Raw genomic sequence first — 461,373 nt, 5'->3', positions numbered from 1 at the left:
ATTCGAACCGTCGCGTTGACACGCTCGGCCAGGGCCGACAGACGGAACCACGTCTGCCCGGCTGCCTCGGCGCTCGGGGTCAACCGGGCGACGGCCTGCTCGTGTTCGGCGAGTGCCACCGAGCCCGCTTCGAGGGCGTCCTGCACCATCGCGTACTGCTCACGCGCCGCTTCCTCGTCCTGGGTCTGGTTCGCGAACTCCTCGCGCCTGGCCACCAGATCGTCGGCCACCAGTCGCAACCGGGCATCGCGGAGGTCGGCCTGGACGGTCTGCGCGCGACGCGCAACCTCGGCCTGCCTACCGAGAGGCTTGAGTTGGCGGCGCAATTCGGTCGTCAGGTCGGTCAACCGCGCCAGATTGGCCTGCATCGCGTCGAGCTTGCGGACGGCCTTTTCCTTGCGCTTGCGGTGCTTGAGCACCCCGGCTGCTTCCTCGATGAAGGCTCGCCGGTCCTCGGGCCGCGATTCCAGGATCGCTGCGAGCCGGCCCTGCCCCACGATCACGTGCATCTCGCGGCCGATACCGGAGTCGCTGAGCAGTTCCTGGACGTCCATCAATCGGCACGAACTGCCGTTGATCTCGTACTCACCCGCGCCGTCGCGGAACATACGCCGGGTGATCGAGACCTCGGAGTAGTCGATCGGCAGTGCACCGTCGGAATTGTCGATCGTCAGGGTCACCTCGGCACGGCCGAGCGGGGCTCGACCCGACGTGCCCGCGAAGATGACGTCTTCCATCTTCCCGCCGCGCAACGCCTTGGCACCCTGTTCACCCATCACCCAGGTCAGGGCATCCACGACATTGGATTTGCCGGAGCCGTTGGGGCCGACGACACAGGTGATTCCGGGCTCGAAACGAAGAGTCGTCGCCGAAGCAAAGGACTTGAAGCCCTTCAGCGTCAGACTCTTGAGATACATAGCGTCCGTACTTTACCGGTAGTACGCAGCGATGTGCGCCGAGCCGTCCGCAACGGACGATCAGCGTTCGACGAAGCCCGTCAGATCTCCGCGGGCCGCGTCCCAACTCTCTACGACGAGCGTGACCGTGCCCGGGGTCCGATCACCTCGGAGCAAGTCGAGAAGTGCCTCGAGACGCTCACGTGGGCCCTCCGCTATCACCAGGACTCGTCCGTCCGCGTGATTGGTCGCGTGACCGACGAGTCCGAGTTCGAGTGCGCGCGAGCGAGTCCACCATCGGAACCCGACGCCCTGAACGAGCCCGTGCACCCACGCCGTCAGCCGTTCGTCGTTCATGCCGTCCACCCGGGTCGTTCCGCAGGCTCCACTCCTGGCTCGAGTTTCTTGACGGATCCGTCGAAACTGGTGGCGTACAACGCCGTCTCGTCGAATCCGACCCCGCCGAAGGCGACCGACGAGGTCAGCGGAACACCGGTGGCTATCACGCAGGTCGCGCCGGATTCCGGGTCGATACGAACCACCCTGCCGGCGAGATTCTGTGCGAGATAGACCGTTCCGTCGTCGCCGACGGTCAGGTCGTCCGACATCGCCAGTGGTCCGACACCGTCGATGCGAATGCGCGCGGACGGTCCGGACGGATTCTTCTCGTCGAGCACGGTGAGCGTCGTCTCGAGATCGAACGTGTTGGCCACGTACATCTTTCCCTCGCCGATGCCGATTCCGTTCGCCGTTCCCACGTCCGTGCGTACCGTCGACACGGTCCGATCGGTCGCGATCCGGCTCAGACCTGCAGCGACACCCAGATTGCGGGTGGTGAACAGATCACCCGACTCCGATCGCGCCAGCCCGTTGGGCATCGCCAGGCCCGACGCGTACGTCGACCGAACCCCCGTACCGAGATCGATCGTGTCGACGGTGCCGGTTCGGGTATCGAGAAGCCCTGCGGCAGCGCTGTTTCCGGTCGTGAAATACACCGTGTCACCATCGGTGACCAGCCCGCCCGGCGACTCGACGTCGGCAACGAGTGTGCCCCGGTCACCGTTCGGAGCCACGGTACGCAGAGCGCCGGGTCCGACAGGAGATGTCTCGGACACGATCATCGAACCGCGGCCGTCGAACTCGAGATTCTCGAGCATCCCGAATCCCGACGCCACCGTGCTCACCGACCACGGAGTGCAGCTGCTCGACGCGTCCGCGGCGGGAGCCAGGGCGGTCGCCGAGCCGAGGAGCAGACCCGTGACGATCACGGCTGCCCTGGCTTTCATCAGGCGTCCACGTCGATGTCCAGGGTGATTGTCGTACCGGCCTTCAGGGTCCGCCCGACGGTGCACACCTTGTCGATGGCGCGCTCGACGACCGTGAGCAGACGCTCCTGCGCCTCGGGGTCCATCGCGCTGAGGTCGACTCGGAGAATCTCGTTCAGTTCCGGATACCGCTCGTTCTCGCGATCGGCGGCCCCGGACACCTCGACGGTGGCGGAGTAGTCATCGCCCAGTCGACGCGAGAGCGGTAGGTCCGAGCTCATGCCGGTGCATGCGGCGAGTGCGATTTTCAGCAGCTCACCGGGGGTGAAGACGCCCTCCACCGACTCGGACCCGATGAGTACTTCGGCTCCTCGGGAGCTGCGGCCGGTGTAGCGACGGGTGCCTGTGCGCTCGACCCAAAGGTTGGTCGGCGTGCTCTGTTCTGCCATGGACGCAAATTCTAGGCGGGCCGCTCAGGAGTGGAGCCTGCGGAATGACCTATTCACACAGGAGTGGAGCCTGCGGAATGACCTGTCGCTGTCAAGTCCGCACGTGTCGGGGTCGCGGCTGGCAGGTGGGGCAGCTGAACGACGAGCGATTCATGAACTTCTCGCGTCTGATCGGGGCTCCGCACCGCGAGCAGGGCAGGCCCTCCTGACCGTATGCGTCGAGGGAACGATCGAAGTAGCCGGATTGTCCGTTGACGTTCACGTACAGCGCGTCGAACGAGGTTCCGCCCTGCGCCAGGGCTTCGCCCATCACCGCGTGCACCGCGGTGAGAAGGCGCCTCAGCGCCGGCCGCGTCAGAGTCTCCGCGATTCGATTGCCGTGGATCTTCGCGCGCCACAGAGCCTCGTCGGCATAGATGTTGCCCACGCCCGAGAGCACGGTCTGATCGAGCAGTGCCCGCTTGATCTCGGTGTGCTTGCCGCGCAACACGTTCACCACCGATTCGGCGTCGAACAGTGGATCGATCGGGTCACGGGCGATGTGTGCGACCGGTTCGGGTACCTCTGTGCCGTCCACGGTGACGATCGGGGCGAGCGCCCAGCCGCCGAACGTGCGCTGATCGACGAAGCGCAGATCGGTGCCGTCGTCGAGTCGAGCACGGATCCGCAGGTGCTTCTCGTCAGGGGCGGACGGCGGCTGCACCAGCATCTGTCCGCTCATACCCAGGTGCACGACGGTGGCGAAATCGCCGGGTTCCATCACCAGCCACAGGTACTTACCGCGCCGCCGAGCGGAGGAGACGCGCTGACCGCGTAGCTGGCCGATCAGGTCGAGGCCACCGAGATCGTGACGCCGCACGGCGCGGGGGTGCAGCACCTCCACCGACCGCATCGTCCTGCCGACGACATGAGATTCCAGACCGAGCCTGACGACCTCGACTTCGGGCAGTTCCGGCATCAGGATTCGTCGGTTGCCGACTCGGCCGGAATCGCAGTGTCGTTGTTCGACAGCGCATTCCACGCCAGACTGGCAGCCTTCTGTTCTGCTTCCTTCTTCGACCGACCCATACCGACGCCGCGTGGGAACCCGCCGACCAATACGGTCGCGGTGAATTCCTTGTCGTGATCGGGCCCGGTGGACGAGATCTCGTACGCGGGAACGCCGAGTGCACGTTCGGCGGTCAATTCCTGCAGGCTCGTTTTCCAGTCCAGCCCTGCACCGAGCTTGGGTGCTCGATCGAGGAGGCCCGCGAACAGTGTCAGAACAACGGTGCGCGCGACGTCGATGCCGTGCTGGAGGTGGATCGCACCCAGCATCGACTCCATGCCGTCGGCAAGGATGCTCGGCTTGTCACGTCCGCCAGTCTGTTCCTCGCCCTTACCCAGCAGCAGATGCCGACCCAGTCCCCCGTCACCGAGTCCACGCGCGACCTCGGCCAGGGCATGCATATTGACCACGCTGGCCCTGATCTTGGCCAGCTGCCCCTCGGACTTGGTGGGGTGCACCGCGTAGAGGTGCTCGGTCACCGCAAGGCCGAGGACGGAATCGCCCAGGAACTCGAGGCGCTCGTTGGTCGGCAGACCACCGTGCTCGTACGCGAACGACCGGTGCGTCAGAGCCAACGTCAACAGAGGTTCGGCCAGGGAAACACCGATAGCGGCGAGGAGCGACTCTCGGTCGTCCCCGCCGCTGACGGCGATGGAGCTATTCTTCTGCGAACCGCTGTTGTGTCGGTCCACTACTTCGTTTGTCACGTGAGCGGAAATCAGACCGCTGCGACGACCTGGCGGCCCTTGTAGGTGCCGCACGAGGGGCACGCGATGTGGGGCAACGTCTTCTCGCCGCAACCACGGTTGGGGCACGTCACAAGGGTGGGCGCAGTGGCCTTCCACTGTGCACGACGCGACCTCGTGTTGGAACGCGACATCTTGCGCTTCGGGACAGCCACTTACTTCTCCTCGGCTTCGTTGTTGACAAGTTCTGTGCTCGGTTCTGGACCCACGCCAAATTTGGCTGCAAGACCAGCCCAGCGAGGATCAATTGTATCGTGACTGTGGCCGGATTCAGCAATCGCCAGGCGAACGCCGCATTCTGAGCACAATCCCTCGCACTCGTCACTGCAGACGGGGTGGAGTGGAAGCTCCAGACCGACCGCGTCGACGATGACGGGTTCGAGATCTATCAGGTCGTCGACGATGCGATGAATCTCGTCCGCATCGGTGGTCTCCTCGGTGATGCTGTTCGGGTAAGCGAACAACTCGGTCAAGTAGACGTCGACGTTGCCACTCACCGGATCGAGGCACCGTGTGCACTCCCCGGCCGTGACGGCTCGTACGGAGCCGGTGACGAGAACGCCCTCCGAGACCGCCTGCAACTGCAGATCGAGCGAGACCGGAACACCGGCTTCGATGGCAATGGCATCGAGGCCGATTCGGGAAGGAGCCGGAACCGTCCGCTCGATGGCGTTCGTCGACCCGGGTCGACGACCGAGGTTGAGAATGTCCAGAACGAATCCGTTGTCCAATTCCGGACGGGTCGTTCTCTTGGGCGGGGGCACGGCTGTTTTTCCTTACTGTCGGTATGCCTACTGTCGGTAAGCAACCCCACAACGATACGCATACGCGCATACGAGGGCAAATCGCTGCCGTTCAGTGGCGGCTGCGACGCCCCTGCTCCGGGCTCCCGTACGGGGATTCACCGTACGGCTCGCTACCGTATTCCGGTACACCCGAACCGGTTCGCAGCTGCTGACGCCCACGGCCGACCGAGCGAATGGTGCCGCTGAGGAACTCCTCGAACTCTGCAAGCTTGGTGTCGACGTAGACGTCGCACTCGCTGCGCATCCGATCGGATTCGGCATGAGCGCTGTCGATCACCCGAGCCGACTCGGCGTGGGCCGCCTGAACGACCTCGGTTTCCGACACGAGACGGTTCTGTTCGGCGGTACCGTCTGCAACCGACCGCTCGTACGACGCCGTTCCGGACTCGATCATCCGATCGGCCTCGGTGCGGGCGCGAACGGTCAGAGCCTCGTACTCACGCTGGCCTTCGAGCACCGTTCGCTCGGCCTCCACCTCGGCATCGGCCACGAGCTGGTCGGCGTGCGCCGACGCCTCGGACACCATGCGATCCGCCTGAGCCTTGGCGTCCGCAAGAATGCGATCGGCCGAATCCCGGGCGTTCTCGACCGTGTCCTGAGCCTCGGCATTGGCGGTGCTGACCGTCTTCTCCGCAGAGGCCCTGGCATCACCGACGAGCTTGTCGCGATGATCCAGAACGTCCTGGGCGTCGTCCAGCTCGCCGGGGATGGCGTCTCGGACGTCGTCGAGCAGTTCCAGGACATCGCCGCGAGGGACGACGCACCCGGCGGTCATCGGAACGCCGCGCGCCTCCTCGACAATGGCGACGAGCTCGTCGAGCGCCTCGAATACGCGGTACACCGGTTACCCCAATCGTCGAATCTGCCACTGCGCGGTCTTCACTCGCAGTGCTGCGCTGCTCAGTCTGCCCGCCGGCGCGCGCGTTTGCGCTATACCGGCCCGGTGTGTCGCTCTTCGAGCTACTCTGCTGCCCGCTCGGCGATACGGGCCGACAGTCGGTCCTGAACGAAGGGCGGCAGCATGCCGGTGACGTCTCCTCCGAAGGTCGCGACCTCCTTGATCAACGAACTCGACAGGAAGCTGTGCGCAGGATTCGCCGGGAGAAACAGCGTGTCCACACCGGCCAACGTTCTGTTCATCTGCGCCATCTGCAACTCGTAATCGAAGTCGTTGGCACTGCGCAGACCTTTGACGATCGCCGAAAAGCCCTCTTGCCGAGCGTAATCGACCAACAGCCCGTACCACGAACCGATTCTGACGTTGGGCAGATGCTCCGTGGCGACCTCGAGCATCTCGATCCGCTCGTCGATGCTGAACATGCCCTTCTTGCTCTTGTTCACCATCACCGTGACCACCACCTCGTCGAAGGCGGCGGACGCCCGCTCGAAGATGTCGAGGTGACCGTTGGTCACCGGGTCGAAGGATCCAGGGCAGAGTGCGCCAGTCATGTCCGCGAACCTATCAGCCGATCCCGGGCTCGCTCGTCACGCGCGTGCCGCGATCTCGATTCGACTCTCGCCGTACTTCTTCGACTTCTCCGGAACCAGTCCGGTCGGCCATCGGGTCTCCGGCGAGCGCGACGACCGTTCGAGGACGACGACCGCGTCAGGTGTGAGCCATCCCCCGGTGACGAGTCTGTCCAACAGACCGGCGACGGCAGTGTCGGTGACGGCATACGGCGGGTCGGCCAACACCAGGTCGTACGCCGCGTCCGCAGCCCCCGCCAGCACGGAGGCCACCGGGGCGCACCGGACCGATGCGCCGGGCAACCCCACCGATTCGATGTTCTTTCGCACCACCGCCGCCGCTCGGGCGTCCGATTCGACGAGCACCGCCGACGACGCTCCTCGCGAGAGCGCCTCGAGCCCCAGAGCTCCCGATCCCGCGAACAGATCCAGCACCGCGGCACCGTCGAGTTCCATCCGACTCTCCAGCGAGCTGAACAGCGCTTCGCGAACTCGCTCGGAGGTGGGGCGGGTGCCCTGGCCGGGGACCGACAATCGTCGACCGCCCGCGACACCCGCCACGATCCGCGTCATTCGCTGCCGGCCTCTTCGCCCGTCGACCCCCCACCGATGACGACGAGCAGATCGCCGCCTTCGACCTGCTGCACACCCGAGATCGCCAGACGGGTCACCGAGCCGCCGCGAGGAGCGGTGATAGCAGCCTCCATCTTCATCGCCTCGATCGTGGCGATGGTGTCTCCGGCCGAGATCTTCTGTCCCTCTTCGACGGACAGTGTGACGACGCCTGCGAACGGTGCCGGGATGTGCCCGGAATTCGATCGGTCCGCCTTCTCGACCGTGGGGGCCTCGCTCGAGATCGATCGGTCGCGTACCGACACCGGCCGCAACTGTCCGTTGAGAATGCACATCACGGTGCGCATGCCACGCTCGTCGGGGTCGGAGATGGCCTCGAGCCCGATCAGCAGTTCGACGCCCTTCTCCAGTGCCACCCGATGCTCCTCGCCCTGCCGCAGGCCGTAGAAGAACTGATTGGCCGACAGCCGCGTCGTATCGCCGTACTTCTCGCGATGAGCAGCGAGTTCGGCAGTGGGACCGGGGAACAGTAGATGGTTGAGAGTCCGACGTCGCTGATCCGAGGTGCCGTCGAGGTTCTTCTCGTCCTCGTCGGTCAACGGTGTCACCGGCTTGCCCAAGCCACGACCCTCGAGCGCCTTCGTACGCAAGGGTTCCGGCCATCCACCCGCAGGCGTACCGAGATCGCCGCGCAGGAATCCGATCACCGAATCGGGGATGTCGTAGCGGCCGGGATTCTCGGCGAACTCCTCCGCGGACGCGCCTGCACCGACCAGAGCCAGAGCCAGGTCGCCGACGACCTTCGAGCTCGGGGTCACCTTGGTCAAGCGGCCCAACATGCGGTCGGCTGCAGCATAATTGGCCTCGACGGTCTCGAACCGATCACCGAGCCCGAGCGAAATCGCCTGCTGCCGCAGGTTCGAGAGCTGTCCACCGGGGATCTCGTGGGTGTAGACGCGACCCGTCGGTGCCGGTAGCCCGGTCTCGAACGGCGCGTACACCTTTCGCACGGCTTCCCAGTACGGCTCGAGGTCGCAGACTGCCTGCAGATCCAGACCGGTGTCGCGCTCGGTATGTGCCGCCGCCGCGACGATCGCGGACAACGCAGGCTGGCTGGTGGTGCCTGCCATCGCCGCGCTGGCACCGTCGACGGCGTCCGCCCCGGCCTCCCAGGCCGCGAGGTACGTCGCGAGCTGTCCACCGGGTGTGTCGTGCGTGTGTACGTGCACGGGCAGATCGAAGTTCGAGCGCAATGCCGTCACCAGCGTCTTGGCTGCGGGTGCACGGAGCAGTCCTGCCATGTCCTTGATGGCGAGCACGTGCGCGCCTGCGTCGACGATCTGCTCGGCCAACTTCAGGTAGTAGTCGAGGGTGTAGAGGTTCTCGTTCGGGTTCGACAGATCACCCGTGTAACTCAGGGCCACCTCGGCGAGCGCCGTGCCGGTCTCGCGTACGGCATCGATGGCCGGACGCATCTGATCGACATTGTTGAGCGCGTCGAAGATACGGAAGATGTCGATGCCCGTGTCGGTGGCCTCGGCAACGAAGCTGCGGGTCACCTTCTCCGGATACGGGGTGTAGCCGACGGTGTTTCTGCCGCGCAGCAACATCTGAATTGCGATGTTCGGCACGGCTTCTCGCAGGCTCGCCAGTCGCTCCCACGGATCCTCGTGCAGGAATCGCAGTGCCACGTCGTAGGTGGCACCGCCCCACGCCTCGATGGAGAGCAACTGCGGCGTCGTGCGTGCCACGTACGGGGCGACACCGAGCAGTCCGCTCGTCCTCACCCGCGTCGCCAGCAACGACTGATGCGCGTCACGGAAAGTGGTGTCGGTGACGCCGAGGGCCTTCTGGTTGCGCAGATCGCGAGCGAAGCCTTCGGGTCCGAGCGCGAGCAGACGCTGCCTGGAACCATCGGGAATCGGAGCCGAGAAGTCGACCGCGGGGAGCTTGTCGTGCGGGTACACCGGGGACGGACGCTCGCCGTGCGGCTTGTTGACCGTCACATCGGCCAGATAGGCGAGAATCTTCGTGCCACGGTCGCCCGAGGATCGCGACGTGAGCAGTTCGGGGCGCTCCTCGATGAACGAGGTGGTGACGCGACCGGCGGTGAAGTCGGGGTCGACCAGAACCGCTTGCAGGAACGGAATATTCGTGGCGACACCGCGAATTCTGAACTCCGCCAACGCTCGTCGGGCACGAGCCACGGCGGTGTCGAAGTCACGGCCGCGGCAGGTGAGCTTGACGAGCATGGAGTCGAAGTAGGCACCGACCTCGGCACCCAGCGTGGTTCCGCCGTCGAGGCGTACTCCGGCACCGCCCGGCGTGCGGTAGGCAGTGATGCGCCCGACATCCGGCCGGAATCCGTTCGCCGGATCCTCGGTGGTGATGCGGCACTGCAGGGCCGCACCGCGCAGCACGATGTTCTCCTGCTGCAGACCCAGATCCGCGAGCGTCTCTCCCGAGGCGATCCGCAGCTGAGACTGCACCAGATCGACATCGGTCACCTCTTCGGTAACGGTGTGCTCCACCTGGATTCGCGGATTCATCTCGATGAAGACGTGATTGCCACGGGTATCGAGCAGGAACTCGACGGTACCGGCGCACGAGTAGTTGATCTGCTTCGCGAATGCGACGGCGTCGGCGCAGATCTTCTCACGCAATCCTTCGGGCAGATTCGGAGCCGGAGCGAGCTCGATGACCTTCTGATGCCGACGCTGCACGCTGCAGTCGCGCTCGAACAGGTGCACCACGTTGCCCTGGCCGTCGGCGAGGATCTGAACCTCGATGTGCCGGGGATCGATCACGGCCTGCTCGAGGAACACCGTCGCATCGCCGAAGGCCGATTCCGCCTCGCGCGCAGCAGCTTCGATGGATTCGCGCAGCTGCTCGGGCTCGGCCACTCGGCGCATACCGCGGCCGCCACCGCCGGCGACCGCCTTGACGAACAACGGGAACGTCATCGTCTCGGACGCCGCGACCAGCTCGTCCACGTCGGACGACGGTTCCGACGACGCCAGCACCGGAAGTCCTGCGGCCTTGGCTGCCGCGATGGCCCGCGCCTTGTTGCCGGTCAGTTCGAGCACGTCGGCGGACGGGCCGACGAAGGTGATGCCTGCCTCGGCGCATGCTGCGGCCAGATCCGGGTTCTCGGAAAGGAATCCGTACCCGGGATACACCGCGTCCGCACCGCTGCGCTTGGCAGCGGCGACGATCTCGTCGACCGAGAGATAAGCGCGAACGGGATGCCCCTTCTCCCCGATCTGGTACGCCTCGTCGGCCTTCGTCCGGTGTACCGAGTTCCGGTCCTCGAACGGGAACACCGCAACGGTCGAGGCCCCGAGTTCATAGGAGGCACGGAAGGCGCGGATAGCAATTTCACCGCGGTTGGCAACCAAAACTTTGGAGAACATTGGCTCAACTTACCCGGCAGCGTCAGTCACCGAGGTGTACTGATCTCACCATGCGGGACGATGTGCTCGATTTTCTCCACTGAAACGGTGCAGTAGTACCAACTGCCTTCCCCGGTCGTTCCGCAGGCTCCACTCCTGCCCACCCCGGTCGTTCCGCAGGCTCCACTCCTGCCCGTCAGGACTTCTGCAGGTAGTCCACGCGATCCGATCGCCAGGCCGACCGCATCATCGACGCTATGCCGGGATCGTTCGCCAGCGACGGGTCCCGCGCGAACAGGGATCGCGCACAGTCCTGTGCGTCGGCGATGATGTCCTCGTCGTCGATGAACGAGAGCAGCCGCAATCCGCTGACCGTGCCCGACTGTGCAGCACCGAGAACGTCACCCTCGCGACGAGTGGCCAGATCCAGCTTGGCCAACTCGAAGCCGTCGTTGGTCGCTGCCACCGCCTCGAGCCGGGCGAAGGAGCCGCCCGCGGGGCTGAGATAGCTGATCATGATGCACAGACCCTGGTGCCCGCCTCGGCCGATTCGGCCTCGCAACTGATGCAATTGGCTCACGCCGAATCGGTCCGCATCCATGATGACCATGACCGTCGCGTTGGGAACGTCCACTCCCACTTCGACCACCGTGGTGCAGACCAGGACGTCGATCTCGCCGGAGTTGAACTCGGACATGGTGATGTCCTTGTCGTCTCCCGACAGTCGTCCGTGCAGCAGCCCCACTCGCAGATCGTGCATCGGTCCGGTGGAGAGCGTCTCGTACAGGTCAACCGCAGCCGTCGTCTCGGGGCCGTCCTCCGATGTCGCCTTTTTCTTCGCCGCACTCCCCTTCTTCCCGGTCTCCGCGTCCTCGTCGTCACCGATGCGGGAGCACACCACGTAGGCCTGGCGGCCGGCTGCCACTTCCTCGTGAATACGCTGCCACGCTCTTTCCACCCAGCCCGGTTTGCTCCTGGCGGGCACCACGTTGCTGACGATGGGAGATCGGCCGCGCGGCAGTTCGGTCAGCACCGACGTCTCGAGGTCGCCCAGCGTCGACATCGCGATGGTCCGCGGGATGGGGGTCGCGGTCATCACCAGCAAGTGCGGACTGGTGTTGTCACGAGCTTTCGCGCGCAACGCATCTCGTTGCTCGACGCCGAACCTGTGTTGTTCGTCGACGACGACCATCGCGAGATCGAGGAACTCGACTCGGTCCTCGATCAGGGCGTGGGTACCGATCACGATGCCCGCGTCACCTGTGACGGCATCGAGCAGCGCGGACCGCTTGGCGGCGGTGGACATCGAGCCGGTCAACAAGGCGACCTTGGTCGCCAGCTCGTGCGATCCGAGTTCGCCACCGGCCGCGAGGCTCCCGAGCATCGACCGAATCGAGCGTGCGTGTTGGGAGGCGAGAACCTCCGTCGGTGCCAGCAGCGCACATTGATGCCCGGCATCGATCACCTGCAGCATCGCGCGCAGCGCAACGATCGTCTTGCCCGAGCCGACCTCGCCCTGCAACAGCCGCGACATCGGATGCGGTGCCGACAGATCGTGGGCGATCTCGGCTGCAACCTGGTGCTGGCCGGCCGTCAACTCGAACGGCAGACGCCGATCGAACTCCGCGGCGATACCGTCGGTGATGGGTGGGCATCGCGCTGCCACCCGGGTGGATGCGTTGCGTCTGCGGTCGGCGAGGACGAGTTGCACAGCGAGCGCCTCGTCGAACTTCAACCGCTCGCGCGCAGAGTCTTTGTCCTGTGCGGTATCCGGGAAATGGACCGACCGCAGAGCGGTGTCGATGTCGACGAGACCGCGTTGCGCACGTACCGACTCGGGCAGCGGATCGACCACGTCGTCGAGTTGATCGAGCACCTGCCGAACGCAGCGCATGAAGGTCCAGCTCTCGACGTCCTTCGCGGCCGGGTAGATGGGCACGAATGCTCGATCGAACACCGACATGTCGACGGCTCCGGAGGAATCGACCGAGCCACGAGCGAGTCCGGCCAGGGTGCCGCCGCCGACGATTCGTCCTGCGGGCACGATGGCACCGTCGTTGTCGTCTCCGCCGAGAATCACGTAGCTGGGGTGCGTGAGATTCCACCGCTTGCCGAAGTACTTGACCTTGCCCGAGAACATTCCCCGGCGACCGGGTACCAGAACGTGCTTGAGCTTGTGCGGACTGAAGAAGGTGGCGTCGATCCGCTGTCCATCGGCGGCGAGTGTCACTGCGAGGAACTGACCGTTGCGGTTCTTCATCGAACGCAGCGTCGCGGACTCGACCGTGGCGACGATGGTGATGTGCTCGCCTTCGGGCGGCTCCTTCTCCCCCAGCTCCGAACCGTGCGTCATGTACCGGTGCGGATAGTGCCGAAGCAGGTCCTCGACGGTGTGAATACCGAAGACGTCTGCCAGCGGCGTCGCCGCCGCGGCTCCGAGGATGTGATCGAGCCGGTCCACCAGCGTTGCCATTGTCCGAGATTCCCTATTCCACTCCGAATTGCACGAGATCCCCCGGCTGCCCACCTGTGTAGACCACCACGTCGACTCCGGGATGTGCGCCCGCCACGTACTCGGCCAGCCGATCACCGAAGTCATCCGATACCTGGGCCCCGACGAGCACTGTCACCAGCTCCCCTCCTGTGGCCAGGAGCTGATCGAGCAACCGACACCCTGCATCGAGCGGACGAGCGGCGACGATCACCACCTCCTGCCCTGCGAGCCCGATGCAGTCTCCCGGCTCGCACGTGCCGACCCACGTCAGCGATCGCTCCTGTGCGATACGCAGAGAACCCCACCTCGTGCCCGCCGCCGCCTCGGACATCGTGAACGCGTCGTCGACTGCGGCCCGGGCGGCATCGTGCACCGCGAGCGCGGCCAAACCCTGCACCATCGCCGAGCACGGCAACATCACCACGTCTTTGCCGTCCGCTCGGGCAGCTGCGCCGACGGCAACGAGTTCCTGCGCGGACAACTCGCCGTTCGGCAACACCAACACCTCGCGATGCTTCATCCCGACGATCGCTCGATGCAGCACCGAGGAGTCGATCGCCTCGTCGCACCGAACCACCGTCGCGCCTTCCTGAACGTAGAGTTCCGCGGCACCGTCACCGGCCACCAGCGCCAAAATATCGCGACCTACCGACAACGCTGCTCCGTCGTGCACTTCGGGGCTCACCGCTCCGGCGATCTCGGCGAGACCGAAACACGAGATACGCACTCCGCGAACATCTCCGGCAGCGATTCCGCGATCGACGGCACCACCGGGGTCGGTGGTGTGTACATGCGCGGACCAGGCCCCGGAACCGTCACCGGCGACCACGACAGAATCTCCGATGTCGGCCAGAGCCCGGCGAAGTTCCGCCGCCCCCGCGTCCTCCGGGCCGTGTACGACGTAGACCACCTCGTATCCGAGGGGGCGACTCGACCCGTACCTCGACACCGCCTCGGGTGCACCGCCACAGTCCGACGAGACGGTGGACGCATCGCCGACCGTCTCGCGTTCGTGCTCGTGTGGGCGACGGTATCGCCGGCGCGGCGGGCTGCGGCCGATCACCACCTCCACGAGCGCATCGACGATCACCGAAAGACCGAGAGCGCCGGCGTCCACGACCCCCGCCTCCCGGAGTTCGGCGAGTTGGTCCGTCGTGCTGTCGACAGCGCGAGCGGTGGCCTCGGCGATGTCGACCACCAGCGTGGAGAGGCTGACATTGGCATCGTGGGCGGAGGCTTCGCGATCGGCGGCGGCCAGAACGGTGAGCATCGTACCCTCGACGGGAACGCTGACCGCGCCCGCGACCAGGACTTTCGCGCGTCGCAACATCGCCTGGATCGACACCGTGTCCAGCGGGCCGTCCGCTGCGGCCTCGGCAACAGCGCGCAACAGCTGAGACACGATCACTCCCGAGTTGCCCCGCGCACCCGCGACTGCCCCCACGGCCAGTGCCCGCCCGATGGCGCGGGCGTCCGCAGTGGGCCCGGCTGCGCGCATCGACTCCACCGCGGCGCGGAAGGTGAACATGAGATTGGTGCCGGTGTCCGAGTCGGGGATGGGGAACACGTTGAGCGCATTGATCTCGTCGCACCGCGCGGTGAGGGAATCGACGCAGCGGTAGGCCCACCGTCGCAGGGCCGCGGCATCGATCGATTCGAGAACGTCGACCACCTCGAGCAGCCTCCCCCCGCGTCACGTCCGTTACCTCGTCCGAACTCCCTCGCGGACAGTGCCCGAAGCTTAGTCGGGCATGATCGGTGGCGCGCCGTACGTGAGCCCTCGCGCAGCGTCTGCCGTGGCGGTTTGGTGATTGCGTGTGACGCCGCTATTCTTGCAGGGTTGCCTCGAGGCGATCTTCACGCATTGCAATCCTTGCATCTGCTCGTAGTTCGTTTCGATGTCTTCGACCACATGTATCGATCAACATCTATCAAGGAGTTCGCGACTATGGCTGCCGTCTGCGACGTATGCGCCAAGGGGCCCGGCTTCGGTAAGTCGGTCTCGCACTCGCACCGACGGACCAACCGTCGTTGGAACCCGAATATTCAGACCGTTCACGCTCAGGTTGCGCCTGGTAATTCCAAGCGCATGAACGTGTGCACCTCCTGCTTGAAGGCAGGCAAGGTGGTCCGGGGCTGATTTCGGCCTCGCTCTTCGTTTTCCTCCACGGCGTTCCTCGCGTGCGAGAACTGTGCCCCGCCCCCGGATTCCGGTGGCGGGGCACAGTCGTTTCTGCTCCCGTTCCGTTCTGTTACACAGCCGATGCACACCGTGACGGTCTCGGCGAAGAACGGGCATCGGCCGGTTACACCGGCCGAGCAGTCTCGAACACATGCCAACCACCCGCACACTCATCGTCGTGGCGGCGCTCGCAGCGCTGACACTGTCCTCGTGCTCTTTCCGAGAATCCGGCCCGTTCGCGACGGGGAGCTATGTCGAGCGACAGTTCGATTCGGGCCCGTACGGCGGTGAGATAGAAGGCCGCATCAGCCTCGATGATGTCCACCTCCCCGCGTTGGCCCGCCTCCACCTTCCTCTGCGCACGGCATTGCAGGCCGCTGCGGCCGAAGCGGAAGCGTCGGGAGTGGATATGTACCTCACCTCTGGATGGCGTTCCGCCGCATACCAACAACGCTTGTTCGACGATGCGGTAGTCCGGTACGGCAGCGCCGACGAGGCCCGGCGGTGGGTCCAATCGCCCGATCGGTCCAAGCACGTCACCGGATGGGCAGTCGATATCGGACCTACGGATGCCGACGACTGGTTGATCCAGCACGGTGGCGAGTACGGGCTGTGCCAGACATACGCGAACGAGATGTGGCACTTCGAGATGGCGGACACCACCGGTGGCGGATGCCCGGTGCCATCGAGCGACGCGTCCAGCGACCGGGCGGAGAGCTCACGGTGACACGAGTCGAACCCAGGAAACTGGCGGCCGCACTGACACTGCTGATTCTCGGAATCGCCGTCTTCGCCGTATCCGTGCTCACGGCCGTGGGTCAAACGGTCGATCAACAGCTCATGGTGAGCGCAGCAGCGCTGTCCGATGCCCTCGTGGTCTTCTGCTCGGAATTCGTCGGCTTCGTCGCCCCGATCTCGGCCGCAGCAGGAGTACTCGTGGTGCTTCTGATCATGTTGGGCGGCAATTCGACTGGCGTGATTGTGCGCGTGCTGATCGTGGCGCTCGGGCCTATCGCGACGGCCTGGATTCTCAAGAACTCGCTCGATCGGCCGGTCCTGGACGGTCTCGCTATGCACAACTCGTTTCCCAGCGGCACGCTCACCTGCGTCGCAGCTGTGGTGTGTGAGATCTACCTCGTCACTGCTCGGCGCTGGCGAATCCTCGTCGGATTCGTCGGGGTACTGTCGATCATCGGAACAGCGTTGTCCGTCGTCGTTCTGAAGTGGCACCGCCCCAGCGATGCGATCGGCGCGCTACTGCTCGCCGGGTGTTACGCACTGGCAGTCTCCGCGTTTCCGATGAACACCGCCGCGACCCGTCACTCGGCGCTGGCCGACCCCGACAACGAGCGCCTTGCTCACTTGTGACGCCTGTACCCTGGGCCGACCGCAGTTCCTTCGACCGCACAAGGCCCCTACATGGTGAACATTCTCTTCGTGGAAGACGATTCAGCTGTGGCCGAAGCAATAACGTTGGGACTCAACAGACTCGGTCACCGAGTCGACCATCGCTGCGACGGCAACGGCGATCTCGACACCGCACTTGCCGCGTCCGAAATCGTGCTGCTCGACCTCGGGCTTCCCGGAGCCGACGGTTACGAGATCTGTAGACGCATCCGAGCACAAAGTTCGATTCCGATCATCATTCTCACCGCTCGCTCGGACGACATCGACACCGTTGCGGGATTGGAAGCCGGAGCCGACGACTACGTCGTCAAACCCGCCAGCCCTCGCGTCCTGGACGCACGCATCAAGGCGGTCGTCAGACGGTCGACCACCTCGCCGCCGAGGTCGGTCGCAGCGAACGTCGAGCAGTTCGGCGATCTCACTGTCGACCGTTCGGCGATGCAGGCTCGGAAGGCCGGAACTCTGCTGACACTGACGCCGACGGAGCTTCGATTGTTGCTCGCCCTGACCGATAACGCGGGACACGTACTGAGCCGAGGCCAGTTGTTGTCGGCGGCATGGGATCAGGATTATCTGGGCGACTCCCGAATAGTGGACGCGGCGATCCAGCGGTTGCGCGGAAAGATAGAGGACGATCCCGCCACGCCGACCGTCATCGAGACGGTGCGAGGGTTCGGCTATCGGTTCGCCCCAGGCCTGGCTCGTTGATGCCGTCCTGGCTGCGTATCGACGGACTGCGCACTCGACTGGTCCTCGTGTTCATCACCATCGTCGTGATCATCGCCGGTGCCACAGCAGGTGTCGTGTCCTTGATGGCGCGATCGTGGATCTACTCCAACGCCCAGGAAGTCGCGACTGCCCAGTTTCGCGACGATCTGCAGGAGATCGCCGGTGCGCAGGTGAGCAGTCGGTCAGCAGCCGAACTGGGACAGCTGTTCCCGTCCGATTCGACGCTCATCGTCGGCGACGACGAGATCCGACGCGGATCCGTGGACCCGGCAACGATTTCCCCCGAATTCCTCGCCAGGGTGAACAGTCCCGGAATCATCAGCTTCGAGCGACTCGATTCCCAACGCATCATGCTGGCGATGTCCGTCACTGTCATCGATCCGACTGCACTGGACGGCGACGACACCCTCGTCAAGGCCGTCACCATTCGGCCGCTCGAGGGTGTACAGGACAAGTTCGACAACCTCCTTCGTGCGGTCGGCCTCACCCTGGCGGCGGGCGTACTGGTCAGTGGACTGCTCGGACTCTGGATCGCGTCGACCCTGGTACGTCCGCTCAGACACCTGGACCGAGCAGCTGCCCGCGCGGCCGACGGTGATCTGAGCGTTCGGCTCTCGGAAGAGGGCGTGACCGAACTCGCCGAGCTGACGACGACCTTCAACACCTTGATCGCCCGCAACCAGACGGTCATCCAGGGACTGGAGGAATCGGAAGAACAGGCGCGTCGGTTCGTCGCCGACGTCTCCCACGAGCTGAGGACACCACTGGCAGCATTGGTTCCGGTCGCCGAGATTCTCCAGGAAGAAATCCCCCACCTGCCACCCGATGCGGGAGCGGCCGCTCGGATCCTCAGCGGTGAGATCGGGAAACTCGCTCGGCTCGTCGAGGATCTCATCGAGATGTCTCGTCACGACGCACAACAGGCGCGCCTCGTTCTCGACGATGTCGACCTCGTCGAGCTCGTCCGACACTCACTGACCCGCCGCGGATGGGCAGAGAGCGTCGAACTGCGGGGGCCGGACAGTATCGACGCGACCGTGGATCCGCGACGCATCGACGTGGTGGTCGCCAACCTCGTGGGTAATGCACTTCGTCACGGCGAGCCCCCGGTACGCGTGGAGATGAACGCTCGTCCCGAGTGGGTGGACTTGACAGTGGTGGACCACGGGCCAGGGATCTCGCCGGAGGACAGCCACGCGATCTTCCGACGGTTCTACAAGGTGGACACCGCTCGTGGACGCAGCGAAGGCAGCGGACTCGGACTGTCCCTCGCCGCCGAGAACGTGCGCCTGCACGGCGGCACCATCACCGTCGACCGAATCGATTCGAGCACGGTGTTCGATGTCCGACTGCCCCACCGTCGATCCCACTGACGGCCGTGGCTGTCGGTGTCGACGTCGCTGCCGAAGCACGCAGCCGAACAGTGCAGTCACTGCGTCGGTTAGAGTCCGACCGTGACGTATACGGACGCCGACATTTCCAGCAAGGTCAGCATCGAGGACGGTGTACTGCGCATCGTCGTAGCCACCGAGGCCGGCGGTTCCTCGCTCGATCTCGAGGGCATCGACGACGGCACCTCGACCCTCCGCTCCGTCAACGCGGGCGCGACTGCGATCGGCAGCGTCCTTCTCATCGGGCGGGGACCCAATTTCTGTGCAGGCGGCAATGTGCGCGATTTCGCCGGTGCCGACGATCGCGGCACATTCGTCGGATCGGTCGCCGACACGTTCCATGCGTTCGTTCGTGAACTCGCCGCCGTCACCGTCCCTGTCGTCGCCGGTGTCCACGGGTGGGCGGCCGGGGCAGGCATGAGCCTGGTGTGTCTCACCGACATCGCCATCGGCGGGCCGTCGACCAAGCTGCGGCCCGCGTACCCCTCGATCGGATTCACTCCGGACGGAGGAATGTCCTGGACGCTCCCCCGCATCGTCGGTTCGGGCCGCGCGATGGACATTCTCCTCAATGACTCGATCATCAACGGCGAGGACGCAGTTCGGCTCGGGATCCTCAGCCGGCTGGTGGGCGACGATATCGTCGACACTGAGGCCGAGCGCCTCGCTCGAACCCTCGCGAACGGGCCGACATCGGCGTACCAGGGAATCAAGAGACTGCTCGCAACCTCCGAATCGACAACTCTGACAGAGCAGTTGGACGCCGAAGCTGCCTCGATATCAGCAGCTGCGTCGTCACCTGCCGGACGTGAAGGCGTCGACGCGTTCGTCGAGAAGCGTCGTCCCGACTTCTCCTGAACCGGTCACGGCAGCGTCCAGTCGATCGGTTCGTCTCCGCCCTCGACCAACAATTCGTTCACGCGACTGAAGGGCTTGGATCCGAAGAACCCGCGTGAGGCGGACAGCGGTGACGGGTGCGCCGATTCGATGAAGGGCACCGATCCGAGCATCGGCTTGAGAGTCGACGCGTCGCGGCCCCACAATACTGCGACCAGCCCGGGCGCGTCCGGATTCTCGGCGCGGGCGACGAGTGCGCGGATAGCCTGCTCCGTCACCGCTTCCCACCCTTTCTTCCGGTGCGACGCCGCCTGTGACGGTTCGACGGTGAGCACGCGGTTGAGCAACATCACGCCTCGGTCCGCCCAGGGCGTGAGGTCACCGTTGCTGGGCGTGGGCAAACCCAGATCGTCCGAGTACTCCTTGAAGATGTTGTTCAGACTCCGCGGTACGGGTCGCACGTCGGGCGCGACCGAGAAGCTCAGCCCCACTGCATGTCCCGGCGTCGGATACGGATCCTGACCGACGATGAGCACGCGGACCCGATCGAAGGGGTAGCGAAACGCGCGCAGCACGTTCTCGCCCGCGGGCAGGTAATGCCGTCCGGCGTCGAGCTCGGCTCGCAGAAAGTCGCCCATCGCAGCGACATTCGTCTCCACCGGAGCGAGGGCGCGTGCCCATCCCGATTCGACGGTATCGGCGAGTGGCGGAGGCGTCACCGGTCGATCCGGCGCAGTGCGTCGCGGTAGTACGCGGCGTTGGCCGAGTACATCTGCACGTTGATGTCGACGTGGCCGTCGGGAACCTGGTAGCCCTCGCGGATCTTGGCGGGCACACCGAGCGCCATGGAACGTTCGGGCACAACGAACTTGAACGGCACCACCGCGCCTGCACCGACGATCGAGCCTGCACCGATCTTCGAACCGTTCAGTACAACCGAGCCCGACGCGATGAGGCAGTTGTCCCCGATGGTCGCACCCTCGACGTGCGCATTGTGGCCCAGTACGCACCCGGAACCGATGACCGTTGCGTCGATCGGGGTGCAGTGCACCACGGTCCCGTCCTGCACGTTGGTGCCCTCGCCGATCGAAATGGTGCCGTAGTCGGCCCGCAGAACTGCAGTGGGCCACACCGACGATCCGGCAGCCAAGGTCACCGCTCCGATGACGACGGCGTCGGGATGGACGTAGGCGTCGGGGTGGATGTCGGGTTCGCGATCACCGAGCGCATAGATAGCCATCTCTGCAACTTAGCCGACTCGATGGACCCGACCCGCGTTCACTCGCCCTCGAAACTCGACCATCCCGATCTACCCGCATGGACGCGTCCGCCCACCGTCACTCGACCCGCCGGCTCACCGTCTCCGTGCTCGACGCGGCCGATCACCGTCCATCCCTGGGGAACGGCGGCGGCGTCGGGGAAGGTGCCGACAAGAGCGTGATCCTCGCCTCCCGTGAGCACCCAGTCCAGCGGATCGTGCCTCATCAGCGTTGCTGCCGACTGCACTTCGAGGGGGATGTCCAGCAGGTCGGGATCGACGTCCAGTACAACGCCCGACGCGTCGGCGATGTGGCCGAGATCGGCCAAGAGCCCGTCGGAGACGTCGGTGAGCGAGGTCGCTCCCGCTTCTGCCGCGTCGATTCCGGCGCGATACGGAGGGACGGGCACTCGGTGCGCGTCCAACACCGCGTCGTGGCCGGTTCCGTCCCTGTCTCCGAGCAGTAGGGCAAGTCCGGCCGCCGACCAGCCGAGCCGTCCCGCGTACGCGATCACATCACCGGCACTCGCCCCCGATCGAAGAACCGGGGCCCGGCCCTGAAGATCGCCGAGCGCGGTGATCGAGATCACCAGCTGCGACGACTGCACCACATCGCCACCGACGACGGCCGATCCCGCAGCAACTGCCTCGAGCCACATGCCCTCGTTGAGACCATCGGTCACGCTCACCGGCGTGTCGGCCGGGCATCCGAGAGAGACGAGGAAACCCGAGCACTGCGCGCCCATTGCGGCGATGTCCGCGCCGTTCTGCGCGATCGCTTTGCGGCCGATCTGTATCGGACTCGACCAGTCGAGCCGAAAGTGCCTGCCGTGCACCAACATATCGGTGGACGCCGCGATCCGACCGTCGGACGCGGCGACAACGGCTGCGTCGTCACCCGGCCCGACGATGGTCGACGGTGGCTGCACACGATCTGCGATGGCACGGGCGATCACGTCGAATTCGCCGACCTGCGCGACGGTGCGCTCGCTGCCGGTGGCCGAGTCGATGACGGTGTCGTCGATGATGTTCCTCCCTGAGAACGCGATGCGTGCGCGACGGTCTCACGCGGAGTGCGCGCCGCGCCTGCGGTACCTTTTAGCGGCGGTCGGGACAGTACCGATGCAGCAGGTTACGTGCGAAGAGAACGTAGTCGACTCAACCTACAGTCGAGAAGTCCGGCAGGGGAAAGGGACCACCGATGGTGCAAGCATTCGTTCTCGTTCAGACCGAGGTCGGCCGTGCGACGGCCGTCGCACAGCAGATCGAGGCCGTCGACGGTGTCGTGTCGGCGGAGGCAGTGGTCGGACCCTACGACGTGATCGCGCGCGCCGACGGTGCCTCCGACACCGAGATCGCCGAGATCGTCTCCCGTATCCAGAAGGTCGATGCCATCACTCGCACCCTCACCTGCCCCGTGGCCCCGCAGTCGACGACGTCCGTCGGATAGCTCGTGAGTTCACCAGACACCGGCAACGACGCCGGCACCGAAGACAGCTCGGCCGAGATCGAGGGCACTCGCGAACAGCGCCATCCCGCAGTCATCGCCACCGCGATCGCGTTGCCGGTCGCGCTGGTGGTCGGAGTTCTGGTTGCCGCGATCGCGGTCAATCGCTCACCCGTTCGCGATCCGGTCGCTCTGGGCCCGGTCGACTCACCCGATGCCGCGAGTGCGCAGTGCACGTCCCTGCTCGACGCCGTGCCCGAGAACCTCGGCGACTACACGAGAGCCGAGCTGGCCGACCCGTCCCCGGTCGGAGTCCGCGCGTGGGTCTCGGCCGAGGAGAACGCCGAGCCGGTCGTGTTGCGCTGCGGCCTGCCCCGGCCGACCGGGTTCGATGTGGCTGCACCGCTGCAGGTGATCAACGGCGTTCAGTGGTTCGAGGTGTCCGGGGAAGACGACGGGATCGACGCCAGCACATGGTTCGTCGTCGATCGCGGCGTGTACGTTGCCCTGACAATTCCCGGCGACTCGGGCCCCACCCCGTTGCAGGACGCGTCCTCGGCCGTGTCGGACGCGCTGCCCCAACAACCTCTCGACCCGGCTCCGTTGCAGTAGCGCTGGGCCGCAACAGCTCTAACGCAAACCGGTACCGCGGGCGAGAGCGGTGTCGATCAGGGTGGCGATGAGCGTCGGGTAGTCGACGCCGGATTCCGCCCACATCTTGGGGTACATCGAGATCGAGGTGAACCCGGGCATCGTGTTGATCTCGTTGATGACCGGACCGTTCTCGGTGACGAAGAAATCCACTCGCGCCAGTCCCTGGCAGTCCAACGCCCGGAAGGCGGCGACGGCGAGTTCACGAATGCGGTCGCTCGTGGCGTCGTCGAGGGCAGCCGGGATGTCGAACTCACTGACATCGTCGAGGTACTTGGTGTCGAAGTCGTAGAAAGCATGATCGTCGATGTCCGCGTCGGGAATTCGGATCTCGGCGACGGCGCTCGCACGCACGGTGCCGTCGGGAAATTCCAGCACCCCGCACTCGACCTCGCGGCCGTGAATCATGCCTTCGACGATCACCTTGGGGTCGTGTTCGCGCGCAACGGCGATCGCGGTGGGGAGTTCGTCCCAGGCGGTGATGCGCGAGATTCCGATGGACGATCCGCCTCGGGCCGGTTTGACGAATGCAGGCAGGCCGATTCGGTCACGCTCGGCGGCCGTCAGGTCGTCGACCGCGCGCCGGAGTACGACCTGACGACCGATCGGCAGTCCCTCGGCACCGAGCAGCTTCTTGGTGAATTCCTTGTCCATCCCCGCAGCGCTGGCCAGCACGCCCGGCCCGACATAGGGAACGCCGGCCAACTCGAGCAGACCCTGCAGGGTGCCGTCCTCGCCGTACGGTCCGTGCAGAACCGGGAACACGACGTCGACGGATGCGAGCACCGTCCCGCCTTTCCCCTCGCCGAGGGCGAGCAAAGCGCCGGCGTGACCCGGGTCCGTACTGAGAGCAAGCGCTGTTCCCGTCTTGTCCACGGTCGGCAGTACCCGGTCGTGAATCGACAGCGCATCGATGTCGGAGGAGCCGAGTACCCAGGCACCGTCCGCGGTGATACCCACGGGAACCACCTCGTACTTGGCCGGATCGAGGTTCTGCAGCACGCTACCTGCCGATACACAGGACACAGCGTGCTCGCTGCTGCGGCCACCGAAGACGACGGCAACTTTGATGCGGGGAGTACTCACGATGAGAAACCGTACCGCCGCGGCTCATCGAACGCGGATTCGCCCTGTTCGTCGGGAGACCGCGATCACTGCCTCACTCGGGCTTGATACGACGTCCCAGCAGGTGCCCGACCGCATCCGGAACGGACATGCCGCCGTGACAGACCCGATGCACGGCGTCGGTCAGCGGCATCTCGACGTCGTAACTCTCGGCGAGGGCACGGACCGAGGTACAGGACTTGACGCCCTCGGCAACCTGCCCGTGCGCTGCTTCCTGCGCACTCTCGAGGGAGCCACCCGAACCCAGTCGTTCTCCGAACGTGCGATTACGCGAGAGGGGTGACGAGCAGGTGGCGACCAGGTCGCCCACCCCGGCCAGGCCCGACAGCGTCGACGGCTTGGCACCGAGTGCTACTCCGAGGCGGATGATCTCGGCCAGACCCCTGGTCATGATCGACGCGAGGGTGTTCTCGCCGTATCCGACGCCTGCGGCCATCCCGCAGGCGAGGGCGATGACGTTCTTGCAGGCACCACCGATCTCGGCACCGATGACATCACTGTTGGTGTAGGGCCTGAAATATCCGGTGGCGCAGGATTTCTGAATCTCGAGGGCACGCTGGGAGTCGGAGCACGCGATGACGGTTGCGGCGGGCTGCCCCTCGGCTATCGGGCGCGCAAGGTTCGGCCCGGACAGGCACGCGACCCGGCTGGGATCGGCACCGGTGACCTGAGAGATCACCTGGCTCATCCGCATGAGCGTTCCGGTCTCGATTCCCTTCGCCAGGGAGAGCAGCGTCGCGTGCGGCGGGATGGAGTCGGTCCATGCCCCCAGATTGGCCCGCAGACTCTGCGACGGCACGGCCAGCACCACGATGTCGGCTCCGTCGAGTGCACGGACGGGATCACTCGTCGCGCGGATCGACGACGGCAGCTCGATTCCCGAAAGGTAGTCCTTGTTCTCGTGGTCGTCGGTGATGGATGCGGCGAGTTCCTCGCGGCGGGCCCACATGGTGACGTCCGTTCCGGCATCGGCCAACACCTTGGCGAATGCGGTCCCCCACGAACCCGACCCCAGTACCGCTGCTCTGCTCATTCCGCCAACCCCTCGCCTACTTCGCCGATGCCCTGTCCACGCGCGCATCACCCTAACTCGCAGACCTACTCGGGCGGTCGGAGTCGGCACAGATCCGTGACGCTGGCAGGATCGAGCACCATGGGTGCATCACCAGACGACGACGGCGACCGGGCGGGCGCGTCGTCCGACCCTGCCCGCCGCGTCGTCAGGGTTCTCATCGCGGTGAAGGATCTCACCGCGGCGAAGTCGCGCTTGGCTGCGGAGTTCTCGGCACCCGATCGAACCCGGTTGGTGTTGGCCATGCTCAGCGATACCGTCGCCGCCGCTGCCGCCGTAGCGGCCGTCGATTCGGTCACGGTGGTCACACCCGATTCGCTCGTCGCCGAGACTGCACGAAAAATCGGTGCTCAGGTGTTCGACGAACCGATCGGCGATCCGGCTCAGCGAGCGGACGAACGTCTCAATCACGCCTTCTCCTCGGCTGCGCGAGTCCTGCGGCGCGATCGCACGATCCGCGCGCCCCGCGGGAGTGAGATCTCCACCGCCGACCAAGTCGACATCGTTGCACTGCAAGCGGACCTACCGGCGATGCATACCGACGAACTCGCGCAGGCCTATGCCGGTGCTCGACGCGGAGGCAGATCGGTCGTCGTCGACCATCACGGAACCGGAACCGCCGCGTTGATTCTGAAGGACTCTGCCGACGAACTGGCTCCGCTCTTCGGACCGGATTCCGCACGCCGCCACACCGAGTCGGGCGCGCATCGACTCGACGGCACCTGGCCTGGCCTTCGCCTGGACGTCGACACCGTCGACGACGTACGCAGAGCACACCGACTCGGGGTCGGACCGGCTACTGCCGCAACCCTTCGAGCCCTCGGTTGGAGCGACAACGCGTCCGCGACGACGGCCTGACAAATCTGGACCGCGGCGGGGTCGATGCGCTCGTGAACGAGTTTGGCCGTTCGGAGTTTCACCGGGGCCGGGTATGGGGGATGATCGTGCGGTGAGCACAGACGACGCGCTACCAGAGAACGAAGACCCGGCAATCGAGACAGATGATGGCAGTGGTTCGGAGCCGGTATGGAGTGCCCCGGTCACTGCGACGATGCCCAGCATTCCCTCCGCATTGCCGGCCGCGACACCGGAATCCGTTGATGCGGCCACGGTACTTCCCGAAAATCGCTATCTGAACCGGGAATTGAGCTGGCTCGACTTCAACTCGCGAGTACTCGCGCTCGCTGAGGACTCGTCGCTGCCCTTGCTCGAACGCGCCAAATTTCTGGCGATCTACGCGTCCAATCTCGACGAGTTCTACATGGTTCGGGTCGCCGGACTCAAACGGCGAGACGAAACCGGTCTGTCGGTTCGATCGGCGGACGGCATGACGCCGCGCGAACAACTCGCAGTGATCGGTCAACGCACCCAGGAACTGGCACTCAAACACGCCCGAGTGCTTCTCGATTCGATCCTGCCCGAGCTCACCGCCGAGGGTATTGCGATCATCCGGTGGTCGGATCTGGACAGCGAGGAACGGGCGCGATTGTCCGAGTACTTCACCGAGCAGGTATTCCCGGTTCTCACACCTCTGGCCGTCGACCCAGCGCACCCGTTCCCGTACATCAGCGGCCTGAGTCTCAACCTTGCTGTGACAGTGAAGGATTACGCAACCACCGGCGAGCACTTCGCCCGCGTGAAAGTCCCCGACAACGTCGATCGATTCGTGCGCGTCAAGCGTGGCGAGGGCAGCCACCGCATCGACGCCTTCCTGTCGATGGAAGAACTCATCTCGGCTCACCTCGACGTGCTCTTTCCCGGTATGGAGGTCGTCGAGAGCCACGCGTTCCGCATCACTCGCAACGCCGATTTCGAGGTCGAGGAAGACCGCGACGAGGACCTGCTTCAGGCGCTCGAAAGAGAGCTCGCGCGTAGGCGATTCGGCTCGCCGGTGCGACTCGAGATCGCCGACGACATGACCGAGCACATGCTCGAGTTACTGCTGCGCGAACTCGACGTCGATCCCGGCGATGTCATTCAGGTCCCCGGTCTGCTCGACCTGTCGTGCCTGTGGCAGGTCTACGGCGTCGACCGCCCCAACCTCAAGGACGCTCCCTTCGTCCCGGCTACCCACCCGGCGTTCGGTGAGCGGGAGACCCCCAAAAGTGTCTTCTCCACGCTGCGCGACGGCGACGTACTGGTGCACCACCCCTACGACTCGTTCTCCACCAGCGTGCAACGCTTCATCGAGCAAGCTGCAGCAGATCCGCAGGTGCTGGCCATCAAACAGACGCTGTACCGCACCTCGGGCGACTCACCGATCGTCAATGCTCTGGTCGATGCCGCCGGTGCCGGAAAGCAGGTCGTAGCACTGGTCGAGATCAAGGCCCGCTTCGACGAGCAGGCGAACATCGAGTGGGCACGCAAGCTGGAAAAGGCCGGCGTCCATGTCGTGTACGGGCTCGTCGGACTCAAGACGCACTGCAAGACCTGCCTCGTCGTGCGCCGTGAAGGGTCGGTCATTCGCCGCTACTGCCATATCGGCACAGGCAACTACAACCCCAAGACCGCGCGCATCTACGAGGACGTCGGTTTGTTCACGTCATCTCCCGAAATCGGAGCCGACCTCACCGATCTGTTCAACTCGCTCACCGGCTACTCACGAAAGTCCAAGTACCGCAATCTGCTTGTCGCTCCCTACGGGGTACGGCGCGGCATCGTCGAGCGCATCGAGGCGGAGGTCGAGCACCTCAAGGCGGGTCGTCCCGCCGGAATTCGCCTCAAGGCCAACGCCTTGGTCGACGAGCAGGTCATCGACGCGCTCTACCGAGCATCGATGGCAGGAGTCCCGGTGAAGGTGGTGGTGCGCGGAATCTGTGCACTCAAGCCAGGAGTTCCCGGTCTGTCGGAGAACATCGAAGTTCGTTCCATCCTCGGCAGATTCCTCGAGCATTCACGAGTTCTGCATTTCCAGGGCGCCGACGAAGTCTGGATCGGCAGCGCAGACATGATGCACCGCAACCTCGATCGCCGAGTCGAGGTGATGGCTCAGGTCAAGGACCCACGGCTGGCCAACCAGCTCGGCGATATCTTCGATTCGGCCCTCGACCCCACTACTCGGTGCTGGGAACTAGGGCCGGACGGTGGTTGGGTCGCCTCACCGGCTCGGGGTGAGAAAGTTCGTGAGCATCAGGTGGAGTTGATGCGCAACCGGAGGAATCAGGCGTCCTGATGGGCACTTCCGACGGCTCTCCCCGCGCCAACATCTTTGCGGCGGGCTCGATCCTGTGGCGACGTTCACCGAGCGGCGATTCGGGCGTCGAGGTCGCTTTGGTGCACAGGCCCAAGTACGACGACTGGTCGTTCCCCAAGGGAAAGCTCGATCCCGGTGAAACAGCGGTCGATGCAGCGGTCCGAGAGGTCAAGGAGGAGACCGGATTCGACTCACGACTGGGACGGTCGCTGTCCTACGTCACCTACCCGATTCCGGGGCACCGGCGGGTCAAGAAGGTGCTGTACTGGGCGGCAGAGGTCACCGGGGGCGAGTTCGTCCCCAATGTCGAGGTGGACGAACTGCGCTGGGTGGCGCCCCAGGACGTCGGCCGTGAACTCTCGTATCCCATGGACCACAAGATCCTTCGCCGGTTCGTGGCCAAGCCTGCCGACACCTCCACGGTGCTGTTGGTTCGGCACGGCAGTGCCGGGTCGCGCTCGCGGTTCAAGGGCAACGACGTCGACCGCCCACTCGACAGGAGCGGACGACGCCAGGCCGAATCCTTGGTCTCGTTGCTTCGGGCCTTCGGCGGTGATGCCGTGTATGCAGCCGACCGCGCTCGATGCGTCCAGACAGTCGCTCCATTCGCGGAATCGTTGGGGGTGGACATCACTCCCGAGCACCTCCTGTCCGAGGAAGGGTACGCCGACGACCCGCGCAAGGGACGCCATCGCGCTCGCGACATCGCCGAACTGCCCGGCACCCCCGTTGTCTGCAGCCAGGGAAAAGTGATCCCCGACTTGATGCGCTGGTGGGCCGAGAAAGACGGAATCACGTTGCCTGCCAACAGAAACCGCAAGGGCAGCGTATGGGTACTCTCGCGCCGTGACGGCAGACTCATCTCTGCCGACCACATCGCCAGTCCATTGCCCACCCTCACCGCCGACGGCTGAGCGGCGCACCACGAACGGCAGAAGGCCCCCGACTCGATCTTCGAGTCGGGGGCCTTCTGCCGTATCCACGCTGTCACACGTGCGCTGCCGCATCTGCGGCTGCGCCTCACAAGTGGAGCCTGCAGGCTCTACTTCTTCGCTGCGCGCTTCGCGGGTGCCTTCTTGGCCGGAGCCTTCTTGGCCGGAGCCTTCTTGGCAACGGTCTTCTTGGCCGCTGTCTTGGCCGGAGCCTTCTTGGCGGGAGCAGCAGTCGTTGCGGCCTTGCGCGCAGTCGTCTTGGCCGGAGCCTTCTTCGCAACGGTCTTGCGCGCGGTGGTCTTCGCGGGAGCTGCCTTCTTGGCGGCGGTCTTTGCGGGAGCCGCTGCCTTACGAGCCGTGGTCTTGGCCGGTGCTGCCTTCTTGGCGGCAGCGGTGGTTGCCTTGCGGGCGGTCGTCTTCACGGCCGCCTTCTTCGCAGCCGTCTTCTTCGCAGCCGCAGTCTTCTTGGCCGGAGCCGCGGCCGCACCGCGCTTGACGGCAGGACCGGTGGCGGGCAACTTCTGTCCGCCCGCGATGACGGCCTTGAACTGTGCACCCGGACGGAATGCCGGAACGTTGGTCGGCTTCACGCGAACGGTCTCACCGGTGCGGGGGTTACGGGCGACGCGCGCTGCGCGACGACGCTGCTCGAACACGCCGAAGCCCGTGATCGTGACACTCTCGCCGCGGTGTACTGCGCGCACGATGGTGTCGACGATGTTCTCGACAGCCTCTGTGGCGCTCCGCCTATCAGACCCCAACTTCTCGGTCAGGGCGTCAATCAGCTCTGCCTTGTTCATGGATTTCCTCCGCTATATGGTGGCCCATCGTCGGACCGACTACTACAACGGTAAACCCCAAGTCGTCAAGAGTCTATGCGCCACGCCAATTTTCATTCTGGTGTCGCGGAATGATTCACGGCCGCAAAGCGTGTCGGACCGCTGCCCGGTCAGCTTTCGGTGGGTGCCTCGATCCGCGCCGGAAGGGTCAGGGGTTTGTATGAAGGCCTTGACTTTTCGTACTCCGTAATGGCCTCTACCTGGCGTAATGTCAATCCGATGTCGTCCAGCCCCTCCAACAGACGCCACCGCGTGTAGTCGTCAATCGCGAAGCGCACCACCAACGTTCCAGCCGTTACGGTCTTGTCGACGAGGTCGACAATTATTTCCAGACCGGGCTGTTCTTCTAAGGCTTTCCACAGCAATTCGACGTCCGACTGATCCACTTCGGCGGCCAGCAGCCCGGCTTTGCCCGAGTTTCCGCGAAAGATATCGGCGAAACGGGAGGCGATCACAACCCGAAATCCGAAGTCCGAGAGTGCCCAGACGGCATGCTCGCGTGACGATCCCGTACCGAAATCGGGCCCGGCTACGAGCACCGAGCCTCGGTTGTACGGCTCGAGATTCAGGATGAAGTTCGGATCCGAGCGCCACGCGGCGAACAACCCGTCCTCGAATCCGGTGCGCGTGACGCGCTTGAGGTAGACGGCGGGGATTATCTGATCGGTGTCGACGTTGGACCGCCGAAGCGGAACTCCGATACCGGTGTGCCGGGTGAAAGCTTCCATCGAATGTTCTCCTATGGGTTCGATCGATCCGAGCGAGGACGCGTTCTACGCGAGATCAGCCGGAGAGGACAGGGTTCCGCGGATTGCGGTAGCAGCTGCAACCAGAGGCGAGACGAGATGAGTACGACCGCCTTTGCCCTGCCTGCCCTCGAAATTGCGGTTCGAGGTCGACGCCGATCGCTCGCCCGCCACCAGTTGGTCCGGATTCATTCCCAGGCACATCGAGCAACCGGCCTGACGCCACTCCGCTCCTGCGGCCGTGAAGATCTCGCCCAGGCCTTCCTCCTCGGCCTGCGCTCGTACCCGCATGGAGCCGGGTACCACCAGCATTCGCACTCCCTCGGCAACCCGGTGTCCCTCGAGAACGGACGCAACGGCCCGCAGATCCTCGATTCGACCGTTGGTGCACGAACCGACGAACACGGTGTCGACGGCGATCTCACGGATCGGCGTGCCGGCCTCGAGGCCCATGTACTGCAAGGCCTTCTGCGCCGACAACCGCTCGCCCTCGTCGGTCATCGCCTCCGGATCGGGCACCGTACTTCCCAGCGGCGCACCCTGACCCGGATTCGTGCCCCACGTGACGAACGGCGTCAACGTATCGGCATCGATGTGGACCTCGTTGTCGAACACCGCATCCGGATCTGTCGCCAGCTCGTTCCACGACGCCACTGCTGCGTCCCAGTCGGCTCCCTGCGGAGCGTGTGGGCGCCCCTTCAGGTACTCGTAGGTGATCTCGTCGGGTGCGATCATGCCTGCCCTCGCACCGGCTTCGATCGACATGTTGCAGATGGTCATTCGCGCTTCCATCGACAGCTTTCGGATGGCCTCACCGCGGTACTCGAGGACGTAACCCTGCCCGCCACCGGTACCGATCTTGGCAATGACGGCAAGAATCAGGTCCTTGCTCGTCACGCCGGGGGCGAGCTCACCGTCGACGGTGATCGCCATCGTCTTGAACGGACGCAGCGACAAGGTCTGCGTGGCCATGACGTGCTCGACCTCGCTGGTACCGATGCCCATTGCGATCGAGCCGAAGGCTCCGTGCGTCGAGGTGTGACTGTCTCCGCACACCACGGTCATGCCGGGCTGAGTGAGACCCAACTGTGGGCCGATGATGTGCACGATGCCCTGATCGAGATCGCCCATCGGGTAGAGCCGAACACCGAATTCCTCGCAGTTACGTCGAAGGGTGTCGACCTGTGTGCGCGAGACCAGATCGGCGATGGGCGCGAAGATGTCGGCCGTCGGGACGTTGTGGTCCTCGGTCGCGATCGTCAGATCGGGACGCCGGAGTCCGCGGCCGGCCAACCGAAGTCCGTCGAACGCCTGCGGGCTCGTCACCTCGTGCACCAGATGGAGGTCGATGTAGATCAGATCCGGCTCACGCGCTCCGCCTTCTCCGCCGCCTCGGACCACCACGTGCTGGTCCCATACCTTCTCCGCCAAAGTCTTCGGTGTTTCGGACATCGCTGTCGCGGACCTCGTCTTCCCTGTCGTCGTCGCGCCGGTGAACGGGCTGGTCCACCTCGCGTGATCGTCTCGACATCATGCCCCTGGCGCGCACTGAAGATCTCGTAGTTGTGCAATCTCAGCATTCGGGAGGCTAATATCGTTCTATGAGACAGCATAGCCCCAATGGCCTCGTCGACAAATCGAGCGGTATCGGTGTCCTCGACAAGGCGATGACGGTGCTGCACGCAGTGGCCGAGAAGCCCTGCAATCTCAATGATCTGTGCGCTCGAACGAGCCTGCCCCGTGCCACGGCCCACCGCCTCGCGGTCGGCCTGGAGACCCACCGACTTCTCGTACGAGACGCCGACGGCCTGTGGCGGACCGGGCCGGGACTGGGAGAGCTTGCGGCGAGTGCATCGGACACCCTGCTCGATGCTGCCGCCTCGGTACTCCCACGCCTGCGCGAAATCACCGGCGAGAGTGTGCAGATCTATCGGCGCGAAGGGACGGTGCGGGTGTGCGTGGCGTCCATGGAGCCACCGACCGGACTTCGAGACACCGTGCTCGTCGGCGCACGTCTGCCGATGACGGCAGGATCGGGTGCCAAAGTCCTTCTCGCATGGGCCGATTCGCAGACTCAACGAACAGTTCTGCCCGATGCAGAATTCAGTGAGCGTGTTCTCCTCGAAGTTCGGCGGCGCGGTTGGGCACAGAGTGCGGGCGAGCGGGAACCGGGCGTCGCGAGCGTCGCCGCGCCGGTGCGCGACAGCAACGACACTGTGGTGGCGGCAATCTCGGTGTCCGGGCCGATCGATCGAATCGGACGCAAGCCAGGAGCGCGCTGGGCCGCGGATCTCCTGGCGGCCGCGGACGCACTGCACAAGCGGCTCTGAGGGAAACCCACAGACCTGTCGGCACGAGGAAAACGAGCTGATCGAGCTGCGAGAGTGGGGTACCTTCGTCTCGAGCGGCCTACCCGGCCGGTCGTCGACTGCGAGGAGTCACCCATGCCCGAATCCGGCAGTGAAGAACTGAAGAAGAAGTTCCGCGAGGTTCTGGAACAGAAGAACAGCAAGTCCCACAATTCCGTCGACCACAAGGACGGCGGACCGAAGGTCAACAACGCCCACGGTCCGGCCGACCATCAGAAGATGTTCCGCCGCAAGAGCGTCTGAGACGTACACACCGAAACGACAACACCCTCCCGATCCGCGGATCGAGAGGGTGTTGTCTGTTGTAGCCCCGACGGGATTCGAACCCGCGCTACCGCCTTGAGAGGGCGGCGTCCTAGGCCGCTAGACGACGGGGCCAGGAACTTCACCTGCATTGTGTTCGAGCTTGTACGTGCTGAGCCAGCTTAACTGCCTCGGCCTCGGCGACAAAATCGCCTTCACCTGCTCGCTGGGGTACCAGGACTCGAACCTAGAATGGCGGTACCAGAAACCGCTGTGTTGCCAATTACACCATACCCCAATGGACTTGAATCGAATTGCTCATCTGATCGATGTGCACTGCGTTTCGAGCCGGGATAGAGACTATCAAAGGTGACTACCCATTCTCCAAATCGGCTGCTCAGAGCCACCGAAACCGCGCCATGGACGCGTCAGGATCGGCCAGGGGCACCGTCGAGTGGGGACCCGAGAGCCCCCTCTACGCCCCGGCCGACGAGTGGAGCAGACTCGTTCTCCGTGACCGATCGCAGACCCCGCAGAGTCCGATGAAGGTTCTGCTCGTTCCTCAGGGCGAGCAGGCCGTGCTGACGTACCTCGCCGACGACGGCTCGACGCAGAGCGATCCCACAGTGGCCGAGGATCCGGTCGCGGCCGTGGCCGAGCTCGAACGAGACGAACGGCCGAGGTGGGTGTGGGAAGACACGAGCCGGATCTACCCTCGGTTGCTCGAACGAGGGGTACGCGTACGCCGCTGTCACGATCTCGCACTGGTCGGTGCCATTCTGGCGATGCGGGCCGGCGTCGCGAGTGTCCCGTCGGCTCCCGCCGACCTGCGACCGGGCCTGTTCGACGCGAACCCGAACTCCGATCCGAACGGGGTGCTCGCCGAGTACCGACGTCAGCTTCGGGACATCGGTGACGACCGAGCACTGCACCTGCTGGCAGCGGCCGAGTCGGCCGGAGGCTTGGCCGCAGCGGAGATGACCTTCGACGGGTTGCCGTTCTCGGCGTCGGCGCATCGCCGTCATCTCGACACGATGCTCGGTACGCGGCCGCTCGACGGTTCTCTTCCCCCGGCTCTCGTCGAGCTCGAGAACCAGATCACCTCGGCGTTCGGCCGGCGAGTCAACCCCGCCTCGCCGGTGGAGCTGGTGGCCGCGTTCGCGCGCGTCGGTATCGAACTGACATCGACTCGCGCGCACGTCATCCGCGACATTGACCACCCGGCGGTTCCGCTGCTGTTGCGCCACCGTGATCTCTCGAAGCTGCACGCTGCGAACGGGTGGGCATGGCTCGACGCGTGGGTTCGCGACGATCGTTTCCGTCCGGTCTATGTTCCCGGCGCTGTGGTGTCAGGTCGGTGGGCCAGTCGCGGCGGAGGCGGCCTTCAGATTCCGAAACCCCTGCGCGCCAGTGTGATCGCCGATCCCGGCTACACCTTCGTGGCCGCCGACGCCGGTCAGCTCGAACCACGCATCCTCGCTGCGATGTCCGGCGATCCCCGCATGGTCGCCGCTGCAGGCACCGAAGATCTGTATGCACCGGTGGCGGCGGAATCGTTCGGCGGCGATCGCAGCCACGCCAAGGTCGCCGTTCTCGGGGTGCTGTACGGCGCGACGTCCGGTGAGGCACGCGCTCTGCTGACGCGACTACGCGCCTCGTTCCCCGGTGCCGTCGCATTGGTGGAGGAGGCCGCCCGCGCCGGTGAACGGGGCGAGGTCGTTCGTTCGTGGCTGGGACGGGCCTGCCCACCGCCCTCGGCGCAGTGGTGGTCCGCCGGTGATGCCCACGCGCGGGGCCGGTTCACTCGCAATTTCGTCGTGCAGGCCACCGCAGCCGAGTGGGCGCTGTGCTTGCTGGCCGATCTGCGTGGTCGGTTGGCCGGGAGCAGCAGCAGATTGGTGTTCTTTCAGCACGACGAAGTGGTGGTGCATTGTCCCGTCGCCGATTCGGATCGTGCCGCCGAAGCGATTGCAGGATCGGCGTTGTCGGCGACTCGGCTGATGTTCGGCGACACGGCCGTCCGGTTTCCGATGGAGACGAGAATCGACCGCTTCTACGGCGCTTCGGCTGCCGGTTCGGAGCCGGATTCCGACTGAGCTCGCGGCGGGTCGACGAACGTCACGTCGATGTCCTCGAACGGCTTGCTGCGTTGCGCTTCTGCCTGTCCGGTGTAGGTGAGCTTGTCGCCCTCGGTCAGTTCGACGTCGTCGGTGAACGGGGCCAGCAGGGCTCGCGGAAAGAGCCGATCGACGCGGACCACGTTGATCTCGATGCACATCACGATCGACACCGACGTCACGTACAGAAACGCCAGCAGTCCCAGTACGACGGCGAACACACCGTTGGTGACGGTCGCGTTGCTGACGACGTACTTCACGTAGACACTGCCGAAGGTCTGCAGCAGCTGCCAGATCAGACCGGCAACGACAGCTCCGGGAAGAACCTGTGGGATGGACACCGGTCTCGCCGTGGCGAGCCTGAACGCGACAACGAACACGCCGACGTAGAAGAGCGTGCCGACCACGAACACCACGAGGCCGGATTCCGGACCGAAATACCCTGCGGCACTGAGCACATTGAGTGCTGTGATGGCCAGGACCGCCAGACCGACCGTGCTCAGCAGACCCAGTCCGCGCACCCGGGCCCGGATGGGGTCGGGCCGTAGGTTCTTCGGCACCGTCCACGCAGTGTTCATTGCGTTCTGCAGCGCCACGGCCACTCCGAGTCCGCCGTACAGGGAGCCGAGGACACCCACCACGAGACCGACGGTGCCGCCACCGATGCGTTCGGGCCGGCCCAGTTCGTCTCCGATCACCGGGATCTGACCGAGAGCAGAGCTGAGGATCTGTTGCTGCAGTTCCGGACTACCGGCCAACACGGTGCCCAGAACCGTCGAGAACAGCAACAGTGCAGGAAACAGCGAGACGAAGGCGTAGTAGGTGATCAGGGCAGCGAGGTAGCCGCCCTGATCGTCGACGAACTTGTACACCACCGCAATGGGATATCCGAGAACCGGACGCCTGCGCTGGAGTCGATCCAGTCGATCGGAGACACTCATTCGAGGCTGTCTCCGAGGACCGGGGTGCGCCGGCGGCCGTGCGCCGTCACGCCACCTGGGCCCGTGCCGCAGCCAGACGCGCCAAGGTCTTCTCGCGCCCGAGCAATTCCATGGACTCGTACAGCGGCGGGCTGATGTGCGACCCGGTCACTCCCACCCGTATCGGGGCAAAAGCCTTGCGCGGCTTGAGCTCCAGCTTCTCGATCAACGCCTCCTTGAGGGTCGCCTCCAGGTCGGCCGTGGTCCAGGTCTGCAACGCCGTCAGCGCCTCGACTGTGGCGTCGAGAACGGGTGCGGCATCGGGACCGAGGTTCTTCGCCGCGGCTGCAGGGTCGATCACGAAGTCCGCCTCGTCGACGAACAGGAACTCGAGCAGTCCCCAGGCGTCCGACAGGACGACGATGCGGGTCTGCACCAGATCGGCCGCCACGGCGAAGATCTTTTCGTCGACCGGCTCGGTGAGATGGCCCTGTGCGACGAGGTATTCGCGCAATCGCGCCGCGAAATCGTCTGCCGCCAGCATCCTGATGTGCTCGGCGTTGATCGCGTCGGCCTTCTTCTGATCGAAGCGTGCCGGATTGGAATTGACCGACGAGATCTCGAACGCCGCCACCATCTCGTCGAGCGAGAAGACGTCGTGATCGTCCGAGATGCCCCACCCGAGAAGAGCGAGGTAGTTCAGCAGGCCTTCCGGCACGAACCCACGATCACGGTGGATGAACAGATTGGATTCGGGGTCACGCTTGGACAGCTTCTTGTTGCCCTGGCCCATGACGAACGGAAGGTGCCCGAACTCGGGGGTGCGTTCTGCGACACCGATCCGGATCAACGCCTCGTAGAGAGCGAGCTGACGAGGCGTCGACGACAGCAGGTCCTCACCGCGCAGGACATGGGTGATCTTCATCAGTGCGTCGTCGACCGGATTGACCAACGTGTACAGCGGAACTCCGTTGCCGCGCGTCAGGGCGAAGTCCGGAACGGTCCCCGCCTTGAACGTGGTCTCCCCGCGCACGAGGTCGTTCCACGTCAGGTCGTGATCGGGCATCCGCAGTCGCACGACGGCCCCGCGCCCCTCGTCGAGGAATCCCTGTCGCTGCTCCGGCGTCAGGTCGCGGTCGAAGTTGTCGTAGCCGAGTTTGGGGTCGCGTCCGGCAGCCTTGTGACGGGCCTCCACTTCCTCCGGCGTGGAGAAGGACTCGTAGGCCTCGCCGGCGTCGAGCAACTGCTGCACGACGGCAAGGTGCTGGTCGCGACGCAACGACTGACGGTAGGGCTCGTACGGGCCACCCACTTCGGGGCCCTCGTCCCATTGGAGGCCGAGCCAGCGCAACGCGTCGAGCAGGGCGGCGTAGGACTCCTCGGAGTCGCGTGCGGCGTCGGTGTCCTCGATACGAAAGACGAAGGTGCCGCCGTGATGCCTGGCGAACGCCCAGTTGAACAATGCCGTTCGGACCAGACCGACGTGCGGGGTACCGGTGGGCGACGGGCAGAACCGAACGCGGACATCTGTTGCTGTGGTCATACCGGCCCTACTTCTTCGCTGCGACGGGGTTGGTCAGGGTACCGATTCCCTCGACGGTGATCGACACACTGTCTCCGTCGGTGATGGGTCCGACTCCCTCGGGGGTTCCGGTGAGAATGACGTCTCCGGGGAGCAGTGTCATCACCGCGGACACCCACTCGATGATCTTCGGAATGTCGTGCAGCAGAAGCGAAGTGCGACTCTGCTGCTTGACCACGCCGTCGACCTCGGTCTTGATCTCGAGATCGGTCGGGTCGAGCGAGGTCTCGATCCACGGCCCGAGTGGGCAGAAGGTGTCGTGTCCCTTGGCGCGAGTCCACTGTCCGTCGTGCTTCTGGTGGTCGCGGGCCGAGACGTCGTTGGCGACGGTGTATCCGAGCACCACCTCGTACGCCTTGGAGGCGGGGACGTCCTTGCACGGACGGCCGATGACGATCGCCAGTTCGCCCTCGAAGTGCACTTCGTTCGAGGACGGTGGCAGCACGATGGCCGCACCGGGCCCGACGATGGAGGTGTTCGGCTTGATGAAGATCACGGGGTCCTTCGGAGCCTCACCGCCCATCTCGGCCACGTGCGCGGCGTAGTTCTTACCGATGGCGATGACCTTGCTGGCGAGGATGGGCGCGAGCAGTCGCACATCGGCCAGAGGCCACGACCGACCCGTGAACGTGGGTGTGCCGAAGGGATGTTCGGCGATTTCTTTCGCAGTCTGCGAGTCACCCTCACCTTCGATACTCACGAATGCCACACCATCAGGACTTGCAATTCGACCGAGACGCATGTCGGAAGTCTATCGACATGCGCGGTGTGCACTCCGCCACCGTCCGTTCCGCGCGGTTCGGGCCGGTGTAGGGTCGACAACGAGTTCCACATCTCAAGAAACAATGTCCATATATTGAGACGGAGATCAAATGGACGCCACCGCGCAGCTGTCCGACATCGGCGAGTTCAGGCGATGGTTCATGCTTGCCCTCGGCATGCTCGCGCAGACCGCAGGCGCGGTGTTCATCAACGGCGCAGCGTTTCTCATCCCCGCGTTGCACGACGACCGTGGCCTGAGCCTGCCCGCCGCCGGACTCGTCGTCGCCATGCCGACCGTGGGCATCATGTTCACCCTGATCGCCTGGGGTGTGCTGGTCGATCGGATCGGCGAGCGGCTCGTTCTCGCAGTCGGGCTCGGTCTGACTGCGCTCGCCGGTGTAGCCGCCGTGTTCACCACCTCCATTCCCCTGCTGGCAATCCTGCTCCTGCTGGGCGGTATGGCCGCGGCGAGCGCCAACAGCGCCAGCGGACGCGTCGTGGTCGGGTGGTTCCCGCCGCAGCGTCGTGGATTGGCCATGGGAATCAGACAGATGTCGGTCCCACTGGGCGTTGCCATCGCAGCCCTGACCGTTCCCTCGATCGCGCGAGATCACGGTGTCGGTTCCGCACTGTGGGTGCCCGCACTCGTCTGCGCCGTGGGAGCGGTGCTGTGCCTGGCCGTGATCGACCCTCCACGTCCTCACCGCGCCGACGCCGCGGCGCAAGGACTGTTGGACAATCCCTACCGCGCCGGATCACGCCTGTGGCGGATTCATGCCACCTCGATATTGCTGGTGATACCGCAGTACGTCGTGTGGACCTACGCGCTCGTCTGGCTGATGACCGACCGAGAGTGGAGTGCGGCGTCGGCAGGCATCCTCGTCACCGTCAGCCAGATCCTCGGCGCGCTCGGCCGAATGGGCGTAGGGGCCCTGTCCGACCGCGTCGGAAGCCGGATGCGACCGCTGCGATGGGTGGCCGTCGCCACCACGGCCAGCATGCTCGCGCTGGGCATCGCAGACTGGTTCGACTCCCCCGTCGCCGTCGTTGCACTGGTCATCGCGTCGATCACCACCGTCGCTCCGAACGGCCTCGCGTTCACCGCCGTCGCCGAGATCTCCGGACCGTTCTGGAGCGGGCGCGCCCTCGGAGTTCAGAACACCGGCCAGTACATCTTCGCCGCGGCAGTGCCGCCTGCATTCGGAGCGCTCGCGGCAGTGAGTTTCCCGCTCGCCTTTCTGATCTCGGCGATATTTCCGGCCCTCTCCACCCCGGTGATTCCGGACGACCCCGGCACCTGACGACCCCGACACCTGACGCAGGCGACGATGCCACGTCCGGCAGTAGCCGAGCGTGGCATCGTCGCCTGCAAAAGAGTCCGCGGTGGAGGAACCTACAGGCGCGCTGCGATTCTCGCGCCTATGTCCTTCGTCGACGCGGTGGTGGTTCCTCGCTCGGCGAGGTCCGCTGCGACAGCGGCTTCCACTCGCGCCGCTCCTGCCGCATCGCCGAGATGATCGAGCAACAACGACACCGACAGGATGGCGGCCGTCGGATCGGCCTTCTGCTGCCCTGCGATGTCGGGAGCGCTGCCGTGCACGGGCTCGAACATGCTCGGATTGGTACCGGTCGCATCGATGTTTCCGCTTGCGGCCAAACCGATTCCACCGGTCACCGCCGCCGACAGGTCTGTCACGATGTCTCCGAACAGATTGTCGGTGACGATGACATCGAACCGGCCCGGGTCGGTCACGAGGTGAATCATCGCGGCATCGATGTGCTGGTACGCGACCTCGACGTCCGGGAACTCGGCCGCGACCTCGTCCACCGTGCGAGCCCAGAGGCTGCCGGCGAACGTGAGCACATTGGTCTTGTGCAGCAGCGTCAGATGCTTGCGCCGAGTCAGAGCCCGCTCGAAACCGTTGCGCACCACCCGTTCGACGCCGTAGCGGGTGTTGACACTGACCTCGGTGGCCACCTCGTGCGGCGTGCCGACGCGAAGCGCTCCACCGTTTCCGGTGTACGGACCCTCGGTGCCCTCACGCACGACCACGACGTCGATCTGCTTGTCACCGGCCAGCGGACCGACCACTCCGGGGTACAGCTTGGCCGGGCGCAGATTGATGTGGTGATCGAGCTCGAACCGAGCTCGCAACAGCAGTCCGCGCTCGAGCACGCCGCTCGGCACCGACGGATCTCCGATGGCTCCCAACAGAATTGCGTCGTGCTCACGCAGTTCAGCCAATACCGAGTCCGGCAGCAGTTCTCCGGTGGCGTTGTAGCGACGCGCACCCAGGTCGTACTCGGTCTTCTCGGCACCGGGTGCAACCACATCGAGCACGGCGAGCGCCTCGGTGACGACCTCGGGTCCGATTCCGTCCCCGGCGATGACGGCCAGCTTCATCTCACTCCTCGTGATTCTTCGACGTCGTTCGATCGACTGCGAGCGATGCTCAGGACAGGTCGACCAGTTCGATGGTGGACGCGCCGACCGCGGTGGCGATGCTCGCGCTCAACTCCGCCGGAACGTCCTTGTCGACGCGCAGCAGAATTGTTGCACCGTCGCCCTCGGAGTCCTGGCTCAGCGCGGCGGCCTGGATGTCGATGCCGGCATCGCCGAGCAGGGTGCCGATCCGGCCGAGGCTGCCGGGCTGATCCGCGTAGTTGACGATGAGGTTCTTGCCCTCGGCACGGAGGTCGAAGTTGCGACCGTTGATGTTGACGATCTTCTCGACCTGCGTGGTGCCGGTCAGAGTGCCCGCGACGTTGAGCACCGAACCGTCGCCGTAGACGGCGCGGATGTCGACGACACTGCGGTGGTTCTCGCTCTCGGAGGCCGTGGTGACCTCGGCGGTGACGCCGCGCTCCTCGGCGAGCGACGGGGCGTTGACGAACGTGACCGAGTCCTCGATGACGGCGGAGAACAGTCCGCGCAGCGCCGAGAGCTTGAGGATCTGCACGTCCTCGCCCGCGAGTTCGCCGCGCACGTCGACCGACAGCGAGGTGGGAAGTTCGTTGGACAGCGCGCCGAGCAGCACACCCTGCTTACGCACGATCTCGAGCCACGGCGACACCTCTTCGCCCACGGCACCACCCTTGACGTTGACGGCGTCGGGCACGAATTCGCCTGCGAGAGCAAGCAATACCGACTTGGCCACGTCGGTGCCCGCGCGGTCCTGGGCCTCGGTCGTAGACGCACCGAGGTGCGGGGTGACGACGACCTGAGGCAGCTCGAACAGGGGGCTGTCGGTGCACGGCTCGGAGGCGTAGACGTCGATTCCGGCGGCGAAGACGTGGCCGCTGGTGATGGCGTCGGCCAGGGCCTGCTCGTCGACCAGTCCACCGCGAGCGGCGTTGACGACGATCACACCGGGCTTGGTCTTGGCCAGCGCTTCCTTACCGATGATTCCCTTGGTCTCCGGGGTCTTCGGCAGGTGAACCGAGAACATGTCGGCGCGCTCGAGCAGCTCGTCCAGGCTCACCAGTTCGATGCCGAGCTGGGCGGCACGCGCGGCCGAGACGTAGGGGTCGTAGGCGATGATGTGCGTCTCGAATGCAGCCAAACGCTGTGCGAACAGCTGACCGATGCGGCCGAGTCCGACGACACCGACGGTCTTGCCGAAGATCTCGACACCGTTGAACTTGCTGCGCTTCCACTCGTGCTGACGCAGAGTGGCGTCGGCAGCGGGAATCTGGCGCGCGGCCGACAGCAGCAGCGTCACCGCATGCTCGGCCGCCGTGTGGATGTTGGACGTCGGTGCGTTGACGACGAGGACACCGCGCTCGGTGGCTGCAGGTACGTCGACGTTGTCCAGGCCGACACCGGCGCGGGCGACGATCTTGAGTTTGGTTCCGGCGGCGAGAACCTCTGCGTCGACCGTAGTCGCGGAGCGCACCAGGATCGCGTCGGCCTCGGGAACCGCGGCGAGCAGCGCGGGGCGATCCGGGCCGTCGACCCAACGGACCTCGACGCCGTCGCCCAATGCCTCGACGGTGGACGGCGCAAGTTTGTCGGCGATCAGAACGACAGGACGGCCTGGCTGGCTCACGTGAAAAACTCCCTATGTCGGTTCGAGACTGTTGTCGGTGAAAATTCGGAGCTGGTGCAGCAGAAACAGTTTAGAGGCCGGAGACGTCGAACTGTGACGCCACCTGGCTCACGCACCGAAGGGCACCCCTACGGATGCAGGAGTGCCCTTCGATCAGCATGCGTGAGAACGTGATTCGATGAGAATCAGGCCGTTTCGGTGATCGGGCGATCGACCCAGCTCATCAGGTCGCGCAGCTTCTTGCCGGTGACCTCGATGGGGTGCTCGGCGTTGGCCTTGCGCAGGCCTTCGAGCTCGGTGTTGCCGTTCTCGACGTTGGCGACCAGGCGACGGGTGAACTCACCCGACTGGATGTCGGCCAGGATGGCCTTCATGCGCTCCTTGGTGCCTGCGTCGATCACGCGCGGGCCCGAGAGGTAGCCACCGAACTCCGCGGTGTCGGACACCGAGTAGTTCATCCGAGCGATGCCGCCCTCGTACATGAGGTCGACGATGAGCTTGAGCTCGTGCAGCACCTCGAAGTACGCCATCTCGGGCGCGTATCCGGCCTCGACCATGACCTCGAAGCCCGTCTTGACGAGCTCCTCGGTGCCACCGCACAGCACGGCCTGCTCGCCGAAGAGGTCGGTCTCGGTCTCTTCCTTGAACGTGGTCTTGATGACGCCTGCGCGCGTTCCACCGATGCCCTTGGCCCAGGACAGGGCAAGTGCCTGGCCTTCGCCCTTGGGGTCCTGGTCGATGGCGATGAGCGCGGGAACACCCTTGCCGTCGACGAACTGGCGACGCACGAGGTGGCCGGGGCCCTTGGGTGCGACCATGCCGACGGTGACGAACTCCGGAGCCTTGATCAGGTCGAAGTGGATGTTGAGTCCGTGGCCGAAGAACAGCGCGTCGCCGTCCTTCAGGTTGGGCTCGATCTCCTCGGAGAAGATCTTGGCCTGCGCGGTGTCGGGTGCGAGCACCATGATCACGTCGGCCCATTCGGACACCTCGGCGGGAGTGCCGACCTTCAGACCCTGCTCCTCCGCCTTGGCGCGGGACTTCGAGCCCGCTGCCAGGCCGATGCGCACATCGACACCGGAGTCGCGCAGGCTCAGCGAGTGCGCGTGGCCCTGGCTTCCGTAACCGATCACAGCGACCTTGCGGCCCTGGATGATCGACAGATCAGCATCGTCGTCGTAGAACATCTCGACTGCCACTGTTTGTAACCTTTCCTCTTCGATTTCGCTGAATATCACGTCCGCCGCTCAGCGCGACGCTGTGATCGATTTCGGTCCACGTCCGACGGCAACGACTCCCGACTGGACTATTTCTCGAATTCCATAGGGGTCCAACATCTTGAGCAACGCATCGAGCTTCGAGCGGGTGCCCGTCGCCTCGACCGTGACGGCCTCGGGTGATACGTCGATCACCTTGGCGCGGAACAGGTTCACCGTTTCGATGACCTCGCTACGGACGCTGGCGTCGGCACGCACCTTGATCAGCAGCAGCTCACGCGCCACCGAGGAGTCGTCGTCCTGCTCGACGATCTTGATGACGTTGATGAGCTTGTTGAGCTGCTTGGTGACCTGCTCGAGCGGAAACTCGTCGACGGTCACCACGATCGTCATGCGCGAGATCTCGGGGATCTCGGTGCCGCCGACGGCGAGTGACGAGATGTTGAAGCCGCGCCGCGAGAACAGTGCAGCGACGCGAGCCAGCACACCTGGCTTGTCCTCGACGAGGACGCTGAGGGTATGGCTCGTGCTCACTGGTCGGTGCCTTTCACGTCGTTGTTCTGTGGGTGTGGCGCCTGCTCGCGTTCCATGGCCTCGTCGATGCCGGGCTCGCTACCCACGGTCTCGTCCTCGTCGAACAGCGGACGAATGCCGCGGGCGGCCATGATCTCGTCGTTACCGGTTCCGGCTGCGACCATCGGCCACACCTGAGCGTCTGCTCCGACGATGAAGTCGATGACGACCGGACGATCGTTGATCGCACGGGCCTGGGCTATCACCGCGTCCACGTCCTCTTCCCGCTCGCACCGCAGGCCGACGCAACCCAATGCCTCGGCGAGCTTCAAGAAATCGGGGATACGGACGGCACCGTGGGTACCGAGGTTGGTGTTGGAGTAACGCTCCTCGTAGAACAGGGTCTGCCACTGGCGAACCATGCCGAGGTTGCCGTTGTTGATGACCGCGACCTTGATGGGGATGCCCTCGACCGCGCACGTCGCGAGTTCCTGGTTTGTCATCTGGAAGCAGCCGTCGCCGTCGATGGCCCACACCTCGGCGTCGGGGAGGCCCATCTTGGCCCCCATGGCGGCCGGGACCGCGTACCCCATCGTGCCGAGGCCGCCCGAGTTGAGCCACGTACGCGGCTTCTCGTAGCTGATGAACTGCGCGGCCCACATCTGGTGCTGGCCGACTCCGGCGCAGTAGATCGCGTCGGGTCCGGCGAACTTGCCGACCGAGGAGATGACGAACTCGGGCGACATGGAACCGTCGGACGGGCGGTCGTAGCTCAGCGGATAGGTCTTGCGGATGCCGTCGAGGTACACCCACCACTGCTCGAGGTCGAGCGTGGTTCCGGTCGCACGATCTGCGCGTAGCGCTTCGATGAGCTCGGTGATGACCTCTCGACAATCACCGACGATCGGCACGTCCGCGTACCGGTTCTTGCCGATCTCGGCCGGGTCGATATCGGCGTGGATGACCTTGGCGTTCGGCGCGAACGACGAGAGCTGGCCGGTGACGCGGTCGTCGAACCGGGCCCCGAGCGTGATCAGCAGGTCGCTGCGCTGCAGCGCGGCGACTGCAGCGACGGTGCCGTGCATTCCCGGCATTCCCAGATTGAGCTGATGAGAGTCGGGGAACACACCGCGAGCCATCAGAGTGGTGACGACGGGAATTCCGGTCAGTTCGGCGAGCTCGAGCAGCTCTGCCGAGGCGTTGGCCTTGATGACGCCACCACCCACGTAGAGCACCGGCTGCGCGGCGTCGGCGATGTAGCGCGCCGCCTCACGAACCTGCTTGCCGTGCGGCTTGGTCACCGGCCGATAGCCCGGCAGACGCATCTCCGGCGGCCACGAGAACGTCGTCGGTGCCTGCAGCACATCCTTGGGGATGTCGACGAGCACGGCGCCGGGTCGACCGGAGGACGCGATGTAGAACGCCTCGGCCATGATGCGCGGGATGTCGGCACCGTCGGTGATGAGGAAGTTGTGCTTGGTGACGGGCATCGTGATGCCCGAGATGTCGGCTTCCTGGAAGCCGTCGGTTCCGATGAGACTGCGGGCGACCTGACCGGTGATGGCAACGATCGGGACCGAATCCATCTGGGCATCGGCGAGCGGGGTGACGAGGTTCGTCGCGCCGGGACCCGACGTTGCCATGCAGACGCCGACGCGGCCGGTGGCCTGGGCGTATCCGGTGGCAGCGTGGCCCGCGCCCTGCTCGTGACGAACGAGGATGTGCCGGACCTTCTTCGAGTCGAAGAGCGGATCGTAGACCGGAAGAACCGCGCCACCGGGTATGCCGAATACGGTGTCGACGTCGAGTTCTTCGAGGGCCCGAACAACCGACTGTGCGCCGGTGACCTTCTCCGGTGCGACGTGGCGTCGCGATCCGTTGGTCGCCGCTTCTGCGGCCGGGCTGGTCGACGGGCTGGCGGCTGTCCCCGACTTACGGGTCGTGGGCCCTGGGCGTGCGGTTGGTGCGCTCACTGATTGCTTCCTCAGGAATGTGAAATTGCTGGGCGATCTCTGGGCAAGAAAAAACCCCCGTCAGCGTGAGCTGTACGAGGGTGGCGCGTCGATGCGAGTTTGAACAACCGGCTCAGGCGTTGACGCGCCGGCCGATTACGAGTATCCAATTCCGCTTCACGCGCTCGACGGTAGGCGCGCGCACAGGGAAGAGTCAAACTCGTCACGACGCAATCCCATTATGTGAGATCGCGTAGATGCAATGCGAAGATGAATGGGTGTCGTCTTCGCAGCAGTCCGAACCACCTCCGCCATCATCCCACACCGCACCCGAGTCACCGAACGGTGCCGAGGGACCGCAACCATCGAGAACGCAGGTCATTCGAGTCCCGCGCCTCGCGCTCATCGGCGTGGGACTGTTGCTGTTCGGCACGGGACTGAGTGCCGCCAGCTGGCCGTTGGCCATGGGATGGCTGCTGATCTTGCCGATCGTCGCGTGCATCTGGGTGTTTCGAGTGCGCACGGTCATCTCTCCCGAGGCGATCACGGCTCGACGGTTCGTCGGTTCGGATGTGATCGCGTGGGAATCGGTGGCGGGTCTGCACTTCCCGGATCGCCGGTGGGCGCGGGTGGTCCTGACCGACAAGAGCGAGAAGTCGCTGCCGCTGGTGCGTTTCGATCTACTCCCCCAACTCGCCGCGGCCAGCGGCGGCCGCATCACCGACCCCTACGCCGCAGCGGCCGCCGCTGCCGAGGATCGAGACCGTGAGGAAGCCGACGACGCCGACGACGGCGAGCAGGCACCGAAGGAGCAGTAGGCGGCGGCGAGTAATCTCGTCGATGCGAGAAACCGCTGCAACGAACGAGGACAACGCACTATGACGCCGCTACGCTCACGGGTCACCACTGTCGGACGCAATGCCGCGGGCGCACGCTCGCTGTGGCGCGCCACCGGAATGACCGATTCGGATTTCGGAAAACCCATTGTCGCGATCGCGAACTCGTACACCCAGTTCGTACCCGGCCACGTGCATCTGAAGAACGTCGGCGAGATCGTCGCCGACGCCGTACGAGCGGCAGGCGGCGTACCCCGGGAGTTCCACACCATCGCCGTCGACGACGGGATCGCCATGGGCCACGGCGGGATGCTGTACTCGCTGCCCAGCCGCGAGATCATCGCCGACTCCGTCGAGTACATGGCCAACGCCCACACCGCCGACGCGCTCGTCTGCATATCCAACTGCGACAAGATCACTCCCGGCATGCTCAATGCCGCGATGCGCCTGAACATCCCGGCCGTCTTCGTCTCCGGTGGACCGATGGAGGCAGGCAAGGCCGTGGTCGTCGACGGCGTCGCGCAGGCCCCGACCGACCTGATCACCGCGATCTCCGCCAGCGCCAACGACGCGGTGTCCGAGGCGGGCCTCGACGAGGTCGAGCGCAGTGCGTGCCCCACGTGCGGGTCGTGTTCGGGCATGTTCACGGCGAACTCGATGAACTGCCTCACCGAGGCGCTCGGCCTGGCATTGCCCGGCAATGGCTCCACCCTGGCCACGCACGAGGCCCGCCGAGCGCTGTTCACGCGTGCCGGAACCACCATCGTCGAGGCTGCGCTGAAGTACTACCGCGACGAGGACGAATCCGTACTCCCCCGCAACATCGCCACTCCGGCCGCGTTCCGCAATGCCATGGCTCTCGACGTGGCGATGGGCGGATCCACCAATACGGTGCTGCACACCCTCGCTGCCGCACAGGAGGGCGAGGTCGACTTCGACCTCGACACCATCGACGCCATCAGCCGCAAGGTCCCGTGCCTGGCGAAGGTCTCCCCCAATTCCGATTACCACATGGAAGACGTGCACCGCGCCGGCGGAATCCCGGCTCTCCTCGGCGAACTGCGGCGCGCGAACCTGCTCGAGACCGACGTCTCGACCGTGCACACGAAGAGCTTCGACGAATGGCTCGACACCTGGGACATCCGATCCGGCAAGGCGTCCGCCGAGGCCGTCGAGTTGTTCCACGCTGCTCCGGGCGGTGTCCGCACCGTCGAACCGTTCTCCACGGGCAATCGCTGGTCCTCGCTCGACACGGACGCCGCAGGCGGCTGCATCCGCGATCTCGAACATGCCTACACGGTCGAGGGTGGCCTGGTGGTACTCCGCGGCAACATCGCCGTCGACGGTGCGATCCTCAAAACCGCAGGCATCGACGAGGACCTGTTCTCGTTCCAGGGACCGGCACTGGTCGTCGAGTCACAGGAAGAAGCCGTCTCGGCCATCCTGCAGAAGAAGATTCAGTCCGGTGACGTGCTGGTCGTTCGCTACGAGGGACCCAAGGGCGGTCCCGGCATGCAGGAAATGCTGCACCCGACGGCCTTCCTCAAGGGTGCCGGACTGGGCAAGGTCTGCGCACTGATCACCGATGGCCGCTTCTCCGGCGGAACCTCGGGACTGTCCATCGGACACATTTCCCCCGAGGCCGCTGCCGGCGGTGTGATCGGGCTCGTCGAGAACGGCGACCAGGTCCGGATCGACGTCGCCACCCGCACCCTCGAGATCCTCGTCGACGACGAAACCCTGGAGACGCGACGCGCAAAGATGAACGCGTCCGAGCGGCCGTGGCAGCCGGTCGACCGCCAGCGCACGGTCACCACCGCTCTGCGCGCGTACGCCGCGTTGGCGACATCAGCGGACAAGGGTGCCGTTCGCTACGTCCCCTGAGGGTGAAAACCACGTGAGCGGAACTTCGTAGCACGCTACGAAGTTCCGCTCACGTGGTCTGGTCCGTGTTCGAGGTCAGCGGACGACGGGGTTGGCCCCGTTCAGGAAGATCCAGATGCACACGCCTGCGGCGATGCCGACGACGAGTGCGAGGAACGAACCGATCCGCGGGCGGGTGGCCCATCCGCGTCGGCCGTCGAACGCGATGCGTCCCGGGCCGGTGAGGATGATCGCCGCTGCAGCGAAGCCGAGGACCGTCTCGTACTCGACGCCGCCGGTGCCGGAGAATTGCAATCCGGGCTCGACGGCTTGCTTGAAGCACCAGGCGTTGATGATCGTGGCCAGTACGGCCGCGCCTGCCAGTGGTGTTGCCAGACCCAGGATCAGCAGCGCCCCACCGAGGGTTTCGCCCGCCGCGGCCGCGATCGCGAGGATTTCCGAGTAGCGGAATCCCGAACTCTCCAGCAGGTTCTGAAATCCGTCGAGGCCGGGGCCGTTCCACAGTCCGACGAGCTTCTGCAGCCCATGACCGAGAAACACCGCTCCGATGGTGACGCGCAGGACGAACAGACCCAGGTCGGTGCTGCCGCGGCGTGCGGGAACCTCGACGGTCTCTGTACGAATCTCGGGCTCCGAGGCGACGGCCGCCGCAGGCGCTGCGGCCGCGGTGGTCCCGAGGTACTCGGTGGAGCGATCGGAGTACGCACTCGACGACGTGCTGTCGGAGGTCGACGGGCGATCGGTCGGCGAATCGGCGAAGGCCGACGGTCGATAGGTCTGCATCTTCTCCGTGGGCTGCGCATCGGCCGTGCGTGCGTCGGACGACGACGAGTACGGAAAGTCCAGTTCGTCGTCGGTTCGCGGCAGTCGGTCCGAGCGCTGAGCGCCGAACGCCGTGGTCGGCGTACCCGAGGCGTCGGTGCGCTCGGACGCTGAAGTCTCGGCGGTGGAGCGCGAGGGTGGAATCTTCTCCGTGGGATTGTCGTACGGGCTCTCGGCCGGTTCGTACGACGGATCCGGCCGGTTGGGGTCGCGCGGTGTATCGGTCACCTGTCCACAGTAGAGCCGATGTGCGCACCTCACCGACGTTGACGCTCACGGCCGCGTGGCGAGTCTCCCCCGACGTTCCGTAACGTTCGAAGCATGAAGCCGGTCGGAGCGTCGCCACGAACTGCAACCGCTGCCGTCGTCGCTCTGTCGATGACCGCTGCCCTGCTCGCCGGGTGCGCCCGGTTCGACGACTCGAATGCGTCGCCGTTCACTCCTGCGCCGGAGGTGGGTGCGGCCGAGCTGGAGCCGACGACCCCCAGCGAGACGACGCCGCCGTCCGATCCGGGCGCACCGCCCCCACCGTCCGGCCCGTGTGTCGACCCGGATTCGGCGGTGATCGCGACGTGTCTGGACACCACGGGCGGGCTCGTCGCGCTCCCCGACGGACAGTCGGCACTGGTTGCCGAGCGTCGCACCGGTCGCATCATGCAGGTCGCTGCAGGCCGGACGCCGGTCGAGATGGCTCGAATCGACGTCGACGGCACCGGCGACGGCGGCCTTCTCGACATCGCGCTGTCTCCGACGTACATCGAGGACGGGTTGCTCTACGCCCTGATCACCACATCCGCGGACACCAGGGTGGTCCGACTCGCTCAGGGCGATGTACCGAAGGACATCCTGACCGGCATCCCCCGCGGCGCGACGGGCAATCGCGGGGCGATCGACTTCTACACGCCGAACGAACTACTCGTCCTCACCGGCGACAACGGCGATCCAGCTGCGGCTGCGAGCCCGAACTCCCTGTCCGGCAAGTTGTTGCGGGTGACCTCACTGTCTCCGACGACGAACCCCCCGCGGCCGCAGATCGCACTCAGCGGCATCGGTACGGCGGGCGACGTCTGCACCGACGGCACCGGAAACATCTACGTCACCGACCGCACCGCGCTCGAGGATCGTCTGCAGCGCATCGACACACTCGGCGCAGTGTTCAACCCTGTGTGGACGTGGCCGGACCGTCCAGGTGTTGCCGGATGCGCAGCGGGCGCAGGCGGAGTGGCCGTTGCACTCACAACGGCCAAAGCTGTTGCAGCACTGACCACGGACCCGAACACCGGAGCTGTCTCGGCCGAACCGACACTGCTGATCCAAGACGAGTACGGCCAGTTGAACGGCGCGACGAGCTCAGCCGATGGACAGATTCTGGTGGGCACCGTCAACAAGAACGGACCCACCGCCGGACCCACCGACGACCGCGTCGTCAAAGTGCCGTTCCCCGGCGGCGGCGGAGGCGGCTTCGACTGAACGAGAAACGGCTGCGGCCGAGCGCGTGTATCGCGCTCGGCCGCAGTCGTTCTCCGTCGTAATCAGGGCTGGCCGCAGGCCTCGAGTACGAGTTCCTTGACGCGCGCAGCATCGGCTTGGCCGCGTGTCGCCTTCATCACGGCACCGACGATGGCCCCGGCAGCCTGAACCTTGCCGCTGCGGATCTTCTCGACCACACCGGGATTCGCTGCGAGCGCCTCGTCCACGGCGGCCTGCAACTTGGTGTCGTCCTTCTCCAGTACGAGATTGCGCGCAGCCATGACCTGCGCAGGCTCACCCTCACCCGCCAGTACCCCATCCACTACCTGGCGGGCACCGTTGTTGTTGAGCTTGCCGTCCGCGACCAACCCAGCCACCTCGGCAACCTGAGCCGGGGTGATGGACAGATCGGTCAGTTCGACGCCGGCGATGTTGGCCTGCTGCGCCAGGTACGACACCCACCACGACCGCGCCGCCTGCGCCGACGCGCCCGCCTCGACCGTCGCCGCGACGATTTCGAGGGCACCCGAGTTCACCAGATCGCGCATCTCCTCGTCGGAGACACCCCAGTCCTTCTGAATCCGACCGCGGCGCAACCACGGCAGCTCGGGCAACGTCGTCCGAAGCTCCTCGATCCAGGCCGCGTCAGGAGCGACGGGCGCGAGATCGGGCTCGGGGAAGTAGCGGTAGTCCTCGGCGGTCTCCTTCTTGCGGCCGGCGGTGGTGGTGCCGTCCGACTCCTGGAAGTGCCGAGTCTCCTGCGTCACCTCTCCACCCGATTCGAGAACCGCTGCCTGACGCCGCATCTCGTACCGAACGGCAACCTCGACGCTCTTGAGCGAGTTGACGTTCTTCGTCTCGGTGCGCGTGCCGAATTCGGTTGCCGTCTTCTCCATCAGAGACACGTTGGCATCGCAGCGCAACGAGCCCTGATCCATCCGCACATCGGACACGTTCAGCGACTTCAACAGGTCACGCAGCGCGGTGACGTACGCCCGTGCGACCTCGGGTGCACGCGCACCGGTTCCCGTGATGGTCTTGGTCACGATCTCCACCAACGGCACACCGGCACGGTTGTAATCGAGCAGCGAATGCGACGCCCCCTCGATGCGGCCGGTCGCCCCGCCGACGTGCGTCGACTTACCGGTGTCCTCCTCCATGTGCGCGCGCTCGATCTCGACTCGGAACGTACTGCCGTCGTCGAGCAGCACATCGAGGTAGCCCTCGGTCGCGATGGGCTCGTCGTACTGCGAGATCTGATAGTTCTTCGGCTGATCCGGGTAGAAGTAGTTCTTGCGTGCGAACCGTCCCCACGGGGTGATCGAGCAATTGAGCGCGAGCCCGATCCGAATCGCCGACTCCACCGCAGCAGAGTTCACCACCGGAAGCGCGCCGGGAAGGCTCAGGCACACCGGGCACACCTGCGTGTTCGGCTCGGCACCGAACTCGGTGGGGCAGCCGCAGAACATCTTGGTCGCCGTGCCCAACTCCACATGGACCTCCATGCCCAACACAGGGTCGAACTTGGCGAGCACATCGTCGTAATCGATCAAATCGACGGTTGCAGCAGTCATGGTCAGTAGTTTATGCATTGCATACGACGCGCGAGTAACCACGTGCACTCGTTACCGTGCACGGGTGACTCCCCCAGAGAAACAGACACTGGCCATGACCGTGCTGATGACACCCGACATGGCCAACTTCTCCGGCAATGTCCACGGCGGCACGATTCTGAAGTTCCTGGACCAGGTGGCGTACGCCTGCGCCAGTCGCTACGCGGGGGCGTACGTGGTCACTCTGTCGGTCGATCGCGTCGTGTTTCGCGAACCCATCCACGTCGGAGAACTGGTCACGTTCTCTGCGTCGGTCAACTACACCGGTCGCACCTCGATGGAGGTCGGCATCCGAGTGGAAACCGAGAACATTCAGCGCGGTGAATTACGCCACACCAACAGTTGCTACTTCACCATGGTCGCGATCGGCGACGACGGCAAGCCGAAGACACTGCCCCAGTTGACGCCGACCACCGACGTCGGTGCTCAGCGTTTCGAGGCAGCGCGGCGACGGCGCGAACTACGCCGCGAGACCGAGGAACGTGAGGCCGAGATCCAGGAGGCCGCCGGTCGCATCTGACGGCTCGGGCCGCAGCCCGATCAGCCGAAGAACGCGGCGGCGTCGTCGTATCGGGTCTGCGGTACCCGCTTGAGTTGCTTGGTGGCCTCGGCCAGAGACACCAGGCCGATCTCGGTGCCGCGCAACGAGACCATCTTGCCGAAGTCTCCCGAATGGGCCGCATCGGTCGCATTGACGCCGAATCGTGTTGCGAGAACGCGGTCGTACGGCGTCGGAGTTCCACCGCGCTGAACGTGGCCGAGCACCGTGGTGCGTACTTCCTTGTTGATACGGCGCTCGATCTCGACACCGAGCTGGTGGGCGACTCCGGTGAATCGAACGTGGCCGAACTCGTCGATACCGCCGTCGAGAAGCTTCATCGAGCCCTCCATCGGCTTGGCCCCTTCGGCGACGACACAGATGAAGTGCGAGTCTCCACGTTGAAAACGCTTGCGCACCAACGTGCACACTTCTTCGACGTCGAAAGGCTGCTCGGGGATGAGCGTCATGTGCGAACCGGACGCCAGGCCGGCGTGCAGAGCGATCCACCCCGCGTGCCGACCCATCACCTCGACGAGCATCACGCGCTGATGGGATTCTGCGGTGCTGTGCAGACGGTCGATCGCATCGGTGGCGATCGTCAGCGCCGTGTCGAAGCCGAATGTGACGTCGGTGCAGTCGATGTCGTTGTCGATCGTCTTGGGCACACCGACCACAGGCACACCCTCTTCCGACAACCACGCGGCAGCGGTGAGGGTCCCTTCGCCACCGATCGGGATCAACACGTCGATGCCGTTGTCCTCGAGGGTCTGCTTGACCCGATCGAGTCCGGCGCGCAACACATCCGGATTGGTGCGCGCGGTGCCGAGCATCGTGCCGCCCTTGGTGAGCAACCGGTCGTTGCGGTCGTCGTTGCGCAGTTGCACCCGACGGTCTTCGAGGAGCCCGCGCCACCCGTCCTGGAAACCGACGACAGTGGAGCCGTACCGCGCGTCCGCGGTGCGGACGACTGCGCGAATCACCGCATTGAGCCCTGGGCAATCGCCGCCTCCGGTCAGAACTCCGATGCGCATCGATTTTCGCCTCTCTGCTCGCAGGTCCGTGAAGCGGACCCGGTGACGGACGTCAGCCTAATCGGGCGTGGGGTGCTGCGCGCGTCGGTATCGTTCCGTCCTCACTTCGGCGTGACGACGCCGGTCTCGTAGGCCAGTACGACCGCCTGCGCGCGATCGCGCAGTCCGAGCTTCGCGAGAACCTTGCCGACGTGCGTTTTCACGGTCTGCTCGGCCAGGAACAGTGAACCCGCTATCTCCGAGTTGGACATGCCGGTGGCGATGAGTTCGAGAACCTCGCGTTCCCGCGGAGTCAGATCGCTCAGACGCGGAGACGTGTGGCGCCGCGCTCCCCGCCGGGAGGTGACGTCGGCGATGAGCCGTCTCGTCACCGACGGTGCCAACAATGCGTCGCCGGCGGCGACGACCCGAACACCCCTGATCAACTCCTCGGCCGGCGCATCCTTGAGCAGAAAGCCACTCGCACCGAGAGCCAGGGCCTCGTAGACGTAGTCGTCGATGTCGAACGTCGTCAGCATCAGAATGCGTACCGGCGACGGAAGTGACGCGGAGAGAATCGCGCGAGCGGCATCGAGACCGTTCATCTCGGGCATCCGGACGTCCATCAGCACCACGTCGGGCAACAGCCGGGCGACCTCACTGACCGCGGTCCTGCCGTTGTCGGCGTCTCCGACCACCGAGATGTCGGCCTGAGCACCGAGAAGTGCACCGAACCCCTGCCGCACCATTGCTTGGTCGTCGGCGATGAACACCGTTGTAGCCACGCGTAACAGCCTAGGCGAGATCGTTGCGGACAACCGATGCCGGCGAGATCGGCATGCCGTTCGGAACGTGCACCGCGACCTCGAATCCGCCGTCGGGCAGAGCGGTGGCATGCAGCCAGCCGTGCGCCGCGTGCGCACGATCGCGCATACCCGCTATCCCGTGCCCACCGGTATCGGCTCCAGCGGTGCGTCCGACACTCGTGCTCGGTGACGGCGCATTGACCACGGTCATGACGACCGTGCTCGGCCCGACCGTGATGTCGACGGTCACCGCGGCCTCGGGGGCGTGCCGGGCAGCATTGGACAGCGACTCCTGCAGAATTCGATACAGGGCCAAACCTGTTGTGTCGGCGATTGATTCGACCTGTCCGGTGACAGTCCACCGCACCTCCATACCGGCCTTGCGGCTCGCGTGCAGGGTACGTTCGAGATCGAGTGCATTCGGTGCCGGTGCGTCCTGCCACTGCTGTCCGTCGCTGCGCAGCACCCCCAGCATTCCCCGGATCTCGTTGAGCGCTTCCCGTGCGGTAGCTCCGATCGACTCGAATTCCTTTGCTGCGGCGACCGATACGTCATCGAGCCGATACGGCGCACTCTGCGCCTGCACGACGACCATCGACATGTGGTGCGCCACGACGTCGTGCAGATCGCGGGCGATCTTGGCCTTCTCCTCGAGAACAGTGCGTCGGGTGCGCTCGAGTTCACTGACTTCCTCTTGCTGCGCGAGCTGCCTGCGGGAGAGAACGAGCCAGCGGATCAACAGTCCGAACACCACGACCGCAGTCAGACCCACCGACCAGCCGACGCCGTCTGTGCCCGGCATGTAGGCGAAGAACACGAGCATGCTGGCCAACCAGGCCACGAGGAGCAGCGACGCAGGCGACCTCAGAGCGACGGCGAACAACAACGACAGCAGAACGAGAATGTGCACTACCTGCCAGGGATAGTCGTAGCCCGGAACGCGATCGAACGCCACCGGAATCACCAGTGCGGACAGCGCCGAGACCGCCCACCCCAGTGCGGGATTGATGCGGATCAACGCGAACGGAAACGCGGCGAGCGCGCCGACGATCGGCAGCAACGGTCCCGAAACATCGTGTGTCAACGGCAATGTCGGCCACGAGATCGAATACAGCACCGCCGTGACGGCCACGATCAGTACGTCGATCGAGCGGAAGCCGGCAATACGAGTCGGCACTCGACGCCGAACTACTCCGGTGCCGGGTTCGGTCGCTCTGTTCATACGCACGGACCGAGCTTAGGGAGTGTGAACCGACCAGGTCGTCATACCTGAGTATCAGTTCGGTCCACTACCGAGGTACCGGGTCGCGCGCCGAACACCCTCTACGGGCGCTGCAGAACGAGACTTCGGTCCGATGTTCGACGGGTACGTCGCTCCCTAGCGTCGAAAGCCATGAACAGGAACACTTCTCGCGCAGTGATGTGTACGGTTGCAGCGATCGTAGCGGTGACGGCAACGACCGGCGCAGCATCGACACCGCCGGGTGCCGACTCTTCTTCACCTGTCGCGGTCTCGGTGCATGCACTGGTCACCGAGTCGGCAGACGCCGCCGCCCTGACCATCCCCGACGACTTCGGGTCGGTGATGGGGTACCGGCCTCGGGTGCAGGACGACATGGCGGAGAACCCACATGGTGACTGTTCGTCGCCCGTTCCGCTGCCGTCCGACTTCGATTCCGCATGCAAGGCCCACGATCTGGGCTACGACCTGATTCGGTACGCCGCTGCGACAGGAACGACAGTGGACCCGCAGTGGCGCAGGTCGATCGATGCCCAGCTGGAAGGGCGTATGCATGCCGCCTGCACGGACCGGGCGGACGACGGGCCCCGCCAGGTCTGCGACGCCGCCGCATCGGTGGCTGCCACGGCCGTCGACGTCAATTCCTGGCGACAGTCCTTCGGCGCACCGGTGGCCGAGCCCGCGTTGCCCTTCGCGTCGGTCGGCGCGGGCATCGCTCTGATTGCGCTGTCGGTCATCGCGACCGGCCGATATGCGCGCCGACGCGCGCTGTCCACCGAATTGGTGTCCCGGCCGAGTGAACCCGCATGATCGCGCCGATCGTCGCAGTCACCGGAGTTGCCGGTACGTCTCGCCCGTCTGCCCCGCCTGAGACGAGTGTCCGACTCCCCCGAATCGGTACCTCGGTGGCGCTGACCGTTGCGGTGATGGTGTCGTCGGCTCCCTCGTTGCTCCCACGGCCGGCCGTCACCCAGGCCTTGTTCACCGGCGTACTGATGGCGAGTGCGCTCGCGGCCGCATGGTCTGCCCGTCGGGCGTTCGGATCACGCACGCCCGCTCGGGTGCGCCTGCAGGCCTGGTCAGCGAGTGTCGGGACACTGATGTCGATCGGTTTACTGAGTGCGAATGTTCTGTGGCAGAACCGATTACGGGTCGCGATGGATGTCGAGACGGTGGACTGGCGTTATGCAGCGGAGGTGGCGGCAGGGGCAATCTGTGTTGCATCGGTTCTCTGCGGACTCGGCCGTGCGGCCACCGGAATCGGCGGCGTACTCGGCCGTGGTCGATCGATGATTCTGATTGCCATCGCCGGTCTTCTGTCGTATGTCGTTGTCGCGCCTACGGTCTGGTCTGCCGTGTCGGACTCGTTCTCGGCCTCGAACTCCGTTGTGGACGAGGCGGTGTCCGCCCCCAGCTCGAACACGAGATCAGGAGCTCCGGCCTCGCTCGTCCCGTGGCGCACGCTCGGCAGGGAGGGTCGGAAGTTCGTCTCCGGCGGTCTCGATCCCAGCACCGTGCGGGCCTACGTGGGGCTCGATTCGGCCCCGACCCTCGATCGGCGGGTCGCGTTGGCCGTCGCGGACCTGGATCGAACCGGCGCTTTCCAGCGCAGCGTCGTGGTCGTCGCGATACCGACCGGATCGGGGTGGGTGGACGAAAATGCTGTCACCGGCGCCGAGAACAGATTCGGCGGTGATGTCGCCACAGTGGCGGTGCAGTTCTCGAGTGCGCCCAGTTGGGCTACATTATTGTTCGCCGAGGACGACGCGCGCAGATCTGCGAACGCGGTGGTTCGCGCGGTGGCGGAGCGCGCGGCATCGGAACCGGCACCGCCCGACATCATCGTGTACGGCCAGAGTTTGGGCGCGGTGGCGGGAAGCGACGCGTATCTCTCCATCGGACGGAGCAGTCCAGGTGTCTGCGGTGCCGTGTGGGCGGGTCCGCCCGCCGGAACCGTGAACACCGAGGGCGCAACGGTAGTGGCCAATTCCTCGGACCCCGTCGTTCGGTGGTCGGCCGACCTGCTGTGGTCACCGCCGAGCACGTCGACCACCCGACCCGACGCACCGATGCCGATGTGGCTTCCGATCGTCGGCTTCGTCCAGACGTCCGTCGATCTTGTGGCCGCGCTCGATGTCGATGCCGGTCACGGCCATCGGTACGGAACCGACCAGGGCACCGCCATGCACCGGTGCAGGTGATGGTGGTCCTCCGAGGCGAGGCCGGGCGTCAGTCGAGCAGACCCACACGCCCACCGAGCCAGTCCATCTCCTGTTCCAGCGCCGGAGCCCAGACCTGCATCGAGTGGCCACCGGGCAGCTCGCTGTAGTGCACGTCGAGACCCGCAGCCTCTGCAGCCCTGTAAGTCCGCTCGGTTTGCGGCCGGAATTCTTCGTCGTCGGCGCCAACGACGAAGGCACCGGCCGAATCGGGAAAGCTGGTGCGCGAGAGTATGTTCAGCGGCGTCCTGCGCTCGAAACGCGCCTCGTTCGCCGGGGTGTCCGTTCCGTATGCCGCCGCAACGGATTCGCTTCTCGTGCCCCGGCGTTGCTCGTCCTCACCGGAGATGTCGAGAAAGGTGGGGTACACAGACGGTGCCGTCACCGCCAGCTGCAGCGCGCACGTTCCCCCGTAGGAATAACCGCCCACCGCCCAGGCCCTCGGGTCCGAGGACACCCGAAAATTCGACCGAATCCAGTGCGGCACATCGACGGACAGGTACGTCGCGGCATTTCCGAGGTCCGAATCCATGCACATCGGATTGGCCTCGGTGTCACCAAGGCCGTCGGCCACGACGACGATCGGGGCCGCGCCGCCGTGACGTGCTGCGAAGGCGTCCATCGTCTGTGCCAGACGACCACCCTCGATCCAGTCGACGACATGGCCGGGTTGGCCGGTGAGCAGCACCAGCACCGGTAGGTCGCTCTCTCCGGCGTCGTACGACGCCGGAAGATAGACCGTTGCGGGCCGCGCGGCGAACTGCGACACCGTGCCGGGCACGTCGACATCGATCAACCTGCCGGCGCCCTCGGTCTGAACGGCCGGTCGGTGGCCGAGCGCCACGGCCACCGTCGGGTATCGAGTGACGGTCAGATTGGTGAGCACTGTCGCCGCCACCAGAAGCGACGCCACAAGACCGAGAGCGCTCAGCGGGCCGAACACCGTTCCCAGTGCTCGGCCCCGCCGGACCCTGTGGACGACAGCGACGACCAGGACCGCCGTCACGACAGCGGCCGCAGTCAACGCGACCGCGGGCACTGCACCGGACAGCAGGGGCAGATGAGCCAGATCGGCAGCCCACCGATGCAGCACCTCGAACTACCTCAGATCGCCGCGAGCGGCCTCGTATGCGGCACCGACGCGGTAGAGCCGCTCGTCCGCGAACGCCGGAGCCATGATCTGCAGACCCACGGGCAGTCCGTCCTCGGAGGCAAGGCCCGACGGTACCGACATCGCGCAGTGACCCGCGAGGTTCGTCGGCAGCGTGCACAGGTCGTTGAGGTACATCGCCATCGGATCGTCGACCTTGTCCCCCAACGGGAATGCCGTCGTCGGGGTCGTCGGCGACACCAGCACGTCGACCTTCTCGTATGCGGCATCGAAGTCACGGGCGATCAACGTGCGCACCTTCAGGGCAGAGCCGTAGTAGGCGTCGTAGTATCCCGCGGACAGGGCGTACGTCCCGATCATGATGCGACGCTTGACTTCCGGTCCGAACCCCTGCGCGCGGGTGGCGGCCATGACCTGCTCCGCGCTGTGATTGCCGTCGTCACCCGCCCGCAATCCGTACCGCATGCCGTCGAACCGAGCCAGGTTGGACGACACCTCCGACGGAAGAATCAGGTAGTAGGCGGCCAACGCGTGCACGAAGTTGGGGCACGACACCTCGACCACCTCGGCACCGAGTTCGGTGAGAGTCGCCACCGCGGCATCGAAGGACGAGATCACACCGGGCTGGTACTTGTCCGAGTGCAATTCCTTGACGACACCGACGCGCACGCCCGTCAGGTCACCGCGAGCACCCTCTCGTGCCGCTGCGACCACCGGTCGAACTGCCGTCTCCACGGACGTGGAGTCCCGTGCGTCGTATCCGGCGATGACCTCGTGCAGCAACGCGGTATCGAGCACGGTCCGACCACACGGGCCGCCCTGATCGAGTGAGGAAGCACAGGCGATCAGTCCGTAGCGCGAGACGCTGCCGTAGGTCGGCTTGGTTCCCACGGTGCCGGTCAGTGCCGCCGGCTGACGGATCGATCCACCGGTATCGGTGCCGATGGCCAGCGGGGCCTGGTACGACGCGAGCGCCGCAGCACTGCCGCCGCCCGAGCCGCCGGGGATGCGGGTGGTGTCCCAGGGGTTCTTGGTCGGTCCGTAGGCCGAGTTCTCGGTGGACGAACCCATCGCGAACTCGTCCATGTTGGTCTTGCCCAGCACCGGAATGCCCGCGGCCCGCAGCTTCGTGGTCAGCGTCGCGTCGTACGGCGACATCCACCCGTCGAGAATTTTCGATCCGGCCGTCGTCGGCATGTCGGTCGTGGTGAACACGTCCTTGAGGGCCAGCGGCACGCCGGCCAGAGCCGAGGCAGGTGCGTGTCCCGCAGACAATCCCGCATCGACGTCGGTCGCCGCTGCGAGTGCCTCGGCTCCTGCGACATGCAGAAATGCGTGCAGGTCTCCGTCGACCTCGGAGATCCGGTCGAGATGCGCCTGGGTCACCTCGACGGCGCTGATCTCGCGCGCGTGGATACGGGTGGCGAGCTCGGACGCGTCGAGCTTCGTGAGGTCGGTCATTCGCTCTCCCCCAGAATCTGCGGCACCGCGAAACGGCCCTCCTCGGCGTTCGGTGCACCGGACAGCGATTGCTCCGGCGTCAGGCCGGGAACGATCACGTCGGGACGCGTCACATTCACGATGTCACTGGGGTTGGCCGTCGGCGGGACGTCGTCCGTCGCCACCTCCGCCACTGCCTTGACGTGATGAAGAATCGAATCCAACTGGCCGGCGAACTCTTCGAGTTCGGCGTCGCTGAGAGCCAAGCGCGACAGCCGGGCGAGGTGAGCGACCTCGTCGCGGGAGATGTCTGGCACCGCGTAGACCCCTTTCAGACAGTAGGAGCGGAGCCTGCAGAAGCGGCCCCGTATTCGTACAGAGCGAACCTCACGGGTTCGCGAACGCGGTCCAGCCTAGTGCGCAGCATTACGCAGGCTTCACTCACGCCTCGTGGCTGCGTCGAGTGTCGGAATTGTCACGGCCCGCGTTGCGCGACGTACCGGACAGGTCGAAGATGCAAGGATTGCTCGCGCCGGGGTGCATCGTGTTTTCAGGAGTGGAGCCTGTGAAACGACCCCAGAGCGACATTCCACTCGCCAGCAACGACCGATGACGCTGGGGTGGCCGAAGTACGCCAGAAGTCGAAAGGGAGCGTGACATGTCCTACCTGCTCCGCGTCCAACTGCCGGACCGGCCGGGCAGCCTCGGATCGTTGGCCGTCGCGCTCGGCTCGGTCGGGGCGGACATCCTCTCCCTCGACGTCATCGAACGCGGTGACGGTTACGCGGTCGACGATCTGGTGGTCGACGTTGCTCCGGGTTCGCTTCCCGACACGCTGATCACTGCTGCCGAGAACCTCACCGATGTCCGGGTCGATTCCATCCGCCCGTACACCGGCGTTCTCGACACGCACCGCGAACTGGAATTGATCGATCGTGTCGCCGCGGCGTCCGACGATCGACTTCAGGTGCTCGTCGACGGAGCCCCCCGCGTCCTTCGAGTGGGGTGGAGCACCGTCGTCGCCACGAACGCGCACGGCCCGTTCCGTCTGGTGGGCAGCTCGGGAGCTCCAGAGACCCACGCCGCCGAGCTGCCGTGGTTCCCGCTGAGCGCCCCCGCCGCTCTGGATTCCGACGCCGAGTGGGTGCCCCAGGTATGGCGCGACATGGACACCAAGATCGCCGCTGCCCCCCTCGGCACCACCGGCACAGTGCTGATGCTGGGCAGGCCGGGGGGCCCGGAGTTCAGGCCCTCGGAGGTTGCCCGACTCGGCTATCTCGCCGGCATCGTCGCGACGGTATTGAACTGACGCATCCGGACCTACGCGTGCCGGCCCGATCAGTCCGACGATTCGGGTTCCGCCTCGGTCGGAGCCACCGCATCGGGCCCCTCGGTCAACAGCAGGGTGAATCCTGCTTCGTCGAGCACAGGCACGCCGAGCTCGATTGCCTTGTCGTGCTTGGACCCCGGAGCGTCGCCGACGACCACGAACGCCGTCTTCTTGGACACCGAACCTGCAGCCTTGCCACCTCGCAGCAGAATCGCTTCCTTGGCCTCGTCACGTGAGTACGACGTCAGAGACCCGGTGACCACGATCGACAGCCCTTCGAGATTGCGCTCGATCGACGCATCGCGCTCGTCTTCCATCCGCACGCCCGCGGCCCGCCACTTGTCGACGATGGCGCGGTGCCAGTCGACCTCGAACCACTCGGAGACTGCGGCCGCGATGGTGCCGCCCACCCCGTCGACCGCCGAGAGTTCGTCGACCGACGCCGCCCGGATACGCTCCAGGCTGCCGAACTCCCCTGCCAACGCGCGGGCTGCCGACGGCCCCACGTGCCGAATGGACAGACTGACCAGCACCCGCCACAGCGGCTGGTTCCGTGCGGTGGCCAGGTTGTCGAGCAACTTTCGACCGGTGGCAGACAACGCCCCGGACTTGGTACGAAAGATCGCCGTCTTCATCAGGTCGTCCTCGGTGAGCGAGAACAGATCGCCTTCGTCCTCGATGGCCCCGGTGGCCAACAGATCGGATGCGGCCTCGTAGCCGAGGCCCTCGATGTCGAATCGCTGCCGCTCGGCAACGAAGAACACCCGCTCGCGACGTTGCGCCGGGCAGAACTGCGAGTTGGGGCAGCGCAGGTCGGCGTCACCCTCCTTGGCCGGAGCCAGGGGCGTCGAGCACTCCGGGCACTCGGTGGGCATGACGAACTCGGTCTCGTCACCGGTTCTGGCGTCGACGACGGGGCCGAGAACCTCCGGAATGACCTCTCCCGCTTTGCGAATGGTCACGGTGTCGCCGATCAGAACGCCCTTGCGCTTGACCTCCGAGCCGTTGTGCAGCGTCGCGAGCGACACCGTGGAGCCGGCCACGAGAACCGGCGTCATGTACGCGAACGGCGTCACTCTGCCCGTCCGGCCCACGCTGACGCGGATGTCGAGCAGCGTCGTGGTGACTTCCTCGGGTGGGTACTTGTACGCGATGGCCCACCGCGGCGCGCGAGACGTCGTCCCGAGTCGACGATGCAGCGACATGTCGTCGATCTTGACGACCAGGCCGTCGATTTCGTGTTCGACGTCGTGTCGGTGCTGGTCCCAGTAGACGACTTTCTCGATGACGGCGTCGACGCCCTGCACGCGGGTCGTGTGGGTGGAAATGGGCAGACCCCAGGCGCGGAGCGCCTCGTAGGCGTGCCACTGTGACTCGGGGGTGAAACCCACCATGCGACCGAAGCCGTGGCAGATCATTCCCAGACGTCGCTTGGAGGTGACCGCCGGATTCTTCTGTCGCAGCGACCCCGCCGCCGAATTCCGCGGATTCGCGAACGGGGGCTTACCCTCCGCCACGAGTGAGGCGTTGAGCGCTTGGAAGTCCTCCAGCCGGAAGAAGACCTCGCCGCGCACTTCCAACAACTCCGGCACGGGGTACTGCTCACTACCCGTCAGAGTGTCCGGGATGTCGTCGATCGTGCGTGCGTTGAGCGTCACGTCCTCACCGGTACGTCCGTCACCTCGGGTGGCACCGCGCACGAGCGTGCCGTTCTCGTACACCAGATTCAGTGCAACGCCGTCGATCTTGACCTCGCACAGATACTCCAGACCCGGCCCTGCCTCGGTCTCGACCCGTTTGGCCCAGGCACGAAGCTCGTCGTGATCGAACACGTTGTCCAAGCTCAACATTCGTTCCAGATGGTCCACGGCGGTGAATTCCGTCGCGAAGCCTCCCCCGACGAGTTGCGTCGGTGAATCCGCCGTGCGCAGATCCGGGTGCGCCTCTTCCAGATCGTTCAGCTCACGCAGCAACGCATCGAACTCGCCGTCGGACACGAGTGGCGCATCGCGCACGTAGTAGCGGAACTGATGACCGCGAACTTCTTCGGCCAGCATCTGCCATCGCTCGCGATCGGCCGACGACGCGGCGTCGAGTTCGACACCGACGGTCCCTGCGGTCTCGTCGTTTCCTGCGGGCGGTTCGGTCGATTCGGGCACGTGTCGAAGATTATCCGAACCCACCGACAGAGAAGCACCCGCTGCGGCGCAGCGACTACCGCCCCATCAGACCCAGCAACAGCGTCGCGGCGACGATCGCCACCGCGCAGATACCGGCGGTCAACGCGAAGCCGGTCACGAAGGAGTCGGCATAGATGCCGCCGAGCACGGAGGCCATCACCGACAACAGCACTCCGGCAGGTAGTCCACGTCGCTGGGCGTCCGATAGCCGATACATCGCACGATCATCGCAGAGGTCGAACCCGAGCACACCGGCGCATCGAGCGACGTCGGTTCGAGGCCTCAGATCTCGTCGATGACCACACTGTTTCCACCGGACTGCTTGGACCGGTACATCGCCGCGTCCGCCGTACGGGCTGCTCTGCCGACCACGGACTTACCCACGTCCCACAGAGCCGAGTCCTCGCGCAACAACGCCATTCCCACACTGACGGTGACGGGGATGTCGTCGCGCCGGTCACAGAGCACCCGAACGACGTCGAAGCCGAGATCGACCATCCCCCGCGCATCACCGACCAGGGCGACGAGGAACTCTTCGCCACCGGTTCGGGCGAGCACTCCGCCCTGATGCCGGACCAAGCGGCGCAGCCGATCGGCGACCCGCACGATCACTTCGTCGCCGCGGCTGTGCCCGAATCGGTCGTTGACGGACTTGAACTTGTCGATGTCGACAACGAGGAAGGCCATCGACATGCCCCGCTTGCTGGCCTGGTGCCACAGGTCCAGCAGTTCGCTGTCGATGCCGCGCCGGTTGTACACCCCGGTCAGAGGATCGAGAACCGACCGCTTGGCGTCATTGGACAGCGTCGTCCACGCCACCTGAGCGAACACCGGTACTGCCACCGTCGCCAGAAGGAGAACCACCGTCGCGGTCGCGACAGCGGGTCCGTCGATGTAGCCCACCTCGCCGTCCATCACCGACAGGAAGGTACGAACGCCGAACCCGATGATGAACGTCCCGGTCCACACCAGGTGGGCCACCAGCAGTCGCGGACTGAGGAAGTAGGTGCAGAACGCTCCGGTGACTGCGAACAGCACCGTTCCGATCAGCGACGCGACAGGTGCGTACAGAATCAACACCGAGGTCGTGAGAATGTCCCCGAAGGCCAGAAACACGACGAAGAACTTCTTCCCCGGAAGCGGCCCGAGCACGCACCGTGCGGCGACGAACACCTGAATGACGAGAACCAGGAAAACCCAGCCGATCGCCACACTGCCCTGAGGACCGAGGTCGCTGAACAGCATCAGGATCGAGGTGACGGCGTACATCAAGGTGGCGGTGCCGAACACGGCACGGATTATCCCGGTCAGCGGACGGGTCGATCTGTGATTGAGGATCCACTCGAAATCGTGCGGAGCTCGATACCAGTCGGAGGTGGCCGCGGCCAGTTTCGCTACGAGACCTCGGCGGTGCCTGCCGGAACGCCGGAGGGAGGCAACCTCATCGAAGTCGCGACCACCTGATGCCATTTCCGAACTCCCACGTATTCAACAGACCCCCAACGGCCATGTGAATAGTGTCACACCTGTTCGGCGTCCTAATAGTCGTGGGCTCGATCGGCCCGAAGTCTGCGGTGTCAACTCCGACGGGCTGTGTGATTTCACAACGAATCGGGTGCATCTCCGAACGCGGCAGCCACGTCGTGGGCGAATCCTGTTGCGCGCCGGGCCCACTCCGGTGTGCTGCCGGCCAATCCACATACAGGCGTCACGGAGATCCGAGAGGCGAGAACCGATCTGTCGAAACCGAGTCGGTCCATCAACGTGACACCCGGCTCGGCCAGTTCGCGCCAATGGGGTGGCCGCACGGGGGCTTCGGACGGAATCAACCCGAGCATCAGCGTCTTGCCGGATTGCAGCAACTCGCCGACTCCGTCGAAGTCGCTGCGGCGCAGCGCAGTCGCGTCGACGGCGACCGCAACGGCACGCGAACGGCGAAGCAGATCGAACGGAACGTCGCCGGCGCAGCAATGCACCGCAACGGGAAGATCGATCGTCTCGATCAGCGAATCGAGCAGGTCGAGAGCATCCGGTTCCGGGACTGCCCGCACCGAATCGAGCCCGGTGATGCCCGTCAGGCTGCCGGCCAGAACGGCTGCGAGACTGGGTTCGTCGAGCTGAACGAGAACCTCGACTCCGAGCCGACGCGTCAACTCGGCGCAATGCAGGCGCAGTCCTTCGCCGAGGGATTCGGCGAAATGCCGCAGCGCGCCGCGATCGGTCAGGGCCCGATGGCCGTGCCGAAGTTCGACCTGGGCTGCCATCGTGAACGGACCGGCGGCCTGGACCTTGATGGTGCGGCCGCTGCCGCGAAGCCCTGACACCTCCCACAGTTCCTCGAGCACGTCGAGGTCCTCGGCCAGGAAATCGGTTGCCCGGCGGCCGGCGAGCATCGGACGTGGCACGACGCGATAGCCGGAGGTGCGCACGTCGAGTTCGACGTCGACCATGATGGCACCGGTGCGTCCGATCATGTCCGCACCCAGGCCGCGAGCCGGAAGTTCGACGATGTGTGGAAGCTCGGTGAACTCCCCGACGACGACCGCTGCGGCCTCACGGATGTCGGTGCCCGGCCACGAACCGATGCCGGTCGCCAATCCAGCGAAGACGCTCGGGGTCACTCGCGCTCGGATCGAGTGCCCGAGATAGTCGAGCTGCCGATGACGATGTCTCCGTGAATGTCCTTGCGGTACAGCACCGCTGCCTGCCCCTTGGCCACACCGGTCAGTGGAGCCCGCAGTTGGATCTCCATACCGTCGCCCGCTGCCTCGGCGACGGCCTCGGTCAGTCCGCCGTGCGCGCGGACCTGGACGACGCATTCGATGGGGCCGGTCGGGGCGGTACCTTCGGTCCATACCGCGCGGTCTCCGCTGATCGCCCACACGTCGAGCTTCTGCACAGAGCCGACCATGACCGTGCCACTGTCGGGTTCGATCGACGTCACGTAGCGGGGACGGCCGTCCGCGGCCGGTCCTTCCACGCCGAGACCCTTGCGTTGCCCGATGGTGAACCCGTGCACGCCTTCGTGATCGGCGAGTTCGGCTCCGGTCTCCGAGTCGACGACCTTGCCCGGGCGCACGCCGATACGCGCGCCGAGGAATGCGCGAGTGTCGCCCGAGGGTATGAAGCAGATGTCGTGACTGTCGGGCTTGTCGGCAACGGCCAAACCACGCTCGGCTGCCTCCTCACGAATCTCGGACTTCGGGGTGTCTCCGATGGGGAACATCGCACGCGAGAGCTGCGCCTGGTTCAGTACCGCCAACACGTACGACTGGTCCTTGTCCGCGTCCACGGCACGTCGCAGCACCCCGTCGTGCAGTTGCGCGTAGTGCCCGGTCGCCACGGCATCGAAGCCCAGTGCGAGAGCGCGGTCCGCCAGAGCGGAGAACTTGATCTTCTCGTTGCAGCGCAGGCACGGATTCGGGGTCTCACCGGCGGCATAGGACGCGACGAAATCGTCGATGACGTCCTCTTTGAAACGATCGGCGAAATCCCATACGTAGAAGGGGATTCCGAGTACGTCGGCAGCTCGACGAGCGTCACCCGCGTCTTCCTTGGAGCAGCAACCACGCGAACCGGTACGCAGAGCGCCCGGAGCGGTCGACAGAGCCAGGTGCACGCCGACGACGTCGTGGCCCTCGTCCACGGCACGGGCCGCGGCAACAGCCGAGTCGACTCCCCCGCTCATAGCAGCCAGAACACGCATCAGCGATTTCCTCCTCGAGCTCCGACGCCGGCCAGTCCGGCGGCACGAGCGCGTTCGACGACCTGCGGCAGAGCCGCAAGCACAGTGGTGACGTCCGATTCGGACGAGCCGGTTCCCAGCGAGAACCGCAGTGATCCACGGGCGACGGCCGGATCGCACCCGAGCGCTATCAGTACATGACTGGCGCTGGCCACGCCTGCAGTGCACGCCGAGCCCGTAGAGCATTCTATGCCTGCCGCGTCGAGCAGCATCAACAGCGAATCACCCTCGCACCCGGGAAAGGTGAAGTGCACGTTCCCGGCGAGCCGGTCGTCGCCTTCCGGCCCGTTGAGGATGGCGTCGGGAACGGCATCCCTGATTCCGACGATCAACCGATCGCGCAGTGCTCTCAGTTCTGCGCGGTGCCGCGCCGAGTTCTCGACGGTCGACCGCAGCGCCGCCGCCATCGCGACGACGCCTGCAGTGTCCGGGGTGCCCGATCGAACGTCTCGCTCGTGGCCCCCGCCGTGGAAGAGCGGAACACACGGGACCTGGCGGCCGAGGAGCAGCGCTCCGACGCCCTGCGGTCCACCGAACTTGTGTGCGGCGATGCTGAGGGCGGACAGACCGCTCTCGGAGAATCCGACGGGCAGATGCGGCACCGCCTGGACCGCATCGCTGTGCATCGGGACCCCGTATTCGGCGGCCACGGCTGCGAGCTCGGCGATCGGCATGACGGTGCCGATCTCGTTGTTGGCCCACATCACGGTGACGAGCGCAGTCTCGTCGGCATGCAGGGCCAGCTCGGCGCGCAGCGCATCCGGGGTGACCCGCCCCTCGGTGTCGACCGGGAGCCAGGTGACACTCGCTCCGTCGTGTGCGACGAGCCACTCCACTGCGTCGAGCACCGCGTGATGCTCTACCGAGCTGGCGATGATCCTGGTCAGTGCGGCATCGGAGTCTCGACGGGCCGCGAAGATGCCCTTGACGGCGAGGTTGTCACTCTCGGTACCGCCGGAGGTGAAGATCACCTCGGACGGGCGCGCGCCCAGGTCCGCGGCGATCGACTCGCGAGATTCCTCCACTCGACGCCGAGCGGATCGACCGGAGGTGTGCAGCGAGGACGCGTTGCCCACCGTGGCGAACACAGAGGTCATCGCCTCGATCGCGCTCGGCAGCATCGGGGTCGTCGCTGCGTGATCGAGGTACACCGGTGGCCGCGACGGGACGGGAGCAGTCGTACTGCGCACAGAAGGCATAACAGGCTAGACGATACCCGCTGCCGTGACCGCGGACCTACCTGCGCGAGGTGGGTCCGCGGTCACGGCGATCGATGCTCGGTCAGGCGGCCGCAACCGTCGGCGGCATCGGGCTGCGTTCGGCCTCGGCCATCACCTCGTGCACGGTGGGGTCGTAGACGTCCTTCCTGGGTCGTTCCGCAGGCTCCACTCCGTCGCGTCGAATCGCCACCTCGCACCGTCGAGCGAGGTCGCGTCGATCACCACCGGGTGCCTCCGGGGCCGTGAACTCGACCTCGGCACGCAGTCCACGCAGTCGGAAGATCCGGCCGATGGATGCGCCGATCGTCTCGTCTCCGACGAAGCACGTGGCCGTGGTCTGCTCGTCGGTCCGGTCGAGGTAGCGCAGCCGAATCGGCTGCACCCAGGTCTCCGAATCGATCGCGGCCTGAAGCAGCGCCGGCCGTAGCGAGCCGTATGCGCGACCACACCAGGTGGTGGCCTCCGGGAAGACGACGACCGATCCGCCGGCGCGGACACGATCGGCCACCTGATCGACGACGCCGGGGAGCTGATGCAGTCGAGCTCGATCGATCGGAAGTACCTTCATGGCCCGCGCGAGACGACCGAGCACCGGCCAGTCGATCAGGTCGGCACGCGCGACGAAGGTCGACGGCTGTACCGCAGTGAGCACAACGACGTCGGTCCAGGAGATGTGACCGGCGACGTGCAGTGCACCTGCGGCGGTTCGGGAGCGTTCCCGCTCCGAGCGTGCGTCGAGCACGGTCAGGTCGATCCCGATGGCGAACAGCAGGGTGCGAGCACCGATCCGCGTCAGCGAACGGCGGACCCGCGGGAACGGAACCCCGAGGACGACCAACACCGGCAGCAACCCGAACGCCGCCAACGCCAGCACGATTCGGAGCGCGAGGACGATCCGTCCCACCGTCGGTGGGCTCTTCGGCAGACATCCGTCACTGCACGGCGACGACGGCATCCACGCGTGCGCGTGCACGATCGGTTGTGTCACCGGACACCCGACTCGAACGTCGTTGCTGCCGAACGCAAGCGGTCGAGATAGCGAGTGTTGGCCTCGTGCAGGCCGAGCAGCGCGACGAAATCGGCGACACCGAATTCGGGATCGTGCGCCGGCTCACCGCAGATGGAGGCACCGAGTCGGAGGTAGCCGTTCATCAACGGCGGCATCGACGTTCGCTTCGACGGTTCGATGTCGATCAGATCCACCCCGTCGACGACGACCGGAGAGTACGGCCGGACCCGACGGTCGAGCGGCGTAGCGTGCTTGCCCAACAGGCGGTCTCGAACACTGCGAACGTTGGCCCCGATGGGGTCCCCGGGTGCCGATTGCATGGGCACCGACACGCAGCCCATCACCCACTCGTATCCCGTCACATCGAGGTAGTGCAGGATTCCGGCCCACATCAGCCCGAGCACGGATCCGGACCGATGATCGGGATGAACTGCAGCCCTTCCCATTTCGACGATATTCATGCCGACGGGATCGAGTGCGGAGATATCGAATTCGGTTGCCGTGTAATACCCGCCGGCAGACACGGCGGCCTGCGGCGGCAACATGCGGTAGCAGCCGACGAACGTATCGGTCCACTGGTCACGAACGAGCAGGTGATCACAGAATTCGTCGAACCGATCGGCGTCGAGGCCGTCGGTGTCGGTGGGAATGGAAAACCCCGGCTCGGAAGCGAACACCTCGTAGCGCAGACGCTGCGCCGCGAGCCGGTGCTCCGGGTCGGTGGACAACACCAGCGAATAGCGGTCGGTGGCCGGGACGATCGATGCAGTCGAGCTCATGACGGAAGTGGTCATGAGGTGTGTCTAACGAGCGAGGAAGGCTACCGGGCATCGTCGGGGAAACGTGTCGGAAGAGTTTGCGTGAACAAGGTGGCGCTGCTCGACACGACAGGCCCCCACCGCGCGGGCGGTGAGGGCCTGTCGGGAACAGCGCCGGGAGTTATCCCTTGTGCTTCTTGACTGCCTCGGTCAGCTGCGGTGCGACGTTGAAGAGGTCACCGACGATGCCGTAGTCGGCGATCTCGAAGATGGGCGCTTCCTCGTCCTTGTTGACCGCGACGATCGTCTTCGAGGTCTGCATGCCTGCACGGTGCTGGATGGCTCCGGAGATACCCAGTGCGACGTACAGCTGCGGGGAGACGGTCTTGCCCGTCTGACCCACCTGGAACTGGCCGGGGTAGTAGCCCGAGTCGACAGCGGCGCGCGAGGCACCGACTGCGGCACCGAGCGAGTCGGCGAGCTCCTCGACGACGGAGAACTTGTCGGCACTGCCGACACCACGTCCACCGGAGACGACGACCGATGCCTCGGTGAGCTCCGGACGGTCGCCGCCGACGATCGGGTCACGCGAGGTGACCTTGACGGCCCCTTCTTCCTGTGCGGGGACCTCGACGGTTTCGCGGGTACCCGCTCCGGCCTTCGGCTCGGCCTCGACTGCACCGGGGCGCAGCGAGATGACCGGAACGTCGCCGTTGGCCTTGGCCTCGACGGTGAATGCGCCACCGAAGATGGAGTAGACGGCACTGCCGTCGCCGTTCAGTGCGACGACGTCGTTGTGGTAGCCCGAGCCGAGGCGTGCTGCGAGTCGTCCCGCAACTTCCTTGCCCTCGATCGTGGCTGCGGTGATGATCGCTGCCGGCGAGACCGACTCCGCGAGTGCCGACAGCACGTCGACCTTCGGGGTGACGAGGAATCCGTCGACTGCGTCGGATTCGGCGGCGTAGATCTTCTCGGCACCGGCTTCGGTCAGCGCGTCGGCGACCTTGTCGGTGGTACCGACCGGGCCGGTGACGACCGCGGACGGCTCACCCAGCGCGCGAGCGGCGGTGATCAACTCGGTGCTGACCTTCTTCAGAGTTCCCTCGACGTGCTCCACGAGCACGAGTACTTCTGCCATGACTTGCTCCTCGTTTGTCTTCGATTGCTCGGTGGGGCGGGATCAGATGATCTTCTGGCCGACGAGGTAGGTGGCGATCTTGTCGCCGCCGTCGCCCTCGTCGGTGAGCCGCTCGCCTGCAGTCTTGGGAGGCTTGGGGGTGGACGACGTGACGGTCGTTCCCGCGTTGTCGACGCCGACGATGCCGTCCTCGACACCGATGTCGGCGAGCGTGATGGTCTGCACCGTCTTCTTCTTGGCGGCCATGATGCCCTTGAACGACGGGAAGCGCGGTTCGTTGATCTTCTCGGTGACGCTCACGATGGCGGGCAACGCGGCTTCGAGGCCGAAGATGCCTTCGTCGGTTTCCCGCTCGCCGGTGACCTTGCCGTCGGCGACGGTGAGCTTGCGCATCTGCGTCAGGGCCGGGATCTGCAGGTATTCGGCGATGATCGCGGGAACGGCACCGGTGCGGCCGTCGGTGGCCTCGTTGCCGGCGATGATGAGATCGGCCGGCTCGTCGTTCTCGAATGCGACGTTGCCGAGCGCTGCGGCCAGCGCGTATCCGGTCTGGATCGCGTCGGAGCCGTGCAGGGTCGGGTCGTTGAGGTGCACTGCGCTGTCTGCACCCATCGACAAGGCCTTGCGAATGGCATCGGTGGCGCGATCGGGGCCTGCGGACAGAACCTTGACCTCACCGCCCTGGGCTTCCTTGATGAGCAGTGCTTCTTCGACGGCCCGCTCGTTGATCTCGTCGAGGACGGCGTCGGCAGCCTCGCGATCGAGGGTGTAGTCACCGTCGGTGAGCTTGCGCTCGGACCACGTGTCTGGAACCTGCTTGATCAAAACAACGATGTTCGTCATGGGTCTGCGTCGACCTCCTGGTCATGTTCTGCTGATCGTGAGTGTTCTAACGGTTCGTGCAGTTATACGGTCTGGGTCGAGGTTACCTCACCGTAGTTACTGGTGGGTAACTTACCTCCCTGCCTGTCCGACCATACATCTGTGCCCGGCTGTTATGGAGACCACGTTGGTAAACGTTCCAGGCGGTGGCACTAACCTTCCGTCGGTGAACGATTCATCGGCTCAGGCACCGGCACCGGAACCACTCCCCCTCACCGGAGAGCGCACCGTGCCCGGCATCGCCGAGGAGAACTACTGGTTCCGCCGCCACGAGGTGGTCTACCGCGCACTCGTCGAGCGCTGCCGCGACCGAACGGTACTCGAGGCAGGATCGGGAGAAGGCTACGGAGCCAACATGATTGCCGATGTCGCGACGAACGTTCTCGGCCTCGACTACGACGCGTCGGCCGCCGCACACGTGCATGCCCGCTACCCGAGGGTGACGATGCTGCGTGGCAACCTCGACCGCCTTCCCGTCGCCGATTCCTCGATCGACGTGGTCGTCAATTTCCAGGTGATCGAGCACCTCTGGGATCAAGGTGCGTTCCTCGCCGAAGTGCACCGGGTACTGGCGCCCGGGGGCATTCTGTTGATCAGCACGCCCAACCGCATCACGTTCTCGCCCGGCCGCGACACCCCGCTCAACCCCTTCCACACCCGCGAACTCGATGCGGCCGAGCTCACCGAGCTTCTCGTGGACGCTCGGCTCGAGGTCGACGAACTCACCGGAGTCCGGCACGGACGCACTCTGGCCGCCCTCGACGCCAAGCACGGCGGTTCGTTCATCGACGCGCAGATCGAACGAGCCCTGGCCGGTGAACCCTGGCCTGCCGAACTCACCGAGGACGTCGCGGCCATCTCGATCGAGGACTTCGACATCACCGCCGACCGCATCGACGAGAGCCTCGACCTGGTCGCCGTTGCCCGCAAGAGCTCGAGCACGGTGATCGGGTGACATCCGGTGCCACCGTGCCGGGCATGTTCTCTCTCGTTCTGCACTCCCACCTGCCGTGGTTGGCCAATCACGGACGCTGGCCGGTAGGCGAGGAATGGCTGTACCAGTCCTGGGCCGACTGCTATCTACCGCTCACCGCGGCACTCGAGCAGCTGGCCGACGACGGCCACACCGACGTGCTGTCGCTGGGAATCACCCCGGTGCTTGCCGCTCAACTCGACGATCCACACTGCCTGTCCGGAATGCACCACTGGCTCGGGAACTGGCAGCTCAGAGCCCATGAGGCGACCGAGCGCGACCTGTCCGTTCGTGAACACCGAGGTTCTGCCGCTGCGCTCGATCTATTCGAGTCCCGGTGGCGACACGGCGGGTCCGCGGTACTCCGGCCGCTGGTCGAAACCGGAACCGTCGAACTGCTGGGTGGACCGTTGGCGCACCCGTTCCAGCCGCTGCTCGATCCCCGACTACGCGCATTCTCGCTCCGGGAAGGTCTACTCGACGCCCGCGCCCGGTGGGGCACCACGCCCCGAGGCATCTGGGCGCCCGAATGCGGATTCACCCCCGGCATGGAAACCGAATACGCCGCGGCGGGGGTCTCGCACTTCATGGTCGACGGGCCCGCGATGCGCGGAGACACCTCCCTCGGCAGGCCGGTGTGGGACTCCGATGTCGTCGCGTTCGGACGCGATCTGCCGGTCAGCTACCGCGTCTGGTCACCGAAGTCCGGCTATCCCGGCCACGGTTCCTATCGGGATTTCCACACCTACGATCACGCCACCGGTCTCAAACCGGCCCGGGTCACCGGCCGCTCGGTCGCGTCGAACGACAAGGCTCCCTACGATCCCGAGCGGGCCGCGGCGACGGTGGACCGTCACGTCGCCGACTTCGTCGATGTGGTTCGCAGGCGCCTGATCTCCGAATCCGAGCGGATCGGTCGCGACGCCCTGGTCGTCGCGGCATTCGACACCGAGCTGTTCGGACACTGGTGGCACGAGGGCCCACAGTGGCTCGGCAAGCTCATGCGCGCGCTTCCCGCCGCAGGCATCACCGTCGGCACGCTCAACGACGCCCGCGAGCAGGGTTACGTCGGAGCGCCACTAGAACTGCAGGATTCGTCGTGGGGATCGGGCAAGGACTGGCGCGTGTGGGCGGGCGACGACGTCGCCGACCTGGTCGCGCTCAACTCCGAGGTATCTCGGACCGCTCTCGACGCCGTCGACACCGCCCGAGATGTACAGCGTCACGCCGGTGGCCCCGAACTACGCAATCGGGTCAACGATCAGATACTGCGTGAGACACTGATGGCCGTGGCCAGCGACTGGGCATTCATGGTCAGCAAGGATTCCGCCGCAGGCTACGCACGGGAGCGGGCGCACGTCCATGCACATGCGCTGCGTGAGATCGCGGCCGCGGCCGCAGGTGGGTCACCTGTCCGGGCAAAGGAGTTGGCTCGGCAATGGAACCGCGCGGACGGACTGTTTCCTGCGTTGGATGCGCGCCGGCTGCCCGATGCACACGGTGGCGGCGAGCGAGAAGGTGCAGGGGGGCGTCGATGAAGATTCTGATGGTGTCGTGGGAGTACCCACCCGTGGTGGTCGGCGGGCTCGGTCGGCACGTGCATCACCTGGCAACCGAACTGGTTCGATGCGGGCACGAGGTCGTGGTTCTGTCGCGTCGACCCACCGGAACCGACGCCGCCACCCACCCGACGTCTCACCACATCGAGGACGGGGTGCTCGTCGTCGCCGTCGCCGAGGACCCGGCTCACTTCGTCTTCGGGGAGGACATGCTCGCGTGGACCCTCGCGATGGGGCACGCGATGGTCCGTGCCGGCGTCGCGCTGGGAAAGCCGGGTCTGGGCGATGGCTGGCAACCCGACGTCGTTCATGCTCACGACTGGCTCGTCGCACACCCGGCGATCGCACTCGCCGAGTTCTACGACGTACCGCTCGTCTCGACCATTCACGCCACCGAGGCCGGACGCCACAGCGGCTGGATCTCGGGCCCCGTCAACCGCCAGGTGCACTCCGTGGAGTGGTGGCTCGCCAACGATTCCGATGCGGTGATCACCTGCTCGGCGTCGATGAAGGACGAGGTCACCACCCTGTTCGGAGTGTCGGAGTCGGCGGTGCAGGTGATTCGCAACGGAATCGACCGATCCACCTGGCACTTTCGGCGACGAGAGCCTCGATCGGAGCCGGCCACATTGCTCTACGTCGGCCGACTCGAGTACGAGAAGGGCATCCAGGATGCCATCGCAGCTCTGCCCCGCATCCGACGAAGCCACCCGGGTACCACCCTGCACATCGCCGGCGAAGGAACACAGTTCGCCTGGTTGGCAGGGCTGACGCGCACGCACCGGGTTGCCCGCGCAGTGTCGTTTCTGGGCAATCTCGACCACACCGAACTACTCGGCTGGCTGCACGGGGCCGACGCCATCGTCCTGCCCAGTCGGTACGAACCTTTCGGCATCATCGCGCTCGAGGCCGCGGCTGCGGGCACCCCGCTGGTCGCGTCCACCGCAGGCGGTCTGGGTGAGGCCATCGTCGACGGTGTGACCGGTCTGTCCTTCGAACCCGGCGACGTCGGCGGGCTGGCCGCCGCAGTGCGCCGCGTTCTCGACAACGCGGACGCCGCGCAGGAACGTGCCGTCGCCGCCCGCGAGCGCCTGACTGTGGATTTCGACTGGAAACACGTCGCCGAATCGACGGCCCAGGTCTATCTGGAAGCCAAACGCAAAGTTCGGCATCCGCTGGCCCGCCCGCACATCGTCGAGCGCGCTCTGCCCGGCCGCACGTGAGCGAAAACTCGTAGTCCACTACCGACTGTCATCGGGTCGTCAGTTCTCCCGCGCCGCCTCTGCCTGTCCGAGAGCCTTCTTGCGGGCGATATCCTCCAGCGCAGCAATGTACTTCGCGCGTTCGGCGGCACCGGCCTCCCAGGCGACCTTGCGATTGCGGACGACCTTGGCCGGGGCACCGACCGCGATGCTGTAGTCCGGGATCTCACCCTTGACGACGGCGTGGGCCCCGAGCACGCAACCCCGGCCGATGCGGGTCTCGCGCAGGATCGTCACCTTGGCCGCGATCCACGTGTCCGGACCGATTCTCACGGGCCCCTTCACGATTCCCTGATCCTTGATGGGCATGTTGACATCGTCCATCCGATGATCGAAATCGCAGATGTAGCACCAGTCGGCCACCAGCGTCGACGCGCCGATCTCGATGTCGAGGTAGGTGTTGACGACGTTGTCCTTGCCGAACACCACCTTGTCGCCGATCCGCAGCGAACCTTCGTGGCAGCGAATGGCATTGCCGTCGCCGATGTGTACCCAGCGCCCGATCTCGAGGCGCGAGAGCTCGGGAGTGGAATGAATCTCGACGTTCTTGCCGAGAAACACCATGCCCTTCAGGATCACGTGCGGGTTGGCCAGCTTGAACTTCGCGAGGCGGTAGTAGCGCACCAGGTACCACGGCGTGTACGCCTTGTTGGCGAGCACCCAGTCGAGGGACGCACGCGTGAGGAACCGCGCCTGTTCGGCGTCGCGTCGTCTCGACCCGCGCCAACGTGTCCGCAGCGGCGCGTTCCACATACTCGTCATGGACGTTCACCCTAGTTTCTCGTTCGCCCGCTCTCTGCCGCCACCCTTGCGCGGGCTAGGGTTGCCTGTCGACTGTTGCTCGTCGGCAGGACCAACACAGACGCCCCGGCACCACGTCGGGCACGGATTCGAGTCATGGGGAGCGATCGATGCGCGGCGTCAGGGCCAAGGGCAGGACCGGCAGAAGGGTCACTGCGGTCGCAGCAGCGCTGGCGCTGGTGACCGTGAGCGGCTGTGGCACCGACACGTCGGCCATAGAACCACTCTCTCCCGATTCGTGGCCTGCCGCGCACGCGAACTCCCACAACAGCGGCGCCACCGCAGTGTCGGTGTCGAACCCTCTGTCCCTGGACTGGACGCGACCCACCGGCGGCACGGTGACCTCCCCGGTGTCCATCGGATCGACCGGTCAGATGTTCGTCACTGCCGCCACCGAATCCGGCTGCAACCTCTTCTCGTTCGAGATCGACTCCGCACGCAAGCGCTGGTGCAACCGCGTCGGGCCGTCCGTCGTCACTGCAACGCCGACCGTCGATTCGGCGATCAACGTCTACATCGGCGACGACGGCGGCATGAACTCGTACAACGACCACGGCCAACTGCGCTGGCGCACACCGGTGTACGGAGTGCCCAAGTCCGCCCAGTTCCTCGGGGACGGCAGCGTGCTCTCGGTCACCCAGATGGGCCAGGTCAGCGTTCTGGACTCGCAGAACGGGCAACTTCGAGTACCGATTCTGGATCTGGTTCCGACGCCGAATTTCCTGACCGACCCGAATTCCGATTTCCTACCGGTCGATACCGGACTCGCCCAGTGCAGCTCGGGTGGATCCGAATGCCCCGTGCCCGCAGCGCCCGCAGTCGACAGTGCGACCGGAACGATCTACTTGACACTGTGGCGTCCCGGTTCCATTGCACCACAGCTCGTTTCCCTGCAGTACAACCGAGACGGTTCTCCCGGTCTCGTCGAACGTTGGTCCTCGGACCTGCTGCCCGCCGGAGTCGCGTCGAGTCCGGTGCTGTCCGAGGACGGGTCGACGGTCTACCTGGCCGATGTCGACGGCAGGCTGACCGCGTTCGACACCGCCGACGGGCGACAGAAGTGGACCGAGGGCACCGGGCTCGGAATCGGTGCCAGTCCCTCGATCGCCTCGGACGGCACGATCGTGCCGTCGGGCGGCGACGGCACCCTCGTCGGCGTGCGCGACAACGGAGACTCGGCCGAGCGAGTCTGGGTTCGCGACGACATCGAACAGGCAGGCAGCGCAGCCCAATCCGCAGACGGACGCGGCCATACCGTCGTTCGTGAGGACGACGGACTGGCGCTGCTCACGTTCGACGCAGCCACCGGTGAGACGGTGGATGTACAGCCCGTTGCCGACGTCGTCGGCACCACCGTCGGTACGTCGATCGGCCCGGACGGCCAGGTCGTCACCGCGAGCTACCTCGGCGAGATCTTCACCTACACGGGCTGACCGATAGATCCTGGAGCGCAGACGAACGCCACCGCGGACCGATCGACTCGGGCGATCACCACCGACAGCGCCACGGATCCGCGAAGTTTGAGCCTGGGCCGCAGTATCGCCGGATCCACGTCGACTCCGCGGACGAGAATTTCCACGGAGCCGCAGTCCATCCGATTCAGTTGTTGCCGAAGCACTTTCTCCGAGAACTTGGACTGATCCAGAATCCGAAAGCCGCGCACCCCGGCCGGGACCGTGTCGCCGGTCAGATACGCGATTCTCGGATCGAGTTGCCACAGACCGAATCTGGCACCGTAGTGCCGAACCAAACCGGCCCTGACCACCGCACCGTCGGGATCGACGATGTAGCCGCCAGGAGGTCGAACCGGAATGTCGTCGGATTCTGCATCGGTGAATTCCAGAACACTGCCGTCGGATCGAAGAACAGCTGCGCGACGCCGAACACCGTTCTCACTCAACCCTTCCGACCAGAGGCACGCCTCCCGCACTCCCCCGTCGAGCGAGACCACCTCGATCTCGCCGGCCCAGTCGACAGCGTCGAAATCCAGGCCGGGCGCGCACTTGACCACCAGGTCTCGGCCTCGATAGGCGTCGAACAGGTCCGGTAGCGGTGGTTGCAGCGCTGCCGGGTCGTGGCGTCGCCGCCCACCTGCTCGGCGACCGGGATCGGCGACGACGACGGTGTCACGCGTCGTCGGGGTCAGCGCGTCGGCGCGCAGCACGGTGGCGTCCGGGACGTTGTGTGCGGCCATCCGTAGCCGAATCGGGTCGAGATCGCTGCCCACCGCCAACTCCGCCGTGCCGATCAGGACGGACAGTTCACTGCCGATCGAACACGTGACATCGTGCACCCGTCGTCCGGCAAGTCGAGCGGCCCGCCTGCGCGCGACGAGCGTCGGCGTGGCCTGCTGTACCGCCTCGTCGGTGACCCACCATCGGTCGGAGTCGAGCAGCTTCACCCGCGCTTTGCGGCGGACGGTGACGGTTTCGATCAGTGCACCCGAGTGGGCGGGAAAACGCTCGCGCATCGAGGAGATATCTCGCACCGTTGTTCTCGCACTGAGCTCTAGCCTGTCTGCGGAGTCGAGCGCCTCGATGCCGACCTCGCTGTGCAGGAAATCGAGGTCGGCACCGGTGAAGTCATACCCCACGGCAGGCCCCGGAATCGAGACCTGCGGCGTATCTGCCTGTCAATCGCGAGGTGCAGGCTTGGTGCCGGTGATCATCACGTTGTAGAACAGCCCGCGCGGTACCACGTGCTGCAGCACGTTCTCGTCGACCCAACTCAGTGTCTTCCATCCACCGAAGGCGAATTTCGCCCAGTTCCATCCCAGCTTGCCCGCGGGTACTGCGGCCTCGAAGGTCCGCACCGGCCAGCCGAGCAGAGCGGCGGCGAACTCCTCGGTGTTCGCCTGCACGGACTCCGCACCGGCCGAGAGCGCGATGTGCTCGAGATCGGTCGGATCGAACGTGTGCAGGTCGACGACGGCCTCGAGTGCCGCTGCTCGCGAGGACTCGTCGAGCTCTTCCTGCGGCTTGCGCCAGCTCGCCAGGAACGGGAGCTTGGTTGCGCGGGTCGTCGCCTCCCACGTGATGCGTCCGAGCCAGCGTGCGTAGAAGTTGCCGACCGTGGTGGGTTCGCCCGCGAAAACGAAGCGGCCGCCCGGTTTGAGCACCCGCAGCACCTCGCGCAGGGACTGTTCGACGTCCGGGATGTGGTGCAGGACGGCATGCCCGACGACGAGATCGAACGTGTTGTCGTCGTACGGAATCGTCTCCGCGTCGGCGACGCGGCCGTCGACGTCCAGACCGAGGTGCTCGGCGTTGCGGAGAGCGACCTTGACCATGCCGGGCGAGAGGTCGGTGACCGAGCCCTTGTCTGCGATGCCGGCCTGCATCAGGTTGAGCAGGAAGAACCCGGTACCGCAGCCCAGTTCGAGCGCGCGGCCGTACGGCAGTGCGGATTGCGCCGACGCGTCACCGGAGACCGCCTGATCGAACCGCCCGCGCGCGTAGTCGATGCATCGCTCGTCGTAGGAAATCGACCACTTGTCGTCGTAGGTCTCGGCTTCCCAGTCGTGATAGAGCACCTGCGCCAGTTTGGTGTCCGTCCGTGCGGCCTCGACCTGCTCGGCAGTGGCGTGCGGATTCGGGGCTGGATCGACCTGGCGGTCATCGGTCTCGGACGAGGCCGAAGGCATCACGTTCGAGATCGATCGATTGACACCGTCGTGGGGGCTTGCAGTCATCAGGCGAGCCTACTATCCGGTAGCTGTGGAACAACTCTTCTCTGCGGGGCCGTAGCTTCACCGTCCGGTGAAGGTCGCTTTTCCAGGGCCGTCGGCCACGAACGACGTCATGCCGATCGTTCGGTCCTCGGTGGCGAACAGGGCCGCGAACTGCTGCGCCTCGATCCGCAGACCGGTGGTGAGATCGACGTCGAGCCCCTGGTCGATCGACGCCTTGGCCGCTGCGAGCGCTCGCGATGCACCCGTGGTGAACTGCATGGCCCAGGCGCGGGCGGCGTTGTACACCTCGTCCGGTGCCACCACCTCGTCCACCAATCCGATGCGTAACGCTTCCTCGGCACCGACGAAGCGGCCGGTGAAGACCATGTCCTTAGCACGGCTCGGGCCGATCAGCCGAGCCAGCCGCTGCGTTCCGCCGCCGCCGGGGATGACACCGAGCAGCACCTCCGGGACACCGAACTTCGCGTTGTCACCGGCGATCCGGCGGTCCGCGCCCAGTGCGACTTCGAGCCCACCACCGAGTGCGTATCCGGTCACGGCCGCAACCACGGGCTTGGGAATGGTACTGAGCGAGCCGAGGGCGGACTGCAGATCTCCGGCGATATCGGCCATCTCGGCCGCGGACAACGCCACCATCTCCTTGATGTCGGCACCGGCGGCGAAGACCTTCTCGCCGCCGTAGACGACGACAGCCTTGACGTCCGAGTCGACCGTGGCCTCGCGGGCCGCCGCTCGGATTTCCTCCTGCATCTGCCGATCGAGCGCATTCATCGGCGGACGATCCAGGCGGATGGTGCCGATACCGTCGGATACTTCGAGATTCACGAACTCAGCCATGGGCCGAAAGGCTACCGGGCCGAGGACTATCGATCCGACCAGGGATGTCGCGTTCCGGCGTAGTACGCATCGTCGCCCTCGAAGAGCACCCGGACCGTCCCGTCGTCGCGGGTGAGAATCGGTAGGACCGGGGCGATCTCGCGGTCGTGATCGACGACCTGGGCGACGGTGTCGAACCGAGACAGTGCGTCCAGTTGGCTCCAGGTCGGCGGAAGAAGGATGGTGTTTCCCGACCGCCAGTCCGCCAGTGCGTCACCGGTCGAACGCCAGCTCACCGACGCTGCCTCGCTGGTCTCGCCGTCGGCATTTTGCCCCTCGGGCAGCACTGCGACGAAAAAGCGGGTGTCGTACCGTCGCGCTTCGCCCACCGGGGTGATCCAGTGCGACCACGGCCGGAGCAGATCCGATCGCAGCACGAGGTCGTGGGCGGTGAGGAATTCGGCAAATGACACCTCACGGCGCTCGAGCCGACCCCGCTCCGCCGCGAACGGAGCGGTATCGGCAACGATCGAATCCGGTGTCGAACCGGCCAACAGCACGCCGCACTCCTCGAACGTCTCGCGCGCCGCAGCACACACCAGGGCCTGCGCCTTGCCCTCGTCGGTTCCGAAGCGCTCGGCCCACCACGACGGCGGCGGACCTGCCCAGCGGACATCCGCTGCCGCGTCCGAGGGGTCGACGCCGCCACCGGGAAACACCGTCATGCCACCTGCGAACGCCATGCCACCGACGCGTTCGAGCAGGAACACCTCGATGTCGGGCCGCAACTGACCGTCACGAATCAAGATGACCGTCGAGGCGTCCCGCGCCTGCACGTGACCGGCAGCACTGTTCGAGCTCATGAAAGGCAACGTACCGCTGTGCAGCGCAGCGCAGTCGCTCGGTCCGCTCTATCGGCGGTGCGCCCCGGCAGCGCGGGTCCGCCGCGCGAAGTACCGACCGTCGACGCGATCGAGTGCGATCGACTGACTGAACGCCTCGGTCAGGTTCTCTGCGGTGATGACGTCGTCCACCAGTCCCTGTGCCACCACCCCGCCTTCCTTGAGCAACAGCGCGTGACTGAAGCCCGGCGGAATCTCTTCCACGTGATGGGTGATCAGCACGGTGGCGGGGGCGTCGGGATCGGCCGCGAGGTCGGTCAGGCGTGCCACCAGTTCCTCGCGTCCACCGAGGTCGAGGCCTGCCGCCGGCTCGTCCAGCAAGAGAAGTTCGGGATCGGTCATCAGGGCGCGAGCGATGAGAACACGCTTTCGTTCGCCTTCGGACAGCGTGCCGTAGGCGCGGGTGGCGAGATGTTCGGCACCGAGGCTCTCGAGCATTTCGACTGCGCGCTCGGTGTCGACCGCGTCGTATTTCTCGCGCCAACGCCCCAGTACCGAGTAGCCGGCGGACACCACCAGATCGGACACGAGTTCGTCGGCCGGAATGCGCTGCGCCAGCGAGGAGGACGACAAGCCGATCCGCGGTCGGAGTTCGGAGACGTCGGCCTTGCCCATGACCTCGCCGAGAACGTGGGCGACACCGGACGTGGGATGGATCTCGGCCGCAGCGATACGCAGTAGGGACGTCTTTCCGGCGCCGTTCGGGCCGAGGACGACCCACCGTTCGTCCAGTTCCACCTTCCAGGTGACGGGTCCCACCAGGGTCGCACCACCGCGGCGGACGACTACGTCGGTGAAATCTACGAGCAGGTCGGGATCCGGTTCAGACACGACGCCTATCTTCCCGCACATAGACCGTGCATTCACGGCAGGATGTGCACGCGTGTCGCCCACTGACGATCTGCCTCGTAGCTCCCACCGGACCGCCGGCGGCGAGTCCGCCTCGAACCCGCCCGGATCACCGTTCCCGCTGGGTGCCACTGCACTGCAGACTGGCACGCAATTTGCAGTCCATGCACCCGAGGCCGATGGAGTCGAGGTGTGTCTGATCGATCCGGACGGCGGTGAACGACGGATGGAACTGACCACCCGCACATTCGGAGTTCGACATGCCTTCGTCCCGGGAGTGCGGCCCGGTGACCGATACGGCTTCCGCGCCCACGGGAAGTGGGATCCGCACTCCGGCCGCCGGTTCAACGGCGCGAAAATTCTGCTCGATCCCGCAGCGCGCCAGGTGACCGGAGCATTCGGAGACCCGTCGGCATTGCTCGCCTACGAGGACGACCCGTTCGGCGCGCCCAGTTCTCGCGACTCGCTCGGGCACCTCCCGCTCGGCGTCGTCCGCGCAGCTGCCGATCACGTCGGCCGTCCCGCGCGCCCTGAGGTCCCCTGGGACCGAACCGTCCTCTACGAGCTGCACGTGGGATCGTTCACGGCCCGCAATCCTGCTGTGCCCCAGCATCTTCGCGGGACCTACCTGGGGCTCGCCGAGCCGGCGGTCCTCGAACATCTGGCGCGCATCGGCATCACGTCGGTCGAATTGCTGCCCGTGCACACCACATTCACCGAACCCGGCGTCCGCGCCCGGGGTATGCGAAACCACTGGGGGTACTCGACGGGTGCGTACTTCGCACCGGATCCGCGCTTCGCCGCCGTTCCCGGTGCCGAGGTGGATGAATTTCGCACCATGGTCGACGCGCTGCACGCTGCCGGGATCGAGGTGATCCTCGACGTCGTCTACAACCACACGTGCGAATCCGCGGTCGACGGCCCCTCGATCAGCTGGCGTGGGCTCGATGCGCCCGGCTACTACCTGCTGGACGGACGCGGGTCGGATGTCGATCTGACCGGTTGCGGCAACACCCTAGATTCCGCGTCGCCCGCGGTCGTGCGGATGGTGTGCGACAGCCTTCGGTACTGGGTCGAGGACATGGGTGTGGACGGGTTCCGATTCGACCTCGCCAGCACTCTCGGCCGGCCCGGCGGTTGGCGATTCGATTCTCGCGCACCGTTGTTGACCGCCATTGCCACCGACCCGGTCCTGGCTCGGGTCAAATTGATCGCCGAGCCGTGGGATGCCACCGGTGCCGGTTATCAGGTCGGCAACTTCGGAGTGGCCTGGTCGGAATGGAACGATCGCTACCGCGACACGGTGCGATGCTTCTGGGCGGGCCAGCACGGCGTCCGCGAATTGGCCTCGCGCCTGGCCGGTTCGGAAGACCTCTTCGCGGGCGGCGGCCGCCTGCCGTGGGCGTCGATCAACTTCGTCACCGCGCACGACGGATTCACCGCCCGCGATCTGGTGTCGTACGACCGAAAGCACAACGAGGCCAACGGCGAAGAGAACAGGGACGGTACCGACAACAACTCGTCGGTCAACCACGGCGTCGAGGGGCCGACCGACGACCCGTCCATCGTCGAGGCTCGGGGACGCCATGTCCGGGCACTACTGGCAACCCTGACGCTCTCCACCGGTACACCGATGCTGCTTGCCGGCGACGAACTGGGACACACCCAGGGAGGCAACAACAACGCGTACTGCATTGCCGAGGATGCACCGGCGGCAGATGCCTGGGCCATCGACTGGGACCGTGCGGATCAGAACATGATTCGCTTCGTGGGTCGACTGCTCCGCGTCCGAGCGAGCGCTCCCACGCTACGTCAGCAGGAGTTCTTCACCGGCCGCGCGACACCGACCGGCCGACCCGATCTGGTGTGGTTCGATTCCGCCGGAGTCGAATTCGACACGGACCGCTGGAACGACGACTCGGTGCGCACCATTCAGGCCTGGGTGGACGGTTCCGACGTCCGCTCCTACTCCTCCGACGGCGGGCAGGTCGACGACGCCAGCTCGCTCCTCGTCCTCCATTCCGGCGGCCCCGCCGACATCACTCTGGCGTGCCCGAGTTGGTCGTCGTCGCGGTTCGTTCCGGTCCTCGATTCCTCTTGTGTCGACGGAGTACCCGCGGATACCACTGCACTGGAACCGGGTTCGACGATATCGGTGACTGGATCGACAGTCCTGGTACTGCGCAGCGCAGGCAGGTGAGTCATGAACAATTGCACGAGCGGACCGACTCCGAGCGCATAGAGAACCGTCCCGACGCCGAGCGTCCCGCCGAGCAACCAACCGGTGAGCACCACCGTCAACTCGATTCCGGTGCGGGTGAGGCGAATCGACCATCCGGTCCTGGCCACCAGTCCGGTCATCAGTCCGTCTCGTGGCCCCGGACCCATCCCGGCACCGATGTACAGCGCGGTTGCGAACGCGTTGACCACGATGCCCGACACCATGGCCAGGGTCCTGATCGGGAGCCCGTCGAGATGCGGCAACACCGCCGACGTGGCGTCCACCGCAACGGCGATCACCACCACGTTGCTCACGGTGCCCAGGCCAGGACGTTGCCGCAGCGGGATCCACATCAGCAGTACGGCCACACCGGTGATCGCGGTGATGGTTCCGAAGCTGAGCGACAGGTGACTCTCGAGACCCTGGTGGAAGACGTCCCATGGGTTGACGCCCAGTCCACCGGCGATCATCAACGACATCGACGCCCCGTACAGCCACAGACCCACGTAGAGGGCGGCCAACCGAGAAGGAAGCCGGCGACCGGCGACGACACGACGTGGTGAGGTGAACATGCTTCCAGTCTCGGGGCTACTGGATACGTTCGGCATAGCCACTTATGCGACAGTGGACCCCAGCTCTAGAGAACGGCAATCACGGTCGTCGAACCGGGTGCCACTTCGGTGAAGCCTGCATCCCGCACCGCGACAGCACGTCCGGCGCGAACCTCGCCCAGCGCACGCGTCCATTGGTCCGGGTTCGCGGATCGGACCGAACATGCGAAACCCGACGCAGCCCACTCACGGCATTCCTCCATGCTCATCGCACCCGCCAACAGCATCGACGCGTGCCCCACCTGAGCGGCCGCCTTGCCCACCGTCATCGACAGGGAGGCGTCGATCCACAGCACAGGGCCGGGCGAGACCGAAGGTTCGTCTTCGGCCGCCACGTCGGTCCCACCGATCTGCAGCCGCTTGATCCGCGGATCCAGATCTCCGACCCGACCGGGCACGAAAGCGCGTGCCGACGCTCCCCCGACGTCGACCGTGACACCAGGAACATCCTGCGCCGCACGCCACTGTGCACCGCGGGCACGTCGGGCAACTTTTCGGATGCGAGCCGACGTCCACTCGGTGAAGGCCTCGTTCCACGACGCACCCACGCCCACCCGTGGGTCCAGGCACAGCGCGACGGTTGCTCTGGCAGCTGCCTCGAGCAACTCGCCACGCAGAGGCGGATCAGGTTTGGGGATATGCAGCACCAACGGCATGGCCAGGACTTGCGACGGATCTTCCGGGTCCTCGGCTCCGCCGTACCCACGAGCGAGCTCGGCGTGGCGCGAGACGAACGTGTTGTCCGGTGAGAATTCCTCGGCCGGAGCTTCGGCGGCAACGTCATCCGGTGCATCGCCGGCCACGGGATCACCGGTCATGGGATCGCCGGTCATGGGATCGGGACGCGGCGGACTCCCCCGTCGACCGCGTCCGCAGCTTCGATCTCGTTGCGGGTGACGCCGAGGATGAACAGAACCGCATCCAGATACGGATGCGAGATGGCCGTGTCGGCGATCTCTCGCAACGCAGGCTTGGCGTTGAAGGCGACCCCGAGGCCCGCGGCCGTCAGCATGTCGATGTCGTTCGCTCCGTCGCCGACGGCGACGGTCTGCTCCATCGGCACTCCCGACTGGGCAGCGAACTCACGCAGTGCGGTCGCTTTCGCAGCACGATCGACCACTTCTCCGATCACCCGGCCGGTGAGCTTGCCGTCGACGATCTCGAGGGTGTTCGCCTTGACGTAGTCGAGTTCGAGCTCGTGAGCGAGTCCCTCGATGACCTGTCGGAATCCACCGGATACGACGCCGCAGGCGAACCCGAGACGTCGGAGGGTGCGGATGGTGGTCCTGGCCCCTGCCGTCAGTTCCAGGCTTTCGCCCACTTCGTCGATGACGGATTCGTCGAGTCCGGCCAACACGGCGACCCGCTGTTCGAGCGACTCCGCGAAGTCGATCTCTCCGCGCATGGCAGCTTCGGTGACCGCGCGTACCTCGTCCTCGCGCCCAGCGCGGGCAGCCAACATTTCGATGACCTCCCCCTGGACGAGCGTGGAGTCGACGTCGAACACGATCAGTCGCTTGGATCGCCGTGCGATTCCGCCGCGCTGCACGGCGATGTCGACGCCGATTCCGGCTGCGATGGCCGCAAGACCGGTACGCAGTTGCAGGTCGGCATCCGGCGAGGTGTCGGTTGCGGTCACCTGCAGTTCGAGGCCCGTGACGGGATAGTCGGCAATACCGCGAATCGAATCGATGTTCGCGCCCTGTCGGGCGAGTTCACGGGAGATGGTGCTGAAGGCGCGCGCTGTCACGGGTCGGCCCAGAACGACGACGACGTGGGTGGCCAAGCTCTGGCCACCGCCCCGCGCAGTGTCGATCTCGACGTCGACGTGAACGCCGACCGTCGCCATCGCGTCCTCGAGCTCTTCCTGGAGTGCTTCGGGATCGCGGGGACAGGACAGGAGAACCCCCAGCGTCAATCTGCCGCGAATGACCACCTGCTCGACGTCGAGAAGGCTGACGTTGTGCCGTGACAGGGCTGCGAACAGCACCGATGTGACGCCCGGCTTGTCGGGTCCCGTCACCGTCACCAGCACTGCGGTGTCGCTCGAAGTCACCGAATCTCCCTTTCGCGCACGGCCAGCGGCCGGATAGGTCTTCGTGTCACCTGTCGTGGACGAGCGAGCCCGAACACGCCACGAGATTGTCGCAAGCGAAGAGCCCCACCCGGTAGCCGGGAGGGGCTCTCGCTGCTGCTGTGGACTACTTGGGGTCCGGGTCTCCGGACCCTTCGTGATCGCTGGTGGCGATCGGAGCCCGGCGGGCCTGTTCGAGGACTGCGGTGGTCTTACCGCCGTGCGCTCCCGGCCCGACGTGCGCTTCCGCGCGCATCCGTTCGACCATGTGCGGGTAGTGCAACTCGAACGCCGGACGCTCGGAACGGATCCGAGGCAGTTCGGTGAAGTTGTGTCGCGGCGGCGGGCAGGAGGTGGCCCACTCCAACGAGTTACCGTAGCCCCACGGATCGTCGACGGTGACGACCTCGCCGTAGCGGTAGGACTTGAACACGTTCCACACGAACGGCAGTGTCGAGGCACCGAGAATGAAGGCACCGATCGTGGAGATGATGTTCAACTCGGTGAAGCCGTCCGAGGGAAGGTAATCGGCGTAGCGACGCGGCATGCCCTCGTTTCCGAGCCAGTGCTGCACCAGGAACGTGGCGTGGAATCCGAAGAACGTCAGCCAGAAGTGCCACTTGCCCAGAGCCTCGTCCATCATCCGGCCCGTCATCTTCGGGAACCAGAAGTAGATACCGGCGTACGTCGCGAACACCACGGTGCCGAACACCACGTAGTGGAAGTGGGCGACCACGAAGTAGGTGTCGGTGACCTGGAAGTCGATGGGCGGCGATGCCAGCAGAACACCGGTCAGTCCGCCGAAGACGAAGGTGATCAGGAACCCGATCGAGAACAGCATCGGCGTTTCCAGTGTCACCTGACCTCGCCACATCGTGCCGACCCAGTTGAAGATCTTCACGCCCGTCGGCACCGCGATCAAGAACGTCATGAAGGAGAAGAACGGCAGCAACACAGCGCCCGTGGCGTACATGTGGTGCGCCCACACTGCGATGGAGAGGGCGGCGATCGCGATCGTCGCGTAGATCAGACCCGAGTAACCGAAGATCGGCTTACGCGAGAAGACGGGGAACACCTCGGAGACGATTCCGAAGAACGGCAGCGCGATGATGTACACCTCGGGGTGACCGAAGAACCAGAACAGGTGCTGCCACAACAGCACTCCACCGGTCGCCGGATCGAACAGGTGCGCCCCCAGATGTCGGTCGGCCGCCAAACCGAGCAACGCCGCCGTCAGCAGCGGGAACGCCAGCAGGATCAGAATCGACGTCACCAGGATGTTCCAGGTGAAGATCGGCATGCGGAACATCGTCATGCCGGGAGCGCGCAGGCAGATCACGGTGGTGATCATGTTGACGCCACCGAGGATGGTGCCGAGACCGGCAACGGCGAGGCCCATGATCCAGAGGTCAGCACCGACACCGGGCGAGTGCAGCGCCGAGGTGAGCGGGGTGTACGCGGTCCACCCGAAGTCGGCGGCACCGCCGGGGGTGATGAATCCGGCCGTGGTGATCAAGGCACCGAACAGGTAGAGCCAGTACGAGAACGCGTTCAACCGCGGAAACGCAACGTCGGGAGCACCGATCTGCAGCGGAAGGATGTAGTTCGCGAATCCGAACACGATCGGCGTCGCGTACAGCAGCAACATGATGGTGCCGTGCATGGTGAACAGCTGGTTGTACTGCTCGTTGGACAGGAACTGCATTCCCGGAATGGCCAACTCGGCGCGCATCAGCAGCGCCATGAGTCCACCGACCAGGAAGAACGCGAACGATGTCGCGATGTACATGATTCCCAACACCTTGGGATCGGTGGTCGTCACCGCTTTGTGCAGGAACGACCCCTTCGGTCCCGTCCGCGGCGGGAACGGCCGAGCAGCATCCACCGCGGGAGCGGGTCTAGGCGCTAGGGCAGTCACAGATCCTCCTGATTGCGCGTCGGACCTCGAACCACGAGGCGACGTCATCTAGTCGTGCGCTACTCGAATCGTAGACCGTCGGACCGACGCTTGCCGAACCGGTCCTACCGTGTGTCGTATTGGGCCGAATCGAGCATGCCCGGATCGCGCGATCCGCCTGCGCTGTCGGCCTTTCCGACGCAGCGGGGAACGCCGCGACCGGCGCCGATTCCGGACGCTCGACGGCGTCCGTTCGGGTGTTCTGCGACGGCCGCCTTCCGATACTGTGTGAGACCACCCGACCCGTCGAAGGAAGTCCCGCGTTGCCACTCCACCCGCGAGTCCCCCGTTCGTGTGCGCCGCGCAGGATCGGCACCGTCGCCGCCGTGTGCCTCGCCGCAGCCATTGCGCTGGTCGGCTGCTCCGACTCCGAGGCGCAGGACGACGCATCCTCCATTGTCCGCACCACCACGAACATCGCCGGTGCCGGAGTGGTCGGAAACAACCGGGACACCGCGGGACTGTGCCCCGCACTCGCACCACTCGACCCGACCGGCATCGAAGGTGACACCCGACCCGTGGGGCATGCCGAGGGGATCAGCACCCTTCCGGCCGATCCCCAGCGCATCGTCGTGCTCGATGCCGCAGGCCTGGACGCGAGCTGCGCGGTCGGGATCTGGGAGCGTGTCGTCGGGGCGGCCACGATCGACCCCGATTTCCGCGGTGACGGCGATCAACCGCTCTACCTGGGCACCGGATTGGCGTCCGTCCCGTCCGTCGGCCCGGAGGGCGCACCCGACATCGATGCCATCGCCGCCCTCGACCCCGATCTGATCCTGGGTGCCGATTCTCTCGGATCGAACACTTACGACGAGCTGACGGCCATCGCCCCGACCGTCTTCACCGCAACCGGGCAGGGCTGGAAGGACACCTTCCTGCAGTCCGCGGCGGCGCTCGGTCGCGGACAAGCGGGATTCGAGGCACTCGCATCGTTCTCCGCGGATGCCGAACGGGTCGGTCGCGAGATCGATGCCACCCAGACCCAGGCGTCCGTCGTTCGATTCGATGCGGACTCCATCGAGGTGGACGGAACGAGCTCGTTCGCGGGACAGATACTCGCCGAGGTCGGAGTCGGCCGGCCTCAGAGCCAGCGCGACGCCGCATTCTCGGTCGAGTCGGACGACCTCTCGCCGGTCGAGGGAGACATCGTCTACGTGCGATTCGCCGGCCCCGATGGCGAGACGTTCGGGCGCGAGGTGATGGACAGTGACACGTGGCACGGCCTCGGTTCGGTCACCGACGGTCGGGTGTTCGCCGTGAACGACACGGTGTGGTCCGGCAGCGGCGTCGTCGCCGCACGGGCCGTTCTGGACGATCTGTCCGCTTCCCTGAACGCCTACGTCTCCTGACGCGATGCCGATTCCCGAGTTCGTCCGCGCCCTGCGCAGTGTCGTCGGTACGTCGCCGCTGTGGTTGTCCGGTGTCAGCGCTGTCGTTCTCGACGACGACCGGCGTGTGCTGCTGACCCTGCGAGCGGACAACAACACCTGGGCCGTGGTCTCCGGAATTCTCGAACCGGGCGAGGAACCCGCCCCGGCCGCCCTGCGCGAGATCGGCGAGGAAACCGGAGTCGACGCCTCGATCGTGCGTCTGACGAGCGTCGACGTGACGGAGCCGATCACGTACCCCAACGGCGACGTCGCGCAGTATCTCGACATCACGTTTCTCGCTCGGTACACCGGCGGCACCCCTCATGTGGCCGACGACGAGAATCTCGACTTCGCCTGGTTCGCACTCGACGCACTCCCGGAAAACCTCACGGCCACTTCGCGATTGCGAATCGAGAAGGCCATCGCCGGCGAACCGTCGGCGTGGTTCCGGCGCTGACTCACCCGCCGCACACGAGTACCCGATGTCACCGACACGCCGCTCGTCGCCCCTAAATGTGATATCATTTTAGTATCACCATCGAGAGGGAGGTTCTCATGTCCGCACCTGCAACCGTCGCCGAGAAGCCGACGGGTACCCCGACCACCACTATCGCCGAGCGCCCGGGATGGGATCTGCCCGGCTGGTCGATGCTCGGTGTCGGCCTGGCGCTGTTCCTCGGCGGAATCGCCGCATTCGCGTTCGGACTCGTGTTCACCGTCGTCTTGCTCATCGTGACCGGGGTCGTCCTCTTCGTCCTCTCACTGCCGGCACTCATGGGTCTGACGCTGGTGCAACCGAATCAGGCTCGCGTTCTTCAGCTTCTCGGGAGTTCGTACAGCGGCACCCTGCGGACACCGGGGCTGCGCTGGACCAATCCGTTGACGTACCGCCGGGCCATCTCGACGCGAATCCGCAACCACGAGACCGGCCAATCGAAGGTCAACGACGCCGACGGCAACCCGATCGAGATCTCCGCCATAGTCGTCTGGCAGGTTGCCGATACCGCGCTGGCGTCCTTTCAGGTCGACGACTACGAGGAGTTCGTCGCCGTCCAGACCGAGTCAGCCGTCCGGCACATCGCCGGGAGCTACCCGTACGACGCCGAAGGGCGAATGTCGTTGCGGGAGAACGCCGACGAGATCACCGCCGCCATGTCGGAGGAGGTGCACGCACGGGTACGTTCGGCCGGTGTCGAGGTGATCGAAACCCGAATCAACCGGTTGGCCTATGCCCCGGAGATCGCCCAGGCCATGTTGCGGCGTCAGCAGGCCGGGGCGGTCATCGCCGCCCGTCAGCAGATCGTCGAAGGTGCCGTCGGAATGGTGGAGATGGCGCTCGGGAAGCTCGAGGAGAAGCACGTCGTCGAGCTCGACGAAGAGCGTAAGGCCACGATGGTGTCGAATCTGCTCGTGGTGCTGTGCAGCGACCGCGACACGCAACCTGTCGTCAACACGGGATCGCTGTATCAGTGAGCCATGGCCGTCGAACGTAAGAAGATCCTGCTGCGGTTGGACCCAGCGGTGCACGACGCCCTCGCCCGCTGGGCCTCCGACGAATTGCGAAGCACGAACGCTCAGATCGAGTTCCTACTGCGCCGTGCTCTGAGCGAGAAGGGCCGAATGCCCAAGGACGCCGCGGACATTCGCCCGCCGGGACGCCCACCGAATTCGTGAGCGTCCCGGAACTACGCGAGTGGGCTCAGAAGTCCCAGTCCGCGTCTTCGGTGTTGACGGCCTTGCCGATGACGTACGAGGAACCCGAGCCGGAGAAGAAGTCGTGGTTCTCGTCGGCGTTGGGTGAGAGCGCCGACAGGATCGCCGGGTTGACGTCCGTCTCGTCCTTGGGGAACAGGCCCTCGTAGCCGAGATTGTTCAGTGCTTTGTTGGCGTTGTAGCGCAGGAACTTCTTGACGTCCTCGGTCAGGCCGATCTCGTCGTAGAGGTCCTGGGTGTACTCGACCTCGTTGTCGTACAGCTCGAACAGCAACTCGAACGTGTAGTTCTTGAGCTCCTCGCGCTGCGCCTCGCTGACCTTCTCGAGACCCTTCTGGTACTTGTAGCCGATGTAGTACCCGTGCACGGCCTCGTCGCGGATGATCAGACGGATCAGGTCCGCGGTGTTGGTGAGCTTGGCCCGCGAGGACCAGTACATCGGCAGGTAGAAGCCGGAGTAGAACAGGAACGACTCGAGCAGCGTCGACGCGACCTTGCGCTTGAGCGGATCGTCACCGTGGTAGAAGTTCAGGACGATCTCGGCTTTGCGCTGGAGGTTGACGTTCTCCTCGGACCAGCGGAATGCATCGTCGATGTCGCGGGTGGAGCTGAGGGTGGAGAAGATGGAACTGTAGCTCTTGGCGTGCACCGACTCCATGAACGCGATGTTGGTGTACACCGCTTCCTCGTGGGGAGTGATGGCATCCGGGATGAGGCTGACAGCGCCGACGGTGCCCTGAATGGTGTCGAGCAGTGTCAACCCGGTGAACACACGCATCGTCAACTGCTTCTCGACGGCGGTCAGCGTTGCCCACGATGGGATGTCGTTGGATACCGGCACCTTCTCGGGCAGCCAGAAGTTGCTGGTGAGGCGCTCCCACACTTCGGAGTCCTTGTCGTCCTGGACCCGATTCCAGTTGATCGCGGAGACGCGATCGATGAGCTTTACCATGGGTGCCTACCTACAGGTCGATGAGCGAAAACGGGGACGGAACTGCGTGAAAAGTCGCTGATACGAACACTACCCGTTGTGTCCGACAAGTCCGGTAGGCACTACAAAGTGTGCCCGGAGTGTTGCCCGCAGGGATGGCCCCCAGGCCTGCTTCGGTCTGTCACCACCCCACCGAGCACGGGACGGTTCCGGCCTCGATGGCAGCGACCAACTGTGCGTGATCACGCTCGTTCTGATCGGCGTAGGCGTGGCCGAAGGCCACCATTGCCCGATCGACATTGTCTCCGCGGCCGAGGTAGTCGGCGATCGCCTCTGCGTCACCACTACGAGCGTGCGCTCGCGCGAGAACCTCACCGCATGCGGTAGCGAACTCGGTGAGGTACGGCCCGATGATCTCGCCGTCGGGAATGACCTTCATGTCACGGAACTGCCGAACGTAGAAGTTCATGTCTCCCACTGCCGTCCAGCCCACGAACATGTCGGTCGCACTCTGCAGCATTCGCTGTCCGTTGACCACGCGGGCACCGTGATTGTCGTACCTGCTCGGTTCGAGAAACTGCTCGAACACCGACGGCCCTGCCTGCTTGATCTGCAGGAAGAACGGGTCGCACGTCCGCCGTTCTTCCAGCAAGGCCAGATACACCCGCATCCCTACGCTCCCGACGCCGACCACCTGCCGAACGACGTCGAGAACGCGGAACCTGGACAGCAGACTCCAGATGTGGTCGTCGACCGACTCGCTGTAACCGGCGATCACCGCCTGCACCAGCTCGATCTGGGAATCACCCACATGAGTGCGAAAAGGTGCGTCCTCGCGAATTCTTCGACGACCGTCCCTCGTCTCGGTGAACTTGCGGGACGCCCCACGGCTGGTGCGGCGCTCGGCTTTCGTCTCGATGAGTTTCTCTGCGTGGCGAGCGATGCCCGACGAGAAGTGACCGAGCAAACCTGCAACGTCGATGCGGTCGTACCAGATGTCGATCTCCGGCGTGTTCGCGTACGCCCTCATCTTTCTGCAGTACGCCGCCGTCATCGCCGACACCGCCCGATCGGAACGCCGCGCATCGACCCCGTTCTCTCGCCCGAGGACCACGAGAGACGTCGCCAGCCGTGTGAGGTCCCACTCGAACGGGCCGGGAAGAGTTTCGTCGAAGTCCCGGAGGTCGAAGTACAGGTTTCGTTCGGGAGTGGCCCACAGTCCGAAGTTCAGCACGTGGGCATCGCCACACAGCTGGACCTCGACGCCGGTGTGCGGAGTCGATGCGAGGTCGGCTGCCATCACGGCCGCGGCGCCGCGGAAGTAGGTCCACGGCGATGCAGACATTCGGGCATAGCGGATCGGCAGCAGCTCCGGCACCCGAATGGTGTTCTGCGCGAGCACCGTTGCGAGCGCATCGTGACCACGCGAGACCGGATCCCATACGGCCAACCCGCTGCGGGGTACGCGCCGGCGAGCGCGTCGACCACGCGAAAATTGCTCGGAAGGACGTGCGTCCTTCCGAGCAATCTTCACATCGATATCGGATTCGACCTCGTCGCCCGCTTCGGTGTCCATGCCTGATCATGCTCCGCAGCGCACCGCGACATGGCGGTATTCGCCCCAGGTCGACCGGCCGAGTCAGCTACAGCATGCAGGACACGCAACCCTCCACCTCGGTGCCTTCGAGGGCCAACTGACGCAAGCGGATGTAGTACAGCGTCTTGATGCCCTTGCGCCATGCGTAGATCTGCGCGCGGTTGATGTCGCGGGTGGTGGCGGTGTCCTTGAAGAACAGCGTCAACGACAGGCCCTGATCGACGTGTTGCGTTGCAGCAGCGTAGGTGTCGATGATCTTCTCGTACCCGATCTCGTACGCATCCTGGTAGAAGTCCAGGTTGTCGTTGTCGAGATACGGAGCCGGGTAGTAGACGCGACCGATCTTGCCTTCCTTGCGGATCTCGATCTTCGACGCCACCGGGTGAATCGACGAGGTGGAGTTGTTGATGTACGAGATGGAACCGGTCGGCGGGACGGCCTGCAGGTTCTGGTTGTAGATCCCGTGCTCCTGCACCGACGCCTTCAACGTCGTCCAATCGTCCTGAGTGGGAACGGATACGCCCGAGTCGGCGAACAACTTCGCAACCTTGGGTGTGGCCGGCTCCCAGACCTCGTCGGTGTACTTGTCGAAGAACTCACCCGACGCGTACTTGGAGTCGGGGAACCCCTTGAAGTACTGACCGCGAGCCTTGGCCAGCTGATTCGATGCCTGGAGCGCATGGAACAGCACCGTGTAGAAGTAGATGTTGGTGAAGTCGATGCCCTCGGTCGAACCGTAGTGAATGCGTTCTCGAGCGAGGTAACCGTGCAGATTCATCTGCCCGAGGCCGATCGCATGAGAATCGTTGTTGCCCTGCTCGATCGACGGCACGGAGAAGATGTGCGTCTGGTCCGACACTGCGGTGAGGCCGCGAATGGCCACTGCGATGGTCTTGCCGAAATCGGGCGAGTCCATCGTCTTGGCGATGTTCAGCGAACCGAGGTTGCACGAGATGTCCTTGCCGACGTGACTGTACGAGAGGTCGTCGTTGAACGTGGACGGCGTCGAGACCTGCAGGATCTCCGAGCACAGGTTGGAGTGAGTGATCTTGCCCTTCACCGGGTTCGCGCGATTGACGGTGTCCTCGTACATGATGTATGGGTAGCCGGACTCGAACTGCAACTCGGCGAGCGTCTGGAAGAACTCACGCGACTTGATCTTGGTCTTGCGAATCCGCTTGTCGTCGACCATCTCGTAGTACTTCTCGGAGACGTCGATGTCTGCGAACGGGACGCCGTAGATGCGCTCGACGTCGTACGGCGAGAACAAGTACATGTCTTCGTTCTTCTTCGCGAGCTCGAACGTGATGTCCGGGATGACGATTCCGAGCGAGAGCGTCTTGATCCTGATCTTCTCGTCCGCGTTCTCACGCTTGGTGTCGAGGAATTTGTAGACGTCGGGGTGATGCGCGTGCAGGTACACCGCGCCTGCGCCCTGGCGTGCACCGAGCTGGTTGGCGTACGAGAACGAGTCCTCGAGCAGCTTCATGATCGGGATGACACCCGAGGACTGGTTCTCGATGCGCTTGATGGGCGCGCCGGCCTCGCGAATATTGCTCAGCAGCAACGCAACTCCGCCACCACGCTTCGACAGCTGCAGGGCAGAGTTGATGGAGCGGCCGATGGACTCCATGTTGTCCTCGATACGCAGCAGGAAGCAGGACACGGGCTCGCCGCGCTGCTTCTTGCCGGAGTTGAGGAAGGTGGGCGTCGCGGGCTGGAAGCGGCCGGCGATGATCTCGTCCACGAGATCGGTGGCCAGAGCCTCGTCGCCGGCGGCCAGCGTCAGCGCAACCATGCACACCCGGTCCTCGAAACGCTCGAGGTAACGCTTGCCGTCGAACGTCTTGAGCGTGTACGAGGTGTAGTACTTGAACGCCCCGAGGAACGTGGGGAACCGGAACTTCTTCGAGTACGCGTGGTTGATCAGGAACTTGACGAACTCGCGGGAGTACTGATCCAGAACCTCGGGCTCGTAGTAGTTCTCCTCGACGAGGTAGTCCAACTTCTCGTCCAGATCGTGGAAGAACACGGTGTTCTGATTGACGTGCTGCAGGAAGTACTGATTGGCAGCCTCGCGATCCTTCTCGAACTGGATCTCACCGTTGGGGCCGTACAGATTGAGCATCGCGTTGAGCGCGTGGTAATCCATGTCGCCGTCGCCGCGGACGGTGGTGGGTACGGGTGCTGCGTCGGTGATGGTCGGTGCCACGGCGATGCTCCTACTGGGTATGTGGTGTGTGGTGCTCTAGTGCGTGTGGGCGGCGCGTCGGACTTCACGTTCCCAGAAGTCCTCCAGTCCCTCGCGGACCCGCACTACGTCCTCGGGGGTGCCCATCAATTCGAATCGGTACAGATACGGAACTGCGCACTTCTGCGAAATGACATCTCCTGCAAAGCAGAACGAGTCACCGAAGTTCGTGTTTCCGGCAGCGATGACAGCTCGGATCAACGAACGATTGTGCTCGTCGTTGAGAAACTTGATCACTCGCTTGGGGACGTAGTTGGTGTCGCGCCCGGAGTACGTGGTCCCTCCCCCGTACGTCGGCACGATGAGAACGTAGGGAGTGTCGACACGAAAGGTGCCGTCCGGATCACGCAGAGGGATTCGAGTCGCGGGAATGTCCAGCTTCGAGACGAAGCGATGGGTGTTCTCGGACGCGCTGGAGAAATAGACCAGTGAGTGGGAGGACTGCGGTTGCGAACTCACCGCTCACTCACTTTCTCGTTCTGTTCAAGCAGCGTTCGCTGCGAGGGTCTTGATGCGGTCCGGACGGAAGCCGGACCAGTGATCGTCGCCCGCGACGACTACCGGAGCCTGCAGGTAACCGAGGGCCATGACGTAGTCACGTGCTTCGGGATCCTGCGAGATGTCGATGACGGAGTACTCGATGCCGGCTTTGTCGAGGGCGCGGTAGGTGGCATTGCACTGAACGCAGGCGGGCTTGGTGTAAACGGTGATGCTCATGGTGTCCCTCTTTCCGTTGTCGCCATCGGGTGCACCGACGCGACCGATGTGCTCTGCGTGTGGCACCGAGAACATCTCCCGCTCAGGGCGACTTCGACCTGCTCGAACCCGTTTGTGCACGTTCTTCGAGTTGTGGCCTCTCGGTCGCTCAAACACTACACCTAGTGTCCGACATCTGCCTACAACACGAGATGTTGCGAACAACATGCTTGGTATTCGCTGGTCACGGCTTTATCGGACCGCAAATATCGAGCCGCATCGGCGTGTCGCACGTCACACCGAATGCGTGTTGTCCATCACAACGAAACTCGGCCGAGACGGTGACGTGTGCCGACGTACGCCGACCCTCCCCCGACACGACGAAGGACCCTCGAATCTCTCCGAGGGTCCTTCGTCGGCGATCACGCAGTCGTCAGCGCTGGCGCACCTTGAACCGCGGTTCCTTCTTGTTGATAACGAACACCGTGCCGCGGCGTCGAACCACCTGCGCGCCGGGCTTGTTCTTGAGCGATTTCACTGAGTTTCTCACCTTCATGCGACCAGCCTACATGAAAACGATTCCCATAACCGAGACAGGGTCATGCACTCACGAGTTCGTCGGCGGCCTTCACCAGCTCGGCGACGACGTGGCCGATCTCGCCGGAAACCTCGGCGTTCTCACGCGGGTGGGCCGAACCGAACTTGTCGAAGGTGCCGCCGATGAAGAGCTGAACATCCTCGAGGACGGTTCCGCCTGCGATGCGCACGGCCTTGCTGGTGTCCTCGTTTGCCCACTTGGCCCCGTTGCCACTGGGCGACGCGCTGATGACGACGACCGGCTTGCCCACCATGGCACCCGCACCGTACGGGCGCGAGAGCCAGTCGATGGCGTTCTTCAGTACGGCCGGGATGGTGCCGTTGTATTCAGGCGTGACCAGCAACAACGCCGAGGCTTTTTCGGCAGCGGCCCGCAGAGCGAGCGCGGCCGCGGGCACCGATCCCTCGACGTCGATGTCCTCGTTGTAGAAGGGGACATCTCCGAGTCCGTCGTACACCACTACCTCGGCACCGGCCGGAGCCACGGTGACAGCAGTCTCGGCGATCCGCTTGTTCACCGACTCGGCGCGCAAGCTTCCGACGAGAACGAGTACATGAGCGTCTGACATGAGGTTATTCCTTCGCAAGTTCGGATGACGTGATCGTCGTGTCAATTCCTACCATCCAAACGGACCGTGGTCCATTTATGTTCCCGGCAAGGTAGGCTTCGGCTGTGACCGGTCCGATGCTGCCCATAGCGGGCGAGGAATCCGAACGGTGCGACGCAGCGCGCAACCGTCGGTTGCTCCTCGACGCCGCAACGGATCTGGTGGCGACCGTCGGAGCCGATGCCATCACCATGGACGCAGTGGCCACCAAGGCCGGAGTGGGCAAGGGCACAGTGTTCCGTCGCTTCGGGAACCGGGCCGGGCTGATGCGCGCGCTACTCGACCACACCGAGAAGAAGCTGCAGCACTCGTTCATGTTCGGCGACCCGCCGCTGGGCCCAGGAGCCGACCCGATCGATCGTCTCGTCGCCTTCGGCCGAGCTCGACTGGAGTTCGTCAACGTGCAGGGGGAAGTACTGCGCGCCGCGGAGAGCGCGGACGACGCGCGATATTCCGCCCCGGCGCACATGGTCAACTTCACCCACGTCCTGTCGCTGCTCCGCGCAGCCGACGTGGACGGGGATCTCGAATTGCTGGCGTACTGGCTGCTCACACCACTCGAAGCCACCCTGGTACTCCACCAGTACCGAGATCTGGGGATGCCGATGGATCGCCTGGCCGACGGCTGGGAAGACTTGGTACGCAGGGCAACTCTAGTCCGATAGCCATCGGGGCAACTCGCACTCGGTAGATCCTGCGCTCACAGCCTGACGACGGCCGTGGCCGCCGAGTGCAACCCGGTGCCGTACGAGCGGCCGTGACCGGCCGCATGAACGGCGAGCGGATGCAGCTGATGCAGAGCCGTGCGCTCGCGCCACCCGGATCGCAACGGCTGCGCCGTCTCGTAGCCGTCGACGACGACGTCGAGGTGGGGGCAACCGAACAGCGCCAGCATCGCCAGATCGGTCTCGCGGTGCCCACCGTGCGCTGCCGGGTCGATGAGCACCACTCCCGCGTCGGTCCAGAACACGTTGCCGTTCCAGAGATCGCCGTGAATACGGCTCGGCGGCTCCGCGTCGTCGAAGTCGCCGTCCGCGATGCGTCCGCACGCCGATTCGACGATCTCCGCCTCGCCCTGTGTCACGGTGCCGGCGTCGACCGCGATTCGGAGAAACGGCAACACTCGTTCGGCCGCGTAGAACGCTCCCCACGACCGGTGCACCGTACTGCTCATGGGCCGGGACCCGATGAACAGCTGACCCGAGAAAGCGACGCCGTCGGAGCCGACCGGTGGCGCACCGAAGCCGGCGGCTCCGGCGGAATGCATCGCGGCCAGCGCGCGCCCGAATCTTTCGGCTGCGGCGACCGTCGGACGGGCCGCGACCAGACGCTCGAGTTCGATGTACGTCCGACCATGCCCGAGGACTCCGACAACCGGGGCCGCTGCCTCGCCGAGCCACCGAAGCCCGGTGGCCTCGGCGGCATAGAAGTCGGGGTGCGCCTGGGGGTTTCGCTTGACGAAGGTATCGGAGGATCCACTCACGACCACCGACACTACGCACGGCGCGAGATCACATTCCGGCACTCGTCATTAGGATGGCCCGATGGGACACATCAACTCGGAATTGCGCTCGGGGATCATGCGCGAGCTGGCCGTGCAGTCGACCATCGATCCGATCACGGAGGTCCGCAGGCGAGTGGACTTCCTCAAGGACTACCTGGCGTCGACTCCGGCCTCGGGATTCGTACTCGGCATCAGTGGCGGTCAGGACAGCACGCTCACCGGCAAGCTCGCCCAACAGGCAGCAACGGAGCTCCGAGCCGACGGACACGAGGCCGAGTTCGTCGCCGTTCGCCTCCCCTACGGCGTGCAGGCCGACGAGGACGACGCATCGATCGCGCTGAAATTCATCGATCCCGACCGCACGGTGACGGTGAACATCAAGGACGCTGCCGACGCCGCAGCGGCCGCGACGGCGGACGCGCTGGGAAGTGCCGAAATCCGAGATTTCGTCCGCGGCAACATCAAGGCTCGCCAACGCATGGTCGCGCAGTACGCCCTCGCCGGCGAACTCGGCTACGTCGTCGTGGGCACCGATCACGCCGCCGAGGCGATCACCGGCTTCTTCACCAAGTTCGGTGACGGCGGGGTCGATCTGACTCCGCTGACCGGCTTGAGCAAGCGTCAGGGTGCTGCGCTGCTGCGCGAACTGGGGGCCCCCGAGAGCACGTGGCGCAAGGTTCCCACCGCAGATCTCGAAGACGATCGCCCTGCGCTACCCGACGAGGAAGCGCTCGGCGTGACGTACGAACAGATCGACGACTACCTGGAGGGCAGGGACGTCACCGAGGAGATCGCAGACAAGCTGGAGAAGATGTTCCTCGCAACTCGGCACAAGCGCACGGTGCCGGTGACACCGTTCGACGATTGGTGGAAGAGAAGCAGCTGAATCGGGCAGCCACAGGTCGGCGGCGCGGCGAACCGGGTGTGCTCAGCCGCCGGCGAAGGGCGGCAGCACATCGACCCTGCCGCCGATCACGCGCCCTGGATCGCGGGTGAGATCCTCTCCCACCAGGTACGCCGACACCGTGAGAATCGGCTGCATCGGCGCGCCGTGCCGGGACAGGATCAGCTCTCGCAGATCTGCGAGGGTGGCCCCGATCGGCACGGTCAGGTACTCGGACTCGCAGTGCGACGCGTCGACCGCTGCAGCGAAGTACCGCACCTCCACCTGGGTCTCACCCACCGATAGCTCCCATGCTGCGGGTGGGAGGTTCGAAGCCGTCGGCGTCGATGCCGTGACCCGCCCACTTGTTCCACATCGCCCCGCGCCACACCGCTGCCAGCTCGTCGTCGGTGGCACCGCCGCGCAGAGCTGCCCGCAGGTCGGTCTCGTCGTCGCTGAACAGACAGGACCGAATCGTCCCTTCTGCAGTGACCCTGGTGCGGTCGCAATCACCGCAGAACGAGCGCGTCACCGACGCGATGATGCCGACGGTGGCGTCGGTACCGTCGACGCTCCATTCCTCGGCCGGGGCCGATGGATCGGCCCGGCCAACGGACTTCAGATCGAATGCGGTCGACAGTTCGTCTATCAAGGTCTGGGCGTCGATCATGTTCGCGCGGGCCCACTCGTGATCGGCATCGAGCGGCATCTGCTCGATGAAGCGCAGAGCCACGCCCTCGTCGAGACACCAGCGCAGCAGATCGACGGCACCGGAGAGTGTGTCGCGCATCAGAACCGCGTTGACCTTGACCGGCCCGATCCCGGCTCGCTGCGCTGCCCTGATTCCGGCAAGCACGGACGGCAGCCGGTCTCGTCGGGTCAAGCGCGCGAAATCTTCGCGGTCGACGGAATCCAACGAGACGTTCACTCGGGTCAACCCGGCGTCGGCCAAGGACTGTGCCCGGTGCTCGAGACCGACCGCATTGGTGGTCATCGACAACGGCACACCCTCCGCGACATCGGCGCTCAACCGCAGAATCTCGTCGAGATCGCGGCGCATCAGCGGCTCGCCTCCCGTGAAGCGCACGTCCCGAATGCCCAGCAGACGAACCGACACCGAGACCACTCGCGCAATCTCGGCTGGTGTCAGCAACGCCGCCGCAGGGATCGCCGGAAGGCCCTCCTCGGGCATGCAGTAGGTGCAGCGCAGCGAGCACTTCTCGGTGATCGAGATACGCAGGTCGCGGGCCACCCGGCCGAAACGATCGATCAGGTGCGGCACGTCCGGCCGATCGGACACGGAGTTCACACTGCCTGCCACCGCACTCGTGGTGGTGCCGAACCCGGGAATGCCCAGCGAGGTGACACTGTCCACCGTCACCTCGTACCTCGTCTCCGTCGAAAATCACGTCTGTCGTCTGTGTGTCTACCCAGTATGCCGCAGCCCACACCGAGTGGACCGATCGGCGTGCTTAGGATTGGCACCCATGACGGTTGAGCACACGCACGCGATCACTGGATCCGCACAGTGACCGCTGTATCGGTCGAGGAACATGCCGCCGTGGTCGAGACTCTGCTCGCGGCGCTGGCCACGAGAACAGCTCAGCGAGTTCCTCTCGACGACGCGCTGGGACGCGTCTCGTTCGAGGACGTGCGATCGCCGGTCGATCTGCCTCTGTTCCGCAACTCGCAGATGGACGGCTATGCCGTGGATTCTCGATCCGTGGCGACGACCCCGGTGACGCTTCCGGTCTCGACGATCATCGCCGCAGGCCCGACGGAATCGGCAGTTCTCGCCTCGGGCAGCGCCGCCAAGATCATGACCGGTGCCCCCATTCCGGACGGAGCGGACGCTATCGTCCCCGTCGAAGACACCTCGGTACCGGCGGCCGGTTCCGTGACGATCGAAAGAAGCCGCGCAGCAGGTGAATTCGTGCGCGAACAGGGTAGCGACGTACGCGTCGGAACAGTCCTGGTCGAGTCGGGCCGAGTTCTGGAACCCCGACACATCTCCGTTCTCGCTGCCGTCGGCTTCGGCGAACTCGACGTGCGTTCGCGTCCTCGCGTGGCCGTCGTGACCACCGGCGCCGAACTGGTCGACGCCGGGTCGACGCTGACGCCCGGTCAGATCTACGACTCGAACGGCATCACCCTCGCCGCACACCTTCGCGCCAGCGGCGCCGAGGTGGTCTCCGTCGCGCGCAGCTCCGACGAGCCGAGCCGGTTTCGCGAGATCCTCGACGCAGCAGCGGAATCGGCCGAGCTGATCATCACGTCCGGTGGAGTATCGATGGGCGACTTCGAGGTGGTCAAGGACGTACTCCGTCCGCTCGGCGGCACCTTCGGATCGGTTCGTATGCAGCCGGGCGGACCGCAGGGCATCACGATGTTCGACGGTGTTCCCGTGCTCAGCTTTCCCGGCAATCCCGTCAGTACGGTCGTCTCGTACATCATGTTCGCGCGCAACATCGTTCGGCGAGCGGCCGGTTTGCCTCCGGTGCTCTCGACCACCGCGGCCCTACACGAACCGATCGTGTCACCGCCCGGTAGAAGACAGCTACTCCGTGGCCGATTGCGCGACGACGGTCGGGTGGAGCTCGTCGCCGGCCCCGGCTCGCACCTGGTCGCCGCACTGGCATGGGCCGATGTGTTGATCGACATCGATTCCGAGACAACCGAACTCGCTGCAGGATCCGACGTGGAGGTGTGGCCGCTGTGACCACCGACGCCCAGCAACCCCAGCTGTCTCATCTCGACGATCAGGGCCGCGCCCGCATGGTCGATGTGGCGCACAAGAAGGAAACCTCGCGCACGGCGGTCGCCGCCGGTGAGTTCGTCACCACTGCCGAGGTCATAGCGCTCGTGCGCGCGGACGACATGCCCAAAGCCGACGTTCTCGCCACCGCCCGCATCGCCGGCATCTCGGCCGCGAAGCGGACGTCGGAGCTGATTCCGCTGTGTCATCAGCTCGCCCTCTCCTCGGTGAAGATCTCGTTCGGATTCACCGAGTCGTCCATCACGGTCGAGGCAACCGCCCGCACCACCGGACGTACCGGGGTGGAGATGGAAGCACTGACCGCGGTCGCCGTCGCCGGCCTGACCCTGCACGACATGGTCAAAGCCGTCGATCCCGGTGCCACCATGAACGGTGTCCGGTTGCTCACCAAAGACGGCGGCAAGCACGGACATTGGCAACGGGACGACGCAGAGGACTCCCCCGAGGCTGCGGCTGCATCGGTATTCGAGTCCTCACGGTCCGCAGTGGTTCTGGTGGCCTCGACCGGCGGCGCGAACGGAACTCGACCCGACACCACCGGCCCCACCATCGCGTCCTGGTTGACCGGTCGAGGCTTCACCGTGCGTGGCCCGCTGGTGTACGCCGATGCCGACATCGCTGCGGGGTTGCAGGACGCCCTTCGCGGCGAACCGTCGCTGATCGTCAGCACGGGCGGCACCGGTGTATCGCCCACCGATGCAACCCCCGAGGCGACGGCAGCGCTCCTCGACATCGACATGCCGGGGATCGCCGATGCGATCCGAACCCGCGGAACATCTGCGACGCCTCATGCGGTGCTCAGCCGCGGTGTCTCGGGTCTGATCGGACGCACGCTCGTAGTCAACCTGCCGGGCTCGCCGGGTGGCGTGAAGGACGGACTCTCCGTTCTCGACCCGCTCCTCGACCATGTGCTGGCCCAGATCGCCGGAGGAGGCCCCCACGATGAGTGAGCTCGTCGCCCGTATCTCGAACGAACCCTTGAGCACTGCCGAAGTAGAGGCAGCGGTGCAGGATTCGCGTCACGGTGCCGTCGTACTGTTCAGCGGGATCGTGCGCGATCACGACGGCGGACATGCGGTGGAGACTCTGGAATACCGCGCACATCCCGACGCGGAACGCTTCTTGAGCCGCTGCTGCTCGGAGGTATCGGCAGAGACCGGATTGGCGGTGGCCGCAGTGCATCGCGTCGGCGATCTACGGGTCGGCGACCTCGCACTCGTCGCGGCCGTCGGCTCGGCTCATCGCGCCGAAGCGTTCGAGGCCTGTGCCCGACTCGTCGAGCGCATCAAGGCCGAGGTCCCGATCTGGAAGCGTCAGGGATTCGAGGGCGGACGTACCGAGTGGGTCGGGCTCTGAGGACCTAACCGGTCTCGAGATAGCGATGGACCGGAAGCATGGCGGAGGCGTCGTCGGCGTCGTCCGGTCCCCGCACACAGGCACGCAACCGCTGCTCGACCGCCGGTGCATCGAGTTCGGTACCGATCAACACCAGTGAGGTCTGCTCGGGCTCACCCCGGGCCCACGACGCAGCCTCGAATCGGATGTGTCGGCCTACCGTGTGCACGACGAACTTCTGCGTGTAACCGGCAATGCCGAAGTGTACGAATCCCTTGATGCGGTAAAGGTTCCCGGAAGGATTCTCCAGGAACTCGATCAATCGACGCGGTTCGACGGGAACCGTCGTGACGAATTCGGTGTGTGAGTACTGCGCGTGCAGGTGATGATCATGATCGTGGTCGTGATCGTGGTTCTCCCGGAGTAGTTCGTCGAACGACAGCTGCACCGCCATTGCCGAATCCACCGAGTGATCGTCGCGCCGATCGAACAGCAGCAGCGGGTCGACGCGACCGAAGGCCACGGGTACGACGGGCACATCTCCTACGACGGACTGCACCGTCGACACCACCGCGGAGCGTTCGGACTCGGTCACCGCATCGGACTTGTTCAGCACCACCAGGTCGGCCAATTGCAGGTGCTGGTCGATCTCGGGATGCCGCACGCGGGTCTGCTGAAACTCCACCGCGTCGACGACCCCGACGAGTCCGCCGTAGACGATGAATTCGTTCTGGCTACCCCGGACCATTCTGATGAGATTGCGGGGTTCGGCCAGGCCACTGGCCTCCACCACAATCACGTCGATGGCGGACCGACGGTGCGCGAGGGCGTCGAACATCGCGTCCATATCGCTGATGTCGACTGCGCAACAGATACAGCCGTTACCGAGAGAGACCATCGAATCGACCTGGCCGGCCACGAGCATCGAGTCTATGTTGATCGACCCGAAGTCGTTGACCACGACCCCTATTCGGATGCCGGAATCGTTGCGCAGCAGATGGTTCAGGAGAGTGGTCTTGCCTGCGCCGAGGAAGCCCGCAACTATCACCACCGGAATTCGTCGACGCGCCACGGCGTCCGAGACTACCGGTCGGCGAGAATCTGCTTCAGCAGGCCTTGTGCGAACGTCGACACACTGCTGACGTTGTCCGGGGTCGCGAGTCCTTCCAGGCCGTCGACGCCGAACGAATTCACGTACGGGGACACACTCTCGAGCAACCTCGACAACGCGCTACGCCCGTCGGCCGCTGGGCCTGCGCCGCTGGGTGCCGTCGTTACGGGCGCGGCGGCACCGGTGGTCGCTGCCGCGGCGGGGGTAGCCGCAGTCGTGGTGGCGGCGTCCGCTGGGGTGGAGGGGGTTTCGGCCCCGAGGAGGTAGTCGATGATCCCCGTCGAGATGGCGATCGCATGCTTCAGCTGTCCGTCCGAGCTCTCGAGGACAGCTGCGTCGTCGGGGTTGGATCCGTTGCCCATTTCGACGAACACGAGGGGAACCGTGGTCAGTGCGGGCCCGGCGATATCGGATCGCTCCTGTATCCCGTTCTCGACCCCTGCGTAGTTGGCAGGCTCGAAGCCGGCGCGCACGTAGGAGTCCCGCATCACCGTCGATGCCGAACGTCCCCCCTCGGACTGGGCAGCATCGGCAGCCGCGCTCGGAATCGGCAGCGTGGGCACGATCAGATGGAACCCGTGCTTGTCTGCATCGGTCATCGTACTCGTGGAGTCCGCATGGATACTGACGGCCACGTCGGCCCCGGACTCGCTGGCGGCCCGCGCCCTGTCGTCGACGCATCCGCCCCATCCGGTGTCGTCGGCTCGACTCGTCTTCACCGTCGCACCCAGACTCTCCAAGCTAGATCGGACGAGCTCGCTGACTTTCCAGTTGATCGTGTGCTCGGGCACGCCGTCCAGGGTGGTCATGCCGGTGGTCTGGCAATCCTTGGTGCCGCCCCGCCCGTCGTTCACCTGCCGCTGCAGATTCTCCGAATGTGCGGTGCCCTGGTGGCCCGGATCGAGGAACACCGTCTTCCCGGACAATTCCGTACCTGCAGCGGGTGCCGTGCTGGACGGTGCGGCGATGGCCGGCGCAGACACGAGCACTCCGGCACCGAGAATGCCGGCGCACATCAGCGCCGTCAAAGCCGACCTGGTCATCGGTGCAGATTTCATGTCGTCTGGCGCAACGGTGGAACTCGCTGCGCAACTCCCCTCTCGGCCCCTCGGACTCCGCTGATCCGAACGGGTCACCGCATTATGGGACACCACACGTCACAACAGACACTTGCGCCTCTAGTGAAGCAGATATCGCCGACGACGCGTATCGAGTGATCTTTCGTTAGTGAAACGATTGCGTTTCGTGACCGATTCGTTGCCGAAGTACACCGATTCGGAGCGGCACCGTCAGAGCATTGTTCGATCGAACTCGAACCGACCCGAGGATGGCACTACGCATTCAAACCGGACAGTTCGTCTTTCTCACTGATAACGATGAACAGGACCGCCGAGAGAATGCTTCTCACAATCACCTCGTCGGTTTCCTCGAAGGGACGAGGTGATTGAAGTGGGAATTCTGCGAATCGAGTAACAATCCCCCGACCCGCATGGATAAACACATTGTTCAGCCGTATAGTCGCATCAGTTCGATCTGGACATCCCCCGCATCATCCCCTGCATCATTGGAGAGCTTCAGCATGGCCAGAAAAGTCTATGTGCAACTAGTCGATGACATCGACGAAAAACCGATCGAATCCGGTGGCGAACACATAACCTATTCGGTCAACGGAGTCAGCTACGAAATCGACCTGAGCGACAAGAACGCGAAGGAATTTCACCGCAAGCTCGACTATTACATCGAGCACTCCACCAAGGTCGGTGGAAAGCGAACGAAGAAGTCGAGCACCCCCGCAACCGGTGCCAAGCGCGACGCCAATCAGACCAAAGCCATCAGAGAATGGGCCAAGGCGAACGGCCACAATATCTCGGCGCGAGGCAGAATCCCCGCCGAGGTCGAGCAGGCATTCGACGCAGCACACTGAACCGTCGACAGCCGAATCGGCTCCGGGCACGACGCACGGATGCCGACTCGGCGGTCGGTGACACCGAAACACGAAAAAAGCGTCGCCCGAGGGCGACGCTTTTTCATTGACTTTCTCGGTGGAGCTTGTCTCTCGGTGGAGCTAAGGGGACTCGAACCCCTGACCCCCACACTGCCAGTGTGGTGCGCTACCAGCTGCGCCATAGCCCCGAGTTACTGCGTGCTCCCGCTCATGCGGTTGCTCGAACGAAGTTACACCATCGGTCGCAGCAGCAACAAATCACCTGGTGCGACCGGTACCGAATCCTCGACGTCCGGCCGCACCCTCGCCCCGAGATCAGTTGATCGACGCAAGCCATTCCGAGTCACCGAGCGCATCGACAACCTGACCGTCCACGAGGACCCCTGGTGTTCCGCGGGCACCCGACGCCGCCAGCGCGTCCCGTCCGGTGTTCGCATCCGCCACTGCAGCGTCGCGCTGCGCACCGCTGGCGATGCAGTCCGTTGCCAGATCGCTCGCTCCTACGGATCGGGCGAGTTCCCCGAGTTCGGCATCGGTTCGGTCGGAGTCACTGCCTTCTTCGGGCTGAAATTCCGGGTCGAACAACCCGGCGTGAAATGCGGAGTAGACCCGCGCGTTCTCTGTCGCTGCCACGCAGTGCGACGCCGCGACGGCACGCGTCGAATAGTCACCCGACGCCGACTGTGGATCCAGGAAATTGACCAGGTGGTAATTCACCGAGACGACACCGTCGTCGATTTTCTGAGCCAACTCCTGGCCGTGTTTCACTTCGAGGTCGCCGCAGAACGGGCACATCGGATCCTCGAAGACATCGATGACCCGCTGCGCTTCCGGACGAGACAGCTGCACCACCCCGTCACCCGGCAGCGACAATTCGACTGCCGGATTCTCGACTGTTCCGTAGCCATCGTTGCGTGGAGCGTCGCTTCCGCTCTGCCACATGATCGCCACTACGATGACGATCACCACTACGACGAATGCGATGCCGCCCAATACGTAGGTCATCGTGTTGGAGGTTGCCTCGGGTGTGTGTTTCGTACTCGATATCTTCTTCTGGCTCACACAGCGAATACTACGGTTGCGTCCGTCAGGTGCGCTCGCGCCCGAGCGTGTCCGGAACTCGCGACCACCAGAGCCCTGCCAGGAGAAGCAGCGCTCCCGTCACGGCGAAAGCCGGACCGAACGAGACCTGTTCGACGATCATCCCGGCCACGATCGGGCCGATGACCGCGCCGACATCGGACGCCATCTGGAACGCAGCCAGCACGGGCCCTCCGCGCGCCTTCGAGCCGATCACGTCGGCAACCGAGGCCTGCTGGGCTGGGCTCATCAGACCCGATCCGATTCCGGCGATCAACGACACCACGAGAAACAGCACGGGATCGTGGATGTACCCCATCACAACGGTTCCCAGACCGCACACCGCCAACCCACCCACCATGAAGGGCTTGCGTCCGCGCACATCGGACAGGCGACCTGCACTGGTGAGAACCAGGGCATTTCCCACTGCGAACACGGTCAGCGCGATACCGACGAACACCTCGGATCGCTGCATCGCCTCGACGACGAACAACGGCACCAAGGCCACCCGAACACCGAACACCGCCCAACCGTTGGCGAAATTCGACGCCAACGCAGCCTGATACGACGGGATCCGCAGCGCGGCGAGCAACGACATCGTGGGCGGTGCCGAGCCCTTCTCCGGCTTGACGAGGTCGGAATTACCCAGGGTGAAATACACGACGGCCGCGGCGATCACGAGAGCCACGGCATAGATGACGAACGGCACCCGCAGACCGAATCCGACGAGCGCGCCGCCGACGAGAGGACCGCCGATGGTTCCCAGCAGAAAGGCGGTCGCGTACAGGCCGGAGATACGGCCACGACTGGTCGGAGGACTGATCCTGATCAGCAATCCCAGTGCCGACACCGAGAACATCGTCGAGCCGATGCCGCCGAGTCCGCGAAACACCAGCAGCTGCCAGTACGTCTGAGCCAGAGCGCACGCACCGGTGGACACCGCAACGATCAACAGTCCGATCAGATAGACGGGCCGCTCGCCGAGCCGCTGCACCAGAGCACCACTGGCGGGTGCGAACAGCAACCGCATGAGAGCGAAGGCACTGATGACCGCCGACGCCGCCGTGTATCCGACGCCGAATTCCCGGGCGAACTGCGGCAGAGCAGGCGCGACGATGCCGAATCCGAGCGCGATGACAAACGCCGCCGATACCAGTACCCAGATCTCCGGTGGGAGCTTGCCTCCGGGTTGGAATGCCGGCTCGGGAGCCGAACTGTCGTGATCGGGTGGAGGTGAGTCGGTCACGAGCTCTCGAGTGCGGAGGACACCAGTTCACGTGCTGCGGCTTGAACCCGGGCAAGATGCTCCTCGCCCTGGAACGACTCCGCGTAGATCTTGTACACGTCCTCGGTTCCGGACGGGCGCGCAGCGAACCAGGCGCTCTCCGTCGTCACTTTCAGGCCACCGAGTGCAGCTCCGTTGCCCGGAGCCTCGGTCAGCGTTGCCGTGATCGGTTCGCCGGCCAACTCGGTGGCGGTGATCTGATCGGGCGAGAGCTTGGCGAGAACGGCCTTCTGCTCGCGGGTGGCAGGTGCATCGACGCGGGCATACGTCGGATTGCCGAACTTCGCGGTGAACTCGCCGTAGCGCTGCGAAGGCGTGGATCCGGTGACTGCGGTGATCTCGGACGCCAGCAGCGCCAGCACGATGCCGTCCTTGTCGGTGGTCCAGACTCGGCCGTTGTGTCGGAGGAACGACGCACCGGCGCTTTCCTCGCCGCCGAACCCGAGCTCACCGGCGAGCAGACCCGGAACGAACCACTTGAATCCGACCGGCACCTCGAGCAGGCGACGACCGAGACCTGCGACGACCCGGTCGATCATCGACGAGCTCACCAACGTCTTGCCCACTGCCGCCGTGGGTGACCAATCGGGTCGGTGAGTGAACAGGTAGTCGATGGCGACGGCGAGGAAGTGATTGGGATTCATCAGGCCACCGTCGGGAGTGACGATGCCGTGGCGGTCGGAATCGGCATCGTTGCCCGTCGAGATGTCGAACCGATCGCGGGCAGCGATGAGCGACGCCATCGCGTTCGGCGACGAGCAATCCATCCTGATCTTGCCGTCGGTATCGAGCGTCATGAAGCGGAATGTGCCGTCCACCAACGGGTTCACCACGGTCAGGTCCAGATTGTGCCGCTCGGCGATGGCATCCCAGTAGTCGACACTCGCACCGCCCAACGGATCTGCTCCGATACGTACTCCGCCCGCGCGGATCGCGTCGAGATCGAGCACGTTCGGCAGGTCGTCCACATAGGTGCCGAGGAAGTCGTAGCGCGAGACGCTCCCCGCGAACGCCTGTGCGAGAGTCACCCGCTTGATGCCCGAAATGCCATCGCGCAGAAGCTCGTTGGCGCGAGCGGCAATGACCGATGTGGCATCACTGTCGGCCGGACCGCCGTGCGGAGGATTGTATTTGAATCCGCCGTCGCGCGGCGGATTGTGCGACGGAGTCACCACGATGCCGTCGGCCTGTGCCGACGGCCCCGACTCGTTGTACCGAAGAATTGCGTGACTGACAGCGGGGGTGGGCGTGTACCGATCTCCCGAATCGACCAGCACGTCGACACCGTTGGCCGCCAACACTTCCAACGCCGTCGTCCACGCAGGTTCGGACAGTGCGTGGGTGTCCCGACCGATGAACAGCGGCCCGGTGATGCCTTGTGCAGCGCGGTACTCCACGATCGCCTGCGTCGTCGCCACGATGTGCGCTTCGTTGAACGCCGAGTCCAGACTGGACCCTCGATGTCCTGAGGTGCCGAACACCACCTGTTGACTGGGTTCCGACACGTCCGGAACTCGCGAGTAGTACGCCGTCACGAGCTGCGAAAGATCCACCAGATCCTCCGGCAGTGCAGTGGTTCCAGCTCTCTCGTGCGCCACGATGCGCCTCCTCGTTGATCGACGAACCGAAATCCTCGACCAACCCTAGCGCCGCTGCCCCACCCACGAGCTACTTGCTGGCTCGTTTCGGCGGCCGTGGGAGGAAATAGCTGGTTCGCTGCTGGTATTCGCGATACCCCGGACGCTGTTCCATGCTGCGCTCGAGCAACCGCGCGCCGGTGGCGAACACCAGGAAGTACGTCATCGCGATGGGCGACAGAAGCGTGAACACTCCGGGCCACGCCGACGCCGAGACCAGGAACAGTCCCCACCAGAGCGCCGAGTCTCCGAAGTAGTTGGGGTGCCGCGTCCAGGACCACAGACCACGATCCATGATCTTGCCCTTGTTCGACGCGTCGGCCTTGAAGGCCTTCAACTGCGCATCGCCCACTGCCTCGAACGTCCATCCGAGCATCCAGACCAGTACCCCGAGCACGACGACGGGTACGACCGATCCGTGTGCGACAGCGGACACCTGCACCGGCAGGGACACGAACCACAATGCAATCGCCTGCGTCAGATAGATCTTGCGCAGGGCATACAGGGTTTCGTTACCGGTGGCCTTGGACAGCAGTTCGGTGTAACGCGGATCCTCACCGTGCCCGCGTGAGCGCTGAAAGACGTGCAGTGCGAGACGAAGTCCCCACACACCGACGAGCAGGAGCAGCAGCAATCTTCGCCATACTTCACCTGTTCCGGTCGCAGCCGAGATCAGCGCGATCAGAACGAAGCCGCCGCCCCACGTCACGTCCACGACGTTGTGCCGTCCGATACGCGCACCGATGAGGGCGGTGACGATCATCAGGACAGCGGTGCCGCCGAGGCTCGCAAGCGATACGGTCAGGAAGTCGGACCAGTTCACCGCGCGGACACCCAGACCGGTCGAACCGGTTCCATCTCGGACGATCCGTTCTCCGACCGGACCGCCAGAATCTGGTCGACGCCCATCCGGTTGTCCCGGAACGCCATTCCGCCGCCGATCAGGTACAGCCGCCACACGCGGGCGACCTCTTCCCCGACCATTGCCACCACGTCGTCATAGCGCGCCTCGAAGCGCTCGGTCCAGACGTCGACGGTCCGCACGTAATGCTCCCGAAGCGCGTGGACGTCCCGAACCTCGAGTCCTGCCTCCTCGATCATCGCGACGGTCCGCCCGACCGGGCGCATGTACATGTCCGGCGCGATGAACGATTCGATGAATGCTCCACCGCCGGGGTTGTCACCTTCTCTTCGCGACATCTGCTGAATCAGCACGCGCCCACCCGGCTTGACGTTGGAGTGCAGTGCGGCGGCGTAGGTCGGGTAATTGGCCTCCCCCACATGCTCACCCATCTCGATGGACGCCACCGCGTCGAAGGGCCCGTCCGGAATTTCGCGATAGTCCTGAATTCGGATCTCGACGTTGTCCTGCAGTCCTCGGTCGGCAATTCGCTTGTCGATGAAGGCTTTCTGTTCGCGCGAGATGGTCACTCCGACAACCTGGGCTCCGTACTCCTGAGCCGCATGCAGGCTCAGGGACCCCCAGCCGCAGCCGACGTCGAGAAAGCGTTTCCCTGCACGCTTGTCGAGCCCGATCTTTCGACAGACCAGGTCGAGCTTGTCGCGCTGGGCATCGTCGAGGGTGTAGTCCGGCGAATCCGAGGTCCAGTACGCTGACGAGTACGCCATGTGCGAATCGAGCACCAATTCGTAGAAGTCGTTCGACAGGTCGTAATGGTGGCTGATCGCAGCACGGTCACGAAGCACCGAGTGCAGCCGCCCCTTCACCGAGGCCTGCGACACGGGCGGAGGTAGTGGGCGGCCGAACACTCCGAGATCCTTTGCCAGTTTCGCCAACCGCAGGAGCGACGCCGGCCCCGGTCGTATCGCCGAGAGTCGGCGCTCACGCACCACAGCCCAGACGTGATCGAGGGCCGCGGAGAGATCGCCGTCGACGTCCAGCTCCCCGGTGACGTAGGCCTGCGCAGCGCCGAGTTCACCGGGGCTCCAGAGCAATCGACGAAGGGCGCTCGGGCTCCGCAACAGCACTCGCGGTGCCGACGCATCTCCTGCAACAGATCCGTCCCACGCCTGCAGTCGAACGGGAAGCGGACCGCCCACCAGGGGTTCTATCAACTCGGCAATCCGATGCGCGACACCGACACTGCGATCGGTACGGTCCACGGAAAGTGTCGAGGTGGTCATCGGTTGTCCCTTCGGTCGAGCACGATCTGCTGAACATCGAGGTACCCGGATCGAAATCCGGCCTCCGAGTAGCACAGGTAGAAGTGCCACATTCGTGCGAACACCTCGTCGAAACCGAGCTCCTCGGCCTCGCTGCGGTATTCACCGAATCGCCTGTCCCACTGAGCGAGGGTTCGCGCGTAGTGATCGCCCATGGACAGACGCTCGCGGACCCGAAGCGAGGTGTGCTGCTCGGTCACCTCCTCGATGGCCCGCACCGACGGCAGGAACCCGCCGGGAAATATGTACTTGTGTACCCAGGTGTACGTGTTTCGAGTAGCCAGCATTCGGTCGTGCGGCATGGTGATGGCCTGGAGGGCAACCCGCCCACCCGGCGCGAGCAGTGCGTCGATCGTCTCGAAGTACGTCGCCCAGTACTGATGCCCCACGGCCTCGATCATCTCGACCGACACGATCGCGTCGTACTCGCCGTCGACCAAGCGGTAGTCGAGAAGATCGATCTGGACTCGATCTCCGTAACCGGCAGCGGCGCAGCGCTTACGCGCCAGTTCCTGCTGTTCGGTCGACAAGGTGACCGACCGGACCGTCGCACCACGAGCTGCCGCACGGATGGCCAGTTCACCCCATCCGGTGCCGATCTCGAGAACTCTGGTTCCCTCGCCTACGCCCGCCCGGTCGAGTAGCCGATCGATCTTTCGGCGCTGAGCGTCGGCGAGCTCCTCACTGTCGTCGCCGCTTCCCGATGCGGCGAACAACGCACTGGAGTAGGTCATCGTCTCGTCGAGGAAGAGTTCGAAGAGATCGTTCGACAAGTCGTAGTGGCGCGAGATGTTGGATCGTGTGTTCTTGGTCGTATTCCGCTCGCTCCGTGGAGGTTTGGGGACATAGAGCCCTCGGAGGCGCTGCAGGGACTTCGGAATCAGCGACGCCATTCGCCGAGCGAAGACCTCGAGTACAGCCGTGAGGTCCTCGGCATCCCAGTCTCCGGCCATGTATGCCTCACCGAATCCGATGAGTCCACTGTCTCCGACCCGTGCGGCGAAGTCGTGTGGCCGATACACGGTCATCAACGGTGCGTCGGCCGACCCGGCACCGATCACCTCGCCGTCGGGCATTGCAACCCGGACCTGCAATCCCGCGACCGCACGACGGAAAAGGAAATTGGCGACGGGCGCGGCGGCCGCAACCTTCATACCACCGGGAACATGGGCGATCTGAGGCCAGACCCGCGGATCCACCAACGGGCGCGGACCGGCAGCGGAACCACCGTACGGGTTCGACACAGAATCGGCCTTCGACACAGTTGTCATCTGTGGGCCCCTTCCTTCTGGAATTTCGATGCCCCGGGTGGGGCAGGTTTCTGCACGATCTTCAGACCCCGCGCCCAGAGCCGAATGCCCTGCCAGCGGATCTGTACCACCACTCGCAACGGCGCACACGGGATCTCGAGTGCTGTACGAAGAATCGACCGCGTCGTCACCTCGCGTCGACGGCCGTCGACGGTTGCCACGAACGGAGGCTGACCCGGCCGCTCGAGGACGATCGACAGCCGGAGCGCGGCGTCCGGCTCGGGTAGCAGCATGGAGTATTCGCCGTCGACGTCGTTGAACGGCGAGACGTAGAACTCCTTGGTCGTGCGGGCCGCGCCGCGATGATCGGTGTGCAGCAGATATCGGTATCGCTCGCCGTAGGTGTTGTGCACCTCCGCGACGACGCAGCGGAGCTCTCCGTCGCGATCGTGGCACCAGAACACACTCAGTGGGTTGAACGTGTGACCGAACACCCGCGCGCTGGCCAACATCGTGATCCGTCCGCCGCCGAGGTCGATACCGTTCTCCGCCAGGAACGCATCGACGTTCTGGCGAATGGTGGCGTCGGGGTCACCGAGGTGGTCACGGGGGTCGAACGAGGCCAGCGGTCGCAGCATCCGGGGCAATTCGGGGAGTGCGTCGAGGTCGACGAACCAGCTGTAACTCTTGTACGAGAACGTGTTTCGAATCGGTGCGCGTCGAACGTGGTCGATCCGAGTGCGATACAACGCCGCCCCGTGTGCGCGGGTGGTCGGCAGAGCGGATGTCAGAGCCACGTGGCCCCCACCCGTTGTGCGGCGCGCGCTCCCGACAACGCACCGTCCTCGTGAAATCCCCAGCCATGGTAGGCACCGGCGAAAGCCACTGTGTCGGTATCCAGTTCCGGAAGTCGACGCTGCGCTGCAACCGATTCAGGGGTGTACTGAGGGTGTTCGTAGGTCATCTCGTCGAGTACCGCATTCGGGTCGATGCGATCCGCCCCACCGAGGGTGACCAGCATCCTGCGATCGGTGTCGCCCAGGCGCTGCAACCTGGTCAGGTCGTAGCTGACCAGCACCCGGTCGGGCCTGGCTGCGCAGGACGGGAGGTGGTAGTTCCACGACGCCCGTGCTCGCGTATTGCGCGGCAGCACCGTCGAATCGGTGTGCAGTTGAGTGTGATTGGTCGAGTACGGCATCGCTCCCAGGATGCTGTGTTCGAGCGCCGTCGGTTCTGCGAGCATCTTCAGCGCGGCACCGGGGTGGACCGCGATCACGGCCGCGTCGAACGTGCGCAGACGGTCGTGACCGTCACGGATCTGCACGGAGTCCTCGGACCGGTAGACCGCGCGCACCGGGGTATCGAGCAATACCTCGTCGATGTGCCCCACAACCCTGCGGACGTATTCGATGGACCCACCCGTGACGGTGCGCCACGTGGGAGACCCGGTGACGGTGAGCATTCCGTGGTGGCGGAGGAAGGTGAACAGGTAGCGGGCCGGGTACGCAAGGGCGGTCGACGGATCGCACGACCACACCGCGGACACCAACGGAGTCATGAAGTGAGACTCGAAGTACGCGGAGAACGAATGATCTGCAAGAAACTGCGCGAGCGTCGTCTCGGAATCAGCCGAATCGTCACTGTCGAGCAGTTCGGTGGCCACACGATGAAAACGCTTGACGTCGAGCAGCATCGAGACGAAGCGTGGCTTGAACACGGCCGTGCGTTGCGCGAGAATCCCGCGCATGCCTTGTCCGCCCGAGTACTCGAGCCCGCACCCGTCGCAGCGCACGGACATGCTCATGTCCGAATCCTGAGTAGGCACTTCGAGCTCGTCGAACAGTCGAAGCAGCGTCGGATACGTCCGGTCGTTGTGCACGATGAACCCGGTGTCGACGCCCACCGGACCGGCGGGGCCGTCCACGTAGTGGGTGTCCGCATGGCCGCCGAGGCGGGAGGCCGCCTCGTACAACGTCACCGACGAGGTGGACGAGAGTGCGTACGCCGCCGTCAGGCCGGCAACACCGCTCCCCACCACTGCGACACGACGGCGGCTCATGCCGAACCGCCCATGCACTCGGCCGAAGAGTCAGCGGCGGCGGAGTCCTGGCGATGCTCGAACTCGTCGGCGATGCCGAGGACGAAGTCACGCGCTGCCCGCGACCAGAGCCGCGGATTGCGGAGCATGAAGTGCCCACCTGGCACCGAGAGGTAGCGAGCAGTCGCCCCGCGTTCCAGCGCACGTTCGGTCGCCCGGAGTGAGGTTCGCGGATCGGTCCACCTGTCGGCAGTTCCGTGCATCACGAGCAGCTTCTTACCCGGTCCGAACGCATCGGCCTCCGCCCCCTCCGGCCACCACGGGGCCAAGGCGACAACACCCACGATAGAAGGGTCGTCGACCAGGGCAGCGGCGGTGCGGCCACCCATGGAATGGCCGACGACCACCACGTGAACGTCGGGGTGCTCGGTGCGAATGCGATCGAGCGCCCACCGGGCGTCGTCGACAGGGCTTCGATCGGGGGCGTTCCAGCCACGGTATCGGTACTGCAGTTGTTGCACCGAGATGTCACGTCCCGCTCGTCGCAGCATGAACGTGAACGGCCACATCCTCAGCCCGGCCAGATGCCAGGGCCTACTACGGGCCCAGCTCGCGTCTTTTCCTCCGCCTAGGACCAACACGACCAACGCAGGATCGGACACCCGCCTGCCGGTGCGCAGAACTGGGATCGGCTCGTTGCTCATGACCACTATTCGGCACCGAGGTCGCTTCGGGTGGGATGAGTCGAAACGAGGCGATTGTGACCTGGCCGACACAGAGAGAAGACCGGGCCGAGAGTGTGTCTCTCGGCCCGGTCTTCGTCGGTGGAGCTGCCGGGAATCGAACCCGGGTCCTCTGCTGCATTGCCAGGGCTTCTCCGTGTGCAGTCCGCTATGTCTCTACTTGGATCTCCCGATCTCGCGAACAAGTCAGGATGACGATCCCAGCCACTGTTTGATGTTCCTCATCATCCCGCGGCCGGATGAATCGGTGAGCCCTCTAGCTGATGCCAGTACCCGGACCGAGGGCAAGCCCGGACTGACAGACACGCAGTCGCTACTTAGGCAGCGAGTGCGTAGTCGCGCTGATTGGAATCGGCGCTTATAAGGTTGCGATGACGCTTACGGTGGTCTCTCGCCTGCACCGACACGCTTCCCCTGACTCAACATACAAAGTCGAAACCGTTCAGCCCCGTATGTTCCCGAACACCGTGCCCGGGCTGTTCAGTGTAACGCCTCGCATGGGCACATTCATCCCATTAACTGCCGGCCCGTCGATCCGTCGTGTTCTGCGCGGCATCCTCGTCCACCCGCTGCACGACCGTGCGCAGCATCCGACGCGCCAGGACCAGGCGTGCCGGCAGCGAGGCATACCAGACCGCCCGACCGGCCAGTCCGCGAGGGAAGAACACCAACCGCTGCTCGATCGTCGGCTGCTTCGCGGTTCCCCCGACCGTCAGGTCGAGCCAGGCCTCGCCGGGAAGTCGAGTGGAGGACTTGAGCCGAGTGGTGTGCTCGGTGCCCGACGCGGATGCGTCGGGCCCGGTGACGTCGCGATGCCAGCCGGTGAGAACGTCGGCGTCGGCCAATCGTTCGAGTGCGGGCCTGATCGCGGTCGACCGCGCTGCGCTGCGGGCGACCCGGGTATCGGTGTAGACGACCTCGCCTGCCCACGTTGGATCCGAGGGCAGCGGATCCGACGGTGCCGCGGTACCGGTGGCGTCGGTCCACCGAGTCTCCACCTCACCGTCGTCGATCTTGCGCAACGCCAATCTCACGGAATCTCGGTAGCCGGTCAAGCCGCCGTCCGGACGAGGTAGGACGGCGTCGATATCCATCTCGTGGCCGACGGCGTCGTATTGCAGTGATTCGATGAGCGGCATCGCCAAACCGCGTGGAATGGGAGTCACCAGCCCGATCCAGTGGCCGGCCAGTCGCGGAGTCAACACCGGGAGCACGATGATCCGACGCTGCCGCAGACCCGCGACGTCGGCGTAGATGTTCATCATCTCGCCGTACTGCATGACATCGGGACCACCGATGTCGAAGGTCCTGGATTCGGTGATCGGCGCACTCGCCGCCCCGATCAGGTAGTGCAACACGTCGCGCACAGCGATGGGCTGGATGCGGTTGTGTACCCACCGCGGTGTGGTCATCACCGGAAGCCGATTGGTGAGGTGCCGGATCATCTCGAACGACGCCGAGCCGGATCCGATCACGACGCCGGCCTGCAGCACGATCGTCGGCACACCCGAGTCGATCAGAATGCGTCCCACCTCGGCTCGGGACTTCAGGTGTGGCGAGAGCTCACCGGTCGGCGGATGCAGCCCGCCGAGGTAGACGATGCGCCCCACGCCGCATTCCGCCGCTACGGCTGCGACGTTCTCGGCGCTGTCGCGTTCGGTGTCGGCGAAATCCGAGTGACCAGCGGTGCCCATCGAGTGCACCAGGTAGTACATGATGTCGACTCCGCTGAGCGCTTCCTTCAACGATTCTCGATCGCTCAGATCGCCCTGAACGATCTCGACGTCGGCCGCCCACGGCACGGTATCGAGCTTGGCGGGCGTGCGCGCCAGCACGCGGACCGTGTACCCCTCCTCGAGGAGTCGCGGAGCCAGTCGTCCGCCCAGGTATCCCGTCGCACCGGTGACGAGGACGCGCGGCGACTTCTCGGGCGCTGGGGTGTCGGAGGCAGAGTCGAAGGCTGTCATAACCGGAGTCATTACCCCCGCGCGATGCGGTTCAACCAGAGAGCGCGATCATCGCGATCGCACCGAGCGCCAATGCCATTCCGATTTTCTGCAACGTGCCGACTCGCTCGCCGAGCATCACCATCGCCAGCAGTACCGTCGCCGCCGGATACAGCGACGCGATGACACTCACCAGCGACAGCAGACCGCCCTGATACGCGTAGATCATCGCAGCGTTGGCGACGACGTCGAGCACGCTGACGAAGGCCGCAAGTTTGAGCACGCTGCCGTGCGGAGGTGCGAAGTGACCGGAGGCCAGGGCCACGATCCAGACCACCGCGGTCGCCGATGCGCGCGATGCCGCAAGTGGCCACAGCCCACTGCCATCGCCGATCTGGTGCAGAAAGATGAACGCGAAAGCGAACGTCACACCCGAACCGACCGTCAACCAGGCCACGGTTCGGGTGAACTTCATCTCTCGTCCACCGGCCACCTCGCCGGTCACCTCGTCCGGGGATTCCTTGCTGACCAACACCACGGCCACCAGGGCCACGGCGATACCGACGAACGCGATCACGCCGGGACGCTCGCCCATCGACAGCCCCACCAGCACCGGGATTCCGGCGACCAGCACCGCAGTGACCGGTGAGACCACGGCCATCGGTCCAGCAGCGAGGGCCAGGTAGAACCACCACACCGCAATGCCGCCTGCGACACCCGAGGCCAGACCCCACAGCATCGCCGGGAGCTCGATGGTGCCGCCGACGAACGGTGCGACGAGTAGAACGATCACCAGAGACAGCGGGTAGGACACGATGACCACCCGGAGGGCGGCGACCCGGCGGGATGCGACACCGCCGACGAAATCGCTCACCCCATAACCGACGGCAGCTACCAGAGCGAGCAGAACAGCGGTCAGCGCATTCCCTTCACACGACGCCCCAGCTCACGAGTGACCTCGCGTTCGGCGGTGCGCTTGGCCAGCGACTGTCTCTTGTCGTAATCCTGCTTGCCTTTGGCCAGCGCCAGTTCGACCTTGACCTTGCCGTCGGAGAAATACATCGACAACGGCACCAGCGTCAGGTTTCCCTCTTTGACCTTGCTTGCCAGACGGTCGATCTCGCGACGGTGAAGGAGCAGTTTGCGGTTTCGCCGCGGCGCATGGTTGGTCCAGCTGCCGAGCGTGTATTCGGCGATGTGCAGTCCGCGTAGCCAGATCTCACCGTCGTCGACGGTCGCGAAGGCGTCGACCAGCGAGGCCTTGCCGTCACGCAGACTCTTGACCTCGGTTCCGACGAGGGCAACTCCGGCCTCGAGGACGTCGAGTATGGAGTAGTTGTGCCGCGCCTTGCGATTGGTCGCGATGGCCTTGCGGCCCTTCTCTCTCACTGCAGGGCCCTTTCTCGAGCGTTCGCCGCGCGGAGCGGTTCCACGGGCAACCGCTCCAGCATAGAACCGAACGGCAAGCGAATTTATTCGCGCACGTACAGGCGCAGCGTGATGTACGCCGTCACCGCGGCCATGCCGACTCCCACCAGCGCGAGAAACGGCGAGACGAGGAGGACATCGCTGTTCGATATCCGGGCCAGAATGTTGGCCTGATACACATCCGAGAGAACATCATCGATGAACATGTTCTTCGCTGTGAACAGGCCGGCAATGGCGAGCGCCGAGCCGATCAAGGCCGCCACCACCGCCTCGAGCAAGAAGGGCAGCTGGGTATACCAACGAGTGGCACCGACCAAGCGCATGATGCCCACCTCGGTTCGTCTGGTGAACGCGGCGATCTGAACCATGTTGGCGATCAACAGGATTGCGGCGATCGCCTGCACCGTGGCGATGGCGAACGCAGCGTTGCGCACGCCGTTGAGCACACTGAACAGGCGCTCGACGAGGTCACGCTGATTGAGCACGCTCTGCACGCCCGGTCGATTCTCGAAGTTGTCGTTGATCACCCCGAACCGTTCGGGATCACTCAGACGCACCTTGAACGACGCGGGAAAGCTGTCGGCGCTGACCAATTCGGCCAATTCTGGCTGATCCTTGAACACGCGCTCGGTGGCGTCCTTCACCGCGTCCTCACGGTTGAGGTACTGCACCGACACCACCGACGGGGTGCTCTCGAGATCCGAACGCAACGTCGCGCAGGTCTCCTGCGCGCAGTCGGCGTCGCTCGCGGAGATATCGTCGGTGAGGAAAATCTGCACCTCCACCCGATCGAGGAAGATCTGCTGAGTCTTTCCCGCCATCTGCACCACGAGCAGTCCGCCGCCGAACAGCCCGAGGGAAATAGCGGTCGTCAAGATCATGGCGATCGTCATGGTGATGTTGCGGCGAAGTCCGGTGAGGACCTCGCTGAAGATGAAACTTGCGCGCATCGCGGAATCCGAGCCCTTCGATTCGTCGGTCGTGAAGTCTGTGCGGTCCTGAATCGGCGGCGGCGTCAGCGACCGACGCCGTAGACCCCGCGGGCCTCGTCACGAACGACTCGTCCGTTGTCGAGTTCGACGACGCGTCGGCGCATCGAATCGACGATGTGATTGTCGTGGGTCGCCATCAGCACCGTGGTTCCGGTGCGGTTGATGCGTTCGAGCAGCAGCATGATGTCCTGGCTGGTATCCGGATCGAGGTTTCCGGTCGGCTCGTCCGCGAGCAGCACGAGCGGACGATTGACGAACGCCCGAGCGATGGCCACTCGCTGCTGTTCACCGCCGGACAGCTCGTTGGGCAGACGATCCGACTTGCCGCCGAGCCCCACGAGGTCCAGAACTTCGGGAACGGTGCGCTTGATCATCGAGCGCGGCTTGCCGATCACCTCGAGCGCGAACGCCACGTTCTCCACGACGGTCTTCTGCTGCAACAGGCGGAAGTCCTGGAACACGCAGCCCATGCTCTGCCGCAGCCGAGGGACGCGTCGGGCCGCCAATCGGTTGACGTGGAAATCGGCGACGTGGATGTCACCGGAGGTGGGCGTCTCCTCCTTGAGCAGCAGCCGCATGAACGTCGACTTGCCCGAACCCGACGGACCGATCAGGAACACGAACTCACCCTTGTCGATGGAGACCGTCACCTTGTCCAGGGCAGGCCTGGTGGAGGTCTTGTAGGACTTGGAGACATTCGAGGTGCTGATCACGGGTCGCCAGTGTAGTCCTTACTCGCCGGTAACCGCCGGAACCGCTCGGGCGTCGCGGCGAGTCCCGAGGGACGGTAAAAGACGACTCAGCGAGACGTCGTCGGTGCCGGCTGGGTGGGGATGAGCGACTGAATCGCCGGCGGGATGGGTACGCCGAACGGAGCCGTCGTTGTGGTCGGCGGTGCGGTGGTGGTCGACTGGGTCCCGGTGTCGTCGACGCCACCCGACGGCTCCGGTTCCGATGTCTCGGGTGTGGTCGTAGTGGTGGAGCTGGGCTCGTAGGTTTGCGACGGGGTGTACGGAACCAACTCGCCCGGGTCCACTGCAACCGGGCCCTGGACCGTTTCCTCGTTCCTCTTGGTGATCTCTGCGCTGACCTGGCCGTACCACAGACCGGTGAGCACGAAGCACATACCGAATGCGACGGTGGACGTTCTGACGCGACCGTAGATCTTGGCCGGAATGCGCCACTGTCGCCAGGTCCGTCGCGGGTGATCGGTTCCGGTGGGCGGTGTACTCACTGATCCTCCGTCCGATCTCGTCCCGACGATTCCGGTGCGACCCCGGCCGTACTGACGTCGGGAGCGACGCTGATGCCCTCGGGTCGCAGCGCGGCAGCCACCCGGACTCGAAGTTCTCGTCCCACCTGGAACTGCTTTCCGGGCAGTGTTCGCGCGACGAGGCGAACGTTGACCTGTCCCACCTCGATGCTCTCCACGCCCATCACGGTCGGTTCGTCGAGCAACAGGGGCCGCAATCGCGAGTCGGCGAACGCGTCGCGGCCGACCTTCCGAAGTAGGGCATTGACCTGGGTGAGATCCGCGCTGCTGGGCACGGGAACGTCGACGACGGCGCGTGCCCAGTCCTTCGACAGGTTGATCGCTTTGACGATCTGTCCGTTGGGGACGGTGATGACCTCGCCGTCGACACTGCGGACCCGAGTCACCCGGAGTGTCACGTCCTCGACGGTCCCCTCGGCATCCTCGGCCGAGCCGTTGACGGCGATCTGTACGACGTCACCGAAGCCGTATTGCCGTTCGGTGATGATGAAGAATCCGGCAAGAATGTCCTGCACCACGCGCTGCGCGCCGAAGCCGAGGGCCGCACCGATGACCGTCGCCGGTGCCACGAGACCGCCGACCCCGAAACCGAATCGGCGCAGCACCTCGATGGTGACCAGAATGTAGATGAGGGTGACCAGAACCCAGGTGATCACCTGCGCCAGAGCATGCCGGTGCTTGGCGGCCTCGGACCGCACCAGAGCATCGCTGTGCTGGTAGTTCTGGTCGATTCGAGCGGTGATCCGAGACCCGGTCCATGTCACGAATCGCGCCGCCAGCATTCCGCCGAGGATGTACAGGACGATGCCGAGCGCGTTCAGCTTCAGGTCGAGCGTCGGGTTGAACCAGCTTGTCATCGGATCGATGGAGTGGAGCCTGCGCAATGACCGGTCATCTACTGCTCCCCCCGCATTCGCCAGCGAATTCCCGATTCCAGGAATCCATCGATGTCCCCATCGAGAACAGTAGACGGATTGTTCACCTCGTACTCGGTACGCAGATCCTTGACCATCTGGTAAGGGTGCAACACGTACGAGCGCATCTGGTTACCCCAGGAGCTGCCGCCGTCACCCTTGAGCGCGTCCATCTCGGCGCGCTCTTCCTTGCGCTTGACCTCGAGCAGCTTGGCCTGCAGCACTCGCATGGCCGACACCTTGTTCTGCAGCTGCGACTTCTCGTTCTGACAGGTCACCACGATTCCCGTCGGGATGTGTGTCAATCGGACGGCGGAGTCGGTGGTGTTGACCGACTGCCCACCAGGCCCGGACGAGCGGTACACGTCCACGCGGATGTCACCCTCGGGGATCTCGATGTGGTCGGTGGTCTCGACGACCGGTAGCACCTCCACCTCGGCGAACGACGTCTGGCGACGACCCTGGTTGTCGAACGGACTGATCCGTACGAGCCGGTGTGTGCCCTGCTCCACCGACAACGTGCCGTAGGTGTACGGAGCCTTGACAGCGAACGTGGCGCTCTTGATGCCTGCTTCTTCGGCGTAGGACGTGTCGTAGACCTCGACGCCGTAGCCGTGCTTCTCGGCCCAGCGGATGTACATGCGCATGAGCATCTCCGCCCAGTCGGCGGCGTCGATTCCACCTGCGCCGGACCGGATGTTGACCAGCGCGTCGCGCGCGTCGTACTCACCGGACAGCAGGGTCCGTACTTCCATGGCTGCGATGTCCTCCCGGAGCGACGCGCGTTCGGAATCGGCATCGGCAGTGGCCGACGCGGCTGCCTCGCCCTCCTCGCCCTCGGCGAGCTCGTACAGAACCGGCATGTCCTCGAGTCGCTGTCGGAGCTCTTCGACCCGGCGAAGCTCGGCCTGCGCATGGGAGAGCTGGCTGGTCACCTGTTGAGCGTGTTCCTGGTCGTTCCACAGGTCCGGCGATGCCGCCTGATGTTCGAGTTCGTCGATGCGTCGCCGCAATTCCTCGACGTCGAGAACCGACTCGACGGTGGAGAGAGTGGTGTCGAGCTCGGCGAGGTCTGCAGAAACGTCGGGATGCACGAGAGTCAAGGTTACCGGCACGCGAACCCATGCCCGACCGCCCCCGATCCCCGCCGACCCCGCACGAGGCGAACAGGACCCTCGTCGAGGGTTGGAACCATGCTGATTTCAACTCTCGTCAGGCCACCGGTCAACCGCTAGCTTTCGAGTGATCGACATATTCGCACGTCGACATGCCTGTCACCGCCCGGTGTCGGCCACACCTGCAGCACACAGGAGCGTCGTATGACCGTCACCGATCAGTACCTCGAAAACAACAAGGCGTACGCCGCGACGTTCGACGGTCCCCTTCCTCTGCCACCTTCGAAGCACGTCGCGGTGGTGGCGTGCATGGATGCTCGACTGGACGTGTACCGAGTTCTCGGATTGGCCGAGGGCGAAGCCCACGTCATCCGAAATGCGGGCGGTGTGATCACCGACGACGAGATCCGATCTCTGGCCATCAGCCAGCGGCTACTCGGAACGAAGGAGATCATCCTCATTCACCACACCGATTGCGGAATGCTCACGTTCACCGACGACCAGTTCGAGAACGATCTTCAGGACGAGACCGGTATCAAGCCGAACTGGGCGGCCGAGTCGTTCACCGATCTGGACCGTGATGTTCGCCAATCGCTGGCACGCATCGAGCAGAGCCCGTTCGTCACGAAGCACGAATCCATTCGAGGCTTCGTCTTCGATGTCGCAACCGGAACGCTGAACGAAGTCACCGGATAGGCACAGCCACACATATCGCCGCGTACGAGCAGACCCGTGCGCGGCGATAGTCTTCTCCGGTGACCGACTACTCCGCCGATCTTGCCCTTGCCCTCAGGCTCGCCGACGAGGCCGACGCCATCACCCGGCGACGATTCCTGGCCATGGACCTGTCGGTGGACTCCAAGCCGGATCTCACACCGGTGAGCGACGCGGATCTGGCCGTGGAGACGATGATTCGCGCCGAGCTCGGTTCGGAGCGTCCCGGCGATGCCTTGCTGGGCGAGGAGTTCGGCGGCACGGCCACCTTCAGCGGCCGCCAGTGGGTGGTCGATCCCATCGACGGCACCAAGAACTTCGTCCGCGGCGTTCCGGTCTGGGCCACATTGATCGCCCTGCTCGACGACGGCGTACCCCGCGTCGGTGTGGTGAGCGCACCCGCCCTGAACCGACGGTGGTGGGCCGCACTCGATCTGGGGGCCTGGACGGCATCGGACGGGGACTCCCCGCGCAGGATCGCAGTATCGAAGGTCGATTCGCTGGCGTCGTCGAGTCTGAGTTTCTCCAGCCTGTCCGGGTGGTCCGAACTGGGCATCAGGGATCGGTTCCTCGATCTGACCGACGCCGTGTGGCGGGTACGCGGCTACGGCGACTTCTTCTCGTACTGCCTCGTGGCCGAGGGAGCAGTCGACATCGCCGCCGAACCGGAGGTCTCGCTGTGGGACCTGGCCGCACTCGACGTCCTCGTGCGCGAGGCCGGGGGCGATTTCACCGCGCTCGACGGCAGCGCAGGCCCGCACGGTGGCAGCGCGGTGGCCACCAACGGCCTACTGCAGCACCAGGTCCTCACACTCCTGTCCCCCAGCGCGAAGAATCTCGCCTAGAGAACTGCAGCCACAACCAGCGCGATCAGCGGAGTGATGCCCTGGACGAACGCAGCTCGGAAGTACTTCGCACCGCCGGTGGCCAGAACGAGCGCTGCGCCGACGATGCTGGCGCAGGCGAAGTAGACGATGCCGTCACCCGCGGATCCGCCCACTACGAGGCCCACCACGATGCCGACGGCCAAGAACAGGTTGTAGAAGCCCTGATTGAAGGCCATCGGCTTGGTGATGTCGGCGTCGTTCTGGCTGGCCACACCGAACTTTGCCCACACGGCCGGCTTGGACCAGAGCACGCTCTCCATGACGAAGATGGCGACGTGGAGGGCCGCGGCGAGGGCGGCGAAGACCTGGGCGATCGGATGCACGCGAACAGCCTGTCACACCGATACGACGGGTGATACGAAATGCCGTTCGAGTGTCGAGGCCACCGGTACTTACTCGACAGTAGACAGCTAACTTACTCGGGAGTAAGATCTGTGAAGTCCGTGCCCGACGCCGAGGAACTGGTGATCATGAGCAAGCAAGACAGTGTGGTCGACGCGAAGGCCCCGAAGGTGCCCCGCGATACTTCTGCGGTTGGCCTCAACCCGTTCAAGAGAGATGCGATCGGAACCGCCATGCGCGTTCTGACCGCCATCACCGGATCGGAACTGGCGGAGAAGTACAACCTCCGCCAAACCATCGACCGGGTGACGTACGAGAGCACCAAGACCGGGTTCAAGACCCTCGGCGCTGCCAACCGCACGTTCGCCAAGGTCACCGGTGGCGGCAAGCCCAAGCGTCTCGACGACGGTGCCGCCAAGAACCTGAGCTACTTCGACCTGACGCCCGACGACGAACAGCGCATGATCGTCGAGACGGTCAAGGAGTTCGCCGAGGAGATCCTCCGCCCGGCTGCCTTCGACGCAGACCACAGCGCCTCCTCGCCCGAGGATCTGGTTCGTCGTTCCGCCGAGCTCGGCATCACGCTCATCAACGTTCCCGAGGAACTCGACGGTGCCGCCAGCGAGCGTGGTGCGGTCACCAACTCTCTGGTCGCCGAGGCCCTCGCACACGGCGACATGGGTCTGGCATTGCCCATCCTCGCCCCATCGGGTGTAGCCGTCGCCCTCACCCAATGGGGCACCGACGCACAGCAGAAGACCTACCTCCCGGCATTCGTCGGCGAGAAGGTGCCGAACGCAGCAGTGGTCGTCAACGAGCCTCGCGCGCTGTTCGATCCGTACGCGTTGCAGACCAAGGCCGTTCGCTCCCCCAGCGGCTACAAGCTCAACGGAGTCAAGAGCCTGGTGCCTGCTGCAGGCAGCTCCGAGCTGTTCGTCATCGCCGCAGAACTCGAAGGCCGTCCGGCCTTCTTCATCGTCGAGTCGGACTCCAAGGGCCTCGTCGTCGAAGCCGACCCGAGCATGGGTCTGCGCGCAGCCGGCCTCGGTCGCCTGATTCTGACGGACGTCGCAGTTCCCGAGTCGGCACTGCTCGGTGACGGTGACGCAGACCAGCGGGCCGCCGAGTACAGCGCTGCCATCGGTCTCGCGCGACTCGGCTGGGCATCACTGGCCGTCGGTACGAGCCAGGCCGTTCTGGACTACGTCATTCCGTACGTCAACGATCGTGTCGCCTTCGGTGAGCCGATCAGCAATCGCCAGGCCGTGGCCTTCATGGTCGCCAACATCGCCATCGAACTCGACGGCATGCGGTTGGTCACCCTGCGCGGTGCGTCGAGGGCCGAGCAGGGCCTGTCGTTCACCCGTGAATCGGCGCTCGCGCGTCGACTGGCCTCCGAGAAGGGCATGCAGATCGGTTCCGACGGCGTGCAACTGCTCGGTGGTCACGGTTTCACCAAGGAGCACCCGGTGGAGCGTTGGTACCGAGATCTGCGGTCCGTCGGCGTCGCCGAGGGCATCGTTCTCATCTAGCTCGCCGCCCCGAATTCCATGGCACTCACCCAAGGACATACACGATGATCAATCTTGAACTCCCCAAGAAGCTTCGGGCGCAGGCGAATCAGGCTCACCAGGTCGCTGCCGAGATCTTCCGCCCGATTTCCCGCAAATACGACCTCGCCGAGCACGCGTACCCGGTGGAACTCGACACGATGGCATCGATGGTCGAAGGCATGTCCGATGCCGGCGGTGAAATCGGCGGCGCCGCCGGTGGCCGCGAGAAGGACAGCGAGTCCGCTCCGAAGCCGAGCAAGACCGCGAACTCCAACGGCGGCAACATGTCCGCCCTGGTGAACGTCATCGAGACCTGCTGGGGAGATGTGGGCTTGACCCTGTCAATCCCTTACCAGGGACTGGGCAACTCGGCGATCGCCGCTGTCTCCACCGACGAGCAGCTCGAACGTTTCGGCAAGGTGTGGGCCTCGATGGCCATCACCGAGCCCGGCTTCGGCTCCGACTCCGCAGCAGTGACCACCACGGCCGTGTTGGACGGCGACGAGTGGGTTCTCAACGGCGAGAAGATCTACGTCACCGCCGGCGAGCGTTCCACCCACATCGTCGTGTGGGCGACTGTCGACAAGTCCCTCGGCCGCGCGGCCATCAAGTCGTTCGTCGTTCCGCGTGACGCTCCGGGCCTGTCGGTTGCCCGCCTCGAGCACAAGCTGGGCATCAAGGCCTCCGATACTGCGGCACTGTTGCTCGAGGACTGCCGCATCCCGAAGGACAACCTGCTCGGCACCGCCGAGGTCAACGTCGAAAAAGGCTTTGCCGGCGTCATGCAGACGTTCGACAACACTCGCCCCCTGGTGGCAGGTATGGCCATCGGCGTGGCACGGGCAGCTCTCGAAGAGTTGCGGTCCATCCTGGTGGACGCCGGAGTCGAGATCTCCTACGAGACCCCGGCCTACAACCAGCACGCGGCAGCCGCAGAGTTCCTGCGCCTCGAAGCGGACTGGGAGGCGGCACACCTGCTCACATTGCGTGCGGCGTGGATGGCCGACAACAAGGAGCCCAACTCCCTTCAGGCATCGATGTCCAAGGCCAAGGCGGGTCGCTCGGCAGTCGACATCACCCTCAAGGCAGTGGAGCTAGCCGGCACGTACGGCTACTCCGAGCGCCCGCTGCTCGAGAAGTGGAGCCGCGACTCCAAAATTCTCGACATCTTCGAGGGAACTCAGCAGATTCAGCAGCTGATCGTCGCTCGTCGCATACTCGGAAAGACGTCGGCAGAACTGAAGTGACACCTCGGCTCGTCGACGAGCCGAGGAGCAGCCGCGAAACGGCATCGGACCATCCGTCCGATGCCGTTTTTCGTGTGCAAGAAAGAAATCTCGGACGCCGGTGTCGATATCGTGGCTTCTCGAACGTCGTCATCGTGTACGGCGACTCGCGCCGCGACAACGAGGTACCGAACCCAGGAGCGCACCATGAAGTACATCCTTTTGATCAACGCCGACACCGCGCCCGGAGCAGCACCGGGCTGCAGCAGTGTCGAGGATTGGATGACCTACGAGAAGGAGATGAAGGAGGCAGGCGTTCACGTCTCCGGTCACGCGATGGCCGACCTCACGACGGCCACGGCGGTGCGCGTCGCCGCCACCGGAGAACGCACCGTCACCGACGGACCGTATGCCGAATCTCACGAGGTTCTCGGCGGCTACGACGTGATCGACGTTCCAGACCTGGACGCTGCACTCGAGTGGGCGGCACGATGCCCCGGTTCCAAGGACGGCGGCACGGTGATCGTGCGTCCCCTTGCAGAATTCTGACCGGCGCAGTTCCGACACGCAGGATTCCTCGGTGAGCGAGTCCGATGTCCATCGATCGCTCGAATCGGTCTTCCGTGCCGAGCGCTCGGTGTTGCTCGCCTCGCTGGTGCAGCGGTATCGCGACCTCGACCTCGCAGAGGAAGTGACCTCGGACGCCATCGAATCGGCCCTGAAACACTGGCCGGTCGATGGCGTCCCGGCCAGGCCTGGTGCCTGGTTGCTCACCACTGCCCGCCGGAAGGCGGTCGATCGCCTGCGCCGCGACCAGAGTCTGTCCGCGAAAGTCGGAGTGCTGCAGGCAGATACAGATCGCAGCGAACCGAACCGCCTGAATTCGCTCGACGAAAGTCTGCCTGACGACCGACTGCAGTTGTTCTTCACCTGCGCGCATCCGGCCCTCGCCGCCGGTGACCGGCTCGCACTGACTCTTCGATGCCTGGCCGGTCTCACCACCGGCGAGGTGGCCCGGGCGCTGCTCATCCCGCCGGCCACGGCAGCGCAGCGAATAGTGCGAGCCAAGAACAAGATTCGGGTCGCACAGATACCGTTCCGCCTCCCGGGCCCGGACGAGTTGGCAGGCAGGGTGCCGATGGTGCTCGAGGTGGTCTATTCGATCTTCACCGAGGGCTATTCTGCGACATCGGGTGATCACGTCGGACGAATCGATCTCACCGACGAGGCACTCGGGATGGGCCGACTCCTGCGCGCCGCATTGCCTGAGGAGTCAGAGGTGACCGGTCTACTGGCGCTGATGTTGCTCGTCGACGCCCGACGCGACGCTCGAATCGGACCGGACGGTGAGATCGTCTTGTTGGCCGACCAAGACCGTCGACTCTGGAATGCCGAGTTCATCGCCGAGGGTAAGGAGCTCGTGGTCGAGGCCCTCGGCGGCGGCCAGGGCGGCCCTTACGCCGCGCAGGCTGCCATCGCTGCACTGCACGACGAATCACCGGACGCCGACAGCACGGACTGGCCTCAGATCGTTGCCCTGTACGACGTGCTCATGACACGGACACCGAGCGCGATCGTCGCGCTGAACCGGGCCGTTGCACTGGCGATGCGCGACGGCGCCGCACCCGGTCTTCGAGAGCTGGACCGGCTTGCCGACGAAGCGTCGTTGCGCCGCTATCATCCATATCCCATGGCGAGAGCCGATCTACTGCAACGACTCGGCAGGTTCGAGGAGGCGGCAGTCGAGTATCGACGAGCGTTGGATTTCGCCCGAACCGCACCGGAGAAGCGCTTGCTCCGACGTCGGCTCGCGGAGGTGAGCACCTGCCGCGGTCAGGCCGACATAATCACGTCCACCTGACCTGCCGTCAACGAGCGGTCTGCGTAGACGAGGCGAACTGCGTCGGCGTCGGGATTACCGACGTCGGGTCCACGGGTGATCAACTCCAGGCCTGCGCGTTCGGCCACCCGGGCCGACGCGACGTTGTGTTCGAGCAGGTATGCCACGATCGGTAATTCGGGCTCGGTTCGGTGCGCGCACTGGACTGCGATCTCGCACATCTCCGCGGCATACCCGTTGCCCTGCGCGTCGGGATGGAGGCGATAGCCGAGATTCCAGAAGGCGTCCTGCCGCTTCGAGCACCCGCCGTAGCCACTGATCGTGCGGCTGCCGCGCTCACGAATGATCCACGTGGCCAATCCATCGCGCCGCCACTGCTCCGCCCAGCCGTGCAACATTCGTTCGGTCGCGCTGGGATCGGTGTGTCGCAGGCTCGGAAAGTGGGCCCACGACTGCGGGTCGCTGCAGATCGCGTACAGCGCATCGAGATCGGTGGCGACCGGCCCGTCGAGATCGAGACGCGAGGTTCGTGTTCGCACACCGTGGATCCTAGGGGGAAGAAGTCTGGTAGACCGGAGGTACACGATCGAGTGAAGGGTGTGACCGTCATGGCCGAGTGGGTCGAGAAGATCGAACAGAATGCGAAAGGCCTCATCGCCGAGGCGGAGCAGGAACTGACGGCGCTCGAGGGTGTGGACACTGTCGACCTCACGGCCGATGACACCGACGACGCAACCGACGACGACGACACCACCGAAACGGTGACCAGCGAGCAGGCACGGGAACAAGTCTCGGACTGACACTTCGATGTCCACTCGACACACCTGGTCCACGACAGCCCACGATTGGTCGGTGGACGTCGATCGAGACCATCTCTCTCAGATCCGTGCCCACCCCGCGGAGTACGCACCCGGCGGGGTCCTACACCTGATTCTCGAAGTCCTCGCGTACGCGGTGGACGAAGCCGAACATCAGGGCGGCGGTCACGCGACAGTGACGTTGGCCTCGGGTGGTGCGATCGAGGTGTCCGATACCGGTCGGGGCACGGACACCAGATTCGACGGCGGCGTAGAGGTGCGCAAGCCGGTCGTCAGCACGAAGGACGTCCGATTTTTCGACGAGTCACAGCCCGTCCTGTTGGGCGACGGCTATGCCCGCCGCGGGATGTCGACGGTCTCTGCACTGTCCGAGATGCTCGAACACACCAACCGCAGGGTGGACGGTTCGTGGACCGGGCGATACGAACACGGAATTCCGGTCACCGAACTGACGTCGATTGCACCGACGGGCACTACCGGCACCACCATTCGCTTTCGACCGGACGCGTCACTGATTCCCGAGTCCGTACTGAATCCCGATGACGTCGCCGCTGCGATCGTGTCCACGTCGTCGTTGACTGTGACCGTGAGGTAGACGTTCGGCGGCGCGGTCGTTCGACGGGTCAATCGTCGAAAACGAACCAGCAGATGCTGTTCCTTCTCTTCTGGTCATCCAACACCAACTCCCGCATGCCGGCCGGTAGTCGGTCCCGCTGCCACCGGAGTTCTTCTCTCCCCGCGACTGTCTCCGCGCCGGCAGCTGCGGCGGCCCGGACCGCCTTGATGGCGTACGCAGCAGCTCCCAGTTCGTGTTCGGGTACGTGTGCCACACACGCAGCCTGGCCGGCCGCATATGCGGCGCAACGTGCGGCACCGCTCAGCGGCCGTGCCGCACCCATGCTGTGGCCGCCGAGGGCGCGGGTTGCCATCATTGCGAGGTCGCCGCGCACCCACGCGCGGGTGGCCTCGATCGCCTCTCGCGGTCGGCAATCGGCGGGTTCGACCTTCTCGAACAAGTGGAGAACGTGTTCCGCACACTCGGCCGCCCAGAGCGCGAGACTCCGATGGTCGTCGTCGGACAGAAGTCCGCCGCGATGCACAGTGATGAGGCGAGGGTCTCTGACGGCGGGGAGAATCATTCGAGTCGGTCCTTCCGGCGGTATCGCGTACGCCCGTCGTCCGAGCAGCCGTTCATGCACACATAAGAGCACAAAAAAAGACCCAGGACATATGTCCTGGGTCTTCTTCAGTGGTAGCGGGGACAGGATTTGAACCTGCGACCTCTGGGTTATGAGCCCAGCGAGCTACCGAGCTGCTCCACCCCGCGTTGCAATTACGAAGTTACTCCCGTGTGTACAGCCAATGCAAATCACGTGACTTCTCCGCGCTCTCGCGCACCCGAACGAATGCGCTGCGACGCGTCGCAGCGCGCGTTTATCACGTCCGAGGCGGTTCAAAATAGTGCTCCGCGTCTCTTTTGGTGCGTGTTTCGAGTCACATAACGTTCGGGTTACAGAGTTGAAACAATACCGCCACAAGCTGGTCTGAGCTGGGAAAACACCTACCGTCGTCCCAACATGTGGACACCAACGATCCCATTCCGGCTCAGTGACGATGAGCAGATCCTCGACTACCTTCACGGACGGCCCTAAACCGCTGGGCCTGCACCACCCCGCCGCTTCCTTCGCTCTGCCCCGCGGGTGTGGTCCCCAATACGTACGGGGGCAGAGCCGCGACGATACGAAGTGCCTGGTCACCATCGCCATCCACACCGGCGAGGTGATTGCAGGCCAGTCGCGCCAGTCGAGCGCGGAGAGGATTCACCCCGCATGACCACACAGAACAATTTCGGTAAGCGCGCACTCGGATTGGCCGCCATCGCAGGCGCCGCCGTAGCAATCCCCCTCGGCGTCTCTGCCGGAACCGCCAACGCAGCCACGAACAACTGGGACGCGGTCGCACAGTGCGAGAGCGGTGGCAACTGGAGCATCAACACCGGAAACGGCTACTACGGTGGCCTGCAGTTCTCGCAGAGCACCTGGACGGCCAACGGTGGATCCGGGTCACCGGCCAACGCATCCAAGGCCGAGCAGATCCGCGTCGCGGAGAACACCCTGCAGACCCAGGGACCGGGCGCATGGCCCGTGTGCGGTCAGCAGCTGACCACCGGCACCTCCACCCCCGAGCCCGAGGCAGCTCCCGCACCGGCACCGCAGCCGGCTCCCGCACCGGCACCGGCCGTGGCTCCCGAGGCCGCAGCGGCCACGCAGGCTGCACAGGGCGCGTTCGACGCCGCATCCAAGCTGGCCGACCAGTACGGCCTGAGCACGCAGTTCCAGCATCTCGTTGCTGCCAACGCCCCGGTGCTCTCGCCGATCGGACGCTGATCAACTCGCACTGTCGTCTGTACAGCAGTGCCGCGCTCGGCGTGACCGAGTAGCACACGACGAAAGAGCCGCCTTACCGTTTCGGTGAGGCGGCTCTTTCGCTCATGTCAGCAGGCCGTGGCCTTACGGATCAATTGCCGGCACTGTTGTACGTGTCGACGGCGACCTGCAGGTTCTCGAGCGCAGTGCCCAGTTCCGACAGATTTCCGCTTTGCTGCGCGGTTCGTACGGCTGCGAGCGCGGAGTTCAATCCGGTGACCGCCGCGTCCCGCGTGGCCGAGCCTCCGGTGGCGGGGGCCGGATTCGGAGAAGCCGGAGTCGCTACCTCGGCCCCTGAGGTGTCTCCCGATTCGGCCGGTTGTGGATTCTCGGGAGCTCCACCCGGAGCAGTGGCCGCCGAGCCTGTTCCCGCTCCGAACACCTGATCGAGAGCCTCGGACAATCTAGGGGCGTACCCGACGCGGACACCACCCTCTGCCCCCGGCTCGCGGTAGCTCACCAGAACCTTCGTCAACTGCGGGAACGTCGAGGTCGATGCGTTCTTCCGAGAGGTGTACAACGGTTCCACATACAGGATTCCGCCGTTGGCGATCGGAAGCGTCAGCAAGTTGCCGTACTGCAGCTCGTTCGACTGCTCGAGCAGCGTTCGGTCCGATGCCACCCGCGCATCGGAGGTCATCGAGTTCTGTGCCTGCTGCGGACCCTGGGTCTGAGTCTGAGTCGGCAATTGCAGCACCGTGAACTTGCCGTAGTTGTCGGGATCCGATCGCACGGAAATGTACGCAGCCAGCAATTCACGGTTGAACCCGACCATGGCGCTGGTGAGCCGGAATGACGGCTCTCCGGTGTCGGGATCGCCGACGAGGACGTAATACGGGGGCTGATTCAAGTCACTTCCAGCACCGCTGTTGCTGGTCGGGTCGCTCGGCACGGACCAGAACGCGTTGTTGGTGAAGAACTCGTTGGGGTTGTCCACGTGGTACTTCGCCAGCATTTCTCGCTGAACCTTGAACAGGTCCTCGGGGTACCGGAAGTGCGAGCGGAGCTCGTCCGTGATCTCGGACTCAGGCTGAACCGAACCCGGAAACACGCCCATCCATGCCTTCAACACAGGATCGGTGTCATCGACCTGGTACAGCGTCACGGTGCCGTCGTACGCGTCGACCGTCGCTTTGACGGAGTTTCGGATGTACGACACCTCGTCGCGAGGAAGCGGCCGACCTGTCGTCGACTCCACGCTGTCCACTGTCAGACCGTCCAGCGACGCCCGCTGCGCGTAGGGGTAGTCCTTCAGCGTTGTGTAGCCGTCGACGATCCAGACGATCTTGCCGTCCACAACCGCCGGGTACGAATCGGTATCGGTGGTCAACCACGGCGCTACCTTCTGCACTCGGTCGCGAGGATCGCGATCGAACAGAATCTTCGAGTCACCGCCGATAGCTCCGGAGAAGAGAATGTTTCGCTCTGCGTACTTCGCAGCGAAAGCCAAGCGATTGAACCAGTTGCCCACCGAGACGCCACCGGTACCGGTGTAGGTGTAATTGGATTCGTCGGTGTCGTACTCGCGGTCCCCGGCACCCGAGGCACCCACGATCGCGTAGTCCGGATCCGCTTCGGCGATGACCTCGCCGTAGTAGATACGTGGCTGATCGACCGGGATGACCTGGTTCGAACCCTGGGACGCGATGTCGCTGACCGTGTAGATCGGGTAGCCACTGTTACTGTTCGCGCCCTCGGCGGTCGGATCCTGCACGGCTGCGTTCACCCTGTTGGCAGGTGCTGCAACGAAGCCGTTCCCGTGTGTGTACACGGTGTGCCGGTTGATCCAGTCTGTCTGGTTGCCGGTCAAGGACTGCGGTGAGAGCTCACGAGCCGCGACGATGTAGTCCTGCAACTGCCCGTCGATCTCGTACCGGTCTATGTCGAGTGTGTCGGGGAAACCGAAGAAGTTCTTCAGCTGCTGCTGTTGGGTGAACGTGCGGGACAGCACGTTCGGGTCCAGCAGACGAGTATTGGCGATGGTGGTCAGGTCCGCCTCGCTCTCGCGCGGATTCTGCGAACTCTCACCCGAGTAGTCCTGATACTCGACGACGTCATCGCCGATTCCGTACGCATCCCGCGTCGCCGTGATGTTCCGCTGAATGTAGGTGCTCTCCTTTTCGGCGGCGTTCGGGCGCACCGAGAACTGTTCCATCACCAACGGCCAGACGGCACCGATCAAGACGGAAGACAGCACCAGCAGTGCCGTGGCCAACGCCGGAATTCGCAGATCACGCAAGAAGATCGCTGCGAAGAAGGCAACAGCGCAGATCACAGCGATCGCGAGCAGGATCAGTTTGGCCGGCAACACCGCGTTGATGTCGGTGAAGCTGGCACCGGAGAACGTGGGTTCCTTGCGACTGCTGGACAGCAGCGTGTAACGGTCCAACCAGTACGCGACGGCCTTGAGCAGGATGAAGCTGCCGGCCAGGACCGCGAGCTGGATCCGCGCTGCCCGTGTGAGCGCACCCTCGCGCCCGGCGAGCCGGATCCCACCGAACACGTACTGCGTCACCAGATTCGCGAAGAAGGCAACCAAGATGGCAACGAAAAGCCAGTTGAGAATGAATCGGTAGAACGGCAGATCGAACGAGTAGAACCCGACGTCCAGACCGAACTGCGGGTCGGTCTGACCGAAGTCTCCGCCGTGCAGGAACAGCTGCACCGTCACCCAGTTGGTCTGGGCGATCATGCCGGACAGGAACCCGAACACCACCGGAATTCCGATGCCGAACAGACGCAACCGGCTCATCACCGTGGTGCGGTATCGCGCGATCGGATCGTTGGGACCGGCCACCGGAACGAACACCGGACGATTGCGGTACGCCAGCAGCAATGCGGCGAACACGATGAGTCCGACGACCAGAGCGACGACGAGGAAGATCACCAACCGCGTCAGCAGAGTCGTGGTGTACACGCCTCTGAAGTCGACCTCGCCGAACCACAGCCAGTTCGTGTACACGTCGATCAAACGGGGACCGATGAGTAGCAAACCTGCTGCTACCAAGGCCAGTACGAGCAAGATCCGGCTTCGCCGCGACAACGACGGCATACCGGTGGGGGGCCTCATGCCCACGAGCCACACTCCAACTTCGGGCGACGCCGACGGCGCCGCAGATGACTTAGGCGGTGCACTTTCCGTGCACCGCATGTCCGTTTCGCCCTACTGTACGTACGTTGATCCTACGGCTGCGACGCCCGTGCTGCGGCCACTGTCGACCGCAGGTCAGGAGCGTCGGCATCCGTCGAACCATCCGGATGCGAGGATAGTGCGGTGACCAACGACAGCAACGGACTGCCCGGCCGAGACAATTTCGGAAGCGAGTTCGACCCCGAGTCGGGTGGGCAGGACGTGGCCGAGGCTCTGGCTCGATGTGCCCGCGAGGTGGCGGATTTCGTCGATGCAGGCGGGTGGCACCAGGCCCCGCAGATGTTCGCGTTGGTGCCCACCGCAGCGCTCGCCGCGGCCGAGCCCGGACTCCTCGACGATCTTGCCGACGGCGCTGCTCTGACTCCGATCCAGCAGCACTCGCTCCCCGAGGACATCACCGGCGGCTCCCCCGCCCTGGACGAGTTCCTGGCCACCTCCACGTGGCCGGAAGGTGTCGTCGGATGCGCGCTGGTCCAAGAGATCGTCGTACTTCCCCCCGCCGCCGAATCGACCCTCGACGATGCCTTGATGCCGTTACTCGCCGATCCCGATGCGGCCGACGAGGCCGCGCGCTCGGCCGCCGAGAACCATCCCGAGAAACGCGATGCCCGGTTGATCGTCGCGGTCCTCAAGGACGGTCCGTCCTTGACTCTGCTGCAGTTGCACCCGGACGAGGACGCCGATCCCTTCGCGCCCATCGACCTTCGCATCGCGGAGGACCTGGCCCCCAACGTCGTGCACGGCCTCTACGCAACGTTCGACGTCGTCGACGACGACTAGCGGCAGGGCTGGGTCAGCTGCAGGACGGCGCGTCGCCGCCGGAGCCGATCGCCTGCAGCGCGTCGACGGCGTTGTCCAACGATTCGACACGCACCAATCTGAGGCCGTCGGGGACGTTCTGTTGCGCCTCACCGCAATTGGCGTCCGGGACCAGGAACGTGGTGGCTCCGGCTTCGCGGGCGGCGATCAGCTTGTACGGTATGCCGCCGATGGGGCCCACCGTGCCTTCGGCGTCGATGGTTCCCGTCCCCGCGACGAACTCTCCGTTGCTCAGCTCACCGGGACTGAGCTTGTCGACCAAGGCCAGACTGAACATCAGTCCGGCCGACGGTCCGCCGACATCGGCGAGGTTGAACTTCACCTCGAACGGCGCATCGGGCTGCTCCTCGGGTGTGACGCCGAGGTATCCCTTCGTATCGTCGTCGGGCCGGGCTCCGAGTACCACCGAACCCGTCTGTGTGATGCCGTCCCGGACGTACTCGATATCGACGGAATCACCCGGCGCCCGGGAGCTGACCACCTCACGAACCGCGGACGCCGTGGCCACGGGGGTGCCTCCGACCGAGACGAGCGTGTCCCCCACGTTCAGCACGCCGACAGCCGGTCCATTGTCGGCCACGCTGGCCACCGCGAGCAACACCGGAAGATCCAGATGATGCAGCGCGGCGAGTTCGGCGCTGGACTCCGACTCCTCGAAGTCCGCCTGATTGCCTTCCTGCACTTCTTCCTTCGACTTGTCCGGCGGATAGACCTCCTCGCGCGGAACGAGTCCTTGCCTGCCGCTGGCCCAGAAGCCGAGGGCCTCGAACAGATTGAGCTGATCGCGCACGGCCACGGTCGTCATGTTCAAGTGGCCCGTGGTCGGGTCGACCTCGGTTCCGTCGATCTGCACCACGGGCACCCCGTCGACGTCACCGAGAGTGTTGTACGTCGGGCCGGGGCCGAGAGCGGCAAACGGCACGGTGACGACCGAGCCGGTGACGCCCAGCACCACCACAGGTACCAGCGCAGCGACGAGAGTGGCGATCCTTCGGTTCACTCCGTAGACACTAGATCCGAATACGGTCGACGGTGCAGACCGCCCCTACCGAGTGCGTCCGCGCCGACTTCTCACGGCCCGGACTGTTCGCCGTCAGCGTGACGATCCACCACTCTCTCCGTTCGTCGGGCTTGTACCGTTGAGTCATGAGTAATTTTGGTTTCGGTGCCTCCGACGACGACCCGGACAAGAAGAAGGATCCGGACGGCTCGGGCAACCCTGCCGGTTTCGGCTTCGGCGGCGAGGGCTTCGACCCCGCACAGCTGGGCCAGATGCTCACCCAGTTCGGCCAGATGCTCAGCGGAATGGGAGCTGCAGGCGCGACCGGGTCGGGACCGGTGAACTACGACCTGGCCAAGCAGCTGGCACGCCAGCAGATGGGCGATTTCAGCCCGGTGTCGGCAGGCGAACGAGAGGCCATCACCGACGCCGCGCACCTGGCCGAGCTCTGGCTGGACGGGGCGACGACGCTGCCGGCCGGTGCCACGAAGACCGTTGCGTGGACACCGGTCGACTGGCTCGACAACACGATCGACACCTGGAAGCGCCTGTGCGACCCCGTCGCCGAGCAGATTTCCGGCATGTGGACATCCGGCCTGCCCGCCGAGGCCCAGCAGATGGCCGGGCCGATGATGGGCATGCTGACGCAGATGGGCGGGATGGCGTTCGGCTCGCAGCTCGGCCAAGCTCTCGGCCAGCTGTCCAAGGAGGTTCTGACGTCCACCGATATCGGCCTGCCCCTCGGACCGTCGGGAACGGCGGCGTTGCTGCCGTCGGCCATCGCGTCGTTCAGTGAGGGACTCGAACAGCCCGATCGTGAAGTATTGGTGTTCCTCGCCGCTCGTGAAGCCGCCCACCAGCGGCTGTACAGCCACATTCCGTGGTTGCGGCAGCGGGTTCTGGCCACCGTCGAGGAATACGCGCGCGGCATCAGGATGGACTTCTCGGCCATCGAGGAGGCCGCCGCAGGACTCGACCCGTCCGCGCTGACCGATCCGTCGAAGATCGAGGCGATCCTGCAGCAGGGTGCCTTCGAGCCACAGACGACGCCGGAGCAGAAGCACGCACTCGAGCGTCTCGAGACGCTGCTCGCCCTGGTCGAGGGATGGGTCGAGACGGTGGTTGCGGCCGCTCTGGGTGACCGCCTGCCCGGTGCCGTCGCGCTCGGCGAAACGATCCGGCGCCGCCGGGCATCGGGAGGCCCTGCCGAACAGACCTTCGCGACGCTGGTCGGCCTCGAACTGCGACCCCGCAAGGTCCGCGAAGCAGCCGATCTGTGGCGTCAGCTCCTCGCCGCAGCCGACATCGAGGGACGTGACGGTGTGTGGGCACACCCCGATCTGCTGCCCGACTCGTCGGACCTGGACAACCCCGCGGCGTTCATCGACCGGGTCGTCGGCGGTGGATCATCGAATTTCGACGACCCGATCGCGCAGCTCGAAGCGATGGAGGCCAAGGAGGCCAAGGAGCGCGCCGAGGCTGCCGAGGAAAACGACGACAAGGGCACCGACGGTGACCCCGAGAAGGGTTCATCCACAACCTGACCCGACCGGTTTCGCACCACTTCGATCGAGCTCGTCGAACGCCTGCTCGGAGGCACTTCCACCCTGTGGATAACGTGCCCTGAGCGGGCGTTCTTCGCTGTCGGCGCTGTCAGAGTGTGTTCCATGATCACACCGACCGTTCGACTCGATCCTGCGGTGGCAATTCTGCCGCGTCGAGACGGCACCGTTCAGTTGGGCTGGAATCCCGAGACCAGCGTCGTCGTCACTCCACCTCCCGGTGCCGAGCCGGGCTCGATACTCGAAATCCTCCGACTCCTCGCCGCGGGCCACTCCAGACCTCACATCGTCTGTCACGCAATGACATTGGGACTGTCCGCCAATCGGACATCGGCGATGCTGGGCGAATTGGAGGATTCCGGGTTGCTGATGCACGGCACGAGCGAACCGGTGGTGCCCGACGCCTCGCTGCGGGCCTCGCAGGCCGGACCGGGGGCGGTGAAGACCGTCCACCTGGTGGGGCGGGGTCCGATCTCGGACGCGTTGGCCTCCGGTCTGAGTCGAACAGGTGTCGCAGTGAGCCGGACCAGTCTGACTCCGACGCGCTACCCGCACTCGGCGGTGAGGTCGTGGAACTACGACGTCGTGGTACTGGCCGACGATCTGGTTGCCGAACCTCGACTGGTGACCGATCTGGTGCGTCTGCGCATCCCACATCTGCAGGTGCGGCTACGAGACGGGAAAGGCATCGTCGGGCCTTTCGTGTTGCCCGGGCGGACGAGTTGCCTGCGCTGCGCAGATCTGACGCGCTGCGACTTCGAGCCGGAGTGGCCGCATCTGTCCGCCCAACTGCTCGGCACGGTCGGCCAAGCCAGCAGCGCGACAGTGTTGGCCACGGCAGCGTTCGCGTTCGCTCAGTTGGAGAACCTCATCGGCCGTTCCGACGCCGCGCTTCCCGAGACCGCCGACTGCACCATGGAACTGGACTTCGCAGCAAGCGGAACAACCGTGCACAAACGCCTGTGGTCCAAGCATCCGCACTGCGATTGCTGGCATTGACGAACCGCACCGAAAGCGAGTTGACCTCGACCGATAAGGGTCGGCGCGGGGCGGTCCGAGCAATTGTCGGAAGGTTCAGCCATGATGGAGCTGTGTCTGACATACCGCGCCGTGGATCGACTCGCACTGCAAAACTGGCCAGCATTCCCCTCGGAATGGCCGGTCGTGCTGCCGTAGGGTTCGGCAAGAAGCTCGCCGGCGGCAACCGCGACGAAATCGATGCGGATATGGCCGCCAAAGCAGCAGAACAGCTCTTCTCCGTTCTCGGGGAACTCAAGGGCGGTGCCATGAAGCTCGGGCAGATGCTCTCGGTGATGGAAGCGGCCGTTCCGGAGGAGTATTCGGAGCCGTACCGCGAGGCACTGACCAAGCTGCAGGCGCAGGGCCCGCCCATGCCCGCGAAGACCGTGCATCGGGTGTTGGACCAGCAACTCGGAACTGCGTGGCGGTCACGTTTTCTCGATTTCGACGACACTGCGATCGCCTCGGCGAGCATTGGACAGGTGCACCGCGCAACCTGGTCGGACGGACGCGATGTCGCGGTCAAGATCCAGTACCCCGGCGCAGACGACGCATTGCGCTCCGATCTCAAGACGCTGTCGCGGTTCGCGAACCTGTTCAGCACGGTGCTCGCGGGCACGGACGTCAAGCCGGTGCTCGAAGAATTGACGGCCCGTACCGAGGACGAGCTCGACTACCGCATCGAGGCGGCGAATCAACGTGCCTTCAGCAAGGAATTTGCGGGCGATCCCCAGTTCGCCATTCCCAAGATCGTCGCCAGCGCACCCAAAGTCGTTGTCAGCGAATGGATGACGGGTCGGCCGCTGGCCGATGTGATCGCGAACGGAACGGCCGAGGAACGTAATCAGGCGGGCGAACTGCTGGCGTTGTTCGCATTCGTGTCACCGGCGCGGGCGAAGTTGCTGCACGCCGATCCTCATCCGGGCAACTTCATGATGCTCGACGACGGACGCATGGGCGTCATCGATTTCGGTGCGTGCGCTCCGATGCCCGATGGCCTCCCTCCGGTTCTCGGCAGAATGGTCTCGCTCGCGCGTGACGAGAAGTTCGACGAGCTCGTGGTGTTGTTCACGGAGAGCGGCTTCGTGGTGCCGGGCCGAACGGTGACAGAGAAGGAGATCGAGGATTACCTGCGTCCCTTCACCGACCCGATCCACACCGAATCGTTCCACTTCACCAGGGCCTGGCTGCAGAAAGCCGCGGGCACCGCTGCAGATTTCAACAGTGCGCAGTTCCGCACCGTTCGCGCGTTGAACATGCCTGCCGAGTACGTGATGATCTTCCGAGTGCTCGGCGGACTGGTCGGAATCTGCGCGCAGCTGGACGCCTACGCGCCGTACATGGCCATCCTCACCGAGTGGCTGCCCGGCTTCACCGACTGATTCGTTCGGCGAAACCGGGCACCGGTCTCGGACGTCATGCTGCGTTCTTCCGCGGCCGTCCTCGGGGACGCTTGCGGGCGATGACGACACCCTGCTCGAGGATCTCGCCGCCCCACACGCCCCACGGCTCGGCTCGGTCGAGGGCCGCGCTCAGGCAGGTGCGCCGGATGGGGCATTCGGCGCACAGCGCCTTGGCCTGCTCGAGTTCGGCAGGGGTGTCGGCGAACCACATGTCGGGGTTCGCCGCTCGGCATGGCACCGACAGTGCCAGCTCGACCGATTCGGTCGAATACTGTGCAGCGTAGGCACTCTCGGACTCTGGTCGGCATGTCGTCCGGATCGTGGCGGTTGACACGTCGGTCTCCTCTACTTTTCGTGCGGCGTCGTTATCGGTTCGAGGGGTGATGCGAACCTGTCGGCCTCACGCTCGGACAGAGGAACTACCTGAACGAGAAAGGCCACGGTCCGCGAGTGCGGGTCCGTGGCCTGGTGGGGCTTGTCGAAGCGTCTACCGACAGTGAAGTCGGTGTCTGCTGTCGAGCACGGACGCACGTGGTGCGCGGTGACGTCGGGCTGCCTGAGCAACGGCTTTCGCTCCTGGTGCCAGGGCGACCTGGGCGGAATTCGACTCCGAGGCCGCATAGGCGGACTCGTGGATGGGGCCGAAAGCGGAGGAACGAATCCACGTCTGCGCAACAGAGCCTGCGGCGGCGGCATGAGTGCCGAGGGGGGCAACTCCGAAAGGTGCCGTGCCGAGGACAGGGCTGAACGCGACGGTTGCGTGGGCAACGGCGGCGTGGAATGTGGTGATCATTTTCTTCAGCTCCTGTTCTGGTCTCGTAGGCGGATTGGACAGTGCGCGATCTCCCGCGGCACGTGAAACAGACTAAGCCCCCCGCCGATATCTGCACAAGTTATTTTCTACCTGCGGTTTCACGGAAATTTCCATACCTCCGCTTCAGGTATCCGAGGTCCGCACCACGGTGAGGACTTCTTCGCCGAACCGCTCCAGTTTCTTGGCTCCGATTCCCGGAATCGCCACCAGCCCACGCTCGTCCTGCGGTTGCTGTTCCGCGATGGCCGTCAGCGTGTTGTCGCTGAACACCACGTACGCGGGCACTTTCAGTTCGCGGGACTTGTCCAATCGCCACGACTTCAGTGCATCGAGCAGGGCGATGTCGACGTTCGACGGACAGCTCTCGCACCGACCGAGCATGGTCGCGGACGTGCCGATCAACGGCTTGCCGCACAACCGGCACTTGGGACCGGACTTCTTGGCAGCAGGCGCTGCGATACGCGAGGCAGGTGAGTCCTCGGGAATCAGACCGTTGAGAAACCTCGACCGGCGCCGCGATTTGCGTCCGCCCTCGTTGCGGGCGAGTGCCCAGGACAGATGCAGGTGAACTCGAGCGCGCGTGACACCGACGTAGAGCAGCCTGCGTTCCTCCTCGACGGCCGCCTCGTTGTTGGCACTGGGGTCGTTACCGATCGCGTGTGAGATCGGCAGAGTGCCGTCGGCGAGACCGACGATGAACACAGCGTCCCACTCGAGTCCCTTCGCCGCGTGCAGCGAGGCGAGAGTGACGCCCTGGACCGTCGGAGGATGCCGCGCCTCGGCCCGTGCGGCGAGCTCCCCCAACAATTTCTCCAGGGTCAGGTCCGGCTCGTGGACCAGCAGTTCTTCGGTGAGCTGCACCAGACCGCCGAGCGATGCCCACTTCTCGCGGGCCTGTGCACCCGTCGGCTCGGTTGCCGTCAGGCCGAGCGGGGCCAGCACCGCTCGCACCAGAGCCGGCAGTCCCTCGCCCGCCTGCGCGCCGTCGGGCAGATCGTCGCGACCGCCTGCCTGCCGCAACGCGTTGACTCCCTGCCGCACCTCGGGTCTGGTGAAGAACCCCTCACCGCCGCGCACCTGATAGGGGATCTTCAGCTCGGTCAACGCCTGCTCGTGTGCCTCCGACTGTGCGTTGATGCGGTACAGAATCGCGATCTCGGCCGGCTCGACTCCCTTCGAGATCAACCTCTTGATCGCACGCGCCACACCGTCGGCTTCCGCAGGCTCGTCGTCGTATTCGAAGAACTCGGGCTCGGGTCCTGGCTCGCGCTGACCGATCAATTGCAATCGGGTGCCGGCGATGCGACCGCGAGCGGCTCCGATGACGCGGTTCGCCAGCGACACCACCTCGGGCGTCGAACGGTAGTCGCGCTCGAGCCGAACCACGGTGGCCTCGGGGTACTTCCGTGAGAAGTCGAGAAGATACCGCGGAGATGCGCCGGTGAAGGAATAGATGGTCTGGTTCGCGTCGCCGACGACGGTGAGATCGTCACGCTCGCCCACCCAGGCGTCGAGTACCCGTTGCTGCAACGGCGTCACGTCCTGATACTCGTCGACGACGAAGCAGCGGTACCGCTCGCGGAACTCGTCGGCCACCGACGAATGTTCTTCCAGCGCAGCGGCCGTGTGCAGCAGAAGGTCGTCGAAATCGAGCAACATCCCGTCGCCGCCGCGGGACTTGAGCTCCTCGTAGCCGGCGTACACGGCGGCGACCTTGGTCGCGTCCATCGGAACGTCACGGCGATTGCTCGACGCGATGCGCGGATAGTCCTCGGGTGCGATCAACGATCCCTTGGCCCATTCGATCTCTCCCGCAAGATCTCGGATGGCGTCCGTCGACGTCGACACCCCGGCGCGGTTCGCCGCCTGCGAGACGACGGTGAACTTGCGATCGAGAAGCTGCCATCCGGTGTCGCCGACCACCTGCGGCCAGAAGTACTTGAGCTGGCGCATGGCCGCGGCGTGAAACGTACGAGCCTGCACCGGAGGACCGTCTCCCCCGACACCGAGCTCGCGCAGGCGGCCACGCATCTCGCCGGCCGCGCGCGCGGTGAACGTCACCGCCAGCACCTGCCCCGAGGACACGTGCCCGGCAGAGACGAGGTGGGCGATGCGTCGGGTGATCGTGCGGGTCTTTCCCGTGCCCGCACCGGCCAGAACGCAGACCGGGCCGCGAGGAGCCAGTACCGCCGCGGATTGCTCCGGATCGAGTCCGGCGGTCATCGCGTCGTCAGCCATGAGGTCCATTGTGTCAGTGCGTACCGACACTTCCACCCGGGGCCGAACCGGGCGGCGAACGGCCGACGCAGGTGTCGGCCGGAACAATCGCGTCGGCGCTCCTGTTGACTGTCGGTGTGACCACTACCGAGAACACCCCGCAGACCCCGGCCGCGCTGACCGTCTACTCCACCACGTGGTGCGGTTACTGCCGCAGGCTCAAGACCCAGCTCGACGAGGCCGGAATCGAGTACGCCGAGATCGACATCGAGCAGAACCCGGAGTCCGCTGACTTCGTCGGCAGCGTCAACAACGGAAATCACGTGGTGCCGACGGTGCTGTTCGCCGACGGATCGACCGCGACGAACCCGAGCCTGGCCCAGGTGAAGCAGGCGCTGTCGCTCTGATCGAGCGTCAGGTCGTCGCCGCCCACGCCTCCAGCATTCCGCGCGCAATGGAGATCGAGCCCGGGAGCAGCAACCGGGATGTCGAATCCGATCCCCAATCGCCGAGTTCGAGCGCGGCGACGACCTCCGATCGATCGAACCAGTGCGCCTCGGCGATCTCGCCGTCCTGAAAGTGCAGCGGTTGCTCCGGGTCGGCGACGGCGGAGAACCCGATCATCACCGAACGCGGAAACGGCCAGGGCTGACTCCCCAGATACTCGATATCGGAGACGTCCAGGCCCACTTCTTCTCTGATCTCCCGTGTCACACAGGTTTCCAGCGACTCACCGGCCTCGACGAAACCCGCCAGCACCGAGAACCGACGCTCGGGCCACGCAGGTGCTCGCGCCAGCAGCACTCGATCGCCACCGTCGTGAACCAGACAGATCACCGCCGGATCGGTACGCGGGAACTCCTCGTGACCGGTGGACGTGCTCGTCCGCGACCACCCCGCGCTCGACGGAACGGACGGCGCACCGTCGAGTGAGCTGAACTGCGCGCTCGCATGCCAATTGAGGATCGCCAGGGCACCGGTCACCATCGACAACGCGTCGCTGTCCAATCGATCACCGTCGGTACGCACATCGCCGACCGTGCCTGCCACGACCTCCACCCGGCGGGCCCACAGATGTCGATCGCCGTGAATTCCGAGAAAGACCGCATCGGCCGTCGGCTCGGCAGCAACGTCTGCGGCAGGGCCGAGCACCAGGCCGTTCTCGTCCACCGGGAATCTGCCTCTGCCGTCCACGTCCAGGATGCGAGCAGTCCGCCAACCCGCTGCCAACGCTGCGGTGTCTCGGCGCAGTTCTTCTGCCCTGTTCAGTGGCGATCGGGACAGTCGAGGTGGGTGGGCGAGTTGGAAGTTCGGCACGCGCACGACCCTACTTGGCCGAGGCTAGTCACCCACGCGACGGATGTAGAGCAATCGATCGGATGCCTCGATCGCGTCGACCTCCGGAGTGCCGACTCGGAACAGTTTGCCGCCCCGCACCACTCCGAGAACGATGTCGCTGAGGTGCCGCGGAGAACCGCCCACCTCGTCACGCTCGACTTCGCGCTCCGCGATCGCGAAGCCCGCCTCCGGGGTCAACAGATCTTCGATCATCTCCACCACGGACGGAGTCGACGTGGCGATCCCGAGCAGACGGCCCGCGGTCTCCGAGGACACAACCACCGAATCGGCACCGGACTGACGCAGCAGGTGCGTGTTCTCCGCTTCCCTGATGGCCGCGACGATCTTGGCCTTCGGAGCGATCTCGCGGGCGGTCAGAGTCACCAGCACAGCGGTGTCGTCTCGATTGGTCGCCACGATGATGGCCGACGCGTGCTGGGCACCGGTGAGTCTGAGCACGTCGGACTTCGTCGCCGAACCGTGGACAGTGACCAAGCCCATCGCCGATGCGGCGTCGAGAACCGTCTGATCGGTGTCGACGACGACGATGTCGGACGCCGACACGCCATCTCCTAGCATCGCGTCCACTGCGGTACGGCCCTTGGTGCCGAAACCGATGACCACGGTGTGATTGCGCACGCTGCGTCTCCATCGCTGAATTTTGAATGCCTGCCGGGACCGCTCGGTGAGAACCGACAGCGTGGTACCGACCAACAGAATGAGGAAAAGGACCCGAAGGGGTGTGATGACCAAGATGTTGACCAGTCGCGCCGACGGACTCATCGGTGCGATGTCACCGTATCCCGTCGTGGACAACGACACCGTCGCGTAGTAGAACGCGTCCAGGAAGGACAATTCACCGTTCTGGTTGTCGCTGTAGCCGTCCCGATCGAGGTACACGACGAATGCCGCCAGGAAGAGGATCGACAGCGCCATCAGCACCCGCTTGTAGATCGCGCTCCACGGACTGGATTCGAGTTCCGGTACCCGGAGCACGCCGACGAGGGCGAAGTCGGGCTTGTCGGTCAGCGCGCCGCTGTCACTCAGGCGCGCTCGCAACCTACCTGCCACGTCGCCCGCCGAGGTACTCACCGAAGTCGAGATCATTCACGGCACGCAGCGTAACCCCATGCCAGGCGTCTGTGCCGACGACGCTGGGTGTGGCACGGTATGGATATGACACAGAGATCGAGTCAGGCAGCCGCACTGCGTCTCGCGGGACTGCTCGCCGGAGCCGGAATTCTCCACTTCGTCACCCCCAAGTTCTTCGATGCCCAGGTACCGGCTGCATTGCCGGGTTCGGCGCGGACCTACACGCAGGTCTCGGGCGTCGCCGAACTCGCCGTGGCTGCGACGCTGGCCGCACCGCGGACCCGTCGACTGGGCGGTGCACTCGCGGCCGCCCTGTTCGTCGTCGTGTTCCCCGCCAACATCAACCTGGCATGGAAGTACGTGCAGAGCCCGAAGAGCTCGCCGGCTCTCAAAGCAGCGATGATCGCCCGTCTGCCGCTGCAGATTCCACTGGTCACCGAGGCTCTGAAGGCTCGTCGGAACGCACCGTAGCCCCCGGCCGCTCGGACCCGGCCGGGCCCTCCAGCAGCTGGGCCAATTCTGTTGCGTCCGGCAGGTTCTCGGGCGAAATGGTGTGACCGCTGCGCACGTAGTGGAACGCTGCGCGCACTCGGTCGAGCGGTACCGGTTCGGTGCGCCCGATCGACATCAGCTCGGCCCACGCCAGCCGGTAGGCCGCAAGCTGCATCGCTACCGCCCGCTGTTCCGACGCCGTCGGCTCTGCGCCCGTCTTCCAGTCGACGACGGTCCAGCCGCCGTCCGGGTCCGCGAACACTGCGTCGATGCGTCCTCGCAGTACCGTTCCCGCCACGGAGGTCTCGAACGGCACCTCCACTTCGACGGGGCTGCGGAGCGACCACTCCGATTCGAGAAACGCCTGCTGGAGGGTTTCGAGGTCCACGTCGGCCGAGGCCCCGGTGTCGGCCGAGCCCGGCAGTTCGTCGAGGTCGAGCAGTCGGGTCGCGCCGAACCTCCGTTCGATCCAGGCGTGAAACGCAGTTCCTCTGCGCGCCAACGGGTTCGGCGGGAACGGCAGCGGCCTCCGCAGGCGTGACGCCAACGCATCGGGGTCCGCCGCGAGGTCGACCAGCTGCGTCACCGACAGGTTGCCGGGAAGAGCCACGTCGACTCCTGCGACCGATCTCGCGGCCCGCTCGGCCAGCAGAGTATGGACGTCCGCGGCCCAGTTCTCGGGGTCCTCCGGGGTTCGATCCTGAACCCCGTCGCACTCGTCGCTCGGTGTGGCCGAGATATCTGCCAGCGCGCGCAGCACTTCCTGCGCGCCGCTCTCGATCGCACCTCGTCTGGGACCGAGTGGATCGCGTGGCCAGGACGCGGTGTGCGGCACGGCCCCGAGTGGGTTCGACGCCCCGTCCTCCGGGGCCGGTGCCCACTGCTCGATCACCGCAATGTCGGCGAATTGCTCTATGTGCGTGTGCAACTCGTCGAGAAATTCCGATGGCCCACGCGGCTTCGTGGTGGTCTCGTCCCAATGATGCGCGGATACCAGCAGCACCCGTTCGGTTCGGGTGAGTGCCACGTAGAACAGTCGGCGATCCTCGGCGAGTCGACGCCTCGCCAACGCATCCTTGTGGCCCTTGACAGCGTCCTCGAGGTCCTTGCGATTGTGGAGCCGGTCGAGTTCGAGGACCGGAACCCCTTCCGAGCCTTCGCCGTCGAGCGCGCGGTCACCGCGCAACGACGGCGGCAGTTCGGCCATCGCCCCGAGCCAGGTCGAGGATGCGTTCGAGGAGGGGAACACCCCCTTCGCCACGTGCGGGACCGCCACCACCTCCCATTCGAGGCCTTTCGCGGAATGGACGGTGAGCACCTGCACGCGATGGGGGGCGACGTCGACCTCACCGGGGGCGAGGCCGTCCTCGACTGTCTCCGCGGCGGCGAGGAACGACAGGAACCCGGTGACCGTGGCGGTCGGATTGTCGGCGTAATCGGCTACCACATGGGCGAATTCGTCGAGATGTTCACGACCGACCGCGCCGTCGGTGCTGATCGGCGTGCGGGCCTGAGCTTCGACACCGATGCCCATGATCCGTTCGATGTCGCCGACCAATTCCGTCAGCGGCTGACCGATTCGGTCGCGCAGCAGGTGCAGCTCGCCCGCCAGGGCGACGATCCGGCGGTGCCCCACCTCCGAGTACCGCTCGGCCGGACCGGGATCGGCTATCGCGTCGGCCAGACCGGCCTGCTCCGACTGCTCGCCGGGCAGGGCGCTACCGAGCGCCGCATCGAGTGCCTGCGGGTCGTCGACGCGGCCCGCAGTATCGTATCCGCCACGGATCTCGAGTTCTCGGGCGCGCTGCGAGAGTGCCCGCAGATCGGTCGGCCCGATCTGCCACCGAGAGCCGGTGAGGATGCGCATCGCCGAGCTACCGGCAGTGGGGTCTGCTACCAGCCGCAGCATCGCGATGGTGTCGGCCACCTCGGGAACGTGCAGCAATCCACCGAGCCCGACGACCTCCACCGGCAACCCGCGGCTGCGCAGCACCTCCGCGATCGGCTCGGCGTCGGCGTTGCGGCGCACCAGAACCGCGGCGGTGGGCGGTGTGCGATCCTGTTCGAGGGCAGCGCGGTACTCCCCCGCGATCCGGTCGGCGATCCACTCTCGTTCGCCCAGAACGGTATCGGTGACGGCCAGTCGAACATCGCCGGGAACCGCACCCGGGCGGGCCCGCAGAGTCGGCACCGGCACGCCGACGCGGCGCAGTGGGTCGGTGATCAGGTTGGCGAGCGTCAATGCCTCGGGCGGATTTCGCCAGCTGGTGAGCAACTCGAGCCGAGGTGCGGGGCTTCCGTCGGCCTTCGGAAAATCGGTGGCGAACCGAGGCAGATTTGCTGCCGATGCGCCGCGCCACCCGTAGATCGACTGCATCGGGTCGCCGACGGCGGTCAGGGCCAACTGCGGGTCGCTGCCGGAACCGAACAGAGACGACAGCAGGACGCGCTGAGCATGCCCGGTGTCCTGGTACTCGTCGAGCAACACGAGCCGGAAGCGTTGCCGTTCGGCGATTCCCACCTCGGCATGCTCGGCAGCGACCCGCGCCGCCATAGACATCTGCGAGCCGAAATCCAGTGCGCCCTCGCGCCGCAGAGTCTGCGCCAGCCGTTCCACCAACGGCAACAACCCGATTCGTTGATGCTGCGCGTCGAGGATGTTCAGCAACTCCTTGGTGGGGCCACCGCGTTGTCGCGGCCCCGGCCCGAGCGTGTGCACCAATTTCTCCAGCTCCACGTGCGCGTGGCGCAGATCCTCGGGATCGACCAGATGCTCGGCCAACTGACCGGAGAGCGCGAGTACCGCCTCGGTCACCGACGTGGGGTTGCGGTCGGTGTCCAGATCGCCGTCCCAGGTACTGACGACACGGTGGGCCAGCTGCCACAGTTCGGTTTCCGAGAGCAGTGTCGCGGACGGTTCGATCGGCAACAGCAAGCCGTGCTCGGTGAGCAATCGGCCTGCATAGGAGTGGTAGGTGCTCACTTCCGGCTCGGCACCGAGGATTCGCTCGCGCAGTGCCAGACTGGGATCGAGTGCGCGCATCAGATCGGATCCGGCCAGCCGCGCCAGCCGAGCTCTGATCCGAGAGGTCAACTGCTGTGCGGCTTTTCGCGTGAAGGTCAGACCCAGAACCTGGTCCGGATCGACGAAACCATTGGCCACCATCCACACCACGCGGGCAGCCATGGTCTCGGTCTTGCCCGCACCTGCCCCCGCGACGACGAGCGTCGAGCCGGGCGGCGCTGCGATCACGGCGGCTTGTTCGTCGGTCGGTGGATGCTTCTGCCCGAGTGCCCGGGCGAGCTCGACCGGCGACACCCGCACCGAACCTGCCCGTGTCTTCGTCGATGTCGTCACTGCTCGGTCACCTGCCTACCCGTCTCGTGTGCCGGGCAACTGGACTTGACCGGGCAGTGCCTGCAGCCGTCGTTGATCCGCGCCTCGAACGTAGGTCCCTGCGTTGCCGATGCGGCCTGGTGCACGGTGTCTCGCCACTCCTCGAGTTTCTCCGGTGTCGGCACTTCCTGGACACGCTGCGTGGCCCCGTCCTTGTTGTGGGGCTTGGCGACGAACACCAGCCGCGCTCCGCCGGGTTCGCCCGCAGGCTCGCCCTCGATGGCACCGGCTGCCGCGGCGACCTGGTAGGTGGCCAGCTGATGGTGGTTGCGGGCATCCTCCTTGGACATCACGGTCTTGGCCGTCTTGACGTCGATGATCACCGGCCGACCGTCCGGATCGTGCTCGAGTCGGTCGATGCGGCCGCGCAAAGCCACCGCCGGCTCGTCCTCCGACCGAGCGTCGAGTATGCCGTCGACGCGCACTTCGACTCCGGCCTCGGTGAGCTCGCCTCGACTGCCCTGCAGCCAGGTCTCGAATGTCTCGAGCATCGCGCCGGTCCGGTCGAGCTCGTGCCGTGAGTACCACTGCGATCCGAGATCCACTGCATCCCATGCTGTTTCGAGAGCGCGACGGAGTTGCTCCGGTGGTATTCGACCGGCCACCGCCTGGACGAGAGTGTGCACGAGCGTGCCGGTGACCGCATGAGTGTTGGTGCCGTCGTTGCCGCCGTGACGTTCGAGCATCCACCGCAGCGGACACGTGGTGAGTTGTTCCACAGTCGACGGCGACAGCGGCACCGGACCGTCGCCGAGCTGCCACAGCGGCGCGTCGGTGCTGGGCCCTGCCACCCCGAACCACTCGTCGGGATGCGCGCCTCGGACGCCGGCGTCGGCGAGAGTGGCCAGATGCCGGGCCGCTCGGGCTCGCTTGTCCGGATCCTGCTCGGCGACAACCGGATCGCACACCACACTACGGAGTTCGGCCACCAGCATGGGCAGCGCCAACACTCGGTGCGCAGTCTCCGGCCCGGGAAGCCCGGGTGCGAGATCCGACTCCCCTACGCCGTCGATGCCGCGTAGTTCGTCCACGAATCGCGATCGGACCAGATCGGCATCTCCGGTACTGGAATCGACGGCTGTGACGAGCAAGGTCGATCGAGCGCGACTGCACGCCACCAGAAACAGCGTGCGCTCCTCGGCCAACAACGGTGCCGACTTCGACAGTCGCCCGTCGAGCGCCGCAGCGGCATCGACCTTGCCGGACGCGAGGTCGACCAGGGTGTCGGTGCCCAGGAGGCTGCCGCGTGACCGCAGACCCGGCCACAGCCCTTCCTGCACCCCGGCAACCGCGACGAGCTCCCATTCCCGACCCGCGGCAGAATGCGCACTCAGTAGCGTCACCGCGTCGGCCCGAACCGTGGGGCGGTGTGAGTTCAGAGTGGGAATCTCCTGCTGGGCGATGTAATCGAGGAACCCACCGATCTGAGCCCGGGGCAACCTGTCGACGTATGCTGCCGCCGCGTCGAACAGCGCCACCACCGCATCGAGGTCGCGGTCGGCCTGAGTACCTGCCGAACCACCCCAGGCGGACGCGGTGGACCAACGGCGCTCGAGCCCCGAAGCCTGCCACGCGGCCCACAACACGTCCTCGACACCGCGGCCCGTGCGGGCGAGCGCCCGCGCTTTCCGGATCACACCGAGGGCTCTGCGCAACGGGGCGGACTCCACATCCGAGAGTCCGCCGGTCCACCCGGCGCTCCCCCGAGCGTCGTCGGTGAGTACGACTCTGAGCAGCTCGGCCGAGTCGCGCTCGCCGCCCGATGCGAGCTCGAGCCTGCGCACGCCCCGGCGCAATCGCCGCAGACCCACCGGGTCGGCTCCGCCGATCGGCCCGGAGAGCAACGCGAGTGCATCTTCACCGTCGAAGCTCGGATCGGAGATCGCCCGCAGTACCAGCAGGAGACCCACGGCCCCGTGCTGGCGGTGCAGCGGTAGCTCCGAGGTCGGGGTGATCATCGGGACCCCTGCGCCGTGCAGAGCCCGACGCAACGGTGCGAGGGTGCGCGGCACGGACCGCACCACGATCGCCATCTCGGACCACGGCATGCCGTCGATCAGGTGGGCACGACGCATGGCGTCGGCGATGATTGCCGCCTCCTTCGCGGGCGAGGACACGACGTGCACTCGTGCTGCCGGTTCACCGAAGCGGGCGGTGCCCACCGGTTCGGGACAGCGGTGCCGACCGAGCCCGGGCAGCCGTCCGGCGACGATGTCGGTCAGCTCCGCGACCTCGGGCACGGACCGGTGATTGCGAGTGAGCATCACGCGACGCGGCGAGTCCACCTCGACCAGGTCGGCCACGAAGGTGGGGTCGGCACCCCGGAAGGTGAACACGGATTGATCGGGATCCCCGGCGACGACGGTGGATTCTGTCTCGGTGCCGATCAGCCGAACCAGCTGTGCCGCTTGCGGATCGAGGTGCTGCGCGTCGTCGACGACGAGGTGCCGGATGCGGGCGCGTTCGCTGCGCAACAGTTCGGGATCGGTGGCGAACGCCATGAGCGCGGCACCGATCAGCTCGGCGGCGTCCAGACCCGGTGCGGTGGCTCCGGCCGCTTCCACTCCGACGGCACCGCGCAACAACATGGCCTGCTCGTATCCGGCAGCGAACCTCCCGACGGCAACCCACTCGGGTCTGCCGTGCTTGCGACCGAGTTTGACGAGGTCTTCCGGACCGACCCCGCGTTCGGCGGACCTGAGCATCATGTCTCGCACCGCAGTGACGAAGCCCGCGGTGCCCAGCGCCGGACGTAGCCGCTCCGGCCAGTCGCCTGCCCCGTCCTCGAGATCGCCGCGCAGCATCTCGCGCACCACGGCGTCCTGCTCGGCACCGGTCAGCAATCGCGGTGGCGGATTGCCGTACAGCGAGGCCTGCAGCCGCAGCACCGCGAAGGCGTAGGAGTGCACCGTGCGCACCAACGGTTCACGAGTTGCCCGCAGTGCGTGATCGCCGCTGAAGAGACCCGAGGTGATGACCTCGCGCACCGCGGTTGCCGCCCGTTTGGACTGCGTGAGCACCAGAACCGACTCCGGATCGCCGGTGACGATGCGCGAGACCGCGTAGTCGGCCACGAGCGAGGTCTTACCCGTGCCGGGACCACCCAGGATCTGCCACGGATTCCATCGGGGAGCGCCTTTCGCGGCCTCTGCTGCCGAGTCGGGTGTCGACGACAGCAGCCGAGCTGCCGGGCCGGTCCACTCACGTGCCGGGCGAGCCACCTTGGGTGCACGGACGAGAGTGACCGTCGCGCCGTGTCTGCCGTCCGAGCTCATGACACAGATGCAATCACGGACCACCGACAGACCGGGCCACGGCAGTCGTCGATACCCGTCGAACCGGAGTCGCGGCCGTGCATACGGCATAGTGGTCGACGTGCCCGAGTTGAATCTGCATACGTTCGGACCCGCAGACGGTCCCGAAATCCTCGCCGTCCACGGTGTCACCGGACACGGTGCCCGGTGGTGGGATCTCGCCGAGAACCACCTACCCGAGGCCAGGATTCTGGCACCCGACCTCATCGGTCACGGGCATTCTCCGTCCACACCGCCCTGGGACATCGACGCTCAGGTCACCGCTCTGAAATCCGTGCTCGACGCCCATGCGCGTGGACCGGTGGTGGTCCTCGGCCACTCGTACGGCGGCGCGCTGGCCGTGCACCTCGCGCAGAGGTTCCCCGAAGCGGTACGCGCCCTGGTGCTGCTCGACCCCGCGATCGCGTTGCCGCCGGAGGAGCTGCTCGACGTGGCCGAGGCCACCGCGAAGTCCCCCGAATACACCGACGCCGACGAGGCGCGCTCGGAGAAGATCCACGGGGCGTGGGCGGATGTACCGACCGAATTACTCGACCGCGAGGTTGCCGATCACCTGGTCCCCGCCCACGGCGGAAAGGTCGCGTGGCGAATGTCGATTCCGGCGATCGTCGCGACGTGGGGCGAGCTCGCTCGGCCGATCGTGGTTCCCGCCGAGAGCATCCCGACCATCGTGGTGCGGGCTATGCGCGTCCAACCCCCCTATGTCACGGAAGAATTCCTCTCGGCGCTGCGAGATCGACTGGGCGAGAACCTGCGTACCGTCGAACTCGACTGCGATCACATGGTCGGCCAGGCCAAGCCGGTCGAGGTCGCCGAACTGGTGCGATCCCTGCTGTAGATGGCCCCGATCACCGAAGCCCAGGTCGAGAGAGTTCGCGCGTTGGTCGCGTCGATCCCCCCGGGGTTCGTTGCCACCTACGGCGACATCGCGGCCGCCGCAGACCTGTCGAGCCCTCGCATCGTCGGATGGATCATGCGCACCGATTCTGCCGACCTGCCCTGGCATCGAGTCCTCGGCGCGAGTGGAAAGCCAGCCCCGCACCTGGCCTCGCGACAGCTCGAGACTCTGCGCAGCGAAGGCGTGCCGATTCACGACGGGCGCGTGCCACTGACCTCGATTCGATTCGACTTCGGGGCGCTCCCACCGCCACCTGCACCGACCACTAATCTCGGAGAATGAACATCAGGGACGCATTCGAGCAGTTCGATCCACGCCCCACGGCGAAGTTCGCACTGTCGAAGGCGAGCAGCTTCGTCGCCTCCGCTGGTCTCGTCGTCGACGAGGTCTCGGGCACCAGAGTGGCAGGCCACATCGATTTGACGGACGAGCACTTCACGCCGTGGGGCGTCGTCCACGGCGGCGTCTACACCACCGCCGTCGAGAGCGCCGCCAGCATCGGTGCCAGCGAGGCGGTCAAGGAACGCGGTGAGTTCGCAGTCGGCGTCCACAATGGCACCGACTTTCTGCGCGCCAGCAAGGGTGGCCGCGTCGACGTTGTCGCAGAACCGTTGCAGCAGGGCCGCGTTCAGCAACTGTGGCTGGTCACGATCACCGCCTCCGACAGCGGCAAGACCATCGCACGTGGGCAAGTGCGCCTGCAGAACGTGCCGCTGCCGACATGACAGAGCTCGCAACGTGACTCAGCCGGTCTGCGACGCGATCGTTCTCGCCGGCGGCCGAGGGTCGAGGATGTCAGATCCCGAGCACCCCACTGCGCCGCAGGAGATCGACAAGCCTGCCATGACCGTCGGCGGGCGTCGCATGGTCGACATCGCCGTGGACGCAGTATCGATCTGCCGCAGAACGGTTGTGGTGGGTCCGACCCGTACCGGAGTGCCCGAGCACGTGGTGCAGACTCGCGAGTCTCCGGCAGGCGGTGGGCCCGTCGCCGCCCTCGCCGCGGGCCTGCGATCACTCGACGACACAGCAGATCTGGTGGTGGTCGTCGCGTCGGATCTGCCCTTTCTCGACGCCGCGGCGGTCGAGTCGCTGATCGGTTCCATATCGCACTCGCAGACCGACGCCGTCTTCGCCCGCGACGGTGCGGGCCGCACGCAATTCCTGCTCGGAGTCTGGCGTCGTTCCGCACTGCGTTCCGTGCTGGCACAGCTGGATTCGGTGGAGGGCGCGCCCATGCGCACGATCCTTCCGGCCGATCATCTGGTGATCGCGGTGTCCGGTGTCGAGGACTGCGACACCCCCGCCGATCTTCTCGCCGCTCGCCTCGCCGTACGGCCGTCGGAGACGCTCGAGGTGAGCGACGCACTCGAACGCATCAGGAGCCGGCTCGCCGCCCTGCCGATCCGGCGAATTCCCCTGCCGGACAGTACCGGAACCGTCCTCGCGGAACCGCTCGTGTCCCAGACCGCGTTGCCGGCGGTCGACATCTCCGCGATGGACGGCTACGCCGTCTGCGGCACCGAACCGTGGACGCTGCGGTCCGATATCGCGTACGCCGGAAGCTCCGACATCGCCCGACTCACCGAAGGAACGGCCGTGCGCATCGCGACCGGTGCTGCGCTTCCGCCCGGAGCGACATCGGTGGTTCGCGACGAATACATGACCCGCGAGTCCGACGGATCGGCTCGGCGCATGCCGACGGCCCCGCAGTCCGACGACACGCGTCGACGCGGCGAGGACTGGCTGCCCGGTACCGAACTCGTCGCAGCAGGCACCCCGATCGATGCCGCAGTACGGTCGCTCGCCGCCAGTGCAGAGGTGTTCGAGGTGGCGGTGCGCGGTCCGGTACGCGGACGAGTAGTCGTCAGCGGCAACGAGATTCGATCCACCGGACCGCTCGCTCCCGGCGAGACCAGGGACGTTCTCGGGTCGGTGTTGCCGGAGTACCTGGCACACTGCGGCATCGCCGTGGTCGATGTGACGCTGCTCGACGACTCCGCGACGGGGTTTCGAGACGTGCTGACTCGAACTCAGGATGTGGACGTGATCATCGTCGTCGGGGCAACCGGAGGCGGGGCCGCCGATCAGCTCCGCGCCACGCTCGCCGGCCTCGATGCCGAGACCGTCGTCGGGCGAATGCGCATGCGTCCCGGCGGTTCTCAGATCACCGCGGCTCTGCCCGACGGCACGGTGGTGCTCGGCCTACCGGGGAACCCGCTGGCGGCCGTCGGTACCGCGATGCTCACCGCGCCCGCCATCGTCGATGCCCTGACCGGGAGAACCGTCCGCCCGTCTCGGATCGGCCTGTTGTCCAATGCCGCCGAGGTTGGATCCTCGACTCCTCGCATCGTCCCGGTCACCGCGGATGGCACCCGGTGGCGAGCAGACAGCCAGGTCCGCACGGCGCACCTGGCTCACCTCGTCGGCCGCGACGCACTGGCTGTGATTCCGGCCGAGGTCAGCGCCGACGAGCCGGTGACAATTCTTCCGTTGCCGCACCGCTAGTTTCACCGAGAGATCGAACGCCCTCGCGGTAGCGCGCGACCACGAGATCGACGATCGCGGCATGCACTCCGAGCGGTTCACCGACGCCGTCGGCACCGGCGTCACCCAAACGAGTGTGAAAGAGCCCACGCGCCAACAGATACGACGCCACGAACACACGTGCGTGCCCGGCTTCTCGCAGAGTCGACACCGCGTCGGACACGGTGGGGGTACTGGTGGCGACGTAGCCGATACCTACCGGGACCCGAGCGACGTCTGCCAGCATCGCCGCCGCGCGCCGGTGTTCTTCCAATGCACGAGCGTCGGACGATCCTGCGGCAGCGAGCACGATGCAGTCACCCTCCTGCCATCCTGCATCGCGCAGTCGGTCGACCATGACCTCGGCCAGCACGGGGTCGGGTCCGAGAGCGCGGGTGACCGTGACCGACGTGTGGGCGCTGTCGGCGATCTCTCGCGGCACATCGGTGTGAACGTGATATCCCGACGCCAGGAATGCCGGTACGACGACCGCCGAATCGGAGGTATCGCGCAGCACCTCGGCCGGGGACGGCCCGAGTACGTCGACGAATGCCACGCGCGTGGTACCGATCTGCGTCGACACGGCATCGGCGAGTGCGGCGATCATCTCGACACCACGGGGGTTTCGGGTGCCGTGTGCAACCAACACGAGAGTCGGTGTCATCAGTACTTTCCCCCTTCTACGACGGCCGCACGCGAGTGCACGGCGGGCTCGTCGGAATCGCAGTCCGTTTCGGTCTCGATGTGATCGAGTGCGATGCGATAGCCACGCTTGACCACGGTCTGGATTGCTTTGGGCGCGCCCAGCGAGGACCTGAGTCTGGTCATCGCGGTTTCCACCGCATGGGTGTCGCCGCCTCCGCCGGGCAGCGACGCCAACAGAACCTCGCGAGAGACGACGCGCCCGGGATTGCGGGCCAGTGTCTTCATCAGCGCCATGCCGGCCGGGGACACCGGTCGAACTTCACCGTCGACCACCACGCACTTACCGCGGACACTGACCACGTGTCCGCCTGCATGCAGCCGGCCGGTTCGCCTCGGCAACTCCTCGGCGATGTGCCGCGCGAGTGCCCCCAGCCGCGCTCGTGTGGGCTGCGTGGTGGCCACGTTCAGTTGTTCGAGCGGCGCGGCCGTGACGGGCCCGACGCACACCGGCAGCACCCTCGTTCGCATCGATTGCAGCAGCGGTTCGAGCACGCCGTTCTCGTCGGCGCGCATCAGCATCGACGCCACCGCCGGTGCCGAGGTGAAGCTGAGGGCATCGAGATCGCCGACGACGACGGCTTCGATCATCCGGTCCATCGGGCTCTGGTCGTCGGGCGCGGTCCAGCGGTACACCGGCACCGGCACCACTTCGGCACCCGCGCAGCGCAACACCTCGCAGAAATCGGGAACCGGCTCCCATTCGGTGGTTGCGCCGTGAAGCTGCACTGCGATGCGTTTGCCCTCCACCCCTTCGGCGAGCAGATGTTCGAGTACCTCCGCAGAGGACTCCGAGGCGGGCGACCATTCCTCGCGCAGATCGGCCGCTCGAATGGCTCCTTTCGCCTTCGGTCCGCGAGCCAGCAGGCGGGACGCGCCGAGTGCACGCCCCAGTTCTTCTGCCCGACCCCACCCGTCCGCTGCCTCGATCCAGCCACGAAAGCCGATTCCTGTTGTGGCTACGGTTATTTCGGGCGGATCAGCGATGACGGCGGCGGTGACGCGTTCGAGTTCGGCGTCGTCGGCCAATGGGATGATGCGAATTGCTGGGGCATGCATCACGGTGGCCCCGCGTCGCTCGAGCAGAGTCGCGAACTCCTCGGCCCGACGCGACGCGGTGATCCCGACCGTGAACCCGGCCAGAGGCGTTGCTGCCCCGGCGATTTCGCTCACTTAGATCCGCCGCGGACGAGCACGACGCCCTCGACGCAGGAGACCTCGAACGATCCGAGGGTGACCTGCGGGTCATCGAGGCAGCGCCCGTCGACCAGGGAGAAGGCCTGCTTGAGCAGGGGCGATGCGACGGTGGGTTCGCCCCCGCGGTCCCCCACCAGTCCGCGTGACATCACTGCTGCGCGCCCGTACGGATCGATGTTCCCGACCGCGAACAGCCGTCCGTCGTCGAGCAGAAACAGCGCCACCTGGGTGCCGCCTCGCAGGAGCACCGCCACTCCGCGCCCCGGAATCAGCGCGTCGATCGTGCAGGCCGGGGTCCAATCACGAGCGATGCCGTTCGGTACCGCTGTTGCTGACTTCACGGTTGATGAATCGATGACAGTCATGGCGCACCTCCTGATCAGCTATTCCACGTTGCTTGTGTTTCTGACCCGTTAAGTCGCGATTACTCGTCTGTGCACATGCACTCAGTTTCGTGACCTGCCGGTTGTCAGTTCCAGCGCCGGCTCACGCGCCGATACGCGGCATTCCCATCAGCACGGGTACCTTGCGCGCCCCGGACTCGTCGAATGCGATGGTGGGGTCGGCCTCGTCCGGAGCATTGACGAAGGAGACGAATCGACCGAGCTTCTCGTCGTCTTCGAGCACGCCTGCCCACTCGTCCTTGTATCCGGCGACGTGGCGTTCCATGTCGGCCTCGAGCTCGGCACCGATCCCGAGACTGTCCTCGCACACGACCGCTCGCAGGTGATCGAGTCCCCCGTCGAGCGATTCGAGCCACGGTGCCGTGCGCTGCAGCCGGTCGGCGGTACGCACGTAGAACATGAGGTAGCGGTCGATGTAGCTGACCAGGGTGGCATCATCGAGGTTGGAGGCCAGCAACTGAGCGTGCTTGGGTGACTGACCGCCGTTGCCGCCCACGTACAGGTTCCAGCCCCCCTCCGTCGCGATGATCCCGACGTCCTTGCCGCGGGCCTCGGCGCATTCTCGCGCGCAACCCGAGACGCCGAACTTGATCTTGTGCGGCGACCGCAGACCCCGGTAGCGGTTCTCGAGGTCGACCGCCATCCCCACCGAATCCTGGACGCCGTAACGGCACCAACTCGATCCGACGCAGCTCTTGACCGTCCGCAGCGACTTCCCGTACGCCTGGCCCGATTCCATTCCGGCGTCGACGAGGCGCTTCCAGATCGCCGGCAACTGCTCGACGCGGGCACCGAACATGTCGATGCGCTGGCCCCCGGTCACCTTGGTGTACAGCCCGAAATCGCGGGCGACCTCACCGATGACGATGAGTTGCTCGGGCGTGCACTCGCCGCCGGGCATCCGGGGCACCACCGAGTAGGTGCCGTTCTTCTGGATGTTGGCCAGGAAGTGATCGTTGGTGTCCTGCAACGACGCCTGCTCGCCGTCGAGAATGTGATCCGAGGACGTCGATGCGAGGATCGATGCCACGACGGGCTTGCAGATGTCGCAGCCGGTTCCCGTGCCGTACTTGGCGATCAGCGACGAGAAGGTGCGGGTGTTCGTGGCCCGAACGATCTCGAACAGCTCGGCCCTGGACTGAGCGAAGTGCTCGCACAACGACTTCGAGAGCACCACCCCGGATGCCGCCAGCAACGACTTGATCGAGGGCAAGCATCCGCCGCAGGTGGTGCCCGCGGTGGTACAGCTCTTCACGGCCGCCAGATCGCAGGCCCCGTCGGCGATCGCCGAGCAGATGGCACCCTTGCTCACGCCGTTGCAGGAGCAGATCTCGGCGTCGTCGGGCAGCGCACCGATACCGACCTGTTCGGCTGCCGGTGAGATCAAGGCACCCGGATCACCGGGTAATTGCCGTCCGACGAGCGGACGAAGCAGCGAGTAGGCGGAGGCGTCGCCGACGAGGATGCCGCCGAGGAGGGTCTTCGCGTCGTCGGTCACGACGAGCTTGGCGTACGTGCCCTTGGGCGCATCGCTGAACACCACCTCGAGCGCACCCGGTGTGGCCGCCATCGCGTCGCCGAAGCTCGCGACGTCGACGCCCATCAGCTTGAGCTTGGTGGACATGTCGGCACCCGGGAATTGCGCTGCGCCGCCGAGCAAGCGGTCGGCCACGACCTCCGCCGTCGAATACCCGGGAGCGACCAGGCCGTAGCACCGACCCTCGACCGCAGCACATTCGCCGATCGCGTAGACGGCAGGATCGGAGGTACTGCAACCGATGTCGACCATGATGCCGCCGCGCTCACCGACCTCGAGCCCACTCTCGCGTGCCAGCCGATCCTGGGGACGCACACCGGCGGAGAACACCAGCAGCGCGGCGTCGATAGTGCTGCCGTCGCTCAGTTCGACCGTCAGGCCGGCGCTGTCGTTCTCGGAGATCGACGACGTGCCGACTCCCACATGTACGTTCAACCCGAGTTCGGTGACGAGGCGAGCCAACAGCGCGCCGCCGCCCTCGTCCACCTGCAGCGGCATCAATCGTGGAGCGAACTCGATGACATGCGGGGTCATGCCCATCTTCTTCAGCGCATTCGCCGCTTCGAGACCGAGGAGGCCACCGCCGACCACCACACCGACGGCTCCCGGTCCCGCGGCGTCGGCGCGGGCACGGATCTTGTCCAGGTCGTCGAGGGTGCGGTAGACGAAGCATGCGGGCAGGTCGTGTCCGGTGATCGGCGGCACGAACGGGTAGGAACCGGTGGCGAGGACGAGAGCGTCGTATTCGACGGTGTCGCCCGCCGAGGTCACGACGGTGCGGTGGTCACGGTCGATGCGATCGGCACGTACTCCGGTGCGCATCTCGACGAGTGCGTCACCGGGATAGTCGTTGCCCGCCAGAGCGAGTTCCTTGTGGTCCCAGGCACCGACGTAGGACGACAGTCCCACCCTGTCGTACGCCGCCAGTGCCTCCTCGCACAGGACCGTGACCTTCCACTCGGCCGCCTCGTCGCGCGCACGCAACGCTTCGACGAATCGGTGTCCGACCATCCCGTGACCTACCACTACCGCGTTCTTCATTGCGGGTCCTTCCGATCTACGTTGCTGTGCAGAGTGTTTCGTTCTTGCCGGTGATGGATCCTCAGACGGCTACCGGAGCGTCGGCATCGGCGGAGTTCGTCTTGCGCAGGTAGATCGCCCACGTGACGAGGGCGCACACGATGTAGAAGGCGAGGAACACCCAGAACGCCGTCGTGGCGGACTTCGCGGTTCCCGAGTACGACGCCCGAAGCACCAGGTTGATTCCGACTCCGCCGAGAGCGCCGATCGCACCGGCGATGCCGATGAGTGCGCCGGACATCTTGCGTGACCAGTGCTGCTGCTCGTCGACCGTCATACCCTGCAGTGCAACCGATTTCGCGGCGAAGATTGCGGGGATCATCTTGTAGACCGATCCGTTTCCGAGTCCCGAGAGCAGGAAGAGTGCGATGAATCCGACGACGAAGAGCACCATAACCGTGCCGCTGGCCGCCCCGGGAGTGGAATCGTCCCAGGTACTGGCCGCGACCAGAATTCCGGTGGCGAACGTCATGGCCACGAACGTGTACAGGGTGATCTTGCCGCCGCCGATCTTGTCGGCGAGCTTGCCGCCGAACGGCCGCGACAGCGAGCCGAGCAACGGTCCGATGAAAGCGATCTGAGCTGCCTGCAGCGATGCCTGCGCCTGCAGAGCGGGAGTTGCGGGGGCTCCGTCGGTGAGTCCGGCGAGGAAGTTGATCTGCAGTACCTGGCCGAACGCGAAGCTGAAGCCGATGAACGATCCGAACGTGCCGATGTACAGGAAGGCGATCCACCACGAGTCCGAGAACTTCAACACGTCGATCATGGAGCGCCCGTTGGTCTTCTGGTTGTCCAGGTTGTCCATGTACAGCGCGGCACCGACGGCGGCGAGCGCGATGAAGACGAGATAGACGGCGCACACGATCTCGGGGGCGGTGTTACCTATGGTGGCGATGACCAGCAAGCCGATGAGCTGGATGACGGGCACACCGATGTTGCCGCCGCCCGCATTCAAGCCGAGCGCCCATCCCTTCTCGCGTTGAGGATAGAACGCGTTGATGTTCGTCATCGAGGATGCGAAGTTACCGCCGCCGAGTCCGGCGAACGCCGCAACGATGATGTACGTGGTGTACGACGCCGGGTTGAGCATGAAGTACATCGTCAGCACGGTGGGGATCAGGAGCACCAGAGCACTGAAGATGGTCCAGTTGCGCCCGCCGAACTTGGCCGTGGCGAAGGTGTACGGAATCCGCAGGATCGCGCCGACGAGTGTGGGGACGGCCACGAGGAAGAATTTGCCCGCCGCGTCGATGCCGTAGACCGACAACGGCATGAACAGCACCATCACCGACCAGATCGACCAGATCGAGAATCCGACGTGCTCGGCGATGACCGACCAGATCAGATTGCGCTTGGCGATCTGCTTGCCGCCGGCCTCCCAGGCCTCGACGTCCTCGGAATTCCAGTGCGCGATGTGATGGTTCACGGAGACGGGAACTGTTCCGGGCGGAACGGTCGCCGTGGTGGCTGAGCCGGCATCTGCCGAAGCGCTGCGAGAAAGGCTGGTCACGTGTGGCCTCCTGATCGGTGTGTGAACCGAACATAGGAAAGCCATGTTGCAGCGGCGCTGCGTGCGGTGACTCGGAAGATTAACTTGGTCTCACGCGCTCACCGGCACCGACGTGAGATGAGCATCAACGGTCGCCGTGCGTCACCAAGTGTCTTCGAGCATCCTCGGTCGGCAGCACAGGAAGCCTCCGACCAGCAGAACCGCCACGCATCCGGTCAGCAGTACCAACGGGAGTCCCCATCCGCCGGACCGCGTGTGCAACAGCCCGAACAGAATCGGGCCGGTCGAGGACACGACGTAACCCAGCCCCTGGGTGAATCCGGAGAGCGAGGACGATCCCACCGCGGTGCGCGTCCTGAGGTTGATCAGCGTCAGCGACATCGGGAAGGTCATCGTGCCAAGCCCGACCAAACACACCCACACGACCGTGCCGGCCGTCGGCGACCAATGCAGGCCCGCGAAGCCGCCGAGGTAGCACGCCGCCGCGACCACCACGATGCCATACGGATTGCGCACTCGCGCGCAGAGAGTCGGCGCGGCCAGCGATGTGATCAGGCCCATCGCACCGAACGCGGCAACCGAGGCTCCGGCCGACGCTTCACCGATACCCGCATCGATCAACAACGTCGGCAGCCACGTCAGCATCGCGTAGGTGATCAGCGACGTCATCGCGAACATCATGACCATTCCCCACGCCAGCGACGACCGCTGGATTCGGCCACCCGGCGGCGCGTGCACCGCGGCCGATCCGGACTCGGCCGTCACGTCCTTCTCGTCGCGGCCGCGACGGGCCACCACCACACCGAGCCACGGAAGCGCGGCCGCAACGCCGACGACGGCCCAGATCCCGATGGACACACGCCACCCGTGAGCATCGGCGACGGATACGGCCAGCAGCGGCGGGACCATGGTGCTGACCTGCAGGGCACAGATGTAGATGGTGCTCACCACAGCGAGACGATCGGAGAAGTACCGTTTGACCAATGGCGGGATGACGACGTTTCCGATTCCCATACCTGCGAGGGCGATGGCGGACAACGCCAGCAACGACGCGGTGTTCGGTGCGAACGCACGGGTGGCCATGCCGATGGTGGTGAGCGCCATTGCGAGCAGTGCGGCGCGCTCGAGGCCCGTGCGCTTGGCGAGAAACGGTGTTGCCAGGCCGAACACGGCGAACATCGCCGGGGGCAACATTCCGACGACGCCGACGACCGTGTCGCCGAACTCGAGGTCGGTGCCGATCCTGCCGAACAGCGGGCTGATCGAGGTCACTGCAGCTCGCAGCGTCAGTGCAGACAGAACGATCGCGGAGAAGACCAGAATTCGCCCGCGCAGAAGCGACGTACCGACGATTCGGCCGGCGGGGACGGTGGGCGCACTCACCGCACAATCATAGGATGACCGGATCATTGGGTGCAAAGCAGTACTATCGACGCTGCAACGTCCCCGGCATGAGGAGCCCACGTGCGGCAGGTCCAGCGATCGAGCCTGATATCCCAGGTAACAGCTGCGCTGCGCGAGGAGATCACGTCGCAGCGATGGCCGGTGGGTACCCGCATTCCCACCGAACCCGAACTGTGCGAGATGACCGGCACCGGGCGCAACACCGTGCGCGAAGCAGTGCAGGCGCTCGTCCACGCAGGCATGGTCGAACGCAGGCAGGGTTCGGGCACATTCGTCATGACGTGCTCCGACCTCGGCGGAACCCTGGGAAAGTACTTCTCGGACGCCCGGCACCGCGACGTCACCGAGCTACGCGAGACCCTGGAAGTCACTGCGGCGGCTCTTGCAGCCGACCGACGCGACGGCGACGACATCCGTGCCATGCTCGGCGCGCTGGCCGATCGCAACGCGGCGTGGTCCGACGAGACTCCGCTGGCCGATGCCGTTCGGATCGACGCACGCCTGCACCGCGCCATCGTCGCGGCCAGCCACAACGCCATCTATCTGGAGTTCTACGATTCGCTGCTGCCGGTGATCCACGACGCCATGCGTCACCATGCCATCGAGCACGACGACGACTACATCGACGAACACACCGCGCTCGTGGCGGCGGTCATCGACGGTGATGCCGCCCGTGCGATGCATGCCGCTCGATCACTGTTCCACGAACTCTCCGAATCCCCTGCTCGCGCAGCGGAATTGCCAGCTCGCGCAGTAGAACTCACAGAATGAGGCGCACCAGATCTGCTGTTCTCGCCAATCCGGGGAAGGCCTCCGACGTCGAACGCGGGTGAAGCGCGTGCACTGCGAGACGAAATATCAACGCGCGCAGCAACATCTGTGGCCATTCCGGTAGATCGTCCCAGCGGCCGACCAGACCGTCGTCGGCATCACCCCAGGACAGGGCGTCCACCACGGCCACCCCGGCAGCCCAGGGCGCGGGACGCCAGTACGGGGTGATGTCGCTGATTCCGGGGGCATCGCTACCGGAGAACAACACCGTTCCGAACAGATCACCGTGCACCAACTGGTCGGGTGACTCGACGGGCTTGCGTAGTGTCGCAAGCTGTTTGACCAATTCCAGACTGCTCTTGCCATCGCTGGACGACGGCTCGGGTGCGCCGGCACCGCGAGCAGAGCGCAGCGGGACCGCTTCCCAGGCAGCTCTGTCGGCAGCAACGAACACGTCCACGTCGGCCCACGGGGCCACGGGGGGCTGCACCAGAAATCGGGGACGCTCGAGTTGCGCGGTCGCCGCGTGCAACCGCATCGACAACGAGATCACCTCGTCGTGACGGGGCTCCGGTTCGCCCGCGACGAACGTGTCTGCGCGCCAGCCCGACACGACGTATCGGCCATCGGTCGAACGCACGGGTCGGGCGAGACGAACCCCGTCGACGGTCAATGTCTCGCGTACCTTGGCCGACCACGCGGCGCGGGCATGGTCTGCCACCGGAGACAGGACTACGTCACCCAGACGCCATCCACCGTCCCAGTCCGCACCGAGAGGTGCAGGCTCGACATCGCGCAGCCCGAACGTAGAGATCACGTGCTGAGGAGGTTCGACAGAGCTCACGAGCGCCACGCTACCGCCGATCGCGGTGCCACTGCGGACGACGCGCACACACGAACCGCATCAGTACATGGGCAAACCGGGATCGATCTGCTTGGCCCACTCCACTATTCCGCCGTGCAGATGGGAGGCATCCGAGAAACCGGCACCGGCGAGGGCGGTGAGCACCTCCCCGGACCTGATGCCGGTTTTGCAGTAGAGCACGATGGGGATGTGCTGCGGTAGATCTGCCATCGCGGCCCCCGACAGGATTCGATCCTTGGGTATCGAACGCGCACCGTCGATGCGGACGATGTCCCACTCCACCGGCTCACGCACGTCGATGAGGGCAATCTCGCGACCGGACTGCATCATTGCGTGCAGCTCCGCCGGAGTGATCGACTCGCCGGTGGATTCGGCGGCCGGGACCACTCCGCAGAATGCCTCGTAATCGATGAGCTCGGTGATCGGCGTTCGATGCGGGTCCCGAGTCAGACCGACGGTTCGATAGCTCATCGCCAGCGCGTCGTAGATCATCAATCGACCGAGCAACGTGTCGCCGATTCCGGTGATCAGCTTGATTGCCTCGGTCACCATGACCGACCCGATCGACGCGCACAGCACCCCCAGCACCCCACCTTCGGCGCACGAGGGCACCATGCCCGGCGGCGGAGCCTCGGGGTACAGGTCGCGATAGTTGATGCCTGCGTCGCCGGGGGCCTGATCCCAGAACACCGACACCTGCCCCTCGAACCGGTAGATCGAGCCCCACACGTACGGGATTCCGAGCAGGGCGGCTGCGTCGTTGACGAGGTATCGGGTGGCGAAGTTGTCGGTCCCGTCGAGCACGAGGTCGTACTGGCGAAAGAGCTCGAGCGCGTTCGACGAGTCGAGTCGAACACGGTGCAGCGTCACGTCGACGCCGTCGTTGAGTTCGAGAATCGAGTCCCTGGCGCTGTCGGCCTTCGGACGACCCACGTCGGACCGGCCGTGGATGATCTGCCGTTGCAGGTTCGACAGTTCGACATCGTCGAATTCCACGATGCCCAGAGTCCCGACACCGGCGGCTGCGAGGTACAGGAGCGCGGGTGAGCCGAGTCCCCCGGCACCGACGACGAGCACGCGGGCGTTACGCAGTCGCTTCTGACCGTCGGTTCCCACGCTGGGGATGATCAGGTGCCGGCTGTATCGGGCGACGTCCTCGGGTGTCAATTCGCCTGCGGGTTCGACCAGCGGGGGTAGGTGGACCACGACGCAGCGACGCTCCTCGACTCGACACGGCGACCGAGTACTCGGCGCGCCACGTTCGAATCTAATCCCCCAGCCTGTCCTGAACCCAGCCGATCAGCCGCGCGGGTAGGGCCACGGATTGAATCGGCACGTCTTGCCGTCCATCGGAACGACGCCTGCAGGGTCCAGTCGCGCGATGTCGTCGTTGGACGTCCCGAATGTCTGCTGCATCATCACCGGAGCGAGCCCGCCGTCGGTCTCGCACGGTTGATGCTGCTGGTAACCGATCGCGTGGCCGACCTCGTGATTGATCTGGTATTGGCGGTACGAGCCGATGTCGCCCTGGAACGAGATCGCTCCGCGCACCCATCTCGGCTCGTTCAGCACCACTCGCTCGATGCCGGGGTTGTAACAGGAGACCTCGAGCTGGATGTCGTAGCCACAGGCCTGCCGGATCGACATTTGCGACGTCAGCGAGATCCTGAAGTCGGGATCGCCCTGATCTATTCGACGGAATCCGAACCGTGGGTCGTTCGTCCAACTCTTGGGGTTGGCGAGGGTCTGATCCACCAATCGGCCGAACGACTCGTCGCCGCCGAACCCGACTGTGTCCACGCCGTCCTCGACCTCGACCGTGTACGTGAACACCCGCTCGGTCCCCTGACCCACTTGCTCGGTGGTGCCCGGCACGGTGTGCCACGTTCCGGCTCCCTGCACCGCGAACGGACCACCGTCGGGTAGTTCACCCGATGAGATCGAGGCCGCGAAGTTACCGTCCGCCTGCGGCGGCACGCCGATGACGCCGGTGCCCGACGTCGTATCCGAACTCAAGGTGCCGAATCCGGGATCGGCGTTGGTGGACTGCGCTGCAGTGCCGGTGACAGGGTCACCGGTACGCACGGCATCGAACACGACGAGCGCGGTCACCACGATCAGAATCGGGACCGCGTACGCCCGCCAGCCGTACGTGGACGCGAACTTTCCGAGCTTGCTCTGCTTCCTGATGTCGCGATCCGGTCGGCGACTGCGTTGTTTGACCTCGCGTTGCGTCGGGTCCCACTGCGCGCGGAGCGGTTGATGCGACCCGCGACTTCCCACGGTGCGTGGGAAATCGTCCGACCGATCGTCGTAACTCTCGTCGACGCCGCCCGACTGCACACCACTGCGGATACGCGGCCCGCCTCGGTCAGTCACTCGATCACGATCTCACAATCCTCACCGCCCGCTGTTCGGCACGCCGATACCAGCAAGGGAACTATCGGGTTTTCGGTACGAAAACACCGTACTGACAAACCGCTCGACGTGATCCGGTAATGCCCACTTTCCGCAACGGTCCCCCAGGATCCCGTGGGCGCAGGCATCCACGCGTATCGTTGCCCGTGATCTGCGCTACGTGCGGTCCGAACCGACGGCCACCCGCCGGAAGTTCATTCCGGACCGTTCGTTGTCGAACCAAGACGAGCGCAGCTGTCGACGCGGATGGGAACAGAATTTATGACAGATCTCGACGACCGTCGGTCTTCCGACCGGCCGGCCACCACCGGCAATCGCCGCAGCGCACGGTTGCCGCGCGATGCCCGTCGGGCGCAACTGCTCGCTGCTGCGAGCGAAATATTCGTGACCCGCGGATATCACGCATCCGGAATGGACGAGATCGCCGAATGCGCGGGCGTCAGCAAGCCGGTCCTGTACCAGCACTTTCCCGGAAAACTCGAGCTGTATCTGGCGGTGCTGCAGAGCTACGTCGACACCCTGATCGCAGGAGTACGCCAGGCCCTGCGCTCGACCACGGACAATCGGCAGCGCGTTCGTGCCGCGGTGCTGGCGTTCTACGACTTCGTCGACACCGACACACAGGGCTTCCGCCTGGTCTTCGAGTCCGATCTGATGGGCGACCCTCAGGTCAATGCGCGCGTCGAGCAGGCAACCGAAGCGTGTGTCGACGCCGTGTTCGACCTGGTTGCCCACGACTCCGGACTCGATCCCTACCGGGCCCGCGTACTGGCTGTCGGCCTGGTGGGCGCCAGCCAGTTCACCGCTCGGTACTGGCTCGAAGCCGACCGGCCGATTTCCAAGGAAGACGCCGTCGACACCACGGTGTCGCTGGCCTGGGGCGGTCTGTCACACGTTCCCCTTCAGGCACCGTAGACACGGATCCACGAACGCAACACGCCCCTCACTCGATGCGAGTGAGGGGCGTGTATTGCTTTCCGAGCAGTCTCAGGCGGTCGCGAATCCGACCCTTCGAGAATCGGACGGACCGATCTCGACGTACGACACCTTGGAAGCCTGAATCAAGAACTTGCGTCCCTTCTCGTCCTCCAACGACAGCACTCCGTCCTTACCGGCGAAGGCGGTCGATACGAGCGCTTCGACCTCGGCCGGGGACTGCGTGCTGTTCACGACGAGCTCACGGGAACTCTCCGAAACACCGATCTTGACCTCCACGGTCAACCTCCGAACTCTCGACAACTCTGCTCACGCCAGGCTAGTGCAGCGGCGTCGAGCCAGCCGCCCGACGCCCTGTGCTGTCAGCGAACACTGCCCTGTGCTGTCAGCGAACACCGGCCACAGCGGTCAGTCCAAGCCGAGTGAGGACATCCGTTCCGCGTGCTGTTCCTGCATACGATCGAACAGTGCGACCACTCCGTTGAGATCTCCCGACGCGGTGATGACGAGATCGGTCAGTGACTCACGGCGAGCGAGCACGAACTGCGCCTGGGTGATGGCCTCACCGAGCAGGCGACGACCCCACAGCATCAGTCGCGCTTTGTCCTGCGAGCTCGCGCGAACCCGGTCGGACACCTCGTGCACCACGAACTCCGAGTGCCCGGTCTCGGCGAGCACGTCGCGAACGATCTCGGCCACGTCGGGATCGAGACTGTGCGCGATCTGCCGGTAGAAATCGGCCGCGATGCCGTCACCCACGTACGCCTTGACCAACGACTCCAACCACGTCGACGGAGTCGTCGACTCGTGGTACTCGTCCAGAGCGCGAACGAACGGGTCCATCGAGGCGTAGACGTCGAGACCGCGGTCCGACAAGGCTTTCTGCAACGTCTCGAAGTGGCTCATCTCCGCGGCCGCCATGCTCGCGAGTGCCACGCGACCCTCCATGGACGGAGCCATCCGAGCGTCGTCCGCCAGGCGATAGAACGCAGAGATCTCGCCGTATGCGAGCACCGCGAACAGATCCGGAATACCCGGGTGATCGTGTGCGATCGCCGGCTCGACTCGGTCCGACTCGGGCGACTCGACGAGAGTGGTGGGTGAAACTGCGGACGACGGCTCCGACGAATGGGCTCCCATGTGGCAATCGTAGTCCGGTGCCGGACGCCTCGTCGCGGCGCGCGCCGGACCTGCCGTGACCTGCCGACAATGGAGAATTCCGTTCGGCAAGCTACCATGGTGCTCGATCGTCGCTCGCGGACCGATGAAACGGATCGAAGAATTACGCGACGGTCATCGATAATGTGTGCGCACCTGATTCGGGTCGCCTCGACAGCTTCGCCGCAGCGGACATCGCAGTCCGCGGCCGCGCTGAGGCTGACGGCGACATCACATCGGATCGAGGGCATCGACTTCGGCCGGCAATAGGCCTATGCCCTTCCTCGTGCGCACGTTCGACCACGAGGAAGGCCAGTCCCCTGAGCAAGATAGTCATCGACCAAGAGCCCGACACCGGAGACACCACGCTGTCGGCGCAGCTGGACGACACACACGTACCTCCCACTTTCGCCGAGCTGAACGTGGACCCCACCATCGTTCGCGCGCTCTCCGAGATGGGAATCGAGCGCACGTTCGCCATCCAGGAGTTGACGCTGCCGCTCGCCATCGCGGGCGACGACCTCATCGGTCAGGCACGCACCGGAATGGGCAAGACGTTCGGCTTCGGTGTGCCCCTGCTGCACCGACTCGCCACGGACAACTCCGGCACCTCCCCGCTCGACGGCACCCCCCGCGCCCTGGTGATCGTGCCGACCCGTGAACTGTGTGTTCAGGTCAGCTCCGACCTCGAGAACGCGTCCAAGTACCTCAGCGGCGCGAACGGCCCCGTCAAGGTGCTCTCCATCTACGGTGGCCGTCCGTACGAGGCGCAGATCAGCGCGTTGCAGAACGGCGTCGACGTCGTCGTCGGCACCCCGGGCCGACTGCTCGACCTCGCCAAGCAGAACCACCTGATCCTCGGCAAGGTCGGGGTCTTGGTTCTCGACGAGGCCGACGAGATGCTCGATCTCGGGTTCCTCCCCGACATCGAACGCATCCTCGGCATGGTTCCGGACAAGCGTCAGACGATGCTGTTCTCGGCAACGATGCCCGGCCCCATCATCACCCTGGCCCGGACGTTCCTCACTCAGCCGACGCACATCCGCGCCGAAGAGGCGGAGTCCTCGGCCGTCCACGACCGCACCGCCCAGCACGTCTACCGGGCTCACGCCCTCGACAAGGTCGAGATGGTCGCCAAGGTCCTCAAGGCCGAAGGCCGCGGCGCGACGATGGTGTTCACCCGCACCAAGCGCACCGCCCAGAAGGTCGCCGACGAACTGGCCGAGCGCGGATATTCGGTCGGTGCCGTGCACGGTGACCTCGGCCAGGTCCAGCGCGAGAAAGCCCTCAAATCGTTCCGGACGGGCAAGATCGACGTTCTGGTGGCTACCGACGTCGCAGCACGCGGTATCGACATCGACGACGTCACCCACGTCATCAACTACCAGTGCCCCGAGGACGAGAAGACCTACGTGCACCGCATCGGCCGCACCGGCCGTGCAGGACGCACCGGCATCGCGGTCACTCTGGTCGACTGGGACGACATCCCCCGTTGGCAGCTGATCGACAAGGCGCTCGATCTCGGCATGCCGGATCCGGTCGAGACCTATTCGAGTTCGCCGCACCTGTTCACCGACCTCGGTATCGCCACCGACGCCACCGGCACCGTACGCAAGGCACCCTCGCGCGCCCCGGAGAAGGCGGACGAAGACGGCGAGACGCGCACGGCAGCGCCTGCGGCCGACGCGTCGTCGGCGACCAAGCCGCGCCGCTCGCGCAGTCGTCGGCGCACCCGCGCAGGACAGGACGGCGACAACGCCGCCGCAACCTCCGTTGCGCAGGCCGATTCCGCGCCTACCGCGAATTCCGTTGCCCAACAATCGGATACGTCGGATGCGGTGTCCGCAGACACGGTCACCAAGACTGCTCCGCGCCGCCGCAGGCGTCGTCGCCCCAGTGGATCGTCTGCCGATGCCGGACCGTCGACTGCGAGCGCATCGGAGTAATCTCCCGCCGTGCTGGCTCCAGAACGTCGGACGAGAACCGACCTCGTCATCGCCGCTGTCATCGCCGTGGTGGTGGTGGTTGCCGCGAGCATCGCCTGGTTCACCGGTGATGCTCGCGGAACTGCATCGATCCCGGCCGAGGAGCCACTGCCTCAGGCCGAACCCGCGACCGCGTTGCCTACTGCGCTCACCGAATTGTGGCGCGCACCGAGCGCAGCGACGGATTCGACGCGAACCCCGCTTCCTGTCGTCACCGGATCCACGGTGGTGACTGCGGACGGGGACTCCGTCCTCGGCCGTGATCCACGGTCGGGTGAGCAATCCTGGTCGTACACACGCGATCTCCCGCTCTGCTCGGTGGTCGCGTCGTGGAACACCGCCGTCGCGGTCTACCGCGACGACCGCGGCTGCTCTCAGGTGACCGAACTCGACGGGCCGACCGGAGAACGCAAGGCGCAGCGCACGTCGGACGCCGACGATGCGGTCCGCCTGTCCTCCGATGGCACTTACGTGACGTCGAGGGGTGACACCCGCATGGAGCTGTGGCGGTCGGACCTGGTGCGCACCCTCGAATACGGTCGAGTGGATGCCCCGGTCAATCCGGGTAGTCAGCCGAGAACCGGGTGCACGCTGCTGTCCTCGGCATCGACGAACTCACGTACGGCTGTGCTCGAACAGTGCCCGGGAGAGGCCGCGGCCCGATTGTCGCTGATCAATCCTGCACCCAAGGACGCGAGTGAACCCGAGGAGTACGGGTCGACGGTGGTACCGGAACTCGTTCCCGAATCCGACGCACCGACTGCCGGACGGATCATCGCGATCACGGGTGGCGTTGTCGCGCTGTACATCCCAGCTGAAAACGGCGCACCCGACCGGGTGGGACTCTATGACGACGCGGCCGCGCGGATATCCGAATTCACTCTCCCGGCCGACTCCTCCCCTACCCTGGACTCCCCGAATTATCCTGCGACGAAGGCAGGTTCGGTGCTCACCTGGTTCACCGGCGCGGGAGTCCAAACGTTCGATTCCAACAACCTCAGTCCCCTGTGGACCGTCCCCGGAGCCCTCGGAAGTGGAGCGGTCATGGCAGGCCGACTCCTCGTACCCGTGCCCGACGGCATCTCGGTGGTCGATCTCTCCACCGGTGTCTCGACGGCCGACATTCCGGTCGATCGAGGCGATTACGACGGCCCGATACAGATGTCGGTGATCGGCGATGTGGTCGTCGAGCAACGCGGTTCCGACGTGGTCGCTCTCGGCTGACTCGATCGCACGGGCTTCGTTCTACTCCGCCGGATCGTAGGTCTTCAGATCGGCTCCGCCGTCCCAGTACGCCAGCAGATTTTCGGCGAGTTCTCGATATGCCTGCGCGCCCTTGTTCTTTCGGCCCGAGAGTACCGTCGCGCCGGATGCACTGGCCTCGGCGAAGCGCACGGTCCGCGGAATCGGCGGCGCAAGAACCGGTAACGAATAGCGGTCCGAGACATCGCCGAGCACGTCCCTGCTGTGCGTGGTGCGGGCGTCGAACAGGGTGGGAAGGGCCCCGAGCAGCGTCAGGTCGGGGTTGGTGATCTGTTGTACCTCGGACACCGTCCGTAACAACTGCCCGACCCCGCGATGCGCGAGGGTCTCGCACTGCAGGGGTACCAACACCGACTGTGCGGCGGTGAGGCCGTTGAGGGTCAGCACTCCCAGCGACGGCGGACAATCGATGACGACGACATCGAAATCATCGAGAATCGGTGCGAGCGCCCGCTTGAGTGCGAATTCGCGACCCGCACGCATCAGCAGCAACGCTTCCGCGCCTGCGAGATCGATCGTCGCAGGGAGCAGCACGATTCCTTCCGCAGTCTCGATCAGTACGTCCTCGACCTTCGCATCCCCGGTCAGCACTTCGTGGACCGAGGAATCGAGCTTGTCCGGGTTGTGTCCGAGCGAGAACGTCAGACAGCCCTGCGGGTCGAGGTCGACCACCAGGACTCGTCGATCGAGAGCATGCAGCGCGGCCGCTAGCGAAGCCACCGTGGTGGTCTTGGCGACGCCGCCCTTCTGATTCGCTACCGCGAGAATTGTCGTCACGGCCTTGATCCTTGCCTACATCGAGCCGATGAGCGAGGGTTCGGCATCTGTCGGGCGCGTCAGTGCAGCGCGATCGGTGCCGCGGACCGCTCGGTCACGTGCTTCGTCCGGGGCAGGAAGAAGGCGGGAACGAAGGTGACGACGATCAGGACCAACGCAACCATGAACGTGGTGCCGAACGCCCTGGCCGAGATATCGAAGGCCTCGACCTGGCTGGTCGCAGTCGATGCGGGCTTCTGCTGCGCGGTCAGCACCACCGACATCAGCGCGGTACCCATCGAACCGGCCGCTTGCTGAACGATGTTCATCAAGGTCGAGCCGCGTGCAACTGTGTCGTCGGTCAGCGTCTGCAGGGCGGCCGTCATGATGGGCATCATCGTCGAACCGAGGCCGAGCCCCATGACGAACAATGCGCCGATGAGCAGGGTGTAGGACGTGTCGGTGCCGACCTGCGTGAAGACCGCCATCCCTGCGGTGATGAGCACCATTCCCACCAGCACGATCCTGCCGGGACCGAACTTGTCGGCGATCACTCCGGCGATCGGCATCGCGATCATCGCGCCGATGCCCTGTGGTGCGAGCAGCAGCCCGGCAGTCAATGTCGTTTCGCCGCGAAGCAGGAAATAGCTCGGGAACAGCAGACCCGCGCCCATGAAGGCGACCATGAAGAGCGTCGTGGTGATCACGGCCACGGTGAGCGATCTGTTCCCGAACAGCCGGAGATCGATCAGCGGATGCTGGACACGCAGGGCATGAAAAACGAACAGCACGATCAACACGAGCCCCACGATGACCGGGACCAGCACCTTCACCGCGAGAACGGTTTCGGTTTCGACGACAGAGGAAGCGCCGTAGAGGAACAGAGCGAGGCCCGGCGAGAGCATCAGCATGCCGCGAAAATCGAAGGACTCGGACGGAGTCGGGTTGTCCTTGGGGAAGATCACCACGGCCGCGATCAGGGCGAGGATGCCGATCGGAAGGTTGATGAGGAAGATCCAGTGCCAGCTCGCCGCCTCGATCAGCCAGCCGCCGAGGATGGGCCCTGCGATGGGCCCGATGAGCATCGGTACACCCAGCACGGCCATCACGCGCCCGATGCGCTCGGGGCCGGCGGCGCGCGTCATGATCGTCATGCCCAGGGGCATCAGCATGCCGCCGCCGAGTCCCTGCAGCACTCGGAACACGATGAGCGACGTGATGTCCCAGGCGAAGCTGCACAGCACCGAACCGAGGACGAACAGTACAAGCGCGGTGATGTAGAGGCGCTTGGTTCCGAACCGATCGGCAGCCCACCCGGTCAGGGGTATGACGGTGGCGAGGGCGAGCGTGTAGCCCGTCATCGTCCACGCGGCGTTGGCGTAGGTGGTGTCGAAGACATCCGTAAACGTACGGAGCGCGACGCTGACGACGGTGACGTCGAGAATCGACATGATGGCCCCGAGCACGACGACCCCGGCGATCTTCAACAACGCGCCGTCGAGCTTCTCCGGAGCATCGGGCGACGCGGGCTTCTGCAGGTCGGTCATGGTTCTCCAGACGATGATAAGGAGCTGTGAGGCGCGACGGGCAGAGCTGCGTCGCCCAACGGAGCGAAGATTCGCAACGAGAGTAACCGGCCGGTAGGTCTGTACTCAATCGACAAATCGGACAGATCCGCAGGCCACCTATGACAAGGGCCACATCCCGAGGGCAGGCATGATCGTTCCATGACCACACACGGCGGCGTCGAGGCCGGCAGAGTCGTTCTACTCCGGCACGGCGAGACCGAATGGGCGCTGGCCGGTAAGCACACCGGCAACACCGACGTCCCCCTCACGAGCACCGGCGAGCAACAGGCCGTCGAGGCCGGATCGCTCCTCGGACTACTGAAGCTGCGCGATCCCCTGGTGATCACGAGCCCGCGAGAGCGCGCCCGTCGAACCGCCGAGCTCGCGGGCCTGCAGGTCGATCGAACGTGGGATGCGTTGTCGGAGTGGGACTACGGCGACTACGAGGGCATCACGTCGACGCAGATCCACCGGACGGTGCCGCACTGGACCGTCTGGACGCATCCGTGCCCGGGTGGTGAGTCCATCGGCGACATCGCAGTGCGCGTCGAACTGGTGCTCTCGGTCGTCCTGCCGTTGTTGAGCGGCCGCGACGTCGTACTGGTCGGCCACGGCCACTTCTCGCGCGCTCTGATCGCCGGCTGGACCGAGGCCCCCATCACCGAGGGCAAACGCTTCGCACTCTCGCCCGCCGCGTATTCGTTGCTCGGCTTCGAGCATTCGTTTCGCCAGCTCGTCGCACACAACGTGCACCCTTCGATTCTCACCGCCGCCACGGCACCGAAAGGAAACACAGGATGATTCGCCGCGCCACCGAGGCCGATGTTCCCGCCATCACCGCTCTCGTGCACGAACTCGCCGCCTACGAGAAGTCGTCCTCGCTGTGCACCGTTCGAGACGAGCAGCTTCGTTCTGCGCTGTTCGGAGCGCAGCCGTCGGTGTTCGCACACGTCGCCGAGCACGAGGGGACGGTGGTGGGGTGCGCGCTGTGGTTCTTGAACTTCTCCACGTGGGACGGCGTCAACGGTATCTATCTGGAGGATCTCTACGTGCAGCCCGCCGCGCGCGGAGAAGGCTTCGGAACCGCACTGCTCGCCGCGTTGGCCGCCGAATGCATCGATCGGCAGTACACGCGGTTGGCTTGGTCGGTTCTGGACTGGAACACCCCGTCGATCGGCTTCTACCGATCGCTCGGAGCCGAGCCACAGGACGAGTGGACCACGTTCCGCCTGACCGAGGAGGCACTGGCAGAGCTGGCCACCCGGGCGCGTTGAACGACTACCTCAACGGAGATCGTCGTCGACGCCGCTGTATTCGGCGGCCATCCACCGGGAGGACGGCGGGCTGAACAGCAGAACCAGCACCGCCACGACCACTGCTCCGAGGGCGACGCCGTAGACGGTCTGATGCGATCCGGTCAACAGTGACCACACGACGGGGAGCAGCAGCAGCTGTACGACGGTGGCGATGGACCGTCCCCAGCGTTTTCCGAGGATCAGGGCGACGCCTGCCGCCCCGACTCCGATACCCAGGACGCCGAACCACCCCGCGGTGCCGTACCCGTTGGCCACGGCGTTGTCCCCTTCCCCGGAGAACGCTCGGACGAGTAGGACTGTCGCGGCCACCAACGACGCCACGCCCTGCGCTGCGACGAGCGCCCCGGCGGATCGAAACGTGGCCGGCGGGGTGAGGTTCTCGGGTGAGGTGGACACGCGACCAGCCTAGGCAACCGGGAGTGGAGCCTGCGGAACGACCTCGGCAACCGGGAGTGGAGCATGCGGAACGACCCTGGGGCGGAGAGTGGAGCCTGCGGAACGACCCAGGTGACCGGAGTGGAGCCTGCGGAACGACCCGGTTAGTGTCAGTGCTCGTGCGTGCGCTGCTGATCGTCAATCCCAATGCGACTTCTACGACGGCTGCGGCTCGGGATCTGTTGGCTCATGCGTTGTCGAGTCGGGTGCGGGTGACGGTTGCGCAGACGACTCATCGTGATCATGCGTCGGAGCTTGCTCGGGGTGCCCGTGAGGACGGGATGGGTCTGGTGATCGTTCATGGTGGCGACGGGACGGTCAACGAGGTCATCAACGGTTTGCTCGGGGTGCCGTTGCCGACGTCGATGCACGCGGTGACGATCGGTGCCATTCCGCCGATCGCCGTCGTTCCGGGCGGTAGTGCGAATGTGTTCGCGCGTTCGCTGGGCATCGAGGCGGATCCGGTGGCGGCGACGAATCAGTTGATCGGTCTGCTCGATGCGCGGGCGCGGCGGACGATCGGGTTGGGGCACTGCGACAATCGCTGGTTCACGTTCAATGCGGGCATGGGTTGGGATGCGGAAGTGTGTCGGGCGATCGATGCGGGTCGTAAGGATGGAAAGCCGGTGTCGGCGACCCGGTACGTTCGATCGGCGGTTCAGGAATTCTTCAAGCTCAAGCGGCGTCCTGCCCGCTTGACGGTCGAGGTTCCCGGGCGGGAGCCGTTCGGCGAGGTGCACTACGCGTTCGTGTCGAATTCGAGTCCGTGGACGTACATGAACGAGCGGCCGGTGCACACCAATCCGGGCACTGGTTTCGACTCGGGTCTCGGGGTGTTCGGCATGCGCTCGACTGCCCTGTTCCCCACACTGCGGGTGTCTCGTCAGATGCTGACCAAGGGCGCAGAACCCAAGTCTCGCAAGCTGATTCGGATCGATGATGTTCCGAGCGTACGAATCTCTTCCGCCGAGCCGGTCGGTTTGCAGATGGACGGGGACTACCTCGGCGAACGCACCGAGGCCGAGTTCTTCTCGACTCCCGACGCGCTGGAAGTGGTTGCGCCGAGCATGTGAGGGCCGCAAACATCGACCCCGCTGCTGCTCAGAGTGCACTTCTTGTGAAATCACGAGCGAAATCTGTTCACTCGGGGTACAAAGGAGCGTAGAAGGCTAAAGCGAGCCTAACAGAGTGAGCTTGACCACGGTCACGCGCGTACCCCTTGACTTCACCTGAGTTCGTGAAAGCATTCACAAGCAACAGTGCGGAAACATTGGTTACCCACTCGTGAACAGAAGAGAAACGAAACGGCGCTTCGGCGCCCGGTAAGGAGCAGAGGATGGACTGGCGCCACAAGGCTATTTGTCGCGATGAAGATCCGGAACTATTTTTCCCGGTGGGAAACAGTGGTCCGGCGCTCGCGCAGATCGCCGATGCCAAAGTCGTCTGTACTCGGTGCCCCGTCACCGCTGAATGCCTGTCCTGGGCACTCGAATCCGGCCAGGACGCAGGAGTATGGGGCGCAATGAGTGAAGACGAGCGCCGTGCACTCAAGCGACGCAACGCACGTACGCGCGCACGCAGCTCCGTCTAGGACGCTTACGCAGTAATCAGCAAGGCCCGGTATCCGCCCACAGCGGACACCGGGCCTTCTGCGTTCCACAGGCCACCGACGAGCCCGTTACGCACTGTTCACCGAACGTGCATCAGGGCCTCGGCACACGCCGTCCCAGAGGAACCCTCAACATCGCGTCGGTTCCCCCACCCGCCGCCGGGTGCAGACCAAGCGATCCGTTCAGCTCCACCGAGACCAGCGTGCGCACGATCTGCAGCCCGAGACCGTCCGAGCGTTCCAGGGAGAACCCGGTGGGCAACCCGCGCCCGTCGTCATGGATGACCACATCCAGCCACTTCGCGGACCGGTCGGCCCCGATTCGGACGACACCGGCCGACCCGGCGTCGAATCCGTGCTCCATCGCGTTCTGCACCAGCTCTGTGAGCACCATCACCAAAGGTGTAGCCCGTTCGGCCGAGAAGACACCGAGTTTGCCCTCGCGCACCACTCGGACCCTCGGATTGACCGTCGCTATGTCCAGCATGATCGGCACCAGACGATCGACGATCTCGTCCAGGTCCACTTCTTCGTCCACCGACATCGACAGCATCTCGTGCACGAGTGCAATGGATGTCACCCGACGGACCGACTCGGCCAACGCCGTGCGCGCTTCCTCGTTCTCGAGCCGACGAGACTGGAGCCGGAGCAGCGCCGCCACCGTCTGCAGGTTGTTCTTCACCCGATGATGGATCTCCCGGATGGTCGCGTCCTTGCTCAGCAGAGCACGATCGCGTCGCTTCACCTCGGTGACATCGCGGATCAACACTGCCGCACCGGCCGACCTCCCCCGGGGCTGAAGAGCCAGCGTGCGCACGAGAACGGTGGCACCGCGTGCATCGACCTCCATCCGGTGTCCCACGTTGCCGCTCAGCGACGACCTGATGTGGTCGGCCACTTCCTGTGAGTCGAAAGGGTCGGTGACCAGAGACCGCGTGACCGAAGCCAGATCTCGACCGGACAGCTCCGTCGTCAATCCCATCCGGTGGTACGCCGAGAGGGCGTTGGGACTGGCGTAGTCCACCCGCCCCTCGGTGTCGATGCGAATGAAACCGTCGCCTGCCCGCGGAGACGAGTTCACATCGGTGCGCTCTTCCGGGGTGGGAAACGTCCCTTCACTGATCATCAGACACAGGTCGTCGGCACATTCCCGATACGCCACCTCGAGGGCACTCGGCGGTCGAAGCTGCGCGGGATTGGTATCGCGGGTCAGCACCGCGATGACGTGCTCTCCGCAGCGCACCGGAATGCTCTCGGTCCGCGTCACCACTCCTCCGTGCACGATTTCCCGCTGCTGCAGCGCGACCATCACATCGGGGTGCTCGGTTTCGGAGATCGTCGTTCCCACGATGTCGTGAGTGAAGACCGTGGGCGCGGTGGTCGGCCGGCACTGGGCCACACACAGCACGTCGGCGGTCCCACTGGACACGTCGTCGGTGCCGACCCACAGGAGCACGTCGGCGAACGACAGGTCGGCCAGCAGCTGCCACTCGCCTACGACGCGTTGCAGATGATCGACCGCGACGCCGGGGAGGTCGGTGTGCTCGGCCAGAAGGTCACTGAGAGTCGACACGAAATCTCACGTGACCGTTGCTCAGGACACGACGGCGATGAGGTCGCCCTGCTGAATGACGTCGCCTACCGCGACGTCCACCGACGTGACCGTGCCTGCTGTCTCGGCCAGCACGGGAATTTCCATCTTCATCGATTCCAGGATCACGAGGGTGTCACCGACCTCGACAGCGTCGCCTCGGGCCACGACCACCTGAAATACAGTGGACACCATCTCCGCACGAACGTCCTCGGACACCGGCGAACCCCTCTCTCACGTCACCACGAACTGCGCTGGACACTCATCGGAGACCAGGCCCGTCACAGTAAGCCAATCACACGTGGGAGACTGTAGTGAACAAACGAGAGGAGCCCATCATGGGAAAGCGTGGACGTAAGAAGCGTGCTCGTAAGGGCAACAAGGCCAACCACGGCAAACGTCCGAACAGCTGACGGTTTGTCACAAGCCGCGAGGGGCCGAGAAGCGACTGCTTCTCGGCCCCTCGTCGTTGTGCGACCTGCGATTACTCGGAGTCGGTCTGGCGAATCAACACGGTCCGTCGAATCTCGACGCTGAGCCGTTCGCGCAGCCCGGCCGGCGCTTGGTCTCCCCCGCACTTGCGTGAGATCAGCCGCTTGACCTTTTCTTCGATTCCATAGGCCTCGAAGCAGGATCCGCATTCGTCGATGTGCTTCTGCAGACGGGATCGGCTCGCTTCGTCGCATTCGTTGTCGAGCATCACCCACACGTCCGCGATCACTGCCGAGCAGTCGAGGCGCTCGAACTGTGCGTCCCCGTCGTCGATCTTTCCGGTGCCCGTCACTGGACTACCTCCTGCTCGTGCCGGTCGACAGCGCCGTCCCGGTTGAAACCACGCTCACGCGCAACCCCTGCCAGCAGACCTCGCAGTTGCTTGCGTCCGCGGTGCAGACGCGACATCACCGTGCCGATGGGAGTACCCATGATCTCGGCGATCTCCTTGTACGGGAACCCCTCGACGTCGGCGTAGTACACAGCCATCCGAAACTCTTCGGGAAGAGACTGCAGCGCGGCTTTGATGTCGTCGTCCGGCAGCGCATCCAGGGCCTCGACCTCGGCGGAACGCAGCCCCGTCGACGTGTGTTCGGCCGTGGCGGCGAGCTGCCAGTCACTGATCTCGTCGGTCGGGTACTGAGCGGGCTGACGCTGCTTCTTGCGGTAGGAGTTGATGTAGGTGTTGGTGAGAATTCGGTACAGCCACGCCTTGAGGTTCGTGCCCTCACGGAACGACCGGAAAGCCGAGTAGGCCTTCACGAACGTCTCCTGCACCAGGTCCTCGGCGTCGGCGGGGTTACGCGTCATTCGCAGAGCTGCCCCGTAGAGCTGATCGAGCATCGGCAACGCGTCGCGCTCGAAGCGCTCGGTCAACTGCACCTCGGTCTCGGCAGCTCTGCGCTCCGCGATCGCCTTCTCGTCGTCCACGTCAGCGACGGGATTGCTGGCTTCTGTCACGCTGATCCCTTCGATAGCTTCCACCGCCCAGGCTACCGCGCCCGAGGTCGACTTCTGCGAAGAGATCACCCCCTTCAACGCGAGGGGACGTCCCGCGGTCAGCACTGCCATTCGTCATTCCTTCCGCCTGCATCCGTATCTGTTGATACACAACACAGCGTCGTGCCGCCGTGTTCCCGCGCGGTCGCTAGAGTCCGGTGAATGGCTGCGTCCACACCCGCTCTCGCGCTGCTCACCGCACGAAAGGTGGCGCACACCGTGCATTCGTACGACCACGATGCTCGGGTGCAGTCCTACGGCGAGGAGGCGGCACAGATCCTCGTCGAACGGCTCGGCGTTCGGCCCGAACAGGTCTTCAAGACGCTCGTCGTCGAACGAGCAGATCGCTCGCTGGCGGTGGCGATCGTTCCGGTGACCGCAATGCTCTCGCTCAAGGCCGCTGCCGCCGCCCTGTCCACCAGAAAGATCACGATGGCCGACAGGGCCGCCGCCGAGCGCTCCTCCGGGTACGTCTTCGGCGGTATCTCACCACTCGGCCAACGCAAGTCCCTGCCCACCGCGATCGACGCCTCGGCTCTCGGCTTCGAGACGATTCTGTGCAGCGGAGGTCGCCGAGGACTGGAAATCGAACTCGCACCAGCCGATCTGGTGCGGCTCACAGGCGCTACATCCGCGCCCATCGCCGCGCGCTGATACCGAATGAGAGAAGATGGACGGGTGAGCAATTGGACAGCCCCAGCCGCCGTCGCACCCGTCGACGCGACAGTCACTCTGCCCGGATCGAAATCGATCACCAATCGCGCACTGATCATCGCCTCGCTCGCCACCGGCTCGTCGACGATCACCGGGGCCCTGCGCAGCCGTGACACCGATCTGATGATCGACGCCCTGGCAACCTTGGGAATCGAGATCATCACCGCGGACGAGGACAGGACGACGTTGCGCGTGACTCCGGCACCGTTGCACGGAGGAGTCGTGGAGTGCGGTCTGGCGGGTACCGTGATGCGCTTCGTGCCGCCTCTGGCTGCGCTCGCCGCAGGCGAGGTGTCGTTCGACGGCGACGAGCAGGCACGTATTCGTCCACTCGACACGATCCTCGACGCTCTGCGCGCTGTGGGGGCCGAGATCGACGGTAGCGCGCTGCCGTTCACGATGCGCGGCACCGGTTCGCTGCGCGGCGGATCGGTCGAGATCGACGCCTCGGGGTCCTCGCAGTTCGTCTCGGGCCTGATGCTCTCTGCGGCGGCTTTCGACGAGGGAATCGAAATCCACCACATCGGCAAGCCTGTTCCGTCCATGCCGCACATCGACATGACCGTGGACATGTTGCGGCGCGCGGGCGTTCGAGTCGATACCCCCGAGTCCGGTGGTGACGCGAACACCTGGCGGGTGCACCCCGGGCCGGTCGCGCCGATCGAGTGGAGCATCGAGCCGGACCTGTCCAACGCCACCCCCTTCCTCGCTGCAGCGGTGGTGACGAAAGGCAGGGTGCGCGTGCCGAATTGGCCCGAATCGACCACTCAGCCCGGCGATGCCTTCCGCGAGATACTCACCCGGATGGGCGCTCGAGTCGACCTGACCGCAGGCATCTTGACCGTCGAGGGCCCGGATACGTTGCGCGGCATCGACTTCGATCTCCACGATGTCGGCGAACTGACCCCGACGGTCGCGGCACTCGCCGCACTGGCCGAGGGTCCGTCGATCCTGCGTGGCATCGCCCACCTGCGTGGCCACGAGACCGACCGACTCGCCGCACTGACAACCGAGATCGTCCGACTCGGTGGACACGCAGTCGAGACGGACGACGGCATCCGAATCGATCCGGCTCCGCTGCACGCAGGCGTCTGGCACTCCTACGCCGACCACCGGATGGCCACCGCAGGAGCGATCGTCGGACTGCGTGTCCCCGGGGTCGAGGTGGACGACATCGGCACCACCGCCAAGACGCTCCCCGGTTTCGAGATGCTGTGGGACGCAATGCTGTCCGCATCGACACCGAGCGGGGTCGGCTCCTGACCGCGCGCCGGTACGACGAGTCCGACGTTCGTATCCGACCGGGCAAGAGTTCGCGTCCACGGACCAAGACTCGACCCGAACACAACGACGCCGAAGCAGGCATGGTGGTGTCCGTCGACCGCGGCCGATGGGGCTGCGTGCTCGACGGTGACCCGAACCGGCCGGTCGTGACGATGCGTGCCCGCGAGCTGGGCCGAACTCCTATCGTGGTGGGAGACGAGGTCGGTATCGTCGGGGATCTATCGGGCAAGGTCGACACTCTGGCCCGAATAGTCCGCGTAGCCGAGCGGCGGACGGTGTTGCGTCGCACCGCCGACGACACCGACCCGTTCGAGCGCGTGGTGGTGGCCAATGCCGACCGGCTGCTCATCGTCGCGGCGCTCGCAGACCCGCCGCCCCGCACCGGCTTCGTCGAACGAGCACTCGTGGCCGCGTACGTCGGCGGACTCGAACCCGTTCTGTGCCTGACCAAGAGCGATCTGGCCGACCCCGAGGAATTCACTGCGGCCTTCGCCGATCTCGACGTCCCGGTGGTGCTGGCGGGCCAATCCGAGGACCTCACGGAGCTGACCGCGATGCTGACGAACTCGGTGACCGCGCTCATCGGGCACTCGGGCGTCGGAAAGTCCACGCTCGTCAACCGGCTGGTGCCCGACGCCTATCGCGCCACCGGCGTGGTCTCGGGCGTTGGCAAGGGACGTCACACCTCGACGCAGTCGGTGGCGCTGCCGCTGCCCGACGGCGGCTGGGTGGTCGACACCCCAGGTATCCGGTCGTTCGGACTGGCGCACATTTCCCCCGAGAACGTCGTCGCCGCGTTCTCCGATCTGGCGGACACGATCGAGAACTGCCCCCGAGGATGCACCCACCTGGGCCCACCGGCAGATCCCGAGTGCGCCCTCGACGCGCTCACCGGAGACGCGGGTCGACGCGTCGCGGCCGTGCGCCTGCTCCTCGAGGCCGTTCGAACGAACGACGCTTGGTAGCTATGGGCAGGTAGGGATTCGGCAGCGGTCGAAGTCTGCGGTGGGACTTGGATGGTGACGGTGCGGCAGCCGGTTGTGCGCCGGGCCCGTGCACCCGCCGAAAGGGTACAGAATCGAGCCACCAGACCACCACCATGTGCGGCACGGTGAGCGCGAGCAGGAGGCGCAGCACTTCGGCCACCATCGTCGTCGAGTTAGGTGACGCAACGGTGAACCAGCCGAGGGCGAGCACCGCTGTCAACGCCGCCAGCGAGGGCACTGCGGAAAGCCGAACCAGCCGCCAGGTCGCCTCTCGCCCCCGACCATCGCCGACGAGTGCGGCGCAGCCGGGCTCGACCGTCAACAATCGGGCGGTGTGGCGCAGCGCGTGCCAGCAGCCGAACCAGACCGCAAAGGCCACCAATGGTGGTGCCGCCATCCCCAGGGCACCGATGAGCACGACGTCGAGCGCCACGGTTCGATGACCCGACCGCAGGGCGGCGGCCACTGCGACGGACGCCGCAACGCACCACGTCGACACCAGTGCTGTCTGAACCGGCGCAGCCGAAATGAGGACGGCCAACTCCGGCGAAACAGCTGTCGCCACTCGAAGGAGCTGATCGCCCGAACGCGCCAGCGGCAACACGAGAGCACCGGAGCCCGCTACGACGATCGCAGCAGCCGGAATCCGTCGTGGCCGCCACCCGGTCAGCAACCGGGAGACCTCGAGTTCTCCCAATCCGAAATGCACCGCGCTGAACAGAACGGCCGCGACCAATGCGATCGGACCGACCCACTGCAGCAGTGCCCATGCTGCGGCAGCCGCGCCCGCGTAGACCGCGGCTACCGCCGGTAGCGGGGTACCCCCCGACAATCGCTTTGCCATCAGATGGTCGATCGCCCCGTGCGGGATACCTGCGAGGAAAGCCAGGCCCGCGACAACCAACGCCACCGGCGCGGTGATGGCGGGCAGCCCGAACAGGTGGCCGCACGACATCACCACCGTCCCCACCACCAACCACCGCGACCATGTCGCAGCAGTCAGCAGTGGGGCGGTGGTGCTTGTCGTCGAGTCGCCCGATTGTTTCGTGAGACTCACGATCGTGCGCTACGAGCCGTTCGTCCCGGCCGACGCGGGCCGAACTTCGAGCTCAGTTTCCCGCGCCGCGAAATCGGGGTCATCGGCGAAGGACTTCAGGCGAGCGATCTTGTAGATCAACAGGCCGTACAGCACCTTGGCGAGGATGTCGGCGATCGAGTATCCACCCTGCTTCGCAACCCATGCCGTGGCTCCCGCGTCCGAGAAGTACAGCGGAATTATGTATGCGATCGGGTACACACCCCAGGTGGCCAGGAGAAGAATCCTCATCCGACTGACGGTTTGCCGCACTGCCGGGGGCTGCCGGTCGAGCGAACGCGTCAGCTCTACGAAGAGCACGTAGAGGATGTACAGGAACGGGATGGTGGACAGCAATCCGAAGACGTTTCGAATGGTGTTGTCAGCACTGATCTCACCCGGGTAGCCCAGTGCGATCATCAGAGCAGACGCCGGAATCAGTCGGTAGAGCAACGAAGCCTGCAGCTTCTTGGCGAGTGCCAGAACGACGATGAGCTCGGTCAGCAGCAGCGGGACCGTGAGCAACCAGTCGACGTAGCGATACCCCTCGTTGAAGGACTCGCCCACCGCCTGAACGTACGTTCCGCGCCCACCTTGGGCGTCGGTGACGAACGCGGACTTGAAGGATTCGAAGATGCGGAAGTAGTGGTACGCAGCAATGCCACACACGATCGCAGAGATAACCAGGGCCTGGCGATACCGCGCAAGCACCCGTGGCTGAGCTGCGAGCAGGAACAGCGAACCGAACAACTGCGCGGCGATGACCAGGGACAAAAAGTTGTACACCGTGTCGAACTGTGACTGAGTTAGTTCCTCGGGAATCATCTCTCACCTCTGAGCGCGTGTTACTTACCGGACGAACTAACCGTACTGTACTGAACTATAAGTTCACTAGTGAATAATCAATCCAGAACTGATCTTTCTGTACATCAGCTATTTTGGACGCAGCGGCGTATATTCAGCCGCTTCACACGTGAGGCGAGGTGAACCACACATGGCATTCGGTCAGAAGCTCGAGCAGCTCACGGTGCCCGCCGATTCGCGGGTGGCCCGCACCCGAGCGGACGTCGCGCGTAGCGCTTTGGCGGTTCTCACCCAAGAGGGTTCGGACGCGTTGACCCACGCCCGAGTAGCCGAGATCGCCGGGTACTCCAAGACGACCCTGTACTCACACTGGCCTTCCAAAATCGACCTCGTGCTCGTCGCACTCGATGCCCTGGGGGACATGCCTCACCACGAGGCCACCGGCGACCTGCGGATCGACTTGATCGCCGAATTGAAGTTGTTTCGCCACGCAGTGATCGAGCTGCGGCTCGATCGCGTGCTCATTGCCATGTCCCAGTGGGCGAGCGTCGAAACCGTGAGTCGACTGCGGGACGCCATCAACACCAATGCGCAGCGTCCAGTCCGGCAGATGCTCGAAAAGTCCTTCCAAGGACCACAATTGGAAGCGGCCATCTCCATGCTCGCCGGCGTGGTCGCCTGCCCGTCGCTGATGTTCGACACCGTCCCGAGCGACGACGTCATCGAGGCGGCCGTGGACATGATCGTCCGCAGCGACTGACGGGCCCCGCACCGAAAACCCGCCATGGGACGCAGGTCGACGACCGCACGTTGCCGGCGATGATGTCATCGCGTCAATTCACCAGAGGGGCAGGCTAACCCGACAGAACGGGCAACGCCCTCGCAAGGTGTCGCCGTCGGTCCGCCTACTGTTCGAGGCCGTTCGAACGAACAATGCCTGGTGGCAACCGGCTCCGTACGAGAGTCGACTGCGACCAGGCTTGCTCGTGATCGAGAATGCTTACACGGCGGAACCGACCCGCCTACGAATTCCCTTGCGCTTCTTCGTCTCTGCTATGGCGGTGCGCAGACCACGACGCTTGCCGGTCTCGGGATCGACGGTGAACAGACCTGCGGGCGCGTCGGCCCACTTGCGCTCCGACGCCGTCTCGGGGGCGTCGTCGCTCGTTGCCTTCAAGTACTTGTTGGGCAGCGACAGCTTCGCAATCGTGCGCCACGACAGGAAGTACTGGTGGACGATCGAACCGGTCGTGTACGGCAGGTCGTACTTCTCGGCAAGCTCGAGAACCCGAACCTTGATCTCCCGCAGTCGATTACTGGGGAGGTCGGGGAACAGGTGGTGCTCGATCTGGTAGCACAGGTTGCCGCTCATGAACTCCATGACGGGACCGGCATTGAAGTTGGCGCTGCCGAGCATCTGACGCAGGTACCACTGCCCCTGAGTCTCGCCCTCCATGTCGGACTTGGTGAACTTCTCCGCACCGTCCGGGAAGTGACCGCAGAAGATGACGGTGTTGGTCCACACGTTGCGCATCATGTTGGCGACGATGTTCGCCGTCAACGTGCTCTTCCAGGCGGGACCGGTCAGTAACGGATGGAGGATGTAGTCCTTGCCGATCTGCTTGCCGACTTTTTCGAGCACCTCGCGTCGCTTCTGCTCGAACTCCTCGCGGGGCACTCGCCCCTTGGCGACCTTGCCCAGTTCGAGGTGCTGAAGCGCCACTCCGTACTCGAAGAACAACTGCAGCAGCAGGTTGTAGACGGGGTTGCCGAGGTTGAACGGCTTCCATCGCTGGTCTCGGGTGACGCGCAGCAGGCCGTAGCCCACATCGTCGTCCATGCCCAGGATATTCGTGTACTTGTGGTGGATGTAATTGTGCGTCTGCTTCCAGTGAGCCGACGGCCCCGTGTTGTCCCACTCCCACGAGGTGGAGTGGATCTCCGGGTCGTTCATCCAGTCCCACTGGCCGTGCATGACGTTGTGGCCGAGCTCCATGTTCTCGATGATCTTCGCAACCCCGAGCATGGCGGTGCCGACGAGCCACGCCGGACGACGGCGGCTGGCGAAGAGCACGGCCCGGCCACCGATGTCGAGGGACCGCTGCAGGCGGATCGTGTTCTTGACGTACCTGGCGTCGCGTTCACCGCGGGACGCTTCGATGTCACGCCGGATGGAGTCGAGCTCGTGGCCCAACGCCTCGATGTCGGCATCGGTCAGATGCGCGTATTCTTTGACGTCCGTAATCGCCATGGGAAACAACCTCCTGGCAGTCGTGAACACATAGCTCGCATAATCAGGCCATGTGCAATTCCGTCACCTACCGTACCGTAACTTACGGTTCCGTAGGTTACGGGCGGAAAACTGTGTGACGATTCACAATCGAACGCGGTCGCCCGAACGACGAAGGGCCTTGGCCTGACGCTTGGCTTCCTTCTTGGCATTGCGCAAGCTCACGCGCGCCTCCTGCATTGCCGAACGCAGACCTCGACGCTGCCCGGTGAGCGGATCGATCCGAAGCGCATGAACGGCAGGCGAATCGCCGACCCGCCATCGCCGCTCGGACGACGTCTCGGGAGCGTTGTCGGACGTGGCGCGCAACCATGAGTCGGGCAGCGACAGCTTGTGGATGGTCCGCAACGCCAACAGATACTGCTTGCCGAGTGACCCTGTGGTGTACGGCAGGTCGTACTTCTCGCACAGAGCGTGCACCTTCTCGGCGATCTCCGAGTACCTGTTGCTCGGCAGATCCGGGAACATGTGATGCTCGATCTGGTAGCAGAGGTTGCCGCTCATGAACGCCATGACCGGACCGGCTTCGAAGTTCGCACTGCCCAGCATCTGACGCAGGTACCACTCGGGTCGTGTCTCGGTCTCGAACTGCCCGATCGTGAACTTCTCTGCCCCGTCGGGGAAGTGACCGCAAAAGATCACCGCGTATGCCCACAGGTTCCGGACGAGGTTGGCCGACGCGTTGGCGGTCAAGGTGGACTTCCACGACGGACCGGACAGTGCCGGGAACAGGACGAAATCCTTGCCGACCTGCTTGGCGATCTTGCGCGCGAAGGCGCGGCTCGCCGGAGACTTCAGCAGACCCTTCTCGTCCTCGCCGTCCAGCTGCTTCTGCGCGTCGTAGTCGTGCAGCGCGATGCCCCACTCGAAAGTGGTGGCCAGCACGATGTTGGCGAGCGGCTGAACGAGGTTGATCGGCTTCCACGGCTCGTCACGGGTCATCCGCAGGATGCCGAAGCCGATGTCGTCGTCCATGCCGACGATGTTGGTGTACGTGTGGTGCGAGTAGTTGTGGGCGCGTTTCCACTGCTCCGACGGTCCGGTCTGATCCCACTCCCAGGAGGTGGAATGAATTTCCGGATCGTTCATCCAGTCCCACTGCCCGTGCATCACATTGTGGCCGAGCTCCATGTTCTCGATGATCTTGGCGACACTGAGCATCGCCGTGCCGGCGATCCAGGCCGGCCGATACTTGCTGCCGAGCAGCACCGCGCGGCCACCGAGCTCGAGCAGCCGCTGCAGCCTGATGGTCCGACGGATGTAGGCGGCATCGCGCTCGCCGCGGCTGTCTTCGACGTCTCGACGAATCGCATCCAGTTCACGACCGAACGCTTCCATATCCGCTTCGCTGAGATGAGCGAACTCTTTGATGTCGGTGATGGCCACCGGGTCCTCCAACAGTTGAGTGCAGTGCCCGAAATATCGGGTTTCGACGTGGGCAACCTACGCAAGCGTAACCGAACAGTCTGAGAAAGCAGTGTGCGGAAAACAGACCTACAGTTCCAATGTGCAGTCGCCCGCAGCAGCGGAAATACACGTCTGGACGCGGTCGCCCTCGCTGTGTTCCTTACCGGAACGGAGATCGATCACATGCCCCGAAGTCAACGGCACCACACACGTCTGACAGATACCCATCCGGCAGCCGAACGGCATCTGAACGCCGACGTTCTCGCCGGCTTCGAGCAGACTGGTCGCACCGTCGACGGTGGTTTTCTTGTCCGACTTGGAGAACGTGACGGTACCGCCGGCACCGGAGGTGTCGGCTCGCGAGATCTCGAACCGCTCCAGATGAAGCCTGTCCTCGATACCCTCGCGCTTCCAGGTCTTCTCGATCTCTTCGAGCAGTGCGGCCGGGCCGCACGCCCAGGTGTCGCGCGTTCGCCAGTCGGGATAGAGCTCGTCGAGCGAGGCGAGTGCGAACTTGCCGTCCGATCGCGTCAGCTGCACGTGCGAGGTGAAGTTGGTATGAGACTTCTCCAGCGCGGTGATCTCGGCGGCGAACATGACTTCGTCCTCGGTGGGTGCCGAGTGGATGTGCACGGTGTCGGGCATGTCGCCGTGCCGATCCAATGCCCGCAGCATCGAGATGATCGGGGTGATGCCGCTGCCGGCCGTGACGAACAAGATCTTGTTCGGCGGCGGCACGGGCAGCGCGAAGTTGCCCTTCGGCGCCGCCAGCCGGACGATGGTTCCCTGTGGCACACCGCCGACGAGATGCGAGGAGAGGAAGCCTTCCGGCATCGCCTTGACGGTGATGGAGATCAGCTTGTCTTCCCAGTTCGGTGGGGAGGTCAACGAGTAGGACCGCCAGTGCCATCGCCCACCGAGGTGCAACCCGATCCCGATGTACTGGCCGGGGCGGTAGTCGAAGTTGAAGCCCCAACCCGGCTGGATCACCAGGGTCACCGCCGTGGCGGTTTCCTTCTCCACTCGCACGATGCGGCCGCGGAGTTCGCGTGCCGACCAGAGAGGATTCGCCAGATGCAGGTAGTCGTCGGGCAACAAGGGAGTGGTGATGCGGGTGAAGGCACCACGCACCATGTTCAGTCTCGGACGCTTGGGGGCCGATACACCGGCCGCCGGAGCCTCCAGCCACTTCTTCAGATCCATCGGGTGTTCCATCCCCTCGATCGAGATACTGAACCGCTTGCGGTCATCGAGGTTACGCTACCGTAGGTTCGGCTTCGGGAACACCTGTGCCGGTCTGAATCGTGCGCGAACGAACACTGCAGAGTCACAGCAGTTCGAGCAGAAACGACAACTCCTGGGGGGCGTACCACGCGAGGGTGTGATCCTCGGCGTCTCCGAGCACGAACTCCGCGTCGGCGTCACCCATGTCCGCGGCATCGACCGCAGCGACGGCCTTGGCGACCGCCAATTCGGCCCCTTCGAGATCGACGTGGACCGACGCGACCTGATCCATCCGCAACGGTTCCTTCAGCCGGACGACGGCATCGTCCAAATCGGGGCGCAGCGTGGGATCGTCGACATCGGCCGCGATCACCGCCCGCCGGTACACCACCCCTTCCGCGACCGTCCCGGTGTCGGTCTCGTCGTCGACTGCAGCGGCGATCAGTCGTAGAGAGGCCCGAGCGGCCTCCCCCATCGCCACCTCGGAGAGCTCCTCGTCGTCGCCGGACGAGTACGCCTCACGCAGTGTCGGTGTCACCGCAAAGGCCGTGCGCGAGACCGGGCTGAACTCACCCTCCGCCGACAACACTTTCAAGAACTCCAGCGTCGCCGGAACGTAGACACGCATTGCAGAAGACCTCACACTCTCGATTCGTTACTCGCGTCGACCAACTCTTCCAGTGCCTCGTGCAGAAGCGCCGTGACGACGTCCACGTCGGGCATTGCACCTCGATCTGCATTGAGCCCGAAGAACACGTAGCCGTCGTAGGACGTCAACCCGATGCTCATCGCCTGGTTCTCGAACAGCGGCGAAACCGGATACATCTCGAGCATGCGGGCACCGCCCACGTACAGCGGGAACTGGGGTCCTGGGGCGTTGGTGACGATCAGATTGAACACCCGCTGAGACAGCCGACTGCCCGCTCGCGCGCCCATCGCGTGCAGGCTCGCAGGCGCGAATCCGGAGATACGCATCAGGGTCTGTGCGGTGACGCCGCGACTCTGCTTGGCGTGCGCCTCGGTGGCGTGCGCAATGTGCGAGAGCCGCACCACGGCATTCGATTCACCGACGGGCAGATCGACGAGAAACGACGAGACCTCGCTTCGATCCTCCTCGGCCGGCTCGACCGGCCGGTCGGCCGCATCTCCGAAACCGACCCGATCGGCCGAGACGTACACCGACATGGGCACCATGGCCCGCACCGTCGAGGAGGCCGTGACGGGCTCGCCCCGAGAGAGCAACCAATTACGCAGTGCTCCGGTGACGACAGCGAGCACCACGTCGTTGATCGAGCAGTCGAACCTGTTGTGGATTCTGCGGTAGTCGGCGAGCTCGGTCTTGGCCACCGCGAATCTGCGGTTTCGCGAGATCGGGGCGTTCAGCGGACTCGACGGTGCGCTCTGGGTCGCGGTCCGCAGCACCGCCGCGACCTTCGCTGCGGCCCGCAAGGCTTCACCCGCGACACCGGCAGCCCCGTGGACCGCGCCGCGCAGCGCCTCGACGCTCTCCCCAGGACGGACCACCAACTCGGTCAGAGCATCGATGACCAAAGCCGAATCCTTGGGCTCGCGCGCAGGCATCCAGAGTTCCTCGGCCATCGGCGGCGGATTCTTGCTCGCATCCAGAATGACCTGGCCGATGTCGAGCGCGTGCTCGCCGTCGACCAGCGCCGAGTGGGACTTGGTGAAGACGGCGAAGCGATTCTTCGACAACCCCTCGACCAGGTACATCTCCCACAGCGGCCGAGTGCGATCGAGTGGGCGCGAGGTCAGCCGCGCGATCAGGTCGTGCAACTGATCGTCCGAACCCGGCTTGGGTAGTGCCGAACGGCGAATGTGGTAGGTGATGTCGAAATCCGCGTCGTCGACCCATACCGGCCTGGCCAGACCGAAGGCGACCTCACGCACCTTCTGCCGATACCGGGGAACCAATGCCAATCGTTGCTCGACCAAAGACAGCAGTCGGTCGTAGCTGAATCCACTGCGCGGAGTACGGAAGATGGCGAGCGAGCCGAGGTGCATAGGGCTGCTACTGGCCTCGAGAAAGTAGAACGACGCATCCTGCGCTGTCAGCCTGGTCGCCATCGCGTGTTCCAGTCCCCGTCCTCGCGTGAAGTACGCGCCGATTCCTGTGGCCGAGCGCGCAGTGTGCTCGAACCTAGAGTACGTGGCGGACAATTGTCGGTCTCGGGGTCGGTCGAGGACCGTGTCGCGGGCTGATCCAAGGTTCCGACGGGAACCGAACGCGCTCTCGGACCGTCAATGTCGGTGTGAGCGTCATCGAATCGAACGATCCGCCGGACATCGCGGACACGTCGGCCCCGGGCCCCCGACTCCGCGCCGAACATCATTGCTTTCTCTCGCGTGCCGCTCCGTTCGAGCCGCCGCTCTGCTCCGGTGCCGTGCACACGTGGGATCCGGCGTCAGCCACCGAACCGCCGCCGGCCCGACACCGACCATCTGTGCGCAGCAACCGTTCTCGACAGCGCATCGAGCCTCCCGGCCGGCCACCGGTGCCCGCTGATGCACGTTCGAGTGCCGACCGCGCGATGCGGATGATGATCGAGGTGATCGATCGACGACGTAGCGCAGACCAGCTGTCGCCGTTGTTCACTGCCTCGATGATCGACCTGGTGCGGACCATCGTTCGGAACCCGCCGCCGGGCAGACGACTCGGATTCGCTGCAGTGCGTCGAGTACATGTGGCGTATCAGTCGGATATCTCCGCGGAGATCTTCGGCTCCTACACCCGCGGCCCGCGCACGTTCGCCTTCGCGGGCCGAATCGAGCTGGCTATCGACCCGCGCCGCCCCGGATGGACGGTCACGTCGCTGCGAGTGGGCTGAGGGTCGCGTCGCCGTGGCGACGCGACCGTCGTCCACTACCTCTTGCGCTTGGAGCGAGCTGCCTTCTTCGGCGCCTTGCTCTGAGTCCTCGCCGCTTCGCGACGCTCGCGGCGGGTGCCCTCGGCCGCGGACTCGCTGCCGGACGGGGACGGTCCGGATCGGCGAACGGCAGTGCCACCACCCTCGGCCGGACCGGAGAAGGTCAGTCTCTGCTCTTCCTGCTCGTCGAGACCCTTCGCCCGCAGAGCCGAGGGCACTGCAGGAGCGGCCGGTGCAGGAGCCGTCGGTGCAGGTGCCGTCGGTGCCGGAGCCGTCGGTGCAGGTGCCGTCGGTGCGGGTGCTGCAGCGGGTATCGCTGCCGGGCGGCCGGAGCCCACCGGAGAGGCCAGTCCCGGAGCCACGGCGAGACCCGCCGAAGCCGCAGGCCCTGTCGGAGCCGGTGTCGCCTCGACCTGCAGGTTGAACAGGAAGCCGACCGACTCCTCCTTCAGGCCGTCGAGCATGCCCTGGAACATGTCGTAGCCCTCGCGCTGGTATTCGACCAGCGGGTCGCGCTGCGCCATCGCGCGCAGGCCGATGCCTTCCTTGAGGTAGTCCATCTCGTAGAGATGCTCGCGCCACTTGCGATCGAGTACCGACAGCAGAACTCGACGCTCGAGTTCGCGCATTCCGTTCTCGCCGGCGATACCGTCGATCTCGGCCTCGCGGCCGGCGTACGCAGATCGGGCGTCCTCGAGCAGCGCCTCACGCAATTCGTCGCGGCTCAGCTCGCCCTTCTCGCCGTCCTCGTTCTCGCCGGCGAGCACCTTGTGGTCGATTCCCACCGGGTAGAGAGTCTTCAGTGCAGTCCAGAGCTGTTCCAGATCCCAGTCCTCGACGTAGCCCTCGACGGTGGCACCGTCGACGTAGGCGGTGATCACGTCGGTGATCATGCCCTCGACCTGGCCCTCCATGTCGGCACCTTCGAGGATGCGGCGGCGCTCCTCGTAGATGACGGTGCGCTGCTGGTTCATCACCTCGTCGTACTTGAGAACGTTCTTGCGGATCTCGAAGTTCTGCTGCTCGACCTGCGTCTGAGCACTCTTGATGGCCTTGGACACCATCTTGGCTTCGATCGGGACGTCGTCTGGCAGGTTGAGCCTGGTCATGATCGACTCGAGTGCGCCGCCGTTGAATCGACGCATCAGTTCGTCGCCGAGCGAGAGGTAGAAACGCGATTCGCCCGGATCACCCTGACGACCGGAGCGGCCACGAAGCTGGTTGTCGATACGGCGCGAATCGTGTCGCTCGGTACCGAGCACATACAGCCCGCCCGCCTCGCGCACGGTATCGGCGTCGGCCTTGACCTGCGCCTTGACCTCTTCCAGCGCAGGCTCCCAGGCAGCCTCGTACTCCTCGGGAGTCTCGACCGGGTCCAAGCCCTGCTTCCGGAGCCGCAGGTCGGCGAGGATGTCCGGGTTGCCGCCGAGCACCACGTCGGTGCCTCGACCGGCCATGTTGGTGGCCACGGTCACCGCGCCCTGCCGGCCCGCCTCGGCGATGATCGTCGCCTCCTGCTCGTGGAACTTCGCGTTCAACACGTTGTGCGCGACGCCGCGCTTGGTGAACTGCTTCGACAAGTACTCCGAGCGCTCGACACTCGTCGTGCCGATGAGGACCGGCTGGCCCTTCTCGTGCCGCTCGACGACGTCGTCGACGACGGCGTCGAACTTGGCCTCTTCCGTCTTGTAGATCAGGTCGCCGTTGTCCACGCGGACCATCGGACGATTCGTCGGAATCGGAATGACGCCGAGGCCGTAGATCTGATGGAGCTCGGCGGCCTCGGTCTCGGCGGTACCCGTCATACCCGAGAGCTTGTCGTAGAGGCGGAAGTAGTTCTGCAGGGTGATCGTGGCCAGGGTCTGATTCTCGGCCTTGATCTCCACCTTTTCCTTGGCCTCGATCGCCTGGTGCATGCCCTCGTTGTAGCGGCGTCCCACCAGGATGCGGCCGGTGAACTCGTCGACGATGATGACCTCGCCGTCGCGGACGATGTAGTCCTTGTCCTTGGTGTAGAGCTCTTTGGCCTTGATCGCGTTGTTGAGGTAGTTCACCAGAGGTGAGTTGGCTGCCTCGTACAGATTGTCGATGCCGAGCTGATCCTCGACCAGTTCGACGCCTGCCTCGTGGACACCGATGGTCCGCTTGCGGATGTCGACCTCGTAGTGGGTGTCGACCTTGAGCATCGGCGCGATACGGGCGAACTCTCCGTACCACTTGCTCGACGCGTCGGCCGGTCCCGAGATGATCAGCGGCGTGCGGGCCTCGTCGATGAGGATGGAGTCGACCTCGTCGACGACGGCGAAGTTGTGGCCGCGCTGGACGAGGTCGTCGAGCGAGTGCGTCATGTTGTCGCGCAGGTAGTCGAAGCCGAACTCGTTGTTGGTGCCGTAGGTGATGTCCGAGGCATACGCGGCGCGGCGCTCCACCGGGGTCATGCCGGAGAGGATCACGTCGACCGAGAGACCGAGGAAACGGTGCACGCGGCCCATCCACTCCGAGTCGCGCTTGGCGAGGTAGTCGTTGACCGTCACCACGTGCACACCCTCGCCGGAGATGGCGTTGAGGTAAGCGGGGAGAACACACGTCAGTGTCTTGCCCTCACCGGTCTTCATCTCGGCGATGTTGCCGAAGTGCAAGGCGGCCCCACCCATGACCTGAACGTCGAAGTGCCGCTGCGACAGCACTCGCCAGGACGCCTCACGGGCCACGGCGAAGGCCTCGGGCAGGAGCTGATCCAGGGTCTCGCCGGCGGAGTACCTCTCCTTGAACTCCGCGGTCTTGCCGCGCAGTTCGTCATCGGAGAGGCTCTCGACGTCCGGAGACAGGGTCGAGACGTGGTCGGCGATGCTCTTGAGCCGCTTGACCATGCGACCTTCACCGACACGGAGCAGCTTGGAAAACGACAGCGACGGCACGGGCTTTCTCGTCCTCGATCCTCGGTTCACGGGTACTGGTACGAACAACACTGCATACTGCACGAGCTCACGGGTTCGTCACCACGACTTCTGCGCGACGGGTAACCCGAACGCGTCCATGGTAGGCGGTGTCGCTGCGAACCCGGCAGCCCGACTATCGGTCGTCGGAGATCGCCGGTCGGCCATTCGGACAACACCGACACAGCACTGCAGGCTCGACGTGGGGATCGAGTCTCCGGTGTCGAGCCTGCAGCGGTGAAAAGATTTCACGGACGGCGAACGAACAGAGCCGTCCCGAGCGGTCCGGTCAGGTGAGTCTGATCAAGCCGTAATCGAAGGCGTGCCGTCGGTACACGACCGAGGGGCGATCGCTTGCGCTGTCGTGGAACAAGAAGAAATCGTGGCCGACGAGTTCCATTTCGTACAGTGCGTCGTCGACGCTCATCGGTGCAGCCGAGTGGATCTTCGTTCGCACGATGTGCCCCGGACCGCTCTGGTCGTCCTCGAACGAGTCGAGTTTCGTCTCGGGATCGAGTGCCAGCGTGTCGTCCTCGGCGAGTTCGGCAGTGGCCTCGGCGACGGAAACGGGCCTCTTCTCGCCGTAGTGGACCTTGCGACGGTCCTTGGTGCGCCGGAGTCTGCTCTCGAGCTTCGACGTCACCGCTTCGAGTGCGGCATAGAAACTGTCGGCACACGCTTCGGCTCGAACGACCGGGCCCTTGCCCTTCGCGGTGATCTCCACGCGTTGACATGCCTTGGCCTGGCGGCGATTTCGTTCGTGCTGCAGTTCGACGTCGAACAGGTAGATGGAGGGATCGAAGCGCTCGAGGCGAGCCAATTTCTCGGAGACATATATCCGGAAATGATCCGGTATCTCGACGTTGCGGCCCTTGACCACGACGTCCGCATTGCTCTTGGCGGGTTCTTCCGAGGGCTTCTCGTCGAAGAAAACCGAGGCTTGTGAAGGGGTCGTCACGCGTACCTCCCGATATCGGCCACGCCCACTGTTGGACGTGGCAAGTGTGCATGCCGAATGGGGAACCTTCCGGCATCAAAGTCCGGGGCATCACCTCACATCTGGTCCAGTCGGTGCGTGTCCGCGACGTTAGTCGGTCATCGACTCGTGTGCCACCGTTCACCCCGAATTGGTTGTCGGCGTGTCCCCACACCTCGCCGTCACGCACTCGCCACCACCAGTGCGCCGGCCACCGGCACTCCGAAATCGGTTAGCACTCTTGCCGATTCGGCCAACGTCGCGCCGGTGGTGACCACGTCGTCGATCAGCAGAACGGTGAAGTCCGCCGACCCCGTCACGCGTGCGTCGGCTCGCGGACGAGCCACCCCGACGGCCTCGATCCGACCCGCCACGTTGTGCTGACGTTGCCCGGCCGACAGTCCGACCGAATCACGGACTCCACCGGTCATGCGGAGCAACTCCGGAACGAGCACTCGCTCCGGTGACAGCTGTTCGGCAGCGATTCGAGCGCATCGCAGAACGGGATCGCCCCCGCGAGCGCGCGCCGCACGAGCCCGAGACGGCGCGCAGATCAGAATCAGCGAACTCAGCTCGGGTGGATCGATCTCACCTGCGTCGCGTAGATGTCCGACGGCCTCGGCGAGCGCTCGCCCGAAAGGCCGGGCCACCGACCGGCGACCTCGCTCCTTCAGAGCGATCACACCACTGCGGCGCGGCCCGCTGTACGTACCAAGGGACCAGCACGGCACACCGGGATCGACTCGTGGCCGAACGGCGACAGGCGGGACGAACAGGGCCAGAGAACACGCGCCGCACCAGTGCTCCCCCGGCACGCTGCACCCGGCGCACTCGAGGGGCAGAACCAGATCGAGGAGCGTCCGCATGGATGCGGAGTCTGCCCGGGCCCACTGACAGACGTCTGCGGCCGACGTCAGCCGGGCAGAATCGGCACTGCTTTCACTCCGGCCAATCCGGTGACCTCGCGCCAGTACCGGTCGCCGACCGGATCGGTGTTGTTGAGGGCGAACACGGCCCGTGCATCGGCCACGTACTCCGTTTCCGGCGAGGCATCGACCGCCAACACCGGAGTGGTCAGGTTGCGTGAGGGCAGCGCGTCCATCCGGGATCCATCGACGGTCACCTGGACCACCGGTGTGTCGGTGGCGACCCGCGCGATCACGATGGTGTCGCCGGTACTCCAGTCCAAACTCGTGGCGTCGCTACCGAGTCCGATGGCCACGGCCCTGGGTTCGGTCAGGGAGTACACACCCGAGGGCTCGCGCACCACCGTTGCCACGTACACGACGCCGTCGACGATGAGCGCCGCTCGCACTCCGTCTCGGGCCAGTCGCAGTTCGGTGATCCGGTTGCCGAGTGTCGTGACGGCGGTGGCCTCGACCGGTATCACCGATACCTGGCCGGTCGAGGGATCGCGGGCGGCTCGGATGACGTTGGTGCCGTCGATCACCGCCCACGCCGCGTTGTCGTCGGCCCCCCAGGTGGGCCGCGTGATCGATTGCCCCTCGGCCACGGGGAACGCACCGCCGTCGTAGCTGCCGACCATGAGCGTGCTCGACGGCGCAGGGGAAGGCCGTCCGGTGTCCGCGACGCCGGCCACGAGCGTGCCGTCGTTGGACAGCGCCACCGAGCGCAGGTTGCGCGCCTGCCCGAAGTACCCGGGAGCGGGAGTGGTCTCCGCCTCGTCGACGCGAAGCAATGTGCCGGACGCGAGTGCATGCAGTCCGACGCTGTCGTCGGTGCTGCCCAACGGATCGAAGGAGTCGACGCCTGCGGTGGTCCACCCGTCGGGCTTGGTCGTGTCGATGGGTTGGCCGTCGGCGAGCAACACGTACGGCCCTGCCACCTCGGCCGAGGCGAGCGTCCAGATCACCTGAGCGGCAAGCAGTTCGCGGTCGCGGTCACCTTTGTTCTGCAGGCCGCCGAAGTCGATCTTGATGCCACCGAGTCCCACCCCCACCTGTGCGGTCTGACCGTCGGCCTTGGTGATGGGCCCGCGAATACTCACATCGTCGGACAGTTCGTTGCTCACCGCGGCCGACAACGCAGACTTGGGGCCGTCGATGAGCAGCTGTACGAGCTGGTTGGCGAGCTGGTCCTGCGATCCGCTGGTCCACCGCACATCGGGCACGAGTACGCCACCGAGCGGATCGACGAAGTAGAGCGATCGCTGCTGATAGGTGTTCAGAAACGCGGACCGATCGATGACGACGCCGGGCGGCAGTTTCGAGATCCGCCACTGACCGTCCACTCGCGCCATCTCTATCGCGGCGTCGAAGGTGTCCGAGCCGGCCTGGTATTCGCCACCGGAGGCCAGCATGCCGGCCGTCGTCGATCGGATCGTGAACTGCGCGGTATCTGCAGTTCGTGGACCGGACAGCGTGTCGATCCGGTCCGCCACGACCGTACGTGCGCCGTCGTCCCAGGTTCCCGACGCCTCCTCGGTGAGAAACTGCCGGGCGGCCTGGTGCCTGTTGGCAGAGACGGCGCTGGCCTCGAAGAAGTCGTCCAGCAAGCGATCGGGCTCGCGTCCCGGCTCGGGAGCCGGAGCACTGGTGGGCACGGCACCGGCGGTCAAGGTGCCGATGGCCTGAGGGCTGGACGACTCGGGAAGGCTGGCGCACCCGCCCACGAGGGCGATGACGAGCGCGCACATCGCCAGCACTCGGGTGCTGCGACGACACGAGAAGATCACGTCGCGGGCTCCGACGCGGACGTCCTCGGCGCAGATGTCTTCGGCGCGGATGTCTTCGAAGCGGTGATCGCGGGAATCGGTTGTCCTTGTGCGAATTTCTTGGTGCTGGGTTTGAGGGGCAGTGGGGATCCGATCACCTTGTGCCCGCGCACGAGCGGCAGGGTGAGTCGGAAACACGCGCCTTCGCCCAGTGCTCCCCACGCTTCGAGCTTACCGTCGTGCAGGCGGGCGTCCTCGACGCTGATCGCCAGCCCGAGGCCGGTGCCGCCGGATCGTCGAACTCGGGAGGGATCCGAGCGCCAGAACCGGTTGAACACCAGCTTCTCTTCTCCCGGTCGCAGACCGACTCCCTGATCGCGGACCACGAATGCCGCCGCGTCGGCGTCCGAGCGCAGCCGCAGCAGGACCGGCTTGCCTTCGCCGTGGTCGAGTGCGTTGGCCAGCAGATTGCGCAGAATCCGTTCCACCCGTCGCGGGTCGACCTCGGCGATCACTGCGGTCTCGGGCATGTCGACGATCACTTCGGTGCCGGTCTCGCGCGCCAGGTGCCGCACGGTCGACACTGCCGCTCGGGCGCACATGCGCAGGTCGAGCTGTTCGGCGGCCAGTTCGGCGACGCCCGCGTCGTGGCGGCTGATCTCGAGGAGGTCACCGAGCAGGGTCTCGAACCGATCGAGCTCGTTGACCAGCAGCTCCGAGGATCTCTTGAGTGCGGGCTCCAGGTCGTCGCTGGCGTCGTGAATGAGGTCTGCGGCCATCCGAACTGTGGTGAGCGGGGTGCGCAGTTCGTGGCTCACGTCGGAGGTGAATCGGCGCTGCAGGTTACCGAATTCTTCGAGCTGGGTGATCTGCTTGGACAGGCTCTCTGCCATTTCGTTGAACGACATCGCGAGTCTGGCCATGTCGTCCTCGCCGCGGACCGGCATGCGCTCCTTGAGCCTGCCGTCGGCGAACCGCACCGCGATCCTCGACGCCGAACGAATGGGCAAGACCACCTGACGTGCGACGAGCATCGCAATCGCCGCGAGCAGTACCAGCAGCACCACTGCGCCGATGAACAACGTGCCGCGCACGAGCGAGAGCGTGCGATCCTCGCTGGCCAACGGGAAGATGAGATAGAGCTGCAGAGCCGAGATGTCGGATCCGGTGGGAGATCCCATGATCAGCGCAGAGCCGCTGTATCCGCCGTCACTGTCGGTCACCGTCGCATATTGCGAACTGATCAGGCCCTTCTTGACGAAGTCGCGCAGGCTGTTCGGAATCTGATCGACCGGACCGACCGAGGCCTCCGCGCGGGTGGCGTCGCCTTCCACGATCAGGACCGGATCGAACGATCCCGCCGACCCAGTGGTCGACGCGGCGTCGAGGTCCTGATTGGTCAGTGCCGCCCTGGCGCGTTCGAGGCGCGTCGCGAGCCCGCTCGAATCGTCGGCTCCAGCAAGGTTGCCCTCGACGGTGGTCCGCGAACGGTCGAGTTCCTCGGTAGCGGCGGACAGCTTCGCTTCGAGTAGTCGATCGGTGATCTGACTGGTCAACACCACCCCGAGGATGAGGATGACCACCAGGGACAGAGTCAGCGTCGACACGACGACGCGCAGCTGTAGAGATCGCCGCCAGGCATGGCCGAGCGACGTACTCAGCGAACGGAACCAACGCAGTACGGGAGAGAACTTGCCGTTGATTCGCCGCCGAGAATGGGAGAAACGGATCACGGCGGTCCGGCCTTGTAGCCGACCCCCCTCACGGTCAACACCACCTCGGGGTTCTCGGGATCTTTCTCGACCTTGGCGCGCAGGCGCTGCACGTGCACGTTGACCAGTCGGGTGTCGGCCGCATGGCGGTAGCCCCAGACCTGTTCGAGCAACACCTCTCGGGTGAACACCTGTCGCGGCTTGCGCGCCAACGCCACGAGCAGATCGAACTCGAGTGGGGTGAGGGAGACGAGTTCGTCGCCGCGACTGACCTTGTGGGCCGGCACGTCGATGACGATATCTGCGATGGACAGCAGTTCGGCGGGTTCGTCCTCGGTCCTGCGCAGGCGCGCGCGCACCCGAGCGACCAGTTCCTTCGGCTTGAAGGGCTTCATGATGTAGTCGTCCGCACCGGACTCGAGACCCAGGACGACATCGACCGTGTCGGTCTTGGCCGTCAGCATGACGATCGGCACGCCCGAATCGGCACGCAGGACACGGCAGACGTCGATGCCGTTCATGCCGGGAAGCATCAGATCCAGCAGCACCAGGTCCGGCCGGTTCTCGCGCACGGCCGCCAGTGCTTGAGTGCCGTCGCCGACCACGAAGGGCTCGAATCCCTCACCGCGCAACACGATGGTGAGCATCTCCGCCAGAGCCGAATCGTCGTCCACAACCAGAATCCGAGGCTTCATGGTCCTATGGTGTCACTTTCCGAACGCCTGATGGCTGATTGAACATGTCGGCGGCGAGTCGATCGGGATCGACGTCGGCGGTGACGACCCGCCACGGCGACACCCAGTGCGAGGCAGCGAGCCTGCCGTAGGCAGCCGAGGTTCGGCTCTGCAGTGAGCTGTCCCGCTCGTAGACATCCCGGGTGCGAGCGGAGTCCGCACTCTCACGGGCCGCAGCACGCTCGGCGGCGAGCGCCACCGGGACGTCGAGGAGAATTTGGACGTCGGGAACGGGCACCCCGAATCGGTCGAATTCGAGCGACCTGATCCATTCCACGGCCTCGCCGTCGGCGGACTGCTCTAGCCGAGCCGCGGTATAGGCGGCATTGGACGCCACGTACCGATCGAGTAGAACGATATCGTTGTCCGAGAGCAACTTTCGGATCTCATCGCCCGCGTCCCGGCGATCGAGCGCGAACAACAAGGCCATCGCGTGCACGCTGCCCGCGGTGTCACCGTGTTCGCCGTGCAACGCCTCAGCCGCCAGATCGGCGTGCACCGACCGGTCGTACCGGGGAAACCCGATGCGCTCGACCGACAGGCCGTCACGTTCCCACGCCGAAACGAGCCGACGGGCGAGCGTGTTCTTGCCCGCGCCGTCGACTCCTTCGATGACGAACAGTTTTCCCACTGCCGGACCGGTCAGTAGCGGTAGTGCTCGGGCTTGTACGGGCCCTCGACGTCGACGCCGATGTACTCTGCCTGCTCCTTGGTGAGCTTGGTGATCGAGCCACCGAGCGCTTCGACGTGGATGCGAGCAACCTTCTCGTCGAGGTGCTTGGGCAGGCGGTAGACCTCGTTGTCGTACTCGTCCGGCTTGGTCCACAGCTCGATCTGGGCAATGACCTGGTTGGAGAAGCTGTTGCTCATCACGAACGACGGGTGACCGGTCGCGTTGCCGAGATTGAGCAGGCGTCCCTCGGACAACACGATGATCGAGTGACCGTCCTTGAACTGCCATTCGTCGACCTGCGGCTTGATCTTGATCCGCGTGACGTCCGCTGCCTTCTCGAGGCCGGCCATATCGATCTCGTTGTCGAAGTGACCGATGTTGCCCAGGATCGCCTGATGCTTCATCTTGCGCATGTGCTCGAAGGTGATGATCGACAGGTTGCCGGTCGAGGTGATGACGATGTCGGCCTGCTCGATGAACTCGTCGACCGTGCGGACGTCGTAACCGTCCATCAGCGCCTGCAAAGCGTTGATCGGGTCTGCCTCGGTGACGGTGACGCGCGCGCCCTGCCCCTTGAGCGCCTCGGCGCAACCCTTGCCGACGTCGCCGTAGCCGCACACCAGAATTGCCTTGCCGCCGATGAGCACGTCGGTGCCACGGTTGATGCCGTCGATCAGCGAGTGACGGGTGCCGTACTTGTTGTCGAACTTGCTCTTGGTGACGGAGTCGTTGACGTTGATGGCCGGGAAGGCGAGCTCTCCGGCGGCAGCGAACTGGTACAGCCGAAGCACACCGGTGGTGGTCTCCTCGGTGACACCCTTGATCGACGACGCGATCTCGGTCCATTTGGTGGTCGAGGCCTCGAGCGAGCGACGCAGCAGACCGAGGAACACCTTGTACTCGTCCGAGTCGTGATCATCGTCGGTCGGTGGAACGACGCCTGCCTTCTCGAACTGCGCGCCGCGCAACACCAGCATCGTGGCGTCACCGCCGTCGTCGAGAATCATGTTGGCCGGCTCCCCCGGCCAGGTCAGCATCTGCTCGGCCGCCCACCAGTACTCTTCGAGCGATTCTTCCTTCCACGCGAAGACCGGGACGCCCTTGGGCTCTTCGACGGAGCCGTAAGGTCCGACGACCACTGCTGCAGCAGCGTGATCCTGCGTGGAGAAAATGTTGCACGATGCCCAACGGACCTCGGCACCGAGCGCCACCAAGGTCTCGATCAAGACGGCGGTCTGCACGGTCATGTGCAGCGATCCCGAAACCCGGGCCCCCTTGAGGGGCTGCACTTCCCCGTATTCGCGTCGCAGTGCGATCAATCCGGGCATTTCGTGCTCGGCGAGCCGAATCTCTTTGCGGCCGAATTCCGCGAGCGACAGGTCTGCGACCTTGAAGTCGATTCCACCGCGGCGATCCGCGGTGAGTGCCGATCCTGACGTAACTGAGGTCGTCATCTTGCCTCTCCTGTTGACTGAGTATCTGTGGTCCAGGCTATCGGGTCCGCGCGGCGGCGCTACCTTCTGCCCGAGCGCGCAGGAGTGGAAACTGCGAAAACAACCGATTGTCGAGAACCCGCTCTATCCGTTTCGTCCGGCTCGCGCCAGGATTCGAGCCCGTTTGCGGGGCAGGATGTTCGCACGGGCGATATCTCCCTGGTAGTGCGCCGATACCCGCGGGTCCATCACCCGACGCCACAGCGGCGGAATTGCGGCGAGTATCACCATCGATGCGTAGCCGGCGGGCAACTGCGGAGCCTCGTCGCAGGAGAGCAGGGTCTGATAGCGCTTGCCTGGATTGGCGTGGTGGTCGCTGTGTCGTTGCAGGTGGTACAGGAATATGTTGGTGCAGATTCTGTCGCTGTTCCAGCTGTGGCGGGGCGAGCACCGAACGTATCTGCCTCGATCGTTCGTTTCGCGGAGCAGGGCGTAGTGCTCCACGTAATTCACCATCTCGAGCAGGACGAATCCGACTATGGCCTGCACCAGAAGGTACGGCGCGATGGACCACCCGAAGACGATCAGCAGTGAGCCGAACAGAACGACGCTGAGCAGCCACGTATGCAGAAGGGCATTGGTCGGGCTGGCGACCGAACGGCCCTTGCGGCGAAGTCGCTGCGCCTCGAGCTTCCATGCGGAGGCGAGGCCGAGGATCGTGCTGCGCGGCACGAAGCTCCAGACGCTCTCGCCGAGTCGTGCGCTCGCGGGGTCGTCGGGCGTCGCCACTCGAACGTGGTGTCCGCGATTGTGTTCGACGAAGAAGTGCCCGTACAGCGTCTGGGACAGGGCGATCTTGGCCAACCACCGCTCGTGCTGCTCGATGCGATGGCCCAGTTCGTGGGCGGCATTGATACCGGTGCCTGCCACCAGCCCCACCGTCACCGCGAGGCCGATCTTGTCCACCACGTTCAGATTGCCGTACGCCCACATCCAGCATGCGACGAAGAGTCCGACGAACTGAACGGGCAGGAAGAGGTACGTACACCACCGGTAGTACCGGTCGTTCTGCAGCTTTTCGCTGGCCGAGGCATCCGGGTTGTGCCCGTCCTCGCCTGCGATCAGATCGATCACCGGAATGATCACGAAGAACACCAGCACGCCGCTCCACCAGAACAGCGGCATGCCTGTCCAGTAGACCAACTGCGACGGCAGCAATGCCGACGCCGGGGCCAACAGCCCCAGCATCCATAGATAACGTTTGTTGTCCTGCCAGCGAACCGACCGTTCACTGGCCTTCGAATCCCGCCCCCCGACAGCGACACCCGAACCCTCCAACGAAGGAATTCGGCCGTCCACACTCATTGTCGCAACACCCTCTCATCGAACTTTTTGAGTCCTCCAAGTCTGTTTTCGAGGGTATAACATTCCAGCGGTTCGATGTGAAGCTATCTGAATTCAACCAGAAGTCCCTGGTCAGGACGTAAGTCGGCGCACACGCGTCGCCGATGCCGGGTCAGCGCTCCGACTTCTCGGTACGAATTTTCTCGGCTTCCCGCAGTCCCATCACCGAGTGCCGTCTGCTGTACACGACGTAGATGACGACACCGGCGGCCATCCAGACCAGGAAACGCAGCCATGTTTCGACCGACAGGTTCAGCATCAACCACAGGCACGCGAGGACCGCGAGGATCGGCACCAACGGAACCCACGGAACGCGGAAACCACGCTGGAGGTCGGGGCGAGTTCTGCGCAGTACGAGAACCCCGGCAGAGACCAGCACGAATGCGAACAGCGTGCCGATGTTCACCATTTCCTCGAGCGTGCCGAGCGGAACGAACGCGGCGAGCAGGCCCACGATGACACCGACCAGAATCGTCGTCCGGACCGGCGTGCCCTTCTTTCCGGTGTGTGCCAATGCCCGCGGCACCAGTCCGTCTCGCGACATCGCGAAGAGCACCCGGGTCTGCCCGAGCATCAACACCATCACCACGGTCGTCAGACCGGCGAGTGCGCCGAACGAGATGATGTTCTTGGCCCAGGTCAACCCGTTCAGCTCGAATGCCGTCGCCAGCGTGGAACTGTCACCGGCCAGATCGGTGTACTTGACCATCCCGGTCAGAACCAAAGTGACGGCCACGTACAGCACGGTGACGATCGCGAGCGATCCGAGGATTCCTCGTGGGAGTGCCTTCTGCGGTTCCTTGGTCTCTTCGGCGGTCGTTGCCACCACGTCGAATCCGATGAATGCGAAGAACACCAGAGACGCTGCTGCCAGCAATCCGTAGGCACCGAACGTGCTGCCGCCTGCTCCGGTGACGAACGAGAACAGCGACTGATGCAGTCCCTCGCCCGTGGAGCCCGGTTCCGACGGCGGAATGTAGGGGTCGTAGTTCGCGACCTTGATGTAGAAGGCTCCGAGTACGACCACGAACAGGACGACGATCACCTTGATCGCGGTGATCACCAACGACACCCGCGAGGACAACTTGGTACCCGACGCGATCAGCACCGTCAGCACCACCACGATCAGCAGTGCACCCCAATCGAAGTTCAGTGAGCCGATCTCGAGTACCGGAGCGGAAGTACCGAGCAGATCGCCCAGATAGAGAGACCATGCCTTCGCCACCACGGCAGCTGCGAGACCGAACTCGAGGATCAGATCCCATCCGATGATCCAGGCGATGAACTCACCGAAGGCCGCGTAGGAGAACGTGTACGCGCTTCCGGCCACGGGCACGGTTGACGCGAACTCGGCGTAACACAGCGCCGCGAGGCCGCAGGCGATCGCCGCGAGCACGAAGGCCAACGACACAGCCGGGCCGGCAACGTTTCCGGCGGTCCGCGCGGTCAGGGTGAAGATGCCGGCCCCGACTGCGACGGCGACGCCGAACACGGTCAGGTCCCAGGAACCGAGTTCCTTCCGGAGTTTGGTATCCGGCTCGTCGGTGTCCTTGATCGACTGCTCGATCGATTTGGTCCGGAACCAACCCGTCGTGCGTGGGGTCTTCGCGGGCCGGGCTGCTCTGGTCATCGGGTCTCCGTATCGCCACTTCGCATCGGTGACGGATCACCGAACACATCCGTCACTTCGATTCACTGTGGCATCAGATTATTGCCTTCGGGCAACCGATTTGCACAATCGCGCGGTTCGAATCGGCGGACGCCGCGAACACGCGATCTACAGGCGGCCCACGGAGGCCACGAACACCTCGGCCTCGCCCGAATCGGCGGTCACAGTGACGGATTCGTCGGCAGCGGATATCCAGGCAGAGCTGCCCTGCAGCACCGTCAGCCCGACTTGTCGGCCTTTCGTACCGGCCACCACGGTCCCACTCGTGCACAACAGAATTCTCGGGCCGGAGCCGGGAACGGCGACCGTCTCCCCCGCCGCAACCGCAGTCCGGCTCAGCGCGAATTCGGGTGCAGGCGTCGAATACACGTAGGTCGGTCGATCGTCGATACCCGGGGTGATGGGCGAGATGTCGGCCGGCTCGAAGTCCAGCACGCGCAACAGTTCCGGGACGTCGACGTGTTTGGGAGTCAGTCCGCCACGCAGCACGTTGTCGGAGTTCGCCATGATCTCCACACCGGTACCGCGCAGATACGCGTGTAGATTTCCGGCGTCGAGGTACAGCCCCTGGCCGGGAGTCAGTGTCACCCGATTGAGCAGCAACGCCGCGAGCACTCCGGCGTCACCGGGGTACGACTCCCCGAGCTCGAGCAGAGTTCTGGCCTCGGCGGCGAATCGTCCACCGTCCGTGCGTGCGGGACCGGAAAGATAGTCGATGCATCCCTGGGCGACGGCAGGCAAGATGTCGTCCAAAGCCTGCCCGGGCAGCGTGATCCACGAAGTGAACACGGTGCGCAGCCCGGAAGCATCGGGCTGGGCGGCCAGCAGGGTTCGATACCCACCCAGGGCGGGGACGGCCAACGCGTCGAGCAGTTCGACGGTGTCGGTGGGCCGCCGGAAGCCCGCCAACGCCTCGAACTCCGTGAGCGCGACGATCAGTTCGGGCTTGTGGTTCGGATCCCGGTAGTTGCGTACGGGAGAGTCGATGGGGACACCCGCGGCGTTCTCGCGCGCAAAACCTTCACGGGCCTGAGCACTGCTCGGATGCGCCTGCAGAGACAACGGCTCTTCTGCGGCAAGCAGCTTCAGCAGGTACGGCAGGCGCGACTCGTAGTGCTGCGCAGAGCCACCCAGGTGAGTGCCCGGATCGCCATCGATCAGCGTGAGCAGTGGTGTAGTGCCGCCCTCGTGCACCACGTGCGCGGAGTCGGCCGGGTGAGCGCCGAGCCAGATCTCTGCCTCGGGATGATCGGACGGCACCGGGCGACCTTGAATCCGAGCCAGTGCGGTTCGAGAACCCCATGCGTAGGACCGAACCGCGCCTCGCAAGAGCTGCACTAGCTACCGCCCATCAACAGCAGATACGCGGCAGTGGTGTCCAACCGCGTCGCCAACACGGACATCGTGTCGAGCATCGAAAGTCTAGCCGGATCCGGTGCCGGTGCGGGGTTGTCGAATTCGGATCTCGCGCGCTCGCCGCCGAACAGCACCTCACTCGAATCGGCGAGCAACAACTCCGACTCCGGAACTCCGGCGATTCGTCGTTCGGTCATCACGCGATCGGCGTCCGAGGCCACCACGACGACGCGCATCGGCAGCGCCGGCGGTGGTCCGTCGAGCTGCTCGTCGTGAAAGAACGAGTCGAATGTCTGTGGCGTGCGGGACGATTCGACGACGGACGCCCGAATGGATGCGGCAATGACGTCGCCCAGCTCCCCGGCACCGACGACGACACCCGCCACGCGCAGCAGCACCTCACTGCCGTGCCGAGCTACCTCGACTGCGGCGGGACTGCCCCCGGTCAGAACCACCCGCCGACCGTTCAACCCACTGGCGAGGGCCTTGGCCGGATTGTGGAACATCTCGTTGGACGGGCTGTTTCGTATCGCCTCCGCGTCGAGCAGGTCCGCAAGACGAGACAAATTGGGCAGCAACGTCTTCCACGATCCGCCGGCAACCGCCCCGAGTACCGCCACGAACGCCGCGAGGTAGCGCATCAGGGCATTGTGGTCACGAACTGCGATTCGCGGCGGCAGCCACATGACTCTGGCCCCCCGGACGGCACGCAGAGGCCCTTCCTCGGGGGCAACCACCACGACTTCGGCACCGCGCCGAGCTGCCGCGTCCACCGACTCGGCCAGTCGTGGATCCCCGGCGTCGTCGCCTGCCACCACCACCACGTCGAGTGGGCCGATCCACGGCGGAGTTCCGGTGCTTCGCACCAGAGGGACCCCGAGGCGATCGCCGAGCGCGGCGACGAGCAGGGATGCCGCCCGACTGCTCCGCCCGTCGCCGGTGACGATCACAACGCTCCGGGGACGCAGATCGGCCAACCGGGCGAGGACCGATTCGTCGACTGCGGTAGCGACGGCACGCACTTGTGCGCCCGCCAGCGCTGCACTGCGCAGGGAGCCCTCACGATCGGCTGCGATGAGAGCATCCGAATCGTCGAGATCGACCAGAGACGACACTGCCGTCATGGCTGCGACACCTCCCCTTACCTCACCCGCTCGAAACGTCCGCTTACCCACTCACGAACCCTTGGTAACCACTATTCCAGTCCGGCGCGAACGATGCTCAATATCTCTGTCGAAAGCGCGTCGACATCCGCTGCGGTGCGTGCTTCGACATTGAGTCGAAGCAGCGGTTCCGTGTTCGATGCCCGCAGGTTGAACCAGGCACCGTCGGCCAGCTCGACCGTCACCCCGTCGAGGCGGTCGATTCCGGCGGTTCGATCGGCGAAGGCCTCGAGCACCGCCTCGGTCCGTTCGGCAGCGTCGTCCACCGTCGAGTTGATCTCCCCCGACGCGCTGTAGGTCTCGTAGGTGGCCATCATTTCCGACAACGGGCGATCCTGTGCACCGAACGCAGCGAGAACGTGCAGGGCAGCGAGCATGCCGGAGTCTGCTCCCCAGAAGTCACGGAAGTAGTAGTGCGCAGAGTGCTCTCCGCCGAATATGGCTCCGGTGTCGGCCATCTGCTGCTTGATGAAAGAGTGCCCCACTCGGGTGCGAACCGGCGTTCCACCGAGCTTTTCCACCAGCTCCGGCACCGCGCGGGAGGTGATCAGATTGTGGATGACGACCGCGCCCGGCTCCTTGGCCAGCTCGCGCTCGGCCACCAGGCAGGTCACGGCCGATGGTGACACCGGGTCGCCCTTTTCGTCGACGACGAAGCACCGATCGGCGTCGCCGTCGAAGGCAAGTCCGATCTCGGAACCGGTCTCGACGACGAAACGCTGCAGGTCCACCAGGTTCGCTGGGTCGAGCGGATTGGCCTCGTGGTTGGGAAAGCTGCCGTCGAGCTCGAAGAACAAAGGCTCGATCGTCACCGGCAGCGGCGCGAATACGGCGGGCACGGTGTGGCCGCCCATGCCGTTGCCTGCATCCACTGCGATCTTCATGGAGCGAATACCCGACAGATCGACCAGGTCGCGCAAGAACTGGGCGTACTCGGCCAGCACGTCACGAGACGTCACCGTCCCGGCCTGGCCGTCGAACTCCGGTACCCCGTCCACCAATTCGGCTTTGACCGTGGCCAAGCCGGTGTCCTGGCCCACGGGCTTCGCACCGGCGCGGCAGAGCTTGATCCCGTTGTACTTCGCCGGATTGTGACTGGCGGTGAACATCGCTCCCGGACACTCGAGCAAGCCGGAGGCGAAGTAGAGCTGATCGGTCGACGCCAGCCCGATGTGCACCACGTCGAGGCCTTGAGCGGTGACGCCGTCGGCGAACGCCCGTGACAGTGCGGGCGAGGAATCCCGCATGTCGTGGCCGATGACGACCGAGCGCGCGGCCCCTGCCTCGTCGCGAACCAATCGTGCGAACGATGCACCGACGTCACGCACGAACGCCTCGTCGATCTGCTCACCTACGACGCCACGGACGTCGTAGGCCTTGATGACGGCGTTGACGGACTCTGCGGTACGGGCCACGAAGATTCTCCTGATGATCGTTGACGACGACGCCGCACATCGGCGTCGGATTATCGAGCGTCGGTAGCGGTGCGATCCACACCAAGTATCGGCAGACCATTGCGGTCCGTTTCAGTCCTGCTCCTCGAACCTTGCCAGACGGCCGACGGACCGGCCAGTCGGACCGATGCACACCACACTCTGTGTGCTCGGGCGGCTCAGGACGTGGGGTCGGGAAGAACTCGAAGGTGCCCGCGCCTGCCCGTTCGGACGGCCGGAACGGATCGGCGTTCGGTGTCGAACGACCGAGAGACCGAGCGGTCGGCGCTCTCGCGATCCTCGGAGCGGACGCGATCGCCGCGACCCGCCTCGCGTACGGCCTCCGCGAGAGCCGTCAGATCGTCCTCGTCGGGGCTCGACGTCGAGTAGCCGCCTTCGTAACGCATCAGTTCCCAGCCCTTGGGAGCGGTGGTGGTCGACGCGTGCACCTCGCACAGATCCCAGGAATGCGGTTCGTCGACTGTGGCCAGCGGCCCGACGACGGCGGTGGAATCGGAGTAGACGTATGTGAGCGTCGCAACGGCAGAACGGTTGCAACCAGGCCTGCAGCAGCCACGCAGTGATCTCACGAGTGCAGAGTATCCGGTGGGTGCAACCGACCGAACGACCGACACACCGGACGAGCGCGATAACCTCCCCCTATGCCTCGATTCTCATCCGCGCGCAGGATCACCTCTCGGTCCGTGGCTCGGCACGGCCGCGGCGTCCGCGGACCGGTTCTGCCCGAGGACATCCCGGCCAGGCGCTCACGAGCCGAGAAGTTCGACCGGCTGGTGCTCGAGGCATTCGCGCGGATCGATCATCGGTGGCACGAGAAGCTCTCGAAGCTCGACATCGCCGTGGACGAGGTACCCAAGATCAGGGCGTTGGATCCGGAATCGGTGACGTGGCCACCCGAGGTGGTGGCGGAAGGTCCGGTACCGCTCTCGCGATTGGTACCCGCCGGCATCGACAAGCGCGGGGAGACGACACGCGCCAGGGTGGTGCTGTTCCGGCGACCGCTGGAACGGCGCGCCAAGCACCCGGAGGACTTGGAAGATCTGTTGTTCGAAGTTCTGGTCGAGCAAGTGGCGACGTATCTCGGCATCGACCCCGACGAGGTCGATCCTTCCGGGGAGTGATCGATACGTCCGGAGATGGAACCGAACTACTCAGCCGATTCCGCGCTTGAGCCTGCGACGCTCCCGCTCGGACAGCCCGCCCCAGATACCGAACCGCTCGTCGTTGGCGAGCGCGTACTCGAGGCACTCGTCCTTGACCTCACAGCCGAGGCAGATGCGCTTGGCCTCGCGGGTGGAGCCACCCTTTTCCGGGAAGAAGGCCTCGGGGTCGGTCTGCGCACACAGAGCGCGCTCCTGCCACTGGTCCTCGATCTCCTCGAACATCTCGTCGAAACCCGCGACGAGACTGAGGAACGGCTTGGCTGGTGGAACCGACTCGGCGACGAACGGCATCGAGTCGACGTCGGAATCCGAATCCAGTTCGACGTCGATGACGTCGACGTCGTTGTCGGTCTCGTCCGTTGGGACGACGTATGCAGAACCCGCGTCGATCGAGACGCTCGAATCTGCGCCGATGCCGGACTCGGTTTGCGGCGCGTCGTCGACAGCGCTGAGATGTGCAGTGGGTCCGCCCCGCTGATCACGTGTCACGTGCTGGTCATACATCGCTTCCGCCTCCTCACCTGTGGTAGCGCAGATACTTTCGGTCCTCGTGTTCTCGAATACCTTGCCCCGCGCGGATATTCGATCGAGCTGGTCCAACGTGCCGGTCCGACTCTCGACCTCTACTCGACGTCCAGTCAGGGACGAACAGGAAGGGAACGAGTGTTCGAAACCAGGTTCGCTGCAATCGAACTCGTGCCGCGAACACTGAATGACATACCTGTGATTAGACACGTCCAGGTGTGTTGCGGTCAAGCCGATCGCGCAAATCCAATACCATCACATGCCCGAAATCGGCGCTCTCCCCGGATCGGAGCCCGTCCCGTGCGTGTCGCATCGGTTCTCGCCGCCACAAACGGTCGACGTGGACGTTGCGGCACCGGGTGGGCGCTCACCCCGCACCACCGCAACCCCACTAGGCTCGCGTGTTGTGAAAGTTACTGTTCTGGTCGGTGGCGTCGGTGGCGCTCGGTTTCTGCAGGGCCTGAAAACGTTGTTCGGCGACGAGCCCGAGCACGAGATCACCGCCGTGGTCAACGTCGGCGACGACGTGTGGATGCACGGACTCCGCATCTGCCCGGATCTCGACACGTGCATGTACACCCTCGGTGGAGGAATCGACACCGATCGCGGCTGGGGTCGCATCGCGGAGACCTGGAACGCTCGGGACGAGTTGGCAGCCTACGGTGCCGATCCCGACTGGTTCGGACTCGGCGACCGCGACATCGCCACGCACCTGATCCGCAGTCGTATGTTGCGCACCGGCTTTCCGCTGTCCGCCGTCACCGAAGCCCTGTGCAACCGATGGCAACCCGGAGTCCGGCTCCTGCCCGTCACCGACGATCGCTCCGAGACGCACGTCGTCGTCACCGATCCCGACGACCCGAGCGGTGAGCAGCAGCGCGCAATTCACTTCCAGGAGTGGTGGGTTCGGTACCGCGCACAGATTCCGACCCACAGCTTCGCCAACATCGGGGCCGAACAGGCAACTCCGGCACCGGGAGTCGTCGAGGCGATCGCCGAGGCCGACGCCGTCGTCCTCGCGCCGTCCAATCCGGTGGTGAGCGTCGGCGCGATCCTCGCGGTGCCGGGAATCCGCGGGGCGCTTCGCACGACGGCCGCCAAGGTGGTCGGCCTCTCCCCCGTCGTCGACGGTAAGCCGTTGCGCGGCATGGCCGACGAGTGCCTGTCCGTCATCGGAGTCGAGACCACGGCGGAGGCGGTGGGCCGCCACTACGGAAGTCGAAGCGGCACCGGCATTCTCGACGCATGGCTGGTGCACACCACCGATACGGCAGTCGTCGACGGAGTGGACGTACAGTCGGTTCCGTTGCTGATGACCGACCCCGAGACCACAGCAGCCATGGCCCGCACCGCTCTGCGCGCAGCCGGACTCGACCTGTGACCGACACTCGCGATCCCGATTCGATCCGGTCGGCACCCGGGGATCACGCTCCGGGCGGCTCGATCGAAATACTGCCGGTGACCGGGCTCCCCGAGTTCCGGCCCGGCGACGACTTGGCGGCAACCGTTGCGGACCGAGCGCCGTGGTTGCGTGACGGCGACATCCTGATCGTCACCAGCAAGATCATCTCCAAGGTCGAGGGCCGTCTGGTGCAGGCACCCCGTGATGCGGACGAGCGAGATGCCGCCCGCAGAGTCCTCGTGGAGCAGGAAGCCGTGCGCATCGTCGCACGCAAGGGCCGAACCCTCATCACCGAGAATCGACTCGGCATCGTGCAGGCCGCGTCGGGAATCGACGGCTCCAACGTCGACGGCGGCGAACTGGCGCTGCTGCCCGAGAACCCCGACGCCAGTGCCGCAGCGCTTCGCACTGCACTCGGTGCGCTGCTGGGGGTGACGGTCGCCGTGGTCGTCACCGACACCATGGGACGGGCATGGCGGATCGGCCAGACCGACGCCGCCATCGGTGCTGCGGGCCTGAGCGTCGTACATGCATACGCCGGAGCCGAGGACGGTCAGGGAAACGAGCTCGTCGTCACCGAGGTCGCGATCGCCGACGAGCTCGCTGCCGCGGGCGATCTGGTGAAGGGGAAACTCGGCGGGGTTCCGATCGCCGTCGTACGCGGACTGACTCCCGTCGACGACGGTTCCACCGCCGCGACGCTGCTGCGCGGCGGCGAGGACGATCTGTTCTGGCTCGGCACCACCGAGGCACTCGATCGTGGTCGACGCGAGGCGCTGCTACTCCGACGGTCGGTGCGCTCGTTCACCGACGAACCGGTCGATCCCGAAGCCGTTCGTTCGGCCGTGGCCGATGCCCTCACCGCCCCGGCCCCGCACCACACCCGTCCGGTTCGGTTCGTCTGGGTCAGGACCCCCGCTGTGCGGCGCCGGCTGCTCGAGACGATGCGTGAGCAATGGCGTACCGATCTGGCCGGCGACGGACTGAGCGAGGAGCGGATCGCCGCCAGACTCGGCCGCGGCGACATCTTGTTCGACGCCCCCGAAATCGTGATCCCGTTCTGTGTGCCCGACGGCGCGCACTCGTACCCCGACGAGCGGCGTCGAACCGCGGAGGACACGATGTTCACCGTCGCCGTCGGTGCGGCCGTCCAAGGGCTGCTCGTCGCCCTCGCTGTGCGTGAACTGGGCAGCTGCTGGATCGGTTCGACGATTTTCGCCGCCGATACCGTGCGCGCCGAACTCGGCCTGCGCGCGGACTGGAAAGCGATGGGAGCCATCGCAATCGGGCACCCCAGCGAATCGCTGACCGTTCGAGATCCGGTGGTCCCCGGGTCCACGCTGCTGGAGCTCTGAGTCGTGTCCACGCCCACGCCGCCTCATTCGACACTGTGGCACTCGGCTGAAACGACACTCGACCGATGGGCACCGTCGGACTCGGGCGAGGAATCGCTTCGGCACACCATGCTGGCGTTTCTCGACAGCAACCCGAACGCCTGTCTGCGCGCCAACGAGGCCGGCCATTTCACCGCGTCCTCGCTGGTACTCGACACGTCGGGAACCCGTGTACTGCTGACGCTTCATCCCAAGGTCGGTCGGTGGATTCAACTCGGCGGCCACTGCGAACCGACGGACGAGACGGTTGTCGACGCAGCGCTACGGGAGGCCACCGAAGAATCCGGGATCGCCGATCTGACGATCGATCCGATTCTGCTCTCCGCCCACACGCACCCGATCACCTGCTCGCTCGGCAAGCCGACGCGGCACCTCGACCTGAGGTTTCTGGTCCGGGCTCCGGACGGCGCGCGAGCAGTACGCAGCGAGGAATCGACGGATCTGCGCTGGTGGCCGGTCGATGCCCTGCCCGACGACGCCGAGCGCGAGACGATCGACCACCTCGTCTCGCTCGCCGCACGCCGCCGGTAGCGACGAGCAGATCGGGTCAGACGTCGGTGGAGAAGCGGACTCCACCGTCGGGCAGCTTGACCCCGGGCCACACGCGCGCGCCGCGGAGCAACTCACAGCGAGCACCGATGTCGGCACCGTCGCCGATGACCGCGTCGCGCACCAGTGCGCGGGGTCCGATACGGGCACCGAAGCCGAGAATGGATCGCTCGACGACGGCCCCTGCTTCGACGATCGCACCGTCGAACACGACGGCACCGTCGAGGCGTGCACCCGCCCCGATCTCGGCACCGCGTCCGACGACGGTTCCACCGATCAGCAAGGCACCCGGTGCCACGCCTGCACCCGGATGAACCAACGATTCGCCGCGATCACCGTGCAGTGCCGGCGACGGCGCGATGCCGCGCACCAGATCGGCCGAGCCCTTGACGAAATCCTCCGGTGTTCCCATGTCGCGCCAGTACGCACTGTCGACGTGCCCGTAGACCTTCTTGTCCTCGGCGAGCAAGGCAGGGAACACCTCTCGCTCCACCGACACCGGGCGGTCGGACGGAATGGACTCGATGATCTCGCGCTTGAAGACGTAGCAGCCCGCATTGATCTGATCGGTCGGCGGGTCCTGAGTCTTTTCGAGAAACGCTGTCACTCGGCCGGATTCGTCCGTCGGCACGCAACCGAACGCGCGCGGGTCACCGACGCGAACCAGATGCAACGTGACATCGGCGTCGGTGGTCCGATGCGTATCGAGTACCGCTGTCAGATCGGTGCCGCCCAGGACGTCACCGTTGAAGACCATGACGTTCTCGGCGCGCAGACGCGGCAGTACGTTTCTGATTCCTCCGCCGGTGCCCATCGGCTCGGTCTCGAAGACGTACTCGAGTTCGATACCGAGCGAGGATCCGTCCCCGAAATGCTGCTCGAACACTTCGGCTTTGAACGATGTACCGAGAACCACGTGCTCGATACCCGCGGCCTTGATGCGTGCCAGCAGGTGCGTGAGAAACGGCAGCCCTGCGGTGGGGAGCATCGGCTTGGGTGCCGAGAGCGTCAGCGGCCGGAGCCGAGTTCCCTTGCCGCCGACCAAGATGACTGCGTCGGTACGTGCGGCGACCGATGTGGAACTATCCGACATGTCCAGCCTCTGTTCTCTCGTCCGATTCTCGTCCGTCAACTGCTCGCGCCCGAAGCGCCGAGGCCACAACGATCTTCGAGCGAAGACCGAGACCGCCACGCAGGGCCCATCGTAAGGGAGCTTGCCACGTCCGGTCGTGCCGATCGGCCTGGAAGCGGTACGCACTGGTGTGATGTGCGGGCAACATCACTTCCGGATGCCGTCCTGCCGCATGGCCTTTCGAATGGGTCACCTCGACATCGGGAACGTAGACGTTGTGCCAGCCCGCTCTGCCGAGCCGGTCGCCGAGATCCACGTCCTCCATGTACATGAAGTAGCGCGAGTCGAATCCACCGATCGAGTCGAATGCCGAACGCCGCAGCAACAGGCAGGATCCCGACAGCCACCCCACCGGCCGCTCGCTGACCGTCTCGTTCTCCTGGCGGTATCGCTGAGTCCACGGATTTTTCGGCCAGATCTTTCCGAGTACAGCGTGGCCGGCTCCGGACGTGAGATCGGGCACCGACCGTGCCGACGGGTACCGCGAGCCGTCGGGCTCGCGAATGAGCGGTCCGAGGGCACCCGCCCGTGGCCACCGCGCAGCAGCGTCGAGCAGGCCGTCGAGGGATCCGGGATGCCACCGCACGTCGGGATTGGCCACGACGACGAACTCGATGTCGGGGTCGATCTCGGCCACCGCGCGATTGACGGCTGCGCCGTAGCCGATGTTCGCGCCGGTGCGCAGCAACTCAGCCTCCTCGAACGCGAGCTCGGCTGCCTCGGGAGTGCCGTCGACCGAGCCGTTGTCCGCCATGATCACCCGAAGGGGACGCGTCGTCGCCTCACGTAGAGACGTCAGGAACTGGTCAAGGTATTCGCCGGGTGAATAGGTCACCGTCACCACGGCCAGCTCGGAACTCACGCGGGCAAGACTAGCCCGATCTCGCGTCGAACCCTCATGGCGACTGCATCAAGGCTGCTGTCAACGCGTCCGACCACGGCCGCGCCGGGGTCAAACCGGCATCGACCCACGCGGTCGGTGAGAGCACCGAATACGCGGGCCGAGGTGCCGGAACCACATATTCGGCGCTCGAGCACGGCTGGACTCGCTCGGGATCGGCACCGATCCCCGCGAACACCGCGCGTGCGAGGTCGAACCAGCTGGCCTGCCCCGCATTGGTGTAGTGCAGCGTGCGTGCGCGCACAGCAGGGTCGGATTCGATCTCGAGCAGGCCCGACGCCAGATCGAGGGCGAACGTGGGCGAACCGATCTGATCGTTCACCACCGAGATCGTCTCGCGCTCGCCTTCGAGTCGGCGCATCGTGGTCACGAAATTCTTGCCCGTGTTGTCGTACACCCAGGCGGTCCGCACGACCACGGCCTCGGGCAGCTCCTCGTGCACGGCGAGCTCGCCGGCGAGCTTGGTGCGTCCGTACGCCGACTGCGGTGCGGTCTTCGCATCGACCTCGTACGGTTCGTTTGCTGTGCCGTCGAACACATAATCGGTGGAGACGTGGATCAACCGGGCTCCGACACGCCCGCAGGCGCGCGCGAGATTTCGAGGGCCGTCCGCGTTGACCGCCGACGCCGTGGCCTCGTCGGTCTCGGCGGCATCGACAGCGGTGTACGCAGCACAGTTGATCACCGTTGCCCCCGCACTCACCGCGGCAGCCACGGCGTCGGGGTCGGTGATGTCCAGGTCGGCGGAGGAATATCCGGACACCTCGACACCGTCACCTCGTTCGGAGGCGAGAGACATCACTCGGCGGCCCAACTGGCCGTGTGCACCGGTCACCACGATCGCATTCACGGTTGCCAAGTGTGGCACGCCGCGTTCGCTTCGGCGAGGCAGCGACCGGCGACAAGTAACCTTCGAACGGCGGGGGGAGAACAACGAAGTAGGCGGGTGTTTCAGACCGGCCGGAAACGAGAGAGGGTCGTCACGGTGCCACGAGATCCAGGCACGCCCGGAGGTGAGCGCACTCCCCCGCCGAGGCGGAGCGCTCCCCGGCGAACCGACGGTCCCCGAGCGCGCACCAGGGGCCGCCCCAGCGATCACGGGGCCGCTGCCCACCGATACGGCGAGGACGAACTCCGCGGAGAACGCCGCACCGGAGAGCGCAGACAGGGCGCTCCCAGCGAACGCGTAGGTCGATCGCGCCGGCCGGATCGGCGCAGCCCTCGCGGTGGCGTCGAGCGACCCGAGTCCGACGGCAGGTCGCCTCGCGCCGGCAGTACCCGGTGGCCCGCGACCCACGTCGCGGTCGCAGTGCTCTCGATCCTCGTCCTGCTGGTGACCGGTTTCGCATGGCGCAGTGTCGACAGCCTGCGTTCCAACATCGCCACCGCGGGTGGCCTCGGTCTCGGCGGAGCCGCCGACGGTGCCGTCGACATCCTGATGGTCGGCACCGACAGTCGTACCGATGCCCACGGCAAGGCGTTGTCGCCCGCGGAACTCGCGTCCCTCAACGCCGGCGAAGAGGTGGCGTCCAACACCGACACGATCGTGCTGATCCGCGTCCCGAACGACGGTTCGTCGGCCACCGCGATCTCCATCCCGCGAGACTCGTACGTCGAGGTACCCGGCATCGGAATGTCGAAGATCAACGCTGCGTACGGCGCGACCAAGGAGAACAAGCGGCTCGAATTGGTGGAGCAGGGTGTCACGGACGCCGATGCCGAATCCCAGGCCACCGAAGCCGGGCGCGAGGCCCTCATCGACTCGGTCGCCAACCTCACCGGCATCACCGTCGATCACTATGCCGAGGTCGGTCTGCTCGGCTTCGTGCTGCTGACCGATGCCGTCGGCGGTGTCGAGACGTGCCTGAACAACCCTGTGCAGGAACCACTGTCGGGTGCGAACTTCCCGGCGGGCGAGCAGAAGCTCTCCGGTTCGCAGGCTCTGAGTTTCGTTCGACAGCGGCACGATCTTCCCCGCGGAGATCTGGACCGCATCGTGCGCCAGCAAGTGTTCATGGCCTCGCTCGTGCGGAGCGTGCTCAGCGCCAAGACGCTGAGCAACCCCGGCAAACTGGGCCAACTCAGCACCGCGGTGCAGCGATCGGTGACGCTCGATTCCGATTGGGACATTCTGCAGTTCGCCACTCGCTTGCAGGATCTCGCCGGTGGCAAGGTCAAGTTCGAGACGATCCCGGCAGTCGACATCAATGCGACGACCGACTACGGCGAATCGATCGTCCAGGTCGATCCGGCGGCGGTGCAGAAGTACGTCGCAGGGCTGCTCGGCGACGGCAATTCGGCAGAGACCAACGCCGAGGATTCGGACGCACCGGTTGTCGATCCGTCGACGGTGACGGTGGACGTCGCGAACGACAGCGGAATCGACGGACTCGCCAACGGTGTCGCCGGTTCGCTGACAGCACTGGGATACGTCGGCGGCACCATCGGAAATTACGAGGGCTCGTCCATCTCCGCGAGCCGCATCCAGGCCGCGGACGTCGACAGTGATGCCGCACGCGCCGTTTCGGCGGCCCTGGGCGATCTGCAGATCACCGCCGACGACTCGCTGCAGGCGGACACTGTGCGCGTGGTCCTCGCGAACGACTATGCGGGGCCCGGCTCGGGCCAGGCCGCGACTGCGGAAACCATTGCTCCCGAATCGGGTACGGCGGTTCCCGAGGCACCGGCGGCTCCGATCGACGCCGGTTCCACCGGTCCGATGTGCGTCAACTGATCGGTGCCGCTCACAGCGTGTGAATCGGTGTCCTCGAGCGTCATCTAGGGTCGTGGGGTGGCTTCGAATCTGACTCAGACCCTGCTCGACCCGATTCTCGCCGCCGATCCGGCCGGTCCGCGCGTCACGTTCTACGACGATGCGACCGGTGAGCGGGTCGAGGTGTCGGCCCTTACCCTCGCGAACTGGGCGGCCAAGACCGCCAATCTGTTGCGCGACGAGTTCGCTTTCGAGGTGGGCGGCAGGGTGAGTGTGCTGTTGCCCGCGCATTGGCAAACGGCCGCGGCGCTGCTGGGAATCTGGTGGGCAGGCGGCGAGGTGGTCATCGGGGCCGACGACTCCGCAGACGTGGCGATGGTGTCGGGTGATCGGCTCGACGAGTCTCCCGAGGCAGACGAGGTGCTGGCGTTCTCGCTCGACGCATTCGGCAAGGCAGTCCCCGATCTGCCGATCGGTATGACCGATTACGCAACGTCGGTGCGGGTGCACGGCGATCAGTTCAGGGTCACGGGTTCCGGGAGCGCAGGCGCGGCGCTGGACGGGCGTTCGGTGGACGAGGTACTCGCTGCCGCTCGTGAGCGAGCCGACGCACGATCGTGGACGGCCTCGGACCGGGTCATGTCCAGCGCGTCCTGGACCACAGCCGACGAGCTGATCGACGGTCTGCTTTCGGTTCTCGTCGTGGGTGCGTCACTGGTTCAGGTGGCCAATTCGGACGAGGCGAAGTCGCAGCGGCGCGCCGAGACCGAGAAGGTCACCGCCACTGTTTCTCAGCCGGGCTGACGGTAGCCACCGTCGGCGAGTCCGGCCTCTATCTCGTACTTGTTCGCCGGGCCCCGATGTCGCGCTTCTTCGGCGAGGTAGCGGAACGGGAAGGTGAGCCCGAAGTTGGCCCATTGGTCTGCATGTACGGCCTCGTGCCGCAGTACCCGCCGGGCGGTGTTGCCCTTCGTCAGATAGGCACCGCCGAATGTCGTTCCGCCGCGGCCGAATCCACCGCGCAGCCCGGTGCACACGAACAGGGAGAATTCGTCGTCGAAGCGCGCCGTACCGCGCCAGAGCCGGGCGTACAGCAACGCCAGCCGCGTCACGAACATGGACTGCCGACTACCGCGACCCGCGCGCCTGATCTGCTCACTCCGCGACACGGCTGCGCTCACCCGAGCAGAGTGGTGCGCAGCGCTTTGTCCTTCTCCAGCACCATGGCCTCGAGGGACTCCTGGAACGCAGACATCCGTTCTTGCAGAGCCGGATCGGATGCACCGAGAATCCGGACCGCGAGCAGCCCTGCGTTGCGTGCACCACCGATGGAGACCGTGGCCACGGGAACACCGGCAGGCATCTGAACGATCGAGAGCAGCGAGTCCATACCGTCGAGATACTTCAGGGGCACCGGAACGCCGATGACCGGCAGCGGTGTCGCCGACGCGACCATGCCGGGCAGGTGGGCCGCTCCCCCGGCCCCGGCGATGATCACCCGGATCCCGCGGCGTGCGGCCTCGCGGGCGTAGTCGAGCATGCGCTGCGGGGTGCGGTGCGCCGAGACGACGCCGACCTCGAACCGAATTCCGAACTCCGCGAGCGCTTCTGCCGCGGCTTCCATCGTCGGCCAATCGGAGTCGCTGCCCATGATCAGGCCGACGGCAGGCTGGGAAGAAGAGGTGTTGTCAGTCATCGTGAGGGTCCCATCCGTCGGTCCATTCGGCGTGCGACATCCAGTGCGCTGCGCGTTCGGCTCGCTCGCGAACCGAGGCCACGTAGGCGGGGTCGGCGAGCGAACCCGACTGCGCGCCCAGGATGTTCACGTGGCCGATCTTGCGATCCTTGCGCTCGCCCTTGCCGTACAGATGCACTTTCGCATCGGGCATGCGGGCGAACAGGTGATGCAGCCGCTCGTCCATCGTCATCTCGGGGGCCTCGGGCGCGCCCAGAATGTTGGCCATCACCGTCAGCGGAGCGAGTGGATCGGTGTCACCGAGCGGGTAGTCGAGTACCGCACGTAGGTGCTGCTCGAACTGCGAGGTGCGGCACCCGTCCATGGTCCAGTGTCCGGAGTTGTGGGGTCGCATGGCGAGTTCGTTCACCAGGAGCTTTCCCGAGGTGGTCTCGAACAGTTCGACCGCGAGGTCTCCGACGACGCCGAGCGCACCTGCGATGTCGAGGGCCAGCCTGCCTGCGAACGTGGCCACGTCCTCGTCGAGGTCGGGAGCCGGTGCCAGCACCACCGCGCACTGACCGTTGCGCTGCACCGTCTGCACGACGGGCCACGCAGCTCCCTGGCCGAACGGTGATCGTGCGACCATGGCCGACAACTCGCGGCGCATGGCGACCTTCTCCTCCACCATGAGCGGTACACCCAGGTCGAGTTGGGCAGTGACGATCGCCTCGGCTTCCTCGGCGTCGGCGGGCATCCAGACACCGCGCCCGTCGTATCCGCCGCGAACTGCCTTGAGCACCACCGGCCACCCGTGCTCGTCTCCGAACGCAATCGCGTCCTGCGCCCACGAGACCTCGGCGTAGGCGGGACCGGGCGCGCCGAGTTCGGCGAGCTTGCGACGCATGCGCAGTTTGTCCTGGGCGAAAATCAACGCGCTCGGGGGCGGTTGTACGTTGACGCCTTCTGCCACGAGAGTCTCGAGGTGCTCGGTGGGCACCTGCTCGTGATCGAAGGTGAGCGCATTGGAACCGGTCGCGGCTGTGCGCAGCGCATCGAGATCGTCGTGGTGCCCGAAGACGACATCGGGGCTGACCTGAGCTGCCGGCTCGTCGGCACCCGCGGCGAGGACGCGAAGAGTCTGTCCGAGCTCGATGGCGGACTGGTGAGTCATTCGGGCGAGCTGACCGCCGCCGATCATCGTCACCACGGGCATTCCGGTCGACGACGGGCGCGCAGCAGTGGGGCGCGGTTCGGTACCTGTCACGGCTCACCATGGTGTCATGTCGCATGCATTCGGTCCGACCCGGCGTCTGGCACGGAAGACCGCACGGTGGGCGAGGACCTGTGTAAACCCTGATGATCGGAGCCTCGGTTCGGCGAAACCGGAGTGTGTTTCGTAGACTTCACCGTTGTGCCGACGATCGCAAGCGTGCTTCAACGCTTACCCACGCCCATTCGGGACCTCGCGATTCGGCACAGTGAGCTGATCAAGTTCGCCATCGTGGGTGGCACGACGATGGTCTTCGACCTCGTCATCTTCTATTCGCTGAGCCTGACGGTGCTCGAGCAGAAGCCGGTGATCGCCAAGATCATCTCGGGTGTCCTCGCCACCCTGCTCAGCTACTTCCTCAACCGCGAGTGGGCCTTCAAGCATCGCGGCGGACGCGAGCGGCACCACGAGGCACTGCTCTTCTTCGCGATCAGCGGCATCGGCGTGCTCATCGCAGCCGGTCCCCTGTGGATCGCGAACAACGTCTTCGACATTCGCGACACCAGCGAGTCCCTGACGACGGTGGTCATCATCGACTTCGTCCTCAACTACATCATCGGCAACCTGCTGCAGATGGCATTCCGGTTCTGGGCACTGCGCCGCTTCGCTTTTCCCGAGGACAACGCGCGCACGATCTTGGAAGTGGACGCCGAACGCAAAGAGGACCCGACCGACGCAGCGGACGCACTCGACCAACCCTGAGACGCCTCAGCGCGGTTCGCGCCGAGGCACGGCAGGCGACGGTTCACGCCACGCAGGCAGAAACACCGAGAAGAGCGCGGGACGGCGTCGCTGCAATTCCAGCCTGCCGCCGTCCGCCTCGATCAGCGCCCGGGCCAGAGCGAGGCCTACGCCGGTGGAACCGGCTCCGGAGAATCCGCGGTCGAAGATGTGCGGGGCAAGTTCGTTGCTCACCCCTGGCCCCTCGTCCGAGACCTCGACGCAGACCAGTCGTTCACGGCGTCGCTCGGTGCTCTCGACGGCCGAGACGGCTCGAACCGCCACCGTGCACGCCCCGCCTCCGTGCACCAGAGAATTGTCGACCAGCACCGAGACTGCCTCGCGCAACCGCGATCCGGTCACCGAGGCCTTCAGATCCACGTCACCCTTGATCACCAGCGTCCGGCCCACGTCCTCGAAGTTTCGCTGCCATTCGACGACGGTGCCGATCAATTCCTCGACGACCGAGACCTCGTGCGCGTCGGCCGCGCCGTCACTACGAGAAGATCGAACGAGCTCGTCGATGGCAAGGGTCAGTCGGTCCACCTGATCCATCGCCTCGTTGGCCTCGTCGACCACCGCCGGATCCGGGTGCGTGGAAATTTCGTCCAGGCGTAGGCGGACGGCGGTCAGGCGGCTGCGAAGCTGATGCGAGACATCGGCGACCAACGTGTGTTCACGTTGCAGCCGCCCGGCGATCTCGACGGTCGCCGAATCGAGAACCTCCGAGACCCGATCGAGTTCTGCGATGCCGTGCCGTCGTGGGTCCGGCCGGAAGTCGCCCTCGGCCAGGCGAGCAACTCGCCGCGCCACATCCTGCAGCGGATCGGCCAGCCGCTTGGCTGTCACGACGGCCACGACGGTGCCTGCCATCGCAGAGGCGAGAACGACGAGAGTCACCGCTCCGAGCGCCTGGCGCTGAAGGGAGCGCATGTCGTCGGACGGCACTTCGAGGCGAAGCGAACCCGAGGTACCCATCGACAGCGACTCCACGAGCGGCCGAGGCACGGACGATTGCCCGATGTCCGCGCGCGATGCGGCATCCTCGGGGGTCGGGTAGATGACCACGAGCCGGCCACCCTGCGGGATCGCCAACCGGAGCGAGCCGATGTCGAGCTGGCCTTCGATCAGCCCAGCCGACCCTTCCTGCGAGATGATCTCCGCCGCCATTCGATCCAGGCGTGCCTGCAGGTCGTTGCGGGTGAAATCCTCCACCCACAACCAAGCGGTGTACATCAGGGGCAAACCGAGCAGCAACGCCGTCATGACGACGACAGCGAGAATCGAGACCAGAATTCGACGCCGCATCGACCGCTAGTCGCTGTTGATACGGAAGCCGACGCCGCGCACCGTCGCTATACGACGCTCGGCCACGGGTCCTTCGTCGCCGATCTTGCGACGCAGCCAGGACATGTGCATGTCGAGGGTCTTCGATCCGCGCAGCTCCGCGTCGCCCCAGACTTCACGCAGGATCACTTCGCGAGAGACGACCTGGCCCGCATGGTCGAGCAAGACCTTGAGCAGCTCGTATTCCTTGTTGGCAAGAGATATCTCGGTGCCGCCGACCAGGACGCGTCGAGCAGCGGGTTCGAGACGAATGGCACCGACCTCGATCGGGGAATCCTCCCCGGCACCACGCCGGCGGAGCAACGCACGTACGCGGGCCATGAGCTCGGCGAGCCGGAAGGGCTTGCCGACGTAGTCGTCGGCCCCGGCGTCGAGACCGACCACGAAGTCGACCTCGTCGGTTCGTGCGGTGAGCATGAGTACGGCAACCTCGGATCGGTTGGCACGCACCTGCCGACACACTTCGAGGCCGTCCATCCCCGGCAGGCCGAGGTCGAGAATCAACAGGTCGAACTTTCCGTCCAGCGCGCGCTGAAGGGTTGCGGGGCCGGTCTGTTCGACGGTCACCGTGTAGCCCTCGCGCCCGAGAGCTCGGGACAGGGGCGCAGCGATGGCTTCGTCGTCTTCGGCAAGCAGCACGTCGGTCACATCGGTCACCCTACGGTTCGAAGGTGAGAACAGCCTGTGTTACTTGCGTTTCCCAGCTCGCCAACCGGGCTTGGAGTCGGCAGCCGAATCCTCGGGCATCGGCTCGAACGCTGTCTCCCGGCCGTGCACGGATTCGCGGCGGTACTCCATCGAGTCGAATACCTGCTGGTAGAGCAGGGAATGCACGCGTTGCACATGCGGAATGTCGTCGAACTCGAGTGGATCGTCCGATGCCGAGGCGATGATGAGCGTGCCGGTGCGCAACATCCGGTCGATCAGTCCGTGTCGAAACTGCACGTTGCTGATTCGGCTCATCGGAATGTCGATGCCGGAGTGGGTGAGCACTCCCTGCCTGATCAACACTCGCCGATCGGTGACGATGAAATGCGTGCACTTCCAGCTGATCAGCGGCACCAGGCACCGCCACACGACGATCGCGACCCACAGCACCGCGGTGGCGATCATGGCGACGTTCGCAGCGGTCGATTCGAGCCGCGCACTCGCGACCCCGAGACCGACGCCTGCCAGGCCCGTGACGAGAACGAAGGTCACCGACGGCAGGACGAGCATCTTCCAGTGGGGGTGATGATGAAGCAGGAGCTCTTCCTCGTCGGCCAACGCGTCCTGTGGATACCCCACCGTGATCTCCTGACTACTCGCTACGACTTCCGTCGAGTCGATATGGTCTCACGAGAGAGGTCGGAGATGAGTGACATCACCGGCCGCCACAGCCAGCACCGACGGCCGATCGGACCCGGGTTGCTCGACCTCGATCACGATCCGGCCGTGCTCGTCGACATCGACCGCGGTTCCGACCTTCTCGTCGCCGCCGGGCAGATCGACTCGCACGCGCTGCCCGATGGTGCCGCACCTCTCCCGGTACCGGTGGGCGAGGGCGTCGGTGTTCCAGTTCGAGTCCCGCCACGAGTCCACCTCGGCGGCCATTCCACGCAGAATCGCCCGAACCAACGTGTCGCGGTCGAGAACCGCAGCCCCTTCCAGAGCCAGTGACGTCGCCGTGGGTACCGGCAATTCGTCGGCTGTCATCGACACGTTCACCCCGAGCCCGATCACGACAGTGGGCGACGGTCCGTGCGCGGCGACCTCGGCCAGGATGCCCGAGACCTTCTTGCCACCGATGAGGACGTCGTTGGGCCATTTCAGTCGAGCATCGACTTCACCGACGGTGCGCAACGCGTCGACCAGTGCGATTCCGGTCATGAGCGACACCCACCCGAGCACGGCGGGATCGATTCCCGGGAACTTCAGCAGCATCGACACCAGGATCTGCGACCGCGGCGCGCCGGAGAACGGTCGCGCGTGCCTGCCGCGTCCGCTGTCCTGATGTTCGGCGATCAGTGCCGTCCGGTCGGCGTAGTTCGCGGCCCCCGCGATCAGGTCGGCATTGGTCGAACCGGTTTCCGCTACCACGTCCACCCGAGACCAGGAGGCCTGCGGGCCGTCCACCAGTGCCCGGCGAAGCGCGCGAACGTCCAGTGGTGGGCGATCGAGGTTTGTCCACATGCGCACCAGCATATGGGCTCGGCGACAGGCCGACGGCCTGTCGCGAACCACCCTCGGTCGGGGCGCAGATCACACTCGCAGTTAAAGTGGTGCCCCATGACCAGCGTCCAGGATTCCACTGCACACGGGTCGGCCGAAGCCCCCGATATCCATACCACTGCGGGTAAATTGGCCGATCTTCGTAAACGTCTCGCGGTTGCGGAGATTCCGTCCGGTGAGGCGGCGGTGGACAAGGTCCACGCCAAAGGCAAGCTCACCGCCCGCGAGCGGATCACCGCGTTGCTCGACGACGGCTCGTTCGTCGAACTCGACGCCCTGGCCCGGCACCGCTCCCAGAACTTCGGGTTGGCCGACAACCGGCCCTTCGGTGACGGTGTCGTCACCGGCTACGGCACCGTCGACGGCCGCGATGTGTGCGTGTTCTCCCAGGACGCGACCGTCTTCGGAGGCAGTCTGGGGGAGATCTACGGCGAGAAGATCGTCAAAGTGATGGACCTGGCCGTCAAGACCGGCCGCCCTCTGGTCGGCATCAACGAAGGCGCAGGAGCCCGCATCCAGGAAGGCGTCGTCTCCCTCGGACTGTACGGCGAGATCTTCCACCGCAACGTCCGCGCCTCCGGCGTCATCCCACAGATCTCGGTGATCATGGGACCCGCCGCCGGCGGGCACGTCTACTCCCCGGCCCTGACCGACTTCGTGGTCATGGTCGACGGCACCAGCCAGATGTTCGTCACCGGACCCGACGTCATCAAAACCGTCACCGGCGAAAACGTCACCATGGAAGAACTCGGCGGCGCCACGACCCACATGGAGAAATCCGGTGTCGCGCACTACGTCGCCTCCGGGGAACACGACGCGTTGGATTACGTCCGCGACCTCCTGTCGTACCTTCCCTCGAACAATCGCGCCGACGCGCCCCGCACCGCACCGTCGGATCCGATCACCGGGTCGATCGAGGACTCGCTGACCGCCGAGGACCTCGAACTCGACACCCTGATCCCCGATTCACCGAACACCCCCTACGACATGCACGAGGTCATCACCCGGATCCTCGACGACGACGAATTCCTCGAAGTCCAAGAAGGTCGGGCCCGCAACATCATCGTCGGGTTCGGGCGCATCGACGGCCGATCGGTGGGGATCGTCGCCAACCAACCCACCCAGTTCGCCGGAACGTTGGATATCGATGCCTCCGAGAAAGCAGCCCGCTTCGTCCGCACGTGTGATTGCTTCAACGTCCCGATCATCACCCTGGTCGATGTGCCCGGGTTCCTGCCCGGCACCGGCCAGGAATACAACGGCATCATCCGACGCGGCGCGAAACTGCTCTACGCCTACGGCGAAGCGACCGTCGGGAAGATCACCGTCATCACCCGCAAAGCGTACGGCGGGGCATACGACGTGATGGGATCCAAGCACATGGGAGCCGACGTCAACCTCGCCTGGCCGACCGCGCAGATCGCCGTCATGGGAGCCTCCGGCGCCGTCGGGTTCGTGTACCGCAAGAAACTGCTCGACGCCGCCAAGAACGGTGAGGACGTCGACGCCCTACGCCTGACACTGCAGCAGGAATACGAAGACACCCTCGTCAACCCCTACATCGCCGCCGAACGCGGCTACCTCGACGCCGTCATACCCCCCAGCCACACCCGTGGCCAGATCGTCACCGCACTACGACTACTCGAACGCAAACAAGTCACCCTCCCACCCAAGAAACACGGAAACATCCCACTATGAGCGAAGCGAATCATGACGCAGTGAGCGCAGAAGCGAACGACGACGCAGCGAATCTCGACGAGGTGGTCACCCCAACCCCCGCTGCCGTTCGAGTGGTGAAGGGCAATCCGACCGACGAGGAACTCGCCGCGCTGGTGACGGTTCTGACGGCTGCGCAGAGCGGATCGGAGTCGACGGGCGATTCTCGTCCTCGTGAGCTGTGGGGTTCGCCGGAGTTGCTGCATCGCCGCTTCGTACCTCAGTCGGCCTATTCGTATGCCGCGTCGGGCCGCTACCCACGGTGACGGTCCGGTCCTCCGACGCTGCGCCTGGCCCTGTTCGCTTGGTCCTGGCGTCAGCGTCGCCGGCGCGACTGTCGGTGCTGCGCGGTGCCGGGGTGGAGCCGATCGTTCGGGTGTCGGGTGTCGACGAGGATGCGTTGACCGCAGCGCTCGGGCCGTCGGTGTCTCCGGAAACGGTGGTCACGGAACTGGCCCGAGCCAAGGCTGCGGCGGTGGCCGAGACGTTCGTGGATTCGACCGAGGATCTGGTGATCGTCGGCTGCGATTCGATGTTGGCCATCGGCGGGGAGCTGCACGGAAAGCCACATTCGGTCGAGGTGGCGCGCGAGAGATGGCAGTCCATGGCGGGCAACAGCGGCGAATTGCTGACCGGCCACGCTGTGCTCCGGGTGACCGATGGCGTGGTCGTGGCGCAGGCCGCAGCGCACAGTGCGACCGTCGTGCATTTCGCGACGCCGTCCTCGGTGGACCTCGAGGCCTACCTCGACTCCGGTGAACCGCTGTCGGTGGCGGGGGCGTTCACGCTGGACGGGCTCGGCGGCTGGTTCGTCGACCGCATCGAGGGCGATCCGTCGTCGGTTATCGGGATAGGACTACCGCTGGTGCGCACCCTGCTCACTCGTGTGGGTACGTCCCTGGCCGCCCTGTGGGACAGAACCCCGTCCTGACCGTTCCGGTTCCGCCGGCCGCTGTGCCACCGGAACCGATTCCGACCGTCAGGGCAGCAGGTCGATCAGTTCGCGAGCCCACTCCTCGGCCATGGTCTTCGGCCTGATGTTCGACGAGCTGTCGTGCCGAGCATGGGTACCGATCTGCTTGCCGCCGAGCTCGGTGAGCTTCTCTGCGATGATCTCGCCGCCGCGGTTGAATGTGTCCTCGTAGACCCGGTCGCCCAGACCGAACACCGCGAACTGCAGTCCCGCGAGGTCCGGCGCGTCCTCGACGAGTGCCTCGAAGAAGGGTTCTGCACCGGTGGGGAGCTCTCCGTCTCCGTAGGTGGAGCAGATGACCACGTGGAAGTCGTCGGTGTCGATATCGGACACCTCGTACTCGAGCATGTCGCGTACCTCGGCGTCATGATCGCTGAGCACGTCCGCAATCTTGTCGGCGACCTCCTCGGCCGTACCGGTCTCGGACCCGAACAACACGACCACTGCCATGGATCGCTCCCCTTTCTCACACCTGCCCGAACACTCGAACAGTCGGAAAGCATAGCCTCACCGGCGATCCGGTCGAAAATCCGTCCTCGCCCGCAGTTGTGACTTGTCTCGAGATCACCAGAATTCGGGCGTCAGACCCCATCGATCGAACTCCGCCTCGACCAGCCCTCTCAGGTGTTCCTTGCTGGGAAAGCTGTCCGGATCGAGCCCGGTGACGCACAGGGTCGCGCGTTCTCCCGATTCGTTCCACCAGGCACTGACGCCTCCGCCGGTGCGGCGCAGCAAGGCCACGTCGGTGTTCTGCGTGATCGACCTCATCGCCACCGCAGTGGCGTCGACACCACCGATGGTGCGCAGTGCGACACCTCTGGCACCGAGATTCGAGCACAGGCACAGCGGTGCCGAGCCCGACGCGGCGAGTTTGGCGACGATCGCGTCGGGCAGCAACTGCATCAGCGGTTTGAGGAGCTCGAACGTCGTCGTGACCGTGCGATCGGCCTGGGTTCTGAATGCCTGCTTGCTCGACGCTCGAATTGCTCCGAGATCGTCGAGGTACGCCGCTCCCGGGTCGACGTGGATCGAGACACCGGACGTCGCGTTGGCGCGCCGATCTCCCGCTGTCCTGGTACTGACCGGGAGGGCGACGCGTACCCGGTCCTCCGTGGAGACTCGGCCGCTCCCGGTCAGGATCCCGAGCACGACCGCGACCAGCAGACTGTTGGAACTGCCGCCTTTTCTCGCCGCAGCAGCAGACCACTCCGCGGACAGACAATCGACGACGACGGTGCTCGGCGTCCACGCCCCCTCCACAGGTGCGGCGATCACACGCGGACGGTCCGCACGGGCACCGGTGCCGTCCGGCATTCCCGCGCTCGGGTCGGCAGATGCCGTCGACCGTGCCCGTACCGCCTCCACCGCGGTGCGGCCGAGTGCTCGTGCCGCACCCGAGAGCGCCGCACCGACACGGCCGACACCATCGGACAGATCGGCTCGGGCGATGGCCATCGCGGATTCGGAACCGTGATCGAGCCCGACGCGCGCGAAATCGTCGGGGACAGCGTGACCGGCCAGCGCGGCCGCAGCAGCTGAGGTGAGGGCACCGCCGTCGCCGACGACGTGAGAGCCGACCAACGACACGACCGTGCCGCCTTCTTCCACCGAGGTTGCCGACAATCGCCACGCCGGTCCCCCGATCGGGTCCAGCGGCACCGCGGCCTCGTCCTCGATCCACTCGTCGACCGCCGCGCGGGCGATCGGCGATCCGATGATCACGGGATCGGCGGATCGACGAGCAGCGGTCCAGCCGTCACGGGCTCCGGGCACCCGGGCCCGCCGAACAGATCGATCGATGGGGCCTGCTGCGAGCATTCGCCACATCGATCGGAGCGCGTCCGGTGCGACAGCGCGGTCGAACCGCCAGACGATCTGGTTCACCACGGGTACCCCGAGAACGCATTCCATGCGGAGGAACAGGTCGTCGTCGTACGTCAGTCTTTCCACTACGCGAGACTATCGCTGCGCGAGGGCGGACGCAGGTGGGCCGCAAATGTGTTTCCCACCATATGTTTTCCGAAACGTGCTGCGGCGGGCGGGACTGATAGGTTGAGGACGTTTTCCACGCCGACGCGACTGCGAGTGACCCTATGAAGTTCGTGATGCCATTCAACGGCAGTCGCGGTGACGTGACGCCCGGTCTTGCGCTCGGCGTCGAACTCGCGGGTCGCGGACACGACGTGGTGTTCGGCGCACCACCCAACCTGATGGACTTCGCTCGCGCGAAAACGGCTGAGTCCGAACGAGTCAGCGTGGTCTCGTTCGGGCCCGACACCCAGCGCCTGTTGGAGTCGGAGTTGATCAGGGTGCGCATCAAGTCGCGTAACCCGCGGACCAGGATGGCGGCTCTCGCCGAACTGGCCAATCACGGCTGGGATCAGATGACAGCCGAACTCGAGCAGATGGCCCAGGGTTGCCACGCGATCGTCACCGGTTCGCTGGGGCAGGAGATGGCGTTCAACATGGCGGAGTCGGCGGGCAATGCCTTTGTGGCACTGCATTATTGCCCGCTCAGACGCAACGACGTCGTGCCCGTGACCCCTGGTGCCGCGATGCCGGGCTACGTCAACCGATCGATGTGGGCGCTGGCGGAGTCGATGCGCTGGAAGTCCATGAAGTCTCGCGAGAACGCGCAGAGAGTGTCCCTGGGCCTGGCACCGACGCGGCATTCGTTGCCCGTTCGATCCGAACGCTACGGCGGAGTGGAGATTCAGGCCTACGAGTCGGCGCTGTTCCCCGGGCTCGCCGAACAGTGGGGCCCGCAGCGGCCGTTCGTCGGATTCCTGGGGCTGAGCAGCGCGCGCGTCGACGTCGATCCCGCACTGGAGGAATGGCTGCAGGCAGGCTCCGCGCCGGTGTACTTCGGATTCGGCAGCATGCCCGTGCCCGATCCCGCGGCGCTGTTGCGCATGATCGAGAACGTGACCGGACGGCTGGGCGTTCGTGCTCTCGTCTGCGCCGGCTGGAGCGACCTCGCCGGTGCCGATTCTACTGCTGCGCAGCCGAACTCGAACATCATGATCGTCGAATCGGTCGATCATCCGAGCATTCTCCCCCGGTGTCTGGCTGCGGTCCACCACGGTGGCGCGGGTACGACGGCTGCGACGGCGCGGGCCGGTCTTCCGACACTCGTCTGCTGGTTCAGCGCCGATCAGCCGTTCTGGGGAGCCGCGCTGCGCCGGATCGGAGCCGGGACCAGCACGAAATTCTCGACATTGACCGAGTCCGTTCTGCAGCAAGGCATTACCGATATCACCACCGACCGAGCCAGGCAGGCAGCACGGCGACTCGCCGACACGGTCGCCCCGACCGCAACAGCGGTGGCCGCAGCTGCCGACATCACCGAGGCGGCAGCGCGGAACCGCTGACGCACTCACCAGAAGCGCGCCGTCAGTTCCCAGCGACCGAGCGCCTCAGCCAGGTGGTCACGCAGCGCCTGGTCATCGACGAATCGATCGGGATCCATGGCGTGGACGGTCACGGTGACGCTCGCGTCCGTCTCGCACACCCACGCTGTCAGGCCACCGTCCAACGATCGCGCGAACGCGGCGTCGGCACCCGCGAAGGTCGCTCTACCCGACACAGCGCGAGCTCGAACGCCGGCCACTTCGGTGAAGACCTCGGGCAGAACACCCAGGTTCGACGCCAGACCTTCCGCACCGTCACGCGGTTGCGGAACACGCGCAACCACGGCGTCGGGCAGCATCTGCACGAGGGCCTGCGAGATGCCTGCGGGTGGCAGACCGGCAGCCTGCCTCGCAGCGAAAGCGGTGAACGCCGCCTTGCTGGTTGCCCGAATCGTCGACAGATCGCGGTCGGCCGCGTCGGTGACGGGGACCTCGATCTTGACGATCTTGGTGGCGTTGGAGCGAGTGTCGTCGACGGCGCGATCGCTGACCGGCAGTGACCACTGCACCGAGTCTCCGATCGAGGCTCGCCCGGCCTGCCCGGAGGCTGCCGTGAGGACCGCGACGAACAGGGAGTTCGACGTGCCACCCCATCGCTGGGCGGTTGCTTTCCAGGTACCTGCGTCCACCTCTGCCACCGCATGAGGCGATACCCAGTGGGCGTCCACCGCCCCGGCGGTCCGCTGCGAGCGAGTCGGCTGCGAGCGCGGGACAGCAGCGTCCGGACCGGATCGGGCGGGAATCGGAAGTGCGGACGCAACGGTGTTCACCAACCAGCCGGCGACGGACCGCACCTGCTCCACGGCGTCTCGTAGGTCCGAGCCGATGGCCGCGATGCCGTCTGCGGTCGGAACCGACCGAGGTTGCCCGGACGGGGAATTGGCAGCACCGAACGCAGCGATCAGAGCGCCGCCATCGGCGACCATGTGCGAAGCGACCAACGACAGCACCGTCCCTCCGTTCGTCAACGGTGCAGCCGCCAGTCGCCAACCGAGACCGGTCTCGGGATCGATGTCACGATCGAGGCGGCCGTCCGCCCAGGCCAACACTTCGGTCGATTCGATGAAGTGTGGGTGAAAATCCAGCGAATGAGAGACCTTCGAGGCCACCCATCGGTCGCGGGCAGTAGGCACCGTCGACGCGACCACTCGGCGCGCTAGCAGACCGTCGGACAGGTTGTCGCGTAGTTTTTCCAGGTCTACTCGCTGGACGGATTCGTCGAACCACCACAGGAACTGGTTGTAGACGGGATATCCGATGCCGTGATGCATTCGCAAGAATAGGTGATCGGCAAATCCAATTCGAGTCACGCGCCGAACCTACTACATCCACGAAACAGGGGCAGTGGTGTCAATTCGCCACCACCAATGCATTCACATTCGGCAATAGATGCATGGAAAAGGGCGCCCGATTGTGTCCCGCACCATGTTCGGGCCATTCAGTGGCGTAGGTCGTGTATCGACCTCGGACACAGTCCGCACCACACTCCGATTGTGAACTGTCGTCACAGTGACCAGCAAAATCAGTGACTCGACCGTAAGATGCGACAATCGGACACACCTTCGAGTCCTGATCGGAGACCGGCGGGTCAAGACGCTCGACAGTGAGAAGTATTACTTTTACGCGTCGCGAAATAATTTCGCTTTCGCCCTATCGTGTGTGCTGAACTCACTTCGGGTCGACGGCAATGACGTTGTTCTTTCAATGCGGAAAGCAGCAATCCAACAGCAATCAGATAAGCGACCGGTCGGCTGCACGAGCATGGCTGACAGGTTTACACGATCGACTCGACCGTAATCGAACGTGCAATACCGAACCAACGCCGCACACCGCCGACCGAGCCCGGAATGGAAGAGGACTCCCATGGAATACACCGAACTCGCCGACTACCCCCTCCCCGCTGGTCGCCTGACCGAGTGGGTCCCCCGCGTCGACGACGACCGTTGGGCACCGGACCCCCGCGGGCTGTCGTTCACGCACCAGGACCATTGCGAGCGCAGCGCACCGGGTTCGTGGATCGGCACGGTGTTCGAGATTCATCGCCGATACGACGCCGAGGCAGTGCGCGCAACCATCGCCGCATACATGGGTCGTCACGAGGCGTTTCGGACCAAGGTTCGGCGCGACGAGGAATCCGGTTCCTGGCTGCGCCACACCGCACCGACAGATGCGGTGCGGGTGATCGATCGGGCACATACCGAACCCCGGACCGAGACTCAGGTCTTCAGCCATCTGCACTCCTGGTTCGGCGAAACCGTGTCTCCGACCGCATGGCCGCACTTCGTTCTCGCCACCATCGAACCGGACGACGCCTCACGTGCTCTCTCGAACGGGCCCGGAGAGTCGTTCCTGCTCGCCTTCGCCGCCGACCATTCGGTGATGGACGCCTACAGCCAGATCTACGCCATCAACGAGATCGACCGGCTCTACGCGCACGCCCTCGAAGGCATCGATCCGGAGTTGCCCGAAGTAGGCAGCTACGTCGACTTCAGCCAGTCCGAGAGGGCTCTCGGCGAGACGCTGACCGGTGACCACAGCGCCGTGCGCACCTGGCAGGACTTCCTGGCCGTCGAGGACGGACGCTTTCCCGCGTTTCCGCTTCCGGTGTCGGTCGACCGGTCGCTCACCGGCACCGGCCAGGCCGCGCAGAGCAGTATCTCGTCCTGGCTGCTGACCTCCGATCAATCGGATGCCTTCAACGCCGCATGCCGTGCCGGCGGGTACAACATGCAGGCCGGAATACTCGCCGCTCTGGCGCTGACGAACGTCCGCCTGTCCGGCCGCACGACGTTGCGCACCGTGATGCCGATGCACACCAGAGACGAACAGAAGTGGGCCGCGGCGGTCGGCTGGTACGTCGGAATTCTGCCCATGGAGATCGAGCTCGACAACGCTCGCACGTTCGGGGAGGCACTCGAGGCCGCGGCAACTGCAGGCGCGGCCAACAAGGGGTTGGCACGTATGCCGTACTCGAAGATCGCCCAGATCCTCGAGTCGACGGAAATTCCGCGATTCGTGGTGTCCTACATCGACCTTCGGTTCCTGCCGGACGCCGAGCAGTGGCAGGGCCGCAAGGGTCGGGCTCTGCGGAGCAACTGCCACGCCGACGACGAGGTCTACTTCTGGGTCAACCGGACGCTCCAAGGGCTCAACATCTCCGCTCGATTCCCCAGCTCGGACGTCGCGTCCACCAACGTCCACCGTTTCATCACCGAGTTCGTCGCGGTGTTGACGGCAGTGATCGACTCCGACAGTGGTACAGATACGGTGCTCACGTCGGCCTCTCGGTCGGTGACCGTCGCCGCAGAGTGAGCCATCGAATCAGCCCGCGGCCCTTATCGAGGAGGATGAAGCGACGATGATCATCACCGCTATGGGCAGATGGAATCCTGCTCCCGGCCGGCTGCTCGAATGGCACCCCACTTCGGCTGCCCGAGCGAGTGCCGAAGCGGCACCTGTCGATTCGGCTCCGGCCTCGTTCCTCCAGGAGGACCACCTGAAGGCCGCGTGGGCGGCCCGCGAACGCGGCGATGTTCACACCGCGTACACCGGGGTTGCAACCGAGATCGACGGTGACGTGGATACCGACGCGATGAGCCGCGCACTGGCCGCCTACGTGCTGCGTCACGAGGGTCTTCGATGCTGGTTCGAGGTCGAAGGGAACGACGTCGTTCGGCATCTCGCCCCACTCGAGGTCGCGGCGTTCGAAGTGTCCGACGCCGGAGAAGCGACGGACGACGACGAATTCCAACGCTATGTACGTGGGCGCTTCTCGTCCGAGGCGACCGCGGACGCCTGGCCCGGATTCGTCGTCGGCGTCGTGGCCAGGCCCGGCAGCTTCACCTTGTACTACGGCGCAGATCACGCATTCACCGACGGGGGCTCGCAGGCGTTGGTCATCAGCGAACTGGCCGATCTGTACGCGCTGGAGATCGGTGCGGACGTACCGATCCCTGCGGAGGCAGGTAGCCATCTGGCCTACGCCACCGACGAGCGGGCTCGGGCCGCGACGTTCGGGGCCGATTCTCCCGAAATTGCGGCCTGGCGAGACATTTTCACCCGACACGACGGCCGAATGCCTCGGTTCCCGCTCGACCTCGGACTCGCGCCCGGCGAGAAAGCTCCGGTTCGCATCGTCGAACGCGACCTGTTGAGCAAAGAACTGACTGCTGCATTCGACGCCGCGTGCAAGGCTGCCGGGGCCCGGATGAGCAGCGGCATATTCGCCGCCGTCGGGATCACCGACTTCGAATTGGCCGGAACCACCGACTACTTCGGGATCACCGTGCTCAGTACCCGGCACCACGGTGACTACGGACAATCCCAGGGGTGGTTCGTCAATTTCGCTCCGGTCGCGTTCGAAGTGGCAGGAAACAACACCTTCTCCGACGTCGCGGCTGCGGCCCACCGAGGCTTCGAACAGGCCAAGCAGATCGCGGAGGCCCCGGTGCACGCCGTACTGGGCGCTCTGGCCGCCGACGGCACTCTCGGTAGCGAGTTGGCAGTGAGTCCGAATATGCTCTCGTACATCGACTTTCGCTGGTTCCCCGGCGTCGGGCGAGACGCGGACACGCGCGCCGAGCATTTCACCGGCGAGGGTTCGACGTCGAACGCATCGATGTGGATCAACCGAGACGGTGAGCACTTGTATCTGGTAGCCCAGACCCCTGATACCGTCGTTGCCGCCGCAGCGGTGGAGCGGTACCACGATCACCTGGCGCACGTACTGGAAACCATTGCACGCGAGGGTGATTACAGCCTGACGCTCGACGATCTCGTTCAGGAGCCGGCCGGTGCGGGTCACCTCGATCACTGAGTACACCCCACGCGCGGGCACGGTCGTCGAGTTCACCCCCGTCGTCACCGGGAGTCCGCAGCCGTCACCGGTTCCACCGTCGTTCAACCAACGGTTTCACCTCGGTGATCTGGACGAGGCCGAGCGTGTCTGGATAGCCGGTGCCTTCGAAGTGCAGGGCAGCCTCGATACCCGGGCACTCGGGTGGGCCTTCGAGCACCTGATCGACCGCCACGACACCCTGCGTAGTTCTTTCGTTCGCGTGGCGGCCGGAATCGAGCGGACGTTCTACGAACCGGGTTCGGTCCAGATCAGGCAATCCACTCGAACCACCTTCTCGTCGGCGTCGACACTCCGGAATCATCTCCGACGCACGCTCGAACTGCACTGCGATGCACGGCGATTCCCGTCGTACACCTGTTTCGGAATCGACCGGCCGGACACCTCGACGATACTGTGCGCATTCGATCACTCCAACGTCGACGCCATGTCGATCGCCGTCGTGGTCGACGAGATCCACACCCTGTACGACGCCTACCTACGCTGCCCGTCGAACCCGGAGACAGCCCTGCCTCCGGTCGGCGGGTTCGTCGAGTACTGCCGCATCGAAGCATCCCAGCCACTCGTCGACCCCACGGACGAGCGCATGATGCGGTGGTCGAACTTTCTCACCGAATGTGGGGGCACCACGCCGCGTTTCCCGCTCGACCTCGGCGTCGCCGAGGGTGAAACTGCGCCTCAGGCAACGACTGTCACCTCCTTGCTCGACGCGCAGCACACCCTCGACTTCGAGCAGCTCTGCACCCGTTCCGGAGCCGGAATGTTCGCCGGTGTCGTCGCTGCGATCGGACAGGCCTGCGCCGGGATCGGCGGACCGAGCCGCGTGCCGTTCCTGTTCCCGTTGCACACCCGCCATGAGCAGCAATTCTCGCGTGCACTGGGCTGGTTCACCACCAACGCTCCCATGACCGTGGAGGTCGAACGCGACCTCCACGACACGATCACCGCGGCCCACACAGCGTTTCGCGCGGCACTTCCGCTGAGCACCGTTCCGATCCCCCAGGTACTGAACAACCTCGGTGACGCTTTCACACTGTCGCGTCGCGACGTGTTCATGGTGTCCTACATCGACTACACCAGAATCGGTGGACACGAACGCTTCGAACGAACCGATGCACACCACATCAGCAATGCCACGGTGTCCGACGACGCACAGTTCTGGGTCTCCCGCACCACATCGGGCCTGGCACTGCGGTCACGATTTCCCGACACTGCAGCGGCACACTCGGTGATGGATGCGTTCATCGCGGAACTCGGCGCACTCATGCGCGCCTCGACAGCGAAACCCGAGAGCGCTGCACTGACGCTCTGAACCCCCAACGAACTCATTCCGCAGGCTCCACTCCCGCCCAACGATCTCATTCCGCGGGCTCCACTCCCGCCCACTGACAGAGGTTCCGCATAGGATCGACAGTGCAGACCGTTCACCCCCGGGCGGGCCGCCAGCCGAATATCTTCCGTAGGAGCCGATACGTGCCTGTACCAACCGATTCCAACGCAACGTTCGCCGACTACGCGCATCCGGATCGTCTCGTATCGACCGAATGGCTGTCCGCTCATCTCGGTACCCCCGGCCTTCGCGTCGTCGAATCCGACGAGGACGTGTTGCTCTACGACGTCGGCCACATTCCCGGTGCGGTCAAGATCGATTGGCATCTCGACCTCAACGATCCGGTCACCCGCGACTACATCGACGGCGAGCAGTTCTCGAAACTGATGAGCCGCAAAGGTATTTCCCGGGAAGACACCATCGTCGTGTACGGCGACAAGAGCAACTGGTGGGCCGCGTATGCACTGTGGGTGTTCACTCTGTTCGGACATCAGGACGTCCGTCTGCTCGACGGCGGCCGCGACGCCTGGTTGTCGGAGAACCGCGATACCACCCTTGACGTGCCCGAGTTCCCCGCGACCGACTACCCGGTGATCGAACGCGACGACGCGCCCATCCGCGCGTTCGCCTCCGATGTGCTCGGCTCGCTCGGAACGCTGCCGTTGATCGACGTTCGCTCCCCCGCCGAGTACACAGGCGAACGCACCCACATGCCCGACTACCCGGAGGAAGGTGCATTGCGCGGAGGGCATATCCCCACCGCAGTGAGCATTCCGTGGGCCAAGGCAGCCGCACCGGACGGACGCTTCCGTTCTCGTACGGAACTGGACGAGATCTATTCCGGTACCTCCGCCACCGACGACGTGATCGCCTACTGCCGTATCGGTGAGCGTTCGAGCCACACCTGGTTCGTGTTGACCCATCTGCTCGGATACCAGTCGGTTCGCAACTACGACGGCTCGTGGACCGAATGGGGTAACGCCGTTCGCGTTCCGATCGCGAAGGGCGAGGAGCCCGGATCGGCTCCGGCCACTCGATGAGTGCCCTGCCGGAGTCGCTGGCCGAGATCGTCGAGGACTTCGCCGCAGTGGAGGGGCAGGACAAGCTGCAGCTACTGCTGGAGTTCAGTCGCGAACTGCCTCCGCTGCCGGAACACCTTGCTCAGGATGCGATGGAGCCAGTGCCGGAGTGCCAGTCTCCGCTGTTCCTGTCGGTGGATGCAGGCGATCCGGCGCGGATCCGGCTGTACTTCAGCGCCCCGCCGGAAGCTCCGACCACGCGGGGGTTCGCCTCGATCCTGGCGCAGGGGCTCGACGGTCTCAGCGGACAGGACATCCTGGACGTACCGGACGACTTCTACTCGGCTCTCGGCCTGAGCGACGCGGTCAGTCCGCTGCGACTGCGCGGCATGTCGGCGATGTTGGCGAGGATCAAGCGTCACCTGCGTTGACGGACGACGGCGCAGGTAGCGCGCCGTCGTCTTGATCGATACAACCGGTCGTCGTTAGACTCCGCGGCAGGGCCTGGAGAGCCCAGACCCCCGATGCGTACGACGAAGGTTGGTTGCTGCCGATATGGAATTCACGGAGTTGGCGGACTACGCGGTTCCCGCGGGCACGCTCACCGAGTGGATACCCAGTGTCGGCCCGCAGGCCCGCACTCCGGAAGCCGCAGGGTGGCATCCCGATGCCAGGCCGACGTCCTACGTCCACGAGGCGCACCTTCGTACCAGCCTGAGCAGTCCTCGTCGCGGTCGTGAATCATGGCTCGGCGCGGCCTTCGAAATCGCAGGCCCCCTGGACAAACCCGCGTTTCGCGAGGCAGTTCTGAACTGGATCGACAGGCACGAGGCGATGCGTTCGAGCGCGTCGATCGACGAGGTGACGGGCGAGATGACGCGTGTGACCGCCGCGCAGGGTGGCATCGACATCTGGCAGGTCGAGCAGGAACGGTGCGCGCAATCGAGCGAGGTGTTCGAGCACCTGCATTATCTGTTCGACGAGTTCACCTCACCGTTGATCTGGCCCGCCTACGCCTTCGTGACTCTCGAACCGGTCGACGAGACGCGTCCGATCACGGTGTTCTTCGCAGCGGATCACTCGATCATCGACGGTCTGTCCACGGTGCTGGTCGCGCACGAGATCGCTGCTCTGTACGGAGAGGAACTCGGTGGTGCGCCTGCTGCCCTGTTCGAGGCCGGCAGCTACCTCGACTTCGGGTCCTCCGAACGCGAGAGGAATGCAGAGCTGGAGCATTCGCACGACGCAGTGAGGATTTGGCGAGATTTTCTCGTCGACGGCAATGGTGAGCTACCGGCCTTTCCACTCGACATCGGCGATCCGAGCCCGGACGATCAGCCGCAGGGCGGTTTGTCCGCGTGGGTGCTCGACCCCGATCAGGCCGACTCGTTCTCGGTCGCGTGCCGCAAGACCGGACACAGCCTGTTCGCCGGATTGCTGGCAGTGCTCGCCATCACCGGCTCCGAACTGGGCGGCGGCACTCGTTTCCGCACGGTGACCCCGGTTCACACTCGAGACGAGCCCCAGTGGGCCTCCGCGCTCGGCTGGTTCGTCGGACTGTGCCCCATCTCCTTCGACTTCGCCGGTGCGGACTCGTTCGGCTCGGTGGTCGCGGCTGCCTCGGCCGAGGTGAAGAAGACCAAACCGATCGCCCGCGTTCCTCTCGATCGCGTGTTCACCACTCTGGGTTACTCCGCTCGCCCGCGTTTCGTCGTCTCGTTCATGGATGTGCGGTTCGCGCCTGCCGCCGAGCACTGGCCGGACTGGAATGCCCGAGCGCTGCGCAGCAAGCAGTACCAGCACGACGTGTACATCTGGATCAATCGCACGCCGCAGGGAATCAACATCGCGGCTCGCTATCCCAACACCGAGCAGGCGACCGCTCGGGTTCACGAGTACGTCGGTGCCTTCCGGAAGCTGTTGACCGATGTGGCTGACACCGGGACCGCCCGATTCTCTCTTGCGGACGACGACCGATTCGATATCGGACATACCGACACCGGTCAGATCGCTACCAATCAGTAGCTCACTGCGGGTCGTCGCCGATCCGCTGCAGCTGTGCGGACCGATTGCAGCGATGACAGTGCCGGTGCTTAGACTCCGACGTGACGTTCGTAACGAAGCACGCGAGAAATATATCTGTAGGAGGCTCAGTGCCCAGCCATGCCAGTGCTCAGATCACCAAGGTTCTTGTCGCCAATCGTGGTGAGATCGCGGTGCGGGTGATCCGGGCGGCCGCCGATGCCGGGTTGGCCAGTGTCGCTGTGTACGCCGAGCCCGATGCCGATGCCCCGTTCGTACGCCTGGCCGACGAAGCGTTCGCGCTCGGCGGCCAGACCTCGGCGGAATCGTATTTGGTGATCGACAAGATCCTCGACGCCGCCGCCAAGTCCGGTGCCGACGCCATCCACCCCGGCTACGGATTCCTCTCCGAGAACGCCGACTTCGCCCAAGCCGTGATCGACGCAGGACTGATCTGGATCGGACCGTCCCCGCAATCGATCCGCGACCTCGGCGACAAGGTCACCGCCCGCCACATCGCCGCCCGCGCCAAAGCCCCCTCCGTCCCCGGCACCTCCGAACCGGTCAAGAACGCCGACGACATCCTCGCCTTCGCCGACGAACACGGCCTCCCCATCGCCATCAAAGCCGCATTCGGTGGCGGCGGCCGCGGCATGAAAGTCGCCCGCACCCGCGAGGAAATCCCCGAACTGTTCGATTCCGCCACCCGCGAAGCCGTCGCCGCGTTCGGGCGTGGGGAATGCTTCGTCGAGCGCTACCTCGACAAGCCCCGCCACGTCGAAGCACAGGTCATCGCCGACCAGCACGGCAACGTCATCGTCGCCGGCACCCGCGACTGCTCCCTGCAACGCCGCTTCCAGAAACTCGTCGAAGAAGCCCCCGCCCCGTTCCTCACCGACGCCCAACGCAAAGAAATCCACTCCAGCGCCAAAGCCATCTGCCTCGAAGCCGGCTACTACGGCGCCGGCACCGTCGAATACCTCGTCGGACAAGACGGCCTCGTGAGCTTCCTCGAAGTCAACACCCGACTGCAGGTCGAACACCCCGTCACCGAGGAAACCTCCGGCATCGACCTGGTCCTGCAGCAGTTCCGCATCGCCAACGGCGAGGAACTGTCCATCACCGAAGACCCCGAACCGCGAGGGCATTCCTTCGAGTTCCGGATCAACGGCGAAGACGCCGGACGCGGATTCCTGCCCGCCCCCGGACCGGTCACCACCTTCACCGCCCCCTCCGGGCCCGGTGTGCGCGTCGACTCCGGAGTCGAATCCGGCTCGGTGATCGGTGGCCAGTTCGATTCGATGCTCGCCAAGCTCATCGTCACCGGAGCCACCCGCGAACAAGCCCTCGCCCGCTCCCGTCGCGCACTCGCCGAATTCGATGTCCAAGGCCTCGCGACGGTCATCCCGTTCCACGCCGCAGTGGTCTCCGACCCGGCGTTCATCGGCGACGGCGACTCGTTCTCCGTCCACACCCGCTGGATCGAAACCGAATGGGACAACCAGGTCCCCCCGTTCACCGCCGGGCAACCGCTCGACGACGACGACGTCCTGCCGCGTCAGTCCGTGGTCGTCGAAGTCGGAGGCCGCCGCGTCGAGGTCTCGTTGCCCGGGGAACTGTCCCTCGGCGGCAACAGTGCAGGCAACAGCGGCGGACCTGCGGGAGCGGTGCGCCGCAAACCCAAAGCCCGGACCCGTGGCGGAGCCGGAGCCGGAGCCGCCTCCGGCGATTCGGTCACCGCACCCATGCAGGGCACCGTGGTCAAAGTCGCCGTCGACGAAGGCCAGAGCGTCGAATCCGGTGACCTCATCGCCGTCCTCGAAGCCATGAAAATGGAAAACCCCGTCAACGCCCACAAAGCAGGCACCATCACCGGCCTGACCGTCACCGCAGGCGACGCCATCACCCAAGGCACCGTCCTCGCAGAGATCAAATGACGTAGCGATGTCCGAGCTTCCGGAGATTCGTATCGGTACGGCTGATCGGGAGAAGGCCCTCGAGGCGCTGGGTCTGCACTTCAGCGAGGGTCGTCTCACTGTGCCCGAATTCGACGAGCGCAGCGCCACCGTTGCTTCGGCGACGACGCGTGGGGAGATCGACAAGGTCTTCGTCGATCTCCCCACTGCTTCGACGTCGCACACGCCCGCCCAGCTCGGGACGTCTCCGGCCGAGGGCGGTGTCGGAATCGATTGGCGCGCAGTGGTGATGCCCCTGGTCGTCTTCGGTTCTCTGGCATTGTTCTTCCTCACCGACTTCGATCAGAAGTGGCTCTTCTTCCTTCTCATTCCGTTGGCGGGTGCGCTGCTGTCGGCAGGTGGCCATTCGAAGGACGAGAAAAGGAAGAAAAAGAAGAGGGATCGTTGAAGGCGCTTCTGTTCGATGTGTTCGGCACGGTGGTCGATTGGCGCACCAGCGTGGCTCGCGAGGTCGAATCTCTGTGTGGTTCGGACGTCGACGGTCATGCATTCGCCGACCGATGGCGCAGCCTGTATCAACCGGCGATGGAACAGGTTCGGTCGGGCAGTCGACCGTTCACCCGGCTCGATGTACTCCATCTCGAGTCGCTTCGACTCGTACTGTCGGAGTTCGACGTTCAGCTCGACGACGGTGACGTCGCATCCCTGAATCACGCGTGGCATCGGTTGGATCCGTGGCCGGACTCGGTGCCCGGGCTCACGCGACTGCGTACCGATTTCATCATCGCCCCGCTCTCCAACGGCAATATCTCGTTGCTACTCGACATGGCCAAGAATGCCGGACTGCCGTGGGACGCGATCCTCGGCGCAGAACCGGTACAGACGTACAAGCCCATGCCCGACGCGTATCTACGCACCGCGGACATTCTGGGTCTTCAGCCGAGCGAGTGCCTGATGGTCGCCGCACACAACAGTGATCTCGCTGCGGCTGCCGACTGTGGCTTCGCAACGGCATTCGTCGCCCGTCCGCTCGAACACGGGCCGAGTCAGACCACCGACCTCGCCGCGGAATCCGACTGGACTCACAGCGTCGACTCGATCGATTCTCTCGCAACGCAATTGGGCTGCTGACTGCGCCGACGCTCAGGACCGCGTCGGCACGAGTCGATGCTCGATCCACGCGTCCACGTCCCGGTGCGACCTGAAGCGAACAATCGTCAGCTCTGGGCAGCGCACACTCAGTCGCTGCACCCGCTCGGTAGTCAACCGATAAGTGTTCCACGCCCACCGGACGATGTACTCGCGATCGAAGAAGATCCGGTACAGCGGCGGTTCGATGTTGCCGTTCCACAGCTCGCGCCTTCCGAGCCTGCGGCGTAGCGTCCGAATCATCACCTGCCGCATGACTGTTCGGCGCGGTAGGTCGAGCCACAAGAGCAGTTCGGCTCGATCTGCGAGACGGTCTCGAACGATGCTGTACTGCCACTCGGTGACCCACGACGGGCGTGCAAGGAATTCCTCGACATCGCGCTCGAACGTCGGACACGGCGTCCAGTTCGGGCCGTGGAACAAGCTGTCGATCTCGACGTGTTCGATATCGAGCAAGGACCCGATGCGGGCGGCCAGCGTGGTCTTGCCGGAACCGGATGTCCCCGCGACGACGATTCGCGCGGGTCTATATGGCAGGACAGCGTCGTCCGGTCCGAGAATCACGGAGACGACGATAGCGAACCGGGGGTACCGGCGACCTGTCGCCCGTGGCGCACGATCGCTGCGATTCCGACCAGCAGGGGTAGTTGCAGGAACACGATGGCGTTGAGCGCGTCGTTCGGCAGAGGTAGGTGGTCGAAGAACTGGGCGGTTCCGGTCACGATCAGGATCAGGTACGTCAGCTGCATCGACAGTGTGTGTCGCCGAAGCCAACCCGCCCGTGAGCGTCCGACCAGCGGTTGCAGCCAGCCGAACAGCACCAGCGCGGCTGTCAGGATCGACACAGCGTGGAACACGCTCCATCCGTCTCGGATCTCGGTGACGAAGAAGGACGACACGATCATCACCAGAATTGCCACGACATACGTGCGTCCGCATGCCCGATGAAAAACAGTGCCCTTGCGCGCGAGCAGAACCACTGCTCCGACCAGAACGGACATGACTGCGGCCGACGTGTGGATCACCGTGATCGTCATCGTCATCGTCAGCCACCTTTCGCCTGAGCGACGCTACCGGTCGTCGAGTCCGAAGGTCTTCCATTTGCGTGCTATCAGGAATGCCTGCGATGTCGACTCGTATCCCATCGGAGCGCGATGCACGCGCACGTCCACCTCGAAATCGGCCTCGACGAGCATGCCTGCGACCACGTCGGGGTCGAGTCGGTATGCGTCGTACGAGACCGAGTGTCCGTAGACATGTTCGAGCCGCACTCGCTCGTTGCCGGACTGAAACGCCAGGAGCAGTGGACCATTCGGCGTCAGCACTCGATGCAGTTCGGCGAATATCGCAGGCAGCTGCGTGGGAGGAGTGTGGATGATCGAGTACCAGGCAACGATCCCGGCAACGGAGCTGTCCCCCGCGTCCAATGCCTCCATCGATCCGACACCGAATCGCAGGTGCGGGTGTTCGCGCCGCGCGACCTCGACCATGTTGGGCGACAGATCCATTCCCGCTACGTCGAGGCCGAGGCGGTGCAACTGGTCGGTGATGCGGCCGGATCCACACCCCACCTCCAGAACGTGCCCGCTCGGCACCCGGGCTGCGAACGTCGCCAGCAATCCGTGCTCGAGATGCCGGCCGTCGAGTTCGTCACGAACGAGGTCGGCGTAGCTCTCGGCAACGGTGTCGTAGGCGGCCCTCGTCATCGAAACATGCTGCTGCTCGGTCACAGTCGCTACGGTACCGGCTCACCCGGCGTCGACAGGTACGAGTGCGTCAGCATCTCGAAGAAGTGCCCGGTGGGGTCGCGGAAGTACACTCCGCGGCCACCGTGGTCGGTGTTGACAGTGCCGGGTTCGGTCATCCGAGGATCGGCCCAGTGTTCGACGCCCTGGTCGACCAGCCTGGTGTAGGCCGCGTCGAACAGATCGTCGCTCACCCGAAAGGCATAGTGCTGACACTGAATATCGTCGAAGGGGGGCTCGGCGAATTGAACGAGCGTGCCGTCGGTGAGTTGCACGTTGACGAACGGTCCCCACGACGGCACCTCTGGCAGAGCGAACAGCTCGCGAAAGAACACCGCAGAATCGGAACTGTTCTTCGCAACGATGATGGTGTGATCGAACGAAATGGACATGCGCTGCCTCCTGGGCAGTACGACGCCTCCATGCCTGACGCAGTCCGTCATCGGCACGCGACGCTGCCGACGATGCTCGCACGGACCCCGAATCCGAGTCAACCGGTGAATTCACGGCCGCGATTCGGTCTTCTTCGGTGACAGCATTACCGAGGAGAGGAACCCAGCATGGTCGGTCGACTTCTGTTCGTTCATGGTGCCGGCGGATTTTTCGACGACGCGGAGCTGGCGCACGGTTTGGCTGGAGCTCTGCGTCTCGACCTTCGGATGCCGGAGCTGTCCGACACCGACATGGGTTTCGAGGACTGGGCCGAACCGGTTCGGCAGCACCTGGACCGGCTCGGACCCGAGGATTCGGTGATTGCGCATTCCTTCGGCGCATCGATCCTCGTCAGGGTCTTGGCAGAACATCGCCGGCAATGGCCCCTGCAGGCCACCCTGCTGGCGATGCCGGACTGGACTCCGTGTGGGTGGGACGTCGCCGACTACGCGTTCACCGACCCAGAACCCGAGACCGACCTGACGCTCGTCCACTGCCGGGACGACGACGTGGTTCCCGTGTCTCACCTGGCGCTGAACTCGACGGCTCTCCCGTCGGCCACAGTGGTCGAGTTTCCGACCGGTGGTCATCAGTTCGACGGCATGATCGACGCCGTTGCCGCCGAGATCCGCGGATTCGGGCGTCCCCGCGGGGACGCTTCTACCGGTCCCGATCCTCGTGGTCGATGACAAGCCCGACTCGGTCGAACATGCAGACTGGGTGTCCGCTCACCGATAGTCGTGGTCGATTCCCGTTGCCCATTGCGAACATTCGACGGCAACGACGTCGTCTCTCCCCCGCAGGAAGTCCCGGGCACCGGAATCGCCCGACGCCGATGCCACGGCTGCCTCGACGTGTCGACGCGCCAGAACGACCGGATGTCCGGGACGGCCGTCGAACACGGCCCTGGCGAGACCGGTTTCCCGCGCCGCGGCGAGTATTGCCTGCACCACCTCGGGTCCGACGTCCGGGGTATCGACCACGTGCACAACCGCGTATTCAGCGTCCGACGCCGCCGACAAACCGGCGGTGAACGAGGCGCTCATGCCCTGGTGCCAGTCGGGTATGTGCACCGCGATCACGCCGTCGGGCATGGCCGCGTCCGCCGCGCCCAGCACCACGAGCACGCGATCACAGCCGCCGTCGCGCAGTGCCCGCACCGCCGTCCTCAGCCACAGCCCGTCGTGGGCGAGCACCTTGGGCGATCCGTATCGCGTTCCGGCACCGGCGGCCAGTAGCACTCCGACGGCCAGGTCCGACACGATCGCTCCTTTCACTCTCGGTTGGAGTCTTGGATGTTCGCACAACATCCATCTCGAGTACGTCGACAAGTTTGTGCGCGCTCGACTAGCGAGGATAGGCGCGATGACTGATTCTTAGTGCACTTCTCCTGCAGCGTCGCAGGAATCCTGCCCTGTTGCTTCCGCGAGGTGCCCACCCATGTCCCTCAAGCCCACCACACGCAAACGTGTCCATCCTGTCGACGAAGTTCTCCCCGTTCCGAAACTTGCCGCCTACGGGTTCCAACATGTCGTCGCGTTCTACGCAGGCGCTGTCTTGGTGCCGATCATCATCGGCAGCGCGATCGGACTGACCAACGAACAGTTGATCCACCTGATCAATGCGGATCTGTTCACCTGCGGCATCGCATCGATCATTCAATCGGTCGGATTCTGGAAGGTCGGTGTCCGCCTGCCACTCCTGCAGGGCGTGACGTTCGCCGGTGTCTCTCCGGTGATCGCGATCGCGATGGCGAACGGCGGCGGCACCGAGGGGTTGCTGTACGTCTACGGTGCCGTCATCGTCGCCGGTCTCGTCACGTTCTTCATGGCTCCGTACTTCAGTAGGCTGCTGCGCTTCTTCCCACCGGTGGTGACCGGTACCGTCATCACGATCATCGGCGTGGCGCTCCTCCCGGTGGCCGTCAACGATGCGGTGACCAATCCTGCTACGCACGAGCAAGATCCGACCAATGGACGGTGGATGGCGTACGCGATCGGCACGCTGCTGATCATCGTGCTCATCCAGCGTTTCTTCAAGGGCTTCATGGCCACCATCGCCGTGTTGCTCGGCCTGGTGATCGGTAGCGCCGTCGCATTCGTACTGGGAGACATGAACTTCGACGGCACCTCGGAGGCGTCGTGGGTCGGCTTCACACAGCCCTTCCTGTTCGGTGTGCCCAAATTCAGTGTCGTCGCGATTATTTCGATGATCGTCGTCATGCTGATCATCGCCGTCGAAACCACCGGCAGCGTGTATGCGACGGGTGAGATCGTCGGCAAGCGCATCAAGAAGGACGACATCGCGGCGACTCTGCGCGCGGACGGAGTGGCCACCGTCATCGGCGGTACGTTCAACTCGTTCCCGTACACGGCCTTCTCGGAGAACGTCGGCCTGGTCCGCCTGACCGGTGTGCGCAGCCGCTGGGTGGTGGCCACGGCCGGCGGCATCATGATCCTGCTGGGCCTGCTTCCCAAAACGGCAGCCGTCGTGGCATCGATCCCGCCGCCTGTACTCGGCGGAGCCGCGCTCGCGCTGTTCGCGACCGTCGCCGTGGTCGGAATCCAGACTCTGTCGAAGGTGGATTTCACCGATCACCGCAACCTGATCATCGTCGCCACGAGCCTCGGGCTCGCGATGCTCGTGACCATTCAACCGACGGTCTCCGAGGGTGTGCCCGCTTGGCTGGAAATGTTGTTCGGCAGTGGCATCGTTCTCGGCGCGGTCTCGGCAATCGTGCTCAACGTCTTGTTCTTCCACATCGGCAATCGCGGGCAGGCCGTCGCCGGTGGTCCGGGTAAGGGCATCACCCTCGACAAGGTCAACGAGATGTCCTCCGAGGACTTCGCTGCCACATTCGGAGGCTTGGTGCAGGGCACGCCGTGGGTGATCGAACGCGCCTACCAGCAGCGGCCTTTCGCCGATGCGCACGGTCTGCGCGAGGCATTCCAGGAGGCACTGTTGGCCGGCACCACCGAGGAACAGATCGAGCTGATCAGCAGCTACCCCGATCTCGGTAGCGAGGACGCCACTGGCACCCTCAACGCAGCGGACCACGTCGGCTTGTCCAACCTGGAGGAGGACGAGCACGACAACATCGTGCAACTCGCCGCCGAATACCGCGAGCACTTCGGCTTCCCGCTGGTGATCTGTGCACGGGAGACGGAGCGTTACGATCGAGTCCTGGCCAACGGGTGGTCGCGCGTCGAGAATGCACCGTCGGCGGAGCGGTCGTTCGCGATGATAGAGATCGCCAAGATCGCGAACTACCGGTTCGACGATCTCGTGGCCGATGCCAACCCGATCGCGGCCGCGCGGTTCGGTCGCATCAACGACTTCAGATAGCGAGCGGGATGTGCTTCACGAATGGATAGGGCTCGACGGGTTCAATCGGCTCAGTGATCGGCAGGCGATGCATGCACTCTACGAGTGCTGCGCATCGTCGATCTGGGCCCGTCGAGTCGCCCAGGGTCGCCCCTTCGACAGTCGAGACATGCTGTTGGACAGGGCCGATCGAGTGCTTGCCGAGCTACCCGAGGCGGAGATCGATCATGCGCTCGACGGTCACCCCAGGATCGGCGGCAAGGCTGACAACCCGTCGTCGAAACGCGAGCAGGCCGCGGTGACGACCGCGGGCACCGAGGTGCTCGACAAGTTGGCGGCGGGAAATAGTTCCTACGAGGAGAAGTTCGGGCACGTCTACCTGGTGTGCGCCACCGGCAGATCCGCGGAGGACCTGCTCGCTATCCTCGAGGAGAGGCTCGACAACGATGCCGAAACCGAAAGACGGGTGCTCCGCGTGGAACTGGCCAAGATCAACCGAATTCGCCTCGGCCGCATGCTGGGTCCCGAGCAGTGACCGGATTGTCGACGCACGTCCTCGACGCCACCGCGGGGACACCGGCGGTGGGGATGCGGGTGCGGTTGTTCCATCCCGAGAAGGGCGAGATCTCCACGGCCACCACCGATGGAGACGGCCGAATCGGCGAGGTCGTGCCCGGTCCGATCGATCCGGGCGTGTACCGCCTCTCGTTCGACACCGGCGATTACTTCGAGGCGACGTCGACACCGAACTTCTACCCCGAGGTGTCCATCTCGTTCACCGTCACCGATCCCGATGCCCACTATCACGTCCCATTGCTGTTGTCCCCCTTCGCTTATTCGACCTATCGCGGGAGCTGACATGACCGACCTGACCGGAAAGATCGTCCTCGGATCCAACCAGTACGGCAAGGCGGAGAACCGCGTGGTGCGGATCTATCGGGACTCGCCTCGGCACGAGATCCACGACATCAACGTGTCCAGCGCTCTGCGCGGCGACTTCTCTCCCGCGCACCTGGTGGGCGATCAGTCCAATGTCCTTCCCACCGACACCCAGAAGCAGACCGCGTACGCATACGCGAAGACCAAGGGATTGCTGCACCTGGAGAGCTACGGCCTCGATCTGGCTCGCCACTTCGTCGACGATGTGGAGCCTGTGGAAGGTGCCCGCATCGAACTCGAGGAGTACGCCTGGGCTCGCGCGGTGATCGACGGCGTCGAGCACGATCACACGTGGACACGCAAGGGTGAGGAGATCCGTACGTCGGCGGTGACCGTCGAGGGCAAGGGCGATGCGCAGCAGACGTGGGTGATCAGCGGCTTCAAGGAGATGGTGATTCTCAAGTCCACGGGCTCGGAGTTCCACGGTTTCCTCGAGGACGACCTGACGATTCTCGAGCCCACGACCGACCGGGTGATGGCGACATCACTGACAGCGCAGTGGCGATACACCACCACCGACGTCGAGTGGGACGCCGTCTACGCGGGCGTGAAGGCAGCGATGATCGAACGGTTCGCCAATCTGCAGTCGCTGGCCCTTCAGCAGACTCTGTACGCCATGGGCGAGGCGGTGCTGGAGAAGTATCCGTTCATCGCCGAGATCACGATGTCGGCACCGAACAAGCATCACTTCGTCTACGACCTGGGCAAGTTCGGCATCGAGAACAATCTCGAGGTGTTCAACGCGGACGATCGGCCGTACGGTCTGATTCAGGCAACCGTCGAGCGCGAGGATGCCCCGGACGCCGGAAGTGCCTGGCGGACATATTCTGTCGTCGGATAGAGCGCCGAGCTCACGTGTGCAGCGCCGCAGTCCACTCCACCAACGGGGTCAGGGCCCGCCAGGCGTCGCGCACCTTCGTCGCGGCCTTGGGTGTCTCCAGCCAGGCGGGTGAGCCGAAATGCTTACCTGCGGTGAGTGACTTGTGGCGCAAAAGGTCGATGCGCGGGTGATCGAGCTCGTATCCCCGCGGCTTGGTCTTGAGCTTGTCGCCGCCGATCTCGTATCCGGCCTTCGTCAGCGTCGCCAGTATCCGCTCGAGTTCGGCTCCGCGGACGTCGTCGTCGACGGTGCGGCGGTAGCGGGCAACACCCTCGGTCGATGAGTCGTAGAAGCCGCCTGCGACGAACAACCCAGCGGGGTCGATCTGGACGTAGTAGCCCAGACTGTCGCCGCGAGCAACGAATCCGCCCTGATGGGTCTTGTACGGGGTCTTGTCCTTGGAGAAGCGAACGTCACGGTAGGGGCGGAAGACCTTGGCAGTACCGAACTCCGGTTCCAGTGCCGCGAGCAACGCCGTCATCGGCCCCTTGACCGCATTGTCGTAGACATCCTTGTGCTCGTTCCACCAGAGCTTGCTGTTGTCGGCTTCGAGATCCTCGTAGAAATCCAGGGCCGCGAAGGGTATTCCGGTGAAGCCAGTCATCGTTCGATCCTATGCGGCCCCGGTGGCCGACGAACGCGGGATGGATTGAAGCGCGAGGTAGACATCGAGTCGGTCCGAGGTGGAACCCAGATCGCGGCCCAGCAACTCCTCGACTCGCTTGATTCGGTAGCGCACGGTGTTGAGGTGGACGTGCAACGACTCGGCCGTTCGGTTCCACGATCCACCGGTGGCCAGGAACTCGCGGAGGGTATCGGTCAGACCGGCATCGGTACGCCGGTCGTAGTCGAGTAGCGGAGCGAGAACGTGTTCGACGAAGGACCGACGCACGTCGTCCGGCAGTGCCGAGAGCATCGACACCGCCGAGGTCAGTTGCGCACCCGCGGTGACGGTCACCGGGCTGGACCCTTGCCTGCTGACTTCGAGCGCGTGGCGGGCAGATCGCAGCGCACCGTCGACGGTGATCCCGGTTGCTTCGGAACTGACGCCCACCAGCAGACGGCTGTGTCCGATGCCGGAACCCAAGCGAGTCAATCGGGTTCGCAGTGTCCGAGTGAAGTTCGGATCGTCGGTGTTCACAACAGCGACGATGTCGCCGTGCGTGCTGCACCCGACGCAGCCGCCACCGAAGGAGGTCAACGTGTCGCTGAGAACCGTACGCAGCATCTCACGCAGGTCGATCCGTCCGCTGTGGACGACCCTGACCACGACCAGCGAGCGGTTCGGGTCGACGCCTGCCTGACGCAGCCGCGTCATGGCTTCGGGTCTGCTGCTGTCGGCCTCGATCAACGCCACTGCCTGGTCGGCGATTTCGCGTCGGACCAGCCGTCCCTCCTCGCGTCGAGCACGATCGAGCGCGGCGATGGCCGCGAGCTGGCCGAACGCATCGGAGATGGCGGGTGGGAACGTCGCCATGTCTCCCGCCACCGCGAGAAACCATCGGGTGGTCCGCTGCACGAGCGACGGCCCGATGCCGAAGATGCTGTACGCACCGCCGTCACTGAGAGTGGTTGTCGTGGGCAGTCTTTCGGAGGAGAGCGCAGCGTGCGTCAGCGTATCCACGTCGGCATCGGAGAATGCCGAGACCTCGGCCACCAGCCGACGTCCGGTCGCCGTGAAGATCAGACACGCCATCCCGGTTTCCCTCGAGGTGTGCAGCGCCAACTCGTCGAGCGCTCTGCCGTCTGCGATCGCGGTGAGCAGCTGGCGTTGCCGGACGAGCGAGGTGTTCAGCGAGGCTATACGGTCTCCGGTGACACGGCCGACGAGAAACTCGGTCACCTCGCCGAACGAGACGGTCTCGGGTACCGCGAGCAGGGGCAGCCCGTGCCGCTCGCAGGCGTCGATCAGATCGGGTGGGACATGCCCCAGCAATCCTTCTCCGGCAGCCAGTGCCGAGGCTCCTGATTCGGCGACGGCCTGGACGAACATCTCACTGTCTGCGGGTGTTCGATGCCACACGAGACCGGTGATGACCAGCTCGCCACCCGCGATGTAGCGCGACGGGTCCGGCAGATCGGTCGTGTACGTCCATCGCAGCGTGCGACCCAGGGCGTCCGGATCGGAGGTGAGCAATCGAATGCCGAGCTGCGTGGCGTCGAGCAAGTCCTTGACCTGCACTGCTGTTCCTCCCCCGGCCCTCGCTGAGCGTGCTCGAAACAGCTGAGCTCGTAGGTGGAAACAGTATGTGTGGGTTGTTTCCTCCGAGTTTCGGGCGTATCGCCGAACGACCGAAGATCGGTAACAGATACTCATTACAGTCGAGACAACACATCGGGTGGTGGATCTGCCGGCGCGGTGGATATGCCGGCGAGGACGAGGTGAAACGAAGGCCATGGATCTCGGTACTGTCGACGACATTCTGCTTCCCGGCTCTCGCGCGGACCTTCCGCCCGGTCGCGTGGACACCGCTGTGCTCGCGGGAGGTACCTGGCTGTTCTCGGAGAAACAGGACCATGTGGCCACCCTCGTCGATATCACTGCCTTGGGCTGGGAGCCGTTGACCGTCACCGAGACCGGGCTCGAGATCGCCGCGACGTGCACCATCGAGACACTGGCGCGCTACACCTCTCCGTGGCCGGCTACCGCACTGTTTCCCCGCTGCGCAGAAGCATTGTTGGCCTCGTTCAAGATCTGGAAGACCGCCACCGTCGGCGGCAACATCGCACTGGCCCTGCCTGCCGGTGCGATGATCTCGTTGACCGCGGCTCTCGACGGCGTCGGGCAGGTGTGGTCGGGTGATGGGCCCGATCACGACTACCGCATCGCGATCGCAGATCTGGTCACGGGCCCACAGACCAATGCCCTGCGCCCGGGGGACGTGCTGCGCAGCATCGAGATTCCGCTACACGCACTCCAGTCGAGAACGGCGATGCGCAAGCTCTCACTGTCACCGCTCGGGCGATCGGCCGCCGTGGTGATCGGGCGGGTCGACGAGGGCGGCGAATTCGTTCTGACCGTCAGCGCGTCGACCGTCCGTCCGTTCGTTCTCCGCTTCCCGAGTCTGCCGACGGCGCGCGAACTCGACGACGCACTCGCCGCCACCATCGGTCCCCAGCACTGGTACGACGACCCTCACGGGGCTCCGGACTGGAGGCATCACATCAGTTCCACTGCAGCGCAGCAGATTCGCGAGGAGTTGTCATGATCGTAGACATCAACGGTGTACCGACCGATGTCACTCCACGGCCCGGTCAGTGTCTGCGCACCATGCTCCGTGAACACGACCACTTCGAGGTGAAGAAAGGGTGCGACGCGGGCGACTGCGGCGCATGTTCGGTTCTGGTCGACGGCGAACCGGTGCATTCGTGCATCTTCCCCGCGTTCCGTGCGGCCAACCGGTCCGTCACCACCGTCGCGGGGCTCGGTACACCGGACGATCTCCATCCGATGCAGAGCCGGTTCGTCGAAGCCGCCGGTTTCCAGTGTGGATTCTGCACTGCGGGAATGGTCGTCACCGCATCGACGCTGACCGAGGAAGATCTGGACGAGCTTCCCGAACGGCTGAAGGGAAACCTGTGTCGCTGCACCGGGTATCGCGCCGTGTCCGACGCCGTCTGCGGGGTGGTCAACACCGAGAAGTCCGTCGACGGTCCGGCGTGTGGACGGTCCCTCGCAGCACCCGCCAGCACGCGCATCGTCACCGGAACCGAGCCCTACACACTCGACCACACCCCTCCCGGGTTGCTGCACGCCAGTGTTCTCGGAAGTCCACACGCGCATGCCCGGATTGTCTCCATCGATACCACCGCGGCGGAGCAGGTGCCGGGGGTGCATCTGATCCTGACTGCGAAAGACAGTCCGGCAACGGCATTCTCGACGGCCCGCCACGACCGCCGCGTCGACGATCCGGACGACACCCATGTTCTCGATACCGTCGTGCGCTTCATCGGCCAGCGGGTGGCAGTCGTGGTCGCAGAATCGGTTGCAGCAGCCGAGGAGGGGTGCCGCGCTCTCGTCGTGGAGTACGACGTGCTGCCCGCAGTGTTCGATCCGGAGTCCTCACTCGCACCCGATGCGCCGAAGATCCACGGCGACAAGGACGCGACGGCTCGGATCGCGGATCCGTCTCGCAACCTGGTGGCCGAGCTGCACGGCAGTACCGGGGACGTCGACGCTGCCGTTCGCGGCGCAGCGGCGGTGGTCACCGGCCGCTGGACCACTCAGCGGATTCAGCACGTACACCTGGAAACCCACGGCACCATCGGCTGGTTGGACGAGACGGGAAAGCTGAATCTGCGCACCAGCACTCAGGTTCCGTTTCTGGTGCGCGACGAGATCTGCGAGATCTTCGGTTTGGCGCGCGATCGCGTTCGCGTGTTCACTGCGCGCGTCGGCGGCGGATTCGGCGGCAAGCAGGAATTGCTCACCGAAGACGTGGTGACGCTGGCGGTACTGCGTACCGGTCGACCGGTGCAGTTCGAGTTCACGCGCACGGACGAGTTCACCGTCGCACCGTGCCGTCATCCCTTCCGCGTCGACGTCACGGCCGCCGCAAGCGCAGACGGCACACTGACCGCCCTGTCGATCGACGTTCTCACCGACGCTGGTGCCTACGGGAACCACAGTGCCGGCGTGATGTTCCACGGCTGCGGCGAGTCGGTGGCGATCTACCGGTGTGCCAACAAGCGAGTCGACGCGAAAACCGTGTACACCAACAACATCCCGTCCGGAGCCTTCCGTGGCTACGGGTTGGGACAGGTGATGTTCGCGATCGAATCGGCGATGGACGACCTGGCGCGAGAGATCGACGTCGACCCGTTCGAGTTCCGCAGACGCAACGTGATCGTCCCCGGCGACGACATCGTCGCCGCCCACCACGAGGGAGACGACCTGCAGTTCGGCAGCTACGGCCTCGACCAGTGCATCGACCTCGCCGAAGCCGCTCTGCGACGGGGCAACGGCGAGCACGCACCGGCGGGCTGGAAGGTCGGCGAAGGAATGGCGGTGTCCATGATCGCGACCATTCCGCCGCGTGGCCACCGCGCCGAGACTTCGGTGGCGTTGCTGCCCGAGGGTCGGTACGAGATACGCGTCGGGACTGCAGAATTCGGCAACGGAACCACGACCGTCCACACTCAGATCGCGGCGAGTGAACTGGGCACGTCCGTCGACCGCGTCGGAGTCGATCAGTCCGACACCGACTCGGTCACATACGACACGGGCGCATTCGGTTCGGCGGGCACCGTGGTGGCAGGCAAAGCCCTGTATGCGGCGGTTCGCGCGATGTCGGCTCGGATCCTGGAGTTGGCCGCCACCGCGACCGGACACCGGAATTCGGACTGCACACTCGGACCGGAGGGCGTGCGCTGCGGAGATCGCTTCGTCACCCTCGACGACATTCTGACGATGGCAGGCGGCACCCTCGTCACCGTGGGCAACAGTGGCGGGCTGCCGCGTTCGCTCGCGTTCAACGTGCACGCATTCCGGGTGGCGGTGCAGGAGGACACCGGTACCGTGAAAATACTGCAGTCGGTGCAGAGCGCGGACGCAGGAACCGTGATGAACCCGCAGCAGTGCCGTGGGCAGGTCGAGGGCGGCGTCGCACAGGCGATCGGTAGCGCACTGTACGAGGAGATCCGCACCGACGGTGCCGGTCTGGTCACCACCGATTCGATTCGTAGCTACCACGTTCCGCAGTTCGCGGACATTCCTCGCACCGAAGTGCTGTTCGCCGACACCTACGACCGTCTGGGCCCGTTCGGCGCGAAGTCGATGAGCGAGTCTCCGTACAATCCCGTGGCACCGGCCTTGGCCAACGCCATCCGTGACGCCGTCGGTGCCCGACTGTACGACCTACCCATGTCGTCGGACCGGGTGTGGCGGGCGGTCAGCGGTCGTAGAACGTCTGCAGAATGATCGTGCTGCGCGTCTGCACGTTGGCGGTTGCGCGGATCTCCTGAAGCAAGCGCTCCAGCGCCCTCGGCGACTCGACTCGCACCAGCAGGACGTAGCTTTCCTCACCGGCTACCGAGTGGCACGACTCGATGGCCGACAGATGCTTCAACCTGGCCGGGGCATCGTCCGGTTGGGCCGGATCGATCGGAGTGATGGCGACGAACGCCGACAGCGGCCGGCCGAGGGCCTCCGGATCGACCTGCGCCGTGTACCCACGGATGACACGTCGGGATTCCAGCCGTCGAACTCTGGATTGAACGGCCGAGACGGACAGGGAAGCCTTCTCCGCCAACGTCGCCAAAGTAGCGCGGCCGTCGGAAACAAGCTCGTCGATGATCAAGCGATCGACGCGATCGAGATTTTCACTCACCTGCGCAATGTAGCCCAGATCCGAGACGAATCAGCGCCCACATCCGTTTCTGCTGGTCGAATCGGTGCTTACGCCTCTTTCTGTTCGAGTAGCCGAGATCACACGAAGAGCGGCGGTAGGGCGAGAACCATGACCGCAGACCAACTGACGTGCGTCAGGATCGGTGCCAGTATTCCGCCGGACGCGCGCCGCTGCAGGCCCATCACGTAGCCCAGAAGCACCGCGGCGAAGCCGAGCATCGGGTTGCCCGACGCGAGGGTGGCGATCGCGTAGACCACCGTCGAGATGATCACCGGACGCTTGACGCCGATGGCCGAGTACAGCGCGCCTCGGAAGAAGATCTCCTCGGCCACGCCGTTGAGCAGCGCGATGAACACGATGAGCACCAGCGAACCCACCCGGGCGTGCGCGAGTACGTTCTCGGTGAAGTCGGCGAGCGGCGGAATCTGCCGCACCACGAGACCGCCGAGCATGAACACTCCGCCGACGGCGAGACCGATGAGGATGGGCGTGACGATCGGCCGCCTGATCGATCCCCCGACCTGGATGCGTCCGAGATGCAGTGGGCCCGAGAGGAATCCGCCGACCGTCCAGACTGCCGCCAACACAAGGGTCAGTGCGTAGAACGCGGGATCCCCCGGCTCGACCTTGAGCGAGAAGTAGAGCACCGTGGCACCGATCACCAGTGTGATCAGCACGATGATTCGCCGCCTACGGAACGCCGCGTCGGACTCTTTGTGATCGCGCTCGACCGGGTCGACCAGAGCGGACTTCATCACGTTGAGCGCGGTCGTGGACCACGTTCCCATCACGCCTCCTCGGTATCGGTCAGTCGGCGCACGGCCGACCTCGCCCGTCGATTCACGTCGGCTATCACGTCGAGATTGGTACGCACCGCTGCCGCAATGGGCTTCGAATACAGCAGTCGACGCCCACCGAGGGCTTCGATCAACCCCCAGGTGCGGTCCGAGGACGCCGCGACACCGCGACGTCTGATCCCCAGAGCGTCACCACCGCTCCACGCTGCGTCGGTGCTCGCCAACCGAAGCGGATCTTTCAGCGCACACACACCGGGAGGGTCACCGACCATTCCCCGCACACTACGGGCCATGGCGTCGGCAATCGTGGTGAGACCTCGGGGAGGGTCGGGAACGAGCTCACGAATCCGACTTTCCGACGTCGTCATCGTGTTGTGCAGCGACCCGACGAGATCTTCGGCGAGTCCGGCGGGAACCGGAATGATCTTTCCGATGACCTTGCCTGCGAGTGAGGTAGGCACCAGCGGCACCGGAACGCCGATGCGCTGGAGGCCGGCAGCTTCGACGTACGCGAACACCAGATCTCGATACGGCACCGCATCCGGCCCACCGATGTCGTAGGAGCCCGCGGGAACTGCGTCGGCGTCGGCGGATGCGAGCAGGTAGTGCAGCACGTCGTCGACGGCAATGGGCTGCACGGGCTCGGCGAGCCAACTCGGCAGCGGCAGCACCGGCAAGCGGTCGGCGAGGTAACGCAACATCTCGTACGACGTCGAACCTGCACCCAGGACGATGGCCGCTCTGAGCCAGACCAGCTCGACGCCGTCCACCGTCAGAGCCTCGCCGACGTCCGCCCGGCTCGCGAGGTGCTCCGAAAGGTGGTCGTCGTCGGGTACGAAACCGCCGAGATAGACGATTCGGCGTACTCCCGCCCGCGCGGCCGCCGCAGCGAACTGCTCGGCGGACCGGCGGTCCTGCGCGCGGTAATCGGACTCGCCGATGGCGTGCACGAGGTAGTAGGCCACATCGATGTCGCCGGATTCTGCGAACGCGGCAGCACAGGACTGTTCGTCGGTGACGTCGAGCGAGACTGCGGTGACGGAGTCGAAGAAGTCGAAGGTCCGCAGGTTGACCGGCGTTCGGGAGCCGACGACGACGTCGGCCTCGTCGGCCAGCAGAGCTGCCACCAACCGCGACCCGATGTACCCACTGGCACCGGTGACGAGAGCTCTCATGCTTCGAGGCTAACGGCAGTCGGGGCGTTGCGTCGGTGTGGCATTGTCGCTCCTATGGCTCTTGTCTTGGCAGGCGTGGTTCTCCCCGATCCCCTCGGTACCGAAACGGTGCTCCGGCGCGGAGTCGCGGTGGCGCGGGTCGGTGTGAGCTGGATGTTCACCACGACCGAGTTCGCGCTTACCCTGCCCAGCCGAATCGAAGCACTGCTGAACCACATAGAGACATTGATGACACGAATCGATCGAGTGATCGATTCGGCCGACGCAGTCGTCGCCAGTGTGCAGCGGACGACCGGTGCCGCCGACGAGGTCGTCGCATCGGCATCGGTCGCCTCGCACACTGCACTCGAGCTGATCGAACTGTTCGATCCCATCGCCAAGCAGGCCGAGCCCATGGCGCGGAAGTTCGTGGACAACCTGTCCGACGAAGAGGTCGACGCCGCCATAGCCATGGTCGACCAGCTGCCCGGCCTCCTGGATCACATGGAGGCCCTGCTTCCCATTCTCGCCACCCTCGACTCGGTGTCCCCCGAGATTCACGAGCTCCTCGGAGTCACCAAAGATGTACGACGCGCTGTGATCGGCATCCCCGGGTTCAAGTTCTTCCGAAACCGAGGCGAGGACAAACTGAACGACGAAGAGCGCTCCGAGGACTGACCGCTACTTGACGAAGGCGAAATCTTCACCTGCGTGGAAACGTGCCAGGGTCTCCGAAACAGATCGTCGTGATGGCGGGTGAAATGCGAAGGCGTGCAATGCCGCTGCGACGTAGCCGATTTCAGGTGACTTGATGAAGCCGATCCCGCCGAGCGATTCGACGGCAGCCGAACTACTGCGGACCAGTGCGTCGCGTATCGCGATGCGGTTGAACAACAAGTTCACCGAGATGTCCTGTCCGCGTTCGCCTTCGTCGAAGGCGCGGGCCACGTTCTCGATAGCCGCCATGGATGTCTCGAGTTCGGCCGCCGCCCGAACGTAACCCTCGTAGTCGCCCTTGTCCTGCTCGATCATCCGCTCGAGCAGGGAGGTCGCTGCACCGATGTAGTTGGCGGAGATCAACATGCCGAACCAGAGGTAACCGGTCATCTCGTGTACGCCATCCGGATCGTCGTCCTTGTTGGGCAGGACCAGGCTCGCGGGCACTTCGACGTCTTCGAGCAGGACTTCTTCACTTTGCGCGCCGGCCAGAATGTCGGTGGTCCAGAACGGCTTCACGCTCATACCCGGCAGGCTGGCCGGAATCAGAGCGACGGCGCGGTCACCGGAGTCGATCTCGACACTGCAGGTCAGCAAGTCCATCGAACGAGCCAGACTGCACGGCTTCTTGCTTCCGTTGACGATGTAGTTGTCGCCCTTCTTCACGGCTGTCATCGTCGGAATGAACACACTCCCGCCGGTGACGCCCTCGGAGAATCCGGAAGCGACGATCGCCTTCTGTTCGACCAATCCCTTGATCAACGCGCGGTCGTCATCGGTGGCACCGCGAGCGAATTCCGTCAGGGATGCGAGTGAGAGATGGTGCATCGTGGTTCCCGCGCCGAGCGAGGGCGAGCGAGACCCGATGGCCCTTTGCGCCCGGACCGCGTCGATGGCCGGAGCGCCGAGACCGCCCAGTTCGCCCGGGACCACCAAACCGGTACCGCCGAATTCTCGAAACTTGTCGATCGCGTCCGAATCGCGCGACTCGAGCTTGGCCAATGGGGTTGTGTCCAGATAGTGCAGCAAACCTGGCATGTACTTCTCGAGCGTTTCCCTTTCGTGCACCATTAGTCCAGTCACAGTTCATCTCCTTGTATCACTAATCGATTGTGTGCCACTGATTGATTGTGTGCCACTAATTGATTGCGGGATCGACTTATTTGTACCATCAGCTGATCGGGACAAATAGGTAGAATACTCATATGCACAACGGTAGAGCAGGTGAATTCGCACTGGACGTCGACAATACCCCGCGACCTGCGCAGATAAACTAAAGATATCGTAAAGTTTGCACTGCGAAAAGAACCCAGATCATTTTTTCGGACCGATTTACCAACCGATTTCCGCTGCATCAGCGTCTTTTTCGACGTCGAATATTCTTCGGCCCAATACCAATCGATATTTCCGGCCGCTCCGAATCAACCCAAGAATTCGCGACAAACCGAAATCAACTCTGTGAGGAGTTCTGGTAAACGATGGTTGTCAACAGATTGATGAAACGACTCGGCGGAGATGAGCGCGTGGACTTGCTGCGCGCTGTGCGAGAAGCCGATGTGGTCCCGTACTTCCGCAAGATGGAATCGGCCGTCGCGCCGGTCGTCCGCGTCGAGGGCCAGGACAAGATCATGCTCGGGTCCAACAACTACCTCGGCATCGCCGACCATCCGATGGTCGTCGAGGGTGCCCAACGCGCGCTCGACACGTTCGGCAGCGCTGTCACCGGAAGTCGACTGCTCAACGGCACTCTGGACCTCCACCTCGAACTCGAACACGAGATCGCCCAGTGGCACGGAACCGATGACGCACTCGTCTTCACCACGGGCTACCAAACGAATCTCGGAACGATCAGTGCGATCGTCGGCCCCGGTGACACGGTGATCGTCGATTCGGCGGCACACGCATCGATCCGCGACGGCAGCGCTCTCTCGGGCGCGTCGGTGGTCAAGTTCAAGCACAACGACATGGCCGATCTCGAAGCCACACTCCAGCAACCCGTCGTCGACGACGGAGCCGTGCTGGTCATCGTAGACGGCCTGTACTCCATGGAAGGCGACCTCGCGCCGCTCGATGCGGTGTCCGAGCTGTGTATCCGCTATCACGCAGCACTGATGGTCGACGAAGCACACAGCCTCGGCATCTACGGGGCCGAACTCACCGGAGCTGCCGAGCTGTTCGGCATCACCAAGGACGTCGATGTCACGATGGCATCACTGTCCAAGAGCCCCAGCTCCACCGGTGGGTTCGTCACCGGTTCGAGTGACTTGATCGACACCCTCCGGGTCAAGGCCCGCGCCTTCCTGTTCACCACCTCAGGTGTGCCTGCTGCGGTGGGTGCCGCGTTGGCTTCGGTCCGCCTGATCCGTAGCGACGAGGGTAAGGATCGGGCTCGGCGCGTGCTCGACAACTCCGAGATCCTGCGCGGCGGATTGCAATCGGCCGGGCTCGACGTAGCAGGCCGCTCCGCGACCCCCACCGGCGACATATCGTCGCCGATCGTGTCACTGCACGTCGGTGACGACCTCGTCGCCATGAGCCTGTGGAAGACACTGTACGACCGAGGTATCTTCACCAGTGCCGCCTTGCACCCCGCGGTTCCCAAATCCGGTGCTCTGCTTCGCTTGTGCGTGATGGCCACACACACCGAGCAGCAAATCGCCACGGCCACCGAACAGATCGTGGAAGCGGTCGCAGGACTGCCGGCATGAGTGAGCACGCCCGCGGCTTGCGAATCGCGGTCACGGGAGCCACCAGTGACTTCGCGGCCGCGATACTTCCGAGGCTGTTCGAGGATCCCGAGGTGGACGCGGTCATCGGGATAGCCCGTCGCCCAGCCCGGATCACGCACCCGAAGTTCACCTCGCTCCGCTCGGACATTCGCTCTCCCGACCTCGAGGAGACGTTCGTCGGATGCGACGTCGTGCTGCACTTGGCGTTCGTGGTCGAGGAGCTCAAAGACAAGGCCGAAACCCACGACATCAATCTCCGCGGCTCCCGCAACGTCATCGATTCCGCGTATCGTGCGGGCGTGGCGCGAGTGGTGATCGCGTCGAGCATCAACGCATACGGTGCCGATATCGTTCCGGAGCCGCTCACCGAGAACAGTTATCCTGCAGGCGATCCCAACCGCTATTACTTCTACGACAAGGCCGAGGTCGAGCACTATGCGGAGTGGTGGCTCCGTAGGCACCCCGGCGAGATGACCATCTCCATGTTGCGGTGCACTTACATCATCGGACCCGACTTCGCCAACGACGGGATCGACCAGTTCACCGGGCCGATCGGTGCATTCCCGGACGCGGATCGGGCATCGTATCAATTCCTGTACCAGGACGACATGGCCGACGCCTTCCATCGGGCTGCGAAAACCGACCTCGTCGGTCCGTACAACCTGGGCCCGGTGGACTGGGTCGGTGTGCGCGAACTCGCCGCGATGCAGGGCCAATTGATCTTCGACGTTCCGCAGAAAGCCGCAACGCATGTTGCGAACGTGGCGTTCCGCCTGGGACTCACCCCCTTTTCGGGCCAATGGGTCACACCGGGCGAACCCATCGTCGACTCGTCCGAGCTCGGACGAGCTACCGGCTGGGCACCGACGCTGACCTCACACGAGAGCGCGGCGGTGATGATTCTTCTCCAGGGCAAATCGCTGGTGCGACGCGAGGATGCACTCGAGCGTCACATTGCCTGCGAAGCAGCCTTGCGTTCGGCCTCCGACGCTGTCGGACTGACTCGCACAGACGTAGCAGCCCTGGATGTGGAGCATCGGCAGTTGGACGCCGGGGGCTCATCCGTGCACACCGAGATTCATCGGTCGTCGACCGGATCCGGCAGCTCCGTGGTTCTCGTGGCCGATGCCGGTCTCCACGCGCGCTATCTCACACCTTTGGCCGCAGAGATTGCGGCCGCCGGAGTCGACGTCGTGGTACTTGATCTATCCGGACACGGCTTGAGCACCGGGACCCGTGGGAAATCCTCGGCCGCTCAGACCGTCGACGCTGTCGATGCTGCACTGCGCTTCGCTCGGACCGAGCTGGACACTGCGCCCGTCGCGCTGCGCAGCGGTACTCGGCACGCCGTGGACACCGTGGTCGGCGGGCTTCGGCGCCGAGTGACCGGGTGGACCACCCGGGAGGAGCCAACGCGCCCCGACGGGCTGTTGCCATCGAGAACTCGCATCGACGGGTCGGCCGATCTTCCGTACGTGTCGACAGCGGCCGACGCGCTCGCCTACTGCTTCGGAACGATCGGCCTCAGCGCCACCAGCTGACGGCCGCTCGGACACGAGCGACCCACGACGACACCCGGCCAGTGCCGGGTGTCGCTGCAGGCTCTGCGGACGCGACTGTGCGCTCTCGCTCGAGGCGATCCACTTCGGCCCTGTTCGTTCGCCACCGAGCCACCCACGTCTCGACGTCGACGGGACCGAGCGGGACGATCGGCGGAGTCGGGAAGCGGATCCAGTCGACGATGCGAACGTTCAACTCGTCCAACAGGTCTCGTACCGAATCCTCGCGGCGCACGGCGATCAGGGTGGATGGCAGTCGTTCGATCTCCTTGCGAAGCGCCAGTGGCGTGGGAAGGAGTGCGTCCACCGGCAAATTTTCTCGCTTCAAGTAGCCGCGAACCCACCACAGTTCGTCGTCGGGATCACCGGCCGGGATGGGTTTGCCCGTGCCCTCGAGCCCCTCGAAGGCACCGTTGTCCCGTGCTTCACGAATCTGCTTGTCGACCCAGGATTCGAAAGTGACTCCCGGCTTTTTCCTCTCGGTCACCTCGCCGAGTGTAAAACCGGCGCCGCGGTGTCCGCCAGGTTCGCCGGACACGACGAGACCCCGGCCTCACTGAGCCGGGGCCTATGTCGGAGCTGGGTCAGCCGTACTCGGCGACCAACCGGTCGAACTCGTCGCGGTCGATCACCTGTGGCTCGTTGATCGCGAGCGCCTGTGCGTACTTGCTCGCCAGGTGGTAGTCACGGCCGAGTGGCCCCTGCTCGGCGTCGTCCTCGTCGGACTGGATGCTCGCACCAGGAGGCACCTCGTTCTGCAGGCCGTTGGTCTTGCTGCCGAGCAGAGCGTCGAGTTTGGCGGAAATCGTCTGCATGATCTCTAGGTCGTCGGTCATTGCGGTCGGGTACCCGAATCGGAGGAAACAACACCGGCTCGGACAAGGAGGTTGCGCGGGGATTGCCTGTCGGTGCCCCGGGGCATGATGGGGGGATGGCCAGGCACAGTATCGGTACGGGAGCACCGGAAGAGCTGTCGGTGATGGAGACTCTCTCGCGGCCCACTCGCGAGTGGTTCACCGGTGCATTCCCGGCCCCCACATCCGCGCAGTTGGGCGCGTGGTCGTCGATCTCCAGTGGTTCGCATACCCTCGTGGTCGCTCCGACGGGTTCGGGCAAGACGCTCTCGGCCTTCCTGTGGGCCTTGGACGAGCTGGCGCAACTGGGTGCGGACAGCACCCGCAAAACCAAAGTCCTCTACATCTCCCCGCTCAAGGCACTTGCCGTCGACGTCGAGCGAAACCTGCGCGCTCCACTCGTCGGAATCACCCAGACCGCCAAGCGCCTCGGGCTGAACCCACCGGAGATCTCGGTCGGCGTGCGATCCGGCGACACCAGCGCCGCCGACCGCAGGAACATGATCAAGACTCCGCCGGACATTCTGATCACCACCCCGGAGTCCCTGTTCCTCATGCTCACCTCGGCCGCGCGGGACATCCTCGCCGAGGTCGACACCGTGATCGTCGACGAGGTACACGCCGTCGCAGGCACCAAACGTGGCGCGCACCTGGCGGTGTCCCTCGAGCGGCTCGACGCGATGCTGGACAGGCCCGCACAGCGCATCGGCCTGTCCGCGACGGTGCGGCCCCACGAAGAAGTGGGCCGCTTCCTGGCCGGTGCAGCCCCCATCGAGATCGTCGCTCCACCCGCTCCGAAGACCTTCGACCTGACGGTTCAGGTGCCCGTGGAGGACATGACCGAACTGGGCGTCACCGCCCCGAATGCCGACACCTCCGCCGCTCCCCCGGCTCAGGGATCGATCTGGCCGCACGTCGAGGAGAAGATGGTCGATCTCATCCTCGAGCACAAATCGTGCATCGTCTTCGCGAACTCGCGACGGCTCGCGGAACGGCTCACGGCGCGGCTCAACGAGGTGTATGCCGAACGGATCGGTGACGGCGTGGAGACACAGCACACACCGCCGTCGCAGATCGGCACTCCCAACGACGTGAACCACGGTGCCGATCCGTTGTTGGCCCGAGCCCACCACGGCAGTGTCAGCAAGGATCAACGCGCGCTGATCGAAGACGATCTCAAGACCGGCAGGCTGCGCTGCGTCGTCGCCACCAGCAGCCTCGAACTCGGAATCGACATGGGCGCAGTCGATCTGGTCGTCCAGGTCGAAGCGCCACCATCGGTGGCGAGTGGGTTGCAACGCGTCGGACGCGCGGGTCACCAGGTCGGCGAGATCTCCAAGGGTGTGTTGTTCCCCAAACACCGCACCGACCTGATCCACTGCGCCGTCACCGTCGAACGGATGACGTCGGGGAAGATCGAGGCGTTGTTCGTTCCCGCCAACCCTCTCGATGTGCTGGCGCAGCAGACCGTGGCGGCCTGCGCTCTCGAACCGATCGACGCCGAGGACTGGTTCGATTCCGTCCGTCGCACAGGCAGTTTCGCCACCCTGCCCCGATCCGCCTACGAGTCGACTCTCGACCTGCTCTCGGGTCGCTACCCCTCGGACGAGTTCGCGGAACTGCGGCCGCGGCTCGTGTGGGACCGCGACGCCAACACTCTCACCGGCCGTCCCGGGTCACAGCGACTGGCCGTCACCTCCGGCGGCACCATCCCGGACCGCGGACTGTTCACGGTGTACATGGTGGGCGAAAAGCAGTCCAGGGTGGGCGAACTCGACGAGGAGATGGTCTACGAATCGCGAGTGGGTGACGTGTTCGCACTCGGTGCCACCAGCTGGCGCATCGAGGAGATCACCCACGATCGGGTGCTCGTCAGCCCGGCGTACGGACAACCCGGCCGGCTCCCCTTCTGGCACGGCGACGGCCTGGGCCGACCTGCCGAGCTGGGCCAGGCCCTGGGCGAGTTCCTGCGAAGCACCACCGATCGCAGCAACTTGGCCGAGCGACTGAGCTCCGACGGTCTCGACGCCAACGCCGTCAACAACCTCATTGCATTGCTCGACGAGCAACTCGAGGCCACCGGCCAGCTCCCCACCGACAAGACGATGATCGTCGAGCGGTTCCGCGACGAACTGGGCGACTGGCGGCTCGTGCTGCATTCCACCTACGGTCAGCAGGTACACGCGCCGTGGGCACTCGCAGTCGGCGCGAGGCTGATCGAGCGATACGGCATCGACGCGGCCCCCACCGCATCCGACGACGGCATCATCGTCCGACTTCCCGACACCGACGACCAGCCGCCCGGCGCGGAGCTGTTCGTGTTCGAGCGCGACGAGATTGCCGACATCGTCACCGAGCAGGTCGGCGGATCGGCATTGTTCGCGTCGAGATTTCGTGAATGTGCCGCTCGCGCATTACTTCTCCCCCGCCGAAACCCGGGCAAGCGTGCGCCGCTGTGGCAGCAGCGCCAGCGTTCGGCTCAGCTGCTCGACGTGGCCCGCAAATACCCGACGTTCCCGATCCTGCTCGAAACCGTTCGCGAATGCCTGCAGGACGTCTACGACCTGCCCGCCCTCGAAGACATCCTGGCCCGAATCGGCCGACGCCAGATCAGAATCGTCGACGTCGAGACGCCGTCGCCGTCGCCGTTCGCCAATTCGCTGCTGTTCAACTACGTCGGCGCATTCATGTACGAGGGCGACAGCCCGTTGGCCGAACGCCGAGCCGCCGCATTGTCACTCGACTCGGCGCTCCTCGCCGAACTACTCGGACGCGTCGAACTGCGAGAGCTGCTCGACGACAGCGTCATCACCACCACCGAACTCGAACTGCAGCGCCTCCCCGAGGACCGCCACGCCAAGGACATCGAAGGTGTCGCGGACCTGCTGCGGCTGCTCGGTCCGCTGACCGTCGAGGAAGTCGGCCTCCGAACCGACGGCGACGAATACCCGCAGTGGCTCACCGAGCTCGCCGATGCCAAGCGGGCGATGGAGGTCTCGTTCGCCGGCCAGAACTGGTGGACGGCGATCGAGGACGCCGCTCGGCTGCGTGATGCATTGGGCGTCCCGCTTCCCATCGGTACTCCGGCCGCCTTCATCGAACCCGTCGACGATCCGCTCGTGGACCTGATCAGCCGCTACGCCCGAACCCACGGACCGTTCACCCTGGACGACGCGGCGGCGCGCTTCGGTGTCGGTACCGCGGTGGTACGCGACGTCCTACGCAGACTCGCCGTCGACAAACGCGTCGTCGAGGGCGAATTCCGGCCCGGTGCCACAGGCAGCGAATGGTGCGAGGCCGAGGTCCTTCGGCGTTTGCGGCGGCGGTCGCTCGCTGCGGCCAGGCAGGAAGTCGAACCCGTCTCCACCGCCACCCTCGGCCGCTTCCTGCCGGCGTGGCAGCACGTGGACAGCCGACGCCTGAGCGGAATCGACGGCGTCGCGACCGTCATCGAACAGCTTGCAGGCGTTCCTGTTCCGGCATCGGCCTGGGAATCTCTCGTGCTCTCGTCGCGGGTGACGGACTACAGCCCGGCGATGCTCGACGAGCTCACCTCCACCGGCGAGGTGTTGTGGGCGGGCCACGGCGCGATCTCGGCCAAGGACGGCTGGGTGAGCCTGCACATGGCCGATACCGCACCACTCACCCTCGTGCCCGCGGCCGAATCCGACCTGTCGGAGTTGCAGATTCGCATTCAGGACGCTGTCGCGGGCGGCGGCGCGTACTTCTTCCGCCAACTCTCCGACACCGTCGGCAGTACCGACGACACCGCACTGCAGGCTGCCCTGTGGGAGCTGGTGTGGGCAGGGCGTCTGAGCAACGACACGTTCGCCCCGCTGCGCGCCCTGTTGAACTCCACCGCAACCCGCTCGGCCCCGAGCCATCGAGCACCTCGTCGCACACCGCGGTTGCGCTCGTACCGGCAGTTCGAGCGCCCCGCTCTCCCGACTCGCACCGGTCCACCGACTGCGGGTGGACGATGGTCACGGTTACCCGAGCTCGAACCCGACCTCACCGTCCGCGCCCATGCGACCGCCGACGTACTGCTCGAACGCTACGGCGTTGTCACCCGCGGTTCGGTGATGAACGAAGGTGTTCCCGGCGGATTTGCCACGATGTACAAGGTGCTCACCGGGTTCGAGGATTCCGGTCGCTGCCGTCGCGGCTACTTCGTCGACTCACTCGGCGGAGCGCAGTTCTCCACCTCCGACGTGGTGGACCGGTTGCGCAGCTACGACGAACCGAAGAAGAACGCCACCGCCGTCGTGCTCGCGTCCTGCGATCCGGCCAACCCCTACGGCGGAGCACTGCCCTGGCCGAAAGCCGGCAGCGGCGAGGCCGGTGTCGGTGAGAAGCCGGACGAGACGACGAAGCATCGGCCGGGTCGCAAGGCCGGTGCACTGGTCGTCCTCGTCCGGGGCGAATTGACGATGTTCGTCGAACGCGGCGGAAAGTCGGTGCTGACGTTCGGTGAGAACACCGACGACATCGGCGCTGCAGCAACCGCATTGGCGGCCACCGTTCGCCGCGGCGGAGTCGACAAGTTACTCGTCGAGCGGATCAACGGTCACGACATTCACGGCACCGACTTCGCCAAGACCTTGACCGAAGCAGGTTTCTCCGCGACCCCACGCGGCCTTCGTTTGCGTCGCTGAATTGCCCATGAACTGCGAGAACACCAGAGAGGACACCGACAACGATGCCCGAGGGCGATACCGTCTGGCGCGCCGCCAACACCCTGCGCGCCGCACTCGAGGGCCGGCAGCTCACCACCTGCGACATTCGCGTACCCCGTTACGCCACAGTCGATTTCACCGGCGAGACCGTCGATTCCGTCGCGTCACGCGGTAAACATCTTCTGGTCGGAGTCGGCGGCTACTCCATTCATTCGCATCTGAAGATGGAGGGCACCTGGCACGTCTACGCACCCGGTGCTCGCTGGCGTCGCCCTGCGTTCCAAGCGCGGATCATCTTGAACACCGCCAACGCGCAGGCCATCGGTTTCGAGCTCGGAGTGCTCGAGATCCTCGAGGACGAGGAGGAGGCCGTCGGATACCTCGGACCGGACCTGCTCGGTACGGACTGGGACCCAGAAGCCGCCCTGACCAATCTGGAGTCGGATCCGGCCCGGCCGATCGGGCTCGCGCTGCTCGATCAGCGCAACATCGCCGGCCTCGGCAATGTCTACCGCAACGAGATCTGCTTTCTCCGTGGCGTCGACCCGCGCACGCCGGTCGGCGACGCCGGCGACCTGAAGAAGACGATCGACCTGTCCTATCGATTGATCATGGCCAACAAGGATCGCAACCAACGCGTGACGACCGGAGATCGGCGCCCGGGCCGACACTTCTGGGTGTACGGGCGCGAGAACAAGCCGTGTCGACGCTGCGGAACCACCATCGAATTCGGTCTGATCGGAGACAATCCACTCGAGGAACGGCAGATCTACTACTGCCCACACTGTCAGAACTGAGGTGTGGCGAGATAGTTCGGTCCGTGGTGTCCTTTTCGGCGAACCCCGTTCGTCCTTCGTGTGTAGGTCGGCGAACGGTGCCGACCGCGACGATTCCAAGGAGCCTTCATGACCACGTACGCAGCCATCGTCTACACCCACGACGCCGATTGGACTTCACCCGAGGCCGCTGACGAGATGGCCGACTACGGCGCGTTCAGTGCCATGGCCGGACCAGCCATCACCGGGGGCGCGGTCCTCTATCCCACCTCGACCGCCACGACGGTGCGCGTGTCGGGAGGAAAGGGGGGTGACGTACTGACGACGGACGGTCCGTTCGCCGAAGCCAAGGAGGTGCTCGCCGGGTTCTTCCTCCTCGAGGCGCAGGACCTCGACGCTGCGATCGCCCTGGCAGCGCAGATCCCGGCGGCGTGGAACGGAGCAATCGAAGTGCGACCGATCATCCCGATGGCACAGTGAGCACACCGGCCGAGCACCTCTCGGCCGTGGTTCGTGACGAGGGTCGCCGCGTCCTGGCGACCCTCGTTCGCACCACCGGCAGTTTTGCCGTCGCCGAGGACGCAGTCTCCGAGGCTGTGGTGACTGCACTCGCTCACTGGCCCAGATCGGGTGTTCCCGACAATCCGCGTGCCTGGCTCACGACCGTGGCACGCAACAAGGCGCTCGACATCATCAGACGCGAGGCCGGGCGCACCGCGAAGGAACGAGAGGCGGCGGATCTCGCCGTGCTGAACCAGAACTGGAGCGAGAGCGACGAGTCCGCGATCGCCGACGATCTGTTGCGGTTGGTCTTCACCTGCGCTCACCCGACGCTCTCCGTCGAGGCGCAGGTGGCACTGAGCCTGCGCACCCTCTGCGGGCTCGCCACTGCCGACGTCGCCCGCTTGATGCTCGTGCCCGAGGCCACCATGTCCAAACGGCTCACGCGCGCGAAGAAGAAGATCGCAGCTGCCAACATTCCGTACCGAGTACCGGATTCGGCGGAGTTACCGCAACGACTCGACGCGGTGGCCACCACGGTGCATTTGATGTTCACTGCCGGCCATCTCGGCGGCGAGACGCTGGTGCGGCCTCAACTGTGTGACGAGGCCCTTCGGTTGGCCCGCTTGCTGATCGACCTCATGCCGGACGAGCCGTCACTTCAGGGGCTCCTGGCCCTCATGCTGTTCACGGACTCGCGCCGGGCGACCAGGACCGATGAAACGGGCGGCCTGGTCAGGCTGGAGGATCAGGACAGATCTCGATGGAATCGAGAGGCGATCGAGGAGGGTGCTCAGTTGATGGACAGTGCACTCCGTCGCAGCAATACTCGGCCCAGCCGCTACACCATCCAGGCAGCCATCGCAGCATGTCACTCCGGCGCAGCGACCTATGCCGACACCGACTGGTCTCGGATCGTCATGCTGTACGACGCGCTTGCGGTTGTGGAGAACACACCGATCGTGGCACTCAACCGCGGTGTGGCCATAGGAGAAAGCCAGGGTCCCGCCGCCGGCCTCGACGCACTCGACGCCATCGATTCTCTCCGCGACCACTACCTCTGGCATGCCTGTCGAGCTGTGATGCTCGATCGCCTGGACCGCGCGGAGGAGGCCAGAAACGCACGAACGACCGCGCTCGCTCTCGACCCGTCGCCGGCCGAGAGGGCGTTTCTCCAAGCGCAGCTCGCGCCGTCTTCCCACCCTGTTCAGCAACGACGGGAAGAAACCTGAAAGCTCCCTGTCAGGTGAGACCAAGCCTGTTCACAGCTTCGCCGGTCACCATGGATCGCATGCTGACACTTGCGATACTCACCCTGCTGATCATGGCCGTTTCCGGCGCGACGGCGGCTCGCGCACCCCGGACGCTGGTTCGACTGCGCTAGATCGTGCGAACGGGTTCGAGGATTTCCTGGCGGGCCTCGGGCGCGACGACTCGCAGCGCGTCCGCCGATGCGTCGTCGGGCTGACGCTGCGACTCGATCTCGGCCTCCACCCGGGCGCGATACGTCTCGACCTCACGGTCGACCGTGGCCTCGTCCCAACCCAGGACCGGTGCGATCAACGCCGCAACCTGACCCGCGCAGTTCATCCCGCGATGCGAGTACTCGATCGAGATCCGGGTGCGACGCGAGAGCACGTCCTCGAGATGCAGTGCGCCCTCCGCTGCTGCGGCGTACACCACCTCCACCTGAAGGTATGCCGGCGCATCGGTGAGTGGTTGCAGCAGTTCGGGTTTGCCGTCGGCCATGGCCAGCACCTCGTCGATCAACGAACCGTATCGGTCGAGCAGATGCGTCACCCGATGGGGATGCAGCTTGTGCACCTCGCCGAGATGCGGTGCCTGATTGACCAGCGCGAAGTAGCCGTCGGCACCGACGAGGGGCACCTTCTCGGTGATCGAGGACGCCACCCGTACCGGGATGTCCTCGGCGGCCAGATCGACTGCGTCCTCGGCCATCACGCGGTACGTCGTGTACTTGCCGCCCGCGATCGCGACCAGGCCCGGTGCCACCCGAGCAACCGCGTGTTCACGAGAGAGCTTGGAGGTCTCGTCGCTCTCGCCGGCGAGCAGTGGCCGCAAGCCCGCGTAGACACCGTCGATGTCCTCGTGGGTGAGTGACGTGACGAGCACCGTGTTGACCTCGCCCAGGATGTAGTCGATGTCGGCCTTGGTCGCGGCCGGGTGTGCGAGATCGAGGTTCCAGTCGGTATCGGTGGTACCGATGATCCAGTGCGCACCCCACGGAATGATGAACAGCACCGACTTCTCGGTGCGCAGGATGATCGCGGCCTCGCTGACGATTCGATCGCGCGGCACCACGATGTGCACGCCCTTCGAGGCGCGTACCCGGAACCGTCCGCGCATGTTGGACAGCGACTGGATCTCGTCGGTCCAGACACCGGTGGCATTGATCACCACGTGTGCACGCACCTCGGTGGTGGCACCGGTCTCCGAATCTCGCACACGCACACCGGATACCCGGTCGGCCTCACGCAGGAAGCCGACGACCTGAGTGGACGTTCGCACCACTGCGCCGTAGTGAGCGGCCGTTCTGGCGACGGTCATGGTGTGCCGGGCGTCGTCGACGACCGTGTCGTAGTACCGAATCCCGCCGATCAACGACTTTCGTTTGATCCCGGGCGACATGCGCAGTGCACCGGATCGAGTCAGGTGCTTCTGCTGCGGCACCGATTTGGCACCGCCCATGCGGTCGTACAGGAAAATGCCCGCGGCGATGTAGGGCCGCTCCCACAACCGATGAGTAAGCGGAAAGAGGAACTTCAGCGGCTTGACCAAATGCGGCGCGAGCGTGGACAGGGAGAGTTCGCGTTCGTGCAGGGCCTCGCGCACGAGCCCGAACTCGAGCTGCTCGAGGTATCGAAGCCCGCCGTGGAACATCTTGGACGAACGAGAAGACGTTCCCGACGCGTAGTCTCGCGCCTCGACCAGGGCCACCTTCAGTCCACGCGTCGCCGCGTCGAGGGCCGCACCGGAGCCGACGACGCCACCGCCGATCACCACCACGTCGAACTGCTCGGTTCCGAGCTGGTCCCACGCCTCCACCCGCTGGTCGGGTCCGAGGAACTTCGTATTCGATCGGTTGCTCATCTCGAACGCTCCCTCTCCATCGAAAATCCCCGCATTGCTTGCACGTCAGGCTACCGCCCCGGGTCCTTCGGGCGCAGAACCTGCCGTGGCCGGAGCACTCGGGTCAGAGCACTCGGGTCGACGCCGAGTGCGCGGAGCCCACTCGTTGCACTGCATCTGCCAGCACGGTGGGGGTCGATCCGGCGAAGCTCAGCCGGAGCGAGTGACGGTACTGCGCACCTGAAGCGAACGCCGTGCCTGGCACGAAAGCAACTCCGTGATCGAGTGCCGCGTCGAGCAACTCGCCGGTGTCGGTTCCGTCCCGGAAGGTGGCCCAGGCGAACATCCCACCCGCGGGGCGCGAGACGCTGAGCCGATCACCGAACTCGGCGACGAGAGCGGTCGTCAATGCCGTTGCACGAGAACCGTACTCGCGCCGCAGGAGAGTCAGGTGGGCGTCCAGCCACGCGGTGTCGCCGAGCATCTCCGCCGCCATCAACTGCGTCATCGAGGATCCACACAGATCCGCGCCCTGCTTGAGCAGTTCCACCGCCGCACAGACACTGGGCGGGGCGACGAACCAGCCGACACGGAGCGTCGGAGCCAGGATCTTCGACGCACTCGACAGTCGAATGACGCGATCACTGTGGCACGCGATCGGCAGCGGCGGAGCGCCGATGTCGGATTCCATTGTGTCGAAACAGATCTCACCGTACGGGTCGTCCTCGATCACCCAGAATCCGTAGCGATCGGCGAGCGCGGCGAGATGGCGTCGACGCTGCTCACTCATCGTGACTCCACGCGGATTGTGGAAGTTGGCGACGGTGTGGACCACCGCGGGCCGCAGCCCCGCCGTCAGTCTGCGTTCGAGTTCGTCGGTATCCATTCCGGTATCGGTGATGGGAATGGACTCGATGCGCGCTTCGGCGATCGAAAACACCTGCAGCGCACCGGTGTACGCGGGTTCGTCGACCACGACGACAGAGCCCGGGTCGATCAAGGCCTGCGCGAGCAACGCCAGGGCCTGTTGCGAACCGTGCGTCACGATGACGGACTCCACCGGAACGGGCACTCCCCCGCGCGCGAGCGTTTCCCTGGCCGCAACGACGCTGCGCAGAGTGCGGTGGCCGGATGTCTCGCAGTACTGCACCGCGTCGGGGCGGCGAAGCACAGCCTCCGCTGCTGCGGCGATGCGGTCGATCGGTATCAGATCGGTGGCCGGTAGACCTCCGGCGAGGCTGATCACATCGTCGCGTGCAGTGAGGGCGAGGAGGTCACGAATGGCCGAGCTGGTGAGCGATTCGGTGCGGCTGGCCAAGCCGGCGGGAAGGTACGTCGAGGACATGAGAGAGACTCCGGGGCAGCAGGAATGGGAGAACGGCCCGCGGATCCGCTGAGTCGAAGAAGGAGCGGACGGGTGTGTCCGCTCCTTCGACTGTCTCACGTGCTACCGAAATATGAAACGCAATTCTCACATTGTGAGATCAGTCCAGATCGTCGTGGGCCATCAGCTGACGCGCGGCCTCGATGACCGAACCGGACAGCGACGGGTACACCGAGAACGTGTTGGCCAGGTCGTTCACCGACAGATTGTTCTGCACCGCCATCGCGATCGGCAGAATCAGCTCCGATGCACTCGGGGCGACCACGACGCCACCGATGACGACGCCGGTGGCCGGTCGGCAGAAGATTTTCACGAAGCCTCGCTTGAGACCGCTCATCTTGGCTCGCGGGTTCGTGGTCAGCGGAAGCATCACCACGCGCGCGGGCACGTCGCCGGCGTCGATCTTGGACTGCGCGACACCGACCGACGCGATCTCGGGTCGAGTGAACACAGCCGAGGCCACGGTCTTGAGCTTGATCGGGCTCACGGCCTGTCCCAGTGCGTGGTACATCGCGATGCGTCCCTGCATCGCCGCGACCGAGGCCAGCGGCAGCAGACCGGTGCAGTCACCGGCTGCGTAGATGCCCGCGACCGCGGTACGCGAGACGCGATCCACTCGCAGGTATCCACCCTTGTCCAGTTCGATGCCGACCTTCTCGAGTCCCAGACCGGAGGTGTTGGGCACCGATCCGACGGTCATCAGCGCGTGACTGCCCTCGACGGTGCGACCGTCCGACAGCGTGACGAGAACACCGTCGTCGGTGCGAACCACCGAGTCCGCGCGGGCGTGCTTGACGAGGGTGACGCCGCGCTCGTTGAACGCGTCCTCGAGCACCAGAGCGGCGTCTTCGTCCTCGTGCGGTAGGACGCGGTCGCGACTCGAGACCGCGGTGACCTTGACACCCATCTCGGTGTAGGCCGAGACGAACTCGGCACCGGTCACACCGGATCCGACGACCACCAGGTGCTCGGGGAGGGCCTCGAGGTCGTAGAGCTGACGCCAGTTGAGAATGCGTTCGCCGTCGGGTTCGGCTCCCTTGACCACGCGGGGGCGGGCTCCGGTCGCGATGAGCACGACATCGGCGTCGAGGATGCGCTCTTCGCCGTCGGCGAGCACTGCCTTGATCTGGTGCGAGGCCATCCCGACGTGGGAGTCGATCATCTCGGCGCGTCCGGCCAGCAGCTGCACGCCGACGGAGGTGACGCGGTGGGCGATGTCGGAGGACTGCGCCTGCGCGAGGCTCTTCACGCGGTCGTGAATCTTCGGCAGCGCGACGGCGGCCTGCGACGGATCGAGGGAGATGCCGAGGTCGCTGGCTCGACGCATCTCGGTGCGAATGCCGGTCGAGGCGATGAACGTCTTCGACGGCACGCAGTCCCAGAGAACGCAGGCACCGCCGATACCGTCGGAATCGACGAGCGTCACCTCTCCGCCGTGCTGTGCGGCAACCAACGCTGCTTCGTACCCTGCCGGACCACCACCGATGATCACAATCCGGGTCATTGATCCTCTTCTCGCATGCTCGAAATCTCTCGCTGTATCGCGTCAACGGTATTGCAGAGGCTGCCCTCGCGCGTCGGTAGGGCTGGCTTCATTCGCCCGATGGGAGGTCGGACCTGGGGCGACGCACCGAAACACGACCACGAGGCGTCAGTGAGTACCGATACGGTTTAGGCTGGCCGACGTGCCAATTTATGCCGCCTACGGATCGAACATGCATCCGGAGCAGATGTTGCAGCGATGCCCTCACTCGCCCCTGTCGGGAACCGGGTGGCTGCACGGATGGCGGTTGACCTTCGGCGGTGGCGACATCGGCTGGGAAGGCGCGCTGGCGACGGTCGTGGAGGATCCCGACTCGCAGGTCTTCGTGGTGCTCTACGACGTATCCGAGGAGGACGAGGAGAGCCTGGATCGCTGGGAGGGCTCGGAGCTCGGTATCCATCGGAAGATCCGGCTGCGCATCGAGACCGGCCGCGAGCCGGTGCTCGCGTGGATGTACGTACTCGACGCCTACGAGGGCGGCCTGCCGTCGGCACGCTACCTCGGAGTCATGGCGGAGGCAGCCGAAATCGCCGGTGCCCCAGCCGAATACGTGCGAGACCTACGAACCCGCAACAGCCGCAACGTCGGTCCGGGTACCGCTTCGTAGCTGGAGATACAGCTCAGAAGTAGTTCTTCATCACCGACGCTACCCAGGCCGGCTCGGTCACGTCCGCGCGCTCCGGAACCATGGACTGCAGGAACGGTTTGACGTCGAGGACAGGTGAGCCGTCGATCGCGTCGAGACCTCGAACTCGGATGCGCAGTCCGTCGACGTCGACGATCTCGCACCGCGACACTCCGAGATGATTGGGCCGGTCCTTGACCCGTTGAGCGAGGACACCCACCCGAGGAAGCGTCGTATCACCGCGGGGGTGGCGCGAACCGGTCGTCGTCGCGGCGGGATCGCACAGGTGGAAGCCGTAGACCACTTCGAGGTGGGAGAACTCGGCGAGACCGAGGGTCGCGTCGGCGTCGAGCAGACTCTCGTCGAGATCGATCACAGACTCGACCGATCCCCAGTTGTCGTCCACCACCTCGGCGCGATCGGATCTGACGATCCCGATCGGCGACACGTCGAATGCCATCTCGTCTCCTGCCTCTAGTTCGGATCCAGCGCGATTCCGGTCATCACCTTCACGCCCACGGCCAGTGCTCGTTCGTCGAGATCGAAGGTGGGTTGGTGGATGTCGAGTTGCGGTCCGGTGCCCGGCCACACACCGAGTCGAGCCATCGCGCCCGGCACTCGTTCGAGGTACCACGAGAAATCCTCGCCGCCGCCGGACTGCGCAGTATCGGCCAACGCGTCGGGTCCGACCCGGCCGATCGCCTTCTCGAACGTGTGCGTGGACGCCGGATCGTTGACCACGGGAGGGACGCCGCGACGGTAGTGCAACTCGAACTGCACCCCGGTGGGTGCCAGCAAGCCGGTGACGATCTCGCGGACCAACGGTTCGAGCAACGCCCAGGTCTCGTGGTCGCCGGTGCGGACGGTGCCGGTCAGCATGCCGGTCTGCGGAATGGCGTTGGGGGCCTGGCCCGCGACCACCGCTCCCCACACCATGACCGTGCTGGTCCGCGGATCGATTCGCCTGCTCAACATTCCGGGCAGGCCGGTGATGACGGTGCCCAATGCGTAGATCAGATCGGTGGTCAGGTGCGGCCGAGAGGTGTGTCCGCCGGGTGAATCCAGCCGCAGCTCGACTGTGTCGGCCGCAGAGGTGATCGCACCGAGGCGCACGCCGACCTGTCCCACCTCGAGCCGCGGATCACAGTGCAGCGCAAAGATCTTGGTGACGCTGTCGAGTGCTCCCGCGGCCACCGCGTCGAGGGCGCCGCCAGGCATGACCTCCTCGGCGGGCTGAAAGATCAGGCGCACCCCGTACTGCAGGTCCGGCAGTGACGCCAGCGCCAATCCGGTCGCGAGCAGCACCGTGGTGTGTGCGTCGTGACCGCAGGCGTGCGACACCCCGGGCACGGTCGACGAGTACGCCGCGCCGGTGTTCTCCTGCAGCGGTAGGGCGTCCATGTCCGCCCGCAACGCCACCCGGGGACCGTCGGGTCCGATGTCGCAGATCAACCCCGTTCCGCCGGGAAGCGGTTTGGGTGACAGACCCGCTGCTTCGAGATGCTCCATCACGAATGCGGTGGTGCCGAATTCGCGTCGCGCGAGTTCCGGGTTGGCGTGAATGTGCCGACGCCACAGTGACAGATCTGCTGTGTGCGCGTGAATCCACCGATCGATCGCGTCTTCGCGGGTACTCACGACTGCGCCGCCGAGCGGGCGGTCACGCCGTCGAGCAGACGGGCGCGAGTACTGGGATCGGCTGCGGCACGCGCGGCAGTTCTGGCGAGACCGAGTGCGCCGTCGAGCAACGCTCGATCGGCCGACTCGGTGACACACGCGGCGGCGAACTCCGGCTGATGCGTCACCGCCCCTCCTGCATCGAGTCCGACGACGGGATGAATACCGGGTAGAACATTCGTGACGTTTCCCATGTCTGTGCTGCCCAACGGGCGAAATCCTTCCAAATCCGGAGCCAGAGGCGATCGGCCCAGCGCTTCGATCTCCTGCCGAAAAGCCGCGACCAGCCACGAATCCGGCGTCAACGCCGCGTAGGTCGGCGACACCGTGCGAATCTCGTGGGTACACCCGGTGGCGATGGCTCCTGCCTCGAAACACGCGTACGTCTTCGCCGTCAGAGCGTGCAGCGATTCGGTGGTGTTCGCGCGCAGGTAATAGAGCAACTCGGCGTGGCCGGGCACGATGTTCGGCGCAACACCCCCGTCACTGACGATGCCGTGCAACTGCTGACCCGGTGAGAGGTGCTGCCGCAGCAGCCCGAGTGCCACCTGACTGATGGTCACCGCATCGCCTGCGTTGATTCCCCATTCGGGAGCTGCCGACGCATGCGCGGCACGGCCGGTGAACTTCACAGCGATGTCCGCCAGCGCCAGCGAGGTCGCACCCACGATGTCGAAGGGGCCGGGATGGACCATCAACGCCGCCCCGACGCCATCGAACACTCCGCGTTCGAGCATCAGCACCTTGCCGCCGCCGGTCTCCTCGGCCGGGGTACCGAGCACTCGCACGGTGATGCCGAGAGCGTCGGCGACCGGAGCGAGCGCCAGCGCAGCACCCACAGCCGAGGCCGCGATGATGTTGTGCCCGCACGCATGACCGATCTCGGGCAGAGCGTCGTACTCCGCACAGACAGCGATCACCAGGTCCCCGCTGCCGAACGACGCGGTGAACGCGGTGTCCATGCCTGCGACGGCCGTCTCGACCTCGAAATCGTGGGCTCGGAGCGTGTCGAGGATCTTGGCGACGCTGCGATGTTCGGCGAACGCCAGCTCCGGTTCCGCGTGAATCGAGTGCGAGAGCGCGACCACTTCGTCGGTGGCGGAGGCCAGGGCGCGGTCCATCGCCTCGCCCACGGCAGCACTGTTCGATTCGTCGATCACGAGAGACAGTGTGTCACTAGCGCGACCGAGTGTCGGAACAGCTGTGCCGAGTCGGGAGTGAAGACGGTCCTGCTACTTCCCGAAGCTGAAGTTGCTGTCGTCGGTCGCGGTGTTCAGCGCGGCGAGCAGATCCACGTGCATGCGACTCTTGATCCCGGCCAGGTTCGCACCTCGGGTGCTCGTCAGCGCCGCCGCCTTCGCGACCGCGTCGGACACGAGCGATTCCTCCGATGCCGTCGCCTCGACGATTCCGGCGGCCACGGCGTCGGCACCGCCGTAGCGGCGACCGGTCGTCATCGCCTCGACAGCGGTCTGCTTGGGAAGCCGGGAGTTGATCAGGGCAGACATTCCGACGGTGAACGGCATGTTCAGGTTCACCTCGGGCAAGCAGTAGAAGCCGCGATCCACGCGTTGGATGCGGAAGTCGTGGGAGGTGGCGAACATCGCGCCCGCGCCGAACGCGTGGCCCTGCACAGCCGCGACGGTGGCCATCGGGAAGGCGAGCAACCGGGTGTAGAGGGTGTGCACGCGGTCGAGGTACCAGGTGATCTTGTCCAGGTTGGCGAACAGCCAATCGGTGTCGAGACCGTTGCTGTAGAACTTGCCTGCCGAGGTGGTGACCAGCGCCGCCGGGCCGGTCGAGGCCTCGACCTCGTCGAGCAGCGCATGTACGGCGTCGATCCAGTCCGGATGCAGTCGGTTCTCCGGATTGTCCGAGCCGTTCTCGGCACCGAGGAAGAGGATGTGGACGTCGCCGTCGCGTTCGAGATAAGGCATGCAGCGGATACTACCCAACGGTAACTTCCATCGGTCGCACATCCGTGGCGTCGATCTCCTACTGTTGTTCATCGTGGCAACCACCGACGCACATGCGACCGACCCCGTGACCGATCCCGAGGGTGCCGCGCGCACCGCCGCCGACGCACTCGCCGCAGCGACCGGAGTCGATACCCACACCGTGGCCATCGTCCTCGGCTCCGGATGGCAGGCAGCAGCCGACGTCTTCGGCTCCCCCACCGCAACCGTGCGCATGGCCGACCTGCCCGGCTTCGCGCCACCATCGGCGTCGGGCCACTCCGGCACCATCACCTCGGTGGACGTCGGCGGCACCCACACCCTGCTGCTGCAGGGACGCACGCATGCCTACGAGGGGCACGACCTGCGACGCGTCGTGCATCCGGTGCGGACCGCGATTGCGGCAGGTGCCACGACCGTCGTGCTGACCAACGCCGCAGGCGGAATCCGTGAGGGCATGAGTGTCGGGCAGCCCGTTCTGATCTCCGACCACCTCAACCTCACCGCTCGCTCGCCCCTCGTCGGGGCGGAGTTCGTCGATCTGGTCGACGCGTACTCCCCCGAACTTCGGGCCCTTGCGGGCGAGATCGATCCGTCGCTCGAGGACGGCGTCTATGCAGGCCTGCCCGGCCCCCATTACGAGACGCCCGCGGAGATCAGGATGCTGCGCACGCTCGGTGCAGACCTCGTGGGTATGTCGACGGTGCACGAGACGATCGCCGCGCGGGCGAAAGGCGCACGCGTCCTGGGTATCTCACTGGTGACCAATCTTGCTGCCGGAATGACCGGGGAGCACCTGAACCACACCGAAGTACTCGCTGCCGGTAAGGAATCCGCTGCACGCATGGGATCGCTGCTGCACGAGTTGGTCTCCCGCCTGTGACCGAGGAGCTCACCGAGCTGGTGCAACGATGGATCGCAGGCGATCCCGACCCCGCTGCTCGCGAGGAACTCGACGGCCTGCCCGATGCCGACCTCGCCGACAGGTTCAGCGGTCCCTTGACGTTCGGTACCGCGGGTCTTCGTGGCCCGGTGCGCGCGGGACCGAACGGGATGAACGTGGCGGTGGTGACGAAAACCTCGGCCGGCATCGCGGCGTGGTTGATCGAGAACGGTCTGGGTGGGTCCACGGTCGTGGTCGGTCGCGACGCCAGGAACGGCTCCGAACAGTTCGCATTCGCGGCCGCCGAAACCTTCTCCGCCCAGGGCTTTTCGGTGGTGATGCTGCCTCGGCCGCTCCCGACCCCCGTCGTCGCCTTTGCGGTGCGGGCACTGGATGCCGAGCTCGGCGTTCAGATCACCGCGTCGCACAATCCTGCCGCGGACAACGGGTACAAGGTGTATCTGCGGGGCGGATCGCAACTGATCCCGCCGAGCGACGCCCAGATCGAAGCGCTCATCGAGGCCACTCCCGACGCGATCGAGGTTCCGCGTGCGATCGTCCAGCCCGGCGGCTCCGACATCGCTGCTCGATATCTCGATTCCGTTGTTGCACTGCCACGGTCGACGCGTCGAGACATCCGCATCGCGCTGACTCCCCTGCACGGCGTCGGCGGTGAGCTCGCGACGGCAGCACTGCGTGGTGCGGGGTTCCGCGATATTCGGGTGGTCGAGGAGCAGTTCGAGCCCGATCCCGCGTTCCCGACCGTCGCGTTTCCCAACCCCGAGGAGCCGGGCGCTGCCGACGCGGTGCTCGCACTGGCGGCCGAGATCGACGCCGATATCGCGATTGCCCTCGACCCCGATGCCGATCGCTGTGCGGTCGGGGTGCCCACGGACAGTGGGTGGCGCATGCTGACCGGCGACGAGACCGGGGCCCTGCTCGCGAACCATCTCCTCGCCGATGCGCCCGCCGACTCGCTGGTGGCCAGCACGATCGTCTCGTCGCAACTGCTCTCGGCGCTCGCTCCGGCGCGCGGCGCCCGCTATGCCCGCACCCTGACCGGCTTCAAATGGCTCGTCCGCGCGGGCGAGGGCCTCGTGTACGCCTACGAGGAGGCCATCGGGCACTGCGTGGATCCGAACGTGGTGCGCGACAAGGACGGTATCTCGGCCGCGGTGGTGCTCGCAGATCTGGCCGCAGGCCTGAAGCAGGATCGGCGCACCCTGCTCGACGTGCTCGCCGACCTCGCGGTCGAGTTCGGCGTACATCTGGGTGCGCAGGTCTCGCGGCGGGTTCAGGACCTCGCCGAGATCGGGAACATGATGCACCGGTTGCGCAGCTCACCGCCGACGGAACTGGCCGGTCGCGCTGTCACAGTGCTGGACTACGCCCAGCGCGACGACGAATTACGCACCGACGCAGTCGAGATCAGCGGATCGGGGCTGCGGGTGATCGTGCGGCCGTCCGGTACCGAGCCCAAACTCAAGGCCTACCTCGAAGTGATCGAGCAGGTCGACGGCCCCGAGGACCTGCCGAGAGCGCGGACGGCAGCAGCCGAGATCCTCGCCGAACTGACCGACTTCGCCCAGCACCTCTGATCGTCGACGACCCGAACCTCAGAACAGCGCCGACTGCACCGCGGGCAGATCGGATGTGAAGGCCCCGAGTTCGATTCGCCGACCCTTCAGTGCCGCCAGATCCACGACGTAGGTCTCGTCGTCGACGGTCGCGATCACTGCCTGCCCGACGCATGTCCTGATCTCGAGTCCGTGGGATCCGGTTGCGACATCTGCGGGGTAGGCGACGCGGCTGACGCTCTCGCTCAACGCTTCTCGGCCCGCGGGCGGGGCCCAGCGTTCGTCGATCGGGGTGCATCCGGCGATGCCTGCCTCGGTCAGCATCTCGCGGACCTGCTCGGCCCGGGCAGCGGTGGCAGCCTCGAGCCTGTCCACGTCGATCGGCAGACACAGCGAGGCGGCTTTCGCCGCGGACCTCACCGCCTGCCGTAGCCCCATCGATTCGGTCACGAGGTCCTCGGCCACCCGGACGGCTTTTCCGTCGTCGGCGTGGGCGACGTACCGCGCACAGATGGCACCCTGCTCGGCGAGCCGGCCCCATTTACGCGTGTCCGCCGCCGTCCCGATCTTGAAGGTGCCGTTGGCGAACGCCGCCAGATAGAGCCAATGCGGTTGCATGACGTGCTTTTCCAGATCCCGCGAAACGAATCCGCTGCGATGCACGGTGTGCACGAATCGAAAGCTGTCCTTGTCCGCGCACGTTGCGCACTGCCCCGACGCGACGGCCCGCTCCCGGCCGGGGCACGGCACGTAGCGCGGCGGGCCGTCCGCCCGAAATGCCATGCGTCCGGTGCAGTACCGATCGGTCGACGCACCCGACGCACGGAAACCGAGCATGCAGCCGACCAGTTCGCGGAACTCGATCTGCTCGGTGTCGACGTCGAGCAGCCGCAATCTCGGGCTCGGTGCAGGTGACGCCGCCGAGGGCCAGGAGACGCCGAGGACCAACCTCGCCGCGGTACTGCTCGTCAGCGCGGGCCGAACTGACGATCGCCCGCGTCACCGAGGCCGGGAACGATGAAGGCGTTGTCGTTGAGGCCGTCGTCGATGCTCGCGGCCACCAGTCGCACCGGCAGACCCGAGGCTTCGAGCGCGGCAACTCCTTCGGGAGCAGCAACGACGCAGATGGCGGTCACGTCCGCCGCACCGCGGCCGACGAGAAGTTCGATCGTGTGGACCATGGATCCGCCGGTGGCGAGCATCGGGTCCAGTACGTAGACGGGCGTCTGCGAAAGGTCGTCGGGCAGGGACTCCATGTACGGCACGGGCTGATGGGTCTCCTCGTCTCGGGCCATCCCGACGAAACCGACGCGGGACTGCGGGATGAGGCTGCTGGCCTTCTCGACCATGCCGAGACCTGCGCGCAGAACCGGAACCAGCAACGGCGGTCGCGCAAGCCTGGTGCCCTCGGTGACCGCGACGGGTGTCCGCACCTCGAAGGTGTCGATCGCAGCATCGCGGGTGGCCTCGTAGACCAGCATGTGGGTGAGCTGGCGCAGAGCCGACCGGAACGTGGCGTTGTCGCTGCGCTCGTCCCGCATCGTGGTGAGCAGGGCTGCGGCCAGTGGGTGATCGACCACGTGTGTTTCCATGCCGACAAGGATAGGACGTGGGCGGCAGGACGCGAACGGCAACTCGGGGGAACCGAATGGCACGTACCCGCGTCGAACCAGTTGGGCGTCGCACCAGGCGACGGTGAATCGATTGCATTCTCAGGGGGCACTGATGGCCGAGCTAGTCGTCGAAACCGAGGGGGTCCTCGCATACGGTGCGGTGGCGTCGACCATGGCCGAGCAGATCGCCGCGGCAGGTGCTGCTGCCGCCGCGTGCGGCCCCGCTGTGCTGGCTCCGGTGTTCGGCCTGATCGGACAGGAATTTCTCGGTGCAGTCACCGGCACGCATCTGGCGCACACAGATGCCGTGGTGCGCCTGGCGGGCACGGTGGCGAGCATCGGTTCCGCGGCCACCGCATCCGCAGTGTCGTACGCCCTCACCGATGCCGGCACCGGCGCAACCGTTGCGGCCTCGGCCGCTGATACCACCGCGGCCTCGGCCGCCGGTATCGCGCAGGACGCGCGGTAAGTGCCGATGATCGATCTGTTGGCCCGTCCCATCGTCGATCTGCTCGGGGCCTTCGGCAACGGGGCGCTGCCCACCGGGGGTCCTGCCGACATGCTGCGTGTGTCCTCGGCAGCGATCGAGGCGGCTCAGGGAATCGGTAGGGTCGCGGTCACCGAGCTCGCTGCGAACTGGAACGGTGAGGCCGCCGACGCGGCCATTCGCTACGCCGAGAACGCTCATACGAGCGCAATCGCACTAGCCGACCACGCCGACGACATCGCTGCCGTCGTCGATCAGGCCTGCCGCGACACCAATCAAGGCTTCCTCGAACTGCAGGCGATCGTCCAATCGTTCGTAGGAATCGCACTGTCCGCCGGGCCGATCATCGCCACCCCGCCGGGGCAGACCATGCTGATCACGGCGGCCATCGAACACCTCGAACGAGCTCTCGTGGTGGTGGCGCGCGTTCGGGGCGAATTGGCCGTCCACACCGCCGAAGTCGGTGAACTGGCCGCTCCGCCGACAGTTCCCGCCCCCGTGGGCGGCGGACCGACACCGACCCCCGGCTCGTCCTCCAACCTCATGACCTCGCCTGCGACATCGCAGGTGATCGAGGCAGGCGAGAAGCTGGCAAAGACGTTCGCGCAGTCCGTCTCACCCGCCGCTGGGGCCGAGTCGCCCAGTAGCGGCGGTGCCCAGAACTACCTGGGCAATCCGAGCACCGATCCCTCCCGAACCGCCGACAGCACCGGCCGGGGAGTCGAGATACGACTGCCCGACGGCAGTACCGTCACCGCACCCAACGCCGAAGCCGCGGGTGCCGTCCGCAGCGCACTGACCCAACAGGGTGTGCCCTACGTATGGGGCGGCACCACGCCGGGCAGCGGGCTCGACTGCAGCGGATTGACCCAGTGGGCGTACGCACAGCAGGGCGTCGAGATCCCGCGTCTGGCACAGGAACAGGACATCGGCTCCGCCGTGGCACCGGGTGAGGTGATGCCCGGTGACCTCGCAGTCTGGGACGGACACGTGGCCATGGTCATCGGCAACGGCCAGCTCGTCGAGGCAGGCGACCCAGTACAGGTGGGACCGATCAGAACGACCAACAGCGGTATGGGCTTCAAGGGCTTCTACCGTCCGACCGAATGAGGGGCCAGCCAATGACGAACTCGGACATCCCCGTCGTCAGCGCGGTATCGGGAACTCGATCGGGATCGGTGACGGTGCGCGCCACCGAACACGGACTGCCCATCGGGATCGTCATCGACGAGCGCGAACTGCGGTACGGCGGAGGCGCATTGGCGTCGACGATTCTCGAGCACTGCGTACGGGCGAGTGCGGCCGCACGAGCCCAGCGCCGCACCCTCCTCGAAGCGGACGGATTTCCCACCGAGGTTCTCGATCGTCTCGGTTTGCCGACCCGTGCCCGAGTCGCGGCCGAAGCGAACGCCGATCTTGCAGAGGACTCCGCACCCACGAGTTGGTTGAAGCAGGTATGACCCACGCCCACACCACCGAACTCGACGCTCTGGTCGGCAGCGCTCAGCACCGGCTGGATGCACTCCGCGAAACGCACGAGCGACTGGACCGCATCAGAATTCGACTCACCTCGCCGGACAATCTGGTGACTGTCGTCGCCGATGGATCCGGCGCCCTGGTCGAGCTCGAGCTCGCCGAGAACCTCGGATCGGTTGCCGCCCACGCACTCGCGTCGACGATCACCGCAGTGACTGCCGACGCTGCGCTTGCGGCGCTCGACCAGCGCGAGGCGATCCTGCAAAGTCTGCAGGGTTCGTTCACAGACTCCTGAGATAGGCTTCGCGCCATGGCTGGAGACATCATCCCGATCGAACTCGGTCTCACCGCCGGTGACTTCTCGACACTGTGGGCACCGGAGTGGCGAGAAGGCGACGACGAGTGGGAGGCATTCCTCGGACACGAGGAAGACCTGTACGGATTCTCGACCGTCGCAGAGCTCGCGGCATTCGTCAGATCCGACGACGACAACGATCTCGTCGACCATCCGTCGTGGAAGGTGGTCTCCGCACTCGCCGCACACGAACTCGAGCCCGACGATCTGCACCGCTTCGATCTGGTGGCAGTGCCGGAGTTGGTGGCCTCCGACCCCGAAGCCGACGTTCTCGCCGAACTGCAGGCCACCTTCGACATCGTCTCCTCCATCGGCGATGTCTGCGAATTGCGACCCGTCACAAGCTTTTTCAGCTCCAACCCTTTCGTCGGTGCCGTCAGCGGAGGCGTCGAGAACTTCCTCGGTCGCGAGGGTGGCGAACTGTGGGACCGCATCGCTGCAGCTGTGGCCAAACACTGGGACGACGTGCTCGACGCAGTCGACTCCATCGTCACCTCCCCCGATGTCGACTCCGCTGCCGTTGCCGTCGCCGAAGCCGAGATCACCGCAGCGGCAGAGAACGCCGTCGACGCCGATGACGTCACCGACGACATCGACTCCGATTCTGACGACGAAGACGAAGACGACGACTCTGCCGAGGTGGACCGCGATCCGATCGCCGCAGCCGCCGCCGAAGAAACGTTCTGGACCACTGTCGGCATCGACCCTATTCGCATCATCACCTCGGACGACACGCTCTACACCCTGCGGTGCTACCTCGGCGACAAGCCGGTGTTCCTCGGTCGCGGCGGTGCCATCAGCGTCTTCGGTTCCGAGCGTTCGCTGGCCCGGTATCTGGCCGACGATCACGATCACGATCTGGCACAGGTCAGCACCTACTCCGATGTTCAGACCGCCGCCATCGACGGCTCCCTCGACATCGCGATCACCGACGACAACGTCTACGTGCTGCCCGGCCTTGCCGACGACCTCGCCGACGGGCCCACCGCAGTCGACGTCGACCAATTGGATCTGGCCGTCGAATTGTTCACCGACGCAGCCGATTTCGCCGGCGACGGTTCCGTCGACGACGCTCTCGCCACGTCCACCCCACTGGGTTGGTACGTCTCGTACGCCCTCGAGCCCAGTCCCGATCGGCTCGCTCCGAACGCACCGTTCGACGTCGAGGCCGAAGCATGGCGCGCCCTCGAGCGTGAGTTCGAGAGCCGACTGCGCAAGAAGTAGCCGCCCGCCGGGTCTACTCGATCAGCCGATCAGAACTGCATAACCGGGCTTGATGACGTCGTCGATGAGCGCCAGCCGCTCGTCGAACGGCAGGAACGCAGACTTCATCGCGTTGATGGTGAATCGCTCGAGATCGCTCCAGCCGTAGCCGAAGGTCTCGACGAGCTTGGCCATCTCGCGACTCATCGAGGTATCGCTCATCAACCGGTTGTCGGTGTTGACGGTGACGCGGAATCGCAGTCGGGCAAGCAGATCGAACGGGTGCGTCGCCAACGATTCGGCGGCTCCGGTCTGGACGTTGGAGCTCGGGCACAGTTCGAGGGGCATCCTCGTGTCGCGGACGTAGGCGGCGAGCAGACCGAGCTCGTGTGTGCCGTCGGCGTCGGTGGTGATGTCGTCGGTGATCCGAACCCCGTGACCGAGCCTGTCGGTGCCGCAGAACGCCACGGCTTCCTGGATCGACGGCAGACCGAACGCCTCTCCCGCGTGAATGGTGAAGTGCGCGTTGCTCGCTCGCATGTACTCGAAGGCGTCGAGGTGGCGACTGGGAGGGAAGCCGGCTTCGGCACCGGCGATGTCGAAGCCCACGACGCCGCGGTCACGGAACCGGACCGTCAGCTCGGCGATCTCCCGCGAACGCGCCGCATGCCGCATCGCAGTGAGCAAGGTGCCGATCGTGATGTTCTTGCCGCGCACCTTGGCCGCGGAAATCCCGGCTTCGAAGCCGGCGAGCGTATGGGTGACGACCTCGTCGAGGCTCAGCCCGCGCTCGAGGTGCTGTTCCGGTGCGAAGCGCACCTCGGCGTACACGACGCCGTCGTCGGCCAGATCCTCGGCGCATTCGCGCGCCACTCGGAACAGCCCTTCGGGGGTCTGCATCACGGCGACGGTGTGCGCGAACGTTTCGAGATACCGGACGAGCGAGCCGCTGTCCGCGGCGTCGCGGAACCACTCGCCCAACGCTGCACCGTCGGTGGCGGGAAGATCGCCGTAGCCGCATTCGTCCGCCAGCTCCAACACGGTCTGCGGGCGGAGTCCGCCATCGAGGTGATCGTGCAGCAACGCCTTGGGAGCTGTCCTGATCGACGCGAGATCGAGTGGCGCACTGCCACCGATAGAAGACTGAGTGTTTTCCGCGGTGCTCATGTGACGACGGTAGCGTGCGGCTCGCACGCACGCGCGTCCGCCGGAGCCCATCGGCGAGTCCGCGGATTCCGGCGAACCCCGCCACTTCTGCGACCCATTTCGTTGCATTGTTACTCCGATGAAAACAATTCCGTCGATACACAGCGAATCGGCGACGGAAATCGTAGTGTTCATCCAACACACGCGACCGATTCTGTCGGGTCTCCTTCCGACGTCCTCGGTCGACTCGAACCTCGGAGAGACCTATGTCGATTGCGGAACCGCCGAACACCATTCCGGGTAAGGGACTCAACACCGGCGCTCTCGGGTTGGTCGGCAACATCGTCATCGGACTGTCGGCGGTGGCCCCGGCGTACAGTCTGGCCGCCACCCTCGGCTACGTCGTTCTGGCCGTCGGCGACAAAGCACCGTCGATGTTCCTCCTTGCCTTCGTCCCGATGCTGCTCACTGCCTTCGCCTACCGAGAATTGGGACGCGACACGCCGGACTGCGGAACGTCGTTCACCTGGGGTACCAAGGCGTTCGGCCCGTGGGTCGGCTGGATGGCGGGATGGGGGCTGGCCGTCTCGGCGATCATCGTGCTGGCCAACGTCGCCGAGATCGCTGCCATCTACCTGTTCGAGTTCCTCGGCCTGTCGGGGTTGGCGGAGTCGACTGCGGCCAAGGTCGCCCTCGGTTCGTTCTTCATCGTCTCGATGACCTACGTCAGTTTTCGCGGCATCCTCATCAGCGAACGCATGCAGAACGTGTTGCTGGTCGTGCAGTTCGGCGTACTCATCGGAGTGTCGGTGACGGCACTGGTCAAGGTGGGTACCGGGACCGCAGGACCGCAGGCCGTCACGCCCCAGTGGAGCTGGTTGGTGCCTACCGGAGTGACGATGTCCGACGCGGCCCAGGCCATCATCCTCTGCATCTTCATCTACTGGGGATGGGATGCCTGCCTGGCCGTCGGCGAGGAAACCAAGGACTCGGAGAAGACGCCGGGACGCGCCGCAGTGATCACGACGCTGATCCTCGTGGCGACCTACGTGCTCGTCGGATACGCCGTGCAGTCGTTCGCCGGGTTCGGCGACACCGGCATCGGCTTGAACAACCCGGACAACGTCGACGATGTGCTGACCATTCTCGGCGATCCGGTCGCCGGTTCGATCGTCGCGTCGCTGCTCCTGTTGACTGTCTCCATCTCGGCACTGTCCTCGACTCAGACGACCATCCTGCCCACGGCCCGCGGAACACTGTCGATGGCCGTGTACGAGGCCATCCCCAAGCGGTTCGCCAGCGTGCACCCCAAGTACATGACGCCCGGCTTCGGCACGCTCGTGATGGGTGCCGCGGCCCTGCTGTTCTATCTGGTGCTCACCTTCGTCAGCGCCAACGCACTTCAGGATTCGGTGGCATCGCTCGGACTCGCGGTCGCGTTCTACTACGGCATCACCGCGTACGCGTGCACGTGGTACTTCCGTCGGACTTTGTTCTCGTCCGCCCGAAACCTGTTCATGCGCGGCATCTTTCCGCTTCTCGGCGGACTGTCCATGACGTGGGCGTTCGTTCAGAGCGCGGTCGACATGATCAAGCCCGACTACGGTTACACCGTCTACGGTCCTGTCGGCGGAGTGTTCGTTCTCGGTGTCGGCATGCTGGTACTCGGCATCCCGCTCATGCTGCTGTGCTTCGTCGGCAACAAGGACTTCTTCCAGGGCAAGACACTCACCGCGTCGACCGACGTCAAGGTTCCCGACACTTACTAGAAGAGAAGGACACCGCGCTCATGAAGATCACCGTCGGCTACCTCGCCACTCCCAGCGGCGACGACGGCGTAGCCCTGGCCACCGCCCTCGCCCGCGCCCTCGACGCGTCCATCGACATCGTGCTGGTCATGGCCGTCGACGAACCTGTGATGGAAGGCAGCGGACCATACCGAAAAGTTCTCGAGGCCAAGGCGCGGGGCTGGGTGGACGACGCGGCCGCCCAGGTGCCGTCGGGCATCGAGGTGACCACGCACGTGCTCAGCCACGAGTCGTTCGCCCGCGCCCTGATCGACTTCGCGGTACAGACCGATGCCGACATGATCGTCGTCGGCGGTGCCGGTGACGGCCTGCTGAACCGGCACTCGATCGGGTCGGTCGCCGGTCAATTGCTGCATGCGTCGGAGGTACCGCTGGCACTTGCCCCTCGGGGCTACCGGCTCTCGAACGCACCGATCACCGACCTGACCGTCGCCGTCCCCACTCGGGCCTCTGCTCCGAATCCGCTGCCCTTCGCCTTCACCCTTGCCAGCGCAGCGCACGTGCCGGTGCGATTGGTGTCGCTGGTCTCGCTCGAGCCGACCGGGGCCCCGAGCGACGAGACTTCACTGGACACCCGTCGACGACAGGTGGCTGCCGCGCAGGACAATCTCGACCGCGCGGTGCGCACGCTCCCCGATATCGACGGCCTGCAGTCGGTCGTCGCCGATGGGTCGACGCTGGACGAGGCGATGGGCAACCTCGACTGGAAGCCGGGCGATGTGCTGTTCCTCGGCTCGAGTCGACTGGCGACTCCCAAGCGGGTGTTCCTCGGATCGAGTGCGGCCAAGATTCTGCGGGCTGCGCCGGTGCCGGTGGTCGTGGTTCCGCACGAGTAGAGCGGCTTCGCCGCATGTGAGTGGAAGTTCGTAGCAGAGGTCGAAGTTCCGTGCACGTGCGGCGAAGCCGCTCACTCAGCTGTCGAAGCCGAGACCGAGGGCGTCCATGCCCTTGAGCCACAGGCCTCGCTTTCCGCCGTTGCGGTCGGCTCGGGCGAATGCCGCGCGGGTGATGTTGATTCCGATCGACTTGAGGGGCTCGGGCGGGAACGGCAGCGGCATGCTGCGCACCATCTTCAGCCGTGTTCGTTCGGTGTCCTTGCCGTCCAGTAGATCGAGGGCGGTGCGGGCCCCGAAGTGCGACGCGCCGACGCCGAGGCCGGTGAACCCGGCCACCGCGGCCACCCGTCCGTTCATTCCGAGATCCCAGAAGGCGCTGAACCGCGAGCACGTGTCGATCGATCCGCCCCAGGCGTGGGTGGCACGGATTCCCTCGAGGCCGGGGAACATCTGCAGGAGGTGTTCGGCGAGCAATGCGAACTCTTCGGGATGTTGGGTTCGGCGTGGGTCGGTGTCGCTACCGTAGAAATAGTGCGCGTCCCACCCGCCGAACAGGATGCGATCGTCCGCCGTCAACCGGAAGTAGTGGAATCTGTTGCCGGAGTCGGCCAATCCTTCGCGGCCGGACCAGCCGATGTCGGCGAGCTGCGTCGACGTCAGTGGTTCGGTCATGATCACGTAGTCCCACACCGGGACGATCCAGTGACGGAGCTTACGGCGCAACGACTTCGATGCCGAGGTGGCCAGCAGAACCTTGGCGGCCTCGATGGTGCCGTAGCCCGTCTTCACTCGAATACCGTTGCCGGACTTACTGATCGACAAAGCCCGAGTGTTCTCGTGAATGCGAACGCCGAGCGACTCGGCTGCGTCGGCCAGGCCCCAGGCGAGTTTGGCGGGGTCGATCATCGCGACGTCGGGGTCGAACAGTGCACCGCGCGCCATCGGTGAGGTGATCCTGGACTGCATTGCAGCGGCGTCGAGGTACTCCATCGGCTGCGACAGGCGCGCGCCCTCGTCGCCGAGCTCGCGCAGGTCGTCCACCTGCCAGTCGAAGTTGGCGATGTCGAGCTCGCCGGTGCGTTCGATGTCGGAGTCGATCCCGTACTTGTCCGCAGTTGCGCAGATCGCGTCGAGCGTCTCGGTGCCCATGCGCAGCAATTCCGGTAGTTCGTCGGCGTAGCGGTCGAGACCGTTGCCCAGTCCGTGCGTCAGACTGGCCGCACAGAAGCCGCCGTTACGACCGGTTGCCCCTTCCGCGATGCGGTCGCCTTCGAGCAACACGATCGATCTGTTCGGGTTCTCCTCTGCCGCCTGCAGAGCCGCCCACAATCCGGTGAATCCGCCGCCGACTATCACCAGGTCCGCTGCCGCCGAACCGGTGTGCCGTGCCCGCGGTGCCGGGCGTTCGGGACGATCGAGCCAGTAGGACTCCGGTGCCGCGCCCGCCACCATCGCCACGCCGCGGTCGGTGGGTGCGGTTGCCCATGATGCGCTCATCGGGCGTCCTCCTGCGCTTCGGGATCGGCCGACGCGAACACCGTTCGATGCCAAGCCTTTCGGGCCACCCCCGTGATGTCGGTCATGACGTGTTTGACGGTGAGGTACTCGTCGAGCGAGTAGCTCGACATGTCCTTGCCGAAGCCAGAGGCTCCGAATCCTCCGTGTGGCATCTCGCTGATGATCGGAATGTGATCGTTGATCCACACACAGCCGGCGGCGATCTCGCGCGTCGCTCGTCCTACGCGGTACACGTCCCGGGTCCACGCGGAGGCGGCGAGTCCGAACTCGGTGTCGTTGGCGCGCCGGATCGCATCGTCGTCACCGTGATGCTTGGACACCGTGAGCACCGGGCCGAACACCTCGTCGCGATAGATCTCGTCCTGCTCGCCGACATCGGCGATCAAGGTCGGCGGATAGAAGGCACCTGGACCCGGTGGGGTTCGACCTCCGGTTACCACCCTGGCCCCCGCGTCGCGGGCTCGATCCACCATCGCAGCCACACGATCTCGGTGCGCAAGGGAGATCAACGATCCCATGTCGGTTGCCGGATCCGTCGGGTCTCCCACGACGACGCGACCCATCAACTCGGCGACTCCGGCGACGAAGTCCTCGTACAGGGAGTCGGCGACGATGGCGCGCGTGGCTGCCGTGCAGTCCTGGCCGCCGTTGATCAAGGATCCCGCGACGGCTCCGTGGATGGCTGCGTCGAGATCTGCGTCGTCGAACACCACCAGCGGTGCCTTGCCGCCGAGCTCGAGCTGCACCCGCGTGCCGTGCGCAGCGGCCTGCGCCATGACGCGCCTGCCGACGGGAGTGGAGCCGGTGAACGTCATCAGGTCCACGCCCGCGTGGGAGGACAGCGCGACTCCGGCGTCGAGACCCGTTCCGGTGACGACGTTGAACACCCCGTCCGGCACGCCAGCTTCGGTGGCCAAGCGTGCCAGCCGCAAGGTGGTCAGCGGGGTGAGTTCACTGGGCTTGAGCACGATGGAGCACCCGGCCGCCAACGCCGGCATCGCTTTCCACACCGCCATCTGCAGCGGATAGTTCCACGGCGTGATCGACCCGACCACTCCGACGGCGTCACGGCGGATGGCGGAGGTGTGCTCACCCGAGTACTCCGCAGCAGCCTTACCGTCCAGGTGCCGCGCCGCTCCGGCGAAGAACTCGATGTTGTCGATGCTGCCCGGAACGTCGAATTCCGTTGCCAGCCTTGTCGATTTGCCGGTCTGCGCCACTTCCTCGGACACGAAGTTCTCCGCGTCGGCCGCAACCAGACGCGCCAGTTCCATCAACACAGCGCTGCGGTGCGCAGGCGTGGCGGTGGACCATGCCGGAAATGCCGATCGGGCATGTGCGAGAGCCGAATCGACGTCTGCTGCGGTGGCCAGACCTATGTCGGCGACGACAGCTCCGGTCGCGGGATCGTCGACCGCATACCGCTCACCGCTACCGTCCACCGAGTGTCCATCGATCCAACAACCAGGAATCTTCGCCATGCCTGCAGAGTACCGTCGGATCCACTGATTCTCTCTGTTTCCAACCTTTCGACAACTGATTCTGTCGTCTGAATCCATAATCGACACGCTTTTCATCGTCGACGGGTTGTGTTCACGGCCGCGACAATGACAAGATCGACCCATGCCCGAGCAACCGCCCATCGCACTCGACGACGTCTCCAAGGCGATCATCGAGCAACTCCAGGAGGACGGGCGTCGCTCGTACGCTGCCATCGGCAAGGCCGTCGGACTCTCGGAAGCGGCTGTCCGTCAACGAGTTCAGCGCCTGACGGACTCCGGCGTCATGCAGATCGTCGCGGTGACCGATCCGGTACAGGTCGGATTCAAGCGGCAGGCCATGATCGGCATCAAGTGCACCGGCGACAGTTATGCACTGTCCGAGGAACTGTCGGCGATCGATGCGATCGACTACGTCGTCCTCACTGCAGGGTCGTTCGACGTCGTCGTGGAAGTGGTGTGCGAGGACGACGAACAACTCCTGCAGATCCTGAACAAACAGATCCGCAGTCTGGACGGTGTCACCAGCACCGAAACGCTGGTCTATCTCAAACTCGTCAAGCAGCAATACAATTGGGGAACACGATGACGCGAACGACATCCGAGCTCGACGCTTCCGCAGCCAAGCATCTGTGGGGCCACTTCACCCGCCACGGCGCAGGGGTCACTCCCCCGATCATCACCCGCGGCGAGGGTTCGACCATCTGGGACTCGAACGGTAAGAGCTACATCGACGGTCTCTCGGGGCTGTTCGTGGTGCAGGTGGGACACGGCCGTGAGGAACTGGCCGAGGCTGCCGCGAAGCAGGCCAAGGAATTGGCGTTCTTCCCCCTGTGGTCGTACGTGACCGAACCCGCGATCGAACTCGCCGAGCGGCTCGCCGGTTACGCTCCGGGCGATCTCAATCGCGTCTTCTTCACCACCGGCGGCGGCGAGGCCGTCGAGAGCGCATGGAAGCTCGCCAAGCAGTACTTCAAGAAGGTCGGCAAGCCCGGTAAGCACAAGGTGATCTCGCGAGCGATCGCCTACCACGGCACCCCGCAGGGCGCGCTGGCCATCACCGGAATCCCCGCGCTCAAGGAACCCTTCGAGCCGCTGACTCCGGGTGCGTTCCGAGTGCCGAACACCAACATCTACCGCGCCCCCGCTCCCCTGGACACCGACCCGAAGGCGTTCGGCATCTGGGCCGCGGACCGGATAGCCGAGGCCATCGAATTCGAAGGCCCCGACACGGTTGCCGCGGTGTTCCTCGAGCCGGTTCAGAATGCCGGCGGCTGCTTCCCTCCGCCGCCCGGATACTTCGAGCGTGTCCGCGAGATCTGCGACCGCTACGACGTTCTGCTCGTCTCCGACGAGGTCATCTGCGCTTTCGGCCGGATCGGGTCGATGTTCGCGTGCAGCGACTTCGGCTACGTACCGGACATCATCACCTGCGCGAAAGGAATGACCTCGGGCTACTCACCCATCGGCGCAATGATCGCCTCCGACAAGCTCTTCGAGCCGTTCGACGACGGCACGTCGAGCTTCGCGCACGGATACACCTTCGGCGGCCACCCCGTCTCCGCTGCCGTTGCCATGGCCAATCTCGACATCTTCGAGCGCGAGGGCATCAACGCGCACGTCGCAGACAACGCACCGGCGTTCCGTTCGACGCTCGAGAAACTGCACGACCTGCCGATCGTCGGAGACGTGCGCGGCGAGGGATTCTTCTACGGAATCGAGTTGGTCAAGGACAAGACCACGAAGGAGACGTTCAGCGACGCCGAAGCAGAACGCATCCTTCGCGGCTTCCTGTCCAAGGCCCTGTTCGACGCCGGCCTGTACTGCCGCGCCGACGACCGCGGCGATCCGGTGGTGCAGCTGGCTCCGCCGCTGATCTGCGGTCAGAAGGAGTTCGACGAGATGGAGCAGATCCTGCGCAGCGTGCTGACGGAGGCGGGCAACCTGATCTGACCGGGCTCGTCACTGCCCGATGCGGTCGATCACGAGGGGCCTCGGCTGCGAGGCCGTGGTCCCTATCTCCCAGCTGGATTCGAGTGCCTGTTGCGCATACTCGAAGCGCTCGGGGGTGTCGGTGTACAGCGTCGCCAGCCGATCCCCTGCGCGTACCCGATCGCCGGGCTTGGCGTGCAGACGCACACCGGCTGCGCTCTGCACCGGCTCGCCCTGACGCTCACGGCCCGCGCCCAGCCGCCACGCCGCCAGTCCGACACCCATTGCGTCCAACCCGGTCACGACACCGTCGGCGGCGGCGGCGAAGTCCTGGCTCTCGCGGGCCACGGGTAGCGCGGCATCGGGATCGCCGCCCTGCGCGGCGATCATCGTTCGCCACCGATCCATGGCCGAACCGTCGGCGAGCTTGTCGGCCGGATCGATGCCCTCGATTCCGGCCGCGGCGAGCATCGTGCGCGCCAGCGTGATCGTCAGCTCGACGATGTCGGCCGGACCACCTCCGGCGAGAACCTCGACCGACTCCTCCACTTCGAGCGCGTTGCCCGCGGTGAGCCCGAGCGGGGTGTCCATCGCCGTCAGCACCGCCAGAGTCCGCACGCCCGCATCGGTTCCGAGCTCGACCATCGCCGTCGCGAGTTCGCGTGCGTCGTCGACGTTCTTCATGAACGCGCCGCCGCCGACCTTGACGTCCAACACGAGCGCACCGGTGCCCTCGGCGATCTTCTTGCTCATGATCGAACTGGCGATCAGCGGGATCGATTCGACCGTTCCCGTCACGTCTCGCAGGGCGTAGAGCTTCTTGTCGGCCGGTGCCAGATCGGCACCGGCAGCGCACACGACAGCACCGATCGCCGGATCGGCCAGGATGCGATGCATCTCCTCACCGCTCAGATCCGCTCGCCACCCGGGGATGGACTCGAGCTTGTCCAGCGTCCCGCCGGTGTGTCCCAGTCCTCGACCCGACAGCTGTGGCACAGCGGCCCCGCAGGCGGCGACGAGCGGAGCCAGCGGCAGCGTGATCTTGTCTCCGACACCACCGGTCGAGTGCTTGTCGACGGTCGGCAGCGGCAGCGCCGAGAAGTCCATTCGTGTGCCCGACGCGATCATCGCGTTCGTCCACGTACCGAGCTCGCGACGCGACAATCCGCGCCACAGAACGGCCATCGCGAGAGCCGACATCTGTTCCGGCGCGACGGATCCGCGGGTGAACTCCGCGATCACCCATTCGATCTGCTCGTCGTCGAGAACGCGCCCGTCGCGCTTGGCGCTGATGATGGATACGGCGTCAGGCATGGTTGTTCACGCGTCCTTCTTCGAGGTTGTCGGGGCCGAAAGCGTTCGGGAGCAACTCTGCCAGTCGCGCCGGTCCCGAGACGGTGTCGACGAGCAGATCCGGGCCGCCGAACTCGTACAGCAGCTGCCGGCATCGCCCGCACGGCATCAGAATTTCACGCCTGGAATCGCAGCAGGAAAAGGCCACCAGTCTGCCGCCGCCGGTCGAGTGCAAGTTCGACACCAACCCGCACTCCGCGCAGAGCCCCAAACCGTATGAGACATTCTCCACATTGCACCCGGTGACTATCCGATTGTCGTCCACCAGAGCTGCGGCGCCGACCGGAAAGTTCGAGTACGGGGCGTATGCACGGCCCATTGCCTCATGAGCATTGTCGCGCAACGTCTTCCAGTCGATTTCGTTCATGGTGAACCATCCAATCACGGTGTCTGAATTGATGCAGAGATCCGGCCGAAAGTGCCTGCATCAATTGGGAAGGCAAACCTAACACTGGATTTCGGCACCGTACGAACCTCGAGTCGAATTAGTTCCGTGTTTCGAATGGGTTTACAGTTTCGAGTAAGCGGCTAGTACAACCAGCACTAGGGCCGAATCGCGACAAATCGAGCCAGGCAAGACCGGCCACCGGGGCTCGATGCGTCCACCAACGACGTTGGAGGCATTGCACTCGATGAGTAGCACAACGGAAGTCGCTCCGGTCAAGGAGCACAAGCGGTCGCTGTACCGCGGGGATCCGGGCATGTGGTCCTGGGTCCTTCACCGCATCACAGGCGTCTTGGTCTTTTTCTTCTTGTTCGTCCACGTCCTCGACACGGCCATGGTCCGAGTCAACCCCGAGACGTACGACGCCATCATCGAGACCTACAAGACTCCGCTCGTCGGCCTGATGGAAATCGGCCTCGTCGCAGCAGTGTTGTACCACGCGTTGAACGGCATCCGCGTGATGCTGATCGATTTCTGGTCCAAGGGACCGCAGTACCAGAAGCCGATGCTGTGGGCGATCGCAGTCGTCTGGCTCGTAGTCATGATCCCCGGCGCGGGACGAATCTTCTACAACATGTTCACGGCAGGTGGTCACTGATGTCGACGCACGGTCCCGAGGCGAAGGTCCTCGGCACGAACTACGACCGTCCGGCCAGCCTGGCAAACCCGCGTTCGCCGCGACGCCAGAGCAAGGGCAACTTCGAGCTCTACGCGTGGCTGTTCATGCGCTTCTCCGGTCTGGCACTCGTCGTGCTCGTCTTGGGCCACATGTTCATCATGCTGATGCTCGACGACGGTGTGCACCGCATCAACTTCGCATTCGTCGCCGGTCGTTGGGCCAGCCCGTTCTGGCAGTTCTGGGACTTGACGATGCTGTGGCTGGCGCAGCTGCACGGCGGCAACGGCCTGCGCACGATCATCGCGGACTACTCCCGCAAGGACTCGACGCGATTCTGGCTGACCACGCTGCTGGTGCTGTCGATGATCCTCATCATGGGCGTCGGCACCTACGTCATCTTCACGTTCGATCCCAACATCACGGCGAGCTAAGGACACTGACGCTTACATGCAGGAACATCGTTACGACGTACTGATCGTCGGCGCAGGCGGTGCCGGTATGCGTGCTGCGATCGAGGCCGGACCCCGCGCTCGTACAGCCGTACTGACCAAGCTCTACCCCACGCGCTCGCACACCGGCGCAGCTCAGGGTGGCATGTGTGCCGCCCTGGCCAATGTCGAGGAAGACAACTGGGAGTGGCACACGTTCGACACCGTCAAGGGCGGCGACTACCTCGCCGACCAGGACGCCGTGGAGATCATGGCCAAGGAAGCCATCGACGCAGTTCTCGACCTCGAGAAGATGGGTCTTCCGTTCAACCGGACACCCGAGGGCAAGATCGATCAGCGGCGCTTCGGTGGTCACACCCGCGATCACGGCAAAGCTCCGGTGCGTCGTGCGTGCTACGCAGCCGACCGCACCGGCCACATGATCCTGCAGACGCTCTACCAGAACTGCGTCAAGCACGACGTCGAGTTCTACAACGAGTTCTACGCATTGGATCTGTGTCTGACCGAGACCGACGACGGTCCTGTCGCGACCGGCATCATCGCCTACGAGCTCTCCACCGGTGAGCTGCACATCTTCCACGCGAAGTCGATCATCTTCGCCACCGGAGGGTCGGGCCGAATCTTCAAGACCACGTCCAACGCCCACACCCTCACCGGTGACGGCATGAGCATCGTGTTCCGCAAGGGTCTTCCCTTGGAGGACATGGAGTTCCACCAGTTCCACCCGACAGGTCTCGCAGGCCTGGGCATCCTCATCTCCGAGGCCGTGCGAGGCGAGGGCGGAATCCTGCGGAACGAGTCGGGTGAACGCTTCATGGAGCGCTACGCACCGACCATCAAGGACCTCGCGCCCCGCGACATCGTCGCGCGCTCGATGGTGCTCGAGGTGCTCGAAGGACGCGGCGGCGGCCCGAACAAGGACTACGTCTACATCGACGTCACGCACATTCCCGAGGAAGTTCTGGACGAGAAGCTCCCGGACATCATGGAGTTCTCCCGCACGTACCTCGGTGTCGACCCCGTCAAGGAGCCGGTGCCCGTCTACCCGACGTGCCACTACGTCATGGGCGGCATCCCCACCAAGATCCGTGGCGAGGTTCTGCGCAACAACGAGGACATCGTTCCCGGCCTCTACGCGGCCGGCGAATGCGCCTGCGTCTCCGTGCACGGAGCCAACCGTCTCGGCACCAACTCGTTGCTCGACATCAACGTCTTCGGACGTCGTGCCGGCATCGCGGCGGCCGAATACGCGAACTCGGTCGACTTCACCCCGCTCCCCGAGGAGCCGGCGAAGATGGTGCAGGACTGGCTGGAACTGATCCTCTCCGATCACGGCCACGAGCGCGCAGCCGACATCCGTACCGAGATGCAGCAGTCGATGGACAACAACGCATCGGTGTTCCGTACGGAGGAACGTCTCGAGACGGCGCTCAAGGATGTTCGCGCCCTCAAGGAGCGGTACAACAAGATCACCGTCGAGGACAAGGGCAAGCGCTACAACAGCGACCTGCTCGAGGCCATCGAACTCGGCTTCCTGCTCGAAATGGCGGAGGTCACGGTCGTCGGTGCACTCAACCGGAAGGAATCGCGCGGCGGACATGCTCGCGAGGACTACCCCGAGCGCAACGACGCCGAGTACATGAAGCACACCATGGCCTACAAAGAGGGCGAAGGTCTGCTCACCGAGATCCGCTTGGATTACAAGCCGGTAATCCAAACCCGCTACGAGCCGATGGAGCGGAAGTACTGATATGAGCGCACCCACCCTGGACAAGAAGTCCAACGAGTCCGATCTGCCGCCCGTCCCCGAGGGCGCGGTGATGGTCAACCTCAAGATCGCGCGCTTCAACCCCGAGAACGGCGACGGTCAGCGCTGGGACACCTTCCAGGTCCCCACCCTGGCCACCGACCGGCTGCTCAACCTTCTGCTGTACGTGAAGGGCTACCTGGACGGCACACTGACGTTCCGACGTTCGTGCGCACACGGTGTCTGCGGCAGCGACGCGATGCGAATCAACGGTGTCAACCGTCTGGCCTGCAAGGTGCTCATGCGTGACATGCTCCCCAAGGACTCGTCGAAGACGCTGAACATCACCATCGAGCCCATCAAGGGTCTGCCGGTGGAGAAAGACCTCATCGTCGACATGGAACCCTTCTTCGACGCGTTCCGCGCCGTGAAGCCGTTCCTGATGACGACGGGCAACGAGCCGACCCGCGAGCGGATTCAGTCCGCAGCGGACCGCGCCCGGTTCGACGACACCACCAAGTGCATCCTGTGCGCGTGCTGCACCACCTCGTGCCCCGTGTTCTGGAGCGACGGCAGCTACTTCGGTCCGGCCGCCATCGTCAACGCGCACCGGTTCATCTTCGACAGCCGTGACGAGGGTGCAACCGAGCGTCTGGACATCCTCAACGACGTCGAGGGTGTGTGGCGTTGCCGCACCACCTTCAACTGCACCGACGCATGCCCCCGCGGCATCCAGGTGACCAAGGCGATCCAGGAAGTCAAGCGCGCGTTGCTCTTCGCCCGCTGATCGTTCGTTCCCGGTCGGGAACCACAGTGGCCCCCATGCAGACAGTCTGCATGGGGGCCTTCTCGTTCCATCAGTGTGCCTGCCCCGCGGGATTCGATCTCGGCGCTCGGGCGAGATGAGGTGTTTCTGATGGAATCAGGGGGTTGATTCGCAGGTCGAAAGGGATCAGGCTCGAGGTCGGACTCTGCACCTGGCCATCGAGAGGACTTTCACCATGACCACCGGCACCAGCACAACCCGGACCGGACGGCTCGGAGAAGACGACTGCGACATCGATCGATTCCGTGAATCGGTATCGGAGCAGGTCGACCTCGCGAACTTTCCGCATGCAGCGAGCGTGCGCGAGAACGTTCTGATCTACGACGCCCACTCGGTCGAGGGCCTCGATGCCCCGACACGCGAGGCGGTGCAGAACGAGCTCGCCCAGGCTCTGCTCACCGGGCCCGGCATCGTCGTGTTCGAAGGCGCCTTCACCGAAGACCACGGTATCCGTGAGGCCACCGGCTACTTCATGGACACCATCGCCGGTCAGCACGCGGCAGGGACGAACTCGGGCGATCACTTCGCGGAGCCCGGTGCCAACGATCGCGTCTGGTCCGCATTGCAGAAGCTGGCCGTCGATCGGCCCGAAGTGTTCACGCAGTACTACGCCAACGACGTGCTCGCATTGGTGTCGCACGCGTGGTTGGGACCGATGTATCAGGTGACATCCTCGATCAACGTCGTCAACCCGGGCGGTCGAGCCCAGAATCCTCACCGTGATTACCACCTGGGGTTCATGTCCATCGACACCGCCGCTGCATTCCCGGCACACGTACACCGACTGTCACCTGCCCTGACTCTGCAGGGAGCCGTCGCACACTGCGACATGCCGCTCGAGAGCGGGCCGACCATGTACTTACCGTTCTCACAGCGGTACGAACCGGGCTACATCGCATTCAATTTGCCTGAGTTCCGAGAGTACTTCGCGCAGAACTACATTCAACTACCGCTTCGGGTCGGCGACGCCGTCTTCTTCAATCCGGCACTGTTCCATGCTGCCGGACACAACACCTCGAATGGCATCCGCCGGATAGCGAATTTGTTGCAGGTGTCGTCGCCATTCGGTCGGGCTATCGACACCGTCGACCGCAAGGCCGTTGTCGAGGCCATCTATCCGTCTCTGCTTCGGATGGCGTCGAGCAGCAGCGCAGCTTCCGTCGAGAACGTCATTGCGGCGTCGGCCGAGGGATACGCATTCCCCACCAACCTCGATCGCGACCGACCGACGACCGGCCTGGCGGGCGAGACCCAGGCCGAACTTCTCGCGCGCGCCGTCCACGCCGCGATGCCTGCGGCCGAGTTGACGACACTGCTCGAGGCTCAGAGCCGGCGCCACAGCATCTGACCCTCTCGACTCACGACCGAACTTCTCGGGCCCTCGACCGGTCACCTGTTGTTGTAGCGGGTCAGGACATGGATCCGCGAGGCCTCGTTGACCACGCCGTCCAGTGCGCCCCTCGCCTGCATGATCATCCGGCAGGCCAACCGTGCGTCGGCGCGCAGTTCGTGATGCAGAACAGCGGACACCGCACCGGACCGCAGCAGCACCCGATTGTCCTCGTCGAGGTCGTGGCCGATGAACACCCGACACCGGCGCCCTGCTGCCTCGAACGCCCTGACGATCGCTGTGTTCCCGCCCCCGATCGAATAGACGGCCTCGATCGCCGGATGCCGGCCGAGGGCGTCCACGACGAGAGACTCGACCGTCGCGTCCAGACCGTCGGTACCGGCGAGCTCGACGACGGTGCGCCCGAATCCCGCACCCCGCTCTGCCGCAAGGGTGCGCAGCGTTGTCCGAAATCCCATTTCGCGTTCTTCTTCGCCACGAAAGGTGTTACTGCTGAGCGTTATCAGCACCTCTCGGTCCACGTCCCCGAGCCACTGATCGACCAGAAACGCTGCAGTGGCACCCGCCGCGCGATTGTCGATGCCTACGTACCCGAGGCGGTCCGAGGCCGATACGTCGGTCACGTATGTCACCACCGGCACGCCGGCGCCGACCACGGCGTCGATCGCCTGAGCGACGTCGGGATCGTCCGGGGCTTTGAGGATGACTCCATGGGTGCCGCGGGCGGCGAGCTTTCCGAGGGTCTCGACCATGGCAGGTACCGATTCGGTATCTCGAAAGTGGAATCTGCATCGCACGAGCGCAGGCGAGAGCATCGGCAGTTCGGCCTCGATCGCGGTACGGAACTCGGCCGAGAATCGTGGCGGCGTCTGCATCACGACGTCGAACAGAAACTTGCGACCGTTGAGTCGAAGTTGCGATCGCTGCTTGTCCAGGTCTGTGATCGCCTGCTGCACTTCGGCTCTGGTGTCCTGCCGCACCCCCGGCCTGTCGTGCAGAACACGATCGACCGTGGCTTCGCTCAGACCGGCCTGCTGCGCAATTTCGCGGACCTTGAATCGATGCCTCACGCGGACCTCGTTTCGTGATGCCTTTTTGAGGGGTTTTGACTGTTGATCGTAACCTCATCGGCCGCAACACTGAACGCATGAATTCCTACCTGTCCGGCACACCCCTCCTGGAGAACTCCGTCGTTCTCGTCAGTGGCGGAACCCAGGGCGTCGGTGCGGGCGTTGTTCGAGCTGCTGCTCGAGAGGGTGCTGCAGTCGCCTTCACCGGCCGACGCGTCGAGGTCGGTTCGGCCTTGCAGGACGAATTGAACGCCGCCGGCCACTCCACACATTTCATCGAGGCCGATGTCTCGGACCCCGACTCCGCTCGCGGGTCGGTCGAGCGCACGGTGGACAGGTTCGGACGAATAGACGCTCTGTGCAATGCAGCCGGGCTCACCACTCGGGGCACACTGGTGGACACCACTCCGGAGTTGTTCGATCACCACATCGGCGTCAATCTGCGAGGCCCCTTCTTCACGATGCAAGCTGCAGTGCAGAACATGCTCTCGCGCAGTGCAGCCGGGACCATCGTCAACGTCATCTCGATTGCCGAGCACGGCGGCCAATCCTTCCTCGCCCCCTACGTCGCGGCCAAAGCCGGACTGGCCGGTCTGACGAAGAACGCGGCCTACGCGCACCGGTGGGATCGCATCCGCATCAACGGGCTGAACATCGGCTGGACCGAGACCGAGGGCGAGACCGAGATACAGAAGCGCTTCCACGGTGGTGACGACGACTGGGCCGCCACCGCGAACAACAGTGTCCCCATGGGCAAGCTCGGCCAAGTCGACGAGATTGCCGACTTCGTCGTTCTCCTGCTCTCCTCGCGCAGTGGAGTAGTCACCGGTTCCGTCATCGACTGGGATCAAACGATCATCGGAGGGCAGGACTGATGGGATCGCGGATCGGCGTCATCGGACTCGGCCGCATCGGCGCGTTCCACGTCGACACGCTCAGCACACTCGACGGCGTAGACGGCCTCGTCGTCACGGACGAGCGTCGGGAAGTGACCGACTCGGTGGCGCAGAAATCCGGTGCCACAGCGGTCTCGTCCGCCGCGGAGATGATCGCGTCGGGGGTCGACGGAGTTGTCATCGCCGCCGCAACGTCCGCGCACGCGGGGCTGGTTCTGGCGTGTGTCGATGCCGGGATACCGGTGTTCTGCGAAAAGCCCATTGCCTTCACCGCGGTCGAAAGTCTCGCTGTGGTGCAACGAATCTCGGGCTGCTCCGTGCCGGTTCAGATCGGGTACAACCGGCGATTCGATCCCGCCTTCGTCGCAGCCAAGGCCGCCGTTGCCTCGGGCGATCTAGGCCGACTACATACCGTCCGCTCGACCACCCTCGATCCTGCTCCCCCGCCGATGTCGTACATCGCCACCTCCGGTGGCATCTTCCGAGACTGCAGTGTGCACGATTTCGATATCGTTCGATGGGTCGTCGGACACGAGGTCGTCGAGGTGTACGCAGCAGGGTCGAACCAGGGTGATCCCGAGTTCTCCGCCGTCGGCGACGTCGACACGGCAACTACGACAATCACTTTCGAGAACGGCACGCTGGGCGTCGTATCCAACACCCGATACAACGGACGCGGTTACGACTGTCGCCTCGAAGTACACGGCAGCGACGATACCGTCGTGGCCGGGTGGGATCAGCAGGTACCGGTGCGCAACCTCGACGCGGGGGCAACGTTCCCCGATTCCACACCGCACAGCTTCTTCATGGACCGCTTCGAGTCGGCCTACCAGGCCGAACTGTCTGCCTTTCTGCGGGTCGTCGCCGGCGACATCCCCTCACCGTGCACGGCGCGCGACGCCCTCGAGGTCGCGTGGATTGCCGAGGCCGCAACACTGTCCTTACAACAGCACCGACCGGTGCGGATCGACGAGGTACGTCCATGAGCGCCATTCGTATTGCTGGAGCACCTATCTCGTGGGGAGTGTGCGAGGTTCCCGGATGGGGCTACCAAATTCCGGCAGACCGCGTGCTGACCGAGATGCGCGGAGCAGGATTGACGGCCACGGAAGTGGGACCGGAGGGATTCCTCCCTGCCGAGCCCGCCGAACTCGCACAGACTCTGCAACGCTACGGCCTGACCTCCGTGGGCGGGTTCGCTCCGGTGCTGCTGCACGACCGAGATCACGACCCGGTTCCAGGCATCGGGCCACTGCTCGACGCGTTCGTCGCGAGTCGCGCCGAGGTTCTCGTGCTCGCCGCCACCACCGGCAGCGAAGGCTACGACTCACGCCCCATCCTGAACGATGATCAATGGACAACGTTGCTGCTCAACCTCGATCGGCTGCACGCTGCCGCCGACAGCCGAGGCATCCGTGCCGTTCTGCACCCACACGTGGGCACCATGATCGAGAAGCGCGACGAAGTGTTCCGGGTGCTCGATGGGTCGAGCATCCCGCTGTGTCTCGATACCGGCCACCTACTCATCGGGGGGACCGATCCGGTGGAACTGGTGACCGTCGCGTCCGAACGCATCACCCACGCCCACCTCAAGGACGTATCTCTGCCACTGGCCGCTCAGGTGCAATCGGGTGAGCTCACCTACACCGAGGCGGTAGCTCGCGGCATGTACACCCCGCTCGGCACCGGCGATGTCGACATCTCCTCGGTCGTGAACCTGCTGCTCGACGCAGGTTTCGAGGGCTGGTTCGTATTGGAACAGGACACAATCCTGTCCGAGGAACCAGCCGGCGAAGGACCAGTTCGCGATGTCGTTGCCAGTGTCGAGTTCTTGCGCAATATCGTGCGGTTGCGCGCGGGGGCACCCTCGTGAGCGCACTACGTATCGGCATACTGGGTGCGTCCCGGATCGCCGAACAGGCGCTGGTCGAACCGGCGCGCATTCTCGATTACCGTCTGGTCGCGTGCGCAGCGCGTGACCGCACACGAGCGGAAAGGTTCGCCGAAAAACACGGAGTGGAGCGAGTTCTCGACTCCTACCAGGACGTCCTCGACGACCCGGAGGTCGACCTCGTCTACAACCCGCTCGCGAATGCGATGCACGCACCGTGGAATCTCGCGTCGGTCCGAGCCGGGAAACCGGTACTCACCGAGAAGCCTTCCGCGAGCACCGCATCCGAGGCCGATCGAGTTCGACGAGCGGCATCTCTAGCCGGAGTCCCGGTGCTGGAGGGGTTCCACTACATGTTCCACCCGGTCACCGAGCGCCTGCTGCAGTTGGCGAGCGACGGCACCCTGGGCGACCTGCTTCGCATCGAGACGATCACCCACATGCCTGCCCCGGAGAAGGACGACCACCGATGGCATCCCGAGTTGGCCGGCGGTGCCTTGATGGACCTCGGGTGCTACGGCCTGCATGCGCAACGGCTGTTCGGATCGATGGCCGGTGGTGAGCCGAGCGTCACGGCAGCCCGACTCACCCCACATCCGTCCGGAGTGGACACCGCCTTCGACGTCGATCTGGCTTTCCCCGGCGGTGTCACGGGCGGTGTCACGGGCTCCATGACCGCGCCGGAGTACGACTTCCGAATCAAGGTCACGGGCACACGCGGAGAAGCGTTGGCGCACAACTTCATCAAACCGAACGAGGACGATCGCGTCACGACGATCGTGAACGGCGACAGTAGAACCGAGAACCTCGGTAGACGCTCGTCCTACACCTACCAGCTCGAGGCATTCGCGAATCACATCGTGCACGGCGCTTCTGTACCGTTGGACGCCGAAGACGCAGTGCGGAACATGGACATGATCGACCGAGTCGTCGAAGTGGCGTCGCGTACCGACTTCACACGAACGCGCTGAAGCCCGTCACTCCGCGGCCGACGATCAGGTTGTTGATCTGCGCGGTTCCCTCGTAGGAGTACAGGGCCTCGGCGTCGGCGAAGAATCTGATGACATCGTGCTCGATGAGAATTCCGTTGCCGCCCAGGATCTCTCGGGCCCAGCCGACCACCTCGCGCAGCCGCGTCGTGCAGAAGGTCTTCGCGAGAGCCGCATGCTCGTCGTGGTGGACGCCGTTGTCCTGCAACTCGGAGACACGAATCGCCATGCCGAGCGAGGCGGTGATGTTCGCCGTCATGCGTGCGATCAGGTCGGAGATCAGCTGGAACGACGCGATCGGAGATCCGAACTGTTCGCGTTCGCGCGCATAGGCCACGGCCCGCTCGTACGCGCCCATCATCACGCCCACGGCCTGAAACGCCACTCCCCCGCGGGTCAAGCGGAGCACCTTCGCCGTGTCGGCGAACGAGTTGGCCTCGGCAAGCTTGTTCTCGACCGGGACTCGGCAGTTCTCCAGATGGATGTCCGCGTTCTCGACCGCGCGGAGCGAGTACTTGCCCTCGATCTTCTCGGCCCGGAACCCCTCGAATCCCTGCTCCACGACGAAGCCCTTGACCTCGCCGTCGGCCTCGTCCTTGGCGAAGACGATGGTCAGATCAGCGAAGGTGGCGTTGCCGATCCAGCGCTTGCTGCCGTTGAGGATCCAGTGATCTCCGTCGAGTCGAGCTGTTGTCTCGAGTCCGCCTGCGACGTCGGAGCCACCGTGCGGTTCGGACAGTCCGAACGCGCCGATCTTTTCCATTCGGCGCATGGCGGGCAACCACCGCTCGCGCTGCTCCTCGGAGCCGAGAATCGAGATGCTGCTCATCGCCAGAGAACTGTGCACGCTGAACATCGTTCCCGTGGACGGATCGACCCGCGCGAACTCCATTTCGAGCCAGCCGGTGAGCAGTTTGCGCGAGGCCTTGCGGTCTTCGGCAGGAGTGGAGCCTGCGGAACGACCCGGGTCCTTGAATGCGTAACCGAGACCGGCGATCTCGAGATCGGCGATCTTCGGCATCAGGTGCACCGGAGAGGTGGCCTTCTCCCAGAATTCGTTCGCCCTCGGCGCGACCTCCTCCTGCAGGAACCGACGGGTTCGCAGGACCACCTCGGTCTCGGAGTCGTCGAGCATGCTCTGATACCCGTAGAAATCGGATTCGAGAAAGTCCGGCGACAGTGGTCCGAGGGGCTCGTGCTCGCTCATGTTCGGCTCCTTCGTCTGGCACCTCCGTCGGGCACCGCTACCGATCTTCTACCCGCCGCGCCCGATTCTCACGCATACACCGCGGCCCTGAGATGTCAGCGGCGCAGTTCGTCGGAAAGGATCGCCAATTCGTCGCCGCCTGCCATTTCCTTGGTGAGGTCGTCGAGCGAGATGTCGTCGTGCGCACAGTCCAACGTCTGACGTCCGCGATCGAGGAGGACGAAGTGATCTCCGACCATGTACGCGTGATGAGGATTGTGGGTGATGAACACGACGCCGAAGCCATTCTCCCTGGCTGCCGAGATGTACCGGAGAACCATGCCTGACTGTTTGACGCCGAGAGCGGCGGTCGGCTCGTCGAGAATGAGCACTCGGGCACCGAAGTAGATGGCGCGAGCGATGGCAACGCATTGACGTTGGCCACCGGACAGTGAGCCGATGGGGGCATCGACATCCGGCAGGTCGATACCCATCTTGCGGAGTTCGTCGATGGTTCTCGCGCGCATGGCATGGGTGTCGAGGGTCTTGACGATCGTGCCCTTGCGCAGCTCCTGGCCGAGAAAGAAGTTGCGCCACACCGGCATCAGGGAGACGACCGCGAGGTCCTGGTAGACCGTGGAGATGCCCTGTTCCACCGCCTGCTTAGGCGAGCCGAACGTGGTCGCCTTGCCGTCGACGAGCAGTTCCCCCTCCGACTGCAGATGCAGACCGGACATGATCTTGATCAGAGTGGATTTGCCTGCACCGTTGTCACCGAGAACGCAGGTGACCTCACCGGCACCGACGCGGAGGTCTATCCCGTGCAGCGCGATGATGTTGCCGTAGCTCTTACCCACGCCTTTCAGTTCGATGAGGGGCGTGTTCGCGGAGGACGTCATGGTCACCTTTTCGCCGCGTAGTTGCGGAAGGAGCTGTTCGCGATCACTGCGAACAGCAGCATCGCGCCGAGGAAGAACTTGAACCAGTCCGGGTTCCAGCCTGCATAGACGATGCCCTGGTTGGTCATGCCGAAGATGAACGCTCCGATGAAAGCACCGACAGCCGTGCCGTATCCACCGGTGAGCAGGCATCCGCCGATGACCGCGGCGATGATGTAGAGGAATTCGTTGCCCACGCCTTGGCCGGACTGGACGGTGTCGAACGCGAACAGCAGGTGCATGCCGACGAACCAGGCGCAGAAGCCGACGAACATGAACAAGCAGATCTTGACCCTCGTGACCGGCACCCCGACGGCTCGCGCCGATTCCTGATTGCCGCCGACGGCGAAGATCCAGTTGCCGGTGCGCGTTCTCATCAAGACCCACGTCGCTGCCAGCGTCAATACGATCCACCACACGACGGTGATGCGGACCGAGACGCCCAGCAGGGAGAACGAGGACGAGAAGAAGGCCTTGGCCGAGTCGAATCCCTCCATGTCCGAGATGGACGGGGTGGCGACCTGGCCGGTGACGAGCTTGGTGACGGCGAGATTGATGCCGGTGAGCATCAGAAACGACGCCAACGTGATCAGGAACGACGGAATCTTGGTCGTCATCACCAGGTATCCGTTGAGGAAACCGACCGCCAGTGCCAGCATCAGCGCCAGCGCCGAGCCGGCCCAGACGTTCAGGTGCAGGTTGTAGGCCAGCATGGAGGCCATGATCGAGGAGAACGTCACCGCAACTCCGGTCGAGAGGTCGAATTCTCCGCCGATCATCAACAGGGAGACACCGATCGCCATGATGCCGATGGTCGAGGATGCGTACAGCACGGTGGCGAGTGCCTCGGGCGATCGAAACGGGGGTGCCACGATGCAGAAGAAGACGAAGATGGCGACCGCGCCGAAGAGCGCCCCGACCTCCGGGCGAATGAGCAACCGCTGCAACGGTTTCTGCTTCTTGACCCGCTCATCTGCGATCACGGTGTGTTCGGACAGAGCCGGATCGGCCTGTGTGGACATGAATTTCCTTCCGCGCCGAGGCGGCGCACTCAGCGTGTGCCGTTACGGGCGTACTCGGCGACCGCGTCGATGTTGGTCGAATCGATGAACGCGGGCCCGGTCAGCACAGGGGTGCCGCCGCCGATCGTGTTGCCGTTGTTGAGGTAGAGCCACAGCGAGTCGATGGCCAGGTAACCTTGCAGGTAGGGCTGCTGATCGATGGCCCACGCAACGTCGCCCGACTCGATCGCATCGACGAGTGCGGCGTTGGTGTCGAACGTGACGATCGTGGCGTCGCTGCCCGCATTGTTCTTGGACTGCACCGCCGTCAGAGCGATCGGAGCGGCCAGCGCGATGACGTGGTCGATGGTCGGGTCCTGCTGCAGCTTGGCGGTGATGGTCGACTCGACGGACGGCATGTCCTTGCTGTTGACGTTGAGGATCTCGGTGGTACCTCCGAAGCCCTGCGTCACGCCGGCACAACGAGCCTCGAGTGACACGGCACCCTGCTCCTGGATGATGCAGAGTGTCTTGCGTGCACCGTCCTCGGTGAGGCGAGCCCCCGCGGCCTGCCCGGCGATGGTCTCGTCCTGGCCGAAGTACTGCTGGACTCCCATGTCCTTCCAGGAGTCGTAGCCGGAATTGAACGCGACGACCGGGACGCCCGCGGCGGTCGCGGCCTCGACGGAGGGGGCCATCGCGTCGGGTTTGGCCAAAGTGACCGCGATACCGTCGACCTTCGAGTCGATCGCACTCTGGACGAGGTTGGCCTGGTTGGGCGCCTCGGGATCTGCGGAGTAGCGCAGTTCGATGTTGTCCTTGGCCGCGGCGGCCTCGGCACCCTTGCGAACCAGATCCCAGAAGGTGTCGCCGGGAACCTCGTGTGTGATCATCGCGATCGTCGCCGACGGCGTATCGGCAACGCCCGCGTTGCTTCCGTCGTCGGACGAGCGAGGAGCACCGCCGGTGCTCGAACAGGCAGCGACAGTCAGTGCCGCGACCGCACAGACCGCCCCGATCGCGATCGGCCCGCGCCTTTGCCGAAACCTCATTGCACTCCCTCTTCAAAATCCGGTCTCTCGAACAATCGACGAAACCGACCCGCCGACCTGATCACTGTAGAAACGATCGGTACCCGTCACGCATCTTCGACGATTATTCGTCAGGCAACGGAACCGGTGTGCGCACCTGCGGACCTCGGACGACATGAGAGAACTCTCATCTCCGATTCACGTAGCCACAATCCACCGGGATCAGACTCGTCTGTGTGCGAACCATCATCGTCTCGGCCCTGGGACTGCTCACGCTCGCCGTACTCGTCACGGCATTGCTGACGACTCGATCGACGGGCGAGCAGACCCCGTTGCCCGCACCCATCGTCGCACCCGCCGCACCCGTGCAATCCGCCCCGGGTACTCCGCAACCCGTCCCCCCTGCACCTGGACCGGGCGATCCCGCGCCCACCACCGCGCCCACCACCGCGCCACAGCCGGTGGCACCGGACGGATTCGTGCCCCCGCCGCCTCTGCCGCCTGCCGACTGGGACGATGACTTCGACGACGACTGGGATGACGATGACGACGACTGACCCTGCTGCGAGACCGACCACGTGATGCGGACGCGACTGCTCGCCCTGCGCCCGACGAGCGCTCGGAGCCGCATCTTCTCGTGGGTGCTGCTGCTGGTGCTGGCATCTCTGGCAGCCGTCACCGTCACCACCTGGCTGCTCATGATCCACGCGACCGACAATCGCATGCGCGAATCGCTGCGCACCGAGATCGCCGAGTTCTCCACCCTCACCGACGCAGGCGTCGATCCAGGAACCGGTGCACCGTTCGACGACATCGACGACGTGCTCCGCGTGGTGATCACCTACAACCTCGCTCGCCCCAACGAGAAGTTCCTGGGTTACGTGGACGGCGCTTTCGCCGTGCAGAGCAGGCAGCAGGCACCGGTGCGTCTCTCCGACGACACCGGCTTCACCGCCGAGGTCGGTACCGTCACCGCGCCGGTCGAGGGTTCGTATTCGAGTGCGGCAGGTGAAGTGGTGTACCTCGCGGTGCCGGTCTCCCTGGCGGGCGACCCGGTGACCGGGGTCGTGGTCGCCGCCTACTTCGCCGACCAGGAACGCGCGTCGGCCGACGAGACCGCGACCCTGATGCTCGTCGTCGGCGGCGTCACCTCGGTGCTGGCGGCAGCGGGGGCGTGGTTCGTCGCGGGCCGCATCATGTCGCCGATCAGACACATCACCGCCACCGCCAGAACGATCACCGAGACCGACCTGTCCGGCCGAATCACCGACGCCAGAACAACGGGTCGAGGCGACGACATCGGAGCCCTGATCGACACCCTGAACTCGATGCTCGACCGAATCGAGTCCGGCGCGGCGAGTCAGCGCCGATTCCTCGACGACGCAGGCCACGAGCTCCGCACTCCCATCACCATCGTCCGAGGTCATCTCGATGTGCTCGACCACGGCGACCCCGCCGACGTTCGAGATACCGTTGCGCTCGTCGACGACGAACTCGATCGGATGAACCGACTCGTCGCAGACCTGTTGCTGCTCACCCGGGCCGACCAGACGAGCTTCGTCACGCCGGTGGACACCGATGTCGACGCGCTCACTCGAAGCGTGTTCGACAAGGTGACCACCCTCGCCGACCGGGAATGGGTGCTGGAGGCGAGCGCAACCGTCCACGCGCCGCTCGACGCGCAACGACTGACCCAGGCACTGCTGGCGTTGGCGGACAACGCAACTCACCACACGATACCCGGCAGTCGCGTCGGCATCGGATCACAACTGTCCGACGGTGACATCCGGTTCTGGGTCACCGACTCGGGCCCGGGAATCGAGCGCGACGAGCAGGAACGAATCTTCGAGCGCTTCGCCCGCGGTCGCAACGGAACCAGACGGACCGAGGGCGCGGGGCTCGGATTGTCCATCGTCACCGCCATCGCACAGGCCCACCGTGGACGGGTGAGTGTCGGCAGCGCACCGGGACACGGGGCCACGTTCACCATCACGATACCACTGACCGATTCCCCTCCCCCGCAGAAGGATCGACCATGGCCCGCATCCTGATCGCCGAAGACGAACCCCGCATAGCCTCGTTCGTCCACAAGGGGCTGCGAGCGAGCGGTTTCAGCACGACGACCGTCTCCGACGGCAGATCCGCGTACGAACACGCCCGCAGCGGTGACTTCGATCTGGTGGTACTCGACATCGGGTTGCCGATCATGGACGGCTTCGAGGTACTGCAGCGACTGCGTGGAGAGCAGTGCGAGATACCGGTGATCGTGTTGACTGCCCGCGACAGCGTCCACGACGTGGTGTCCGGTCTCGAGACCGGCGCCGACGACTACATGGCCAAGCCGTTCCGATTCGAGGAACTGCTGGCGCGCATCCGAGTTCGCCTGGGCACCAAACGAACCGTCGATACCACGCAGCTCGCGGTCGCCGACCTCACCCTCGACCTGCGTACTCGGCGAGCTGTGGTGGGAGACCGAACCGTCGACCTGTCGGCCCGTGAGTTCGCCCTGGCCGAGACCTTCATGCGCCACCCCGGCCAGGTCCTCTCGCGAGAGCAACTCCTGTCGCAGGTGTGGGGCTACGACTTCGACCCGGGATCGAATGTCGTCGACGTCTACGTCCGCTACCTCCGGGCGAAATTCGGCGCTGCACGAATCGAGACCGTCCGCGGAATGGGATACCGACTGTCCGAGACATGAGTGGCGTCGGACGGTGCCGACGCCACTGCTCGAGTATCAGTCGTCCCAGTCGTTGTCGTCGTCCAGTCCGTCGTCCAGATCGTCGTTGCGGTCGTCCAGATCATCGTTGCGGTCGTCCAGATCGTCGTTGCGGTCGTCCAGATCATCGTTGCGGTCGTCCAGATCATCGTTGCGGTCGTCCAGATCATCGTTGCGGTCGTCCCAGTCGTCGTCGTAGCGGTCGTCCGGGATCTGGGTCGGTGCGGGCTGTTGGGGAGCTGCCGGCGGGTTCGGAGCCGAATCTGCCTCCGACAGAGGCTGTTCCACCGAGATCGAGGACGGCCGCTGCTGGGTGGGGTCGTCGTCGGCGATCGCGAGTGCGCCGACGCTTCCGAGCGTGACGACAACGGCTGCTGCACCGACGATCATGAACTTTCCTGGCATCCTCATGTCTGCTCCTTCGATCCGAGTTCTGTAGGCCACCGTTTCGGTGATAACTCAACGATCGCTGCCGAACGTGAGAACCGAAGGAGCACAACATGAGCGAGTTCTCATACTGGCAACGGGCGCGTGCCGCGACGCGAGGGGCGACATTCGGCCGTTGTCGGTGACGATGTCGGGACAAGAGCCGGAGTAGTCGTTCGGGCGATGTTCGCCGGTGGGTCGCCACGTCGACCGACCCCCGAGCGCCTATGGTGATTCGCGATGAAAAGGATTCGAGTGTGCGTGGCCGTGTCGGCAGTGTCGATGGTTCTCGTCGGCATCGGCTGTGGACCGGCTCTGGCGCAACCCGCCGCCGAGCCACCGGCGGTGACGACGACACCGCCGTTCACGACGCCCGACACCGACAGCTGCCCGTACGCCGCGTCACCTCCCCCGGCAATCGACCTGTCCGAGGTACCGGCCCCTGGAAGCACTGCCCCGCAACCACTCCCGATTCCTGCTGAGGCCGTCGGCGGGGATCGGCTCGCGGAGTGTGGAGCGGTGCTGCCGGACGGGGCTCCCCCGTTGCCTGCCGATATCTCGGCCACCGGGTTCGTGGTGGCCGATATGGACTCCGGCTCCGTTCTGGCCGCCAAGGATCCGCACGGGCGGCATCGGCCGGCGAGCACGATCAAGGTGCTACTTGCGATCGTCGCCCTCGTCGAGCTGAACTTGAATTCCCAGATCACCGCGACCGCAGAGGACGCCGATGCCGAGGGCAGTGCCGTCGGCATCGGAGAGAACGGTGTCTACACCAATCTCCAATTGATGCAGGGCCTGGTGATGGCATCGGGAAACGATGCAGCGCACGCGTTGTCCAGGCAGTTGGGCGGCGACGCGGCGACCGTGGACAAGATGAATGCCAAGGCCGCAGAACTGGGTGCGCTCGACACTCGCACCGCCACGCCGTCGGGTCTCGACGGCCCCGGCATGGCGAGCTCTGCCTACGACCTGGCGTTGATCTACCGCGCGGCCATGCGTGATCCGACCTTCGCGCAACTGATTTCGACCGAGACCGTTCAGTTTCCCGGCTACCCGAAGGATCTTACGATCCCGGACGACCAAGACCGGCCCGGGTTCACCCTCTCCAACGACAATCAGCTGCTCTACAACTACCAGGGTGCACTCGGAGGCAAGACCGGATACACCGACGATGCTCGCCAGACATTCGTCGCAGGAGCAGAGCGGGGCGGCAGGCGTCTCGTCGTGACGATCATGAAGGGTGACGTGCTGCCGATCCGCCCGTGGGAGCAAGCGGCCCGCCTGTTGGACTACGGGTTCACTCTCGATTCGAGCCGCGGCGTAGGCGAACTCGTGGAGCCGCAGTCGACGTCCGCGGTGACGAGCACACGCGCGCCCGAGGCCGCGCCGACTCTCGCCCAGCCACCCGCATCGGCGTCGGGGTCGAGCTCCCGCCAGTCCGAGATGCAGGCCCAAGGCGACACCGTCGTTCGCATCGCGATAGGTGTCATCGGTGGGATCGTGGTGATCGGGCTGCTGTGGGGAGCTCGACGGCTTTCGCGCAACCGCTGAACCGCGTCCACAGAGAGAGCGATCGCGAGCAATTCAACGGCGTCTGTTGCGCAATCCCGCGACGCCGAGAGCGGCGAGGGCACCGGCACCCACCAGCGCCAGACCACCCGTCACGGACGGTCCTTCGCTGACCTCGACCCTCGTGTTGATCACCGCCGGGTCCGGGGCCGGAACATGAGCTTCGGCCAAGCTTTCGCGAGTCGTCGCGGCGAACGACGTGGAGAACAGCACGAGCCGTGACGTCGTGAACACGAATACGAGCAGACCGATGATGGGTCCGAAGACCACGCCTGCGGGGCCACTCGTCACCGATGCCAGGTAGATGGCACCGAGTTGCTTGAAGATCTCGAACCCGACGGCAGCGAGCAACGCACCTTTGGCTGCGCTGCGCCACGACACCGGCTCGCGCGGCAGCCGCGAGATCACCCAGGTGAACAACGCCCAGGTGCCCGCCAGCGCGAGGAGAATCGAGAAGACACGCAGCGCGACGCCCACTCCTGGGACGGAATCGAGATTGGCCCACTCGAGAATGCTGCGCATCAGGTCACCACCGGCCAGTGCCGACAACGCCAGCGACAGCACCAGTGCGGTCCCCAGCCCGAGCAGCGCGGCGAAATCCTTGGCCTTGGTGGCCAGAAAACCGCCCTGCTCGTGTTGGCTCTCCCACATGGCGGTCAGTGCCTCGCGCAGGTTTGCGATCCAACCGAGACCTGCATACAGGGCACCGAGTAGACCGATGATGCCGACGCTCGTCCGAGACTCGATGGCCGTCTGGATCAGCGAACTGATGGTCTCACCGAAGCTGCCCGGCACGTTCTGGGCAATCTGCGACTGGATCTCGGCAAGCCACTCGGGCTGATTCACCAGCACGAACCCGGCGATCGCGAACGCGACCATCAGCAGCGGGAACAACGCCAGCACACTGAAGTACGTCATGCCTGCCGCGTAGTAATCGCCCTTCTGGCCCTGGTACCGCTGCGCAGCAACAACAGTGTGATCGAGCCACGGCCACCGTGTGCGCCGGTCGTCGAGGATCGCCTTGAAATCGGGCATGGCACTCACCTTCTCGCTGTCGTCGGCTGCTGTCGGATCGTGTCGCCACGGTGCTGCGCCTCGAAGTACTCTTTGCCGAAATCCAGCACGCCCAAACTCGGTGTGCCGTAGATGCTATGCACCTGGCGGCAGGAAACCCACCCTGTCGTAGACCTGAGCGAGCGTTCGACTCGCCACTTCCCTGGCTCGATCCGCACCGGCCGCGAGGATGCGATCGAGTTCGGCCACATCGGCCATGAACCCGTCCATCCGCTCCCGTAGCGGAACGACGAACTCGGTCAGAACGTCGGCGGTGTCGGACTTGAGGTCGCCGTATCCCTTGCCTGCGTACCCGGCAACGAGATCGTCGATACTCGCGCCCGACAGCGCAGACTGAATCACGAGCAGGTTGCTGACGCCCGCTTTGTTCTCCGGATCGAACACGATGTCGCGTTCGTTGTCCGTCACTGCCGAACGGATCTTCTTCGCCGACACCTTCGGGTCGTCGAGAATGTTGACGATGCCCGCGGGATTCGACGAGGACTTGCTCATCTTCGCGGTGGGATCCTGCAGATCGAAGATCTTCGCGGTGCCCTTGATGATGTGCGCATCGGGCACGACGAACGTCTTCTTGAACCGCGTGTTGAAACGCTGCGCCAGATCACGAGTCAACTCCAGGTGTTGCCGCTGATCCTCGCCGACGGGCACCAGATTCGGCCGATAGAGCAGGATGTCGGCGGCCTGCAGAATCGGGTAGGTGAACAGTCCGACGCTGGTGTGATCGCGACCCTGCTTGGCGGACTTGTCCTTGAACTGTGTCATCCGCGCAGCTTCGCCGAATCCGGTGATGCAGTTCAGAACCCACGCCAACTGGGCATGCTCGGGCACCTGGCTCTGGACGAACAGAGTCGACTTCTCCGGATCGATTCCCACCGCCAGCAACTGCGCAGCGGCCACTCGGGTGCGACGACGCAGTTCCTTCGGGTCCTGCGGAACGGTGATCGCATGCAGGTCCGGGATGAAGTAGAACGCGTCGAACTCGTCCTGCAACTCCACCCAGTTCCGCACCGCACCCAGGTAGTTACCGAGATGGAACGAATCGGCAGTCGGTTGGATGCCGGAGAGCACCCGCCGACGCGGACCCTGCGGAGTGTCGATGGAGTCGGAAGAAGACATGCCGCAATCTTTTCACGAACCCATCGACGCCCACTTCCTGCCTAGCGGTAGCGCACTGTCACCGGCGCGTGATCGGACCATCGCTGGTCGTATGCCTCGGCCCGCTCGGTGATCGCTTCCTTGGCGCGCTCGGCCAGATCACTCGTGGCCAACTGATAGTCGATTCGCCAGCCGGCGTCGTTGTCGAAGGCCTTGCCGCGGTAGGACCACCAGCTGTACGGACCTTCGACGCCCGGGTGCAGCGCCCGTACCACGTCGGTCCAGGGGGCCTCGTCGGCGAGCAACCGCGTCACCCATTCGCGTTCCTCGGGTAGGAAGCCGGAATTCTTGCGGTTGGTCTTCCATGCCTTGAGATCGGCCTCGGTGTGGGCGATGTTCCAATCGCCGCAGACCACAACGTCGCGATCATCGGACTTCGCGACCTTGGCCGTCTTGGCCAGATACTTCGCGAACGCCGCCATGAAGCGTTCCTTCTCGTCCTGACGCTCGGTACCCACCTCACCCGACGGCAAGTACAGGCTCGCAACGGTGACGTCGCCGAAGTCGCCCTCGATGTAGCGACCTACATCGGCGAATTCGACCGCCCCGATGCCCGTGCGAATCGCATCGGGAGCCGCCTTCGACAGCAAGGCCACCCCGTTGCGTCCTTTCGCGGACGGCTCGGCCGAGGCCAGGTGCCAGCCCGCATCGAGGGCCGGGGCCAGCGCCTTGGTCAGTTCGCCGTCGTTGGCGCGGGTTTCCTGCAAGCAGATGACGTCGGCATCGGTGGTCTCGAGCCACGGCAGCATGCCCTTGCGAACAGCTGCGCGAATTCCGTTGACGTTGACAGTGGAAACAGTGATCGGCACGCCGACGACGGTAGCGGAGCCCACCGACAGACGGCACGTGGGCTTCTTGCCTGAGGTCATTCCGGCAGGCTCCACTCCCGCTTGCCCGAGGTCATTCCTGCAGGCTCCACTCCCGCTCGTGGGAGCCGTCACCGCAGGCCGGCTACCGACGCCTCGGCTTGGCCCCGGGTCTCGGCGCGAAGACCGCCGATGTCACCTCCGGCGAGATACTCGGTTCTCGATCGATGCGTCGGTAGACGAGGTGCTGCTGGGCGTAGGTCCAGATGTTGTTGCTCACCCAGTACAGCAGCACCGCGACCGGAAGTACCGGCCCACCGACGAGCACGCCTGCCGGGAACACCCAGAGCACGAGCTTGTTCATGATCGCCGTCTGCGGGTAGGCGAGCGCCGCTGCATCCTGCCGGGCGACGGACGCCCGCGAGTTCAGATGCGTCGCCACCGCAGCGACGATCATCAACGGGACGGCAACGAACGCGATGCTCCACACCGACGGCACTCCCCCGAACGGACCGAATGCCTCCAGCACCTCCCGAGAACTGTTGACGGCAGCAGAGATCGGCGCGCCGAAGAGCCGGGCGTCGAGAAAGGACTGCACATCGGCGGCGCTGAAGACGTAGTTCGCGGTGTTCGCATTTTCCTGCGCCGTCATACCTAGATGTCCGAATCCGGTACCGGTTCGGTTGAACGAGCGCAGCACGTGCAGCAGACCGATGAAGACCGGGCCCTGCGCCAGCAGGGGTAGGCACCCCATCAACGGGTTGAAACCGTGTTCCTGCTGCAACTTCCGCATCTCGGTTGCCTGTCGAGCACGGTCCCCGGAGTACTTCTTCTGTACGGCCTTGATCTGTGGTTGGAGCCTTTTCATGGCGAGCTGGGAACGAATCTGGCTGACGAACGGCTTGATCAGTAGCGCACGCAGTGTGAAGACCAGGAATATCACCGCCAAGGCCCAGGCGAAGCCGTTGTCGGGGCCGAGCACGGACCCGAAGACTTTGTGCCAGAACCACAGCACCGCGGAGACGGGATAGTAGACGACATCGAGCATGGTGGAGCACCTCACTGTGAGAGAAGTCGGTCGGCTGGCGTCTCGACCGGATCTCGCAGTGGCTCAGGAGAACTGGAGCCACCGGTCCGGTCCACAGACCGGACCGGGCGCTCTGGGCATGGGGCGACCTGGCGCATCGGGTTGCTGTTGCCTGCGATAGGACCCGCGAAGTCTCCGCCCGTCCGCGCCTGCAGCGCACGACGACAGCGGTGCGATCACTGCGAGGTCGGACGGCGCACCGAGGACGAACAGGGACGACGCGACCAGCGCACCGAACATCGCTATCTGTGCGGCGGGTTGTGCGTCGACGACGGTGAAGACGACGAGTAGGACGGCGAGGACGCCGACCAGCGTCCCGGCGTAGGGTCGAATCGCCAGATGAGGGGTTCGAGAATGGAGCATCTTCAGTTCCTTGGGACAGCCTCGCGGACACGGGCGCGAAGGCGTGGGGGAACTGTCGAGCTACAGTGCCCCCACCAGTGCACCGGGTGCTCGTGGCTGTGGGCGGCCCGGGGCATCCGGGCGATGCTGACGCCGGAACGAACCTCGAAGGTGACGTTCCTCGGCGGTGGGACCGACATTCGGCAGCAGGCGCAGCAGTGCCGGAACATCGACACGGTGCGCAATCAGCATCAGCGTTGCCAGCGCCGCGACGAGGATCAGAGCCACGTCTGCGGTTGCGGTCGGCATCGTCAGGTACAGCGACACGAGGAGCAGCGAAGTGACGACCATGCTCTGGTATCTCATCGCGCACCTCCCTGTTTCCGACGCCTGCCCGATGGTTCGAGTCGTTGCTCAGGGTACAGATACCGAAGGGTCCGTGCACAGGTGCCAGGTATCGCCGACGAACACCGGACCGCGAGCTTCCACGCAGGGACGCACGTAGTCGGGCAGTCGCTCGAGTTCTGCGTCCGCGTCGGCCGACAACCCACCCACATAGGACGTATCGATGCGTCCGGTCTGCTCGAAGCGATCGACGTTGTGCCGTGCGATGTACGCATCCGGATTCAGAGCCGCCAGCGCGAGCACGGTCAGAACTGCACCGACTCCCACTGCTCTCGGTAGCCAGCGACCCGACATCCGCACGCCCGAGACCAGAAGCAGTACGAACACCGATCCCAACCACCACTCGACGGCCGTGACGAACAACCTGAGCGTCGTGTAGCCGTACTGTTGCTCGTACAACGACATGCGGTGCAGGGCTGACGCAACGATCACCAACGACAGCAGGCACAGCCCTCCGAGCAGGGCCCGCAATGCACTTCGATCGCGCCGATCCTCGCGTCGAGCCTTCGCGACCGTGACCGCGATGACGAGCAGTGTCAGTACCGTGACCGCGAGCAACTGCCAAAAGCCCTGCCGGGCGTATTCGGCATTGGTCAGACCCTCCGTGGTCACCACGTGACCTTGCCCGCCGAACAGCGTCGGCACCTGGAACCCGACGAACACGACGAACAGGGCCACCACCGCCCCGAGGGGAACCATCCACTCCCACAACTGCACTGTTCGACGCGGCGACGGTGCGAGGCTATCGAACCGAGGCGGATGCAGCGCGACGTAGGAGACAGCGAGTGCACCTCCTGCAGTGAGCACGAAGACGAGGGCGCGTCCCACGATCGATGCGGCATCGAACTCGGGCGTCACCGCGCCCAGTGCATCCGAGAAACGCTGGTCGGCTGCACCGAACAACGCCGCGAACACGACGCAGAGCGCCACGGTCACGACGGCCACCATGCCGATCCGCACCGGCCGAGGCCCCTCCAGATCGATCGAACCGGCTCCGCGTCGGGTCCACCGAGCCACGCGCACCGGCAGAAACACCGGTAGTAGACCGCCGAGTGCGATTCCCGTCCACGTCCAGGCACGGGAGAGCACCACCACTGCGACCACGATGGTGAGCGTCGTCGACATCGTGACGATCCACTCGGCCGCTCGCAGGGCAGACACGCTCGCCAACGCCAGCACTCCTGCCACGCCCGCCCATTCCCACCGCGAGAGCCTGCCGCTGCGCGCTGCGAGCACAACGACCACGAAGGCCAGTGCGGTGATCAGCACACCGAACGTGTTGTCCACCAACGTCACTGCACCGATCAGTCCGGCAACAGCGGCCCCGAGGAGCGCCGCACGGGGGGCCTGCGCATACCGCAGCACCGGCCAGGTGCGAGGCCCCCAAATAGAGAGACCGTGCTTCGTTCTGGGATGAATCGGAGTCTCGATCGTGGTCATGGCGCTTCCTTTTCTGTGTTTCGGGCATGGAGGGTCGGCGGCTGCGGTCCGTGGACGTGCAGTCGCGGTTCGGATGGATCGAGAAAGTCAGTGCTCGGGGATGGCCACTCTGATGTGGCAGCCGAATTCGCTGTCGAGAACTTCGATGGTTCCGCCGTGCAGTTCGGTGGCCCAACGGGCGATGCCGAGGCCCAGACCTGTTCCGCCGTCGGTGGATCCGCCGCGAGTGAATCGGTCGAACACCGCATGGCGATCGGCGAGCGCGATGCCCGGGCCCTGGTCGACGACGTCGAATGCATACGCTCCGCCGATTCGATGGGCCCGCAGCGTCACGGTGCTCGAATGGGGGGAATGCCGCACGGCGTTGTCGACGAGGTTGGTGATCACCTGTGTCATGCGAGATCGGTCGGCCACGACGGTCGAATCGCCGGGCGAGACGACAATCGACACTCGTTCTCGGTGAACGGAGGTCGCATCCTCGAGGAATTGCCGCACCGCGAACTCCTCCGGGGCAATGGTGAGTACACCGCCCTCCACCCGCGACAGGTCGAGCAGTTCGCTGACCAGATCTCCGAGTCTCTCGGTTTGGCGCAGCGCCACCGACAGCGTCGCGGGATTCGCGTCGGTCACCCCGTCGACCATGTTCTCGAGCACAGCACGCAGGGCAGCGATGGGCGTCTTCAATTCGTGCGAGACGTTGCCGATGAGTTCGCGGCGGTACTTCTCGGCAGCTTCCAGATCACTTGCCATGGTGTTGAACGCCGTGGCGAGCTCGCCCACCTCGTCCCTGGACGTTGCCCGCACTCGCGTCGAATAATCGCCCCGCGCCATCGCTTTGGCGGCCGATGTCATCTCGCGCAGCGGTGACGTCATGCCGTGGGCGACGAATTGCGTTGCGGCCAAGGACACGACGAGCGCTGCGAGGAGGGTGTAGCGAAATTGCCAACCCGCTCCGATCCAGAAGACGACGCTCGCGAGCACCAGCACTATGCCCACGACGAGCGAGACCTTGAGCTTGAACGACCGCAACGGATCCAACGGGCGCGGCAGCATTCGCGTCATCGCGGCGACTCCACGGCGTAGCCCACGCCGTGCACGGTGCGGATGAGATCGCCACCGAGTTTGCGGCGCAACGCTTTCACATGAGAATCGACCGTCCTGCTGCTGGCCGAATCGTCCCAGCCCCACAGTTCCGACAGCAGTGTTTCCCGCGAGACCGCAGTGCGCGGCCGAGCAGCCAGATAGGCGAGGATGTCGAATTCCGTTCTGGTCAAGTGGATGTCGCCGGAGGGATTGGTCACCCGCCGTTCCCGGTGATCGATCTGCACGTCACCGACTCGAACTGCCTGAGGTACGGCGGCCACCGTGCGCTCGGCACGCCGAACCAGGGCGTGCACGCGAGCGACCAACTCGCGCATACTGAACGGCTTACCCAGGTAGTCGTCCGCGCCGACACCCAGGCCGACGAGCATGTCCGTCTCATCGGACTTGGCCGTCAACATCAACACCGGGACCGGGCGGGACGCCTGGATACGGCGGCACACTTCGAGCCCGTCGAACCCGGGGAGCATCAGATCGAGCACCACCACGTCGGGATCGATCCGGGCGCACGCGTCGACGGCAGACGGGCCGTCGGCGGCAGTGACGACCTCGTACCCTTCGCCGCGCAGCCGAGCGGCAACGGCCTCGGAGATCGTGGGCTCGTCGTCGACGACGAGAACTGTGCGGCTCATGAGAACTGACCCTAGAGGGCGCACGTGGAGGAGCCCGTCGGGAAATGTGGAGGTTCGGTGAAGGTTCGAGCAGGGCGTTTCACGTCGCGTCGTCAGACGAACTCCACTACGCAATTAAATTAGGATGGGCTACCCTTCCCGATGTTAGCCAACCCTTCCGAAAGGCGTCTCGATGCGCATCCGACCACTTCACCGGACCTGGGCGGTGTGTGCGATTGCGCTGACCACCGCGGGGCTGCTGACTGCATGCTCGAACTCCGCCGACGAGGCGTCACCGATGGCCGGTACTTCCTCCGCCTCGGCGGCTTTCCCGATCACGATCGAGCACGCGTTCGGTGAGACCGTCGTCCCGGAAGAGCCCACTCGCATCGTGGTGGCCGGATACACCGAGCAGGACACGGTCCTCGCACTCGGCGTCGTACCGATCGGCGTAACCGAGTGGTACGGCGACCAGCCCTACGCCACCTGGCCCTGGGCACAGGCCGCGTTGGGCGATGCGCAGCCCGAAGTTCCGTCGGCCACCGGCGACGGCTTCGAGGAAGAGAAGATTGCGGCGCTGCAACCGGACCTGATCATCGCCACGAACGCAGGCCTCACCGAGGACACCTACACCAGGCTCAGTGACATCGCACCGACCCTCGCCCAATCCGACTCCTCGACCGCCTACTTCGAGCCCTGGGACATCCTGGCCGAGAAGATCGGACGCGCACTCGGCAAGAAGACCGAGGTCGATGCCCTGATCGACGGCGTGAACCAGAAGTTCGCCGACGCTGCGGCCGCAAACCCGGAATTCGCCGGCAAGAAGGCGATCTTCCTCCAGAACGCGTTCTACGAGGGCAAGGCGATCGCGTACCAGGACGGGTTGAGCACGGACTTCCTGACCAAGGTGGGCTTCGTCATTCCCGACGAGATCGACGCCTACGTTCCGGCGGACGGCGGCGGCCAGGCGAGCATCCCGCTCGAGAATCTGTCGGTTCTCAACGCGGCCGACGTGCTGATCTGGGGAACCGAAGGCCCGGGCGACCGCACGGAATTGGAGAAGGAGGCGGTGTACGACGCCCTCGAGCCGGTGAAGGACGGCAACCTCGTGTTCACCGACGGCGTGACGGCGGGCGCGATCTACTTCACCAGCGTGCTCAGCCTGCCGTACGTGATCGACAAGCTGGCTCCGGCTCTGGCCGAAGCCCTCGGTGGAACGACAGCAACGATCACCGGCTGACGGGACCGGTCGCCTATTTCGAGGGCGAGCGCCTGTCCATCCACATGGCTGTGGCGAGTACACCCAGACCGGCCACGGCCAGGCCCGAACCGACGGCGGCGGGTGCCGTGTAGCCGAATCCTGCGGCGATCACGGCGCCACCGACTGCCGCTCCGATGGCGTTGGCCAGGTTGAACGCGGCATGGTTGAGCGATGCGGCGAGCGTCTGGGCGTCCTCGGCAACGTCCATCAACCTCGTTTGCAGACCGGGTACCACCGAGGAGCCGGACGCGCCGATGAGGAACACCAGCAGTAGGGCGGTGATCGGATTGTGTGCGGCCACGACGAACACAGCAAGGAACACGGCAGTGGCGGCCAGGCCGACGAAGGTGCCCTTGAGCTGGTACCGGTCGGCGAGCCATCCGCCGGCGTAGTTTCCGACGACCATTCCGAGTCCGTAGATCATCAGGGCCACCGGAACGAAGGCGCGGGCGAGACCGGCGACGTCGGTCAGAGTCGACGCGATGTAGGTGTACACCGCGAACATGCCACCGAATCCGACGATGCCTACGAACAGGGTCATCCACACCTGGCTGCGGCGCAGTGCGCCCAGCTCGGTGATGGGGCTGGTGGTCGGCATCGCGTCGAGCCGTGGCATCCAGAGGACGAGCGCGGCGACGGTGAGGGCACCGATGACCGCCACGAGAGTGAATGCACTGCGCCATCCCAGCGCCTGCCCGATCCAGGTCGCCACCGGTACGCCGACGACGTTGGCGACCGAGAGTCCCATCATCACCATCGCGACGGCCTTGGCTCGCTTGCCCGGTTCGGCGAGGTGGGCAGCGACCAGCGCCGCTACGCCGAAGTACGCACCGTGCGGCAGACCTGCAACGAATCGCGAGGCCACCAACTCGTTGAAGCTGGGCGCGAAAACCGTGCCGAGGTTTCCGAGGGTGAAGGCCACCATCAGCGCGAGCAGCAGCATCCTGCGCGGAACGCGGGCAGCCAGGGCTGCGATGGTCGGCGCGCCGACGACCACACCGAGCGCGTACGCGGAGATCATGTGGCCGGCCGAGGGCTCGGAGATCCCCATCGTCGTCGCGATGTCCGGCAACAGACCCATCGACGCGAACTCCGTGGTGCCGATCCCGAAGCCGCCGATGGACAGGGCCAACATCGCCAGCTTGCGGCGGGTCGAGTGCGGTCGGTGACTGACACTCAGGCCACTCGACACCTTGCCGCGCACAGCGCTGACTCGGGACAGAGCGGAATCGGTGACAGTCACAGCAGTACAACCTTCGTGTGGATCGGGGACGTGAGCAACGAGAACGGTGGCTCGGCGAATCGATTCAGCAGAGCCCAACCGAGTAAGGGAACAGCCAACCGAACCATTGTCTTCCCCCAGGCAACTTGTTTTCGAGTCGCGGCACGGTGATTGTCCTCACCCGAGCATCTGCTCGAGCTCTACCTGGCACCGCGCGCGTGCCCTTGTTCCGGTGGGGTGCCGTCACCCGCTAAGATCTTCGCCAGGTCATGAGTGCCAGCATCGAGCCCCGGCTTGCTGGCCGGCAACCCTCCAACCGCGGTGGGGTGCCCCGGGTGAACGACCAGGCCGATCCGGCACGCGGGTGCCGTATCGACAAGCGCGGGTCCGCAGGAAGCGGACCCACTGAACCTTCGGTCCCCAAGGGGCCGAAGCCTGTCAGGAGGTTCTCTCATGTGTTGCTGTACCGATACGCCCCGTAACGCTCGACTTCTCGAGCTTCATTCGACATTCGATTCGTCTTAGACAGACTCGTCTCAGAAAACGGAGTATCACCAGCCATGACCGATTCCACCCCAGACGTCGTCGACGCCACCGGAGCACCCACCGAGGATCCGTTCACCGATCCCGCAGCCAACTGGAGCTTCGAGACCAAGCAGATCCACTCGGGTCAGACCCCGGACGGCACCACCAAGGCTCGTGCGTTGCCCATCTACCAGACCACCTCGTACACGTTCGACAACACAGATCACGCAGCCGCACTGTTCGGTCTGGCCGAGCCCGGCAACATCTACACCCGCATCATCAACCCGACTCAGGATGTCGTCGAGCAGCGCATCGCCGCGTTGGAAGGTGGCGTCGCGGCATTGTTGGTGGCGTCGGGTCAGGCCGCCGAGACGTTCGCGATTCTCAACCTCGCAGAGGCAGGCGACCACATCGTGTCGAGCCCTCGTCTCTACGGCGGCACGTACAACCTCTTCCACTACACGCTCCCCAAGCTGGGCATCACCGTCTCGTTCGTCGACGATCCCGATGACCTCGAGCAGTGGCGCGCGGCAATCACCCCGTCGACCAAGGCGTTCTACGGTGAGACGATCTCCAACCCCAAGAACGACATTCTCGACATTCCCGGGATCTCGGCGGTGGCCCACGAGAACGGCATTCCGCTGATCGTGGACAACACCGTGGCAACGCCGTACCTGCTGCAGCCGTTGAAGCACGGTGCCGACATCGTGGTGCACTCGGCGACGAAGTACCTCGGCGGACATGGAACGGCCATCGCGGGCGTCATCGTCGACGGTGGCACGTTCGATTGGACGCAGGGCCGTCATCCCAACTTCACCACCGCGGATCCCAGCTACCACGGCGTCGTGTTCGCCGATCTGGGTGCGCCCGCGTTCGCGTTGAAGGCACGCGTTCAGCTGTTGCGTGACATCGGTGCTGCGGTCTCGCCGTTCAACGCCTTCCTCATCAGCCAGGGTCTGGAAACGTTGAGCCTTCGGATCGAGCGGCACGTGGCGAACGCACAGAAGGTCGCCGCCTTCCTCGCCGGTCGGGACGACGTCGTCTCGATCAACTACGCCGGACTCGAATCGTCGCCGTGGTACCAGCGCGGGCAGGAATTGTTGCCGAAGGGGCAGGGCGCGATCATCGCGTTCGAGCTGAAGGGCGGTGTGGACGCGGGCAAGAAGTTCGTCAACGCACTCACTCTGCACAGCCACGTCGCTAACATCGGAGACGTGCGTTCACTCGTCATCCACCCCGCATCCACCACGCATTCCCAGCTGACTCCGGAAGAGCAGCTGGCATCGGGCGTCACTCCCGGCCTGGTGCGTCTCGCCGTGGGCATCGAGGGAATCGACGACATCATCGCCGATCTCGAGGTCGGATTCAGCGCGGCGGCATCTTGAGTCACAGCTGCGACACAGGCGTTCGTCCGGAGGCGGTTCTTCCGTCTCCGGACGGGCGGTTGGGAACAATCGACATCGGTGGTCTCGATCTCGAGAACGGCGCTCGCATCCCCCAGGTCACCGTCGCGGTGCAACGCTGGGGCGAACTCGCCACCGACCGCAGCAACGTCGTACTCGTCGAACACGCCCTGACCGGGGACTCGCATGTGTCCGGTCCGCCGGACGCCGATCATGCTCTGCCCGGTTGGTGGAACGGAATGGTCGGTCCGGGCTGCCCCATCGACACCGACGAGTGGTGCGTCGTGGCGACCAACGTGCTCGGCGGCTGCGGCGGGACCACGGGCCCGAGCAGCGTCTCTCCCGATGGCACGCCCTACGGGTCTCGTTTTCCGGACATCTCCATCCGCGATCAGGTCGCTGCCGAAGCTGCCGTGGCCGACGTCCTCGGAATCGAGCGGTTCGCTGCCGTCGTCGGCGGCTCGATGGGCGGGATGCGCACCCTCGAATGGATCGTGGGCCATCCCGACCGAGTGGCGGCCGCATTGGTCCTCGCGGTCGGTGCCAGGGCAACTGCCGACCAGATCGGTACCCAGACAACACAGATCGCCGCGATCAAGGCCGATCCAGGATGGCTCGGCGGTAATTATCACGACACCGGCACCTCGCCGACGGCCGGACTCGGCATAGCGCGGCGTATCGCGCACCTGACGTACCGAACCGAGAGCGAACTCGACATCAGGTTCGGAAACTCACCGCAGAACGACGAAGACCCGTGGGCCGGTGGCAGATACTCCGCACAGAGCTACCTCGAGCATCAGGCTGCGAAGCTCGTCAACCGATTCGACGCTGCGACGTACGTCCTGCTCAGCGAGGCGATGAACCGTCACGATGTAGGCCGCGGCCGGGGCGGAGTGGCCGAAGCTCTTGCGTCCACACCTGTTCCGACCATCGTCGGCGGAGTCGACTCCGATCGCCTGTATCCGCTCCGACTGCAGAAGGAGATCGCTCGCGAACTCCCCCAGTGCCGCGGACTCGAAGTGATCCAGTCGCGTGACGGACACGACGGCTTCCTCACCGAGGCCGATTCGGTAGCGAAGCTGCTTGCCGAGACGATGGAGCTGGCCCGCCTCGGACGGCGCTGACACCGCTCTTGTTCGGACCGGGCGCTCCAGCCCTGAGGTCAGTCGGTTCCCAGCGGATCGATCGACAGCGACAGAAACACGATTGCTCCGCCGACGCAGCCCAGCGCCAGCACATCGAACACGCGACTGCGCACTTGCAGTGTGCCGACACGCGTTTCCGGCAGGCACAGCCGCAGGACGGCCGCCAGCAGCGCTGCGCATCCGAAGATGAACGCGCCGCGCCGCCAGCGATCGGCCAGCACCAGAACGAGCGCGGCGAGGACGACGACCGAGACTGCGACGATCGGTAGGTTGCGCGCGACTGCCGCGCGAAATCCCGCGTCGGGCTCCCTTCGCGCGTCCTCTGCATCGCTCACGTCTGGTTCGCTCAGCTCTCGGCGGCGACGCGTTCGGCGCGCTCGACGACATTGGTGAGCAGGAAGGCCCGCGTCAGCGGTCCGACGCCGCCGGGGTTGGGCGAAAGGAATCCGGCCACCTCCGCGACACCGTCGGCGACATCGCCGCGCAGTCCGTCCTCGGTGCGGGTCACCCCGACGTCGAGCACAGCAGCACCCGGCTTGACCATGTCCGCAGTGATCAATCCGGGTACTCCGGCAGCAGCGATGACGATGTCCGCGCGTGAGACCTCGGCGGCCAGATCACGAGTTCCGGTGTGGCACAACGTGACTGTGGAGTTCTCCGAACGCCTCGTGAGGAGCAGGCCGATGGGTCGCCCCACCGTCACTCCGCGGCCGATGACCACCGCGTGCGCACCGTCGAGAGCAACGTCGTAGCGGCGCAGCAGGTGCACGATCCCGCGAGGCGTACAGGGCAGTGCCGCATCCTTGCCCAGCACCAGACGGCCGAGGTTGATCGGGTGCAGACCGTCGGCGTCCTTGTCCGGATCGATTCGCTCGAGCGCAGCGTTCTCGTCGAGATGCTTCGGCAACGGCAACTGGACGATGTAGCCGGTGCATTCGGGGTTGGCATTGAGTTCGTCGATGACGGCTTCGAGATCTGCCTGGGTGATGTCCGCGGGTAGGTCGCGACGAATCGAGGTGATGCCGACCTTTGCGCAGTCGTTGTGCTTGCCCCGGACGTACGCGGCCGAACCCGGATGGTCGCCCACCAGCACGGTCGCCAGACCTGGGGTGATGCCCTGCTCACGCAGCGCTGCCACGCGGGCGGTGAGATCGACGAATATCTCGTCACGGGTCGCTTTGCCATCGAGAATCGTTGCAGTCACCCGGTCATTGTTCCAGGTTCGGCGTCAGTAGCGGCGCACCGGTCCGATCACCACCGTCAGCCCTCGACGACGAGCCCGTGTGCTGCCGCGTACGCCACGGCCTGCATCAGCTCGATCTTCGCGTTGCGTACGCTCGCGCTCACCCACAGCGATGCGTCGGCGACGGCTCCACGCAGATCCGCCTCGTCGAACTTCGCGTCGACGGTGCGGGCACCTGCGAAATCGACCGAACGCACAGTGGCTTTCCGGAAGTCTGCGGACACGAGGTTCGCTTCCCGCATCCGACACCCCGTCAGATCGAGGCCGCGAAGGTCCGCGTTGCCGAGCGACGCGAGGGTGAAGTCGACCTCGTCGTACGTCGCTGGACGCATGCGACTGTCGACGAACATGGATCCCATCATGGTCGAGTGACGAAAAGTACTGTGCTGCAAGTTGGTCCGAGTGAAAGTGCACGATCGAAATGCCGAGTTCGTGTGAATCGATTCGGTCAGGTCGGTGCCGGTGAAATCGCATTCGGTGAACACCACCGAGTCGGTTCGAACGCCGCTCATGTCCGCGTCGCGGAAAGTACACCGAACGAACTGCCTACCGGTCCACTCCTGCCCGTCCAGTCGCGTGTCGGAAAAGTCCTCGCCGATCGTCTGTTCGTCGTCCACCTGCCCCATACTTCCCGGGCTCGTGATGGCAGAGTGAACCGGGTGTTTCGACTCATGTTCTTCGAGCCCCGCATCCCACAGAACACCGGCAACGCGATTCGCCTGGTCGCCGGGACCGGCTGCGAACTGCACCTGGTGGGCCCGCTCGGCTTCGATATGTCCGAGCCGAAGCTCAAACGGGCAGGCTTGGACTACCACGATCTGGCATCGGTGACGGTGCACGCCGACCTACCCTCGGCCTGGTCTGCGCTGGCACCGACCCGCGTGTTCGCCTATACCGCCCACGCGGCCCGGTCCTACGCCGACGTGGCGTACGAACCCGGCGACGTCCTCCTGTTCGGACCGGAACCCACAGGATTGCCCGACGACGTCCTGGACGACCCACACGTGACCGATCGACTGCGAATCCCGATGATTCCGGGCCGCCGATCTTTGAACCTGGCGAACGCGGCAGCAGTGACGATGTACGAGGCATGGCGCCAGCACGGGTACGAAGGCAGCGTCTGACGGGTTTGCTTTCGAGCGCGCTCGAAGTCATAGCGTGCGTTTCATGACTCAGACACCTACTACACAACGCACGTGGCTCGTCACCGGGGCATCCTCCGGTCTGGGGCGCGCACTGACCGAGGCCTCGTTGGCAGCAGGCGACACCGTGGTCGCGGCGATGCGTCGACCCGAACGCATCGACGACCTGCTCGTCGAACACGCAGAGTCGCTACTGCCGATCGCCTTCGATGTTCGAGACACCGAATCCGCGCCCGCAGTGGTCGAGGCGGCGATCGACCGGTTCGGACGCGTCGACGTACTCGTCAACAACGGTGGCGTCGGGCAGATCGGTTCCGCCGAGGAGGTCGACGAAGCCCGGCTGCGAGACATGCTCGACCAGCATGTGGTCGGTCCCGCCGCCCTCACCCGTGCCGCACTGCCGGGAATGCGGGCGCGGGGCACTGGAACGATCGTGCAGATGAGCAGCCAGGGCGGCCGGATTTCCTTTCCGGGCGCAGGGTCCTACTCGGCAGGCAAATTCGCCCTGGAAGGCTGGTCGGAAGCGCTGGCCGGCGAGGTCGCACCGTTCGGTATCCGAGTTCTGATTGTCGAGCCCAGCCGATTTCGGACCGGCTTCAACAGCGCCGACGTACTCGAATGTGCCGCACCCGTGGATGTGTACGCCGACATCCTCGGCGATGTCAGGGCCGACATGCTCGCGGCCGACGGTCGCCAGGAAGGCGACCCGCACCGAGCGGCTCTCGTCATCCGTCACATGGTCGGCACCGAGTCCGCTCCCCTGCGCATTCCTCTCGGACGCGAGGCCGTCCGGCGGCTGCGCGAGTCGTACCGCCGTGAACTGGCGTCTGTGGAGACCTACGCCGAACTGTCCTCGAGCGCGGACTTCCCGGGTGTACCCGAATCCGTCCGCCCGGTCTGACGGCACCGCCCGGACTATCTTCTGTACTCATGGCGACGACGGATTTGATGAAGAGGGCGCTGGCGGCCGTGGCGGATTCGGAGGCACCGTTGACCGTCGAATTGGTGCACGAGCTGATCGAACCCGGAGAGCTCGCCGAACCACTCGGCATCGCCGAGGTTGCCGAGCTCCTCGATATCTCCGCGCACACACTGCGGTACTACGAGCGGTGTGGCCTGATCGAGGTTGCGCGTGACGGACTCGACCATCGACGGTACGACGACGCGGCCGTCCGACGGATCGTGTTCCTCACCCGTATGCGGTTGTCGGGGATGCCGATGCGCGACCTGCAGCTCTATGTCGAACTCGTCGACGGCGGCGAACACACCGTTCCGGCACGACTCGACATGCTCGTCGAGCATCGCGATACCGTCCGACGTCGCATCCGAGAACTGCAACTCTCGCTCGTGGCAACCGAATACAAGATCGCGACGTACGGCGGTGCCACCGGTCCGTGAGATCGTAAGGTCAGGTCTTCGACCGCCGACGGAGGCGGACGGCTCCGTATACTGCCGCTGCGATGACGGCAAGTGCCGCCAACCACGGGAGCGCGGCACCGAAGGCCAGCACACCGCTGCCGACAGCACCGGCGAGCGAGTGCCATCCGGACACGATTGCGTCCCAGAAGTTGTCCGGGTTCGCCGGTGTGTCTTGGGCGTCGGAGGTGAAACTTATTGTGAGCGTCGACAAATCGATCTGGTCCATGAGGTAGTTCTTCTGTGACACCAAACTGTCGAGCTCGCCTTGTCGGCTCGACAGAGCCGATTCCGCCTCGATGAGATCGGCAGTGTTCGACGCGGCCGCGATCAGCGCTCGGAGGCGATCCACCGACGCCTGGAGGGCAGAGATTCGCGCGTCCAGATCCTGATACTGCATGGTGACGTCGTCACGCGTGACGGACAGGCTCGTCACCTCGCCCAAGTCTCGGATCGCGTCGACGGTGGCGTCGAGCTCATCGGCCGGAATGCGTGCCGTCAGAGAGCTGCTCGCAGTGGAATCGTCGGTCTCGGGTGACTCGGTGCGGTTGTCGATTCGTCCGCCTGCGGCCGTCACGGTCTCGGCTGCGCTACGTCCGGCCGCGATCGGGTCGTCGGCGATCATCGACAGCTGCCCGGTAACGATTTCCTTGCGTTCGACCGGTGCCGGAGCCTGCTGCCGCGCGGAGTCGCCGGCCATCTCTGGCGCGAGCGCCAACCCTGGCGCAGGCACCGAACTATCAAGTGGCGGAGCCGAACTCGACGGGTCCGAAGCAGCGCACGACAGCAACACGAACGCGCATCCGGCTACCACGACCGCTGCAACCAGGGTGCGAGAAACCGGACTTCTACGACGATTCATCCCCGGATGCTAGCGGCACCGTTACACAAACCGCACCTGCTTGCTGCCATGGACTCGCGGGGCGGGGTACCGTGTGCCGCACCGGCCCGTTTCGCTCGTGAAGGAGCATTCTTTTGTTCTCTGTTTCCCTGCCCCGTCTCTCGTCCTCCAACTCCTCCTCCGCGCGCACGTCCAGTCGGTTCGGTAGTCGAATTGCCCGCACCGCAGCAATATTCGCTATGGGCTCGGGATTGACGGTTGCAGCCCTGTCGGGCACGGCCACTGCGTCGGCGGCCCCCGTCAACTGCGTGTCTCCGCCTTCGGCCAACGACATCCAGGTCGACGACACCGCGAGCTGCGGAGCCACCTCGAACGGCACCGGACGGGCCACCGCAGGTGCTGCCGACAGTGGCACCGCAGTCAGCGTCAACGACGGACCCGGCGCGACGACCACCTACGCCAACGGGTACGGCGTCGCCCTCGGAGCGAGCAAGAACGCAGGGACGGCCTACGCACTGGCACTCGGCGGCGGAATCGCTCACTCGTGGGCCGACGCCGGACAGACGACTCTCGCAGTCGCCGGGTGGGGATCCGGCGCTACCTCGGAGGCTCAGGGCGTCGATTGCGTCGGCCCCCTGTCGCTGGCACTGAACCTCACGAGCGGCCAGTTCTGCGTCCTCGGTAGCTGATTGCCCGGTTGCACAACACGAATCCAGTCGAACGGAGCCGATTACCCCGACACGAACTCGTCGAGGTAATCGGCTCCACCTACATACACGGTGTGACCGGACCTCTCGATCGGCGTGACGACTGCCGCCGCCGCCTGCCCCTCCCTCACGAATTCGAACTGCTGCGATAGAGCGCGAATGAAAATGGCGGCAGCACCCCGACAATCGATGATGGCGGTACTACTCGATCTCCTTGGACAGCGATGGAACATGCGCATCCTCTGGGAGCTGCGGAGCGGACCGCTGGGCTTTCTCGAACTCAGGCGACGCACCGACGACATCTCGTCCAGCGTGCTCGCCACGCAACTGCGCACCCTCCTCGACGCGCGCGTATTGATCAAGGACTCCGACGGCTCCTATTGCCTCACCGAAGTCGGTGATGAGTTGGGGCCGGCACTCGAACCGCTCTGGCAATGGGCACAACGATGGAACGAGGGCACAGACCCAGCCGATCTCCGCCCCTGACCAGACGAGTCAGTCCCCCCCGAAGTGCCTTTCCGTTCTTGTCGGTGGCCCGGGTTAGTCTTCACCTCGTTCGAACGCATGTTCTGAAATGTTGCTCACCGGGGGGTGAAATATGGGTGCGGTACCGACTGTGTCGCTGGAGGCGTTGACCGCTGCCGCGCGTGAGGAGAATCGGCACGCGGCCCTCAAGATCACCGCCTGCTACCGCGTGCATTGCGACTGGATCGCACGCGACACCAAACACAAGCACTACAGCCGGTACGGGCGCACGGAGATGGCACTCGCGTTGGGCTGTTCGGCGACGGTCGCCGAAGCGTACGTCTCGGTTGCAGTCGCCCTGCACACCCGGCTGCCGCTGGTGCGGGCGGCGTTCGAGACCGGCGAGATCGACCTCGCCCGGGTGCGGACGGCATGCCGGATCCTCGACAACCTCTCCGACGCCATCGTGACGTTGGTCGAGAAAGACGTGGTCGAGGCAGCGCGACGTAACTCGCCCGGCCCCCTCGAGAAAGAGATCTGGGACATCCTGCTGCGCGTCGCCCCCGAGGAAGCGGCAGCATTGCGGGAGTTCGCGAAGAAGTTCCGGACCGTCACCTACAGTCCCGCCGGGGAGTTGGCACGGATCCGGGCGGAGTTGACCGCACCCGAAGCCGCCGCCGCATGGCAGCTGCTCGAGGAGATGGCCGACACCCTCTGCCCGAAAGACCCGCGCGGTAAGAAAGAACGCCTGTGCGATGCGTTCATGGCCCGCATGCACGGCGAACCCCGCCTGGCGTGCCTGTGCCAACGCGAGGATTGCCCCAAGGCGGGTGCGGTGCTGCCGGATCGGCGGGTGCCGTTGACGATGATCACCGTCGACATCGCGACCCTGATCGGACTGTTGGCGAATCCTGCGTATCTGGCCGGGCACGGATCCATCGACCCGGAACTTGCGCGGGAGTTGACGCGCAACAGTCACTGGCAGATCCTGCTCACCGAAGCCGTCACCCTCGCCGAATCCCTCGGCCTCGCCGTGCAGAACCCGGAGACCGGGGAATGGGAACGAACACCGACAGACCAGAAGCAGAAGTCGGACTCGGGGTCGGGTCCGGCGAACGACACGGACACGGCATCAGCGACGAACACCGACTCGGCGGCATCAACGGCATCAACGAACACCTGCTCGGCAGCACGCGAGGCCGAGACTCACACGCCCACAGACGCAGACAACAAATCCGGTACTTCCGCCGACACCGATGCGACCACCACCTCGACAACGGAACTGGCGAACGAATCCGCCACAAGCAGTGACCCCGACACCGAATCAATCACCGCACCATCGCCGACCCCCGCACCGTCCCCGAACAGCGGAACGGTAACGACAACGACAACGGCAACCGCATCAGCGACGGCGACGGCGACGGCGACGGACTCTGCTTCCGGTCCGGAAGCAGAGTCCGACCGTGGCTCCGATCCCACACCATCGCATGCAGCATCGGCCCGAGGTGCAGTGCGAGCGCCTGGTTCGACACCCGCCCCGACCGGCGAATCACCTCGAACACCGGATCCAGCACAAGCACCTGCGCCGATGCCGGAGCCCAGCACTGCATCCGATCGAACCGAAACCCACACTGCTCCAGATCAACCCGAGCGAACCACGACAGTCACTCCGACACCGACAACTGGACCACCACCGACAACAGGCCCCACGCAAGGAAGAGCCCTCTCGCCGGAACCGGGAACAACGACATCACCGACTCCGATGGAAGGTCAGACGGAGGGTCAGACGGAGGACACCCCTGCCCATCCAGCGGCAGATCCAGCTCCACCCGACTCCGACGGAGGCGAAGACAGACCACGACGTACACAATCACTGACATCCGCCGCATCCCTGTTCTGCACCCACACCCCAATCGGCAGGGGCACACGGCACAGCTCTGCCCTCGACGTCTCTGCCCTCGACCTCTCGACACTGAACCGCGCCGCCCCGAATCGCGCTGCCCCGAATCAGGCAGGCCTCGGCCGTTCGAGCAACCGCACCGGCTGTACAGCCAGTAGCCTCTACCTCGGCAACGCATCCCTGGCTGCAGCGCTCGAAGCCGCCATCGCCGCCGACCCCACCCTCGCCCGATCAGTACCCCGCGACCCACTCACCGACCGAGCCCTGATCTACCGACCCGACACCCTCACCACCGCCGCCGTCCGACTCCGCGACAAACACTGCCGCTTCCCCGGCTGCCACCGACCCGCCACACACTGCCAACTCGACCACATCACCCCCTTCGACCACACCAACCCCCTCGGCGGCGGCTGGACCACCGTGGGCAACCTCCAATGCCTCTGCGAATACCACCACACCGTCAAAACCGCCGGCTACTGGAAAGCCGTCATGCTCCCCGGCGGAGCCATCCTCTGGAAATCGACATCCAACACCACCCGAATCACCCTGCCCACCAACGGAACGACAGTCCCCATCCTCGGCAACGACCTCAGACCACACATCCCCACCCAACCAAAACGATCCGGCATCATCGCCTACCCCGAGCCACCCGGCAACCAGAAGTCGGAATCAGAGCCAGATAAGCAAGACACCGACACCCCGCCCTTCTGAAGATCGGACTTTCGCGGAGGACTGCGGACCCGCGTCGGCGCTCGCGCCAAGGTCGGGAAGCCGAACCGAGGTGCACGAACTCGATGGACCGTCGAGCCTTGGCCGAATGTCGACGTCGGTCCACGCGGCCTGCAGAATGGTCGTCGCTCGTCGACCGGCATACTCGAGAAATGAGCAATCCACGTGCAACCGCTCGCCCTCGAGCACTGTCGTTGCACGGCCGCATCCGAGTGTTGACGATGAGCGTGGCAGCCCTGGCGGTCGCAGTAAGTGCTCTCGCGATCTATCTCGTCGCGGAGCAGGCCCTCCGCTCACAGATCATCGACCGCGTCGAACGCAACAGCGACGCCATCATTGCCAGCGCAGCCTCCGGCGTTCCGGCCGATCTCTTCGGCTTCGGCATCGAGGACACTGAGGGAACCGCGGTGAAGGTCGCCTTCGCGACGAGCGACGGGACTCTGGTGACGTCCACGAACGGCTCCGAGCCGTTCACCAATTCCGACGGCGTTCTGGACGATGAGGAAAAATCGGTCATCGAGGGCGACGCCGATCAATCCCTCCGCGAGGCGCGGGGCTATTACATCTCGGCCAAGCGCACCGATTCCGGCGAAACGATCCTGGTGGCCGAGGCGCTCAGCGGAGCGTCACCGCTACTCGGCAAGCTCACACTCGCCCTGGTCCTCGTCGGCGCGTTTCTCGTTGCACTGGCAGGTGTCGCCGGTGCCGCAGTCGCACGCACCGGACTCCGCCCGGTCAGGCGACTGCGGGCGGGCACCGAACGGGTAGCCCGCACAGGAGATTTCGAACCCATCGACGTCAACGGAGACGACGAACTGGCATCACTGGCCAACAGCTTCAACGAGATGTTGGCATCCCTGTCTCGTTCGCGAGCACGGCAGGGTCAGCTGATCATCGATGCCGGCGCGGAACTGATGGAGCCTCTCACTGCGCTGCGCACCAACATCGATCTGCTGATGTCTCTCGACCGGCCGGACACTCCGCATATGCCGGAGGACCAGCAGGACCGACTGCGCGTCGAAGTCATCGCTCAGATGGACGTCATCATCGGGCTGGTGCACGACCTGGTCGACCATGCCCGGGAGCCCGCGCCTAACCCGCAGTGACGGCCGAGAACCATTCAGAACCAACGCCGTTTAAAACCAACGCCGTTCAAAACCAACGCCGTTCAGGACGAGAGCCGCACACCGGTCAGTTGTTCCGAGGCATCCCACAAGCGACGCGCATCGTCCATCCTGCGCATCGGCTTCCACATGCCGACCTCGGTCGGTGGCCCGCCGATGAGTCGCTTCGGGCCGAAGAACTGATCCCCACGCGCGTCACTATCGGCGGCCGCAACCAATCCCGGCCGCGCTGCGCTGTCCACTGTGCCCGCAATGCCGACGCGGGCAAGAACGCCGATCAATCGTCTGCCTGCCGAATCTTTCGGTCGCCCCAATCCCGGTTGTGCCGCAAGCAGATTGGTCGGCGAAACTCCCGGGTGAGCGATATTGCTGGTGATTCCCCAGCCGCCTGCCCTGCTACGGGCCTCGAGCTCACGTGCGAACAGAGCCACCGCGAGCTTCGATTGACTATAGGCCTTCATGACGCCGTAGGAACGCTCCCAGTTGAGGTCGTCCCAATTGATGGTCCCCGACCGTGCCGCAATGCTCGTCTGATGGGTGACCCGCGCAGTACCCTTCCGCAGCAGCGGCAGCAGACCGAGGGTGAGCGCGAAGTGGCCGAGGTGATTGGTACCGAACTGCAGCTCGAATCCGTCCTGGGTGACCTGACGAGCAGGTGGCTGCATGACACCTGCATTGTTGACGAGTATGTCGATCGCCCGGCCATCGGATGAGAAATCGTCCACCAGAGCGGAAACGGATTCCAATGAAGACAGATCCAGCGCCCGGGTGGTGACCTTCGCTCCCGGTACCGCGACTCGGATCGATTCGGCTGCCCGCTCCCCCTTGGTGGCCGAGCGCACCGGCATGACGACCTCGGCACCGGAGCGGGCGAGCTGCGTGGCGATGACCGTTCCGATCCCGTCGCTCGCTCCCGTGACGACGGCAATCTTCCCCGTCAGATCGGGAAGGGATGTGTGTGCTGTGCGGCCCATGACTAGCTCCTGTGCTGGTGTTGATCGTGCGGATTCGACCTGCAGAACCCATGTTCGACGATTACCACGGACTCATCCAGGACTTCCCGATCCACTGATAAGACCGACACCCTGGATCGCGTCAGGACAGAACCTGAGTTCCCACCACCGCGAGCAGTTCCAATTTGGCGTAGCTCTCGCTGCCGGGGACTGCCGTGTACACCAGCAGTCGATGCGCTTGCTCGGGGTCCAGTAGGGTCTGGCAGTTCAGTTGCAGCAGGCCGACCGTCGGGTGCAGAAACCGCTTGGACTCGGGTGGGTGCACTCCCACTTCGCGTTTCGCCCACAGGGTTCGGAATTCTTCGCTGACCTCGAGCAGCTCGGCGGACAGGTGGGCAGCTCTCGAGTCGGGTCCGCGAAGAGTGACGATCTCGCGCAGCCCCGACGCATACACCCGAGACAGCACGGCACGCTCTTCGGGCGGATACGACTGCCAGGCCTCGGGGTCGGTGAACCAGCGATACCCCAGACTTCGCTCGGGGCCGGTGCGCTGCGAGGCATCACCGGTCAGTGCCGCACCCAGCGGCGTCTGACGGAGCGTTTCTCCGATTTCGGACACGATCTCGGCGGGCGTGTCGTTCAGGCGATCCAGAATCCGTAGCATTCCTGGGCTGATGTGGTCGCTCGACGACCCGCGGACGGGAGGATTGTGACCGGCGAGTCGGAACACGTGATCACGCTCGCCGAGCGACAGATGCAATCCCTGTGCGATGGATGCGATCATCTGCGCCGACGGGGCGGGTCCGGTAGCCCGTTCGAGTCGTGCGTAGTAGTCGGTCGACATGTGGCACAGTTCTGCGACCTCCTCACGGCGGAGGCCCTGTGTGCGTCTGCGCTGCCCCCGTGGCAGCCCGACGTCCTCCGGTTGCAGTGACTGCCGTCGCTGCCGTAGAAACGCTGCCAATTCCGGTCGATCGATCACGTCGGTTCCCTCTTTCCCGTGCGTTCGCATCGCGTCTGCAGTGAATTGTGCCTGCTGCGCGGTGGCTATTGTCGAGAGATGAGTGCTCCCTTGACCATCGTCACCGGCGGAAGTCGCGGAATCGGCGCTGCGGTGTCCAGGCGGCTGGTGGCCGACGGGCACGATGTGGTGATCGGCTATCGCTCCGACGCCACTGCTGCGGAAGCGTTGGCCGCCGAATTGTCGACCGACGGCCGAACGGTGATCGCCGTACGCGCCGACACCACCGACGAGCAGGCGGTGATCGATCTCTTCACCGCAGCCGCCGAGATCGGCGCAGTCACCGGTCTGGTGAACAACGCCGGTTCGGCGCGTGGTGTGGGGGCGCTGGTGGACAACGACATCGAGACCATCAGAGCAGACCTCGACGTCAACCTCGTCGGGGTACTGACCTGCTGCAAGTACGCGATCGCGGCGATGGCCGAATCGGGTGGCTCGATCGTCAACATCTCCTCCGCTGCCGCGACCCTGGGTAGCCCGGGCATGTACATCCACTATGCGGCGGCCAAGGCTGCTGTCGACACGCTGACGGTCGGACTGTCGAAAGAAGTTGCTGCGCAGAACATTCGCGTCAATGCAGTGGCACCCGGGATCATCGAGACCGACTTCCACCGGGATCGGGAGCGGCCACAGAAGATGGCGTCGAGCATTCCCCTCGGCCGACCCGGCGTGCCGGACGAGATCGCCGGTGCGGTGTCGTGGTTGTTGTCCGAGGATGCGCGATACGCGACCGGAACCGTCATCAGGGTGGCCGGCGGAATGTGAGTACTTCGGTCGCCACTATCGAGGGGTGATGCGGTGCAGCTTCACATCAGTCAGCGCACCGTCTTCGGCTGTGACCGTCATGTACGTACAGAACGGTTGCCGTCGCCGATCCGTCGGCGATCCCGGGTTGAGCAGCCGTAGACCGTTGTCTGCGACCGTGTCCCACGGTATGTGACTGTGGCCGAACACGAGCACCTCCGTTTCCGGGTACGCGGCCGCCATCCGTCGTTCCCGTCCCGTCGCGGCACCGGTCTCGTGGATCACGGTGAACCGCACCCCGCCGAGTTCGACGTCGGCACGTTCGGGCATCAGAGCCCTAAGCTCCTCGCCGTCGTTGTTGCCCCAGCACGCAACCAGACGACGCGAACGCTGCGAGAGTTCCTCGAACGCGGCCTGATTCACCCAATCGCCTGCGTGGATCACCACATCGGCGTCGTAGACGGCCGACCACACCTCGGCGGGGAGGTCGCGAGCACGCTGCGGAATATGAGTGTCGGCAATCAGCAGTAACTTCACCCCTCGATTGTGCACTTCGCCGATCATCGGAAGTCCCTCGATCTGGACGCGACTCGCAGATCCATCAGTTGCAGATGATCGGCCACCACGGTCACCGCGCCCTCGGCGTTCTGTACTTTGCCTCGAATCAGCAACGCCGGAGCCGTGATCGCCAGCTTTCGGTACTTGGCCCACAACCCGACCGAGCACACCACGTTGACCATGCCGGTCTCGTCCTCGAGGTTGATGAACGTGACGCCTCCGGCAGTTGCCGGCCGCTGGCGATGCGTCACCGCTCCGCCGACGAGCACGCGGTCGCCATCCGGAATCTGCAACAGCCGGTTCGCGGGAATCACGCCGAGCAAATCGAGCCGATCTCGAAAAAACTGCGTGGGATAGGAATCCGGTGACACACCGGTTGCCCAGACGTCGGCAGAGGCCAGATCGAGATCCGACATTCCCGGTAGTGCAGGCGCTTTCGTCGACGCTCCGATGCCGGGAAGCAGGCCCGGGCGCTCCCCCGCTGCTGCACCCGCAGCCCACAGTGCCTCTCGGCGAGTGATGCCGAAACACCCGAGTGCGCCTGCCGTTGCCAGCGCTTCCGCCTGCGCCACCGACAGTTCGACGCGTCCCGTCAGGTCCAGGAACGAGGTGTATGGCCCGTGTGCGTCTCGCGCGTCGACGATCTTCTGGGCCACTGCGGTCCCGATGAACTTCACATCCGCCAACCCCATACGAATCTCGAGGCCGCTTCCCTCGAGATTTGCATGGCCGAGACTGGCGTTCACGTCGGCACCGTGGACGAGCACACCGTGCCGCCTGGCGTCGGCGACCAGGGATTGCGGTGAGTAGAAACCCATCGGTTGGGCGCGCAGCAAACCGGCACAGAATGCCGCCGGATGGTGCAACTTGAACCACGACGAGTAGAAGACCAACGAGGCAAAACTCTGCGAATGACTCTCGGGAAAGCCGAAATTGGCAAAAGCGGACAGCTTTTCGTAGATTCGGTCCGCGGCCGCGCCGGTGATGCCGTGAAGATCGCGCATCCCGTCGTAGAACCGCCCACGCAGCAGTTCCATCTTCTCCGGTGATCGCTTCGACCCCATGGCACGGCGCAGTTGATCGGCGTCGGCAGCACTGAAACCCGCGACATCGATGGCCATCTGCATCAGCTGTTCCTGGAACAGAGGCACGCCGAGAGTTCGATCGAGCGCCTTCTTGAGCGATGGATGCTCGAAGATCACCGGCTCGAGTCCGTTGCGGCGCTTGATGTACGGGTGCACCGAACCACCCTGAATCGGACCGGGACGGATCAGCGCGACCTCGACCACCAGATCGTAGAAGTTCCGCGGCTTGAGCCGCGGCAGAGTGGCCATCTGCGCGCGGGACTCGACTTGGAACACCCCCACCGAATCGGCTCGCTGCAGCATCTCGTACACCTCGGGCTCGGACAGGTCGATCGAGGCGAGTTCGATATCGATGCCCTTGTGCTCGGCGATCAGGTCCATCATGTAGTGCAGCGCCGAGAGCATGCCGAGCCCGAGCATGTCGAACTTCACCAAACCCACTGCGGCACAATCATCCTTGTCCCACTGGAGCACACTGCGGTTCTCCATCGTCGCCCATTCCACCGGGCAGACGTCGGCGATCGGCCGATCGCAGATCACCATGCCACCGGAATGAATACCGAGGTGGCGAGGGAAGCCCTCGATCTGCCGCGCGAGTTCGAGAACGGACTCGGGAATACCGTCGCCCTCCTGATCTCCGATTCCGGACCAGCGGGTGATCTGCTTGCTCCATGCGTCCTGCTGCCCCTGCGAAAAGCCGAGCGCACGGGCCATGTCTCGCACCGAGGACTTGCCGCGATAGGTGATGACGTTGGCCACCTGAGCTGCATGAGTGCGGCCGTACTTGGCGTAGACGTGCTGGATCGCCTCTTCTCGACGATCGGATTCGATGTCGATGTCGATGTCGGGGGGTCCGTCGCGCTCGGGTGCGAGGAACCGCTCGAACAGCAGCTTGTTCGCCACCGGATCGACGTTGGTGATGCCGATGGCGTAGCAGACAGCCGAGTTCGCCGCCGAACCTCTTCCCTGGCAAAGGATGTCGTGCGTCTTGCAAAAATCGACGATGTCGTGGACCACCAGGAAGTAGCCGGGGAATTCGAGCCGCTCGATGATGTCGAGCTCGTACTCGAGCTGCGAATACGCGGCCGGGTTCGCCGACTGCGAGCCGTACCGACGAGCGGCCCCCTCGAACGTGAGTCGACGCAGATAGCTGATCTCTGTGTATCCATCGGGCACATCGAAGGGTGGCAGGCGCGGCGCGATCAACTTCAGATCGAACGAACACTCACGCCCCAGCTCGACGGCACCGCGCACCGCGCCCGGATAGTGCTGGAACAGTTCCGCCATCTCCGCCCCGGAACGTAGATGTCCGCCGCCGGTCGGTGCCAACCACCCGGCAGCATCGTCCAAGCTGCTCCGTGCGCGCACAGCGGCCATCGCCATGGCCAATCTCCTGCTGCGAGGACTGGCGTAGTGCGCGGCCGTGGTGGCGATCGTCGGTAGGCCGTACCGCCGGGCCAGCGTCGCGAGAGCGTCGTTGCGCTCGTCGTCGTCTGCGACGCCGTGCCGGGTGAGTTCGACGGTGACACGATCGGACCCGAACCGGTCGACGAGAGTGCGCAGCGCGGCCTCTGCCGCCTCCGGACCACCACGCGAGAGTGCCTGCCGAACATGACCCTTTCGGCAACCGGTGAGAACCTGCCAGTGCCCGCCTGCCGATTCGGTGAGTTCGTCGATGTCGTACTGCGGCTTACCTTTGACCCCGCCTGCCAGGTGTGCAGCTGCGATCCGACGCGAGAGCCGGCGATACCCCTCCTGGCCGCGAGCGAGCACCAGTAGGTGAGTGCCGTCGGGATCGGTCTCCCCGGCTCTGGATCGATGTGTGTCCAGTGAGAGTTCGGCACCGAACACGGTTCCGATACCGAGAGCTCTGGCTGCCTCGGCAAAGCGCACGACCCCGTAGAAACCGTCGTGATCGGTGATGGCGATGGACTCGAGGCCCAGGCGTACCGCCTCCTCGACCATCTCCTCGGGCTGCGAGGCACCGTCGAGAAAGCTGAACGCCGAGTGCGCATGCAATTCCGCGTACGGCGTTGCCGGGCGCACCGGCTCGTGGTGGCGAGGCCCCTCGTAGGCTTCTCGCTTCCGGGACCAGGCCGGGCTGTCGCCGCCGTCACCCTCGGCCACCGGCTTGGGACGCCCGGACAGAACTCGTTCCATCTCCGACCAGGTGGGTGGTCCGTCGTTCCATCCCATCGCGCCCACCCTCCTCACACTGCCGTCTCATCGAACACTTGTTCTAATGAGAACACGAGGGTCCGACACGATCAACTAGAGTCGAATCGCCACAGACCCTTTTCACCGAATCCCTTCCACAGAGCCGGAGCACAGACGTGACGCGTTGGGCCTCGTTCGTCGTATCGCACAAACGATGGGCACTCGCCGTTGTCGTCGCCATCGTCGCCGTAGGCGGGATCTTCGGACTCGGCGTCTTCTCGAAACTGAGCGAAGGCGGTTACGCCGACGCAGGCAGTGAATCGTCCGAGGTCGCGCGCCTGGTGCAGGGCATCGGCCAACCGACCCCCGACATCGTCGCGATCTACACCGCCCCCGAGGGCAGGACGATCGACGACATCGGACCGCAGGTGCAGGCGACGCTCGACGAGTTCAGCAGTCGATACACCCTCGGCAACGTCAGTTCGTACTGGAGCGCAGACCCGATCAGCAAGGAATTTCTGGTCTCCAAGGACCGAACCAAGGCGTTGGCCACGGTGTCCCTCGGTGCGAACTCGGGCGTCACGTTCAATACTTTCGGCGAACTTCCTCCACAACTCGACGTGCCCGGCATCGAATCGCAGTTCGCCGGCGCGTCGGTGGTGGGAGTCTCGCTCAGCGAAACCCTCGAAAGCGACCTGATCCGCTCCGAGATCATCGCTGTTCCCATCACACTGCTGCTGCTGATCTTCATCTTCGGCGGCGTGATCGCTGCAGCGGTTCCGGTGTTCGTCGGCATTCTGAGCGTGCTCAGCTCCCTTGCGATCCTGCGGGTGCTCACCGAGTTCACCGAAGTCAGCTCGTTCTCCATCAACGTCGCGTCGTTGCTGGGACTGGGCCTGGCCATCGACTACGGACTGTTCATCGTCAGTAGGTTCCGCGAGGAATTGCGCGGCGGACTGACGCCGATCGACGCGACCATCCGCACGGTGTCCACCGCAGGCAAGACCGTCGTCTTCTCCGGACTGCTGCTGATCTGCGCATTCGCCGGCATGCTCGTCTTCCCGCAGGCGGTGATCAGATCCCTCGGGTTCGGGGCCATGGCGGCGGTGGCGAGCGCGGCAGTCCTGTCACTGACCGCGGTCCCGGCACTGCTCGCCATTCTCGGCACCCGCATCAACTCCTGGACGTGGTCGCGCACCGCGTCCGATCGCAGTGATGCACGCGCACACAAGTTCTGGGGCGGCGTCGTCACCCGCGTCATGAAGCATCCGGGCATCGTCGCTGCCGTCATCGTCGCCGGGTTGCTGATCATCGCCACCCCGATCCTGAAGGTCTCACTCGGAGAGGTCGACTACACGGCGCTACCGAAGGAGAACCCTGCGCGGATGGCATTCGAAACTCTCGGTTCCGACTTCGAATCCACCGGCGAGGGCGCAACCGTGGTTCTGCGCGGCCTGGACGACGTCAAGCCTCAGGGCGCACCGATTGCGGCGCTCACCTCCGCTGTGGAATCCACGCCCGGTATAGCCCGAGCCGAATTCCTGGGCTCCAAGGACGATTTCGTCACGTTGCAGGCGTCCTACAGCGAACCGACCGATGGGCTGAGCGAGGCCGAATCCCAATCCGACGCAGTGGCGGCGCTGCGCTCGATCGCTCCCCCGGACGGTACCGAGATCCTCGTGGGCGGCGGACGAGCCAATGTCGACGACGGCAATGCGGCGATCGCGAAGTGGCTACCGGTGATGATCGCCATCATGGTCGTCTCGACACTGGTGTTGCTGTTCCTCGCGTTCGGGTCGATCGTGCTGCCGATCAAGGCGGTCCTGATGGCCGGACTGAGCCTGGCTGCCACCTTCGGCGCACTCACGTGGGTGTTCCAGGAAGGCCACGGAGCCAGCCTGCTCGGGGTCACCCCCGGACCGCTCGAGTCGACGTTCGTGGTTCTCATTCTCGCGGTCATCTTCGGCTTGTCGACCGACTACGAGGTGTTCCTGATGTCGCGCATGGTCGAGGCTCGCGCGGCTGGAACGAGTACCGAGGAAGCGGTGATCTTCGGGGCTCAACGCACCGGACGCATCGTCACTGCTGCGGCGTTGATTCTGATCGTCGTCACCGGGGCCTTCACGATCTCGGGTCTGTCGATCATGAAGTTCCTCGGCGTCGGAGTCATTCTGGCCCTGATCATCGACGCGACGATCATCCGTATGTTGCTGGTTCCGACCTTGGTCAAACTCATGGGCGAGGCCAATTGGTGGGCACCGGCCTGGATGAAGAAAGTGCACCAAAAAGCCGGTATCGGGCACTAGCACCGGAACTTACTTCAGAGTAAGGTCGGCTCGCATGGCGAACTACATCGTAACCGGCGGTACCGGGTTTCTCGGGAAGAACGTCCTGCCCCGATTGCTCGAACGTGATGCGCTCGCTGCGATCCACGTGCTGGTACGTCCGCAATCGGTGGCCCGCCTGGAGCGACTCGCACAGCACCTCGACGGCGGCGACAGAATTCACCCGCTGGTCGGCGACCTCACCGAGGCGGAGCTCGGACTCGAAGACGTGCCTGCCGACATCGACCACATCCTCCACCTCGGAGCCGTCTACGACCTGACCGCAGGCGACGAGCAGACCCCGACCAACGTCGCCGGGACCGCCTCGGTGATCGGCCTCGCCGAGAAGACCGGGGCCCGCCTGCACCACATCTCGTCGATTGCTGTTGCGGGCGACTATCGAGGAACGTTCTCCGAGAACGACTTCGACCTCGGACAAGACTTTCCGACTGCCTACCACCGCACCAAATTCGAGTCCGAGAAGCTGGTCCGCGACAGCGCTGCGGACTGGCGGGTCTACCGACCTGCCGCGATCATCGGCCACTCGGAGACCGGTGCAATCGACAAAGTGGACGGCCCGTACTACTTCTTCCCGTTCTTCGCGGAACTTGCCAAGCTGCCGTCCGTCCTACCGATCACAGTGCCGAAGATGGGCGCTACCAACCTCGTTCCGGTCGACTACGTCGCCGACGCCATCGTCGAGCTCGTGCATCGAGACACCTCTCCCGGCAGCGTGTTCCATCTGGTCAATCCGGAGCCTCAGTCGATGGCAGAGGTCTACGCCGCGTTCTCGTCGGCAGCCGGATCTCGCGCGAGAATCGTCGACGTACCCGGGGCGCTGGTCGCTACCGTCGTCTCCCCCAAATCCCGGGCCGTACGCAAACAGCGCGACGCCGCCCTCCGCGATTTCGGTGTGCCACCGGTGATGCTCGAACACCTGACTCTGCCCACCGTGTTCGAGTCGGCATCGACCCAGAAAGCGTTGCAGGGCAGCTCGATCACACCGCCACCACTGCGGACGTACGCCGATCGCGTGTGGACGTACTGGCGGGAGAACTTCGATCCCAAGCGCAACCGCCGAAACGACCCACGCGGGCCGCTGTTCGGCCGTCACATCGTCATCACCGGTGGCTCGTCCGGAATCGGCCGAGCCAGCGCAGAAGCAGCTGCCCGCAAGGGCGCGGTGGTCATTCTGCTCGCGCGAGGTCAGGACCAACTCGACGAGGTGGTCGAGCACATCCGCGAGTCGGGCGGCACCGCCTACGGCTACTCGTGCGACGTCACCGACAGCGAATCGGTCGACCAGACCGTGAAAACCGTTCTGAGCGAACACGATCACGTCGACATGCTGGTGAACAGCGCCGGTCGATCCATCCGGCGCGCACTCTATCGGTCCACCGATCGGTTGCACGATTACGAGCGCACCATGGCCGTCAACTACTTCGGTGCCATTCGACTGGTGCTGGCACTGTTGCCACACATGCGCGAACGCAGCTTCGGGCACGTCGTCAACCTCTCCAGCGCTGCCGTTCTGGGGCATCCTCCCCGTTTCTCCGCCTATGTGGCCAGCAAGGCCGCACTGGACGGCTTCACCGATGTTGCTGCCGCAGAGACACTCTCGGACGGAATCACCTACACCACCATCCACATGCCCCTGGTGGACACACCGATGATCACCCCGACGGGCGACAAGAACGTCGGCCCGGTCTTCTCACCGGAGAAGGCTGCTGCCATCGTGATTCGCGCACTGAGCGACAAGCCGAAGCGAATCGACACTCCACTGGGAACACTCGGGCAATTCGGCGCCATGTTCGCCCCCAAGGGCAAAGACCGCACGATGCATCAGCACTACCGCAAGTTCGCCGAATCCGCTGCAGCCAAGGGCGAAACACCGGTACCGATCGAGGACGGGAAAGTGCCCTACCGAGTTCGGCCCTACAATCCGAAAGCTCCGAGCGCACGCATCGGCAAGGTGGTCCGACGCATCGGCAGATTGGTACCCGGCACGAGTTGGTGACCGGCAGAATTCACCGCAGCAGAGCTCTCCCCCAGACTCGCAGGAATCCCTGACTCAGGTATGTCAGAGTGCCGATGGCCAGTACCCATTTGACGGAACTGACCACGGTGGTAGCACGGACGACGGTGTCGGTGATCTGTTCGCGGTTGTCGACCAACACAAGTCCGACGATGTTCTCGATGTAGTCACCGGCGGCGGAGGCCACGGGCGCGACGGCCAATGCCGTCGTCACTGCAGGGCTCAGCGGAGTCTTCGCCGCCAGGCTCCTCGCGCCCGCACGCAGTGCGAAGGCGTAGATCGCGGGATGCACGAAGTCGGGCAGATAGTGGCTTCGGAACCGGGCGATCTCGGTCTCGTCCATACTCGCCAGGATCTGCCGGTAGCGCTGCTCGGACCATGCCGTCTGCACCTCGAGCACTTTCGGGGCTGCGGGGCCGAGCAGTCGGGCAATGTTGGCCTGGGATACGACGAACAGTGCCGACCAGCCCAGCATTCTGCGATCGAGCGCACTGAGAATCATGTCCGAGACCCTAATGCGTCAGGAACGGGAGAACGGCGGCCTCGAACGCCGCGTATCCGTCGCGATGGATGCTGTGCCCGGTGCGGAAAGCCTCGACGCGGCAGGTCGAAATCTCGGAGACCATCGCATCCAGTCGATCCGGATCGACCATGCCGCCGGGACCGCCCCGAAGCACCAGCGTCGGAGCAGTGATGTCCGCCAACGACACCCACCACTGCGGATTCGGCCGACGGAACTGCTCGAGAGCAGTGGCGGTCATCGAGCGATCGAAGGCGAGTACCGCGCGGGGATGCAGAACGACGCTGGTCGCTGCATGCCAGAGTTCGGTGGCCGACGGCATCCGGCCGGTCAGCGTCGGCGGAGCGTCCCCCGGCCGAATCGGTATCGGGAGCTCTTCGAGTACCAGACGCCGAACGAGCTGCGGGCGGCGTTGCGCGACGAGCGAGACCGCATATCCGCCGAGGGAATGGCCGACGAGATCGACTTCGTTCAGCCCGAGGTGGTCGATCAACGCCAGCAGGTCTGCCCCGAAGGAATCGAACTCGTACGTGGACGTGTGCGCGCTCTTGCCGTGTCCGCGCAGATCGACGGTGATCACTCGGCGGCCCTGCGCGGTGAGTGCACGGGTGAACCGATCCCAGGTTGTGCTGTCACCGCCCATGCCGTGCACCAGCATCACCGGTGCCGAATTCGAGTTCGCATGCCCCAGCGGGGTGAACGAGCGATACGCGATATCGACGCCACCGAGGTCGACCGTCTCCGACATCATCTGCATTCCCTCGACGGTAGCGGTGCCGCTATTCGTAGATTCCTTCCACCCGCCACCGACCCTCGTCGAACACCAGCAGCAAGGCCCTTTCGTCGTCGAGCACCACCTGGGCTCGCGCCGTCGGACCCGTCGACGCGTGGCCACTGTCCCACCAGCGCTCGTCCACCGGCCACGGTCCGGCCAGACCCGTCAGTCCCCATTCCTTGGTGCCCCAGCGCAATCGCGACGGCGGCGCATCGAACACACCACGATCGGTGACGCCGATTCCGGTTCCCGCCCGATTCATCAGTGTCACCGTCGGACGTGTCTCGATCACTGCCGCCGGAGCAGGCTCGGGTAGCCGTCCCGGCCAGGGATCCGAGGGATCGGACATCGGCACCAATTCGTCGCCGAGCGGACGCAGCGTGATCCGCTCGGCCGGCCCGCGGCCACCGCTGAGCACACCACCGAGCACCGATTCGCCACCGAGCAGACCCTGCACGCGCACCAACGCCCGACGCGCTCTCTCGTCCTCGTCCCCGACACTGCCCCACAAACCCAGCTGCAGCTCACCGGCAGCCACCACTTCGATGGGTTCGAGCCGCAGAACGGTGATCGCGGACGTCGGCTTGTTCTCGCTGCGCCCGGTGATCCAGCCGTCGAGTTGCCACCGAACGCGGTCGGCTGTTCCCTCCGGCGTCAACGGCTCGGCGCACCGCCAGATCCGCGACAGATTCTCGCCGTTACCGGTACTGGCATGCACCAGCAGACGAGTGCACGCAACGGCAGCGGCAGCGAGCTTGGTGTGCAACTGCTCGGCCAACCCGCGCCCGGCGAACGCAGCTGCGTCGACCCGATCGATCGGCGGATCGCACAGGTACTCCACATCCAGATCCGGCGGCAGAGCCCTGGCCGACGGCGGACGTTCGGGCTCACCTCGGGCACTGCGATGCGCCAACACGGCATCGGTACCGAAGCGCGACGCCACATCCCCCGGAGACAGAGCCGCGAAGTCACCGATGGTCCGTAAACCCAAGCGGCGCAACAGATCCACCAGCTCACCGCGATCGGCAGCGGACATGCTCGGTTCCGCCGAGAGTTCTGCCACCGGCAACGGCGCGAGAAAGCCTGCACCCCCGCCGCGCGGCACCACCTGCGCATACCGCGCGGCGACGACCGCAGTGGACAGCTCGTCGGCTATACCGATCTGACATTCCACACCGGCAGCCGACGCTTCGTCGATCAACCGTTCCGCAGCCCGATGCTCGGTACCGAAATACCGTCCGACGCCGCGGGCAGAGAGAACCAGCAGGCCCGGTCGCAGCACTTCGACTCCCGGTGCGATGGCGGCGACGGCCGAGACCACGGGCTCGAACAGTCGCGCATCACGATCGGTATCGGCCAGAGCGACATGCACATCCGGGCACCGCGCCTGCGCTTCCCGACGACGCAGGCCACGCTTGATACCCGACGCCCGGGCCGTCGCCGAACAGGCGACAACCCGATTGGCCGAGGTGACGACCACCGGATGCGTCGCGGGCAGATCGGCCTGAGCAGCTGCTGCAACGGCAGGCCAATCGGGGCACCACAGCGCAAGAACACGGCTGGCGAGAACACGGCTGGAACGGTCGATGCTCATGTCGAGACCGCGATCGACAATGGATTCTGTTCGCGCTCCTCGGCATGCCATTCGATGCGGCCGTTCTCCGCACGCAGATCGAGTCGAACGGTGCGGGGCCGCATCGCCTTGCCGCGAGCGCACACCGACAGTCGGACGCCGCGCAGTCGGCCGCGGCCCAGCTCATGGCCCGTGCCGAGGCCGTCGTATCCATGGACCGATGCGTCCAGCCGTAGCTCTGCCCCGTCCCAGTGCCCATCGGTCACCAGCAGCGTCGACCCCTTGCTACGAGCTCTGGCCACCACGGCCCTGGCCCGAGTGGGCGGTACCGACAGACCGCCGAGACCGAGTACCACGAGGTCGACACCGTCGAGCAGAATTGCCGCCACTTCCACCGGGTCGGGGCCAGGGTCGGGAATCAGGGCAAGCTTGCTCAACTGTGCGCCCATCTCCACCGCGGCCAGAATCCCGAAACGAGGCTGCCCGATGACGGCGACATGGCCACCGGCACCGGTCACCGCAGCCACCAACCCGATCAGGAGCGAGCCTGCACCGGACACCGAGGCCACCGTTCCACGCACCAGTCCACCGTGCGGTAGCACCTCGATCAGCGCAGACGGCACCGGAAGAACGGGCCGCTGACGGGTTGGACGCTGTGTCGACGGTTCCGGGTGCACGGGTTCGACGGGGTCCGAATTCTCGATGCGCACCGACGCCGTTTCGCCCCGGGAAGGCACGGCAGCCATCCGGCTACGCAGCAACGCCACGCGCTCCGGCAGCGACAACCCGTCGAGCGCATCCGGCGTGACGGAAGCTCCCGATACAGTCATGTCACTCCCCTTCGCGGCGTAGAAAATCGAGCCGAAACATCGATGTTCGACGAACGCGGGAAGTGGCGTATTCGAACACAATTTCGATCTGCACTCAGTAAAGCCGCTCGGACGGCAACTCGTCAAGGTGATGCCGAAGCCCCTGGTAGATACCTCCGTTCCGCGGCTGCAGGCACGTCCCGCCATCGTCAACTAACCTGTGGACGTGACGGATCAGCAGCGTGTTCGACGGGGCGTCGGGCCCGACTACCTCTTGGCAGGCAGATACCGCCTGGCCGGCAAACTCGGCGGTGGAGGCATGGGCGCGGTATGGCTCGCCACCGACACACTTCTGCACCGTCAGGTGGCCGTCAAGCAGGTCACGTCCACCACTCGGTTGACCCCACAGCAGGCCGTGGAAGTACGCAACCGGGCGATGCGCGAGGGTCGCATCGCTGCCCGACTCTCCAGCCCCCACGCCATCGCGATGCACGACGTCGCTCTTGTCGACGGTGAGCCGTGGTTGGTCATGGAATACCTGTCCTCACGCAGTCTTGCGCAGGCACTCGGCACCACCGATTCGCTACCACCGTTCGAGGTCGCTCAGATCGGCGCACAGATCGCCGACGCCCTGACCGAGGCGCACGAGGCAGGAATCGTGCACCGAGACATCAAGCCCGGCAACATTCTGATCGCCGATCGCGGCAAGGATCTGGGCATCGTCAAGATCAGCGACTTCGGCATCTCCCGCGCCAAGGGAGACGTCGAAGAAGCCGACGACAGCGTGATCACCGGCACCCCGGCATATTTCGCACCCGAGGTCGCGCGCGGACAGGATCCCACCGCGGCCAGCGACGTGTTCTCCCTCGGCGCAACGCTGTACACGGCCATCGAAGGCAAACCGCCGTTCGACATCGACCACGATTCGATCGCACTGCTGCACCGAGTTGCCAAGGGGCAGATCATCGCTCCCACCCGCAGCGGCGATCTCACGGGCCCGTTGCTGCACATGCTCGAGCCCGATCCTGCCCGACGCCCCACCATGGCGCAGGCCCGCGACGAGATCATCCTCGCCGCGATCAGCAAGCGCGGCACCATAGCTCAGCTGCGCGGGGTGCCTCTGACGTCTGCGGACGGCGTGGTCCCGGCATGGGCGAGGCGCTCGACACCGGTCTCCGAATCTCGCCGTCCGTCGAGGGAGTTCGGAAGAACCATCGCGGGCCTACCGGCCGTGCAACCCGGTGAGAGCCAAGCCAATCCGGTCCCGTCGACGTATTCACCACCACCGTTCGATCTGCCGAAGAAAAAGAAGAACCCGATCGAGGACGTCCTGATGCGCATCGAGGACGTCATCGGTGACCGAACGTCGATTCCGTCGACCGCAATCCTCGCTGCCCTCGTTCTCGTCGTCGTGATAGTTCTGGTTCTGGTGATCGCCCTTCTGCTGTAGTCGAGCCCCTCAACGCGACTCGTGCACGATGATCGCGATCTGAACCCTGTTGTTGCACTCCAGTTTCGCGAGGATTCGCGACACATAGGTCTTCACGGTCGCCACACTCATGTACAACTCGGCGCTGATCTCGGCATTGGACTTCCCCGACCCGACAGCGCCCGCCACCTCGCGTTCTCGATCGGTCAGAGAATCGAGTAGGGTCCGCGCCCGCGCCGTGGCGGAGTCGTGCGATCGAGCGTCCTGCTCGCGCCAATGGGCAACCAAGCGTCCGACGGCCGCCGGCGACAGCATCGATTCCCCGGTTCCGACGCGATGCACCGCGTCGACGATGTTCCGCGGCGGTGTGTCCTTGAGCAGGAATCCGTTTGCGCCCACCCGCAGTGCCCGCAGCAGATACTCGTCGGTATCGAAGGTGGTCAACACCACGATGGCCGCCGTGAACCCCTCTGCGCGAAGCATTTCGGTGGCCGCGAGCCCATCCAGGACCGGCATCCGCACGTCCATCAGAACCACGTCGGGAGACAACGTATGCACCGCCTCGATGCCACTGCGACCGTCGGCTGCCTCACCGACCACCCTGATTCCAGGATCCGAGCTCAGGATCAGCGACAGGCCCGCGCGGACCAACGCGTCGTCGTCGACCAGCAACACAGTGAGCACATCGTGACCATCGGCTACTTCGGGCACGGCAACCACGCTTCCAGACGGTAGACCACTCCGTCGCCGCGACGCGCGATTCCGTACTCGATTCGTCCGCCGGCCAATTCGATACGTTCGCTCAGACCGATCATTCCCGACCGCGAACCGGGTACTGCCGCGAAACTCTCTGTACGGAGACCGTTTTCGAGCCACACTCGAAGCTCACCGCCCACCAGCGCGAGTCCGCAGCGCACCGGCAGGCCGGGCGCATGCTTTCTGGCGTTGGTCAGACCTTCCTGAATCACCCGATGAACGGTGCGGGAAACAGAGGGCGTCAACGTTATGTCCGAGGGCATCTCGTCGACGAACGACACCGGAGTACCGGCCTTCTCCGAATCCTCGATCAGTTCGCCGATGTCCGCCACACCCGGTTGTGGACGCGCCGAGGCCGCGACACCCGATCGGAGAACTCCCAATATCTCCCGCAGATCCTCGAGGGCACCGTGTGCATTGAGTCTGATGGTCGATGCAATCGCTTCGACTTCGTTCGCACCGACGTCCGGCCGGACCTCGAGCGCTCCGGCGTGAAGGCTGACCAACGAGATCCGATGTGCGAGAGCGTCGTGCATCTCGCGCGCGATCCGCTCGCGCTCGAGTCCGCGAACGGTCTCGGCGCGCAGATTCGATTCGGATTCCGCTCGCTCTGCCCGCTCACGCAGAGAATCGATCACCTCGCGGCGCGATTTGACGACCGTGCCCCACGCGGCGGGAATGCTGAGAAAAGCCACACTGAGGATCCCGATGTACAGGACGGACTGTTCGACCCACACAGTCGTCCAGATCATCGACGCCGCGAGATGCAGAACCACCACCGCGGTGGTGACCCGCCACGACTTTCGAGACGCCACAGTGAAGATGGCGACCAGCTCGGCACCACCGACCGCGTCGGTCAGGATCGTGCACACCGCCAGCGCTACGGCGATCTCGATCGGCCACCGACGCCGCCACCACAGCAACGCTGCGCCGAGAACGCCGACGACGATCGAGACGACAGTGCGCGTGTCGGTCATCCCCTCCGTGCCTGCGACCACAGACACGACCAACACCAGAGCGAACAGGATTCCCGCTGCATCCCACGCGCGCTCCCGATGCCGTCGCAGCAGAGTCATCATCGAACCGTCACGATCGAACCAGGGGGCGCCAGTACTGGCTCGTCTTCTTGTCGCGCACCACCACGCCGAGTCGGTCCAGCTCCGAACGCAATTCACGCGCATCCGAAGCGGCCTTCTTCTTCAACGCCATCTCCCGAGCTTTGAGCACCGCGTTCACTTCCGGTGCCAGACCAGGAGTTTCGGGCACCCACAGGCGATAGAGATCGTCGTACGGATCGCCGGTCGCGACCGAGTACCCTCGCTCCTCGAACGCCGCCTCGATGGCAGCACGCTTCTCCTCGCTCGGCACCCGCACCAACTGACGCGAGGCACCGTCGAGCAGGACCAGTTCCTTGCCGTCGACGAAGACTGTGCCGACCCGAGACTTCGAGATCGTGGCGGTCTCGCCTCTCTCGGTGATGCGTACGTGCGCCGTCGATACCGTCACTCGCACAGTCTCGTAGAACGCGGCGGCCACCAGCGCCAACCCCAGTAGTATCCCCACCCCGATGCAGACGTACCGCACCCACCATTGCGACCACGATGCGATCAGCTGCAGCGGCCCTTGAAACGGTATCCAGGTCAACGACGCTCCCCAGGACGCCACATAGGGCAGCGTGAACCCCAGTAGTCCCCCGATGATCACGGCACCGGCGATCAGGACGAGCCGATCGCCTCGGGAGAACCACAGCACCGCAGGCGAGGTCTCCCCGAGCATCTTGTCGTCCATACCCTCACGGTATCGAGTGTGGGAGCAAGTACCCAGTCATCGAAAGTCGATACTTCTCCACCGACTTTCGGGTGACGTCGACCCTCGATCAGCCGAGAACGGGCATCACCAGTGTCGTCAGGGCGCCGTCGACTGCCGACCGCACCAGCATCGGATGGTCCGGAGCGGCGAGATCGAGCATCAGGTCCGGTCCGACGGCCGATGCGACGGCAGCCTGCAGGACGGCCGCGTCGAAGAACACCGTCATCTCGGAACCGGTAACCCGTGCGGGGACGGGAACGCCCTCGACAGTCAGGCCGTCCGGGCCCGCGTCGATCCGCAGCGTGCCGCTGTCGAGGGGAACGAAATCTCGTGGCACCACAACCCTCGTCGCGGTCGGAGCCAGACCGTCGATGATCGTCCGCCAGTCGGGAAAGTCGCCGTCGACGAGATCCACAATCTGCTGGACGCCTTCGACCTCGAGCACCATCGCGTCGTCGGTTGCCGTCAGCACACAGTTCCCCGACGCTGGTAGAGCCCCGAGAGAGCCGACCGCTGCGATGCGCGACCAGGATGCACCGGGCGAGCTCTGTACAACGAGGCTGCGGGTGGAGAGTCGATACCGATCCGTCGCGGTGAGGGTGACAGATCCACCGTCGACCTCGACCAGCACGCCCCGCAGCACCGGAAACTCCTCGCTCGTTCCGGCCGCAGACGCGACCTGTTCCACCGCCGACGCGAAATCGGCGGCAGATACCGTTGCTGTGCAGTATTTTTCGTCGAACAACCGGCGGATGGACACTGCGGCCTCGGCTGCTGCCCGCGCGCGTGCGGCGAGCTCGTCGACGTGCCGATCCACGATGTCGACTGCTGCAGCGCCGTCTCCGTCGAGGGCGGAGGCCACCTTGTCGAGCGGCATACCGATCTCGCGAAGTTGTCGAATGATGTTCGCCCGCTTCGCTTGTGCTCGGGTGTAGTAGCGATAGCCGGACTTGGCGTCGATGAAGGCCGGGACGAGCAATGCACAGTCGTCGTAGAACCGCAGGGCGCTGGGGGTCAGCCCGCTCGAGCGAGCGAACACACCGATGGTCAGGAATTCTTCGTCCGAATCAGTCATGGTGAAATCCTGAGGCTTCGGGTTGGTCGAAGGTCAAGCGTGATCGCGACGACTAATCGATTCGACGCTTGTGCGCCCATCGAGTGAGCGCATTCCTGTTGGACTGCTGAGTCTTTCGGAGAACGTTCGAGGCATGCGTCTCGACGGTCTTGACCGAGATGAACAGATCCTCGGCAATCTCACGATAGGTGTACCCGCGCGCCAACAACCGCAACACCTCGAGTTCACGGGGCGTGAGCGAATCGAGTTCCGGATCCAGCGGGGGCTCCGGGGCCGCACTGCGACCGGTGAACGAATCGAGGACGAACCCGGCCAGACGGGGGCTGAACACGGCATCTCCCCCGGCGACGCGTCGAACACCGTCGGCGAGCTCCGAACCGGAGATCGTCTTGGTGACGTACCCCCTCGCCCCGGCACGGATGACGGCGATGACGTCCTCGGCGGCGTCGGACACACTCAGGGCGAGACATACCGGCCCCTCGGAGATGCGGTTCAACACTGCCACGCCGCCGCCGTCTGGCATGTGCACGTCGAGCAACACCACGTCCGGCTTCGTCGATTCGATGCCCGAGACCGCCTCGGCGACACCTCCAGCTTCCCCGACGACGTCGATGTCCGCCTCGCGAGCGAGTTCGGCTCGCACACCGGAACGGAACACCGCATGGTCGTCGACCAGGAAAACGCGGAAAGGTTCGGTCACGTCGGCTGCTCCTGCTGGGTGGATTCGGACGATTCGGTGGTGACGGCGGCACCGTTGCGGGGCATGAAGATTCGCACTTCGGTTCCCTTGCCGACAGTCGACCGTACCTGCACCGTGCCACCGCGACGCTCGATGCGTCCCCGAATGGACTTCGCCAGGCCCTGTCGATCCTCGGGTACCGCCGATTCGTCGAACCCGGTACCGCGATCGCGGACGAAAACACTGACCTGTTCCGGTTCGGTCTCGGCGAACAGATCGATATTGGTCTCACCGGAATGCTTGGCCGCGTTGACAAGAGCCTCTCGCGTGGCACCCAGCAGCGCGGTGAAGCTCTCGCGGGACAGGCCCGACTCGACGTCGTCGGGCAGCAGATGCACGTCGCCGACCGTGATGGGTCGAACCGTCACGCCGTGCTGATCCTCGACCTCACCGGAGATGGTCTTGAGCGCGTCGGCCAAGCTGGAGTTGTCGGTGTCGCCGCCGTCGAACAGCCATTTGCGTAGTTCACGCTCCTGCCCGCGCGCCAACCGCATCACCTCCTGCGGCTGATCGGACTGCTTCTGGATCAGTGCCAGTGTCTGCAGCACCGAATCATGCAGGTGCGACGCGATTTCCTCGCGTTCGTCGTTGCGGATGCGTGCAGACCGCTCGGCACCGAGCGCGCGCCAGGTACGCAACCAGATGGGAACCGTCAACAGTCCTACGCCGACGAGAGTGACCACCACCGCCAGCAGCGACGAGCGCAGCGCGGCCAGATCGACGCGGGCGAGCACCACCACGGCGAGGCCGAGCACGATCAACGTCGCTCCGCCGACGACCCTCGCCCAACTCAACACGGTCGGATGCTTGGGGAGCCCCAGAGCCGTTCGCGGTCCCTCGGAGTCGAACTCGCGCCATACCAGGGCCGCCCCGATCACCACGACGATGACCGGCACGATGACCGAAGCAGCGGTACCGCTGAGCAGCCAGGCGAGGCCGACGGCGAGGCCGAGACCGATAGCAGCCAACCCGAGCGCACGCTGGCGTTCGGCGGCACTCGGATGCGCAGTGTCCTCGCCCGCAGGCGTGAACATCCAAATCAATCCGTATGCGGCGATGCCTGCACCGGCGGACGCGGCAAGCAGCGCGAACGCCACCCGAACCTTGAACACGTCGATGCCGAGATGGTCGGCGAGCCCGCCTGCCACGCCGCCGACGATGCGTCCGCCGCCGCGGCGTTGAAAGGGGGCAGGAGCGGAGCCTGCAGAAGCGACCGGGAAAACAGGAGCGGAGCCTGCAGAAGCTACCGGGAAAACAGGAGCGGAGCCAGCAGGAATGGCAGGGAGTACAGGAGTGACGGGGAAGGCGGTCGACGTGGCATGGGTAGCCGTCGCGTCGCCTGCCGGGGACGGTGTGTTCCGGGCGGCGTCAACGGGTGGATTGTCGACAGGGTGCACGCCTTCGATCCTGGCACGGATGCGGTGGTCGTCGCATCAGGGTTCGCCCTGATGTTTTGCGGGTCCGACGAGGTGGACCCGATTTCGGGGATGAATATCAGGGGTATCCCTGATGTGTTTCGTGGTCGTGGCGGCCACGATGGTTGGCATGAGCAATGTGACCGTCTCGGATCAACTTCAGCAGATGTGGCGCACCCGTCCGCACCGCTTGCCGCAACGCGGGCATGTGGCGGGTGTTGCGGCCGGTATCGGCTATCGATACGACGTCGACCCGGTTCTGATTCGGATCGCGTTCGTCGTCTCCACCTTGTTCGGCGGTACCGGCATCGTGCTGTATCTGGCGGCGTGGCTGGTGCTCAACCGCGCCGGTGACACGGCGTCGGGTGCGGAGTCGCTGGTCGGGCGTGGAAACAGCTCCGATTCGACGACCAAGATGGTGGTTGTGGCGGTGGCATTGGTCATCGCGGTGTCGACCATCGGCCCGGTAGGTGTCGGTCTCGGCGGTTCGGGGCTGATCTCTCTGGTGGCGATGCTCGGTGGACTGTGGTTGCTGCACCAACGGTGCCCGGAGCCGCCGCCGTACATGCGGACGGCGGAGTTCTCCCGTACTCGCTACGCCCCGATGCCGTTCGGGTCTCCCAGCACGTCGGCCGAGCAGTGGACGGCCGCGCAGTATCGTCCGCCACAGTTCCAGCAGGAGCGCTACACCCCGTACACGACTCTGCCGAAGAGCTACGTTCCGACACCGAAGCCCATCGATCACACAGGCACCGACGCAGACGCAGACACCGTGAACCTGAGCAAGGCCACCGCATTCGCCGAGAAGCCGACCGACACGCCCACCGACATGCCCACCGTGACTCCCCCGTCGTGGGACCCGCTCGGTGTGGCACCGTTCGCCTGGGATCTTCCCGAACCGGCAGGCACATTCCCGCCTGCGGCGATCGAACGCAAGCGCCGATCACGTTGGACGGCAAGCTTTCTCGGCCTGGCTCTGCTCGCTGCCGGAATCACCGCGGCGGTAGGTGCCTCAACCGGCGGGGACTGGGCCTCGGCGGGCCGCGTCGGAGCCGTCGCTCTCGCGGTCATCTCCGTGGGACTCGTGCTCGGCGCATTCCTACGCAAGGGCTACGGATTGCTTGTGGTCGCGGCACCCCTGGCCGGCTTCGTAGTCCTGGCGTCAGCTGTCGGTCCGATGGACATCGGCAACAGTGCGTCGGGAACGCAACGCATAGCCCCGCTCACCGTTGCCGACCTCGCCGCCACCTACGACGTCGGCATGGGTGAACTGGACCTCGACCTCACGGGCCTCGACCTCACCGAGGACCGCACCGTCGAGATCGATGTGGCGCTGGGCAGTGCATCGGTGACCGTGCCCGATTCGATGAACGTGATCGTGGAGTGCGAGGCGGCGTTGGGTTCGTGCCCCACCGATACCGGTTTCGGCCCGGGAACGAGCACCGATACCCCGGTCTTGACGATCGTGGGCGATCTGGCACTCGGCGAACTGAAGGTGGGGAACCCGTGAAGAAGAACAAGACCGACCGTGTCGGCCACGACTACGACGATTCAGACAGAGAGAATCGCACCTCGAGCCGACGCGGACCCTCGGCACTGCTGCTTCTCGCGGGGCTGGCTGCAATGGTCGTATCGGTCGCAGCACTCATCGGCCAACAGGCGATCGCGGCATTGGGCGACGTCCAGTTCCGCTGGGTGTTCGTGGTCGCCGCGGTGGTCGTGGGCTTCGCGCTACTACTGGGCCCCAGCAGAAAGAGCTGACGCCGCTACTCCCACTCGATGGTGCCCGGCGGCTTGCTCGTGACGTCGAGAACGACTCGGTTGACCTCCGGAACCTCGTTGGTCACCCGAGTCGAGATCGTTTCCAGCACGTCGTACGGCAGCCTGGTCCAGTCAGCCGTCATCGCGTCCTCGCTCGACACCGGACGCAGCACGATCGGGTGCCCGTAGGTACGGCCATCGCCCTGCACTCCGACACTGCGCACGTCGGCCAACAGCACCACTGGGCACTGCCAGATCTGCTGATCCAAGCCCGCGACCGTAAGTTCTTCTCGGACAATCGAATCAGCATGACGGAGCGTGTTCAGACGGTCGCGGGTGATCTCACCGACGATGCGGATCGCCAGACCGGGTCCGGGGAACGGCTGCCTACCGACGATATCCTCGGGCAATCCCAGTTCGCGTCCGACCGCACGAACCTCGTCCTTGAACAGCGCACGCAGCGGTTCGACCAGGGCGAACTGCAGATCGTCCGGCAGCCCGCCGACGTTGTGGTGGCTCTTGATGTTCGCAGTACCGGACCCACCGCCGGACTCGACGACATCCGGGTACAACGTGCCCTGCACCAGAAACTCGACCGCGTCGCCGTGCTCGGCGTTCTCGCCCAGCACCTCGGCCACGGCACCTTCGAAGCTCCGGATGAACTCGCGGCCGATGATCTTGCGCTTCTCCTCCGGGTCGGAGACGCCCTCGAGCGCACCGAGGAACGTGTCGACCGCATCGACGGTGACCAACTTGGCACCCGTCGCGGCGACGAAATCCTGCTGCACCTGCTCACGCTCGCCGGCGCGCAGTAGTCCGTGGTCGACGAAGACACAGGTCAGCCGGTCACCGATCGCCCGCTGCACCAGTGCCGCCGCCACTGCGGAGTCGACGCCGCCGGAAAGACCACAGATGGCCTTACCCGTGGGGCCCACCTGCTCCTGCACTGCGTCGACCAGAGCGTCGGCGATGTTCGCTGCAGTCCAGTCCGGGGCGATGCCCGCCGTCTCGTGCAGGAACCGGCTGAGCACCTGCTGCCCGTGCGGGGAGTGCAGAACCTCGGGGTGATACTGCACGCCTGCCATGCGCTTGCCCTCGTTCTCGAAGGCAGCGACCGGCGCGCCTGCGCTGGTGGCGGTGACGGTAAAGCCCTCCGGGGCCACGGTCACAGCGTCACCGTGACTCATCCAGACCGGCTGCGTGGCGGGCAGACCGTCGTGCAGACGACCGCCGTCCACGCTGAGTTGGGTGCGACCGTACTCCCGCGTTCCGGTGTGTTCGACGGTTCCGCCGAGAGCCTGAGCCATGGCCTGGAATCCGTAGCAGATGCCGAACACGGGGATGTCGAGGTCGAGGAGCGCGGAATCGAGCTCGGGCGCACCCTCGGCGTAGACGCTGGATGGTCCGCCGGAAAGCACAAGTGCGACAGGGTCCTTCGCCGCGATCTCCTCGGCCGTCGCGGTATGCGAGATCACCTCGGAGTACACATTGGCCTCGCGCACACGGCGGGCGATCAACTGCGCGTACTGGGCTCCGAAATCGACGACGAGAACCGGGCGTGCGTGTGCGGGATCGTGTGCAGAGGAGTCGGTCACCGGGTCAGTCTAATGGGACTGCTCGAACGCTCATGCAACACCCGAATGCGCGACGGGCTTCGCCGACGAGCCGGACCTGATCTCGACGATCGGCAGCCGCAGACCACCCGGTGCATCCACCGGAACCACCGGAGAGTTCGGCGCGATCGGGTCCAGCCGCTGGTACGGCAGCCCCGGTGCCGGACGCAGATCCAGCTCGCCCTTGTTCGGCCACAGCGCTGCGGAACGCTCGGCCTGAGCGCTGATCGTCAGCGACGGGTTCACTCCGAGGTTGGCCGATACGGCAGCCCCATCGACCACACTGAGAGTCGGGTAGCCGTGGACGCGGTGGTACGGATCGATGACGCCGTGCTCGGAATCCGAGGCGATCGCGCAGCCACCGAGGAAGTGGGCCGTGAGCGGGATGTTGAACAATTCTCCCCAGGTACCGCCTGCCACACCACCGATCTTCTTCGCGATGCGTCGGGTGGCGTCGTTGCCCTCGGGGATCCACGTCGGGTTGGGCTCACCGTGCCCCTGCTTGCTCGAGATCTTGCGGCCGAAGGGCCCACGCTTGGTGAACGTGGTGATCGAGTTGTCGAGATTCTGCATCACCAGCGCGATGATGGTTCGCTCGCTCCAGCGCCGCACGTTCACGACGCGGACGAACTGGACCGGGTGCGCGATCAACGCGAACACGAACTTGAGCCACCGGGGAATCTTCCCGCCGCCGTCGGTCATCAGCGTCTGCAGCATGCCCATCGCGTTCGAGCCCTTGCCGTAGCGGCACGGTTCGATGTGGGTGTTGGGGCTGGGGTGGAACGAGGACGTGATCGCGACTCCGCGAGTGAGGTCCATGTTCGGATCGACCGCCAGCTTCGCGGCCCCGACGATCGACTCGGAGTTGGTGCGCGTCAGTTCCCCGAGCGTGTCCGACAGACGGGGCAGCGCGCCGGTGTCCTTCATCTTGTGCAGCAGGTTCTGCGTACCCCAGGTGCCTGCGGCGAGAACCACATTGGCCGCACTGTAGGTCTTGCGTCCCTTGCGCAGCCGAGCGCCGGTTCGTTCGGTGTCGACGTCCCAGGTGCCGTCGGATCGGGGAACGAGACCGGTGACGGTCGTCATCGGCACGATCTCGGCTCCTGCGCGCTCGGCCAGGCCGAGGTAGTTCTTCAGCAGGGTGTTCTTGGCTCCGTGACGGCAACCGGTCATGCACTCGCCGCACTCGATACATCCGGTGCGCTCGGGGCCTGCGCCGCCGAAGTACGGATCCGGGACCGTCTTGCCGGGTTCTTCCCCGAAGAACACTCCCACCGGCGTCTGAATGAAGGTGTCGGCAACGCCCATGTCCTCGGCAACCGACTTCATCACCTCGTCGGCAGGGGTCATGTGCGGGTTTCGCACGACGCCGAGCATCCGGGTGGCCTGGTCGTAGAACGGCGAGAGCTCACTGCTCCAGTCGGTGATGTGCGCCCACTGCTTGTCCTCGAAGAACGGTGCCTGGGGCTTGTAGAGGGTGTTCGCGTAGTTCAGCGAGCCGCCGCCGACTCCGGCACCGGCGAGGATGAGGCAGTCGCGCAACAGGTGCACGCGCTGGATGCCGTAGAGGCCGAGCTTCGGTGCCCACAGGAAGCGCTTGAGATCCCAACTGTTCTTCGCGAAGTCCTTGTCCTCGAAGCGTTGTCCGGCTTCCAGGATGCCGACGCGGTATCCCTTCTCCACCAACCGAAGCGCGGTGACGCTTCCGCCGAAGCCCGAACCGACGATCAAGACGTCGTAATCCGTTGCGCGAACAGCTGAACCCATGGTGACCTCCGCTACATCCGATGCTGTCGAACAGTATGCACACCCCCATGTGACTACCGCCACAACCGATTCTAGCTGTTACGAGAGGTATCACCAACCCAGGGTCGACTTACGTGGACGACATGCAGCAGAAAGGGCGCGCACCCCCGTGTGAAAGGAGTACGCGCCCTGACGGAGCCGACCTGATCAAGCCCTGACGTTCAGGCCCACCTTCTGGAATTCCTTGAGATCGGAGTACCCGGACTTCGCCATCGACCGACGCAGTCCGCCGACGAGGTTGATCGAGCCGTACGACTCACGCGACGGTCCGTTGAGCACCTGATCCAGGCTCGGCCGCTCCCCTGCAGACATCGGCAGCAACGCACCGCGCGGCATCGACGGATGCGCGGCGGCCGACGGCCAGTACCAGCCTCCACCGGGAGCCTCCGCAGCGACGGCAAGCGGAGCACCGAGAACCGCAGCATCGGCACCGCAGGCGATGGCCTTGGCGAGGGCACCGGAGGTGGTGATGTCGCCGTCTGCGATGACGTGCACGTAGCGCCCGCCGGTTTCGTCCAGGTAGTCCCGACGTGCCGCGGCCGCATCGGCGATGGCGGTGGCCATCGGAACGCCGATGCCGAGCACCTCACCGGTGGTCGTGCCACCTTCGACCGAGCCGTAACCGACGATGACGCCCGCCGCGCCGGTGCGCATCAGGTGCAGTGCAGTGCGGTGATCGCTCACGCCGCCGGCGATGACGGGAACATCGAGCTCCGCGATGAAGGTCTTGAGGTTGAGCGGCTCGTCCTCGCCGTGAGCCACATGCTCAGCGGAGATGATCGTGCCCTGGATGACCAGCAGATCGAGGCCCGACGCCACGAGGGCAGGCGTGAGAGAGCGAGCGTTCTGCGGGCTCACCCGAACCGCGACGGTCACCCCGGCGTCACGGACCTGACCGACCGCTGCGGCCAGCAGATCCGGCCGAAGCGGCGCGGCGTGCAGTTCCTGCAGGAAGGCGATCGGCGCGTCGGGATCGAGATCGGTCTCGGCGATGTGGATCAGCTGATCGAGCTTGGCCTGCACGTCCGAGTGGCGCGCCCACAGTCCTTCACCGTTGATGACCCCCAGCCCACCCTGGCGACCCAGCTCGATCGCGAACTCGGGCGAGACCAGAGCATCGGTCGGATGCGCGAGCAGGGGAATGTCGAAGCGGTACGCGTCGAGCTGCCATGCCGTCGACACCTCCTTCGACGACCGGGTACGACGGGACGGCACGATGTCGATGTCGTCCAGCTGGTAGGTGCGGCGGGCTTCTCTGCCCATGCCGATTTCAACGAGGTCGCGCACGCGCGCACCTTTCTACTTCGAGAGCGAATCGAATCGGCCGAGGAAAGGCCGAAGCGACTATCGGGTGGTGTAGTTCGGAGCCTCTGCGGTCATCGTGATGTCGTGCGGATGGCTCTCCTTGAGCCCGGCCGCAGTGATCTGCACGAACTGAGCCTTCTGCAGGTCCTCGATCGAGTTGGACCCGGTGTACCCCATCGCAGCGCGCAGACCACCGGTGAGCTGGTGGATGACCTGGTTCAACGGTCCGCGGTACGGGACGCGACCTTCGATGCCCTCGGGCACCAACTTGTCCTCGGCCAGCACATCGTCCTGGAAGTAGCGGTCCTTGGAGAACGACTTCGCTCCCCCTCGTCCCTGCATCGCGCCGAGCGAACCCATGCCGCGGTAGCTCTTGAACTGCTTGCCGCCCACCAGAATCAGCTCGCCCGGGGACTCCGCGGTGCCGGCCAGCAACGATCCGAGCATGGCGGTCGACGCACCGGCAGCGAGCGCCTTGGCGATGTCACCGGAGAACTGCAGACCGCCGTCGGCGATGACCGGAACACCGTGCGGCTTGCACGCGGCCACGGCTTCGAGGATGGCGGTGATCTGCGGAGCGCCGACGCCTGCGACCACGCGGGTGGTGCAGATCGATCCCGGTCCGACGCCCACCTTGACCGCGTCCGCACCTGCCTCGACGAGGGCGAGTGCGCCCGCGCGAGTGGCCACGTTGCCGCCGACGACCTGGACCCGGTCGCCCACCTCGGCCTTGAGCTTGCTGACCATCTCGAGCACCTGCGAATTGTGGCCGTGCGCGGTGTCGACGATGATGACGTCCACCCCGGCGTCGGTCAGTGCCATCGACCGAGCCCAGGCATCCTGCCCGACGCCCACAGCTGCACCGACGAGCAGACGACCGTCACGGTCCTTGGTGGCATCGGGATGCTGCTCGGTCTTGACGAAGTCCTTCACGGTGATCAGGCCGGTGAGCGCGCCCTTGCCGTCCACGATCGGCAGCTTCTCGATCTTGTGGCGACGCAGCAGGCCGAGCGCCGCTTCCGCAGTGACGCCCTCCTGCGCGGTGATCAACGGAGCCTTGGTCATCACGTCGGCGACGCGGCGGTTCTGATCGACCTCGAACCGCATATCGCGGTTGGTGATGATGCCGACCAGCGCGCCGGTCTCGTCGGTGACGGGAAGACCGGAGATACGGAAGCGCGCACACATGGCGTCGACCTCGGCCAACGAGTCGGTGGGCTTGCAGGTGACGGGGTCGGTGACCATCCCGGCCTCCGAGCGCTTGACCGTCTCGACCTGGGACGCCTGATCCTGCAGCGACAGGTTGCGGTGCAGCACGCCCATACCGCCTGCGCGGGCCATGGCGATGGCCATCCGGGCTTCGGTGACGGTGTCCATGGCGGAGCTGACCAGCGGCACCCGCAAGCGGATCTCGCGGGTGATCTGGCTGGAGGTGTCGACCGAGCTGGGAATCAGATCCGAAGCGGCCGGCAGCAGCAGGACGTCGTCGAACGTGAGGCCGAGCATCGCGACCTTGTTGGGATCGTCGCCGCCTGTGCGGACGTGGGCTCCGGGACTACTCATGCGAATCTGGCCCTCCCTAGAGCCTGGTTGCACTCCGGCGCGGCGTGCGGCCGGTGAGAGCTCGCAGGCGCACCGCAGTGCGGGATTGGAGAACGGATGGAGTTTCGGCACTTGCACTCATCTGTTCAGCGCCGTGAACCATGGTATCGGCTAGGGCACAACCAGTGCGAATGCCTCCCACTGTGAGTGGCTTTCGAGCACCGAAATCGCGGTCCTCGGCATTGACTGCGGCGGACGCGTCCGGCATGTCGCAATCGAACGGCTGGCGCAGACCCACCAGTCCTGCGTACCGTGGAGGCGTGCGCGATCAACTGCCTCCCGGTCTACCCCCGGATCCGTTCGCCGGAGACCCAACCGACCCGTCGGCCGCCCTCGACGCCATCGAGCCAGGCCAGCCTCTCGATCCTCAGGAGCGCCTGGCCGTCGAAGAAGACCTGGCGGACCTGGCCGTCTACGAGGCACTCCTGGGCCACCGCGGCATCCGCGGCCTGGTCGTGTGCTGCGAGGACTGCCAGCAGGACCACTACCACGACTGGGACATGCTGCGCGCGAATCTGCTCCAGCTGCTCGTCGACGGAACCGTCCGACCGCACGAGCCGGCCTACGACCCCGTTCCCGACGCCTACGTGACCTGGGATTACTGCCGAGGTTTCGCGGACGCTTCGATGAACGACGCGTTGCACGGCGACGGATTCGACAGCTGACTCTGTCGACACTTCATACGAAGAAGCCCGAGACGATGATCGTGTCGGGCTTCTTCGTTGTTCGTCGGTGACTCGGAAACCCTGTCAGCTGCCGCCGGACGGAACCGACATGCGGTCACCGTTCTCCGACGAGCTGCTGCCTCCGGCGGTCGCCGTCGGCTGACCGGGCTCTTGAAGCACGGTCGGCGTGACGTCGGTCGTCGTCGTGGGACTCGGAGTCGTCGTCGTGGGCGGAACCTCGGGGGTCGTCGTCGTCGGAGCCGGAGTCATCGGCACACCCGTGATATCGGGCGTGACCGAATCCATCGGAGCCGGCGGTAACTGGACCTCCGGGCTGGGGAGCGGAGCCGGGACAACCTCGGCGGGGAGCGGAACAGGCGCAGGCAGCGTCAGTGCCTGCAATTCCTGCAGCAGGCGTGCCAGCCACTGATCGAGCTCGGCACGCTGACCGTCGTCGAGCACAGAGGAACTGCTGTTCGACGCGCCGTCGAGCAGTGCGCGAGCGGCAGTGGTGTCCCCGGACGACAGGAGATTCTCCGCCTCTTGCAGCTTCGACGTCGTATCGATCTGCGCCACAGTCGAATCGGCCTGCTCGGAGAAGACGACCGACTTGACGCTCCACAGCGGATCGTCCGGTGTCGAGTTGTACGAGATGACCACCAGGCCACCCATCACGACGGCGATCGCGGCTGCGGCACCGGCGATGGGACGCAGCAAACGCATCCGTCCACCGCGGTTGGTCGAGCTCGAGCGCGCCATGTCGGCGGCGAGCTTCTCGCGTTCGACCGAGGCGACGACCACATCGAGGGAGGGTCCGGCCGGCATTGCCGGCGTGATCACGTCTGCTCGCCAATTGGCCAGCAGAAGGGCGAGTTGGTACTCGTCTGCGTCATCGGTGGCAATCGGTCCGTCGCCACTGATCGCGTCGATGAACGCATCGTCACGACGTACGGCGACGAGGTCCACAGGACCACCGTCTGCGCCGATGTCGGCATAGGGATCGTTCTGCTTCGGTCCAGTGGAGTTCACGTGCCCACCGATACGCGAGATTCCGCGACGCGGCGTCTCACCGGGGCCATTGTCCCTAGCCATACATTTCACCTGCTCTCACAACTTCGTTCTTCAGTTTTGCGATAGCTCGGTGCTGAGCCACGCGGATAGCGCCTGCAGTGCTGCCGACGGCGGCTGCTGTTTCCTCGGCCGACAATCCGACTATGAGTCGGAGCACCAGAATCTCGCGGTGCTTGGCGGGCAAGGTGTCCAGCAGTGCAGTCATCTGTCGACTCGACTCGGATTCGAGAGCGCGTTGCTCCGGTCCGTGCTCCATCGACACGACATCTGGTACTTCGGCGGCCGGGTCCGATTTGTTACGCGAGGCGCTGCGATGGGCGTCGGCGACCTTGTGAGCCGCGATGCCGTACACGAATGCCATGAACGGACGACCTTGGTCCTGGTATCGCGGCAAGGCGGTCATGACTGCCAAACAAACCTCCTGCGCCACGTCGTCGGCCGAAAGCTGACCGCGCTCAGCCGAACCGACCCGTGCCCGGCAGTACCGAACGACGAGTGGTCGGATGAATTCCAAGACCCGGGACAGAGCCAGTCGATCGCCTTGCGCTGCGGCAACGACGAAAGAGTCCAACTCCTCACCCGCACTGTTCATCGTCGACTGATTTCCCCGCGTTACAGGTACGCACCCGCCTGGGAGCGCTTCCACGTGGTGGTGGAACGAGACCAAGGATAGCGACACCACCCGGTCACAACCGAACCACTCGGTCCGCCTTCGACCCAGGTCCTGGTCAACCGACCGTCGAACCACCCAGACGATCGATGGCGACGGCCAAGTCCGCCGACGCCACCATCCCGGCGGCGACCCCGCCTGTTCCCTCGCACAGCATCGTGGCGGCCCAGCGCAGGGGCAGCAGACCCGCCATCTCCGCAGCGCAGGCCACCTGCGCGGCCGACTCACGGGCCCGGGTGGTCTCACCGACACAGCTCAGTGCCGCCGCAGCCACCAGGTCGGTCTTGACGATGTGGCGTAACGAATCGGCATCGTTGGCGAGAGCTCGAGCGGCCTCGGCGTGTCGGACCGCCCCGGGGCCGTCGCCGCGCATCATCGCCAGCTCGGCCGCCACCCAAGCCGCCCGCAGTGCCGGACGCCACAGCCCCGGACCGACGGGGCCCTGCCGCTGCTCCGCACTGCGGGCCAGCAGGGTGTCCGCGAGGTGAAAACGTCCGCTCCCCAAAGCATCTGCGGCCAGGCCGGTCAGCGCATCGCTACGGGCCTCTACCGAGTCCGTCGATGTCGGCGGTCCGACGAGTCCCACGAGATGGACGGCGAGTCCGTCGAAGCGGCGGGCTCGCTCGTGTTCGCCCACCTGACGCAACCACGACGCTCTGGTCGACGCGTGCAGTGATCGAAGTTCCGGGCTGCGGGGTCTGTGCCGCCGAAGCTCGACTCGGGCGGCGCTGTACCGCCCCTGGCCTGCCAACGCGACGCTGCGAAACCAGCTCTCCCGCGGATCGGCGGCTGCGGGGAGCGGGAATCGGCCGGGGTTGCCGCCGAAGGCAGCGTCGAAGAGTTCGGACTGCGTCGCGGTGAACAGCGAGCTCTGCTCTGTTGGCACGGACGCAAGGGTAGGGCCTCCGCCCGCGACGAACTGCGCGTGAATCCCACCGATTCGACGCAACGCAATTACATGGGCGAATTCACTTTCCGTCCGAAAGGGGCATCGGCGCGTCGTTTCGCGCGCACGGAATGCAGTTTTCAAGGAATTAACAATGTGAACACGGACCAACTCGAAGACGAGAATCTGAACGCTGTGTGGCGAATAGGTTAATCGGCGCACTCGATCGCACAATCGGCCTCCGGCGCGTCGCCTGCCGGATGCGCGCCCACTCGGCCGTTGCCCGGCGATCCGCGCGATCGTGTCGGACACCTCGCGCGGCCTCGACCGAATGGATCGACGTCTGACCCGACGCGTGGAGCCACACTGCCCTCGACACCACCGACACGGCTGTTGATCAGCGGAAATACCGAGAACGGCGGACCGGTCGGATCGAGCGATAGCCCTGTGGTCCGATGCCGGAGGCCCGAGATCCGGCGTACCGCATCGGCAGCCGGAAAGCCGGTGCACTCCCCATGGTCTCGCGTGTCGACGGATTCTTCAACAGGAAGGACACTCACGCGGGTGAGTCGAAGTAAATATCGCCCGTGTTAATTCTTTGTCCCATAACTATGCATTTGCCCACGACAGAGAACTATTGACTCGATTTCGTCGATCCACATAACGTTGTCGGCATTCGGATCACGAATCCGAGAAGCCACACCACCCTAGGAGTTTCCATGCCGCAGCCGAATCACCTCCCTGGGCCGAACGCCGACATTTGGGATTGGCAGATGCACGGCCTGTGCCGTGGCGTCGACTCGTCCATGTTCTTCCACCCGGACGGCGAGCGGGGCCGGGCACGAGCACAGCGCGAGATGCGGGCCAAGGAAATGTGCCGCAGCTGCCCCGTACTCGCCCAGTGCCGTACACACGCTCTCAACGTCAGCGAGCCTTACGGGATCTGGGGCGGGATGTCCGAGACCGAGCGAGAACTGCACGCTCGTCACAACCGCCGCCGCATCGCGGTGTAGTCACCCGAACACACGAGAAAGCCCCCAACCCGGTCGGGTTGGGGGCTTTCTCGTGTCACCGAACGTCAGTGAGCGTGTCCGTGCCCGGCAGAAGGCTCGGAGGCCTCTTCCGGCTTCTCCACGATCGCGCTCTCGGTCGTCAGGATCATGCGTGCAACCGACGCGGCGTTGACCACAGCGGAGCGAGTCACCTTGACCGGATCGACGACGCCGTCGGCCAGCAGGTCGCCGTACGTCAGGGTCGCGGCGTTGAATCCGTGACCCTTCGGCAGTTCTGCCACCTTGCTGACGACAACGGAACCGTCGATGCCCGCGTTGGAGGCAATCCAGAACAGCGGCGCGTTGAGCGCGGTGCGCACCACGGCCACACCGGTGGCTTCGTCGCCGGTCAGGCCGAGGTCGTCGGCCAGAGCCAACGCTGCCTGAGTCAGAGCCGAGCCGCCGCCGGGGACGATTCCCTCTTCGACGGCAGCCTTGGCCGCAGCCACAGCGTCGTCGACGCGGAACTTGCGTTCCTTGAGCTCGGTCTCGGTGGCAGCGCCGACCTTGATGACCGCGATGCCGCCCGAGAGCTTCGCCAGACGCTCTTCGAGCTTCTCGCGATCCCACTCGGAGTCGGTGTTCTCGATCTCGCGGCGGAGCTGACCGACGCGCGCATCGATGTCGTCCTGAGTGCCCGCACCGTCGACGATGGTCGTGTCGTCCTTGGTGACGACGACGCGACGAGCGCGACCGAGCAGCTCGAGGCCGGCTTCCTTCAGACTCAGACCCACATCGGCGGTGATGACCTGACCGGCCGTCACGACCGCGAGATCGTCGAGGAACGCCTTGCGGCGATCACCGAAGAACGGTGCCTTGACTGCTACGGCCTTGATCGTCTTGCGGATGGAGTTGACAACCAGCGTCGAGAGAACTTCACCCTCGGTGTCCTCGGCGATGATGAGCAAAGGCTTGCCGCTCTCGGCAACCTTCTCCAGCAGAGGCAGAAAGTCCGGAAGCGAGGTGATCTTCTCGCGGTACAGCAGGATGTACGCGTCCTCGAGAACTGCTTCCTGCGCGTCGACGTCGGTGACGAAGTACGGCGAGAGGTAGCCCTTGTCGAACTGCACGCCTTCGGTGACCGAGAGTTCGGTGAGCAGCGTCGAGGACTCCTCGACGGTGACGACGCCGTCTGCGCCGACGCGGGTGAGCGCCTCGCCGACGAGTTCGCCGATCTCGGGGTCACGCGAGGACACGGTGGCGACCTGAGCGATCGCCTGCTTGCCCTCGACCGGGGTTGCGGCGGCAAGCAGTGCCTCGGCAACTTTGTCGGCGGCCTTGGAGATACCGGTGCCGAGTGCGATCGGATTGGCTCCGGCCGCGATGTTCTTCAGCCCTCCGCGAACGAGAGCCTGTGCGAGCACAGTCGCAGTAGTGGTTCCGTCGCCTGCGACGTCATTGGTCTTGGTGGCGACACTCTTGACCAGCTGCGCGCCGAGATTCTCGAAGGGATCTTCGAGGTCGATCTCGCGAGCGATCGATACTCCGTCGTTGGTGACCGTCGGGCCGCCGAAGGCCTTCGCCAGGACGACGTGGCGTCCTCGCGGCCCGAGCGTGACCTTGACTGCGTCGGCGAGTTTGTCGACACCGCGTTCGAGTGAACGGCGCGCTTCCTCGTTGAATTTGATTTGCTTTGCCATGTTTCGGTGTTACTCCTTCGAGTAAAGAAACTCGATAGAACGCACACCGCCCCGGGGTCGACACGAGGTCGAATTCCGGGGCGGGATGCGTTGTGGCCTACTTGGCGATGACGGCCAGCACGTCGCGTGCCGACAGAATCAGGTACTCCTCGCCGGCGTACTTGATCTCGGTGCCGCCGTACTTGCTGTAGATGACGGTGTCACCTTCTTTGACGTCGACCGGGATGCGGTTGCCCTTCTCGGTGACACGGCCTTCGCCCACGGCGACGACGGTGCCCTCCTGGGGCTTCTCCTTGGCTGTGTCGGGGATGACCAGACCGGAGGCGGTCGTCGTCTCGGCCTCGTTGGCCTGGACGAGGATCTTGTCCTCGAGCGGCTTGATTTTCACGCTCGCCACGTTGAGCCCTCCAAAGTTATGGGGTACGCGTCCGGGGTCGGATCCCCGGACAGCTGTGTGTAAGTACTTCTCGTGCGGTTCTGACAATCACGGCCTGAACTCGTTCCCGTCGTCGCGGGTGCCGGGACTTCGCTCGGTGCCAACTAGCACTCTATACACGAGAGTGCCAGCACTCAAGGGCTGGGTTCGCCAGGTTCGCGACGCGGTGGTCGCACGCACGCGCACGAGAGCGATCACGCGCCGTTCGACGCAACCACGGAGATCCGAAAACCGCCTGCTTCGGGCCCGAAACGCCGAACACCGGAGTCGTTTCTCGCTGTTTTCCCGGCATCCGCAGAGCCACCGAAAGCCCAGGTAGGAGGTCATGAGTACTCACCGAGCAACCGACCGAGTGGCATATTACGTTCGCGCCGGAGCTCGAAGTAACGTTACGATAACGGAGCTGTCCGAACGATAACGATCGACAGCTGTGCCGCGACATGGCACACATAGCAGTCGATTCCAGACAGGTACACAGGGGCGGGAGGTGCAGCATGCGGGTAGGAGTGGGTGTATCCACCGGATCCGAGGTCGTGTGCGCAGCCCTCGTCACCGTCGACACCGACGGAAGTCGCACGGTCGAGTACCGCACAGTCTCGACCGATCGCCAAGCCAACACCGACATCGGTGATCTGGTCACCTCGGCCATCGAACTCATGGCCTCTCTGATCCCCGGCCACCGGTCCCCCGACGCGATCGCCGTCACCTATCGCACAGAGAAGCACGCTGCGGGTATTCGCGCGGCCCTGGCCCACACCACCCGTGATGTTCGATTGGTACCCGAATCCGCAGCCGCGTCCGCGCACTTGGCGACCACCGGCCTGATCGATCGGTACGACACGATCGCGCTGGTCGATCTCGGAGCCTCGGGTATGTCGGTCACCGTCACCGATCGGACCGCCGAAACGGTACTGGCGCACGGCCGGTCGGACGCCGTCGGCGGCGACGCACTCGACGTGCTCGTCAAGAACCTCGTGCAGGACATGACCCGTGACAACCTTCGGGACGACATCCGCGACGACCGCGGAATCGGGTCTGCGCGGTACCGATCGATCAAAGAACAGCTCTCGCACGAGGACGAAGTCCGCATCGAGCGTTACAGCGGAATCCCGCTGACGATCACCCGTGACGCGTTCGACACCGCCGCGACCCCGATCTTCGACACCGCCGCTCAGTTCGTCCGAGGGGTGTTCGACGAGAGCACTCGCGAACCCGAGGCCATCGTGGTGATCGGCGGAGGGGCACACATTCCCCTGCTCGCCGCCACGCTCACCGACGTGTTCCACGCCCCGGTCGTTCGACTGTCCGAACCCGACGCCGTTCTTGCCGTCGGCGCTGCTTCCGTCGCCGCATCGGCCGTCGGCGGCGGCTACCAACTCGTCTCGGCCACGCGCACCACCGCAGCCCGGATGAGCCGCTACTCCGGTGCGATCGCGGCCGCCGTCGTCGCAGGTGGACTGGTGCTCGCCTACGGTGTGCAGACGATGACGCCGGCCGACGATCCCAACGTCTCACCGGCCGGAAGCGCCGGCCTGTCCGCGACCGAATCGAGCGACGCCGGTACGCCGGTCACCGAGGGCTACTCACCCGACGAGAACCGGCCCACGGCCGGACTCACCCCCGGCGATCGATCCGAGCCGACGGCAACCTCGGTCGACGCGACCGGATCGTCGGCGCGGTTCACCACCACAGCCCCGCCGACCAGTACCCCGACGCTGCGTCCGGCACCCGACCTCCCGCGGATCGAATGGCCGATCGACCCCACGTCGAATCCGGTGTCCCCCGATGCCACCACCGGAATCCCGATCGAACCGCCGACCTCGGTCACCACGATTCCGGTTCGGCCCTCCGAACCGATCGAGCCTTCGGACCCGAGCGATACGACCGAGATCGTCCCGGGTCCGACACCCCAGCCCACACCCGAGTTCACTCCGGTGCCGACCGAGTCGATCAGCGTGCCGACCACCGATGTCAGCGGTTCGGAGCCCACGCCGGAACTGACGGCACCACCGACGGTCTGGTCGCCGCCGGTTGCAGCTCCCGAGGCGTCCGAATCCCCGACCGATCCACTGTCGGCAGCCGAGCCGTCGGCACCGCGTTCGTCCGAGACCACCGCCGCGGCCACGCAGGACGCTCAGCCGGGCACCTGACTGGTCGCGACCGACAGGCCGGGATCGGTCACGGCGGTCAGCGCCGAAGGCTCGGCTCCGCCTGCGACGAGGTGAGCGCCCAGTGCGGCGATCATCACGCCGTTGTCGGTACACAGTCGCGGCTTCGGAATTCTCAGCGTCAAACCTTGCTCGGCACAACGACTTTCGATCAGCGAACGAATGCGAGAATTGGCGGTGGCACCCCCACCCAGAACGATCGTGTCGACGTCGACGTCGGTTGCCGCGCGGACGGCCTTCATCGTCAGGACATCGGCGACGGATTCCTGGAAGGACGCGGCGATGTCCGCGACAGGAATCGGATCTCCTGCACGGTGCCTGGCCTCGACGAACCGAGCGACAGCGGTCTTCACCCCGGAGAACGAGAAGTCGTATCGGGCGTCGCGCGGGCCGGTCATTCCTCGGGGAAACGCGATCGCGGTCGGATCGCCCTCGCGCGCAGCATCATCGAGTGCCGGACCGCCCGGATAGCCCAATCCGAGGAGCCGCGCAACCTTGTCGAAGGCCTCCCCGGCTGCGTCGTCGACCGTGGTCCCGAGCTCGGCGATCGGCCGGGACAGATCGTCGACGTGCAGCAGATGGGTGTGACCACCGGAGACCAACAGTGCAACACACGACGGCATCGGCCCGTGCTCGAGCGTATCCACCGCGACGTGGCCACCGAGATGGTTGACCGCATAGAAGGGCACACCCCAGGCCGCGGCGTACGCCTTGGCCGCGGCAACCCCGACCAGCAACGCCCCGGCCAGCCCCGGCCCGATCGTCACCGCGACGGCGTCGGGACGCTCGATGTCCGCGGCCGACAGAGCCCGCCGCATGGTCGGCACGATGGCTTCGAGGTGCGCGCGCGACGCCACCTCGGGCACCACTCCGCCGTACCGCGCGTGTTCGTCGACGCTGGAGGCCACCTCGTCGGCCATCAGCTCGCAGGTTCCCGCCCCGCCCCACCGGACGATCCCGACTCCTGTTTCGTCGCAGGAACTTTCGATACCCATGACGATCATCGGACTGATCCTTCCGTCTTCTCGGGCCGACGCATGGTGAAGGCATCCGCCCCGCTCGGCTGGTAGTACTTCGCCCTGGTGCCCACGATCTCGAACCCTTCGCGTCGGTACAACTCGATGGCGGGCTCGTTGTCGGTGCGGACCTCGAGAAAGACCGGCCCACCGTGCTCGTCGGCCACTCGGAGCAATTCGTCGAGCAGTCGCCCGCCGATTCCTCTGCGGTGATGCGACGGATCGACACCGATGGTGTGGACCTCGGACTCGCCGACGACGAACGCACCGCGACTCGGCTGCCCCAGCAGAGAGATGCCTGCGTAGCCGACGACCTCACCGTTCTCCCGCGCCGTGACGTAATGATTGTGTGGCGCCGCCAGTTCCGCGATGAATGCATCCTCGGCCCACGGGTCGTCACCCGGGAACAGCACGGTCTCGAGATACGCACACCGAGCAGCGTCCGCCGCCGTCATCGACTCGATCGACACCGTCACTTCAGAGCCTTCGCTGCGGCGCGCTCGTCGAGTGTCTTGGCGTCGGGACGGCGCAGGTACAACGGGACGAGCGGGCCCGGAACGATCCCGCTGCCGATATCGGCAGCGGCAACCGCGACCAATCCGGCCGGAGACGGTGCCTGCACATCACGAATCGGAAGCTCGAATGCCGCAGCATGCGGTGCCGATCCGGCGACCGCGTCGACTCCGACACGATCCAGTTCGGCCGGGGCGACAACGTCGGGTCCTGCAACACGCACTCCGGCTTCGTAACGCGCCCAATAGATTTCGCGTCGGCGCGCATCGGTCACCACCAACAGAGACCCGGGCTCGGAGACATCCGCGGCGATGGCGTCGAGACTGCAGACGCCGTACACCGGAAGACCGAGTGCGTCACCGAACGCCGCAGCCGTCGCCATTCCCACCCGTAAGCCGGTGTAGGGCCCTGGGCCGACGCCGACGACGACGGCCCCCAACTCGGCCGCGGTGATTCCGGCTTCGGCCAAGCACTCGAGGATGTTGGGCGTCAGAATTTCTGCATGCGATCGCGCGTCCACCCGAACCCGTGTGGCGAGCGTCGTGGCCGCTGCACCGGCGGCGGGCTCGGTCAGGCTCACCACACCTGCGGTGACGGCGGGGGTCGAAGTGTCGACGGCAAGTACAAGCACGATGTTTCAGATTACCCGTCTTCAGGGGTGCGGCCGCGCACCCGGTACCCGGTCAGCGTCGTTCTCGCGGATCCGCCCCGCTGTCCACCCGACTCACCGTCACGCGCCGAACATCGGAGTCCGGATCACGCGTCAGACGAACCGACACATGGCCGTCCGTCAGCTTCTCGACCAATCCCTCGCCCCACTCGACCACGACGACGGCGTCGGTGAGGTCGGTATCGAGGTCGAGGGCATCGAGTTCGTCGACGGCCGACTGTCCCGTCATCCCGAGCCGATAGGCGTCGACGTGGACCAACGCAACCGGCGGTAGTCCACGGGGCCGTGACCCGGGCCGATGCTCACGGGCGATGACGAACGTCGGCGAGGTGACGCGGCCCTGCACACCGAGTCCGGCTGCAATCCCCTTGGTCATGGCGGTCTTTCCCGCCCCGAGCGGACCGTCGAGGATTACCAGATCGCCGGCGACCAGAACGTCCGCAAGCCGGGCACCGAACTCGGCAGTGTCTGCGGCAGTGACCAATTCGACGTCCACCGGCAAGGTCAGTGGCTCGTCAGACAACGCCCCACCGCCGCTTCTTGCCCGCGGCCTCCGTTGCCCGTGCGACGAGCCGCGCGATCGCGCCGTTGACCTGTTCGGGGAATTCGAGTTGAACCAGATGCCCACCCTGGCGCACACGCACCGTCTCCGAACGCGGCAGAGCCTGAGCCAGAGCCTCCGAACTGGCGAACGGAATGATCCAATCCTCGTCGCCACACACCACCGACACCGGAATGTTCTCGAATTCCAGCAGGGCCTCGGACTCGTCGTGCAACTCGAGTGTCTCGAGGAAATTGACGATCGTGACGACGGAGGTGTCGTCGATCATCGACTGAGAGAACGCCACCAGCCGCGGGGAGACCCTGGTGCCGTAGGACGCCGCGCGCAGAACCGGTGAGATGAGCGCACGCACAGCACCGCGTCCGAACTGCACGAAGCCGGGCGACGTCCGCACCGCGAGCCGGAACGCGTCGACCGCCGGATTCTGCAGACTACGACCCACCCCGGACTGCGCGAGACCGGCGGCTGTCGTCGAGATCAGGACTGCGCCGATGACCCGCTGGCGCAGCGCATCCGACCGTTGCCGCGCCATGGACAGGATCGACATTCCGCCCATCGAGTGCCCGACCAGAACGATGCGGCCCTTGGGTACCACCGAGCGAATCACCGCGTCGAGATCGAGGCCGAGCTGGCCGATGGTGCAACTCTCCGGGCTCGGCACTCCCGAACGTCCATGACCGCGCTGGTCGTAGAAGACCATGCGTACCGCCCCGCCCCACTGCTGTTCGAGGGCGCGGCGCTGAAAATGCCACGACGACATGCGCAGGCAGTAGCCGTGCACGAAGATCACGGTGGTCTCGGCGTCCGACGGACCCACTTCGCGTACCGCGAGCGGTACACCGTCGTCCGCGGTGACGATACTGCCGCGATCGGCATCCATCAGGTCGAGGTTCTCGGTGGCCAGCGGATCCTTGTTGGACCGAAACGCCGTCTCGCGCACCACAATCGCAATACTCTCCAGCAATCCGAGCATGATCTAGATCGTCGCCTCCCCTGCGCGAGCGCCGACGAACCGTCGTCGGACGCGTCCACGAACGCCGGTGACGACTTCGTAGCTGATTGTCTCGAGCGCATCCGCCCAATCCTGAGCGTGCGCCTCTCCCCTGTCCCCTGATCCGAACAGTAGCGCCTCGTCGCCGACCGCGACACCCGAGCGGTCACCGCCGAGGTCGACGACGAATTGGTCCATGCACACGCGCCCCACCGAGGGGTAGCGACGACCTGCGATGGTCACCTCGAACCGCCCGCTGAGTCGGCGAACGACCCCGTCGGCGTATCCGAGAGCGACGAGGGCGACCACGGTGTCGGTGGGAGCGGTCCAGGTGTAGCCATAGGACACAGATTCACCTTCGCTCACCTTCTTGATGTTCGCCACCTGCGCCGAGAGGGTCATGACCGGGCGCAACCCGAACGTTCCCAGATCGGGCACCGGCGACAAGCCGTACAGAGCAATACCCGGGCGGACCATGTCGAAACCGAGATCGGGTCTGGTCAGCGTGGCTGCCGAGTTGGACAGGTGCACGACGGCGGGAGGCGTTCCGCGCCGGGTGGCGCGCCGCACCGCGTCGCGAAGCCGCTCGGCCTGGGCGTCGTTGGCGGGGTGAGCCGGTTCGTCGGAGCAGGCCAGATGCGAGAACATTCCGGTCAATCGCACTGCGCCCTCCGCGACGGCGGCCGCAGTTGCGTCGAGTACGGCGTCGAGATCCGATTCCGCGACCCCGTTGCGATTGAGCCCGGTATCGATCTTGAGCGAGAGATCAGCGGTGGAACCGACTCGGCGTGCTGCGTGGACCACCGCGTCGAGCTGGGCAGCCGTGGACACCCCGATCCCTACCTGCTCGGCGATCGCCGCAGCGAAATCGGAGTCCGCTCGGTGCAACCACGCCAACACCGGGACCGTCACACCGGCAGCGCGGAGTTCGAGGGCCTCACCGATGGTGGTGACGCCGAGCTCGTGCGCCCCTGCTGCGACTGCGGCGTGTGCGACTTCGACGGCACCGTGGTTGTATCCGTCTGCCTTGAGGACGGCCATCACGGCGGCGTCTCCGGCGAACTGCTGCAACACGCGGACATTGTGGGCCACTGCGTCGAGGTCGACGGACGCCACAGCGCCCGAACCCGTCCGAGGATCGGTCCTCTCGTCGCCGCAGCCGATACTCACAACATTCGATAGTGCCATCCGGTCCGCCGATACGACGGATCAGGGTGCCACAACTCGTGACACACCTGGCCTCGGACGTGGGCCACGCACGACCACGGTCAGACTGTGAGCGAGCGCACGGTTCGGATGGCGTCGGGGATGGACTCACACAGTGGGCTCGCAGAAATGGGTGCCGCGAACTCTCCGTCCGAACCGTGAGCCGCACGGGCCGCGGCCAGCGCGTGGACCTTCGCTCCGCAGGCAGCCGCGGTGGACGGTGCCATTCCCGACGCGAGCAGGGCCCCGAGGATGCCCGACAGTACGTCGCCCGAGCCTGCGGTCGATGCAGCCGATCCCCCGGCGTCGCTGACGAACGTGGTGCCGTCAGCATCGGCGACGATCGTCGCTCGCCCCTTGAGGAGAACGGTGACGCCCCAGCGCGCGGCGAGATCTCGAACCGATCCCACTCGGTCGGGTGCGGGGTCCGATCCCGTCAGGCGGGCGAATTCTCCGGCATGCGGGGTCAGCAGAGTCGGTGCGGCGCGTCCGGCGACCCAGTGTTCGTTGCGTGCGAGGATCGTGAGCGCATCCGCGTCGACGACGACCGGCAGATCGGTTTCCAGAACTCGACGCACGATCTCGGCCGAATCCTCGTCGGTGCCGAAACCGGGACCGACCACCCACGCCTGCACCTTCCCCGCCGCGTCGAATTCCGGGGCGGCAACGACCTCCGGATAGTGCGAAACGACCTCTGCGCCTGCGCTTCCCACGTAGCGGACCATGCCCGAGGTGGCCGCGACCGCCGCTCCCACACAGAGCAGCGCGGCACCGGGGAACGTGGCGCTGCCGGCCAGGACACCCACCACACCCTGCGAGTACTTGTCGTCCGAGGCCGTGGGAATCGGCCACACCCGTCCCACGTCGGCCGGCTCGAACGACGCCATTGCCGCTGCCGGCAGCTCCAGGCCGATGTCCACGAGTTCGATTCGGCCACAACGAGGTACGGCCAGCACGTGAACGGGCTTGCGGGCACCGAACGTCACCGTCACATCGGCAGTCACGGCCGGCCCCGGTGCGGCGCCGGTCTCCGCGTCGACTCCACTGGGAACGTCCACGGCCACGATCGGTGCGGTGATCCGCTCGAGCACGGCAGCAGCATCGGGCCGCAGCGGACCCTTGCCGGAAATCCCCACGATGGCGTCGACCACGATGTCGGCAGGTTCGCACCGAGTCACCATTCGTCCGCCCGACGATCGCAGGGCCTCGAGACCTTCGGCGTGCACCCGCGTCGGGTCGAGCAGGAGAGCCGATACCGAGACGCCTCGTCGACGCAGATACGCCCCCGCCCACAGACCGTCGCCGCCGTTGTCGCCCGTGCCCACCAGAATCGTCACGCGCCGGCCCGCGACTCCTCCCGTACGCACGGACAGCTCGCCTGCCACGACGGTGGCCAGTCCGTACGCGGCGCGGCGCATCAGTACGCCGTTCGGCAGGGAATTCAGCAGCGGCGCTTCCGCATTCCGAATCTGCTCGGGTGTGTAGTAGCCGCGCATGCCGAGCGCTATTCGACGGTGACGGACTTGGCCAGGTTGCGCGGCTTGTCCACGTCGTAGCCGCGCGCCTGGGCGACCTCGGCGGCGAAGACCTGCAGTGGGATCGTCGACAACAACGGCTGCAGCAGCGACGACGCGGCCGGGATCTCGATCAAGTTGTCCGCGAAGGGCCGCACTGCCTCGTCGCCTTCTTCGGCGATGACGACCGTGCGTGCACCACGCGCCTGGATCTCACGAATGTTGCTCAGCATCTTCGAGTGCAACACCGCCCGACCCTTCGGCGACGGCATCACGATGATCACCGGCACACCGTCCTCGATCAGCGCGATCGGACCGTGCTTGAGCTCGCCGGCCGCGAAGCCCTCCGCGTGCATGTACGCCAGCTCCTTGAGCTTGAGCGCGCCTTCGAGAGCAACCGGGTATCCGACGTGTCGGCCGAGGAACAGAATGGTCGTGGCCGTCGAGAGCTCGCGCGCGAGCGCCCGAACCGGTTCGACCGTTTCGAGAACCCGCTGCACCAACTCGGGCATCGCTTCGAGTTCGGCGAATTCACGCGCAACCTCGTCGGGATACTTGGTGCCACGAGCCTGCGCCAGCGCCAGGCCGACCAGATAGTTCGCAGTCACCTGGGCGAGAAAGGCCTTGGTCGACGCGACGCCGATCTCCGGACCGGCCCGCGTGTAGAGCACGGCGTCTGCTTCACGCGGAATCTGCGAGCCGTTGGTGTTGCACACCGCGAGAACCCGCGCCTTCTGGTCCTTGGCGTGCCGAACGGCTTCGAGCGTGTCCGCGGTCTCGCCGGACTGCGAGATGGCCACGACGAGAGTCGATCGATCGAGAACCGGGTCGCGGTAGCGGAATTCGCTGGCCAGTTCCACCTCGACCGGCAGCCTGGTCCAGTGTTCGATCGCGTACTTGGCGAGCAGGCCGGAGTGGTAGGCGCTACCGCAGGCCACGACGAACACCTTGTCGACGTCGCGCAGCTCCTGATCGGACAGTCGCTGCTCGTCGAGCACGATTCGACCGTTGTCGAAGTGACCGAGCAACGTGTCCGCCACAGCAGCAGGCTGCTCCTGGATCTCCTTGAGCATGAAGTAGTCGTGGCCGCCCTTCTCGGCGGCTGCCAGATCCCAGTCGATGCGGAACGGACGCCCCTGAGCCTCGTTGCCCTCGAAATCGCTGATGTCGTAGCCGTCGGCCGTGATGACGACAACCTGGTCCTGGCCGAGCTCGACGGCGTCGCGGGTGTGCTCGATGAACGCAGCGACGTCGGACCCGAGGAACATCTCGCCCTCGCCGACACCGAGTACCAGGGGCGTGGAGCGACGAGCCGCGACGATCGTGTCCGCGTGATCGGAATGGGTGAACACCAGAGTGAACGCACCCTCGAGACGACGCAGAACTGCTTTCGCGCTGGCCACGAAATCACCTGCAGTCGGGCCTTCGGCGTACGCACGCGAGACGAGATGGACGGCCACCTCGGTGTCGGTGTCGGACAGAAACTCGATTCCGTCGGATTCGAGCTCGGCGCGCAATGGACCGAAGTTCTCGATGATTCCGTTGTGAACCACCGCGACGGTTCCGGACGCGTCCCGATGCGGGTGAGCGTTGCGGTCGGTGGGACGGCCGTGCGTCGCCCACCGGGTATGCCCCATTCCGGTGGTCCCGACGAACGTGTCGGTGCCGATGTCGTCCAGTTCTGCTTCGAGATTCGCCAGGCGACCGGCCTTGCGCTCGACTGCCGTCGCTCCCGCACCGTCGAGAATGGCGATCCCCGCGGAGTCGTAACCCCGATATTCCATACGCCGAAGCGCCTCGACCACCACACCCAGAGCTGGGCGGTGGCCGACGTAACCCACGATTCCGCACATGGACAATCAGGGTACTCGGCACGACGCGCACGACCCATTCGCTCGGGTCGACGTGTCCGGTGTCCCCCTGACGCGCCGAGGTTCGGTAGCGTCATCTCTCGTGGCGAAACCGAAGAAGCTGGCATCTGCACTCTCCAAGCGCGGCCCGCACAAGGTGCTCCGAGGCAACCTGGCCCTCGCAGGCCAACCCGGTGTCGTCTATACCCCCGCCGAAGGCTTCGGCCTGCCCGGCGTGGCCTTCGCACACGGCTGGATGCTGCGTCCCAGCCATTACACCGACACCCTGAAGCATCTCGCGTCCTGGGGCATCGTGGTAGCGGCACCGGACACCGAGCGCGGTCTCGTACCGTCCCATCGCGGGCTCGCCACCGATCTGGGCACTGTGCTCGACATCATGACGGGTGTTCGATTGGGCCCCGGCAACATCAGCGTGCATCCGGACAAACTTGCCACGGCAGGCCACGCGATGGGTGCCGGCACCGCAGTTCTCGCCGCCTCCCGGCGATCCGACATCAAAGCCGTCGCCGCGCTGTTCCCCGCGCCGACGGCACCCTCGTCCGAGGACGCCGCCGCGGGCCTTGCCGTGCCGGGACTCGTCGTCGGAGACAACTCGAACGCCGATTCGCTCACCGACAACTCACTCGCACTCGCCCAGGCCTGGAACGGACCGTCCATCCTGCGACGAATCGACGGCTCGACCGCGGATGGTTTCGTCGAAGGCCGCCGGATACTCGGAGCACTCGGAATCAACAAGCCCGACCGCAAGACTCAGCAGCGCACCCGCGCCGTCCTCACCGCCTTCCTGCTTTTCCATCTGACCGGTGACTCCGACTACGAGGAACTGGCCGGATCGACCGGCGACATCGACGGGACCAGGGCTGTCGATCCGCATGCGCCACTCGACGCGCAGCCCAAGCCCAAGGCGTCCGCGTCGATCAAGGCGCTGCTCGGACGGGGCTAGTCCCGATCGTCGCCGACCGGTGTCACACCAGCCAGGACCTCGGCTGTTCGTCGGGTTCGGTCTCGACGTGTGGAGTGGGCTCTCGCCGGTCCAGGTGAGCCGGTTGCAGCACAGAGCCCGACATCGGCCCGATGTCGGAGTCCGCTCGACTCACCTCGGCTGAATCCCGTCCGCCTCGGTCGACTGCAGGAGCCTGTGCCCGACTCAACGCCTCGGCCGCCCGCGACATCGCGATCCGGTGCTCGTCGCGTATTCGGTGCAACTCCCGACGCCACCGACTCTCGGTGCTCACAGCTCCCCTGCTTCGCTGAGGCCCGCTCCGGTACCCGTGTCGGCGGGTTCGCGATCGGTGACCGGTCGATCCGCAGCTACCGGATGCTGCACAGCAGGCTGCTCGATGTCGGGTGACTCGGGTGGGCACTGCGCCTGTGCATCCGAATCGGATTCGGACGGCGGCACCGGTTCCGTCGCAGGGACGGGCTCGGCGCCAGGCACTGGTTCGGACGGCGGCACCAGTTCGGGGGCAGGCACAGGTTCGGCGGCAGGCACGGGTTCCGCCGCAGTGACGGATTCGACCGTGGGCACCGGTTCGGACGGCAACGCTGGAGCCGAGGCCGGTGCGTCCACCGCGTCGGCGACACCGGGAACCTCGACGATCTCGGGTAGGCCGAGCGGTCCGATTCCGAGCTCGAACGAGCGAGTTCCGAGTCCAGGAGTCTCGAGTTCGAGAGACACCGCACCGTCGTGTTCGAGTGCGATGCGGGCCCGATGCCCATCGAGCTCGGCCTCGAGATGGCCACGCTCGTCGGTGGCCGCGGGCGACGACTGCCCGGGCTGCGACAACGGAGCCGATTCGGACCGCTGGTCGACACTTCCGTCCGAAGATGCCCCCGTCGTGTTGCCGTCACCTACCCGGCTGTCGACTGCGGCGTCGCCGGAGCCGTCGATATCTCGACCGTCGATCGTCTCGGTCAGCGCGTCGTCGACTCGGTCGACGATCTCGGCGACCACTCGCTCCACGAGCCCGTCCAGAGAATCCTGCAACTCGTCACCGGCAGGACTGTCGGCGGCGAGAGATCCGGCCGGATCCACGCTGTCTGCTCCGGCGAGTGGGTCGGTGCCGGGAAGTGACGCCACCGGTCCGGCCGCGGCCGGCCCGACAGCGGCCGGTGCGGCTCCGGAACCGGCCGGTGCCGAACCGATCTCGGCCGGAGTCGGGTCTGCGGACGAGCCGTCGGGCCCCGGCCACGGCGCTGATACACCGGGTTCGAGTACCCAACCGCGCTCGTCGAGTTCGCCGAACGATGGCTCGTGGACACTGCCCAGAACGTCCACCACCAACGCGAGACAGTCTCTGACGGCGGTGTCCGTGGCGGTACATGCTGCAAGGACGGCCTCGCACGTACCCTGCACCCGCGGAACGAACTCGGTGCCGATCCAGAGCCTGCAGCGTTCGGTCACCTCGGCAGCGAACTCGTCGGAGACATCGCCGCCGAGCGCCCTGTCCTTCAGATCCTCGAACGCAGACGCCAATCGCAGGAACACCGACTCTCGATCGACCGGGAGACACTCGATTCCCGACGCAACCAGAATGGCATCGATCTGATCGACATCTTTGCCGTCCACCAGGTCGATGTCGATGCCGCCGACGAGCTCGGCCTTGTCGGTCACTGCGTCACGGAGAACGTCGACGGCCGCACACATCGTCTGATAGGAATCTTCGATCGACGCGAGGAACTGGGAAGCCTTCTCCTGTTCGGCCGAAAGATAGGTCTGCACTGTCTCCCCCGCATCACCGTGCCAGCGCAACTGCAGAACTCGGCGAAGCTGAATCTGTTCCTCCAGTTGATCGGCGAGTACTGCGGACAGCGTCCCGACGGCGTCCGCATCGTTTCCGAGCGCACCCAGGTTCAGTCCGCGCTGCTCGTCGTACCTGGCGCACATGTCCCGATACTGCGGGACTTCGACGCCAGGAACACGGCCGGCCAGCGGCAGGAAGCGCTCGAAGTACAGCAGTCCTTCTGCGTTCGCATCGAGAATCTCGTCGACCGAGGCCCCGTCACCGGACGAGGCCGAAGGAGGTGTCACCGGTGTGACTCGATCGTGTACGCGGTGGCGTCGTCCTGTTGCTCGTACTCGTTCATCGCGGTGGTGAGGGCGTCGGAAATGTCGTCGACCGAGGACCTCCATGCCCTGACGGCACGCCCGAGCCCGAGGTGCGCCTCGGAATAGGCAGCGCCGAGGTCACCGTAGTTCCGTCCGGTGCCGGCTGTACCGAAGCCTGCGTCGGCAACGGAATCGGCGGCGTCGCCGAGCACCTCCGCCGACAACGCCAATGCATCTGCCACGCCGCGAACTCGGTCCGCGTCCACCCGAACTCCGTCGCTCATACGTTCCCGTTCCCCCTCGAAGTGCCCCTATCTCACTATGACGTGCGCCGACTCACATCGGTTCCCCAGGGAGCGGTAACGTCCCGATGTGAAATGTCCGTAACAGGTACCTGAAGTGGCTGCACCAGCTGCTTACCGAACGAGGAGTCCCATGCACATCGGAACGATGCTGAACTACAGCGGTGGTTTCAACGAGACCGTTGCCGAGGTCGCCGAGCTCGAGAAGGCGGGTCTCGACATCATTTTCGTGCCCGAGGCCTACTCGTTCGACGCCGTCAGCCAACTCGGATTCCTCGCGGCCAAGACGAGCACGATCAAGATCGCGTCCGGCATCTTCCAGATCTACACCAGGACACCGTCACTGACCGCCATGACCGCCGCCGGTCTCGACTACGTCTCCGATGGCCGATTCGTACTCGGGCTCGGCGCATCGGGACCGCAGGTCGTCGAGGGCTTCCACGGCGTCAAGTACGACGCACCGATCGCCAGAACCCGCGAGGTCATCGAGATCTGCCGCCAGGTCTGGCGTCGTGAGAAGGTGCAGTATCAGGGCAAGCACTACCAGATCCCGCTGCCGGCCGACAAGGGAACCGGCCTGGGCAAGCCACTGAAGCTGATCAATCACCCTGTGCGCGAACGCATTCCGGTCGTCATTGCAGCGCTCGGACCCAAGAATGTCGAACTCACCGCCGAGATCGCCGAGGGCTGGCAACCCATCTTCTACTTCCCGGAGAAGGCCGCCGACGTGTGGGGCGATTCGCTCGCAGCAGGCAAGGCCAAGCGTGACCCGTCACTCGGCGATCTCGAGGTGTTCGCGAGTCCCACCCTGGCCATCGGCGAGGATGCGGAGAAGTACCTTCCCTGGGTCAAGCCACACCTGGCGCTCTACATCGGCGGCATGGGAGCCAAGGGCAAGAACTTCTACAACTCACTGGCCCAGCGATACGGGTACGAAGCCGAGGCCGAGAAGATCCAGGACCTCTACCTGGCAGGCAAGAAGGAGGAGGCCGCCGCGGCAGTTCCCGACGAGCTCGCTCGCGCGGTCAACCTCATCGGCCCGGAAAGCTTCGTCAAGGAGCGAGTCGCGGCCTTCGCCGAAGCCGGTGTCACCACCCTCAACGTCGCACCGCTGGCCGAGAACACCGCTGGCCGCGTCGCCCAGCTGACCGCACTGCGCGAACTCACCGCCTGAGACGTCAGACCGACGCGACCCGGCCCGCCAACTCTTCGGCGAGCCGGGTCGCGACGTCGAGTTCGGACGCTTCGACCATCACCCGCACCAACTGCTCGGTACCGCTGGGGCGCAACAGAACTCGACCTGATTCTCCGAGTTCGCGCTCGGCCGACGCCACGGCGTCCGACACCGACGGTGCCGACGCCACCGCTGCTTTGTCGGACACGCGGACGTTGATCAGCACCTGCGGCAATGTCCGCATGGCCGACGCCAGATCCGCGAGGGAACGCCCGGTCTGCGCCATCCGCTCCATCAGTCGCAGGGCAGTGGCGATCCCGTCTCCGGTTGTTCCGACCGCGGGCAGCACGACGTGTCCACTCTGCTCGCCACCGAGCGCGAAGCCGCCGCGGCGCAGCTCCTCGAGCACGTATCGATCGCCGACCGCGGTGGTGCGCAACGTGATTCCTGCCTCGCGCATCGCAATGTGCAGACCGAGGTTGCTCATCACCGTGGCGACCAACGTGTCGTCGGTCAAGTGGCCCGCGTCGTGCATCGCGATGGCCAGTACCGTCATGATCGCGTCGCCGTCCACCACGGAACCCGACGCATCGACGGCAAGGCATCGGTCCGCGTCTCCGTCGTGCGCGATACCGAGGTCGGCACCGTGCTCCACGACGGCCTTCTGCAAGCCCTCCAAATGCGTCGACCCGCACCCGTCGTTGATGTTCAGACCGTCGGGTTCGGCATTGATCGCCACGACCGTCGCGCCGGCCCGTCGATAGATGTCGGGCCCGACGACCGAAGCGGCACCGTGCGAGCAATCCACCACCACGGTCACGCCGTCGAGTCGATGCGACACAGATTCGGCGAGATGCTCGGTGTAGCGGGCTGCCGCGTCGTGCGCGACGTCGATGCGGCCGATCGCGGCACCGGTGGCGTCGTAAGGCTGTGCGTCGTTCCGGGAGCGCCCTTCGGGATCGAGGGCAGCTTCTATCCGGTCTTCGACGTCGTCGTCCAGCTTGTGTCCGCCCGCGGCGAAGATCTTGATTCCGTTGTCGGGCATCGCATTGTGGGACGCAGAGATCATCACACCGAGCGCCGCGCCGTATTCTGCGGTGAGGTAGGCAACCGCCGGAGTGGGGAGCACTCCGACGTCGATCACGTCGACACCCGACGCGGTCAGTCCGGCGGACACGGCTGCGCTCAGCATCGCCCCACTGATGCGCGGATCACGACCGACCACAGCCACGGACCTGCCGCCGTCGACGTTCGGTGCCAGCACGGTGGCCGCGGCGCGCGCGATCTTCAACGCCAGTTCTGCGGTCAGAACCCCGCCTGCCAGTCCCCGAACCCCGTCGGTGCCGAACAATCGCGTCATGAACCAAGAACTCCTTCGAGCGGAGAGAAAGTCGTGAGAAATGCCTCGAGGGCAGGCGTCCGATACTGCTGGAGGCCTGCCCTCGAGGATGAAACGGGTAAGACGCGTCAGCGCTTGGAGTACTGCGACGCCTTACGGGCCTTCTTCAGGCCGTACTTCTTGCGCTCGACTGCACGCGCATCACGCGTGAGGAAGCCCGCGGCCTTGAGCGGCGGACGATCGTCGGGTGCGAGCTCGATCAGTGCACGCGCGATGGCCAGACGCAATGCGCCTGCCTGTCCCGACGGTCCGCCACCGTGCAGCAGCGCGACGATGTCGAAGGACTCCGCGCGGTCCACCAGAACGAGAGGAGCCTTGATCAGCTGCTGGTGCACCTTGTTCGGGAAGTAATCCTCGAGGGTGCGGCCGTTGAGCTTGAATCCGCCGGTGCCCGAGGACAACCGAACGCGAGCGACGGCTTCCTTACGGCGACCGACGGTCTGGATCGGGCGATCGAACACGATCGGTGCCGGAGCGGCTGCAGCTTCGATGTCCGAGACAACCTCGGGATCTTCGACTGCCACGAACTCGTCGGCGGCGATCTCTTCGATGTTCTCCTGCGACGTCACGTCATTTCCCTCCGGCGCCGTCACTGGGACACCTGCTTGATCTCGAACGGAACGGGCTGCTGAGCGGCATGCGGGTGGTTCGGTCCCGCGTAGACCTTCAGCTTGCTCGCGATAACACTACCGAGCTTGTTCTTGGGGATCATGCCGACGACGGCCTTCTCCACGAGACGATCGGGGTTGCTCTCGAGGACCTGACGGGTCGAGCGCGACTTCAGACCGCCCGGATGGCCGGAGTGGTGGTGGTGGAACTTGCCGTCGAGCTTGTTGCCGCTGATGGCAACCTTCTCGGCGTTGATGATGACGACGAAGTCGCCACCGTCGACGTTGGGTGCGTAGGTGGGCTTGTGCTTACCGCGGAGCAGAGTCGCGGCCTGGACGGCGAGGCGTCCGAGCACGACGTCCGTGGCGTCGATCACATGCCACGTCCGGGTGGTGTCCCCGGCCTTCGGGGCGTAAGTAGACACAGAAAATTCCTGTCTTCATGATGTCGCTGCTGGCCAAGACGAGTGGATGCCCTCGGCGGCCAGTTGAGACCCGAGGACAAGAGCTCGATACGCACATATGTACGCGGCGAGCCCATACACGCCAACGGGAGACGATACCGGGAGCGGACGCCCAGGTCAAAACGCCTCCGATCGTCGACGCCTCAGCTCGTCGACGTCGTCACCGCAGGCGCACACACTGCATGCACCGACGGGCAGCGGGCAGCGCCTCGAGCCTGATCGCCGGGATCTCGCTACCGCACCGCTCACAGGAACCGTACGTCCCGGCCGTGAGCCGCGAGACCGCCGCGCCGATCTCGCGTATCTCGGATTCGGTGTCGGTGATCAGCGCCGCAATCTTCGCTCGCTCGAACGCGATCGTCGACCCCTCGGGATCGTGCTCGTCGTCGTCGGTGGTGAATCGCGATCCTTCGATCACCGACGCCAGTTCGGCCCGAAGAGACGCCAGTCGATGCTCGGCACGAGACCGCTCGGCCCCCAGTACTGCTCCGAAGTCCGTCACCGAACCAGTAGACACCCCGACCGGCGTCGTGAACAGGACACTGAGCTCACAAGAAGACGAAAAGCCCCGACCGATGTCTCGGTCGGGGCATCCACTCTTCGTGACGACAGGTCAGCGAGCCATCCGCGCCTTGTTGGCCATCTCGACGCCGTGCATTGTCTCGCCACCGGTGCGGGCGGCCGCGACGAGGCTCGACAGAATGAGGTTGAGCTCGTCGGATGCAGAGTTCCACTGACGCTGCAGCTCGTAGTAGGACGTCATCGCGTCGCCCTCCCACGATTCGTAGAGCCGCTTCGCGGTGCTGTCCACGTCCCCGAGAAGGTCCTTGGTCACGTTCGCCTGCTTGTTCATCGCCTCGGTCAGCGCCGCGATCTGCGCGAAGTCGTATTTCATGTCGGATCAGTCTCCTTGGTCGAGCGTGGTCGTGTGGATTGTCGTGTGGTCACCGGATGCGACGTTCACTTGAACGAGGACAGTCCCGAGTTCAAGGATCCGGCCACCTGGTTCACGGCCGACACGTTGTCGTCGTCGGCGTCCGAGTAACCGTGGCCGTTGGTCTTGATGTCCGCGGAGATCTGCTCGAGCGCACTCCGCATCTTCTGCGCACTGGTGTCCCACTGGGCCATGACGTCCTGGAACGACTTGCCCGCCTTGCCGACCCACGCCTCGGCGGTCTGCTCGACGATCGAGCGAACGGCCGAATTGGACGCGTTGATCGACACGCTCAGGCCTTCGATCGTGGCTCCGGCAGCGACGAGCTCCTGCGGTGTGACCGTGACGCCGTTCGACGAACCCGTAGCTTCCGGTCCCCCTGGATATCCCACTTCGACTCCTTGTCTTCGATACTCGATTCACATGCACCCGCGGCGCACGTGCTGCTCGACCGAGAGGCCACTGTCGGCCCGCTCACTCCCCTACATCTCCTTTGACGCATCGACCCCTCGATTCGGTTCCGGCCGTGCACGAAAAACTGTGGGCGTCTCTCACGACGCCGGAACGATGTCCAACGTCTGGGTTGCCTGCCCGCATTCGGCGTCGATCACCGTCGCGTCGTCTCCCTCGAACTGGCAACCGATGCTGACCTGAAGGTCGGACTCCACGAACACGCGCCACAGCACCGTCGAGTCGTCGATCGGTCTCTCGGTGTAGGCGATCCCGACGCGGCCGCCGAAATCGCGTGTGGGTTCGAGAGATCCGATGGTGGTATCCGGCCCACGGGCATCGATCGCCGAGCGGAGCTCGTCGGCGACCTGTTCCTGCGTCGAACCCGGCAACAGGTCTGCCACAGTGACGACGATCCGACGCTCGGGCGGGGTCGGCGGAATCAGCACCATTCGGTCCGGGTCGTCCACGGCCGTCCAGGTACCCGGCAACCGCATCGAGACCCGCCCGGACACGAACGTCACCGTCTCGACGGGTGTCGGCGCGTCGGCCGTCGTGGTCGGTAGCGGTTCGACGACGGACGACGCCGTAGCACTCGGGGCCGCGACAGGCGAAAACGGTTGCGCCGCAGCAATATCCGAACCGTCCTGAGACTGTCCGGCGAAATACAGAGCTGCGCACACGAATGCGATGACCGCCGCAGCGGCACTCACAGCCGCGAGCAGTAGGGGACGCCGCTTCTCCCTGGACCGCGGCGGTGCGGTGACGTCGTCGAGCCATGCCGCCGATCGCGTCGTCGCGGCACGGACCGACGGTGCCGGGACGAGATCCGCACCGGCTCGCCGGTACAGCGACCTGGCGATATCGAGGCCGGTCAACCACTGAGTGGGGTGATCGACGACCGGATCCGCTCCGGCGCAGGGCGCCACCACGTACACCTCGTCGGGGCAACGAACGACCGACGACCGAACGTACTCCCCGACCGCTCGTCGCCAACCGTCGTCGTCACCCGCACCGAACGGAAGGATCGCGCCGGTGTCTCCGCCATGCGCCCCCGACTCGTCGAGGACGACGACCGACGTATCGAGAGCCCCGACTTCGACGACGACCGCGGCGGACGGCGCTCGTTCACCCGACCACGACAGGGCGGCCTCGGCCGTCTCCACGAGCACCACCTCGTTCGCCGAGGTCGCAAACATTGCGCGGAGGATGCCCGAGCGTTGCTCGCCCCAGGTCGACGGATACGCGATCTCGAGCACGTCGAGTCGGTCGTGCACCCCGGCACCCTGCAGGGCCGACCATACGATTCCGTGCAGTACCGCCTCCCGGTCCCACACCGTGGTCCCCACCGGGATCGACGCATCGTCGATACAGAGCAGGGGCGGAATCTCGTCTCCGGGCGCGCCCCGGCCGAACACCAGACGGCCACCTTCCGCCGCGGCGAACGCCGATCCGACGCTCTCTCTCGGACCCTCGAATGCTCCGCCCGTGGCGACGACGGAAATTTCCGTGTAGCCCAGATGCACTGCGGCATAACGCCACGAGGGGCTCGTCAACTCGAATACCCGAGCTGAACGAGTGCCTGGCCCGAGCGGTCGACGAATACCCCACGTCCGGGCGGCATGGCACTGGGCCGCACCGTCCCGAGCAGGTTCCCCTCGTCGCGGCTTCCACTCATGACCAGTCCCGGCGTCACCAGATCGCGCAACCGTCCGATCACCGGGTCGAACAGCGCCCGGCCCGCCCCGCCCGATCGACGCGCCACGATGACATGTAGCCCGATGTCTCGTGCATGGGGAAGGTGTTCCACCAACGGAGCCAACGGATTTCCCGACGAGGTGGCGACCAGGTCGTAATCGTCGACGACGACGAACACCTCGGGGCCGTTCCACCACGACCGCTCGCGAAGCTGCTGCTGGGTCACGTCTGCACCTGGCATGCGATCGGCCATGCGGCCGGCGAGGTCCACGAGCATGGCCGTCAGCGTCGCCTGCGAGGCCGCATACCCGGCCAGATGCTCGGAATCGACTGCACCGAGGAGAGTTCGGCGGTAGTCCGCGACGATGAGCTTGACGGTGTCGGACGAATTCGCCTCGACGAGCGATCGACAGATTCCGCGCAACAGAGAAGTCTTGCCGCACTCGCTGTCGCCGAACACGACGAAGTGTGGATTCTCTGCGAAATCGACCACCACCGGTGCCAACTCGGCCTCGTCGATGCCGATGGGAACTCCGAGCTCAGGGATACCGCCACGGGTTCGTGGCCACGCATCACCGAGCTGATCGAGAATCGCAGATCGTTCGAGCAGCTCCGGCAGCATCCGCACCGGCGGCGCTTGGGTCCCCGCAGATGCAGCCGCGATCGCGGCGACCGACTCACCGACTGCGCGAGACAGGTCGTCGACGGAACAGACGTCGTCCACCCGTGGAAGTGCGATCAGCAGATGCAGTCCGTCCCTGGTCATGCCCCGGCCCGGCCGCCCCTCGGGAACGCTGGCCGCTTTGGCTCGGCCCATGTCCGAATCCGACGGATCTCCCAGCCGCAGTTCCAATCGGGTACCGATCAGGTCCTTGGTCGCAGGCCGAACTTCCGCCCACCGCGACGCGGTGAGGATCAGATGCAGACCGAAGGCGAGGCCCTGCGTCGTCAAGGTGGCGATCTGCAGTTCGAGACTCTCGAAATCGGACCTGATGGACGGCCAACCGTCGATGACGAGAAAGACGTCGCCGAACCGATCCTCGGGGTCGACGGGTTGCGTTGCACGTCGCCGTCGGAACTCCGCCATCGAGTCGATTCCGCGATCGCGGAATGTCTTCTCCCGCTGCCGAACGACTCCGGCGACCTCTGCCACCGTCCGCCGAACCCGATCGACATCGAGCCGGTTGGCCACCGATCCGACGTGCGGCAGATCGGCCAGCCCGGCCAGCGTCCCGCCGCCGAAATCCAAGCAGTAGAACTGGACCTGTGCGGGCGAATGCGTCATCGCGAGAGCCAGGATCAACGACCGGAGCGCCGTCGACTTACCCGATTGCGGGGCACCGACGATGGCGACGTGGCCCGCAGCACCGGACAGATCGACGGTCAGCAGATCGCGGCGCTGATCGAAAGGCCGGTCGATGATGCCGATCGGGGCACGCAGGGTGCTGAGCGGACCGATGCGCTCGGTCAGAACAGAACCGGGCAGCAACCGGTTCAACGACGGTGCGGTGTCCAACGGCGGCAACCACACCTCGTGGGCCGGCATTCCGCGACCCCGAATTCGTCCGACGACCACGTCGAGCACCGAGGCACCGGTGCTCTCGGAGTCGACCGGATCGGGTTCTGCCTCCGGCGCAGTGGCAGCCTCGATGCGGCCGAGATCGATGGAGTCGAGCGGTACCGCGTAGGCGGTGAAGGGCTTCGGCCTGATGTCGCCTCCGAGCGAGGGCCGCGCGCCAGGACCGGAACGCGGCGGCGAGTACGGACCGGAGACGTATGCCGCAGCGAACCTGACGATCTCGGCCGAATCGCACTTGAGGTAGCCCGCACCCGGCTGCGCAGGCAGGTGATAGGCGTCGGGAACCCCGAGCACCGATCGAGACTCGTTCGCGGAGAACGTCTTCAGGCCTATGCGGTACGACAGGTGACTGTCGAGACCGCGCAATTTTCCTTCTTCGAGGCGCTGGCTGGCGAGCAGCAGGTGCATGTGCAGCGAACGTCCGAGCCGGCCGATCGCGACGAACAGCTCGGCGAATTCCGGTTGCTGGCTGAGCAACTCCGAGAACTCGTCGACCACCACGAACAGGGCGGGCATCGGTGCCAGATCCGCTCCCGCGGCTCGCGCCCTCTCGTAGTCGGACACGTTCGCGAAGTTGCCGGCCGAGCGCAGCGACTCCTGCCGACGGTTCATTTCACCGGCCAACGCATCGCGCATTCGATCCACCAACGCCAAGTCCTCGGACAGGTTGGTGATGACCGCGGCCACGTGCGGTGCCGACTCCAGGCCCGCGAACGTCGCGCCGCCCTTGAAGTCGACGAGCACCAGGTTCAGCTGTTCCGGCGAGTGAGTCGACACCAAGCCCAATACGAGCGTGCGGAGGAACTCCGATTTCCCGGAACCCGTTGCTCCGATACACAATCCGTGCGGTCCCATACCGTTCTCGGCGGATTCCTTCAGATCGATCTCGACGGCGCTGCCGTCGGGGGCGACACCGATCGGTACCCGCAGCCTCTCGCGTCCGCGCCGCATCGTCCACGCTCGGTCCGTGTCGAGTGCACCGACATCGGCGATACCGACCAGGCTGTTCCATCCCGAGATTCGGACTCCGCCGTCGTCGACGACATCGACGACCGACGAGGACGACGGCGCACGATACGGCGACAGGCGTCGAGCGACGGCGTGCGCTTGGGTGGTGCTCATCGAATCCGCGACGGCGAACACCTCGACCATGGTTCCGCTGACCGCTCCGATCGATCCGTTCTCGGCGAACAGCTGGAGACCACGCGATGCAGCGAGTCTGGGGCACAGGCCGGACAGATCGATGATCGTGACCGAATCGAGGCCCGTGTCGGTGAGATCGGTCGATCGATTGTCCAGAAGCCCGCCGTCCACCACGATCACCAACTGCACGACGCCGGCAACCGGCACAGCTCCGCGCGCAAACCGATTCCGCATCGACAGCACGTCGCCCAGCGCACTCTCGAGTTCGAGGACGCTGCCGAAGATCATCCGAGCGGACCCGGCCCCGTCGCGCAGAGCGTCGTGCTGAGTGTGCGGAAGCCACTTGGCCCACTCCCACTGCTGCACGGTGTCCGGACCACAGACGATCGCGACTGCGACGTGGTCGGGACCGTGAAAGCTGCACAGCGAGGCCAACATCGCGCGCACCATTGCGCGGGCTCCGTCGCGGTCGCCCGCTACGGACAGCGCCGCGAATCCCCTCAATGACACCGCAGTCGGCAGCGCGGCCACCACCGAATGCGCTCGCACGAATCGACGCAGAGACACGGCCGAGACCGGTTCGAGTTCTTCCACCGGCCCGGTCTCGGGCGGAACCAGTCGAGTGGCAAGCCGCTGATCACCACGGCCGACTCGTACGTGAGCGAAATCCGGATCCGACAGTCGGCGTTCCCACATGCGCTCGGTTCCGGCGATCGACCACAACGTCTCCGGGGCCGGGTGACTCCATTCGAGGGCTCGGCGTTGCGCGCGCTCGGTCTCGGCGACGTCGCGGCGGAGCTGATCCAGATAGCGGAGGTAGTCCTTGCGGTCCTCGTTCGCCTCGGCCGTGCGCGCTCCGCCGGACTTCCCGCCGCCGGCCAACATCCCCACCATGGACATCAACATCATGGCCGGAAACATCAACATCATCGGGTTCGCCGCTGCCCCGGAGGTGAACATCAGCGCGACCATCCCGACCATCGCGGCAACCATCACCAGCGGCATCAGCTTCATGAGCAGATTGCCCGGCACCGCGCGCGGGATCTCGGGCGGCGACTGTAGGGTGATTTCCCCGCCCGGAGAGCGAGGTACTTCCCGTCGGGCACCGCGAACGAAGCGCACGGTGCTCATCGATCCGCCCCCACGGCTACGCCCCCAGAACTGCATCGCGGCAGCCTCCCCCCGAGGCCGCAGGACGACAGGCTAGCGCATCGAAGACCGGGCGGTCCACAGCTGCCGTCGCGTCCCCGGACGGACGGACTGCCGGTCGGTACGACGAGAAATAGAACGCTGCCCGACGCCGTTGCACCTGAATGCGGCTCTTCGGCCGCGTGCTCGACGAACGAAAGGCTGGCCCCCACCGTGTCCGTACCCCTGTCCATCCTCGATCTCGCTCATGTGGGCGAGGGCGAAACAGTCCGCGACAGCTTCGATGCAAGCGTCACACTCGCTCAGCATGCCGAGAACTGGGGATACCGACGCATCTGGTACGCCGAGCACCACAACATGAAGACGATCGCGTCGTCGGCCACGTCGGTTCTCATAGCGCACGTCGCTGCCAACACCGAGCGAATCCGGCTCGGATCCGGCGGGATCATGCTTCCCAATCACGCGCCGCTGACCATCGCCGAGCAGTTCGGTACCTTGGCGACGCTGCACCCGGGACGAATCGATCTGGGTCTGGGCCGCGCCCCCGGCAGCGACCAGGTGACGATGCGGGCGATGCGGCGCGATCCGGCATCGGCCGATCGCTTTCCCCAGGATGTCCAGGAACTGCAGGGCTACCTGTCGGCGGAGTCCCTGATCCCCGGAGTGAGCGCGACTCCCGGCGCAGGTACGGAGGTACCGCTGTACATCCTGGGGTCGTCGCTGTTCGGCGCGCAGCTCGCCGCTGCACTCGGCCTGCCCTATGCATTCGCCTCGCACTTCGCACCCGACGCCCTCGAGCAGGCCGTCGAGATCTACCGACGTGACTTCCGACCGTCTGCGCAATTGTCGGAACCGCACCTGATCGTGGGTGTCAACGTGATCGCGGCCGATTCGCTGGCCGAAGCACAGGCGCAGTTCCTCCGCACCAAGCGCAGTCGCGTCAGCCTACTGCTGGGCCGCGGCCGGACCTTCACCGACGAGGAAGCCGACATGGTGCTCGAAGCGCCTGCGGGCCAACAGATCGCGAAGATGACCAAGTACTCGGCCGTCGGCACTCCGGACATGGTGAAGGACTACCTCGATCGATTCGCCGAACGCACCGGGGCCGACGAGCTGATCGTCGCGTCCGGTGTGTCCGACCGCGCATCGTGGCTTCGCTCGTTCGAGTTGCTCGCACAGGTGAGTGACCTGGTTCCTGCCTGAGAGCTGCGCACGTCGCCGGCAGATCCCGACGGGGGATTGCTTGTCGCCGCGATGTCGTAAGGTTTGGACACCGATGCCCACTGGGGCGGGCATCGGCACGCGAATCGCACGTATCCGGGGGGATTTTCATGACACGCGCCGACAGCCGTCCATCGGCCGGGATTGCGCCGTCACGCACGGCACCTGCCGATCCGACACCGTCGCCCACCGCATCGGACGCGAGTCGGCGGGCATCGGGCGCACAGTCCGTGTTTGCGCAGGAAGTCTGTCGGGTGACGGTGTTGGCCAGGTCCACGCAGGTGGACATGGCGCTGCCGGTGGACGTTCCGGTCTCGCTTCTCGTTCCGGGGATCATCGACATGATTGCGGCGGGAGTGGAGCCTGCGGAACGACCTGGAAGAGCGGGAGTGGAGCCTGCGGAACGACCTGGAAGAGCGGGAGTGGAGCCTGCGGAACGACCTGGAAGATCGGGAGTGGAGCCTGCGGAACGACCTGGAAGATCGGGAGTGGAGCCTGCGGAACAGTCGGGTTCAGGACGCGGTGAGCTCAGCGACGGGGATCCCGTGTCAGATGGGTTGCCCGTGGCGTGGACGCTCGCGCGGATCGGGTTTCCACCGTTGTCGCCGACTGCGACGTTGGCCGAGCTGTCGGTGCGCGACGGTGAGTTGCTCGTGCTGGGTGTGGCCGAGCGGCCCGCGCCGGTTCCGCTGTTCGACGACCTCATGTATTCCGTTGCCCGATCGGGTAGCGACGATGTTCCGCACTGGACTGCGCGGACGGCGCGCACGGTGGGTTCGGTCGTCACCGGTGTGCTGGTGTTGCTGGCGTGCGCGGTCGTGTTGCGTGAGCCGATCCGGGCGGGAGCCGAGCACGTCGGCAGTCTTGTCGAGGGATTCGCTGCCGTCACCGCGTCGATTCTCTTCGCGATCGCGGGGGTGATTCTGGGGCGTGTGTATCACCAGGATGCCGTCGCCGTCCTCTTCGGCGGATGTGCCGTCGCGCTGATGTTCACCGGCGGAACTGTGCTGGTGCCCGGGCAGTTCGGTGCGGCTCAGCTGATGCTGGGTTCGGCCATGGCAGGCGCTGTAGCTCTGCTGTCCCTTCGTATCGGCGGGACCGGGTTCGCACTGTTCACCGCTGCGATCGTGCTCGCACTTCTGACGTTCGCCGCTTCGGTGTGCACACTGTTCACCACCATGCCGCAACCGGCGATCGGCACGGCTGCTGCTCTCACCGGCCTGGCGGGAATTGCGCTCTCTGCCCGCGTGTCGATGATGCAGGCCAAGTTGCCGCTTCCACCGGTTCCCACCGCAGGAGCACCGTTGGACACGGTCGAGGAAGCCGAACTCGACGCGATCTCGTTCGCCGATCTGCAGGTCGCCGCAGCCGGAGCGCGTAGCTATCTGACCGGTCTGCTGTCGGCGTTCACCGTCGCCGTGGTGGCGGGCGTGCTCGTTGCGGCGGCAGCCGATTCCGGCGGTGGCGTCCGGTGGCCTTCGGTGGCGCTCGCGGCGCTGTGTGCGCTCGTCCTGCTGCTGCGTGGACGCACCTATGCGGTGGTGACCCATGCTGTTCCGCTGGTCGCAGGCGGAACGACGATTCTTCTGGCGCTTCTCGTCGGTGCGGTCGTCGCATTACCCGAATACGCTCTCGCCTTGTTCGGTGTGGCACTGGCCGGCGCGGTGACGGCATCGCTTTTCGGGGCTTTCGTGCCCACACGCACGTACTCGCCGGTGATGCGGCGATCGGCCGAACTGCTCGAATATGCCACCATCGCCCTGGTCATTCCGATCGCAGTGTGGGTGTGCGGTCTGTACAGCGTCGTCCGCGGGCTGTGACGCCGCGCAAGCAGCGAACAATCGTCATTGCGGCGTTCACTGCTCTCGCCCTGTCGTCGAACGCCGTCATCGGCGTGTATCCGGCACGCGCCGAACGTCCGGTGATCGACCCGTTCCAGTTGCCTCCGCCGAGTCCTCCCGGCCCACTCGAACCCACGGAACAGAAGAACGCCTGCGCCCTTCCGTCCGCGGCGACCGATTCCCAGGACATGCCGACCGCGCTGAAGGCGCTCGACTTCACGTCGGTCTGGCCCATCACCCGTGGGGCAGGTCAAGTGGTAGCCGTCATCGACACCGGAGTCACCGCTCATCCGCGCCTACCGGGTCTGATCGCCGGCGGTGACTACGTCAGCGCAGGTGACGGGTTGTTCGACTGCGACGCACACGGAACGATGGTCGCCGGGCTGATCGCCGCGCAGACCGCACCGGGCAGCGGATTCGCCGGAGGCGCACCCGACGCACGCATACTGTCGATTCGTCAGTCCAGCAATGTCTTTCAGATCGTCGACAACAGGCCGGACGAGGAGAAGGCGGCCGAGCCGGAGAATGCCGCGGGCTACGGAAACGTGCGCACCATGGCCATGGCCATCCGAACTGCGGTGGACTCGGGTGCATCGGTCATCAATATCTCCGAAGTCGCCTGCGTGCCCGCGGGAGGCGGTGTGCCCGACGGTCCGCTCGGCGCGGCCGTGCAGTACGCCGTCCGAGAAAAGAATGTCGTCGTCGTTGCAGCGGCTGGGAATCTCGGCAGCGCTGCCTGCCAGGCACAGAACCCGAAGACCGACCCGCTTCGACCCGACGCGGACCCGTGGGCCTCCTTCGCGACCATCGCGACTCCGGCCTGGTTCGACGACGTGTTGACTGTCGGTTCGGTCGAGTCGGATGGCACACCGTCTTCGTTCAGCCTGGCCGGTCCATGGGTCGACGTCGCGGCTCCGGGTTCGAATATGACCTCGCTGTCGCCGACGGGCAACGGACTGGCGAACGGCACCCGGGGCACCGATGGCGTGATTCCCATGACCGGAACGAGTTTCGCGGCACCGCTGGTTGCTGCGGTGGCGGCCCTGGTGCGCGCCCACCGGCCCGAACTGTCGGCGCTGGAGGTGGTGGACCGGATCGAACGAACGGCGCATGCGCCGGCCGAAGGGTGGAATCCCCTCGTCGGCCACGGCATCGTCGATCCGCTCGCCGCGGTGACCGATTCGGTGACACCCGCTCCCCGGTCGGTGCCTGCAGACAGTGTTGCGATGAGTGCGCCGTTGCCACCGCCTACGCCGGATCATCGCCCGCGGACCGCAGCGGTCACCGGTTCGGTGCTGGTGGCGGTGATCCTGGCACTCGGGCTCGCGCTGTCGGTACCTCTGCGCCGACGGGGCAGACCCGACTGAGCCAGGCGCTACTTCGTCGGAAGTGCCGCGGCCTGCGGGTCGGGAGCAACACCGTCGTGCATCGTCAGGGCCTGGCCGCGCCCCAGAGTGGGACCACTGCCGAGCAATTGGAGTATCTGCCAGGGTGCGGGTGCCGGCGGTCCGAACCCCAGCGCCGACGCGGCCTCGGCACCGTCGACGCCGTAGCGCACTCCGGTGTCGGCCACGAAGAAGACGCTGCCCTGACGTGTACTCGACGTCGAGATGCCGGTACTGCGCACGAACCCGCCGCTACCGGGTGCCAGATAGACCTGGTCTACGGCGTCGCCGCCGCCATCGGCCTGAGCCAACGCAACCGGTTGTGCACCGTTCTGGAGCGGCAACCCGCGACCGGCGGACTCGACCAGTCGAGCCGACGGTCCGCCGTCGGCAACTGCGAGTGGCTCCCACGTCAAGCATCCGACAGGGCGCTCACTGGTGTCGACGATCGCGGGAGTGGTCGCCGGGAACGTCGAAACCTCCAGTCCGGAAGAGGTTTTGGGAGCATCCGCGAGCAGGTCGGGATTGACGGCTGCGATATCCGGACTGCCCTGCGAATCGGTGAATTTGATGAGCAGTGCCGCAGTTTCGTTGATCGCTTGGAGTCCGTCCTCGAGAACCACGTAGTACTGGACGTCGCGACCGGCGACCTGGACGACCGAACCGATCGTCCGGCCGTCGAACGGGAACCCAGGAGCCTCACCCGCTCGGGGAACGAACGGTGCTGCGACGGGTGGCGATTCGGGCACGGAATTGAGCAGACCGGCACTGACCGGGGACGGTGTCGCGTCCTCGAGTCCGAGTGCGCGGACCACTGCCCTGTTGTTCAGGTCGACCGGCGATTTGGTGCCGTCGTGCACAAGATATGAAGTGCCGTTGGATGTCCAGAGGAACGCCTCGGAATCGGCAAGCGCAGCCGTGTTTTCACCGTAGCGAGGATCGCCCACCACAACCGTTGTCGAGGTCACTCCTGCGATCGGATCGACGGTGTCGCAGACGGTCCACGATTGCGCGCTGCCGTCACCGTCGTGCGGCAGAGCAGACGGAGCACCTGGAATACCCACCAGCGCGCCGCGGGGTCGTGACGACAATTCGGATTCCTTGACCGTCAACGGGTTGTCGGGCTTGCCGACGATCAATCGAGCCGACGCGAGATTGAGCACCGGATGAAACACGTCGTCCACTTTCACGAACATCGCGGCCGAGTCCTTTCCGACCACGATCGACGCGTCGCCGATCTTGTCCTGTGGCCGAAACAGTGCCAGGGCAGCGCATCCCGCCAAGCCGATGCAGGCGATGACGACACCTACCAGCAGTGCCCGCGACTGCGACTTCATCGGATCGTGCAGCATCCGCACGTCGCGCCTGATCAGCGCGTGTTCCATTCTGCGGACGAGAAAGCGGTAACCGCCAACCTGCCACTTCGTTGTCGGCGTCGACGCCACGATTCCTCCCCAGGATTGCGGACGACCCGATCCCCGTTCGGGTCACGCGACACAGTACAGTTCGTCCGCACACCTCGGCGACCGCATCGGCGGTCATCGATGGGGCACTGCGACCTTCGGGGGGAGGGTTTCGATGACGCGTACCGGTTGGGCAGGGCGTGCGCGAGCCGCCGTTCCTTTCGTCGCGCCCACGGTTCGGCGGGTGATCGTGGCCGAGACCGCAGCCGTGGCGATCAGTCTGGCTCTGTTTGCGGCACAGGTGCGGCCCGGGTGGGCGCTGCTCGCCGCTGCGGCGGTAGCGCTCGTTCCGTTCGTAGCCGTTCGGCGCAGATCGGTCGTCGACTGGGTTATGGCCATCTGGCGGTTTCTCGCCGATCGTGCCCCCGCTGTCGGCGTGACCACGGAACACACCGACACCGCAGAGGGCCCGGTCGGGGTCCACTGGCAGCGCGACACCGTCACCTGCACCATCGAGATCGTCCCGCCCGAGCACGCCACCACGGTCCTCGGCAGGGCGAGCGCCGAGACGCAGTACGCGCTTCCTGTCGACGCGTTGGCGTCGTGTCTGCAACAGCACGACATCGCGGTCTGCTCGATCGACGTCGTCGCACTCGGTTTCCGCAGCTCGGCAGGTTCTGTCGCCACCGAGGTGTACGAGGGACTCATCGGTCCGCTACCGGCAGTAGCGGTGCGAACCGTCTGGGTGGCAGTCACTCTCGACCTGCGCGCGAATGCTCGGGCGATCGAGGTCCGAGGTGGGGGCAGGGCCGGGGCAGCCCGCACTGCTGTTGTGGCGACCACGCGTGTCCTTCGTGCTCTGCACGCCCACGGTCTGTCCTCGCGACTGTTGACGAGCTCCGAACTTCGGTCGGCTGTGTTGCACCTCTGCCGGGGTGTGAGCACCGACGATCTGACTCAGACTTGGTCGACAGCACCCCTGCCGGGTGCGTCGAGCACCGGATTCGGAATCGATTGCAGCGCACTCACTGCCGAAGACATCGCGACCCTGTGGGCAACACCGTCCCTCGGAACGACGATGTCCTTCCACCTGCAGCCGACCCACGATCCAGGAAAGATACGCGTCCGTGGGTCGTGCAGATTCGCCGCCCGGACACCGATCACGAAACCTCGTGTGCGCGCGTTGACCTCGATGAGCGGAAGTCAACGCGACGGCATCCTCGCCCAGCTTCCGCTGGCCGTACCCGCACCGAAGTCGTTGTCTCCCAGCCGAATTCTCGACGTCTCGACGGTCGACGAGTTGATGCTCCCGGTGAGCGGCTGCGGCCAGCTGCTGGGATCCGACGCCCGCGGACACGGTGTCGCGGTGCGGTTGTTCGGACCGGGGCTGACTCGGGTTCGAATCGTCGGAGAGCTCTATCTTGCTCAGCAACTGCTCTTCCGCGCCATCGCCACCGGTGCCAGGGTCCTCGTCCGCACCGACCGCCCCCACGCCTGGCGCGCGCTCCTCGACGCCATCGGCGCTCCCGATCGACTACTGGTCGACGGTACTACGTCCCGATCCCGCCCGTCGTACGACGTGATCCTCATCGACTTCGCCGACGGTTCGGCACCGCCTGCGCAACAAGGACTTTCGGGCGTCACCGTCATCTCGTTGTCCGAGCATGTGCCGCGGACCGGCCGCCCCGAAGAGGAGCGAAGCGTGCCGCGATCAGGGCCGGATCTGACGATCGTCCAGCCCCATGCGTCCGGTGATCGAATTCGAGTCCGGTCCGGTCCACTCGACGTCGAGTTGACACTGGTCACGATTCCTCGGGAGACGGCGTTCATCGGCCGGCCCCGGAGTCTGCGCCCCGCGGTTCGTGCATGACCGATTCTCAGCCGGGATAGTCGGCACGCCCACGAGCACCGGCCACCGCATCGGCCCACCACTCCAGCTGGTCGAGAAGACGCCCGAGAGCGTCGACGGCAGCGGCGTCGTCGATGCGTCCCGACTCGTCGAACCGCTTGCGCACCCGATGCAGCGACACGGCGTCTCGGACTGAGACCATATGCAGTTCGGCGGTGATCTGCCGTAGCTGTTCGGTGGCTCGGATTCCCCCGCCGAGCCCGCCGTAGGAGACGAATCCCACCGGTTTGCCTCGCCACTCGTACTTCACCGTGTCGAGCGCAGTCTTCAACGCACCGGGCACGCCGTGGTTGTACTCGGGGGTGACGAACACGAAGGCGTCGGCGGCACCGATGGTCCGGGTGAAGCGTTCGGAGTCCTCGCACGGAACGAGGGAATTCGGCAACTCGAAATCGGCCAAGTCGACGTCGACCACCTCGACGGTGGCGCGTTCGGCGGCGATACCTCGAACCCAGGCGGCAACGGCCGGCCCCACTCGACCGACGCGCACACTACCGACAACGACCGCGAGCTGTATCGGCTGCATCGCTCCGACAGTAGACCCGGTGGCGCTCGGTCAGCTCTCTCCCCCACAGCAACCGTCGCCGGTGATCGCCGACCGCACTTCTCGGGTGGCCGCGTTCCGGGCGGCCAGCTCGTCGGCCGGTGGATAGTCGACTCGAACCAAGGACAAGCCGTGCGCCGGAGCCACCGTCACCTCGCTCGCCCTCTCGCGAAGAGTCAACAGCGACCGCGCCCAGTCGGGAGTTCGGCGACCTTCCCCCACGGCCTGCATGGCACCGACGAGACTACGGACCATCGACCAGCAGAACGCGTCGGCGCTGACGTACGCGGTGAGGCGATCACCGTCTCGTTCCCAGTCGAAGCGCTGCAGTTCTCGCACCGTGGTGGCACCGTCTCGCCTCTTGCAGAACGCGGCGAAATCGTGCAGTCCGATCAGTGCCTGCGACGCCTCGCGTACTGCGTTCAGATCGATGGGCCTCGGCCAGGACACGACCCCGGCTACGTCGAGGGGGTCGACTCCATACAGTGCGGTGCTGAATCGGTACTCGTAGTGTCGGCGGTACGCCGAGAACCGCGCGTCGAAATCGCGGGAGACGGCACTGATGGCTCGCACTCGCACATCGGTCGGCAGAAACCGGGCCATTCGCCGTACCAGTCTGTCGTGATCGTCCGGAACGTCGACGGCATCGAAGTGTGCCACCTGACCCGTTGCGTGGACTCCCGCGTCGGTTCGCCCCGCCACAGTCAGCTCTATCGGTTGCCGCAGCACCGTTGAGAAGGCTTCTTCGAGCACTCCGCACACGGTGCGGATACCCGGTTGGCGCGCCCATCCGGAGAAGTTCGTGCCGTCGTAGGAGATGTCGAGCCGAAATCTGGTGGGTACCGAAAAAGCGGGCCCGCCTTCCCCTGAGGGAATGGCGGGCCCGCTTCGGTCGTGCTCGGAGCTCAAAAGGACTAGTCCTTCTTTGCTTCCTCGGCCTCGGGGGCGTCCGACGCGTGTGCGTCGTTGTCCTCGATGCCATCGATGACTGCGTCGGCGTTGGCCACCTCGGCGTCGGTCGCGTCGGCTTCGACAGCCTCGACGACGTTCTCGTCGGTCGCGTCCTCGGCCGGAGCCTCGGTTGCGGCGGGAGCAGCCTGCGAAGCCTTCACGCGGCGTGCGCGATCGGCTTCGTTGGACACCGTCTGCTCGTTGACGAGCTCGATGATGGCCATCGGCGAGTTGTCACCCTTGCGGGGGACGGTCTTGATGATGCGCGTGTAGCCACCGTCGCGATCGGCGAAGAAAGGCCCGATCTCGGCGAAGAGCTTGTGCACGACATCTTTGTTGTTGATCGTCTTGAGAACCTCACGACGATGCGCCAGATCACCCTTTTTGGCGTGGGTGACGAGCTTCTCGGCGTGGGGACGAAGGCGCTTGGCCTTCGACTCGGTGGTGGTGATGCGGCCGTGCTCGAAGAGTGACGTCGCCAGGTTGGCCAGGATGGCCTTCTGGTGCGACGCCGACCCGCCGAGACGGCGGCCCTTGGTGGGCTTGGGCATGATGAATCTCCTAGTAAGAGCTCCAGCGAGCTGATTACAGCTGTTCTGTCTCGGCGTAGTCCTGCTCGGCACCTTCGGTGTCGCTGAAGGAGCCGGCGTCGGTGTCACTCCACGTGCCCGTGGTGGCGTCGTAGCCAGGCACGGTGCTCGGATCGAACGACGCGGGGCTGTCCTTGAGGGAGAGGCCGAGCGAATGCAGCTTGACCTTCACCTCGTCGATGGACTTCTGCCCGAAGTTACGGATGTCGAGCAGATCGGACTCGGTACGACCAACCAACTCGCCGACGGTGTGAACACCCTCGCGCTTGAGGCAGTTGTAGGACCGGACGGTGAGGTCCAGATCCTCGATGGGGAGTCCGAAGGAAGCAATGTGATCGGCCTCGGCGGGCGAGGGTCCGATCTCGATGCCTTCTGCTTCGACGTTCAGCTCACGGGCGAGGCCGAAGAGCTCAACCAGGGTCTTGCCCGCCGAAGCGAGCGCGTCCCGCGCGGTGATGGAATTCTTGGTCTCCACGTCGAGAACGAGCCGATCGAAGTCGGTGCGCTGTTCGACGCGGGTGGCCTCCACCTTGTAGGTGACCTTGAGCACGGGTGAGTAGATCGAGTCGACCGGAATACGGCCGATCTCGGCACCCGATGCCTTGTTCTGAACGGCGGGGACGTAGCCGCGACCGCGCTCGACGACGAGCTCGATCTCCAACTTGCCCTTGTCGTTCAGGGTCGCGATGTGCAGATCGGGGTTGTTCACCGTGACGCCGGCCGGAGGCACGATGTCGCCTGCGGTCACAGCGCCGGGGCCCTGCTTGCGGACGTACATGGTGACCGGTTCGTCTTCTTCGGAGCTCACCACGAGGCCCTTGAGGTTCAGGATGATGTCGGTGACATCTTCCTTGACTCCGGGAACGGTGGTGAATTCGTGGAGGACGCCGTCGATACGGATGCTGGTGACAGCAGCGCCGGGGATCGACGACAGCAGGGTGCGGCGGAGCGAGTTGCCGAGTGTGTAACCGAAGCCGGGCTCGAGCGGCTCGATGACGAATTTCGAGCGGTTGTCGGCGATGACCTCTTCGGTCAGCGTCGGGCGCTGTGAAATGAGCATTGTGTGTTCCTCCTGTACGGGCGTCCGCTATTTGACGCCCACGTGTGGAGGCGAAGACGCATGTGAGCTTCGCGAGGAGACTCACATGCGTGCTGCGCCTTACTTCGAGTAGTACTCGACGATGAGCTGCTCCTGGAGCGGCACGTCGATCTGTGCACGCTCCGGCACCCGGTGAACCAGGATGCGAAGACGGTTGGGAACGACCTGCAGCCACGGTGCGACCGGACGATCGCCGTAGCTCTCACGAGCGATCTGGATCGGCAGAGTCTGCGCGGACTTCTCGCGGACATCGATGATGTCGTACTGCGAGACGCGGTAGCTGGGGATGTCCACTCGCTTGTTGTTAACGAGGAAGTGGCCATGGGTGACCAGCTGGCGTGCCTGACGACGCGTACGGGCCAGACCGGCACGGTAGACGACGTTGTCGAGACGGGTCTCGAGGATGGTCAGCAGGTTCTCACCGGTCTTGCCGGCGGCCCTGTTGGCTTCCTTGTAGTACAGACGGAACTGCTTCTCCATGACGCCGTAGGTGAAGCGAGCCTTCTGCTTCTCCTGCAGCTGGAGCAGGTACTCGCTCTCCTTGATCCGCGCGCGACCGTGCTGGCCGGGCGGGTAGGGACGACGCTCGAACGCCTGGTCGCCTCCGATGAGGTCGACGCGCAGACGACGGGACTTGCGGGTCATAGGACCGGTATAACGTGCCATTACTTAGTAACCTTTCCCTTTCCCGCTAGACCCGACGCCGCTTGGGCGGACGGCAGCCATTGTGCGGCTGAGGGGTGACATCGGAGATGGTGCCGACCTCGAGGCCAGCGGCCTGAAGCGAGCGGATCGCGGTCTCACGGCCGGAGCCGGGACCCTTGACGAAGACGTCGACCTTCTTGACGCCGTGCTCCTGTGCCTTGCGCGCAGCGTTCTCGGCTGCGAGCTGTGCGGCGAACGGAGTCGACTTGCGCGAGCCCTTGAAGCCCACGTGTCCCGAGGACGCCCACGAGATGACGTTTCCCGCGGGGTCGGTGATCGACACGATCGTGTTGTTGAACGTGCTCTTGATGTGCGCAGATCCGTGCGGGACGTTCTTCTTGTCCCTGCGACGCGTCTTCTGCGCCTTCTTCGGACCGGTACCGCGTGCTTTAGGGGGCATTACTTCGCCTTCTTCTTGCCGGCAATGGTGCGCTTGGGTCCCTTACGGGTACGCGCATTGGTCTTGGTGCGCTGTCCACGGACGGGCAGACCACGACGGTGGCGAAGACCCTGGTAGCAGCCGATTTCGATCTTGCGACGGATGTCGGCCTGAACCTCGCGGCGCAGGTCGCCCTCGACCTTGAGGGACTCGTTGATGTAATCGCTGAGCTTGCGCAGATCGTCGTCGCCGAGATCCTTGCTTCGCAGGTCGGGGCTGACGCCCGTCGCTGTGAGGATTTCCTTGGAGCGGGTACGGCCGACGCCGTAGATGTAAGTCAGTGCGATCTCCATGCGCTTTTCGCGCGGCAGATCCACACCTGCGAGACGTGCCATGTGGCATTTCCTTTTCTTGTCCGGAGGTCTGCTCCCAGTCCGTCCCCTGTGTCCTTCTCACCGCTGGGGTGTGAAGCGTCTTTCAACCAACTCAGTGGGGCCCCGGCCTCCGTGCCGGGGGTATGCCGCGACGCGTGTGTCACGGTTGGTGCTGGGAGGTCATCTTCTAGCTGTTGCCAAGCCGACGTGCGAAATGCTCGGTGGTTATCCCTGACGCTGCTTGTGACGCAGGTTGTCGCAGATCACCATGACGCGTCCGTTACGACGAATCACCTTGCACTTTTCGCAGATCTTCTTGACGCTCGGCTGAACCTTCACGTCGTTGATCTCCTGTGTGTAGCTCGGCCCCGCTGCATGCAGTGGCCCCGAGCATGGTTCTCCCCGACCGGACGTGGCCGGGGAAGCTCTTACTTGTAGCGGTAAACGATGCGTCCACGCGTGAGGTCGTAGGGCGAAAGCTCTACCACGACGCGATCCTCGGGAAGGATGCGGATGTAGTGCTGACGCATCTTTCCGCTGATGTGAGCGAGAACCTTGTGGCCGTTTTCTAGCTCAATGCGAAACATCGCATTGGGCAGCGGTTCGACAACTCGGCCCTCTACCTCGATAGCACCGTCTTTCTTGGCCATATCCTCCGCGATCCTGGCTCTCACACCTGGTTGATTGCATCTGTTTCCGTTACCGTGGTGCCCACTGATCGACCCGAGTGAACGAGCCGAAGTGTCGCCGGAACGGTTCGCAGCCCACCAGGGCACGCGAACATCCGGTACGCAGGGCGCACCGTCGATCCATGTTACCGGGTAATGCACGTCTGGCCAAATGCGTCGCTCGTCCATGCTCCAGGTCAACGGTTGCCCCAGTTCGATTCCCTGAGCTAGCGTTCTGCCGGGCTGCATCCCAGCCGCACAACTTCAGGCCGTCCCGATTGCGCTCGCAACGGCGGCCATGTCCGCGACGACGACTACAAGGCATCCCTCTCGAGCTCAGACACGCGCGCCGGCGACCCGGTCGCATCCGTCATCATCCCGGTTCACAACTCCAAGGATGTTCTCGACGATCAACTACGAGCTCTCGCTCGACAGGACTACGAGCATCCGTTCGCGGTGATCATCAGCGACAACGGCTCGACCGACGGCCTTCGCGAACACATCGAGAACCATTGCCTCCGTGGCGCGCTGGACCTGAAGTACGTCGATGCTGCGGGACATCCGGGCGCATCGTTCGCACGTAACAGGGGTGCAGACGCCGCCCGCAGCGAACTGCTCGCATTCTGCGACGCGGACGACGCGGTGCACCCGAGCTGGCTCCGGCGCATCCTCGCCGGCCTAGACGAGTACGACCTGGTCGGTACCGGCCTGGAGACGGAGACACTGAACTCCGCTTCCACGCGAGCATCGACACCTTTCGCACCGCCCTCGGACCAGGGCACGTCGACATTCCTACCGTTCGCCATCGGTGCCAGCATGGCGTGCCGCAGATCGACCTACCGTGAGCTCGGCGGCATGCTCGAGTACGTACACGCCAGCGAGGACATGGAGTTCTCGTGGCGCGCACAGCATGCGGGCCGTCGATTGCACTTCATCGCCGAACCACTGGTCTCGTACCGACTGCGTACCGGCCACCGGGAGAACTGGAAACAAGCAGGCGCTCTGGGGTACGGATCGGCTCACGTGCGCGGCCTCTACCGAGTACACGGCTGCCCGCCCTTCCGGGCACGCTCGATCTGCATCGCTCTGCTGATGCTCGGCGTACGAAACCCACTGCTTCCGACTGCAGTGACCAAGGTGCCCACTCGACTCTGGCTACGTCTGGTGGCTGCGCACCTCGGCCTGGTCCGCGGAGGTCGGCGCTACGGATCGTTGGCCTGGTGACCCTAGCTGGGTCGTAGAGTCAGGATCCGTGGCCCGTCCTCGGTGACGGCAACGGTGTGTTCCCAATGAGCGGATCGGGATCCGTCGGTGGTCACGACCGTCCACCCGTCGTCGAGAATGTCGGTGTCGTACGTTCCGAGGGTCAGCATGGGCTCGATCGCGAGAGTGGATCCGACGACCAGCTCCGGTCCCTTACCTGGCGCACCCTCGTTCGCGAGGAACGGGTCCATGTGCATCTCACGGCCGATGCCATGACCGCCGTACCCGTCGACGATTCCGTACTTGCGGCCGTGAGCCTGCTCGGCCGCGTGGGTTCCGGATTCGATGGCGTGCGACACGTCGGTGAGCCGGTTGCCGGGAAGCATCGCTGCGATGCCGGCTTCCATCGACAGCCTCGTCGCCTCGCTCAGCATCGCATCGGCCTCGATGATGTCACCGACACCGAATGTCCAAGCAGAGTCTCCGTGCCAACCGTCGAGAACTGCCCCACAGTCGATGGACACCAGGTCGCCTGCGACCAGGAGCTCGTCTGCCGACGGAATGCCGTGCACCACACGGTCGTTCACCGACGAACAGATACTGCCGGTGAAGCCGTGGTAACCGAGGAACGACGGCACAGCACCGGCGTCACGAATGACCGCCTCGGCCACTCGGTCGAGCTCGAGAGTCGAGACACCGGGTACCGCCGCTGCTCGGACGGCGACCAGAGCAGCGCCGACGACCGCGCCGGCCGCAGCCATGGCGTCGAGTTCGCCGGCACTGCGGAACGGCACGACCTTGCGTTTACGGCCGAACGCCATTACTTGCCGTGGTCCTCGATGGACTTCAGCGCGCGAGCGTTGACATCGTCCACCTCACCGATCGCGTCGACCGTGACGAGTTGGCCCTCGTAGTAGTCGAGCAGTGGCGCGGTCTCGTCCCGGTACACCTTGAGTCGGTTCCGGATGACGTCTTCCTTGTCGTCCTCGCGTCCACGCGAGAGCATGCGTTCGACGACGACGTCCTCGTCGACCACGAAGGACAGCACGGCGTCGAGCTTCGCGTTCAGATCCGCAAGGATATCGACCAGTGCCTCGGCCTGACCCACCGAACGGGGGAAGCCGTCGAGCAGGAAGCCGTTCACTGCGTCGGGCTCGGAGAGCCGACTGCGGACCATGTCGATGGTCAGCTCACTGGGAACCAGGTCGCCGGCATCGAGGTACTTCTTCGCTTCGAGTCCGAGCGCCGTCTTCTCACCGATGTTCGCGCGAAACAGGTCGCCGGTCGAGATGTGCGGAACGCCCAGCTTCTCGGACAGGAGGACGGCCTGGGTGCCTTTGCCGGCACCGGGGGGACCGAGCAGAACAAGTCTCACTTGAGGAACCCTTCGTAGTTACGCTGCATCAGCTGGCTTTCGATTTGCTTCACGGTATCCAGGCCGACGCTGACCATGATCAGCACGGCAGTACCACCGAAGGGAAGGTTCTGTCCTCCACCGGAGCTACCGATGTCGAGGAACAGGTTCGGGAGCACGGCAATGGTGCCCAGGTAGACCGCGCCCGGCAACGTGATGCGACTGAGGACGTAGTTCAGATAGTCGGCGGTCGGTCGCCCCGGACGAATGCCCGGGATGAACCCGCCGAACTTCTTCATTTCGTCGGCGCGCTCTTCGGGGTTGAACGTGATCGCCACGTAGAAGTACGTGAAGAAGACGATCAGGCCGAAGAAGATCGCGATGTACACCGGGTTTGCGGGGTTCACCAAGTACTCGTTGATGATGCGCTGCCACCAGCTCGGATCGACCGCGGTGCTCGCCGAGGTGAGCTGGGCGATGAGGTTCGGCAGGTACAGCAGCGAGGACGCGAAGATCACCGGGATGACGCCGGCCTGGTTCACCTTGAGCGGAAGGTATGTGGACGAGCCGCCGTACATCTTTCGACCGACCATGCGTTTGGCGTACTGGACGGGAATTCGGCGCTGACCCTGCTCGACGAAGACCACGCCGGTGATGATCAGGAACGCTGCGAAACAGACGAATCCGAACACCAACCCACCGCGGCTCTCGAGGATCGAGTTGCCCTCGGACGGGATACGCGAGGCGATTCCGGCGAAGATGAGCAGCGACATGCCGTTGCCGACGCCGCGCTCGGTGATGACCTCACCGAACCACATGACGACGGCTGCACCTGCGGTCATGACGAGCACGATGATGACGAGGCCGAAGATGCTCTGGTCGGCGATGATGTCCTGCTGGCATCCCTGAAGCAGTTGGCCGCGCGAAGCGAGGGCCACCAGGCCGGTCGCCTGCAGGATGGCCAACGCGATCGACAGATAACGCGTGTACTGCGTCATCTTGGCCTGCCCCGACTGTCCCTCCTTGCGGAGTTCTTCGAACTTCGGGATGACGACGGTGAGCAGCTGCACGATGATGCTGGCGGTGATGTACGGCATGATGCCGATCGCGAACACCGAGAGCTGAAGGAGCGCTCCACCGGAGAACAGGTTGATCAACGAGTAGATGCCCGCCGAGTCTCCACCGGAGACCTGGTCGATGCATGCTCGGACATTGGCGTAGTCGACACCCGGCGACGGCAGCGTGGCACCGAAGCGATACAGGGCCACCAGACCGAGCGTGAAGAGGATCTTCCGTCTCAGGTCAGGAGTCCTGAGGGCCGACACGAAGGCGGAAAGCAAAGATCCTCCTGGCACGACTGCGTTGACGCTGCGAGTGCTTCGTCGGGAGCACAACTGGTGCTCCCGTGAGCCTCACGAGCATGGACTGCAGGCGACATGCGTCGCCCGCATCGAAACGAACTTCTGTGAACTCTAGAACTCTAACAGTGCGTATCGAACCGCCCGACGGTCAGTGTTGGACCCTGTCCGTTCGGTCGACCTCGACACATGGTGCCGAGGCAACGATGGCCGCAGCTCAGCTGCGAGAGCTGTGGCTGCGGCCATCGTCACGAACTGCTGCTCGATGCGCTGCTACTCAGCACATCGAAGCAATGCTCATACCTCGGTTGCAGAACCGCCGGCAGCGGCGATCTTTTCCTTGGCGGAGCCCGTGAACTTGTTGGCCGAGATCTCGACCTTCACGGTCAGGTTTCCGTCGCCGAGAACCTTGACGAGTTCGTTCTTGCGAACGGCACCCTTGGCGATGAGCTCGGGGATACCGATCTGACCGCCCTCGGGGAACAGACGCTCGATGTCGCGCAGGTTCACGACCTGGAACACGACACGGTTGCGGTTGGTGAAGCCCTTGAGCTTCGGGAGCCGCATGTGGAGGGGCATCTGGCCACCCTCGAAGCGTGCCGGCACGTTCTTGCGTGCGCCGGTTCCCTTGGTACCGCGACCTGCGGTCTTGCCACGCTTGCCACCTTCACCACGGCCGACGCGAATCTTCGTCGACTTGGATCCGGCTGCGGGGCGCAGGTGGTGCAGTTTGATGGTCATAGTTAGACCTCCTCAACAGTTACGAGGTGGCGCACCGTGTTGACCAGTCCGCGGTTCTGCGGGTTGTCCTCGCGGACGACCGTCTGGCGGATGCCCTTGAGCCCGAGAGTACGCAGGCTGTCACGCTGGTTCGCCTTCTGGCCGATGGTGCTCTTGATCTGGGTGACCTTCAGCTGAGCCATTACTTCACCGCTCCTGCCTGTGCGCGTGCGCGCAGCATTCCGGCGGGTGCAACCTCTTCGAGGGTCAGGCCGCGGCGAGCCGCAACTTCCTCGGGACGCTGCAGACCCTTGAGGGCTGCGACGGTCGCGTGCACGACGTTGATGGCGTTGTCGCTACCGAGCGACTTCGACAGCACGTCGTGGACACCGGCGCACTCCAGCACGGCACGCACAGCACCACCGGCGATGACGCCGGTACCGGCGCTGGCCGGACGCAACATGACGACGCCGGCTGCGGCTTCGCCCTGGATGGGGTGCGTGATGGTGCCGGCGATCATCGGGACGCGGAAGAAGCTCTTACGAGCCTCCTCGACACCCTTCTGGATGGCCGCGGGAACTTCCTTGGCCTTGCCGTAGCCGACGCCGACCAGTCCGTTGCCGTCACCGACGATGACGAGGGCGGTGAAGCTGAAGCGTCGACCACCCTTGACCACCTTGGAGACGCGGTTGATCGTGACGACCTTCTCGATGAAGTTCGACTTGTCCGCAGCGTTGCCGCCACGGCCGTTGTCACGACGGTCACGACCGCCACCACCGCGGTTGTCGCCGCGCTGGTTGTTGTCGCCACCTGCGTTGGGGCCACTGTTCTGTCCGGCGGGGCCGCTTCCGCCGTCACGCCGTTGACGTCCCGGCATCAGGCTGTCCTTCCGTTGTCAGTCATTGTCATCATCAGAACGTCAACCCGCCTTCGCGGGCTGCTTCTGCGAGTGCCGCGATGCGGCCGCTGTAGTTGTTGCCGCCGCGGTCGAACACGACTGCCTCGACGCCGGCTGCCTTCGCGCGGCTGGCGATGAGCTCGCCGACCTTCGCGCTGACGGCCTTCTTGTCGCCCTCGAGGGCGCGCACATCGGCTTCGATGCTCGACGCGCTGGCCAGCGTGTGGCCGGCGAGGTCGTCGATCAACTGCACGTGGATGTGACGCGAGGACCGGTTGACGACCAAGCGGGGACGCTCGGGCGTGCCGGAGATCTTCTTGCGAAGGCGGAAGTGACGACGTGCCTTCGACAGGCGACGCTTCGTCGAGACGTCGGTGCCACGCGGAGTGCGCTTGACGACGTTCGCCTTGTCTGCTGTTTGCTGGCTCATATCACTTACCCGTCTTTCCGACCTTGCGGCGGATCACTTCACCCTCGTAGCGGATGCCCTTGCCCTTGTACGGGTCCGGACGCCGCAGACGACGAATGTTGGCAGAGATCTGACCGACCTTCTGCTTGTCGATGCCGACAACGGTGAATCGCGTGGGCGACTCGACCGTGAACGTGATGCCCTCGGGTGCTTCGATCAGCACGGGATGGCTGTAACCGAGTGCGAACTCGAGGTCCTTGCCCTTGAGTACGACGCGGTAACCGACGCCGTGAATCTCCATCTTGTTGGTGTAACCGTTGGTGACACCGGTGATGAGGTTCGCGACGAGAGTGCGCGAAAGTCCGTGCAGTGCACGGCTCTTGCGCTCGTCATCGGGCCGGGTGACGGCGATGGTGCCGTCATCGGCGCGAGCGATCTGGATGGGCTCGGCGACCGTCAGGTTCAGGGCACCCTTGGGGCCCTTGACCGCAACGTTCTGGCCGTCGATGGTGATATCGACTCCAGCGGGGACCGGTACCGGCAATTTTCCAATACGTGACATGGTGGTGGCCTCCCCTACCAGACGTAGGCGAGGACTTCTCCGCCCACACCCTGCTTGGCCGCCTGACGCTCCGTGAGCAGACCTGTGGACGTGGAGATGATCGCCACGCCCAGGCCGCCGAGAACCTTGGGCAGATTGGTGGATTTTGCGTATACCCGGAGACCGGGCTTGGAGACGCGTCGCACGCCGGCGAGGCTGCGCTCACGGCTCGGGCCGTACTTCAGATCGACGATGAGGGTCTTGCCCACCTCGGCGTCTTCCGTGCGGTAGTCGGAGATGTAGCCCTCGCGCTTGAGGATCTCGGCGATGTTCGCCTTGATCTTCGAGTGGGGAAGCTTCACCTCGTCGTGGTACGCCGAATTGGCGTTGCGCAGACGGGTCAAGAAGTCTGCAATTGGATCGGTCATCGTCATGGTGTGACCTGTGCACCTTTCTCGCAGCGGTTCCCATGCAGCACGCGCGAGCTGGTGCCCCTGGATTCTCGAAAACCCGGCGGGCCTGGCTCGTCACATCGTGGGCCTACAACGAAGTGAACATGTCCTGACCGACTGTTGCCGGTCAGGGGTTGCGCTCCAAGCAATGCATCGCTGCACTGCCAGGTGTTTCGAGCTTCCGCATTTCGATGCTGACGTACGGAGAACTCGAGGTTGCGTTCTGTATTGCAAGGACTCGCGTGCAGGCACGACGAAGCCCGGGCAACCGCTCTAGTGTAGGGAACCGGGTGCCATTCTCAAAATCGGTCGTGGTACGAGCCTTAGGTGTCTCTTCGCGGGACTGTCGCTCGAACCGAGGTCGAGGTGGTCGGACTCGTGCCGTAGCCTTCCGACATCATTCCATCGCTCCGGGGGGTTCGATGCGTACAACTGATTCCATTGCCAAGACGGTCGACGTCCGACCATGGCCGGATTCGTCCCGCACGACGCTGTGAAAGCCGATCCCGATCGGATCCGCCGTGCCTCTGCTCGGATGTCCGGCCTCGCCGATGCACTCTGGGACGACATCGACCTCGTCCGCCGAGACGCCGAAGAGTTGATGGAATCCTCCTGGACGGGCAACGCGGCCGATTCCCATGCAGTTCTGTGGGCGGAGTGGGTCGATTCGGCTCGGAAGATATGCGGCGCGCTCAACGAGGACGCGTGGCTGCTCGACGGCATTGCAACCGAGTATTCCGCAACGGACAACGTGATCGATGAACACGTGGTGGATACCGGCCTTCGGTTGGACCGTTGATGGCGCGCTACGTCGCCGACGTCGAGCAGATTCTCGCTCTGGTCGGTCGCGCGCACACAGTCGGAGCCACGATCGAATCGGCTATCTCCGATGTCGAGCGCGAGGTGAACGATCTCGGCATCGAATGGGAGGGCGAAGCGGCCGAGGCGCACCGCTCGAAGCACGAGCTGCTCCGGCAGGAATTGAACGATATGCGAACCGGGCTCGCCCAACTCGGCACGCTGGCGCGAGGCGCCCATGATCGCTACCGCTCAGCCGTGGACCACAACAAGCGAATGTGGCCCTGATGGCCCCGATCAGCGTCGACCCGGACATCTTTGCCGAAGCGGCCTCCCAATACGGAAGCGCCAAGACGATCTCGAGCGGCGCGATAGCGGAACTCGCCGCAGAACTCGACCGCAACTGGGGCTGCGCAGGCACCGACAACGCCGGAAAGTCCTGGGCAGGCAGTTACGATTCCGCGGCATTCGAGGCAGTTTCCACAGCAACCGACATCACGAATGCGTTCGGCAAACTCCATGATCTGCTGGCGGCAACCGGCGTCAACCACGCCAACGCAGAGAATGCGAACACCGTTCCGTCGCCCCCACCGCTGCCCGCTCCCCCACAACTTCCTCATACGAATACACCGCAGTTCAACGGTTCCTACGGCGGCGACACCGACGCCCCGATGGGGTGGGGGCTGATCACGCGGTGGCTACAGGGCCACATGTGGCCCAACGGCGATCCGGACAAAATGCGTGGCCTCGGAAGTGCGTGGCGCACCGCCGCCGAGGAGCTACGCCGAGCGAGCGACGCCACGAACTCCGCATGGACCGACATCGAGGAACTTGCCTCCGACGAATTGCCGCAGGTCCTCGCCCAGATGGACGGCGTCTACATCGCTGCGCACAACGTCGCCGACCAGTTCGACGCCCTTGCGAGAGCATGCGGCGAATGGGCCACCACCATTCAGGATGCTCACCAGAGCGTCATCGATATCGTGGGGACGGCCATCGTGGCCGGCACGATCGCCGGTGCAGTTGCCGCCTTCTTCACCCTCGGTGTGGGAACGGTCGCCGTCACGGGCGCAACGGGCAGCATCATTGCCGGAAGTGTCATCGCCGTCCTCACCGGAGTGGAAGCGGCGTCGGCAATTGCCGTCGGTGTCACCGTGGCAACCGGGGCGGCGGCCATCGGAATTGCATTGGACGTGCAACCGCTCCTCGAAGCGAGTCCGACGACATTCCACGCAAACACTGGTGGAGGAAATTGGCACTACCATCCCGCGCCCCGGGGCGGTCTGCCAGGCTTTCCAAACGCCACACGAGGAAAACCGCTCAACCGCAGAACGCGGTGGACTGACGACAAAGGGAACATCTACGAATGGGATAGCCAGCACGGCGCAGTCGAGAAATACAGCAAGAACGGCAAGCACTTAGGCGAATTCGATCCGAATACCGGAGCACAAACCAAGCCCCCAGATCCCACTAGAAAGCCTGGTCGATGACCAACCGAGGCCCGACATCCTGGTAACTCGAACCTGAGTCGACGCCGGTTCACGACCGCTCGAGAATAAGGCAGCACGGTCTGACTACTACCAACAAGGAGAGGACAATGTGGTACTTGGAATCATACGATAACCAAACCGATTTGATCGCGGACAGCTATCTCCTGACTGCTATCACCGGAGACGAAATCAGAGAACTGATTGACGTCGACGAAAGTGAACTTCCACTAGAAATGGGACCGTACCCAGTCGCATTGGCCGACGTGCCGAAGTTCGCCAAGTACATCGAGGGCGATTTCAGAGTCAGCTCCGATAATGAATACTTCATCGGCCTGTTCACCGACTGAGGAATGGGCAATGCGATACGTGGGAGGCGAACTACTTGAGAGTGGAGCACACGTGATACCAGAATCTATTCGACTGATCGAGCGATTGCCGGTCACACGGAACGCGCTTGTTCTCACTAAATTCTGAAAACTAAGATGTGGCTCCTAGAGAAATTCGATAAGACTACCCATCTCCTTGCGGGCGAATATTTCCTTCACGACATGTCAGCTGACATAGTCGAGAAAATTCTCGGCGCAACAGACGCCGAGCACGAACTTCCCATTGGGATTCGTCAGCACGATGTTCCACTGTACAAGGCATCAGAGTTTGCAGCTTTCATGGACGAAATCTTCATTCTCGACGAGAACTGCGAATACGAAGTTGGCTATTCTTCAGACTGACGATCACCGAACAACATGTCATGCACCGACTTACAGCGTGACAAACTCAGCTACCACCGAACGCCGCGCCCCGGTTCGCCGACGAGAATCCGCCGAGGATCCTGGGACAATTCGCCGATCTCGGCGCCTCGTTCCATCGCAACATGAACAGACCACGACGCGGCCTGACCACACCACATTGCGTCCACTTCTTCGCTAACGTCGGACCATGACGGACTCGAAGGCAGTCGACATCGACCACCTCACCCACACTCTGCGCGACCGCAACATCGCCGGGGTGACCATCGGCTGGGTCGACAACAACGGCATTGTCCGATCACGCACCGTGCCCACCGCAGAATTGACGGCAGTCGCACGACGCGGAGTAGGAGTCACCGCGGTGTTCGCAGTGTTCGATTCGCACGACGGGATCACGTTCGCCCACGATGGATTGTCGACGCCGTCCGGCGATGTGCGGTTGATTCCGGTGATCGACAACGCGTCGAGCGTGGTCGGGCTCGCCGGCCAACCGGGGCTTGCCTGGGTACACGGCCGGCAGCTCTCGGCGGACGGCTCTCCCTGGCCCTACGATCAGCGGGCCGTCCTCGAGCGCCAGGTGCAACTGGCCGCCGATGCCGGTTTCGAGGTGCGGGCCGGATTCGAGATCGAGTTCGCCCTGACTCGCGAATCGGACGGACTGTCCGCTCATCGCGGACCTGCCTACTCCGCGAACGCCGTACGCGACGTCGACGAATTCGCGGTGCTGCTGCTCAACGCGCTTGCCGCGAACGGTCTGAGCATCGGCCAGATTCACGCCGAGTACGGCGCTTCCCAACTCGAGATCGCGCTCAGTCCACTCGATCCGCTTGCCGCGGCCGACGCACAGATCCTCGCGCGGCAGACCATCCACTCAGCGGCACGAGCTCTGGGTCTGCGGGCCAGCTTCGCTCCCCTGCCGTCGTCGAGCAGTGCAGGGAATGGTTGGCATCTGCACACGTCCCTGGTCCGCGACGGTCAAAACGCGCTGACCGGCGACGGAGAGCACGGGTTGTCCGACACCGGGCGTTCGTACATTGCAGGCCTGGTTCGAGAACTCCCGGGAATCGTCGCCATCACCGCACCGAGTTCGGGGTCGTTGCTGCGCCGTCGACCCGGCTATTGGGCCGGTGCCTTCGGATTCTGGGGCGTCGAAAACCGGGAGGCTGCAGTGCGGCTCGTACCGGCCACGCCCCTTCTCGGCTCGGAGCACACCAACGTCGAGTTGAAGGCATGCGATGCGTCCGCCAATCCGTATCTGGCGCTGGCCGTCACGATTGCGGCCGGCCTGTCGGGAATAGCGGATTCGGCGCAGTTGCCGCGACCGGTTCAGCAGGACGTGGGTGGCTGGGACGACGCACGTCGCGATGCCGCGGGTATCTCCCCACTCGCGACGACCCATGTGCAACAACGTGAGAACCTACTGTCGTCTGCACTGGTCGCGAAGGTGTTGGGCGAGGAACTTCTCGGCGCGTTCGTTGCCTGCCGGGACGCCGATGCAGCGTGGGCGGAGAGTCACACCGAGGACGAACTACTCGAATCGCTGCGATGGATCTACTGACGTGTTGCGACGGTTTGCCGGGGCATCCGCGATCATCTCGACTCTCGATCAGGCTCTGCCACAACCGGATCAACTCTGCGGACCGTTCTCGGCATCAGTAGCGTTGACCGCTGTTCTCGACGAAGGCGCACCGGATGTCGCGGCGCTCGCGGTCGCATCGGGAACCGCGATCTGGCCGGTCGAGGTGGAGTCGGCGCGTCCTCCTGGATCGCCCCGGATCACCGACGGGTGGGATGGACTGCCGAGGGCTGCGTCGATCGATGCAGCCGGGACGAGTGCCAAGGGTCTCGCGGTGGGCATCGAGACGGCGACCGACCACCGCGTTGCCGTGGTTCCGATCATGCGGCCCGGTGTCGCGGAATTGCGTCTGCTACTCGGCCGTCTGGCCGACATCCGGTTCCGATTCGGCTTGGTGGCGAATGTCCATACCGAGGGACTGACCCAATTCGAGTGGAGCGTCGGACATTTCGTGACCGTCTGGGGCGCGGACGCGGCCGAGGACTCGGTGGCGATCGCCGACACCTATCGGGAACTCGGAGACCCGGCCATGCCGCCCGGATGTCGAACCGTCTCCACCGACGCCTTCGCGTCGGCGATGTCCGAACGTGGCCTGCTGCTGATCGTCGACAGCAAGGATCGGCTTGCAGCGGTGAGCCTGGTCCGCTCGCTGAAACTCCGAAGCGAATTGTGGTCCGTCTGAGATCGGGGCCCGACGCAACGCACAATGGGCGTGGGCTCCTTTCGGAACCCACGCCCATCATCGTGGTGTGGTGAAGCCCGAGGGCTTCAGATCACCAGGAGCTCTTGCGAACTCCGGGAAGCTCTCCGGCGTGCGCCATCTCGCGCACGCAGATACGGCAGAGGCCGAACTTGCGGAACACGGAATGGGGACGGCCGCAGCGGTTGCAGCGAGTGTATGCACGCACCGCGAACTTCGGCTTCTTGTTGGCCTTGTTGACCAATGCCTTCTTCGCCATGGACTCAGTTCTCCTTGAACGGGAAGCCGAGGTGCTTGAGCAGCGCGCGGCCTTCTTCGTTGTTGGTTGCGGTGGTTACTACGGTGATGTCCATGCCGCGCGGACGGTCGATCTTGTCCACGTCGATCTCGTGGAACATCGACTGCTCGTTGAGGCCGAACGTGTAGTTTCCGTTGCCGTCGAACTGCGTGCCCGAGAGGCCGCGGAAGTCCCTGATTCGGGGAAGGGCAATGGAGACCAAACGGTCGAGGAACTCCCACATGCGGTCGCCACGGAGGGTGACGCGTGCGCCGATGGGCATTCCTTCGCGCAGCTTGAACTGAGCGATGGACTTGCGTGCCTTGCGGATCTCCGGCTTCTGGCCGGTGATGGCAGCGAGGTCGGCAACTGCACCGTTGATCAGCTTGGCGTCACGGGCGGCGTCGCCGACACCCATGTTGACGACGACCTTGACGATGCCGGGGATCTGCATGACGTTCTCGTATGCAAATTCGGTGTTCAGGGCGTCTTTGATCTCGGCGCGGTAGCGCGCCTTGAGGCGGGGCTGTGCGCCCGCGATGTTTTCGGTGGTAGTCATCTCAGATGTCCTTCCCGTTCTTCCGGGAAACACGAACGCGCTTGCCGGTTTCCTCGTCGGTCCGGTAGCCCACGCGAGTGGGGTTTCCGTCCGAGTCGACCACTGCAACGTTCGATACGTGGATCGGGGCTTCCTGGGTGACGATGCCACCCGAGGATGCGCCGCGCTGGTTGGCGGAGACCGCGGTGTGCTTCTTGATGCGGTTCACACCCTCGACCAGAACCTTGGAGTCAGTGGGGTAGGCCTGAATGACCTTGCCCTTGGCGCCCTTGTCCTTGCCTGCGATCACGAGAACGGTGTCGCCCTTGTGCACCTTCATTTACAGCACCTCCGGGGCGAGCGAGACGATCTTCATGAACTTCTTCTCACGCAGCTCACGGCCGACCGGGCCGAAGATACGAGTTCCACGGGGATCGTTGTCCGGCTTGATCAGCACCGCAGCGTTCTCGTCGAAACGGATGTACGAGCCATCCGGACGGCGACGCTCCTTGATCGTGCGGACGATGACGGCCTTGACGACCTCACCCTTCTTGATGTTTCCACCGGGAATGGCGTCCTTCACCGTAGCTACGATGATGTCGCCGATTCCGGCGTAGCGACGTGACGAACCACCGAGAACGCGGATGCAAAGGATTTCCTTCGCGCCCGTGTTATCAGCGACGCGTACTCGCGACTCCTGCTGAATCACTAACTTCTCCTTGACCTGGATGTACGTACGTGCCGGATTTCCGTCCCGACACGCGCGGTCGGCTGCCGGGTACGGGCGCACGAAGGCACACCGCTGCCGCAGGCAACCGGTCAAGTGTAGGGGAACGGGCCCCCGGGATCCAAATCGCTATCGCGCGAGCACCGGCCGTCGCCTGCGAACCCAGAACTCTCGGTACGGTTTCGGGGATGGGACATCTTCGGATCAGTGGGGCGCGGCGATGACGTCGACGGGCGACGACGTCGGTTGGTGGTCGAGTCTGCCGCTGGATCGGGTCGTCCGACTGCACGGTGCCACCGAGCGCGAACTCGCCGAGTCCGTGAACCCTCTGCCGTCGGACGCGCCCGCCATCGTGTTCTTCGCGGTCGATCGTAAAACGGCGAACCGCGCCGTCGATCTCGTCGATGCGGTGGTCGCAGAACTCGAGAAAGCGGCAGTCGACTCGGTTCCGCTGTTGCTCACGGGACTCGACCACCACGAAGACTCGTCGACGTTGGATAGGCGCGCTGCACGCGTCGCGGCTGTCCGGCTCGCAGGCGACACAGCACACTTCGGCCCGTACGTCGGGGCCCTCGCGGACGCCGCGGTCGCGGGGCGGTCGCCGCGTCGAACCGCATTCACCGTCGAGACTCGAGCCGCAGGGTCCGCCCGAGTACTTGCCTCGGCTCAGCATCGAAGCACTGCTGCCCTCGTGTTGGTCGTGCCCTCCGGGATGGATGCAGGAGTCGTCGCGGCAGCTGCGGAATGGTTGTGCACCCACGCCGGGGCAGCGGTGTGGGTGACGGGCGACGGGGCGTCGAACATGGACCGATTCCCCTCGGTCTCGGTCCGTGCGCCGGAAGTGCCCGACGGCGTCAGCACTGTCCTCGACCGATTCCGGCCGCTCAGCTATCCCCCGATCGCGGGTTACCCCCACCCGGCAAGCGAACCCGAGAAACGTCTGTGTCGCGCGCTGGACGCCCATGACTGGGCCACCGGGCGTGAGCACAACCGCTCGATCAGACTCGGCGAGCTGACGCGTCCGTTCACCGTGGACGTACTGTGGCGCACCGAGAAGGTCGTGGTGGAGATCGACGGCAACGAGCACCGGGCCGTCGACCGTTTCGCCGAGGACCGCGTCCGTGACAACCAGCTGCAGACACACGGCTACATGGTGTTGCGCTTCACCAATGCTCAAGTGATCGACGATCCGCAACGTGCGGTCGCTACCATCCGCGAGGCAGTATCGAGAAGACGATCGAAGGGGGATCCTCGATGAGTACCGAAGACCTGAACGGGACCGAAGCGGCAGTGCTGCTCGTCCTGATGGCCGAGGCGAGTCCGGTCAAGAATTCCGAACTCAGAGCGATGGGCCCCGAGCTCGCGAAGCCGTCCCGCGACAAGCTGAAGAACGCCGGTCTGATCGAGGTGAACTCGTCCGTGCGCCCGATGACACTCGAACTCACCGACAAGGGGTGGCGGATCTGCGGCGACCTCATCGGAGGTGAACCACCGGCTCGATCGACCGGCGCGGGAAAGGCCATGTTCACCGTGTTGGCGGGGTTGCGTCGGTGGCTCGATCGCACCGACAGCCGCCCGGCGGATGTGTTCTCGGCCCGCGGAGACGAACCGGCAAGCGGCGACGAGCCCGACACCACGCCCGAGACCGTCGACGTCGAAGCCTCGATTCGCGCGGCCTACGCACGGCTCGCCCGCGAACCGGGCAGCAACGTCCGGCTCTCCAGGCTGCGAAACGAGTTGCGCGACATACCCAGAAGCGATCTCGATGACGCCCTCGCGCGTCTGCGTCGCGCGGCAGACGTCTCGCTGATACCCGAGGAAAATCAGAAGACGCTGACCGACGAAGAACGCGCCGCGGCCGTCGTCGTCGGAAATCAGCAGAACCACCTTCTCTCGATCGAACCATGATGGGCGTTGAGTCGACGATGACGGACAACGAGCAGATCCGAGCTCTCGAATCGGTGCGGTTGAGCTGGGCACCGACCCCCGACGACGTGTGGCGTTCCCAGTCGAACGTGCACGTTCCGGGAATGCACGAACGTGTGTTCCTCGAGGTGATGAATGCCTACGACGACGCGGACGCCTCCGATGACGCCAGTCCGCTGGGCGTAGTCGTGCGCGGCCCGGCCGGTTCGGGCAAGACGCACCTGCTCGGCCAGGTACGAGAAGAAGTGCAGCTCAAGGGCGGCTACTTCTTCCTGATCAGGTTGCTCGACGCTGCCGGATTCTGGCGCTCGACGCTGATGGGGATGCTCGACGACCTGATGCGTCCGTCCGGCCGCGGATCGGACAGCCAGCTCGGGCTGTTGCTCCGACGCCTGTGCGAAATCGGCGAGCTCCCCGACGATCAGCGCGCAAAGATCATGGGCGAGAGCATGATCGACGCGGATACGTTGAACGAATTCGTCACTGCGGTGTACAAGGTTCACCCCCGCCATCGACGGACGTCGCAGCACACGCTGCGCGCGCTCGTGCTGTCCATCGCCCCCGATTCGGCCGTTCAGGATCTGGGTGACGCGTACCTGCAGTCGATCGACGATGTCGATCCCGACGAGTTCTCGGCCTGGGGCATTCGTCGGGCCGAGCTCGGCCATCAGGGCATCGCCGAGAACATCTCCCGTCTGCTTGCCATCACCGGTCCGACGATTCTCGCGATCGACCAGATCGACACACTCGTGGCGCAGTCTCGGACCGGATCGGATCAGGAGTTCGCCGACGCGCAGGAAGACAAGGTCGTCGAACAGCTCGCACACGGCTTGATGTCGCTCCGCGAGACCCTCCCCCGCACTGCCTCGGTGCTCTCCGCGCTGTCGAGCGCCTGGGAACTGATCGCCGCGCGCGGTGTCGCGCCGATGCGTGACCGCTTCCGAGTCACCCAGTCACTCAAGCCGATTCCCTCGTCGGACATCGGACGCCTGCTTCTCGGACGACGCCTGGCAGCGTGTTTCCTCGAAGCCGGGTTCATCCCGCCGCACCCCACGTGGCCGGTCGCGCCCGACGCGTTCGAGCAGGCCCCCGATTTCACTCCGCGCCAGCTTCTCATCGCCGTCGATCGGCACATCAGGCACTGCCTCGACACCGGCGTCGCGTCGGAGTTGGAGAGCTTCACCGACAGGTCCGGTCCAACAGATGCGCCGGACCTACCCACGGCGCGGGTCAATGAACTCGACGCGCTCGACGATCGTTTCAAGCGACTGTGCGAACAGGTGGACGTGTCGGTTCCGTTGGCACCCGACAGTGAGGACTCGATCGTTCCCGCGCTGCTGTCGGCGGGTCTGACCGCGTGGATTCACGAGCATCAGTCGTCCGACGACAGCCTGGCGCAGGACCCACCGCCGAGCGGCAAGCCAGCGCTGCACGCCCGCCTGCGTCACACCGTAGACACCGATACCGACGACGAGGAGCACTGGTGCTTCCGCGCGGTCACGTCCGGTAACGCGCGGGCCGCCTTGGCCCGGGTGGAGCGGGCAGTGACGACGGCGGGCCTGCGCATCGACATGCCGAGGCGACGGTTGATCGTGATCAGGAACGACCCGTGGCCCAACGGCGCGAAAACCGAGCAGACAATCGCGGCCCTGCATCGCGCCGGGGGCATCGTGGTGCCACTCGGCGACGAGGACCGCAGAGCGCTGGCGGCGTTGTCGATCCTGTTGGCCGAGAACTCCCCCGCACTCACGTCCTGGTTGCTCGCACGCAAGCCGGCACACGATGTCGAACTGTTCTCGACGGTGCTTCCCGCTGTGAGTGTCGTGGACGACGACACCGCCCTCATCGAACCCGAGACACCGAGTATTGCAGCGCAACCCGCCGTATCGCGGCGGCCGTCCATCGTCGTCGGTGCCGAACTGAGCACCGGCGCGGACGTCGCCATTCCACTCGAAGCGCTACGCAAGCACACGGCGATCTTCGCGGGATCCGGCTCGGGCAAGACGGTCTTGATCCGTCGGCTGGTGGAAGAGTGCGCCCTGCAGGGTGTTTCGGCGATCGTCTTGGACGTCAACAACGACCTGGCTCGGCTCGGCACCGCATGGCCCGAGGACGAGAGGACCTGGCCACCGGGTGACGAGGCCAAGGCAACGGCGTACCTGCGCGACACCGACGTCGTGGTGTGGACGCCGCGCAAGTCCGCCGGTCGGCCGCTCAGCTTCCAGCCGCTACCCGACTTCGCCAGTGTCGTGAGCGACGCGGACGAGTTCGAGGCCTCGGTCGAGTCCGCCTTGGCCTCACTCGAACCGGCCGCGGGTGTCCTCGGCACGTCACAGAAGGCCAAACATGGTCGAGCAGTGCTGAAGTCGGCCCTCGATCAGTTCGGTCGCCGTTCGCAGGGCGGGGATCTGTCCGACTTCATCGACCTGTTGGAAGAATTCCCCGAAGACGCGAGCGAGATGCGCGATGCGGTGCGCATCGCTGCCGGACTGGCCGAGAATCTCAAGGCCGCCGCCGCGAACGATCCGATGTTCGCCGGCGCAGGCACGCCGGTCGACCCTGCTGTCCTGCTGACGCCGGCCGAGGGCAAGAAAGCCCGGGTATCGGTGATCAACCTCGCCGGCTTGACCACCGATGAGCAGAAGCAGAGCTTCGTCAATCAACTCCAGATGGGGCTGTTCGCCTGGATCAAGAAGAACCCGGCGGGTGACCGACCCCTCGGTGGACTGTTCGTCATGGACGAAGCGCAGAATTTCGCACCCTCCGACCGGAGCACTGCGGCAACCCACAGCACCCTGGCACTGGCGTCGCAGGCTCGAAAGTACGGACTGGGCCTGGTGTTCGCCACGCAATCCCCGAAGGGCCTGCACAACCGCATCGCGGGCAATGCGTCCACTCAGTTCTACGGCCTGCTCAACAGTCCGTCGCAGGTCGACGCAGCCAAGGAGATGGCGCGGGTCAAGGGCGGTTCCGTTCCCGACGTCGGACGCCTGCCCGCCGGCCAGTTCTACGCGGCAGTCGAAGGCGCGGAGTTCCGACGCACCGCCACTCCCCTGTGCCTGTCCTACCACCCGAAGAGTCCGCCGACCGAGGAAGAAGTCATCGAGCTGGCACGGCGGTCCTGACGACCTGACAGTGGCACACTGGACACGATGAAAACCCTCGCTCGCGGGGAGAACTGCCCCGCCCCGGCCGGCCCTTTGACGGTCACGCTCGCCGCGTCGACCTCTGTCGACGTCTCCGCGCTCCTGCTGGATGCGGGCGGCCGGGTGCGTTCGGACGCGGACCTGGTGTTCTACAACCAGCCCACCGCCCCCGGCGTCGAGTATCGCCGTACATCGACCGGCCACCTGCTGGTGTTCGACGCCACCGCCGTCCCCAGCGGCGTCGATACCGTGGCCGTGGCGGCGTCCCTCGACGAAACGGGACCCGCAACGTTCGCGGCTGCAGGCCCGACGGCGGTGACGGTGTCCGATGCGTCGGGCACAGCGCTGGTCGGCTTCACTGCCGATGCGCTCGGCGACGAGAGCGCGCTGGTGTGTCTGGAGTTCTACCGGCGCGGCGAGCAGTGGAAGATCCGCGCCGTCGGCCAGGGATACGCCGATGGCCTGGCGGGGTTGGCCACGGCGTTCGGTATCAGTGTCGAGCACGACGAGCCGATGCCCGACACTCCGCACGAGCCATCAGCGAACACCATCGCGCCACCCGTGAATTCACCCGTCCCTCGAGGAGTTCTGGCCATGAGAAGTGAACTGTTCGCGCCCGCACACGCCGAGGTTCCCGGTTCGGGCATTCAGAAGCAGGGCAGCAAGATGTGCCGAATCGGGATGAACGGCGACGTGATGGCCCGGGCCGGTTCGATGGTCGCGTATCAGGGCAATCTGCAGTTCGAGGCGAAGGGCTCGGGTGGTATCGGTCGGGCGCTGAAGCAGGCGCTCTCCGGTGAGGGCGTCCCTCTGATGAAGGTCACGGGCCAGGGCGACCTCTTTCTCGCCAACGCAGCTCAGGACGTCCATCTGATCGACCTGGACGGCTCCGACGGTCTGACCATCAACGGTGCCAACGTCCTGGCCTTCGAGTCCTCGCTGAGCTACGACGTCAAGCGAGTCCAGGGCGCAGCGGCCGGGGGCAACGCCGGGTTCTTCAACTGCGTGTTCACCGGACGTGGTCGTATTGCCATCACCACCGACGGAATCCCGGTCGTGTTGAACGTCGATCAGCCGACGTTCGCAGACCCGCAAGCTGCGGTCGCGTGGTCGTCCTCTCTACAGACACGGGTGAAGAAAAACGACTCCTTCGGACTGGGCACCCTCATCGGTCGCACGACAGGAGAGAGATTCACCCTCGAGTTCGCCGGCCAGGGATTCGTCGTCGTACAGCCGTCCGAGCAGCCACCCGGCGGACTGGTCGGCGGCAGTGGCAGCGGTGAACAGGCCGGCGTCGGCGGAGCGCTCGGTGGACTGCTCGGCAGATAGACGCAACGAACACAGACACAAAAATGCCCGCTCCCGGGAAGGGAGCGGGCATTTCGATGCAGGTACTACTTGGCCTTTTCGAGAACCTCGACCAGTCGCCAGTGCTTCGTGGCGGACAGCGGGCGGGTCTCCATGAGCTGAACGCGATCGCCTACGCCGGCGTCGCCCTTCTCGTCATGGGCCTTGACCTTGGTGGTACGACGGATGATCTTGCTGTAGAGGGGGTGCTTGACCCTGTCCTCGAGCTCGACCACGATCGTCTTTTCCATCTTGTCGGATACGACGTAGCCGATCCGGACCTTACGGTTGTTGCGCTCTTCAGTCACAGTGTTTTCCTCGCTCATGCTGCGTCACCTGCTGTGTCCTCGGAAGGACCAGAGGCCAAGCCGAGCTCACGTTCGCGGAGCACCGTGTAGATACGCGCGATCTCGTGGCGCACCACGCGCAGTCGACGGTTGTTGTCCAACTGGCCGGTTGCCATCTGGAAGCGAAGGTTGAACAGCTCTTCCTTCGACTCACGCAGCTTGGTGACCAGCTCTTCACCGGTGAGCTCGCGGAGCTCTGCGGCTGGGGTTCCGGTAGCCATCAGAACTGCTCCTCCCTGGTGATGATGCGTGCCTTGATGGGCAGCTTGTGGATGGCGCGAGTCAGTGCCTCACGCGCGATGGTCTCGTCGGGGTACGACAGCTCGAAGAGCACACGACCCGGCTTGACGTTCGCGATCCACCACTCGGGCGAACCCTTACCGGAACCCATGCGGGTCTCGGCAGGCTTCTTGGTGAGCGGACGGTCCGGGAAGATGTTGATCCAGACCTTGCCACCACGCTTGATGTGGCGGGTGATCGCGATACGAGCGGCCTCGATCTGACGGTTGGTGATGTAGGCGGGCTCGAGAGCCTGAATGCCGTAGTCACCGAATGTCACCTGAGTGCCGCCCTTGGCCGCACCCGAACGCTTCGGGTGGTGCTGCTTGCGGTGCTTGACCCGGCGGGGGATCAACATGCGTCAGCCCTCCTGAGTGGGCTCGGTCGAGGCCGGAGCCTCGGTTGCGGATGCCGCGCGGCCGGCCTCGGTGCTGGTCGCCGTGGTGCCCGAGGCACCGCTGCGACGCGGACGAGTGGGACGCTCGCGACGGGGTCGGTCTGCACCGGCGGCCGGGGCCGCAGCGGCAGCGAGTTCACGCCGTCCGCCGACGATGTCGCCCTTGTAGATCCAGACCTTCACGCCGATGCGGCCGAAGGTGGTCTTGGCCTCGTACAGCCCGTAGTCGATGTCGGCACGGAGCGTGTGCAGGGGAACGCGTCCCTCGCGGTAGAACTCCGAGCGAGACATTTCCGCGCCACCGAGACGGCCGGAGCACTGAACACGAATGCCCTTGACGTTCGGCTGACGCATGGCCGACTGGATGGCCTTACGCATTGCGCGACGGAATGCGACGCGGTTGCTGAGCTGCTCGGCAACACCCTGGGCCACGAGCTGAGCCTCGGACTCGGCGTTCTTGACCTCGAGGATGTTGAGCTGAACCTGCTTGCCGGTCAGCTTCTCGAGAGCTCCGCGGATACGGTCGGCTTCGGCGCCACGACGACCGATGACGATGCCCGGACGTGCCGTGTGGATGTCCACGCGAACACGGTCACGGGTGCGCTCGATCTCGACCTTCGCGATACCAGCGCGCTCCATGCCGGTGGCAAGAAGCTTGCGGATCTCGACGTCTTCCTTGACGTACTCCGAGTACTGCTTGTCTGCGTACCAGCGCGACTTCCAGTCAGTGGTGATACCCAAGCGGAAGCCGTGCGGGTTGATTTTCTGACCCACTACTGAGCCCCTTCCTTGGACGCCTGACCCTTACGACGGTTACGAGACGTTCCGCCGGTCTTGGGCAGGCTTTCGACGATCACCGTGATGTGGCTGGTGCGCTTGCGGATCCGGAATGCCCGGCCCTGAGCGCGCGGCTGGAATCGCTTGAGGGTTGCACCCTCGTCGACGAATGCAGTGGCGACGATCAGCGTGCTGGGATCGAGATCCAGGTTGTTCTCGGCGTTGGCTGCTGCGGACGCGATCACCTTGGCGACCGGCTCGCTCGCTGCCTGCGGCGCGAACTTGAGGATGTTGAGCGCGTCCTCGACGGAGCGCCCACGAACCAGATCCACGACGCGACGTGCCTTCATCGGCGTGACGCGAACGTGCTTCGCTACGGCCTTGGCAGTCGGATTGGCGGTGGGGGTGAAGTTGGTCATCGCCTCTTCGCCTTCCGGTCGTCCTTGATGTGACCCTTGAACGTGCGGGTCGGTGCGAACTCCCCGAGCTTGTGGCCGACCATGGAGTCGGACACGAACACCGGTACGTGCTTGCGACCGTCGTGGACGGCGAAAGTGTGACCGATGAAGTCGGGCAGGATTGTCGATCGACGGGACCAGGTCTTGATGACCTGCTTGGTTCCCTTATCGTTCTGGACGTCAACCTTCGCGAGGAGGTGATCGTCTACGAACGGGCCTTTCTTCAGGCTGCGTGGCATTCTGAACTCCCTCCTAGCGCTTGTTCTTGCCGGTACGACGACGACGGACAATGAGCTTGTCGCTCGCCTTCTTCTTACTGCGGGTACGGCCCTCGGCCTGTCCCCACGGGCTGACCGGGTGGCGTCCACCCGAGGTCTTGCCCTCGCCGCCACCGTGCGGGTGGTCGACCGGGTTCATCACGACACCACGAACGGTCGGGCGCTTGCCCTTCCAACGCATACGGCCGGCCTTGCCCCAGTTGATGTTCGACTGCTCGGCGTTGCCGACCTCGCCGACGGTTGCGCGGCAGCGCACGTCGACGCGACGGATCTCACCGGAAGGCATACGCAGCGTGGCGTATGCGCCTTCCTTACCGAGGAGCTGGATGCTCGCTCCAGCGGAGCGGGCCATCTTCGCGCCACCGCCCGGACGAAGCTCGACCGCGTGAATGGTCGTACCCGTCGGGATGTTGCGCAGGGGAAGGTTGTTGCCGGGCTTGATGTCGGCGTTGGGACCCTGCTCGATCGGCGAGCCCTGGGCGATGCCCTTGGGTGCGACGATGTAGCGCTTCTCGCCGTCTGCGAAGTGCAGCAGTGCGATGTTCGCGGTGCGGTTGGGGTCGTACTCGATGTGAGCGACCTTGGCCGGCACACCATCTTTGTCGTTGCGGCGGAAATCGATGAGACGGTACGCACGCTTGTGACCGCCACCCTTGTGCCGGGTGGTGATACGACCGTGTGCGTTACGTCCACCGCGACCGTGCAGCGGGCGAACCAGCGACTTCTCGGGGGTCGAACGTGTGATCTCAGCGAAGTCGGACACGCTGGAGCCACGACGACCCGGGGTTGTCGGCTTGTACTTAAGAATTGCCATGAGTCTTCTCGTCCTCTATATCCGAAGAGTCCCAGTCGCTTACGCGACCGGACCTCCGAAGATCTCGATGGGCTTGCTGTCAGCGGAGAGCGTTACGAGCGCGCGCTTGGTGTCCTTGCGCTTGCCGTAACCGAACCGGGTCCGCTTACGCTTGCCCTGACGGTTCATCGTGTTGACGCTGGTCACGGTGACGTCGAAGATCTTCTCGACGGCAATCTTGATCTGCGTCTTGTTCGAGTCCGGGTGCACCAGGAACGTGTACGTGCCTTCTTCGATCAGTCCGTAGGACTTCTCGGAGATGACCGGTGCCAGCAAGATGTCGCGGGGATCGGCGATCGTGGTCACTTGCTTGCCTCCTCGTTCTTTGCAGGCCCAGCGATGAAGGTGTTCAGCGCTTCCACGCTGAAGATGACGTCATCGGCGTTGAGCACGTCGTACGTGTTGAGCTGGTCGGGTGCGATGGGATGCACGCCGTCCAGATTCTGGACGCTCTTCCAGGCCGCAGTGTCCTCGCGTCCGACGACGAGCAGGACCTTCTTGCGGTCCGAGAGCTCGGCGAGGAACGACTTGGCACCCTTGGTGGATGGAATCTGTCCGGCAACCAGTTCGGTGATCACGTGGATCCGCTCGCTGCGAGCCCGGTCGGAGAGGGCACCGCGCAAAGCGGCTGCCTTCATCTTCTTGGGAGTCCGCTGGCTGTAGTCACGCGGCTGCGGTCCGTGGACCGTGCCACCGCCGACGAACTGAGGAGCGCGGGTCGAGCCCTGACGGGCGCGGCCGGTTCCCTTCTGGCGGTACGGCTTCTTGCCACCGCCGCGAACCTCGCCACGAGTCTTCGTGGAGTGCGTTCCCTGGCGTGCCGCTGCGAGCTGCGCAATGACGACCTGGTGCAGGAGCGCGATGTTCGCGGGTGCGTCGAAGATTGCCGAAGGCAGATCGACGGTTCCGTTGGTCTTGCCACCGACCTCTTTGACGTCCAGCGTCAAATTGGTTTCGGTCTTCTTGTCGAGGCTGGTCATGCCCGTGCACCACCCTTCAATGCAGACTTGACGATCACGACGTTGCCGCGACGGCCCGGGATCGCTCCCTTGATCAGCAGCAGACCGTTTTCGCTGTCCACCTTGTGGACCGAGAGGTTCTGCGTGGTTACGCGATCGCCACCCATACGTCCGGACATGCGCATTCCCTTGAACACGCGGCCCGGCGTTGCGCAGCCACCGATGGATCCGGGGCGACGGTGCACAGCCTGTGCACCGTGGCTCGCACCCTGACCCTTGAAGCCGTGACGCTTCATGGTTCCGGCGAAGCCCTTGCCCTTGCTGGTGCCGGTGACGTCGACGTATGCGCCGTCCTCGAACACTGCAGCGGTGAGCTCCTGGCCGACCTCGAACTGCGAGGCGTCGGCAACGCGAATCTCCACGATGTGGCGACGCGGCGTGACACCTGCCTTCTCGAACTGGCCGGTGGTGGGCTTGTTCACCTTGCGCGGGTCGATCGCACCGAATGCGACCTGGACGGCGCTGTAGCCGTCACGTTCCTGGGTGCGGATCTGGGTGACCACGTTGGGGCCTGCCTTGATCACGGTCACCGGAACGACGCGGTTGTTCTCGTCGAAGACCTGGGTCATTCCGAGCTTGGTGCCCAGAATTCCTGTTGCAGGCCGGTTCTTGTTATCAGTCATCGTTGTCTCCGCGCTCACTGGATGTTGACGTCGACACTGGCCGGGAGGTCGATGCGCATGAGCGCGTCCACCGTCTTCGGTGTCGGGTCGAGGATGTCAATGAGCCGCTTGTGAGTACGCATCTCGAAGTGTTCGCGCGAGTCCTTGTACTTGTGCGGCGAACGGATGACGCAGTACACGTTCTTCTCTGTCGGCAACGGCACCGGTCCGACGACGCGGGCACCCGTACGGGTGACCGTTTCGACGATCTTGCGCGCTGACGCGTCGATCGCCTCATGGTCGTAGGCCTTGAGCCTGATGCGGATCTTTTGTCCCGCCACGCTTAGTGTCCTTTTCTTGCCGCTTGGTCGTAGAACGGGCCGTTCGGCCTGCTCCACCTCGTCTGCACAGTCCCCGAGCCGTGAAAAACCACCGACTCGAACTGCCTTCGTGCACACACGACAGTGAAAAACGTTGACGACCCAGGCGTGGCCTGCATCCGTTGCCGCTCTTCATCTGTCATGGTTCTCCGGTCCACGCGGTCGGGCGTGTCGCGATTCCGCTCATTCGTCTGCGCTGAAACTTTCGCTTCAACCATCCGAACCGCACGAAATCCGCACCGATCGAGCTGGTGTTCCGGACGCGCTCACGTGGAGCGCTGGTCTCATGTTCTTGCTCAGTCGGCTTTTCGGCCGACTCACCTGTTTCAGGCCGCACGCATGCGCGTCCCGTGTCCAGGCAACCCGCCCAGTATGCCGCAGACCGGGCAGCAGATCAACTCGGGGCCGATCGATTGCTACCGCGCTACCTTACCGAGCAGTAAGGTAGCGCCATGACCACCGTCGAGAACACCACCGGCGCGACCTATCGCGCCTGGTCGAAGCTACCGAACAACACTGTCGGCTCCACACTGTTCTCCGTCGGCATGTGTCTGCGGGTTCCGTACTTCGCGTCTGTGCTGCCACGTGTCGTCGCGCTCGAGCCGGGACGCTGCGAGGTCACCGCCCCCAAGTGGTTCGGCATTCGGAACCACCTGGGCACCTTCCACGCCATCGCCGCCTGCAACCTCGCCGAGGTCGCCATGGGCATGCTTGCCGAGGCGACCGTCCCCACCTCGCACCGATGGATTCCAAAATCCATGACGGTCCAGTACCTGACGAAGGCCACCACATCGCTGCGCGCGGTCGCCGAACTCGACGAGGTCCCCGACTTCGGAACAGTTACCGATGGCATGGATATCGTCGTGCCCGTCGCGATCCGAGACACCGCGGGCATCGAGGTGGTACACGCAGACATCACCATCTGGGTCTCCGCGGCGCCCCGTTGACATACTCGACCGATGAACTCGGTGACGCGGTCGGAGTCCGATGACTCGGTAGTGGTGGTCGGAGGTTCGGGGGCGGTCGGCCGCTTGATGCTCGACCTCCTGCTCGCGGACGGCGTGCCGGTGACCATCGTGGACGTGCACGGCGGCTCGGTTCCCGGTGGTGCGGTGGTGATCGCCGGCGATATCACCGACCCCGACGGCCCGGTCGAGTCGGTGCTGGAGAAGGCCGCCACGGTGATTCTGGCGGTCCCCGAGTCCGTGGCGCTGCGAGCGGATCTGTCCGCTGTGCGCCCCGACGCCCTTCTGGTGGAAACCCTGTCGGTGAAGTCCGGCTTCTCCCGCCATGTGCGGGACGCACGTCCGATCGGTGCGGCGGTGGGAATCAATCCCATGTTCGCCCCGTCGCTCGGAATGGCCGGGCGCCCCGTCGCCGCCGTCGTGCACCGACACGGCCCGCCGGTGGATCCCTTCCTGGAGAGCGTCTCGCGGTGGGGTGGTCGAGTGGTCCTTCTCGACGCTGCAGGCCATGATCGCCTCGCCGCGGCGACGCAGGCGCTGACGCACGCCAGTGTCCTGGCGTTCGGCCTGGCTCTGGCCGAACTGGACCTTCCGTTCGTCGATATCGACGCCGTTGCGCCTCCCCCGCACGCAACGATGCTCGCGGTGCTCGCTCGCATCACCGGCGGTGAACCCGAGGTCTATTGGGACGTACAGGCAGGCAATCCGCACGCCGCCGACGCCAGGGCTGCGCTGCACCGAGCGACGCAGACGGTGAGCAAGACCGTCGATTCCGGTTCCGAGGCCGACTTCGCTCGCCTGTTGGCGCAGGCCGAGGCCGCTCTGGGCGGCAGCGGCGATCGGTATCGAGCATTGTGTGCGGAGATGTTCGGTATCGTTCGAGGCAGCGGTGGTAGCCCATAGCCGCGGTGGGACGAGCGCGGAAGCGGAGGCACGCGATGTTGGAGCAACCGTCGTTGCCGGAATTCGACTCCGACGATGTCGTGGAGAGCGCCGTCGTCGCACGATTGGCGAAGAACTGGTCGCAGCGCGCGACGGTCAAGAAGCCCGAACCCGAGCTGGACGATCTGTTCGACGCGGCCAAGCAGGATTTCCCCGACGCTCTGATCCCCTTCGGTGAGCACGACACCTTCACCGGTGCCACTCCCGAGCAGCAGAATCGACTTCGGGCGTGGGGTTGGATCGCGTTCAACAAGAACGTGATGGACGTCGAGCAGCACGTCGTTCATCCCGGTTTCGCTCTGTTGGCGCAGGACGTGTTCGAGACCGGGATGGGTGACACCCTGGCAGTGGCGGTGACCCAGGCCATGGTGGACGAGCAGTACCACACCTTGATGCACCTCAACGCGAGCGCAGCCACCAGGCGCGGACGCGGGTGGGCTCTGTCGGAACGCTCACTGCCGTTCAGCTCCACCGTGCGCCGGCAGCGTGCGGCGCAGGCGAACAGTGACGATCCCTGGTCGGCCGCGATCAGCTCGCTCGCGTTCATGACGGTTGCAGAGATCTCCATCACCTCGTATCTGGACCTGATCGAGGACGACGACGTCATTCAGCCCATCAACCGGTCGACGGTGAAACTGCACAACCGCGACGAGTACTGCCATGCATCGATCGCCGACGACATGGCTGCGATCGTCTTCGACCGACTCGGCACCGACGACCGGCAGAAGTTCCTGGACGGTCTCGTCGACGGGATGGACGCGTTCTCGAGCAGCGATTTCTCCACCTGGGGACGCATTCTCGAACTCGAAGGCGTGCACGGCGGCGACGCGATGCTCGCCGACGTGGAGCAGGACAGGAGCCGCCGCGCGTTGGTTCAGGACTACAGCGGGTTGCGGTCACTGTGCCGAAAACTCGACGTCGAGAACAGTATCGATATCGACTGGGACTGACTGCGGAGCTCACGCAGCGACGACCCACAAGTAACATCCACGGCGAATTTCGCTATCAAGTAGTGGCCCTCGACTCCACGGGGTCCGGTCCCACCACTCCCCCCGACAGCTCGGAGATTCGATGTCGTCAGCTCAACACGCAGCCGTACACGTGGAGGACGTACACAAGTCCTTCGGCGATGTGCAGGCGTTGCGCGGCATCAGCTTCTCCGCAGAGCGGGGAACCGTTCTGGGCATTCTCGGCCCGAACGGTGCAGGCAAGACGACGACCGTGAAGGTGCTCTCCACCCTGATCGCACCGGACAGCGGCAGAGCCTTCGTGGCGGGTCACGATGTCGCGGCCGACGCTCCGGCAGTACGCCGCTCGATCATGATGACCGGGCAGTATGCGGCCCTCGACGACACACTCTCCGGCCGCGAGAACATCGAGCTCTTCGGTCGTTTGATGGGTCTGGACAAGAAGGCCGCGAAGGCCCGAGCCAAGGCACTGCTCGACGAGTTCGACCTCTCCGACACCGGCAAGCGCCCCGTGCGTGGCTACTCGGGCGGCATGCGTCGCCGCATCGACATCGCCTGCGGCCTCGTCGTGCGGCCGGAGGTCGTGTTCCTCGACGAGCCGACCACCGGACTCGACCCACGCAGCCGGCAGGGCGTGTGGTCCTTGGTCGAGGCACTGAAGGCGCAGGGCATCACCGTGCTGTTGACGACGCAGTACCTCGAAGAAGCAGACGTCCTGAGCGACAACATCATCGTCATCGACAAGGGCACGGTCATCGCAGAGGGCACGTCGGACCATCTCAAGGCCATGACCGGCGGCAGCTACTGCGAGGTCGTTCCCCTCGATCCCGGCCAACTCCGTGCCGCCGCCGAGGCACTGGGCGACATGGTCCCCGCTGCAGTTCACGCCGAGATCACCGCTGCCTCGGACCGGCTCTCCGTTCCTGCACCCGACGGTGCAGCCACTCTGTCGGAGATTCTGCGCCGCATCGATGCGGTGGGAATCGTGCTCGCCGACATCGCCCTCCGCCGTCCGTCGCTCGACGACGTGTTCCTCACTCTCACCGGGCACTCGCAGACGAGCACCACACCATGACGGCCACGACGCGAGGCGTAGCCGGTTCGCAGGCGAGGACCGTGCAAAGGACCGATGTCGGTTCGACGGCTCAGCAGCCGAAGCGGCGGTCGAGGACGAAGCCGTCGGGATTCGTGCAGTGGCAGGCTCTGACCGGGCGTGCACTGTGGACCATGCTGACCAAGGGTGAGTTGTTGGTCGCGGTCATCGCCCCGCTCATCTTCACCGTCGGCTTCTATCTGCCCCTCAAGTTCGTCATGGGTTTGCAGGGCATCGACTACGCCCAGTTCCTGATGCCGATCATCGTGTTGCAGGCCATGGCGTTCACCGCGATCTCGGCGGCACAGCGTGCCTCGGCCGAGGCGATGAGTGGCCTGAACTCGCGGTTGAAGACCATGCCTGTCGTACGGGGTGTGCCACTGGTCGCGAGAATTTCGAGCGGCATCGTTCGCTCATTGGTGTCGCTCGTATCCGCCCTCGGTTTCGGTTATGTGATCGGTTTTCGCTTCACCGCGGGATTCGGCCAGGCCCTGTTGTTCTGCGCACTCGCCATGCTGATCAGCACCACGTTGTCGATCGGTGCCGATGCGATCGGAACGCTGTCGAAGAGTCCCGAGGCGACCAGCCAGGTATTGACCCTCCCCCAGCTGATTCTGGGTATGGCCTCGTGCGGGTTCGTTCCGGAAAGTGGTTTCCCAGAACTGATCCGACCGTTCGTACGCAACCAGCCGATTTCGCAGTTTTCCTTCGCGATGCGGGACATGGCCGAAGGCGGAGTCAGCTTCCAGGTGTTGTGGCCGTCGCTCGCGTGGGTGGCCGGCTTGATCCTGTTCTTCGTACCGCTCGCCATCTGGGCGAGCTCCAGGCCAGAGTGACGAGTCGGAGATGACGATGTCCGAAGCGTCGGTGAGCACAACCCGCGTGTCCAGCTTGACCTTTCCCGAACCCAACATGGTCCTGGGCGAAGGGTCCGTCCGTGCTCTCTGGACCCACAGCCTGATCCAGGCCAAGCGACTGTTGATGCGATGGATGCGCGATCCGTCGACGATGATTCAGGCGTTGCTGTACCCCGCCTTGATGCTGGTCATGTTTCGTGTCGTACTCGGCAACTCGATTTCCGCGGCGACCGGATCACCCGCGATCTACGGCCAGGTGCCGATGATCGCCCTCGTCGGAGCCATGTTCGGATCCATCGTCAGCGCGGTGGGACTCAAGGGCGAACGCAAATCGGGTTTGTTGTCACGGTTCTGGACGACACCTACGCACCGCGCCGCCGGCCTGCTGGGCAGAATGATTGCCGAAGCAGTTCGAGTGCTCGTCACTACCCTCGTCATCACCTGTGCCGGTGTGGCGATGGGGTTCCGATTCACCCAGGGAATTCCGGCCGGCATCTTGTTGATCTTGGTGCCGATCGTATTCGGTATCGGGTTCGCGGTCATGGTGACATTCCTGGCCACCGTCGCCGGCGACGCACCTCTGGTCGAAGTCGTGTCGATCTTCGCCACGCTTCTCATGTTCTTCAATGCCGGCTTCGTACCCGTGCTGGCCTACCCGCCGTGGCTGCAACCGGTCGTCGCGGCACAGCCGATGTCGGTCGCGGTCGATGCAATGCGAAACCTGGCAATGGGTGGTCCGGTCCTGACGCCGGTGTTGCAAACTCTGGCGTGGTCACTCGGAATGGCAGCTGTGTTTCTGATCCCCGCAATCCGCGGCTACAAGAAGGCATCCGCATCCGGCTGATCGAGAAGGCTCCGACCGCCCGTGGCCCCGATAGGAGATGACGTCGTGGACCGTGCGCTCGCTGCACACCCATCGATTTCGGTGATCATTCCTGTGAGCTCGCTCGATCCCCTGCTCGACGCGCAGTTGCAGGCATTGGCGGAGCAGGATGCCGACTATCCGTTCGACGTGCTGATCTCGAACAACGCCGCTGACGGACGAGTCAGCGATCACGTCGCCTCGCACCCCCTACGGGATCGGCTGCGGTTGACCTGTGTCGACGCCTCACAGCAGGTCGGCGCGGCGCATGCCCGCAATCGTGGTGCCGAGAATGCCTCCGGCGACCTGTTGATGTTCTGCGACGCCGACGACGTCGTGCATCCGTCGTGGATTCGAACCCTGGCCGAAGTGGCTCGGTCGTTCGACGTGGCGGGTACCGCGGTGGAGACACAGACGTTGAACAGTGCACAGGCGTTGTCCTGGACTCCGACCACACCGCCGGAGGATCAGGGCCGTACGGATTTCCTGCCGTTCGCCATCGGGGCCAGCATGGCCTGCTGGGCGTCGGTCTACCGCGATCTCGGTGGCATGGACAACCGGTTCAGGGCGAGCCAAGACGTGGAATTCTCCTGGCGCGCGCAGTTGGCCGGCTACACCCTCGGCTTCAGCACCGACGCTGTCGTCGCGTATCGACTCCGCGCCGAACTCCGGCCCATGCTGCGCCAGTCGTTCCGCCTCGGATTCGGCTTCGCCAAGCTGCGGGGAATCTATCGGACGCAGGGGTGCCCCGCCATGAGTGTCCGTAAGGTCCTGTCGTGGTGGACAGCCCTGCTGATCCGCAATCCGCTTCTACCGACGGCATGGACCGGGCTGGCCCGTGGTCACTGGTCGAGGGCCCTCGTCATCCGGGTCGGCGAAGTTCGCGGGGGAATCGCCTACCGCGCCTTCTGCTGGTGACGTCCGACACACCCACTGGCTCGCCGACCCACCCGGCCTGCACTCTTGACCCGCGCGCCTGTAACGGATGGATGACCGATGTTACGGTCGACAACACAGACCTGCCGAAACCGGCGGCGCATCCCACGCCTTCACACGAGATCGAGGCCATGTCGAACACGCTTTCCCGAGTGCTGCCCACGGCGGTTGCTGCCGCCGTTGCCGGTGCCCTGTGCCTGACCGGGGCGGGAACGGCAACCGCGGCACCCTCCCCCACCGGCACCTCCGTGTCGGCCACCCCCGTCCTCGAGGGCGCGAACGACTTCGGCTGTGTGCCCAGTGCGGCGCATCCACGTCCGGTGGTTCTCGTGCACGGTACGAAGATGGATGCGTCGACCTGGAAGATGCTCGCACCGCAGTTGAAGAGCGAGGGATACTGCGTCTTCGCCCCCAACTACGGCGGCGTCTCGCTCCTGCTCGATCCGAGCACCACCATTTGGGGTTCGGGCGATATAGCCGAGTCGGGACGGCAGATCGGCCGGTTCGTCGACGAGGTACTTGCCGCCACCGGTGCCGAACAGGTCGATCTCGTCGGCCATTCACAGGGTGGCACTTCCTCGCGCCAGTACATGAAATTCGCCGGCGGAACCGATCCGCAGGACCCGGCCCGCAACAAGGTGCACACCTTGGTCACCCTCGGTGCCACCAACCACGGCACCACGTTCGGCGGTTTGCAGCAGCTCTCCGAATTGCTCACCTCGCTCGGTCTCCCCGGCGACGCGCTCACCCCGCTCACGTACAACATGGCCGGTGCACAGCAGTTGGTCGGTTCGACGACGTTGACGAGCCTGAACGACGGCGGAGACGTCCAACCGGGAGTCGATTACACCGTCATCGCCACCCGCAACGACACGGTGTCGACACCCCCGGGGAACACCTTCCTCCGGTCGGGTGATCCGTCGACGGTGCACAACGTATGGGTCCAGGACGTATGCCCCGCGGCGACGACGTCGCACATCGGCCTCGTCACCGATCCCGCGCCGCTGTACATGGTCAAGTCGGCACTCGATCCCGACTACGCAGCGACCACGCCGGCACCCTGCTGACAGTGCAAAATCCGTAGCCACCGGGGCCTCACGACATCACGTCGGGAGGCCCCGGTGGCTTTCGAAGGTCTACCTGTCCAACTCGATCTGCAACACGGGTCCGATTTCGGCGAGCGCAGACTGCGACGCCATCTGCCAGTGGGTCGAATGCACGGGCACCACGGTGACGCCCCCGTCGATCGCGTCCTTCCACGTCGACGCGGCAACGGTTCCGGTCGAATCGTCGACGACCGACGCGAAGAGAATCGACCGCCCGACGAATGTCCGGGGCACATACGAGTCGATCAGCTCTGCCGAACGGGCGATCCCGTCCAGTATCCCGGCGACCCGTTCGCGGGAAATCGCATCGAACGGAGCAGGCATCGATGCCAACAGTTCCGCCACGGAATCGACCGTGAGCTCGCCGATCTCGATATCGGAGTCTGCTCCAAGGCCCAGGCCGCCGAGCATCTCTCCGGCCGACACAGGACGGTCCACGAGGTGGTCGGTACTGCCCGCGACGAACGAATCCATCATGGCCAGTGTCTCTACCGACTCGCCTTCACGCTGCAGTTGCACAGCCATGGCGTGCGCGATCGATCCGCCCATCGACCAACCGAGCAGGTGGTACGGGCCGGACGGCTGCACGGTGCGAATACTGTCCACGAACAGGG

Annotated in this window: 449 protein-coding genes, 4 tRNA genes, 1 other RNA gene, 1 pseudogene and 1 riboswitch (2 of these 456 only partly in view); of the genes and pseudogenes, 175 read left to right on the top strand and 280 right to left on the bottom strand. The window is 65.1% G+C overall.

What is annotated here, in order from left to right:
- The 14 genes from smc to R4P57_RS03340 form a co-directional block, all read right to left on the bottom strand.
- On the bottom strand, positions 1-917 hold the 5' end (the start) of the coding sequence (gene smc / locus R4P57_RS03405) for a chromosome segregation protein SMC (protein ID WP_317801451.1). It extends 2,770 nt beyond the left edge of the window; 917 of the gene's 3,687 nt are visible here — the first part of the coding sequence; the start codon lies at positions 915-917; its stop codon lies beyond the left edge, outside the window.
- Positions 918-977: 60 nt separating this feature from the next.
- Positions 978-1,253: an acylphosphatase gene (locus R4P57_RS03400; protein ID WP_317801450.1), complete on the bottom strand. Its 276-nt coding sequence runs from the start codon at positions 1,251-1,253 to the stop codon at positions 978-980.
- Entirely contained in the window at positions 1,250-2,182 is a 933-nt protein-coding gene (locus R4P57_RS03395; RefSeq protein ID WP_317801449.1) for an SMP-30/gluconolactonase/LRE family protein, read from the bottom strand. The genes R4P57_RS03400 and R4P57_RS03395 overlap by 4 nt, the downstream gene beginning before the upstream one ends.
- A complete protein-coding gene (locus tag R4P57_RS03390) occupies positions 2,182-2,610 on the bottom strand; it encodes an OsmC family protein (RefSeq protein WP_317801448.1) in 429 nt (142 codons plus the stop codon). The genes R4P57_RS03395 and R4P57_RS03390 overlap by 1 nt, the downstream gene beginning before the upstream one ends.
- A 91-nt stretch (positions 2,611-2,701) precedes the next feature.
- Entirely contained in the window at positions 2,702-3,568 is an 867-nt protein-coding gene (gene mutM / locus R4P57_RS03385) for a bifunctional DNA-formamidopyrimidine glycosylase/DNA-(apurinic or apyrimidinic site) lyase (RefSeq protein ID WP_317801447.1), read from the bottom strand.
- On the bottom strand, positions 3,568-4,311 hold the full coding sequence (gene rnc / locus R4P57_RS03380) for a ribonuclease III (protein ID WP_317801691.1): 744 nt from the start codon (positions 4,309-4,311) through the stop codon (positions 3,568-3,570). The genes mutM and rnc overlap by 1 nt, the downstream gene beginning before the upstream one ends.
- Before the next feature lie 65 nt (positions 4,312-4,376).
- Positions 4,377-4,559 carry a 50S ribosomal protein L32 gene (gene rpmF / locus R4P57_RS03375; RefSeq protein ID WP_008717347.1) on the bottom strand — a complete coding sequence of 61 codons (183 nt, stop codon included), beginning with the start codon at positions 4,557-4,559 and terminating at the stop codon, positions 4,377-4,379.
- Complete coding sequence (locus R4P57_RS03370; RefSeq protein ID WP_317801446.1) at positions 4,560-5,168, bottom strand: DUF177 domain-containing protein; 609 nt, start codon at positions 5,166-5,168, stop codon at positions 4,560-4,562.
- 91 nt (positions 5,169-5,259) lie between these two features.
- Entirely contained in the window at positions 5,260-6,051 is a 792-nt protein-coding gene (locus R4P57_RS03365) for a DivIVA domain-containing protein (RefSeq protein ID WP_317801445.1), read from the bottom strand.
- Positions 6,052-6,170: 119 nt separating this feature from the next.
- Complete coding sequence (gene coaD, locus R4P57_RS03360) at positions 6,171-6,659, bottom strand: pantetheine-phosphate adenylyltransferase (RefSeq protein WP_317801444.1); 489 nt, start codon at positions 6,657-6,659, stop codon at positions 6,171-6,173.
- 36 nt (positions 6,660-6,695) lie between these two features.
- On the bottom strand, positions 6,696-7,250 hold the full coding sequence (gene rsmD / locus R4P57_RS03355) for a 16S rRNA (guanine(966)-N(2))-methyltransferase RsmD (protein ID WP_317801443.1): 555 nt from the start codon (positions 7,248-7,250) through the stop codon (positions 6,696-6,698).
- Positions 7,247-10,663: a pyruvate carboxylase gene (locus tag R4P57_RS03350; RefSeq protein ID WP_317801442.1), complete on the bottom strand. Its 3,417-nt coding sequence runs from the start codon at positions 10,661-10,663 to the stop codon at positions 7,247-7,249. The genes rsmD and R4P57_RS03350 overlap by 4 nt, the downstream gene beginning before the upstream one ends.
- Positions 10,664-10,838: 175 nt before the next feature.
- On the bottom strand, positions 10,839-13,115 hold the full coding sequence (gene recG, locus R4P57_RS03345) for an ATP-dependent DNA helicase RecG (protein WP_317801441.1): 2,277 nt from the start codon (positions 13,113-13,115) through the stop codon (positions 10,839-10,841).
- 13 nt (positions 13,116-13,128) lie between these two features.
- Positions 13,129-14,808, bottom strand: a complete 1,680-nt coding sequence (locus R4P57_RS03340; protein ID WP_317801440.1) for a DAK2 domain-containing protein — start codon at positions 14,806-14,808, stop codon at positions 13,129-13,131.
- A 276-nt stretch (positions 14,809-15,084) separates the two neighbouring features.
- Here R4P57_RS03340 and rpmB point away from each other — a divergent pair, with 276 nt between their 5' ends.
- The 6 genes from rpmB to R4P57_RS03310 all read left to right on the top strand — a co-directional run bounded on the left by rpmB (position 15,085) and on the right by R4P57_RS03310 (position 19,703).
- Positions 15,085-15,276, top strand: a complete 192-nt coding sequence (gene rpmB, locus R4P57_RS03335) for a 50S ribosomal protein L28 (RefSeq protein ID WP_008717389.1) — start codon at positions 15,085-15,087, stop codon at positions 15,274-15,276.
- Between the two features lie 193 nt (positions 15,277-15,469).
- Positions 15,470-16,045 (top strand): M15 family metallopeptidase, encoded by a 576-nt coding sequence (locus R4P57_RS03330; RefSeq protein ID WP_317801439.1) that lies wholly within the window; start codon positions 15,470-15,472, stop codon positions 16,043-16,045.
- A complete protein-coding gene (locus R4P57_RS03325; RefSeq protein WP_317801438.1) occupies positions 16,042-16,686 on the top strand; it encodes a phosphatase PAP2 family protein in 645 nt (214 codons plus the stop codon). Before R4P57_RS03330 ends, R4P57_RS03325 begins: the two co-directional genes overlap by 4 nt.
- 51 nt (positions 16,687-16,737) lie before the next feature.
- Complete coding sequence (locus R4P57_RS03320) at positions 16,738-17,433, top strand: response regulator transcription factor (RefSeq protein WP_317801437.1); 696 nt, start codon at positions 16,738-16,740, stop codon at positions 17,431-17,433.
- Complete coding sequence (locus tag R4P57_RS03315) at positions 17,433-18,827, top strand: ATP-binding protein (RefSeq protein WP_317801436.1); 1,395 nt, start codon at positions 17,433-17,435, stop codon at positions 18,825-18,827. The genes R4P57_RS03320 and R4P57_RS03315 overlap by 1 nt, the downstream gene beginning before the upstream one ends.
- Before the next feature lie 81 nt (positions 18,828-18,908).
- Positions 18,909-19,703, top strand: a complete 795-nt coding sequence (locus R4P57_RS03310; RefSeq protein ID WP_317801435.1) for an enoyl-CoA hydratase/isomerase family protein — start codon at positions 18,909-18,911, stop codon at positions 19,701-19,703.
- A gap of 5 nt (positions 19,704-19,708) precedes the next feature.
- On the opposite strand, the gene R4P57_RS03305 is transcribed toward R4P57_RS03310, so the two are convergent.
- The 3 genes from R4P57_RS03305 to R4P57_RS03295 are packed head-to-tail and all read right to left on the bottom strand — an operon-like array spanning position 19,709 to position 21,896.
- Positions 19,709-20,401, bottom strand: a complete 693-nt coding sequence (locus R4P57_RS03305; RefSeq protein ID WP_317801434.1) for a uracil-DNA glycosylase — start codon at positions 20,399-20,401, stop codon at positions 19,709-19,711.
- Entirely contained in the window at positions 20,398-20,922 is a 525-nt protein-coding gene (locus R4P57_RS03300) for a gamma carbonic anhydrase family protein (RefSeq protein ID WP_032397774.1), read from the bottom strand. Before R4P57_RS03300 ends, R4P57_RS03305 begins: the two co-directional genes overlap by 4 nt.
- A gap of 38 nt (positions 20,923-20,960) precedes the next feature.
- Entirely contained in the window at positions 20,961-21,896 is a 936-nt protein-coding gene (locus R4P57_RS03295) for a thiamine-phosphate kinase (RefSeq protein WP_411742276.1), read from the bottom strand.
- Positions 21,897-22,141: 245 nt separating this feature from the next.
- Between R4P57_RS03295 and R4P57_RS03290 the strand changes: the two genes are divergently transcribed.
- Both R4P57_RS03290 and R4P57_RS03285 read left to right on the top strand, forming a co-directional pair.
- A complete protein-coding gene (locus R4P57_RS03290; RefSeq protein ID WP_317801433.1) occupies positions 22,142-22,390 on the top strand; it encodes an Lrp/AsnC ligand binding domain-containing protein in 249 nt (82 codons plus the stop codon).
- A gap of 57 nt (positions 22,391-22,447) precedes the next feature.
- Positions 22,448-22,999 (top strand): DUF3515 domain-containing protein, encoded by a 552-nt coding sequence (locus R4P57_RS03285; RefSeq protein WP_317801689.1) that lies wholly within the window; start codon positions 22,448-22,450, stop codon positions 22,997-22,999.
- Positions 23,000-23,017: 18 nt separating this feature from the next.
- On the opposite strand, the gene R4P57_RS03280 is transcribed toward R4P57_RS03285, so the two are convergent.
- Complete coding sequence (locus R4P57_RS03280) at positions 23,018-24,124, bottom strand: D-alanine--D-alanine ligase family protein (RefSeq protein WP_317801432.1); 1,107 nt, start codon at positions 24,122-24,124, stop codon at positions 23,018-23,020.
- Between the two features lie 73 nt (positions 24,125-24,197).
- A complete protein-coding gene (locus R4P57_RS03275; RefSeq protein ID WP_037189714.1) occupies positions 24,198-25,196 on the bottom strand; it encodes an NAD(P)H-dependent glycerol-3-phosphate dehydrogenase in 999 nt (332 codons plus the stop codon).
- A 102-nt stretch (positions 25,197-25,298) separates the two neighbouring features.
- Here R4P57_RS03275 and cofC point away from each other — a divergent pair, with 102 nt between their 5' ends.
- The 3 genes from cofC (at position 25,299) to R4P57_RS03260 (ending at position 29,342) form a co-directional block, all read left to right on the top strand.
- Positions 25,299-26,093, top strand: coding sequence for a 2-phospho-L-lactate guanylyltransferase (gene cofC, locus R4P57_RS03270; RefSeq protein ID WP_411742297.1), 795 nt, complete (start codon positions 25,299-25,301; stop codon positions 26,091-26,093).
- A gap of 193 nt (positions 26,094-26,286) precedes the next feature.
- A complete protein-coding gene (locus tag R4P57_RS03265; protein ID WP_317801688.1) occupies positions 26,287-28,407 on the top strand; it encodes an RNA degradosome polyphosphate kinase in 2,121 nt (706 codons plus the stop codon).
- Positions 28,407-29,342 (top strand): NUDIX hydrolase, encoded by a 936-nt coding sequence (locus tag R4P57_RS03260; protein WP_317801430.1) that lies wholly within the window; start codon positions 28,407-28,409, stop codon positions 29,340-29,342. Before R4P57_RS03265 ends, R4P57_RS03260 begins: the two co-directional genes overlap by 1 nt.
- A gap of 128 nt (positions 29,343-29,470) precedes the next feature.
- Here the strand turns inward: R4P57_RS03260 and R4P57_RS03255 are convergent, their stop codons facing one another.
- From R4P57_RS03255 to leuC, 3 genes are all read right to left on the bottom strand, one after another.
- Positions 29,471-30,160 (bottom strand): HU family DNA-binding protein, encoded by a 690-nt coding sequence (locus R4P57_RS03255; RefSeq protein ID WP_032397768.1) that lies wholly within the window; start codon positions 30,158-30,160, stop codon positions 29,471-29,473.
- Between the two features lie 149 nt (positions 30,161-30,309).
- The gene (gene leuD / locus R4P57_RS03250) at positions 30,310-30,927 is read right to left on the bottom strand and encodes a 3-isopropylmalate dehydratase small subunit (protein ID WP_314144406.1); all 618 of its coding nucleotides are present in this window, start codon (positions 30,925-30,927) and stop codon (positions 30,310-30,312) included.
- 45 nt (positions 30,928-30,972) lie between these two features.
- Complete coding sequence (gene leuC / locus R4P57_RS03245) at positions 30,973-32,397, bottom strand: 3-isopropylmalate dehydratase large subunit (RefSeq protein WP_317801429.1); 1,425 nt, start codon at positions 32,395-32,397, stop codon at positions 30,973-30,975.
- 149 nt (positions 32,398-32,546) lie between these two features.
- On the opposite strand from leuC, the gene R4P57_RS03240 reads away from it, so the two are divergent.
- Positions 32,547-33,275, top strand: coding sequence for an IclR family transcriptional regulator (locus R4P57_RS03240; protein WP_317801428.1), 729 nt, complete (start codon positions 32,547-32,549; stop codon positions 33,273-33,275).
- 114 nt (positions 33,276-33,389) lie between these two features.
- Complete coding sequence (locus tag R4P57_RS03235) at positions 33,390-33,557, top strand: DUF5302 domain-containing protein (protein WP_283313907.1); 168 nt, start codon at positions 33,390-33,392, stop codon at positions 33,555-33,557.
- A 62-nt stretch (positions 33,558-33,619) separates the two neighbouring features.
- On the opposite strand, the gene R4P57_RS03230 is transcribed toward R4P57_RS03235, so the two are convergent.
- Together R4P57_RS03230 and R4P57_RS03225 are read right to left on the bottom strand one after the other, a co-directional pair.
- Positions 33,620-33,692 (bottom strand) — tRNA-Glu (locus tag R4P57_RS03230).
- A 91-nt stretch (positions 33,693-33,783) separates the two neighbouring features.
- Positions 33,784-33,855: transfer RNA gene (locus tag R4P57_RS03225), tRNA-Gln, on the bottom strand.
- Between the two features lie 244 nt (positions 33,856-34,099).
- Between R4P57_RS03225 and R4P57_RS03220 the strand changes: the two genes are divergently transcribed.
- Positions 34,100-35,653, top strand: a complete 1,554-nt coding sequence (locus R4P57_RS03220; protein WP_317801687.1) for a bifunctional 3'-5' exonuclease/DNA polymerase — start codon at positions 34,100-34,102, stop codon at positions 35,651-35,653.
- Here the strand turns inward: R4P57_RS03220 and R4P57_RS03215 are convergent.
- From R4P57_RS03215 to R4P57_RS03205, 3 genes are read right to left on the bottom strand one after another with little or no spacing between them, the layout of a single operon-like run.
- Positions 35,611-36,615, bottom strand: coding sequence for a YihY/virulence factor BrkB family protein (locus R4P57_RS03215; protein ID WP_317801427.1), 1,005 nt, complete (start codon positions 36,613-36,615; stop codon positions 35,611-35,613). The genes R4P57_RS03220 and R4P57_RS03215 overlap by 43 nt on opposite strands.
- Positions 36,616-36,661: 46 nt before the next feature.
- The gene (gene gltX / locus R4P57_RS03210) at positions 36,662-38,137 is read right to left on the bottom strand and encodes a glutamate--tRNA ligase (protein ID WP_317801426.1); all 1,476 of its coding nucleotides are present in this window, start codon (positions 38,135-38,137) and stop codon (positions 36,662-36,664) included.
- Positions 38,138-38,144: 7 nt separating this feature from the next.
- Positions 38,145-38,918 carry a fumarylacetoacetate hydrolase family protein gene (locus R4P57_RS03205; protein WP_094614349.1) on the bottom strand — a complete coding sequence of 258 codons (774 nt, stop codon included), beginning with the start codon at positions 38,916-38,918 and terminating at the stop codon, positions 38,145-38,147.
- 130 nt (positions 38,919-39,048) lie between these two features.
- Between R4P57_RS03205 and R4P57_RS03200 the strand changes: the two genes are divergently transcribed.
- The gene (locus R4P57_RS03200; protein WP_317801425.1) at positions 39,049-40,239 is read left to right on the top strand and encodes an MFS transporter; all 1,191 of its coding nucleotides are present in this window, start codon (positions 39,049-39,051) and stop codon (positions 40,237-40,239) included.
- Between the two features lie 92 nt (positions 40,240-40,331).
- Here R4P57_RS03200 and R4P57_RS03195 read toward each other — a convergent pair whose 3' ends face one another.
- The 5 genes from R4P57_RS03195 to R4P57_RS03175 all read right to left on the bottom strand — a co-directional run bounded on the left by R4P57_RS03195 (position 40,332) and on the right by R4P57_RS03175 (position 46,690).
- The gene (locus R4P57_RS03195; RefSeq protein ID WP_094634188.1) at positions 40,332-41,342 is read right to left on the bottom strand and encodes a 3-isopropylmalate dehydrogenase; all 1,011 of its coding nucleotides are present in this window, start codon (positions 41,340-41,342) and stop codon (positions 40,332-40,334) included.
- Between the two features lie 49 nt (positions 41,343-41,391).
- Positions 41,392-42,987 (bottom strand): phosphoglycerate dehydrogenase, encoded by a 1,596-nt coding sequence (serA, locus tag R4P57_RS03190; protein WP_317801424.1) that lies wholly within the window; start codon positions 42,985-42,987, stop codon positions 41,392-41,394.
- Positions 42,988-43,172: 185 nt separating this feature from the next.
- Entirely contained in the window at positions 43,173-44,174 is a 1,002-nt protein-coding gene (gene ilvC / locus R4P57_RS03185; protein ID WP_170944858.1) for a ketol-acid reductoisomerase, read from the bottom strand.
- A 60-nt stretch (positions 44,175-44,234) separates the two neighbouring features.
- Positions 44,235-44,738, bottom strand: a complete 504-nt coding sequence (ilvN, locus tag R4P57_RS03180; RefSeq protein ID WP_283275604.1) for an acetolactate synthase small subunit — start codon at positions 44,736-44,738, stop codon at positions 44,235-44,237.
- Positions 44,735-46,690 (bottom strand): acetolactate synthase large subunit, encoded by a 1,956-nt coding sequence (locus tag R4P57_RS03175; RefSeq protein WP_317801423.1) that lies wholly within the window; start codon positions 46,688-46,690, stop codon positions 44,735-44,737. Before R4P57_RS03175 ends, ilvN begins: the two co-directional genes overlap by 4 nt.
- Positions 46,691-46,947: 257 nt before the next feature.
- Between R4P57_RS03175 and R4P57_RS03170 the strand changes: the two genes are divergently transcribed.
- A complete protein-coding gene (locus R4P57_RS03170; RefSeq protein ID WP_317801422.1) occupies positions 46,948-47,487 on the top strand; it encodes a PH domain-containing protein in 540 nt (179 codons plus the stop codon).
- 60 nt (positions 47,488-47,547) lie between these two features.
- Entirely contained in the window at positions 47,548-49,389 is a 1,842-nt protein-coding gene (ilvD, locus tag R4P57_RS03165; RefSeq protein ID WP_317801421.1) for a dihydroxy-acid dehydratase, read from the top strand.
- A 75-nt stretch (positions 49,390-49,464) separates the two neighbouring features.
- Here the strand turns inward: ilvD and R4P57_RS03160 are convergent, their stop codons facing one another.
- Positions 49,465-50,439 carry a DoxX family protein gene (locus R4P57_RS03160; protein ID WP_317801420.1) on the bottom strand — a complete coding sequence of 325 codons (975 nt, stop codon included), beginning with the start codon at positions 50,437-50,439 and terminating at the stop codon, positions 49,465-49,467.
- 93 nt (positions 50,440-50,532) lie between these two features.
- Here R4P57_RS03160 and R4P57_RS03155 point away from each other — a divergent pair, with 93 nt between their 5' ends.
- Positions 50,533-51,681, top strand: a complete 1,149-nt coding sequence (locus tag R4P57_RS03155) for a PQQ-dependent sugar dehydrogenase (RefSeq protein WP_317801419.1) — start codon at positions 50,533-50,535, stop codon at positions 51,679-51,681.
- A 62-nt stretch (positions 51,682-51,743) separates the two neighbouring features.
- On the opposite strand, the gene gatB is transcribed toward R4P57_RS03155, so the two are convergent.
- Positions 51,744-53,255, bottom strand: coding sequence for an Asp-tRNA(Asn)/Glu-tRNA(Gln) amidotransferase subunit GatB (gatB, locus tag R4P57_RS03150; protein ID WP_317801418.1), 1,512 nt, complete (start codon positions 53,253-53,255; stop codon positions 51,744-51,746).
- 94 nt (positions 53,256-53,349) lie between these two features.
- Here gatB and R4P57_RS03145 point away from each other — a divergent pair, with 94 nt between their 5' ends.
- Positions 53,350-53,814 (top strand): acyl-CoA thioesterase, encoded by a 465-nt coding sequence (locus tag R4P57_RS03145; protein WP_317801686.1) that lies wholly within the window; start codon positions 53,350-53,352, stop codon positions 53,812-53,814.
- A 20-nt stretch (positions 53,815-53,834) separates the two neighbouring features.
- Here the strand turns inward: R4P57_RS03145 and R4P57_RS03140 are convergent, their stop codons facing one another.
- The 3 genes from R4P57_RS03140 to R4P57_RS03130 form a co-directional block, all read right to left on the bottom strand.
- Positions 53,835-54,866, bottom strand: a complete 1,032-nt coding sequence (locus tag R4P57_RS03140) for an ATP-dependent 6-phosphofructokinase (protein ID WP_032397750.1) — start codon at positions 54,864-54,866, stop codon at positions 53,835-53,837.
- Positions 54,867-54,967: 101 nt separating this feature from the next.
- Positions 54,968-55,630 (bottom strand): response regulator, encoded by a 663-nt coding sequence (locus tag R4P57_RS03135; RefSeq protein ID WP_037189750.1) that lies wholly within the window; start codon positions 55,628-55,630, stop codon positions 54,968-54,970.
- 10 nt (positions 55,631-55,640) lie between these two features.
- Positions 55,641-56,873, bottom strand: a complete 1,233-nt coding sequence (locus tag R4P57_RS03130) for a sensor histidine kinase (protein ID WP_317801685.1) — start codon at positions 56,871-56,873, stop codon at positions 55,641-55,643.
- A 171-nt stretch (positions 56,874-57,044) separates the two neighbouring features.
- On the opposite strand from R4P57_RS03130, the gene R4P57_RS03125 reads away from it, so the two are divergent.
- Positions 57,045-57,701, top strand: a complete 657-nt coding sequence (locus R4P57_RS03125; RefSeq protein WP_317801417.1) for a hypothetical protein — start codon at positions 57,045-57,047, stop codon at positions 57,699-57,701.
- A complete protein-coding gene (locus tag R4P57_RS03120; RefSeq protein ID WP_317801416.1) occupies positions 57,698-59,092 on the top strand; it encodes an alpha/beta-hydrolase family protein in 1,395 nt (464 codons plus the stop codon). The genes R4P57_RS03125 and R4P57_RS03120 overlap by 4 nt, the downstream gene beginning before the upstream one ends.
- 28 nt (positions 59,093-59,120) lie before the next feature.
- Here the strand turns inward: R4P57_RS03120 and R4P57_RS03115 are convergent, their stop codons facing one another.
- The 3 genes from R4P57_RS03115 to gatC are packed head-to-tail and all read right to left on the bottom strand — an operon-like array spanning position 59,121 to position 61,978.
- Positions 59,121-60,203, bottom strand: coding sequence for an alpha/beta hydrolase (locus tag R4P57_RS03115; protein ID WP_317801415.1), 1,083 nt, complete (start codon positions 60,201-60,203; stop codon positions 59,121-59,123).
- A gap of 6 nt (positions 60,204-60,209) precedes the next feature.
- On the bottom strand, positions 60,210-61,682 hold the full coding sequence (gene gatA, locus R4P57_RS03110) for an Asp-tRNA(Asn)/Glu-tRNA(Gln) amidotransferase subunit GatA (RefSeq protein WP_317801414.1): 1,473 nt from the start codon (positions 61,680-61,682) through the stop codon (positions 60,210-60,212).
- Positions 61,679-61,978 carry an Asp-tRNA(Asn)/Glu-tRNA(Gln) amidotransferase subunit GatC gene (gene gatC, locus R4P57_RS03105; protein ID WP_317801413.1) on the bottom strand — a complete coding sequence of 100 codons (300 nt, stop codon included), beginning with the start codon at positions 61,976-61,978 and terminating at the stop codon, positions 61,679-61,681. The genes gatA and gatC overlap by 4 nt, the downstream gene beginning before the upstream one ends.
- Before the next feature lie 341 nt (positions 61,979-62,319).
- On the opposite strand from gatC, the gene R4P57_RS03100 reads away from it, so the two are divergent.
- Positions 62,320-62,970: an amino acid-binding protein gene (locus tag R4P57_RS03100; RefSeq protein WP_149405531.1), complete on the top strand. Its 651-nt coding sequence runs from the start codon at positions 62,320-62,322 to the stop codon at positions 62,968-62,970.
- 29 nt (positions 62,971-62,999) lie between these two features.
- Here R4P57_RS03100 and ligA read toward each other — a convergent pair whose 3' ends face one another.
- The 10 genes from ligA to R4P57_RS03050 all read right to left on the bottom strand — a co-directional run bounded on the left by ligA (position 63,000) and on the right by R4P57_RS03050 (position 73,884).
- A complete protein-coding gene (gene ligA / locus R4P57_RS03095; RefSeq protein ID WP_411742296.1) occupies positions 63,000-65,048 on the bottom strand; it encodes an NAD-dependent DNA ligase LigA in 2,049 nt (682 codons plus the stop codon).
- 157 nt (positions 65,049-65,205) lie between these two features.
- A complete protein-coding gene (locus R4P57_RS03090) occupies positions 65,206-65,388 on the bottom strand; it encodes a hypothetical protein (RefSeq protein ID WP_032398339.1) in 183 nt (60 codons plus the stop codon).
- 65 nt (positions 65,389-65,453) lie between these two features.
- Complete coding sequence (locus R4P57_RS03085) at positions 65,454-66,641, bottom strand: GGDEF domain-containing protein (protein WP_317801411.1); 1,188 nt, start codon at positions 66,639-66,641, stop codon at positions 65,454-65,456.
- Positions 66,642-66,772: 131 nt separating this feature from the next.
- Positions 66,773-67,792 (bottom strand): methionine synthase, encoded by a 1,020-nt coding sequence (locus R4P57_RS03080; RefSeq protein WP_317801410.1) that lies wholly within the window; start codon positions 67,790-67,792, stop codon positions 66,773-66,775.
- Entirely contained in the window at positions 67,789-68,877 is a 1,089-nt protein-coding gene (gene mnmA, locus R4P57_RS03075; protein WP_317801409.1) for a tRNA 2-thiouridine(34) synthase MnmA, read from the bottom strand. Before mnmA ends, R4P57_RS03080 begins: the two co-directional genes overlap by 4 nt.
- Positions 68,877-70,115 carry a cysteine desulfurase family protein gene (locus R4P57_RS03070; RefSeq protein WP_317801408.1) on the bottom strand — a complete coding sequence of 413 codons (1,239 nt, stop codon included), beginning with the start codon at positions 70,113-70,115 and terminating at the stop codon, positions 68,877-68,879. Before R4P57_RS03070 ends, mnmA begins: the two co-directional genes overlap by 1 nt.
- An 82-nt stretch (positions 70,116-70,197) precedes the next feature.
- Positions 70,198-71,124: a lysophospholipid acyltransferase family protein gene (locus R4P57_RS03065; RefSeq protein ID WP_317801407.1), complete on the bottom strand. Its 927-nt coding sequence runs from the start codon at positions 71,122-71,124 to the stop codon at positions 70,198-70,200.
- A complete protein-coding gene (locus tag R4P57_RS03060; RefSeq protein WP_317801406.1) occupies positions 71,121-71,939 on the bottom strand; it encodes a GNAT family N-acetyltransferase in 819 nt (272 codons plus the stop codon). The genes R4P57_RS03065 and R4P57_RS03060 overlap by 4 nt, the downstream gene beginning before the upstream one ends.
- Positions 71,940-72,084: 145 nt before the next feature.
- Positions 72,085-73,041 carry an electron transfer flavoprotein subunit alpha/FixB family protein gene (locus tag R4P57_RS03055; RefSeq protein WP_032397739.1) on the bottom strand — a complete coding sequence of 319 codons (957 nt, stop codon included), beginning with the start codon at positions 73,039-73,041 and terminating at the stop codon, positions 72,085-72,087.
- Between the two features lie 42 nt (positions 73,042-73,083).
- The gene (locus R4P57_RS03050) at positions 73,084-73,884 is read right to left on the bottom strand and encodes an electron transfer flavoprotein subunit beta/FixA family protein (protein ID WP_121870210.1); all 801 of its coding nucleotides are present in this window, start codon (positions 73,882-73,884) and stop codon (positions 73,084-73,086) included.
- A 154-nt stretch (positions 73,885-74,038) separates the two neighbouring features.
- On the opposite strand from R4P57_RS03050, the gene R4P57_RS03045 reads away from it, so the two are divergent.
- Genes R4P57_RS03045 through R4P57_RS03035 form a run of 3 tightly spaced genes read left to right on the top strand, consistent with a single transcriptional unit; the run spans position 74,039 to position 77,678 of the window.
- Entirely contained in the window at positions 74,039-74,878 is an 840-nt protein-coding gene (locus R4P57_RS03045; RefSeq protein ID WP_317801405.1) for a class I SAM-dependent methyltransferase, read from the top strand.
- A gap of 23 nt (positions 74,879-74,901) precedes the next feature.
- Complete coding sequence (locus R4P57_RS03040; protein ID WP_317801684.1) at positions 74,902-76,434, top strand: glycoside hydrolase family 57 protein; 1,533 nt, start codon at positions 74,902-74,904, stop codon at positions 76,432-76,434.
- Positions 76,431-77,678, top strand: a complete 1,248-nt coding sequence (locus R4P57_RS03035) for a glycosyltransferase family 4 protein (protein WP_317801404.1) — start codon at positions 76,431-76,433, stop codon at positions 77,676-77,678. The genes R4P57_RS03040 and R4P57_RS03035 overlap by 4 nt, the downstream gene beginning before the upstream one ends.
- Before the next feature lie 39 nt (positions 77,679-77,717).
- Here the strand turns inward: R4P57_RS03035 and R4P57_RS03030 are convergent, their stop codons facing one another.
- Entirely contained in the window at positions 77,718-78,479 is a 762-nt protein-coding gene (locus R4P57_RS03030; RefSeq protein WP_317801403.1) for an acyltransferase, read from the bottom strand.
- 149 nt (positions 78,480-78,628) lie between these two features.
- Between R4P57_RS03030 and R4P57_RS03025 the strand changes: the two genes are divergently transcribed.
- Positions 78,629-79,951, top strand: coding sequence for a PQQ-binding-like beta-propeller repeat protein (locus R4P57_RS03025; protein WP_317801402.1), 1,323 nt, complete (start codon positions 78,629-78,631; stop codon positions 79,949-79,951).
- Here R4P57_RS03025 and R4P57_RS03020 read toward each other — a convergent pair.
- From R4P57_RS03020 to R4P57_RS03000, 5 genes are all read right to left on the bottom strand, one after another.
- Positions 79,939-81,111 carry a THUMP-like domain-containing protein gene (locus R4P57_RS03020; protein ID WP_317801401.1) on the bottom strand — a complete coding sequence of 391 codons (1,173 nt, stop codon included), beginning with the start codon at positions 81,109-81,111 and terminating at the stop codon, positions 79,939-79,941. The two genes, R4P57_RS03025 and R4P57_RS03020, sit on opposite strands and share 13 nt — an antisense overlap.
- 39 nt (positions 81,112-81,150) lie before the next feature.
- Positions 81,151-82,161, bottom strand: a complete 1,011-nt coding sequence (locus tag R4P57_RS03015; protein WP_317801683.1) for a class I SAM-dependent methyltransferase — start codon at positions 82,159-82,161, stop codon at positions 81,151-81,153.
- A gap of 105 nt (positions 82,162-82,266) precedes the next feature.
- Positions 82,267-83,046, bottom strand: a complete 780-nt coding sequence (locus R4P57_RS03010) for an enoyl-CoA hydratase/isomerase family protein (RefSeq protein WP_317801400.1) — start codon at positions 83,044-83,046, stop codon at positions 82,267-82,269.
- Positions 83,047-83,072: 26 nt separating this feature from the next.
- Positions 83,073-83,888 (bottom strand): NUDIX domain-containing protein, encoded by an 816-nt coding sequence (locus R4P57_RS03005; protein ID WP_317801399.1) that lies wholly within the window; start codon positions 83,886-83,888, stop codon positions 83,073-83,075.
- A 48-nt stretch (positions 83,889-83,936) separates the two neighbouring features.
- On the bottom strand, positions 83,937-84,779 hold the full coding sequence (locus R4P57_RS03000) for an ABC transporter ATP-binding protein (protein WP_317801398.1): 843 nt from the start codon (positions 84,777-84,779) through the stop codon (positions 83,937-83,939).
- Between the two features lie 31 nt (positions 84,780-84,810).
- Between R4P57_RS03000 and glgX the strand changes: the two genes are divergently transcribed.
- A complete protein-coding gene (gene glgX, locus R4P57_RS02995) occupies positions 84,811-86,976 on the top strand; it encodes a glycogen debranching protein GlgX (protein ID WP_411742275.1) in 2,166 nt (721 codons plus the stop codon).
- Between the two features lie 658 nt (positions 86,977-87,634).
- Here the strand turns inward: glgX and R4P57_RS02985 are convergent.
- From R4P57_RS02985 to ctaD, 3 genes are all read right to left on the bottom strand, one after another.
- On the bottom strand, positions 87,635-88,441 hold the full coding sequence (locus R4P57_RS02985) for an aminoacyl-tRNA hydrolase (protein ID WP_317801397.1): 807 nt from the start codon (positions 88,439-88,441) through the stop codon (positions 87,635-87,637).
- Positions 88,438-89,664 carry a phosphoserine phosphatase SerB gene (gene serB, locus R4P57_RS02980; protein ID WP_068045812.1) on the bottom strand — a complete coding sequence of 409 codons (1,227 nt, stop codon included), beginning with the start codon at positions 89,662-89,664 and terminating at the stop codon, positions 88,438-88,440. The genes R4P57_RS02985 and serB overlap by 4 nt, the downstream gene beginning before the upstream one ends.
- Positions 89,665-89,809: 145 nt before the next feature.
- Positions 89,810-91,600, bottom strand: coding sequence for a cytochrome c oxidase subunit I (gene ctaD, locus R4P57_RS02975; RefSeq protein ID WP_317801396.1), 1,791 nt, complete (start codon positions 91,598-91,600; stop codon positions 89,810-89,812).
- A gap of 302 nt (positions 91,601-91,902) precedes the next feature.
- Between ctaD and R4P57_RS02970 the strand changes: the two genes are divergently transcribed.
- From R4P57_RS02970 to R4P57_RS02955, 4 genes are all read left to right on the top strand, one after another.
- Complete coding sequence (locus tag R4P57_RS02970; RefSeq protein WP_411742274.1) at positions 91,903-92,988, top strand: ABC transporter substrate-binding protein; 1,086 nt, start codon at positions 91,903-91,905, stop codon at positions 92,986-92,988.
- 4 nt (positions 92,989-92,992) lie between these two features.
- Positions 92,993-93,466 carry an NUDIX domain-containing protein gene (locus tag R4P57_RS02965; protein ID WP_317801395.1) on the top strand — a complete coding sequence of 158 codons (474 nt, stop codon included), beginning with the start codon at positions 92,993-92,995 and terminating at the stop codon, positions 93,464-93,466.
- A gap of 98 nt (positions 93,467-93,564) precedes the next feature.
- Positions 93,565-94,482 (top strand): SPFH domain-containing protein, encoded by a 918-nt coding sequence (locus R4P57_RS02960; protein ID WP_317801394.1) that lies wholly within the window; start codon positions 93,565-93,567, stop codon positions 94,480-94,482.
- Positions 94,483-94,485: 3 nt separating this feature from the next.
- Complete coding sequence (locus tag R4P57_RS02955) at positions 94,486-94,683, top strand: hypothetical protein (protein ID WP_317801393.1); 198 nt, start codon at positions 94,486-94,488, stop codon at positions 94,681-94,683.
- 25 nt (positions 94,684-94,708) lie between these two features.
- On the opposite strand, the gene nrdF is transcribed toward R4P57_RS02955, so the two are convergent.
- From nrdF to R4P57_RS02920, 7 genes are all read right to left on the bottom strand, one after another.
- A complete protein-coding gene (nrdF, locus tag R4P57_RS02950) occupies positions 94,709-95,674 on the bottom strand; it encodes a class 1b ribonucleoside-diphosphate reductase subunit beta (protein ID WP_317801392.1) in 966 nt (321 codons plus the stop codon).
- Positions 95,675-95,834: 160 nt separating this feature from the next.
- Positions 95,835-97,229: a DUF2252 domain-containing protein gene (locus tag R4P57_RS02945; protein WP_317801391.1), complete on the bottom strand. Its 1,395-nt coding sequence runs from the start codon at positions 97,227-97,229 to the stop codon at positions 95,835-95,837.
- Between the two features lie 67 nt (positions 97,230-97,296).
- Positions 97,297-99,462, bottom strand: a complete 2,166-nt coding sequence (gene nrdE, locus R4P57_RS02940) for a class 1b ribonucleoside-diphosphate reductase subunit alpha (RefSeq protein WP_411742273.1) — start codon at positions 99,460-99,462, stop codon at positions 97,297-97,299.
- Positions 99,463-99,498: 36 nt separating this feature from the next.
- Positions 99,499-99,960, bottom strand: a complete 462-nt coding sequence (gene nrdI, locus R4P57_RS02935; RefSeq protein ID WP_317801390.1) for a class Ib ribonucleoside-diphosphate reductase assembly flavoprotein NrdI — start codon at positions 99,958-99,960, stop codon at positions 99,499-99,501.
- A 24-nt stretch (positions 99,961-99,984) separates the two neighbouring features.
- A complete protein-coding gene (locus R4P57_RS02930; RefSeq protein ID WP_032398330.1) occupies positions 99,985-100,218 on the bottom strand; it encodes a redoxin NrdH in 234 nt (77 codons plus the stop codon).
- Positions 100,219-100,630: 412 nt separating this feature from the next.
- Complete coding sequence (ykgO, locus tag R4P57_RS02925; protein ID WP_317801389.1) at positions 100,631-100,753, bottom strand: type B 50S ribosomal protein L36; 123 nt, start codon at positions 100,751-100,753, stop codon at positions 100,631-100,633.
- Between the two features lie 43 nt (positions 100,754-100,796).
- Positions 100,797-101,363, bottom strand: a complete 567-nt coding sequence (locus tag R4P57_RS02920) for an NAD(P)H-dependent oxidoreductase (protein WP_317801388.1) — start codon at positions 101,361-101,363, stop codon at positions 100,797-100,799.
- A 104-nt stretch (positions 101,364-101,467) separates the two neighbouring features.
- On the opposite strand from R4P57_RS02920, the gene R4P57_RS02915 reads away from it, so the two are divergent.
- Positions 101,468-102,067 carry a TetR/AcrR family transcriptional regulator gene (locus tag R4P57_RS02915; protein ID WP_317801387.1) on the top strand — a complete coding sequence of 200 codons (600 nt, stop codon included), beginning with the start codon at positions 101,468-101,470 and terminating at the stop codon, positions 102,065-102,067.
- Positions 102,068-102,102: 35 nt separating this feature from the next.
- Here the strand turns inward: R4P57_RS02915 and R4P57_RS02910 are convergent, their stop codons facing one another.
- On the bottom strand, positions 102,103-102,891 hold the full coding sequence (locus R4P57_RS02910) for a fructosamine kinase family protein (RefSeq protein WP_317801386.1): 789 nt from the start codon (positions 102,889-102,891) through the stop codon (positions 102,103-102,105).
- 55 nt (positions 102,892-102,946) lie between these two features.
- On the opposite strand from R4P57_RS02910, the gene nadE reads away from it, so the two are divergent.
- Entirely contained in the window at positions 102,947-103,792 is an 846-nt protein-coding gene (gene nadE, locus R4P57_RS02905) for an ammonia-dependent NAD(+) synthetase (RefSeq protein WP_317801385.1), read from the top strand.
- A gap of 42 nt (positions 103,793-103,834) precedes the next feature.
- Here nadE and R4P57_RS02900 read toward each other — a convergent pair whose 3' ends face one another.
- Positions 103,835-104,089, bottom strand: coding sequence for a MoaD/ThiS family protein (locus R4P57_RS02900; protein ID WP_317801384.1), 255 nt, complete (start codon positions 104,087-104,089; stop codon positions 103,835-103,837).
- Positions 104,082-105,170, bottom strand: coding sequence for a GTP 3',8-cyclase MoaA (moaA, locus tag R4P57_RS02895; protein WP_411742272.1), 1,089 nt, complete (start codon positions 105,168-105,170; stop codon positions 104,082-104,084). The genes R4P57_RS02900 and moaA overlap by 8 nt, the downstream gene beginning before the upstream one ends.
- 147 nt (positions 105,171-105,317) lie before the next feature.
- Here moaA and glp point away from each other — a divergent pair, with 147 nt between their 5' ends.
- The 3 genes from glp to R4P57_RS02880 are packed head-to-tail and all read left to right on the top strand — an operon-like array spanning position 105,318 to position 107,921.
- Entirely contained in the window at positions 105,318-106,508 is a 1,191-nt protein-coding gene (glp, locus tag R4P57_RS02890; RefSeq protein ID WP_317801383.1) for a gephyrin-like molybdotransferase Glp, read from the top strand.
- Positions 106,509-106,564: 56 nt separating this feature from the next.
- Entirely contained in the window at positions 106,565-107,515 is a 951-nt protein-coding gene (gene moaCB, locus R4P57_RS02885) for a bifunctional molybdenum cofactor biosynthesis protein MoaC/MoaB (RefSeq protein WP_411742295.1), read from the top strand.
- Positions 107,508-107,921 (top strand): molybdenum cofactor biosynthesis protein MoaE, encoded by a 414-nt coding sequence (locus tag R4P57_RS02880; protein ID WP_068045866.1) that lies wholly within the window; start codon positions 107,508-107,510, stop codon positions 107,919-107,921. Before moaCB ends, R4P57_RS02880 begins: the two co-directional genes overlap by 8 nt.
- A 4-nt stretch (positions 107,922-107,925) precedes the next feature.
- Here the strand turns inward: R4P57_RS02880 and R4P57_RS02875 are convergent, their stop codons facing one another.
- Positions 107,926-108,972 (bottom strand): GTP-binding protein, encoded by a 1,047-nt coding sequence (locus R4P57_RS02875; RefSeq protein ID WP_317801381.1) that lies wholly within the window; start codon positions 108,970-108,972, stop codon positions 107,926-107,928.
- 11 nt (positions 108,973-108,983) lie between these two features.
- On the bottom strand, positions 108,984-110,054 hold the full coding sequence (locus R4P57_RS02870; RefSeq protein WP_317801380.1) for an N-acetylmuramoyl-L-alanine amidase: 1,071 nt from the start codon (positions 110,052-110,054) through the stop codon (positions 108,984-108,986).
- Between the two features lie 536 nt (positions 110,055-110,590).
- On the opposite strand from R4P57_RS02870, the gene R4P57_RS02865 reads away from it, so the two are divergent.
- Positions 110,591-110,935: a histone-like nucleoid-structuring protein Lsr2 gene (locus R4P57_RS02865; RefSeq protein WP_037190211.1), complete on the top strand. Its 345-nt coding sequence runs from the start codon at positions 110,591-110,593 to the stop codon at positions 110,933-110,935.
- Between the two features lie 136 nt (positions 110,936-111,071).
- On the opposite strand, the gene R4P57_RS02860 is transcribed toward R4P57_RS02865, so the two are convergent.
- From R4P57_RS02860 to prfB, 19 genes are all read right to left on the bottom strand, one after another.
- Positions 111,072-111,144: transfer RNA gene (locus tag R4P57_RS02860), tRNA-Ala, on the bottom strand.
- Between the two features lie 127 nt (positions 111,145-111,271).
- Positions 111,272-112,018 (bottom strand): DsbA family protein, encoded by a 747-nt coding sequence (locus tag R4P57_RS02855; RefSeq protein WP_317801379.1) that lies wholly within the window; start codon positions 112,016-112,018, stop codon positions 111,272-111,274.
- A gap of 25 nt (positions 112,019-112,043) precedes the next feature.
- Positions 112,044-113,201, bottom strand: coding sequence for an MFS transporter (locus R4P57_RS02850; protein WP_317801678.1), 1,158 nt, complete (start codon positions 113,199-113,201; stop codon positions 112,044-112,046).
- A 77-nt stretch (positions 113,202-113,278) separates the two neighbouring features.
- Entirely contained in the window at positions 113,279-114,919 is a 1,641-nt protein-coding gene (gene pgm, locus R4P57_RS02845) for a phosphoglucomutase (alpha-D-glucose-1,6-bisphosphate-dependent) (protein WP_317801378.1), read from the bottom strand.
- Positions 114,920-114,989: 70 nt separating this feature from the next.
- A complete protein-coding gene (locus tag R4P57_RS02840) occupies positions 114,990-115,721 on the bottom strand; it encodes a DUF1295 domain-containing protein (RefSeq protein ID WP_411742294.1) in 732 nt (243 codons plus the stop codon).
- 56 nt (positions 115,722-115,777) lie between these two features.
- A complete protein-coding gene (locus tag R4P57_RS02835) occupies positions 115,778-117,103 on the bottom strand; it encodes a cyclopropane-fatty-acyl-phospholipid synthase family protein (RefSeq protein WP_317801377.1) in 1,326 nt (441 codons plus the stop codon).
- A complete protein-coding gene (locus R4P57_RS02830) occupies positions 117,100-118,413 on the bottom strand; it encodes a cyclopropane-fatty-acyl-phospholipid synthase family protein (RefSeq protein WP_317801376.1) in 1,314 nt (437 codons plus the stop codon). The genes R4P57_RS02835 and R4P57_RS02830 overlap by 4 nt, the downstream gene beginning before the upstream one ends.
- Positions 118,410-119,189, bottom strand: coding sequence for a DUF1365 domain-containing protein (locus R4P57_RS02825; RefSeq protein ID WP_317801375.1), 780 nt, complete (start codon positions 119,187-119,189; stop codon positions 118,410-118,412). Before R4P57_RS02825 ends, R4P57_RS02830 begins: the two co-directional genes overlap by 4 nt.
- Positions 119,180-120,451, bottom strand: coding sequence for an NAD(P)/FAD-dependent oxidoreductase (locus tag R4P57_RS02820; RefSeq protein ID WP_317801374.1), 1,272 nt, complete (start codon positions 120,449-120,451; stop codon positions 119,180-119,182). Before R4P57_RS02820 ends, R4P57_RS02825 begins: the two co-directional genes overlap by 10 nt.
- On the bottom strand, positions 120,448-121,134 hold the full coding sequence (locus R4P57_RS02815) for an alpha/beta hydrolase family protein (RefSeq protein WP_317801373.1): 687 nt from the start codon (positions 121,132-121,134) through the stop codon (positions 120,448-120,450). Before R4P57_RS02815 ends, R4P57_RS02820 begins: the two co-directional genes overlap by 4 nt.
- Positions 121,135-121,252: 118 nt before the next feature.
- Positions 121,253-121,623: a transfer-messenger RNA gene (ssrA, locus tag R4P57_RS02810) on the bottom strand.
- 65 nt (positions 121,624-121,688) lie between these two features.
- The gene (locus R4P57_RS02805; protein WP_317801372.1) at positions 121,689-123,140 is read right to left on the bottom strand and encodes an SDR family NAD(P)-dependent oxidoreductase; all 1,452 of its coding nucleotides are present in this window, start codon (positions 123,138-123,140) and stop codon (positions 121,689-121,691) included.
- Between the two features lie 31 nt (positions 123,141-123,171).
- Positions 123,172-124,026: a DMT family transporter gene (locus R4P57_RS02800; protein ID WP_317801676.1), complete on the bottom strand. Its 855-nt coding sequence runs from the start codon at positions 124,024-124,026 to the stop codon at positions 123,172-123,174.
- 8 nt (positions 124,027-124,034) lie between these two features.
- Positions 124,035-124,508: an SsrA-binding protein SmpB gene (gene smpB / locus R4P57_RS02795; RefSeq protein ID WP_032397704.1), complete on the bottom strand. Its 474-nt coding sequence runs from the start codon at positions 124,506-124,508 to the stop codon at positions 124,035-124,037.
- Positions 124,509-124,591: 83 nt separating this feature from the next.
- Entirely contained in the window at positions 124,592-125,497 is a 906-nt protein-coding gene (gene ftsX / locus R4P57_RS02790) for a permease-like cell division protein FtsX (RefSeq protein WP_032397703.1), read from the bottom strand.
- Between the two features lie 65 nt (positions 125,498-125,562).
- The gene (ftsE, locus tag R4P57_RS02785) at positions 125,563-126,252 is read right to left on the bottom strand and encodes a cell division ATP-binding protein FtsE (RefSeq protein ID WP_027496574.1); all 690 of its coding nucleotides are present in this window, start codon (positions 126,250-126,252) and stop codon (positions 125,563-125,565) included.
- Between the two features lie 86 nt (positions 126,253-126,338).
- Positions 126,339-126,773, bottom strand: a complete 435-nt coding sequence (locus R4P57_RS02780) for a hypothetical protein (RefSeq protein ID WP_317801371.1) — start codon at positions 126,771-126,773, stop codon at positions 126,339-126,341.
- Positions 126,770-127,669, bottom strand: coding sequence for a mechanosensitive ion channel family protein (locus R4P57_RS02775; protein WP_317801370.1), 900 nt, complete (start codon positions 127,667-127,669; stop codon positions 126,770-126,772). Before R4P57_RS02775 ends, R4P57_RS02780 begins: the two co-directional genes overlap by 4 nt.
- 38 nt (positions 127,670-127,707) lie before the next feature.
- Positions 127,708-128,820: a peptide chain release factor 2 gene (gene prfB, locus R4P57_RS02770; protein ID WP_317801369.1), complete on the bottom strand. Its 1,113-nt coding sequence runs from the start codon at positions 128,818-128,820 to the stop codon at positions 127,708-127,710.
- Between the two features lie 225 nt (positions 128,821-129,045).
- On the opposite strand from prfB, the gene R4P57_RS02765 reads away from it, so the two are divergent.
- Both R4P57_RS02765 and R4P57_RS02760 read left to right on the top strand, forming a co-directional pair.
- Entirely contained in the window at positions 129,046-129,537 is a 492-nt protein-coding gene (locus R4P57_RS02765) for a carbonic anhydrase (RefSeq protein WP_317801368.1), read from the top strand.
- A gap of 59 nt (positions 129,538-129,596) precedes the next feature.
- Positions 129,597-130,400: an inositol monophosphatase family protein gene (locus R4P57_RS02760; protein ID WP_317801367.1), complete on the top strand. Its 804-nt coding sequence runs from the start codon at positions 129,597-129,599 to the stop codon at positions 130,398-130,400.
- Here the strand turns inward: R4P57_RS02760 and R4P57_RS02755 are convergent.
- Entirely contained in the window at positions 130,397-130,765 is a 369-nt protein-coding gene (locus R4P57_RS02755; RefSeq protein WP_317801366.1) for a DUF1304 domain-containing protein, read from the bottom strand. The genes R4P57_RS02760 and R4P57_RS02755 overlap by 4 nt on opposite strands.
- Positions 130,766-130,906: 141 nt before the next feature.
- Here R4P57_RS02755 and R4P57_RS02750 point away from each other — a divergent pair, with 141 nt between their 5' ends.
- The 4 genes from R4P57_RS02750 (at position 130,907) to R4P57_RS02735 (ending at position 135,424) form a co-directional block, all read left to right on the top strand.
- Positions 130,907-132,316: an acyl-CoA dehydrogenase family protein gene (locus R4P57_RS02750; protein WP_149405644.1), complete on the top strand. Its 1,410-nt coding sequence runs from the start codon at positions 130,907-130,909 to the stop codon at positions 132,314-132,316.
- A 44-nt stretch (positions 132,317-132,360) separates the two neighbouring features.
- Positions 132,361-133,584, top strand: coding sequence for an acyl-CoA dehydrogenase family protein (locus tag R4P57_RS02745; protein ID WP_317801365.1), 1,224 nt, complete (start codon positions 132,361-132,363; stop codon positions 133,582-133,584).
- A gap of 186 nt (positions 133,585-133,770) precedes the next feature.
- Complete coding sequence (locus R4P57_RS02740; protein WP_317801364.1) at positions 133,771-134,112, top strand: YciI family protein; 342 nt, start codon at positions 133,771-133,773, stop codon at positions 134,110-134,112.
- 31 nt (positions 134,113-134,143) lie between these two features.
- Positions 134,144-135,424, top strand: coding sequence for an RNA polymerase sigma factor (locus tag R4P57_RS02735; RefSeq protein WP_317801363.1), 1,281 nt, complete (start codon positions 134,144-134,146; stop codon positions 135,422-135,424).
- Here R4P57_RS02735 and R4P57_RS02730 read toward each other — a convergent pair.
- Positions 135,397-135,942 carry a GNAT family N-acetyltransferase gene (locus tag R4P57_RS02730; RefSeq protein ID WP_317801362.1) on the bottom strand — a complete coding sequence of 182 codons (546 nt, stop codon included), beginning with the start codon at positions 135,940-135,942 and terminating at the stop codon, positions 135,397-135,399. The genes R4P57_RS02735 and R4P57_RS02730 overlap by 28 nt on opposite strands.
- 51 nt (positions 135,943-135,993) lie before the next feature.
- Here R4P57_RS02730 and R4P57_RS02725 point away from each other — a divergent pair, with 51 nt between their 5' ends.
- Entirely contained in the window at positions 135,994-136,203 is a 210-nt protein-coding gene (locus R4P57_RS02725) for a hypothetical protein (RefSeq protein WP_317801361.1), read from the top strand.
- Between the two features lie 52 nt (positions 136,204-136,255).
- A complete protein-coding gene (locus R4P57_RS02720) occupies positions 136,256-136,816 on the top strand; it encodes a hypothetical protein (protein WP_317801360.1) in 561 nt (186 codons plus the stop codon).
- A gap of 28 nt (positions 136,817-136,844) precedes the next feature.
- Here R4P57_RS02720 and R4P57_RS02715 read toward each other — a convergent pair whose 3' ends face one another.
- On the bottom strand, positions 136,845-137,360 hold the full coding sequence (locus tag R4P57_RS02715; protein ID WP_317801359.1) for a putative immunity protein: 516 nt from the start codon (positions 137,358-137,360) through the stop codon (positions 136,845-136,847).
- Between the two features lie 111 nt (positions 137,361-137,471).
- Positions 137,472-137,548 (bottom strand) — tRNA-Met (locus tag R4P57_RS02710).
- Between the two features lie 502 nt (positions 137,549-138,050).
- On the opposite strand from R4P57_RS02710, the gene R4P57_RS02705 reads away from it, so the two are divergent.
- A complete protein-coding gene (locus R4P57_RS02705) occupies positions 138,051-138,608 on the top strand; it encodes a transglycosylase family protein (protein WP_317801358.1) in 558 nt (185 codons plus the stop codon).
- Between the two features lie 130 nt (positions 138,609-138,738).
- Here the strand turns inward: R4P57_RS02705 and R4P57_RS02700 are convergent, their stop codons facing one another.
- On the bottom strand, positions 138,739-141,723 hold the full coding sequence (locus R4P57_RS02700) for a UPF0182 family protein (RefSeq protein WP_317801357.1): 2,985 nt from the start codon (positions 141,721-141,723) through the stop codon (positions 138,739-138,741).
- Positions 141,724-141,999: 276 nt separating this feature from the next.
- On the opposite strand from R4P57_RS02700, the gene R4P57_RS02695 reads away from it, so the two are divergent.
- Complete coding sequence (locus R4P57_RS02695) at positions 142,000-142,578, top strand: PPA1309 family protein (RefSeq protein WP_094614493.1); 579 nt, start codon at positions 142,000-142,002, stop codon at positions 142,576-142,578.
- 13 nt (positions 142,579-142,591) lie between these two features.
- Here R4P57_RS02695 and R4P57_RS02690 read toward each other — a convergent pair whose 3' ends face one another.
- Entirely contained in the window at positions 142,592-143,617 is a 1,026-nt protein-coding gene (locus R4P57_RS02690) for a PDZ domain-containing protein (protein ID WP_317801356.1), read from the bottom strand.
- A gap of 146 nt (positions 143,618-143,763) precedes the next feature.
- Here R4P57_RS02690 and R4P57_RS02685 point away from each other — a divergent pair, with 146 nt between their 5' ends.
- The 3 genes from R4P57_RS02685 (at position 143,764) to R4P57_RS02675 (ending at position 147,581) form a co-directional block, all read left to right on the top strand.
- On the top strand, positions 143,764-145,161 hold the full coding sequence (locus tag R4P57_RS02685) for a zinc-dependent metalloprotease (protein ID WP_317801355.1): 1,398 nt from the start codon (positions 143,764-143,766) through the stop codon (positions 145,159-145,161).
- A 123-nt stretch (positions 145,162-145,284) separates the two neighbouring features.
- The gene (locus tag R4P57_RS02680; RefSeq protein ID WP_317801354.1) at positions 145,285-146,178 is read left to right on the top strand and encodes a hypothetical protein; all 894 of its coding nucleotides are present in this window, start codon (positions 145,285-145,287) and stop codon (positions 146,176-146,178) included.
- A gap of 92 nt (positions 146,179-146,270) precedes the next feature.
- Positions 146,271-147,581, top strand: a complete 1,311-nt coding sequence (locus R4P57_RS02675) for an ABC1 kinase family protein (RefSeq protein ID WP_317801353.1) — start codon at positions 146,271-146,273, stop codon at positions 147,579-147,581.
- Between the two features lie 34 nt (positions 147,582-147,615).
- Here R4P57_RS02675 and R4P57_RS02670 read toward each other — a convergent pair whose 3' ends face one another.
- The 3 genes from R4P57_RS02670 to R4P57_RS02660 all read right to left on the bottom strand — a co-directional run bounded on the left by R4P57_RS02670 (position 147,616) and on the right by R4P57_RS02660 (position 150,654).
- Positions 147,616-147,936 carry a WhiB family transcriptional regulator gene (locus R4P57_RS02670; protein ID WP_037189857.1) on the bottom strand — a complete coding sequence of 107 codons (321 nt, stop codon included), beginning with the start codon at positions 147,934-147,936 and terminating at the stop codon, positions 147,616-147,618.
- A 153-nt stretch (positions 147,937-148,089) separates the two neighbouring features.
- Positions 148,090-148,395, bottom strand: coding sequence for a hypothetical protein (locus tag R4P57_RS02665; protein WP_317801352.1), 306 nt, complete (start codon positions 148,393-148,395; stop codon positions 148,090-148,092).
- Between the two features lie 144 nt (positions 148,396-148,539).
- Positions 148,540-150,654 carry an ATP-dependent DNA helicase UvrD2 gene (locus R4P57_RS02660; protein WP_411742271.1) on the bottom strand — a complete coding sequence of 705 codons (2,115 nt, stop codon included), beginning with the start codon at positions 150,652-150,654 and terminating at the stop codon, positions 148,540-148,542.
- A gap of 116 nt (positions 150,655-150,770) precedes the next feature.
- Here R4P57_RS02660 and R4P57_RS02655 point away from each other — a divergent pair, with 116 nt between their 5' ends.
- Entirely contained in the window at positions 150,771-151,040 is a 270-nt protein-coding gene (locus R4P57_RS02655) for a mycoredoxin (protein ID WP_317801350.1), read from the top strand.
- 7 nt (positions 151,041-151,047) lie between these two features.
- Here R4P57_RS02655 and nudC read toward each other — a convergent pair whose 3' ends face one another.
- Together nudC and R4P57_RS02645 are read right to left on the bottom strand one after the other, a co-directional pair.
- Positions 151,048-151,950, bottom strand: a complete 903-nt coding sequence (gene nudC, locus R4P57_RS02650; RefSeq protein ID WP_317801349.1) for an NAD(+) diphosphatase — start codon at positions 151,948-151,950, stop codon at positions 151,048-151,050.
- Between the two features lie 24 nt (positions 151,951-151,974).
- Entirely contained in the window at positions 151,975-153,042 is a 1,068-nt protein-coding gene (locus R4P57_RS02645) for a potassium channel family protein (protein ID WP_317801675.1), read from the bottom strand.
- 105 nt (positions 153,043-153,147) lie between these two features.
- Here R4P57_RS02645 and R4P57_RS02640 point away from each other — a divergent pair, with 105 nt between their 5' ends.
- Complete coding sequence (locus R4P57_RS02640; protein ID WP_317801348.1) at positions 153,148-153,534, top strand: hypothetical protein; 387 nt, start codon at positions 153,148-153,150, stop codon at positions 153,532-153,534.
- Here the strand turns inward: R4P57_RS02640 and R4P57_RS02635 are convergent.
- Together R4P57_RS02635 and R4P57_RS02630 are read right to left on the bottom strand one after the other, a co-directional pair.
- Positions 153,497-156,913 carry an ATP-dependent helicase gene (locus R4P57_RS02635; RefSeq protein WP_317801347.1) on the bottom strand — a complete coding sequence of 1,139 codons (3,417 nt, stop codon included), beginning with the start codon at positions 156,911-156,913 and terminating at the stop codon, positions 153,497-153,499. The two genes, R4P57_RS02640 and R4P57_RS02635, sit on opposite strands and share 38 nt — an antisense overlap.
- Complete coding sequence (locus R4P57_RS02630; RefSeq protein ID WP_317801346.1) at positions 156,910-160,227, bottom strand: ATP-dependent DNA helicase; 3,318 nt, start codon at positions 160,225-160,227, stop codon at positions 156,910-156,912. The genes R4P57_RS02635 and R4P57_RS02630 overlap by 4 nt, the downstream gene beginning before the upstream one ends.
- Before the next feature lie 100 nt (positions 160,228-160,327).
- Here R4P57_RS02630 and R4P57_RS02625 point away from each other — a divergent pair, with 100 nt between their 5' ends.
- From R4P57_RS02625 to R4P57_RS02610, 4 genes are read left to right on the top strand one after another with little or no spacing between them, the layout of a single operon-like run.
- Positions 160,328-161,104, top strand: a complete 777-nt coding sequence (locus tag R4P57_RS02625) for an alpha/beta hydrolase (RefSeq protein ID WP_317801345.1) — start codon at positions 160,328-160,330, stop codon at positions 161,102-161,104.
- Complete coding sequence (locus tag R4P57_RS02620; protein ID WP_317801344.1) at positions 161,105-161,446, top strand: MGMT family protein; 342 nt, start codon at positions 161,105-161,107, stop codon at positions 161,444-161,446.
- On the top strand, positions 161,443-161,889 hold the full coding sequence (locus R4P57_RS02615; RefSeq protein ID WP_317801343.1) for a PaaI family thioesterase: 447 nt from the start codon (positions 161,443-161,445) through the stop codon (positions 161,887-161,889). Before R4P57_RS02620 ends, R4P57_RS02615 begins: the two co-directional genes overlap by 4 nt.
- Positions 161,890-161,902: 13 nt before the next feature.
- Positions 161,903-163,672 (top strand): NTP transferase domain-containing protein, encoded by a 1,770-nt coding sequence (locus tag R4P57_RS02610; protein WP_317801342.1) that lies wholly within the window; start codon positions 161,903-161,905, stop codon positions 163,670-163,672.
- Here R4P57_RS02610 and R4P57_RS02605 read toward each other — a convergent pair.
- From R4P57_RS02605 to R4P57_RS02580, 6 genes are all read right to left on the bottom strand, one after another.
- Positions 163,626-164,354, bottom strand: a complete 729-nt coding sequence (locus R4P57_RS02605) for a sirohydrochlorin chelatase (protein ID WP_317801341.1) — start codon at positions 164,352-164,354, stop codon at positions 163,626-163,628. The genes R4P57_RS02610 and R4P57_RS02605 overlap by 47 nt on opposite strands.
- Positions 164,354-165,565 (bottom strand): uroporphyrinogen-III synthase, encoded by a 1,212-nt coding sequence (locus R4P57_RS02600; RefSeq protein WP_317801340.1) that lies wholly within the window; start codon positions 165,563-165,565, stop codon positions 164,354-164,356. Before R4P57_RS02600 ends, R4P57_RS02605 begins: the two co-directional genes overlap by 1 nt.
- The gene (gene nirD / locus R4P57_RS02595) at positions 165,562-165,954 is read right to left on the bottom strand and encodes a nitrite reductase small subunit NirD (RefSeq protein WP_317801339.1); all 393 of its coding nucleotides are present in this window, start codon (positions 165,952-165,954) and stop codon (positions 165,562-165,564) included. The genes R4P57_RS02600 and nirD overlap by 4 nt, the downstream gene beginning before the upstream one ends.
- Before the next feature lie 121 nt (positions 165,955-166,075).
- Positions 166,076-168,571: a nitrite reductase large subunit NirB gene (gene nirB / locus R4P57_RS02590; RefSeq protein WP_317801338.1), complete on the bottom strand. Its 2,496-nt coding sequence runs from the start codon at positions 168,569-168,571 to the stop codon at positions 166,076-166,078.
- 61 nt (positions 168,572-168,632) lie between these two features.
- Positions 168,633-170,036 carry a nitrate/nitrite transporter gene (locus tag R4P57_RS02585; protein WP_317801674.1) on the bottom strand — a complete coding sequence of 468 codons (1,404 nt, stop codon included), beginning with the start codon at positions 170,034-170,036 and terminating at the stop codon, positions 168,633-168,635.
- A 225-nt stretch (positions 170,037-170,261) separates the two neighbouring features.
- Entirely contained in the window at positions 170,262-171,503 is a 1,242-nt protein-coding gene (locus R4P57_RS02580; protein WP_317801337.1) for an MFS transporter, read from the bottom strand.
- A gap of 81 nt (positions 171,504-171,584) precedes the next feature.
- Between R4P57_RS02580 and R4P57_RS02575 the strand changes: the two genes are divergently transcribed.
- Positions 171,585-172,295 (top strand): FadR/GntR family transcriptional regulator, encoded by a 711-nt coding sequence (locus tag R4P57_RS02575; protein WP_317801336.1) that lies wholly within the window; start codon positions 171,585-171,587, stop codon positions 172,293-172,295.
- Here R4P57_RS02575 and R4P57_RS02570 read toward each other — a convergent pair.
- The 3 genes from R4P57_RS02570 to R4P57_RS02560 all read right to left on the bottom strand — a co-directional run bounded on the left by R4P57_RS02570 (position 172,285) and on the right by R4P57_RS02560 (position 175,539).
- Complete coding sequence (locus tag R4P57_RS02570) at positions 172,285-173,139, bottom strand: TIGR02569 family protein (protein ID WP_037190242.1); 855 nt, start codon at positions 173,137-173,139, stop codon at positions 172,285-172,287. The genes R4P57_RS02575 and R4P57_RS02570 overlap by 11 nt on opposite strands.
- Before the next feature lie 60 nt (positions 173,140-173,199).
- A complete protein-coding gene (moeZ, locus tag R4P57_RS02565) occupies positions 173,200-174,366 on the bottom strand; it encodes an adenylyltransferase/sulfurtransferase MoeZ (protein ID WP_317801335.1) in 1,167 nt (388 codons plus the stop codon).
- Between the two features lie 93 nt (positions 174,367-174,459).
- Positions 174,460-175,539: a DUF3152 domain-containing protein gene (locus R4P57_RS02560; protein WP_411742270.1), complete on the bottom strand. Its 1,080-nt coding sequence runs from the start codon at positions 175,537-175,539 to the stop codon at positions 174,460-174,462.
- A 300-nt stretch (positions 175,540-175,839) separates the two neighbouring features.
- On the opposite strand from R4P57_RS02560, the gene R4P57_RS02555 reads away from it, so the two are divergent.
- The gene (locus R4P57_RS02555; protein WP_121872522.1) at positions 175,840-176,493 is read left to right on the top strand and encodes a TetR/AcrR family transcriptional regulator; all 654 of its coding nucleotides are present in this window, start codon (positions 175,840-175,842) and stop codon (positions 176,491-176,493) included.
- A gap of 72 nt (positions 176,494-176,565) precedes the next feature.
- Here R4P57_RS02555 and R4P57_RS02550 read toward each other — a convergent pair whose 3' ends face one another.
- Positions 176,566-176,793 carry a DUF3107 domain-containing protein gene (locus R4P57_RS02550; RefSeq protein WP_317801334.1) on the bottom strand — a complete coding sequence of 76 codons (228 nt, stop codon included), beginning with the start codon at positions 176,791-176,793 and terminating at the stop codon, positions 176,566-176,568.
- Between the two features lie 129 nt (positions 176,794-176,922).
- Positions 176,923-177,654, bottom strand: a complete 732-nt coding sequence (locus R4P57_RS02545) for a ferritin-like fold-containing protein (protein WP_317801333.1) — start codon at positions 177,652-177,654, stop codon at positions 176,923-176,925.
- Between the two features lie 284 nt (positions 177,655-177,938).
- Here R4P57_RS02545 and R4P57_RS02540 point away from each other — a divergent pair, with 284 nt between their 5' ends.
- Together R4P57_RS02540 and R4P57_RS02535 are read left to right on the top strand one after the other, a co-directional pair.
- Entirely contained in the window at positions 177,939-179,618 is a 1,680-nt protein-coding gene (locus tag R4P57_RS02540) for a DEAD/DEAH box helicase (protein ID WP_317801672.1), read from the top strand.
- Between the two features lie 9 nt (positions 179,619-179,627).
- Positions 179,628-180,881, top strand: a complete 1,254-nt coding sequence (locus R4P57_RS02535) for a hypothetical protein (RefSeq protein WP_317801332.1) — start codon at positions 179,628-179,630, stop codon at positions 180,879-180,881.
- 21 nt (positions 180,882-180,902) lie between these two features.
- Here R4P57_RS02535 and R4P57_RS02530 read toward each other — a convergent pair whose 3' ends face one another.
- Together R4P57_RS02530 and R4P57_RS02525 are read right to left on the bottom strand one after the other, a co-directional pair.
- Complete coding sequence (locus R4P57_RS02530; RefSeq protein ID WP_317801331.1) at positions 180,903-181,697, bottom strand: AAA family ATPase; 795 nt, start codon at positions 181,695-181,697, stop codon at positions 180,903-180,905.
- Between the two features lie 59 nt (positions 181,698-181,756).
- Positions 181,757-183,223 (bottom strand): DHA2 family efflux MFS transporter permease subunit, encoded by a 1,467-nt coding sequence (locus tag R4P57_RS02525; protein WP_317801330.1) that lies wholly within the window; start codon positions 183,221-183,223, stop codon positions 181,757-181,759.
- 180 nt (positions 183,224-183,403) lie between these two features.
- Here R4P57_RS02525 and R4P57_RS02520 point away from each other — a divergent pair, with 180 nt between their 5' ends.
- Positions 183,404-184,045, top strand: coding sequence for an acid phosphatase (locus R4P57_RS02520; RefSeq protein WP_317801329.1), 642 nt, complete (start codon positions 183,404-183,406; stop codon positions 184,043-184,045).
- Entirely contained in the window at positions 184,042-184,518 is a 477-nt protein-coding gene (locus R4P57_RS02515) for a GNAT family N-acetyltransferase (protein WP_317801328.1), read from the top strand. Before R4P57_RS02520 ends, R4P57_RS02515 begins: the two co-directional genes overlap by 4 nt.
- A gap of 9 nt (positions 184,519-184,527) precedes the next feature.
- Here the strand turns inward: R4P57_RS02515 and R4P57_RS02510 are convergent, their stop codons facing one another.
- The gene (locus R4P57_RS02510; RefSeq protein ID WP_317801327.1) at positions 184,528-184,956 is read right to left on the bottom strand and encodes a hypothetical protein; all 429 of its coding nucleotides are present in this window, start codon (positions 184,954-184,956) and stop codon (positions 184,528-184,530) included.
- A gap of 158 nt (positions 184,957-185,114) precedes the next feature.
- Here R4P57_RS02510 and R4P57_RS02505 point away from each other — a divergent pair, with 158 nt between their 5' ends.
- Together R4P57_RS02505 and R4P57_RS02500 are read left to right on the top strand one after the other, a co-directional pair.
- Positions 185,115-186,068, top strand: coding sequence for a diacylglycerol/lipid kinase family protein (locus tag R4P57_RS02505; RefSeq protein ID WP_317801326.1), 954 nt, complete (start codon positions 185,115-185,117; stop codon positions 186,066-186,068).
- A 263-nt stretch (positions 186,069-186,331) separates the two neighbouring features.
- Positions 186,332-186,586, top strand: coding sequence for a WhiB family transcriptional regulator (locus R4P57_RS02500; RefSeq protein WP_032366305.1), 255 nt, complete (start codon positions 186,332-186,334; stop codon positions 186,584-186,586).
- A gap of 112 nt (positions 186,587-186,698) precedes the next feature.
- On the opposite strand, the gene R4P57_RS02495 is transcribed toward R4P57_RS02500, so the two are convergent.
- Positions 186,699-188,177, bottom strand: coding sequence for a sensor histidine kinase (locus tag R4P57_RS02495; RefSeq protein ID WP_317801325.1), 1,479 nt, complete (start codon positions 188,175-188,177; stop codon positions 186,699-186,701).
- 21 nt (positions 188,178-188,198) lie between these two features.
- Positions 188,199-188,414: a biotin/lipoyl-binding carrier protein gene (locus tag R4P57_RS02490; protein WP_008717734.1), complete on the bottom strand. Its 216-nt coding sequence runs from the start codon at positions 188,412-188,414 to the stop codon at positions 188,199-188,201.
- Between the two features lie 119 nt (positions 188,415-188,533).
- Between R4P57_RS02490 and R4P57_RS26780 the strand changes: the two genes are divergently transcribed.
- The gene (locus tag R4P57_RS26780) at positions 188,534-188,608 is read left to right on the top strand and encodes a 50S ribosomal protein bL37 (protein ID WP_370878772.1); all 75 of its coding nucleotides are present in this window, start codon (positions 188,534-188,536) and stop codon (positions 188,606-188,608) included.
- A 71-nt stretch (positions 188,609-188,679) separates the two neighbouring features.
- Here the strand turns inward: R4P57_RS26780 and rsrA are convergent, their stop codons facing one another.
- Positions 188,680-188,979, bottom strand: a complete 300-nt coding sequence (gene rsrA / locus R4P57_RS02485; protein ID WP_411742269.1) for a mycothiol system anti-sigma-R factor — start codon at positions 188,977-188,979, stop codon at positions 188,680-188,682.
- Positions 188,976-189,758, bottom strand: a complete 783-nt coding sequence (locus tag R4P57_RS02480) for a sigma-70 family RNA polymerase sigma factor (RefSeq protein WP_317801324.1) — start codon at positions 189,756-189,758, stop codon at positions 188,976-188,978. The genes rsrA and R4P57_RS02480 overlap by 4 nt, the downstream gene beginning before the upstream one ends.
- 90 nt (positions 189,759-189,848) lie before the next feature.
- Here R4P57_RS02480 and ybaK point away from each other — a divergent pair, with 90 nt between their 5' ends.
- The 3 genes from ybaK to rsgA are packed head-to-tail and all read left to right on the top strand — an operon-like array spanning position 189,849 to position 192,649.
- Complete coding sequence (gene ybaK, locus R4P57_RS02475) at positions 189,849-190,340, top strand: Cys-tRNA(Pro) deacylase (RefSeq protein ID WP_317801323.1); 492 nt, start codon at positions 189,849-189,851, stop codon at positions 190,338-190,340.
- A 6-nt stretch (positions 190,341-190,346) separates the two neighbouring features.
- Positions 190,347-191,663: a 3-phosphoshikimate 1-carboxyvinyltransferase gene (gene aroA / locus R4P57_RS02470; protein WP_317801322.1), complete on the top strand. Its 1,317-nt coding sequence runs from the start codon at positions 190,347-190,349 to the stop codon at positions 191,661-191,663.
- Positions 191,615-192,649: a ribosome small subunit-dependent GTPase A gene (rsgA, locus tag R4P57_RS02465; protein WP_317801321.1), complete on the top strand. Its 1,035-nt coding sequence runs from the start codon at positions 191,615-191,617 to the stop codon at positions 192,647-192,649. The genes aroA and rsgA overlap by 49 nt, the downstream gene beginning before the upstream one ends.
- On the opposite strand, the gene R4P57_RS02460 is transcribed toward rsgA, so the two are convergent.
- Together R4P57_RS02460 and R4P57_RS02455 are read right to left on the bottom strand one after the other, a co-directional pair.
- Positions 192,573-193,727: a Brp/Blh family beta-carotene 15,15'-dioxygenase gene (locus tag R4P57_RS02460; protein WP_317801320.1), complete on the bottom strand. Its 1,155-nt coding sequence runs from the start codon at positions 193,725-193,727 to the stop codon at positions 192,573-192,575. The genes rsgA and R4P57_RS02460 overlap by 77 nt on opposite strands.
- A 9-nt stretch (positions 193,728-193,736) precedes the next feature.
- The gene (locus R4P57_RS02455; RefSeq protein ID WP_317801319.1) at positions 193,737-194,531 is read right to left on the bottom strand and encodes a bacteriorhodopsin-like; all 795 of its coding nucleotides are present in this window, start codon (positions 194,529-194,531) and stop codon (positions 193,737-193,739) included.
- 208 nt (positions 194,532-194,739) lie between these two features.
- Here R4P57_RS02455 and R4P57_RS02450 point away from each other — a divergent pair, with 208 nt between their 5' ends.
- Entirely contained in the window at positions 194,740-195,309 is a 570-nt protein-coding gene (locus R4P57_RS02450) for a TetR/AcrR family transcriptional regulator (protein ID WP_317563880.1), read from the top strand.
- A 240-nt stretch (positions 195,310-195,549) separates the two neighbouring features.
- Here the strand turns inward: R4P57_RS02450 and R4P57_RS02445 are convergent, their stop codons facing one another.
- From R4P57_RS02445 to R4P57_RS02425, 5 genes are all read right to left on the bottom strand, one after another.
- Entirely contained in the window at positions 195,550-196,800 is a 1,251-nt protein-coding gene (locus R4P57_RS02445) for a fatty acid desaturase (protein WP_317801318.1), read from the bottom strand.
- Between the two features lie 123 nt (positions 196,801-196,923).
- Entirely contained in the window at positions 196,924-198,225 is a 1,302-nt protein-coding gene (locus R4P57_RS02440) for a fatty acid desaturase (protein ID WP_317801317.1), read from the bottom strand.
- Between the two features lie 108 nt (positions 198,226-198,333).
- Complete coding sequence (locus R4P57_RS02435) at positions 198,334-199,449, bottom strand: ferredoxin reductase (RefSeq protein WP_317801316.1); 1,116 nt, start codon at positions 199,447-199,449, stop codon at positions 198,334-198,336.
- A gap of 124 nt (positions 199,450-199,573) precedes the next feature.
- On the bottom strand, positions 199,574-200,098 hold the full coding sequence (locus R4P57_RS02430) for a DUF6912 family protein (protein WP_317801315.1): 525 nt from the start codon (positions 200,096-200,098) through the stop codon (positions 199,574-199,576).
- Positions 200,099-200,109: 11 nt separating this feature from the next.
- Positions 200,110-201,555, bottom strand: coding sequence for a WS/DGAT/MGAT family O-acyltransferase (locus R4P57_RS02425; protein WP_121872529.1), 1,446 nt, complete (start codon positions 201,553-201,555; stop codon positions 200,110-200,112).
- A gap of 185 nt (positions 201,556-201,740) precedes the next feature.
- On the opposite strand from R4P57_RS02425, the gene R4P57_RS02420 reads away from it, so the two are divergent.
- Positions 201,741-202,316 (top strand): Rv3235 family protein, encoded by a 576-nt coding sequence (locus tag R4P57_RS02420; protein ID WP_317801314.1) that lies wholly within the window; start codon positions 201,741-201,743, stop codon positions 202,314-202,316.
- A gap of 35 nt (positions 202,317-202,351) precedes the next feature.
- On the opposite strand, the gene secA is transcribed toward R4P57_RS02420, so the two are convergent.
- The 14 genes from secA to R4P57_RS02350 form a co-directional block, all read right to left on the bottom strand.
- Positions 202,352-205,273: a preprotein translocase subunit SecA gene (secA, locus tag R4P57_RS02415; RefSeq protein ID WP_317801313.1), complete on the bottom strand. Its 2,922-nt coding sequence runs from the start codon at positions 205,271-205,273 to the stop codon at positions 202,352-202,354.
- 307 nt (positions 205,274-205,580) lie between these two features.
- Positions 205,581-206,249 (bottom strand): ribosome hibernation-promoting factor, HPF/YfiA family, encoded by a 669-nt coding sequence (gene hpf, locus R4P57_RS02410; RefSeq protein ID WP_094614258.1) that lies wholly within the window; start codon positions 206,247-206,249, stop codon positions 205,581-205,583.
- A gap of 200 nt (positions 206,250-206,449) precedes the next feature.
- Entirely contained in the window at positions 206,450-207,133 is a 684-nt protein-coding gene (locus tag R4P57_RS02405; protein WP_317801312.1) for a ComF family protein, read from the bottom strand.
- A gap of 47 nt (positions 207,134-207,180) precedes the next feature.
- Positions 207,181-208,923 carry an MtrAB system accessory lipoprotein LpqB gene (gene lpqB / locus R4P57_RS02400; protein WP_317801671.1) on the bottom strand — a complete coding sequence of 581 codons (1,743 nt, stop codon included), beginning with the start codon at positions 208,921-208,923 and terminating at the stop codon, positions 207,181-207,183.
- Between the two features lie 35 nt (positions 208,924-208,958).
- Complete coding sequence (mtrB, locus tag R4P57_RS02395) at positions 208,959-210,674, bottom strand: MtrAB system histidine kinase MtrB (protein WP_317801311.1); 1,716 nt, start codon at positions 210,672-210,674, stop codon at positions 208,959-208,961.
- A complete protein-coding gene (mtrA, locus tag R4P57_RS02390; protein WP_027496508.1) occupies positions 210,671-211,348 on the bottom strand; it encodes an MtrAB system response regulator MtrA in 678 nt (225 codons plus the stop codon). Before mtrA ends, mtrB begins: the two co-directional genes overlap by 4 nt.
- 4 nt (positions 211,349-211,352) lie before the next feature.
- Entirely contained in the window at positions 211,353-212,018 is a 666-nt protein-coding gene (locus R4P57_RS02385; protein ID WP_317801310.1) for a dTMP kinase, read from the bottom strand.
- A gap of 11 nt (positions 212,019-212,029) precedes the next feature.
- Positions 212,030-213,514 carry an adenosylhomocysteinase gene (gene ahcY / locus R4P57_RS02380; protein ID WP_317801309.1) on the bottom strand — a complete coding sequence of 495 codons (1,485 nt, stop codon included), beginning with the start codon at positions 213,512-213,514 and terminating at the stop codon, positions 212,030-212,032.
- Positions 213,515-213,637: 123 nt separating this feature from the next.
- On the bottom strand, positions 213,638-214,858 hold the full coding sequence (locus tag R4P57_RS02375) for an alkane 1-monooxygenase (protein ID WP_317801308.1): 1,221 nt from the start codon (positions 214,856-214,858) through the stop codon (positions 213,638-213,640).
- A 151-nt stretch (positions 214,859-215,009) separates the two neighbouring features.
- Positions 215,010-216,527, bottom strand: a complete 1,518-nt coding sequence (locus tag R4P57_RS02370; RefSeq protein ID WP_317801307.1) for an amino acid permease — start codon at positions 216,525-216,527, stop codon at positions 215,010-215,012.
- Between the two features lie 147 nt (positions 216,528-216,674).
- Positions 216,675-217,904 carry a mannose-6-phosphate isomerase, class I gene (manA, locus tag R4P57_RS02365; RefSeq protein WP_317801306.1) on the bottom strand — a complete coding sequence of 410 codons (1,230 nt, stop codon included), beginning with the start codon at positions 217,902-217,904 and terminating at the stop codon, positions 216,675-216,677.
- The gene (locus R4P57_RS02360) at positions 217,904-219,046 is read right to left on the bottom strand and encodes a tobH protein (RefSeq protein WP_317801305.1); all 1,143 of its coding nucleotides are present in this window, start codon (positions 219,044-219,046) and stop codon (positions 217,904-217,906) included. Before R4P57_RS02360 ends, manA begins: the two co-directional genes overlap by 1 nt.
- A gap of 71 nt (positions 219,047-219,117) precedes the next feature.
- On the bottom strand, positions 219,118-220,500 hold the full coding sequence (locus R4P57_RS02355; RefSeq protein WP_317801304.1) for a phosphomannomutase/phosphoglucomutase: 1,383 nt from the start codon (positions 220,498-220,500) through the stop codon (positions 219,118-219,120).
- Positions 220,501-220,697: 197 nt separating this feature from the next.
- Positions 220,698-221,108 (bottom strand): DUF3499 domain-containing protein, encoded by a 411-nt coding sequence (locus tag R4P57_RS02350; protein ID WP_317801303.1) that lies wholly within the window; start codon positions 221,106-221,108, stop codon positions 220,698-220,700.
- A 72-nt stretch (positions 221,109-221,180) separates the two neighbouring features.
- Here R4P57_RS02350 and R4P57_RS02345 point away from each other — a divergent pair, with 72 nt between their 5' ends.
- Positions 221,181-221,660, top strand: a complete 480-nt coding sequence (locus tag R4P57_RS02345; protein ID WP_317801302.1) for a metallopeptidase family protein — start codon at positions 221,181-221,183, stop codon at positions 221,658-221,660.
- A gap of 30 nt (positions 221,661-221,690) precedes the next feature.
- On the opposite strand, the gene R4P57_RS02340 is transcribed toward R4P57_RS02345, so the two are convergent.
- Positions 221,691-221,924 carry a WhiB family transcriptional regulator gene (locus R4P57_RS02340; RefSeq protein WP_027496498.1) on the bottom strand — a complete coding sequence of 78 codons (234 nt, stop codon included), beginning with the start codon at positions 221,922-221,924 and terminating at the stop codon, positions 221,691-221,693.
- Between the two features lie 709 nt (positions 221,925-222,633).
- On the opposite strand from R4P57_RS02340, the gene cofD reads away from it, so the two are divergent.
- The 3 genes from cofD (at position 222,634) to R4P57_RS02325 (ending at position 225,554) form a co-directional block, all read left to right on the top strand.
- Entirely contained in the window at positions 222,634-223,608 is a 975-nt protein-coding gene (cofD, locus tag R4P57_RS02335) for a 2-phospho-L-lactate transferase (RefSeq protein ID WP_317801301.1), read from the top strand.
- Complete coding sequence (locus R4P57_RS02330; protein ID WP_317801300.1) at positions 223,605-224,984, top strand: coenzyme F420-0:L-glutamate ligase; 1,380 nt, start codon at positions 223,605-223,607, stop codon at positions 224,982-224,984. Before cofD ends, R4P57_RS02330 begins: the two co-directional genes overlap by 4 nt.
- A 108-nt stretch (positions 224,985-225,092) precedes the next feature.
- Positions 225,093-225,554: an NUDIX hydrolase gene (locus tag R4P57_RS02325; protein WP_317801670.1), complete on the top strand. Its 462-nt coding sequence runs from the start codon at positions 225,093-225,095 to the stop codon at positions 225,552-225,554.
- A 16-nt stretch (positions 225,555-225,570) separates the two neighbouring features.
- Here R4P57_RS02325 and R4P57_RS02320 read toward each other — a convergent pair whose 3' ends face one another.
- From R4P57_RS02320 to rfbD, 3 genes are read right to left on the bottom strand one after another with little or no spacing between them, the layout of a single operon-like run.
- A complete protein-coding gene (locus tag R4P57_RS02320; protein ID WP_317801299.1) occupies positions 225,571-226,665 on the bottom strand; it encodes an NDP-sugar synthase in 1,095 nt (364 codons plus the stop codon).
- Positions 226,655-227,566, bottom strand: a complete 912-nt coding sequence (locus R4P57_RS02315) for a glycosyltransferase family 2 protein (protein WP_317801298.1) — start codon at positions 227,564-227,566, stop codon at positions 226,655-226,657. The genes R4P57_RS02320 and R4P57_RS02315 overlap by 11 nt, the downstream gene beginning before the upstream one ends.
- A gap of 34 nt (positions 227,567-227,600) precedes the next feature.
- Positions 227,601-228,455, bottom strand: coding sequence for a dTDP-4-dehydrorhamnose reductase (gene rfbD, locus R4P57_RS02310; protein WP_317801297.1), 855 nt, complete (start codon positions 228,453-228,455; stop codon positions 227,601-227,603).
- A 459-nt stretch (positions 228,456-228,914) separates the two neighbouring features.
- On the opposite strand from rfbD, the gene R4P57_RS02305 reads away from it, so the two are divergent.
- Both R4P57_RS02305 and R4P57_RS02300 read left to right on the top strand, forming a co-directional pair.
- Positions 228,915-230,339: an LCP family protein gene (locus R4P57_RS02305; protein ID WP_317801669.1), complete on the top strand. Its 1,425-nt coding sequence runs from the start codon at positions 228,915-228,917 to the stop codon at positions 230,337-230,339.
- 57 nt (positions 230,340-230,396) lie between these two features.
- Positions 230,397-231,122 (top strand): TIGR03089 family protein, encoded by a 726-nt coding sequence (locus R4P57_RS02300; protein WP_317801296.1) that lies wholly within the window; start codon positions 230,397-230,399, stop codon positions 231,120-231,122.
- Here the strand turns inward: R4P57_RS02300 and R4P57_RS02295 are convergent.
- From R4P57_RS02295 to R4P57_RS02285, 3 genes are read right to left on the bottom strand one after another with little or no spacing between them, the layout of a single operon-like run.
- Complete coding sequence (locus tag R4P57_RS02295; protein ID WP_082323605.1) at positions 231,110-231,436, bottom strand: hypothetical protein; 327 nt, start codon at positions 231,434-231,436, stop codon at positions 231,110-231,112. The genes R4P57_RS02300 and R4P57_RS02295 overlap by 13 nt on opposite strands.
- Positions 231,437-231,495: 59 nt before the next feature.
- A complete protein-coding gene (purE, locus tag R4P57_RS02290) occupies positions 231,496-232,014 on the bottom strand; it encodes a 5-(carboxyamino)imidazole ribonucleotide mutase (RefSeq protein WP_317801295.1) in 519 nt (172 codons plus the stop codon).
- A complete protein-coding gene (locus R4P57_RS02285; RefSeq protein ID WP_411742293.1) occupies positions 232,007-233,209 on the bottom strand; it encodes a 5-(carboxyamino)imidazole ribonucleotide synthase in 1,203 nt (400 codons plus the stop codon). Before R4P57_RS02285 ends, purE begins: the two co-directional genes overlap by 8 nt.
- Positions 233,210-233,407: 198 nt before the next feature.
- Between R4P57_RS02285 and R4P57_RS02280 the strand changes: the two genes are divergently transcribed.
- On the top strand, positions 233,408-233,968 hold the full coding sequence (locus R4P57_RS02280) for a GtrA family protein (protein WP_317801293.1): 561 nt from the start codon (positions 233,408-233,410) through the stop codon (positions 233,966-233,968).
- A 6-nt stretch (positions 233,969-233,974) separates the two neighbouring features.
- Here the strand turns inward: R4P57_RS02280 and R4P57_RS02275 are convergent, their stop codons facing one another.
- Genes R4P57_RS02275 through R4P57_RS02260 form a run of 4 tightly spaced genes read right to left on the bottom strand, consistent with a single transcriptional unit; the run spans position 233,975 to position 237,505 of the window.
- A complete protein-coding gene (locus R4P57_RS02275) occupies positions 233,975-235,294 on the bottom strand; it encodes a HAMP domain-containing sensor histidine kinase (RefSeq protein ID WP_317801292.1) in 1,320 nt (439 codons plus the stop codon).
- Positions 235,295-235,300: 6 nt separating this feature from the next.
- Positions 235,301-235,981 carry a response regulator transcription factor gene (locus R4P57_RS02270; protein WP_037190266.1) on the bottom strand — a complete coding sequence of 227 codons (681 nt, stop codon included), beginning with the start codon at positions 235,979-235,981 and terminating at the stop codon, positions 235,301-235,303.
- Between the two features lie 39 nt (positions 235,982-236,020).
- The gene (locus tag R4P57_RS02265) at positions 236,021-236,620 is read right to left on the bottom strand and encodes a PH domain-containing protein (RefSeq protein WP_317801291.1); all 600 of its coding nucleotides are present in this window, start codon (positions 236,618-236,620) and stop codon (positions 236,021-236,023) included.
- Between the two features lie 48 nt (positions 236,621-236,668).
- A complete protein-coding gene (locus R4P57_RS02260) occupies positions 236,669-237,505 on the bottom strand; it encodes a biotin--[acetyl-CoA-carboxylase] ligase (protein ID WP_317801290.1) in 837 nt (278 codons plus the stop codon).
- Positions 237,506-237,601: 96 nt separating this feature from the next.
- Between R4P57_RS02260 and R4P57_RS02255 the strand changes: the two genes are divergently transcribed.
- Genes R4P57_RS02255 through R4P57_RS02245 form a run of 3 tightly spaced genes read left to right on the top strand, consistent with a single transcriptional unit; the run spans position 237,602 to position 240,191 of the window.
- Positions 237,602-239,242 carry an acyl-CoA carboxylase subunit beta gene (locus R4P57_RS02255; RefSeq protein ID WP_317801289.1) on the top strand — a complete coding sequence of 547 codons (1,641 nt, stop codon included), beginning with the start codon at positions 237,602-237,604 and terminating at the stop codon, positions 239,240-239,242.
- 20 nt (positions 239,243-239,262) lie between these two features.
- Positions 239,263-239,526 (top strand): acyl-CoA carboxylase subunit epsilon, encoded by a 264-nt coding sequence (locus R4P57_RS02250; RefSeq protein WP_317801288.1) that lies wholly within the window; start codon positions 239,263-239,265, stop codon positions 239,524-239,526.
- On the top strand, positions 239,523-240,191 hold the full coding sequence (locus R4P57_RS02245) for a Maf family protein (protein ID WP_317801287.1): 669 nt from the start codon (positions 239,523-239,525) through the stop codon (positions 240,189-240,191). The genes R4P57_RS02250 and R4P57_RS02245 overlap by 4 nt, the downstream gene beginning before the upstream one ends.
- 48 nt (positions 240,192-240,239) lie before the next feature.
- On the opposite strand, the gene R4P57_RS02240 is transcribed toward R4P57_RS02245, so the two are convergent.
- Positions 240,240-240,683 carry a flavodoxin domain-containing protein gene (locus tag R4P57_RS02240; RefSeq protein ID WP_317801286.1) on the bottom strand — a complete coding sequence of 148 codons (444 nt, stop codon included), beginning with the start codon at positions 240,681-240,683 and terminating at the stop codon, positions 240,240-240,242.
- A gap of 114 nt (positions 240,684-240,797) precedes the next feature.
- Positions 240,798-242,183: a hypothetical protein gene (locus tag R4P57_RS02235; protein WP_317801285.1), complete on the bottom strand. Its 1,386-nt coding sequence runs from the start codon at positions 242,181-242,183 to the stop codon at positions 240,798-240,800.
- Between the two features lie 155 nt (positions 242,184-242,338).
- Between R4P57_RS02235 and R4P57_RS02230 the strand changes: the two genes are divergently transcribed.
- On the top strand, positions 242,339-243,604 hold the full coding sequence (locus tag R4P57_RS02230; RefSeq protein WP_317801284.1) for a glycosyltransferase: 1,266 nt from the start codon (positions 242,339-242,341) through the stop codon (positions 243,602-243,604).
- Positions 243,605-243,609: 5 nt separating this feature from the next.
- Here R4P57_RS02230 and R4P57_RS02225 read toward each other — a convergent pair whose 3' ends face one another.
- Positions 243,610-244,914 (bottom strand): hypothetical protein, encoded by a 1,305-nt coding sequence (locus R4P57_RS02225; protein WP_317801283.1) that lies wholly within the window; start codon positions 244,912-244,914, stop codon positions 243,610-243,612.
- Positions 244,915-245,506: 592 nt separating this feature from the next.
- On the opposite strand from R4P57_RS02225, the gene R4P57_RS02220 reads away from it, so the two are divergent.
- From R4P57_RS02220 to R4P57_RS02180, 9 genes are all read left to right on the top strand, one after another.
- Positions 245,507-246,955: a condensation domain-containing protein gene (locus R4P57_RS02220; RefSeq protein ID WP_317801282.1), complete on the top strand. Its 1,449-nt coding sequence runs from the start codon at positions 245,507-245,509 to the stop codon at positions 246,953-246,955.
- A 46-nt stretch (positions 246,956-247,001) separates the two neighbouring features.
- Complete coding sequence (locus tag R4P57_RS02215; RefSeq protein WP_317801281.1) at positions 247,002-248,459, top strand: condensation domain-containing protein; 1,458 nt, start codon at positions 247,002-247,004, stop codon at positions 248,457-248,459.
- Positions 248,437-249,810 carry a condensation domain-containing protein gene (locus R4P57_RS02210; protein WP_317801280.1) on the top strand — a complete coding sequence of 458 codons (1,374 nt, stop codon included), beginning with the start codon at positions 248,437-248,439 and terminating at the stop codon, positions 249,808-249,810. The genes R4P57_RS02215 and R4P57_RS02210 overlap by 23 nt, the downstream gene beginning before the upstream one ends.
- A gap of 161 nt (positions 249,811-249,971) precedes the next feature.
- Positions 249,972-250,868, top strand: a complete 897-nt coding sequence (locus tag R4P57_RS02205) for a sulfurtransferase (RefSeq protein WP_317801279.1) — start codon at positions 249,972-249,974, stop codon at positions 250,866-250,868.
- Positions 250,865-251,278 (top strand): SufE family protein, encoded by a 414-nt coding sequence (locus R4P57_RS02200; protein ID WP_317801278.1) that lies wholly within the window; start codon positions 250,865-250,867, stop codon positions 251,276-251,278. Before R4P57_RS02205 ends, R4P57_RS02200 begins: the two co-directional genes overlap by 4 nt.
- 124 nt (positions 251,279-251,402) lie before the next feature.
- Positions 251,403-252,872, top strand: coding sequence for a condensation domain-containing protein (locus R4P57_RS02195; protein ID WP_317801277.1), 1,470 nt, complete (start codon positions 251,403-251,405; stop codon positions 252,870-252,872).
- Between the two features lie 128 nt (positions 252,873-253,000).
- Complete coding sequence (locus R4P57_RS02190) at positions 253,001-254,806, top strand: acetyl/propionyl/methylcrotonyl-CoA carboxylase subunit alpha (protein WP_317801276.1); 1,806 nt, start codon at positions 253,001-253,003, stop codon at positions 254,804-254,806.
- Positions 254,807-254,813: 7 nt separating this feature from the next.
- Positions 254,814-255,233 (top strand): DUF1707 domain-containing protein, encoded by a 420-nt coding sequence (locus R4P57_RS02185; RefSeq protein WP_317801275.1) that lies wholly within the window; start codon positions 254,814-254,816, stop codon positions 255,231-255,233.
- Positions 255,230-255,916 carry a haloacid dehalogenase type II gene (locus R4P57_RS02180; protein WP_317801274.1) on the top strand — a complete coding sequence of 229 codons (687 nt, stop codon included), beginning with the start codon at positions 255,230-255,232 and terminating at the stop codon, positions 255,914-255,916. Before R4P57_RS02185 ends, R4P57_RS02180 begins: the two co-directional genes overlap by 4 nt.
- Before the next feature lie 12 nt (positions 255,917-255,928).
- Here the strand turns inward: R4P57_RS02180 and R4P57_RS02175 are convergent, their stop codons facing one another.
- Genes R4P57_RS02175 through R4P57_RS02160 form a run of 4 tightly spaced genes read right to left on the bottom strand, consistent with a single transcriptional unit; the run spans position 255,929 to position 258,071 of the window.
- Complete coding sequence (locus tag R4P57_RS02175; RefSeq protein WP_411742268.1) at positions 255,929-256,498, bottom strand: AAA family ATPase; 570 nt, start codon at positions 256,496-256,498, stop codon at positions 255,929-255,931.
- The gene (locus R4P57_RS02170) at positions 256,495-256,977 is read right to left on the bottom strand and encodes a DUF2306 domain-containing protein (RefSeq protein WP_317801273.1); all 483 of its coding nucleotides are present in this window, start codon (positions 256,975-256,977) and stop codon (positions 256,495-256,497) included. The genes R4P57_RS02175 and R4P57_RS02170 overlap by 4 nt, the downstream gene beginning before the upstream one ends.
- 27 nt (positions 256,978-257,004) lie before the next feature.
- Positions 257,005-257,664 carry a class I SAM-dependent methyltransferase gene (locus R4P57_RS02165; protein ID WP_317801272.1) on the bottom strand — a complete coding sequence of 220 codons (660 nt, stop codon included), beginning with the start codon at positions 257,662-257,664 and terminating at the stop codon, positions 257,005-257,007.
- 5 nt (positions 257,665-257,669) lie between these two features.
- The gene (locus R4P57_RS02160) at positions 257,670-258,071 is read right to left on the bottom strand and encodes a VOC family protein (protein ID WP_317801271.1); all 402 of its coding nucleotides are present in this window, start codon (positions 258,069-258,071) and stop codon (positions 257,670-257,672) included.
- Between the two features lie 168 nt (positions 258,072-258,239).
- Here R4P57_RS02160 and R4P57_RS02155 point away from each other — a divergent pair, with 168 nt between their 5' ends.
- A complete protein-coding gene (locus R4P57_RS02155; protein ID WP_317801270.1) occupies positions 258,240-258,800 on the top strand; it encodes an alpha/beta fold hydrolase in 561 nt (186 codons plus the stop codon).
- A 39-nt stretch (positions 258,801-258,839) separates the two neighbouring features.
- Here the strand turns inward: R4P57_RS02155 and R4P57_RS02150 are convergent, their stop codons facing one another.
- Positions 258,840-259,376 carry a nucleotidyltransferase family protein gene (locus R4P57_RS02150; protein WP_317801667.1) on the bottom strand — a complete coding sequence of 179 codons (537 nt, stop codon included), beginning with the start codon at positions 259,374-259,376 and terminating at the stop codon, positions 258,840-258,842.
- Positions 259,377-259,551: 175 nt separating this feature from the next.
- Here R4P57_RS02150 and uraD (R4P57_RS02145) point away from each other — a divergent pair, with 175 nt between their 5' ends.
- From uraD (R4P57_RS02145) to pucL, 4 genes are read left to right on the top strand one after another with little or no spacing between them, the layout of a single operon-like run.
- On the top strand, positions 259,552-261,456 hold the full coding sequence (gene uraD / locus R4P57_RS02145; RefSeq protein WP_317801269.1) for a 2-oxo-4-hydroxy-4-carboxy-5-ureidoimidazoline decarboxylase: 1,905 nt from the start codon (positions 259,552-259,554) through the stop codon (positions 261,454-261,456).
- A gap of 10 nt (positions 261,457-261,466) precedes the next feature.
- A complete protein-coding gene (uraD, locus tag R4P57_RS02140) occupies positions 261,467-261,970 on the top strand; it encodes a 2-oxo-4-hydroxy-4-carboxy-5-ureidoimidazoline decarboxylase (RefSeq protein WP_317801268.1) in 504 nt (167 codons plus the stop codon).
- Positions 261,967-262,293 carry a hydroxyisourate hydrolase gene (uraH, locus tag R4P57_RS02135; RefSeq protein WP_317801267.1) on the top strand — a complete coding sequence of 109 codons (327 nt, stop codon included), beginning with the start codon at positions 261,967-261,969 and terminating at the stop codon, positions 262,291-262,293. Before uraD (R4P57_RS02140) ends, uraH begins: the two co-directional genes overlap by 4 nt.
- Before the next feature lies 1 nt (position 262,294).
- The gene (gene pucL, locus R4P57_RS02130) at positions 262,295-263,215 is read left to right on the top strand and encodes a factor-independent urate hydroxylase (protein ID WP_032397428.1); all 921 of its coding nucleotides are present in this window, start codon (positions 262,295-262,297) and stop codon (positions 263,213-263,215) included.
- A gap of 10 nt (positions 263,216-263,225) precedes the next feature.
- On the opposite strand, the gene R4P57_RS02125 is transcribed toward pucL, so the two are convergent.
- Together R4P57_RS02125 and R4P57_RS02120 are read right to left on the bottom strand one after the other, a co-directional pair.
- Entirely contained in the window at positions 263,226-263,858 is a 633-nt protein-coding gene (locus R4P57_RS02125; protein WP_317801266.1) for a DUF2461 domain-containing protein, read from the bottom strand.
- Between the two features lie 9 nt (positions 263,859-263,867).
- On the bottom strand, positions 263,868-265,436 hold the full coding sequence (locus tag R4P57_RS02120) for a PucR family transcriptional regulator (RefSeq protein WP_317801265.1): 1,569 nt from the start codon (positions 265,434-265,436) through the stop codon (positions 263,868-263,870).
- A gap of 214 nt (positions 265,437-265,650) precedes the next feature.
- Between R4P57_RS02120 and R4P57_RS02115 the strand changes: the two genes are divergently transcribed.
- The gene (locus R4P57_RS02115) at positions 265,651-266,463 is read left to right on the top strand and encodes an FAD binding domain-containing protein (RefSeq protein WP_317801264.1); all 813 of its coding nucleotides are present in this window, start codon (positions 265,651-265,653) and stop codon (positions 266,461-266,463) included.
- Positions 266,460-269,174, top strand: coding sequence for a molybdopterin-dependent oxidoreductase (locus R4P57_RS02110; RefSeq protein WP_317801261.1), 2,715 nt, complete (start codon positions 266,460-266,462; stop codon positions 269,172-269,174). The genes R4P57_RS02115 and R4P57_RS02110 overlap by 4 nt, the downstream gene beginning before the upstream one ends.
- Here the strand turns inward: R4P57_RS02110 and R4P57_RS02105 are convergent.
- From R4P57_RS02105 to R4P57_RS02095, 3 genes are all read right to left on the bottom strand, one after another.
- A complete protein-coding gene (locus R4P57_RS02105; protein ID WP_032376860.1) occupies positions 269,146-269,583 on the bottom strand; it encodes an Lrp/AsnC family transcriptional regulator in 438 nt (145 codons plus the stop codon). The two genes, R4P57_RS02110 and R4P57_RS02105, sit on opposite strands and share 29 nt — an antisense overlap.
- A 98-nt stretch (positions 269,584-269,681) precedes the next feature.
- Positions 269,682-270,392, bottom strand: a complete 711-nt coding sequence (locus R4P57_RS02100) for a type II CAAX endopeptidase family protein (protein ID WP_317801259.1) — start codon at positions 270,390-270,392, stop codon at positions 269,682-269,684.
- Positions 270,392-271,576: an NAD(P)H-binding protein gene (locus R4P57_RS02095; protein ID WP_317801257.1), complete on the bottom strand. Its 1,185-nt coding sequence runs from the start codon at positions 271,574-271,576 to the stop codon at positions 270,392-270,394. Before R4P57_RS02095 ends, R4P57_RS02100 begins: the two co-directional genes overlap by 1 nt.
- Before the next feature lie 54 nt (positions 271,577-271,630).
- Here R4P57_RS02095 and R4P57_RS02090 point away from each other — a divergent pair, with 54 nt between their 5' ends.
- Positions 271,631-272,233: a ribulose 1,5-bisphosphate carboxylase large subunit gene (locus tag R4P57_RS02090; RefSeq protein WP_317801256.1), complete on the top strand. Its 603-nt coding sequence runs from the start codon at positions 271,631-271,633 to the stop codon at positions 272,231-272,233.
- 3 nt (positions 272,234-272,236) lie between these two features.
- Here R4P57_RS02090 and R4P57_RS02085 read toward each other — a convergent pair whose 3' ends face one another.
- Positions 272,237-273,355, bottom strand: coding sequence for an acyl-CoA dehydrogenase family protein (locus R4P57_RS02085; protein ID WP_317801254.1), 1,119 nt, complete (start codon positions 273,353-273,355; stop codon positions 272,237-272,239).
- A gap of 395 nt (positions 273,356-273,750) precedes the next feature.
- Here R4P57_RS02085 and R4P57_RS02080 point away from each other — a divergent pair, with 395 nt between their 5' ends.
- Entirely contained in the window at positions 273,751-274,980 is a 1,230-nt protein-coding gene (locus R4P57_RS02080) for an aminotransferase class I/II-fold pyridoxal phosphate-dependent enzyme (protein WP_317801252.1), read from the top strand.
- Positions 274,977-276,542, top strand: coding sequence for an NAD-dependent epimerase/dehydratase family protein (locus R4P57_RS02075; protein WP_317801250.1), 1,566 nt, complete (start codon positions 274,977-274,979; stop codon positions 276,540-276,542). Before R4P57_RS02080 ends, R4P57_RS02075 begins: the two co-directional genes overlap by 4 nt.
- Here the strand turns inward: R4P57_RS02075 and R4P57_RS02070 are convergent.
- Together R4P57_RS02070 and R4P57_RS02065 are read right to left on the bottom strand one after the other, a co-directional pair.
- Positions 276,526-277,047 carry a DUF1992 domain-containing protein gene (locus R4P57_RS02070; RefSeq protein WP_317801248.1) on the bottom strand — a complete coding sequence of 174 codons (522 nt, stop codon included), beginning with the start codon at positions 277,045-277,047 and terminating at the stop codon, positions 276,526-276,528. The genes R4P57_RS02075 and R4P57_RS02070 overlap by 17 nt on opposite strands.
- 97 nt (positions 277,048-277,144) lie before the next feature.
- On the bottom strand, positions 277,145-277,396 hold the full coding sequence (locus R4P57_RS02065; RefSeq protein ID WP_317801246.1) for a modification methylase HgiDII: 252 nt from the start codon (positions 277,394-277,396) through the stop codon (positions 277,145-277,147).
- A gap of 95 nt (positions 277,397-277,491) precedes the next feature.
- On the opposite strand from R4P57_RS02065, the gene R4P57_RS02060 reads away from it, so the two are divergent.
- From R4P57_RS02060 to R4P57_RS02045, 4 genes are all read left to right on the top strand, one after another.
- Positions 277,492-282,069: an ATP-dependent helicase gene (locus R4P57_RS02060; protein WP_411742267.1), complete on the top strand. Its 4,578-nt coding sequence runs from the start codon at positions 277,492-277,494 to the stop codon at positions 282,067-282,069.
- Positions 282,070-282,113: 44 nt separating this feature from the next.
- Positions 282,114-282,887, top strand: coding sequence for a DNA-formamidopyrimidine glycosylase family protein (locus R4P57_RS02055; protein ID WP_317801244.1), 774 nt, complete (start codon positions 282,114-282,116; stop codon positions 282,885-282,887).
- A 108-nt stretch (positions 282,888-282,995) separates the two neighbouring features.
- Positions 282,996-283,346 (top strand): YciI family protein, encoded by a 351-nt coding sequence (locus R4P57_RS02050; protein WP_317801242.1) that lies wholly within the window; start codon positions 282,996-282,998, stop codon positions 283,344-283,346.
- Positions 283,343-284,599 (top strand): RNA polymerase sigma factor, encoded by a 1,257-nt coding sequence (locus R4P57_RS02045; protein WP_317801240.1) that lies wholly within the window; start codon positions 283,343-283,345, stop codon positions 284,597-284,599. Before R4P57_RS02050 ends, R4P57_RS02045 begins: the two co-directional genes overlap by 4 nt.
- Before the next feature lie 148 nt (positions 284,600-284,747).
- On the opposite strand, the gene glpD is transcribed toward R4P57_RS02045, so the two are convergent.
- From glpD to R4P57_RS02030, 3 genes are all read right to left on the bottom strand, one after another.
- A complete protein-coding gene (gene glpD, locus R4P57_RS02040; RefSeq protein WP_317801238.1) occupies positions 284,748-286,478 on the bottom strand; it encodes a glycerol-3-phosphate dehydrogenase in 1,731 nt (576 codons plus the stop codon).
- 103 nt (positions 286,479-286,581) lie between these two features.
- Entirely contained in the window at positions 286,582-287,802 is a 1,221-nt protein-coding gene (locus tag R4P57_RS02035; RefSeq protein ID WP_317801236.1) for a PLP-dependent aminotransferase family protein, read from the bottom strand.
- 139 nt (positions 287,803-287,941) lie between these two features.
- Positions 287,942-289,345, bottom strand: coding sequence for an NAD(P)H-quinone dehydrogenase (locus R4P57_RS02030; protein ID WP_317801234.1), 1,404 nt, complete (start codon positions 289,343-289,345; stop codon positions 287,942-287,944).
- 181 nt (positions 289,346-289,526) lie between these two features.
- Between R4P57_RS02030 and R4P57_RS02025 the strand changes: the two genes are divergently transcribed.
- Positions 289,527-289,991 (top strand): gamma-glutamylcyclotransferase, encoded by a 465-nt coding sequence (locus tag R4P57_RS02025; RefSeq protein WP_037188123.1) that lies wholly within the window; start codon positions 289,527-289,529, stop codon positions 289,989-289,991.
- 13 nt (positions 289,992-290,004) lie between these two features.
- Here the strand turns inward: R4P57_RS02025 and R4P57_RS02020 are convergent, their stop codons facing one another.
- From R4P57_RS02020 to R4P57_RS02005, 4 genes are all read right to left on the bottom strand, one after another.
- Entirely contained in the window at positions 290,005-290,469 is a 465-nt protein-coding gene (locus R4P57_RS02020) for a TrmO family methyltransferase (RefSeq protein WP_317801233.1), read from the bottom strand.
- Positions 290,470-290,483: 14 nt separating this feature from the next.
- Entirely contained in the window at positions 290,484-291,647 is a 1,164-nt protein-coding gene (locus R4P57_RS02015) for a M20 family metallopeptidase (RefSeq protein WP_317801231.1), read from the bottom strand.
- The gene (locus tag R4P57_RS02010) at positions 291,644-292,807 is read right to left on the bottom strand and encodes a M20 family metallopeptidase (protein WP_317801665.1); all 1,164 of its coding nucleotides are present in this window, start codon (positions 292,805-292,807) and stop codon (positions 291,644-291,646) included. The genes R4P57_RS02015 and R4P57_RS02010 overlap by 4 nt, the downstream gene beginning before the upstream one ends.
- A gap of 111 nt (positions 292,808-292,918) precedes the next feature.
- Positions 292,919-293,623 (bottom strand): enoyl-CoA hydratase-related protein, encoded by a 705-nt coding sequence (locus tag R4P57_RS02005; RefSeq protein WP_317801229.1) that lies wholly within the window; start codon positions 293,621-293,623, stop codon positions 292,919-292,921.
- On the opposite strand from R4P57_RS02005, the gene R4P57_RS02000 reads away from it, so the two are divergent.
- Together R4P57_RS02000 and R4P57_RS01995 are read left to right on the top strand one after the other, a co-directional pair.
- Complete coding sequence (locus R4P57_RS02000; RefSeq protein WP_411742266.1) at positions 293,622-294,524, top strand: purine-nucleoside phosphorylase; 903 nt, start codon at positions 293,622-293,624, stop codon at positions 294,522-294,524. The genes R4P57_RS02005 and R4P57_RS02000 overlap by 2 nt on opposite strands.
- Positions 294,521-296,122 (top strand): phospho-sugar mutase, encoded by a 1,602-nt coding sequence (locus R4P57_RS01995; protein ID WP_317801225.1) that lies wholly within the window; start codon positions 294,521-294,523, stop codon positions 296,120-296,122. The genes R4P57_RS02000 and R4P57_RS01995 overlap by 4 nt, the downstream gene beginning before the upstream one ends.
- Before the next feature lie 18 nt (positions 296,123-296,140).
- Here R4P57_RS01995 and R4P57_RS01990 read toward each other — a convergent pair whose 3' ends face one another.
- Complete coding sequence (locus tag R4P57_RS01990) at positions 296,141-296,995, bottom strand: DUF2797 domain-containing protein (RefSeq protein ID WP_317801223.1); 855 nt, start codon at positions 296,993-296,995, stop codon at positions 296,141-296,143.
- Between the two features lie 74 nt (positions 296,996-297,069).
- The gene (gene upp, locus R4P57_RS01985; RefSeq protein WP_037188128.1) at positions 297,070-297,693 is read right to left on the bottom strand and encodes a uracil phosphoribosyltransferase; all 624 of its coding nucleotides are present in this window, start codon (positions 297,691-297,693) and stop codon (positions 297,070-297,072) included.
- Between the two features lie 133 nt (positions 297,694-297,826).
- Here upp and R4P57_RS01980 point away from each other — a divergent pair, with 133 nt between their 5' ends.
- Genes R4P57_RS01980 through R4P57_RS01960 form a run of 5 tightly spaced genes read left to right on the top strand, consistent with a single transcriptional unit; the run spans position 297,827 to position 301,256 of the window.
- Positions 297,827-298,183, top strand: a complete 357-nt coding sequence (locus R4P57_RS01980; protein ID WP_317801222.1) for a type VII secretion target — start codon at positions 297,827-297,829, stop codon at positions 298,181-298,183.
- 6 nt (positions 298,184-298,189) lie between these two features.
- Entirely contained in the window at positions 298,190-299,311 is a 1,122-nt protein-coding gene (locus R4P57_RS01975) for a C40 family peptidase (protein WP_317801219.1), read from the top strand.
- 11 nt (positions 299,312-299,322) lie between these two features.
- Entirely contained in the window at positions 299,323-299,661 is a 339-nt protein-coding gene (locus tag R4P57_RS01970) for a hypothetical protein (RefSeq protein ID WP_317801217.1), read from the top strand.
- A complete protein-coding gene (locus R4P57_RS01965; protein ID WP_317801215.1) occupies positions 299,658-299,972 on the top strand; it encodes a YbaB/EbfC family nucleoid-associated protein in 315 nt (104 codons plus the stop codon). Before R4P57_RS01970 ends, R4P57_RS01965 begins: the two co-directional genes overlap by 4 nt.
- Positions 299,973-299,987: 15 nt before the next feature.
- Entirely contained in the window at positions 299,988-301,256 is a 1,269-nt protein-coding gene (locus tag R4P57_RS01960) for a primosomal protein (RefSeq protein WP_317801213.1), read from the top strand.
- A 21-nt stretch (positions 301,257-301,277) separates the two neighbouring features.
- On the opposite strand, the gene R4P57_RS01955 is transcribed toward R4P57_RS01960, so the two are convergent.
- Entirely contained in the window at positions 301,278-302,402 is a 1,125-nt protein-coding gene (locus tag R4P57_RS01955; RefSeq protein WP_317801212.1) for an adenosine deaminase, read from the bottom strand.
- Between the two features lie 245 nt (positions 302,403-302,647).
- Between R4P57_RS01955 and R4P57_RS01950 the strand changes: the two genes are divergently transcribed.
- Together R4P57_RS01950 and R4P57_RS01945 are read left to right on the top strand one after the other, a co-directional pair.
- The gene (locus R4P57_RS01950; protein ID WP_317801211.1) at positions 302,648-304,150 is read left to right on the top strand and encodes an APC family permease; all 1,503 of its coding nucleotides are present in this window, start codon (positions 302,648-302,650) and stop codon (positions 304,148-304,150) included.
- Between the two features lie 20 nt (positions 304,151-304,170).
- Complete coding sequence (locus R4P57_RS01945) at positions 304,171-305,025, top strand: universal stress protein (RefSeq protein ID WP_317801209.1); 855 nt, start codon at positions 304,171-304,173, stop codon at positions 305,023-305,025.
- A gap of 75 nt (positions 305,026-305,100) precedes the next feature.
- Here R4P57_RS01945 and R4P57_RS01940 read toward each other — a convergent pair whose 3' ends face one another.
- Together R4P57_RS01940 and R4P57_RS01935 are read right to left on the bottom strand one after the other, a co-directional pair.
- On the bottom strand, positions 305,101-306,522 hold the full coding sequence (locus R4P57_RS01940) for an FAD-dependent oxidoreductase (RefSeq protein ID WP_317801207.1): 1,422 nt from the start codon (positions 306,520-306,522) through the stop codon (positions 305,101-305,103).
- The gene (locus tag R4P57_RS01935) at positions 306,519-308,024 is read right to left on the bottom strand and encodes a gamma-aminobutyraldehyde dehydrogenase (protein ID WP_317801205.1); all 1,506 of its coding nucleotides are present in this window, start codon (positions 308,022-308,024) and stop codon (positions 306,519-306,521) included. The genes R4P57_RS01940 and R4P57_RS01935 overlap by 4 nt, the downstream gene beginning before the upstream one ends.
- Before the next feature lie 142 nt (positions 308,025-308,166).
- On the opposite strand from R4P57_RS01935, the gene R4P57_RS01930 reads away from it, so the two are divergent.
- Both R4P57_RS01930 and R4P57_RS01925 read left to right on the top strand, forming a co-directional pair.
- Positions 308,167-308,631, top strand: coding sequence for an Lrp/AsnC family transcriptional regulator (locus R4P57_RS01930; RefSeq protein WP_032376836.1), 465 nt, complete (start codon positions 308,167-308,169; stop codon positions 308,629-308,631).
- On the top strand, positions 308,628-309,995 hold the full coding sequence (locus R4P57_RS01925) for an aspartate aminotransferase family protein (RefSeq protein ID WP_317801203.1): 1,368 nt from the start codon (positions 308,628-308,630) through the stop codon (positions 309,993-309,995). The genes R4P57_RS01930 and R4P57_RS01925 overlap by 4 nt, the downstream gene beginning before the upstream one ends.
- 9 nt (positions 309,996-310,004) lie before the next feature.
- On the opposite strand, the gene R4P57_RS01920 is transcribed toward R4P57_RS01925, so the two are convergent.
- Both R4P57_RS01920 and R4P57_RS01915 read right to left on the bottom strand, forming a co-directional pair.
- The gene (locus R4P57_RS01920) at positions 310,005-311,288 is read right to left on the bottom strand and encodes a thymidine phosphorylase (RefSeq protein ID WP_317801201.1); all 1,284 of its coding nucleotides are present in this window, start codon (positions 311,286-311,288) and stop codon (positions 310,005-310,007) included.
- Entirely contained in the window at positions 311,281-311,694 is a 414-nt protein-coding gene (locus tag R4P57_RS01915) for a cytidine deaminase (RefSeq protein ID WP_300523993.1), read from the bottom strand. The genes R4P57_RS01920 and R4P57_RS01915 overlap by 8 nt, the downstream gene beginning before the upstream one ends.
- 265 nt (positions 311,695-311,959) lie before the next feature.
- On the opposite strand from R4P57_RS01915, the gene sdhC reads away from it, so the two are divergent.
- The 5 genes from sdhC to R4P57_RS01890 all read left to right on the top strand — a co-directional run bounded on the left by sdhC (position 311,960) and on the right by R4P57_RS01890 (position 316,761).
- The gene (sdhC, locus tag R4P57_RS01910; RefSeq protein WP_317801200.1) at positions 311,960-312,370 is read left to right on the top strand and encodes a succinate dehydrogenase, cytochrome b556 subunit; all 411 of its coding nucleotides are present in this window, start codon (positions 311,960-311,962) and stop codon (positions 312,368-312,370) included.
- On the top strand, positions 312,370-312,822 hold the full coding sequence (locus R4P57_RS01905; protein ID WP_317801199.1) for a succinate dehydrogenase hydrophobic membrane anchor subunit: 453 nt from the start codon (positions 312,370-312,372) through the stop codon (positions 312,820-312,822). Before sdhC ends, R4P57_RS01905 begins: the two co-directional genes overlap by 1 nt.
- Positions 312,823-312,838: 16 nt before the next feature.
- Complete coding sequence (gene sdhA, locus R4P57_RS01900) at positions 312,839-314,590, top strand: succinate dehydrogenase flavoprotein subunit (RefSeq protein ID WP_317801198.1); 1,752 nt, start codon at positions 312,839-312,841, stop codon at positions 314,588-314,590.
- 1 nt (position 314,591) lies between these two features.
- Positions 314,592-315,374, top strand: a complete 783-nt coding sequence (locus R4P57_RS01895; RefSeq protein WP_037188150.1) for a succinate dehydrogenase iron-sulfur subunit — start codon at positions 314,592-314,594, stop codon at positions 315,372-315,374.
- 214 nt (positions 315,375-315,588) lie between these two features.
- Positions 315,589-316,761: a phytanoyl-CoA dioxygenase family protein gene (locus R4P57_RS01890; protein ID WP_317801197.1), complete on the top strand. Its 1,173-nt coding sequence runs from the start codon at positions 315,589-315,591 to the stop codon at positions 316,759-316,761.
- 41 nt (positions 316,762-316,802) lie between these two features.
- On the opposite strand, the gene R4P57_RS01885 is transcribed toward R4P57_RS01890, so the two are convergent.
- Positions 316,803-317,834 (bottom strand): LacI family DNA-binding transcriptional regulator, encoded by a 1,032-nt coding sequence (locus tag R4P57_RS01885; RefSeq protein ID WP_317801196.1) that lies wholly within the window; start codon positions 317,832-317,834, stop codon positions 316,803-316,805.
- Positions 317,835-317,911: 77 nt separating this feature from the next.
- Here R4P57_RS01885 and R4P57_RS01880 point away from each other — a divergent pair, with 77 nt between their 5' ends.
- Genes R4P57_RS01880 through R4P57_RS01865 form a run of 4 tightly spaced genes read left to right on the top strand, consistent with a single transcriptional unit; the run spans position 317,912 to position 321,592 of the window.
- Positions 317,912-318,709 (top strand): SDR family oxidoreductase, encoded by a 798-nt coding sequence (locus R4P57_RS01880; protein WP_317801195.1) that lies wholly within the window; start codon positions 317,912-317,914, stop codon positions 318,707-318,709.
- Positions 318,709-319,716, top strand: coding sequence for a Gfo/Idh/MocA family oxidoreductase (locus tag R4P57_RS01875; RefSeq protein WP_317801194.1), 1,008 nt, complete (start codon positions 318,709-318,711; stop codon positions 319,714-319,716). The genes R4P57_RS01880 and R4P57_RS01875 overlap by 1 nt, the downstream gene beginning before the upstream one ends.
- Complete coding sequence (locus R4P57_RS01870; protein WP_317801193.1) at positions 319,713-320,603, top strand: sugar phosphate isomerase/epimerase; 891 nt, start codon at positions 319,713-319,715, stop codon at positions 320,601-320,603. The genes R4P57_RS01875 and R4P57_RS01870 overlap by 4 nt, the downstream gene beginning before the upstream one ends.
- Positions 320,600-321,592 carry a Gfo/Idh/MocA family oxidoreductase gene (locus R4P57_RS01865; RefSeq protein WP_317801192.1) on the top strand — a complete coding sequence of 331 codons (993 nt, stop codon included), beginning with the start codon at positions 320,600-320,602 and terminating at the stop codon, positions 321,590-321,592. The genes R4P57_RS01870 and R4P57_RS01865 overlap by 4 nt, the downstream gene beginning before the upstream one ends.
- On the opposite strand, the gene R4P57_RS01860 is transcribed toward R4P57_RS01865, so the two are convergent.
- From R4P57_RS01860 to R4P57_RS01845, 4 genes are all read right to left on the bottom strand, one after another.
- Positions 321,576-322,817, bottom strand: a complete 1,242-nt coding sequence (locus R4P57_RS01860) for an acyl-CoA dehydrogenase family protein (protein ID WP_317801191.1) — start codon at positions 322,815-322,817, stop codon at positions 321,576-321,578. The two genes, R4P57_RS01865 and R4P57_RS01860, sit on opposite strands and share 17 nt — an antisense overlap.
- Before the next feature lie 95 nt (positions 322,818-322,912).
- Positions 322,913-323,695 carry an ATP-binding cassette domain-containing protein gene (locus R4P57_RS01855; RefSeq protein WP_317801190.1) on the bottom strand — a complete coding sequence of 261 codons (783 nt, stop codon included), beginning with the start codon at positions 323,693-323,695 and terminating at the stop codon, positions 322,913-322,915.
- A 2-nt stretch (positions 323,696-323,697) separates the two neighbouring features.
- The gene (locus R4P57_RS01850) at positions 323,698-324,756 is read right to left on the bottom strand and encodes an ABC transporter permease (protein WP_317801188.1); all 1,059 of its coding nucleotides are present in this window, start codon (positions 324,754-324,756) and stop codon (positions 323,698-323,700) included.
- A gap of 29 nt (positions 324,757-324,785) precedes the next feature.
- Positions 324,786-325,787, bottom strand: a complete 1,002-nt coding sequence (locus R4P57_RS01845) for a substrate-binding domain-containing protein (RefSeq protein WP_317801187.1) — start codon at positions 325,785-325,787, stop codon at positions 324,786-324,788.
- 215 nt (positions 325,788-326,002) lie between these two features.
- Between R4P57_RS01845 and R4P57_RS01840 the strand changes: the two genes are divergently transcribed.
- The 3 genes from R4P57_RS01840 to R4P57_RS01830 are packed head-to-tail and all read left to right on the top strand — an operon-like array spanning position 326,003 to position 328,464.
- Positions 326,003-326,323, top strand: a complete 321-nt coding sequence (locus R4P57_RS01840; RefSeq protein WP_317801186.1) for a hypothetical protein — start codon at positions 326,003-326,005, stop codon at positions 326,321-326,323.
- A 24-nt stretch (positions 326,324-326,347) separates the two neighbouring features.
- Complete coding sequence (locus R4P57_RS01835; protein ID WP_317801184.1) at positions 326,348-327,817, top strand: HAMP domain-containing sensor histidine kinase; 1,470 nt, start codon at positions 326,348-326,350, stop codon at positions 327,815-327,817.
- The gene (locus tag R4P57_RS01830) at positions 327,802-328,464 is read left to right on the top strand and encodes a response regulator transcription factor (RefSeq protein ID WP_283277571.1); all 663 of its coding nucleotides are present in this window, start codon (positions 327,802-327,804) and stop codon (positions 328,462-328,464) included. Before R4P57_RS01835 ends, R4P57_RS01830 begins: the two co-directional genes overlap by 16 nt.
- Before the next feature lie 36 nt (positions 328,465-328,500).
- On the opposite strand, the gene R4P57_RS01825 is transcribed toward R4P57_RS01830, so the two are convergent.
- A complete protein-coding gene (locus R4P57_RS01825; protein ID WP_317801183.1) occupies positions 328,501-328,893 on the bottom strand; it encodes a hypothetical protein in 393 nt (130 codons plus the stop codon).
- Between the two features lie 270 nt (positions 328,894-329,163).
- Between R4P57_RS01825 and R4P57_RS01820 the strand changes: the two genes are divergently transcribed.
- Entirely contained in the window at positions 329,164-330,459 is a 1,296-nt protein-coding gene (locus R4P57_RS01820) for a D-alanyl-D-alanine carboxypeptidase family protein (RefSeq protein WP_317801664.1), read from the top strand.
- Positions 330,460-330,492: 33 nt separating this feature from the next.
- Here the strand turns inward: R4P57_RS01820 and yhjD are convergent, their stop codons facing one another.
- The 9 genes from yhjD to R4P57_RS01775 all read right to left on the bottom strand — a co-directional run bounded on the left by yhjD (position 330,493) and on the right by R4P57_RS01775 (position 338,519).
- Positions 330,493-331,512 carry an inner membrane protein YhjD gene (gene yhjD, locus R4P57_RS01815; RefSeq protein ID WP_317801181.1) on the bottom strand — a complete coding sequence of 340 codons (1,020 nt, stop codon included), beginning with the start codon at positions 331,510-331,512 and terminating at the stop codon, positions 330,493-330,495.
- A 114-nt stretch (positions 331,513-331,626) separates the two neighbouring features.
- Positions 331,627-332,667 (bottom strand): tryptophan--tRNA ligase, encoded by a 1,041-nt coding sequence (gene trpS / locus R4P57_RS01810; protein WP_032397468.1) that lies wholly within the window; start codon positions 332,665-332,667, stop codon positions 331,627-331,629.
- 41 nt (positions 332,668-332,708) lie between these two features.
- The gene (locus tag R4P57_RS01805; RefSeq protein WP_411742265.1) at positions 332,709-333,575 is read right to left on the bottom strand and encodes an exodeoxyribonuclease III; all 867 of its coding nucleotides are present in this window, start codon (positions 333,573-333,575) and stop codon (positions 332,709-332,711) included.
- A gap of 82 nt (positions 333,576-333,657) precedes the next feature.
- Positions 333,658-334,560 (bottom strand): membrane protein insertase YidC, encoded by a 903-nt coding sequence (gene yidC / locus R4P57_RS01800; RefSeq protein WP_317801180.1) that lies wholly within the window; start codon positions 334,558-334,560, stop codon positions 333,658-333,660.
- A 63-nt stretch (positions 334,561-334,623) separates the two neighbouring features.
- Positions 334,624-334,962, bottom strand: a complete 339-nt coding sequence (locus R4P57_RS01795) for a DUF6412 domain-containing protein (protein WP_317801179.1) — start codon at positions 334,960-334,962, stop codon at positions 334,624-334,626.
- 60 nt (positions 334,963-335,022) lie between these two features.
- Positions 335,023-335,307: a DUF6412 domain-containing protein gene (locus R4P57_RS01790; RefSeq protein ID WP_317801178.1), complete on the bottom strand. Its 285-nt coding sequence runs from the start codon at positions 335,305-335,307 to the stop codon at positions 335,023-335,025.
- A 48-nt stretch (positions 335,308-335,355) separates the two neighbouring features.
- Entirely contained in the window at positions 335,356-336,786 is a 1,431-nt protein-coding gene (locus R4P57_RS01785) for a DUF4173 domain-containing protein (RefSeq protein ID WP_317801176.1), read from the bottom strand.
- An 87-nt stretch (positions 336,787-336,873) separates the two neighbouring features.
- Positions 336,874-337,848 (bottom strand): HAMP domain-containing sensor histidine kinase, encoded by a 975-nt coding sequence (locus R4P57_RS01780; protein ID WP_317801175.1) that lies wholly within the window; start codon positions 337,846-337,848, stop codon positions 336,874-336,876.
- Positions 337,845-338,519, bottom strand: coding sequence for a response regulator transcription factor (locus tag R4P57_RS01775; protein ID WP_317801174.1), 675 nt, complete (start codon positions 338,517-338,519; stop codon positions 337,845-337,847). The genes R4P57_RS01780 and R4P57_RS01775 overlap by 4 nt, the downstream gene beginning before the upstream one ends.
- Positions 338,520-338,691: 172 nt before the next feature.
- Here R4P57_RS01775 and R4P57_RS01770 point away from each other — a divergent pair, with 172 nt between their 5' ends.
- A complete protein-coding gene (locus R4P57_RS01770; protein WP_317801173.1) occupies positions 338,692-339,738 on the top strand; it encodes an ABC transporter substrate-binding protein in 1,047 nt (348 codons plus the stop codon).
- Positions 339,739-339,751: 13 nt separating this feature from the next.
- On the opposite strand, the gene R4P57_RS01765 is transcribed toward R4P57_RS01770, so the two are convergent.
- Positions 339,752-340,894 (bottom strand): MFS transporter, encoded by a 1,143-nt coding sequence (locus R4P57_RS01765; RefSeq protein ID WP_317801662.1) that lies wholly within the window; start codon positions 340,892-340,894, stop codon positions 339,752-339,754.
- A gap of 352 nt (positions 340,895-341,246) precedes the next feature.
- Positions 341,247-341,369: riboswitch (SAM riboswitch) on the top strand.
- A 172-nt stretch (positions 341,370-341,541) separates the two neighbouring features.
- Here R4P57_RS01765 and R4P57_RS01760 point away from each other — a divergent pair.
- Together R4P57_RS01760 and metX are read left to right on the top strand one after the other, a co-directional pair.
- Positions 341,542-342,891, top strand: coding sequence for a bifunctional o-acetylhomoserine/o-acetylserine sulfhydrylase (locus R4P57_RS01760; protein WP_317801172.1), 1,350 nt, complete (start codon positions 341,542-341,544; stop codon positions 342,889-342,891).
- Positions 342,892-342,950: 59 nt separating this feature from the next.
- Positions 342,951-344,033 carry a homoserine O-acetyltransferase MetX gene (gene metX / locus R4P57_RS01755; RefSeq protein ID WP_317801171.1) on the top strand — a complete coding sequence of 361 codons (1,083 nt, stop codon included), beginning with the start codon at positions 342,951-342,953 and terminating at the stop codon, positions 344,031-344,033.
- Positions 344,034-344,071: 38 nt separating this feature from the next.
- On the opposite strand, the gene R4P57_RS01750 is transcribed toward metX, so the two are convergent.
- Genes R4P57_RS01750 through R4P57_RS01740 form a run of 3 tightly spaced genes read right to left on the bottom strand, consistent with a single transcriptional unit; the run spans position 344,072 to position 345,923 of the window.
- On the bottom strand, positions 344,072-344,389 hold the full coding sequence (locus R4P57_RS01750) for a DUF3017 domain-containing protein (protein ID WP_317801169.1): 318 nt from the start codon (positions 344,387-344,389) through the stop codon (positions 344,072-344,074).
- 11 nt (positions 344,390-344,400) lie between these two features.
- Entirely contained in the window at positions 344,401-345,258 is an 858-nt protein-coding gene (locus tag R4P57_RS01745) for a bifunctional methylenetetrahydrofolate dehydrogenase/methenyltetrahydrofolate cyclohydrolase (protein WP_317801167.1), read from the bottom strand.
- 56 nt (positions 345,259-345,314) lie between these two features.
- The gene (locus R4P57_RS01740; RefSeq protein WP_317801166.1) at positions 345,315-345,923 is read right to left on the bottom strand and encodes a pentapeptide repeat-containing protein; all 609 of its coding nucleotides are present in this window, start codon (positions 345,921-345,923) and stop codon (positions 345,315-345,317) included.
- Between the two features lie 33 nt (positions 345,924-345,956).
- On the opposite strand from R4P57_RS01740, the gene R4P57_RS01735 reads away from it, so the two are divergent.
- The 3 genes from R4P57_RS01735 to R4P57_RS01725 are packed head-to-tail and all read left to right on the top strand — an operon-like array spanning position 345,957 to position 347,837.
- Complete coding sequence (locus tag R4P57_RS01735) at positions 345,957-346,421, top strand: tRNA (cytidine(34)-2'-O)-methyltransferase (RefSeq protein ID WP_179273570.1); 465 nt, start codon at positions 345,957-345,959, stop codon at positions 346,419-346,421.
- A gap of 43 nt (positions 346,422-346,464) precedes the next feature.
- Positions 346,465-347,340, top strand: coding sequence for an SDR family NAD(P)-dependent oxidoreductase (locus R4P57_RS01730; protein WP_317801165.1), 876 nt, complete (start codon positions 346,465-346,467; stop codon positions 347,338-347,340).
- Between the two features lie 29 nt (positions 347,341-347,369).
- A complete protein-coding gene (locus R4P57_RS01725; protein WP_317801164.1) occupies positions 347,370-347,837 on the top strand; it encodes a MerR family transcriptional regulator in 468 nt (155 codons plus the stop codon).
- 10 nt (positions 347,838-347,847) lie between these two features.
- Here the strand turns inward: R4P57_RS01725 and R4P57_RS01720 are convergent, their stop codons facing one another.
- On the bottom strand, positions 347,848-348,717 hold the full coding sequence (locus R4P57_RS01720; RefSeq protein WP_317801163.1) for a DUF4349 domain-containing protein: 870 nt from the start codon (positions 348,715-348,717) through the stop codon (positions 347,848-347,850).
- Positions 348,718-348,830: 113 nt separating this feature from the next.
- On the opposite strand from R4P57_RS01720, the gene R4P57_RS01715 reads away from it, so the two are divergent.
- The 4 genes from R4P57_RS01715 (at position 348,831) to R4P57_RS01700 (ending at position 353,603) form a co-directional block, all read left to right on the top strand.
- Positions 348,831-349,385, top strand: coding sequence for a DUF6764 family protein (locus tag R4P57_RS01715; RefSeq protein WP_317801162.1), 555 nt, complete (start codon positions 348,831-348,833; stop codon positions 349,383-349,385).
- Between the two features lie 177 nt (positions 349,386-349,562).
- Complete coding sequence (locus R4P57_RS01710; RefSeq protein WP_317801160.1) at positions 349,563-349,889, top strand: helix-turn-helix domain-containing protein; 327 nt, start codon at positions 349,563-349,565, stop codon at positions 349,887-349,889.
- 112 nt (positions 349,890-350,001) lie between these two features.
- Positions 350,002-352,479, top strand: coding sequence for an HNH endonuclease signature motif containing protein (locus tag R4P57_RS01705; RefSeq protein WP_317801159.1), 2,478 nt, complete (start codon positions 350,002-350,004; stop codon positions 352,477-352,479).
- Positions 352,480-352,649: 170 nt separating this feature from the next.
- Positions 352,650-353,603, top strand: coding sequence for a HAMP domain-containing protein (locus tag R4P57_RS01700; RefSeq protein ID WP_317801158.1), 954 nt, complete (start codon positions 352,650-352,652; stop codon positions 353,601-353,603).
- Positions 353,604-353,665: 62 nt separating this feature from the next.
- On the opposite strand, the gene R4P57_RS01695 is transcribed toward R4P57_RS01700, so the two are convergent.
- Positions 353,666-354,595, bottom strand: a complete 930-nt coding sequence (locus R4P57_RS01695) for an SDR family oxidoreductase (protein ID WP_317801157.1) — start codon at positions 354,593-354,595, stop codon at positions 353,666-353,668.
- A gap of 121 nt (positions 354,596-354,716) precedes the next feature.
- Positions 354,717-355,556: a helix-turn-helix transcriptional regulator gene (locus tag R4P57_RS01690; protein WP_317801155.1), complete on the bottom strand. Its 840-nt coding sequence runs from the start codon at positions 355,554-355,556 to the stop codon at positions 354,717-354,719.
- Between the two features lie 78 nt (positions 355,557-355,634).
- On the opposite strand from R4P57_RS01690, the gene R4P57_RS01685 reads away from it, so the two are divergent.
- Entirely contained in the window at positions 355,635-356,360 is a 726-nt protein-coding gene (locus tag R4P57_RS01685; RefSeq protein ID WP_317801154.1) for an SDR family NAD(P)-dependent oxidoreductase, read from the top strand.
- A gap of 15 nt (positions 356,361-356,375) precedes the next feature.
- On the opposite strand, the gene R4P57_RS01680 is transcribed toward R4P57_RS01685, so the two are convergent.
- Together R4P57_RS01680 and R4P57_RS01675 are read right to left on the bottom strand one after the other, a co-directional pair.
- Positions 356,376-356,876: a metallophosphoesterase gene (locus R4P57_RS01680; protein ID WP_317801153.1), complete on the bottom strand. Its 501-nt coding sequence runs from the start codon at positions 356,874-356,876 to the stop codon at positions 356,376-356,378.
- Positions 356,877-356,899: 23 nt separating this feature from the next.
- A complete protein-coding gene (locus tag R4P57_RS01675) occupies positions 356,900-360,178 on the bottom strand; it encodes an error-prone DNA polymerase (protein WP_317801152.1) in 3,279 nt (1,092 codons plus the stop codon).
- A gap of 137 nt (positions 360,179-360,315) precedes the next feature.
- Between R4P57_RS01675 and R4P57_RS01670 the strand changes: the two genes are divergently transcribed.
- Positions 360,316-362,445 (top strand): MMPL family transporter, encoded by a 2,130-nt coding sequence (locus R4P57_RS01670; RefSeq protein ID WP_317801151.1) that lies wholly within the window; start codon positions 360,316-360,318, stop codon positions 362,443-362,445.
- Between the two features lie 34 nt (positions 362,446-362,479).
- Positions 362,480-364,480: an SDR family oxidoreductase gene (locus tag R4P57_RS01665; RefSeq protein WP_317801150.1), complete on the top strand. Its 2,001-nt coding sequence runs from the start codon at positions 362,480-362,482 to the stop codon at positions 364,478-364,480.
- Between the two features lie 10 nt (positions 364,481-364,490).
- Here R4P57_RS01665 and R4P57_RS01660 read toward each other — a convergent pair whose 3' ends face one another.
- Genes R4P57_RS01660 through R4P57_RS01645 form a run of 4 tightly spaced genes read right to left on the bottom strand, consistent with a single transcriptional unit; the run spans position 364,491 to position 368,196 of the window.
- Positions 364,491-365,000 carry a hypothetical protein gene (locus tag R4P57_RS01660; protein WP_317801149.1) on the bottom strand — a complete coding sequence of 170 codons (510 nt, stop codon included), beginning with the start codon at positions 364,998-365,000 and terminating at the stop codon, positions 364,491-364,493.
- 10 nt (positions 365,001-365,010) lie between these two features.
- Positions 365,011-365,775, bottom strand: coding sequence for an alpha/beta fold hydrolase (locus R4P57_RS01655; protein ID WP_411742264.1), 765 nt, complete (start codon positions 365,773-365,775; stop codon positions 365,011-365,013).
- 22 nt (positions 365,776-365,797) lie between these two features.
- A complete protein-coding gene (locus tag R4P57_RS01650; RefSeq protein ID WP_317801148.1) occupies positions 365,798-367,387 on the bottom strand; it encodes a DNA polymerase Y family protein in 1,590 nt (529 codons plus the stop codon).
- Positions 367,384-368,196 (bottom strand): hypothetical protein, encoded by an 813-nt coding sequence (locus R4P57_RS01645; RefSeq protein WP_317801147.1) that lies wholly within the window; start codon positions 368,194-368,196, stop codon positions 367,384-367,386. Before R4P57_RS01645 ends, R4P57_RS01650 begins: the two co-directional genes overlap by 4 nt.
- 199 nt (positions 368,197-368,395) lie before the next feature.
- On the opposite strand from R4P57_RS01645, the gene R4P57_RS01640 reads away from it, so the two are divergent.
- Positions 368,396-369,625, top strand: coding sequence for a serine/threonine-protein kinase (locus R4P57_RS01640; protein ID WP_411742263.1), 1,230 nt, complete (start codon positions 368,396-368,398; stop codon positions 369,623-369,625).
- A 9-nt stretch (positions 369,626-369,634) separates the two neighbouring features.
- On the opposite strand, the gene R4P57_RS01635 is transcribed toward R4P57_RS01640, so the two are convergent.
- From R4P57_RS01635 to R4P57_RS01610, 6 genes are all read right to left on the bottom strand, one after another.
- Positions 369,635-370,324, bottom strand: coding sequence for a response regulator transcription factor (locus tag R4P57_RS01635; RefSeq protein ID WP_317801145.1), 690 nt, complete (start codon positions 370,322-370,324; stop codon positions 369,635-369,637).
- On the bottom strand, positions 370,303-371,436 hold the full coding sequence (locus tag R4P57_RS01630) for a sensor histidine kinase (protein WP_317801144.1): 1,134 nt from the start codon (positions 371,434-371,436) through the stop codon (positions 370,303-370,305). Before R4P57_RS01630 ends, R4P57_RS01635 begins: the two co-directional genes overlap by 22 nt.
- A gap of 10 nt (positions 371,437-371,446) precedes the next feature.
- Positions 371,447-372,148, bottom strand: coding sequence for a hypothetical protein (locus R4P57_RS01625; RefSeq protein ID WP_317801143.1), 702 nt, complete (start codon positions 372,146-372,148; stop codon positions 371,447-371,449).
- Positions 372,149-372,236: 88 nt separating this feature from the next.
- Positions 372,237-373,244, bottom strand: a complete 1,008-nt coding sequence (locus tag R4P57_RS01620) for a MerR family transcriptional regulator (RefSeq protein WP_317801142.1) — start codon at positions 373,242-373,244, stop codon at positions 372,237-372,239.
- Between the two features lie 52 nt (positions 373,245-373,296).
- The gene (locus tag R4P57_RS01615; protein WP_317801141.1) at positions 373,297-373,944 is read right to left on the bottom strand and encodes a response regulator transcription factor; all 648 of its coding nucleotides are present in this window, start codon (positions 373,942-373,944) and stop codon (positions 373,297-373,299) included.
- Positions 373,941-375,260: a sensor histidine kinase gene (locus R4P57_RS01610; protein ID WP_411742292.1), complete on the bottom strand. Its 1,320-nt coding sequence runs from the start codon at positions 375,258-375,260 to the stop codon at positions 373,941-373,943. Before R4P57_RS01610 ends, R4P57_RS01615 begins: the two co-directional genes overlap by 4 nt.
- Positions 375,261-375,528: 268 nt before the next feature.
- Here R4P57_RS01610 and R4P57_RS01605 point away from each other — a divergent pair, with 268 nt between their 5' ends.
- A complete protein-coding gene (locus R4P57_RS01605) occupies positions 375,529-376,908 on the top strand; it encodes a PspC domain-containing protein (protein ID WP_317801139.1) in 1,380 nt (459 codons plus the stop codon).
- Positions 376,905-377,159 carry a hypothetical protein gene (locus tag R4P57_RS01600; RefSeq protein ID WP_317801138.1) on the top strand — a complete coding sequence of 85 codons (255 nt, stop codon included), beginning with the start codon at positions 376,905-376,907 and terminating at the stop codon, positions 377,157-377,159. Before R4P57_RS01605 ends, R4P57_RS01600 begins: the two co-directional genes overlap by 4 nt.
- A gap of 5 nt (positions 377,160-377,164) precedes the next feature.
- Here the strand turns inward: R4P57_RS01600 and guaA are convergent, their stop codons facing one another.
- The 4 genes from guaA to guaB form a co-directional block, all read right to left on the bottom strand.
- Entirely contained in the window at positions 377,165-378,754 is a 1,590-nt protein-coding gene (guaA, locus tag R4P57_RS01595) for a glutamine-hydrolyzing GMP synthase (protein ID WP_317801137.1), read from the bottom strand.
- Between the two features lie 30 nt (positions 378,755-378,784).
- A complete protein-coding gene (locus tag R4P57_RS01590) occupies positions 378,785-380,539 on the bottom strand; it encodes a GMC family oxidoreductase (RefSeq protein WP_317801135.1) in 1,755 nt (584 codons plus the stop codon).
- A gap of 186 nt (positions 380,540-380,725) precedes the next feature.
- Entirely contained in the window at positions 380,726-381,865 is a 1,140-nt protein-coding gene (locus tag R4P57_RS01585; protein WP_317801134.1) for a GuaB3 family IMP dehydrogenase-related protein, read from the bottom strand.
- A gap of 57 nt (positions 381,866-381,922) precedes the next feature.
- The gene (gene guaB, locus R4P57_RS01580; protein WP_317801132.1) at positions 381,923-383,446 is read right to left on the bottom strand and encodes an IMP dehydrogenase; all 1,524 of its coding nucleotides are present in this window, start codon (positions 383,444-383,446) and stop codon (positions 381,923-381,925) included.
- A 299-nt stretch (positions 383,447-383,745) separates the two neighbouring features.
- Between guaB and R4P57_RS01575 the strand changes: the two genes are divergently transcribed.
- Complete coding sequence (locus tag R4P57_RS01575; protein ID WP_317801130.1) at positions 383,746-384,150, top strand: DUF5319 domain-containing protein; 405 nt, start codon at positions 383,746-383,748, stop codon at positions 384,148-384,150.
- Between the two features lie 84 nt (positions 384,151-384,234).
- Here R4P57_RS01575 and R4P57_RS01570 read toward each other — a convergent pair whose 3' ends face one another.
- From R4P57_RS01570 to R4P57_RS01560, 3 genes are all read right to left on the bottom strand, one after another.
- Complete coding sequence (locus R4P57_RS01570) at positions 384,235-385,242, bottom strand: anti-sigma-D factor RsdA (RefSeq protein WP_317801129.1); 1,008 nt, start codon at positions 385,240-385,242, stop codon at positions 384,235-384,237.
- Positions 385,235-385,813, bottom strand: a complete 579-nt coding sequence (locus R4P57_RS01565; RefSeq protein ID WP_032397500.1) for a sigma-70 family RNA polymerase sigma factor — start codon at positions 385,811-385,813, stop codon at positions 385,235-385,237. The genes R4P57_RS01570 and R4P57_RS01565 overlap by 8 nt, the downstream gene beginning before the upstream one ends.
- Before the next feature lie 136 nt (positions 385,814-385,949).
- A complete protein-coding gene (locus tag R4P57_RS01560) occupies positions 385,950-386,777 on the bottom strand; it encodes a hypothetical protein (RefSeq protein ID WP_317801128.1) in 828 nt (275 codons plus the stop codon).
- Positions 386,778-387,496: 719 nt separating this feature from the next.
- Between R4P57_RS01560 and R4P57_RS01555 the strand changes: the two genes are divergently transcribed.
- Positions 387,497-387,790: a WhiB family transcriptional regulator gene (locus tag R4P57_RS01555; protein WP_027496361.1), complete on the top strand. Its 294-nt coding sequence runs from the start codon at positions 387,497-387,499 to the stop codon at positions 387,788-387,790.
- Between the two features lie 65 nt (positions 387,791-387,855).
- On the opposite strand, the gene groL is transcribed toward R4P57_RS01555, so the two are convergent.
- Together groL and groES are read right to left on the bottom strand one after the other, a co-directional pair.
- The gene (gene groL, locus R4P57_RS01550; RefSeq protein WP_317801127.1) at positions 387,856-389,469 is read right to left on the bottom strand and encodes a chaperonin GroEL; all 1,614 of its coding nucleotides are present in this window, start codon (positions 389,467-389,469) and stop codon (positions 387,856-387,858) included.
- 97 nt (positions 389,470-389,566) lie between these two features.
- A complete protein-coding gene (groES, locus tag R4P57_RS01545) occupies positions 389,567-389,866 on the bottom strand; it encodes a co-chaperone GroES (RefSeq protein WP_008718149.1) in 300 nt (99 codons plus the stop codon).
- A 533-nt stretch (positions 389,867-390,399) separates the two neighbouring features.
- Between groES and R4P57_RS01540 the strand changes: the two genes are divergently transcribed.
- Positions 390,400-392,055, top strand: coding sequence for an Hsp70 family protein (locus tag R4P57_RS01540; protein WP_317801126.1), 1,656 nt, complete (start codon positions 390,400-390,402; stop codon positions 392,053-392,055).
- Here the strand turns inward: R4P57_RS01540 and tsaD are convergent.
- The 8 genes from tsaD to glmS all read right to left on the bottom strand — a co-directional run bounded on the left by tsaD (position 392,040) and on the right by glmS (position 400,398).
- A complete protein-coding gene (gene tsaD / locus R4P57_RS01535) occupies positions 392,040-393,077 on the bottom strand; it encodes a tRNA (adenosine(37)-N6)-threonylcarbamoyltransferase complex transferase subunit TsaD (protein WP_317801125.1) in 1,038 nt (345 codons plus the stop codon). The genes R4P57_RS01540 and tsaD overlap by 16 nt on opposite strands.
- Positions 393,074-393,565: a ribosomal protein S18-alanine N-acetyltransferase gene (rimI, locus tag R4P57_RS01530; RefSeq protein WP_317801124.1), complete on the bottom strand. Its 492-nt coding sequence runs from the start codon at positions 393,563-393,565 to the stop codon at positions 393,074-393,076. Before rimI ends, tsaD begins: the two co-directional genes overlap by 4 nt.
- Positions 393,562-394,233 (bottom strand): tRNA (adenosine(37)-N6)-threonylcarbamoyltransferase complex dimerization subunit type 1 TsaB, encoded by a 672-nt coding sequence (gene tsaB, locus R4P57_RS01525; protein WP_317801123.1) that lies wholly within the window; start codon positions 394,231-394,233, stop codon positions 393,562-393,564. The genes rimI and tsaB overlap by 4 nt, the downstream gene beginning before the upstream one ends.
- Before the next feature lie 52 nt (positions 394,234-394,285).
- The gene (gene tsaE / locus R4P57_RS01520; protein WP_317801122.1) at positions 394,286-394,795 is read right to left on the bottom strand and encodes a tRNA (adenosine(37)-N6)-threonylcarbamoyltransferase complex ATPase subunit type 1 TsaE; all 510 of its coding nucleotides are present in this window, start codon (positions 394,793-394,795) and stop codon (positions 394,286-394,288) included.
- Complete coding sequence (locus tag R4P57_RS01515; RefSeq protein WP_317801120.1) at positions 394,788-395,807, bottom strand: alpha/beta hydrolase; 1,020 nt, start codon at positions 395,805-395,807, stop codon at positions 394,788-394,790. Before R4P57_RS01515 ends, tsaE begins: the two co-directional genes overlap by 8 nt.
- Positions 395,808-395,810: 3 nt before the next feature.
- The gene (alr, locus tag R4P57_RS01510; RefSeq protein ID WP_411742262.1) at positions 395,811-396,995 is read right to left on the bottom strand and encodes an alanine racemase; all 1,185 of its coding nucleotides are present in this window, start codon (positions 396,993-396,995) and stop codon (positions 395,811-395,813) included.
- 98 nt (positions 396,996-397,093) lie between these two features.
- On the bottom strand, positions 397,094-398,527 hold the full coding sequence (locus R4P57_RS01505) for an NAD(P)H-hydrate dehydratase (RefSeq protein ID WP_317801119.1): 1,434 nt from the start codon (positions 398,525-398,527) through the stop codon (positions 397,094-397,096).
- Between the two features lie 8 nt (positions 398,528-398,535).
- Complete coding sequence (gene glmS / locus R4P57_RS01500; RefSeq protein ID WP_317801117.1) at positions 398,536-400,398, bottom strand: glutamine--fructose-6-phosphate transaminase (isomerizing); 1,863 nt, start codon at positions 400,396-400,398, stop codon at positions 398,536-398,538.
- A gap of 100 nt (positions 400,399-400,498) precedes the next feature.
- Here glmS and R4P57_RS01495 point away from each other — a divergent pair, with 100 nt between their 5' ends.
- Positions 400,499-401,359, top strand: a complete 861-nt coding sequence (locus R4P57_RS01495) for a chlorophyllase/cutinase-like alpha/beta fold protein (protein ID WP_317801116.1) — start codon at positions 400,499-400,501, stop codon at positions 401,357-401,359.
- Between the two features lie 22 nt (positions 401,360-401,381).
- On the opposite strand, the gene R4P57_RS01490 is transcribed toward R4P57_RS01495, so the two are convergent.
- The 3 genes from R4P57_RS01490 to R4P57_RS01480 are packed head-to-tail and all read right to left on the bottom strand — an operon-like array spanning position 401,382 to position 403,749.
- The gene (locus tag R4P57_RS01490) at positions 401,382-401,651 is read right to left on the bottom strand and encodes a hypothetical protein (RefSeq protein WP_317801115.1); all 270 of its coding nucleotides are present in this window, start codon (positions 401,649-401,651) and stop codon (positions 401,382-401,384) included.
- The gene (locus R4P57_RS01485) at positions 401,648-403,447 is read right to left on the bottom strand and encodes a hypothetical protein (protein ID WP_317801114.1); all 1,800 of its coding nucleotides are present in this window, start codon (positions 403,445-403,447) and stop codon (positions 401,648-401,650) included. Before R4P57_RS01485 ends, R4P57_RS01490 begins: the two co-directional genes overlap by 4 nt.
- Complete coding sequence (locus tag R4P57_RS01480; protein ID WP_317801113.1) at positions 403,444-403,749, bottom strand: type VII secretion target; 306 nt, start codon at positions 403,747-403,749, stop codon at positions 403,444-403,446. Before R4P57_RS01480 ends, R4P57_RS01485 begins: the two co-directional genes overlap by 4 nt.
- Positions 403,750-403,900: 151 nt before the next feature.
- Here R4P57_RS01480 and R4P57_RS01475 point away from each other — a divergent pair, with 151 nt between their 5' ends.
- Positions 403,901-404,941: an LLM class F420-dependent oxidoreductase gene (locus R4P57_RS01475; RefSeq protein ID WP_317801112.1), complete on the top strand. Its 1,041-nt coding sequence runs from the start codon at positions 403,901-403,903 to the stop codon at positions 404,939-404,941.
- Between the two features lie 4 nt (positions 404,942-404,945).
- On the opposite strand, the gene glmM is transcribed toward R4P57_RS01475, so the two are convergent.
- From glmM to eccCa, 8 genes are all read right to left on the bottom strand, one after another.
- Entirely contained in the window at positions 404,946-406,301 is a 1,356-nt protein-coding gene (glmM, locus tag R4P57_RS01470) for a phosphoglucosamine mutase (protein WP_317801111.1), read from the bottom strand.
- 107 nt (positions 406,302-406,408) lie between these two features.
- Positions 406,409-406,933, bottom strand: coding sequence for a 30S ribosomal protein S9 (rpsI, locus tag R4P57_RS01465; RefSeq protein WP_317801110.1), 525 nt, complete (start codon positions 406,931-406,933; stop codon positions 406,409-406,411).
- The gene (gene rplM / locus R4P57_RS01460; RefSeq protein WP_317801109.1) at positions 406,930-407,373 is read right to left on the bottom strand and encodes a 50S ribosomal protein L13; all 444 of its coding nucleotides are present in this window, start codon (positions 407,371-407,373) and stop codon (positions 406,930-406,932) included. Before rplM ends, rpsI begins: the two co-directional genes overlap by 4 nt.
- Positions 407,374-407,572: 199 nt before the next feature.
- Positions 407,573-407,914 (bottom strand): TraR/DksA C4-type zinc finger protein, encoded by a 342-nt coding sequence (locus tag R4P57_RS01455; RefSeq protein ID WP_317801108.1) that lies wholly within the window; start codon positions 407,912-407,914, stop codon positions 407,573-407,575.
- 111 nt (positions 407,915-408,025) lie between these two features.
- Complete coding sequence (locus R4P57_RS01450) at positions 408,026-408,307, bottom strand: WXG100 family type VII secretion target (RefSeq protein WP_032376663.1); 282 nt, start codon at positions 408,305-408,307, stop codon at positions 408,026-408,028.
- Between the two features lie 65 nt (positions 408,308-408,372).
- Entirely contained in the window at positions 408,373-408,738 is a 366-nt protein-coding gene (locus R4P57_RS01445; protein WP_179273621.1) for a WXG100 family type VII secretion target, read from the bottom strand.
- A 159-nt stretch (positions 408,739-408,897) separates the two neighbouring features.
- Positions 408,898-410,352: a type VII secretion-associated protein gene (locus R4P57_RS01440; RefSeq protein ID WP_317801107.1), complete on the bottom strand. Its 1,455-nt coding sequence runs from the start codon at positions 410,350-410,352 to the stop codon at positions 408,898-408,900.
- Positions 410,349-414,347, bottom strand: a complete 3,999-nt coding sequence (gene eccCa / locus R4P57_RS01435) for a type VII secretion protein EccCa (RefSeq protein ID WP_317801105.1) — start codon at positions 414,345-414,347, stop codon at positions 410,349-410,351. The genes R4P57_RS01440 and eccCa overlap by 4 nt, the downstream gene beginning before the upstream one ends.
- A gap of 231 nt (positions 414,348-414,578) precedes the next feature.
- Here eccCa and R4P57_RS01430 point away from each other — a divergent pair, with 231 nt between their 5' ends.
- The 4 genes and pseudogenes from R4P57_RS01430 (at position 414,579) to mycP (ending at position 418,794) form a co-directional block, all read left to right on the top strand.
- The gene (locus R4P57_RS01430; RefSeq protein ID WP_317801104.1) at positions 414,579-415,568 is read left to right on the top strand and encodes an LLM class flavin-dependent oxidoreductase; all 990 of its coding nucleotides are present in this window, start codon (positions 414,579-414,581) and stop codon (positions 415,566-415,568) included.
- A gap of 128 nt (positions 415,569-415,696) precedes the next feature.
- Positions 415,697-415,957, top strand: a pseudogene (locus tag R4P57_RS01425) (EsaB/YukD family protein); the annotation flags it as partial.
- 174 nt (positions 415,958-416,131) lie between these two features.
- Entirely contained in the window at positions 416,132-417,406 is a 1,275-nt protein-coding gene (gene eccD, locus R4P57_RS01420) for a type VII secretion integral membrane protein EccD (RefSeq protein WP_317801659.1), read from the top strand.
- Positions 417,403-418,794: a type VII secretion-associated serine protease mycosin gene (gene mycP, locus R4P57_RS01415; RefSeq protein ID WP_411742291.1), complete on the top strand. Its 1,392-nt coding sequence runs from the start codon at positions 417,403-417,405 to the stop codon at positions 418,792-418,794. The genes eccD and mycP overlap by 4 nt, the downstream gene beginning before the upstream one ends.
- Positions 418,795-418,802: 8 nt before the next feature.
- Here the strand turns inward: mycP and eccB are convergent, their stop codons facing one another.
- On the bottom strand, positions 418,803-420,257 hold the full coding sequence (eccB, locus tag R4P57_RS01410) for a type VII secretion protein EccB (RefSeq protein ID WP_317801103.1): 1,455 nt from the start codon (positions 420,255-420,257) through the stop codon (positions 418,803-418,805).
- 133 nt (positions 420,258-420,390) lie between these two features.
- On the opposite strand from eccB, the gene eccE reads away from it, so the two are divergent.
- On the top strand, positions 420,391-422,085 hold the full coding sequence (gene eccE / locus R4P57_RS01405; RefSeq protein ID WP_317801102.1) for a type VII secretion protein EccE: 1,695 nt from the start codon (positions 420,391-420,393) through the stop codon (positions 422,083-422,085).
- A 7-nt stretch (positions 422,086-422,092) separates the two neighbouring features.
- Here the strand turns inward: eccE and R4P57_RS01400 are convergent, their stop codons facing one another.
- The 9 genes from R4P57_RS01400 to infA all read right to left on the bottom strand — a co-directional run bounded on the left by R4P57_RS01400 (position 422,093) and on the right by infA (position 427,416).
- Positions 422,093-422,650, bottom strand: coding sequence for an NAD(P)H-dependent oxidoreductase (locus tag R4P57_RS01400; protein WP_317801101.1), 558 nt, complete (start codon positions 422,648-422,650; stop codon positions 422,093-422,095).
- A 30-nt stretch (positions 422,651-422,680) separates the two neighbouring features.
- On the bottom strand, positions 422,681-423,577 hold the full coding sequence (gene truA / locus R4P57_RS01395) for a tRNA pseudouridine(38-40) synthase TruA (protein WP_411742261.1): 897 nt from the start codon (positions 423,575-423,577) through the stop codon (positions 422,681-422,683).
- Positions 423,578-423,582: 5 nt separating this feature from the next.
- Entirely contained in the window at positions 423,583-424,170 is a 588-nt protein-coding gene (rplQ, locus tag R4P57_RS01390; RefSeq protein ID WP_032397527.1) for a 50S ribosomal protein L17, read from the bottom strand.
- Between the two features lie 34 nt (positions 424,171-424,204).
- Positions 424,205-425,269, bottom strand: a complete 1,065-nt coding sequence (locus R4P57_RS01385) for a DNA-directed RNA polymerase subunit alpha (protein ID WP_008718222.1) — start codon at positions 425,267-425,269, stop codon at positions 424,205-424,207.
- Between the two features lie 99 nt (positions 425,270-425,368).
- Positions 425,369-425,974 carry a 30S ribosomal protein S4 gene (gene rpsD / locus R4P57_RS01380; RefSeq protein WP_283278638.1) on the bottom strand — a complete coding sequence of 202 codons (606 nt, stop codon included), beginning with the start codon at positions 425,972-425,974 and terminating at the stop codon, positions 425,369-425,371.
- Between the two features lie 25 nt (positions 425,975-425,999).
- The gene (gene rpsK / locus R4P57_RS01375; protein ID WP_027496331.1) at positions 426,000-426,413 is read right to left on the bottom strand and encodes a 30S ribosomal protein S11; all 414 of its coding nucleotides are present in this window, start codon (positions 426,411-426,413) and stop codon (positions 426,000-426,002) included.
- Positions 426,413-426,787, bottom strand: a complete 375-nt coding sequence (gene rpsM, locus R4P57_RS01370; RefSeq protein ID WP_008718227.1) for a 30S ribosomal protein S13 — start codon at positions 426,785-426,787, stop codon at positions 426,413-426,415. Before rpsM ends, rpsK begins: the two co-directional genes overlap by 1 nt.
- A 204-nt stretch (positions 426,788-426,991) precedes the next feature.
- A complete protein-coding gene (gene rpmJ / locus R4P57_RS01365) occupies positions 426,992-427,105 on the bottom strand; it encodes a 50S ribosomal protein L36 (protein ID WP_025347279.1) in 114 nt (37 codons plus the stop codon).
- An 89-nt stretch (positions 427,106-427,194) separates the two neighbouring features.
- The gene (gene infA, locus R4P57_RS01360; protein WP_005140011.1) at positions 427,195-427,416 is read right to left on the bottom strand and encodes a translation initiation factor IF-1; all 222 of its coding nucleotides are present in this window, start codon (positions 427,414-427,416) and stop codon (positions 427,195-427,197) included.
- Between the two features lie 261 nt (positions 427,417-427,677).
- Between infA and R4P57_RS01355 the strand changes: the two genes are divergently transcribed.
- Complete coding sequence (locus R4P57_RS01355) at positions 427,678-428,658, top strand: glycosyltransferase family A protein (RefSeq protein ID WP_317801656.1); 981 nt, start codon at positions 427,678-427,680, stop codon at positions 428,656-428,658.
- A gap of 2 nt (positions 428,659-428,660) precedes the next feature.
- Here R4P57_RS01355 and map read toward each other — a convergent pair whose 3' ends face one another.
- The 9 genes from map to rpsH all read right to left on the bottom strand — a co-directional run bounded on the left by map (position 428,661) and on the right by rpsH (position 434,351).
- Positions 428,661-429,458, bottom strand: coding sequence for a type I methionyl aminopeptidase (gene map / locus R4P57_RS01350; RefSeq protein ID WP_032397529.1), 798 nt, complete (start codon positions 429,456-429,458; stop codon positions 428,661-428,663).
- Entirely contained in the window at positions 429,458-430,012 is a 555-nt protein-coding gene (locus tag R4P57_RS01345; protein WP_317801099.1) for an adenylate kinase, read from the bottom strand. Before R4P57_RS01345 ends, map begins: the two co-directional genes overlap by 1 nt.
- Positions 430,009-431,331 (bottom strand): preprotein translocase subunit SecY, encoded by a 1,323-nt coding sequence (secY, locus tag R4P57_RS01340; RefSeq protein ID WP_314142371.1) that lies wholly within the window; start codon positions 431,329-431,331, stop codon positions 430,009-430,011. Before secY ends, R4P57_RS01345 begins: the two co-directional genes overlap by 4 nt.
- Before the next feature lie 315 nt (positions 431,332-431,646).
- Positions 431,647-432,090 carry a 50S ribosomal protein L15 gene (rplO, locus tag R4P57_RS01335; protein ID WP_008718253.1) on the bottom strand — a complete coding sequence of 148 codons (444 nt, stop codon included), beginning with the start codon at positions 432,088-432,090 and terminating at the stop codon, positions 431,647-431,649.
- Positions 432,091-432,092: 2 nt separating this feature from the next.
- Positions 432,093-432,272: a 50S ribosomal protein L30 gene (gene rpmD / locus R4P57_RS01330; RefSeq protein ID WP_008718256.1), complete on the bottom strand. Its 180-nt coding sequence runs from the start codon at positions 432,270-432,272 to the stop codon at positions 432,093-432,095.
- Positions 432,272-432,946, bottom strand: coding sequence for a 30S ribosomal protein S5 (gene rpsE, locus R4P57_RS01325; protein WP_032365630.1), 675 nt, complete (start codon positions 432,944-432,946; stop codon positions 432,272-432,274). The genes rpmD and rpsE overlap by 1 nt, the downstream gene beginning before the upstream one ends.
- Positions 432,947-432,980: 34 nt before the next feature.
- Positions 432,981-433,397: a 50S ribosomal protein L18 gene (gene rplR / locus R4P57_RS01320; RefSeq protein WP_317801097.1), complete on the bottom strand. Its 417-nt coding sequence runs from the start codon at positions 433,395-433,397 to the stop codon at positions 432,981-432,983.
- 1 nt (position 433,398) lies between these two features.
- The gene (rplF, locus tag R4P57_RS01315; protein WP_317801096.1) at positions 433,399-433,938 is read right to left on the bottom strand and encodes a 50S ribosomal protein L6; all 540 of its coding nucleotides are present in this window, start codon (positions 433,936-433,938) and stop codon (positions 433,399-433,401) included.
- Positions 433,939-433,952: 14 nt separating this feature from the next.
- Positions 433,953-434,351 (bottom strand): 30S ribosomal protein S8, encoded by a 399-nt coding sequence (gene rpsH / locus R4P57_RS01310; protein ID WP_317801095.1) that lies wholly within the window; start codon positions 434,349-434,351, stop codon positions 433,953-433,955.
- Positions 434,352-434,835: 484 nt separating this feature from the next.
- Here rpsH and R4P57_RS01305 point away from each other — a divergent pair, with 484 nt between their 5' ends.
- The 7 genes from R4P57_RS01305 (at position 434,836) to R4P57_RS01275 (ending at position 439,661) form a co-directional block, all read left to right on the top strand.
- Positions 434,836-435,168 carry a WXG100 family type VII secretion target gene (locus tag R4P57_RS01305; RefSeq protein ID WP_317801094.1) on the top strand — a complete coding sequence of 111 codons (333 nt, stop codon included), beginning with the start codon at positions 434,836-434,838 and terminating at the stop codon, positions 435,166-435,168.
- On the top strand, positions 435,168-435,455 hold the full coding sequence (locus R4P57_RS01300) for a WXG100 family type VII secretion target (protein WP_317801093.1): 288 nt from the start codon (positions 435,168-435,170) through the stop codon (positions 435,453-435,455). The genes R4P57_RS01305 and R4P57_RS01300 overlap by 1 nt, the downstream gene beginning before the upstream one ends.
- Positions 435,455-436,657: a colicin E3/pyocin S6 family cytotoxin gene (locus R4P57_RS01295; protein WP_317801092.1), complete on the top strand. Its 1,203-nt coding sequence runs from the start codon at positions 435,455-435,457 to the stop codon at positions 436,655-436,657. Before R4P57_RS01300 ends, R4P57_RS01295 begins: the two co-directional genes overlap by 1 nt.
- 107 nt (positions 436,658-436,764) lie before the next feature.
- Entirely contained in the window at positions 436,765-437,004 is a 240-nt protein-coding gene (locus R4P57_RS01290; RefSeq protein ID WP_032387001.1) for a hypothetical protein, read from the top strand.
- A gap of 201 nt (positions 437,005-437,205) precedes the next feature.
- A complete protein-coding gene (locus tag R4P57_RS01285) occupies positions 437,206-437,385 on the top strand; it encodes a hypothetical protein (RefSeq protein ID WP_317801091.1) in 180 nt (59 codons plus the stop codon).
- A 208-nt stretch (positions 437,386-437,593) separates the two neighbouring features.
- Positions 437,594-438,961: a glutamine synthetase family protein gene (locus tag R4P57_RS01280; protein WP_317801090.1), complete on the top strand. Its 1,368-nt coding sequence runs from the start codon at positions 437,594-437,596 to the stop codon at positions 438,959-438,961.
- A 1-nt stretch (position 438,962) separates the two neighbouring features.
- On the top strand, positions 438,963-439,661 hold the full coding sequence (locus R4P57_RS01275; protein WP_317801089.1) for a DUF6885 family protein: 699 nt from the start codon (positions 438,963-438,965) through the stop codon (positions 439,659-439,661).
- A 91-nt stretch (positions 439,662-439,752) separates the two neighbouring features.
- On the opposite strand, the gene R4P57_RS01270 is transcribed toward R4P57_RS01275, so the two are convergent.
- The 4 genes from R4P57_RS01270 to rplN are packed head-to-tail and all read right to left on the bottom strand — an operon-like array spanning position 439,753 to position 441,203.
- A complete protein-coding gene (locus R4P57_RS01270; protein WP_008718273.1) occupies positions 439,753-439,938 on the bottom strand; it encodes a type Z 30S ribosomal protein S14 in 186 nt (61 codons plus the stop codon).
- A gap of 4 nt (positions 439,939-439,942) precedes the next feature.
- On the bottom strand, positions 439,943-440,515 hold the full coding sequence (gene rplE, locus R4P57_RS01265) for a 50S ribosomal protein L5 (RefSeq protein ID WP_300518520.1): 573 nt from the start codon (positions 440,513-440,515) through the stop codon (positions 439,943-439,945).
- A gap of 1 nt (position 440,516) precedes the next feature.
- Positions 440,517-440,834, bottom strand: coding sequence for a 50S ribosomal protein L24 (gene rplX, locus R4P57_RS01260; protein ID WP_317801088.1), 318 nt, complete (start codon positions 440,832-440,834; stop codon positions 440,517-440,519).
- Positions 440,835-441,203 (bottom strand): 50S ribosomal protein L14, encoded by a 369-nt coding sequence (rplN, locus tag R4P57_RS01255; protein WP_032397538.1) that lies wholly within the window; start codon positions 441,201-441,203, stop codon positions 440,835-440,837.
- Between the two features lie 238 nt (positions 441,204-441,441).
- On the opposite strand from rplN, the gene R4P57_RS01250 reads away from it, so the two are divergent.
- From R4P57_RS01250 to R4P57_RS01235, 4 genes are read left to right on the top strand one after another with little or no spacing between them, the layout of a single operon-like run.
- Positions 441,442-442,479: an endonuclease domain-containing protein gene (locus R4P57_RS01250; RefSeq protein ID WP_317801087.1), complete on the top strand. Its 1,038-nt coding sequence runs from the start codon at positions 441,442-441,444 to the stop codon at positions 442,477-442,479.
- Positions 442,476-443,129: a hypothetical protein gene (locus tag R4P57_RS01245; RefSeq protein ID WP_317801086.1), complete on the top strand. Its 654-nt coding sequence runs from the start codon at positions 442,476-442,478 to the stop codon at positions 443,127-443,129. Before R4P57_RS01250 ends, R4P57_RS01245 begins: the two co-directional genes overlap by 4 nt.
- A 17-nt stretch (positions 443,130-443,146) precedes the next feature.
- On the top strand, positions 443,147-446,272 hold the full coding sequence (locus tag R4P57_RS01240; RefSeq protein ID WP_317801085.1) for an ATP-binding protein: 3,126 nt from the start codon (positions 443,147-443,149) through the stop codon (positions 446,270-446,272).
- 27 nt (positions 446,273-446,299) lie between these two features.
- Positions 446,300-447,622, top strand: coding sequence for an AIM24 family protein (locus R4P57_RS01235; RefSeq protein WP_317801084.1), 1,323 nt, complete (start codon positions 446,300-446,302; stop codon positions 447,620-447,622).
- A 65-nt stretch (positions 447,623-447,687) separates the two neighbouring features.
- Here the strand turns inward: R4P57_RS01235 and rpsQ are convergent, their stop codons facing one another.
- Genes rpsQ through rpsJ form a run of 11 tightly spaced genes read right to left on the bottom strand, consistent with a single transcriptional unit; the run spans position 447,688 to position 452,991 of the window.
- Positions 447,688-447,966 (bottom strand): 30S ribosomal protein S17, encoded by a 279-nt coding sequence (gene rpsQ / locus R4P57_RS01230; RefSeq protein ID WP_032376635.1) that lies wholly within the window; start codon positions 447,964-447,966, stop codon positions 447,688-447,690.
- Positions 447,963-448,208, bottom strand: a complete 246-nt coding sequence (gene rpmC, locus R4P57_RS01225) for a 50S ribosomal protein L29 (protein WP_032376634.1) — start codon at positions 448,206-448,208, stop codon at positions 447,963-447,965. Before rpmC ends, rpsQ begins: the two co-directional genes overlap by 4 nt.
- Positions 448,208-448,624: a 50S ribosomal protein L16 gene (gene rplP / locus R4P57_RS01220; RefSeq protein WP_317801083.1), complete on the bottom strand. Its 417-nt coding sequence runs from the start codon at positions 448,622-448,624 to the stop codon at positions 448,208-448,210. Before rplP ends, rpmC begins: the two co-directional genes overlap by 1 nt.
- A 3-nt stretch (positions 448,625-448,627) precedes the next feature.
- Positions 448,628-449,437 carry a 30S ribosomal protein S3 gene (gene rpsC, locus R4P57_RS01215; protein ID WP_027496312.1) on the bottom strand — a complete coding sequence of 270 codons (810 nt, stop codon included), beginning with the start codon at positions 449,435-449,437 and terminating at the stop codon, positions 448,628-448,630.
- Entirely contained in the window at positions 449,437-449,859 is a 423-nt protein-coding gene (rplV, locus tag R4P57_RS01210) for a 50S ribosomal protein L22 (RefSeq protein ID WP_037188319.1), read from the bottom strand. The genes rpsC and rplV overlap by 1 nt, the downstream gene beginning before the upstream one ends.
- Positions 449,856-450,137: a 30S ribosomal protein S19 gene (rpsS, locus tag R4P57_RS01205; RefSeq protein ID WP_008718309.1), complete on the bottom strand. Its 282-nt coding sequence runs from the start codon at positions 450,135-450,137 to the stop codon at positions 449,856-449,858. The genes rplV and rpsS overlap by 4 nt, the downstream gene beginning before the upstream one ends.
- Positions 450,138-450,150: 13 nt before the next feature.
- Positions 450,151-450,990, bottom strand: a complete 840-nt coding sequence (rplB, locus tag R4P57_RS01200) for a 50S ribosomal protein L2 (RefSeq protein WP_317565585.1) — start codon at positions 450,988-450,990, stop codon at positions 450,151-450,153.
- 39 nt (positions 450,991-451,029) lie between these two features.
- Positions 451,030-451,335 (bottom strand): 50S ribosomal protein L23, encoded by a 306-nt coding sequence (rplW, locus tag R4P57_RS01195; protein ID WP_027496310.1) that lies wholly within the window; start codon positions 451,333-451,335, stop codon positions 451,030-451,032.
- Complete coding sequence (rplD, locus tag R4P57_RS01190; protein ID WP_317801082.1) at positions 451,332-452,009, bottom strand: 50S ribosomal protein L4; 678 nt, start codon at positions 452,007-452,009, stop codon at positions 451,332-451,334. Before rplD ends, rplW begins: the two co-directional genes overlap by 4 nt.
- Positions 452,006-452,671, bottom strand: a complete 666-nt coding sequence (gene rplC, locus R4P57_RS01185; protein ID WP_027496309.1) for a 50S ribosomal protein L3 — start codon at positions 452,669-452,671, stop codon at positions 452,006-452,008. Before rplC ends, rplD begins: the two co-directional genes overlap by 4 nt.
- 14 nt (positions 452,672-452,685) lie before the next feature.
- A complete protein-coding gene (gene rpsJ, locus R4P57_RS01180; RefSeq protein ID WP_003938093.1) occupies positions 452,686-452,991 on the bottom strand; it encodes a 30S ribosomal protein S10 in 306 nt (101 codons plus the stop codon).
- A 491-nt stretch (positions 452,992-453,482) separates the two neighbouring features.
- Between rpsJ and R4P57_RS01175 the strand changes: the two genes are divergently transcribed.
- From R4P57_RS01175 to R4P57_RS01140, 8 genes are all read left to right on the top strand, one after another.
- Positions 453,483-453,977 carry a hotdog fold domain-containing protein gene (locus R4P57_RS01175; RefSeq protein ID WP_317801081.1) on the top strand — a complete coding sequence of 165 codons (495 nt, stop codon included), beginning with the start codon at positions 453,483-453,485 and terminating at the stop codon, positions 453,975-453,977.
- 12 nt (positions 453,978-453,989) lie between these two features.
- Entirely contained in the window at positions 453,990-454,898 is a 909-nt protein-coding gene (locus R4P57_RS01170) for a prephenate dehydrogenase dimerization domain-containing protein (protein WP_317801080.1), read from the top strand.
- 35 nt (positions 454,899-454,933) lie between these two features.
- Entirely contained in the window at positions 454,934-455,887 is a 954-nt protein-coding gene (locus tag R4P57_RS01165) for a diiron oxygenase (RefSeq protein ID WP_317801079.1), read from the top strand.
- Between the two features lie 121 nt (positions 455,888-456,008).
- Positions 456,009-456,980 (top strand): daunorubicin resistance protein DrrA family ABC transporter ATP-binding protein, encoded by a 972-nt coding sequence (locus R4P57_RS01160; RefSeq protein WP_037188328.1) that lies wholly within the window; start codon positions 456,009-456,011, stop codon positions 456,978-456,980.
- The gene (locus R4P57_RS01155) at positions 456,977-457,834 is read left to right on the top strand and encodes an ABC transporter permease (protein WP_317801078.1); all 858 of its coding nucleotides are present in this window, start codon (positions 456,977-456,979) and stop codon (positions 457,832-457,834) included. Before R4P57_RS01160 ends, R4P57_RS01155 begins: the two co-directional genes overlap by 4 nt.
- Positions 457,835-457,844: 10 nt before the next feature.
- On the top strand, positions 457,845-458,699 hold the full coding sequence (locus R4P57_RS01150; protein ID WP_317801077.1) for an ABC transporter permease: 855 nt from the start codon (positions 457,845-457,847) through the stop codon (positions 458,697-458,699).
- A 45-nt stretch (positions 458,700-458,744) separates the two neighbouring features.
- Positions 458,745-459,635, top strand: coding sequence for a glycosyltransferase (locus R4P57_RS01145; protein ID WP_317801076.1), 891 nt, complete (start codon positions 458,745-458,747; stop codon positions 459,633-459,635).
- Between the two features lie 149 nt (positions 459,636-459,784).
- A complete protein-coding gene (locus tag R4P57_RS01140; RefSeq protein WP_411742290.1) occupies positions 459,785-460,720 on the top strand; it encodes an esterase/lipase family protein in 936 nt (311 codons plus the stop codon).
- Between the two features lie 69 nt (positions 460,721-460,789).
- Here R4P57_RS01140 and R4P57_RS01135 read toward each other — a convergent pair whose 3' ends face one another.
- A protein-coding gene (locus R4P57_RS01135) for a non-ribosomal peptide synthetase (protein WP_317801074.1) crosses the window boundary here: on the bottom strand, positions 460,790-461,373 show its final stretch. It continues 5,278 nt past the right edge of the window; 584 of the gene's 5,862 nt are visible here — the last part of the coding sequence; its start codon lies beyond the right edge, outside the window — the gene reads right to left on this strand; it ends in the stop codon at positions 460,790-460,792.

This window comes from Rhodococcus sp. IEGM 1330 (genome assembly GCF_033142445.1).
Lineage (GTDB): Bacteria > Actinomycetota > Actinomycetes > Mycobacteriales > Mycobacteriaceae > Rhodococcoides.
Note: the sequence above shows the minus strand (reverse complement) of the source record. Positions and strands in the feature narration are given on the sequence as shown.

Coding starts and splice junctions, on each gene's coding strand:
- R4P57_RS03400 (WP_317801450.1), bottom strand. CDS start 1,253: ATGAACGACGAACGGCTGACGGCGTGGGTGCACGGGCTCGTTCAGGGC.
- R4P57_RS03395 (WP_317801449.1), bottom strand. CDS start 2,182: ATGAAAGCCAGGGCAGCCGTGATCGTCACGGGTCTGCTCCTCGGCTCG.
- R4P57_RS03390 (WP_317801448.1), bottom strand. CDS start 2,610: ATGGCAGAACAGAGCACGCCGACCAACCTTTGGGTCGAGCGCACAGGC.
- mutM (WP_317801447.1), bottom strand. CDS start 3,568: ATGCCGGAACTGCCCGAAGTCGAGGTCGTCAGGCTCGGTCTGGAATCT.
- coaD (WP_317801444.1), bottom strand. CDS start 6,659: ATGACTGGCGCACTCTGCCCTGGATCCTTCGACCCGGTGACCAACGGT.
- rsmD (WP_317801443.1), bottom strand. CDS start 7,250: ATGACGCGGATCGTGGCGGGTGTCGCGGGCGGTCGACGATTGTCGGTC.
- R4P57_RS03350 (WP_317801442.1), bottom strand. CDS start 10,663: ATGTTCTCCAAAGTTTTGGTTGCCAACCGCGGTGAAATTGCTATCCGC.
- recG (WP_317801441.1), bottom strand. CDS start 13,115: ATGGCAACGCTGGTGGACCGGCTCGATCACATCCTCGGAGCCGCGGCG.
- rpmB (WP_008717389.1), top strand. CDS start 15,085: ATGGCTGCCGTCTGCGACGTATGCGCCAAGGGGCCCGGCTTCGGTAAG.
- R4P57_RS03330 (WP_317801439.1), top strand. CDS start 15,470: ATGCCAACCACCCGCACACTCATCGTCGTGGCGGCGCTCGCAGCGCTG.
- R4P57_RS03320 (WP_317801437.1), top strand. CDS start 16,738: ATGGTGAACATTCTCTTCGTGGAAGACGATTCAGCTGTGGCCGAAGCA.
- R4P57_RS03315 (WP_317801436.1), top strand. CDS start 17,433: ATGCCGTCCTGGCTGCGTATCGACGGACTGCGCACTCGACTGGTCCTC.
- R4P57_RS03300 (WP_032397774.1), bottom strand. CDS start 20,922: ATGGCTATCTATGCGCTCGGTGATCGCGAACCCGACATCCACCCCGAC.
- R4P57_RS03290 (WP_317801433.1), top strand. CDS start 22,142: ATGGTGCAAGCATTCGTTCTCGTTCAGACCGAGGTCGGCCGTGCGACG.
- R4P57_RS03275 (WP_037189714.1), bottom strand. CDS start 25,196: ATGAGCAGAGCAGCGGTACTGGGGTCGGGTTCGTGGGGGACCGCATTC.
- R4P57_RS03265 (WP_317801688.1), top strand. CDS start 26,287: ATGCCCAGCATTCCCTCCGCATTGCCGGCCGCGACACCGGAATCCGTT.
- R4P57_RS03260 (WP_317801430.1), top strand. CDS start 28,407: ATGGGCACTTCCGACGGCTCTCCCCGCGCCAACATCTTTGCGGCGGGC.
- R4P57_RS03255 (WP_032397768.1), bottom strand. CDS start 30,160: ATGAACAAGGCAGAGCTGATTGACGCCCTGACCGAGAAGTTGGGGTCT.
- leuD (WP_314144406.1), bottom strand. CDS start 30,927: ATGGAAGCTTTCACCCGGCACACCGGTATCGGAGTTCCGCTTCGGCGG.
- leuC (WP_317801429.1), bottom strand. CDS start 32,397: ATGTCCGAAACACCGAAGACTTTGGCGGAGAAGGTATGGGACCAGCAC.
- R4P57_RS03240 (WP_317801428.1), top strand. CDS start 32,547: ATGAGACAGCATAGCCCCAATGGCCTCGTCGACAAATCGAGCGGTATC.
- R4P57_RS03235 (WP_283313907.1), top strand. CDS start 33,390: ATGCCCGAATCCGGCAGTGAAGAACTGAAGAAGAAGTTCCGCGAGGTT.
- R4P57_RS03220 (WP_317801687.1), top strand. CDS start 34,100: ATGAAGGTTCTGCTCGTTCCTCAGGGCGAGCAGGCCGTGCTGACGTAC.
- R4P57_RS03215 (WP_317801427.1), bottom strand. CDS start 36,615: ATGAGTGTCTCCGATCGACTGGATCGACTCCAGCGCAGGCGTCCGGTT.
- gltX (WP_317801426.1), bottom strand. CDS start 38,137: ATGACCACAGCAACAGATGTCCGCGTTCGGTTCTGCCCGTCGCCCACC.
- R4P57_RS03205 (WP_094614349.1), bottom strand. CDS start 38,918: ATGCGTCTCGGTCGAATTGCAAGTCCTGATGGTGTGGCATTCGTGAGT.
- R4P57_RS03200 (WP_317801425.1), top strand. CDS start 39,049: ATGGACGCCACCGCGCAGCTGTCCGACATCGGCGAGTTCAGGCGATGG.
- R4P57_RS03195 (WP_094634188.1), bottom strand. CDS start 41,342: ATGAAGCTGGCCGTCATCGCCGGGGACGGAATCGGACCCGAGGTCGTC.
- ilvC (WP_170944858.1), bottom strand. CDS start 44,174: ATGTTCTACGACGACGATGCTGATCTGTCGATCATCCAGGGCCGCAAG.
- ilvD (WP_317801421.1), top strand. CDS start 47,548: ATGACGCCGCTACGCTCACGGGTCACCACTGTCGGACGCAATGCCGCG.
- R4P57_RS03155 (WP_317801419.1), top strand. CDS start 50,533: ATGAAGCCGGTCGGAGCGTCGCCACGAACTGCAACCGCTGCCGTCGTC.
- gatB (WP_317801418.1), bottom strand. CDS start 53,255: ATGACTGCTGCAACCGTCGATTTGATCGATTACGACGATGTGCTCGCC.
- R4P57_RS03145 (WP_317801686.1), top strand. CDS start 53,350: ATGACCGTGCTGATGACACCCGACATGGCCAACTTCTCCGGCAATGTC.
- R4P57_RS03140 (WP_032397750.1), bottom strand. CDS start 54,866: ATGCGCATCGGAGTTCTGACCGGAGGCGGCGATTGCCCAGGGCTCAAT.
- R4P57_RS03130 (WP_317801685.1), bottom strand. CDS start 56,873: ATGAACAGAGCGACCGAACCCGGCACCGGAGTAGTTCGGCGTCGAGTG.
- R4P57_RS03125 (WP_317801417.1), top strand. CDS start 57,045: ATGAACAGGAACACTTCTCGCGCAGTGATGTGTACGGTTGCAGCGATC.
- R4P57_RS03120 (WP_317801416.1), top strand. CDS start 57,698: ATGATCGCGCCGATCGTCGCAGTCACCGGAGTTGCCGGTACGTCTCGC.
- gatA (WP_317801414.1), bottom strand. CDS start 61,682: ATGACCGACCTCACGAAGCTCGACGCGTCCGAGCTCGCCACCCGTATC.
- R4P57_RS03100 (WP_149405531.1), top strand. CDS start 62,320: ATGTCCTACCTGCTCCGCGTCCAACTGCCGGACCGGCCGGGCAGCCTC.
- ligA (WP_411742296.1), bottom strand. CDS start 65,048: ATGCTGGCCGAAGAAGTTCGCGGTCATCAGTTCCGCTACTACGTGCGC.
- R4P57_RS03090 (WP_032398339.1), bottom strand. CDS start 65,388: ATGTATCGGCTATCGGACGCCCAGCGACGTGGACTACCTGCCGGAGTG.
- R4P57_RS03085 (WP_317801411.1), bottom strand. CDS start 66,641: ATGGCATCAGGTGGTCGCGACTTCGATGAGGTTGCCTCCCTCCGGCGT.
- mnmA (WP_317801409.1), bottom strand. CDS start 68,877: ATGCGTGTTCTGGCTGCTATGAGCGGGGGAGTCGACTCGGCTGTTGCC.
- R4P57_RS03070 (WP_317801408.1), bottom strand. CDS start 70,115: ATGCCTTCTGTGCGCAGTACGACTGCTCCCGTCCCGTCGCGGCCACCG.
- R4P57_RS03060 (WP_317801406.1), bottom strand. CDS start 71,939: ATGACCACTTCCGTCATGAGCTCGACTGCATCGATCGTCCCGGCCACC.
- R4P57_RS03055 (WP_032397739.1), bottom strand. CDS start 73,041: ATGGCAGAAGTACTCGTGCTCGTGGAGCACGTCGAGGGAACTCTGAAG.
- R4P57_RS03050 (WP_121870210.1), bottom strand. CDS start 73,884: ATGACGAACATCGTTGTTTTGATCAAGCAGGTTCCAGACACGTGGTCC.
- R4P57_RS03045 (WP_317801405.1), top strand. CDS start 74,039: ATGGAGACCACGTTGGTAAACGTTCCAGGCGGTGGCACTAACCTTCCG.
- R4P57_RS03040 (WP_317801684.1), top strand. CDS start 74,902: ATGTTCTCTCTCGTTCTGCACTCCCACCTGCCGTGGTTGGCCAATCAC.
- R4P57_RS03035 (WP_317801404.1), top strand. CDS start 76,431: ATGAAGATTCTGATGGTGTCGTGGGAGTACCCACCCGTGGTGGTCGGC.
- R4P57_RS03030 (WP_317801403.1), bottom strand. CDS start 78,479: ATGACGAGTATGTGGAACGCGCCGCTGCGGACACGTTGGCGCGGGTCG.
- R4P57_RS03025 (WP_317801402.1), top strand. CDS start 78,629: ATGCGCGGCGTCAGGGCCAAGGGCAGGACCGGCAGAAGGGTCACTGCG.
- R4P57_RS03015 (WP_317801683.1), bottom strand. CDS start 82,161: ATGCCTTCGGCCTCGTCCGAGACCGATGACCGCCAGGTCGATCCAGCC.
- R4P57_RS03010 (WP_317801400.1), bottom strand. CDS start 83,046: ATGGCTGAGTTCGTGAATCTCGAAGTATCCGACGGTATCGGCACCATC.
- R4P57_RS03005 (WP_317801399.1), bottom strand. CDS start 83,888: ATGAGCTCGAACAGTGCTGCCGGTCACGTGCAGGCGCGGGACGCCTCG.
- R4P57_RS03000 (WP_317801398.1), bottom strand. CDS start 84,779: ATGTGCGGGAAGATAGGCGTCGTGTCTGAACCGGATCCCGACCTGCTC.
- R4P57_RS02985 (WP_317801397.1), bottom strand. CDS start 88,441: ATGACCGGCGATCCCATGACCGGTGATCCCGTGGCCGGCGATGCACCG.
- R4P57_RS02965 (WP_317801395.1), top strand. CDS start 92,993: ATGCCGATTCCCGAGTTCGTCCGCGCCCTGCGCAGTGTCGTCGGTACG.
- R4P57_RS02960 (WP_317801394.1), top strand. CDS start 93,565: ATGTCCGCACCTGCAACCGTCGCCGAGAAGCCGACGGGTACCCCGACC.
- R4P57_RS02955 (WP_317801393.1), top strand. CDS start 94,486: ATGGCCGTCGAACGTAAGAAGATCCTGCTGCGGTTGGACCCAGCGGTG.
- nrdF (WP_317801392.1), bottom strand. CDS start 95,674: ATGGTAAAGCTCATCGATCGCGTCTCCGCGATCAACTGGAATCGGGTC.
- R4P57_RS02945 (WP_317801391.1), bottom strand. CDS start 97,229: ATGGACACCGAAGCGGGCGACGAGGTCGAATCCGATATCGATGTGAAG.
- R4P57_RS02930 (WP_032398330.1), bottom strand. CDS start 100,218: ATGAGCATCACCGTTTACACCAAGCCCGCCTGCGTTCAGTGCAATGCC.
- ykgO (WP_317801389.1), bottom strand. CDS start 100,753: ATGAAGGTGAGAAACTCAGTGAAATCGCTCAAGAACAAGCCCGGCGCG.
- R4P57_RS02920 (WP_317801388.1), bottom strand. CDS start 101,363: ATGTCAGACGCTCATGTACTCGTTCTCGTCGGAAGCTTGCGCGCCGAG.
- nadE (WP_317801385.1), top strand. CDS start 102,947: ATGGGACACATCAACTCGGAATTGCGCTCGGGGATCATGCGCGAGCTG.
- moaCB (WP_411742295.1), top strand. CDS start 106,565: ATGGTCGATGTGGCGCACAAGAAGGAAACCTCGCGCACGGCGGTCGCC.
- R4P57_RS02880 (WP_068045866.1), top strand. CDS start 107,508: ATGAGTGAGCTCGTCGCCCGTATCTCGAACGAACCCTTGAGCACTGCC.
- R4P57_RS02870 (WP_317801380.1), bottom strand. CDS start 110,054: ATGACCAGGTCGGCTTTGACGGCGCTGATGTGCGCCGGCATTCTCGGT.
- R4P57_RS02865 (WP_037190211.1), top strand. CDS start 110,591: ATGGCCAGAAAAGTCTATGTGCAACTAGTCGATGACATCGACGAAAAA.
- R4P57_RS02840 (WP_411742294.1), bottom strand. CDS start 115,721: ATGATCGTCACCGCCCTCATCGGTGCGCGTATCGGACGGCACAACGTC.
- R4P57_RS02835 (WP_317801377.1), bottom strand. CDS start 117,103: ATGACCACCTCGACACTTTCCGTGGACCGTACCGATCGCAGTGTCGGT.
- R4P57_RS02830 (WP_317801376.1), bottom strand. CDS start 118,413: ATGACAACTGTGTCGAAGGCCGATTCTGTGTCGAACCCGTACGGTGGT.
- R4P57_RS02820 (WP_317801374.1), bottom strand. CDS start 120,451: ATGAGCCGCCGTCGTGTCGCAGTGGTGGGGAGCGGTGTTGCCGGCCTG.
- R4P57_RS02815 (WP_317801373.1), bottom strand. CDS start 121,134: ATGAGCAACGAGCCGATCCCAGTTCTGCGCACCGGCAGGCGGGTGTCC.
- R4P57_RS02805 (WP_317801372.1), bottom strand. CDS start 123,140: ATGACAGCCTTCGACTCTGCCTCCGACACCCCAGCGCCCGAGAAGTCG.
- ftsX (WP_032397703.1), bottom strand. CDS start 125,497: ATGCGCGCAAGTTTCATCTTCAGCGAGGTCCTCACCGGACTTCGCCGC.
- R4P57_RS02775 (WP_317801370.1), bottom strand. CDS start 127,669: ATGACAAGCTGGTTCAACCCGACGCTCGACCTGAAGCTGAACGCGCTC.
- R4P57_RS02765 (WP_317801368.1), top strand. CDS start 129,046: ATGACCGTCACCGATCAGTACCTCGAAAACAACAAGGCGTACGCCGCG.
- R4P57_RS02745 (WP_317801365.1), top strand. CDS start 132,361: ATGATCAATCTTGAACTCCCCAAGAAGCTTCGGGCGCAGGCGAATCAG.
- R4P57_RS02740 (WP_317801364.1), top strand. CDS start 133,771: ATGAAGTACATCCTTTTGATCAACGCCGACACCGCGCCCGGAGCAGCA.
- R4P57_RS02715 (WP_317801359.1), bottom strand. CDS start 137,360: ATGATTCTCCCCGCCGTCAGAGACCCTCGCCTCATCACTGTGCATCGC.
- R4P57_RS02705 (WP_317801358.1), top strand. CDS start 138,051: ATGACCACACAGAACAATTTCGGTAAGCGCGCACTCGGATTGGCCGCC.
- R4P57_RS02685 (WP_317801355.1), top strand. CDS start 143,764: ATGAGTAATTTTGGTTTCGGTGCCTCCGACGACGACCCGGACAAGAAG.
- R4P57_RS02680 (WP_317801354.1), top strand. CDS start 145,285: ATGATCACACCGACCGTTCGACTCGATCCTGCGGTGGCAATTCTGCCG.
- R4P57_RS02665 (WP_317801352.1), bottom strand. CDS start 148,395: ATGATCACCACATTCCACGCCGCCGTTGCCCACGCAACCGTCGCGTTC.
- R4P57_RS02660 (WP_411742271.1), bottom strand. CDS start 150,654: ATGGCTGACGACGCGATGACCGCCGGACTCGATCCGGAGCAATCCGCG.
- R4P57_RS02640 (WP_317801348.1), top strand. CDS start 153,148: ATGACACAGAGATCGAGTCAGGCAGCCGCACTGCGTCTCGCGGGACTG.
- R4P57_RS02630 (WP_317801346.1), bottom strand. CDS start 160,227: ATGAGCTCGGACGGCAGACACGGCGCGACGGTCACTCTCGTCCGTGCA.
- R4P57_RS02620 (WP_317801344.1), top strand. CDS start 161,105: ATGGCCCCGATCACCGAAGCCCAGGTCGAGAGAGTTCGCGCGTTGGTC.
- R4P57_RS02615 (WP_317801343.1), top strand. CDS start 161,443: ATGAACATCAGGGACGCATTCGAGCAGTTCGATCCACGCCCCACGGCG.
- R4P57_RS02605 (WP_317801341.1), bottom strand. CDS start 164,354: ATGACACCGACTCTCGTGTTGGTTGCACACGGCACCCGAAACCCCCGT.
- nirD (WP_317801339.1), bottom strand. CDS start 165,954: ATGACTGTCATCGATTCATCAACCGTGAAGTCAGCAACAGCGGTACCG.
- nirB (WP_317801338.1), bottom strand. CDS start 168,571: ATGAAGAACGCGGTAGTGGTAGGTCACGGGATGGTCGGACACCGATTC.
- R4P57_RS02555 (WP_121872522.1), top strand. CDS start 175,840: ATGACAGATCTCGACGACCGTCGGTCTTCCGACCGGCCGGCCACCACC.
- R4P57_RS02545 (WP_317801333.1), bottom strand. CDS start 177,654: ATGGGAGCCCATTCGTCGGAGCCGTCGTCCGCAGTTTCACCCACCACT.
- R4P57_RS02525 (WP_317801330.1), bottom strand. CDS start 183,223: ATGACCGACCTGCAGAAGCCCGCGTCGCCCGATGCTCCGGAGAAGCTC.
- R4P57_RS02520 (WP_317801329.1), top strand. CDS start 183,404: ATGACCACACACGGCGGCGTCGAGGCCGGCAGAGTCGTTCTACTCCGG.
- R4P57_RS02515 (WP_317801328.1), top strand. CDS start 184,042: ATGATTCGCCGCGCCACCGAGGCCGATGTTCCCGCCATCACCGCTCTC.
- R4P57_RS02500 (WP_032366305.1), top strand. CDS start 186,332: ATGGACTGGCGCCACAAGGCTATTTGTCGCGATGAAGATCCGGAACTA.
- R4P57_RS02480 (WP_317801324.1), bottom strand. CDS start 189,758: ATGGCAGTGCTGACCGCGGGACGTCCCCTCGCGTTGAAGGGGGTGATC.
- ybaK (WP_317801323.1), top strand. CDS start 189,849: ATGGCTGCGTCCACACCCGCTCTCGCGCTGCTCACCGCACGAAAGGTG.
- aroA (WP_317801322.1), top strand. CDS start 190,347: ATGAGAGAAGATGGACGGGTGAGCAATTGGACAGCCCCAGCCGCCGTC.
- R4P57_RS02450 (WP_317563880.1), top strand. CDS start 194,740: ATGGCATTCGGTCAGAAGCTCGAGCAGCTCACGGTGCCCGCCGATTCG.
- R4P57_RS02445 (WP_317801318.1), bottom strand. CDS start 196,800: ATGGCGATTACGGACGTCAAAGAATACGCGCATCTGACCGATGCCGAC.
- R4P57_RS02435 (WP_317801316.1), bottom strand. CDS start 199,449: ATGGATCTGAAGAAGTGGCTGGAGGCTCCGGCGGCCGGTGTATCGGCC.
- R4P57_RS02430 (WP_317801315.1), bottom strand. CDS start 200,098: ATGCGTGTCTACGTTCCGGCGACGCTGGAGTTCTTGAAAGTGTTGTCG.
- R4P57_RS02425 (WP_121872529.1), bottom strand. CDS start 201,555: ATGGCGACCAGGCTGACAGCGCAGGATGCGTCGTTCTACTTTCTCGAG.
- R4P57_RS02405 (WP_317801312.1), bottom strand. CDS start 207,133: ATGCGGACGCTCCTCGATCTGGTTCTGCCCCTCGAGTGCGCCGGGTGC.
- lpqB (WP_317801671.1), bottom strand. CDS start 208,923: ATGTGCGCGCTCGTCATCGCCCTCGTGGGCGGGTGCGCCAGCCTTCCC.
- mtrA (WP_027496508.1), bottom strand. CDS start 211,348: ATGAAGCCTCGGATTCTGGTTGTGGACGACGATTCGGCTCTGGCGGAG.
- ahcY (WP_317801309.1), bottom strand. CDS start 213,514: ATGACGACCTCAGTTACGTCAGGATCGGCACTCACCGCGGATCGCCGC.
- R4P57_RS02375 (WP_317801308.1), bottom strand. CDS start 214,858: ATGAGTGTGGACGGCCGAATTCCTTCGTTGGAGGGTTCGGGTGTCGCT.
- R4P57_RS02370 (WP_317801307.1), bottom strand. CDS start 216,527: ATGACCAGAGCAGCCCGGCCCGCGAAGACCCCACGCACGACGGGTTGG.
- R4P57_RS02360 (WP_317801305.1), bottom strand. CDS start 219,046: ATGACGGCAGTGTCGTCTCTGGTCGATCTCGACGATTCGGATGCTCTC.
- R4P57_RS02345 (WP_317801302.1), top strand. CDS start 221,181: ATGCCTCGATTCTCATCCGCGCGCAGGATCACCTCTCGGTCCGTGGCT.
- R4P57_RS02340 (WP_027496498.1), bottom strand. CDS start 221,924: ATGTTCGAGGAGATCGAGGACCAGTGGCAGGAGCGCGCTCTGTGTGCG.
- R4P57_RS02325 (WP_317801670.1), top strand. CDS start 225,093: ATGCTGGCGTTTCTCGACAGCAACCCGAACGCCTGTCTGCGCGCCAAC.
- R4P57_RS02320 (WP_317801299.1), bottom strand. CDS start 226,665: ATGTCGGATAGTTCCACATCGGTCGCCGCACGTACCGACGCAGTCATC.
- R4P57_RS02295 (WP_082323605.1), bottom strand. CDS start 231,436: ATGTTCGTGACGCGGCTGGCGTTGCTGTACGCCCGGCTCTGGCGCGGT.
- purE (WP_317801295.1), bottom strand. CDS start 232,014: ATGACTGACAACACCTCTTCTTCCCAGCCTGCCGTCGGCCTGATCATG.
- R4P57_RS02285 (WP_411742293.1), bottom strand. CDS start 233,209: ATGCCCGTGGTGACGATGATCGGCGGCGGTCAGCTCGCCCGAATGACT.
- R4P57_RS02275 (WP_317801292.1), bottom strand. CDS start 235,294: ATGCGGCGTCGAATTCTGGTCTCGATTCTCGCTGTCGTCGTCATGACG.
- R4P57_RS02260 (WP_317801290.1), bottom strand. CDS start 237,505: ATGTGGACAAACCTCGATCGCCCACCACTGGACGTTCGCGCGCTTCGC.
- R4P57_RS02255 (WP_317801289.1), top strand. CDS start 237,602: ATGACCAGCGTCCAGGATTCCACTGCACACGGGTCGGCCGAAGCCCCC.
- R4P57_RS02240 (WP_317801286.1), bottom strand. CDS start 240,683: ATGGCAGTGGTCGTGTTGTTCGGGTCCGAGACCGGTACGGCCGAGGAG.
- R4P57_RS02230 (WP_317801284.1), top strand. CDS start 242,339: ATGCCATTCAACGGCAGTCGCGGTGACGTGACGCCCGGTCTTGCGCTC.
- R4P57_RS02225 (WP_317801283.1), bottom strand. CDS start 244,914: ATGCATCACGGCATCGGATATCCCGTCTACAACCAGTTCCTGTGGTGG.
- R4P57_RS02220 (WP_317801282.1), top strand. CDS start 245,507: ATGGAATACACCGAACTCGCCGACTACCCCCTCCCCGCTGGTCGCCTG.
- R4P57_RS02215 (WP_317801281.1), top strand. CDS start 247,002: ATGATCATCACCGCTATGGGCAGATGGAATCCTGCTCCCGGCCGGCTG.
- R4P57_RS02200 (WP_317801278.1), top strand. CDS start 250,865: ATGAGTGCCCTGCCGGAGTCGCTGGCCGAGATCGTCGAGGACTTCGCC.
- R4P57_RS02195 (WP_317801277.1), top strand. CDS start 251,403: ATGGAATTCACGGAGTTGGCGGACTACGCGGTTCCCGCGGGCACGCTC.
- R4P57_RS02185 (WP_317801275.1), top strand. CDS start 254,814: ATGTCCGAGCTTCCGGAGATTCGTATCGGTACGGCTGATCGGGAGAAG.
- R4P57_RS02170 (WP_317801273.1), bottom strand. CDS start 256,977: ATGACGATGACGATCACGGTGATCCACACGTCGGCCGCAGTCATGTCC.
- R4P57_RS02160 (WP_317801271.1), bottom strand. CDS start 258,071: ATGTCCATTTCGTTCGATCACACCATCATCGTTGCGAAGAACAGTTCC.
- R4P57_RS02155 (WP_317801270.1), top strand. CDS start 258,240: ATGGTCGGTCGACTTCTGTTCGTTCATGGTGCCGGCGGATTTTTCGAC.
- uraD (WP_317801269.1), top strand. CDS start 259,552: ATGTCCCTCAAGCCCACCACACGCAAACGTGTCCATCCTGTCGACGAA.
- pucL (WP_032397428.1), top strand. CDS start 262,295: ATGACCGACCTGACCGGAAAGATCGTCCTCGGATCCAACCAGTACGGC.
- R4P57_RS02125 (WP_317801266.1), bottom strand. CDS start 263,858: ATGACTGGCTTCACCGGAATACCCTTCGCGGCCCTGGATTTCTACGAG.
- R4P57_RS02115 (WP_317801264.1), top strand. CDS start 265,651: ATGGATCTCGGTACTGTCGACGACATTCTGCTTCCCGGCTCTCGCGCG.
- R4P57_RS02110 (WP_317801261.1), top strand. CDS start 266,460: ATGATCGTAGACATCAACGGTGTACCGACCGATGTCACTCCACGGCCC.
- R4P57_RS02100 (WP_317801259.1), bottom strand. CDS start 270,392: ATGGGAACGTGGTCCACGACCGCGCTCAACGTGATGAAGTCCGCTCTG.
- R4P57_RS02095 (WP_317801257.1), bottom strand. CDS start 271,576: ATGAGAGCTCTCGTCACCGGTGCCAGTGGGTACATCGGGTCGCGGTTG.
- R4P57_RS02090 (WP_317801256.1), top strand. CDS start 271,631: ATGGCTCTTGTCTTGGCAGGCGTGGTTCTCCCCGATCCCCTCGGTACC.
- R4P57_RS02080 (WP_317801252.1), top strand. CDS start 273,751: ATGGTTGTCAACAGATTGATGAAACGACTCGGCGGAGATGAGCGCGTG.
- R4P57_RS02075 (WP_317801250.1), top strand. CDS start 274,977: ATGAGTGAGCACGCCCGCGGCTTGCGAATCGCGGTCACGGGAGCCACC.
- R4P57_RS02065 (WP_317801246.1), bottom strand. CDS start 277,396: ATGACCGACGACCTAGAGATCATGCAGACGATTTCCGCCAAACTCGAC.
- R4P57_RS02060 (WP_411742267.1), top strand. CDS start 277,492: ATGGCCAGGCACAGTATCGGTACGGGAGCACCGGAAGAGCTGTCGGTG.
- R4P57_RS02055 (WP_317801244.1), top strand. CDS start 282,114: ATGCCCGAGGGCGATACCGTCTGGCGCGCCGCCAACACCCTGCGCGCC.
- R4P57_RS02050 (WP_317801242.1), top strand. CDS start 282,996: ATGACCACGTACGCAGCCATCGTCTACACCCACGACGCCGATTGGACT.
- glpD (WP_317801238.1), bottom strand. CDS start 286,478: ATGAGCAACCGATCGAATACGAAGTTCCTCGGACCCGACCAGCGGGTG.
- R4P57_RS02035 (WP_317801236.1), bottom strand. CDS start 287,802: ATGTCCTCGACGTACCTTCCCGCCGGCTTGGCCAGCCGCACCGAATCG.
- R4P57_RS02030 (WP_317801234.1), bottom strand. CDS start 289,345: ATGACCCGGATTGTGATCATCGGTGGTGGTCCGGCAGGGTACGAAGCA.
- R4P57_RS02020 (WP_317801233.1), bottom strand. CDS start 290,469: ATGGCATTCGACGTGTCGCCGATCGGGATCGTCAGATCCGATCGCGCC.
- R4P57_RS02010 (WP_317801665.1), bottom strand. CDS start 292,807: ATGGACCGCGCCCTGGCCTCCGCCACCGACGAAGTGGTCGCGCTCTCG.
- R4P57_RS02000 (WP_411742266.1), top strand. CDS start 293,622: ATGCAGCGGATACTACCCAACGGTAACTTCCATCGGTCGCACATCCGT.
- R4P57_RS02005 (WP_317801229.1), bottom strand. CDS start 293,623: ATGCCTTATCTCGAACGCGACGGCGACGTCCACATCCTCTTCCTCGGT.
- upp (WP_037188128.1), bottom strand. CDS start 297,693: ATGGAAACACACGTGGTCGATCACCCACTGGCCGCAGCCCTGCTCACC.
- R4P57_RS01980 (WP_317801222.1), top strand. CDS start 297,827: ATGGCCGAGCTAGTCGTCGAAACCGAGGGGGTCCTCGCATACGGTGCG.
- R4P57_RS01975 (WP_317801219.1), top strand. CDS start 298,190: ATGATCGATCTGTTGGCCCGTCCCATCGTCGATCTGCTCGGGGCCTTC.
- R4P57_RS01970 (WP_317801217.1), top strand. CDS start 299,323: ATGACGAACTCGGACATCCCCGTCGTCAGCGCGGTATCGGGAACTCGA.
- R4P57_RS01965 (WP_317801215.1), top strand. CDS start 299,658: ATGACCCACGCCCACACCACCGAACTCGACGCTCTGGTCGGCAGCGCT.
- R4P57_RS01960 (WP_317801213.1), top strand. CDS start 299,988: ATGGCTGGAGACATCATCCCGATCGAACTCGGTCTCACCGCCGGTGAC.
- R4P57_RS01955 (WP_317801212.1), bottom strand. CDS start 302,402: ATGAGCACCGCGGAAAACACTCAGTCTTCTATCGGTGGCAGTGCGCCA.
- R4P57_RS01950 (WP_317801211.1), top strand. CDS start 302,648: ATGTCGATTGCGGAACCGCCGAACACCATTCCGGGTAAGGGACTCAAC.
- R4P57_RS01945 (WP_317801209.1), top strand. CDS start 304,171: ATGAAGATCACCGTCGGCTACCTCGCCACTCCCAGCGGCGACGACGGC.
- R4P57_RS01940 (WP_317801207.1), bottom strand. CDS start 306,522: ATGAGCGCATCATGGGCAACCGCACCCACCGACCGCGGCGTGGCGATG.
- R4P57_RS01935 (WP_317801205.1), bottom strand. CDS start 308,024: ATGGCGAAGATTCCTGGTTGTTGGATCGATGGACACTCGGTGGACGGT.
- R4P57_RS01930 (WP_032376836.1), top strand. CDS start 308,167: ATGCCCGAGCAACCGCCCATCGCACTCGACGACGTCTCCAAGGCGATC.
- R4P57_RS01925 (WP_317801203.1), top strand. CDS start 308,628: ATGACGCGAACGACATCCGAGCTCGACGCTTCCGCAGCCAAGCATCTG.
- R4P57_RS01920 (WP_317801201.1), bottom strand. CDS start 311,288: ATGCCTGACGCCGTATCCATCATCAGCGCCAAGCGCGACGGGCGCGTT.
- R4P57_RS01915 (WP_300523993.1), bottom strand. CDS start 311,694: ATGAACGAAATCGACTGGAAGACGTTGCGCGACAATGCTCATGAGGCA.
- sdhC (WP_317801200.1), top strand. CDS start 311,960: ATGAGTAGCACAACGGAAGTCGCTCCGGTCAAGGAGCACAAGCGGTCG.
- R4P57_RS01905 (WP_317801199.1), top strand. CDS start 312,370: ATGTCGACGCACGGTCCCGAGGCGAAGGTCCTCGGCACGAACTACGAC.
- sdhA (WP_317801198.1), top strand. CDS start 312,839: ATGCAGGAACATCGTTACGACGTACTGATCGTCGGCGCAGGCGGTGCC.
- R4P57_RS01895 (WP_037188150.1), top strand. CDS start 314,592: ATGAGCGCACCCACCCTGGACAAGAAGTCCAACGAGTCCGATCTGCCG.
- R4P57_RS01890 (WP_317801197.1), top strand. CDS start 315,589: ATGACCACCGGCACCAGCACAACCCGGACCGGACGGCTCGGAGAAGAC.
- R4P57_RS01880 (WP_317801195.1), top strand. CDS start 317,912: ATGAATTCCTACCTGTCCGGCACACCCCTCCTGGAGAACTCCGTCGTT.
- R4P57_RS01875 (WP_317801194.1), top strand. CDS start 318,709: ATGGGATCGCGGATCGGCGTCATCGGACTCGGCCGCATCGGCGCGTTC.
- R4P57_RS01870 (WP_317801193.1), top strand. CDS start 319,713: ATGAGCGCCATTCGTATTGCTGGAGCACCTATCTCGTGGGGAGTGTGC.
- R4P57_RS01860 (WP_317801191.1), bottom strand. CDS start 322,817: ATGAGCGAGCACGAGCCCCTCGGACCACTGTCGCCGGACTTTCTCGAA.
- R4P57_RS01855 (WP_317801190.1), bottom strand. CDS start 323,695: ATGACGTCCTCCGCGAACACGCCCCTCATCGAACTGAAAGGCGTGGGT.
- R4P57_RS01850 (WP_317801188.1), bottom strand. CDS start 324,756: ATGTCCACACAGGCCGATCCGGCTCTGTCCGAACACACCGTGATCGCA.
- R4P57_RS01845 (WP_317801187.1), bottom strand. CDS start 325,787: ATGAGGTTTCGGCAAAGGCGCGGGCCGATCGCGATCGGGGCGGTCTGT.
- R4P57_RS01835 (WP_317801184.1), top strand. CDS start 326,348: ATGCGGACGCGACTGCTCGCCCTGCGCCCGACGAGCGCTCGGAGCCGC.
- R4P57_RS01830 (WP_283277571.1), top strand. CDS start 327,802: ATGGCCCGCATCCTGATCGCCGAAGACGAACCCCGCATAGCCTCGTTC.
- R4P57_RS01825 (WP_317801183.1), bottom strand. CDS start 328,893: ATGAGGATGCCAGGAAAGTTCATGATCGTCGGTGCAGCAGCCGTTGTC.
- yhjD (WP_317801181.1), bottom strand. CDS start 331,512: ATGCCCGATTTCAAGGCGATCCTCGACGACCGGCGCACACGGTGGCCG.
- trpS (WP_032397468.1), bottom strand. CDS start 332,667: ATGTCTTCTTCCGACTCCATCGACACTCCGCAGGGTCCGCGTCGGCGG.
- R4P57_RS01805 (WP_411742265.1), bottom strand. CDS start 333,575: ATGACCTCAGGCAAGAAGCCCACGTGCCGTCTGTCGGTGGGCTCCGCT.
- yidC (WP_317801180.1), bottom strand. CDS start 334,560: ATGCTCGATGTCGTCTACTATCCCGTCTCCGCGGTGCTGTGGTTCTGG.
- R4P57_RS01795 (WP_317801179.1), bottom strand. CDS start 334,962: ATGCTCCATTCTCGAACCCCTCATCTGGCGATTCGACCCTACGCCGGG.
- R4P57_RS01790 (WP_317801178.1), bottom strand. CDS start 335,307: ATGAGATACCAGAGCATGGTCGTCACTTCGCTGCTCCTCGTGTCGCTG.
- R4P57_RS01785 (WP_317801176.1), bottom strand. CDS start 336,786: ATGACCACGATCGAGACTCCGATTCATCCCAGAACGAAGCACGGTCTC.
- R4P57_RS01780 (WP_317801175.1), bottom strand. CDS start 337,848: ATGACGCGAATGCTGCCGCGCCCGTTGGATCCGTTGCGGTCGTTCAAG.
- R4P57_RS01775 (WP_317801174.1), bottom strand. CDS start 338,519: ATGAGCCGCACAGTTCTCGTCGTCGACGACGAGCCCACGATCTCCGAG.
- R4P57_RS01770 (WP_317801173.1), top strand. CDS start 338,692: ATGCGCATCCGACCACTTCACCGGACCTGGGCGGTGTGTGCGATTGCG.
- R4P57_RS01765 (WP_317801662.1), bottom strand. CDS start 340,894: ATGTTGGCCCTGTCCATCGGCGGCTTCGGGATCGGCACCACGGAGTTC.
- R4P57_RS01760 (WP_317801172.1), top strand. CDS start 341,542: ATGACCGATTCCACCCCAGACGTCGTCGACGCCACCGGAGCACCCACC.
- R4P57_RS01740 (WP_317801166.1), bottom strand. CDS start 345,923: ATGGGGCAGGTGGACGACGAACAGACGATCGGCGAGGACTTTTCCGAC.
- R4P57_RS01730 (WP_317801165.1), top strand. CDS start 346,465: ATGACTCAGACACCTACTACACAACGCACGTGGCTCGTCACCGGGGCA.
- R4P57_RS01725 (WP_317801164.1), top strand. CDS start 347,370: ATGGCGACGACGGATTTGATGAAGAGGGCGCTGGCGGCCGTGGCGGAT.
- R4P57_RS01720 (WP_317801163.1), bottom strand. CDS start 348,717: ATGAATCGTCGTAGAAGTCCGGTTTCTCGCACCCTGGTTGCAGCGGTC.
- R4P57_RS01710 (WP_317801160.1), top strand. CDS start 349,563: ATGAAAATGGCGGCAGCACCCCGACAATCGATGATGGCGGTACTACTC.
- R4P57_RS01705 (WP_317801159.1), top strand. CDS start 350,002: ATGGGTGCGGTACCGACTGTGTCGCTGGAGGCGTTGACCGCTGCCGCG.
- R4P57_RS01700 (WP_317801158.1), top strand. CDS start 352,650: ATGAGCAATCCACGTGCAACCGCTCGCCCTCGAGCACTGTCGTTGCAC.
- R4P57_RS01695 (WP_317801157.1), bottom strand. CDS start 354,595: ATGGGCCGCACAGCACACACATCCCTTCCCGATCTGACGGGGAAGATT.
- R4P57_RS01685 (WP_317801154.1), top strand. CDS start 355,635: ATGAGTGCTCCCTTGACCATCGTCACCGGCGGAAGTCGCGGAATCGGC.
- R4P57_RS01675 (WP_317801152.1), bottom strand. CDS start 360,178: ATGGGATGGAACGACGGACCACCCACCTGGTCGGAGATGGAACGAGTT.
- R4P57_RS01665 (WP_317801150.1), top strand. CDS start 362,480: ATGGCGAACTACATCGTAACCGGCGGTACCGGGTTTCTCGGGAAGAAC.
- R4P57_RS01660 (WP_317801149.1), bottom strand. CDS start 365,000: ATGATTCTCAGTGCGCTCGATCGCAGAATGCTGGGCTGGTCGGCACTG.
- R4P57_RS01655 (WP_411742264.1), bottom strand. CDS start 365,775: ATGCAGATGATGTCGGAGACGGTCGACCTCGGTGGCGTCGATATCGCG.
- R4P57_RS01650 (WP_317801148.1), bottom strand. CDS start 367,387: ATGAGCATCGACCGTTCCAGCCGTGTTCTCGCCAGCCGTGTTCTTGCG.
- R4P57_RS01645 (WP_317801147.1), bottom strand. CDS start 368,196: ATGACTGTATCGGGAGCTTCCGTCACGCCGGATGCGCTCGACGGGTTG.
- R4P57_RS01630 (WP_317801144.1), bottom strand. CDS start 371,436: ATGACTCTGCTGCGACGGCATCGGGAGCGCGCGTGGGATGCAGCGGGA.
- R4P57_RS01625 (WP_317801143.1), bottom strand. CDS start 372,148: ATGGACGACAAGATGCTCGGGGAGACCTCGCCTGCGGTGCTGTGGTTC.
- R4P57_RS01620 (WP_317801142.1), bottom strand. CDS start 373,244: ATGACTGATTCGGACGAAGAATTCCTGACCATCGGTGTGTTCGCTCGC.
- R4P57_RS01605 (WP_317801139.1), top strand. CDS start 375,529: ATGAGCAATGTGACCGTCTCGGATCAACTTCAGCAGATGTGGCGCACC.
- R4P57_RS01590 (WP_317801135.1), bottom strand. CDS start 380,539: ATGGGTTCAGCTGTTCGCGCAACGGATTACGACGTCTTGATCGTCGGT.
- guaB (WP_317801132.1), bottom strand. CDS start 383,446: ATGAGTAGTCCCGGAGCCCACGTCCGCACAGGCGGCGACGATCCCAAC.
- R4P57_RS01570 (WP_317801129.1), bottom strand. CDS start 385,242: ATGGCTAGGGACAATGGCCCCGGTGAGACGCCGCGTCGCGGAATCTCG.
- R4P57_RS01565 (WP_032397500.1), bottom strand. CDS start 385,813: ATGAACAGTGCGGGTGAGGAGTTGGACTCTTTCGTCGTTGCCGCAGCG.
- R4P57_RS01555 (WP_027496361.1), top strand. CDS start 387,497: ATGCCGCAGCCGAATCACCTCCCTGGGCCGAACGCCGACATTTGGGAT.
- groL (WP_317801127.1), bottom strand. CDS start 389,469: ATGGCAAAGCAAATCAAATTCAACGAGGAAGCGCGCCGTTCACTCGAA.
- R4P57_RS01540 (WP_317801126.1), top strand. CDS start 390,400: ATGCGGGTAGGAGTGGGTGTATCCACCGGATCCGAGGTCGTGTGCGCA.
- tsaD (WP_317801125.1), bottom strand. CDS start 393,077: ATGATCGTCATGGGTATCGAAAGTTCCTGCGACGAAACAGGAGTCGGG.
- R4P57_RS01515 (WP_317801120.1), bottom strand. CDS start 395,807: ATGCTCGGATTGCTGGAGAGTATTGCGATTGTGGTGCGCGAGACGGCG.
- R4P57_RS01505 (WP_317801119.1), bottom strand. CDS start 398,527: ATGCGCGGCTACTACACACCCGAGCAGATTCGGAATGCGGAAGCGCCG.
- glmS (WP_317801117.1), bottom strand. CDS start 400,398: ATGTGCGGAATCGTGGGTTACGTCGGCCACCGCCCAGCTCTGGGTGTG.
- R4P57_RS01480 (WP_317801113.1), bottom strand. CDS start 403,749: ATGAGCGACGGAGTTCGGGTGGACGCGGACCGAGTTCGCGGCGTGGCA.
- R4P57_RS01475 (WP_317801112.1), top strand. CDS start 403,901: ATGCACATCGGAACGATGCTGAACTACAGCGGTGGTTTCAACGAGACC.
- glmM (WP_317801111.1), bottom strand. CDS start 406,301: ATGACGCGATTGTTCGGCACCGACGGGGTTCGGGGACTGGCAGGCGGG.
- R4P57_RS01450 (WP_032376663.1), bottom strand. CDS start 408,307: ATGAAATACGACTTCGCGCAGATCGCGGCGCTGACCGAGGCGATGAAC.
- eccCa (WP_317801105.1), bottom strand. CDS start 414,347: ATGAGCACCGTGCGCTTCGTTCGCGGTGCCCGACGGGAAGTACCTCGC.
- eccE (WP_317801102.1), top strand. CDS start 420,391: ATGACGCGTACCGGTTGGGCAGGGCGTGCGCGAGCCGCCGTTCCTTTC.
- R4P57_RS01400 (WP_317801101.1), bottom strand. CDS start 422,650: ATGCAGCCGATACAGCTCGCGGTCGTTGTCGGTAGTGTGCGCGTCGGT.
- rplQ (WP_032397527.1), bottom strand. CDS start 424,170: ATGCCCAAGCCCACCAAGGGCCGCCGTCTCGGCGGGTCGGCGTCGCAC.
- R4P57_RS01385 (WP_008718222.1), bottom strand. CDS start 425,269: ATGCTCATTTCACAGCGCCCGACGCTGACCGAAGAGGTCATCGCCGAC.
- rpsD (WP_283278638.1), bottom strand. CDS start 425,974: ATGGCACGTTATACCGGTCCTATGACCCGCAAGTCCCGTCGTCTGCGC.
- rpsK (WP_027496331.1), bottom strand. CDS start 426,413: ATGCCCCCTAAAGCACGCGGTACCGGTCCGAAGAAGGCGCAGAAGACG.
- rpsM (WP_008718227.1), bottom strand. CDS start 426,787: ATGGCACGTCTCGCAGGTGTGGATCTGCCGCGCGAAAAGCGCATGGAG.
- infA (WP_005140011.1), bottom strand. CDS start 427,416: ATGGCCAAGAAAGACGGTGCTATCGAGGTAGAGGGCCGAGTTGTCGAA.
- map (WP_032397529.1), bottom strand. CDS start 429,458: ATGGCGTTCGGCCGTAAACGCAAGGTCGTGCCGTTCCGCAGTGCCGGC.
- rplO (WP_008718253.1), bottom strand. CDS start 432,090: ATGACCATCAAACTGCACCACCTGCGCCCCGCAGCCGGATCCAAGTCG.
- rpmD (WP_008718256.1), bottom strand. CDS start 432,272: ATGGCTCAGCTGAAGGTCACCCAGATCAAGAGCACCATCGGCCAGAAG.
- rpsE (WP_032365630.1), bottom strand. CDS start 432,946: ATGCCGGGACGTCAACGGCGTGACGGCGGAAGCGGCCCCGCCGGACAG.
- rplR (WP_317801097.1), bottom strand. CDS start 433,397: ATGAGCCAGCAAACAGCAGACAAGGCGAACGTCGTCAAGCGCACTCCG.
- rplF (WP_317801096.1), bottom strand. CDS start 433,938: ATGTCACGTATTGGAAAATTGCCGGTACCGGTCCCCGCTGGAGTCGAT.
- rpsH (WP_317801095.1), bottom strand. CDS start 434,351: ATGACGATGACCGATCCAATTGCAGACTTCTTGACCCGTCTGCGCAAC.
- R4P57_RS01305 (WP_317801094.1), top strand. CDS start 434,836: ATGGCCGGATTCGTCCCGCACGACGCTGTGAAAGCCGATCCCGATCGG.
- R4P57_RS01300 (WP_317801093.1), top strand. CDS start 435,168: ATGGCGCGCTACGTCGCCGACGTCGAGCAGATTCTCGCTCTGGTCGGT.
- R4P57_RS01295 (WP_317801092.1), top strand. CDS start 435,455: ATGGCCCCGATCAGCGTCGACCCGGACATCTTTGCCGAAGCGGCCTCC.
- R4P57_RS01290 (WP_032387001.1), top strand. CDS start 436,765: ATGTGGTACTTGGAATCATACGATAACCAAACCGATTTGATCGCGGAC.
- R4P57_RS01285 (WP_317801091.1), top strand. CDS start 437,206: ATGTCAGCTGACATAGTCGAGAAAATTCTCGGCGCAACAGACGCCGAG.
- R4P57_RS01280 (WP_317801090.1), top strand. CDS start 437,594: ATGACGGACTCGAAGGCAGTCGACATCGACCACCTCACCCACACTCTG.
- R4P57_RS01270 (WP_008718273.1), bottom strand. CDS start 439,938: ATGGCGAAGAAGGCATTGGTCAACAAGGCCAACAAGAAGCCGAAGTTC.
- rplE (WP_300518520.1), bottom strand. CDS start 440,515: ATGACTACCACCGAAAACATCGCGGGCGCACAGCCCCGCCTCAAGGCG.
- rplX (WP_317801088.1), bottom strand. CDS start 440,834: ATGAAGGTGCACAAGGGCGACACCGTTCTCGTGATCGCAGGCAAGGAC.
- R4P57_RS01250 (WP_317801087.1), top strand. CDS start 441,442: ATGACGTCGACGGGCGACGACGTCGGTTGGTGGTCGAGTCTGCCGCTG.
- R4P57_RS01245 (WP_317801086.1), top strand. CDS start 442,476: ATGAGTACCGAAGACCTGAACGGGACCGAAGCGGCAGTGCTGCTCGTC.
- R4P57_RS01240 (WP_317801085.1), top strand. CDS start 443,147: ATGACGGACAACGAGCAGATCCGAGCTCTCGAATCGGTGCGGTTGAGC.
- R4P57_RS01235 (WP_317801084.1), top strand. CDS start 446,300: ATGAAAACCCTCGCTCGCGGGGAGAACTGCCCCGCCCCGGCCGGCCCT.
- rpsQ (WP_032376635.1), bottom strand. CDS start 447,966: ATGAGCGAGGAAAACACTGTGACTGAAGAGCGCAACAACCGTAAGGTC.
- rpmC (WP_032376634.1), bottom strand. CDS start 448,208: ATGGCTACCGGAACCCCAGCCGCAGAGCTCCGCGAGCTCACCGGTGAA.
- rplP (WP_317801083.1), bottom strand. CDS start 448,624: ATGTTGATCCCCCGCCGGGTCAAGCACCGCAAGCAGCACCACCCGAAG.
- rplV (WP_037188319.1), bottom strand. CDS start 449,859: ATGACCAACTTCACCCCCACCGCCAATCCGACTGCCAAGGCCGTAGCG.
- rpsS (WP_008718309.1), bottom strand. CDS start 450,137: ATGCCACGCAGCCTGAAGAAAGGCCCGTTCGTAGACGATCACCTCCTC.
- rplB (WP_317565585.1), bottom strand. CDS start 450,990: ATGGCAATTCTTAAGTACAAGCCGACAACCCCGGGTCGTCGTGGCTCC.
- rplD (WP_317801082.1), bottom strand. CDS start 452,009: ATGACCAGCCTCGACAAGAAGACCGAAACCAATTTGACGCTGGACGTC.
- rplC (WP_027496309.1), bottom strand. CDS start 452,671: ATGACTGATAACAAGAACCGGCCTGCAACAGGAATTCTGGGCACCAAG.
- R4P57_RS01175 (WP_317801081.1), top strand. CDS start 453,483: ATGACCACCGTCGAGAACACCACCGGCGCGACCTATCGCGCCTGGTCG.
- R4P57_RS01170 (WP_317801080.1), top strand. CDS start 453,990: ATGAACTCGGTGACGCGGTCGGAGTCCGATGACTCGGTAGTGGTGGTC.
- R4P57_RS01165 (WP_317801079.1), top strand. CDS start 454,934: ATGTTGGAGCAACCGTCGTTGCCGGAATTCGACTCCGACGATGTCGTG.
- R4P57_RS01160 (WP_037188328.1), top strand. CDS start 456,009: ATGTCGTCAGCTCAACACGCAGCCGTACACGTGGAGGACGTACACAAG.
- R4P57_RS01155 (WP_317801078.1), top strand. CDS start 456,977: ATGACGGCCACGACGCGAGGCGTAGCCGGTTCGCAGGCGAGGACCGTG.
- R4P57_RS01150 (WP_317801077.1), top strand. CDS start 457,845: ATGACGATGTCCGAAGCGTCGGTGAGCACAACCCGCGTGTCCAGCTTG.
- R4P57_RS01140 (WP_411742290.1), top strand. CDS start 459,785: ATGTCGAACACGCTTTCCCGAGTGCTGCCCACGGCGGTTGCTGCCGCC.